Origin of the sequence: Sporomusa sphaeroides DSM 2875 (genome assembly GCF_001941975.2) — a bacterium.
Classification (GTDB): domain Bacteria; phylum Bacillota; class Negativicutes; order Sporomusales; family Sporomusaceae; genus Sporomusa; species Sporomusa sphaeroides.
This window is the reverse complement of sequence record NZ_CP146991.1, coordinates 3,900,069-4,361,441: the sequence shown is the minus strand read 5'-3', so window position 1 is coordinate 4,361,441 and position 461,373 is coordinate 3,900,069. Positions and strand designations below refer to the sequence as shown.

Below are 461,373 nucleotides of genomic sequence, written 5' to 3'. Positions count from 1 at the left end.
TGCAATGAGAGATGAACTTGATCACTTAGGCATGTACATTAAACACAATATATACTCGATTACAGCATCTAAATTCCCCGCAGAGCACATGGTAAATTGGCATGGCTATAGAGAAGATTTGGATAACTATTTCTGCAGATTATATCTGCCAGAGCTAAAGCCAACAAAGCCTAAGCAGGGCATGCCTAATGAAATAACAGAAATAATCCTGCTGTTAGAACGAGGCACAGACGAAAATAGGATTGATACGGCACATTTCCTCTTAAACTTGTCCTCAGAAGCTAAAGACGATTTTTGCAAAGCAATTCATCATGCGTTGCGAAGGCAGCCTGAAATCGGCAGAATGCTTGTAATGTCTGCCTTCGGGGAAATTAAGTATTGCCTATTCGTTGCTTCCCCTGGAATCAAAGTCATGAGTACATTAGAACGCCAGGATTATGTATTGTCTACAATTTTTAGCGATGAATCAATGACAATTATGTGGATTGACCTTGACTATGATAAGGAAGGTAAGCTGCTTGGTGCGAAGGGAAAACAATGCAGTTATAATGACATTCCGGCTGGTGATATTGACCGCTTAAAAGTACTGAGTGTCAAATATGCCAAAAGCAGGATAGAAAGCTTTCAGCGCCAATATCATAGAAAAGTTGACAGAAATGATCCTTGCCCTTGCGGGAGTGGCAAAAAATATAAGAAATGTTGTATACAATACGAATAATTGAGGAAGTGGTATGAGATGAAAAAAGAGACTGTATTAAATGAAATAATAAAGTACTATATAAAATCTCATGATTTCAATGGCTTGCCGGTTTATAATATGAAATCTTATGATTATAACATTTTGTGCGAATTGATTGATGAAGGACTTATCGAAGTACTCTCGGAAAAAGAAGTCATAAATCCGCATATAAAAGGTTTTGATTTTACTATACCGGTAGATCGACAGAAAGAAAACATATCTAAGGATACGAATTATTCGGTTCTTTACCCAACGAGAAAGGCACTTGAATCTGTCCCATTAGATTATACTAAGCCATATTCCGTATTGATGCAGAAGGGAGAAAAACAATTTAAAATCATCTATTTTAATATTGAGATATTAGAGAGATATGTTAACAACCCAAAGTTCGTGATAATGGATAATGGGTATCGTGGAAATATCTGTGTGAAGGATGAATATATAGATGACAAAACGATTGAGGATGAATATATCAAAAACTATGGGATGGCTTATATAGATGGTAAGCATTTGGAACGTGCTGTGGGTGTTTTCGTTTGTGATTTGGCAAAGCTATCTTCTCAAAAACAGATGCTATGGAAAGGGTTTGAACTTCCGAATCAGAGAAAATGCAAGATAAATGCTGGATTTGTTGATAATTTAATAAAAGGTAAATGGGTCATGGAAACATGGATTTTTCATGCCCTGCTTGAAGAAATAAAAGTTATAAATGAACAGTGTGAACACATGGGAATCCCTAAACTATTTAACAAAACTTTTGGAACTCACTATTCTGAGATGCCAGAGGGATTTCGGAATATACTTTTGCCAACTCTAAAAAATTATTATGATTTTGTTCTCGTGTTTGAAAAAATCATCGTTCATAATATTTCTTATAAAACATTTCAAAAAGATACTCTACATATACAGGGCATTGACCGCAAGGACGAATTAGGTAAAGATAAGGGGAGCCTCGTGATGCTTGAAGAATGGCTAGGTAAAAACATCCGAACCCAAGAAAATATCACAGATTTAATCATTAAGCCATTAAAAACCATAAGAAATATTCGTCAAAAGCCAGCGCATGAATTAACTTCCAATCAATATGATGTCACACTATATCAGAAGCAGTTTGATTTAATGAATGATACATACACAGCAATCAGAGCTATAAGGTTGTTTTTTGCCAATCACCCTTTAACGAAAGATGTAAAAGTTCCAGAACACTTGGTTTCTGGAAAGGGCATTGTGAATTATTAGAAATTTATAACTGGTCGATTTTGTATTCGTATGTATTCCGGGGCGGTTATTGTAAAAGTTCCTTTCATGGCTTTCTCCTGTGTCAATTTTTTGTCATGATTGTTCTTTGGAGCAACTAATAATTTTTGCATAGGGAAATAGCGGATAGATGAATTGATTATCTGCAGAATGGTTGTACGACATATACCCTTGTGAGGGAGAGATTATACAAAACACATTTGCTGGTTGTTTATGCGCATATCTAGTTCGTGTTTTTAGAGGGCAATGAGGGCAGAGCGCATTGTTCTTTCCAGCACCGTTTGACCCGATACGGAGAACCGTACCACTGGTAACGGTGCTGGATAGGGACTCCTGTCAGATTTGTGATAATTTGGCAGGAGTTCTTGTAGTTTTAAGGAATAAAAAAATATATTGGGGATTACGGAGTGTAAACGGTATCAAAGTACTTGGGAGGTATTAATTTGCAAGCGATATGTTATAGAAATACAAAAACTACAATACCTGGCTGGGTAGATAATATTCATAAAGAACAGCCCAGAGGCTATGCGTATGAAACAGATACACATTTTGTGCATTTTTATGGTCGAGATAATGGATTTTATGTTATCTCCCCTGGACTTACTGTTTTAGAAAAGAAGCATGGGTCTTTAGAAGATTGGGTAAAACGAGTATTTGGGGCGAATCATATTACACCTATGATAATGGACGTTGGACATACAAAAGATGGGGTATGGCGGCCAGGCTTATACTTTCAGGAAGAGCTAATTCAAGGACTAGATATTACACGAATTCAGCAACGTTCAGCCGAACAAGCTCTAAGGGTTCTGGTGGAAAAACTTGATGAGATTTTATTGTATATTGAGCCTGATAAGACTGGTCTTGATTCATATAGTCACAAAACACGTGAACTATTAATTCTTTCTTGTACTGAATTAGAAAACCAATGGAAGTCTTTTATAAGTAAGGCAGGTGTAGGGCCAATTAATGGGAGAATGTTTACTACACAAGATTACGTTAAATTACTAAAGCCTTTATGTCTAAAAGAATTTCAGGTTAAGCTTAGAATTTATGATAGTGTACCAATTCTTCAACCATTTAATGATTGGGATATCGCTTCACCTACTCAGTCATTATCTTGGTATGATGCTTACAATAAAACAAAACATGATAGAGATAAGCATTTTAATTCATCAAAATTAATTAATGTAATGCTATCCGTTGCGGCAAACTTGGTTCTCTTTTGCGTACGATTTGGACCATTTCACCTTTTAAATGAAACAAAAACCCTATCAACAATAGTGAATCAAACGTTTGAAATAGAAATGGTAAACTGCGATGTGAATACATTTTATATACCTTTGGTTTCATTGCCTAATAACACAAGAGAGACTAACTATTAAAAGTCAAGCCCGAAATTGAGGATGGTGGACAAAAAACAGATGGTTCCAAAAAGGGTATAGCAAAGCAGACGTCCACAGGACGCCATGCGGGCTATCGAGAGAGAATCAGGCTGCCAGACGATAAGGCTCGCCGGATTTCACCAGAGCATAAATGAGCCGCACCAGCTTCTTGGCAGCATGAGAGATGGCCACATTGTAATGCTTTCCCTCGGCGCGTTTCCTGGCGAGGTAAGCGGCAAAGACAGGGTCCCAAAGGCAAACAAATTTTGTGGCATTGAAGATGGCATAGCGTAGGTATCTGGAGCCGCGCTTCTCCATATGGGCATAGCAATTTTTAAGCTGCCCGGATTGGTAGGTAGAGGGCGACAGGCCGGCATAGGCCAAAATCTTGTCAGGGGAATCAAAGCGTGAAAAGTCACCCACCTCAGACAGAATCATAGCCCCCATCCTGTAGCCAATGCCGGGAATCGTGGTAATAGGCGAAAGCATCTTGTCCATGATGCGTTGGATGACCTGTTCAATTTCCGCAATCTCGGCATCGAGTTCACGGATGAGCCGGATGGTATGCCGCAGTTCCAGTGATTTCGCGGTCGTCACAGAGCCAATCGATTGCCTGGCGGCTTCACGTATCTCTATGGCTTTGTCCCGTCCGTAACGGCCTTTGGAGGATTCGGCAAGCAAATGGGTGAGCCGCGTCAGATGTGCCGCTGCAATCTGCTTAGCCCCCGGGAACTCATCGAGCAAGGCGTAAACAGAGGCCATATGGAGTGACGATACCAGCTTTTCCAGCTCCGGGAACAGGATGCATACCAGCCTGGCAATTGAGGACTTCAGCTTAGCGCGTACCTTCACCTTGTCGAACCGGTATCTGGTGAGTGACTTTAGCTCCTCATTGTGGTAAGCTGTGTCTGTGTAGGGCTTGAGGCCCACATCAGACATGAGCATAGCCGCAATTGTTCGCGCATCGACACGGTCAGTCTTCGTCTTTCGCAGGGTGAGGCTTTTCCGGTAAAGATTGGTGTGCAAGGGGTTAATGACATAGGTGTCCAGACCATTGTCAAGGAGAAACCCGAGAATGTTGTAGCTGTAGTGTCCGGTAGCCTCAAGCCCTACCTTTATTTTGTCCAGGGGCAAAGAACAGGCACGGATTTTTTCCAACAGGTAGCCAAATCCTTCCATGCTGTTTTGGATGGTGAACACATTTGCAAGGACTTTACCCTCCGAACTGATGATGAAGCAGTCGTGTTTATCCTTAGCGACATCAATCCCGACACAAATCATAGCAAGACCTCCAACGGTATTATTTGATGCTGTACCCACAGAACACTTTGCTCTTGTAACCTTGTTCTACATCAACCGTCTGGCGGTATCTAACTGATTAACAAACCTGCAAAGGGCTGCGGTTGGAGCCTCTCTTGAACCATCTGGTGGTAGGAGATAAAACCAATCCACAGCATCCCTTACAGTGTAGCATATAGCCCTTGGAGAGGGGCTCTAATAACTACTACTCTATAATACAAGGATTTATTATGTTATGATTCCTTTAGAGAAGGGCATATTCAAAGATGGGAAGTTGATCCATTAGTCATATAAGCCAAAAGGTTTCGGACCGTCCTTTTTTGTCATAGTGTTATGACAAAGGAAACTGGAAGGTCTTTATTTTGACGAAAGGATTAGCAATAAAGTTGTCGAAATAGATTTTTTGGAAGGGGGGGTGTGATGGAACAGGCTCTTACTAAAGATATAAAAGATTATGCTGTACAATTAGGTGCAGATCTAGTTGGAATTGCCGACTTAGAGCGAGTAAAGGGAATAGACACTATCCCAGGAAATTTGCTTAACTTTTTTACAAGGGCTGTCGTTATAGCAATTCAAATGTCGCCAGAAATTTTTGAGCAGATTGAAGATGAGCCAACGCTTCATTACGCGCATCAATATGTTGCTGTTAACCAGTTACTCGATCAAATAAACTTACGTATACAGAATAAGATTCTAAAAATGGGTTATAAAGCACTTGCGATTCCTGCCTCACAGACGGTGGATAGGGAAAAGTGGATGGGACATATATCTACAAAGGCCGTCGCAAAAACCGCAGGACTGGGATGGCTAGGAAAGAGTCTACTTTTGGTCACTCCTCAATTTGGACCTCGTATTCGCATCGCTTGCTTGTTGATTAATGCACCGCTTATTTCAGACCAGCCTCTTTCTAATCGCTGCGGCAATTGCACGAAATGTAAGGACGCTTGTCCAGCAAAAGCTATACACGGGATATCGTGGGAGGACCGTCCGAATTCCCGAGAAGAAGCCATTGACTTAGGGAAATGTATTAGTCGCTTAGAAGCTATTGCTCAAAAACAGGGGCGACAAGATCGTATATGCGGAGTTTGCATAAAAGTTTGCCCATGGGGAAGGCAATAGTAGTAAAATCGTTGATGGGTGAAAGTAGATGAAAACACATATTAGGCAGGAAAATGAAGCTGACTTTGATAGGGTGTATGAAGTTGTGCAACTGGCATTCCACAATGCAGAGCATACCGACCATGATGAACACAATTTGATCAATAGGCTAAGAAAAAGTTCAGCATTTATTCCAAAACTATCACTTGTAGCCGTGGTTGATGATGAAGTTGTTGGGCATATCCTATTTACGCGTGTAGAAATTATCAATGCTAACGAAAGCCATACTGCACTTGCTCTGGCCCCTGTATCCGTTATACCTGCCAGGCAAGGCAACGGTATCGGGGGAACGCTGATTTTAGAAGGTCATAAAATTGCAAAAGAATTAGGATTTACGTTAGTGATTGTGCTTGGACACCCTGGATACTACCCTCAGTTCGGGTATATGCCTGCTAGTAAATTTGGCATAACTGCACCCTTTGAAGTACCAGATGAAGCCTTCATGGCATGTGAACTTACGTTGAATGGGTTGTTTAATGTGTCAGGTACGGTTCAGTACGCAAAGGAGTTTTTTTCAAAAGCTAAATAAACGGAAGCACGGGGACGCGTACGAAACCACTGAAAAAGTCAATAAATAGAGCAACATCCCTCTATTATGGTAAAATATAACTGTAGATATTTGCCGGAAAGGAGGGATTTGCTTTGCTTAGACATGTGCCTCACCAATTAAGTATATATAGCGTGTTATATGACAGAATTCCCAATGACCATATTCTGAAGACAATTGGAGCCCATGTTGATTTTAGTTTCATTAACGATTTACTGAAAGATTCATACTGTAAGCACCTGGGGCGGCCTGCTAAAGAGCCGGAAATGCTAGCAAAGTTACTTATTTTGCAATATCTATATAACTTATCCGATGTTAGAGTCATTGAAGAAGCTAAACTAAACTTAGCCTATATGTGGTTTTTGGGACTAAATCCCGAAGATGATTTGCCAGAAGCCAGTCTACTTACCAAGTTTAGGAGACAACGATTAAAAGAAACAAGTGTGGATGATATTATTCAGGAAGTAGTCCGCCAGTGTATAGAAAAAGGCATTATAAAAGGGACCGGACTGAGCATGGACGCTACTCACACCCATGCCAATACAATAAAAAAAGTACCAGAAAGAATCATGAAGCATCTAGCCAGAAAAATCATAAAGGCTATTGAGGAAGAAAACGGAGAAATCCCATCTGAGCTAATTGGCGAAGTTCCTAACTACAAGCTCATAGAGGACCACAACGAAGCGAAGCAGATTATGAAGACATATTTAGAAACCATAATCAGTAAAGCGGAAAACCATGTAGATCTCTCCATTCTGCCCAGCAGCCAAAAAGCTGTTAACGAAGCAAAGGAAGTATTACAAGATCCTAAATTTATCGCGCAAAAAGGAATCCGGTCACTTGTAGATAAAGATGCTCGTGTGGGGTACAAATCGCAAACAGACAGTTTTTACGGATATAAAGTAGAATTTGCAATGATTCCAGAAGCGAGGATTATTACCGCAGTAACAGTTGATAACGGTGCCTATGTAGATGGTAGCAAATTTGATGAACTCTATCAGCGAAGTAAAGCATGTGGATTGACCATACAAGAGGTGTATGGAGATAAAGCTTATTTTCGAAAAACAATTTTAGATACCCTACAAATCGATTCAGTTAAAGCTATCATTCCAGTAAATCCTTGCGTCTACAAAATAGACGAGGGCAGATTTACTTACAATAAAGACAGTGATCAATGGTTTTGTGAGATGGGTAATAACACCTATAAAAAGGTGTATCAAAAATATAAAAATAGAAGTAACATTTATAAATATCATTTTGATAAATCACAGTGTATTCAATGCCCCAAACTACTCGAATGTGCAGGCAAAAACGTTAAGAAAAAAGTACTAGGCGTCGGTGAACATAATGCTCAATATTATGAACATAGTCAAATGACTAAGACTACTCAGTTCAAGCTTAAGTACAAAAAACGAGCCAGTCATGAGTGGAAAAATGGGGAAATGAAGCGTTTCCACGGATTAGATCGTGCCCGAGGGTACGGTCTAAAAAGCATGTCAATGCAAGCCAAATTAACGGCCTTAGCCGTGAATCTTAAAAGGATAGCAGCACTACTATCCTTTTGTGACCATGTATTTTGGAAGCAAATAGCCAATTTTATAGCATATCACAGATTAACTCCGCTATTTATGCAGATAAGCTAAAAAACATGGATATATCAGTGGTTTCGGACGCGTACATTTTGACTTTAGTGTATAAGAAACCATAAGAGTAAGCATTGTTGCGAAGCAAATTTTACGTCCCCCTTGCTTTCCGTCCGTCCCCTTGCTTCCTCCACTTGTTTCCTCCGTCCCCAACGTTCAGAAAAGTGCTCTACTAGCAAAACCGGTAAATGCGGTTTTGCTAGTAGAGCACTTTCGTGTTTAATGTTTACTCTTTTGTTGAGAGAATGTTCATGCGAGTAACAGTTGATAGATACTTAACATAAGATATACAAGAAAATGGTGGGAGGAGGAGCGAATGAAATATCAGGGCTTAACCGGCAAGGTAATACTCCCTGGAGATCCTGAATATGATCGGGCCAGGAAAGAGTACAACCTTGCAGTCAATAAATATCCGATTGCCATAGTGTACTGCTTTAACCAACATGACGTAGCTAACGCCGTTGTTTGGTCAAGAATGAATAAAGTACCGTTGCGCATCCGTTCTGGCGGCCATAACTACGAAGGATATTCAACCGGTAATGGCTACCTGGTGATTGATACCAGTTGTATGAATGATATAATCGTGAATACTGCCGATAATACAACAGAGGTTCAGGCAGGCACAAGGCTGTTACCCCTATACAAACGTCTATCTGAATATGGTTATACCTTCCCGGGGGGGACCTGCCCGACGGTTGCTATTTCCGGTTTAGTGCTGGGAGGTGGCATAGGACTGTCCACCCGGTTGTTTGGCCTGACCGCAGACAGTCTTTTGGAGGCTGAGATGATTAATGCTGATGGGGACTTGCTAACAGCGAACAGCAACTGCAACCCGGATCTCTTTTGGGCGCTGCGAGGAGCTGGGGGCGGTAATTTTGGCGTTGTGACCAACTATAAGTTCGGCTTACAGAAAGCTGATAAAATAACTTTGATACAATTACGATGGGACCATAATGTGCTGGCAAGAAACAAATTTATAGGAATCTGGCAAGATTGGTTGCCAAATTTAGACCGGCGTATGAGTTCATTCAGTGGCATATATAAACGCGGAGCCTGGATGAACGCATTCTTTTACGGATTGCCGGAAGAAGCGCGAGAAATTCTTGGGCCGATATTGGATATACAGGGAATCAGCCAAGAGGTTATTGAGTATGTCCCGTTCATTAATGCAGTAGAAAGAATTGGGGCGATTTATGCAAAACGCGATGCCTTCCAGGCACCGGGGAGATTCGTGTTTTGCCATTTCACAAAAAGGCAGTTAGATAACCTGGGAACTATTATGGATAGGGCGCCCTCTGAGACGGAGTCGTCCATTCGGGTATATTCGCTGGGGGGAGCGGTCCGGGATACCGGATCGGAAGCAACTGCCTTCCCTGCTAGAAATGCCGATTATATTATGGTGATTACGTCTTCCTGGGAAAAAAAAGATGAGGAGCTGTTGCACCGAGTATGGATAAAAGAGGGTTATGACTATATTTATCAAATAACCGAAGGTTCTTATGTGAATTTCCCTTATGACCGAACACCATGTTGTGAGGAAGCATATTTCCTGGAGAATTTGCCGAGATTGCAATGTATCAAGCAAAGATATGATCCCCATAACGTTTTCCATTTTCCCCAGGGTATCAGGTTGCCGTAACAAGTGGAACAGTTCCAGGCAGACGAGGGGATGGTGGATATTTGACTTTTTGGCAAACAGAAAAATTAAGTTATCCAATGCTTAAGGGCATCATATAGTTTATAAAATGCTTCAGGTGGGTGCCATGGAAGAATCAATTCTCTTTTCTCTTGACTCTGAGCAGCAGGTACTACTCGCAGCTTTACTGGCGATAATAGTAGCTGATAAGCTTAACGAAGACCAACAAAATATTTTCGGGAACTTTCTAGAAGCATTGGGGCAAAATATCTTGCTAATACAGGCGATAGTATCATCTAATCCTCCATCAACAAAATCGTACAGTTTCTCAGATACACAAGTTCAAAACCTGCAAAAAAGCATTAATATGTTACAGCAGGATTTAAAAACAATCAAGGCAAAGATTGCCGCTTTAGAAGAAAAACAGCAATAGGTATTATAACAATAATTAGTTAAACTGGCCGCGAATGCCAAAGTTGAGCTGCCAACACTGGGTAAAGTTACCACCGGTGGCCCGTGTGATATCCAGATAGAGATTATTGTCATTGTCAAGTTGGGTTGCGATACCAGCACCATAGGACCACCAGGTGCTACCCAGTTTTTCTTTCGCCGGGCTGCCGTTTAGGGAAAATCCAATATCGCCGCTAAATTCTTTGACATAAGAAAGCTTAGCATAGGTATTCACCGGTCGGCTGGCTTGCAGGGTTTCTCGGCCAATGACCATACCCAGGCGGCCAAGCACCGAACTATAATCGTTTACGTTTACAGAAAGGCCGTTAGAAGCGGTAAAACGCCCACCACTCTGGCGTCCGAAACTGAGTTGAGCCTGGGGTTCCATATACCATCCTTGCTTATTGACTTTGTCGGCATACAGCCGTTGTCCTGCTTCCAACGAGAGCGAGGGGCCCTGGGTGCTCAGACTGCCCTCCACCCAGGTTGACGCGGTATCAAGCACTTTGTAGTCGTTGTTCATCCAGCCATATTTAGCCACCACGCTGGCATAACGTCCTTGCGGATCAACATGAGTTTGATATAGTCCCAGCGTCGTAGAACTGGCTGATCCGTCGCCGCTCTGATAGCTCTGACCAGATGTAGTATAACCAAGCATACCGCCGGTATAGATTGTTCCCCGGTCATTTGACAGCTCTTTTTTACAGTCTCCGCCAATTTGGATTCCGCGATAAGACATTCCATACCCGCTCACCATCTGACCAGGATCGACGGAATAACGCCCGCCATAAACCCGGATCCAGGGTGAGGCTGAGACTTCGCCCCGGCGCAGATCACCCAGCCGCTGGTACAGAGTCGTGGTTTCGGCGTAATTCAAAAGATAGGAGGCGCTAAATGTACTGTAGGAGGCCGAGCTGCTTGAAGAAGCCCGGCCTGTTCCGATTAAATCCCAGTGACCAAGCAGATTCTGCTCCAGTTCATATACATAGCCGCCATATTCAACTTCACCGCTGAACACTCCTGTTCCACCGCCGGGTTGAATGACACCCAGGACGCTTTCCTTGCCGTTGGCAGCGGCGGTGGCGTCATTGGTAAAACCGACCTGGTAGCTGCCGGTAACAGCGCCATTTACGATTAGACGGTCACCGGAGCCGTTGGTAACGTTGGTACTCATAGCCAGTTGTCCGCCACCGCTCAAATCACCCTCAATAGTGAGCGTTTTATAGCTGTTGCCGGCGTCAACAGTCATTCCTGAGGCGTGGCTGTAGCTGGCTCCCTGGCGTAGGAAGGCGATGGCGCCGTCCTGCATAGCGACATTGCCAGCAACGGCTGCGCCGTCTTCCACGACAGCCAGCGTACCGCCGCTGTTAATTTTTATCGCATCAGTAGCAGTGGAATTGGTAAGCACAGCATCTTTGTAAAGATAGACCATACCACTATTCACGGTGGTGTCATAGGCGGCAGCGCCGCCAGTCACTACCATCGCAGCCTGATTATTGACCTGGCTCCGGTAGGAACTGCCGCCTGCTTCGACAAACTGCCATGCATGGTCATGAAGCGTAGTGTCATTGGCTGTGCCTGTAACTACCTGCGAGGAAAGATCCCACAACGTAGTCCTGTTCGCAGTGCCATATTCAATACTCTGAGAGGAGTTATGGTTGAGCGTGGTGTCATTGGCAACACCACCAAAGAAGATACCCTGCCAGGAATCATTGTTGAGCACAGAGCCGTTGGCGACACCACTAGCTTTAACTACCTGCCAGGCATAGTCATGGAGCGTAGTGTCATTGGCTGTGCCTATAACTGTCTGCGAGGAAAGATCCCACAATGTAGTTCTGTTCGCGGTGCCATATTCAATATTCTGAGAGGATTTATGGTTGAGTGTAGTGTCATTGGCTGTGCCAGTAACTACCTGAGAGGAGTTATGGTTGAGCGTAGTGTCGTTGGCTGTGCCAATAACTGCCTGAGAAGAGTTATGATTGAGCGTAGTGTCGTTGGTTGTGCCGTCTTCTCGAATATGCTGCAGAGAAAAGTCATTGAGCACAGTGTTATTGGCGACACCTTCGACTCCCTGGGAGGACCGATCATTCAACCTGGTTCCGGACGCGAAGCCGGTATAGGTAATACTCTGGCAGGAACTATTGTTGAACGTGAAGTTTTCGGAGATGCCTTGCAGGATTATTACATCGCTATTATTAATAGTTCCACCCTGCGTATGCCAATCTTCAGGAATAACAACTATCTCAGCGTAAGCCGGACTGTAAATCCAGCCGCTACAAAGACTCAGGACAATTGCCCCGGCAAGCAGGCGGGCTTTATGGGTTAATCTGCTACGCTGCACTGTTTTCATTGTAAACCACCTTTTTCAGTTTTCTTTCAAATTATCCTGCTTGCATTTTCTGAACTTTTGGTCTTTGACTGCTGCAAAAAATGCCTCTAATAAAACTTGACTTGTCAGGTATGCGTTATTGGATTAATTTTGGCGTATACTGTTTTAAATGACAGTTTATTATGAATTATTTAATTATTTCACTGATCCGTTTACTTTTTAGTGCTGCAATCATCTCATTCTGAACCGACTCATAGATTGCGTGGACCGGGCATACCTGACTATTTCCAGCACCTCTGCTACAAAACCCATCCGCTTCTAAACAACGGTTGATATGTATTTTACCTTCCATCGTCTCGATAATATCATACAATGTAATATCGGCGGTTCTTTTTACCAGGCGGTAACCACCAGCAGACCCCTGTATAGAATCTATGTAACCTGCCTGCTTGAGCTTTGCTGTAACTTTTAAAATATATCCAGGAGTAATACCTAGTTGCTCGGCCATCATCTTTGCAGTCAGCACTTGTTCGTGTTGTTGAGCCAGATAGATGATAATCCGAATTGCATAATCGGTTGTGATTTGAATTTGCATTGCGTTTACCCCCAGCAAATCAGCTTTAGCTATACTACCGGCAATGTAAAATTTTTGGTTGCGCCTTTCCCAAAAAAACTTTACCTGTGCAGTATAGTATCTCTAGGATACTCATGCATAGTGCATATACCATAACCGAATTTTAATGTCTGGAGCAGGATTGTTGCAATTAGACGGTTGATATAAATCGGATTATACCAGTTATTGTCTTAGCTTTATCCTGCTATGAATAAAGCCCGAAGGCAGCGGAGATATTGTCCACTGCCTTCGGGCTTTATTTTATCTAATACCTGTGTTAGGCTTTTTCACTGTATACCTGACGAAATTTAAGCGCCATCCCTAATGCCAGCCTGGTTTCAAAGTTGTCCAGTGAAACGCCCAGTACCGTCTCAATCCGTTGCTTACGGAATAGAACTGTCTGGCGGTGAACATAAAGCCGTTTAGCCACTGTAGTTAAATTGTCAGTATGTAATATCACTTCCAGCGTATTCATTAGCTCCGTGCCTTGAATCCTGTCATACTCCACTAACCGGCCCAACGTCCGCTGCATGAAATCTTTTGCATAGCGACTGTGGACGACAGCCGGAAAAAATTGAAAAACGCCGATGTCCAGATAGTGTTGAATCATCAGCTCTGTTGCCCGCTTTCGCCCTAACTCCACGGCCAGCTGTGCCTGCTCATAAACCTTGGCAAACTGCCAGAATGTTCCAGCATGAAACTCGGCAATGCCTATGCGGCAGCGGCTTCCCGGCACGTGCCGATGTACCAATTCCCTCCAGCGGACGGCTTGCGCTATTTCATAATCCTTATCTATCCGCTTCTCTGATCCAACAGGTACCAGGAGTGCAATTCCATCCCTGCTTTCCCAGGCGATTACATCCTGTTCTTCGTACAGCCGCAACAAAAGTAAATCCACCGCAGGTTGCTGTTCTGCGCGCTGTTCCTGCTCCTGGTCATCTTTTTTGCCTGGGCACGACTCCAGTGCTAACAGATAACAGGAAAAATCCTGTGTCAAATTAAGATTTACTTGCCATGCCTGATCCAGAACTTCTTGCGTAGGCAACAGTTTTCCCTCGGCAAGATCATTTAACAATTCGCGCTGTCGGCGTTTTTCATAAGTCGATTCCAACAACGCTTTCGTACGCCGCTGCTCAGTCGTATCTGTCAAATAGCAGGCTGCCATTGGATGCTCCTCCTTCAGGCAGCTGAGTGGAGCAATTCTAACGTCGAAGGTTCTCCGTCCATGGCTGAGCTCCAGCGTATATTCACCGAATTGCAATCTGCCCTGATTGATTGAATAGCAAATTGCTTTGAGCAGGTTTTCCGCCGATTCCGCCGGCAACAGGCTATTAAGCTTTCGTCCTGGCCAGCTTGTCTTCGCATCTGCTGCCAGCAATCCGTTATCATCAAAAACTTCGGCCACAATACCCTCAATGTCAATAATCATCCCGGCTCCGGGCATTGTCCGCGAAAACTCCCGCAGCCGCAGCAGTGCTTTCTTCCTAGCCTCCTCAAGTGCCCGCCGTTCTGTAACATCTGTAACAGTTCCATAAATTTCAGCCGGCTGACCAGCAGCATCGGTTCGTACATTTCCCTTCACCCAAACCAGGCGGGTGTTGCCGTCAGGTAGCGCCAGCCATACTTCAATACTCAAGCTTTCCTGTACAGCCAGCCATTCCAAATCCTCCCACTGACGAATCCGTTCCTGATCCTCAGGTTGCAGCCGAGACCAGAAAATCTGCCGCCCTTGGATGGCAAACTCGTCCCGGTTGGACGCGTACAAGGCCAACAGGCCGTCCGAGCACGAAAAACGGCCTGTTGGCAAATGCAAATACCAACTGCCTGTCTTGCCAATTTTTTCGGCTTCAGTTAGTTGCCGTTTCATCTCCTGCTGTTCTGTTACATCCATGATGGCGGCAATTACTTTTTTTACCAGTCCGTCTGCCGACATAACCGGCTTATATTTACCGTAGACCCAGTAATCACTGTTTTCTCCGTTCGGTCGGTATTGGTTCAAAAATTCCACCGTTTGTCCTGTCAGGCACTTGGCAAAAATCTGCTCATGCTGCTCACGTATTTTTGGATCGTCTGGCAGCATCTCCAAAAAGTGGCGCCCCGGCGCACTTCCCCGGTCTATGCGGCAATTGTCGGCAAAGCGCTGATTAACCAGAAGAAACAGGCCGTTAGAATCCATACAAGTGAGCATACACGGTGCGGCATCCCAAATCACCTGCAAAAACCGTTCATTGTCTGCCAATTGCCGGCACACATCCGCCAATCCCTTTTGCTGGCCAAGGCTGCGGCTGATGCCTACTAACTCCGCCCCGCCATCGGTGCGGCGAAAAAGAGAACAGGCCACCTCAACCCACACCGTCGAACCATCCCGACAAGGCTGTTCAACCACCTCAAAGATTTTAATCCCATCGCTGCCAGCATCAGCAATTTGCGTTCGCCATTCATGGATTCTTTCAAGAATTCGGCGATAAGAAGATGGGGTCAGCATATCCTTTAACGTATGTCCCATAATTTCGTCTTTTTCATAACCCCGCAACTGTTTTATTGACGGACTCGTATCAAGCAATGACAGTGTTTCCAGATCAATTCGCCACACTACCTGATCTAAGAATTCTGTTATGATTTGAAGATACATTTCCTGCCGGCGTAGTTCGTCTTTCTGCTCCATTTTCCTGCTACCTTCATTCTCCGGCAAGCCTGCATTTTTCTCACTATTCGTCACACACCACACCGCCTTTACAATATTATCTTATCCTTGAATCAAATATCGAACACCATTACCTGTAAACGAGGTTTTTTCATCTTATAGTACAACTTGAGCAGCTCCGTATTATACTAACAGTAAAATTGACGCCATACTCTTTTTAGATTTAACATAGTATTGAAATCATATTCTTGTATTAGCATTATATACTGAACGTATCAAAAGACAATAGCAAATAATAGGGGGTGTTAAATAAGAAATTATTTCTTATTCTAACGATTATCGCTGTCAAAGACCCGTGAACGTGATAACTGACAGCTAGTTTCCCCATCAAGCCCGAGAGATCCCTTTCCGGAAAGAGTCTCCGGGCTTGAAACATATTGGCAATATAACTGGCGAAGCAAAGGGACGTTCATTTTGCTTCCTTTTGCTTATGTCTTAAAAATAATATTTAACCCGATACAGAGAACCATACCACCGGTAAAGGTGAAGCATGGCCTCAATCCTTGCATTTTTCAAGGGTTGAGGTCTTGCTTTTTCCTCACTTAAAACATGGGAAAAAGTAATTGTCAGGTTGTCAACTGAGAATTACTTGACTAAGTCAACTAATTGCTGCTAGACTAATTATTGGTACTATTTATTTGCAGGGGGGAATGAAAATGAATGAGTTTATTGATCACCGTGTTTTAAAGATTAGGAAGTTTAATCGATTCTATACCAATATTATTGGCCTTGTAAATAAGACCATCTTGGAAAGCCCCTACTCATTGGCAGAGGCACGGGTGCTGCTGGAAATTGACAATGCTGTAACTTGTCTTGCCAGTGACCTAACAGAAATACTCCAGATTGACCCTGGGTATTTGAGTCGAATTTTAAGAAGACTGAAGAAAGAAGGCCTGATCGAAACAAAAAAATCTGCAACTGATGGCCGTTCACAGATTTTATCTTTAACAGACAGAGGCAAGGACACCTTTACCCAATTGTCAGATACTTCTTCCGCTCAGATCGTTAAGTTATTAGAGTGCTTGCCACTTGGAGCGCAGCAACATCTCGTTGAGCATATGGCTACAATAGAGAGAATGTTATCAGGACGTATAGATGCCTCGGTTAGTATACGTGATTTCCAACCCGGGGATATCGGTTATATTGTCTACCGGCATGGAGTTTTATATGCTCAGGAATATCAGTTAGACTCGGTTTTTGAAAAATATGTCTTAGAGAGTTTATTCAAATTTTTGGACAAACCTTCAGCAGGTAAAATTTTAATTGCTGAATGCTGCGGCACAATAGTAGGTTTTATTGGCATTGTTGAAATTAGCCCAACAACAGCTCAATTACGATGGTTCCTGATAGAACCCGAATTTAGAGGCGCTGGCCTGGGGCGGATCTTAGTAACAAAGGCCATGGAGTACTGTAATAGTAAAAACTATAATCACGTATTTCTTTGGACTTTCAAAGGGTTGGAGGCGGCACGACATCTGTATGAAGATTTTGGGTTTACGCTGACAGAGGAAAAAGAAAATAACACCTGGAAAAATCGGTTGATCGAGCAGCGGTTTGATGCCAGGCTATGCTAAAGCAGGAATGGGATACAACAAGAAAAAGGCGATGGTGTTGATGCTCATGCTGAGTTATGGCGATGAGTAACAGCAGAAGATAATTAGATAATATAAATTACATCTTTACGGGGAGCCGCAGGTTTAAGTTCGCCTGCTGCATAACCCATAACAACTGAGCCATAGGCAATATGATTTTGGGGGATGCCCAATTCATCCAAAAGCTCCCGGATCTGTGGCATATGCGTAAGCCCTGGCAGTTGATTTAACCAGCAAGAACCGATACCGAGAGAATGAGCTGTTAGCATCATATTGCCAATTGCCAAAGCAGAATCCGGCATAGAGTTGCCGTTGTCTTTTAAATTCGAGACAAGGATGAAGGTCGGAGCATGATATAAAAAATCTGCATTCATATCTTTGGCTTTTTCAACTAGACTCACGATATAGGGATGGGTTTCCGCCACTACAGGAATGGACAAAAGTGTTTGACGAATTGCTTCATTAACTTTTGTTAAAATAGCCTGATTTTGGATAGCGGTAAATCTCCAGTTCTGCAATCCCATCCCGTTGGGAGCATAGCTTCCTGCCATGAGAATTGTTTGTAAGTCTTCTTTGGAGATTTGCTTTTTTTGATAAGCACGGACACTTCTTCTGGTCAGTATATTCTCTAATACGGCATTCATAGTTTCCTCCGTTATTGGTTCAGAATTTTTTCTATATAGGACAGCTTTGGCTTAGTATTTCCCCAAACCTTTTACCATATAAAAACGGCTGCTTTAAAAAGCAACCGTTTTTTTTGAGTTTTACGGGCCGCCATCGTGCCGCTATCCATAAATCCGGATAAAGTCAGAAATCCTATTGGACAATAATAAAGGCCAGGCTTCTTTGATTTTTTCAAAAGGCCATTCCCACCAGGCAATTCTTAATAAATCACGTATCACCTGCTCATCAAACCGTAATCTGTACAGCTTGGCGGGATTGCCCGCCACAATTGAGTAGGGAGCGACATCTTTGGTTATAACACTATGGGCCCCAATAACCGCTCCATCGCCAATTTTAACACCCGAGAGAATGAGTGCTTTGCTTCCTAGCCAAACATCATTCCCGATAATGACATCACCTTTTGACTTTGGATGGCCTGTAAAAGAATGTGCCTGCTCGCAAAGAACGTTAAAAGGATATGTGGTAATCCAATCTGAGCGATGTTCTCCGCCCAACATAATCTCTACGCCATTTGCGATAGAACAGAAACGACCGATTTTCAAGGTTGTTCCTTCACCCCAAGATAAAACTGCAGGGGTGCCATAGGTCCAATCGCCGATATCATATTGCCGGTAGTGTTCATTTTGATTTAAAAAAAAGGACATAGTATCATTTCTCCTCTATACTGGATGTGTCGATAAAATATTATATAGAGAAATATGATGCTGTCAGGATGTCCTATTACGATATTTTCTGGCGATATATTTGGATTAGTAAAGGGTAATGAAGGCGTTGCTTCATTACCCTTTACTCCTTGGTTCCAGCTAAACTTTCAACCTTTTGAACTCCCCATTTGGTAACTAATCCAATGGCTATGTAAATGGGAAATCCGTAAGTCGGGTTCCATTTTAAGGGGATGTAAAGGTTCAGCCAAATCAATATTGGTTCGCAAATCCAAGTAAATATACCTGCAGCAATTGCGATTGCCAGTGTGTATCTCTTCCAATCCTTATAATTTTGATAGATAAGCATATATGTAACCGGCAAAGCAGAAAAGTTTACTTCTTCAAATCGAGGGAAAAGTGGAAAAATCTCAACTAAGTATGTCCACATGCCGAGTTCGTAGCCGATATGGTCAAATGATTCGGAAATAATCAGCACCCACGAGCCTAATAGCAGCGTTGCGGGTAATTGTTTCTTATCGACCATTTTTATAAAGATAATCCAGGGGATAATGAATACTGTTACCAGAAGCCACCACTGCCAGGTAAAAAGGTCAAGGTATCTCCATTCATATATACTAAGGCGAGTGATTTCCAAGGTCAAATCAAGGATTCGATTTGCGATTTCTTGATCATTCAAGCCATGCTCCACTCCCTAAGCTAAATATTAATGCAATTTCAGTGATTTTTTTATCTTCTCCAAAATCTCAATATATATAGTTATATTTCTAAAAATAATAAACAGGCCGCCCCAAAAGGCGGCCTGGCAGCTTGACGTTTACGGGAATATACTATTCCTTTTGATGAATAAACTCAACCATTTCCATAACTTCGCTCAGCTCCGGTGAGCGCACCAGATAGCCGTAATTGCCCAGTGCCGCGCTGAATACGCCGCTGACCGCTTCGTGCTGTACAATATACTGGCCGTATTTCCCGATGATCTCTTCATGGGAATGAACATAATTCTTGTTGAATTTACGTCCGATGTAAGCGCAGTGATATTTTCGCTGGTAATCGAGCGCGGTAGTGCCGTTCATAACGATATTTGCCCACTCGTAATAAAGGTTAATATCATTGGCAAAGTTGAACATATCCATGGTAAAACCGCCTGGCGGCCGCATGTTGACCTCCAGTCCCACTACTTTCTTCCTGGCAGTCAGGAAGAACTCAAAATGGAAGAAACGTTCACGTATGCCGAAAGCCTTCAGCGTCGCCAGCCCCGCTTTTTCCAGGTTCGGGGGAAGCTTCCGCAGTGAGTAGTAGTAGATGTCCTGGTCGTCATTGACTGTCTCCATTATGCCGGCAGAATATGTATGGGAGGTATAAAACACCGGCTTGCCATTGCTGTCAACAAGCCCATCAAAGGTGTACAGCTTGCCTTGGACAAACCCTTCCAGAAAATACTCCCCAGAATTGCCGTCGCCGAATAAATCGGTCAGTTCCGCCGGAGTAGTAATTTTGTGAGTGCCGGCGGCGCCAACCCCGCTGTCAGGCTTTGCCACAACCGAGTAGCCCACTTCGCGAATAAATGCCTCAGCCTCTGCCAGCGAACGAACCACTCGGCCTGGCGCTACCTCCACACCTGCTTCGATAAACTTTTGCTTCATCAACGATTTGTGCTTGATTTCATCGATTGTGTCATTTTTTATGCCAGGGATGTTAAAATCCGTACGGATTCTGGCATCTGTCGCCAGCCAATATTCCGTATGCGACTCAAACCGGTCAATTTTACCATATTTGTGGGTGAAATAACCCATCGCCCGCACAAGCTGGTCGTAGTCATGCAGGTCGCTGACCCGATAATACTCTGTTAACGCCTCACGCAGCGGCTGGCTTAAATTTTCGTATTTCTCGTCAGCGATTCCGAGCACATTGGCACCTAATTTGCGTAAGTTAACACAAAAATGAAAATAGTTACTGGGGAAATGTGGTGATAAAAAAACAACATTCATAGGAAGTCCTCCTGTTCCTTTTAGTGTTCAGCCTGCTTATCATAGGACAGCACAGCTATTCCGCTGACTCAGTGATGTATTCATGCATGATACATAAATATTATAATATTAATATATATTTGTTGCTTTTTGACGAAATCCTGCCTTTGTCTTGCATTTTATGTTATAATCAGTACTAAAAGAAATGGATGATTGGAATGCACATTGAATATCATAAACATTGGAGCCCAAGTCTTTGGAAGGACATGGAGATGAAGGTTTATGGACATGCAGGCAAACCTATTCTTGTTTTCCCGTCTTCCGGAGGATCATTTTATGAATATGAAGATTTTAAAATGGTGGAAGCCTGCCAATCATTTATTAATGCAGGCTCCGTTCAGTTCTTTACCGTAGAAAGCGTGGATGAGCAAACCTGGCTGCATACGAACAAGAACGCGGAGCAGCGCGCCCACCGGCACAGGGAATATGAAAATTATATCCTGGCGGAACTGGTGCCATATATCCGCAGCCGCAGTCCGTTTCATCAGCTAATGACCACAGGCTGCAGCCTCGGCGCCTTCCATGCCCTGAATTTTCTCTGCAAAATCCCGGCATTTTTGATGCAACCATCGCTCTGAGCGGCGTCTATGATTTGCGCTTCAGTATGGGCAATTTTATGGACGATAACATTTATTATAATAGTCCGGTTCACTATCTTGCCAATCTGACAGACCCCTGGTTTCTCGATCAGCTCCGCAGCAGCACGATGATTATCTGTTCCGGGCAAGGGGCCTGGGAGGAAGAAACGCTGCAAGACACATATAACCTGATGAAAATCTTCAAAGCCAAAAACATTCCTGCCTGGTTTGACATCTGGGGGCATGACGTGGCGCATGACTGGCCTTGGTGGCGGATACAAATGCCGTATTTCCTTGATAAACTGGGATATCATCATTCTTGATGCAGAAAAAACGCAAAAACGGTCCGTATCACAGTGACGTGATACGGACCGTTTTTTGCGTTTAACCAAAGAGCCACAAAAAAGCTTCAGGAAACCGTCTGGCCCAGTCGGCCTCGTTATGTTCAGCATCCTTTTCGATAATCAGCTTTACTTCCTCTTGACTAAAACCGGCGCAAATAAGCCGGTAATAGCTGTCCCAGACAAAATCCGCGTATTCGCGGGCGCTATTATACGAAAGCAGTTCCTTGGTTCCCACGTCAAGATAGATTCTCATGTCATCTTCCTTACACCAGCCGTTGAGACAATCCCCGGCAAAATGCATAGCCGGGGAAAAGGCGCCGATGCGGGAGAATACATCCGGTCGCGTAAAGCCCATATACAAAGAAATGAGCCCACCCAGTGAACTGCCTGCCGTACCCGTATTGTACCGGTCCGGCAGAGTGCGAAATTTGCTGTCGATAAAAGGTTTAAGAGTATCCACAATAAAAGCCGCATATTTATCCCCGCTGTAGCCCGGGATATACTCATCAAAACGGGCGGTGGCTCCGTTGTCAATGCCAACAACAATCGCACCGTTCGTTCTGTTTTCTGTACAAAGCCGGTTGAGGCTTTCGTCAACCCGCCATTCTCCCGAATAGGAGGTTGCCATATCAAACAAATTCTGCCCGTCATGCATATATAAGACGGGGTAACGCTGCTCCGGCTGCTCATAACCGGGCGGCAGATAAATCCATATTCTGCGGTAACGGTTGAGCTGAGGCAGCGGGAATCTTTCGATAATCTTTATGTTGCCGGTCACTGTATGTCCGTGAGGATTGGGTACATAATCCTCCCAATCGATTATTTTCATGTAAACCTCCATTGTGCTGCTGCGTCATTACATTATGCCATAATTCCCCCTGGGAAAACAACGCTGATCTTTTGCCTGAAAGCAAGAAGAAGGCCGGAGTTTAATAAGGAGATAATCGTGCCAATGTACTGCGGGATGAAATACAGACCCTTCAATCAGGGAAGGATTTTGATTTTGCGGATGAAAAATATTCAATGACCGATTTGCTGAAATTACGCATGGCTTCAGGCAGATAACGCTCCTTCCTCCAGGCTAACCAAAAGGTTCGCCGGCAGGAGGGTGCTTCAATATGCAGGCTCACCGGCGAGCTCTGCCGCCTTTCTTCCTGATACCAGCAGGCAGGCAGAAAGGCTACACCCAGTCCGGCATTGACCAGGCTTGCTATTACATCAATGCTTTCAATCTCAAATGCAACCGTGGGAGTAAAACCGGCCTGCAGGCAAAAATTATTTGTAATGGTCCGGAAGCCGAAATCGGTGGTAACACTGATAAAGGATTCGTTGGCCGCCTCCTTCAGGTGTATGCTGGTCCGTTCAGCCAGGCGATGATTAGGTGGAACGGCCAGGAAAATCTCCTCAACCAGCAGCGGTTCGCAATGAATTTCCGGATGTACAATCGGCGAGAAAAATATACTAAGGTCTATTTTCCCGGTTATAAGCTGCGTTTGCAATTCCTGTTGATTGGTGATATGACGAAGCCGGAACTTAATGCCCGGATGAGCTGTCAAATATTCTTTCAGAAAATTTTGCAGCAGACGGGAGGAGGAGACGCCGACAGTAACGCTTCTGTCTGTTAGACCGGCCAGGTCTGCCAAATCACGCTGCCCGTTTTCCAGTTCGTTAAAGATCCGGTCCACCCTTTTCAGAAAAGTTTCGCCAAACAGGTTGAGGCGGATTCGTTTTCCTGTACGCTCAAACAAGGGAACACCCAGGCTTTCCTCCAGACGGGCAATGGTTTTGCTGAGAGAAGGCTGGGCAATATGGAGTTCTTCGGCGGAACGCGTTATATTTTCCAGCCGGGCAACAACCTGAAAGTATCTTAATTGAAGCAAATCCATAGGCATCACCTTTTCATAGCTTTTGAGGAATGAATATATAGTTAATTATATCTTTTTAATTATAAATCCTCAATGCTATAATTACTCACATCGGAAAGAACTGCTATACATTAACAGAGGAGATAAACATGACAAAGGCACAAATATGGACAAAGGATTTTTTGCTTAATGCGCTGGTGAACTTCCTCGTATATCTGGTGTATTTTCTGCTGATGATTATAATCGCGGGTTACGCAGTGGATAATCTGCAGGCCTCTTTGAGTGAAGCCGGTCTTGCGGTAGGCCTTTTCATTGTGGGGGCGCTTTTTGCCCGTTTCTTCGGCGGAAAATCAGTCGAGCTGGTCGGACGGCAAAAGATGCTTTATATAGGCTTGACCGTGTATCTGATTGCCACCTTGTTATATTTTAAATCAACCAATCTGCACTTTCTCTTTTTTGTCCGGTTTTTGCACGGAGTAGGCTTTGGGCTGGCTACAGTCGCCACCGGGACCATTGTCGCCAACATTATTCCGGGGGCAAGGCGCGGCGAAGGTATCAGCTATTACGCAATGAGCAGTACGCTGGCGTCGGCTTTTGGCCCGTTTTTAGGAATATATCTGAACCAGCAGGTAAGCTTTAACGCAATTTTAGGTATCTGTATTTTGCTGGTGGTCACTTGTTATATTGCGGCGTTTTTGCTAAAGGTGCCGGAAGCGGCGTTAACGGCGGCGCAGCTGGAGGATATGAAGCGCTTTACATTGAGCAATTTCGTTGAATTTAAAGCACTGCCGATTTCGGCGATTGGGGCAATTCTCGGCTTATGCTATTCCGGAATTGTCGGTTTTATCGCCTCCTACACAAGAGAAATTAATTTAATAGAGGCAGGCAGTTTCTTCTTTATCGTTTATTCGGCAGCCATCCTGATTTCCAGGCCGCTAACCGGTCGCTGGTTTGATTTAAAGGGAGAGGGGTTTGTGCTGTATCCGTCTTTTGTTCTTTTTGCGATTGGCCTGGCTATACTAAGCCTGGCGCGGCAGGATTTCATCCTTCTGCTGGCCGGAATGTTCATCGGGCTTGGTTTTGGCACCTTTTTGTCCAGCGGGCAGGCGGTCGCCATTAAGTCGTCGCCAGACCATCGCATGGGGCTGGCAACATCGACTTTTTTTGCCATTACAGATATCGGGGTGGGATTAGGGCCGTTCTTTTTGGGTCTGTTGGTTCCTTTCTTCGGTTTTCGCGGTCTATATATGAGTATGGCCGGAGTCGCTCTTTTGGCAATGGGCTTATACTATCTTTGGTGCGGGAAAAAAGCGCAGCCTGAAAAGCGGTTTATTTCCTGTTCTCATTGACATTCCCGGTGACCTTGTTGAAAACTGCGGCATAACCCAGTATAATTTAAATATTATAGTTTGATTGTATTCACACTTGGCGAAGCGTGTGAAGTATTAAATTAGATAGGCGGATACATGATGAGAATTTCCAAGAAAGATGCGTTGATATGGTTTGATTTTTTTTCACAATTGTCTGAGGAAGAAGAAATTAGCATCAAGCATGAAGAAATCATTTACGCTACCTTTGCGCAAATTGAGGCAGCAATTGATCATCGAAATGAGATGCTGATGTCGGAAATCAGAGGCTTGCAAACCTTAGAAAATAGAACTCTTTTTGTGGGAAATGAAAGCAAATTCCCCCAAGGCTGCCGTTCTTGTCTGTTGGGTACCGGGCTGAGCGCAATTAGGAAAACGAACACATGTAATTTAGAATGTAAGTTCTGTTACAATTATGGCGAACTGGACGACATTCATCCGGTTGGCGAAGGCCTGTGGGAAATTGGCGGCACAAAATTTTACGAGAAGGATATTGATTTGCTGCTTTCCATTTACCAAAAACCCACTGGCATTTCCTACGTTTATTTAGAGCCTTTTATGGAAATAGAAAAATACTATCCGATTATAAAGAAATTCAGTGCTGCTCAAATTTATCAGCATTTATACACAAATGGCACGTTAGCTACAGAAGAAACACTGAAAGCATTAGGTGAAGCCGGGCTTAATGAGATACGTTTCAACTTAGGTGCTTCTAATTGTTCGGACAAAGTAATTAAAAATATTGGCCTGGCGAAAAAATATATTAAACATGTAGGTATTGAAACTCCAATGACTCCCGAGTTTTTCGAAGTGTTTTTCAAGAAAAAGCAAGCAATTTTTGAAACGAAACTGGATTTTATCAATTGTGCGGAATTACATTTGAATGAGAATAACATAGGTAATTATTATGGGGAAAATATGTATATCTCCCGGCATGGCTATATATCTCCCGTTTGGAGCAGGGAATTAACTTTGAAATTTATGAAAATAGCTGCTGAAGAAAACTGGGATGCAGCTGTGCATGATTGCTCCAACTACACAAAGTTTGCAAGAGGGTTAAATTTGAGCAGCAAAGCGGGTATGTTATTCGGAGCAAGCAATTATGCCTGTGAGTTTTCTATGATTCCGTACGAAATATTTATGCCAATACTGAATGACGATAGTTTCACATTTTTACATGAAGAAGAATTGCCTGACGGCTATAAACCGGAAATTATGGATTTTTTAGAGTAGTGGAGCCTATTCGGCTATATCCAATACTTTTTCATAGCAGTAGAAAGGCTTTTTCTTATCGAGAAAGCTCATCTCACCAACCCATTTATAGCCGCACTTTGCAAACAGGGCATTCATCTTCGTATTGATAGAGTAAGTATCGGTTTTTAAATACCGTACCTCATTTTTTAATGCGTATTCATCGGCAAATTTCATCAACTCTGTACCAATTCCACTTTTACGATATGCTGTAGCTACCGCCATACGGTGGACAACCATAGCCGTTTCCTTCATGGACCAGGGTAAGCCACTGTATTCGGCAGGCTCAATTTTGTTAATGCAGGCAAAACCTACTAGATTTCCGTCTCGTTCGCTTACATAAAGATCACCTTTTTGAATGTCCTTCCCAAAGTCCTTTTCCTGAGGATAGTTTTCATCCCATTGAGTATTGTCGTAAGACTGCATTTCAATAATGGTTTCCCTGATAATTTTCATGATTTCCTGTATATCTGCGGAATTGGCTTTTCTAATCATATGAGCACACTCCTATACATTTTTTAATATTTTCCAATCGTTCTCGATGTTTTCACGCATTTTTTTTACTAACCGTTGCACGGCTTCTTTTTCTTCTTCAGTGAAATTAGTGAAGCAGACGGCAATATTGCGATTTTCTTCTTCAATAACCAGTGTGTATATTTCTACCCCTTTTTTCTCTGCATACAATCGCCACATTCTTTTATCAAGAGCATCTCTCGTTTTGTAGATATAGCCTGTATCAATCAATTTTTGGATAGCTTTGGTGGTTGTAGTTTTATCTACTTTTAACAGATTGGATAAATCGATTTGATTAATGCCAGGATTTTCGCATACCCTTGTCAGAAAAATGAATTGGCCTTTCTGCAAATTAAATTCTTTAAATTTAGTGTCGCTGATGGCATGAATACAACGGGAGAGCATTCCGATTTCCCGCAAGATGTGGTTATTCAGTTTCATTATAGGGAGTCACCTCCAGTACATATATAGTTGAACATTCACCTATATGTATTATATTAAAACATAGTTGAAAGTTCAACTATGTTTTAAATGAGTTTTATATTTTATTAAAAATACCGGGAAACAGTTAGATGTAAGCCGGCAAAAAACAACTGCCAGTTGAACCTTTTTTGATATTTGCAACTATAGTTCGCTAGACTAAGAAAGCTGGTTAACTTACAATAAGATTGTCAGTACTGAACAACTCAAAAAGGGAAGATACTATGATTCATAATGATAGTAAACTAGGGCGGCGAATTGCCTTGCTGAGAAAAGAAAAAGGCTATACCCAAGAAAAGGTTGGCGACTTACTAAAGGTAACGCCGCAAGCTATTTCCAAGTGGGAGCAGGGCAACGCCTTGCCGGATACCCTGCTGCTCCCGCCTTTGGCAAGATTGTTCGGCGTGTCCATTGACTACCTGCTGACAGGAGAAAGTCTTGCAGGCAAGGCAGGGCCGTATGACGGAGAGTATCGGAAAGAGAACTTCTATTGGGGAATACAGCCTTCAGAGCTTGCCGGGCAAATTATCGACATTTTGCAGGGCGACACAGCGAATAAACGGTTGCTGGATATTGGCAGCGGTGAAGGCCGGGATGCCATCTACTTTGCCAAATGCGGTTTGCAAGTAGATGCCTTGGAGCTTTCCGCGCCCGGTGTGGAAAAGATTAAACGCTATAGCCGGTTGTCAGGTTATGCGGTGAATGTTATTCATGCTGATATGATTGGCTATGACCTGGCGGAAGAGTATGATGTGATTTACTCTCACGGCTCACTCCAATTCTTGCCGCCGGCAGAGCGGCGAAAGCATTTTGATAAGTATAAACAATATACAAAGACCGGTGGCTTAAACGCTCATCTTATTTTTGTTGAAAAGCCATTCATTAAGTTAGCACCTGATTGGGAAAGGAATGAATTTTTCTTTTCGTCGGGAGATTTGGCCGGGTATTATCATGACTGGGAGATTTTGCGCTGTGGGGAAGAAATCATTGACTGCGATTCGGCAGGAATTCCGCATCGCCATGCGGTGAATTGTATTCTTGCCAGGAAGATATAGTTCCGTGTTAAAGAATCTGGCAGGTTCAGGCGGCTGGTGCCTTGCCAGACAATAAAACGGCTGAGAGATGTACTCTCAGCCGTTTTATTAGTCACAGGTGATTGGTTACCAATTTCAAGTAGAGGTAGGGGTTTACCGTGGAAGATACGTTTATGCTGTCCGTACCGCCCGGGTTTTCTTGGTAGTAAGATATACCCCGAAGATTATCCAGATGCCGCCGGCAATTTCATGCCAGCCTACATGTTCGTGAAGCAATACTACCGACAGCGCCATTGCGGCTAGCGGGATTATATTTGTGAAGATGGCGGCGCGGTTAGCGCCTACCACTCTGACCCCGGTGTTCCACCAGTTCATTGCTAAAATACCGCTGCCGATTATCATATAGCTTAATGAGAGCAGGGTGTCATAAGACAGTCTGGACGGTGCTGCCACTCCTTCATAGAGTGCGGCTATCCCCATAAAAATTGCTCCGCTGAACCCGGCCCACGCCGTTACCCCCATTGGCGACACATCTTCCATTACCCTCCGGCCAAGCAGGGTATATACTGCCCAGGAGGCCTGACTGACCAGGAACAATAGGTCGCCTTTATTAAACGACAGGTTTTTAATAATTTCCATTGAGCCGTGGGCTACCAAGTAAACAACTCCCAACAGTGATATAAAAATTCCCAGCCATTGTTTTTTGTTCATAGTTTCTTTTAAAAATAGTACTGCCAGGATGGCGGTTATTGCCGGGGTTGTTGCCGCTACCAGTGAGCAGTTGACAACCGTTGAGTATTGCAAGCCGATAAACTGAAGGCCATTGTTTAGCACAATGCCGGTAATCCCCATCAGGATGAGGGGCAGTATTTGATGTTTGGGCGGCAGGGCATGCCGCCCTTCTTTTATGAACATGATGCTTAAGAGAATGGCACTGATGCCAATATAACGGAAGAGAACTGTCATAATGGGGGTTATTTCGCCAAGCACGCTTTTAACGGCAACCGGATTGCCGCCCCATAAAACAGCCGTCAGCACCAGGAAAAAATACATTTTATCGTTTTTTGAATGCATGATTCATTTTCTCCAGTTAAACACTACTTTTTCAATAAGAATATTCTAGCACAAATTTGTAATTTTTGGGCGCAGTAAATTTATTTATAAAGTAAAAAAGCCTTTCATTTTGCGTAACTCTTTTTTATTCTGCCAGATTGGCTGAGTTTACTCTTTTTTCTTATAATATGATGAAAAATGTTAAAGGTATCTATTAAAAATTAACCCGATTGAAATATCTGAAAAGTCGCTATTTACTTTAAAAGAGAAATATGAGATAATGTGAACAGTTAAATGTAGGATGTAGTATGTATTACATACTATAAAAGGGAGGAATCATAATGAAGGTTGCTTTGGTGTATACGAGTACTACCCCGGAATTGATTGAATTGGTGGAGAAGGAGGTTCGTCAGTTACTGCCGCAGGGTACGGAGATTATTAGTAATCAGGACCCGTCAATTCTGGCAGAGGTCCGGGAGGCCGGATATGTTACGGCACCTCCGGCGGCCAGACTTGTCGGCATGTATATGAAGGCAGTAAGCGATGGGGCTGACGCTATTCTCAACATCTGTTCCTCAGTAGGGGAGGTGGCGGATGCTGCCCAGGATATTGCCAAATATACAGGTATTCCTATTGTGCGTATCGATGAAGACATGTGCAGGGAAGCTGTCCGGCAAGGTGTCCGTATCGGTGTGATGGCTACCTTGCCGACAACGCTGACGCCCACTAAAAATACCATCTTACGGGTGGCGCGGGAAATGAATAAGCATGTGGAATTGGTTGATGTTTTAGTTGACGGTGCTTTCGGGCTTGATCAGAAACAGTTCAAAGAACTGATGACAAACTATGCGGGGGAAATCAGCGATAGGGTTGACGTGATTTTATTTGCCCAAGGTTCAATGGCCTATTGTGAAGAATATATCCATGAAAAATGCGGGAAACCGGTGCTATCCAGTCCGCGATTCGGGGCTGCTGCACTCAAGGAAGCATTGGCAAAAAAAGGCTTATTATAACGCGAACTGGCAATGGAACTTGTATTAATAGGTACAAAGCAATATAAATTCAGTCTTAACCAAAAAGCAACTCAGTTTGATTAAGGTGTAAAGGAGCGTAAATAATGCTGGAAAAATTGGGGAGTATGGTAAAGTTTATTACAAGGTATTTTTCCGTGTGGATTATTTTAGGTGTTATTGCTGCCTATTACAATCCTGAACCGTTTAAGCCGTTATCCCAATATGTACCCTACTGCATTATGGCCGTAATGTTGAGCATGGGACTAACCGTATCAATAAATGACTTTAAGCTGGTTTTTTCACGCCCTAAGGATGTTTTTTGGGGTATCGTTTTGCGGTATATCATCATGCCGTTTATTGCGTTATTTTTGACCAAGGTTCTTAGTTTACCGCCGGTTTTGGCAGCCGGGTTGATTCTGGTAGGTTGTTGTCCCAGCGGCGTGGCCAGCAATGTTATGACATTTTTGGCTAAAGGGGATACAGCGCTGTCGATCACAGTATCTACCATTAATACCATCATTGCTCCGTTAATTACTCCCTTTATGTTCGCTTTTCTGGTCGGCTCGTTTGTTCCGGTTGATGCAGAAAAGATTTTGCTGGATATCTTGAAGATCGTCCTGGTACCCGTATTTTTAGGCGCTGTTATTCGCGGCGTTGCTTCGGATTTTGTTGACAGGATTATGCCGGTCATTCCGATTGTCTCGGTTATCGCTATCTTCATTACGACAAGCTCAGGCTTTGCGCTCAGCGCCGGATCGCTGGCCCAGGTTGCGGTGATTTCCATAATTGCCGTATTTCTGCATAATATACTTGGTCTTACAACCGGCTATTGGGCAGCACGTGCTGTGGGAATGCCTCATTTCAAAGCTAAGGCTATTTGTTTTGAAATCGGCATGGAAAATGGAGGACTGGCGATGGCATTGGCCTTAGCCCATCTTGCCCCGTTAGCCTTCATACCTGCCGCGATATTTAACCTGGCTCACAATCTTACCGGTCCGCTGTTGGCCAGCTACTGGCGTGAGCAGGAAGAGAAAAAGGAATTGGCTATGGCTCAAGCCGGCAGCACCCGGCAATAACAACGCTGGCGAAGTTAAAGAAGGGGTTGAAGATATTGGATAATATCACCTTGACAACGGCAAAAAAAGTGGCAGACTACGCCGAAGAGCTTGTTGCCCAAGAATATGGCAGGAAGCCTTTCAGTGTGGCGGTTTGTGATAAGGATGGCTTCCTGGTTCTGTTTCACAAGCTGGACGGAGCCAAATTGTTAACCATCAACCTTACTCCCAATAAAGCGTATACCGCTGCCAGGATGGGAGTAAGCACGGCCGATTTTTTACAGCGTCTACAGCGGGAAAATCTTAATATTTCCTACTTTTCCGACGAAAAGTTTGTGGGATTGCCGGGCGGAGTGCCTATTGTTAATGACAGGCAGCAAGTTATTGGCGCCGTAGGTATTGGCGGTATGAAAGAGGACGGAGAAATTGCCGCTAAGGTTGCTGCCGCTGCGCCAACTTTATAAATGGAGACTTGATTCAGGTGGGGGTTTAACCCCATCTGAATCCGCTTGCCTGTGAAAGAGTATTGTGCCGCAAGATGCCTTATATTGTTTTGGGCCAATGTATGATGTTATACTTAGAGAATAAATATCATCAGGGGGTCCAACATGCCGGTGCAAACTTTTTTAAAAGAAATAGGCGGAAAATCTGTTGTTGATCAGATTGTTGACAATATTACCAATGCGATTATTAATGAACAGTTGAAACCCGGAGACAAGATTCCAACAGAAAATGAGCTTTGCGCATCCATGGGCGTTGCGCGAAATTCTGTGCGTGAGGCAATAAAGATATTGGTTGCCTACGGTGTCCTTACCATCAAGCGGGCGGAAGGAACTTTTGTAAACCAAGGCTTTGACAGCAAAATGCTCTACCCTGTTTTGTACGGAATTATTTTACAAAAGGATTCGGCCAAACAAATTGTGGAATTGCGTAAAGTAATTGATGCAGGCATTTTTCAATTGGCTATGGAAAAGCTGGACTTGGATTCCGTGCATAAAGTCGAACAGGCGATGGAGGCACTGGAACAGAAAATTGCTGAGGAAAACATGGATGCCAATGCTATATTTGAAGCCGATACGGCCTTTCACATGGTGCTTGTCGCGATTACGCAAAATGCGTTATTAGAAGGAATCTGCTCCTATATTGATCAAATAACCAAAAAATCCAGGCTGAAAGCCACCGAAAAATTTATTAATGAAAATGCAACACAGCAGTTTCTGCTTATGCATAGAGAAATGGTCCGTGTACTCAAAGAAAAGGACCGGACTAAAATCAATGAAGTAGTGGAAACTCATTATCAATATTGGGAAAAGGTAACCGGTTAAAGCTGAGACTGAGCGCAAAACCGTGCCGATAACCCACTAAGGGGCATTTACCATGCTGGTGAATTTGCAAGACATACTTAAAGACGCTTATCGCAATCATTATGCGGTTGGTTCTTTCAATGGCTATAACTATGAAACCTTCAAAGGCATCATTGATGCTGGAGCGGAAACGCAGAAACCGGTTATTTTGGCCTTTGGCGCCAAGTATCTGCAGAATATGTCCCTGGAAACGGCCTATGCCCTTGCTAAAAGCCTAGGCGAGGGGAGTGCCGCCCCTGTTTGCCTGCATCTTGATCATTGCAGTGACTTAGCTACTGTTTTTCGCGCTATTCGTGCAGGGTTTGGCTCGGTAATGTATGATGGCTCGGAATTGCCCTTTGCGGAAAATGTAAAGAATACGGCGGCAGTTTGCCGGGTAGCTCATGCCTGCGGTGTAACGGTCGAAGCCGAACTGGGGTGTCTGGCGGCCGGTGAACATTCCCACGAAGGGTCTGCAACCAGTGTACAGGTATATACCGAGCCTGCACTGGCAAAACAGTTTGTGGAAATGACACAGGTGGATGCTTTGGCTGTTTCTATTGGGACGGTACATGGGTTATATCAGGCAGCACCGTTGCTGCGGCTTGATATATTGGAACAAATTAACAGGCTGATTGCCGTGCCGCTGGTTTTACACGGCGGCTCGGGGCTGCCGGAGCAGGATATCTTAGCCTGTATCGCCCGGGGCATTGCCAAAATCAATGTCAATACCGAAATCTCGGTATATGCTGTCCAACAGACAACCGGACTGTTAGCAGCTCAACAGCCTCATTTTTCCGAAGTTTCCTTAAACCAGATTGGCTATGTAAAAGATATTGTAAAAAAGTATATAGCGTTTTCCTACAAGGAGGGCAATAATGGATAAAGTGATGATTTCCGTTGCTCCGGTAGCGAGTACGGATAAACATATTGTTCCCGCTAACATTGCGGCAGAAGTTTTACAATGCTGGCAAGCCGGCGCTGCGATGGTACATTTGCATGTCCGTGATGCTGCCGGCAACCTGACTACCGATATGAGTCTCCTGGAGGAAACACTCCGGTTGATCCGCAAAGACTCGGATATCATCATTGAAGTATCGACAGGCGGTGTTTCCCGGCTTTCCATACAGGAACGCTGTGTTCCCCTGTATTCGGAGCTTGTCGAGGCCTGCTCTCTGAATGTCGGCTCCACCAATCTGGGGAAGGCTGTATATTGCAATCCGCTTGATGATGTGGAATACTGCATTGGTGAATTATTAAGGATGAACAAGACACCGGAAGTGGAAGTTTTTGAAATTGGCCACATCTTTGCCATGAAGGAATTTATGGAGCAGTACGATTTTCGTGCCCCGGTGCTGTTTAGCATCGTTCTGGGGCATAAGGGCGAAGCGCCTGCTACCCCGCAGGCACTGGCTGCCATGATTCAAATGATACCGCCGGAGGCGCTGTGGGGGATTACCCATGCCAACAGACGGGATTTTTCCATTATTGCCGCCGCGTTAGGCATGGGGGCCAGCACGGTTAGAATTGGTTTTGAAGATAGCAACTATTTGGATGCTCATACCACTGTTGACAGCAATGTACCGCTGGTGGAGAAAACCGCCCGGTTGCTCAAAGCCATGGATAAAGAGCCGATGACTCCTGCTGAGGCCAGAAAATACTTCAATATACTCAGCAGATGAATAGGATGTTGAAATGATGAAATCACTACCACACCTGAGTGCTGACCGGCTGAAGTCCTATCCTAAGGTCGATGAAAATCATGTGGCGTTGCTGTTACAACAAGCTGTTGCCGGTGACCCCCGCAAAATTATTGTACTGGATGATGATCCGACAGGTACGCAAACTGTTCACGACATTTCGGTATATACCGATTGGACTTATGAAAGTGTTAGTCAGGGCTTTCAGGAAAAGAACAAAGTATTTTACATTTTGACAAACTCGCGCGGGTTTACCCAAGAGCAGACAAGCAAAGCCCACCGGGATATCGGGGCGATGATTGCCAGGGTTGCCGGTGAACAGGGGCGGGATTATCTGATTGTCAGCCGCAGCGACTCGACCCTCAGGGGGCATTATCCTCTGGAAACCATGATGCTGCAGGAGCAATGGGAGCATCATACAGGCAAAAAGGTTGACGGGGAAATCATCTGCCCTTATTTTAAAGAAGGCGGCCGGTTTACCATTGATAATATTCACTATGTTCAGTATGGTGATGCCCTGGTTCCGGCAGGGGAAACTGAATTTGCCAAGGATAAGACCTTTGGCTATACATCATCGGACTTATCCGCCTATATTGAAGAAAAATCCCGGGGACTTTACAAAAAAGAAAATGTGGTTGCCATTTCCCTGCAAGAGCTGCGGGCACTAAATATTCAGGGGATTGCCGACAAACTCATGGCTATGACCAATTTCGGCAAAGTAGTTGTCAATGCCATTGATGCCTGTGATATAAAAGTGTTCTGTATCGCGCTTTACCGCGCAATGGCTCAGGGCAAACAGTTTCTGTTCCGCACAGCGGCCGGCTTTGTCAAAGAGCTGGGTGCAATCACCGATAAGCCGCTGCTGACCAGGCGGGATATGATAACCGGCGATATCGCCGCCGGCGGTATCGTTGTGGTTGGCTCTCATACGCAAAAGACGACAAGCCAACTGGAAGAGTTAAAAACCTTGCCGGGAATACAGGTTATCGAGTTCAATTCCGACTTAGTGCTGGATGAAGAGCGTTTTCAGGCGGAAATTGCGTCGGTCGTAAAGCAGGAAGAAGAACTGTTACGCCAAGGCACTACCGTAGTTGTCCACACCAAACGGCGGCTGTTGTCATTAGAAGATGATTCTCCCCAGGACGCATTGGCCCGTTCTGTCAAAATATCGGAGGCCGTCCAGTCGCTGGTTGGCAGGCTGCAGGTGACTCCGGCCTTCATTGTCGCCAAGGGCGGCATTACTTCCAGTGATATTGGGACAAAAGCGCTGAAGATCAAGCAGGCAAATGTGCTGGGCCAGATCCGGCCAGGCATACCGGTATGGAAAACCGGCGCGGAAAGTAAATTTCCGCAAATACCTTTCATTATTTTTCCGGGCAATGTCGGTGAACAAAATACACTCAAAGAAGCCATAGCGGTATTATTGGCAAAATAATTGCAACCAGCAAAGCCCCGATAGTGGAAATAATAATCCATTATCGGGGCTTGCGTATCTCTTTGGGGAAACAATTATAAAATTTGTAAAATAAAAAAGAGGGGCCATTTTACGCTGCTATGCATAGAGCGTTTTGCGCCACCTCCTTTTTCCGTTATTTGGTTTCAGTTAAATTGACGGATGAAACTTACGTTATGGACCACCGGATTTACAGCGAGGGTTCAGTTGGCTTAATGTCCCGCAGTGCAACAAACTCCTATGAAACGGTGAATGAAATGACCAAGAACGGTATCGGCCAGTCTACTTGTGTAGGTGTGGGCGGTGACGTAATTCCCGGCACCTCGTTTGTCAAGCTGCTGCCGATGTTTGAAGAGGACGAACAAACGGAGGCCGTTGTTTTAATTGGCGAGATTGGCGGAACGGATGAAGAGACTGCCGCCAGTTATATAAAAAATCACATGAAAAAGCCGGTCATAGCCTACATTGCCGGCAGACACGCGCCGAAAGGCAAAGTAATGGGTCATGCAGGCGCTATCGTGGGTGCGGATGGCGCGGGCAGTGCTGAATCCAAGATAGATATTCTGACGGCCGCCGGTGTGCATATTGCCGACAGCCCGGACGAGATCGTCGAACTGTTAAAACAAGTTCTATAAGGTAGCAGATTGAGCGTAGGCCGTATAAAAGGAAAATTTATTTTATGCGGCTTATTCGCTTATTCGGTATCAATTATTACGCCTTCAAACCTGCAACTAAAAAAGGAGAACAGTATGATAAATATTTTGGTAGTGTTACTGACGTTGGTGCTCGTCGTAATTCTACTCTCGCCGGCCCACTTATGCCTCTTAGTGACCCTGGATTACTTTAAAGCCGATTTTCTTAGAACCCAGCGAAGTATTGCCATGCTGTCTTTGTTCTTGCTGTTGGTTCTGACAATTAAAACAACAATTCTTTATATACCTTGTTAGTCTATTAGTCCACCGGTTACAATAATTATTGTTATTTGGAATAAAATCCATCTAATTTATTCACTTTAACGGTAGTTTGAAGTATATTAAGATTGACCTAATGCGGAAGGCGATGTCCCGGAGACTATTGGCAAAAATCTGGTTACATGGGCAATCTTATAAATAAAAAGTATGGAGTGTATTGAGTATGCAAAAGGATTATACTTATAAGTATGGCAAAGGAAAAGTCAACTTCACTATTGACGACTCGTTAGTAACTGATGAATTATATATTAAACAATGTTCGGTTTTGCCTGCCCCTGCAGAGTCTGTCCGAGAGGCAATTCGTAACCCGATCGGGTGTAAGCCGTTACGGGATATTGTCAAGCCCGGTGAAACTGTTGTATTTATTGTCAATGATACTACCAGGGTAGCCAATAGCCATATTTTTATGCCAATACTGCTTGATGAGCTTAACAGTGCAGGGATTCCGGACAAGGATATGTGGATTGTGTTCGCACTGGGAACGCACCGGCTGATGACTGAAGAAGAGATGGTTGGTGAAGTTGGTAGCGCTGTGGCACAAAGGGTGAGGATGTATAACAGCGATTGCCGGGATGAAGGACAGTTCCGGTATTTTGGGACAACTTCCTATGGAACGCCCGTTTATTTTAATAACAAGGTTGTGGAAGCCGATCACATTATTTGTACAGGCAGTGTCGTACATCACTTTTTTGCTGGTTTCGGCGGCGGGCGCAAAGCCATGCTGCCGGGTGTCGCTTACTATGAAACTGTTCGCAAAAATCATAGTTTGATGCTGGATTCCAATGCTGTAATCGGTAAACTAGAGGGAAACCCAATATATCATGATCAGGTAGAAGGTACGGAAATGTGCCGGCCCTCCTTTTTGATTAATGTCGTGTTAAACGAAAAAAAAGAATTTTTAAGAGTATTCGCAGGCGACTATATTCAAGCCCACCGGGAGTGTTGCGAGTTTGTAAATGACGTGTACGGGGTGCCTGTGGAGAAAGAAGCTGATTTAGTCATTGCCTCTTGCGGCGGCTACCCCAAGGATATTAATGTCTATCAGTTACAGAAGACAATGGATAATGCCTGGTGCGCGGTCCGGAAGGGCGGCGTAGTGATTATTCTCGGAGAATGTGCGGACGGTTCCGGATCGGCAACCTACGAGAAAACTATGCAGCAATATACGACACCTGAGCAAGTGGAAACTGCTGTTAGGGCGGATTTTCAGATAGGTGCACATAAAGCCTTCGCGGTTACCCGGTTAATGAAAAAAGCTCACTTTATTCTAGTTTCATCCATGCCGCCGGAACTTGCCCGGCTGTTACTATTCACACCGGCCAAGGATATGGAAGAAGCAATGAAAATTGCTATGAATACATTAGGTATGTCACAGCCGCGTATTATTCTTATGCCAATGGGAAGCATAACCGTTCCTTTAATCAATAAATAGCAGGGATACAACCCCAGCGACTCATTCGTAAGTTATTGGAGCCGGCTGTAAGTTGCTTTGCCTTGTCGAAACGGTAACCGGTCAGTGTCCTTAAACATTGTAGCACATAGCCCTTGGAGAGGGGCTCTAATCACTACTACTTTATAATACGAGGGGATTACATGGACATTAGAGAAGAAGCCTTAAATGCGCATAAAGAACATCAGGGGAAATTGCAGGTTGCCAGTAAAATGCCGCTTAAGAATATGCATGACCTCAGTATTGCCTATACTCCCGGGGTTGCTGAACCCTGTAAGGAGATAGCACTAAACAAAGATCTTTCTTTTGAGTATACCTGCCGGGGCAACATGATAGCTGTTATTTCTGACGGTACCCGTGTTCTCGGTCTTGGTGATATCGGGCCTGAAGCCGCCATGCCGGTTATGGAAGGCAAAAGTGTAATTTATAAGACCTTTGCCGATGTGGATGCCGTGCCTATTTGTCTCGGTACGAAAGATCAAGCAAAAATTATTGAAACAATAAAACTGCTTGAACCTAGCTTTGCAGGCATAAATCTCGAGGACTTCTCTTCGCCTAAATGCTATGATATCGAGGATATTCTGAAAAAGGAAATGAATATCCCCGTATTTCATGACGACCAGCATGGTACGGCGATCGCCGCTCTGGCTGGCATTCTCGGTGCGTTAAGATTTGTTAAAAAAGATATAAAAAACGTGAAAATAGTTGTTAACGGCGCTGGGGCTGCCGGAACGGCTATCGGCAGGATACTGCTCAACGCCGGTGCAGAAAACGTTATTATGGTGGACATGGCCGGCGCGCTGTATGAAGGTATGCCTGGATTAAACCGGGTGCAGGCTGAATTGGCTAAAGACACCAACAAGAATAAATTGCAAGGGAACCTTGCGTAGATCGCTGCAGGGGCGGATGTCCTTGCCGGAGTTTCTGCTCCCGGTATATTTACCAAGGAGATCATCGGCAGTATGGCGAAGGATTCAACTGTTATTTCGATGGCTAACCCAGTCCCCGAAGCCTACTATGCCGACGCCAAAGCAGCCGGAGCAAGAGTAGCCGGAACCGGCCGATCGGATGCACCAAACCAAGTCAACAACTCATCGGTTTTTCCGGGACTATTCCGCGGTGCCCTGGACGTAAGAGCCCGGCAGATTAACGAAGAGATGAAACTTGCGGCAGCGTACGCTATCGCCAATATTATTCCTGAGAATGAATTGCGGGAGGACTATATTGTCCCTGACGTATTTAATCCAATGGTAGCTCCGGCAGTGGCCGCCGCGGTGGCACGGGCAGCTATGGAAACAGGTGTGGCCAGGATTAAAGTCGATCCGGAGGAAGTGCGGGCAAAAACTGCGGCGCGGGTAAAACTAGGCTGATAGAAAAAGTATAGTGTAACCCCTTAGCCGGCAGGAGTATGATTGAAGCAAAGCCCCGATAGTGGAAATAAATAATCCATTATCGGGGTTTGCGTATTTTCTTAAAGCGTTGCAGGATTTCTGCGCTTTATTGGGAATATATTTCGATAGGGAAGCAGGGGCTTGTCCAATCCCGTGTCCCTGCAAGGAAGCTTTGAACAGTTCCCCAATTCATTCCTATAACGGAGGACAGCTATATGAAAAAGTCTGTAGTATTCCTTTTGCTGGTTTGTATGGCCGTATTTTTGAGCTCAGCAGTGGCAATGGCAGGCCCGGCTCCGGCCTTAACCAAAGTTGATATTCACGCCTTTACGGCTCAGAGTTGTAACTACCAATGGCAATTTACGCCGGCTAACTATCCCAGAAGTATGCACGACTATTCATTCTCAGGTCCGGAGCTGTATATGAGTGTTATCTATACCGGCATTCCAAACTGGAACCTGACTTTTATCAAGGTAAATGGAACCCAGTATAAGCATTCGCAACTCTTTGAGAAACAATTTTTTATTACTGACAGCGGACGGATGGTTGGCGGTTACGAGATTGTTTATAAAATACCGTCAACCTATCTGGGTGTTTCGAACACCATCATTGTCACTTCCCGCGGAACAAACGGTGGCTCGGGAGACAACGTAGCAACCAATATAAAATTTGTAAAATAAAAATGTTTGCCGTTTCGCTGCGCAATCGCAGCAGGAAGGGGCGCTTAAACATTTGGTTTGCATACACGGATTTTGCAACAAAAGCTCGGCCTCCGGCTACTCCCCGGTTGCCGTTTTTTTGTTTCGATTTGCTCTCTTAATATTCTGATATTTAATATTTGAATGGATTTCCATTTTTTATCTGAATTATGCATCCTTACAAAAATTAGTTATAATTATACCAGCAGCTATACTTTGCGGCATAACAGCCTATAAGGAAAGCTGATACCTTTGCTGCCTGGAATAGGTGGCAATAATGTACACCGTCGGACTCACCTTCATAATAATGTTCTGAATATTTAATAAATTAGAGGAGGGATGGAAGGGAGCGGATACAACAGTTATTGGCAATGTTTTGTATCAATTATTAAAAGGGAGTGTGCAAAGATGTTTTCAAAATCAAAGCTATTATCAGTGCTGCTCGCCATTGTGCTGGTAATCAGTTTGGCCGGCTGCAGCAAACAAGCGGCAGCGCCTGACGACAAGAAAGCCTGGACGCCGCAGAAGCAAGTAACACTGCTGGCCGTCGCAGGGGCAGGCGGTGGGCTTGATATGGTTGCGAGAACTATGGCAAAAATCTTTGATCAAAAGAAAATTGTTACCCAGCCACTACTGGTCGAGAACAAACCCGGTGGCGGACAGGTTACAGGCACGGTAGCGTTTGCTACCCAGGATGGAAAGAATGATCATAAATTAATGATCGCGTCTACTCCTTTTATCTTAAATTATATCAAGAAAGACGGAAACAGCCCGATTGGTCCTGAACAGGTATATCCTGTGGCATTATTGCAGGAAGACTACGGAGTTATTGCCGTCAGAGCGGATTCCAAGTATAAAACTTTAAAAGAACTGTATGATGCCGCTAAAGCTGATCCCGCGAGTGTACAATTCTGCGGCGGCGGTGCTCCCGGGACCTGGGATCATCTTAACTCAGTCCTGATTGCACGCAAAGCCGGTGTTGATATTAAAGGCATGAAATACAATACCTATGATGGCGGCGGCGAAGCCTTGACAGCTCTGCTTGGCGGCAATGCCGACGCGCTGACCTCCGACGTATCTTCCATTAAACAGTATGTTCAAGCCGGCAGGGTAAGAGTATTGGGTGTTTCATCGGCAGTAAGAATTGCCGAAGATGAAGTTATGAAAGATATTCCCACCTATAAAGAACAGGGTTTTGATGTTGTTACCACTAACTGGCGCGGAGTTTTCGCCGGGAAAGATATACCTGAGCCTGCCAAGAAATACTGGGCAGAAAAGGTAGCAGAACTGTGCAATACGCAAGAATGGAAAGACGAACTGAAAAAGCAAGGGGTTATTTACACTTTTAAAGATGCAAAAGGCTTCTACGACCATATTAAAGCCGAACAGATTATGTATACCGAAATCTATAAAGAGATGGGCATGGCGAAATAAATTTTCGGTCATGTAAAAAAACAGGGAGAAGAGCACCGTCTTCTCCCTGTTTTTAGAAAGGAAGGTGAAGTGCGTTGTGAATAAAGCGTTTGACCGCTATGTAAGTATCCTTTTCATAGTTTTAGGTGTCGCACTGTATCTGTATGCAGAAACATTAACAGTATCCAATGTGGGGATTGCTATCGGACCGAAGGCCCTCCCCAGCTTTTTGGCGGTAATTCTCGTTATTCTTAGTACGGTGAATCTTATTGCGGCACTCCGGTCAAAAACCCCTGATAAACAAGAGCAGCTTGAGTATAAGAAGTTTTTTATCATTCTTATTTCACTGCTGCTGTACGCACTGTTGATTGAGCCGCTTGGCTATGTTATTTCTACTTTTTTGTTCCTGTTCGCTGGTTTTCAAACTATGGAAAAAGGGAAATACCTGCATTCAGCAATTATTGCAGCCCTATTTTCCGGCGGCATTTACTATTTTTATGTGGAAATATTCCTGGGCGTATTACCGCCGCTGCCTTTTTAAGGAGGGATGGAAGTGGAAGCGTTACAATTTCTTTTTCAAGGTCTCGCAATAGCCTTAGAACCCACTAATATATTTTTCGCATTTTTCGGCTGTCTGATTGGGACGCTGGTGGGCGTGCTGCCGGGAATCGGCCCGATTAGCGGTGTTGCTCTCCTTATCCCGGTTACCGCAACGCTGACAAGCGGGCTGCCGCCGGAACAAGCTGCCACCAGCTCTATAATCTTACTGGCAGGCGTATATTATGGGGCAATGTACGGCGGGTCGACGACCGCCATTTTGATCAATACGCCGGGTGAGAACTCCTCGGTCTGCACGACTTTGGACGGCTATCAGATGGCGAAACAGGGCCGGGCCGGCCCGGCCCTGGCGATTTGCGCCATTGCTTCGTTTGTGGCCGGGGTGATTGCCTGCATCGGGCTTGTCTTTATGGCTGTTCCGCTCGCGGAACTTGCCCTTAAGTTTAGTCCTGCCGGTCAATTTTCCCTGATGATTCTGGGGCTTTGCGCCTTGAGCAGCCTGGCCGGCAAGTCGCAGATCAAAGCCTTTATGATGACCGTCTTTGGTTTAATCTTGGCTACAGTGGGGGTTGATCCCATATCCGGCGTTGCCCGGCTTACTTTTGGTTTTTCGGAACTTTATTCCGGTATCGAATTTCTGACACTGGCAGTAGGCATGTTTGCGCTGGGCGAGGTATTTAAAACCATCTTAACCAATGACTATGCAAAAGGTGAGGCGATTAAAGTCGGCAGGGTAATGCCGACCAAGCAGGACTTGAAAGACAGTACTGTCCCCATCCTCCGCGGTTCGCTGTTAGGATTTTTTCAGGGGTTGGTGCCTGGCTGCGGGGCTACGTTGTCTTCCTTTATGGTATATACGGTAGAGAAGAAACTGAGCAAAAATAGAGCGAACTTCGGTAAAGGGGCGATTGAAGGAGTGGCTGCGCCGGAAGCTGCCAATAACGGAGCTGCCGGGGGAGCCATGATTCCGCTCTTAACGCTGGGAATACCCGGCACAGGGACCACCGCCGTCCTAATGGGGGCGCTCATTATGTTTAATATTACCCCCGGGCCGCTGTTGTTTCAGGATCATCCGCAAGTTGCCTGGGGTTTGATTGCCAGTATGATTGTCGGCAATGTTATGCTGCTGATTTTAAATCTGCCGTTGGTTAAAGTTTTTGCCAAGGTAATTGAGACACCGCCCAAATATCTGATTCCCGGGATTGTTGCTATTTCGGTATTTGGTGTTTACGCCGTACAGGTCAGTGTATTCAACCTGCTGCTGATGATTGGCAGTGGTCTGGCGGCTTATTATCTGGCTAAAAATGATTATCCTATCGCGCCGATTGTCCTGTCCCTGATTCTGGGGCCAATGATTGAGAATAATCTGCGTCGGGCCATGAACCTGTATAACGGTGATTATTCCATGTTTGTCAAAGATCCGGTTTCACTAGCTTTTCTGGTTATTGCCGCCCTGTGGGTCATGGTGCCTGCCGTTATGAAGCTCAGGGGCAAAAAGGTAGTTGTAGAAGAAGCCTAAATAATTTTCAACCAAGCAGTTGGTCATACATGTTGAGAACCTGCGGCCAATTTGCCAATACCGCATTTGTGTTAAAAGACAGAGGCTATGGGAGGGGTAACGGTGGGGCTGACGCTTACGGAAAAGTTAATTGGTCAATCGCTGGCGGACGGGCAAATGATCAGGGGGCAGCGTATCGGCATACGTGCTCATCAGACACTGTCCCATGATGTAAACGGAGTTATGTCCTACCTGGTACTTGAGGCTATGGGGCTGACGAGGGTTAAGGTTGAACTGGCTGTCCATTATATTGACCACAATATGATTCAGGCCGATTACAAAAACTCGGATGATCATCGCTTTTTGCAAGACATAACCGCCAAGCTGGGAGTTATTTGCTCCCGCCCAGGCAGCGGCATTTGCCACCAATTGCACCTGGAACACTGGGGAGTGCCTGGCAAAACCCTGATTGGAGCCGATTCGCATACCGTTGCCGCCGGTGGCATTGGCATGTTTTCTGTTGGCGTAGGCGGGTTTGACGGAGCCATGACCATGGCAGGCGAACCGCTGTATCTGACAATGCCTAAGATTGTCAATGTGCGTCTTACCGGCAAGCTGCCGCCCTTTGTATCGGCAAAAAATATTATTCTTGAATTGCTGCGCCGTGTTTCCATACAGGGCGGTGTTGGCAAGGTTTTTGAGTATACCGGGCCTGGAATCGCCACCCTCAATGTTGCGGAAAGATCCACGATTACCAATATGGGTCAGGAAACCGGCGCAACCACATCAGTATTTCCCAGTGATGAAAATACCCGCCGGTGGCTGCGGGCCTATCACCGGGAGGAGCAGTGGGTGCCGCTGCAGGCGGATAGTGACGCTGTTTATGATGAAGTCATCGAGATTGACTTATCACAGCTTGAACCGCTGATTGCCCTGCCGCATCAGCCGGACAAGGTTGTGCCGGTACGGGAAGCGGCCGGGGTCAAGGTTGACCAGGTAATGCTGGGCAGCTGCACCAATACATCACTGCAGGATGTGCTGTCTATTGCTCATATGTTAGGCGGCAAGCCCATTCACCGAGATGTAGATGCCGGCTTGTACCCTGCAACCCGCACTGTGGTGCGGGAAAGTATTGCCAGGGGCGCACATGATAAAATCCTGTCTGCCGGTGTGCGTATTTTTGAACCTGTTTGCGGGGGCTGTAATGGCTGCGGCTTTGCCCCCCAGAGCAACGGCGTTTCTCTGCGGACAACTCCCCGTAATTTTGTCGGACGCAGTGGTACGGCCTCTGACAAGGTATATTTGGTCGCACCCGAGACAGCGGCCGCATCGGCGTTAACCGGTGTCATCACCGATCCCCGCGATTTGAAGCCGACGCCGTTTACGTATGAAATGCCGGCAGTATTTGTCGATGACCGCGATATGTTCCAGCCGCCGGCGGCTGAACCGGAAAACATCGTTATCCGGCGCGGGCCTAATCTCAGGCCGATTCCGCCAATGCCGGCTCTGCCGGATGTTACCGGCGGTGAAGTGCTGGTGAAAGTCGGGGACGATATCACCACCGACCACATCTGTCCGGCCGGGGCTCTCTATTTGCCGATTCGTTCCAATATCCCGGAGCTTGCCAAGCATGCTTTCAAAGTGGTGGATGATACCTTTGCCGAGCGTGCCGCCAAAGCGGGCGGCGGACTGATTGTCGGCGGCTTCAACTATGGTCAGGGTTCAAGCCGGGAGCAGGCGGTAATGGTGCCAAGGTATCTCGGGGTTAAAGCGGTGATTGCCAGGAGTTTTGCCCGGCTGCATTTGGCGAATCTGGTAAACTGGGGGCTCTTGCCGCTGACTTTTGTAAATGGCGATGACTTTGACAACATCAGCCAGGGGGATTGGCTGACGCTTGATACCGCGGTTTTAACCGAAGGACAGCAGATCATTGTCAGAAACGAGACCAAGGCTGTGGCTATTGCTGTTTCTTCCCCGCTTTGCCAGGCCGATCTGGACTCGATAAAAGCAGGCGGCCGCCTAAATCAGGTAAAGGCCAAAAATCAAAACAGCCAAACACACACTGCCGCAGACACGGCAAGCGGCTGAAAAAGGCGGGATAGGATGAATGCTCTGGAGAAAAAGCTGGTGGAATTGCTCAAAATCTTACGGCAGCAATATGGCGCTGTAGCTGTTAAGTGCAGCCTGGAAGCCGAAGGAATCCGGCTTGAGGAAATCGCCCGCACCAAGGAGCTTACACTCCGCGCCGGTGTTGGCCTTACCATCAAGCTTGGCGGCTGCGAGGCGCTGACAGATTTGCGTCTGGCTAAAATGTTCGGGGTGGACACGGTCATGGCGCCCATGATCGAATCCAAATTTGCGCTGGAGAAGTATCTTGCTATGGTTAGCACTGAATATGCCGCTGAAGAACTGGCGGCTATGAACGTATTTATCAATATCGAGACAACCGATGGCTATGAAAAAATTGACCAGATACTGAGGGCTGAAAATATTTGCCGGTTGAACGGTATTGTACTGGGGCGTTCCGATTTGGTGAAGGCACTGGGTGTTGCTGATGTTAATGCCCCGCAAGTGCTCGACATTGCGAAAAATTTATTTGCCACAGCCAAGCGTCATTCGCTCTTTTGCCTGGTGGGCGGAGGGGTTACCGCCGCATCGGTTCCTTTTTTGCAACAGTTGAACGGAGTGCTGGACGGCTTTGAAACCAGAAAAGTGGTGTTTGCCGGCACTGGTGAAGCCGGGGGACTGACGGAGGCGGGGATTTTGCGGGCACTCCAATTCGAATACCACTGGTATGAACTGAAGCAGCACTATTATGGCCGGCTCTGCAACGAAGACACGGGTAAAATGAAGACACTGGCTGCTGTTCTGAAGCTCTAGCCCGGGCGGCAGACAGCTTAGGAGGCGAACATGCGGCAAGTCATTGAGGAATTCGGGAGGTTACCGACTACCTGCATATCTGATGCTATGCAAGGACTGCATAATTTCGACCCTGTGGTCAAACCCCTGAAAGAGGAGTACAAAATCTGCGGCAGGGCGATTACCGTCAAAATGCCGGCCGGTGATAATATGATGGTGCTGGCGGCGATGAAGGAAGCCCGGCCAGGCGATATTCTGGTGATTGATTCGGGGAATTATGCTTATCGGGCGGTTGCCGGCGATTTTGTTATCGGTTTGGTGCAGGCGCTTGGGTTGGGCGGCGTAGTGGCCTATGGCACGATTCGTGATGTGCAAAGCATCAAAGCGCTGAATTTTCCCGTTTTCTGCACCGGAACAACTGTTGCCTGCAGCCAGAAAATCGGAGCCGGTGCAATTAATGTCCCCATAGCCTGTGGCCATGCTATAGTGCATCCCGGCGACATAATCAGCGGGGATGCAGATGGTGTTGTTGCTGTGCCGCAGGGGGAGGCGGCGGCTGTCCTGGCGGCAGCCCGGAAAAAACTGGCGAGCGACGAAGAACGTGCCAGGCGTGTTTTAGTGGATGCCCGGTCGGCAATGGAGTATATCAATCACCTTGTTGCCGCAGGCAGGGGTAAATAAGCGTAACACCCCTTGCATGGAACCATGCAAGGGGTGCTGCTAGAGCTCTAAATAATCAATGGTATCGGAAAAATCGACAAATGCCCTGACGGCATTGATGGATAACGATTCTTTTTGATAAATCATCCAGGTTCTGCGCATAACGGGCTGATTATTCTTATCCCTGATGACAATTTTATATACGTCGTCTGTCTTATGCAATATCATGCTCCCCATTATGGCATAGCCATGGCCATTTTCCACCATATCCTTGCAGGTATCCAGACGGTCTACTTCCATGCTGATAGAAGGAGGAACGGTAAAGTTTTCCCGCCACCAGCTATCAATTAATAGTTGTACCGATTCATCAGTACGATAGCTTATTCTGGGGAGCTTCGGCAGGGACTGGATTACAACCGGTTCTTTGGAGGCAATGCACATAGTCTCTTCAAACAATAGTTTTCTTTCGTCCGGCCAGGAATATTCTCCCCGCATAAAGCCGATATGGGCTTCCTGGGTGTTGACCAGATTCAGCACTTCTTTGCTCCAGACGGTATTTACCTTAAATTCCATTTGCGGATAGTTTGTCTTAAACAGTTTCAAAAGACGCGGCAGTTTATACTTTGTCATATAGTGGGTTGCCGCAATGCGCAAGGTTCCTCTGACGCCTTCATGCATATTGGTAATTCGGTCTTTAATTTCCTGTATCCGGGTCAGCATTTCTTTGGAACTCTTGGCAAGATACTCACCCTGGGGCGTGAAATGGATACCCTTGCCTGAACGATAGATTAGCTTTGCTCCTACTTCGTCCTCGATCTGGCGCAGGCGGGTGGTAAGCGCCGGCTGGGAAATGAAAAGCGTCTGTCCTGTTTTCGTAATATTTCTCTTTTCATACAGGATATGCAGGATAAGCCAGTCGCGTTCATCCATAGCGTTTCTCCTTGGGTGTTATTATGAATCCTGAATTGTAATTGTTATTCGAGTCGGCAACAATTATTTCCTCTATGAGAACAAAGTATACAAGATACCGATTATCTTTTATTATATTTGAATTTTTCATACCTGTTGTCTTCCGGCCTGGTTTTTATAGGAAATTATGGTGCGGATATAGATGACAGTGATGGCTTTACCTTAGGAAGGGGGATTGTTTATGGTCAGGCTGTTAAAACCGGCGCAGGCAGGTACGGTTGAATCGTCGGATATTCTTATCATACTGGCTCCAGCGGCAGCAGGCACCGGTATACAAGTAGAGTTAACTACGCCAACTATGCAGCAATATGGGGAACACATCAGGAATCTGATCATAAAAATACTAGAGGCGCAGGGGATACAGGACGCGGTTATCCATGCCAATGAAAAAGGCGCTTTAGACTATACGATCGAAGCAAGGGTTAAAACGGCTGTTAAGAGATCGCTGGGACAGGGGGGATTCTGACATGGTGAAGGAAAGACTTCGGCGGACCGTTATGTATGCAGCCGGAAATAATCCGGGACTGCTGCAGAATGCGGCAATATACGGAGCCGATAGCGTAATCTTCGATGTTGAGGACTCTGTGGCTGTTGCGGAAAAGGACAGTGCCCGGGAGCTTGTCTATCATGCGTTAACAAGACTGAAGTTTTCCTGTGAAATCGGGGTACGCATTAATCACATCAGCACTCCCTGGGGATATGATGATCTCGAATACCTGTTGCCGGCCAAGCCGGATTATATTCGCTTGCCTAAAGGGGAAAGCGGGGATGAGATTAAGAATATTGATGCCATTATTACCAAGGCAGAGGCCGAGCATGGCTTTGAAGCCGGAAGCATTAAGCTTATGGTTTCGATTGAAAGTCCCAAGGGGCTGCGCAATGCTTATGAAATCGCCTCCGCCAGCCCGCGAATGATCGCAATTGCCATTGGCGGCGAAGATTTTGCGGCTGCGATTAAGACAGAAAAAACCCGGGGAAACAGCTTTACCGGCGGCAGGGAACTCTTTGTCGCCAGAAGCATGATTGTCTTTGCCGCAAGGGAAGCCGGGATTCAGGCAATTGATTCGGTATTTTCCGATTTGCGGGATGAAGAAACCTTGATTAATGAAGTAATGCTGGTCAAAGAATTGGGCTTTGACGGTAAATCCTGCATCAACCCCCGCCAAATCGATATTATCCACAAGGTATTCACCCCTTCGCTGAAAGAAGTGGAGTATGCCCAGAGAGTGCTGACGGTTTTTGAGGACGCCTTAGCCAGGAATTCCGGTGTTATCACTTTAGATGGAAAAATGATTGATATGCCTATGGTGATAAGAGCAGAAAGAGTATTGGCAAATGCCTGTGCTGCCGGCATTTACCGTAAGGAGGGCACCTGATGATTAATGCAGCAGGCAGGGAAATTCCGGCTGACATTCAAGGCTACAAGCAAGTAAAAGGCTATGCGGGAGCTTTTGCAACCCGGCCGCCGGCAGGCGCGCGCAAGGCAGGAGCAAAGCTTAAGGCAGTATATCCGGGTGAAAATAAACTGCTGAACTCTATTGAGGAAGCCATTGAGGCCGCCGGCTTAAAAGATGGTATGACCATTTCGTTTCATCATCATTTCCGCAACGGCGACTATGTGATGAATGCGGTTATTGCCGCGATTGCCCGCAAGGGGATTAAGGGGCTGACCCTGGCGCCAAGCTCTTTTTTAGATACCAATGACGAATTGATCCCGTTTTTTCAGCAAGGAGTCCTTATTGCTACTGAAACCAGCGGACTGCGAAATAAGCTGGGACACTTTCTGACAACAAATCACATGGCAAGGCCGACCATCCTGCGTTCGCATGGCGGTCGGGTACGGGCGATGGAGAGCGGGGAACTGAAGATTGACGTTGCCTTTATTGGCGCGCCTGTCTGTGACACCTATGGCAACATCAACGGCGTTCACGGTTCTGCGGCCTGTGGCTCGATGGGGTATGCCATGGTGGACAGCCGTATGGCCGATACGGTGGTGGCCATAACCGATAATCTGGTAGAGCATCCGCTTTGTCCGGTAAGTATTCCGCAATATCAGGTTGATTATATTGTAAAAGTGGATTGCATCGGTGACCCGAAAGGAATTTCAACAGGCGCATTGCGGGTTACCTCCAATCCCCGCGACCTGCATCTTGCCAAACTGGCCGCGAAAGTAATCGAGCATGCAGGCTATTTCAAAGAAGGCTTTGGTATGCAGCTGGGGGCAGGCGCGGCCACGGTGGCTGCCGGCAAATACCTAAGAGAGGTTATGCTGAGAGAGCAAGTGGCGGCAAACTTTGCTATTGGCGGTATAGTTGGCTCGTTTTGCGATTTGCTGGACGAAGGCCTGATTAAAACTTTGTTTGATGTGCAGAGTTTTGATGCCCGCACCATCCAATCACTGCGTGACAACCCTAGGCATCAGGAATATGACTGCACCTTCTATGCCAATCCCTGGAATAAGGGACCGATGGTAAACAAGCTGGACTATGTAGTGCTTGGCGCCACCGAAGTGGACATTCATTTTAACGTCAATGTAATGACCGACTCCAACGGTATTATGATGGGGGCTCTCGGCGGCCATCTGGATGCCTCTGCCGGTGCAAAGTGCACCATTATCTGTGCACCGCTTTTAAGAGGACGCCTGCCGATGGTCACCGACGCTGTCCAAACTGTTTCCACACCCGGTGAGACTGTAGACATAATTGTCACCGACCGCGGTGTGGCAGTGAATCCCAAGCGTCAGGACCTGCAGGAAAATCTGAAGCATTCGGGGTTGCCGCTGATGGCAATTGAAGAGCTTCGCGATATGGCCTATGAGCTTGGCGGCAAACCGGCGCCGCTGAAAATGAGTGATGAAATTGTCGCCATAGTGGAATACCGTGACGGCACCGTATTGGACGTAATCAGGCGCCCGATTGTGTAGAAGGGACGCGGGGACAGGTCCCTTGTCCCGGTGTCCGAAGGAAAGTTTATTTTCCGGTAGAATAAAAAAACGACTTTTGCGGTTGATACCGCAAAAGTCGTCTTTATTTTGCCTAAATACGGAAGTGATTGACAGTTTCCTGCAGCTGTTGCGCCAGGGTGGCAAGATTCTGGCTGGCGGAAGCAATTTCCTCTATCGAGGCCGATTGTTCTTCGGTGGCCGCCGATACTGTCTCAGCTTCAACTGAGGCCTTGTTGCTCAGCTCATCTATGGTTTTTACCGATGATACAATCTGCTGATTACCGTTAGCCACAACCTGCATGGCAGAAGAGATTTGCGTCACTTGCCCGGATACCTGCAGCACTAATTCTGCGATTTCCCGGAAGGCCTGGCCAGCCTCATTGACTACTTTGGCTCCCAATCCCACTTCGCGCGTCCCATCGTCCATCGAGGCAACAGCCATAGCCGTATCTTGCTGAATTTCCCCGATAAGGTTGGCGATCTTTTTGGCCGCATCCTGCGATTGTTCAGCCAGTTTGCGGACTTCTTCGGCCACCACCGCAAAGCCGCGGCCTTGTTCACCGGCACGCGCCGCTTCGATGGCGGCATTCAGCGCCAGCAGATTGGTCTGCCCGGCTATTCCCGATATGGTATCTACAATTTGACCGATTTCTTTTGACCGCTCGCCTAAGTTAGTGACTACCTTGGCCGAATTATTTACGGTCTGCTCAATAAGTGCCATCTGCTCAACAGCCTTGCTGATGGAAATGCCACTAATCTGGGCTTTATCCGCAGCCTGCGATGACTTAGTCACAGTTTGCGCAGCATCGCTGATTGCCGTTTGGATGCTAACTGACATTTTTTCCACCGCAGCAGCCGTTTCTGTTACGGCATTTCGCTGTAGATGAGCCCCTTGGGCAATATCTGCAACCGAGCCGGCCACTTGGTTGGAGGCCTGAGCCGATTCCAGTGAGCTGGCAGTCAATTCTTCCGAAGAAGCTGCCACCTGTTCGGCACTGGTATGTACTTGCAAAATCAATTTATGAAGGTTGGCAAGCATCGTATTGAAGCTTGCCGCCAGGTCGGCAATTTCGTCCCGGCCTTCAACAACGGCCGGTTTCGTAAGATCACCTGCGGCAACCAGGTTGACTTGAGCGGCCAGATTTTCAATGGGTTTGGTTATGCGTTTAGCCACAATAAAGGTAATAATAGTTACAATGATTACACAAACCAGGGCAATTACCGCAAATATCATGGATAACTTAGCCAATGGCTTGAAAACCAGTTCCTGCGGCACACTGATTGCTAAAATCCAGCCTGTTGCCGGTATCCTCTCATGAACCAGGAAAAAGTCTTTCCCTTGATCACGGTAGGTGGTCAAGCCCTGCTCGCGTCCCAGAACTTCTTTGAATACAGCTGTCATATTCTTCAGCTTATCTGTCTCAAGAACGTTTTTTGACATTAGCTCCGGGTCAGGATGAGCCAGCAATACGCCTTTGGCGTCAAGTAAAAACGCAAAGCCTTCCCCGTATAATTTAATATCTTTTACATTATCAACCAGTGTATTCAACAATATATCTTCCGCAATAATACCGCGAACTTGTCCGGCAGAGTTTTTGATCGGCATAGCCACCGATACTGCCATTTGCTTAGTTACCGCATCCAGATACGGTTCGGAGAAAACAAGTTTCCCTTGTGCGGCAGCTGCTTTATACCAGGTACGGGTGCGCGGATCGTAATCAGCCGGAGGAATCCAGCCGCTGCCATCCACCATCTTGCCGTCAGTTGTGCCAAAATACATATCGGACAATTCTTTATCCACTGTTTTATACCCGGCTAACATGGGTGCTGTTATCTCGCCGTCACCAATTGCGCTGTGAATGGTACCGGCCGTAATTTCCAGCATTTTAGCTTTGCTTAGCAGCCAACCGTCAAAGCTGTTTACGTGTGAGTGGACGTTGGCTTTCAGTTCTTCCTGAATGCCTGCCGTGAGCTGTTCTTTTGTGAATTGATATCCGGAAAAGGTTGATACTGCTAAAATGCCTATGGTTAGTAACGAAAATAGCAGTGTTAGTTTAGTTTTTAATTTCATTATTTTCCCTCCCCATTTGTCCATAAGCAATTTGTAAAAAAATCAATTACCTATCACCCTCTTCCCCTGATAAACAAAGGCCTTCGCACAATAATTGTCGAAGGCCTCTTTGCCATAGAATGCTGCATAAATTATTCCTCTATGACAATATTCTACATTATTTTGGCATTTTTGTAAAGATAAAGACTCTTGAGTTATAGGACCTTAGTACTATAAAAACAGGACATTGCTACTAGGAATTTCTTGACAAGCTAATTTTGGCATGAGACAATAATACAATCTTATAAGCAAAATTTAGAGTATAGGAGTATAGAGTGACAATGAAGGAACAACCAGATATAGACCTGACGCCGGAAGAGTTAGAAGAACTGATACGTGATTTGCCGCGTATCCTGCGCGAACTGAATATAGAAGTTGCCGGGGAAGGGCTGGCGTGATGTCAGACCTCAATATAGTCAATCAGACGTTGAAATAGTTCATAGTCATAATTAAAGCTGTAGCGGGCTGAGAGCTTTCCCACCACTTCTCTGGCAGCAAATAACAATTCTTTATAAGCCGAACGCAAATTATTCTCGTTAAGGTCACTTGTGCATTTTTGATAACGCTGATAATTTGCTGCCGATATTTCAGCTTCCAGGCATTTGGTTGGATTTACCCAGTGGTCTGTTGTATTTTCTTCCAGACGAATTAATTGTAAATAATACTTCTGCACATACCAAAGGCATTCAAGGGAACGAGCGGTCTCTCCCCTTTTTAAAACATTGATTCCAAATAGGATTGCATTGAAATAGTTATTGATGACAGATTCTATACTTTCTGCAGAATTTCTCTCAATCATACTGTTTTTTAACACACTAAGATGTTGTTTTAATGTATTGTTTTTGTCATACAGACACATCGCGTTTACATCCGGAAAAAAGCCTACAGCAGCAAAGGTTTCGATAATAGGCATGTCTGTTACCGGCAGAAAGTGAAATTCACCTCTGACTAAGTTTTCGAAAATAAATACTTCTGTGCCGAATTCATTAACCAGATGGATATAGAAGGGACATATACCGGCAACCCATGCTTTTGAACTGAAGCTTTTATAACTTTCATCCTCGATAAAAATATAAAATTCAATATCGGAAAAGGCGTCGCCAGAGCCTTGCGTAAAGGAACCATACATCATAATGGCATTCACGCCAGGTGTTTGGCCGCCTAGTTCTTTTACTTTCATAATCAGTTGTTCTTGTAATAGCATATTTTTTTCTCTCCTTGTCATTAAGTCACTTATCAAAGAGATAATCTATCTACCACAGCTACACCGCAACACATGACCCTTCATCCTTTCCATTTGTTAGGTTACATTCTCTTTAATAAAATTACTATACCATAAAGCACAATAATAATGTAGGACTTTGCAGCAAAGGCCCAAGATGATGGCAGGCCAAATGAGAACATCTTGACAATTCCGGCCAACTGTGCATAATATATATTCAATATAATAACTTGTTTTCTAGGGTTCCGCAGTTCGCTGGTCTGGTCCGAGAGAAAACGCAGTCTAGAGACTGTACCACGGAGGGATAAAAGCCCGGGAGAATAGCCGCATTGGCAGCTATTTCCCGGGCTTTGCTTTTCCTGTTTGTTATTTGGTAATACTAAAGCTGGAGGTAAGGATATGAACAGAACCTGGATATCGGTTTTTATTGCTGCTTTTTTTGAAGTGGGCTGGGTAATCGGACTGAAGCATGCGGAGGGTACATTGGAATGGGGCGGAACGTTAATTGCCATAATCGTTAGCTTTTATCTGATGATTATGGCTGGCCGCGATATTGCCGTGGGAACGGTATATGCTGTTTTTGTCGGACTTGGCACAGCCGGAACCGTATTGGCAGAGATTCTATTATTTGATGCACCTGTCGTCCCTGCTAAGCTTGCCTTGATTATACTCCTGTTGGGCGGTGTTGTTAGTCTTAAAATGCTGAGCAATCAGCAAGAGCAGGAGGTGATATAATATGGATTGGCTGTTCTTAATACTGGCAGGCATCTTTGAGATGATGGGTGTTGCTATGATTAACAAACTGCACAAAGACCGCAACTGGCAGGCTGTTGCCCTGCTGTTCGCCGGCTTTGGCTTAAGCTTTTTCTTTCTGGCACTTGCGATGAAATCCCTGCCGATGGGAACAGCCTATGCGGTGTGGACAGGTATTGGCGCTTCAGGAGGAGCAATATTGGGAATGCTGGTATATGGTGAACCCAGAAATGTATCGAGGATTATTGCTATTGCCGTTGTGCTTGGCTCTGCTGTCGGCTTGAAGTTGATTGGTTAAAGAGTGCGGGGCGAAAAGCACCCGGTGTGTCATCAATGCCAGTCACAGGATATTGCTTTTGTGAAGGATTGGGAAAGTGAAGCATTCTTGCTTTTTCGCAGGAAGTAAAGTACAATAAGTTTAAATTTGTTTGGAGGTGTGTAAAGATGTGGAGCTTTGCCGGAATGCAAATGGCAACAGTCAATATGGCTTTCGTTACAGCGTCTGTCTATAGGGATAGGTTTGCCCATGTTAACCAACAGAATTATATAAATCCGGGGACGGCACATCTTTATTACTAACCTTTTTGATATTATAACAGGATTAGTATTGGTAAAAGGCGGTAGTGTCATCTAGCGTCTTTTTTGTGTCCTTTTCCCGATATATGCGGAAGGACGATTTTATGAATACGAAACAATTGCCTGACGGGAATTCTTCCTGGAAGAAGATAGCTTTATTTTTAATCAGCCAGAATATATCCCTTTTTGGCTCTTCTGTAGTTAGTTTCTCAATTATCTGGTATATCACTCTGCAAACCTCATCCGGTAAATGGGTCATGCTTTTTACCCTCTGCGCATTATTGCCGCAGGTTCTGATTTCGCTGTGGGCCGGCGTGTGGGCCGACCGTTATAATCGCAAATATCTCATTATGCTGGCAGACGGTTTCATTGCCCTGGCTACGCTGGGGATGGCAATCGCCTTTTTTTCCGGGTATCAAAGTATGGAATTGCTGCTGGCAGTTTCTCTTATCCGCTCAATCGGCGCCGGGATTCAAATGCCTGCCGCCAGTGCCCTGTATCCGCAGATTGTACCCAGGGATAAACTGACTAAAGTGCAGGGCATCAATCAGACCCTCAATTCTGTGTTGCTGCTGCTTTCGCCTGCGGTGGGCGGAATCGTGCTCGGGTCTGTAGGGATTTTCTGGGCTTTCCTGATAGATGTGATCACCGCCTCCTTAGCCATTGCGGTGCTTAGCTTTATTCGTATCGAAAAGGTTGCTGCAATTGCGGAACCTGCGACTGTTTTCGCTGAATTGCGCCAAGGGATAGATTATGTTATGAGTCACAGGCTATTGCGGCGGGTAATCATCTGTTTTGGTGTCTCCTTTTTTCTCTTCACACCGGCGGCAGTGTTGACGCCTTTATTGGTGGAGCGCAGTTTTGGCGGTGATGTTTGGCGATTGACCGCCAATGAAATGGTTTGGACGATTGGCTCTTTGCTTGGCGGGGTTTTTGTCTCCCTGCGAGGTGAATTTAAGGATAAAATCCGGACTGTTGCCATTTGTCTGGCAGGCTTCGGTGTTACGTTTGCGTTAGTGGGGATTACCAGTAACTTTACTGTATATCTGCTCATTATGGGGATAGCAGGTTTCTTTTTGCCGATAATGTCGACCGCGCAAACGGTGTTAATTCAGGAGAATGTGGAAGCTGCCATGATGGGGCGGGTATTTTCTCTGATCCAAATCGTCACAGGCAGTGCCATGCCTATGGCCATACTGTTTTTCGGACCACTTGCAGATATTGTGTCCATTGGTTCGATTCTGTGGGTAACAGGTGTGCTGCTGATCGCAGTAGGGGTGTTGTATCAGGTTACCAGTAAGCGTGCCGGTCTGAATTAGTGCCCGAATGACCTTAACCTTGCCATGGGCTTGGTTGGGGTCATTTCTTTGTATGTTTGAATACCGGAGACTTTTATAGAAAAATTTTTGCAGTAAGTAGCAATTTACTTCTCTTACATATTATGGTACGATATTCTACGGATTATATATATGGAAATTCTTCATTTTATTAATTCAAGACATGTCACCTTTTTTTCAACGTCTACCAAGAGCGAAGTAAAACTTCGATATAAAGTATTTTCAAAAGCAAATGATAAGGTAACTACGTTCCAAGTATTAGGCAAAGGCAACAACAAAGTGACGTCCATTGGTGTGCCAGGGATTGGTACGGCGATGAAGCGCGGCATTGATGAAGCAATGGATGAGGCCTTTGTTAAAATTGAAAAATTGTAAAAAATACCCTCAACCCCCCTATATTGAGGGCTGAGGTGAGATCGCGCTAAGCGGGGGAACTATGATGAATAATATACTTGCACAAATCCTTCAGGCCAATAAAAATTTTGTTGCTGCAAATCAAGCGGAAAAGTATGTAGACTTGCCTCCTGCCCCCGATAAATTGCCTTCACGCCAACTGGCGATTTTCACCTGTATGGATACCAGGCTGGTAGAGTTTTTGGAGCCGGCAATGGGGATATCGCGCGGCCAGGCAAAAGTCATAAAAAATGCGGGGAATTCTATAACCGGTCCCTTTGAAGCCACTATCAGAAGTTTAGTAATAAGCATCTTTGAACTCGGGGTAAAAGAGATTGTCGTGATTGGTCACTTGGATTGTGGCCTGGCAGCTACTGATTCGCAGAAACTTATTAAGAAGATGTTAGACAGAGGCATATCGGCAGATGCCATCAAGATGATTCAAAAGGAAATGGAGAACTGGGTGGATCATTTTCATCATCCTCTGGAAAACGTCGAAGAAGCAGTATTTAAGATTCGCAGCAATCCTCTTATTCCGCAAGACGTACCTGTCCACGGACTGATGTTCAACCCCACTACGGGAGAGCTTAGTGTTGTGGTAGACGGTTACTGCCAGACAAAGCCTGAGTGATAGCAGCATCTTTGGCAGGTTTTGATTATTGAACTTTGTCAGGCAGAATGATATTATAGGTATAACTAAAATGATTGGAGTTGAAGAGATGTAATCTTTCTTGCTGTTACATTGCATAATAAAATTACGGGAGCGGAAAATGCTGCCTGTTTTGTTATGCTTATGCAAGAAAGTTACTTATTCTTTTCACTCAGACAATATCCTCGTCATGCCCGTGACCGGGCTTGGCTTTGCTGTATGTGTGAGCTGCAAGAATTGACTTTCTTGCAGCTCTATTATTTTATGCGGGAGGATAATTATGTCTTTAATAAACGTTACCAATCTGACCTTTGGCTATGATGGCAGTTATGATAACATCTTTGAAAATGTCAGTTTTCAACTTGATACAGACTGGAAACTGGGTTTCACCGGGAGAAATGGCAGAGGAAAAACTACTTTTCTAAACTTGCTTACCGGCAAATATGAATACCGTGGCACTATTTCAGCCCAAGTCAATTTTGAGTATTTTCCTTTTGCTGTAACTAACCCGGAAGAGTACACCATTGATGTAATTGAGACCGTTTATCCGGACTATCTTCAGTGGCAGGTTATGCGTGAACTGTCTTTGCTGCAAGTTGCAGAGGAGGTTTTATACCGTCCGTTTGCCACACTTTCCCATGGGGAGCAAACCAAGGTATTGCTTGCCACCTTGTTCCTTAAGGAAAATAGCTTCCTGCTGATTGATGAACCGACAAACCACCTGGATATGCAGGCCAGAAAACTTGTCAGTGATTATCTTAGAACTAAGCATGGTTTCATTTTAGTGTCTCATGACCGGGCCTTTCTTGATAATTGTATTGATCATATCCTTTCGATTAACAAAACCAATATTGAAATCCAAAAAGGGAATTTTTCGTCTTGGTGGGAGAATAAAAGGCTGCAGGACAATTTTGAGCTTGCGGAAAACGAAAAACTGCGAAAAGATATTACCCGCCTGTCAGCTGCCGCAAAACGCACCGCCGGCTGGTCGGATAATGTGGAGACAACAAAGTTCGGTACCAGAAATTCGGGGATAAAACCCGATAAAGGTTATATTGGACACAAGTCTGCCAAAATGATGAAACGCTCTAAAGCCATCGAAGCCAGACAACAAGCCGCTATTGAGGACAAGTCCAGGCTGCTCAAAAATATAGAAAGCTCTGAGAGACTTAAAATTTCCCAACTGAACTTTCATGCAGACCGTTTTGTAGAATTTAGCAATGTAGCCATCTTCTATGGCGAAAAAACAGCGTGTGAAAATGTAAGTTTTACCATTGAGCGGGGTGACCGTTTAGCGCTTTGTGGTAAAAACGGTTCAGGCAAATCAAGTCTTATCAAGCTGATTTGCGGAGCTGACCTCACTTATACAGGCACTTTCAGCAAAGCAAGCCAGCTTAAAATATCCTATGTTTCGCAGGATACCGCTCACCTTAGCGGCAGCTTAAGCGATTATGCCGCAGCTAACAATATTGATGAAAGCCTGTTTAAGGCTATTTTGAGAAAACTTGATTTTTCCAGAGTTCAATTTGAAAAAGATATGTCAGATTTTAGTGGCGGGCAAAAGAAAAAGGTGCTGATTGCCAGGAGCCTGTGTGAGCAAGCTCATTTGCACATCTGGGATGAACCCCTTAATTTTATCGATGTCATTTCGCGCATGCAGATAGAAGCATTGCTGTTTGAATATGCACCAACAATTCTGTTTGTGGAGCATGACACTGCATTTTGCAACAACATTGCAACAAAGACGGTTGAACTGTAAGCTGCCGCGTTATATATACCAAAGATTAAGAACTCGAGTCCGCCCTAAAAGCTGCATGCTTTCAGGGCGGACTCTTAATATGTTTGTGGCGGTTGGCCCGGTTAGGGCTGAATTTTCATGTTTACGGCAATGGCTCCCGGGTTGCCGCTGATTACCTGGCAGACTGCCAGCTTTTCTTTAATGGAAACAACTCGAATGCGGGCTACTTCATTTACCATTTCCTCGAGAACTTCGCCGGTGTCAGGATCCCGAATGATATCAGCATGGCCGACCGCGAAGGTCTGACCGACCACCACGCCTTCACGGCTGCCGCGATTGATATAAATATTGTCGCCATTCACTCTGAAAACCGTGCCTGTCCAGGGGACATTGGGCAATTGTGCAATCATCCATTGGGAGCCCTGGGCTACCGCGTCTTGAATGGCTTTGCCGACATTGCTCTTTTGGAAGTTGGCATAGGTGCCGGACCAGCCTGGACCATGATAGCCGACCCCGAGGCCGCTGCTGGAGGATTTCCCGATAACATTGGTGGAAGCCAGCACCTGGCCGGTGGTGGAGTCAACCATATACATCGTGATATTTACCTCCGCCTTGCCGCCGCTGCCTCCCAGCGATATACCGCGAACCGAAATACCGCCGCCGGATTTACCGGTGTCCTGTATATGCGTGATAGCACCCTTGATCAGTATCTGGGCAGGCGTCATCTGGCCGGTTACGGGAGTTTTGCCGCCTTGCGCAGTCCGTCCGGAACTGGCGAAATCCTGTTCGATCAGCGCTTCCTGGCGCATATCTTTCTCGCCAAGGACAATAAACCGACCGCTTTGATTGAGAACGTCGGTAAGCACCAGGCCCCAGGCATCGCCGACATCCCATTGACCAGACCAGCCGGCCCGGTTTTCAAACTGGGAAACCGTGACTGTGTAGCGCAGACCGCCGGCTGCCGCCGCCGCTGCCGTTTGCGGTACTGTGCTGAAAATAAACGCGATTAAAACAGATACCGTGAGCGTTAATGCTCTGAATATATTGTTTTGCACGATAGAATGACCTCCTTTCATTTAGTATACCAGCGGCACTCTTACCAAAAAATTAACAAAACCGGAATTTATAGATGAGTAAAGCGCTATTATAACGAATTTTTTTAAGGAAAATAAAGGAATTACAGCCTGTGCTGAAAAATTAAAATATACAATAAATACGCAACAGCGGGGGGAGAGAGCCATGGACGAATTGCTGCTTGCCAAAATCATGCCGCCGCAGCGCGGCGGCATGCTGGACAGACCGAGAATCGCCGATAGAATTGCCGGAACAGACGGGTGCCAGGTTGCGTTTTTAACAGCGCCTGCCGGTTACGGCAAGACGGTGGCCATGCTGCAGGCAGCGAAAGCAATGGACCGGAAGCTGGCCTGGTGTCAATTGGACGTATATGACAATGATCCGGTGGTATTTCTGCGTTATCTGGCAGCAAGCCTGGAGCAGGCGCTGGCCGGTTTCGGCGCCCAGGTGCTGCCCTTGCTTGGCGGCGGAGCAGCGGGCCGGCAGCGGCTGTTTGTTACCGCCTTTGTCCGGGAACTGTCACGGTATGAAATGGTTCCGCTCCTGGTGGCTTTGGATGATTACCATGTGATTACCAACTCTTTTGTACATCAGTTTGTAGAAGATTTGCTGCTGCATCTGCCGGAGCATATCCAGGTTATGATTGCCGGCCGCACCCTGCCGCCGTTTAATGCCTACCGCTTGCGGGACACAGCCGGACTGCTCACCGTAGGGGCTGAACAGCTGCGATTCACAGACGAAGAAGTACAGGCGTTTTTGCCGGTCAGGGGTCCCGGCTGCCTGTCGCCGGAGCGGGAAGCTCTGGTTCGCAGGCTCAACGGCTGGCCGGTGGCTGTAACGTTTGCGGCCAATATGTATAAAGAAGGCTCCGAACTCAGCCTGCTGGCAGGAGAAGAGGCCGATTTGCACGGTTACCTGGCAGAGGAAGTGTTGGCCCGGCAGCCGGCAGAACTGGTCGATTTTATGCAAACCATTTCGGTATTGGATGTCATCACCGCCGAAGCCTGTGACCGGCTGCTGGAGCGGGACGATTCGCACCGGCTGCTAAAGGTGTTGCATAAAAGGGAACTGCTGCTCAGCCGGCTGGAATGCCCGGAGGAAGCATACCGTTACCATCAGCTTTTGCGGGAATTTTTGCTGGAGCGGTTAGGGGAGGAGCGTCCGCTCTGGCAGTGTAAGGCCGGTAAGCTTGCCCTGCAAAGCGGGGAGCTAAACGCTGCAGTGGAATATTTCCGGGCTGCCGGGGATATGGAAATATTATGTGATACGGTTAGGGAGGCCGGCCTCCGGGCGCTTGGTCAGGGGCTTTGGCATACAGTGTCCCGGTGGCTTGACAGCCTGGACAGGCAAAGGCTGAAGCGCGATCCCTGGCTGCGTTATCTCCGGGCGACAGTTGAAGTGTACAAAGGGTGTCTGGAGGAAGCGGAAGAGTGGCTGGATGGCCTGGAGACAAGTTTTGCTGCGCAGGGGAATCAGGGCGGTTTGACTGAGAGCCGTTTGCTGCAGGCCCGGATATGGCGCTGCCGCGGACTTTTCAGCCAAAGCCTGGAACTGCTCGAACAGGTCGTTGACCAGATACCGCCTGAACAAAGAGCGCAGCGGTTTGATTTGCCGATGGAAAAATCACTGATTCTGCTGGTGCTTGGCCGGCTGCAGGAGGCGGAAGCTGTTCTGCTGGAAGCGTTCGCCTCTGCCCGGAGCAGCGGCAACAATTATTTAATGGCCCATCTGCTGGAGGGGCTGGGCAATATCTACTATATGCAGGGCGAATATCCGAAAGCACTGCACCAGTATCAGCAAGGAGCCAGCCTGCTGCCGGAGCGGGTTTTGCCCGGTTATTACGCACAGGACAGCATTGCGAGCATCTACCAGGACTGGGGAGAACTGGAGAAGGCACTGGAGTATGCCAGGCGTAATATTGCCATTAAGGAAAATCTCGGGCTTGCCGAAGCTTTGCCCTCGGCATACCTGCAACTGGCCGGTTTGCATACCGACCGGCAGGAATGGCAATTGGCTGAACAATGTCATGAAAAAGCAAACCGGCTTTTGCAGGAGCATAACGGCGAGCATTTTTTCCGGGCCTTGAATTTGGTTTTTTGGGGGCTGTCCCTGGATTTGCAGGGGCGATTGTCAGAGGCGCGTCTCAAAACGGAAGCGGCGTTAGCCATCGCGGAGCCGCAGGCAGGGCTTGCCCTGGCAGTGTGCCGTGCGGTCGGCGCGACGGTCTTTGTGCAGACCGGGAGTATGGCGAAAGGCAAGGAGATGCTCGCCGCCGCAATTGAGGCTTTAACAGAGATAGGTTTTAACAAAGGGCTTGCTCATGCCTGCGCTTTTCAGTCCTGGCTGTGCGCAGTCGAGGGAGAAGCCGCGGGAGCTGAGGCTTATGCTCAAAGAGCGCTGGCACTGGCTGCGCGGATTCAATGCCAGCAGCTTTTCCTGACCCATTATGAGATGTTGCAGCCGGTATTGGAAATCGGATTGACCAGCGGAACGGAAGTCACGTTTGTTCAGCGCATTCTGGTGCGCAAGGGGGAACAGGCTTTGTCGCTGCTTACACGCCTGGCCGGGCACAACGATCCGGAAGTCCGTTTGCGGGTCATCGCGCCGCTGGCCGAAATCCGCGGTGATCAGGCCATTGCTCTCATCACAGGCTTAACCGGTGACGCCGCTGCGGCGGTTTCACAGCCGGCGCGTTTGGCGGCCCGGCGCCTGGGTATTCCGGCGGTGCCGGGGGCAAGTTATGCGGAACTGCCTGCCGTTTTGCTGCAGGTCAACATGCTGGGTGGTTTTAAGGTTCTGCTGCAGGGCGTGGAACTGGGCAAAACCGGCTGGCGCACCGCCAAAACGCAGGACCTTTTGGCTTATCTGATTCACAAGGGGGAACCGGTCGACCGGGAGCGGATACAGGAGGACTTATGGCCGGATATGGATGCGGAAAACGCTGCCAATATTTTTCATGTTACGCTGCATCGTCTGCGGAAGCTGCTAAGCAAGGCAGGTTGTCCGGATATTCTTTGTTATAGCGGCAAGCGCTACAGCCTGCGACCGGACAGTGTGTGCCGTGATACGCAGCGGTTTGAGGAACTTGCAGCCACCGGGCTGCGCAAGGAGACTTCCCCGAAAGAACGCGAGGCCTGTCTGGAACAGGCGGTGGCGCTTTACCGGGGGGATTATCTGACAGCCCTGGATTATTGCTGGCTGCTCCACAGCCGGGAGAAGCTAAAGCGGCTATATGCCGAAATCCGGATGAGCCTGGCGCGTCACTACCTGGAGCTGAGCTCGTATGGGCAAGCAATAACCCATTTGCAGATTGTGGCGGAAGAAGATCCTTTTGCGGAAGAAACGCATGCCTTGCTGATGAAGGCGTATGCCGGTCAGGGCAGCCGTACGGCGGCAATCAGGCAATATCAGAAGGCGGAGGCTATTTTGCAGAAAGAGCTCGGTCTCAGGCCATCGACGCAGCTTCATGATTTGTACCGGAATCTGATGCAGTAGCGAACCTTTGATTAGAAGGTGGTTAAGGAGTATCGCAGATGAAAGTATTGGCGCTAAAGCTGGATCTGAAGGCAGATGACTATCGTCCCTTTCTGCCTTTACTATGCCGGGAAAGGGCAAACAGGATTGGAGATTTGCGTCAGCCGGCAGATAGGCTGCGAAGTGTGTGCGGCGAACTGCTGGTTAGAAAAACAATCGCCGATTTGCTTCATATTGAAAACCAAGAGATTCATTTTTCAACCAATCAGTACGGTAAACCCTATTTGTCTTTTGCACCGGATTTTCATTTTAATATCTCGCATTCCGGTTGCTGGGTAGTCGGCGCCTTTGCTAACGTTCCGGTAGGGATAGATGTGGAGCAGGTGCAAAGGACGCTGGACCTTGCTGTGGCGGCGATGGTGCTTTCGCCGGAAGAGTTTGTTTATTATCAGCAGTTGGAGCACGAGGCTGCGGTTGACTATTTTTTTCGTATCTGGACATTAAAAGAGAGTTTTGTTAAGGCAGTGGGCAAAGGTCTGAGCATCGAGCCATCTTCCCTTACGCTAAGAACAACAGGTGATGGTCTGCTTGAATGTCTGACAGACGGCCGCCGGAGCGGCGGCAGGTTTCGGGAATATAAACCGGAACCAAATTACCGGATAGCCGTATGCGCGCTGGGGGAAACTGTTTTACCCCCGGCGCCGGAATATGTTACGATAACTTATTTTGAACAGCTGCTGGTATAGGCTAAAAGTTACATGAACTGATCCTAGTATATAGAAAGTTAGTGAGGTGATAAGTTGTATGCCAGGATAACGGCATTTTTTATGTCTGGAACAGGAAACTCCTATAAGGTTGCCAAATGGTTTTCCGAATCAATGGAGGGGATACACACCGGGCTTCATCAGATAAGAGAACAACAGGCAACGGTTACTGTCGGAGATAATGATTTATTGGTATTCAGCTATCCTACACATGGTTTTACCGCTCCCTGGTTAATGATAAAATATATATTCCGGCTGCCAGCGGGTAATGGTGTCCATGCTGTACTGCTGCCAACGCGGGCGGGTACAAGGATACTAGGATTGTCATTACCTGGAATGGAGGGAACGGCAGGATATCTTATCGCTGTGCTATTGTGGCTTCGGGGATACAAAGTAAGAGGAGTTGCCGCTATCGACATGCCCTCTAACTGGACAGCCCTGCATTGGGGATTAAGTGATAAAAATGTTAAGGTTATCGTCGATAGAGGAGAGCAAAAAGTAAAAAGGCTTGCTCAGACAATTGCATTAGGGCGCTCTTTTTATAATGGCTTTATTCCTTTGGTACTCGGCGTTTTACTGGCCGGTGTTTCTTTCGGCTATTTAATAATTGGTCAGATGCTGTTAGCTAAATTGTTCTTTGCCTCTGACAAGTGCAATGGCTGCAGTTTGTGTAAACAGATTTGTCCCAAGCAATCGATACAGATGCTTGGGAATAAGCCCTATTGGACTTACTCCTGTGACAGCTGCATGGCCTGTATGAATTTCTGCCCCCAACAGGCGATTCAGGTTAGTCCTTTTACCTTGTTTCTCTATAATTATATTGGAACAATTCCTGTTTATTTCTGGATTTCCGGTAACCTTGGCTGGAGTTTCATCGGCCAGCTGCCAGGGAGCATTTGGTTCTTGATACAATATGTATATATCCTGAGCAGTGTGGCACTGATGTACCGGCTATTGCATCATGTTTTACGGATAAAACCACTGGCGGCGTTATTGTCGGCACTGTCTCATACCAAATATTTTAGGCGCTATAAGTCGCCCGGAGTCTCTCTCGGCAATATTCATAGAACAGATTAATCTCTGATAATAGCCGGCAGCTGTCGTTCCGATACAGCAACAGCAGGGCTGGGCCTGAGCGATAGAGACAGTCTGGAGGGGTTGCCTGCTGGGTGAGCAAGTGGGACAGGCTAAAAAGACAGGAGACAGATTTGCGGGCACAAATGGCATAGCAAGTCTGTCTCCTTTAATTTTTACACACTTAATTTTACACACTTAAATCAATTGATAAAACAGCCCATGATTTGAACAATGAAAGTAGAGCTTGCCATGTCCTGACTTATGGAACCGGAATTGCATATTCCACTCAGGGTACTGTTTTACAATAACAGCTCTATCGCCTGTGACATAAGCGACAAAAGATATATAATGCTCTTTTTTCATTTCGTGGGCAGCCGAAACATACAGTTCATCTTCCACCGGTTCTATTGTTAATACATGACTCTCATTTGCCTTTGCTGCAGACAAGGCTTCTAATTTCTTGCCACAGCAGGAGATATTGGCATCCCCTGTTGCTGTCAGGAGATTATTGCATTGCGGGCAGACAAAAAATTTGAGGTTTTTCATATTTCCTCCCATAGCTTCATTTAAATCAAGCTTGCCTGCCAGAATATCCTCAATATTGACTCCCAGTATTTGCGACAGCTCCGGGAGCAGCGAAACGTCCGGACAGCCAAGACCACGCTCCCATTTGCTGATTGTTTTATCACTGATGTTCATTAAGTCAGCCAATTGTTTTTGGGTCATATTTTTTTCTTTTCGCAGGTCATAGAGTAACTTGCCGATTTTATCGCAATCCATTAGCAGCACCTCCGAATTTAAGTTTAGAGGATATCGCGGATACTATCAATAAACGAACCGTAGAGTACAGGGCCGGAGCAAAAAAAAATCCGGCATATGCCAGATAGTATAAGCAGATTTCGTTATTATAGACGATACGGAGTTTGCAATGCCCTATTGCCTAGCGGCGTGGGGAATAAATATGCCTTCTGGCAGATGGCGAAAATAAGGTTAGCAGCAGCAGGGTAATAGCATCCTGGAAATACTGGGGCCGGAGCAGGAGTGAGAGACAGGAAAATATCTTGCTCTTTGGCAGCTGGACGAACAGCCGGAAACAGCTGGTTGCCAGTGTAAGCGATTTATTGGGGCCAAGTGCTGTGAGTATATAGGCAAGAGTATGCAGTTGCTTATTGGACAGCAAAGTTAACAGTAATTTCAACATGACAGCAGGTATTCCTTTCAACTTGTGATAGTATGAAACACTGTTAAAGTACATTCGCTGTTTTGATAATAATATCCTACTGATTGGCCGTTAGCAGGTTCTGGAAGCTTCCTGGTTAAAACAGTGAAAAGGAGTAGAGCGAAGCGCTTGCTCCTTTTTACTTAATTTCCCGTATATAATGTAAAAACTTGTATTCTTTTTAAGGAATTAATGGCCGGAATTTACTGCTGTAGGTCAAATAAAATTTCAAAGAAGTAAGTTGAATGTCCCCTTGCTTTTTCAAAGGCAAATTTGGCGAAGGCAAACGTAAGTTGGCAGGTTTTTTGTCTTCTTACGGGAATATAAAATGATAAACAATACAACTATTTTGTAGCTTCTTTAATTATGTTCATTGCGGTGTGAGACCTTTTGCTTAAAGTCTCTTTTAAAACTTGACTTTTGTAGGAATCCTGGAGGTTTTTTGCTATGACTATGCCAACCTATAAAGACATTATGCTGCCTTTTTTGCAGCGGTTAGCTGATGGTAACGTGCATTCGCTAAAAGAGCTTCATCAGGTATTAGCAGACCAAATGCAACTGGATGAAGAGGAACGTACCCGCCAATTGCCGTCTGGTTTACAGTCTATCTTTTATAATCGCCTTGGTTGGGCCCGAACATATTTAAAAAAAGCACTGCTTATTGAAGCGATAGCATCCGGACAATTCCGTATTACCGAACGGGGGCGGACCCTGCTACTACAAAAACCTCCCCGCATTGATATGTGCATATTGAGCCAATTTCCTGAGTTTAGGGAATTTAAACAGCAAGTCCGGCCCAAGGATGACCAGTCTATACCGGATGATAATAATGACAAAACGCCACGGGAAATGCTTCATAACTATTATCAGGAATTGAGAAATGCGTTAGCTGATGAACTATTACAGCAAATCGCCGACCAGTCACCAAAATTCTTTGAACACTTAGTCCTGGATTTGCTACTGAAGATGGGGTACGGCGGTTCACGGGAAGATGCCGCGCAGGTAGTTGGCAAGTCCGGTGATGAAGGGATCGATGGGATAATAAAAGAAGACCGCTTAGGCCTGGATGTCATTTATGTGCAGGCTAAACGGTGGAAGAATTCTGTTAGGAGTCCTGATATTCAAGGATTTATTGGGGCCTTGCAACTGAAGGGTGCTCATAAAGGAATCTTTATTACTACTTCCGCTTTTACCGCAACAGCCCGCGATGTAGCCACCAGAATAGGTAACCGGATCGTATTAATTGACGGAACTCAATTAGCACAGTTGATGATTGATTATGGTGTTGGCGTGACTACCGAGACTATATATGAGATTAAACGGATTGATTCTGATTATTTTGTAGAAGGGTAGAGGGTATGGGTCACATAAGACCTGCAAGTGATTAAAGGTTAGCGGTATTTATCAAGGCACAGGAGGTCGACTTTTTGAAATCTAATTTTTCATTTCTAGAAGAGCGATGGTCCTTACTAGCTTCTATTGGCTTGATGGCGGAAAAGTATATCTACACAGACTCCAGTTCTTGCCTGATCAAATTAGGCTTATTTGCCGAGACCATAGTCCGGCTAATTTTCACCCTGGATAACTTAGCTGAACCCCAGATGGATAATACCCATGCCAATCGAATTAAGATACTCAAAAATGAAGGTCTCTTGCCCAAAGATATTGACAATATTCTCTATGCTCTTAGAGTGGCTCGTAATAAAGCCGCCCATGATGGCTATGAGTCAATAGAACAAGCCTCCATATTAACCGGGTTTGCCTATAAACTTGGTGTCTGGTTTATGCAGACCTATGGGGATTGGAATTATGAGCCTGCTGGTTTTGCTATGCCTGAAGATACAAGTAAAAATATTGATTTTAACACAGTAATAAAACAGCAAGAAGAAAAAATTCAAAAACTTACTGAAACTATCAGCAAGACTACTGCTAATGAACTGGCAGTTTCTCTTGCCGATCGGAGAAAAAGAAGCCATTCGACAGCCGAGAAGATCAATCTGTCGGAAAAAGAAACCCGCTATCTCATTGATGAGCAGCTAAGAAAAGTCGGCTGGGAGGCTGACACCCTCACTATCCGGTATTCGCAAGGAACAAGGCCGCAGAAGGGGAGAAATTTAGCCATCGCAGAATGGCCGACTGACTCAACTGTTGGCGGCAACGGCTATGTGGATTATGCCTTATTTGTTGGCACACAACTAGTAGGGGTCGTAGAGGCCAAGCGGCATTTTGCCGACATTCCTGCCGTCATTGATTATCAATGCAAAGATTATGCGAAAAACATTAAAGCCGAACACGCAGACTATCTGCTTGGCCGGTGGGGAGAATATAAAGCTCCCTTCCTTTTTGCCACCAATGGCCGAAAATATTTAAAACAACTGGAAACCAAGTCTGGCATTTGGTTTTTAGATGCCCGGAAATCGACCAATATAGCCAAAGCATTGCAAGGCTGGGTCAGTCCCCAAGGCGTAATGGAGTTATTTGCCCAGGATATTGATAAAGCCAATCAGGATTTGCAACACACGAGTTATGACCTATTAACCGATAAAGACGGTCTTAATTTGAGGGACTATCAGATTAGGGCCATTAAAGCCGCTGAGCAGGCCGTGCTGGATGGCAAGCAGACGGTGCTGCTGTCCATGGCTACAGGTACAGGCAAGACACGAACTATTTTAGGGATGATTTACCGGCTTATTAAAGCCGACCGCTTTAAACGAGTATTGTTTTTGGTCGACCGGTCGGCCTTGGGAGAACAGGCCCAGGACGTATTTAAAGAAGTAAAGCTCGAAGATTTAATGACCCTTGATGAAATCTATAACATTAAAGGACTTGACGATAAAGAGATTGACAGAGAAACCAAGATTCATGTTGCCACCGTTCAAAGCCTTGTAAAGCGGATTCTCTATAATGATGGTGAAACAATGCCGGCCGTTTCGGATTATGACCTTATTATTGTTGATGAGGCGCATCGGGGCTATATTCTGGATAAAGAAATGGGTGAAGATGAGCTTCTCTACAGAAATCAAGAGGACTATATCAGCAAATACAGAACAGTGATCGACTACTTTGATGCCGTTAAAATTGCGCTTACGGCAACGCCTGCGCTGCATACCACCGAAATCTTCGGCAAGCCGGTATTCAACTACTCCTATCGGGAAGCCGTCATTGAGGGCTACTTGGTTGACCATGATGCCCCGCATAACCTGAAAACCAAGCTGTCTATTGATGGCATCTGCTATAAAAAAGGGGACATTGTTGCCATCTATGACCCCGTTACCGGCGAGATTACCAATAACGACGAACTGGAAGACGAACTCAAGTTTGACATTGAGAGTTTTAATAGAAAAGTCATAACCGAGCCGTTTAACCGGACTGTACTGCAAGAAATCGCAAAATATATCAATCCGGACGGCCAGGGCAAAACACTTATCTATGCTGTCGATGATGCGCATGCCGACCTTGTTGTCAAGCTGCTGAAAGAGATCTATGAGGATTATGGCGTAGATAATGACGCTATAATGAAAATCACCGGTTCAGTCGGCGGCGGCAACAAAAAGAAAGTGTTAGAAGCCATCAAAAAATACAAAAATGAAAAATATCCCAACCTGGTGGTTACGGTTGACCTCTTAACAACCGGTATAGACATTCCCGAAATTGCCACCCTTGTCTTTATGCGCCGGGTGAAATCGCGGATTCTGTTTGAGCAAATGCTGGGACGGGCAACCCGCCTTTGCCCGGATATCGGCAAAACCCATTTTGAGATATTTGACCCTGTGGGTGTTTATGAGTCTTTAGAACCAGTGAACACAATGAAACCGGTCGTAGCCAATGCAGCAGCCTCTTTTGAAGATCTGATCAATGGGTTGGCAACACTACCGGCAGAAGCACAAAAGAAAAACCAGATTGATCTTATTATTGCCAAGCTGCAACGGGCTAAAAGAAAAGTAAGCGGCAATATACTGGAACACTTTATTGATCTGGCTGACGGTAAAAATCCGGACCAGTTTATTGCCACATTGCAGTCGCTGCCGGTAAATAAAGCCGCAGCGTATATCGAAAACAATAAACGACTGTTTGAATTACTCAATGAAGGCAGCTATAATCCGGCAAGACCGGTCGTCGTTTCTTTCAAGGAAGACGAACTGGTCTATCATACCCGCGGCTACGGCAATGCCCAAAAGCCGGAAGACTATTTGGAGGAATTCAAACGCTTCATTGTCGATAATAAGGACAAGATTGCCGCCCTTACCATTGTCTGCACAAGACCCAAGGAGCTTACCCGTGATACGTTAAAAAGCTTACGACTTGAGCTTGACCGCAACCAGTTTACTGAGGTACAGTTAAACTCGGCCTGGCGAGAGGTCAGCAATGAGGATATAGCCGCAGACATTATTACCTTTATCCGTCAGCAGGCTCTTGGCTCGCCGCTTATCAGCCATGAACAACGGATAAAGAACGCCGTTACTAAGCTCAAGAAAAACCACAACTTTAGTAAAATGGAGTTAGACTGGCTGGGCAGAATTGAAAACCACCTTTTGCACGAAAGCATTTTGGAGCCGGAAACCTTTGAAACCGGCGCTTTCAAATCTAAGGGGGGCTATAAGGTTATTAATAAAATATTTGGCAACAAGCTAGAGCAAATCATCGCAGAACTCAATGACTATCTATATGAAGATTGGAGCGCCTAACAAGTGACAAATCAAGAAATCGTAGCAAAGCTGTGGAATCTCTGTAATGTACTTAGAGATGACGGGATTACCTATCATCAGTATGTTACCGAGCTTACTTATATTTTATTTCTCAAAATGGCCAAAGAAACCGGAACCGATGACCCAATTCCCGAGGAGTATCGGTGGAATATCCTGGCGAAAAAACAAGGTACGGAGTTATTGAAATATTATAATGCTCTGTTAAGCCACCTAGGTAATGAAAGTACCGGCAGAATCAGAGAAATCTATTCTGGTGCCAGATCCAATATTGATGAACCAAAGAACCTGGAAAAGATCATAAAATCCATTGATGAACTTGACTGGTATTCGGCTAAGGAAGAAGGCCTGGGAAACCTGTATGAAGGCCTTTTAAAGAAGAACGCCAACGAGAAAAAATCAGGGGCGGGGCAGTATTTCACGCCGCGCGTCTTAATTGACATCATGGTAAAACTCATCGACCCCAAAGCCGGCGAGCTCTGCAACGACCCGGCCTGCGGTACTTTCGGCTTTATGATTGCTGCAGACAAGCATATCAAAGAACAAACTGACAACCTATTTGGCTTGGGTTCAGTGGAGAAGATTGAGTTTCAGCAGAAGAAAGCCTTCACAGGCTGCGAGCTGGTGCATGATACACACCGACTAGCGCTTATGAACGCTATGCTGCACGATATCGAAGGGGAGATTGTCTTAGGTGATACCTTGTCCAATGCAGGTAAGAGCATGAAAGGCTTTGATGTGGTACTGACCAATCCGCCGTTCGGAACGAAAAAAGGCGGTGAGCGTGCCACCCGTGATGACTTGACCTATCCCAGTTCCAACAAGCAATTGAACTTTTTACAGCATATCTACCGGTCGCTGAAAGCCAACAATCAGGCCAGAGCAGCGGTGGTATTGCCAGACAACGTGCTGTTTACCGATGGTGATGGGGCCAAAATCCGCGCTGACCTCATGGACAAATGTAACCTGCATACCGTTTTACGGCTGCCTACCGGTATTTTCTATGCGCAGGGTGTTAAAACCAATGTGCTGTTTTTTACCCGTGGTACAACTGACAAAGGCAATACCAAAGAGGTATGGATTTATGATATGCGCACCAATATGCAGAGCTTCGGCAAGACGACACCTTTAAAAGAGGAGCATTTTGAGGATTTCATCAAAGCCTATACTGCCCCAGATAGAAAGGCCATCCAGGATGTGCGCTGGAGTGTGTTCACAAGGGAGCAAATAGCCGAAAAGGGCGACAGCCTGGACCTGGGTTTAATCCGCGATGACAGCGTTCTTGATTACGAGGATCTACAAGACCCGGTAGAAAGTGGCGAAGAAGTGGTTGCCCAACTGGAAGAGGCAGTGGATTTGATTTTGAGTGTGGTAAAAGAGTTGAAAAGCCTGGGCGGTGACAAGTAATGGCGAAAAAGAAAAAGCTATCGCTTGAGGAACTGCTGAAACAGGCACTGGTTAAGGATGAGGATAAGCCATATGACGTGCCGGGAAATTGGGTGTGGACGAGGCTCGGAGCAGTTATGTCTCTTCAAGGAGGGGGAACGCCTAGTAAAGCCGTAAGGGAATTTTGGAATGGTTCGATATTGTGGGCCTCAGTCAAAGATATAAAGGATAGATATCTTATGCAAACTGAAGATAGCATTACCGAATTAGGATTTCAAAATAGCTCTACCTTTTTAGCTGTACCAGGTGATGTTATACTTGTAACTCGTATTTCACCAGGAAAAAGCTCAATTGCTTCAGTAGATGTTGCCATAAATCAAGATCTAAAAGTTATTAAAAAGAAACTACCAATAAATTCTTTGTTTTTATGGGGCTATTTCACACTAATGATTTCTGAGATTGAAAACATGGCATCGGGAACGACTGTAAAAGGCATTACGGCAGAGAAGGTGCATTCTCTGCCATTTGCCCTCCCCCCACTCGCCGAGCAGCAAAGAATCGTTGATATAATCGAATCGCTTTTCGAAAAGTTAGACCGTGCCAAGGAGCTTGCACAACATGCCCTTGACTCTTTTGAAAACAGAAAATCGGCAATACTGCATAAAGCGTTTACGGGGGAATTGACGAGGAAATGGCGTGAAGAAAACAAAATAGATACATTAGATAAAATATATGAAACAATAAAAGAACAGCGTCTTATTATTACTAAGAACGGTAAGGATAAAAAAGACATAAGTGAGTTATTCGATAAATGGAGCCTTGAAGATAATTTATCTGATAATGGATGGATCAAACTAAAAGCAAAAATGATTTGCGATACGATTACTTGTGGTAATACACCAACAGAAAATATATCGGCAGAAGGTGAAATACCGTTTTTAAAAGTTTATAACATTGTTAATAATAAAATAGACTTCGATTATAAGTCTCAGTTTATTAATGAAAGTACACATACGACTAAACTAAAATCTTCAATACTTCAGCCTAATGATATCGTAATGAATATTGTTGGTCCGCCTTTAAGAAAGATTGCAATAATACCAAATAATTATCCATTTTGGAATATGAATCAAGCAATTGTGCGTTTTAGGCCGATAGATTACGTTGATGCTAAATATTTATTTTATTGTTTAATCAATGGTGAAACACTTGATGAAGTAATTAATGAAACTAAAGGGGTGGTAGGTCAAGCGAACATTTCTATAACCCAATCGAGAAATTTAGAGATTCCAATACCGCCAATTCAAGAACAACAAGAAATCGTCCGCATCCTCGACAACCTCTTGGCAAACGAGCAGAAGGCCAAAGAACTCTGTAATGTCATTGATAAGATCGACTATATGAAAAAAGCAATTCTGGCCCGCGCTTTCCGGGGCGAACTTGGCACTAACAATCCTGACGAGGAGAGTGCGTTGGAATTGTTGAAGGAAGTACTGAAAGAAAAGATATAATGTCAGGGGCATCAAGCGTCAGTGGTAAGCAACTCGCTGCAATCACATTATTTTTAATTAACCATATTATATATTGGCAAAGGCATTATAGGCGTCAGATTATTCTTGACTTGTAACAGTGATTTTTGTATGCTGAAAGTAAATATTTTACATTATCAAGCTATGATGTGGAAGGAGGGGCCAAAATGGTGGTCAGAGTGGCAATTAAACCTGTTTTGTTGGAATGGGCTATTAAAAGATCGGGTCGTTCTATGTCGGAAATTGAGCATAAATTTCCTAAAGTGCAGCAATGGCTAGCAGAAAGCTATCAACCATCCTTTAAACAACTTGAAGATTTTGCTGCTTTTACCTATACGCCATTTGGCTATTTCTTTCTGCAGGCGCCGCCGAAAGAAATGCTGCCTATACCACTTTATCGCACTTTGGATTCTCAGCAGGAACCCAATGAAGCTAGCGTAAATTTGATAGATACAATTCAGACAATGCAATCCAGGCAAAACTGGTTGAGAGATTATTTAATCGAACGGGGAGCAGACCCTCTAAGTTTCGTTCAATCGGCAAATATTCATGATAATGTTGCTGAAGTTGCCCGGCATATCAGGAAAACATTAAAACTTACTACAGACTGGGCTGCCGAACATACCACATGGACAGATGCCTTGAACTTCTTGCGTGAAACAATCGAGGATATTGGTATCCTTGTCGTGGTTAACGGTATTGTCGGTAATAATACGCACCGCAAACTTGATCCACAGGAGTTTAGGGGCTTTGTGCTAGTTGATGAATACAGCCCGTTACTCTTCATTAACGGCGCCGATGGTAAAGCTGCGCAAATGTTTACCCTTGCCCATGAACTAGCCCATGTATTCTTTGGTTACAGTGCAGCATTTGACCTCCGTGGCTCTTTGCCGTCTGCTGACCTCATTGAAGTCAAATGCGATCAGGTAGCAGCCGAGTTTTTAGTACCGGCATACGAGTTCAAAGTTGCCTGGGATCAGGCTGAAAAAACGGATAACATTTTTCAGCATATGGCCCGTAAATTTAAGGTTAGCGAAATCGTTATTGCTCGCAGATCTTTAGATCTTGCCTTTATTGATAAACCTGCTTTTTTTAGCTTCTATGAGCGTTACCAGGCTGAGGAGCGAAAAACTAAAGCCGCTCAAAGCGGTGGCGGGAACTTTTTTGCTAATCAAAAATTCCGTATCGGCAAGCGATTTGCCGAAAGTGTTATATTAGCAACCAAGGAAGGTTCTCTTCTTTATTCTGAAGCTTATCAGTTAACCGGTCTCCGCGGGAAAACCTTCGATGAGTTTGCAAATTCTATCGGTTACGAGGTATGAACTGATGAGATTTGTTATCGATACCAATGTTCTTATTGAGGCCTATCGCAGGTATTACGCTTTTGATTTAGCACCTAAGTTTTGGGGCGAGATTGTTAACCACGTAGGTGCTGATAATATTGTATGCGTTGATCGTGTACAAGCTGAGCTAATTAAGGGAAATGACGAGCTTGCAAAATGGATAAAAGCCTGTGGTTGTTCGTTTATCCCTACTACCGACGCTACAACAATAGAGGCATATAGAAAACTTATGCAGTGGGCTGCGGACGAAGAAAGATTTACGCCACAGGCAAGAGCAGAGTTTGCCACTGTTGCTGACGCCTGGATTGTAGCCTTTGCGGCAGCCCACGGTGATATAGTTACAACACTTGAAATGCCGGCTATAAACAGCAAGAAAAGGATAAAAATACCTGATGCTTGTAATGCTCTCTCTGTTTCTTTTGTTGATACCTTTACCATGCTAAAGAAACTTGGTGTCAAGTTTGTGTAATATCCTGAGCTTTGCAGCAAAAGCTAATAAAAAAGACCGTTTTGTTTTACAAATGAGTAGCCTGATTTTTAAAGCCAGGGTACTTTTTTTTGTTTCTTGGCTATTTACAGCGCCGCTTTCGCACAGTCTGACGGGATTGCCGACAACAATCAAAAGCATGTTGTGTCACAAACCCCGTCCCCCTAACACCAGACACCAGACGAAGAAAGCAGGGAGTAGAGGATTTTAACGTGAACCGAAGAAAATTTAAAGCGAGAAAGCTATAATAAAACACTGTTTCTGGTTTTACAAATGAATAATAAAGCCAGGGTACTTTTTTGTTTCTTGGCCATTTATAGCGCCGCTTTCGCACAGTCTGATGAGGGTTGCTGACAACAATCAAAAAGCATGTTGTGTCCTAACCCCGTCCTCCTGACACCTTGTGGCTATTATAAAGAATTAACTTGACGTTACTTTGGATATAATGATAATGTGTAGATAAGACTCAGGGATAAGGAGGGGCAGGCTGTGGCTGTTGCTAAAGATAAAAGAGAATATGTAAATGCTATTATGAATGAAATAGTATATAGTATGAAGGATATTTTTGGCAGCAAGCTTCGTCAGGTAATCCTTTTTGGTTCCTATGCTCGTGGAGAGCAAGAAGAAGATTCAGATATGGACATAATGGTCTTGGTTGACCTAAATGATTCCGAGTTAAATCAATATAATAACGTGATTGCCGAAGTTATTACAGACATTTCGATCAAATATGGAGTGCTTCCGTCAATTATTGATAAAAATTATGAGCACTTCCATCATTGGGTGCCTTTTCTGCCGTTCTATCGGAATGTAAAAACCGAAGGTGTTGAATTCTATGCAAGCTGAGATGTTAGAGTTAGCTAAATATCGTATATCCTGAAAGTTTTGACTCAAAGAAGCATTCGAGCATACTTGGCTATTTTAATCAGCATTATATAGCCAGCAAAAAAATTGATGCGTGCTATTATCAAATGATAGCGAATGCTTTTCGAGTAAGAAACAAAACAGACTATGACGATTTTTACATCGTTAGCAAAGCCGAAGCGCAGCAACAGTTAGACAATGCGCAAGCGTTTGTTGGGTTTATAGATGACTTTATTGCTGATATGCGGTATTATAAATAAAAAGCGAGTCGAGCAGAAAACATTGTGATTTTGCTGCTCGTTTCTGTTTTTTTAATATCTTTTCTATCGATAGTACCATTGTTGATATTGCTATTTGACTCTTTGTGAAGAAGTTGATTCAAAACCCTTGCATGCAGATTTTAATGGGTTTCGTTCAATCGGCAAATATTCATGATAATGTTGCTGAAGTTGCCCGGCATATCAGGAAAACATTAAAACTTACTACAGACTGGGCTGCCAACATACCACAAATCCCCGTTGCGGGTTATACCTGTGGCAACTGGATATTCCCGGGATTGACACTAAGTTTATTGAACGGCGGAAAGAAATTTATTATTGGGGCGATCTCGATACCCATGGGTTTGCCATACTGGATCAAGTCCGAAGCTTCCTGCCGCAAACACGTTCGCTGCTCATGGAGGAAAGCATCCTGCTTCAGCACCGTGCTCTCTGGAGCGTGGAAGATAAACCTTTTCTGGGACAACTAACCAGGTTAAGTCCGGAAGAACAGCGGCTGCTCTGCTCACTGCAAAACAATACGTGGGGCAAGGGTGTCCGGTATAGTATCTCCGGAACGCGGGATACTACTTCCATAAGTAATGCGTCGCCTGGTGGTCAGGCCCCCGTTTCACGGGGGTTCAGAGAATCAGCGGCCGGGAAGGAGTGTCTGCTGCTGGAAACAGTCTATGACCTACTTAGCATCACCGGACGGATTTTTACGATTTTCCCACTGTTACTGTTTGTGGCCCTGTTTATGGGACGGCGCCTGGTCGGCGAGCTGCCGGTTTTTGATTTTTTGATTATTCTTGCCTTAGGCTCTTTGGTAGGCGCAGACATTGCCGAGCCTGACATCAACCATTGGTATGTGGCGTTCGCCATTGTGGTTGTCGGTATTCTGCAAAGAATTGTCGCCGGGCTTACACTGCAAAGCCAGAGATTCAAAAAGCTCATCACCTTTGCGCCGGTTATTGTAATTAAGGACGGCGTCTTTCTGGAAAAGAACCTCCGGAAAATCAACGATTCCCTGGAAAATATTCTGGAGTTTTTAAGGGGCGAAGGAATCTTTAATATTTCTGATGTGGATATTGCAATCATTGAAGCCAACGGCCGCCTTTCCGTCTACAAAAAACCGCAAAAAAATCCTGCGACCCTGCAGGAACTGGGAGTCGCGCCACTTAGCGCCGGAATTGCCCACCCGGTAATTATTGAGGGAAAGATTATCCGCCAGACCCTAAACGATCTCCAGCTGACAGAAGAATGGCTTGCTGCTCAGCTCAACGCCCGGGGCATCCCCACTGCCCAAGCAATCTTCTTTAGTTCCGTAGACGGCAATAATCAAATTCACATATCGCCTTACAATCGCAGCTAAACAGCTCCGGCAGGCCTAGGCTGTCAAAGGGACGGGGTTCTCGACATAAACAGATATCAGCAAGCCCGTTCCCCTTCTGTCGGTTCATCGAAAGTTGCCAAGAATTAAATGCCCGTCAGCGAAATGAAACATTTAAGAGCATATTGAAGACAAGAACAATAAATCGATGAAAGCGAAAGGAGCGGTGACTTATAACCAAAGGTAAACTGACCTCGGCACTGTGCGGCGCAAGGACTATCGCATAAATTCCCAGTAAAGATAGTCCTTGCACCATCCTATTTTTTTACTATAATAGGAGGCGCACAATGGGCTATAAAAATGCAATTTGTGTATTGCCTGACAAATTGATTGCGGCAATACAAGAATATATTGACGGAGAATATCTTTATATCCCCCGGAAGGTAGAAAACAAAAAAAGCTGGGGTGAGTTGAAAAACACCAGAAATTTTTTGAGTACGCGCAATAAGGCTATTTTCGATGAATACAAAAACGGTATATCTGTTGAGCAGTTGGCAGCAGATTATTATTTATCACCAAAGACGGTGTATAAGATTATTCAAAATGAGAAATAATGGCTGAACCCTAAAAGCGACATGGCACACCTAATGTACCATGTCGCTTTTTTGTTACTGTATTGTTTAGTAGGAAGCGTTTATATAAAAAACAGGATATACTTGAATTATGATTATGAGCTATAAGGAGCAAGAATAATGGAAGATATAACAATCGGCGAATTTGAATTTGCACTCATCAATGAATTTTTCACAGAACTTGAACGACAGGGACCCGGCAGCCCTGAAGAAACTATCAGGGCATTAAGTTTTATCAGCAATCTATCAAGCAAAGCAAAAATTGCCGATTTAGGCTGCGGCACAGGAGCGCAAACAATGGTGCTGGCACAAAATACAGAAGCAACCATCACTGCTCTCGATCTTTACGCCGGTTCGATTGACAGGCTCAACATAACAGCCGAAAAACTTGGTTTACAGAACAGAATAAAAGGTATAGTCGGTTCCATGGATAATTTGCCGTTTCAAAATGATGAATTCGACCTTATATGGTCTGAGGGGGCTATTGCCAATATAGGGTTTGAAAAAGGCTTGAATCATTGGAAGAAATTCCTTAAAAAAGATGGTTATGTTGTCATAACCTATGAGTCGTGGTTTACCGATGAACGTCCTGCTGAAATTGAGAAGTGGTGGGTGGCTGCAGTTCCTGAAATTGGCACAATAGCGCATAACATTTCCATCATGCAAAAAACGGGTTATATTCCTGTTTCCACATTTACGTTGCCGGAATGCTGTTGGATAGACAATTATTTTATTCCTCAAAAAGCCCGGCAAGAGGAATTTTTGAAAAAACATGCGGGAGATAAAACTGTCGAGGATATGATCGTATTTATGAGGCGTGAAGCAGCCTTATATTCAAAATACAAACAGTATTATGGATATGTATTTTATATTGGGAAAAAGCTGTAAGTCAATTAACACCATCGTCCAAGTTATCGTGGATGCCGAATAAATATTAGGGAAGCAAAATGAATGTCCGAAACCACTGAAAAAGTCAATAAATAGAGCAACATCCCTCTATTATGGTAAAATATAACTGTAGATATTTGCCGGAAAGGAGAGGGATTTGCTTTGCTTAGACATGTGCCTCACCAATTAAGTATATATAGCGTGTTATATGACAGAATTCCCAATGACCATATTCTGAAGACAATTGGAGCCCATGTTGATTTTAGTTTCATTAACGATTTACTGAAAGATTCATACTGTAAGCACCTGGGGCGGCCTGCTAAAGAGCCGGAAATGCTAGCAAAGTTACTTATTTTGCAATATCTATATAACTTATCCGATGTTAGAGTCATTGAAGAAGCTAAACTAAACTTAGCCTATATGTGGTTTTTGGGACTAAATCCCGAAGATGATTTGCCAGAAGCCAGTCTACTTACCAAGTTTAGGAGACAACGATTAAAAGAAACAAGTGTGGATGATATTATTCAGGAAGTAGTCCGCCAGTGTATAGAAAAAGGCATTATAAAAGGGACCGGACTGAGCATGGACGCTACTCACACCCATGCCAATACAATAAAAAAAGTACCAGAAAGAATCATGAAGCATCTAGCCAGAAAAATCATAAAGGCTATTGAGGAAGAAAACGGAGAAATCCCATCTGAGCTAATTGGCGAAGTTCCTAACTACAAGCTCATAGAGGACCACAACGAAGCGAAGCAGATTATGAAGACATATTTAGAAACCATAATCAGTAAAGCGGAAAACCATGTAGATCTCTCCATTCTGCCCAGCAGCCAAAAAGCTGTTAACGAAGCAAAGGAAGTATTACAAGATCCTAAATTTATCGCGCAAAAAGGAATCCGGTCACTTGTAGATAAAGATGCTCGTGTGGGGTACAAATCGCAAACAGACAGTTTTTACGGATATAAAGTAGAATTTGCAATGATTCCAGAAGCGAGGATTATTACCGCAGTAACAGTTGATAACGGTGCCTATGTAGATGGTAGCAAATTTGATGAACTCTATCAGCGAAGTAAAGCATGTGGATTGACCATACAAGAGGTGTATGGAGATAAAGCTTATTTTCGAAAAACAATTTTAGATACCCTACAAATCGATTCAGTTAAAGCTATCATTCCAGTAAATCCTTGCGTCTACAAAATAGACGAGGGCAGATTTACTTACAATAAAGACAGTGATCAATGGTTTTGTGAGATGGGTAATAACACCTATAAAAAGGTGTATCAAAAATATAAAAATAGAAGTAACATTTATAAATATCATTTTGATAAATCACAGTGTATTCAATGCCCCAAACTACTCGAATGTGCAGGCAAAAACGTTAAGAAAAAAGTACTAGGCGTCGGTGAACATAATGCTCAATATTATGAACATAGTCAAATGACTAAGACTACTCAGTTCAAGCTTAAGTACAAAAAACGAGCCAGTCATGAGTGGAAAAATGGGGAAATGAAGCGTTTCCACGGATTAGATCGTGCCCGAGGGTACGGTCTAAAAAGCATGTCAATGCAAGCCAAATTAACGGCCTTAGCCGTGAATCTTAAAAGGATAGCAGCACTACTATCCTTTTGTGACCATGTATTTTGGAAGCAAATAGCCAATTTTATAGCATATCACAGATTAACTCCGCTATTTATGCAGATAAGCTAAAAAACATGGATATATCAGTGGTTTCTGAATGTCCCGTTGCTTCTGCTGATTGACCGTTAGCAGGTTCTGGAAGCTTCCTGGTTAAAACAGTAAAAAGGAGTAGAGCGAAGCGCTCTGCTCCTTTTTACTTAATTCATTCAAAAAAAGAGGGGCTGTTTTGCGTTTTTTATCCCTTTGCGGCGGAAGAATCAGAACCCTTGCTGCCGCATTTTTGAGAGAGCGTTTCGACCACAACAAACAGAACCGGGATTAAGAATATGCCCAGTACGGTCGCGGTAAACATTCCGCCTACGACGGCTGTACCCATAGAATTCCTGGCGCCGGCGCCAGCCCCTGTCGCCACCGCTAATGGGATGCAGCCGATAATAAAGGCCAGTGAAGTCATTAAAATTGGCCGCAGGCGAGTTTGGGCCGCCTCAATAGCCGCCTTAACCGGGTTCATGCCCTTGTCGACCCGGACTTTGGCAAACTCAACAATCAGGATCGCATTTTTTGCCGCCAACCCGATCAGCATTATCAAGCCAATCTGCATGTATACACTGTTTTCCAAATTGCCCACATACTGAAACAGGAAGGCGCCAAAGACCCCGGTTGGCACAGAAAGCAGCACGGCAAAGGGCACGCTCCAGCTCTCATATAGAGCAGCCAGGCATAAAAAGACAAAAACGATAGCCATCCCAAACACAACCAGGGCGCGGGAACCGGAGAGTTTTTCCTCCCGGCTTTGCCCGGACCATTCATAGGTATAGCCATTGGTTAAGGTTTGCTCCGCCACCGTTTCCAGGGCCGTCATGGCCTGGCCGGAGCTGTACCCTGCCGCCTGGGTGCCGCTGATTTGAACCGCCTTTACCCCATTAAACCGGGTGATGACTGTTGGCGCATTCAGTTTTTTCGGCTTGAGGAGAGTATTGAGCGGCACCATTGTATTGTTGGAGCTTTTTACATAAAGATAGCGTGTTGCCTCCACATCACTGCGGAATGACGGCTCGGCCTGGACGGTAACCTTGTAGGCCCGGCCAAATTTATTAAAATCATTGACCTGGGCGCCGCCCAGAAATACCTGCAAGGCAGTAAACACATCATCAACTGCCACCCCCAGCTGTTCCGCTTTTTCCCGGTCGACCTCAAATTCATAGCTGGGCGTATTGGCTTTAAAAGTAGAGGTAATCGAGCCGATCTCCGGCCGTTCTTGGGCCGCCGCCACGAATGCCTGAGCCATGCTGTCAAGCTCGGCTAAAGAACCGCCGCTCCGGTCCTCCAGCATCAAAGTAAAGCCGCCGACCATTCCCAGCCCCGGCAAACCGGAGGGAGCAAAGGCAACGACCGAGCCTTCCGGAAACTGGGCTCCGCTCAGCAGGGTCCGGCTTATTTCGGCTTTTACCTGTAATTCAGGTGTTTGCCGCTCGTCCCAGGGAGCCAGGGAAATAAACATCGCTCCGGCATTGGTCTTGGTGCCGCCCCCCAATATATCCATGCCTGATAACGACATGATGTTAAGAACCCCCGGCTGGCTACTTACCTGCCCGGTAAATTGCCGCATCACCTCAATCGTCCGGTTCAGGCTGGACGCTTCCGGCAATGTGACGGACGTTATATAGAAGCCCTGATCCTCATCAGGCACAAAGGAAGACGGCACCACCTTATACAACCCGCCGGTCAGGATGAGTAAGACGGCCAGCAGCACCAGGCACAGGCGGGCTTTAGGAATAAGCCGGTCAAGCCCATGCCCATACCGGGCAATGCCGCGTTCAAACCAATGATTGAAAGCCCGGAAAAATCCGGCCAATGTTCCACTGTGGGCCTGGGGCGCATGGGGCTTGAGCAGCAGCACGCACAGGGCCGGTGTCAATGACAAGGCAACAACGGCCGACAAGGCCATCGACACCACAATGGTTAACGCAAATTGCTTGTATAAAATCCCTGTGGTGCCGCCGAAAAAAGCCACCGGAATAAAGACTGACGCCAATACGAACGCAATCGCGACCACCGGACCCGATACCTCGCTCATGGCCCGTCTGGTGGCGTCCAGCGGGGACAGCCCGGAATAGCGCATATGATATTCGACAGCCTCAATGACAACAATCGCATCATCCACAACCAGCCCGATAGCCAGCACCATCGCAAACAACGTCAGCGTATTAATGGTAAAGCCCAGTACGCTAAAGGCGGCAAAGGTACCCAGCAGGGATACCGGAATGGCCAGCAGGGGAATCAGCGTGGCCCGCCAGCTCTGCAGGAAAATAAACACCACAATCAAAACCAGCAGCAGAGCCTCGGCAAAGGTCTTAACCACCTCCTGCATGGATTCGCGCACAAACTCGGTATTGTCAACAACAATTTTGTATTCCATATCGCCGGGAAAATTCTTTGCGGCCTGAGCCAGCACCGTTTTTACCTTGCCGATGGTCTCCAGGGCATTGGCGTCACTGGTCAGCTTAACAGCAAACCCGGCCGCCACCTTACCGTTCATTAAACTGTTAAAATCATATTCTTTGCTGCCCAGCTCCACCCGGGCAATATCCTTAAGACGGACGAAGGAAGCGTCTGACTGGGAACGAACAATAATATTTTCAAACTCTTTCTCGTTCGTGAGGCGGCCTTTGACCTTGGCCGTATACTGGAACTGCTGCGCGGACGGCGTCGGCATTTTACCAAAAGCGCCGGCTGCGGCCTGCACATTTTGCGCTTCAATCGCGGTCGTCACTTCACCGGCTGAGATCCCCAACTGCGCCATTTTTTCCGGCTGCAGCCATATCCGCATGCTGTAGTCCGAGCCAAAGGCCGATACTTCACCGACACCCTTGACCCGTTTGATATCATCAATCAGATAAATACTGCCATAGTTTTTTAAGAAATTGGCATCATAACTGTCTGTCGGCGACCAGAGCGTAAAAATCAGTGACATATCCTGCGAGGCTTTACGGGTCGTAACCCCGGCGGTCTGCACCGCACCGGGCAAAGAGGCGGTGGCTTGCGCTACACGGTTCTGGGCTTGTACCGCCGCCGTATCCGAGTCTTTTTCGGTCTCAAATTGAATGCTCAGCGAATAGGAGCCGGAGTCGGTACTGGTGGAAGACATATATACCATGTCCTCAACACCGTTGATTTGCTCTTCAATGACCTGGGCCACGGTTTGATCGACAACATCGGCATTTGCCCCCTGGTAGGAGGTACTGACTGAGATTGTCGGCGGAGAAATCTGCGGGTATTGCGCTACCGGCAGGGTAAAGGCGGCAGTTGTGCCCAATAAGGTAATAATGATCGACAACACGATGGCGAAGATCGGGCGCTTGATAAAAAAGTCAGCCATATACCAACGCCCCCTATTGCCGGGCCGGAGTTTGTGCATCCGGCTCTATCATTGTGACCTGCATTGCATTGCCCTGCCTTACCTTGTCGATCCCCTCCACAACAATCCGGTCTGTGCCGCTAAGGCCTTCTTCCACCAGCCACATATCGCCGATCCTGTCGCCCAGCTTCACTTGCCGGCTTTCGGCTTTGTTATCGTCGGTTACGACAATGACAAAGGCATTATCCAGCACTTCCTTGACCGCTTTCTGCGGGATCAGCAACGCCCCCTGCCGCACAGCTTCCTGCGCGACCACCCGGGCGAACATACCTGGCAGCAAGTAGTTTTGTGGGTTGTCAAAGCTGGCTTTGATGGTAATCGTGCCTGTCGTACTGTCAATCCCCCGGTCGATTTGCTCCATCCGGCCAATGAGTGGATACTCCGTTCCATCGCTTAATACCAACTGCAGATGCTCCTTAAAGCTGGCCGGCAGGGAACCATTGCCGTTGCGGAGATAGCTCAGGTATTCGGTTTCGCTCATGCTGAACTGCACCCAAACCGGGTTGATGGAAGAAACAGTAGCCATTATTGTTGAACCGGCAGCTACATAATATCCGAGGCTTACGTCATTTACATCAATGCGGCCGTCAACCGGTGAAACAATCAAGGTATCCTGCTCATCCTGGATGGCCTGCTGCAAGGCGGCCCGGCTGACCTCCACCGTGGCCGCTTCTTCTTCAGCCTGAGCCACATAGGCATCAACCGTTTGCTGGGCAACCCCGTTTAACGCGGCCAGCTTCTGATAGCGCACTACGTCTTTTTGCGTATTATTAAGGGTTGCCTGCGATTTTAGCAACGCGGCCCGGGCCGAATGAATGGTTGAGAGGTATTGCTTATTATCGATCCGGAACAAAGGCTGCCCCTTATAGACCGTATCGCCGCCGTTCACCATTTTTTCCACAACATTCCCGGCTACCTTTGACATAATTTTTACTTCACTCTTGGCTTTAACCTGGCCCACAAACTCCCGGCTGACAGGGGTATCCCGCGTTACCACCTGCATCGCCTTTACCACGACCGCCGGCGAGACTGTGCTCACCTGCGGTCCGGACAATATGCCGCTGCGCGCCACGGCTAGGCTAAGCAGCACAGCGGCTGCCAGCAAGCCAAAGTATAATTTCTTTGAATTCCTGATACGCAATAGTCTTCCTCCCATCTCCCTGTTATTGCACCGGCAAGCCCATGGCCTGTTCCAGCTTAACTTTGTTCAGATTATAATCATACAAGGCCTGGATGTAATCCTTTTGCGCCGAGTCCAGTGACAACACGGCATCGCGCAGATCCAGGTTGGTGCCAACCCCGGCCTCATAGCGGGCTTTCTGGATCATTAGACTTTCGGCGGCATAATTGACAGATACCTTATTAGAATCAATCCGCTTTTCGGCTTCCTGCATGCTCAGATAATACTCGCGTACATTCAGCAGGATCGTATCCCGCTGCTGCTCGGCCTTATCCAGCACCATAGCCGCATTATGCCGGGCTTGATTGATGTTAGCACTGGTTAAACCGGTATCAAACAGATTGAGCGATGTGGTTAACTTCACTAACCAGTTGCTGTTTTTCGCGCCGATAAAATGGCTGTCATACCAGCCTTGTTCGGCCGTCAGATTAACTGTCGGGCGCCGGTCGCTTTTGGCAATATCCACAGCATAATTGGCACTGGCGATTTGGGCCTCATATTGCTCCAATTCGGGCCGGTGCTCGATAGCATACTGCAGGCATTCCGCCAGCGTCCGGGGATATTTTTCGTATGCAAACTCATCTTTTAGCGTAACCTCGGCCGCATGGGGCAACCCGATCGCATTGTTCAGGGCGGCTGCAGCATTGGTATAATTATTTTGGGCTTTTACCAGATTATCCTGAGCACCGGCCAGATCCACCTGGCTTGACAACACATCGGTCTTCGCTACCAGGCCCAGGTCGTATTTATTTTTAACCAGCTGCAGGTGTTCTTCATAATTCCTGACTGTCTCCTGATTCACCCGCACTTCATTGCGGTATTCCAGCACGGCAAGGTAATTCGACACCACAGTCAGCTTCAGCTGTTGCTTGGCTGCTTCCACCTCCAGGTCCGCCACCGTATGTTCAAGCGCCGCCTGTTTTATTTGCTTCTCCAGCTTCCCGCCCGAATACAGCGGCAAGGTGAGAACAAGCTGGTTTGTAAAATCTGACGTATATTCATATGTAGAGGTTCCGGTCGCCGCCGGCGGCGTGTTGTAGCGCTGGTCGGTGTGGGTAAAATCGAGGGAAAGTCCCTTGCTGCTCCGTGCCGCTTGCATGGCCCAATACGCTTTTTCCCTGGCCGATTGTGCATATTTGAGTTCATGGTTATTCTGTAAGGCCAGGGCGATACTGTCTGCTACCGATAACTCCACCGCCGCAGCTAATACCGGCTGAGCTAAGGTCATAAGCATGGTGACAGGGATAATGGCCAGAAAATAGCGCAGGCATTTCTTCATACAAAAACCTCCTGAAAAATTTATTCTGCTTGTGAATACCAGGGATTGCCGGCAGCGCCAGCGAAGTGTGGCCTGCGAGCTTGGCTTGCAACAGTACTCATGATATAGTATAAATATTAATATACTATTAACAGTTAATTATATTTAACATATATGTATAGTAAATAAAAATTTACTATACATATATGTTAAGGTATTTACGATAGACTGTCAATAACAACTAAGGAGTGCTTGCTTTGGATCGCGTAAAAACCGCTGAAATGCTATTTCATTTAATTCCGCTCCTTGATAAGGAGTTTGTGCGGCCGGTTGAACAACAATTTAAAACAATTCTTAGTTCGACCCAGGTTCATGTCCTGGCAATTCTGAGAGAGAAAAAAGCCACAATGACAGAACTCTCCCAGGCAATGCTTATGTCCAAGCAGCAGATGACACCGATTATTGATAAACTGGTTGCAGAAGGCTTTGTCCAGCGAGAATATGATAACATCGACAGGAGAATTATCCGCATAAGCATGACCCCATCCGGCTTGAGCATGTGCGAGAACGTCAAAGAAAAAACACTACTGCTGTTAGCGAAGAAAATTGAGTGTTTAGAGGACCAGGATGTGCTGCGGCTCAATCAGGCGATCCGTGAATTGCAGCAAATCATAACTAAAATGACTTACTGATACGCCGCTGGTAATAAAGACAAGGCAAGAGGCCAGTGGTTGCATACCACTGGCCTCTTGCCTTGTCCCTTACCGTTGCCTCCGTAAAGCCAGCGGTCTAGCCGGACTCACTACACTGATTTTCTAATATCCTCTATGATTTCCAGTATTTCCTGTTCATTGTCCTTAGGGGCAAATAGCGCTCCCCAACCATAATTTTTTTGAAAGAGACCGTCATAGGCACTGTCATGAAAAGATTTGAGATAATGTTTAATCTGACGCTCCGCTAAAATTGACGTCAGAATTTGGGCTTCAAATTCGTCCTCTATTGTTGCTATCCTGATATATTCCATCAAGGCACCTCGCAATCTGCTTTTTCTGCTCTTAGATGCATTATATTATATTTTGGCTAATTTTATTAGGCCTGACGCGTAAATGCTGTATTTTCGGGACAGGGGACAGGTTCCTTGTCCCAGTGTATCCAGAAATTTATCCTTCGCACAGCCTATTATCCTGTCCTGGTGCATCAAGGGGACTGTGTTGTCTTTACATTACTGTTCCCTTGATCTCAATCTTTACAGAGACTTTTAAAGTTACGCCGACACAGACAGCCTGGACTAGTAGCTCATTTTCTTTTTGATTTGCGATTGGCTGCCTCTTTTACGGACCAATATCGGACCGTTTTGGTCGCAAGACAGTAATCCTTTCAGGATTATCTATCTTGGCATAAGGAGGAACAGAAAATTGGATTTTAAAAAGGCTATTGCCTATATCGAAAGTTTATATAAAAAAAGACAATTAATACAAAAATAGTATAGTTTTACAAATGAGTAGCCTGAGTTTTAAAGCCAGGGTACTTTTTTGTTTCTTGCTATTTATAGCGCCGCTTTCGCACAGTCTGACGGGATGCCGACGAAAATCAAAAAGCATGTTGTGTTACTAACCCCTGACACCCGATTTAAAGGCAAAAATTTGCCTAATTTGTATAATTTGGCAGGCTTTTTGTCTTTTTACGGGAATATAAAATGATAAACAACACAGCTGTTTTGTAGCTTCTTTAATTATTTCATGACACACACAGGAGGGAGCAATGAATAATTTTTTTAAATTTGAAGATTGGCAACTTGAGTTACTTGAAAAACAAAAAGAAATGCGAAATATGAATTTATCGAGGTTTGCAACGAAAGATTCGGATTTTGTAATAAAGTATCCACGAAAGAACTCTGAGGATTTTTGCAGATCAAATTTTACTATTGATGTTGATAGAATATTACACAATATTTTTTATAATCGGTATACAGATAAAACGCAAGTCTTTTCTTTTTATAAAAATGATGATATTACTCGGAGAAGTTTGCATGTTCAACTGGTTTCACGAATTGCTAGGACAATAGGGCAATCGTTAAACCTAAATTTGGACTTAATTGAGGCAATTGCTATCGGACATGATATGGGGCATACTCCTTTTGGGCATGTAGGGGAAAAATATCTAAGCGAAAAATATAATGAGAAAACAGGCCGATTTTTTAACCATAATGTACATAGTGTGCGGGTCCTCCAAATTATTACCAATAGTAATTTAACATTACAAACTTTGGATGGAATACTTTGCCATAATGGTGAAAAAGCTTTTTCACATTACCAACCAATACCTATTTATGATTTTAATGAATTTGGTAAAAAGATGGAAGCATGTTATACGAATAAAGAAGAAATCGCTCACTTAAAACCATGTACACTTGAAGGATGTGTAGTCAGAATTAGTGATATGATTGCCTATGTTGGAAAAGATAGGCAAGATGCAGCTCGCACCAGAAAATATCCAAAAGAAAAATTTAAGCATAGTGCAGCATTGGGAACGAGTAATAGTGAGATTATAAGAAACATGATTACAAATGTTGTGAAAAATAGTTTAGGGCAAAAGTTTCTCAAAATCGATGATGAAGTTTATGAGGATTTTTGCAAGCTAAAGGAAGAGAACGATAAACTAATATATCGTGATCCAGATATTGATTATGAGTATGATAATAAGATTAAACCAATGATGTTTAATTTATATGAAAAACTATTAAATGACGTAATCGAAAAAAACTATGATTCACCAATATTTAAGCATCATATAAATTATTCGATATTGTATAGCTATTATAGAAATAGGGAACGTGGATATTTACAAATTGAGTCTAATGATGTTGTTGTAGATTATATCGCAAGTATGACGGATGATTATTTTATTGATCTGTATTCATTTCTATTTCCTGATAGTCAGCTAAGCATCAAATATAAAACGTATTTTGAAGATTACGCGAATTAAGAAATCTTATAGGTTAGTGTATAAAAGGGATTTCATGGGGCGGGTTATCAACATAAAAGTATTTTAGTATGGTTGACCGAAGATATGCAAAAAATACGAGAATGTCAGTAACCCCGCCCTCTGGCATCTTGTAAAAAAGTTAGATGTTGCCGCCTGTTATTGTGGAAAAGCTAATTATTTAGGAGTGGGGTTATGCCAGAAATAAAGCTTACAAATATAGATACGAAAACTGCATTTAAGATTGCTGATATATTGGCAAATAGTGAAAAAGAAAATATCACTCTAGATATATCGAAGCTTAGTTTTTCATTTCCCTTTGGATCTTTGGTTTTAGCTAATGAAATAGCATATCATGTTGAAAATTTTAATACAGATGTATGGATAAGTGGTTATTCCAAGCTTAAGGAATCTCATTCCTATTTAGGTCATATAGGTTTTTATAAAACTGCTTTATTTGATTTAGGTAAGGAGCTTGGTGAAGCAAAAGGGAGTAGGACATATATTCCTTTTAATAAGATTAGTAAACATTGTCTACTTAAAAAGCAATCTGAATACGAAGATGAATACGGAATAACCCATCCATTACAGTATTTTATTCAATTAGAGGCTGTGAAGATTGCTAGAATTATTACGACGGTGCCTGAGGAAGTAGACGCTTTAGCATACTGCTTTAGAGAAATTATTCGTAATGTTTTTGAACACGGGGAAATCGATGAATGTATGTTATGCGGCCAAAAATATAGTGGCCAAAATGCTCGTGTAGAAATAGGAATTATTGACAATGGATGTGGAATAGCAAACTCGTTAAAGGATAATTTCGGAGTAACAACTGACAGGCAGGCCCTTAACTTGTGCTTGCAACCCGGAATTTCCGGCAAGGATGTTAAGAAAGATGGTATTTGGTCTAACTCTGGTTTTGGATTATACATCCTCTCTGAGTTGGGTAAGAGATTTGGGAAATTTATGCTTTGTAGTGGAGAACATGGAATTGAATGTTCTCGTGGAAAAGCAAAGCTAAATGACTATAGGTTTCATGGAACCGCTATACAACTATGCATAGACCTAAATCACTTTAAAGAAGTTATGTCTACAATCGACCAGATCGCAAGTGAAGGCGAAAAGATTGCACAATCAGAAGGCAGAACGGCTAAAGCTTCGAAACATTCGCGAATGCTTTGGTAATTATCTATCCTGCACCGTTTAGGGTGCCAGGGGAACGGGGTTATCGACATAAAAGTGTTTTAGTATGTTTATCGAAGGAGGTATGCAAGAAATACAAAAATGTCAGTAACCCCGTCTCTTGACACTTTGGATATCCACCAGATAAACAAGAGCGGCTCGTTAAGACTATTATGGAGCAGGCTGAGCTTATGTACCGCAATGAAATGGTATACGAATATCCAACTGCTCAAGGTTACTTAAAAGCCGCGGAAGATAAAGCAGAGTTTAAATAAGGTGAGATAACCGTATCTAGAGTCAAGGGGCGGGTTCCTTGGCTTATGCAGGCAAGAGCAGAGTTTGCTACTTCCTGGTTTATCAGGATGAGAAATAGGTAGGTACCAATGGGGTGTTAAAATGTAGTAGTGAAGTGAAGTTGATGGGAATATATGATAAATTTAAGAATAAATACTGGTAGTGCGGGGGCAATATTATGGATACTGAATTCGAATTAATGAAAGCGTTACGCACAGGTCATACTGCAGAGTTTTTCAAAAAAAGTAAATGGGATGAATATATCAAAGAACAGCCTTTGGGTGAAATCTATCTTCCTACAGGTAAGATTGTGGCAAATGACCCGCTCGTTCTTTTTGAAACTCAGCCTTTTGCCAGAGCAGTAGCGGCAGGCCGCTATCCGGTGATATTGTACATTCACCACATTGATACCGACAAAAGAGTGGCTTTTGCAGAACTCCGTTTCACCAAGGAACTGCCAGCACATTTTGAGCTTGCGCTTATTGCAGGGCAAGCGGCAGGAGCGTTGGGTGATGATGAATTTTTTGGCTATGGTGTTGACAGTGGGATAGGCGGCTTTATGGACGAGTGTGCTTGTAAGGCTCTTCAAAAGCTAGCGGAAGGTTTTGAGGATGGAATGTGGCCTGATTTGGAAAAGGCTTTGGATGACAGTTATGTAGATACCTATTCTACTGCGAATGTAGGGCTTCCTGATTCTGATTGCAATATAGCGGTCTTTTCCAGCGGTTTCGGCGATGGGGTTTATCCAACCTTTTGGGGAATGGATGCTAAGGGGGATGTGTGCTGTCTGATTACTGATTTTTTGACTGTTGATACTGGTGGGGAGGATGACGAAGGGGAAGATACACGTGAATAATCGGAACCTTTCCCTGTAGTAAAAAAGATAACAACTGCATGTGAAAAAAGTAACCAGGATCTGCTTCGCAGCAACACTTGATTTTATGCATTCTGGTGGGGGAACTCGGGAACTCAGATTTTGCATGGTAGAAGCAAAATGTACGTCCCTTGTGCTTCTTAAATTAACACCGAAACAGTATAGTTTTACAAATGAGTAGCCTGAGTTTTAAAGCCAGGGTACTTTTTTGGTTTCTTGCTATTTATAGCGCCGCTTTCGCACAGTCTGACGGGGTTGCCGACAACAATCAAAAAGCATGTTGTGTCACTAACCCCGTCCCCCTGACACCGTCCCAGACACCCGGTAAAAAAAGAGTAAATTTCGCCTTAATTCTTTTTCTAATTTTCCTGCCTCGCAAGATACGCTGCGGACACTAAAAAATGACAGATACTAGTCGAAAATCCTGCAATATGTCAAAACATTGCAGGATTTTTGACCTTTCTCTGGGAATATATTGAGGTATAAGCACAGCAGGGAGGCTTGGCCGGCAAGCTTCGTTTACATGCTTCCCTGAACACTATGAGATTGCATGACCAATTATAGGAGGTTTCTGCTATGATTATCCAACATATAAAGATATTATGTTGCTGTTTTTACAGCGTTGGCCGATGGGGAGGTAATTCGTTTAAAGAACTTCATCAGGTGTTGGCAGATGATATGCAACTGGATGAAGAAGAGCGAACCCGACAGTTACTGTCAGGTCCGCAGTCCATCTTTTATAACCGTGTTGGCTGGGTGCGGACATATCTCAAAAAAGCATTGCTCATTGAAGCGATAGCCGCCGGAAAGTTTCGGATTACCGAGCGGGGACGGGCGCTGCTTCTGCAAAAGCCATCACGGATTGATAAATGTGTGTTGAGCTAGTATCCTAAGTACCGGGAATTCAGACAACTTTCCCGAACCAAGGATGATGTTGTCGTACCAGTGGACGAAAACAATGACAATGACAAGACACCGCTGGAGATGCTGCACAACTACCATCAGGAGCTAAGGAACGCTCTGGCGGATGAACTGCTGCAGCAGATTGACGATCAGTCGCCAAAATTCTTCGAGCGTTTGGTCATGGACCTATTGCTCAAAATGGGCTACGGCGGTTCACGGGAAGACGCCCAGGTCGTCGGTAAGTCCGGGGATGAGGGCAGCGATGGGATTATCAAAGAAGACCGCTTAGGCCTGGACGTTATCCATGTACAAGTTAAACGATGGAAGAATTCTGTGGGCAATCCCGAACTTCAAGGTTTTATCGGTGCGTCTGCAACTGAAGGGTGCGCATAAGGCCTCTTTATAACCACTTCCATTTTTACGGCTGCGGTCTGGGAGGTAGCCAACTGAATCGGTAACCAGATTGTATTAATGGACGGGCTTCAGTTGGCGCAATTGAGATAGACTATGGGGTGGGTGTTGCCGCCGAGACCATTTATGAGATTGAGAGGATTGACTCAGATTATTTTGTTGAAGGGTAGAAGATGGTTACTTGTTAAGGCTAAGCTTATAGCCACATGACTCGGTAGAACAGCCATGACAGTGATTTTTCACAGTAGAACACATGAAAGTTTTACTTCACGATAACCGTCCCCGCGAGCCTTAAGTTTACGTCGTAGAATTGTGGCATTGAAAATATTATGGAGATTTTGCCAGAGGAGAAAAGTGAATGAGTACAAATATTTCAAAAGAAAAACGTGATGATTTGATTACAAAAATCAAAGCCATCCGTACATATATCGCTTCTGCTCAGCAAGATGAGAATACGGGAGCTTTGCTTACGTATATCAGTGAATTGGAAAAGGAAGTTAAGTCAAAGAAGTATGGTTTAGTATTTGAGGAACATCGCGAGAGCATTGATGAAACTCTCGATATACATACGCCTGTGCTGATTGAAGAACAAGATTTATTTATTAATCATGGAGGGCAACTGCATTTTTTAATTGAGGGTGATAATCTTGCGGCATTACAATTATTGTTGAAAACACATAAAGGCAAGATTAAGATGATCTATATTGATCCACCATATAACACTGGGAACAAGGATTTTGCCTACGATGACGAACGGATTGATAAAACCGATACATTTATCCATAGTAAATGGCTGTCGTTCATGCGCGAACGCCTAAAGTTAGCGCGAAAATTGCTTGCCGATGACGGTATTATTTTCATTTCCATTGATGACAATGAACAATCACACTTGCGATTGCTTTGTGATGAAGTTTTTGGCTCAGACAATTTCTTCTCTCAGGTGATTGTTCAGTCTAATAAGAGGGGGCAGACGTATAAACAGATAGCAAAAACTCATGAATATATTATAATCTATACAAAATCCCCGGATGCTGAATTTAATGAGATCGAGAAAACTGAAGATGATAACGATCTGAATCTCACTGATGATATTGGTAATTATAATGTCCGTGAGTTGCGTAATCGTAATCCCAAGTTTGGCAGATTTAATCGACCGAACCTATTTTATCATTTCTATGTAAATCCGGCTTGTATAGATAAAGACGGATTTTGCCCTGTCTCTCTCGTGCAAGCAGAAGGGTATAGTGTAGATGTGTTACCGTATAATTCAACTGGCGGTGAAAGTTGTTGGCGCTGGGGAACAAAACTTTCATCGGAAAATATTCAACCCAACACTCAACAGTCTAATCTTGTTGCTCGAGCAAAGCGTGATGGTGGATACAATATTTATGAAAAATATCGCAAGTCTACCTATAAAGCAAAATCTATATGGTTTGATACAGACGTTATTTCCGAGCGCGGTACAGTCGAATTGGGTGAGCTTGGCTTATCTCAATTATTTCAGTTTCCCAAACCGTTGGGTTTACTTAGTAAATGTATTCAAATTGGTTCAAATGAAGGAGATATAATACTCGATTTTTTTGCAGGATCTGGTACAACTGGTCATGCAGTAATGACAGCAAATGCCAAATCTAAGGGATATCGCCGCTTTATCTTATGCACAAACAACGAAAATAACATTTGTAGAGATGTGACTTATGAACGTATCAAACGAGTAATAGAACGGGAAGGATATTCGGCCTCTCTCAAATACTACAAAATTGACTTCATCCCAATTAGTAAGAAAATGTACTATGAATATGCCGATGACCTTTTACGCCATGTGAGGGAACTGGTAGAATTGGAAAACGGTGTAAGTTTTACAGGAAATGCTGAGATTGCCATTGTGTTATCAGATGAAGAAATTGATGCATGCTTTGAAAATATCGCAACATTTGATAAGTGCAAACGACTTTATAAAGGGCACGATGTCCTGCTGACAGGTGAGCAGGAAGATATACTCAAGTCTCGTAATATTGAAGTGATTACAATTCCTGATTACTACTACAAAGAGCTGGAGGGTTAAGCGATGGGCATTCAATTAGCAGAATTTCAACTGAGGGCAATCGCTGACCTTTTTGATGCGATGGGCAGCGACAAGAAAGAAATTATCTTGAAAAGTTGTACCGGTAGTGGCAAAACGATTATTCTCACGCATTTTATGGATGAATATCTTAAATCGTTTTCAAACACTGTTTTCATTTGGCTTACTCCAGGTAAGGGCGACCTTGAGGAACAGAGCAAAAAAAAGATGGACAAGTACATCTATGGTTCGCATACAAAAACACTTGCCGACGTCATGATAGCGGGTTTTGAGTCTGGTGATGTCTGCTTCATTAATTGGGAAATACTCAACAAAAAAAGTAATAATGCCTTGAAAGAAGGGGAACGCACCAATTTTCTTGAACACATTGAGCGGGCATTTGACAGCGACCTATGCTTCAAGATTATTGTCGATGAAAGCCACGAAGGTGACACTATCAAAGGCAAGGAAATCATCGACTATTTCAAAACAGATAAGATTATTCGCGCTTCTGCGACACCGAAAACCTACACAGATGCTGTTTGGGTTACTGTTCCTGAAGCAGAAGTAATTGCTGCTGGTTTAATAAAAAAGGTTTTAGTCATCAATGAGGGAATTAAGCAGGGCGATGAGGTGGAAGACCAAATTGATTACCTACTCACAAAAGCTCTTGAAAAGCAACGTAAGCTGTATGCTGCTTTTGCACAGAAAGGAGCAAGCATAAATCCGCTTATAGTCGTGCAGTTGCCAAATAAGAATGATGTTTTGCTGGACAACGTTGAGAGATGGTTTGCCGAAAGGCATATCACCTATGAAAACGGTTTGCTTGCAGTTCGTCTTTCTGGAAAATATGAAAACCTAGATGATATTGATGCACCTTACGCCGCACCTATTACCATTATCATAAAACAAGCAATCGCTACAGGTTGGGACTGCCCTCGCGCACATATCCTTGTGAAGTTGCGTGATCATATGAGTGAAACATTTGAAATTCAGACTATTGGACGCATTCGACGCATGCCTGAGCAAAAACATTACGATACTCCGCTTCTTGATAGTTGTTATTTGTTTACTTTAGATGAAAAATTTACAGAGAGCGTAAGACAAAGCCTTGGAAAAGGTGCGCTTGAGGCAGCAGCGCTGTATTTGCGTGAGGAGTTAAAATCAATTAAATTAGTTAGCGAGCAAGTGTCTTCTATTTTCTCCGGACGTGATCAAAGAGAAGCACTCAAGGCGATTTATACATATTTCATGCGCCACTACAATATTGATACCAGAACTATAGAGAACAAAAAACGACTTGAGGCAAGTGGCTTTTTGTTCTCCGATTTTATCCGTCAATATGTGGCAGAGGAAAGTTCTATTATAACTGCTGGTGAAAGCAGTAGTTTTAAAGACATCAACACTACCTACATCCAGGAATCGATAAATACGCACAAACACGGACAAGAATATCACCATATCGTTTTTGAAATTGCCGCAAAAGTGGGTTTGAAATATGAAACGCTTAATGCCATTTTCCGTCGTTTATTTGTGAGAGGCGTGAGTCGTAACGGCGGCCAAATTCTATTACTTGAGAATCGTCAACTATACGCATTTGTTCTCAACAATCGCGAACGCTTAAAGAATATTGTTCGAGAAGCATCCGCTGAACTAATAACTCAATTGATGCTAGATTTAAAAACGATTTCTGACACAATTTCAAAGAAAGACTTTTGGATACCACGTGAGTGCTATTTTACATACGATGCTACTGAAAAAGCACAGAGGGTATATGCTAAGAATGTTTATAAAGGTTATTTGTCATCTGCAGCACCACGTTCTGATCCAGAGAAAATGTTTGAAAAATTCTGCGAATCGACTGAAAGTGTTGACTGGATTTATAAAAACGGTGATAAAGGTTCGGAGTTTTTCTCCATTGTTTATGCGGATGCTTTTGGTAAACCACGAGTCTTCTTTCCTGATTATGTTGTTAGTGTAAATGGTGAGATTTGGATTATAGAAACAAAAGGTGGCTTTGACAAATACGGAAACAGCCAAGATATTGACAAATTCTCGCCTCTTAAATTTATCGCGCTACGAAATTATCTCGAACGTTACTCGTTAAAAGGCGGATTCGTCAGAGCAGACAAGAAAAGCGGTGAACTCTGTATCTGTTCTGAAGAATACAGCGATGACATCTCAAGCACAGCATGGTTGCTGTTAAGCGACATTTTTAAGTAAAGGGGGGGTATTGAGCAATGAAGGTTATAGAAATGAGGGCTGTTCCGCACACGGATAACAGTCATATAACTTTTATTCGCATCGACCCCGAGAACCTGCAAAATACGCTTGCTAACATCTTGAAAACTCTTATGGATTTATCTTGGCTTAGTCGCTTCGATGCGGATTATATGAAAAACAGCTTTAAAACCCGCGCTGAAAAAACAATTGCTGACATACAGAAAAAATTCGATGATTGTTCTGATGATACAGTTACCAAGGAGGCGGGCGAATATGTAGTGTCTGAATTAGCAAGGGAATCATTACTTAACCAACTCAGTTACTTACATATCCCCTTATCTGAATTACTTGGTATGAAAATATCCGGCAATCCCGGTTTTGATTTTCACAGTCAAAATAATGGCACAGATACAATTATTTTCGGAGAGGCGAAGTATAATTCTCGACAAAGCGCATATTCGACTGCTATTGCTCAGGTATCTCAATTTATCGATGAGAAAAAAGACATTATGCAAATTGCCGAACTTCAACATTTTTGTTCACCAGCGGCGTTGACTAGAGCTAATGATGGATTCAGAGGATTTGCTATTGCTTTCTCTGCTAAATCAACATCCAGTGATGATATGATTGCAAGTATCATCGCTCATGGGGACTTTTCGAAGTTGTTGCCGTTTGAGGAAATAGTTATGGTAGCGGTGAATCTATGACAGTTACGAAGAAAAACGTAATAGCTGAAATTCGTAACGGAACAAACCTTGATGAGCATCTTTCCGTTGCAAAGGAAAGTTTATTTAAAGAGGGTTCTGTTGATACTACTGTGCTTGAGATTCTTTCATATTTAAAGATTTTCCAGCCTACATACTTTGCTACTCATGAAAACGATGTTATTGAAATGATGGGACTATATTTTAAACATCCCACACCGAGCTCCTTTGTCAGTTTAATTTTTGCCAACTACGGCGAATATATCAAGGAAACCTATGGCACGAACTTTACACCAGTTCAAGCTGATATTTTGAAGAAAATTCGAACTATGCATACATTTAGTTTTTCTGCACCTACAAGCACAGGTAAGTCATTTGTGTTTAGGGAGTTAATTAAAAATGCTGATTATGATGTCGTTGTGGTTGTGCCATCCCGTGCTTTAATAAATGAGTATTACGATAGGGTTCATGAGATAATCGATAGCAAGAATGTTAATATTTTAACTTTCGTGGAGATTATTAACACGAAACACGCAAAACGTAACATTTTTATATTGACACCCGAACGAGCAAGGGAATTGTTCAAACAAAAAGACAGGCTCAATATTGGATTTGTTTTGTTCGATGAAGCACAACTGAGCGATGAGGATTCTGTCCGAGGATTATACTTCGACAGTATTGTACGCCGTGTTCAAAGATCATTTCCTAGCGCTAAGTGCGTCTTCGCTCATCCTTTTATTGCAAATCCCGAGGCTCAACTAAAGAAAAATCACGTTGATATTGATGAGAACGCAGATGCACTGTATTACGAGCAAAAAAATGTAGGTCAGATATTTTACACACATGATAAATCTAGGGGTGAATTTTACCACTTTGGTATTGATAAAGCCCTCATAGGAGAACAAAAGATTAAAGCTAACTTTGATCCGGTAGCAAAAGCAATTAAAGAAGGCGGTAGCGTTCTCATTTTTGTTTCAAAAGCACATATTTATAACGATCAAATATTTGAAGACTTCAAAAACTACATTGATCTATGCAGTGAAATTACTAATCCAGCGGCACTTGAATTTATTGCTCAATTACAAGACTATGTTGGAGCAACCAACGGAAAAAATACTAACTATGTCTCAAAGATTCTTGAACGTTTAAAGCGTGGAATTGTTATTCATCACGGTTCAATACCGCTCCGAGCAAGGCTCATTTTGGAGCATTTTACCCAACAAGGTTTTTGCCGAATTTGCTTTGCAACTTCTACCTTGGAGCAAGGCATAAATATGCCCTTTGATGTAGTTTATCTTGATAGGTTTTTAGCAAGTTCTCCACTTTCAATAAAAAATCTGATTGGTCGAGCTGGGCGCTCAACCTCTCATAGTATTTTTGATGTCGGTGCAGTTGTTATAAAGCAGCCTAACATGAGTAAATTTCGCATACTCATCAAAACGCCAGAGAAAATTGATGAACAATCTCATCTCGACAAAGAAGACGAAAAACTGGATGAGAAATACGAGGAATATAAAGAAGCAATAAAAACAGATCAGTTTAATGACGAGTATAACTTGACAAATGCTGATGTGCAAAAGTTGGCGAGTGACGAAATATCCTATACAGTGGCAACTTTGCTTGACTTAATGTTCGATAATAATGGGTTTCCTATCTATCCTAAATGGGAGCAAGAAGAAAACAACGCCAGAAAAGCTATATATGGTGATTTTCATAGTTTATATCGTCAGTATCTCGGTGGGCGCGAATTAACAATTGCTGAAAAAAACATCCTTAACCAAGCTATAAAAATAATGATGTGGCGTGTTTTCAAGAAAACATTTAAGTTGATCTGCCAATATCGCTACGATTACGCATCACGAAAAAAAGAGCGCACTTCATCAGAAAATGCAGAGGAGATTTCAAAGCTTAAGGCAAACTTTCTTCGAGGCTATGCCGATATTCCAGATAAGAGTCTGCAAAATTTTTCTCTGCTCGGGAATACTCCAGCCGAATTGGTGGATTACGACCTGATTATTTATGATACCTATGATTATCTCGATAAACTCATAGGATTTAAACTTAGCGACATATACTATGCAATTTTCCATCAATATTATCAATCATCTCAAGATGAACGCGCTTTGCGGTTGGCAAAATATATTCGTTTCGGTACTGATACAGAAAGTGAAATTTGGATGCTAAAATATGGATTGACATTCGAGGACATAGAATGGGCATCATCGTGTATCGATTCGATTGATGAAAAAGAAATAGTTTTTAATGATAAATATTATGAACTGACTGAGGAACAAAGGGCACTTCTTGAACGATTCCATCATCAGAATAATTCGGTTTAGACATCGGGTGTATCCCTGATTGTGTCTAAACTCCCAATAGTATAAAAGAGCAAATATTTTTAAGGGGCAAAACAGTCTAATAGGCTGATCGCCCCTTTGTTTGAATAGGACGGTGGGACAAGGAACCTGTCAGGCTGTGTGAAAAGTCGTCATCTTTATCCAAAACAGTCTGAACGTGGAGGGAAACTTCGGATTTCTACTTGTTTTTCAAGTGAATTTGTCCTAAATTAGGCACTGTTGAACAGAAAAGTGGGGACTGCAAATTCGGGAAATACTTTTCACACAGCCTGCTGTCCCCGTGCCCCTCCTATTGTACGCCACTTAAAATAAATGAGAAAGGAATTTCCTCTACTCTGAGTGACTTGAAGTGTCAGCAAATAATAATTGAGCATACTTAATGAAGTGGTTAGCATTGCACAAGTAATGAATTTGAGGAGTTAAAACTTATATATTTTAAATGGATGAAATGGTACTGTCAATTAATTTAAGGGAGGAAAATAATGTATAGGCATCAAGCGGAACGGTCAGTAGAGGGCGTCTGTTATGAACATAAACATATAGAAAAAGTGCTTGAGGTTATTAAGGCCAAATTTCCGGAATACTTTAATGACTTTATAATGATCGAAGCTGGCCACGGTGTATCAAAGCAAGAGATACAAAAAATTGCTGAAAAGTTAGGGGTGCAAAGGGTTAAAATAAAAAAGAATGTTGATATTGCGAAAAAGTTTAAAAACATCGTAGTAGAAGCCTCAGAGGACTTTGAAAAAGACAGAAAAAAATATATTGCAATCTTTGACCAGGAATCTCTTAAAGAATATGAGGATGATCCTCAATATTTCAAGTCTACAGTACTGAAAAAGGAATGTCCAATAATACATCATACCCTCTTTAGCTCTGCTAAAGAGTTAGAAAAATATAAGCGGGATTTTAATATTTCCGATTCAAATGAGTTGCTTACAGTTGTAGGCAACCTATACTATTTTGCTGAGGATTATTACAATAACTTTTATGAAGAAAATACCTATGACCAAATTAACTGCTATGAAGATTTAAAGGTCAGTGATTTGGATACGGATGACTATACAGTTTACGGAGTTATTGGTGGGGGTATAAAAAGTCATATGCTTTATAAGGCTTATCCTGCTTTATTTCCTAACAGGAGCAGAGATGCTATATGGGCACTTTGGTACTTATCTGATAAGAAGACTTTTGACTGTAAGCAGGACTCGGAATTTTTAATGATTGATGTGGATAAAACTATTACGCAACAGAATTATTTTTATCCATATGAATTATTTATATTTTATGCACATCAAATTTACCAAATGTTAAAGCAAAAGGCATATGAAAATAGTGTTTATTTTGATCCGGAAAATCGCTATATAATAGTAGATGCTTTTTTGACTTTTGTAGCAGAGCAGCATGAAGATGAGATATCCTTCTTGAAACAGCAGATAAGAGATGGAGGACTTGGATATGCTTAATATTGATGAAGCTTTTAGCAGTAATTTCCCTAATTTGACAAGCAAATTCTCTTTGAAAGAGTTTCAAAAAAGCGTTATATCTAACGTTGTTGAGCAAAATAATACACTTTGCATCATGCCAACAGGCGGAGGAAAGTCCTTGATATATTGGATGTCAGGTATACTTTCCTGTGGTATAACAATTGTAATTTCTCCATTAATTGCGCTAATTGATGAGCAATCCGAAAAGATTGCGGAGCAAGGCTTTAAAGTATTTACAATTCATGGCGGCATGGATTCAGCAAAGCAAGCAAAAGCTTTAAAGGATTTTGCAAATAAAGTTATTAACCCTAAATTCATCTTCGTAAGTCCAGAAAAAATTGCAACAGATGGACTGTTTGAATATTGCATTAGAGAGCGTAAAAAGGAAATAACTATGCTTGCAATTGATGAGGTGCACTGTGTTAGCCAATGGGGAACCAGTTTCAGGCCTTTCTATAAGCGTATACCGGATTTCTTGAACTGTATATACAATGAGGCTGGAGATAAAAAACCTAGAATCCTTGCATTAACTGCAACCTTAAATCCTAAGGAAGTTGTAGATATATGTAGGGAGTTTAAAATTGATAAATCCAATATTATAAGAGACAATCTTCTCATGAGATCGGAAATATCATTAAAGGTTCTTCAATTTAACAACGAGAATGAAAAGGAAGATAAACTCTGGGACATTATCAAAATTCACAAGAATGAGAAGATACTAATCTATGTTTATAGAATTGGTAGTGAACGTGGTGTAGAAAAGCTTGCAAATAAATCTAATGAAAAAGGTTATAAGTCTGTTTGCTTCCATGGTGAGATGACAGCCAAGGAAAGAAAGGAGATTATAGACAGGTATAAAAGCAATGAAATCAATGTAATATTTGCTACCAATGCATTTGGCATGGGAATAGATATCCCAGATATTAGGGTTGTTATTCATTTTATGATACCGGAATCTGTGGAGCAATATTATCAGGAAGTCGGAAGAGCCGCACGAGATGGAAATGTTGCTAACGCTTATTTACTATATACCAATAAAAACATAGATGTAAAACGAAAGTATTTTATTGATGGTTCATTCCCATCAATTGAGAAACTCATAAAAACATACAAGAAAATTGCCGAACAGGGTGAGGGGCTGCATACATTGCCTTACTTTGAGGATGAAGAGGTGCAGCAATGCTTATCATATTACTTAAATAGCGGAGTATTGAAAATAGAATGTAAGGGGTTTTCTGACTTAAAGAGTATTACAAATGTAAAAGATAAAACTCTTACAGATATTATAAATAGCACAAAAACCAAAAATTTGATTACTACTGTTAAAAAATCTAAGTTCGATGTTAAGACGATTATTAATAAGGTTTATAAAGGTATTGTAAATGGTCTGGCTACTACAACTAAGCCATTGGATAGACGGTTGATTGTAGAAGTTATAGAACAAGAAATTTCTAATGTAAAAATGCAAGATATACAAAATGCCATAGATGAAAAGCGTGAATATAAACATGCGTTACTTGATTATCTTATATTTCTAATAGCTGACAACACATCTTCAAACGAGCTTCATCAAGAAATAGGCAGATATCTTGGCGTTGAAAAGCATATGCTTAACAAGATATACTCTACTGTGAAAGGTGATCGTGTGAGGAGCAAATCGGAGGTTATTATTGCTAACCTTCTTGCCAAGAATAGCATTGCTTATGAGTATGAAAAGAAGCTTGAATACGAGAAAGGTAAATGGATTGAACCTGATTTTACAATTACACTACCCGATGGAAGAGACTTGTATTGGGAGCACTTAGGAATGCTGGGGGTAGAAAGCTATGACAAACGATGGCTTGAAAAGCAGGATATATATGATAAATTTTACAAGGGAAAACTCATTGTGACATATGAGGGAGCAACTATTACAAATAGCACACTTGATATTATTGATAAGATATCTTCCGATTATTATTGATCTATGACCTGGTAACATAGAACCTGAATTAAACAAAAAGACTATTTTGGTTCCGGCTGTGTATAAAAAGAGGACGCTAGTGAAGACAGGTTGTTTAAATTCAATTTTTCAGTGTACAGAAAGTTGAAGGGGGTACAGGTGAAATATGAAAAATAATATGGAAAAGGAAAACTTAGTGTTGATGCCTGTAAGCACAAAATTTATAGATGTTTTCGAAATATTTATGAATGATGAGCAGAAAGCAAAAGTTCGTGCAAATAATGTACGGCAGTATGTTGAAGGTATTATTGATTTGTTGTTAAAGGACAAAATTCTACCATTTTTAAAACCTACTGAAGATTATTCATGTATCAATTGGGGTAGAAAGATAAAAATTATTGAAGAGCATTATGATAAAAGTATAGCCGGAAAAATTCAACAGATTTTCAAAATTGGCGGTGAAGGTTCGCATTTTAACGGTCAGGTTAGAGATGAGGAGTTGCAAGAGATAATAAAGCAGGCCACTCATATTGTGGAAGATATGTTCGTAAAATACTTTCTTGTTCCAGAGCATAAATTCGGTTGTGAGAATATATTTACGATTTTCAGTATGTTGCCGCCGCATAATAGGATATATATTTTGGAAAACGTGTATATTCATTATAAAAATCAATATATTGTAGACCGCCTTTCACTTGCCTACTTAAAACATGGTGAGAAAGATAAAGCAATTGCATTTCTTAACACAGCATTGCAAGAAGTAATAATTGATGATGATTTCCACTCCTTTCAGTTAAATAAAATAAATGTTTTAGGAAATAGTCTTTCGGATTTGTATGAGACAAATGCAAAATACGAGCATAACTCAGAATGTTCAAAGGCACTTTTGGTAAATGGGCAAATAGTGATAGGTCTGCCTACTTCAAACGACGTATTTGATACGGCAAGAGCCGTAAAAATATTTAGGCAATGGTTTGAAGAGGATAAAGATAGATATCCCGAATTTATAAATCTTTTTTTGTGCTTGATGACGAGAGACGAACGTCAATACATATAACACTCAATTTTCAGGAGTCTCGCTGGTGGGGCAGGCTTGCGTTATTGTATTACTTTCGCTCACATAACGAGTGTGTTACGATGATAGAGTCTAAAGACTAATGATAATTGATAAAAGGACCATGTAGTCAATGTTTTAACACGTTATGTCAATGCAATAAGTCTATGGGAACATATATTATGTGGCATTCTGCTTGCGTAAAAAAACCGTCTAAAGCATCCAATGGCTTTAGACGGTTTTTAAAAATTACAGTACCTTGCTTCAGTATTTATCTATTCAAGCCTTCACGGATTATTGGACCGTCCAACTAAGTAATTGAGAGATACATTGAATTTGAATAATAATCCCGTCTCTGACATTTCCGTCAGTTATCCTCTGCTTTATCTAATCTACCGACCAGATAATCTAGAGACACATCGAAATAGTCTGCGAGTAAAATAAGTCTGGCCATATTGGGTTCCCTTTCGCCTGATTCGTAAAATCTCCAGGCGCGAGTGGACACTCCTAGTAAATCGGCTAATTCTTGTTGAGATACGTTATGTTTTTGTCTTAATTCTTTTATTCGATGCGAAAAACTCATAAAAACGCTCCTGAAAATATTGACAGGAACTAAATGTTCCTATATAATAGGAACAAATTGTTCCTGTTTGATTTTTATATACTGAAAGGAGGTAGGTAAAAGAGCGACTCGAAACAGCAAGCTTACAGCTGTAAGATGCTAAACAAGGGCAAAGCATGCCCGAGAATGTGTCTGAAGGACACTAGTTGCTCGATACCACGACAAAACAACTGCTGCTGATGGAGACAATCGAACGGAAAACAGGGGTGTGTTCCACATACGATTGTCTCCATTATAGCGCAGTTGGTGGCTGGCTTCAATGTTAAAGGCAGTGGATTAAATTCCTCGTGAACGTTCCGTTAAAAATAAGCCGATAATACCTTTAAAAGGAAAAAGCCGCAGGAATTTATTTTGTGTTTAAATCAACCTTAATCGCCCCATTTTTGGTCTCATAGGCGGCTATATGAGCTTTTATAATCATTTCTAGTTCCTTATTAACTGTTCTGAAATTATTGTCAGCAATATAGCGAAACTTTTCAAGTATATGTTGATCGATACGAAGTGTAAACTTAGATGTATTTGATGACACGGTAATTCCCTCCATAGAAATGTAATTACAATAAATGTATATTAAAAGAAATAGAAAAGGCATATTGACGGCAAAATGACGGCATGATATGATTTAAATGGAAAATGGGGGTGCCTATATTTGGGAGTAAAGTGTTTTGTCAACAATTTTCCTACTTGAGGTCTGTTCTACAGAAAGGGGGCATATAAAAGAGAAGTTTAGATAACGGACTTAACCTTATTAAGCCGCTAACCAAGGGTAAAGTATGCCTAAATTCGTGTCTCAAAGACACGAATTTGGTGTCGCCCTGCATTGCTCACAGTTGGCAGCTGGCTTCAATGCAGGGGTTGAGAAAATGTGACAAATCATTGCAGCGGTGAAGTTATGCAGAGTTTGTAGGAAAACTTTTGCCGTTGCCGAGGGGAAGGAGGGAATAGGAAAAAGTAATAATCCTGAGCTATGCTTCATAGATTAAACCACAGAACAACAGAATATCTTGGGACAGGTGCCCGCAAGGGCTTAATAGGGAAGTCCGGTGAAATACCGGCACGGTCCCGCCACTGTAACGGGGAGTAGTCTTGCATATTGGCCACTGGAGCGTCAAGCTCTGGGAAGGCGCGGGACAGCGATGAACCGGAGTCAGGAGAACTGCCTGTTCGGCAATCACCGTTGTACCTGCGCGTGACAGGGAGGCGATTATGCAGTATTTTCGGAAAATAACGTCAATTTGGCATAAGCACTTCCCAAAGGGGAGTGTTTTTTTTTTTAGTGTCTACTATGCAGAGAGGAAAGAACGGGATAAAGGAATGATCGCTTTTGAACCACATCTACAAAATCATTTGGAACCGGGCACGCGCCTGCTGGCAGGTGGTGTCCGAACTGGCGAAAAACACCGGCCGGATGAAATCGGTCCGCTACAGCAGCGGCGTGCGCGGCGCCAAATGCGTGGTACTCAGCCTGGGATGGCTGCTGGCGCTGAATCTGGCTGCGTCATTTATCCATACGGCGGCTGCGTTTACAACGCCGGCAGACGGCACGTGGACGGCAACAGGAGAGGTCGACGGCTATAATACCTACGAATCGACAGCCACCATGGGTGGCGCCGGGACTCTTCCGACTAACCCTAAAAGGTACAATGCGACGATTGTGCTGCTGGCAGGCGAAAGATGGCGGCCGATGGATGTGCCGGCCAGGGCCTCGTATATAACTGCCGCCGAGCTTACGCTGGCGGGCGGCAGTATGCTTGACCTGGCCTGGAAGGGCAACAGCCAGGGATATCAGGAACCCACGCCTGCTAAGGAGGCCAGTATAAAGCCCATAGCCCTGACTGTGGAAAAACTGAATCTGTCCGGTGACGTTGTTTTGCGCATTAATACCCATGTCAAAAGCACGGGCGGAACCATCCAGATAGGCGGTGTTACCGTTAAACAGCTGACCGGCAGCGGCACCATCTATGTTCAGTCTGCCTATGATCCCAATTATAAGACCATAGTACGCGGCGCGGGCGGGGTTTTCATGCGGCCAATAGAAATGACCACGCCTGCTTATAAGTACAACTATATGGTTGTTGACCTCAGCGCGGCCGGCAGCACTGCTTACAATCAGGTTAATGTGCTGGGGCAGGCATCACTTATCGACGGCCCGCTGCGGATTTACGAACTGGTGCCGGTTATTGACTGGAACAACCTGCAGCCCGGCAAAGCGATCCTGCTGGGGGTAAAGTCCTACAATACCGGTGTCATCTCCGAATCCGGCAAGATGGCCAGTGACGCCCAACTGGCTTTTCGCAATATCTGGCGCATCGAAGAGGGCAATCTCTTCACCCGTATGGATGAACTGCATGCCCGTCATCTCGGCAATACAGGCGCGCCGTCCCTTGCCGGTGCGGCGGACAGGCCGGTAAGCGAAGGCGTCTGGGCCCATAGCTTCCGGGGAAAACTGAACAGCCGCGGCGCGTACGGGCGCGGCTTCAGCCAAAGCTATGACGGGCTGCAGGCCGGGCTTGACAAGGAGCGGGAGGGCGACTTCTATAACGGGACCCTGTACTACGGCGTAATGTTTGGCCGGACAAGTGCCGATGCCGGTTATGCTACCGGCCGGGGAGACCTGACCGGCACGAGCATGGGCGCCTATGCCTCCTGGACCGGTCACAGCGGCCGCTATCTGGATCTCGCTGCCCGGATGACGAAGATCGAAAACGACTACCGGTTTCATGACAGCGACAGCGCCAACTCGGCCAAGTATGGCAGCTGGGCCAGCGGTATCAGCGCCCGGTACGGCTATCGCCGGAACTTGCCCGGCGGCTGGTATTATGAACCTCAGGCCGGTTTAGCAGTCGGCATTATTGACCGGGTAAGCTACGAACTGCCTAACCAGCTAGCGGTCAGGCAGACCTCAGACAGGCCGGTGGTCGGCCGGCTGGGCGTGACCGTGGGCAAGGCGTTCGGCGATGAACAGCACCGCGGCCACGCTTACGCCGCTGTCACCGCCCTGCATGATTTCGGCAGCAGCAAGCTGGAAGCCCGTTTCTCCGGCGACCGTGAGACCCTGCGGGCCGCCGCCAGCCGGGACTCCTGGCTGGAATTTAACCTTGGCGCCAGGCTGCAAACCGCCCGCGACAGTACGGCGTTTTTGGAAGTGAGCAAGTCCACCGGCGGTGATGTCCGCAAAGACTGGCAGATCAATGGCGGCCTGTCCTGGAAGTGGGGACTGCCGGCTAAGGCCGGCAAAGCCGCCGACGATTTTCAGCCGGTCGCGGCGGCAACCGTTACGGCACTTGCAGCCGGGGACGGCAGCAGCCGGCCGGCCGGCAGTCTCCAGGCGTCCGGAGCTATTGAGTACCAGCCCCCGGCTCCCGGGGGCGAGGCTGGAGTAAATAATAATCAGCTGCCTGGTACTCCGGCGGTTGCACCGGCAGACAAGGTTTCCCCGAACACCGGCTGGCCACCTGCCAGACCGGATAGTATAGAACCTGTGGCTGAGCCTGCCGAACCGGGAGCCTATACCTTCGCGGCGGTGACGGTCGAGGCGCCGCGCCCTGCCTGGGAACAGGACCTCTCGCCCGGCACCGTGTCGGTCATCCGGCCGGACGATTTCCAGGGAGAGCAGAAGACGCTGCCTGATTACCTCGAAACCGTGCCCGGCGTCCACATCCAGAAGGTCCGGGGCACCAGCAATTACAGCATTGCCCGGGTCCGGGGCAGTACGGCCGCCCAGGTCGGCATCTATCTGGACGGCGTGGAACTGAACCTGACCTCGGAAACCGGTGTTGACCTGTCGGCCATCCCGATGGACAATGTTGCCCGCATCGAAGTCTACCGCGGCTACGTCCCGGCCCGTTTCGCCGGTGCGCCGATGGGCGGCGTCATCAACATTGTCACCAAAAAGCCCGGCAAGAGCGGCGGCTCGCTAGCGGCCGGCCTGCGTTCCTTCGGCGGCTATAAGGGCAGCCTGGAGATGTCGGCCCCGCTCGGTGAGGGCAGCCTGCTTCTGGCTGTCAACCGCGACCAGAGCGACGGCGATTTCAGCTATACCAACCGCTATCATCCTAATACCATGTACGGCTCAGGGCCGCTGACAGCCGACCGGCGGACCCGGCGCAACAATGATTATCACCTGACCGACGGGCTGCTCAAATGGCAGGACGACCACTGGCAGGTCAAGCTGGCTGTTAAAGACCAGTTCCGGCATTTTGCCGGGTATGCCGGCAGCGAAGACAGTGATCTTGACAATGAATACCGGCTGAATCGTGCGCACCCTCCCTACCAGGAGATACGGCAGACCGACCTGTCGGTGGGCCGGCGGCAGCAGGCCGGCAATCTGGAGTGGGGCTGGCAGGTCGACTGGCGGGATTCTGATAAAGAGTGGCGCAGCGGCTTGCAGGAGATTATCGGCCGGGCCTATTATCCCGGCCAGGCCTGGAGCAGCCTCCGGAGCAAACGGCTCGGCGGGTCCCTGGACGCCGCCTGGAAGCTGGGCGACAGCCATCTCTTAGAACTGTATGCCGGCTATTCCCGTGAGCGGATGGATACCGAGCTGTCCGGGCTGGCCAAGTATAAGGAAGACCCGGGCAACAGCACCGGCAGTGGCCGGGATACTTCCATCGGCGCTTATAAATGGCTGGAATATTATCAGATTGACCGCTGGCGCCTGCAACTGCAGGATACCATGCAGCTCAACCGCTCCGGCACCTTCCAGCTGACGCCGGTCTTTAAAATGGATAAGCTGGACATGACGGCTTATAAGGAAGACGGCAAGGATGCCTGGAAATACTCTTTCGGTATCGGTGCAAAGAAGAAATTTGACGACCACTGGACAGTGCGCGGCAGCTGGGGCACCTTCCACCGTTTCCCTAACTTCTATGAAATCTTCGGCGACGGCGGTTCGCTCCGGCCGACGCCGGACCAGTTCCCGCCGCCGGACTTTGAGCACGGCCTGAACTGGGACGCCGGCGTTACCTGGCAGGGGCGGGCGCTGGGGTCACAGGCCGATGTCACGCTGACCTATTTTTCCAACCGTACCAATGACCTGATGCTGCTCAATGTCACACCCACCGGCATTTCCTATTACAACAACGGCGGCGACGGCAAGGCCAGCGGCGTGGAGCTGGAGAGCCGTTTCAAGTGGGCTCGCTGGGATCTTACTTTGGCTGCAACCTGGACCCGGACCGAAATTCTGGGATATCGCGACTCGCTGGCGCTGATTGGCGCTCCCAATCCTGCGCCGTACAGGATAGGCTCGCCCTATTCCTATATCCCGGAATGGGAGGGCAATGCCCGCCTGACCTACCGCTTCCCCGGCGACCGTCTGTCGGTGTTCACCGAACATCACTACTCCGGCAAAACGCCGATCGGGGTGGACCGCAGAGGGTATGGTGAATGGCAGGAGCCGTACGGGCTGACTAATCTGGGGGCCAGGTATGCGGTCAACAGCCGGGTCAAACTGAATGCCGGCATAAATGATCTTTTTAATCAGGGACCGGAAATCGTGCGCGATTATATTCAAACAGCCAGTGATTCCACCAGTCTTGGCAAGGGTGAGAGTATCTATTATCCCTTGCAGGGCAGGACCTATTATCTGACGATGCAATATCTCTTTTAACAAATGACTGCGCAATTCTTCTACGGTCGGCTTTCTTAACGGCCGGGCGGTATTGATCGCAATCTGGTTAGCGAAAGGAGGCGAGTGCCTATGCCGGTAGGCAGGATATTACCGGTGCAGACAAGTGGTTTACTTCTGAGTTAAAACAGGTAAAGGAGGTTTATTACATGGCAGGAACAAGGCTTGCGGTGACTACGGTGGATCAAACCTATGGCTGGGGGACTAAAACGAACAATTTTAAAGAGGGGTTCGGCAGAGCCGGTATCCTCAGGGACGAAACCACCGCCATCGGTGTGGAAGGCAACAAAGCCACAGGTATGAGCGGTGATACCAGGAGCTACTGGTTTAAGGACGGCAGCGCCGATAACAAGATACTGCTGTTTCAGTCACGATATGAACGCGTAGTAGGTGGAAAGATCAATGTATTACCCCCTGTTATTGAAATCCGCGACGCCAAAACCTGGGCGGTCAGTCATACCGTCAATCAGCCGGCAGACTGGCCGAGCATTCTGAATGTCTACGGTGCCGTCGTGGGCGGGGGATTCCTGTACGCTATTGATTTTGACAATGCCAAAATCGCGAAAATCTCGATGACCGGCAGTTCGCCCTATGTGGAGACTGCGGCCTATACCTTTGCCAATCCGTCCTATCCCGCCGACAAAAGCTACGGGGTGGCGCTGAACGCCGATATTGCCGTCAACAAGCTTTACGGACTGTTTATTACCGTCGATGATTTATGGGCTGTCAACCCGAACTACAAGGAAAGCACGGTAGTGGAGATCGACCTGGTAACCTTTAGCGAGACCAGAAGAACCCAACAGGTGTCGACGGTGGATTACAACCTCAATCTGGGGCGCAATGCCTTTACGCTGGAGCGGTATGGCAATAAGCTGTATGTCTGCAGTATCGGCGGCAAGCAGGGTGGCGGCGTGCCCAACCCGGGCTCCAAGCTGGATGTTATTGATCTTGCCGATACCGGTGATCCCACCGGGCTAACATTTGCGACGGCGTTTATGGCCACTGATCTGACACCGGTTTTGGGCGAAGGGCCGGAATTGCGGGATATCACCTTTACGAATGACGGCAACGCCTATGTATTGGCCGGGTACTTCGACCCGAATTATAACGAGCTTAACGGTCAGGTACTCCAGTTTCCCGCCGGTAATGTTGAGCCTGATTATTTGACAGGGGTCTGGTTCTTTCCGACGTATTTCCCCAATCAGGGGGCGGTCTTTGCCGTACTGGCCAATGACAACAACCGCATCTGGCTGGCCAGGGGCCTGTATGTCGACCTGTGTGCCCAGGAGGTGAACAACGGTGAGGCGCTTACCCTCCTTCAGACCAAAGCCGCCTATGAAATCAACGGTCCGGGCAATACCTACTATCTCAATTCAGTCACGCTGTACGGGGAAGACCCGACTGCTACAACCGACATGCCGCTGACCAAGCGCGGTTATCAGGCCCCGGCCTTTGCCTCCGCTTCAGTACGGGCCCTGTTCGAACGGCAGAGACTCATCCGCGAAGACGAGGAAAGGCGCCAGGCAATACGGGCGAAGATCGTTGCCGGCAGAAAGAAATAATTACAGTACGGGACAACCAATTATAATCGCATATAGTGATTGCTTTGCGGACGCAGTTAAAACAGTAAAAGACTCATTGACTACTGTCAATGAGTCTTTGTGCTTGTCAGTCAATGTTATTTACATACTTGTCAATCAGATAAGGGAAGCCGTGAGTATAATAATCCTCCCAGAACTGGCTGCGGTTTTCGGGGAATTTGACAGGCTCGCGGAGACGCTGCTGTTCGGCTAAGCATTCTGCTGCCGGCCGCTCTGCATAATCAAGATCCTGTTTAACCTGTTCGAACAGCATTTTTCCTTTGGCGGAATTTATTAAAATCAGGGATACGCCCTTGCTGTCCATAAATTCCGGCATATATTTTTCAATGCCCCAATAATCGGCGATGGTGATATCGGAGGCCCGTCTGCTGTCGGTAAATCTGCATTGGGAACAGGATGGCCGCATGATGGTGCGGGCGGAAAAGTACAGGGTATAGTAATCATCCTCCACATGCGGCTGAGGACAGTTTTTCGTAGTACACATAAAATTCCTGTTGCTATTGGGGCGGTTCCAGGCAAACACCTTGCTGCGGAAATGCACGCTCTCAATTTTATTACCGTATTTAACCTCTAAATGCCGGAGATATTCCTGCCATATCAGCGGACTGGGAATACCATAACAAATGATATCACAGACATACAGGTTTTTCGCCGCCGGGTGGTCGCCGATAAAGCTGCGCAACCCTGCTGTCTGACAGGGTGTTCCTGTAAATAATACCGGTGTTCCGTGGCTAAGATCGGTTTCAATGTCGGCAAAGGTATCTTTCAAATCGCTTTGCGCATATTTGGAAATTTTGAAGCGGTCGCGCTCTTGGGCATTGCGGGCCTTTTTATGGCATATTTTGAAGTTTTCCTCAAAATCAACGCCGTAGACCACGCCATTTTGTTTGAGAATATAATCCGACAGAGCGGTAAATGCCCCGCCGGAGGTAGAGGTCATTTTTACGTCGTCGGCTTTATGTTTGGCGGCATATACGTTCGAGAAGACCGGTTCCTTGGCATTCCCTTCTTTTATCAGTGGACAAACCTGAACACATTGCTCACAATCAATACATGCAGCCTGATTGATGACAGGATATAAAAAGCCTTCCTTATCCGGCTCCATGGCAATGGCGCTGCCGGGACAGATTTGCTGACAGGCACTGCAGCCGCAGCAGTTTTCTTTGCCGGTAAATACAGAGTTCATGAAATACCTCCTCAATTTTGCTGGCAGCCGGGAGAGCGGTCAGCCTTTTTTTGATTGGTAATATAGACACCGGCAATGGCTAATAAGCCGCCTAACCCGGTGTAGATGGTCAACAGGTCGCCATACACAGCTACGCCTGCCAGTGTAGCCATCAGCGGATTAAAATAACTGTAGGTTGCCGTTTTTACCGCACCGATTTTGGCGATCCCCACATACCAGACAAAGTAGGAATAGACTGAACAAAACACAGCCAGATAGACGGCAGCCAGCAGGGTAGTGGCGCTGATTGCCGGCAGCTGCTGCCATAAGGTTTTTTCGGCAAATACACTTGGCACAAAGGCAAACGGCAGTAAGAATATGGCGCCGAATATGTGGACATAGGCCATGGCGACAAAGGGATTGTATTTTTCTAACACGGTTTTGCTCTTGAGTGTAAACCAGGCCCACATGAGCGCATTTAAGAGAATCAGGCTATCGCCTAAAAATGTCCGCTGCTGGAACAGGCCGCTGATTTGCCCCTGGGTTATTACTAATAACACGCCCAAAAAGGCAATACTGATTCCTAAGAGGCTGCACTTCGTTATGGTTTCTTTTTTGGTAAACAGGCAGAATAAAGCGGCAAAGGCGGGGGCGGTTGCCATGATAAGACCGGCATTGGTACTGGTTGTATACAACAGTCCCGTATATTGAATGTGGAAATAGAGCGTAATGGCGAAAAAACCAAGAAAGCAAAACTGGGGCAGGTCTTTGGTATCCAGCCGGGAACTGCCCTTCTTTACCAGCAGAATAAGACCGAACAATACCGCCGCGATCACAAAGCGGACGATCGCCAGGTTTAAAGGCAGCAGCTCGTGCATGCCGATTTTGGCAGCCACATAGGAGGTTCCCCAGAATATAGTCACCGTTAGTAACAGCAGGTGGATGTTGCCAAGCTTTTTCCAAAGAGAAGGCTTGGCCGCCGGTATATCGTGGTTATTTACTTGTTTTGAAACAGCAGTTGAGCTACTCATTACAAAGTCCCCAATCGTTAACCGTGTTCCGGAGAGTAGAATACGGTATTGCGCTAAAATATTTATTCGTCCGATTAATTATTGCAATTATAGCATACTAAAAGGTATGATAAAACTATTAAAAATATATGTATTATATACCAAAAAAATATAGTAAGGGGTGTGTAAATGGATATTCGGGACATGAGGAACTTTTATGCCATTGTGGAGGCAGGCAATATCAGTAATGCCGCTAAACGGCTTAATATCGCCCAACCGCCCCTGAGCAAGCAAATGAAACAATTGGAAGAACAGCTCGGGGTGCAATTGTTTGAGCGCGGCAGCCGCAGGATACGGCTTACAGAGGCAGGGCAGCTGTTGCGGGAGCGGGCAGAACAAATACTCGGGCTTGTTGATGGTACGGTTAAAGAAATTACGGAATTGAATTCAAACCTGGCCGGGACCCTGTCGATCGGGACGGTGACTACGTCAGGGGCCACCTTGCTGCCTAATTTGCTTTCCCGGTTCCATGATTTATACCCTGATGTTACCTTCCAATTATGGGAGGGTGATGGCTATCGAATTTTAGAACTATTGGACAATCGGGTTATTGAGATCGGTATTATCCGGGCTCCGTTTGATTCGGAGATTTATGAATCCATTACCCTGCCTGACGAGCCGTTAATGATTGCCATGAAACGGGATGGCTGCCAATGCGGCGAAGATCCTGAAGTTATCCGGCTGGCTGAGCTTGCCGGTCAGCCCTTGATTATTCCGCGAAGATGGCAGGCCATGGTTGAAGAATGGTGCGAAAAAGCCGGGTTTGCACCGAATATCGTATGTCTCTGTGACGGAATTTTACTCAACATACTTTGGGTTAAACTGGGGATTGGCATGGCGTTGGTTCCTAAATCGACCGAGGTGTTAAGTTCCGATGCGGAGCTGATTTATAAAACCATTGTCGAACCCAGTGTATCAACGCAAACGGTAATTGTCTGGGTCCGGAATCGCAATTTATCTGCCAGCAGCAGGCATTTCCTGGCTTTGTTGCAAGACCTCCAGCCTGAGTAAAAAAGGTATAGGGTTTGTCAATATGTGAAAACTGTGGTAGTATATGAAATTAATAATAATGATGGGAGAAAATGAAAATATGAATGATTTGCCTAATTGCCCAAAATGCAATTCAGAATACACCTATGAAGACGGAAGTCTGCTGGTTTGCCCGGAATGCGCCCATGAGTGGGCAGCAGGGGCGGAAAGTGAAAATAATGAAGGCAAAAAGGTTGTCAGAGATGCCAATGGGAATGTTTTGCAGGATGGCGATTCTGTAACGGTAATCAAAGACCTCAAGGTAAAAGGCAGTTCATCGGCCGTAAAAATAGGAACAAAAGTAAAAAATATCCGTTTAGTCGAAGGCGACCATGATATTGATTGTCACATTGACGGTTTTGGGGCGATGAAGTTAAAATCCGAATTTGTTAAAAAGGCATAATATCCGGGGATTCCTGCGTAGTGGTTGCTGCTGGCTGCAAGGGTAGCAAACGGCTGTCTTTGCTTGCTTTGCAGTGGACAATATGGTATACTGGAAGAAAATGAAAGAAGCACAAAATGGGGGACACCACCAAAAGGGTGTCAGTCTCATTTTGTGCTTTTTTTGTTTCACAGAATAGATGTTTTGCGCGCCTCAGTGCTGGTGAAAGTTGTGGGGAGTGCGCTCGAAGGGAGAGAAAGCAATGAAATTAAATGGCAGGACAGTTCTGCTAAAACAAGATCAGACCTTAGCCGAGTTTTTACTGGCAGAGAGATTTGATGGCAAAACGATTGCGGTGGAGCTTAACGGGGTGATTGTCGCCAGAGCAGAGTATGAGACTACCCGGCTTACGGATGAAGATAGCTTGGAAGTCGTCAGCTTTGTAGGCGGTGGTTAAATTTTAAAGTTGTTAACAGAAAAGAAAAAAGAGGAGGAAGGTGTTTTCCATGAACGATCGGTTGGTGCTTGGGGGACATGAATTTCAGTCCCGGTTGATTTTAGGCTCAGGTAAGTTTTCGCTGGCAATGACCCAGGCGGTGATAAAACACGGTGAAGTGGAAATGGTGACCCTGGCTTTGCGGCGCGCCAATGTTGGCGGTGAGGAGAATATTCTGGAGTATATCCCGGAAGGAATCACGATTTTACCCAATACATCGGGTGCCAGAAATGCAGAGGAAGCTGTCCGGATTGCCAGACTGGCACGTGAAATAGGCTGTGGCAGCTTTATCAAACTGGAGGTCATCCATGATTCGAAATACCTGCTGCCAGATAACTACGAAACCGTGAAGGCTACGGAGATTCTGGCCAAAGAGGGCTTCCTGGTTATGCCCTATATGTATCCGGATCTGAATGCGGCCCGGGATTTAGTTAATGCAGGGGCGGTATCGGTTATGCCGCTGGGGGCGCCGATCGGCAGCAACAAGGGGTTGTGCACCAAAGAGTTTATCCGGATTCTGGTGGAGGAGATCGATCTGCCCATCATTGTTGATGCCGGAATCGGCCGGCCGTCCCAGGCGTGCGAGGCCATGGAAATGGGCGTGGCTGCCGTGATGTGCAATACGGCTATCGCAACTGCCGGCGATGTGGCCCAAATGGCCAGAGCTTTCAAACAGGCTGTTGAGGCCGGCAGGGCGGCTTATCTGGCCGGTTTGGGACGTGTTTTGGATGGCCGGGCAGAGGCATCCAGTCCGTTAACCGGGTTTTTGGAGGAGTGCTGATGATGGCCGGTTATGGAAATCATATGGAGTATATGGCAGGGATGGAGGTCATTGACTCCGGTTTAATGGAAAAAGTCATGTCGTTGGTAGAAAAGTATGAGTACCGGCAGTATACGGGTAACGATGTGGAACGGGCGCTGCGGCAGGAACGGCTTTCCCTTGAGGACTACGGAGTTCTCCTGTCTCCCGCGGCCGCAGCTTATTTGGAAGCTATGGCGGTGAAGGCCAAGGCAGAGACCAGGCGGCATTTTGGCAACTCGATTCAAATGTTTACACCGCTGTATATTGCCAACTATTGTGAGAATCATTGCACCTACTGTGGTTTCAACTGCCGGAACCGCATTAAACGGGGCAAGCTGAACCTGGAAGAAATGGAAGCAGAGCTAAGCGCAATAGCGGCAACAGGACTGAAGGAAATTTTGCTGCTCACCGGCGAATCCCGTCATTGGTCCGGGGTTGAGTATATTGGTGAGGCCGTTACTTTGGCGGCCCGGTATTTTTCGACAGTCGGGATCGAGATTTATCCCTTGAACACTGATGAATACGCGTATTTGCATGCGTGTGGCACCGACTTTGTCTGTGTGTATCAGGAGACCTACAATCCCGGTAAGTATGAACAGGTTCATTTGCGCGGGCCGAAACGCAGTTACCCTTATCGCTTTTATGCCCAGGAGCGAGCCTTACGGGGAGGAATGCGCGGTGTAGCCTTTGGCGCTTTACTGGGGCTGGATGATTTTCGCAAAGATGCTTTTGCTGTTGGTTTGCACGCCTATTATCTTCAGCAAAAATACCCGCAGGCCGAGATTTCCTTCTCGCTTCCCCGCTTGCGGCCCTATATTAACAACGCGGAGAACCATGCCAATGACGTTCACGAAAGGCAATTGCTGCAGGTTATGCTGGCATACCGCCTGTTCATGCCCTTTGCGGGTATTACGATTTCTACCCGGGAGCGGGCCTGGTTCCGCGACCATGTCATCGGCATGGCTGCGACAAAGATCTCTGCCGGGGTCAGTGTTGGTGTCGGGGGGCACACCGCTGAGGAAAAAGGTGATGAGCAATTTGAGATTGCCGATCCGCGCAGTGTGCAGCAGGTCCACCAAATGATTCTCGGCAGAGGCCTTCAACCGGTCTATACCGACTATGTGCGAGTGTAGCGCGCCGATGCTGATTTGTGTAACCCGGCGCCAGCTTTGCCAGGAGGATTTTTTGCACCGTATTCAGCAATTGGCTCAGGCCGGGCCCTATGCGGTGATGCTCCGGGAAAAGGATTTGGATTTGCCGTCCTATGAGCGATTGGCCGGGGAGGTAAAGGAAATCTGTGACCGTTACGGGGTGCTGCTGATTCTTCATCAACACGGTATAGTCGCGGAAAAACTGAAGCTGAGCCATTTGCATTTGTCGCTGCCGGCTTTACGGACTTATAAAGCCGGCGAGCGCCCCCTGCTTGTCGGTGCATCTGTCCATTCGGTTGCCGAAGCTGAAGAGGCCCAGGCTCTGGGGGCTGCCTATGTTGTTGCCGGACATATTTATGCCACCGACTGCAAGCCGGGAATTCCCCCCAGAGGACTGTCGCTATTGCGGCAAGTCTGCCAGGCGGTTGCGCTGCCGGTGTTTGCCATTGGCGGCATCACCAGAGAGAATGCGCGGGAGGTGTTGGCCAGTGGCGCCAGGGGCTTCTGTGTTATGTCGGAAGCCATGACTTGTGAGGAACCGGCGGCGCTGGTGGAGGCTTTTGCCAAAGCCGCGTTGCCGTAGCAGCATATATACCGCCCGGATGTTTCTTTTTTTACTGCATAGTTTGTCGGCAGTTTGCCGGTTTGAACCCCAAAAAATGGTTCAGGCCGGCAAACTTTTTTTTTGCAGGGTTACTGTGTTTTTCTCCGAAGTAATATCATATTGAAGGTAGAGGTGCATTCTATGGAAGAAACTTTGCTGATGCAAATGATCGAACGCATGAGTATTGCGGCCACATTGGCGTTTGTTTTATCGCAGACTACCATTTTTCGCCGTATTACTTACAGTTATGTAAGCGTAATGGATAAAGTAAAACTTTCGCTTATTTTTGGCTGTATTGGTATTGTTGGTACCTATGCCGGCATCCCGGTGGATGACGCACTGGCCAACTCCCGGGTGGTAGGAGTGATGGCTGCCGGACTGCTTGGCGGTCCGGCCATAGGGGCTGCGGCCGGTTTAATAGCCGGGGGACACCGCTATTTGATGTTTGGCGGATTTTCGGCTTTTTCCTGTGCGCTGGCCAATGTCCTGGAGGGCTTGTTAGCCGGCTGGATAAAACAGCGATACCCGCACAGTCCGATGTCCTGGTGGATGGTTCTGCTCAGTGGTATTGTCGGAGAAATTATGCAGATGGTGATTATACTGCTTACCGCCCGGCCCTTCGAAATGGCGGTAACCCTGGTAAAGCATATAGCCTTGCCGATGATTGTCGCCAATTCCATCGGGCTTATGATTTTTATGTTAATCATTAAGATGACAATGGAGGTACAACAGCAAGTCGGCGCGGCACAGTCGCAAAAAGTATTGGCTATTGCCGCTCAAACCTTGTCGTATTTTAGAAAAGGGCTTGATACGGCGTCCGCCAAGGCGGCGGCAGACATTATTTATGCCAATGGAAGTTACCCTGCTGTGGCCGTAACCGATACCGAACGGGTTTTGGCTTTTGTTGGCACCGACGCCGAACATCATTTGTCGAGGCACCACCAGCTTACGCTTGCTACCAATAAGACTTTGCAGACAGGCAATATTTATATTGCCAAAAGTCCGGAGGAAATCGGCTGCCAATGTCCCGGTTGTCTGCTGACCAGTGCCATTGTCGTACCGCTGAAACGAGGGGAACAGATTATTGGAACCTTTAAGCTGTACTACGTCGACAATAAGCCGGTTAATCAATCAGATGTCGTATTTGCCGAGGGACTTGCCCATTTATTTTCCATTCAACTTGAACTGGCGGAAATCGACCGTCAGGCAAAATTAGCCGCGAATGCGGAATTAAAGGCTTTGCAGGCCCAGATCAATCCGCATTTTTTATTCAATACGCTGAATACGATAACCTCGTTGATTCGCACCAAACCGGATTTGGCGCGCAGCTTGCTGATAAAGCTCAGTGCCATTTTCCGTTTTACCTTGCAAAAAGCCGGTCGCAATATTACTATTGCGGACGAACTGACACAAGTCAGCGCCTATTTGGCGATTGAAAAAGCCCGCTATGGGGACAAACTGCATATTGAAGAAAATATTGATCCGTCAACCGGGGAGTATTTAATCCCCTCACTTACCATTCAGCCGGTTATTGAAAATGCTGTTATCCATGGCTTGAAGCCAAAGAACGATGGCGGAACGATTACCATTAGTATTCAGAAAACCGTGCATGATATTATGATTATGGTTGCCGATGATGGGGTGGGAATGGATTTGGCGGCAGCCAATCCCCTCAAACACCCTTTTAACGATCATATCGGACTGATGAATGTTCATGAACGCCTGCGCGGACAATATGGCGGCTTCTATGGTCTAACTATTGACAGCACTATCGGCGCAGGTACTGTTGTTACTATTACCATTCCCCAAATAACTGCAAATGAAGGTGAAGCATGTGCTCAAAGTCCTGATTGTTGATGACGAATTACCAGCCAGAGAAGAATTGCGCTATCTCCTGTCGTTGAAACCGGAGATTGAAATTGCCGGTGAAGCGGACAATGGCGCAGAGGCCATTAAACTTGCTACCCTGTTACAACCGGATGTTATCTTTTTAGATATCAGCATGCGGGACATCAATGGGCTGGAAGCTGCGGTAATCTTAAGAAAAATTGCAGCCCATACCATGATTGTTTTTGCTACCGCCTATGACGAATATGCGATAAAAGCCTTTGAAATTGGCGCGGTAGACTATATCTTAAAACCCTTTGAACAGGAGCGGATTGACAAAACCATTGTACGTCTGAAAAATTATCAGCCGGAAGAATGGAAAGCCGCTGCTGACCGTATTGATGCTGTACTTGATGTTACCAAAGTTCATATTCACAAACTGCCGGTAGAAAAGGCAGGGAGAATTATTTTCATCAACTACAGTGATATTATTTACGCTTATGCCAGTGCCGGCAATGCCGTTATCGTAACCGCCGGTGAAGAATTAAACTATAGCGGTACACTCGCAGAACTTGCAGACCGGGTTGGCGATACCAATATACTGCGCGTACACAAAAGCTATCTTGCAAACATGGATAAAGTACAAGGAGTTGTGCCGTGGTTCAAGGGTACTTATTGGCTGAAAATGGAGCAATGCCCGCAGGTGGAAATACCTGTTAGTAAAAGTAAAATTAAAGAGATAAAAGCCATTTTGGGATTGAAATAATACTATTTCTGTTCATTGTCAATAATTTCTGTTTAAGCCTTACTTTGTTCCATTCATAAAGATTGCATTTATTTAATGAATTCTTTGTTTTATAGTTAATTCGAAGAATTCAATAAATACAAGGAGGCAAGTCTTATGAATGGTTTTTATCTGGTACTCATCGCTGCTTTGGTGCTGACGATTTGTTATCGTTACTACGGCGCCTTCATGGCTGCAAAAGTATTAGCTCTTGATCCTAACCGACCGACTCCGGCTGTTGTCCACGAAGATGGCCATGATTATGTGCCCACGAATAAATGGGTTACTTTCGGTCATCATTTCGCCGCTATTGCCGGCGCCGGCCCGCTTGTCGGCCCGGTACTGGCAGCCCAGTTCGGTTATTTGCCGGGAACTATCTGGCTGCTTATCGGTGCCTGTATCGGCGGGGCAGTCCATGATATGATTATCCTGTTTGCCTCAATCCGCCATGATGGTAAATCTATTGCGGAAATTGCCAAGGCGGAAATTGGTAAATCGGCCGGTTTGGCTGCTGCCCTTGCCGTTATCTTTATTTTGGTTATCACCATGGCAGGTATGGGGATTGCGGTTGCCAACGCCCTGTTTAACAGTCCCTGGGGAGCGTTTACCGTTGGGGCCACCATCCCAATTGCCCTGTTCATTGGCATTTATATGCGCTATCTTCGTCCTGGCTGTGTGGGCGAAGCATCCTTTATCGGCGTTGCTTTGGTTATTGCCGCTGTATTTGGCGGAGCCTGGATACAACATTCTGCCTGGGCACCTTTTTTCACGCTTACCCGTTCCCAATTAGATATTTTACTTCCTTTATATGGTTTTGTTGCAGCCGCGCTGCCGGTATGGCTCCTGCTGGCTCCGCGTGATTATTTAAGCACCTACATGAAGATCGGTACGATTGCTGCCTTGGCTTTAGGAATTATCATTGTTCAACCCCAGATCCAGATGCCGGCGATTACGCCCTTTATTAGTGGCGGCGGTCCTGTTGTTCCCGGTCCGGTATGGCCTTTTGTCTGTATTACTGTTGCCTGCGGGGCAATCTCCGGCTTCCATTCAGTCATTGCCACCGGTACAACGCCTAAAATGATTACCAACGAAAGCGAAATACTGCCAATTGGTTTTGGTGCCATGCTGGCGGAATCCTTTATTGGCCTCATGGCTTTGATTGCGGCAACCAGTCTGGTTCCTGCCGATTACTTTGCTATCAACAGTACGCCGGCAGCCTTTGCCAAGCTGGGAATGGTTGTCGAGGAGCTTCCCTGGTTATCACAAATGGTTGGTGAAGATGTTGCCGGCCGGCCTGGCGGTGCGGTATCACTTGCCGTAGGTATGGCGCACATTTTTGCTAAAATCCCCGGACTGGAAAACTTTATGTCCTTCCTCTATCACTTTGCCATCATGTTTGAAGCCCTGTTCATTTTAACCATTATTGATGCCGGTACCCGGGTTGGCCGTTATTTATTGCAGGAAGTTGGCGGCATGATCTACAAACCGCTTGGTGATGTACATTGGACTCCCGGCATCGTGTTTACCAGTGCATTAATCTCCTTTGCCTGGGGCTATCTGATCTTTGGCGGTTCGATTTCATCCATTTGGCCCCTGTTTGGTCTGTCTAACCAATTGCTGGCCAGCATGACGCTAACCATTGGTACTACCGTATTGCTGCGTATGGGCAAGGCAAAATACCTGTGGGTTACCTTGGTGCCACTTTCCTTTATGCTGGTTACGGCCCTGACTGCCGGTTTTTACAATATCTTTGAATTCTATTTGCCCAAAGGACAAATGTTACTGGCCGGTTCCAGTGCAGTCATGATGATTCTCATTGTCTTTGTCATTATTGATGCTGTAAAAGTATGGTTTAACATGAAACCTGGCAAAGCTGCGGAAGAAACGCTGTAGTCAATAACCCCTCTTGAAAGAGCCTTGGGCACTTGCCGGAGTTCCGGTAAAGTATCCGGGGCTCTTTCATCTGGGAGGGGATTTTTTACCTGACGTCGAATCCCTGGATATTCGCCAAAGTAAGAAGCGGGGGTTAAGTAGTTGGGCAAACAAGCAGAACTTTTGCAGGAATTTAACCGGGGACGGCTGAATGAGGAAGCGGTGAATGTGGAAAGAGTGCATTTCTACAAAACCGACAGAAGCGTTAATCCCAAGCAGGAGGACCCTTTTTATGTTTCTTTAGGGAAGCTGCCTGTTTTGGTGTCGGCGCCGCATGCCGTCAGGTACTTCCGGCAAAGAAAGATCAAGATGTCAGATCAATTTACCGGTTCCATCGCGTTTCTCTTGCAGCAACTGACAGATTGTCATGCCATTGCGGCGACTAAGCTTTATGGCGGTGACCCTAACACCGACAACCCTTGTATCTATAAAGAAAGAATTGCCGGGATTTGTGCCAGGCACAAGATAAAGCTGGTACTGGACCTGCACGGTGCGGCGCGCGAGCAGGATTTTGATGCCGACTTTGGCACCAATGGGGGCAAGACGCTGCTCAATCAGACCGGGATGCTGGCAGCACTGGAGCGTAACTTTCAAGAGCTGGGGTTAAGCAAAATCTCCCGGGACCACGCTGGCGCCATCGGCCCTGATGCCGTTACCGCTTATGTGGCCCGCGAACTGGGCATACCTGCTGTGCAGATAGAAATTAACAAACAATACCGGGTGCCCGGACAAAATCCCCAGGGTTTCCACCGTCTGCTGGGGGCTTTGGTCCAAAGTATCCGGGAACTGACACGGTAGACCGACGGCCGCCTCCCCGGAGTTGCGATAAAGGCGGCAGGACGCTATAATTAATGTCATAATCAAGGGAAATCCCCGGGATTGGTGTAAGGTGGTGAAATCCATGCTGGTGGTTGAGGGTTTGGCAAATAAGTCCCTTGTGGAAACTACTTCAGATGCCATAGTCAAGCTGATTGTTGATAATGAGTATCCTGTCGGACAGAAGCTGCCGAATGAGTATGAGCTTTCGCAGCTTTTGGGCGTAAGCCGCAACACCGTGCGTGAGGCCATTCGGGCGTTGGTGTCCAGAAATGTTGTGGAAATCCGGCGGGGTGCAGGCACCTTTGTTTCGCAAAAAATGGGTATCGCAGATGACCCGCTGGGGCTTACCTTCATCAAAGACAAGGAAAAAGTATTTTTAGACCTGATCCAGGTGCGGTTTCTTCTGGAACCGGCCATTGCCTCCTGGGCGGCACAAAATGCAACAGTCGGAGAGATTGAAACCTTAGGGCAGTTGTGTGATGAAGTGGAGCAGCAGCTGTTGGCCGGTGAAAATCCGGTAAAAAAGGATATTGAATTTCATACCCAAATTGCCAAATGCAGTAAAAATACGGTGGTGCCTAATTTAATTCCCATTATCAATGCGGCTATCACTGTGTTTACCAATATTGAGGAAAATAAAGTGGTAAGCAAAACCATTGAACATCACCGGGAAATTTTTGAAGCCATTAAGGCCCGGCGGCCCCATGACGCGCAAGACGCTATGCTGCTGCATCTGTCTTATAACCGAAATAAGTTAAGGAAAAGTATGCACCTTAAAGAAACCTCATTTCTCAAATAAAACGGAGAAGTGAGGTTTTTATTTTTTTATAAATACATCCTACGTATTTGAGGCCATATATATGGGTAAAACGAAATAATAAAGTCCCAATAGGAGGAATAATTGTAATTTTATTCGAAATAAGCGAAATCAATTGACAAAACCCTCTGAAAACGATAATCTAAAATCATAAATACATCCAATGTATTTGGATTGGTAATAGGAATATGGGGGTGCTTGCCAAATGAAGCAGGTGTATGATGCAGTAATTATTGGCGCAGGCGTGGTCGGTAGTGCGGTGGCGAGAGAGTTGGCCCGGTTTCGCCTGAAGATCGGGGTTCTGGAAAAGGAACTGGATGTAGGCTGTGAAACCAGCAGCAGGAATACCGGTGTGCTGCATGCCGGCTTTACTTATAAAACCGGCTCCCTTAAAGCGCAGTGCAGTGTGGAAGGGAATGCCGAATTTGATAAAGTGGCCGAAGAATTGGATATTCCTTTTAAACGAACAGGCAAGGTGGTTGTCGGCTTTGATGAAAAGGACCGCCAAAGCCTGATAAAATATAAGGCCATTGGCGATGCCAACGGTGTGCCTGGCTTAACCATGATTGATAAGCAAAGACTGGCAGAACTGGATTCAAGTGCCGGGGGAGAGTTTGCCATGTATGCCCCTTCGTCCGGCATTTTAAATCCTTTTATTTATACTATTGCCCTTGCGGAAAATGCCAGGCAAAATGGCGTGGATTTTTATTTTGACCAGGAAGTCATCGGTATTCAAAGGATAAATGACCTTTATGAAATAACCACCAGGCATGGGGTATACCAAACGCGATGGGTGGTTAACTGTGCCGGGCTGAACGCAGCCAGGATTTCAACCCTGCTGGGGATTGACGGCTATACCATTGCCGGCTTCAAGGGCGAATATTTTGTGTTAGATAAAAGGGTTGGCAAATACCTCAATATGCCGGTATATCCGGCACCGGGGCCGACAGGCGGCTTTGCCACCCATGCAACGCCGACGGTGGATGGCAATGTGCTGGTTGGTCCAAGCTCGGAGCTTGTTGAGGATTTTGCCGACTATGGCGCAACACCGGCGGTGATGGAGAATTTGATTGCCGATGGCGCCAAAATGTTCAAACATATGAAACGGGAGCACTTTATCCGGAATTTCTCCGGAATTCGCCCCAAGCTGATCAATAAGGAGACGCGGCAAGTACTTGATTTTGTAGTAGAAGCAAGGGCAGAAGCCCCCAATACCATTAACCTGGTAGGCATTGAATCACCCGGGTTAACCTGTGCCCTGCCCTTGGCCAGAAGGGCGGTTGCCCTCATGCGGGAACAAGAAGCCCTGACACCTAATGAAAGCTTTAACCCGAGGAGAAAAGGCATCCTTTGCTTTGCTGAGCAAAGTCGTGAGGTACAAAAAGAATTAATTGCCCAAGACCCCAATTATGGCGAGATAATTTGCCGCTGTGAAACGGTGACTAAGGCCGAGATACTGGCGGCCGTCCATAATTGCCTCGGCGTGGAAACCGTACTGGGGATTAAAAACAGAACCCGCGCCACCATGGGGCGCTGCCAGGGCGGCTACTGTGAGACCAGAATTGCCGAGATTATTCAGGAGGAATTGCAGAAAAAAGCAACCGGGGTCATCTATGGAAGACCTGGTTCTACCATGTTTACCGGGAGGGTGAGGGTGTAATGGCTGTAATAAATAAAGAGGTTGTAATTGTCGGTGGCGGGCCGGCGGGGCTTGCGGCTGCGGTACAGCTTAGAAATAAAGGCATTAACGATATTGTCATACTGGAAAGAGAAAAGCAGTTAGGCGGAATCTTGCGGCAATGCATCCATGACGGCTTTGGCCTTACCCGGTTTAAGCAGACTCTGAGCGGCCCGGAGTACTCGGCACGCTTTATCGACCAGGTAGCAGCAATGAATATCGAATATATTACCGACACCACCGTCATTGACATTACCCCGGGAAAAAAGGTCATTGCCGTGTCAAAAGCAGGTTTGCTGGAGTATCAGGCCAAAGCCGTTGTGCTGGCAATGGGTTGCAGGGAAAGAACCAGAGGCGCCATTGGCATTCCCGGTACAAGGCCTGCCGGTATCTATAATGCCGGCGTCGCTCAGGCATATATTAACCTGCATAATACCATGGTGGGCAAAGAGGCGGTTATTCTTGGGTCCGGTGATATCGGGATGATTATGGCCAGAAGAATGACACTTGAGGGCGCCAGGGTAAAGGCAGTGTTTGAGCTGCAGCCATATCCCAGCGGCCTGCCGCGAAATATCGAACAATGCCTGAATGATTATGGTATTCCGCTGCATGTAAGCCACACCATTACCAACATCAAAGGCCATTCGCGCCTGGAAGGCGTTACCGTATCGCAGGTTGATGAAAACCTGAAACCCATTCCCGGAACAGAAAAGGATTATGCCTGTGATACCCTGATTCTGTCTGTGGGCTTAATTCCCGAGAACGAACTGTCCTTAGCCTGTGGCGTAGAGTTGGACGAAAGAACCAAAGGTGCTGTTGTGGATGAAAACTATCAGACTACTGTACCCGGTGTGTTTGCCGCCGGTAATGTACTGCAAGTACATGATTTAGTCGACTTTGTCTCCCTGGAAGCAGAAGCGCTTGCCGACAGTGTGGTCGAATATATTACCGCAGGCAGGCTGCCCGGCTGCGGGATTAGGATAACAACAGATGCTGCCGTAAGCCATACCATTCCCCAGCAGATCAGTGGCGGCAAGGATGTGAAAATCTCCCTGCGGGTAAGAAAACCCTTGAAGAATTGTGTAATAGATGTCCTGCAAGGGGAAACGGTAATTAAGACAATCAAGCTGAAAAAAGCAATTCCGGCAGAGATGATCCAGTTTAAGCTGGAGCAGGCAGCGCTGAAATCGACCGATACAATCAAGGTGGTGGTAAAATGAAAAAAGAGTATACCTGCATCATCTGCCCTAACGGCTGTGAGCTGGAGGCCGAAATCGAGGGAACAGAAATAATTGCCATAGAAGGGGCAGCCTGCAGCAAGGGTACAGACTATGTCCGGCAGGAGTTGGTCGATCCGCAAAGAAATATTGCTACCTCGGTATTGGTTGCCAACGGGGACATACCGCTTGTAAGTGTAAGACTGAGCAATCCCATTCCCAAAGCGGAAATTTTTGCTGTAGTAAATGAAATTAAGAAAGTAAAATTAACGGCACCGGTAATGCTGGGCCAGGTTATCATCAAAAATGTGCTGGGGCTTAATGCCGATGTTATTGCCACCAAACAGGTCGGGGTAAAACGGGTATCATAATGAAAGTCAATAAAAAAAAGCCCTTAACGGGGCTTTTTTTATTGATAAAGTATTGTGGTGGATTTGGCTGGCAGCAACCTGGCGGCACGGTTTATTAATCATTCTGATATGCCAACGTATTTCCAATTTCAATAACATGTGATAAAATATGATAAAAAATCATTATATTAAGAAAATTTTGTATTTTCCTTTGGGATGAAGTAGGAGGAGCGTTATGACAAAATTAAAGTATCGGTTAATAGCTGCTTTATTTGCCACTAGCTTTGTGTGTGTTTTGATTCTCTCATGCTACAGTGTTTGGAGTACAATCCAGCGTAATGAAGCCGACATCCAGGAATACCGGGCCATGTTATACGAACAATTTGACAGAAGCATCAAGCTGGAGGTGGAAACTGCCCACAGTCTGGTGCAAAAGCTGTATGCTGAGCAACAGCAAGGAGTTTTGTCTGAAGCGGAAGCCAAAAAACAAGCGGCTGCGCTGATACGGGATTTGCGGTTTGATAACGGCAATTATTTTTGGATTGACACCACCGAGGGGATTAACGTGGTGCTGCTGGGGCGGGATATTGAGGGTAAAAGCCGCCTGGAGCTTGTCGATGCTAAGGGTAATAAGTTTATCCGGGATATAATCAACAGCGGCATGCAGCCGGCCGGCGGTTATACCGATTACTGGTTTCCTAAGCCAAATGAAACAGAAGATTTGCCTAAACGAGGCTATTCCTTGCTGTTTAAACCATATAACTGGATTATCGGCACCGGGAATTGGGTAGATGACATCGAAGCAAATGTTGCCGCAAAAGCAGCAGCAAATAAACGCCAGTTGATAAATGATATTGGGATTGCCGTGCTTATCGCCATAATCGGGCTTAGTATTTCTGTCTGTATGGCGTTATACATCAGCCGGAAGATATCTGACCCTATTGTGGCGGCGGCAGAAGGTGTACGCCAGATTGCCACAGGCAATCTGGGAGTAGCTGATTTGCCGGTCAATGCCAGGGATGAGACGGGAATGCTGTCCCTGTCTGTAAATGAGATGAAGGCCAGTTTGCGGGAGCTTATCCGCGAAGTAGCCGATTCCTCAAATCAGGTGGCCGCCGCCAGTCAGGAGCTTACCGCCACGTCGGAACAAACGGCGCTTGCTTCCTCGCAAGTGGCGGCATCTACCACCGAGATGGCTCGCGGCAGTGAGAATCAGGTGCAGGTGATAAGCCATGCTTCCGGCGCAATTGAACATATGTCGGTCAATATTGAGCAAATAACAGACAAGGTGAAAGCTGTGGCTGAAGTATCCGGTAAAACAGCCACGGCAGCAAGGGATGGAGAACAGGCTGTCTATTCTGCCATTAAACAGATGACCAATATTGAAAAAACCGTTACCGATTCTGCGGCAGTTGTCAGCAAGCTGGGGGAGCGTTCCCAGGAAATTGGGCAAATTATCGATACCATTGCCGGTATAGCCGGGCAGACCAATCTGCTGGCGCTTAACGCAGCCATAGAAGCCGCCAGAGCCGGTGAGCAAGGACGCGGCTTTGCCGTTGTAGCCGAAGAAGTCCGGAAACTGGCCGAACAGTCTCATGGAGCGACCCAGCAAATTGCCGGCTTGATTCAGGAAATACAAGCCGATACCGAACGTGCGGTAAAAGCTATGGGAACAGGTACCGGTGAAGTTAAACTGGGTACCAGCCTGGTTTCTTCGGCAGAAACAGCATTCCATGAAATCTCGGCAATGGTAAATCAGGTTTCGCTGCAAGTGAATGAGGTAACGGTTGCTGTTCAGCAGGTGGCGCAAGGCAGCCAGGCAGTGGTTTCCTCTATTCGGCAAGTCGAAACCATTGCCAGGGATGCAGCTGCGGAAACCGGGACTATCTCAGCTGCAACCGAGGAACAGACTGCATCGATGGAGGAAATTGCTTCTGCCAGTCAATCGCTCGCGCAGCTTGCGGAAAAAATTCAAGCTGCAGTTGCCAAGTTTCGGGTATAATTAACTTATAGATAACTGATGTCCCGGACCGCGCCCGCAGTAGTAGAGAAAAACGGCTTCACCCATGCGCGCAATGCGGGGGTGAGGCCGTTTGCTTCTCGGGGTATTAAAAAAGAAGAGTAAGGGGGCAGCCGGATGAGCGGTGAAGTATTAACAGAACGAATCTTTGCGGAAACCATTCTGGCAAATGGCGGGCGTTTGTATCGGGTAGGGGGCTGTGTCCGTGATATGGTGATGGGAATTGCGCCGAAAGATATAGATTTTTGCGTAGTCGGCATGGTTAAGAAAAACTTCAAGCAGCTCTTTCCGGAAGCTTCCGAATGCGGCAAGTATTTTCCGGTGTTTTGGCTGAATGTTGATGGCCGGCGGTGTGAAGTTGCCTTTGCCAGAACTGAGCGAAAAGACGGCAGCGGCTACAAAGGGTTTAAAATCGCGTCAAACCCGAAAATCACCATTGAAGCAGACCTATTCCGCCGTGATACAACGGTGAACTCCATTGCCATTGACTGTTTGACAGGAGAAGTCGTTGACCCGTTTGGAGGCGTTCAGGATATTAAGAACAAACTGCTTCGCGCTACCGGCCCGCAGTTTGCCGACGACCCGATACGCGCCTTGCGGCTGGCGAGCCAGGCGGCGCGATTGGGTTTTGCGATAGACGCTGATACCCTGACGCTTGCAAGTGCCGCGGCGGCTGAGCTTAGTGACGAACCGGCCGAACGGATACTGGCCGAAATGGTGAAGGTTATGCAGGCGGCTCAGGCGCCGGCGCGATTTTTTGAAGTTTTGGCTCAGAGCCGTTTACTGGATATTGCTTTTACAGAAATGGCGCAGTTATCCCGGGAAGAATTTGCACTTGCCATGACGCGGCTGGATGCTGTGGCAAACGTTACCGCCAGTCCCAAGGTAAGGTTTGCTGCACTGGGCTTAACATTAGGACCGGAAGGCTTAGCCTGCTGGAACAAGCGCATGACTTTACCGGGAGACTGGCTCCAGGCCGCCGCAGCAGCAGGTAAAGTGGCAGCTTTACTGGAGCATCCTGACCCGGAAAAAATTGCAGTTGCCATCGACAGTTTGCGGCGTGGGTCACTGACTGTAGCGGAATTTGATATTGTTTCGCAGGCTGCTCAGGCAGGTATTCCGGCACTGGAACCGTTTAAAACAGCACTGGCTTTATTGCCGGGCGCTATCCCGGCGGAGTTACAAGGCAGGGATAGAGGTGAGTGGCTGAGACGGAAACAGAGTACCATTATTGCGGAGATTTGGCTAGACAAAATAGATAAAGAAGCAACACATCTCTTGACTCAACGGGATAGTGTGTGATAAAGTATTGCCAATTGCGACAAAAAATGGTATTTTTCTACTTGTTATCCACAGGAAGACCGTGATAACGTAGGGAATGAAAGGAGTCTGCGATGAGAATTAAAACGGTTCAGGCGCGTTTGCTAATATGGCTGCTGCCACTTATTCTCGTGGTGTTGAGTGTGTTGTCGGGGGTTAGTTACTATATTGCCAACCAATCTTTGCAAGAAAGCGTTGATAAAACGGCTGAGGCAATCGGCACCGATTATGGCAACCGTTTACAAAGCAATATCAGGGAACTCATGGTTCAGTTGGAGGATATGGCCCAAACTCCGACTTTCCGCACCGGGACTGACAAGGCACAGATTATTGCAGCCATGGCAGAGATACAAAAAGAGGTTGGGTTTGAGACTGTTTTATTCATTTCGCCGGATGGCTCGGCGATTCGCGGCGACGGTACTGCCGGCCAATATCAGGACCGCGAATATTTCAAAAAAGTGCTTGATATCAAGAAACCTTATGTCTCCGAACCGCTTGTTTCGCGGGCAACAGGTAAGATATCCGTTTTTCTGGCCGTACCGGTTATGAACAACGGACAACTGGTAGGGATAACAGGCGGGACGTATTCTCTGGAAGCGGTGACTGAACTGATTAAGGACCTGAAGTTCCTTGATACCGGCTATGGGTTAATCGCTGATAATTCAGGGGTCGTCATCTCTCATCCGAGAATGCCTGAGGCTGCCGGGAAACTCAATATTGCCGAAAAGAAGATCAATGAGGAACTCAAGCTGCAGGAGAAAGAGCTTGACGACCGTCTGCTTTCGCTGTTTGCCACCGCCGCTCAGTCCGGGAAGCAAACACACGGCTTATACCAATTCGCTGGCGGTGTGACCAGGGATGGGGTATTTACACCAGTCGACCTTGCCGGTGGTCAGCGCTGGGTTATGGTGGTATCGGCGCCGGAGGCGGAAGCCACTAAGGCCACAGATGCCCTGGCGCGGATTATGCTGATCATTTCGCTGGTTTCTTTATTCATTGCGGCGGCAGCCATCGTATTCATTGCCAGGCAGTTCACCAAGCCTATTGCATTGATACGGGATCAATGTATGCTGTTGGCCGGGGGTGACTTGCGGGAACGTGAGGCTACGGTTATCAGCGAGGATGAAATCGGCCAACTGGCACAGGGCTTCAGACAGATGCGGACAAATTTACGTGAACTTGTTGCGAAAGTGCATTCTCAATCCGAGCAATTGGCTGCTTCCAGTGAACAGTTGACAGCCAGTGCCGATCAATCGGCTGAGGCTGCCAATCAGGTAGCCGCATCGATTACCGAGGTGGCGGCAGGTACGGCAGAACAGTTAAGCGCCGCTAACGAAAGCGCCGCCGTAGCTGAACAAATATCGGCCAGCATCCAGCATGCTGCATCCACCACCCAGGAAGTCGCCCTGCAATCGGCGCAGGCTGCGGTTAAAGCAACCGATGGCAGTCAGTCTGTCAATAAAGCCATCAGCCAAATGGCGCAGATTGAACAAACGGTCAACAGTTCCGCTGAAGTAGTAGCTGAATTGGGCGAACGGTCAAAGGAAATCGGACAGATTGTCGATACCATTGCCGGTATAGCCGGGCAGACCAACCTACTGGCCCTTAATGCGGCTATTGAGGCGGCGCGGGCCGGGGAGCAGGGGCGCGGGTTTGCCGTTGTTGCCGATGAAGTGCGCAAGCTTGCCGAGCAGTCCCAGGAAGCGGCTAAACAGATCGCCGACTTGATTGGCAGCATTCAGGGTGATACCGATAAAGCGGTAACAGCCATGAATGACGGCACCCGGGAAGTAAAGGTGGGCGCAGAAGTCGTTAATGCTGCCGGACAAGCTTTTGCGGAAATTGTGATCCTGGTAACCCAGGTATCTGACCAGATAAAGGAAACTTCCGCCGCAATGGAACAGATAGCCAGTGGCAGCCGGCATATTGTCACATCGGTAAACCGGATTGAAACCTTGGGTAAGACGGCAGCCGGTGAAGCCCAGCTGGTATCGGCGGCTACCGAGGAACAATCCGCGTCCATGGAGGAAATTGCCTCCTCCAGCCAGAGCCTTGCTCATTTAGCGATGGAACTTAGGGAAGCTGTCGGCAAGTTTCAGGTTTAAGCCGGAAAATAATAATTGAACAGGTAAAAGCAGCATTCGCAGCTGGTAGTGTCTGCGAATGTTGCTTTTACTGTATGGACAGGATTGCCGCCCAGTGATTATAATACAAGTAACAAACCGGTGCAGACCGGGCGTTGGTTAGCATGAGAATTCAAAAGGCGGGTAACAGATAATGCCAGTAAACAATAAAAGGCGATTAGTAGTAGGGATGAGTGGAGCCAGTGGTGCCATATTAGGTATAGAATTATTGCAACTGCTTAAGGGCAAGCCGGACTATGAGACCCATCTTGTCATCTCCAAGGGTGCTGAGGCAACAATACTGCAAGAGACGGATTATAAAATAGCTGATGTAATGCAACTGGCTGACAAGGTTTATGATATCAATAATATTGGTGCCGGCATAGCCAGCGGTACATATCGAACCGAAGGCATGATTATTGTTCCCTGCAGTATGAAGACTGTTGCCGGCATTGCCTGCGGCTATGCGGACAATCTGCTGCTTAGGGCCGCCGATGTTACCATTAAGGAACAAAGAAGGTTGATATTAGCCACCCGTGAGTGTCCGCTCAGTGCAATTCATCTAAGAAATATGCTGACCCTGGCCGAAATGGGGGCATTGATTATGCCGCCAATGCTCACCTATTATAATAATCCTGTGGAGCTAAAAGATATGAACAGGCATATTATCGGTAAAATTCTGGAGAAATTCGATATTGAGGTCAATGGTTTCCAGCGGTGGTGTGAGTGATCAATCGATTTTTATACAGCATAAACTTATTCTTATGCATCGAATTTTAGCGAGAAATCAGTGAAAATGCGATATTACTATATAGAAATTGGTTGTTTTATAAGATATAATTATTAATAGTTATACTTTGACGTACCAATTTAAATAAAAGGTGGTCATGTTTATGAAGAACCCATTGTTTATCGGTTCTGCAGTAGCTGTTGTTACTCCGTTTACAGACAGCGGTGTCAATTATCCCGTATTAGAAAAACTGGTTGAGTTTCAAATCCAGGGTGGCACAGATGCCATTGTGGTCTGTGGCACTACCGGTGAAGCCTCCACTATGCCGGATGATGAGCATATTGCCGTTATTAAGTTTGTGGTGGAAGCCACCAAAAAGCGCGTGCCGGTTATTGCCGGCGCAGGCAGCAACGATACCCGCCATGCCATAGAGCTGTCGAAAGCCGCCGAAGCGGTTGGTGCCGACGGACTGCTGTCGGTAACTCCGTACTATAACAAAGCCACACAAAAAGGCTTATACGGGCATTTTAAAGTCATTGCCGATAGTGTTAAGATACCGGTCATTCTGTATAATGTGCCTGGCAGAACCAATTTGAACATCAACCCTGAGACAATACAAGCCTTAGCGGAAATTGATAATATTATTGCTGTTAAGGAATGCAATCTGGGGCAGGTTGGCGATGTGGTCAATTTATGCGGAGAAGGCTTTTCTGTATATTCCGGTGATGATAATGTGGTCTTGCCTGTGCTGTCAATGGGCGGCAAGGGTGTTATATCGGTTATGGCCAATATCATTCCTAAGGATACTCACGACATGGTTGCGAAATTTTTTGCCGGCGATATTAAGGGTGCTATCCGGCAGCAGCTTCAGACACTCAATCTCATAAAAGCGTTATTTAGTGAAGTAAACCCTATTCCGGTTAAAGCCGCTGTAAACCTGCTGGGCTTTGAGGCCGGTCTTTGCCGTATGCCGCTGACAGAACTCAGTGACGGTAATCTTGCGTTGCTGCGCAGTGAAATGAAAGCTTACGGGCTGCTGTAATTTTGGTGCTGTTGCCATTGGCAAAGCTGTATACATACAAAGAAGAGTTATAAATTGCTTTGGCAATTATAACTCTTTTTTGCTTATAGTCTGGTTTTTACCGCATCGAATTTTAGCTGGAGTTCATCAATCCGGTCCTGGAAGCTCCTGACAAGCGTATCTTCCTTGATTAACGGCAAATTTATTTTTGCCGCGGCAAGAGAGCCTTCAATGGCTGTTTTAGTTACCAGTAAGCCTATCATTAAATCCCCTAACACACCGGGCTTAACTTTTGGCAAAAGCATTATACCCGGTTCTAATGCAGCAAGGCAGGCTGCGCTTATTTTTAAAGGTATTTGGATGGCTGACACAGCGGCTGCCTGAATTTCAGCCCTGCGGTGTTCGGCTTCCCGGGGGGTGGATTTCTGCAGTTTGCAGGCGGCAAGCACTCCGTTATAAGCAACAGCATCTTTTTCGATATAAGTTAATAACTCATTATGTAATTCAGTCAACTGTGTTTTAGCATCCCGGAAAAGCTCTTCATATTTTTCCCCTTCCGGACGTCCGTAAGCCGAGTTTACTGACATCTCCAATAAGCAAACACCCATTAAGCCGGATAGTGCTGTAACACAGCCACCTGCCGGCATTACCGGATCATAGGCAGCCACTGCCCTGGCAAAATCTTTAATACTTAAATCTGCTAACATCTTTCTCCACCTTTCGCAAATATATTGACATATAAGATGTTCAACATTCTTTTCTTTATTTTACCTGGAACAGCCTGTATATTCTGTGATTATTATCATGCATAAGAACAAAAATTTTCGGCGCTGCACTTCATAGCATCACCGGCTGCAGCAGTAAAGGGAAAATCAGATTTTCAACGAAGAGATACTATAACAGAAAGAGGTGACTGCCTATGACTGATAGTAATCTGTATGACAGATATGTGCCGGCTAATCTTCCTGATGGTGATGAGGGTGAAGTGGCACAGCTGTTTATTTTTAACGATGCGCAAATGCTGGTTAAACTCAATTCGGAACACCCGGGCATCCCTGCCGCTGAAGATTTTAACGCAGTGGAAATGGAATTTTTGAGCAAGCAATATCTCGGTAAGCTGGATGGATATCCGTGTTATTGTATGGAAGTGGCTGGAGCGGCGGCTGCTCCGCCGGGTATGGCTTTCCAGGACTTACGCTCATTGCTGGGGCTGTTGGAGGAAGAAGTTTTTCTGCTGGCAGGCAGAGCCTTCCAAATCGTTAACTGGAACCGGATGAGTAAGTTTTGCGGCCGATGTGCAGCCATGACAGAATGGAAACAAACCGAGCTGGCCAAACTGTGTCCTGGTTGTGGTGCCGTATATTATCCCCGGATTTCGCCTGCCGTAATTGTGGCAGTTGTGCGCGGTGATCAGATTTTGCTGGCCCATAATAAGAATTTCAGACCCAAATGGTACAGTGTGCTTGCAGGCTTTGTGGAACCGGGAGAGACCTTCGAAGCTTGTGTAATGAGAGAGATAATGGAAGAGGTTGGTATCAAAGTTAAGAATGTAAGGTATTTTGGCAGTCAGCCTTGGCCCTTTCCCGACTCATTAATGGTGGGTTTTACTGCCGAATATGATAGCGGAGAAATTATTGTCGACGGAGAAGAGATTGACGCCGCCGGTTGGTACGGCCGTGACAATCTGCCGCCGCGGCCTAAAAATAATACGATTGCCGGACGGCTGATTGAGTCGGTTTTTTCAGATATTGACAAAGGTTAATGCTTAACGATATGGCTAAAAACGCAGCTATTCTATTAAAAACAGATATAAATGGACAAAATCTTGCCCAAAAGCTTATTTCAGTTTCAATAAGATTTGACTAATCAGTCAATGGCTGTGTATAATTAGCTAAAGTAGAAATACTAATTTAACATGGAGGAAATTTACATGAAGAAACAAGTTATTATCGGTCTGTTGCTTGTTTGCCTGCTATCTGTTACCGCTATACCCGCATCGCAAGCTTTTAGTTTGGGAGATGTTTTAAAAGTCGGCGGCATAGGTATTCTTATAGATAAATTCTCGTCGCCACTTAACGATTTCATCAACAAATTAACCTTTAAACATAATGCAGGCACAGAATTTGCCACTAAGGTAGTTCCCATTATATCTGTTGGCAACCATGGTTACATAGGAGCCGCCCAGATTACCGGTTCTCAGGAGTTGGTTGATAGAACCAAAGCCGTAATGCAGGTAGAAGGCAACTTTAACGGCAACCAGTTCAGGGTTAAAGCCTTGATCCCCGGCGACAGCACCAATCCCACCAAGTTTAGCCGGGTACAGGGAGTCGGAGTATCGGCCATTATTGATATCAAAATATAAGTACACCGCGAAAAACCTCTTGCTATCGCAGGAGGTTTTTTCTATTTGACAATTATTTGCTGGCTTGATAGTTTGGTAGTTTTTTGCTGAAATATATAAATAATTTAGAAAATTTAATCAGGAGCAACAAAAAAGGAAGGAAATTACAGAATGAAGCTAGAAACTACTTAAGGATAATCTTTACAATAGTAAGAAGAAACATTAGAATGGTATATGTAGTATGAAATACGTCTTATCTTAAAAGAGGAGGAATTTACGTATGGCAAAAAATTTAGGTGTTTACAGATGCTCTGATTGTGGCTACATGCTGGAAGTGGTTGAAATGGGCAAAGCGCAGCTCAAATGCAGCGGCAGCTCCTATGCGCTGACTTGCTCCAAAGCCGATGCTCAGGTAGTTTGCTGTGGCAAGGCCATGGAGCTTTTGGAGCCTAATACGGTGGAGGCGTCCACGGAAAAACATCTGCCGGTGGCTGAATTTGCTGAAACCGGAGAAGTTGTTGTTAAGGTTGGCAGTGCAGCGCATCCGATGACCCCGGAGCATTATATTCAATGGGTGGCCGTTGTTGCCGGCAACCGGGTGCAGCGCGTGCATTTTGAAGCCGGGCAAGCGGCAGAAGCTGCTTTTTGTGCCTGTAAAGAGACGGAAGTCGATGTATATGCCTACTGTAATCTGCACGGGTTGTGGAAGGCTACTGTGAAGAAATAATAGTTTGGCGGAAAAAAGGATAGCAAATTCCGGACCTGCAACCAGACCCTGGTTGCAGGTTTTTTTTTAGCAGGAAACTTGCCGTCAACAAAAGAAATAGTCATAATAACCATAAAGGTAATATTACGGATGTTGAAGGGAGCGGATTTGCATGCCAATATACGAATATTCATGTAAAACCTGTGGCAGGACAGTTGAATTATTACAAAAAATGGGTACAGATAAACCCGGTGTCCTCTGTCCTGACTGCGGTGAAGATGCTTTAACCAAGATGCTGTCGGTAACGGCTCCGGCACAAATGTCCAAAACAGCAACAGGCGGCTGCGATGCGGCTATTAGCCGGGGGCAATGCGGCGGCTGCTGTTCCGGTTGTCACTGAGAACCGGAACCTGACAGCTTGTGAGCCGGTACCTGTGCAAAAGAGGTAGGATTTATGAAGATTACTATTATTGCTCCGATGGATAACATTATGGATGCCGCCCGGGAAGTGCTGGCCCAAAACGACTTGCATTGGCCGGGCGAGATAGAAGTACTGCCAGGTCTGTTGGAAGCCGGTTTGGAGCAAGCCTGCCAGGCGGTAAAAAGGGGTACAGCTGTTATCATCAGCCGTGGAGGCACGGCGACTTTGATTGCCAAGCATGTGGATGTGCCGGTAGTCGAGATTCAGGTTACCGCTTTTGATATTCTCAGGGCTTTAAAAAGTATGGGTCATGTTTCCGGTACGGTGGGCGTAATATTTATGCGGCGTTTTTTGTTTGAGTGTGAAAAGCTGGGCGATTTGCTGGGTATACCCATTCAGGAGATTTTTATAGACAACGAGCTGCGGATTGAGGAAGAAGTGCTGGAGAAGGCTGGCCGCCAGGGTATCGGCACACTTCTGGGAGATGCTTCCGCGGTTAAGCTGCTTACGCCACGCGGACTAAAGGTTGGGCTTATCGAATCTTCGGTAGAATCTGTGCGCAAAGCCATCATTGAGGCAGGCAATCTCGCCGATGTGCGTCGGCGCGAACGGGAAAAGGCAGAACTATTCCGGACTATTATTGATACGTCGGCTGACGGAATCATCGCCATTGACAAAAATGAACAGATTACTATTTTTAACCCGGCCATAGAACGGATATACCAGCTGTCAGGCTCTGAGGTTATTGGCAGGAAAATCGGGGACATGATTCCGGACGATGGCTTGCGGGGGTGCCTGACAGGCGATACCGGCGAACGGGAAAGTGTACGGCGGGTAAATAACCGGGTATTTGCGATCAGGCGAATTCCGATTAAACTGGGTGAAGATATTGTCGGTGCAATCGCTAATGTGCAGGATGTTACACAATTGCAGAATTTTGAACAGCTTGTACGGCAAAAGCTGAATAAAAAAGGTCTTGTAGCCAAAGTTCACCTGGAACAATTAAGCGCTGCTTCCGGGCAAATGAAAGTGATTAAGGAGCGGGTGCGGCAATATGCCGCCAATGACGCTACTGTGCTGATAACCGGTGAATCGGGAACCGGTAAAGAGTGGGTTGCCCAGAGTATTCATAACCTGAGTCTGCGGCAAAAGGGACCCTTTGTGGCAATTAACTGTGCGGCGCTGCCGGAGTCTTTACTGGAAAGTGAACTCTTCGGCTATGAGGAAGGCGCTTTTACCGGTGCGAAGAAAGGTGGAAAATCCGGATTATTCGAGCTTGCGCACAATGGAACTATTTTTTTGGACGAGATTGGCGATATGCCGCTATCGGTCCAGGCAAGACTGCTGCGTGTTTTACAGGAAAAAGAAGTGATGCGGCTGGGAGCCGATAGTGTCATTCCGGTAAATGTACGCATTTTGGCGGCGACTAATCAGGATATGATGCACTTAGTTGATGGAAGGAAATTCCGGGCTGATTTGTATTACCGTCTGGATGTTCTTCGCTTGCATATTCCGCCGCTTAGAGAACGGGTTGAGGATATTCCGGAACTGGTAAACCGCTTTTTAGAGAAATCCCCGCACAGTCATATTGTGGGGATTACCGCAGAGGCAGTGAAATTTTTGCAAAAGCAATTTTGGCGGGGAAATATCCGCGAATTGGAAAACGTGATTGAAAGGATAAAACTGCTTGCTCCGGGCCCGTTTATTGAGGAACGGATGGTACGGGAAGAACTGTCTGCCTCCGGGCACATACTCCATGACGACATTGCTGGCCATACGGGACCGGATATGACAGAACGGCATAAACTGGAGCAAATCTTGTTTGAGGAAAAATATAATTATACGCAAGCCGCTAAAAGGCTGGGAATTAGCCGCACTACACTGTGGCGAAAGCTGCGGCAACGGCAAAAACCGTAATGAAACAAATTCGGGAAACATAATGTTGCGACTGAAACGTTGTGTTTCCCGAAAGTAAAGCTTTATAGGTTTTGCAGTACCCTGTTTCGGCAGGGACAGGCCGGTAAAAGCCAGGTATGTTACCACACACAACTCCAGGACTTAGCTTGGCATGAAAATTGCTAATATTAATAATTCAGAGCTGGCTTCCGGACAAGCTGCCCATTTACAGGCAAGCCGCCGACATTCCCGCTCATCAGGCCGGGAGCTGTGGCGGACGTAGTTGTCCGGCAGTAAGTGAGTAAATGAGGCTTGGAGGAAAACGTGTGAATAAATTCAAAGCCATTGTGATGAAAGCCAAAGACAATGTTGCAACCGTGACCGAGGATATTGAAGCCGGTTCGGATATTGCGATCCAGGCTAATGGTGAAACAGTACGCCTGCAGGTAACCAATCGCATTCCTTTTGGGCATAAAGTTGCCATCCGGGATATTTCCAAGGACGAAAGAATTATTAAATATGGTGAAGTTATTGGGATAGCAACTACCGATATTATGGCCGGACAGCATACCCATGTTCATAATTTAGTCGGCTGCCGCGGGCGCGGCGACCTGGCGGGTAAATAAAAATGCAGCATAGGAGTGGTAAATGATGAACTTTATGGGCTATCGTCGTCCGGACGGAACGGTGGGAATCCGCAATCATGTATTTGTTTTACCGACAGTAAATTGCGCCAACCAGGTAGCGCGGGGAATTGCCGCCAATGTCCGCGGCACCGTCTGGGTGGAACATCAACATGGCTGTTCACAGCTGGGGGCCGATGCCGAGCAGACGGCGCGCGCTTTTATCGGGCATGGCATTCATCCTAATGTTTACGGGGTGGTAGTCGTCGGTTTGGGCTGCGAAGTAATACGGGCCCAGGATATTGCGGCTGAAATCAAAAAACAATGTCCGTACAAACCGGTGCATACCATCATTATTCAAGATGAGGGCGGCTCCAATAAATCCATACAAGCCGGTGCCGTTGCCGCTCAGAATATGATGATTGAGGCGTCAATGCTGAAACGCGAGCCTATTGCTGCAGCGGAACTCATCCTCGGCACCGAATGCGGCGGTTCTGATGCCTGTTCGGGCCTGTCAGGCAACCCGGCCCTGGGAGCGGTCAGTGATATGCTGATCGACGCCGGTGGTACGGCGATACTTGCCGAGACGGCGGAGTTGATCGGTGCCGAGCATATTATTGCTGAACGGGCAGTCAATGAGGCGGTAAAACAGAAGTGCTACGCAACCATAGCGGCTTTCGAAGAGTCTGCCAAGCAGATGGGTGTAGATATGCGGGGCAGCAATCCGACTCCGGGCAATATTGAGGGCGGGCTGTCCTCAATCGAAGAAAAATCGCTGGGCTGTGTATATAAGGGTGGAACGCGCCCGTTGCAGGACGTCATCGGCTGGGCGGAAAAGGTGACAACCAAAGGGCTGGTCTTTATGGATACTCCCGGCAATGATATTGAACAATTGACCGGCATGGTGGCAGGCGGCTGTCATATCTGTGTTTTCACCACCGGGCGCGGTACTCCCACCGGCTCGCCGATTGCCCCTACCATCAAGGTAGCTACCAATACGGCCTTGTTTCAAAAAATGAACGACAATATGGATATCAATGCCGGCACCGTAATAACCGGTGATGAAACAGTCCAGCAGGTCGGAGAACGGATATTTACCGAAATGCTGGCGGTGGCATCCGGAAAAATAACTAAGGCCGAGGTCTTGGGACATAATGATTTCTCGATTATGCGAATAGGTCCAAGCATGTAGTGCTATAGAAGAAGGAGGAATTGCAAATGGGGATCATACAGGAATTGCTCAAAGGAACACCACTGCCGCGGGTAGTCAAAGTCCGGCAAAAGTTCAAAGTAACGGAGATCAGCGACATCCCGGCAGCCATGCGCCAGGAATTTGCCAAACCGGATATCGCTGACAGGATAAAGCCAGGTATGAGCATTGCTGTCGCGGTTGGCAGCCGGGGACTTGACAGACTTCCTGAACTGGTACGGCTGACAGTGCAGGAAATTAAACAGCGGGGCGGAGAACCCTTCATCGTCCCGGCCATGGGCAGCCATGGCGGTGCTACCGCTGCCGGGCAAGCCAAAGTGCTGGCCAATCTTGGCGTTACCGAGGAGAGTGCCGGCTGTCCCATTGTTTCCTCCATGGAAGTGGTGGAAGTCGGCAAGATCAAAAACGGGCTTGCTGTGCATATGGATAAAGCGGCTTATGAAGCAGACGGGATTGTAATTATCAACAGGGTAAAGCCGCATACGGCTTACCGGGGACCTTGCGAAAGCGGGTTGGCGAAAATGCTCAGCATTGGCCTTGGTAAACAAAAAGGGGCGGAAACCTGTCACCACTTTAGTTTCAAACATATGGCTGAACATGTTTTTGAAATGGCTCAGGTGAAACTGGCGTGCTGCAAGATTTTGTTCGGCATCGCCACCGTTGAGAACGCTTATGACCGGATATCCACCCTGGTGGCTGTTCCGGCAGAGAAAATCATGGAAGTCGACCAGCAATTGCTGCCTGAGGCCAAAGCCAAGATGCCGCGGATACTGTTTGATGCTGTTGATGTGCTGATTGTAGACCGAATAGGCAAGGAAATATCCGGTGATGGTATGGACCCCAATATCACCGGGCGTTTTCCCACGCCTTATGCCAGCGGCGGTCTGGATGCCAACAAAGTGATAGTGCTTGATTTGAGCAAAGAGACTAATGGCAATGCCTGCGGCATTGGCGTTGCCGATTATACTACCCGCAAATTGTTTAATAAAGTGGATTTTGATTACACCTATGCCAATTTGATTACCAATACAACTCCGGGGCCTGCCCGCATGCCGATGATGCTGGCCGATGACCGGGAAGCCATAATGGCTGCCATTAAAACCTGCAATATCGCCGATCTGTCCCAGGTCAAGCTGGTTAGAATTCAAGATACACTCCACATAGGAGAGATAGTTATCTCTGAAGCACTGCTAGCTGAAGCGCAGGCCAATCCCGATATGGAAATTTGCGGTGAACTGATGGAAATGGAGTTTGATGAGGCCGGGAATTTGGTTGGCTGATACTGACAACGAACTGCTTGCAGCGGCAGGCAGCAACTAACATATGCCTGAAATGTAAAACAGACTGATTGCTAAAACCATGGCATCAGTCTGTTTTGCATTTGTTCGGCAAAAACAATTCCTGTGATTTTAATCACTGACGACGGCTTGCCGTTTATTGTATTCTATAGCCAGGAAGATAACCTGCCGAAACGCGCTTGTCCGGCCGGGGAAATGCGGCGGCGCCGGGGCGGGGTATATAATAAATAATAAGGGAGGAATACCTGTGATACGGAAAATTGTTAAAATAGATGAAGAAAAATGTGATGGCTGCGGACTTTGTATCGGAGCATGTCATGAGGCAGCTCTCCAATTGGTTAATGGCAAGGCTAAGCTGCTGTCAGATAATTTGTGCGATGGCCTGGGGGCGTGTTTGCCGGACTGCCCCAGAGATGCTATTGCCATAATCGAACGGGAGGCCGAGGCCTTTGACGAAGCTGCTGTTCAAGCGCATATTGAAAGTGGCAAGCCACCGGTAAGTGCTCCGCCGCTGGCGTGCGGCTGTCCTGGGAACACAGTCAAGGAAATCAAAAAAGATACTGCTGTTAGCCCTAAGGAAGCGGTTGTTGCCGGTTCCGAATTGCGGCAATGGCCCTGTCAATTGCAGCTGGTACCGGTCAACGCTCCCTTCTTTGATCAGGCGCATGTACTGGTGGCAGCCGATTGCGCGGCCTATGCCCATGCCAACCTGCATGCCGGGTTCATGCGCAACAAGATCACGCTTATCGGCTGTCCTAAGCTGGATAAGGCCGATTATGCCGCCAAACTGACGGAAATTCTCAAGTTGCATGAAATCAAGAGTCTTACCGTAATCCGGATGGAGGTGCCTTGCTGTAGCGGTTTGGCCAATGCCGTCAAAGAGGCCCTGGTAGCCAGCGGCAAGATGATTCCTTGGCGTGTAGTGATTATTGGCACAGATGGAACTATCCGGGAAGATTAATTGTTCTGCCAACATAGCTTCCGGGGCTTTGGCAGTGGTTTGCTTTTAAAAAGCCGCGATTTCGCGGCTTTTTTTATTCCCTGGAATATATTGCGCGCCAACGCAAGGCCCGGCGCAGACAATCATCCTATAACGCTGCGCCGCTGGCGCTTAACCTCCGCTTCTCCGAAGCCAAAGGCTCGATATAAACCATGTTTTTTTTATCGCTTGAGACTTATGAAAAAAGAATAAGCCAACAGGACTGCAGAGAAAGGGATTTTGACGCGGCATATTTAAATACTATACTTATCAAAATACTGTCAACAAGCCTGAACCTGTATTGGGTACTATAGATCCAAGGACAATTGGCAGCAGCGAGTGGGACAAGGTACCTGTCCCCTTGTCCCGAAACAAGGAGTAATGAGCATGCACAGAATTGGTGTTGTCGGTCCTGAACGCTCGGTAGAGCGGATACTCAGGGTGGCCGAAGAATTTGAGCGTGAAATTGAATGTATTCCCTTTGCCTATGATGATGAAGCTGAGATCCAATCTATTTTAGAGAACAATCGCGCCAAGGTAAAAGGCTGGCTTTTTTCCGGTCCGGTTCCGTATATTATTGCCGGGGACTATCTGGAGGCAGCCGATACTGTGGCCTATTGTCAGACCATGGGCGGCGGGTTTTACCAGTGTTGTCTGCAGATGGCCTTTGACCACAAGGTGGTTTTGCAGCGCATCTCTGTTGATATCATTGAAGAGGAAGTGGATATAGAGAAACTATTGCAGGCGACAGGGATACCGTGGAGCGACTTTTACATTAAGTATTATACCCGCCGGTATAATCCGGAAGAGATCATCCGGTTTCATCTTGAACTATGGCGGGCAGGAAAAATTGATGGCGTGATAACTGCTTTGCGCAGTGTTATGAATGCGCTGCAAAAAGAAGGAATTCCTGTTTACCATTTTACGTTGACTGAACGGGAAATTTATCAATCCTTAAAAATTATCATCGAGAAGGTAAAGTCGTCCTATTTCAAAAATACCCAGGTCGGTCTGGTCATTATTGAAGTTGGCAGCTATGGCGAGATTATTGAGAAGGCCAGGACGCCCTATGATTTGCAGCTGCTGGAGTTGAGACTTAAAGAGATTTTACTGCCGCTTTGCAAGAGTTTGGACGGCTATCTCCTGGATAAAGGCAGAGGGGTGTATGAGATCTTTAGTTCCCGCGGGGCTGTGGAACGGGAAATAACCATGCTGCAAGCTACAATTGAGCGATTAATACTGGCAGTAAATATTGACGTTCCCGTCACCGCCGGCATTGGTTTCGGCCAAACGGTTTTTGCTGCTGAAATCAATGCCCACCGGGCTCTGCGCAATACCAGAGAACAAAAGGAAAACCGGATCATTATTGTGCAGGATGATGGCAAAATAGTCGAAGTTGTTGGGCGCGGCAAGGGATTGAGTTATGACTTTTATTCTAACGATACAGCTTTATTGAAGAAGTTGAATCAGGCCGGTGTGGGAATCAAGACCTACCGCAAAATCGAGAACATCATACACCGGATGGGCTGGGGGGCTTTTTCGGCTGCCCAGCTGGCTGCCCAGCTGTCGGTTACCGAAAGGAATGTGCGGCGGATTATAACCAGTCTGTGTGAGGCTGGCCTGGCCGAGCAGGCCGGCGAAGAGTCTGCGGCAAGCAGGGGGCGGCCCAGCAAGTTGTATCAACTGGCTGCGTCCAAGCATTAAAAGGCTTGATGGGCATGCAAGCCGCTGCTAGCTAGTCTGCTCGCAAAAAAGTCATATTGTCTGTCAGGGTAACAGCCTGCTTAACCATAGTGTGTTAAGCAGGCTGTTTGCTTGTTGGATAAGTTTCTTTATATACATAATCTGGTTCCAACAAAATTACTTGATAGTTCTAAGCAGATTGTTATATAATTATTTTAGGAAATATTCCGTATATATTCCTAAAATGAGGGGGAGTTTGCAACAAGCATGGAAAATTTGGTTATGGAAACTGGTTTTACAGTAATAATTGGGGAGTGATGTAATGGACATTTTGCGCAATTGGAAAATTCACCTGTTAGTGCTCATCATTGTTGTTATATCAGAGCAGATTGGGATGATAAAGTATGGTCTCATTATTTTATTGCCTTTGTTGCATGCGATGGTATTAGGCGGCGTGGTCAGCTTTCCCCGGTTTAATATTCTGTCCACCAAGCAAATGGAAACAGCTGCCGGAATATTGCCGGTTGCCATGATGCTGTTAATTGTCAAAATCGGGCTGGATATAGGACCTAATCTTTCCCTCTTATTTCATTCAAAAGGGGCGCTATTGTTTCAGGAAATAGGGCATTTTTTCGGGACAGTGCTTTTAGGCCTGCCGATTGCCGTATTGCTGAATATGGGCAGAGAAGCCGTTGGCGCTACCTATTCGGTTGCCAGGGAACCGAATATTGCCATCGTTGCGGAGAAATATGGCCTTGATTCACCGGAAGGCCGCGGCGTAATGGCGATGTATATCTGCGGTACGCTGTTTGGTGCCGTGTGGCTGGCGATTTTGACCGGTATTGTGGCTAAATTGGGTGTGTTCCATCCGTATGCGTTAGCCATGGGGTCGGGTGTAGGCAGCGGCAGTATGATGGCCGCCTCTGTCGGTTCCATTATTGCAGCCTATCCCGACATGGAACAACAAATCCGGGCCTATGCGGGAGCTGCCAACCTGATGTCTACGATTTTGGGCATTTATGTAAGTCTCTTTTTCTCTTTGCCGCTGGCGAACAAGCTGTACAATTTCTTAAGCAAGTTTCAGCGCAATAAAAAAATTGCAGAGGAGCGGATATAATGGGCAAGCTGCTGAATATGACCATTGTCCTGATAATCACAGGCTTGTTTGTGGCGGTTGCCAATCTGATCGGTTATAAAGTCGATTGGTATAGTTCGCTGCTGGGCATTGCTGTTATTGTCGCGATTGGCCTTGTTGGCATGATTCTTAGTCAAATACCTGTGCTTAATAAATTGCCTATGGTTTTTTGGATATCCTTTGTTGCCGTTATTCTCTCTCTCCCGGCTTTTCCCGGCAGTGCCTGGATTATTGAGACCACCAAAAAGGTACAGTTTTTAGCCATTACCACGCCGGTTTTGGCCTATGCCGGTTTGTCGGTGGGGAAAGATATTGAGATGTTTAAAAAGCTGTCATGGCGTATCGTACCAGTAGCGCTGGCAGTAATTACCGGGACGTTTATTTTCGCCGCCATTATTGCCCAGTTTGTCCTGAAATGGGAAGGCGCGATTTAGTCATAAGAAACTCAAGAGGGGTACTGGAGGTAGACAATGACGAAAGAGGAATTAAAACAGAAGGTTTGTCAGGCAATTGAAGTCAGACAGGAGCAGATTATTGAACTGGGAGAGTCCATCTATCGTGAGCCGGAGTTAGGTTTTAAAGAGACTAAGACTGCCGCCAAGGTGGAAAACATATTTCGTAACCTGGGCGTAGCTTATGAAAAAGAGTTGGCTCTTACCGGCGTGAAAGGACGGCTGAAAGGCAAAAGGTCTAACCGCACGGTTGCCGTCTTAGGTGAACTTGACGCTGTAACTTGTGCCGGGCATCCGGGGGCAGACCCTTTAACCGGTGCTGCCCATTGCTGTGGCCATAACATTCAGATTGCAGTGCTGATGGCTGTAGGTATGGCACTGCTTGATACCGGCGCGATGGATTTTCTGGCCGGTGATGTCGTACTGTTCGCTGTTCCGGCAGAGGAATATGTTGAAATTACGTACAGAAACAAGCTGCGGGAAGAAGGAAAAATTGCCTACCTTGGCGGCAAGCAGGAATTGATTTACCGGGGAGCCTTTGATGATATTGATATGGCGATGCAAATTCATTTGCTTACCAATACGGAAGCCGACAGCTTTGTCCGGCTTGGCAGTACCAGTAACGGCTTTATTGGCAAATTGGTTCAGTATCAGGGCAAAGCCGCCCATGCCGCCATGGCCCCGGCGGAAGGAATTAACGCCCTGAATGCAGCTATGCTGGGTATCATGGGGGTTCATGCACAGCGGGAAACCTTCCGTGAGCAGGATTATGTGCGGTTTCATCCGATTATTACCCAGGGTGGCGATTTGGTAAATGTTATCCCTGAAGATGTGCGTATGGAGAGTTATGTTCGTGCCGCCAGCATCGAGGCGCTGCGCGACAGCAACATAAAAATTGACCGGGCGCTGCGTGCCGGCGCCGATGCGGTAGGCGCTGCAGTGTCTATTCAAAGTTTGCCCGGTTACTTGCCGATGAATAATAACCAGGAGCTTAATCAAGTGTTTAGAGCCAATGCGGAAGCTGTATACGGCCAGACACAGGTGGGTGCCGGAACCCATGAGGCAGGCAGTACCGATACAGGCGATCTTTCACACATCATGCCGACGATTCACCCTTGGCTTGGTTGTGTTTCCGGTGCGCTGCACAGTAAAGATTATTCTGTGGCTGATTCTCACGCGGCTTATATCAAGTCTGCACAGGCACTGGCGATGACGGTTATTGACCTATTGTACGGTGACGGCGAAGCGGCGGAGCAGATATTGCAGGAGTACAAGCCGCTGTTAACAAAAGAGCAGTATGTAACCTTTCTCAATTCATTTAACCAGGCTAATTAACCTCCCAATACCGGACAGGTATTGGGAATGACAGAGGGTCGTTTTATTGACCCTCTGTCATTTTTTTTAAAAAGCGAGACTACACTTGTGGTGGGTGATAAACCCCGGTCAGGTGTAGTCTCGCTTTTGTGATGCTGTTCTGCCGCTAATCGGAGAATCGCAACATAACGAGAATGGTTTCCCAATATTAGGAAAAGCGAGGAATATATATGACAAGTAGTCATATATATGGAGTAAGACGGTAGTGGTGCCAGTACCAATGTCCTTACCCCAGGAGAAAAAGTGAATAAAAGGTGGGATGGCTAAGGCCACATGTATGAAGAACTATGAGCTTAAGGTCAGGAACATGTTGGCACAAATTGCTTTCGTGGGAACCATAGGCTGCCTGCTTGCCTATAGGTATTTTTCCGTGCAGGTAACCACCGGATTGCTTATTGGCTTAGTGACAGGTTCAATTTATTTTTTGTATCTTTATCGCCAGGTTGAGAATGTCCAGGTGTTTTCCAAGCAGCAAGCCATTGAACATATCCGGGGGGGATGGATTATCCGGCTGGGAGCCGTTTTGCTGGTGCTTATTGTTATTACCCATTTCTTCAAAGTCAATGCTTTGGCATTTACTGCAGGATTCTTTACTATGCCGGCACTCCTGTTCATCAGTGGGCTGCAGCTGGTTATCAGGCAGATTAGGGATACCAAAAAATGTAGGTAAGGAGGTGAGGGGACATGGGGCACGGCGGAGGTGAGATAGGTGGGCACCATGTGGTAGTTTTGGCCGGTCTGGGGTTCAATCTTGATACCTTGTACATGACCTGGCTGACTATGGCGATTCTGGTTGTTGGTTCGCTGCTGGTTCGCAGGAACTGGGCGCTGGTGCCGGGAGGCTGGCAAAACTTTGTGGAGCTGCTGCTGGAAGGGCTCTTAACACAGATTGAGTCGACCATCGGCCATAATGGACGCAAGGTCGCACCGCTGATTATTACCTTATTCCTGTTCTTGCTGATTTCCAATTGGCTGGGTCTGGTGCCGGGCTTTACTTCGCCAACCAATGACATTAATACCACACTGGGTCTGGCGCTGATGATTGTTGCCATTGTTCATGGCTATGGCATCAAGACCAAAGGAGCGCTGGCGCATTTTAAGCATTTTATTGAGCCTAATATTCTGTTTTTGCCTATCAATATTATTGAAGAACTGGCCAAACCGGTAACGCTTTCATTCCGTCTCTTTGGCAACATTCTGGCAGGAGAAATCCTGATTATCATTCTGGGTATTCTGGTACCTTACTTTGTACCGACAGTATGGCTGGCTTTCAGTGTCTTTGTCGGTATCATTCAAGCACTGATATTTACTATGCTGTCGATGTCATATCTGAGTAATTCCCTGGAAGTACATCATATCGAAGAAAAGGAGGGGTGAAAGTGGAACAGGCAATTATCATTGCGGCTTCGGTTATTGCCGCAGCTTTGGTTGTGGGTTTGGCGGCCTTTGGAGCGGCAATGGGGGATGGCCATGTGACGGCTAAAGCCGTTGAAAGTATTGCCCGTCAACCGGAGGCCAAAAACTCCATTATGGTAACTATGCTCATTTCCGTTGGTTTGATTGAATCTATTCCGATTATTGCAGCCGTTATCGCCATTGTACTGGTATTCAGCAATCCTTTTGTCCAGTAACCAGCCTGCTCTTAGCTGCTGCAAGCAGCATTAATTCCAAGAGATAGGAGCGCGGCTACAGTTCAATCTCAGGTTAAGATAAGGCGACTAATCTTCAGGTGGGGTTATACCCCATCTGAAGCCAAGTCTGCTTTAAAAAGTGAACAGCAAGAGGTGTCTGACAGGTAAGCCAGATGCCGGCTCCCATGGTGGAGGGGGGATATAAATTGATTGAAATGAATGCTACTTTGGCGGCTCAGATTATCAACTTTCTGATACTTGTGGCTATTTTAACCAAACTTGCCTACAAGCCGATCCTGACAGCTTTGGAAGAACGAAAAAGCCGCATTGCCAGAAGCCTGGATGAGGCCGAACAGGAGCGAACCCTGGCAAATACCATGAAAAAAGAGAGCCAGGAGCAGATTGCCGCAGCTCGCGTTCAGGCCAGAGCCATCATTGATGAGGCTATTGCCCTGGGGGAAAGGTCTAAAGAAGCCATGCTCCAGCAAGCCAGGGAAGAACACGCGCGTCTCTTAAAAGAAACGCAGGAGGAGATTGAGCGCGATTATCAGCAGGCGATGAACCGGCTGCGGGTTGAAGTCGCCAGCCTGGCAGTGGCCGCTGCGGAGAGAATTATCGAGAAAAACCTGGATGCCGAAACCAATACCCGCCTGGTGCAAAGCTTTATCAAGGACTTTACTAAAGAAAAGTATGGTGAACTGGCATGAAGCTGCGGTTAGCAAGGCGGTATGCTCAGGCGATATTCCGGCTGGCCCGGGAGTGGCAGAATCTTCATGAGGTTGAGGCAGAGCTCACCATAGTGGAAGGGGTCTTTGCCGAGGCGGAGGTTCGCAGCTTCTTTAGCAATCCCGGTGTGCCGGCGGCTGACAAAAAGGAGACTGTTGCGCGCCTTTTTGGTGACACGGTATCCGGCTTTGTCCAAAACTTCTTATGCCATATAATCGATAAGCGGCGCACCGCGGTGCTGCCGGAGATCATTAAGTCTTACCGGCTGCTGGTGAAGCAGGCCAGCAATATCCTGGAAGTGCAAATCATAACGGCAATGCCGCTGGCCGAGCAGGATAAGGAGCAGCTGGCAACACAGCTGGCCCATGTCACAGGAAAAAACATTGAAGTCTATCTGCAAGTGGATCAACGGATTTTAGGCGGACTAATCATTCAAATTGGTGATAGACGTATTGATAACAGTGTGGCAGCCAAACTGGCGAATTTAAAAAGGCATATGTTAAACAAATAGTTTGAGGAAGTGAGGTGACTAACTCACTGTGAAAATACGGCCTGAGGAAATATCGGCAATCATTCAGGAGCAAATCAAGCAATACCAGATTGAAAGCAATGTGGATGAAATTGGGATGGTAATTGAGGTTGGTGACGGTATTGCCCGGTTGCATGGCTTGGACAAGGTTATGGCCGGAGAACTCCTGGAATTTGGTGACGGCGTTTACGGTATGGCGTTAAACCTGGAAGAGGACAATGTCGGCGCAGTGCTGTTAGGCGATGAGGTTAGTGTACAGGAAGGCTGCAGAGTGCGGCGCACCGACAGGATTATGGAAGTGCCGGTGGGAGAAGCCCTTATCGGCAGGGTTGTCGATGCACTGGGACGCCCCATTGACGGGCGGGGAGTGATCGATACTGACTCGACCAGGCCGATTGAGTGGCGGGCTCCCGGTATTGCCGACAGGCAGCCGGTCAAAGAGCCGTTGCAGACAGGAATTAAAGCCATTGATTGTATGGTGCCCATTGGGCGGGGGCAAAGGGAGCTGATCATTGGTGACCGGGGTACCGGGAAAACGGCTATCGCTGTTGATACCATCCTGAACCAAAAGGGTGAGGATGTCATTTGTATCTATGTCGCCATTGGGCAAAAAGCTTCTACCGTAGCCCGGGTGGTAAAGACGCTGGAAGAGCATGGGGCGATGGAGCATACCATCGTAGTGGTGGCGACGGCTTCTGACAGTGCGCCGCTGCAATATCTGGCACCCTATACCGGTGTAGCTATGGGCGAGCACTTTATGCACCAGGGGCGGCACGTACTCTGTGTTTATGATGATTTATCCAAACATGCGGCAGCCTACCGGGCCATGTCTTTGCTGCTCAGGCGTCCGCCAGGGCGGGAAGCCTATCCGGGCGATGTTTTTTATCTGCATTCCCGGCTGCTGGAGCGGGCGGCCAAATTATCATCAGAACTGGGCGGGGGCTCGCTTACCGCGCTGCCTGTCATTGAAACCCTGGCCGGCGACGTGGCGGCTTATATCCCGACAAATGTAATATCCATTACCGATGGGCAGATTATTCTGGAAAGCGAGCTGTTTTACGCCGGTACGCGGCCGGCCATCAATGTGGGGCTGTCGGTGTCGCGGGTAGGCGGCTCGGCCCAGGTAAAGGCCACCAAGCAAGTGGCCGGGCGCTTGCGTCTGGATTTGGCGCAGTACCGTGAATTGGCGGCGTTTGCCCAGTTTGGTTCTGATTTGGATAAAGGCACGAAAGATTTGCTGGAACGGGGTAAACGCATGACCGAACTGCTCAAGCAGCCGCAATATAAGCCTATGCCCATTGAGGAACAGGTCATCGCCGTCTATCTTGGTGTCAATGGGCACTTAGATGATGTACCTGTTTCCCGGGTGAGTAAGTTTGAGCAGGAATTTCTGCAGTATATCCGTGCCTATCCGGAGATTAGCGGCGGAATTAAAGAAAAGAAATGCCTGGAGCCGGCCATTGAGGAGCGCCTGAAAACCACCATCAAGCAGTTTAAAGACTCCTTTATGGCGAGGTGAGCTTATGCCTAATGCATTAGATTTGCGCCGCCGCATCAAAGGAGTTAAGAATATCCAGAAAATAACCCAGGCCATGAAAATGGTTGCCGCAGTGCGCCTGCGCAAGGCGCAGGAGCGGGTAAGGGACAGCCTGCCCTATTGCCAGGAGCTGGAGACAGCTATCGCCGCGCTGGTAACCAGCGGCGAAGAGTTGCCGGGCGGCTTGTTTGCCGAACGGGAAGTACTGCGTACCGGGTATCTGGTAATTGGCGCCGATAAAGGTCTGGCAGGCTCCTATGGCAGCAACCTGGTTAAAGCGCTAGTGCGCCAAATTGGCGGCGAAAGCCGTGTGGGCCTGGTGGTTGTGGGACGGAAAGTAAAGGATTATTTCGGACGCCGCCAGGTGGCGATTGACAAGTCCTATATCGGTATTTCAGAAAAGCCCCGGTATCAGCACGCCGTAGATATTGGTGCAGTTATTACAGAGTTGTTTGGCAGCGGAACCTATGACAAGGTGTACCTGGTGTATACAAAGTTTTGCTCGTCAGGCAACCAGCAGGTGGTGGTGGAACACCTCCTGCCTATCCGCATAGCGGAAACTTTACCGTGCCGGAAACAATCACAAATCTATGAGCCGTCATTTGACAGTGTGCTGGCAGAGGTTGCCGTCAAATGGCTGGAGGCTGCCATCTTCCGGGGGCTTATCCATGCGGCGGCCAGCGAAGTGGCGTCACGGTTAAATGCTATGAGCCTGGCTACCGACAATGCCCAGGAACTCATAGGTCAACTGGTGCTTGAGTACAACAAAGTCCGTCAGGCCAACATCACCAGGGAGATATCGGAGATTGTAGGTGGTTCGGAGGCGCTGCGGTAAGAGGAGGGAGTACATGGCTAGCGGGCAGGTAAAACAGGTAATTGGGCCTGTAGTCGATATTGAATTTCCGCAGGAGCAGTTGCCGGCTGTCAATAATGCAGTAACAGTCACCGGGAAAGCCGCCGGGTATGATATTCATCTGACGGTAGAGGTCATGCAGCATTTGGGTGATAATATGGTTCGCTGTGTGGCCATGTCGTCAACCGACGGGCTGGTACGCGGCATGACGGCCGTTGATACCGGTTCACCCATTACTATACCTGTGGGAGAAGGGACGCTTGGCAGAATATTTAACGTGCTGGGCGAGACGGTGGACAACAATCCCGCACCGGTAACGGCCAGTGAATATTGGCCCATTCACCGTCCGGCACCGGCGTTTGTCGAACAGGAGACAGCTACCGAGATACTGGAAACCGGCATCAAAGTGGTTGACTTGATTGCACCCTATGCGCGCGGGGGCAAGATTGGCCTGTTTGGCGGGGCCGGGGTCGGCAAGACGGTTTTGATTATGGAACTTATCCGCAATATTGCCACCGAGCATGGGGGCTTCTCGGTTTTTGCCGGTGTGGGAGAGCGGACCCGCGAAGGCAATGAACTTTGGCGGGAGATGATGGAGTCAGGCGTTATCAGCAAGACGGCCCTGGTGTACGGGCAGATGAATGAACCGCCGGGAGCCAGGATGCGGGTAGGTCTGACCGGCCTGACTATGGCGGAGTATTTTCGCGATGTAGCCGGGCAGGATGTGCTCTTATTCATTGATAATATATTCCGCTTCATTCAGGCCGGCTCTGAGGTCTCGGCACTTTTGGGGCGGATGCCTTCGGCAGTAGGCTACCAGCCTACCCTTGGCACTGATGTCGGCACCCTGCAGGAGCGGATAACCTCGACAAAGCAGGGTTCGGTAACCTCGGTGCAGGCCGTCTATGTGCCGGCCGATGACCTGACAGACCCGGCGCCGGCGGCTACCTTTGCCCATCTTGACGCCACCACCGTATTGTCAAGGCAAATTGCCGAACTGGGCATCTATCCGGCAGTGGATCCACTGGATTCCACCTCCCGCATACTTGACCCGTTTATTATCGGGGATGAACATTATCAGACCGCTCGTGCCGTTCAGGAAATTCTGCAAAGATATAAAGAACTGCAAGACATTATCGCCATCCTGGGGATGGAGGAATTATCGGAAGAAGATAAGGTGGTTGTCGGCAGGGCCAGAAAAATTCAGCGTTTTCTCAGCCAGCCGTTTTTCGTGGCCGAAGCCTTTACCGGTACTGCCGGCAAATACGTGCCGCTGAAAGAAACGGTGCGGGGCTTCAGGGAAATATTAAGCGGCAACTATGACGAGCTGCCGGAGAATGCCTTTTATATGGTCGGAACCATTGACGAAGTGGCGGAAAAAGCAGCAGCCATGAGGGGGAAAGGGCAGTGAACAAGACACTGCGCGTAGAAATTATCACACCTGAAGGCAAATTATTCGCAGGTCAGGTTCGCATGGTCATTGCCAGGGCCACTACCGGTGAAATGGGCGTCCTCCCCGGACACGCTCCCCTCATTACCCTGCTTGAGTCCAGACCGGTCAGGCTGCTTACCGGGGAGGGAGAGCAGCAGCTTATGGTGCAGGGGGGCGTCATGAAAGTCAACCCCGAACTGGTCACAATCATAACCGGCAGTTAAAAAAAGGCAAGCCCTGTTTTCGGGCTTGCCTTTTTGGGATTATTCCAGAATATTAACCTGTTCAAAATTATGCAGCGGTGCGTCGATAATGCGTTCTGCCAGGCGTTTGGCTCTTGCCGGATCGGCTGAGAAGCAGAAGCGGCGTACTGCCTGCTGGCTGGGATCTGCCAATAAATCCAGGTTTTTCAGAACCTGTTGAGCATCAAGGGCTGTTTGTTTAGCCGGGTCAATGACGGTAACCTCAGGTCCCAGGATGTGTCTGATGGGCGCTAAGAGGAAGGGATAGTGTGTGCAGGCCAGGACTACTGTATCCACACCTGCCTCTTTCATTGGCAGTAAGTATTCGCGGCAGGCTGCTTCGGCTTCCGCACCCTCCAATACCTCGCTTTCTACCATGGGACAAAGCGGCGGGCAGGCCTGGGGAAATACCTTGGCGCTGGCATCTGCTGCTGTAATCCGCTGGGCATGCTTGCCGCTGTTAATGGTAGCTTGTGTGGCGGCAATACCGATATGCTTGCTTTTGGTAGCCGCCAGTGCCAATTGTTCGCCGGTATTCATGCCAACGATGGGAAAAGCGTAGCGGCTGAGGGCTTGTTCCAGGGTCCACATGGTTATCGTATTACATGCCATAATTGCCATTTTAACGCCCTGGCCATTAAGAAAATCCAGAATTTGATTGGTAAATTCGATGATTTGTTCCACCGGCCGGGGACCGTAGGGAGTACGGCCGGTATCACCGAAATAAACAATGTTTTCGTTAGGCATTAAGTTAATAACTTCTTTTACTACCGTAAGTCCGCCAATGCCGGAGTCAAAAACTCCAATGGGTGCATTATTTGCCACAATTGACACCTCCGAATAATATAAATGTAAAATCCTATAATTATACCATTATTATTATAATACTATTTGCACTACTAAAAACGACAAAAAAAGAAATAAAATTGTTTTATAATAATTTGAAAAATCAAAAAAGATTAGCTTCTATTCTGGATAACTGTTGGAAAAACCAGTAAATACTGACATTCCATCTTTATGGGAATTTTCTTCTATAAAACCAGCTTTGACACTACATAAATCAATAGTGGAGGTGTGGTATGAAAATTCTTAGGGAAACCTATCAGGAGTTACGGGCAGTGCTGCCTGTAGCCGGAATTATTGTGCTTATTTTGTTAGCCGGTGCCGGGCAAACAACTACAGCAAGCTACTTACAGTCACAACTCAGCCATAAAACTATGCTGGAGTCTAAGCAGCATCTGGCCGTCAGTCAAGCACTCAGGGAGCGGGTAGAGGAGTATCGCCGGGCTTTTGTGGAGCGGGATTACGATACCATGTACCGATTATCGTATTTTAGAGATGTGCCCAAGCCCAGTTTGCCCGAGTACCGGCAGCTGCGTGATGCCGGTTATGTTTATCAGATCAACATATCGGTGCACGAAGTTGAGCTATATGGCGACAAAGCCCGGGCCGCGCTCGAACTGGTAGTAACCCATCCCGTACTGGGCACCAACAAAACCAGCCACAAGCAAGAATGGCAGCTGGTGGATAACCTTTGGTATAAAGTGGACTATGGCAGCATGCAGGGTAAATAAAAAGGACAGAGTCTAATGACTCTGCCCTTTGGGGTTTCATTCCTTTTTTATTCCTTATCGGAACATTCCGGCCATGCCGGTGATAATCAGCGCATTGGCAAAGTCGATCAAGAAGGCTCCTACCAAGGATACGATCATAAGCGCCCGGGGCGAAGGACCGTATTTTTCAGTTAATGCAGCCATGTTTACCAACGCATTGGGAGTAGCGCCCATGCCGAAACCAACCATGCCGACAGACAGGTGAACGGCACTGTAAGTGCGACCCATGACATAGTAAACTACCAGCCAGCAGAAGATAGCCATCAGGATAATCTGACCAAACAAAATGGTCAACAGCGGAAGTGCCAGGTTAACGAGTTCCCACAATTTAAGACCATTGATTGCCATTGTCAGATAGACGGCCAGTGAAATGTCGGAAATAACTTCAAGCGCACGGCCGTTGATTTTGTAAGATTTGGAAAAATCACCAATATTACGGACGAATGCAGCCGCAATCATGGCACCGATATAGGCAGGCAGCGTAATGCCGGCTTTTGTCAGATAGAAGCTGATAATGGAGCCAATACCCATGGCAAAGACTATCCAGCCGAGAGTTTGCATTAAGGTTTCGCCGCTGAAGGTTTCTTCTTCTTCCACAAGCAGGCTGTCGTCTCCGTCTGTAGCAGCACCATGCAGCTTAGGTGTAGGGATGTTGTTCTTTTTAATCAGCCATTCACCGAACGGTCCGCCCATCAAGCTGCCGGCAACCATACCGAAGGTTGCGCAGGCGATAGCAGCAGTGGTAGCACCTTGTACACCCCACTCTTCAAAGAGCGGTCCAAAGGCGCCGCCGGTTCCCAATCCGCCCATCAGGGTTACTGCACCACTGATAATGCCTAAGAGAGGATCAATACCGGTAAGCTTGGCCAGCGCAATGCCGAGAACGTTTTGCGCTACTGCCAGTACAACCGCTAACAGGAAAAAGATAATTAAAGGCATGCCGCCTTTTTTAAGCAGTGTTAAACTGGCACCCATACCAATTGTACAAAAGAACATAATCATAAGGGCTGTTTGCATTGTGCCATCCAGTTCAAACCCGAGGATCCCCTGGGTACGCAGGAAGGTGGACAGTGCAGCGAAAATCAAACCGCCGATAACAGGTCCTGGTATGCTAAGACGCATAAACAGAGGCACGCGATGTCTGATGAAATTACCGATAAAGTACATTACGAGGGCTAAAGCAACTGTTTGAATCATGTTGAGTTTGTAGACTAAAAGGCCTGCTACAATTTTAGATTCCATTAAGTAACCTCCACTCTTTGAATTTTTGAATCATAAGCCGGCATTAAGGCTTCATAATTCAATTCTCATTATAGACAAGCATTCCGTAAAAACTACAAGAACTGACAGAAAATTATATTAGAAAATATTGATTTGTTTACAATATTCAGAGAGAAAGCAAATGTATGCAGTACGCGCATTTCCTGATTCTGTTGCGGCGGTTTTGGGCCGAAAAGCAGTGAGTATGTAAATGCCAGCTATGATGATTGGCAGGAGGTTAGTCAAACCTGCAGGATGACTTGCTATTGCGAGATTAATATAAGCATTCGCGAAAAAAAATATGCAGAAAAATTGTTCCATGGACTTTGCAAATGCCATTTCCCGGCGTATTATACTATACATAGGCACTACTATTATTTTTAGGGACTGGGGGTATTTATGGTAATTTCGTGGAAAAGCTTTGTGGCTGGCGCCCTGACTATGCTGGTGGCCGGCATGATTGGTTATCTGGTTTTTACAGGGATGGAAAAGGGTACTCCTCCTGAGCAGAAATCAGCGGACACCACTGTTCCTGCTGATATAATTAACATTACACCTTTGCCGCCCTTATTAATTCTTAGCGGAACCGAGGTGCCTTTTGAAGGTAAGGTGGAGCTGCGTCAAGCCATTGCCGGAAAAGCTGCCCAAAATATATCGATTGTCAATTTTCAGGCCACAGGGGAGCAGGCCCAAAAATCAAGTATCAGGATTGTCTGGGAAAATGGTGAGGTTGAAACCATTTACCCTGGTACCAAGGATAAACAGTTTTCACCTGAGCGGCGGGCTGTGGAAATTTCCGTAACCGGCTACAGTATGCGTGAACGGCGTATTTTTCAGGATTCGCGCCGTAAGGGAACATTAACCTGGGAAATTCGTTATGAGCCGTTTCAATAGTAATTAGCCACCGCCTGCAGCGGCAGGCGGTGGCTTCACGTACTAAGGATAAATAATGGGGTGACAGAATGAATGTACGGGCCGGAGGGCTGGTTAAAAAAATAGTGTTTTTGCTTTTGCTTGCTTATTTTTCCACCACAGCTTCAGCCGGGTATGCGATAACCCCGCTCAAGGTAGCGGTTATGCCGCCCATGAATACGGCTGATTATCGCCCGCAACAGGATATTCAAATCCTGCAGGACACCATAAAAAAGCCTTTTAAATATCCTTATTATACCTTGCTGCCTGCCGACATGACGGCCGAGGCCGCGCAAAGCCTGCTGGCGGAGAATAAGCAGGCAAGATTATCTGACGAAATAATCCTGTCAGCTGTTGCCGACGCGCTGTCGGCCGATATTGTCGTGGTTGTTGAGCTGGACCGCGCCAGGCAGCAGCGGTTTTATTCCCATAGGCTTGACGATACCTATGTTCAATCAGATATAACAGTAAAATGCTACGCGTACTCGGCGGCAACAAAACAATATGATATAATGAAGGCAAATAAAAATTCCGTGGAAGGGGAGAGTATTCAAACAAGCCCGGAGGTAATCTTTAAGGACCTTGCTGAAGAAATACTGATTAAATTACCCTACAAACGGATTCCGCCGGCTCAGGGTTCCCATTCGGATACAGTGAAGAAGAGAGAGGAGTGATGGCTTGTTAGCCTGGCGACAGTGGATTTGTTTATTGGCGGTACTGGTCATCTCTATGGCTGCAAATACTGCGGCGGCACAGTATCAAAATGGTATACCGGTGCTGCTGTATCATCATGTAAGTGAGGACAAACGCGACCTGCCCCGTCTGACAGTGACACCGGCGGAATTTGAACGCCAGCTGGCATTGTTGAAACATGCCGGCTTTCAGACCATTTCACCTGGGCAGCTATTAGCCTATATGAAGCAAGAGCCGGTGGTGCTGCCGGAGAAGCCGGTGCTTATTACCCTTGACGACGGTTATGAAGATAATTATACCAACGCATTTCCGATATTAAAGCAATTTGATTTTAGTGCGGTAATTTTTATGGTCGGGGTCAATATTGACAGGGAAGAGCGGCTCTCAAGCCGGCAGATTGGGGAAATGTCGGCTGCCGGTATCAGTTTTGGCGGTCATTCGGTGACCCATCGTGATATGACGGTTTTAACAGGACCAGAGCTGGTGCGGGAGACCAAAGACATCAGGAAGCTGCTGAAAAAAGCCGCCGCCAAGGATGTGGACGTATTCTCCTATCCTTATGGCTCCTATGATCTTGCTGCCTGGGAAGCGGTGGCTGCAGCCGGGTATCAGGCGGCTTTTACCGTACTGCCCGGCCTGAACAAACCCGGCAGGGACAATGTGTATTTGCTCAGACGTATACCGATATATGACAATACCGATTTTAATGCGTTATTTAGGCTGCTGGATGCCAATCAACCCAAGACCAAGCTGCTGGCCTACTCGCCGGAATACAGCGAGTAGGCATAGCGAAAATAGGCGGCACGCCAAACCGGAGTAAATTGCAATAATAAAGGGGCGCTGAACTATCAGCGCCCTTTCCTTATGCTAAAATATCTCCAGTCCGACAGGGCAATGGTCGCTGCCCATGATGTCGGGATAAATGACAGCCTCTTTTACCGACTCCTTTAACCGGCTGGAGACGACAAAATAGTCAATACGCCAGCCGACATTGCGTGCTCTCGCATTCATCATATAAGACCACCAGGTATAGGCATTTTCTTTGTCAGGATATAAAAAGCGGAAGGTATCGGTGAAGCCGGCCTGTAACAGACAGGTCATTTTTTCTCTTTCTTCGTCGGTAAAACCGGCGTTTTTGCGGTTGGACTTGGGATTTTTAATGTCGATTTCCTGGTGGGCGACATTGAGATCGCCACACATAATGACAGGCTTCAGTTGATCAAGGCGCAGGAGGTAGGCCCTGAAATCATCTTCCCACTGTGTCCGGTAACTGAGGCGCATAAGCTCGCGCTGGGAATTGGGAGTATAGACATTGACCAGATAGAACTCTTCAAATTCCAGGGTAATAATCCGGCCTTCCTGATCATGCTCCTCCATATTCATGCCATAGGCAACCGACAACGGTTTTAACCGGGTAAAAATGGCGGTGCCGGAGTAGCCTTTTTTTATCGCGCTGTTCCAGTATTCCTCATAGCCGGGCAGCACCAGCTCAGACTGGCTTTGCTGCATCTTGGTTTCCTGAACACAGAAAATATCGGCCTGAATGGTATGAAAAAAATCTTCAAACCCTTTACCGAGACAGGCCCTAAGGCCATTTACATTCCATGATATTAGTTTCATAACAACCTCTTTCTTCAGATTCCGGATTTGACAGGGTGCTAATAACGCGCACAATGTCGACTGCTGCAAATCCTATGATGATAATTCTCCATGGCACGTGGCTTCTCCTTTGTGGCCGGAGGTTAACATTTGTACAAAAAAGAAGGTATTGGCCGTTTGGTGTCGAAATATACTAATTCTTAACAGCGGCAGCTATGTACTGCAAACTTTTGCTCTTTATCCTGAGACTAAACTGCTCAAAGACTCTTGGTTGCTGTAAGGGAAGTTATGCCCCTGCAGGCAAGGGTGAGCGGTTAAGTACCTGGAAGCTGGGCAGCTAACCTTCGGCTGGGGTTACAACCCTGCCTGAAGCTAAGTCTACTTTATAAGCAGACATAATTATAGCCATATCAGGAGGTAACGATGAGTCAGAAGATACGTATTGGAATTGTCGGCTATGGCAATCTGGGAAAAGGTGCAGAACTGGCACTTCGGCAAAATACCGACATGGAACTGGTGGCCGTGTTTTCCCGGCGCCGTCTGGAGAAAACCTTGAGCGGTGTACCGGCGCTGCTGGTGGACGAAGCCGAAGCATACCGGGACAAAATTGATGTTATGCTGCTTTGCGGTGGTTCGGCCACCGACCTTATTGAACAAGGTCCCCGGTTCTCGTCCTTGTTCAATACTGTTGACAGTTTTGATACCCATGCCAAAATTCCCGCCTATTATGCGGCCATGGAGCAAAGTGCCAAAGCTTCGGGTAAAGCTGCCGCCATCTCGGTTGGCTGGGATCCGGGCCTTTTCTCGCTTAACCGTTTGCTGGCAGGGGCGGTTTTGCCGCAGGGAACTGATTATACGTTCTGGGGCAAAGGCGTTAGCCAGGGACACTCGGATGCAGTTCGCCGCATTCCGGGAGTTAAAACTGCAAAACAGTATACGGTTCCCAAACAGGAAGCTATTTCCGGCGTACGTTCCGGCACCTTGCCGCCGGTAAATGCACATGAGGTGCATGTCCGCGATTGCTATGTCGTTGCCGAACCCGGGGCCGATCTCGCGGCTATTGAAACGGCAATCAAAACCATGCCGCATTATTTTTCCGACTATGAAACCCATGTTTCTTTTGTATCAGAGCAGGAGTTTGAGGCCAGTCATGCCGGCACTCCCCATGGGGGCTTTGTCTTTCGTACCGGCCAAACCAGCCCTGATGTCAACCATGTGATGGAATTTGCCCTGAAGCTTGACAGCAATCCCGAGTTTACCGCCAGTGTCCTGGTGGCTTATGCCCGGGCCGTATTCCGGCTGGCCCAGCACGGTGGCCGGGGAGCTTACACGGTATTTGACATTCCTTTTGGCTGGCTCTCACCCAAGTCAGCCGCTGAACTGCGGCAGGAACTGTTATAGTCCGCCAGGCAGGTGCCCCAGTAAAAAATGCCGATAAAATAAAAGACGGCAGCCGGTCTATCCATTTGATAGCCGGCTGCCGTTTTTTGTTATGCAATACCGATAATTTTAAACCAGGTAAATATCGCCAAACTAATAATAACAGCGCCCACAAAACAAGTGACAACCGCGTATTTCACCTGATCCAGCACGGAAAAATAACCGGTTCCGAAATATAAGGTGTTTACCTTGGAATGGGGTGGCAGCGTAATCGTATAAGTCATAGTCATGGCCGAAGCCAGAGCAAGCGCTACCGGGTTCATGCCCAGCGTTTTGGCCAGGGTGATGAATGCCGGTATCAGAATAGTCACCCTTACCGTCTTGCTGGTAAAGATAAGATGGCTGTACATGCTGATGAATACCACAATGACATAGACCCAGAAATGGCTCATATTTTGTAGTCCGAGCCCGTTAACCAGTTGCGTTATCAACCATTCCGCACCCTTGGATTTGTCCAGAGCGCCGCCAACCGCGTAGGCACCGGCAGCAAAAATCATCAAATCCCACTTGATGTTGGCTTCTTTCCAGGTAAGCAGTCCCAGCTTGGGCAGGAGACAGAGCAGTGCGGCCAGAACAGCAGTCTGCTCGGTACTGATTTCATAGCCGACCCAGTGTTTATGATAATCTCCTGTTGCCCATAGCACCACTGTCAACAAGAAGATAACCATGGCTTTTTTCTCTGCAAGGGAGAAGGAGCCGAGCTTTCTTAGTTCTTCCTCCAGTGTGCCGATAGCTTTTTCAAAATTAAATTCATCCTTAATTGAGAAAATTTTGAGTCCGAGGAAAAAGACAATGATCATGGTGATAATTGCTGTTGGCATAGAGGCTAGCAGCCACTGCATATAGCCGATGTTTCCCCCGGCCTGCGAGTTAATGAATCCGACGGCAATAATGTTGCCAGCCGTAGCCGTCATAACTCCCGAAGTGGCCAAAGCATCTGCCTGTAAACCCTGAAGCATCATAACCCGGCCCAGATTGCTCTCACCGGGAATGGCCTTGTAAACCTCCAGTAAAATAAGGCAAATAGGAACCATCAGTGTGGCCCGGGCCGTTGTGGACGGAACAAAGAAGGCGAGTACAAAGTTGATGACGATCAGCGTAAATAATGTCATCTTGGGTGTTTTTCCGAACTTGGTTATCATCCATAATGCAAACCTTCTTCCCAACTGGGACTTAACAATGGCAGAGGTGAGAACAAATGCCGACACCATAAGCCAGATAACGTCATTGCCCAGCATGCCGAAGGCATCCTTCTGGTCCTTGACGGCTCCTATCAATGGCAGCAGTAAAATCGCTAACATCGAGGTAAGGTAAATCGGAATAGGTGTTGTTACCCAAAGGATCAGAGCAGCTGTAAAAACAGCTAATGAACGCTGTGCCGCCAGCTCCAGACCTTCCGGTGTGGGCATGAGCAGCAAGAAGAGAAACACCGCAATGGCGAGGGGAATTCCCCACTTTTTCATTAATCGCTCAACCTGTCCCGGCTTTTTTTCGGGCGAATCGCCGGAAACTTTTCCTGTTTTTTCTTGAGACATTATACAATCTCCTTTCTGTTTTGCTGCGTCGCTATTTTGCTGCCTCCTTTCTGGCATTCAGCTTGCGTGACGCAATCAAGCACCAAACTTTTGTGAGAATCCCATGAGATCAATTAATATGTGAAAATAATTGTTGCCGGTAATTCTGCCTAATCCACCGTGAGAACAGGACGTTTCACCATAGGTTACTTGTTTATCCGCCCTGACCCCTTTGCCCCAAATTACTGCCGGCACCGGGTCGCCGCTATGCTCCTTTACTGTGCAGGGAGTGGAATGATCGGCGGTTATGGCAATAAGGGTATCTGGCGGGATATTTGCCTTGATCTGTCCGACCATTGTATCGATTTGTTCAATGATGTTTTTTTTCTGGTCCCACCGGCCATCGTGTCCGGCTAAATCCGTAGCTTTTATATGTACCAGTACCAGATCGTTATCCGCCAGCAGCTCAAGTACCGCAGCCGCTTTGAGTTTGCCGTTAAAATCATACGAGCCGGTAATGCCCGGATGGGTATAGTTTTGCATGCCTGCCATTTTGGCTATTGCCTGCACGGTTGCTTCGCCTGATACGGCTGCGCACCGGAGTCCTTTAAAGCGTTCCCTCAGCGGGGTACAGTAAGTGACAATACCCGCACCACGGGTTAGGATGGCGTTTGCCGGAAGCTGTCCTGACATAATCCGTTGCCGGTTAAGCGGATGTTTACCAAGCACTTCCCTGGCAATGGCAAGATATTGCTCCACGGCCTGTGCCGTCCTTATCGCCGCATCGGTTTTATCAAGCGGTTGTACCTTTTGCATCGCCATGCCTTCGTTATTTCCGCCCGGATCGGAATCCGACACCTGGGGCGACAGGCCCTTTCCCCTTAATACCAGTACTGCTCTGTGATCGGTAGCTGGCGCAAAATTAGCAATGATATCTTCGTTCAGGGAAATGTTATCCAAAAGACGCGCTAATTCAGCTACTCCGTCCCTGATTCTGCCTGCACGTCTGTCGCTTACTTTACCTTCCTGGTCTACTGTCGCAAAATTGCAGCGAAAGGCGACATCCCCGGGGAATATTTCGAGTCCGGCACCTAATGCCTCAATGGGTCCCCGGCCGGAGTACACTTCGTTGGGGTCATACCCCAGCATGCATAAATGTCCCACATCAGTCCCGCACGGTATGCCTGGAGCGTACGGGTCAACCAAACCGGTCAAGCCTTTACTGGCGATTCTGTCCAATGTAGGGGTTGCAGCAGCTTCGAGTGGCGTGAGTTCCCCTAGTTCGTGTATCGGTCTGTCACCTAATCCATCTATGCTGATAAGTATGGCCTTACGTTTCAAGTTATCTTCCTCCTGTCCAAGCTTTCTGGCGTGCTCTGCGTTTATTCAAGGGTGGGACAAAACGCAGGAGCAGCCTTTTTTCTGATTAATTTAATTCTAACTGAAGGATTATAGCTAAACCATGCATAATAATTAACCAAAATGATAAGGTAAATATTATCAAGGAGGCACTATGACGATTCAGCAGCTCCGAACTTTTTGTGCAGTAGTGGAAGATAAGTCGTTTCACCGGGCGGCTGACCGCCTGTATATGGCCCAGGCCTCGGTGAGCCAGCAAATAGCTGCTTTAGAAAAGTACTATGCTGTTTTGCTTTTCATCCGGAGCGGGAGGTCTTTTTCCATTACGGCAGAAGGGCTTTCCCTTTATAAATGGGCGAAAGAAATACTTGCGCTGATTGATGCCATTCCCGATAAGTTTAAGGAATTGCACAGGCAGTCAGAAGGTAAGCTGGTTCTTGGAGCCTCCACCCTTGCCGGCAACTTTATTCTCCCTCCTATCCTGAAGCAGTTTAAAGAAACCTACCCCAAAGTTGAATTATCGGTTCATATCGGGTATGGTAACGAAATGGTGGAGCGGGTACGAAACGGGACTTTAGATTTGGCCATTGTCGGCAAAAACTTAAACTGGGTCAATGAAGCTGAGGTAAAATTTCTCCCGGTAGCAATCGACCATCTCTCTTTAATTGCCGCCCAGGGACATCCCTTAACGAAAAGAAAAATAGTGTATCCCCAGGAACTTGTCGGTCCATATACCTTTATCCACTCCCGCCCCGGTTCTGCCATGAGGTCAATGGTTGAGGATTATTTAAAACAGGAGAATGTCACACCTAATTCGATACTTGAAATGGGGAACCACGAAACAATCAAAAGAGCGGTGGAACAAGGACTGGGCATTGCCCTTATCAGTACGGTTTGTATTTCACGGGAAATTGCGAGCAGGCAATTGGTGAATATCCCCTTACTTAACCTTAGCAAGGTTTCCCGGCAATTTATCCTAGTATCGAAGCAACGGCAGGAATATAACAATGTAGAAAGATCGTTTATTGACATCTTAGCCGGACTGATACCCCCTGACATAAAAGCCTAAGCTCCGGGCAGAAGGGGGGCTGTCACAGTAAGATCGGCAATAAATAAAAGACGGCAGCCGGCTATAATCGCCGGCTGCCGTCTGTATGCCAAAAGGACGTGCTGCTTTATGTTTGCGGCACGTCCTTTTATTGATTGTTTGCTTGTTACGCTGCTGTGGATCAGGTTACCGGGGCGGGGTTAAACAGACACAGGTCATTATGAATACCCCAATGGTCGGCCCAGGTTTGTTTGCGGCCGCTGGCAACCTCCAGCAGCAGGCGGAAAATTTCCCAGCCCACCTCTTCAATCGTGGCTTCGCCGGTAGCAATACGTCCGGCGTTTACATCCATAATGTCAGGCCATTGCTCGGCCAGGGCATTGCGGGTGGCTACCTTGATTACCGGTGCCATTGCCAGGCCATACGGTGTGCCGCGGCCGGTGGTAAAGACCTGCAGATGGATGCCTGATGCCAGCTGTAAGGTACCGCAGACAAAATCGCTGGCCGGTGTGGCCGCATAAATCAGACCTTTTTGGCTGGCTTTTTCACCAGGCGACAAAACACCGTCGATGGCGCTGGAACCTGATTTGGCAATAGAGCCCAACGCTTTTTCAACAACATTGGCTAATCCGCCTTTTTTGTTGCCTGGAGCCGGATTGGCGCTGCGGTCGGCTTGGCCGAGGGCTAAATAGTTGTCATAATACTTCATTTCGCGCAGCAGGGCGCGCCCTACTTCCTCATTTACCGCCCGGGGGGTCAGCAAATGAATGGCATCCCGCACCTCGGTGACTTCCGAGAACATGACGGTTGCACCGGCACGTACCAGCAAGTCTGCGGCATAACCTACCGCCGGATTGGCGGTCACGCCGGAAAAGGCGTCACTGCCGCCGCATTGCAGGCCAATGACCAGATCGGACACAGGACAGGTAACCCGCCGGCGCTGGTTTAATTGCAGTAAGCGTGCTTCAGCCATCGCGAGAATGGCGTCCACCATTTTGCTGAAGCCCTGCTGCTCCTGCAGCACCAGGATACTGGACTTGTCATGGCCGGGAATCACCTGTTCGGGCAGCAGTTTTTCGCAGCCCAGGCCAACCACCATTACCTGGCCGCCAAAGTTGGGATGCAGGGCCAGATTGCGGATTGTGCGGATGGGGACAACGGCTTCCGGGGCATTAATGGCCACCCCGCAGCCGTAATTATGATTTACCGCCACAACATCATCAACATTAGGGTATTTTGGCAAAAGCTCTGTTTTGATTTTTTTAACCGCATAATTGACAACTCCGGTGACACATTGAACACTTGTGATTATGCCCAGCAGGTTTTTGGTGCCGGCACTGCCGTCGGCGTTGCGGAAGCCTTCGAAGGTACAGCCTGCTAATGGCGGCAGCGGCGCAGGCACTTTGGTGGCCAGCGGCAATTCCTCCAATTCAGGCGGAGTGGGTAAGGTCACTAACGACTCTTCAATCCAACTGCCCTGGGCAATCGGGCGAACGGCATAGCCGATAATTTCGCCATAACGGATAATGGCTTCACCCTGAGGCAGGTCGGTTAAAGCCACTTTATGGCCCTGGGGTACATGTTCTGTTAGCGCAAGCCCGCAGGGAAATACCGTGCCTTCAGGCAAACCGCCGGTATTGACAATAATGGCGACATTGTCTGCTGTGTGCACCTTGATGTAGAGCGGCGCTTCTGGGGCAATCGATGACATAGCAATTCTCCTTTTAGCAAGTTAATCAAGCTATTCTATTACAGGTTTACGGGGAACGGTTTGCATTGTTGTTTGTTGTACCTACTTCTCTTGCAATAACTGTGCCAAGCCGGAAATTGCTGCATCTCCGGCAGGGCAAGCTGACTAAAAGCAACAAATGTTGTTGTTTTGTTGCAAAAGTTGCGTTAGAATGAGCATAGTACTTATACTGGCAAGGAGTTGCTGTATGGCTAAAATTGCGTTTATTGCTCCGGATAAACAATTGTTTTTACAGGGCAGGAAAATCATCCATGAACTGGGGATAGCAGACCGTGTGGTCATCTATCTGGCAAGGCTTAAACGGGCGATCCGTCTGGCCAAAGCCTTGGAACAGCAGGATGTTTCTGTTATTATCAGCCGGGGCGGTACCGCCAGGGTTATTATTAAAGCCCGGATTCAGATTCCTGTTGTCGAGATACCCATCAGCGGCCAGGATTTGGCGCAGGTTTTTTATGAAGCCAAGAAGATTACCGCCTTGGACCGTCCACAAGTGGCCATGGTGGCTTTTGACAATATGGTTTATGATATTGAAAGCCTTTCGGCGATACTGGGCATCAACCTGACCATCTATCGCCTGGAAACAAGTGAGGACATTCCTGCCCGGATCGCGGAAGTGGCCCAATCGGACGCCGATATTGTGGTAGGCGGCATCAAGACAGTGCTGCTTGCCGCCAAACAGGGGCTGACCCATCATCTTATCCGGTCAGGGGAATTTTCCATCAGGACGGCTTTTGCTGAAGCCGAGAAGATCATTCAGGCCAGAAAGATAGAAAAAGAACAGGCGCAAAAATTCAAAGCTTTAGCCGATTATTCCCTGGAAGGCATTATTAGTATTAATCCGCAAAAGACGGTGGAGGTTTTTAATCCGGCTGCCGAAACTTTGCTGAAAATTTCTGCACCGGAGATTGTCGGCAAGCAAATTGATCAGGTGCTGAGCGGCATCGAGGTAGACCTCTGTCTGGCCAAACGGAAGCGCATTACCGGCCAAACCGTGCAGCAAGGCAGCATTTGGCTTACGTATAATATTGCGCCTGTTATTGTTGACAGCCAGCTAACAGGCGCTATCATTACTTTTCAGGATATTACGCATATTCAGGAGCTTGAGGCCAAAATCCGCAACCAGGTGCTTGCCAGGCGGTTTGTCGCCAGCTATCGTTTTACCGATATTATCGGCAGCTCCCCGCAGCTAAAGGAAAGCAAGCGCATTGCCCGGGAGATGGCGCTGGTGGATAATGCCACGGTTTTGATTTTTGGCGAATCGGGAACAGGCAAGGAATTGTTTGCGCAAAGTATTCATAATGAAAGCTGTCGCAAACACGGACCGTTTGTTGCCGTCAATTGTGCCGCCTTGCCTGCCAATCTGTTGGAAAGCGAGCTGTTTGGCTATGTCGAGGGAGCGTTTACCGGCGCCGCGAAAAAAGGCAAACCAGGGTTATTTGAAATGGCGCACCGTGGCACGATTTTTCTTGATGAAATATCGGAAATGGATAAATACGGACAAAGCCGCCTGCTGAGAGTATTGCAGGAACGGCAGGTTATGCGGCTGGGTGACGACAAATATATTCCGATAGATGTCAGGATTATTGCTGCCACAAATAAGAAGCTGGGCGATTTGGTCAAAGAAGGGCAGTTTCGCCAGGATTTGTTTTACCGGTTTAAAGTGCTGACCTTGAACCTGGCGCCGCTGCGCAAAAGGAGTGCCGATATTGCCTGCCTGGCACAGTATTTCGTCCGTCAGTTTACGGCAAAGTACAATAAACAAGTGGAAATAGTACCGGCAGTATACCGGTATTTACAGGAATATGACTGGCCCGGCAATGTCCGGGAATTAATGTATTTCCTTGAGCGGCTGATTATTATTTGCAACGAACAGGTCATCACCGTTGATGTGGTGAAGCAATACTGGGATGACCGGGAGGACATCGGCCCCGATGCGGCTGTGACGGTCAGAAGGCCGGAGGTGGCGGAAATTGTAGCGGCTTTGGAAAAGTGCAATTCCAATATCTCGCGCACGGCAGAACTGCTGGGGATGGACCGGAGTACCTTGTATCGTAAACTCAAAAGCTACAATATTGAAACAAAAAAAACATATTAGTCCTATGGAGCTGCCGCGATGGCCGGGCTGCCCCACAGGGCTTGCAAACGGAGTAGGAGAGGAGTCCTGTAGTTGAAGTGGCGCAAGAATCTTTGGACCCTGGCTTTGGCGGTTATGCTGTCAGGGGCCAGCTATACCATGCTGGTACCCTTCCTGCCTTTATATCTTTTGGATATTGGCGCAAGTCCGGAGAATGTAAATATGTGGTCAGGTCTGGTGCTTTCCAGTTCCTTTTTGGTGTCGGCTTTTCTGGCTCCCTACTGGGGACGGTGTGCCGACAAGAGCGGGCGGCGGCGGATGCTGCTGCGGGCAGGGTTTAGCCTGGCCTTTGTCTACTTTTTAGGGTATTTGGTTAGAAATCCTGTTGAATTATTGATTGTCAGACTGCTGCAGGGGGTTGCCAGCGGCTTTGTTCCGGCAGCTATGGCCATCGTGGCGGCGTCAACGCCCAAAGAGCATATGGGCTTCAGTCTGGGAATTATGCAGACAACCCTGCTGATTGGCGGTATTGTCGGCCCCTTGCTGGGAGGGAGTCTGTCACATATTTTTGGTATGCGATTTTCTTTTGTTATTGCTGCGGCGATTATCTTCGGGGGAACCGTTATTGCCGGGATGCTGGTGAAAGAGCCGGAAAATAACGCAACTGCCGTACAGGAAGGCGGTATGCTGGATGATTTGAAAACAGCGTTTGCCAATCGCCAGCTGGTGCAAATGCTGTGTTTGCTGTTTGCGGTGCAAACCGTCGCCATGCTGTTGCAGCCACTGATTGCCCTGTATATATCCGAATTGCAGGGGACAATGGAAGGGGCTGCGCTGACAGCCGGCATCGTGTATAGTTTGGCCGGTATTGCCGGGGCGATTGCAGCGCCGCTGTGGGGACGGATCGGCCAGCGGCGGGGGTTTGCCCAAGTACTGACCATCGCCTTTCTGGGGGCCGGTATGTTTAGCTTTTCCCAGTATTTTTCCGCCGATATTTATCAGTTTAGCGTACTGCAATTCCTGTATGGATTATTTGTTGTCGGTGTTTTTCCCGCTATTAATACCATCGCCGTTTCCTGCACCGATCCGAATTCGCGGGGGCGGGTATTTGGCCTGACGACAACAGCCAACCACCTGGGCTCGATGACCGGGCCGCTGATTGGCGGTATGGTCAGCTTCTGGATTGGCATCAGGCCGGTGTTTCTCATTACCGGGGGCGTACTGCTGGCGCTGGGGGGGCTGGTCTTTTTAAACTGGCACAAAAGGGATGACGCCGGCGAGTGTCCTGTGGCCGCTGAAAGAGAAAAATAATATTTGGTGCTTTTTTCTAATGAAATTATAAAATCGGCGGTTCATAATACAATCATACCCGAAAAAAAGTGATGAGAGGATGGTTGATTGTATATGAACAAGAATAAAAAATGGTATGTGGCCCTTGGTATTGCCGCCATGATTACGGTAAATGGTATCGCAATGGCGGCGGTAACTGCAGACCAGCAAGATATAGCAAATGGCAAAAGAAGCGGTATTGCCCACAAAGCCGACAGACCTGACCGGCATGGCATGAAAGGTTTTAAAGAAAGCCAGACTAAATTATTGGCTTTTCTGAAAATGGATGAAGCAGCGTTTCGTGCTGCCATGAAAGAGGGCAAAACCCTGGCGGCTATTGCGAAAGAGCAGGGGGTGTCGGAACAGTCACTCCAAAATTTCCTGATAGAACAAATGACCCAGCGGCTTGACGAAGGCGTAAAAACAGGTAAGCTGACAGCGGAAAAAGCTGAGAAAATCAAGGCCGATATGCCTGCCCGGGTTGCCGATATGATTAATGGCAAAGGGCCTATGCATATGGGACCGGGACATATGCGGGGGCATGCGTTTGACAACAGCAAACTCTTAGCACTGCTTAAAATGGATGCCGCAACCTTCAAAACTGAGCGGCAGGCCGGGAAAACCTTAGCAGCTATTGCGAAAGAGCAGGGGGTGTCGGAACAGTCACTCCAAAATTTCCTGACAGAACAGATGACTCAGCGGCTTGACGAAGGCGTAAAAACCGGTAAGCTGACAGCGGAAAAAGCTGAAAAAATCAAGGCCGATATGCCTGCCCGGGTTGCAGCTATGATTAATGGCCAAGGGCCTATGCATATGGGACCGGGACATATGCGGGGGCATGCGTTTGACAACAGCGAACTCTTAGCACTGCTCAAAATGGATGCCGCAACCTTCAAAACCGAGCGGCAGGCCGGAAAAACCTTAGTGGCTATTGCCAATGAACAGGGCGTTTCTGAACAGGAGCTTAAAGACTTCCTGGTTGCCCAGATGACCCAGCGGCTTGACGAAGGCGTAAAGGCCGGTAAACTGACGGTGGAGAAAGCCGACAAAATGAAGGAAAAGATGGAGCAACGGGTGGATAACATGATTAACAGCAAAGGCCATATGCATAAAGGCCATGGCCCCAAACCCGGACCTGAGGGACAGCCTGAATAACAGTGAAAAGAGCACCTGCAGAAACTGCAAGTGCTCTTTTACATGTACGCCTTTAATCCTCAATATTCTCGTTGATCCACAGATTCGCCAGCTGTACAGCGCCGCGAAAACCCATCAAGGGCGGTTCATACGGGTGCAGCCGCCATTTTATGTCCGGGTTGGAAATTTGCAGCTCCGTATTGCGGTCCGCCCAGGCCAGCGCTTCGCCGCTGGCCATAAGTATACCCTGCTTGTGTTCCCGGACGGCCCGCGTCCACTCAGCCTCCGCAAAATAGGGGATATCCCCGCTGGCCATCTCGGGACAATCGCACCAGCAGGTTCCTTTGGCAAAGGCAAGTTCGCCGCAGCCAAAAGCAAGAATGCCTTTGACCACATCTGCGTGCCCGCCTAAAGACAAGGCGGTTTCAGCCGGATGCGCTCTAACCATGTGCGCGAAGGCCGGCATAACGGCTGTAAGCTGCTGCCGGCAGAGCTTCTGCTGGGCCCTGAGGAAAGCGGAATCGGCCGTCAGGCCGGCCAGTTGCGCGATTTCCTCCAGCCACCGCCTGGTTCCGTCAAGGCCGTAGGGCCGCCCTAAAAGATAGGGGGTCCCGAAGCGCTGCTGCAAATGCCTGGCTGCAGGTTCGCCCTCGCGCCGGATGACAAGGTTAATATGGGCGCCGCCCATCTGCTCAATGTCGGCAACAGACGCAGCCGAGGTCAGCACGCACAGCGGTTTGATGCCGAATGTGCCCTCCAGTATCCGGACCAGCTCGAGCGCGTCGGCCTGAAAGCGGAACAGATCAGCACAGGAGCCAATAATATTAAACGTCGGCTGTGGTGTCGGCCGTACTTCCACCGGCAGCGTTTGGGCCAGCAGCAGCAGCGCTTCCTGTACGCCGCGGTGCTGGGTGATATTAAATCCGCCGTAGCCGAAGGGCAGCAAGCGGACGTCAGGATATTCGGGCTGCAATTCCTCACAGAGAGCAGGAAGATCTGTTCCGATCACCTCGGGAATCGACGAGGGCAAAAGGAAAATTACCCGCGGCTGATCGCGTTTTATCACATTGTCGAGGGTATGGTTAAGCCGCTCGGTACTGCCAAGGGCGATATCTGTTTCGTCGATATGTGTGGAGTAAAGCCGGCAGGCATCATGTACGCCGGCGCGCTTGAGCGTTACACCGCTGTAAAGCATATGTCCCATACAGCCAAATTCCACCAGGGCGGCGTCACGAATGGTGGCAAGTGTCCACAGAATACCCATGCGGCCCGAAGGCAGCGGCTTAAAACGATGCAGACCCATAGGCGGTCCCTCCTTTTCCGGCGGCGTCCATTCCATTCATTACGCCTAAGATTCTTTTTAACAGATGGCTGGTCCGGGCATAGCCCACTTGTCCGTAAAAATCAAGCAGCTCCGGTACGCAGGGAATGGGTTGGTGGGCAGCAGGCAGGTAACCAAAGCATAAATCCGGCGCCAGCTTTTTCAAAACCGGCAAATCGGCTTGGGCATTTACCATCCGGCAGACCCAGGGATTATGGCCCAGGGTGTTAAGCTCCCGGGCATAGTCCCTGTCCTCCGGATAATATTCCTCCAAATGTAAAAGCAGCGGTTCCATGCCAAGCCCGGTAAGATAGACGGCCAGCGGCAGGGGAATGTCAATGCGGGGACAAAATACATACCGGAGGCCTTTAAGCCTCGCAACTGCCTGGTTTTGCCAGGCTAGGGCTTCCTGCCGTTCCTGGGCAAAGGCATCGCCCCAGGCAAGGCCAAAATGTTCTGCCAGGGCGGCATAAGCCTTGTCGATGCTTTCCACAGCATATAGTGTATGCAGGGCAATATAGGGTATGCCAAATTCCCGTTCCATTCTGGCGGCCAGCGGCTGCATGAAGGGAGAAACCACCAAATTCAGGACGGCGTCCGGCGCGCTTTGGAAATCCTCCAGGGAAGCGCCCGGTGCCAGATAGCGCAGCTTCAGGCCTTGTCCGGCAAGCGCCGGCAGTAGGGACGGCAGGGGGATATGTTCTTCCCCCGGGGCGCGGCCCAGCACGTTAATACGGCTGGAGTCCGGTGTTTTTGCCGCCATCAGCGTGCCCATCGCTTCCATCGTTTTCCACGAACCAGGCGGATAGCTGATGTTTTTGAACTGGCCCAGCAGCACGAAGGTGACGCGGGCAGACAATTCCGGCTGCACTTCCCTGACAATTGCCTGGATGTCCTCCCCAATCAGCTCCGGCACGCAGGTGACAATCAGCAGAATGGCCTTGGCCCCGGCTTTGTCCATTGTCCGGAGGGCAGCGATCAGCCCGTTCCGGCAGCCGAACACCACCTCCTGCGCATCCAGCACATACAGCCAGTGCAGCTCGCCCTGCGGGCCCTCCGGACGGGGGTTGAACAGCCGCGAGTGGGTGGTGCATTCCGGCATTCCCACCAGTAAAGAAGACAAGCCCCTGATATTTTTCACATTTACCGACGCGATGCGCATCGGGCAGTGGTTGCCGGGGGAAACAGCGGGCGTCAGGAATTTTATGCCTGTATTGGACTTCACTGCCGACAGGCGTTTCAAGTGTTTTAGTCCGTTTATCGCGTTTCGCCTCCTTCCAGCAGCAGTTTGGCAAGCGACTGGTAATGGGCCGCCATCGGGCAAGCCGGAAAAGCCTCTACCACCGTTTTGCCCTGCGCTTCGGCCTGCTGCACAAACGGATCGCGGGGCAGCCGGTAAATGACCGGCGTTTGGATCTCCGCCGCCGCCTTGTCCACCAGCTCCTGTTCGTCCGCAATGTTCTTGGCGTTAAGGATCAGCCCCCGCAGCGAGGCGTAGCCGCGCTTGCCAAAGCTCTTGACGGCGTGGGCGATATTGGCTGCGGCGTAAAGGGCCATCATCTCGCCGGAGGTGACAATGCACACCTCGTCGGCATAGCCGCCCCGGATGGGCATGGCAAAGCCGCCGCAGACCACGTCGCCCAGCACGTCGTACAGCACCACGTCCGGTTTGTAAACTTCGTAGGCATCCAGTTCCTCCAGTTTTTCAAAAGCTGTGATGATGCCGCGTCCGGCACAGCCCACGCCGGGAACCGGTCCGCCCGACTCTACACACAGCACGCCGGTGCTGCTTTTGACCACAAGGTCGTCCAGCGCTGCGTCGCCGTTCTGCCGCAGGGTATCGAGCACGGTGGGAATGTTTTCCCCGCCGGTCAGGGTGCGGGTGGAATCGGCCTTAGGGTCGCAGCCGACTTGCAGCACGGTCAGTCCCAGCGCCGCCATGGCTGCCGCCACATTGGATACGGTGGTTGATTTGCCGATACCGCCTTTGCCGTAAATTGCAATCTTTTTCATCTGGCACCTTCTTTCATATAGGGATGTTATCTTTAATCAGGTCGTAGGAAATGCAGGTGGGCCGACCGGTGCGGGGTTCTGTAATGATCCGGGCGTCGATGCGGAACGTATCCCGCAATACCTCTGCGGTCATTACTTCCTCAGGTGAACCGTGGCGGACAATGCTCCCGCAGCGGATGGCCACCATGTAGTCGGCAAAGCGGGCGGCAAGGTTGAGGTCATGGAGCACCATTACAATGGTGCAGCCCTGTTCCCGGTTCAGGCGGTAGAGCAGCTCCAGCACTTCTAGCTGGTAGGACAAATCGAGATAGGTAGTCGGCTCATCCAGCAGAATCAAATCGGTCTGCTGCGCAAGGGCCATGGCGATCCAGACCCGCTGGCGCTGCCCGCCGGAAAGGGTGTCCACCGCCGTGGTTTCCAGCTCTGTAAGCCTTGTGGCCGCCAGCGCCCAGGCAATGATTTTTTGGTCCTCTAGGGTTAGTTTGCCTAAGCCCCGCTGGTAAGGAAAGCGGCCGTAGGCCACCAGTTCGCCCACCGTCAAACCGGCCGGGGCCTGAGGCGACTGCGGCAGAATGGCCATTTTTTTGGCTACTTCCCTGGTTGTTAAGTGCCGGATATCCTTCCCATTCAGATATACCACGCCGTTTTTCGGTTTCAGGATGCGCCCCACGGCTTTTAATACCGTGGACTTGCCGCAGCCGTTTGGACCGATGATGGTTGTAATTTTTCCCTGCGGGACCTGCATATTCAAACCATCCACTATCAGGTTATCCTCGTAGGCAACGGACAAATTCTCTGTTGCGATGCTGTTCAGCTTGGATCATCCTTTCGTTAGCGGCTTTTCATCAAAAGATAGAGGAAGTACGGTGCGCCGATAATGGCCACCATGATGCCGGTGGGAATTTCCGCAGGCTGCAGGATCATCCGGGCTGCGGTATCTGCCGCCGAGACCAGCACCGCTCCTGTCAGCGCACAGGTGGGCAGCAAAATCCCATGCTTCGGGCCTACCAGCCGGCGCGCCAGATGGGGTGCGATCAGCCCCACAAAGCTGATGCTGCCGCTGACCGCCACGCAGGCCGCAGCCAGCGCGACCGCAGCGGCAAGCAGCCTGCGCCGTTCCCGCTCCACTGCCGCGCCCAGGCTGTGGGCCACATCGTCCCCCAAATTCAGCACATCCAGCACGCGGGATTTGAACAATACATAGGGAATTAGGAGTAGCAGCCAAGGCAGCAAGGCCAGCACGAATTTCCAGTTGCTGGCCCAGATACTGCCTGCCTGCCAGGTTGCTACAAAGTCAAACTGAGTGTCAGCCAGCTTGACTACCAGCACGGTGGTCAGGGACGAAATGCCGGCCTGTACTGCCACCCCGGTTAAAATCAGGCGCAGGGGCGCTACACCTTCTGCTTTCTTGAAGGCCAGCGCATAGATGATCACCGCCGTTATGCCGGCGCCAAACAGTGCCAGAAACGGCAGCGTGAATACCGACAGCAAGGATTGGGTCCCGAAGAACAGCACATACAGGATGACCATCAGGCCCGCGCCGGCGTTAATGCCGAGCAGGCCCGGGTCGGCCAGCGCGTTTTTGGCGACGCCCTGGATGATGCAGCCGGACAGCGCCAGCCCTGCCCCCACCAGGATGGAAATCACAATCCGGGGCAGCCGGAAATCGAATAGAATCAGGTTTTCCCTGGCCGTGCCGCCGCCGAACAGCGTGCGCAGCGTATCCAGCGGCGCCAGTTTTGTGTAGCCGGTGTTCATGCTGATGATGAAAGAAAGTATGAGCAGCACCGAGCAGCCGGCAATCACGGCCGTGTGGCGCACAGCAATTTTTCTTTTATAGGTTTGGTTTGCCTGCAGCTGGTTTGTCATCATAGTCCCATCCTTTGCTTGCGGGCAAGATATAAAAAGAAAGGGACGCCGATTAGCCCGATCAGTGCGCCGATAGGGGTTTCAAAAGGCGGGTTGAGCGTCCTGGCGCCCAAATCGGCCAGTACCAGGAGCAGTGCGCCCAACACCGCCGAGGCCGGGATAACCCGGCAGTAATCGACGCCTACAAAATACCGCGCCAGATGAGGGATGATCAGGCCCACAAAGCCAACGGCACCCACGACGGCAACGGAGGCGCCCGCCAGTATCAGTACGGCCAGCAAGCACAGCACCTGATTCACCATCGTATTCAGCCCCAGGCCCTTGGCTACATCCTGGCCAAGGCTCAGCAGGGAGACGGAGCGGGCAAGGGTGAGGGCTCCCAACAGCGCGCCGAGTATCCAGGGTGCCATAATTTTGATTTGCTCCCAGTTGGAACCGGCCACGCCGCCGGCCGTCCAGAACATCATATTTTGAGCGACATTGAAATACAGGGCAATGCCCTGGCTGAGCGCCGCCAGCAGCGCGCTGACCGCTGCCCCCGCCAATACCAGCCGCATTGGCGTAGCGCCGCCGCGGCGCAGGGCAGCGATGCCGCCCACCAGCGCCGCACCCAGAGCCGCGCCCAAAAAGGAAAACAGGATAATTTGCAGATAGCCCAGGTGCGGAAAGAAGGCAAAGCAAATGGCCAGGGCAAAACCTGCGCCGGCGTTCAGGCCCATTAGTCCTGAATCGGCGAGGGGATTGCGGGTTGTGCCCTGCATGATGGCGCCTGCTACGGCCAGAGCAGCGCCAGCCAGGGCGCTGGCAATAACGCGGGGCAGGCGGAGATCAACAATAATCAAATGCCGGGTATTTTTTGCGTCAAAATGAAACAGGGCCTCCCATACCGCAGACAGCGGAATTTCCGCCGCCCCTTCAGTGATGGAGAACGCCATGAGCAGGGCCAGCAGCCCCGGTCCTGTTACGATGATGAGCCACGCTGTCCACGGGCGGCCTTTTTTACTTATTTGAGCCGTCCGGGCCGGTTTGGATGTCAGTTTCATAGCCGGATTTTGCCTCTTTTCGTAAATGATAAAGCGTTTTTAACGAGCAAAAACAGGCACAGGCTATATAAACAGTCTGTGTCCGTTTTTCATTATTTCTCTGAAAATATCTGTACCAGCTTGTCAGCCGCAGCCCGCATGGCAAGAGGTCCAAAGGTATTGAGGGAATCGTCAAAATAGATGACCTGTCCGTTTTTTACCGCCGTCAGGGACAGCCAGACGGCGGAGGCTGCCTGCGCTTGCACAAATGTCTGCGCAGCTTGAGTGGAATCCTGAAAAACAATATAATCGGGATTCATCTCAGCGACAGCCTCCAGGGATAAGGTTTGATAATCATCCGGATAGCCCCGGGGCCTGGCAATTCCGAAAGTTTCGTAATACTCCTTGTTGCCGCGGGAGATAAATGATTTTCCATCTGTGCGGAACAGGGCAATTGTTTTGTTGTGGTGGCTGCTCAGCTTATCTTTGGCGGTGGCAATGCTTGTCTCAGTTTCGGCAATGAACCCCCGGGCAAAGGCTTCTCTCCCGACAATTTCAGCGCAGGCCAGGGTCTGGTCCTGCCAGGAAGCGTTAAAATCAATTTGAATGACAGGCGCAATCTGTGCTAATTGGTCATAAATTTCAGCTAAATGCCCCTGACCTTTAAAAGTAACAATGACATCCGGATTTGCTGCTAAAATTGCCTCCAGGTTCAACTCGCGGGCACTGCCTAAGTCCATAATGGCGGCTGTGCCTGCATAGGGTTTAAGCGTCTCCCATTCCGCCAACGCCTTCATTGCGTTTCCCTTCGAAGCACCCATGGACGCAATTGGCGGTGTTCCCAGGGCAAAAAAGTATTCCAGATACAGGGAATGAAGAATCGCTATTCTTTGCGGCGGCTCTTTTAAAATAACTTTATTTCCGGCTGCGTCTGTAATCGTCCGCGGCCATGCGGCATGCATCGCCGGCTCAGTGCGTTGTGCCGCCGGCTTGTCTGGCGCAGTTGCCGCAGGAGTGCCGGCGCAGCCGGTTAGCAAGCCTGTCAGCAGCGCGAGTGAGACGATGAGTCCGATTAATCTTTTCATGCCGTTCCTCCGATATGAGTATGGTTGGAATGAACCCGCCCTGAAGCAACGCCGGCTTATTCCTCAAAATTTCTGCACCTATTTGGAACTACCCTGGATCGATTCCCGCAGCAGCAGCCTTGCTCATTTAGAACTGCATGGTTGCCGACAGCTTAACGGTGCGGGGGCCGCCTAATGTGGCAAAACCCTCCATGCTGAAAGCGCCTGCCCAGTATTGTTTGTCAAACAGGTTTTCCACACTGAGCCGGTAGGTGACCGGGAGGTTATTGATCTCGGTTTTATAGCGCGCACCGATGTCATAACGTACCCAGCTCGGCAGTTTGATGGTATTGGCATTGTTAATATACTGGGAGTCGGTGTACACGGCCCGCAGCGACAGCGTCAGATCCTTATTCCAGGGCGTGTCCCACTCGACACCGGCGTTCATCGTCCATTTGGGTATGCCGAAGGGGATGTTGCCTTTTGTTGCGGCATCAGCGGCGTTAGTTATTTCACCCTGCAGATAGCTGATGCCTCCCAACAGGCGTACATTTTCAGCGATTTCGCCAAAGGTGTTCCATTCCACACCCCGGCTTTCCTGTTCGCCGTCATAGGTCTGGGTTTTTTGATTGAGGCTGTTGGTAACAATCATTGTGTTGGGTCTGTTGATTTGAAACACAGACAGCGTATTGGCGAATTTACCTTTGTCCCATTTGACGCCAAGTTCTTTTTGTTTGCTGGTATACGGTGCCATTAGCTGGCCGGAGTTCGTATAGCCTAAGGTGGCGCCGACCTCCGCACCGGGGGAAAGGGCTTCCATGTAGTTGCCATAGAGTGCAACCGAGTTACCCCAGGGTTTGATGACAAAGCCGACCAGCGGCAGCGTTTTATCGGCGTCATGCTCGGCGGTCCGGGCGCCGGTGACTGCATTGAAATTCTTTGTTTTGACACTTTGCCGGCGCACGCCCAAGGTGAGCTGGACCTTGTCCTCCTGGAAGGAAAGGGTATCGGCCAGCAGATAACTGGCCAGGTCCGAGGTAGCCGTCTTGCCGCCTTTGCCTGCCCAGGCCACCTTGTCAAATAAATCAGCGAAGGAGAAGGAGTCATCATAGATACTGATAGGGTAACCACTCATGTAAGGGGTAGTAACATAACGGTTGAATGTGCTCGAATACTCATTATTAAGAAAGCTGGAGCTTAGAACCAACTGATGCCTGACCGAGCCGGTCTGGTAATTGCCGCGCAATCCTAGTTCGGAAGAAGTGGCGTCGTTCCAAAAGTTCTGTTTGAAGAGATTGCGGGGATAGGCGGTTCCATCGGCTTGGACAAGCAAAATATGATTGCCGTTGACGAAGCCGGTGGCTCTGGAGGCGGCCTTGCCAAAGCCGAAGTAGGAGGTTAGGTTTTCCCGCAGGTCGTATTCGCCTTTAAACAAAATCCCGTTATTCCGGATAGCGCCGGTAGTGCCTTTAAGCAGATTGGTCGAACCGTGAGGTGCTTTAATATTATTGCTCTGCAACTGATACATGGAGATGAGGCCGTTTTCATAATAATCCTGGGAGCCGTAAGCATCCAGGGACAGGCGCCAGCGGTCATGGCGGTAATCCAAACCCAGAGAGCCCAGCAGCCGTTCTCTCGACTGCCCATCCGTTTCGGTGTCACCATCAACGTACAGGCCGTTGATGCGGATGCCCCATTCCTTGTTTTGGCCAAAACGCCGGCCAAGGTCGAGATGTCCGCCCCAGTGGGACGAAGAGGTATAATTTGTCGTAAAACTGGTGACATCCTCAGCGCCGGCGCGTTTGGGAACAAGGTTGATTGCACCGCCCACCGAGGCATTCACGCCGCCGTAAAGCAGGGAACCGGGTCCTTTGAGCACTTCAACCCGTTCAAGGAATTCAACGGGAACACGATAGTAGGGGGCCAATCCTGGCATGCCGTTAAAATAAAGGTGTTCCATAGCTACGTCCAGGCCGCGGATTTTATAATATTCAGCAGCCTGGCCGGTGGGGGTGGTAAAGCGTACGGACGGATCGTTGATCAGCACGTCGTACAGCGTATTGGCCTGCTGGTCTTCGATGATCCGGGCGGTGTAGCTGGTGACGCTAAAGGGCGTGTCCATAAAGTCCCTGTTGCCCAGTACGCCGAGATTGGCGCCGCGGGCTACCTGTCCGCCGGCGTAGGCCGGTGAAAGTGTTTGGCGGCTGGCGGTTACTTCAATCCCCTCCAGCGTAAATTCATGCTGTTTGGCAGTTGGTTTAGCTGCCGTTTGGGTATCGGTCCGGCCGGCTGTGGGGACGATTTCCGGCGTATCTTCGGCATAGATAAATGCCGGCGTGTGCCAGAACAGGCTGCTGCCGACCAGGGCGTACAACAAGCGTTTTCTGGCTGGGGACAATTTTTTTTTCATACTGTCAGCTCCTTTGCGGGTGGAAAAGAGAATCAGGCGTTAGTTTTCTATTAATGCCTGTGCAAAAAAAAAATGAGAGTGAGTATCAATATCAAATGCTTAGTACATATAGAATAACAAATTAAAAAGGTGGCGTAAATGGAGAGATTCCAAGTAAAAGGCTAAAATAAACGGCGAAATTTCAGGTAAAAAGCTGAGTAAATGGAGATATTGCCAAAACAGCCGCATTCCAGTTGCCAAAAGGTTTGACATCCACTGCTAAAATTACTATAGTTATAATAGATGATATTGATTATCATTTACTATCTGGCCATTATATTTATAATAAACGCTGCAGGTGTTACTGCCTGCCAATAAATATGGATAGCAAAGAGGACCACAGGTGAGCAGGGAGGGAAAAAAATGCATGTGGATATTAATCAGTTAGCGGGAAACTTTACCCGCAATAGATTCCAAATTGTTGATGTGGTCAGAGCGATTGTGCCGCCGGGGGGGAGATGTTTTGGCATGTTTACGCCGCCGGTCTCGGGTTTGATTTTCCCCCTAAGGGGGCGGGCGAGAATGTTTTTTGACGGTGTGCCCTATACGATGGAACCGGGGAAAATTTTTCACGGCGGTCCGAATATATCAATGGACAAAGAAGTTGTGGGGAGTGCTGAATGGAATTATATGGTCATCCATTATCAGGTGGACAACAGTGCCAAAAACGAGTTTCCCCAGGCATTTTCCCATTATCAGATTGATACAGGCTACAGTCCGCGTATTCATGATTTGCTGCAGCGCTTGTATGATGTCTGCACAACGCCCGGCAATTTGTCGGCGTTGCAGGCCCACTCGCTGTTTCTGAGCATTCTGGATGAAAGCCTGACCTGCGCCGGCAGCCGCCACAGCGAACCGGGCCGGGAACTGGTGGAGCAGGCTGTAGAATATATTAAGCAGCATTACATGGAACCGCTCACTGTGGCTAAATTGGCCAGAAAGTATGGTTTAAACAGCAAACAGTTTGCCTATTTGTTTCAAAAGCATATCGGTATGGCGCCGCTTGAATATCTGATTGAACACCGGGTGCGGCGTGCCCGCGAGATGTTGTATACCACAGCCTGCTCTGTCACGGATATTTCCGCTTGCGTAGGTTACTCCGACCCTTATTATTTCAGTAAGCTATTCAAAAAACGTACAGGCTTTTCTCCCAGTACACTGCGCCCGGCCAGCTGCCGCTCCTGAGCTTCCGGCACACCGGGTCTGCTTGACTTGTCCGGCAGGCTTCTACCACCCCAGGGTAGTGGTCTGGCAAGTAGCATCAAAGGGGATTGATGCACAAAAAAATAAGCCCGGCGCAATGGCCGGGAAAATTACTTAATTGTTTTAAGTTTATCCACTTCAACTTCAAAAATGCCTAATGCTGGAGAAACAAGAGGGAAGCAAGGGGACAAGCAGGGGGGACAGTCATTTTGCTTCTTAAATCAAATTGTGAGAAGATAAGTCTAAAAACGTAAGGAATAATATGTAAATATGTGCGAGGAAGCAAACTGGCAGCATTAATTCTACTATTTATCCACATATGAATTGAGCAGCGTATATATTGCGGCTGTTCCGAAAAAGAATTAGCCCCAGAAACTGCCGGCGCTTGCCATGTCTGGTCACGGTATCCGTGAACCGGTAAACCGGTCGGGATAATCACTAAACAGGCCGTCGATATTCTGCGCACAGCTAAAATCAAATTCTTCCTGTGTATTTATCGTATAACTGTTAACGCCGATGCCTGCTTCATGGGCTGCCTCAATCCAGTTCCGGTTGAGGTAATGCCAGTGTGGATGGAGGTAGTCGGCGTTTGTTTGTTTAATCAGGCTGAGGACATTCACAGGATGGTCGGCAAATAAGACCCCAGTTTTAACCCGGTTGTCGATTTGTTTAATTTTAACTAATGACGGATGATAGAAAGAGGAGATTATAACGCGGTTATACAAATCAAAATCTTTAGGGCAAATACGCTTCAGCAGGTAGATCATTTGCTCTTCGATTCCTTTATAAACAACAGGGCCATTTTTGATTTCAATATTTAACAGCAGCGGTGTAGTTACATACCACCGGCAAAATTCCTCCAAAGTGGGAATGGGCTCACCGGCAAAGGCCGGAGCAAACCAGGACCCGAAGTCCAGTGCTTTGAGTTCGGCTAACGTGAAATTTTTGATCCAGCCGGAGCCATTACTGGTACGGTCAATAGAGTGGTCATGACAAATTACAAGCTGACGGTCTTTGGTTAACTGAACGTCAAGCTCAATCCCATCAGCCTTACAGGCAAGCGCCTGACGAAAAGCCGCCATGGTGTTTTCCGGGGCATAACCCCGGGCACCACGGTGCGCATAAATGAGCATGGTAACACTCCTCGTTTCGCGACTTACGGGTATAAGCGGAGGCTTATATTATAGACCATATCTCCGTTGCCGCTCATTACCCTATCAGCGGTTATAACTAATTTTACCATAATATTGCTATGCGGGAATAAGTTAATTTTGCGCGCGCATGGGTATTTGCTGTTGGTGTCAAATCTAATAGAAAATCTGAATTGGATTTCATATAGCACCGGCTGCCGACATATGGTGTTAAGGGCAACTGTATGTTGGAGGGTAAAATATGAGCCATGTCTTACTGGGAATCGGTATGCTGCTGGGCGGTATTTTCGTCATGCGCTATGGTTTGAAGAAAGCCTTGTGGCATCAATTACAGGCGGCATTAGCCAGGCTGACAAACACTCCCTGGCGCGGTCTGGTGCTGGGAGCCGTTGCTGCCGCCCTGCTGCAAAGCAGCACCACCGTCTGTCTGATCACCATCGGACTTGTCGGTGCCGATTATATGACTTTCCGGCAGGCGCTGGGGATTGTGCTTGGAGCCAATATCGGCACCTGCTCTACCGTACAACTGGTGAATATGGCTGTACCGCTGGAGTATCTGCTGCCGCTGCTGCTGCTTTCCGTTCTGCTGTGTGTGTTCCGCAAGCTAAGATATGTGAGCTTGGCGTGTGCCGGACTGTTTGGCATGCTGGCCGGGGTCGATTTGCTGGTTACCGGCATTTCTGCCATGACACAGCTTCAGGCCATGAGCCAGTATCTGGTCCTGGCCCGGGAACAGCCGTTGTACGGCATCTGGGGCGGGGTGCTTGCGACGACGGTATTCCAATCCAGCAGTGCCGCTACGGCTCTCCTGATGCTGATGACCGACAGGGGGCTTGTTGATATCACGACCGCCGCCTATGTGGTATATGGCAATAATATCGGTTCCTGTATATCTTCCATTGTTTTCAGCGCTGCCGCGCCTACTGCGGCCAGGCAGGTTGCCTTGTCGCATATTCTGCTCAATGTGGCGGGAGCCGCGGTTTTCTTTCCGGCGACAGGGCTGCTGATTGCCGTTGCCGGCTGGTGGGCCACAGATTTCAGCAGCCAGGTTGCGGCCATTCATACGATATTTAACGTGTTGTCTTCGCTGCTGGTGCTGCCCTTTTTCAACCGGTTTGCCGGCCTGATTCTACTGTTGATTCCGGAACCCAAGGCCAGAATCAAATAAAAGAGCCCTGTTTGCCATGTGTGGATGGCAAACAGGGCATTTTTCTGTTACCCGGTGTTTTCTTTGGCCGTAAGCTTGGCCAGCAGGAAGAAATGGACGTTTTCGAAGCCTTTTTCCTGGCGCAGGGACTGAAAAATACCGCATTGTTCGGCCAGCAGGCTGCCGATAATAATCACCCCCGGTTTTTCCGCCATGGCTTTGAGGATGGATTCGTGGCTGTCAGCTGTGCTGCAGACAGCAAAGCCGTTGGCGGTGAAGGCGGCAGTCAGGTGTTTGAGGGTGGCTTGATCGTCATTAACCACCACAATGTTTTTGTATGAATTGCCGAGGGCAATCAGGGCCGTGATTTCCTGTAAGAGCAGATCCATATTTACCGGTTTGGTGAGATAACGGTCAACGCCGATCAGCGAACTGCGCCGCTGGTTTTCCATGGCTGAGAGAATCACAATGGGGATATGCATGGTATCGGGATTGGTTTTGAAGGCGGCGGCCACGTCGAAACCACTCATCTTGGGCATCATTACATCGAGGACAATCAGATCCGGGATCAGGCCTTGATACTTAATGGCGTTGTAGACGATATCCAGTGCATGGAGGCCGTCGGCGGCTTCGATTACCTGATAGCCGGCTCCTTCCAGCTCCTGGGCCAGCAGGGCCCGTATGCTGGAATCGTCGTCGACAATAAGAATGGTTTTGGTTTTCCCCGGAGTAGGTTTCACGGCCGGTGCAGAGCCGTTCGCCTGCTCGGACGGGGCTTCCTCGCCGGGGCTGGCAATTGCCGGTACTGCCTGGGCAGAGGCTGGCAGGGTAAAGAAAAAGCTGCTGCCGACTCCGGGCTTGCTTTTGAGCCAGATTTTTCCGCCATGGTGTTCGATAATCTGTTTGCAAATAGGCAGTCCCAAGCCTGTCCCCTTGGGTTTTTCAGTAAGGGTATCACCGATTTGCTTAAATTTTTCAAAGATAATTGCCTGGGCTTCAGGGGCTATGCCGCTGCCGGTATCGGTAACACTGACAATGATCTGGTTTTCCGTATGTTTGGCACGGCAGACAATGGAGCCGGCTTCGGTAAATTTAACGGCATTGGAAATGAGGTTAAGCATTACCTGGAGCAATCTGTCGTGGTCACCCATAACCGGCGGCAATTTGCCGGAGATATCAACGGTGACGGTGAGGTTCGGCTTTGACGACCATAGGGATTCGGAGTTCTTAATCGCCCGCTCTATGAGGTCCGGCAGTGACAGGGCTTCGGTTTTCCATTCCACTTTGCCGGATTCCATTTTTGCCAGATCGAGTACATCGTTGATCAGGTTGGTTAACCGCTCGCCTTCGGTCACGATAATATCGATATTGCTTGTTATTTGCTGCATGGTTTTGACTGTGCGGCGGTCATCGGCCGGTACCTGGGGAAATATCACCTCATTCAGCTTTTTCTGAATGATTTTTGCAAAACCGAGTACCGAGGTCAGCGGGGTTCTAAGCTCATGGGAAACGGTGGAAAGAAAGCTGGATTTTAACTCGTCCAGCTGTTTCAGTTCGGCATAAGCCTGCTGCAGCTCAAGGGTGCGTTCGTTGACCAGGGATTCCAGGTTGTGATTATTGATGCGGAGTTTTTTCCGCATCTGATCAAATGCCTGGGCGAGAAAGGCAATCTCGTCTTTGGTGTGGATAACAATTTCTGTATCCAGGTCGCCGGCAGCCAGGCGATTGGCGGCTTTGCCCAGTGAAGCCAGTGGTTGGGTCAGGGAAGTGGTAAGAAACCAGACAACAGACACGATAACCAGCCAGCCCATGAAAAAGGCCAGGCCGACATGCCGCAGGGTATCTTGCATAATGGTATCCACAAAGCCTTTATTAGCGCCGACATACCATATGCCGATAATTTGACCGGAGTCATTTTTCAGCGGCCGGTAGACTGTCTGGTATTTAATGCCGACGACATTGGCTTCACCGACAAACTCCCGGCCATCTCCCAGGACCACCTGGGCCACTTCGGGTGAAACTTTGGTGCCGACAGCCCGTTTACCGTCGCGGGCGATAGTGGTGGCAACCCGGGTATCGCCGAGAAAAATCGAACAAGTATCCCCGGTTTGCTGCTCTACTTCATCGACAAAGAAAAAATTTTCATTAATCAAGGTGTCGCCTTTGTAGAGTTTTCCGTTCCGCACCTGCCAGGAACCGGGAAAGCGGCTGTCCAGCAGTGTGGCAGCCAAAGTGGAATCGGTTTTGACTTTTTCGACGGCTACCAGTTCGGTTTCCTGGCGGATTTGATATGTCGTCCATAATGCCGTGATTAAGCAGCCTAAAATGACTGCCAGGCTGATGAAGGTAATGAACCGCCACCTGATAGAATGTGGCATAGCGTATTCCTCCCCTGCAAAAAATCACCTGTTAAGCAGTTTTATGGCTTTGAGCAAGACCGCATCAGGATCAAAGGGTTTGAAAATGTACTCATCGGCTCCGGCCTCCAAGCCTTTTTGCCTGTCGGTTTCCTGCCCTTTGGCGGTTAGCAGCACGACATAACTGGAGGTTTGCTGCTTGATTTGCCGGCAGGCGTCGTAACCGTTCATTTTTGGCATCATAATGTCAAGGAAAATAATTTCCGGCAGATGGTGTAAGGCCATGGCAAGCCCCTCTTCGCCATCTTTGGCAAAAAGCAGTTCTGTGCCATTGTCTTCCAGTGATTCCAGCGTTTGTTCCAATAAGGCCCTGATATGGGGTTCGTCATCGACAATCAGTATTTTCTTGTTGTTCACACTTGCTCCTCCTCAAATGGCAGCTTGGCGCCGGTTTTAGGTTTGGTGCCCGGTAAGGGGGCGATAAGGGTGTTCCACCATTGCGGGTTGCCTGTTACGAGAGTTGCCAGTGTGTCAACAACCAGCCTGTCCAAATGGCCGGCCTGGGCTTCGGCAAACAAGATTTCCAACGCTTTTTCCGTACCTACAGGAGTACGGTACGGGCGGTCTGACGCCGTGAGCGCTTCAAAGACATCGGCTACGCTGATTATCTTGGCTTCGAGCAGTATTTCTTCTGTCAGTAAGCCGTTAGGATAACCGCTGCCGTTCAAACGTTCATGGTGTTGATAGGCGATATAGGGAATGCGGTGTAAATGAGCCGGAAAGGGTATTTGTTTCAGAATTTTGTAGCTCTTTTCGGCATGGCTTTGGATTTGCCGAAATTCTTGTTCAATTAAGTTGCCGCGAGGCACACACAGGGCCTCTGCTTCCTCAGGCAGCAAAAAGGGCTGAAGGTCTCCCGACAGATCGGTATATTTTCTGCAGGCAAGGTTCCTGACAGATTGGGAATCAGCAGGCGACAGACTGTGGAGTTCATTTAGTGCGGCGAGTAGTGAGAACTCTTCGTCCAGACTTTGACCAGTAGTTGCCGTAATAAAATCGAACCGGGTTCTGATTGTCAGCATTCTATCCTGGGAAAGCCGCGTTCGCTTGGTCAGTACGGCTTCCGGTACACCGATTTTGCCGATATCGTGCAGCAAGGCGGCATATTTAATCTCCTGGAGCTTGATAAATGGCAGTTCTTTTTTGATGGCTGGCGAGGCTTCGCGCATTTGGTTCAATTTGGTGGCAATGGCCAGGGAAATGGCGGCCACTCTGGTTGAGTGACCGGCGGTACAGGCATCGCGCTCGTCAATGGTAGCGCCTGCCGCCAGGATGATGGCATAGGCCATGTTTTCCATTTCCTTAAACAACCGGGCTGTTTCAAAGGCTTTGGCTGCCTGGGCGGCGATGACTTCTGTCAGTTTCATATCGGCCGCGGAAAAACAGAATTCTCCGGCTTTGTAGCCCAAATTAAGTACCCCCAGAATACGGTTGTCAATCTTGAGGGGGACACACAACAGCGGTTCCCAGCCGCGGGAAGCGGCTGCCAGGCGGGGGTCCAGCCGGGCATCATCAATCACTTCCGGTTTGCCGGTAGCAAAGACCAGATGGGCCAGCCGGCTGGCAGCCGGGGTAAGCTGGCCGCCGGTTTCACCAGAGTCATAGCTTGCCACGACTGACAGCTTCTCGGTGTAAGGGCAGACCAGCAGCAGCGAACCGGCCTGGGCTCTGATGAAGCGGTGAACTTCCGACAGGACGATTTCTGCCAGCTCAGCAGGATCAAGGCAGGAATCCAGTTTGTCGCCTAACTGGTAAAGCAGTGCCAGCTCCCGGTAACGGGTCAGACTGTCCTGGGTAATACAGCGGCGCTCCCATTGCGCCTGCGCCAGGCTGGAAAGCAACAGCCCCCAGAACTTGGCGGGGCTGTCTGACGGCTGCATACTTTGGATACGGATGATACCGATGGTTTGATTATCGATAACAATCGGACTTTGGCAGACAGGGCCGCAAGCGGTTGCTTCACCGTATGTAAAAAACAGAGTATCGTTGCTATCATAAATTTCAATACTGACAGGTGATGGAATCCAGTGAGTATGATCCAGCAGCTGCCGGAGGAAATGCTTGTCCAACAGCCGGTTGAGTTTAGTGGTCGAAAGAGGATTCATCCACGGACAGCCCCTTTATCCAGAATATTTTGTTATCCTATGCCGTAGTTAAATATTTCTACTTGATGAAGATTTTACCTCTAAGGATTCATTGTTTTTTATAATAAAGCAAAAAAGATTTGCAGGAATAAAGAAAAAGCATCCATTCTCAAGCAGCTTCTAACTGTAAAAATCTATTTTGCGGGAGAAAGGAAAATCGGCAATTTTCGCGAATAAGTAGTTGGATAATTTAATATCTTCTATATAGAAGGGGCTTGATAAAAGCCCATATGGAGACAAGAGTATGTTTGCCGAAAATACCATATATATCGTTGGCAATTCCAAGTCGCCGCAAAATAACCCAATTACGCAACAATATGGACAATTCTTTATCGGTTTTGTTGTTGACCGGGAAACCGGTGAGATTATTACCTGCGGCAGTTCGGCGACAATTGCTGTCACCGCCGAGTTTATTTGCAGTTTGTTTACCGGTAAGAGCTTGTCTGATGATTTTCAGGCCATTAAACAACATGTCGAAAATAGGTATTTCGGGTCATCGCAAAAAGCTATTCTGGTAGCTTACAAGGATGCGCAAAAGAAATTTTTCCGGATAATGAATGGTCTTATGATTGATCTCAACGAATAGGCTGCCTCAAATGCCTGACAGTAGTAAATAAGGCTGCTTTGTTTATTTGCGCATGCCAGCAGAAAGTCACGCTGGGCGCAATCGTAAACAAGATCCAGCAAGATAATCCTTCAAATAGGAAGGTTTTGTTTTGCTGGATTTTTGTCGTTTTTACCTGATAATCAGTATTCTGGAGGAATGTAAACAGTGAAAATTGCAGATATCAAAATTGGCAAGGTATGTATTCCACTTAAAAAGACTTTTAAAACGGCTCTCCGCCAAGTGGATTTTGCCGAAGACATTATTATTAAGGTAATAGCTGACAATGGGGAAATTGGGTTTGGGAATGCACCGCCGACAGCAGTCATTACCGGCGACAGTCAGGACTCCATTATTGCTGCCATTCGTGACACCATTGGGCCAAGAGTAATAGGTATGGAGGTTGACAATCTGGAACAGATTATGACAGCTATTGATACATCGATGCTGCATAATAGTTCTGCCAAGGCGGCAATGGATATTGCTGTTTACGATTTATTCGGCAAACTGCATGATATGCCACTGTATAAGTTATTTGGCGGCTACCGGAATGTTATTACCACCGATTTGACCATTAGTGTTAATGCTCCGGAAGAAATGGTGCGTGATGCCCTGGAGGCGGTGGCGGCAGGTTACACTGAACTGAAGCTAAAGGTTGGCACTGACGCTGCGCTGGATATTAAACGGGTGCAAGCCATTCGCGAAGCTGTCGGCAGTGACATTAAGCTGCGTCTTGATGCCAACCAGGGCTGGGCGCCCAAAGAAGCCGTGAGAGCCATTCGCAAATTCGAGGCTTTGGGTCTGGATATTGAACTTATTGAGCAACCGGTAAAAGCCCATGATTTTAACGGACTTAAATATGTAACAGACCGGGTAGCAACAGATATCATGGCCGATGAATCGGCCTTCGGGCCCTACGAAGTCTTTCAACTGCTGGCCATGGGAGCCTGTGATTTGCTTAATATTAAATTAATGAAAGCAGGTGGTTTGCACCAGGCTGTTAAGATTGCCGGCATGGCTGAGACGCTTAATGTTCCGTGCATGATGGGCTGTATGCTGGAGAGCAAGGTGGGAATTAGCGCTGCTGCCAGTCTGGCAGCCGGGAAAAAAATTATCAGCAGGGCCGATTTGGATGCTGCCGTGCTGCTGGCTGAGGATCCGGTTGTCGGTGGTGTAAGCTTTGCGAAAAATCAGCTTATCCTTCCCGAGGCGCCGGGATTGGGGATTACCGATGTGCTTGGCTGGCAGGAAATCAGGAGTTGATGCGGCTTAGCCGCTCGCAGCGCGGTGGAATTTGGCTGACGAAAGGAGGAGAGGCTTTTTCGTGGCATGGTTGATCTGAGTACTTTGAAAATGTATAAGGAGGCAATTTTATGGGTATTGTGATTTCTTTACTCGTCACTTTTTGGGTTGGTTTTCTGATCGTCAAAAAATATAAGCCACAGCCTGTGCTGTTTATGGCTGGGCTAATTCTCATGTTTACAGCCGTTATGCTGGGGCTTGGCGAAATTTTGCCGGCAAAGAGCAGCACCGGCTCTGTTCTGTTTGATGCTTTCGAATTTATTAAGCAGACAATGAGTTCCCGGGCGGCCGGCCTTGGTCTCAATATTATGGCGGTTGGCGGTTTTGCCCGCTATATGGACCATATTGGCGCCAGTAAGGCGCTTGTTAAGTTGACAATCAGACCATTGCTGGCACTTCGCTCTCCCTATCTGGTTATGGCCGGTGCGTGGGTAGTTGGAATGTTTTTAGGCTTATGTATCAACAGTGCCTCAGGCTTGGCTATGTTGCTGATGGTTACCGTTTTTCCCGTACTTATCAGCCTTGGTGTCAGCCGCTTGTCGGCTACTGCTGTTATTGCGACCACACTTTGTCTGGACTGGAGCCCCAGTGATACCGGTACCATTCTGTCAGCCACCACGGCAGGACTTGATCCTGTCCTATACTGGACTAATTATCAGATTCCGATTGCCATCGCCGTAATACCGGTTGTGGCAGTACTTCACTATTTTGTACAAAAATGGCTTGATAAGCGTGACGGACATGTTGTACAGGCAACAGAATTAGCGGCAACCGAGACAGAGGAAGATACCCCGCCGATGATTTACGCCATACTGCCTGCCTTGCCGCTGGCACTTATTCTGGTGTTTAGCAGTTTGTGGATCAGCTGGATTAAGATGGATATTATCAAAGCCATGTTTATTGGCGTAGCTATCGGCATGATTTTTGAATATATTCGCCACCGGGACGGCAAAAAAGTTTTTGCCGATGTACAATCTTTTTTTGACGGTCTTGGTATGCAAATGGCCAATGTTATTACCCTGATTGTAGCCGGTGAAACTTTTGCCAAAGGACTTATGACAATTGGAACCATTGACGCGATTATCGCTTCGGCTCAATCTTCCGGTTTTGGTGCAGCCGGTATGATTCTTGTTATGGTAGGCATTATTGCCGTTGCCTCCGTTGTTATGGGCTCCGGTAATGCACCTTTCTTTGCCTTTGCGGCCTTGACGCCGACCGTTGCCGCAAAAATGTCGGTGGCACCGGTTGTAATGCTGCTGCCGATGCATTTTGCCGCAAGTGCCGCCCGCGCAATCTCGCCGATTACTGCTGTTATCGTAGTTTCCTCAAGCATGGGCGGGGTATCACCCTTCGATTTGGTGAAACGCACGGCTATTCCTATGCTGGGAGCTTTGCTGGTTATTATCGTTGCTAACTTTTGGCTTTTCTATTAGAGGGTTTGAAGAGCAACCGGCAAAAGCGGTTGAGAAATCGAAAAATTCCGGCTTTAATTATTGAGAAAAAAACCTATGCAAATTTATTTCAGTTGTGGTAACATGTAAGCGGAGCAAAACAGTTCCGTCATGATAGCCGGTATTCCTGGAAACCGGACTGGCGGGCAAGTGAGCACAAACAAAAAACGACTTATATCCCGGAGCGGAATAAGAACGGAGGTAATGAAAATGGAAAAGACGCAATCCCTGCGTTCGGCAGGCAAATTTGGTGTACGTCAGATTGCTATTATCGGCATGCTGGCGGCTATCTCGATCATGCTGGGGTTATCCGGTTTTGGCTTCATCCCGCTGCCTACGGCCAAGGCTACCATTATGCAAATCCCGGTCATTATCGGCGCTATTTTAGAAGGACCGCTGGTCGGTGCTATGATTGGCTTACTGTTTGGCCTGTTCAGCATTATTCAGAGTATAACCACACCGAATATTCTTTCCTTTGCCTTTATCAATCCTTTGGTGTCGGTGCTGCCCCGTGTACTTATCGGTGTTACCGCGTATTATGCCTATAAGTGGACGCGGAGTGAGCGCGAGGGTGTGCGCATTGGTGTAGGGGCCGTGGTAGGCTCGCTCACTAACACCTTTGGTGTGCTGACCATGATATATGTGTTATATGCCGCTCAATTTGCTACCGCACGAGGCATTAGCCTGGAAGCGGCAGCCCAGGTGATTTACGGTATTGCCCTGGTTAATGGTGTCCCGGAGGCAATCATTGCCACGGCTATAACGGTACCCATTGTCCTGGCGATTAAAAAACGGCAGAAAAATTAATACCCGTTGCAGCAAAGGGGCTGTCGCAAAACGTTTTTTCAAAAAAACGCAAAGCGACGCCCTTTTTTTGAGTAAACAGGCAAGAAACAGGCAGACAAACGCAGAAAAATAAACCCACTGGCGGGCTTATGGGCATGACAAAACAGAGGAAAGCTTTCCCCCTAAGAAAAAATATGTATATGCTTGTCAGGCTGTTTTAGGAATATGTAAATAGGTTCCACACCGGTCCTTTTGGATCTTGTTGTGGAGTTTGTTTAGGTTGTACCCCATACACAGTAAGAGAAATTCCGTCTGCACTTTGATGCTGCTCCTCAGCAGAAATCGCCGGAAGCCCATGTCCTGTTTGAGTACCCCAAAGGCTCCCTCTACCTGAATGGAACGGTTTAGGCGCAGCAGGATGCCTGCTTTGCTTTGGATACGCTCCTGCATTTGCCGCCTTTGTCGGAGAAAGGTTTTGGATACATACAGGTTCTTGCTCCTCTCTTCAAGCGGTGTCTTGCTTTTCCCTTTGATGCATTGGGCCTTATGCTCACAGCCGGCACACTCGGTGCAGGTGTAGACTGTTGTCACAATGGCATAGCCCGCCTTAGACCGGGTCTTTTTCTCATATGCCGCCCGGATTGGGTGGCCCTTGTGGCAGCGATAGCTGTCACTGCTCTCAGCGTAGGGCATATTTTCCCGCCTGCCGATATCGCTCTTGTACTTGCGGGTTTTGGCCTTTTCATAATTGGCCGGTTTAATGAACGCGGTTAGTTTGTTTTCTTCGCACCAGGTGTAGTTTTCCTCGCTCTCAAAGCCTGCGTCTGCTACCGGCTTGGTATAGCCCAATCCCTGAAGCTTCTTGAGCATTGGAATTAAGGTCTGGCTGTCGCTTCGCTCCTGAGTGATAGTGGCACCTACGATATATTCGGCATCCACTGCCAAGGTGGCATTGTAGCCGGGCTTTAACTGCCCGTTTTTCATGTGGTCTTCTTTCATCCGCAGGAACGTGGCGTCGCGGTCGGTTTTGGAAAAGCTGTTGCGTTCCCCGAAGCTGTGGTTGTAGTCGTCATATTTTTTCTGTCGGAGAAGGTATTGTTCCACCGTTTCCACCGCCCGCTGCAGCACACTTTTACGCTGCCCCTTACCGTTAACAAAGACGATGCCTTGTCGCGCCTGCAGCACTTTGAGCTGTTTGCGCAGCTTTTTCAGGTCTTTGGCTTTGATCTTCTGGCCGACGTGAAAGCGCAGTCCCAGCTTTGCTGCAAGGACCGGCAATTGTACTTTCATTTTGGCCTGCATCTTTTGTTCATTGCTTTGTGTTGATTTCTTCCAGACAAAGCTGTAGCGGTTGGCATTGGCCTCCAGCTTGGTGCCGTCGATAAATACGCTCGACAGTGACAATTCACCTGCATCGGCCAACTGTCCGACAAGCTGGGCGAACAGGTCGTCTATCACCTCAGTCAGTCGTTCACTGCGAAACCGGGCAATAGTCGCGTGATCGGGGGCTTTTTCCCGTCCCAACAAATAGATGAAGTTCACATCCCGCCGACAGGCCTGTTCGAGCTTACGGCTGGAATAGATGCCGTTCATGTAGCCATAGACCAGGATTTTGAATAGACGTTTCGGTGATCTCTCGATTCTGCCCAGACGGGAGTACGCGGCCTCTAATTTGCTGTAATCCATCCTTTCCAATACCGCGCTGAGTAGTCGCACCGAATCATCTGCCGGGATTATATCTCCGATGTCCATGGGTAAGACTAGTTGATATATGTTTCCATCTGTTGTATAATTTGCTTGTAATTTTTCAGTTAGCACAAACTGATTTTACAACAAAAAAATGGCTCCCGACTACTGTCGGTTGCCATTTTTTTGTTGTGAGGCTTTCCTAATGCGACAGCCCCGTTTTAGCATGTACTCATGCTGCGAAAACTATAATGCCGGTTTACATACGGGAAAATGGGCAGACTATCTGAGAGAAAACGGAGGTGATCCTATGCTGTTAAGCTGGATGATGATGAAACTGATGGACCCCATGGCTGACGAGGCTATGGCGAAAATGTTTACCGAGGACTATCCGGATAATCCGTTTCTGATGGTGACTGTGGCTGAAAAATTATCACCGCGCGCTATGATGGAGGCTGCTATGCGTGCCGAACTGGGTACGGAACTGACCCGTCCGTTAGGCAGTCCGCTGGTGCTGTCGCCATGGGACAAAGTACTGCTTAATCCCAAACAGCTGTTTCAATTACCCTATCCTGACTATAAGCAGGTTGCAACCAAGACCGTAATTGGTCCTGCTGCCAAGCGGCCGTTAGAACTGGATATTCCCATTATGATTACCGGCATGTCTTATGGCGGCTCTTTGAGTCTGCCGATGAAACGGGCCTTAGCCCAAGGGGCGGCCCTGGCGGGAACGTCAACAAATACCGGAGAATCGGCAGTCACTGACGAAGAGCGGGAGGCCGCCAGATATCTGATCGGCCAGTATCACCGGGGAGGTCAGTTAAGTGGCCGGGAACAACTAAGTCGGCTGGATGCTATTGAGATTCAATTAGGCCAGGGGGCCTGGGGCGGAGCTGTGGATGAGTCTATGGCTGCTGACAAAATTGGGAGGCATTTGCGGCAAGCCTGGCATTTGGAAGAAGGCCAGGGAAACACCGTCTATGCCCGTATGCCGGGTAAACAAACGCCACAAGACTATATTGCCATGGTAAATGAAATGAAAGCGCAATATGATGTACCGGTAGGAATAAAGATTGCAGGAACCGATTACATCGAATACGAATTGGCGGTTATTGCCCAAACACAGGCTGACTATATTGTTGTTGATGGTTCGGAAGGCGGTACGTCTGCCTCTAACCCCACCCTGCAAGACAATGTGGGCCTGCCGACCTTCCATACACTTGTGCGGACTGTGGATTGGCTGGAAGAGAATAACCTAAGGTCCCGGTTTAGTCTGATTGTTGCAGGCGGACTGACAACGCCGGGACATTTTCTCAAAGCACTGGCGCTGGGAGCTGATGCCGTATATATCGGCACAATTGCCCTGATGGCAGCCATGCAGGCTCAGGCGGCAAAAGCCCTGCCGCAGGCTCCGCCTACCCAATTGGCCATGTATACCGGACAATTGGCTGATAAACTGAATGTTGAGATGGCTGCTAACCATCTGGCGAATTTTCTCAGATCCTGCACTGCGGAAATGCAGCTTGCCGCCCAGGCTGTCGGCAAACAGGCATTAGCAGCCCTGGATCGCAGTGACTTAGTATCAGTAGAAAGGGACTTGGCAGAGTTTGCCGGTATTCGCTATGCCGCCAGCCGCAGGCAGTATCGGCAGCCGGCTGCGGTTGAAGGCATACAGTATCAACCGCAAGAACTACAATTGCAGTAAACAATGGAACTGTTTTCACAGGCCACTGCCCGAATATTTTGCATTTTACAGAAAAATCATAAAAAATTGAATAATCATGCAAGTTTAAGACGCTATTATGCAAATAAAGCGTCTTTTTTAATTTCCTTTTAAAAAATCCACTTTTGGAAAAGTATACAAAAAACATTCGTTTGTTTACTGGACGAAGAAGTAAAGTACGTGTATATTATACAATAGTTACATTTTTATAGATAAATGCAAAAAGTTAAAGGGGGATGGTAAGACGATGGTAATAACCAGGGGAAGTCCTGTATAAAAGAATTTGTCTGTTTTATGCAAGCAGGCTTGCTGTGAACAGTTAAAACCTAATACGCTTACAGATAATACATAGCGGGGGAAAAGAGGAGGATGCTACATGGCAATAAGTGCAAAACAGTACTGTGAAGAACTATATGAGCGGGTTGTAAAGAGAAACGCCTGTGAACCGGAGTTTCATCAGGCAGTGAAAGAGGTTCTGGAATCTTTGGAGCCGGTGCTGGAAAAACATCCGGAGTACATTGCGATGGGAATTGTTGAAAGTATTATTGAACCTGAACGGCAAATTGTATTTAGAGTTCCCTGGGTGGACGATTCCGGTCAGGTACAGGTTAACAGAGGCTTTAGAGTGCAGTATAACAGTGCGATAGGTCCGTATAAAGGCGGCTTGCGCTTTCACCCTTCCGTATATCAGGGAATTATTAAGTTTTTGGGTTTTGAGCAAACCTTTAAAAACTCATTGACAGGCTTACCCATTGGCGGTGGCAAAGGCGGTTCCGACTTTGACCCCAAAGGGAAAAGCGATATGGAAATTATGCATTTCTGTCAAAGCTTTATGACCGAGCTTTACCGGCATATTGGTCAGGATGTCGATGTGCCTGCAGGCGATATCGGTGTTGGCGCGCGGGAGATCGGTTATATGTTTGGCCAGTACAAACGCATTGCCAACGCCTACGAAGCCGGCGTTTTAACCGGCAAAGGCCTGACATACGGGGGCAGCCTGGGAAGAAAACAAGCCACAGGCTACGGGCTTGTGTACTTTGTAAATGAAATGATGAAAGCAAAGGGCATGTCCATTGAGGGGAAAACCGTGCTTGTTTCCGGTTCAGGCAATGTGGCCATCTATGCTGTGGAAAAAATCGGCGAATATGGCGGTAAGGTTGTGGCGGTAAGTGATTCCAACGGCTATGTTTACGATGCCAACGGCATTAATGTGGAAACCCTGAAACAAATTAAAGAAGTGGAACGCAAGCGGATTTATGAATATATAAAATACCATCCGTCGGCTAAATACTATGAAGGCTGCTGTTCAGGTATCTGGACAATTCCGTGCGATATTGCGCTGCCCTGTGCAACTCAAAACGAAATTAATGAAGAGGATGCCAGGATACTTGTTAAAAACGGCTGCAAGGTCGTCGCTGAAGGGGCCAATATGCCGACTAATCTTGAGGGAACCAAAGTATTTCTGGACAGTGGCGTTCTGTTTGGGCCGGCCAAGGCGGCCAACGCCGGCGGGGTTGCGACTTCGGCGCTGGAAATGTCACAAAACAGCATGAGACTCTCCTGGACCTTTGAGGAAGTTGATGCCAAGCTTAAAGATATTATGATTAATATTTATAAAAATACCAGCAAAGCCGCAGCCGAGTATGGCTTAAAGGATAATTTGGTTGCCGGTGCCAATATTGCCGGATTTGTTAGAGTGGCGGAAGCCATGAAAGCCCATGGAGTAGTATAAAAGAGCAGTATTTTGCTACAATAAATAAAGGAAAATTGCTGCTGCATAACGAATCAGAGCCATAATTCCTCCTGTTAAGGGAGAGATTATGGCTCTTTATTTGTGGAGGTAATAGTATGAGAAATGTTAAGATAGTGGATTTGACAGCAACAAAATATGAGGAAGCGCTGGCGGTTTTTCGTCGCAGTGACTGGGATGAAACTAGCCTGATGTATGTCAAGGCCGAGATGAAGGCCTTCCTGAAAGGCGATATTGCAGGCTATGTACGGGCCCATTTTGTTGCCGCAACAGTGGATGGCAGTATTATCGGCGTGGCTGCCTGGGCGCCGTCGATGTGCGCTTTTTCCGTGTATGAGTTATCCTGGGCGACCGTCCTGCCGGAATGGCGGCATCGGGGCGTTAATACCCTGATGCTGCAGGAACGTATCGAGAAAATCAAAGCCCATCATGGTGAGGGCCGGTTTACCGTGCTTGTATATACCTGGGTCAATCCGATGTATGCCCGTGCCGGCTTTGTACCGGTTACGGCCAATGGTGAGCGTTTTGTCGATAATAAAGGCAAATGCATGATGCTGGCCCAGTTTGCAGGGTGATTACAGAAAGTCGGCCTGGCCGTTGGTAAACGACTTTATCCGGGCCAGTGACTCAACGCGGTAGCCGGCGTCGGTTAATTTCTGAGCGCCGGGCTGAAATGATTTTTCAATAACAATACCGATGCCTACTACGTTAGCCCCGGCTTGTCTGACAATATTGGCCAGGCCGGCAGCGGCTTCGCCATTGGCTAAGAAGTCGTCAATGATCAGGACGTTATCATCTTTTTGCAAAAACTGTTTTGACACCATGATGGTGTTGCTTTCCTGCTTGGTATAGGAATAGACTTTGGCGGTGTACACATCATCGCTTGCTACCTTGGGTTTTTTCTTGCGGGCAAAAATGACCGGCACCTTCAGCAGCAGACCGGTCATTACCGAAATGGCGATGCCGGAGGATTCGATGGTTAGTATCTTGTTAATGGCTTCGCCCTCAAACCGCCGGACAAATTCTTCGCCAATTTTCATCATGAGTTCCGGGTCGATTTGCTGGTTCAAAAAAGAATCAACTTTTAGTAACGAATTATCTAAAATCAGACCGTCGGTCTGAATTCTTCGTTTCAATAAATCCATAATAGCCTCCTATGTGTATGTGAACATTGTCAGTATTGTAGCAATCTGCTGCCAGGTTGTCAACAAATATGGAACAAAATTCGACATCTTTATCTGAGGCCTATTCAATCGCACGAATTCGAAAAACCAATTAGAGACTGGGAGTCGTTAGCTTATGAATTATCAAGTAATTTTATTTGATTTGGACGGAACCCTTACCGATCCGAAAGTAGGTATTACCAAATCGGTGCAGTATGCACTGGCGAAATACGATATTCATGAACCTGAACTGGATAAGCTGATTCCGTTTATTGGCCCGCCGCTGGTAGAATCCTTCCAGGAGTTTTATTCACTAACTAACGAACAAGCCCATGCGGCAGTGGGGTATTATCGTGAATACTTTACCAAGGCAGGCATGTATGAAAATGCCGTTTATCCGGGAATTAAAGAACTGCTTGCCCGGCTGGCGGCTGTGGACAGGCAGCTTATTGTTGCCACCTCAAAACCGACGGTTTTCTCGGAACAGATTATGGCGCATTTTGGCCTGGACCGATTCTTTAGCTCCATTGTCGGCAGCAATCTTGATGGTTCCCGCATTCATAAGGCCGAGATTATTGACTATATATTAGCTTCTCTGCCGTGCTTTGACAGGCGGAATATCGTCATGGTGGGCGATAGAAAACATGATATTCTTGGTGCTAAGCATAACCGGATTGATTCTGTTGCCGTTAGTTATGGCTATGGCGGACTTGCCGAACTGGAAGCGGCACAGCCTACTTATATTGTTTCCACAGTGTATGAATTGGAAAAATGTTTGTTAAAAACTGTTTAGCATGGAACCTGTCATTTGGCAAAAACTATAGGTAATCATTTGGACAAGGAGGCCAATCTGCATGAAACACAAACCGCATGGCAAATCGACAAAATCTTTGCGGCGCAGGTTCAAACGCATGGCCGCCGCTGCCGCAGTAGCCGGTGCCGCGTTTGTGACATCGGCATTCTTGCCAGGCATGCCCGCTACAGCTCACGCCTCAGCGGCTCCCGATGCAGCTGTACGGCCTGATGCTGCTGTGCAGCAAACGGTGAAAACGCCTAAAGGACAGTTCAAAGTGCAAACAGATAGTAAAACCCCGTTGAAGAAAGCTGCCAGAATGCAGGCCAAAGCGGCAGCGGCAGAGCGCGCCCAACAAGCCCGGCAACAGGCTGTGGCGGAACCCGCGGCAGTGCCAAAGCAGGCTGTCAAGCAGGTTCAGGCTACGCCGGCGGCTGCGAAACCGGCAGCCAATGCTCCTGATAATTTTCAGGATGTTTTGCAGGTCAGAGCCACTGCCTATGCACCCGGTCCCCATGATAACGGACAGTGGGGCGATAAAACGTATATAGGCACAACTGTCCGCCCGGGCATTATTGCCGTAGACCCTAATGTTATCCCGCTGGGCTCACAAGTATATCTGGAATATCCTGACGGCACCGGCCATTATGCGGTGGCGGAAGATACCGGCGGGGCCATCAAAGGCAACCGGATTGATATTGCCATGAGTTCGGTAGCAAAGGCCTATGATTTTGGCATTAAGAATGTGAAGGTGTATGTTGTCGGACAAAAGGCATAAAACCTGGCAGATTACCGGAGAAAAAACTGCAACCGGACAATTGACAACAATTATCCGGTTGCAGCTTTTTCCCCTCACTTAATGGATGGATTTCTTTTTTAAGTTACCACCCATCACATCATGCACTTCGCTGATTGTTACAAACGCGCTTTCGTCTTTTTCTTCTACGATTGTTTTGAGTTTGGCGATTTCCAGCCTGGTTATAACCGAATAAAGCACTTTTTTGGGGGAGCCTGTATAGGCCCCTTCGCCTTGGAGAATGGTCACTCCCCGGCCCAGCCGGGCCATGAGTGCGGCGGCGATTTCGGTATGGTTGTCTGAGATGATGAACACGCCTTTAGACTCATCCAGGCCCTGAATGGTCAGGTCAATTACCTTAAAGATGACAAAGTAGGTGACCAGCGAGTACATGGCTTTATCCCAGGTAAAGACAAGACCGGCACTGCCCAGGATAAACAGGTTGATAAACATGACCACTTCGCCTACGGAGAAGGCGGTTTTTTTGTCTAAAATAATGGCGACAATCTCAGTGCCGTCTAATGAGCCGCCGTTTCTAATGATGATTCCCACACCTAAGCCCACAATGATGCCGCCAAAGATGGCGGCTAAGAATAAGTCGTCGGTTAACTCCGGAATGGGGTGGAAGACGGAAACCCAGTAAGATAAAGAACAAATCGAGAAAATCGTGGAAAAGGCAAAAGTTTTTCCTATCTGGACATACCCTAAGTACAGGAAGGGCAGGTTGAACAAAACCAGATATGCGCTTAGTGACAGGGAGGTGAGATGGCTGGCCATTATCGACAGCCCGACAACCCCGCCATCAATGATTTGATTTGGCACTAAGAATATTTCCAATCCTATTGCCGTTAAAATAGAGCCAAAAAATAATGACAGGTATTTTTTCGCAGCTAGTATTTTGGGATTCCTGCCTGGCAAACTAAAACCTCCTCGAATAATAGGAATAGTGCCATGATAACAGATACTGACAACTTGTCCATGTGCAATTTTACCAAGTACAATATTTTCCAGAAATATAATAAATTAGTAAAAAATGTATACTGGGCTAAAAATATTGTAACAATGTTTTTGCAGAAGTGTCAACATATTAGAATAAAATTCGTTGTTTTTTTACAAAAAAATTGCGCCATAAGGCTGAAAGCACACAAAAAAGCTGTAACCGGCAAAGGATGAATATACACCGGTTACAGCTTTGGCGTTGTAGTTGAAAATGGCTAGTTAGGAGTAGGGGCGTTTCTCTGGGGAAGTCCGGCAACTCCATTGACGGGAAGGGAAAAGGTTATGGTTTTCGCCTCGGTTTGCAGACCTGCATTTTGTGTAATTGCGGTCATAATGTCCTGGCGCTTCTGCGTTTCTGTCAGAATGAACAGCATATCTTTTTCGTGCTGGATGGATATGCCGAAGAATTTCTCAGCCTTTTGCAGCCCAACACCTCTTGTGTGTAAAATAGTACCACCGGTTGCTCCTGCGGCTTTCGCAGCATCCATGACCTCATGAGCGTAACCCTGGTTGGTGACAGCAATAATTAAATCATAATTATGTGGAATCTCCATAGCTATCCCTCCTTGATTTTGGGGAGCATCCTGTGTTTGTATCTTCGATGCGGCGTCTACAATACTGTTTATCGTGATGCAGAATGCAATGCCTTTGCCAGGCTTGCCAAGTTGTGTTTCCTCATTAAGCTTTTTCAAGATAGTGCGTGATAGTTCGAATGGCATTGGGCAAAACAAAACATCTTTTTCTGTTTCACCGAGGCCCAAATAGGAGAGAAACTTTTTATCTGCGGTTCCTTTTCCCAGAGCCAGCAAGTCAAATTTTATGCCAGCATCAGCAAAAAGCTCTGACATTTTTTGGCCTTTGCCTCTGTTTACAATCGCCACTACAAACACCAGTGATAGAGTTTGCGGCATGTTTTTATTTCTCCTTTCGAGCCGTCAGGTTATTTTCTTGCTCGCATTCCTTGAGGTTTGCATCTTTTTGGTCCTCTGTCAACTCTATTATATTATCATGTGTTGTATGCAAATCCAAGTCATTCTTATTATTTAGATTATAGGAATTTTCATCGCCTTCGGCATAGGGCAATGGAGCGGTGGCACTATCGCTGCCGGCAGGTTCATCAAATTCATCAAACGAAGTTGCGAATAGCAAATCGGTATGCAGATTTTCCTCCAGGTTTTTGTTGTGCATAAGCTTCATGTTGTAAATAACCCCAACGACCTGTATGGTTATCAATGGCATCATTGCCACCATGGCAATAATGCCAAAGGCATCTGTCATGACATTGCCGCCGACAGCTTCGCAGATACCCACGGCAAAGGGAAGCAAAAACGCCGCAGTCATGGTGCCGGCCGCAACCCCGCCGGAGTCAAAAGCAATGGCTGTAAATATTTTTGGTGTAAAAAAGGTTAATCCCAAAGCCAGCAAATATCCCGGAAGCAAAAAGTACCAAATGCTGATTTCGGTTAAAATTCGTACCACCGATAATATCAAAGCAGCACTTGTGCCTAAAGACAAGCCTGTCATCATCATCTTTTTGGAGATGGAGCCGCTGGTTATATCCTCAACCTGCTTGTTGAGTACATGAACGGCAGGTTCGGCGTAAACGACAAAGAAGCCGATGATTGCGCTCAGAGGAATCAGAATCCAATTATAAGGAAGGGTGGCAAGTTCTTTGCCAATATAAGTGCCTGCAGGCATAAAACCGATATTGACGCCAGTCAGGAAGATGGAGAGCCCGATCAAGGTGTAGACAATACCGATCAATATTCGTATTAATTTTGTTTTTGACAATTTCAAGCGAATGAACTGGAAAAGTATAAAAATAACCACAATTGGCAGGAGGATGGTTAAGACTTCCTCAAATAACAGGACAAAGCCCAGATAATAGGAATCTAATAATTCGCCAAGATTATTTACGCTGGCGTTTGGTTCAAAGGCGAACCCGGAACCTGAGGCATCAAAAAACATACCCATAACTAAAACCGCTAAAACAGGACCGATGGAACATAACGAGCAAAGGCCGAAACTATCTTCTTCCGAACTTTTACCGCCTCTTACTGCAGAAATACCGGCGCCCAGGGCAAGAATAAACGGTACTGTGATCGGCCCGGTGGTTACGCCGCCGGAATCAAAGCCGACAGCCAGAAAATCGGGTGCCGTCAGTGCGGCGACAATGAACAATATCACATACGATACAATAAACATATAGGACAGTGAAAACTGGAATAGAATGCGCAGTAGTGCTAACACGAGAAACACACCTACGCCAAAAGCCACCGAACTTACCAGAACCATATCAGGCACCGCCGGTACCTGTTTGGTTAGTACCTGCAAATCCGGCTCGGCTATGGTGACAACCACACCCAGAATAAACGCGGAGCCGACGATCAGCCAGATGTTTTTTGATTTGGTTAATTCTGCGCCGATGGCTTCCCCGATAGGCATCATGGCAATGTCGGCGCCCATGGTAAAAATGCTCATGCCGATAATGAGCAGGAGGGTGCCTGTAAGAAACAGCATCAAAGACCAAAACGGCAGAGGAGATATCGTAAAATGCAAAGCAAGTACAATGGCACTGACTGGCAAGACCGATTGCGCAGCCTCTTTCAATTTTTCTAATAAGTCTGTCGTCATTAACAACTTCCTTTCCTGTTTCAACCATTTATGTGCATATCGTGATTGTGTGTTGTAAAACCCAGCCTTTAGGTAATTTACTCAATAAAATATGCATAAATTCATACAAAATATAATCCGCTCCCTTGATTAGGTAAAATCTTCGCCAACTAAAGCTACTATCCCACTAGGGCACTGACCGCATGTTTTTCCTATAGCTTCCGGCAATAGCAATGGATAAATTTCTGCCCGGCAAACTAACAACCTCCTTCAACTATAAAGTGGTATGTTTATAATAACACGGATTGGTAAAATGAGTAAAGAAGTCTCTTGGCCAAATTTACTACGTACTAGGTGGGTTATTTCACGAAAAAGATAAGCGAATTTTCGGTAAAGGGTAATGAGGAAGGACGAATAAGGGGCGTGTATTTGTGGAGAGTACAAATGGTGAAAAAAATAAAGATAATTAGTGATTGTGATGGTTCGTTATCTTGAAAAAGCCTGGGTGATGTAATATAATGTAGAACTAGAAGAAACAGGATTAAAAAAATACTATAAAAGTATATAGACAGTATACTTTTTGCCTGATTTTTCAAAAAAACAGGCAGTCTAATTTTTTCTGGTTAAGGGAGACTTAGCTTCGGATGGGCTGAAAACCCCCATCTGAAGCTAAGTTTACTTTATCCGATGACTAACTCGCTCTAAGACTCCCACCTTTCCAGGTGGGAGTAAGAGCGACTAAGTCTCTGGATAAGGGCGAACTAACCTTCAGATGGGGTTAAAACCCCACCTGAAGCTAAGTCTGCTTTATAAAAAATCGTTGCTTTTATTAGCCGGCCAAGTGCGAGCCTGGCAAAAAGCAAGCGGTTTATGGGTCAAAAAAAGGGAGGAGAAATTGGGTAATGCGTAAAACAAGTGTAAAATTAGTAGCCGTACTAACCGTTGTGCTGTTAATGGCAGGAGTTATGGCAGGCTGCGGCGGGACCGCTTCCAATGACATCAAAATTGGTGTTCTAAATGAAATGACTGGCGGTAACGCAACCATGGGTACTTCTTCTGCTAATGGTGCCAGAATGGCTATTAAAGAAGCCAATGCCAAAGGCGGAGTGCTTGGCAAACAAATAACCGCCGTTGTTGCCGATAATAAGAGTGAACCTTCTGAAGCCGCCAACGCTATGACCAAACTGGCAACTCAGGACAAGGTAGTCGCCATCACAGGTATGTTTGCCAGTTCGAACGCCATTGCTGCCTCCAGTGTAGCTGAAGCAACCAAAGTTCCGCTTTTAGCAGTAGGGGCAACCAATCCGAAAGTAACGGTGGATGAAAAAACCAATAAGGTAAAAGACTATACTTTCCGCGTCTGCTTTATTGATCCGTTCCAGGGGACGGTAGGAGCTAATTTTGTCCTCAATAGCTTAAACCTTAAAAAGGCCGCTATCTTAGTGGATAATAGCAGTGATTACAGCAAAGGACTGTCCACCTTCTTTGAAGAGGCCTTTACTAAAGGCGGCGGCGTGGTTTTGTCCAAAGAAGCCTATTTGCAAAAGGACCAGGATTTCAAGACTATTTTAACCAAAATAAAAGCCCTTAATCCTGAAGTGCTGTATGTGCCCGGATATTATGAGGAAGTAGGCAAAATTGTAAAACAAGCGCGCGAATTGGGCATTACTGTTCCCATTATCGGCGGTGATGGCTGGGATTCGCCTAAACTAATAGAAATTGGCACAGCCGCCGCGTTAAATAACACCTACTTTACCAACCACTACTCGGTGGATAACACCAGTCCCACCTCACAAGCTTTTGTTGAAGCTTACAAAAAAGAGTATGGATTAGTGCCGGATGCATTGGCTGTTTTGGGTTATGATGCCGCCAATCTGCTGATTGACGCCATCAAACGCGCTAACAGTGTGGAGCCGGCTAAGATCCGTGAGGCGCTTGCCGCCACCAAAGATTTTGCTGCTATCACTGGTGCGACGACCTTAAATGCCACCCATGATGCAGAGAAAAATGCCGTTATTATTGAAATGAAAGATGGCAAGCAAGTCTTTAAAGACACCATTAAGCCGTAGCCAGGTTCTGCGGATAATCATGCTTTCAGAAAACAGGCCGGGAATATTCCCGGCCTGTTCATATTGACGGTATTTACAGGACTCTGTTATAATTAAGGAAATTTTGCATAATACGGTTAAGGTGCCGCCGGCTAGTATCTTGTGTCACTTAAAATTTGAGATTAGATGGTGACACAAGGTACTACTACCGGGGGAGAATAGGGAAGTCTGAGTATGGCCACACCATACATAAGCGCGGGCCCGCCACTGTACCGGAGGAGAGCTTACACAGGCCACTCGTCAAGGGGAAGGCGTAAGTATTGATGAACCGGGAGCCAGGAGACCTGCCTTACACCGTTTTACATCCTTCATGGAAAAGAAGGCTTTTTTGGGATTGCCCAAAAGAGCCTTTTATTTTTGCCCCCTGTTTTTTGCCTAAGGTTTGGCGCAAGCCGTGTTTTCTTTACTTAACATAATGGGAGGTTGCTATGAGTTTACTGCAAGATACCTTAGTGAAAATTACTGCCCCGGATACTGTGATTATTCAGCAGGTACAGGATAAGCTGGATAGTCTGATCAAGCCGGCAGGCAGCCTTGGCCGGTTGGGAGACATGGTCAGACAGTATGCAGGCATCACCGGTGAGACCGAGCCGCGCCTGCCCCGCAGCTGCATGGTGGTAACATCTGCAGATCATGGAGTTGCCCGGCAGGGTATCAGTGCCTATCCGGTGGAAACTACTATGCATATGACGGCCAATTATCTTATCGCCAAAGGGGGCAGTGCCAACGCTTTTGCCAATTTCAGCGGTTCTGACCTGGTGGTGGTGGATGTTGGGGTGGCAGGTGACTTATCCTATGTTCCCGGACTGTGGCACCGGAAGATTGCTTATGGGACTCAGGATTTTACCCAAGGGCCGGCCATGAGCCGGGAGCAGGCTGTACAGGCAATCGAAACCGGGATTGAGATTGTCAACAGTAAGGTGAGTGAAGGCTACAATTGTTTTAGCCTGGGGGAAATGGGCATTGGCAATACGACGGCCAGTGCTGCCATTGTCGGTGCGTTTACCGGCCTGGAGCCGGACAAGATTACCGGGCGGGGGACCGGCATATCGGACAGCCGCATGCAGGTAAAACTTGCCATTGTCCGCCAGGCGTTGGCGGTTAATAAACCGGATGCCAAAGACGGGCTTGATGTATTGGCCAAGGTTGGCGGGTTTGAGATCGGAGCCCTTGCCGGGGTTGTTCTTGGTGCTGCCGCTAATCGCTGTGCTGTCATAATTGACGGCCTTAATACCACGGCGGCGGCTTTGATTGCCCATGCCATCCAGCCTGTAAGCAAAGAATACCTGTTTGCGTCCCATTTATCCGGTGAACCGGCCCATATCATTGCCTTGCGCTGTCTGGGGCGGGAAGCGTTTGTCGACATGGGGGTCCGGCTGGGAGAAGGCATCGGCGCTTCAGTCGCCATTGACATGTTGAAGGCAGCCGTTACCTTGCTTGATAACAGTAACCGGGGAGGGCAGGCTCATGTTTAACGATATTCTGGCAACCATCAAACCCTTGGATGAGCAGGCGATGGAGCGCTGTCAACTGCGATTGGATAACCTCACCAAGCCGCTTAACAGTTTACATTCTTTTGAACATATTGCCCGGCAGCTGGCTGGGGTTACAGGCCATCCCCGTCCCCGCAATCTGGAAAAAAGCATTATCATTATGGCTGCCGACAGCGAAGCCGCCCTGGCAGCCAGAGGCAGATATGAGCAAACACCAACCGTCCAAAAGATTAATAATTTTTGCCAGGGCCGGTCTGTGATTAACAGCTTTGCCGAACATGCGCAGGCCAAGCTGGTCCTGGTGGATATCGGCGTTGCCGCCGGGCTGCCGCCATACGCGCAAGTCCGGCATGAAAAAATTGCTTATGGTACGGCAAATATGCTGCAAGGTCCGGCATTAACCAGAACGCAAACAATACAGGCCGTCAAGGTGGGAATCCAAACGGCTTCAGAGGCCATCGCCAGCGGTGTGCAGGTAATCGGACTGGGTGAAATGGGCATAGCCGGCACAATTTCCGGTTTGGCGGTTGCCTCCTGCTATAGTGAACAGCCGCTGGAAAACCTCACCGGCCGTGAGCGGGTGATTATCCGGCGGTCCTGGGTGGTAAATGAGCCTGATAAACAGGATCCTCTGGATGTATTGACAAAAGTAGGCAGTTTGTCAATGGCAGGCCTGGTGGGAGTAATTATTGGGGCGGCTGCCGGGCGGGCCGCCGTAGTGCTGGATGGCCTTGTCACCAGTGCAGCCGCCCTGCTTGCCGTACAAATGGCGCCGGCGGTGAAAGCCTATCTGATTGGTTCGCATTTTGCCGCCGAGCCGGGACATAGGGAAGTTCTCGGTTTGCTGGGACTTCCGGCCTATCTGAAGCTGGACATGAACCTAGGTGAAGGGACAGGCGCCGCATTAGGAATGTCGCTTATTACCGCTTCGCTCCATGTAATCAATGATATGAAAACCTTCGGTGAAGCCGAAGTCGCCGTAGCGCAGGACGGACCGGGCGCTTTGAAACAAACCAAGGCAGTCAGAGATTAAGTATAATTTTCAGAGGACAACAGACAAGAGCTGTTGTTCTTTTTTATGCATTTTGTCCGATGACTAACCTTCAGATGGGGTTAAAACCCCACTTGAAGCTAAGTCTACTTTATCAGTAACCGGTGCAGATGTATGTAAATCAAAATGGTTTGTAATTTTTCGTATTATCTCAAAATTAAGTGAATGGGAAATATAAAATTTTCTTATTTATAAAAAAAATAACGACATATCTCAACATGAATCTCATTATTTTTCGCTGAAATAAGAACATGATATGACAAAATATCCAACCATGTGATAGAGTTCTCTAAAATTCTATGCAGAGCAAACTTTATGTCGAAAGAACTAGGACTAAAGTCCTGAAGGAATTTTTACATAAAAGGTAAATTATGGTGGGTATGTCTTTAGCAATACAAGCTTACGGCAGAAAGTGCCGGCGGCCAATTCAACGTTCGAAAATAGGAAGATAATGATTATTTTAGTAAAAGTATGAGGTATTTTATGAAGCTACAAAAAATAAGCAAAGCAATCATTTTTTGCACTATCTTAGGGATAAGCGGCAATGTGTCGGCCACACCGGACACGAATGAGATATTGCAGCAGCAAGAAAGCATCATTCAGCAAAAAGAACAGGAGCTTGGCGCAAAACGCGCGGAAGCGGAAATGGCAAGGCAAAGCAGACAGCAGATGACAACTTTGCATAAGCAAACAAACAATCTTGCTGTCTTTACTTTGCCGGAAGAGCAAAACAGTTTTAAAATAGAGCACTTTTATTTAAAAGCAGACCGGTTTGCCCATAAATTTGGCTGGATCGACGAGTACCTTCAGCAATTCGCCGGTCAGAAAATTGGTGTACAAGGCATTAATATGCTGATGAACAAAATCAATACCGAGATCGTTGACCGCGGGTATGTAACAACCAGAGTGTATGTGGAAGAACAGGACCTGTCACAGGGCAGGCTGTTTTTTACGCTGGCACCAGGAACAATCGCCGACATCCGCTTTGCCGAGCCCGGCACCTGGGGAACCTACGGCAACGCTTTACCCATGGGCAAAGGCAGCCTGCTCAATATCAGGGATATTGAGCAGGGAGTGGATCAAATGAAGTACATTCCTTCCCAGGATGTGGATATCAAAATCGAACCGGCACAGGAAATGGGACAAAGCAACCTGGTCATTCATGTCCAAAGGAGTAAACCATGGTCGCTGGTTTTGACGCTGGATGATTCCGGCACCAGAGAAACCGGCAAAATGCAAATGTCGGCGGCGTTGGAGCTGGATCAGCTGCTTTCCGCCAATGATCTATTCTATATTTCCTGGAATAGTGATGCCGAGCAAGCCGGAGAACGAAAAGGCACACGGGCAAACAGCCTCTTTTACTCCATCCCTTTCGGCAATGACCGTGTTTCCTACAGCCACTCCCATAACGAATACCGTCAAACAGTTACCAATGCTGTACTTCCCTTTGTCTCTTCCGGGGAATTTACCAGTGACCAGCTGAGTATCAGCCATTTATTACAGCGAAACCAAACCAGCAAAACCGATCTGGAGTTGGCTATCCTTCATAAAAAGCGCCGCAGCTATATTAACGGTACGGAAATAGAAGTGCAGCGGCAGGATACTACCGCCATACAAACAGGGGTGTCCCACCGGCAATATATCGGCAAAAGCGTTTTAGACACATCCGTGAAATGGCAAAAGGGCGTACCCTGGTTTAAGGCGGTGCCGGGACCGACTGATAGTCTGGCAGGCGAGGCTACAACGCAGTACAACATGTTTCTGTGGGGTCTTAGCATTACCGCGCCTGTTGATTATGGCAAATTTACCGGGCAGTACAATTTGAGCATTCGCGGCCAGGCGACCGGTGACCGTATTTACGGTTCCGAATTTCTCAGTATTGGCGGACGCTACAGTGTCAGAGGCTTTGACGGGGAACAAACCTTATCTGCCGAAAACGGTATCGTCATCAGAAATGAACTTCGTTTTCCGCTTGCGCCCAGTCATCAATTGTATACAGCTGTTGACTATGGCAAAGTGAGCGGTCCGGCAACCGAATACCTGTCAGGCACCGAACTGGTAGGCGGCGCCATCGGCTTCCGGGGCAAAGTCAGTGCCCTTCAATATGACGTATCGGTAGGCCGGCCGCTTAAAAAACCAAAAGGTTTTACCACTGCGAAGCAGGTTTATGGCTTCCAGTTAGTAACACAGCTTTAAAATACAAATAAGGACGGAATCAGGACATGAATTTTTTAAGTAAAGGCAAACAAAAAATTATTGCCTATCTAATCATTGGGGCCTTGCAATGCCCAAACCTTGCCGGGTATGCGGCGGCAGTTGAGCCGGATGCGTCGGCTGGTGCTAATGCGCCCGCAGTAACCGGGCAAAACGGCGTTCCTGTCGTTACTATCGTTAAGCCCAATGAAACCGGCCTTTCTCATAATAAATTTACCGATTTTAACGTAGGCATTCCCGGACTGATCTTCAACAATAATGCCGGCAATACCGCTGTGGCCTCAAAACTGGCCGGACCGGTGGGTCCCAATACCGGCCTGGGCGGTCAGGCAGCCGCCATCATCCTCAATGAAGTAACAGGCGGCAATATTTCCAACCTAAACGGGATGATGGAAGTGGCCGGGACCAAGGCCGCCATTATCATTGCCAATCCCAACGGCATTACCGGCAACGGCTTTGGTTTTATCAACACCAGCCGGGCTTCTCTGGTTACCGGCACCCCCAATATTGTCGGCGGGCATATCGACAGCTTTACGATAACCGGCGGCAGGGTCACGGTGGAAGGCAGCGGCAATGCCCCGGAATTGGATGATGCAACAGGCAAGTATGTATATGAGCCGGTATCAAAGCTGGACATTATGACAAGAGCCGCTGCCATTAATGCCGATTTGTGGGCGCAAGATGAAATCAACATAATCACCGGCGCCAGTACGGTAAACTACCAGACACTGGCGGCAGCACCAATCGAGAATCCGCTTGCGGACAAGCCGGACATAGCCTTGGATATTGCCGCCTTAGGCGGTATGTATGCAGGGAAAATACAGCTTGTCGGTACGGAAAAAGGGCTGGGCTATAACATCCAGGGCGATATCTATGCCAATAACAGCCTGGCAATTACCAATGACGGCAAAATTACGTTTATTCAAAATGATAAGCAGTATATTGAAGACGGCGAGCTGTATACTGACGAAACCGGCATTGTTTCTGACGGCGGCATCCGGATTGCCGCTGCCGGTGACATTGAAAATAAAGGACAGCTTGTAGCCAGAAAAGACATAACCATCAGTGCCGCAGGCGCTGTAACCAATGAGGGAATCATTCAGGCCGGAGTGCCTTATGAAGAAAATGAGGATAATCCCGACTCTGTTGAAATTACTGAGCCAGCCGACCTGATAATGACCGGCGGCGGTAAAATCGTCAATACCGGCGTGCTGGAGGCCAGCAGCAAGGTTATGGTTGCCGGCGAGGATACGTTTTCTAATTCCGGTCAGGTTACGGCAGGAACCGACCTCAATATTACCGCTGCCGGCGCGGTTACCAGCACCGGCGTGTTAGCCGCCGACGGCGCCGTTATTCTAACCGGTGACAAGGTAAAATACACTCCGTTGGGCGTTACCGGCGCCAGCGTTCAGGTCATACAAACCAATCCTGACCCTGAGCCGGAAGAACCCCCCGACCCGGAAGAGCAAGGCCCGGTGACAACCGCCCCGGATACGCCCGCCATCCCTGACTTACCGGACATCGCAGAGAATTCTGCGCCTGCTGCCACCGTCCATGTTGCCAAAGACGATAACCTGCGCCTTACAGCCGACGCCAATGCCGCCGGCCAGTACCGTCCAATCATTGACAAAGCGGCCAATGGCGTGGATTTGGTGCAAATCTCCGAAGCCAATGCAAACGGGGTCTCCCGCAATTTATATACCGATTTTAACATCAAGTCGACCGGCCTGATCTTGAATAACTCCGAAAAGTACGTAAAGACCGAACTCGGTGGTTATATCGACCGTAATATGAATATTGCCGGTAATGGGGCCAGTGTAATCTTAAACGAAGTCACCAGTGCCAATAACAGTATTTTAAACGGTTATCTGGAAGTCGCCGGCAATAAAGCCAGTGTGGTTATTGCCAATGCCAACGGCATCAGTGTGAATGGCTTGGGGTTCATCAATACGTCCAATGCCGTTCTGGCTACCGCCAAAGTCAGCCAATGGGAAAATGGCAACATTACCTTTGGCGTCCCCACAAGTGATTTATTCCTGCAGGGCGACGGCCTAAATGCCAGGACCACCACCGCCCTGAGTCTCATCACCCGGCAGTTTACCGCAGAACAATCGGAAATCTGGGCGAATAACCTGGACATTACCGCCGACGGTACGCTGAAAAATACCGGTAAAATTTCGGCAGACCAAAATATAACCGTCCGGGCCGACCGTTTTACTAATACGGAAAACGGCTATATAGAAGCCGCCGGCGATATCGCGGTTGCCGTAAACCAGGACGTAACCCAGGATGCCGCAACCCTGCTGGCCGGCGGCGATATTACCATTAGCGGGCAGCAACTGCAAAATAAAAACAACTCGATGATAAGCGGTAAAGGCAATATCGCCATTGCGGTTGCCGGCAGGGTTGACAATACAAAATCCATTATGCGTGCAGAACACAATCTTGCGCTGCAGGCCGCCGATTTCGCCAATACCGGTACGGCCCTGGTTTCCTATGGCCAAAACGGACAATTCGACTTGCAAAATCAAATGGTCAATGACAATGCGACCATTATCGGCAATGGCTCAACCTTTATCCGGGCAGGCGCTGTGGAAAATACCAATCATGCAATTATAAACACCGGCAAGGATGTAAACGTACAGGCCACCCGGGACATCGTGCAGGACCACGCTGTCTGGACTGCCGGCGGGGATGTCGATATGGAGGCGGCTTCCTTTAGCAATACCAACAATTCCTTCCTGGCGGCCGATGGTAATGTAACAGTAAAAACCAGCGGCGATATCCTGAACGATGCTGCCACCATCAGGGCCGGTCAGACAGGCAGCTTTGCCGGTGATAATATTACCAATCAGAATCAGGGCGCCTTCCTTATTGACGGTGCTCTGGCTGGCAACGCCAAAAAATCTTTTGCCAACACAACAGGCCTGATTGCTGCCGGCAGCACCGCGTCGGTCACTGCCCAAACCATTAACAACACCAAAAATTCCGTTTTCTATGCCGGCGACGACCTTACGCTTACCGCAGTCGGCACGGTATTAAACCAGTCGTCCGACATCGAAAGCCGGGGCAATATCAATATTAAAGCCAAGGAGCTAATCAACGAAAAAGAAATTTTTGAAACCGCATGGATCGTAACCAATCAGCGGATTTCCTACAAAATTCCCTATTCGCATATGGGCGGCGACTACTACAACGGCATGAGAACCTTTAACCGCATTATCCATACCGGCAACATTACCGAGGAAACCGCCGGTTCCCATATCCTGGCCAATGGAAATATTGATATTGAAGGCAATGTTGCCAACCGCTACAGCACTATTTCCGCCGGTAAAGACCTGACCATTACCGGGGATAAACTGGAAAACCTGGGTTATCAGGGCACCATCCACCATGACGATTACGGCAACAATACGTACTACTGGAAATACAAAAAACACCGGAGAGCCCACATACGCTGCCGCATGAAATATGGCACAACCATACTGCCCTACGAAGACCACAACGTCTATGAACAGGAAGTTGAACGCTTAAGCGTTCTCAGTGCCAACGGCAAAGTAACCCTGAATGCCACCACCATCGACAACAAAACCGTTGAAGCCGGCGGTGAAGTCATAACCTTCAAAACCAAAGACAACAAAGCCGACCTTACCGATAAACTGAGCGGGGCCGGTAACACAGAACTGGATATCAGCAACCTGAAAATCAATACCCTGATTTTTACGCTCAATCAGGACCCCAGTGCCAAATATCTGGTTGAAACCAACAAACAATTCGCAGATTATCATAACTTCCTGTCCAGCGACTACCTGCTCGACCGTGTAAAAGCCGACCCGGCTAAAGTAGCTAAACGCCTGGGCGACGGGTACTATGAACAAAAACTGGTGACCGAGCAACTGACCGGACTCACCGGCAAACGCTTCCTCGACGGCTACAGCTCCGACCTGGAACAATATAAAGCCTTAATGGAAAATGGGGCGGTTGCCGCTGAGGAAATGGGCCTTACCATCGGTGTTGGCTTAACCGCCGAACAAGTGGCTTCCCTGACCAGCGACATCGTCTGGCTGGTGGAAGAAACCATTAACGGTCAAAAAGTATTGGTGCCGGAAGTGTATTTGTCATCCCTAAGAGCAGAAGATCTGAGCGAAAGCGGCGCTCTCATCATTGGCGGTGATATCGAGCTTTACGCCAAACAGGACATCACCAACCTCGGTACTATCAAAGCTGATAAAACCGTAGTGGCCGACGCAGAAAACATCACAAACCTGTACGGGAAAATAAAAGGCAATGATATCAACCTTACTGCCCAGGAAACCATTCAAAATATCAGTGGTGAAATCCGCGGTCAAAACGATGTTTCCTTAACCGCCAACGATATCGTCAATCAGACTGAAACCAAAACAACAACCTACCGGGAACTGGAGCAGACCGTAATCGGTGATACTGCTCTCATCACAGCCGGCTCAGGCTCTTTGAGCCTGGAAGCGAAAAATGATATTGTTAACCACGGGGCTGCGTTAAGCGCAGGCCAGGACGTTACGCTGAAAGCCGGCAACAATATTGACATTGCCAGTGTTGCCGCCGAAAAGCACGTGGCGGTTACCTATCCCAAGTCAAGCGTAAGCCTGGACACTGTAACCCATCAGCAAAGCGTCATCGGTGGCAGCAACATAACCATAGATGCCGGGCAGGACATCAACATGAGCGGTGCGCTGACTGCCGCCGAAGATAAGACCACCCTTACTGCCGGCCGGGATATTACCATCAGTGCCGTAAAAGATCTGGACAGCCTGGACAGCAGTGTTGGCAGACGCGGCGGCAGCTACTTTACCCGTGACAAAACCGTGGACGAAACCGTAGTCGGTACTCAGCTTGGTGCAGGTCAGGACATTACCGTCCAGGCCGACCGTGATCTCAACGTCAAAGGCAGCGGCATTGCCAGTGAACAAGGCAAAGTGGAACTTACAGGTGAAAACGTCAGCATTAGCGGCGAAACCGAATACCACGAACGGCTGCACGAAGAACACCGGGAAAAAGTAGGCTTCCTTTCCTCCACAAAGACCGACATCTATGACCGTCAAACCCTGGAAGCAGTAGCTGGCAGCAGCATTTCCGGCGACAGTGTGGATATCACCGCCACCGGTAAAGACATAACCATCAGCGGTTCCAGTGTTGTGGCCGATAACGACGTCACCCTCAAAGCCAAAGAGAACATCACCATCACCTCCCAGGAGGAAACCAGCAGCAGCGACTATCAAAAGCAAGTCAAAAAATCCGGACTGTTATCCGGCGGCGGTCTCAGCTTTAGCATTGGCAAAGAAAAACAAAAAGACACCTACGCCAACCAAAATATCGAACAAGCCGGCAGCATCGTCGGCAGCATAGACGGCAATGTGACCATAGAAGCCGGTAAAGACGTAACCGCTCAAGCCAGTGATGTCATCGCCGGCCAGGACATCAGCCTGACAGGTGAAACCGTAACCATAGAAAGCAAAGACAACACCTACAACGCCCAGGAAAAACACGAATACAAAAAGAGCGGCTTGACTGTGGCCATCGGCGGTAAAACCGTGGAGGCCGTCAATAAAGTAGTCGCACCGCTTGAGCGCGCCACCCAGGTAAAAGATGAACGCCTGGCCGCCCTGTACGGCTACAAAGTCTATGACGAACTGACAGATAAAAACACACAAAAAGACTTGGCAGGCGTAAAAGATCCCCAAAAGAACTTTACCGTCGAAGTCAGCCTTGGCAGCCAAAAATCCGAAAGCAAATCCCAAAGCAGCACCACGCTGGCCCAGGGCAGTAATGTAACAGCCGGGGGAGACGTTACCATCCAGGCCACCCAAGATGACATCAACATCCACGGTTCCAACGTCAGCGGTGAAAATGTCACTCTGAAAGCCCAGGAAAACATCAACATCACCGCCAGCGACAATACCAACACCACAGACCAGACTTCAAAGAGCAGCAGTGGCAGCATTGGGGTCAGCATTTCCGCAGGGGGAATCAGTGGCATCAATGCAGGGTATAACAAAGCCAAAGGAGAAGTTAAAGAAAACAGTACCGCCTATAATCCCAGCAGCGTAACCGCCACCGATACCCTGACCCTGGAATCCGGCAAGGACACCAACATCATCGGCTCCAAAGTAAGCGGTGACACCGTAAAAGCCGATGTGGGAGAAAACCTCAATATCGAAAGCCTGCAGGAAAAAGAGAGCTATGATGAAAAGAACAGCTCCAGCGGCCTGAGCATCAGTGTTGATCTGACAAAAGGCGGAAAAACCGGCATTCAAGGTTCTACCAACAAAGGCAAAATCCAGTCCGACTATGAAAGCGTTACCGAGCAGGCCGGTATCTATGCCGGTGAGGGCGGGTTTGACATTGAAGTCGGAGGCAATACCGACCTGAAGGGTGCGGTCATTAGCAGTGAGGCGGATGCGGATAAGAACAGGCTCAGTACGGATACGCTGACTTGGTCGGACATTGAGAATAAGGCCGAGTACAGCGCCAGCAGTTCGGGGTATGGTTTACAAAATGGTAGCATTACACCTACTCCTGGAATACCTGTAAAAGGTGATGCGGATAGTACTACGAATTCAGCTATATCTCCGGGGACAATTATTGTTGGTGGAAAAGAAATTAATCCTGAGAATCTAAACCGTGATACCAGCGAAGCACTGAATGCTTTAGGTAAGATATTCGATAAGAAGACGGTTCAAGAGAAGCAGGAACTAGCTGCTTTATTTGGTGAAATGGCATATCAATATGTCGGTGAATTAGCGGCCAAAAAACAGGTCGAGGGAGAAGCTGCAAGGAGTTTAGCTGAATCATACGAGAAAAAGGCACAGGAAGCACGAGATGCGAATGATTTAGAAAAGGCAGATTTGTTTACGAAGTTGGGAGAACAATATAGGTCTATTGAAAAAGAAAATGCGCCATGGAAGGAAGGTGGTGCATATAAGGTAGGCCTCCATGCTATAGTCGGTGGCTTTATGGCACAACTTGGAGGCGGAAGCTTTGCAGCAGGTGCAACAGGTGCTGCTGTAAATGAAGCCTTTGCAGGAGAACTATCAAAAATAAAAGATTCGGCGACTCGTCAATGGGCTAGTGCTGTTATAGGTGCTGCCGCCTCTAAAGCAATTGGTGGTGACGCTCAAACAGGGGCTTCTACTGCAGTGTCTGGAACGGTCAACAATAGTTTTTGGGATATGACTGGAGGATTTGCTAAGGGGGCAGCGGAAGGTTTTATTGGTGATGTTGAGGATACTTGGAATTTAATTACGAGTCCAAGAGAACAATTAAAACAATTAGGTGAAGTAGCTCAGGCTATATGGGAAATTGGTAAGACTCCTGGTGGATTCAGTGATCTTTTCAGTGCATTAGGAGATGAATTCAAAGCTCAATACCAAACAATACTAGCAATACCAGATAAAGATGAAAGAGATTATCAGTTAGGGCAACTTGTAGGGAGTGGGGTATATTTTGCAGCGACTTCGGTTGGAGTTCCAGAAAAACTCGCTGTAAAATTCCCCGGACTTGTATCCAAAGTTGAAAAAATTAAAGTTCTTGCTGGAGTAAGTAACTATACAGGCAAAATAGTCTGGCCTAATGTTCCACACGCGAACAAAACTCCTGGACACTGGGAGACTATTGTCCAAAAAGCTGAAATGGTAGCCCAAAGAGATGATGTTACTCAGGTATATGTTAATAAGGGGCTTAGCAATGTAACAGAATTGAACAATATTGAGCCTAATAGGAGACCTGATATAATGGTAGTTAGGACAGATGGTAAAATTGATCAGTATGAGGTTCTCAGCAAGACGGATGATCGTAATGCCATATATGACAGATTGCGGGATAATCAACGAATTCTAGGTGATAAGGCTGGAGAAATTCACATGTTGGATCCTGAATAAGAAAGGGTGAGGATATGCCGAGGGATATGACAACAACAATTTTACTTTATGGGCATATTATTACTGAAACTTCAGAATGGCTTAAGTGGTATGATTATGCTATTCAGCAAATTAAGTCGATCGGTTTTGTGCCAAACTATATTGGTGTAAAAGGGGAAAGTTTTAATTCAACAAAGCTCACAACAATAAAACGTACAGAGGCAAAACTCAAAGAGTCATTTCAACGAAATGAGGTCATTAATAGAATTTCTCTGTATTCACTACCAGATAACTTTAAAACAGCTGCTTTCGACTATGATGTTTACTTGTCAAGGGATACTGACACAGGAGGAAACGCTAACGTTATGATAACTGTGAGCAGTAGCACATTTTCACAACTCAATCATCAAACTTTAGTAGATAATTTAAAATCACATATTCAGTTTTCGTCAGGGCAGATTTTTGAGATGATAGGAGAAGATCCGCTAATTTATGCATTGAAAGCTAATCCGCCTACAAGCTTTAAAACTTTACGTGTAATTGCTGAACTAAAAAAATAAGCTCACTAACAATGTTAAGGTCAGTGGACGAAAAATCCACTGATCTCTTTTCCTTTCAGATGTTGTCTGTGATAAACAGGGACATCAGAGGAACGGTTCTTGTGTGCGTGGACAGAGTGGACAGAGGGGACGTTCCTTTTTTGGCACCTACTGTTGAAAATACAAAGCCTTAACGGAAAGACAAAGGGGGACGCTCTTTTTGTCACGCATATGATATTATATATGTGTGACAAATGATGGTAAGATTCTTTTAGAGGAAACCGGCAGGACAAATCTAAGCGAAGAAGAAATACGATGAAGAATAATGTAGTATACAGGCGGGCGAGAAATTCACGAAATAGTAAGCTGGCCTAAAATAGAAAGAGATTACGTAATTCGTAAGTTAAAAAGAAAAAGAAAGTTTACCTATTCGTCAAATTGAGCGGGCAACAGGAATATCACGCGGCGTAATAATAATGGTTGTCAAATAAGGAACGTCCCCTTGTAAGACGAAGAACTAAGAGAAAGAGGATTGTCAATACGTAATTAGGATAAGCAAAGGAATAATTGAAAGAGTATAATCTAGTTTCTAGTTAGGGAGCAAGACGAAACCACCGTCCCTTTGTCTGACCTGTAAAATGTAGGAGATAAATCAACTGATACGCCGTAGGTTGAGGATGTATTAACAGACAAATACCTCGAATCCCTAGGCTATATGAACATAGCGAAGAAATACGGACGGGACAGAGGGGACGTTCCTTTTTTGACACCTACTGTTGAAAACAGGGCGTCAAAGGAAAGACAAAGGGGGACGCTCTTTTTGTCACGCATATGATATTATATATGTGTAAGAAATATAGTAAGATTCTTTTAGAGGAAACCGGCAGGACAAATATAAGCGAAGAAGAAATACGATGAAGAATAATGTAGTATATAGGTGGGCGAGAAATTCGCGAAATAGTAAGCTGGCCTAAAATAGAACGAGAGTACGTAATTCGTAAGTTAAAAGAAAAGAAAGTTTACCTATTCGTCAAATTGAGCGGGCAACAGGAATATCACGCGGCGTAATAACAAAGGTTGTCAAATAAGGAACGTCCCTTGTGTCCACTTGTGTCCACTTCAGCTTGGCGGAGGCAGCTTTACTTCCGGTGCGATGGGAGCAGCAGTAAATGAAGCAGTACAAAAAGCATTGGCAGAGAAATTTAAAGACAATCCTGCCATGCACCAATGGGCAAGTGCAGTTCTCGGAGCGGCTGCAGCGAAAGTAGTCGGAGGTAATGCACAGACCGGTGCTAGTGCAGCGGCAAGTGGTACGAAGAATAATGCATTGGATCCAGCACATATCCTCCAAACAATAAAGGAAAATCCTGTTCTCTCAGCTGCACTACTTTTTGCGGGTTATGTAGTCGATCAACAAAATCGTATTGTGAACAATTCTGGTGAAGTTATAGCCAGTTGGTCTGAGTCAGCAGGTGGCTGGGTAGATAGTGCTGGAGACTTTGTAGGAAGTACAGTTGATTCTATAGTTTTATGGGCTAAAGGCGATTCATCTAGGAGTAAACCTAAAGAGTATGGAACACCTAATTCCACTGAAGTTGTAAGAGGTGCAGATGGTAAAGTGGAAAAATATACTGTGTATGGACCTAATGGAAAAATAGAAAAAGAAGTTAGGGTAACTGGGAAAGACCATGGTAATATTCCACGACCAAACGTGAAGGAACCTAATTACAATGTAAACCCTGAAACTGGGGAAGTATATCAGAATGGATATAGAGTAAGACCTGCAAGGGCAGACGAGATTCCCGCAGAATAAAAAGGAGAGGAGTATGTAAATTAAAATGTTTAAGGATGACTTAATTTTTGAATTTATTAAATGGCGAAATGCTAATCCACAGAATTTTAATTGGTGGAATTATGTAAATTTAAAATCGGATTTGCAAACTGCACTAGGGTTTGCCAAATTCTATTATCCTGAAATTGTGGAATTAGATGGTTGTATTTTATTAAAAGATAAGTTTTCAAAAGAACTATATGAACTTTGGAGAGATGAATGCAAGGGAGAAAAAACATGCATAGAAAAAATGATGAATTTATATCAATTGAGAGATTTTTTTCATCGTAATACTCAGGATGATGGAAACCTAGAATCTCAAATTAAAGTTCTTGGAGATGTTTTAACACTGTTTTGGAGCATGAGCTTTAGGAATAGATTTCCTGGTAGGTCGATTAAAGTAAAAGTATTTGAGGAAACCGATGGAGAGAGTTTTATCACTGTATATGAAGAAATATAAATTGTAGATGTCATAACGGATGGGCTTTTGACAAATTTTTAGGTTAAGTTATGAAGATGTCAGTGGACGTAAAAATCCGCTGACATCTCTTTTTTTCTCAGGTGTCGTCTGGTGAACAAACAACAACTGGATAATATTACCTATTGAAAATCAAATCTGATGAATCAGAAGGACTTAGACTCATTACTACCACAAAACGGACAACTACCCCCATAGCCATTACCGGAACAATTACCACAATAAGTACTGCCACAATCCTTACATTTCATCAAAGATCCCATACATGGTGCATCAGCATGACAATTAGGACATTTCCTCACGTTATCGTACATATCAATAAAACCTCCTCAATAATAATAATTTTAATATATCACCTGTCGGTGATGACGAAAACGGAGTTTTCGTCGCAGAGGTTCTTTTCATGTAAAATATCGTAAATCCAGTAAAATCAACATTTAAATCAATCTGATGCCTTAAATAATAATCAAATATGCATCAGTCTATCATCAATTCGGACAAAAGGGGACGCTCCTTTTTTGTCACGCATATGATATTATATATGTGTGACAAATATAGTAAGATTCTTTTAGAGGAAACCGGCAGGACAAATATAAGCGAAGAAGAAATACGATGAAGAGTAATGTAGTATACAGGCGGGCGAGAAATTCACGAAATAGTAAGCTGGCCTAAAATAGAACGAGATTACGTAATTCGTAAGCTAAAAAGAAAAAGAAAGTTTACCTATTCGTCAAATTGAGCGGGCAACAGGAATATCACGCGGCGTAATAACAATGGTTGTCAAATAAGGAACGTCCCCTGTGTCCTGCGTCCCCTGTGTCCCCCTGTGTCCCGTCCCCATGAAAGGCTACTCCGTTGGCTTTAGTTTCCAAGGAGGGACTCAAGGTGGTTTGGCAGTATCTCCTACTGGTACATGGTATGGAGAAGCAGGTGCTGTAACAGACGCTGGAATCAGTGGAATGGTAATAAAAACAAATTATTTATTTAATATTTATGATCAATAGTCAAGGAGTTTGAATGTGAGAAAATGGATAATTATAATAATGGGCTTTTTCGTAGTATTTGTTGTGGGCGGATACTTGCTTTTAAATAACGAGGAAGGAAAACGGCGAGAAATCGAAATTGTTCAAGAGTATCAGGATATCAAGCACCCAGAAGGCGCCAGAATGCTTCACTATGAGCTAAATAGAAAGATTCTAATACGTTGGATTCATAGCAGGTACAGTTATTCTATTAATGATAGTGAAGTGGCAAAGTATTATGAGAATCAGCTTTTAAGTAAGGGATGGCACCAGATTTCTTATAGTTTGCCTCCAGGGAAAGTTGGATACTTATATGCAAAAGACAACTTAGAGTTGGCGTTAACTTTAAATAAAAATGGTTATTGGATAATATCTATGCATTATTCGGATGTCGATTACTAAAACGTGCTATGGAGGTGAAAACACATCAAGAGGTCATGTGTGAAGTGAAAGTAGACAGTCGAAAAAATAAAATTTTGAAATGCCCCTCATTTAGTAGACACGGGAGGACAAAGAGGGACGTTCCGAAACCACTGAAAAACCCTAGTTTTTAAATTGTCAGGCTAGCAATCCGCCTTGATTATGGCCCCCCTCGTGCCTTTTAAGGAAAAAGCAAGTAAAGGATAGCAATATTGGAGTTGCCAATGCTGCTATCCTTTTTAAATTAACCGCCAAAGCCGTCAACTTAGCTTGCAGGTTCACACTTTTTAGACCATACCCACGGGCACGGTCTAGCGTAAGCGATCAAGGACAGAGGGGACGCTCCTTTTTTGTCACGCATATGATATTATATATGTGTAAGAAATATAGTAAGATTCTTTTAGAGGAAACCGGCAGGACAAATATAAGCGAAGAAGAAATACGATGAAGAATAATGTAGTATACAGGTGGGCGAGAAATTCGCGAAATAGTAAGCTGGCCTAAAATAGAACGAGAGTACGTAATTCGTAAGTTAAAAGAAAAGAAAGTTTACCTATTCGTCAAATTGAGCGGGCAACAGGAATATCACGCGGCGTAATAACAAAGGTTGTCAAATAAGGAACGTCCCTTGTGTCCCTTGTGTCCGCTCTCTAAATGATTTAAAAGATGCATTGAAGGGAGCTACGCCGTGACGTATGATTCTTTAGTTAGAGAGTTAATTGTCGAGTTACCTGAATTTCAAGAAGCCTATGAAAAAGAAGTTGAGTGGTGGGATGGCCAGGAACCAAGTCCGCACAACTTTTTTGGAGATGTAGTTACACCATATCTTCTGAACCTGTTGAATAAAGAAAAAAACGAAGAAATTACTACCCGTATTTTCAGATTTTTTACAGATATGGCTTCTTCCGAAGATGTGAAAATACAAGAGGTATTGGCTCAAAGTGTTTTGGAAAGATTAGGTGATGAGAAAGTACTTCTAGCAAAAGCGTATCCTTTTATGAGCGACAATGTTCGGAAACTCAGCAGAGAAGCGGAAAAGTTCTGGGGAAGGTAATTGGTAATATAAAATAGGCCAGCGGACGTATGATATGCTCCCCTTATGGTCAATGTCATTAAGTTAATGCCTGAAAAACACAACCATCCAGATTAAGATGGTTGTGTTTTTCTCAAGGGGGGACAAAAGGGGACGCTCCTTTTTTGTCACGCTATGATATTATATATGTGTAAGAAATATAGTAAGATTCTTTTAGAGGAAACCGGCAGGACAAATATAAGCGAAGAAGAAATACGATGAAGAATAATGTAGTATACAGGTGGGTGGGAATTTCACAAAAGAGTAAGCTGGCCTAAAATAGAACGAGATTATGTAATTCGTAAGTTAAAAAGAAAAAGAAAGTTTACCTATTTGTCAAATTGAGCGGGCAACAGGAATATCACGCGGCGTAATAACAATGGTTGTCAATTAAGGAACAACCCCTGTGTCCCTACTATCCTTTGTGGTCATAAATCCGGGAGACAAATTGTCGATTTTCTAGTCTATCACAGAATGACTATGCTATTTATGCAGATAAGCTAAAAAACATGGATATATCAGTGGTTTCGAACCGTCCCCTTGTGTCAGACGTTAAATTATTGAACCGCAGTATACCGAACGATACGTACGGTGGTAGGAGAGGTCGGTCATTCAATTAATGGATGACCGACCTCTCGATCATTATTAAAACTCCCTTTTACCCAAAGGATCATAGGTTATAAAGACACTATCAGAGCCGCCGTTCATTACGCTGCCTTTCGTTAATTGTCCCGAGTGTTTTTTTAGCTGCTCAAGATAATTGATTTTAGCAGTTGTGGTGGGCGTGAATTTTGGGGTGATTTTGATGATTTTTTCCGAGCCGTCTTGTAGGCGGAAGGTAAATTCGACAGGCGCACTGGAATATTTCGCTTCGATAATTGAGTTGGGGTAGTAGAGCATAGCTGTTGATTTGCCGTTTATGGCAATAATTTTATCGCCAGGGTTTATGTCTTTAAGCTCTTGATACTGCTCTTTATTGATACGGGTAACATCATAAGGCCCCATCGACCACTCTTTGCGCATGCGTTTCCAAGTATTTTTTTCGGTAATGGCATCGGTTATGCCCCACTCAAGTCCATAATCATAGGTACCATGTAAATCTCGAAACAAAGACATCAGGCGGGTTGCCCACATATCTAGTTCCCATAACTGAAAATCCGACAATTTATCTTTGGGATTAATTGGAGCATATTCTATGTAAGGGTAAGATTTATAATAGGTTTTACTTAATACATCCAGTTTTATTACAGTTCCATTATTCTCTTCTCTCATTTCTGCTAGTAGGAACGGATAAGAAGCGCTTCTAGTACTAAAGCTTTTGATATATTCAAAAGAAAACTTTGTCCAATCTTCTCTAAAGCTTGCCTGATAATAATCACGGTAGTAATTAAACTTTCCATTTCTGTGATTGGCGTTATATAAAAGCCCTGTGCCGATTTCTTCCGGTTTTATACCGGGAAAGAACATGCGAAAGCTCTCCTGATGCCCATACGGGCGGACATGTTCTGGTGCTATATTGGCATCATTGACTGAAGCGATGAATTTAATTTTTTGAAGCTCACTTCCGCCAATGGTTTTTTCCTCCTTTTTGCCATTAGTAAAATTGACGCACACAACCATCTTTTTGGCATTACGCAGTTTATCGGCAAGTTCAGGAGAGAACTGATACCAAATCTGCTTAATATTTTCTGGCAGATCATCTTTTCTTGCGCCGCTTAATGGTGTTAACTCGTAAACGCTACCGTCAATAAGCCAATTTGCCGATACAATATCATGTGTAGCAGCAAGCTGACCATCAGCCATAATTCGGATAGCATCATAGTTTTTCCCATCAGGCTTGAAAACTTTGTGTATTTCAATACTCAGGTCTGTATCACGTAATATGCCGCTTCTGGCTTGGCGTACATCCTGGAAAAAGATAATGTTCGTACCATCTGCCTTAATATGTTGATAAATGGTAGCGGCGTTGGCAAAGCTAAAGCTAGAGAACCAAAAAACCAACAGACTTAGCAGTGAAAGTAGAATTTTGATTGACATTGTAGTACCCCCTTTGTGTGGATTACCATAATTTTTAAATTTTTAAGTGTGAGTTTTTTATATTTTATCAAATTGTCGTTGGTTTGAACAGTGGTTTGCTATTGCTGATAAAATGCCAAGGGGATGGGGTTGCCGTATACTGTCCCTTAAAAGGTGTCGACCTCTAAGAACACAAGGGGACGGTTTGTTAAGGGTTCAATCGAAAGTTTTGCGCGCAAAAAAGCGCAGTAAATAGCCGCTAAGATATTTACGCGCAAAATTTTTGATTGCCCAGGAAGAGGAATCGCCGGGGAGAGCTATGGGGTTTCAATAGCTGCCCTCCCGTTTTTTTTAGCTTTTTCCTCGACTATGAACTAGTTTAGTAGTGGGACAAAGACCAGCTAACTGAAGTCAATCCCTAAATAAAAAAATCTTGTCTTGAAAAAGGGTATAGCAAACAACCCTCCAAAAGATACGAACATTATTTAATAAGGGCCTGTTAATATTCAATTTCCAACTGAAATTAAGCTGCCTTTTTTCTGAGAGATTGATACAAGGCAACTTGCTGCTCTGAAGTAATTAAACAAAAAGGCTGTTTGTTTTTTAGGACAGAAAAAATAATTCGTAGTAGCTTATTCATAACCGCACCTAATGCTTGCTTTTTAGGTTTGGACTCAATTTTCTTTTTGTAATATTCGTGGATGACTGAATTTACGAGCGATCCATTAGGATTTTTGCGAATGGCTGTTATTGCGGCAACGTATAATGCTTTTCGTAAGAAAGGCGAGCCTCTTTTTGTCACTTTGTTTCTGGTGCCAACAAAATTCCCGGACTGGCGTACAGTTGGATCAATTCCACAATAAGCTACAAGCTGTTTGGCATTGGTAAATCGCATGATATCGCCTATTTCTCCCACAATAAGGGGTGCCAATGTTCCACCTATACCTGGTATGCTTTTAAGCAAGGCAATTTCAGGGAGTTGTTCTGTCCATTGATTAATTTCATCATCAATGGCTTTAATTTGGGTATCCATGAACCGTAGGTTGTCAGCGTAAATTTGTATAACCCTAAAATTGGCTGACAGCTCAATACCCGTGAATGTAGCATCTTTAGCACAATCCAATAAAGCGTTAAACTTTTTTTGAGCATAGTCTTTGCCGCGTCGCGGCAGGGATTCCAACATTTGCAGGATCGCCTTATGGTTAGAAGTCTTTACCCATTGCGCAGGAGCTGGAAACTGAGTGAGCAGAGTGAGCGCTGTCAAGGAGGAAGGCTCGAAGACTTTGGGGAACAACGGGGCAACTTGCTCAATGGCAGCAATAAGTTGATTCAAAATACCAGCACGTTGTTCTACTAATTGAAACCTAGTCCTCGATAATATTTTCAAATTTGCTAATGCCTCGCTGGGTATATAGGTGTTGCGCAACCCTTGGGTAAAGAACAATTTAGCTAAATCAACTGCGTCAACTTGGTCAGTCTTTACTTTTCTTACCGATGAATTTTTGATAGAATGGGAAATAAGGGGATTGATGAGGAAGACATCAAGCTCCTGTTTCAAAAAAAAGTGGACAATGCGTTGAGAGAAGTGACCTGTCGATTCTAGGACAATTGCCGGTTTACTACCAAACGCGTCTTCCACTTTTTTTATTTCCCTTAAAGCGAAAAAAAGCCCCTGTTTTGTATTTAAGGCTTTAAATGGATTCAATAAGATCGTACCGTTGGGCGAAACCGCAGCATAAACACAAAAGTCTTTAGCAACATCAATACCAATAGCAGGCCGGTTAATCACCATAAAGCCCCTCCTAAGAATAGTGTCGAAGGATTATCCATTCCATTGTCAAAGATCACAGCCTTGCACGTGAAGCGGGAATAGACTCCCAACCAGCTAAAACGTAAATGCTTTGGAAATGGATGAATTGTCAACGTTATGGGTATAGAAAAAATCTTCCCTGGGACAGGTACATTCATATCCTTCCATCCCATTATACACAAAACTGATTGTTCGGAGTTTTTTCCTCCTAAATGGATAATCCTTCTGTACTATATCTTACAGGGGACAGGTACCTTGTCCCAAGTAGAAAAACGAAGACGATTTTAATTTAACCAGTTGTGCCCTCAACCTAAGTGGTGTGATGAAGTCAGTTTTGGCAGCCAAAAATCCGAAAGTAGAGCATAAAGCAGCAATACCCTGCCCTAGGGCAGTAATGTAACAACCGGGGAAGAAATTAATATTTAGGACACAAAAGACGACATCAACATCCACGGCTTTAACGCCAGTGGTGAAATGTTAGCCTAAAAGCCAGGGGCCAGGTACCCTGAAATGGGACAAAGGGGGACGCTCCTTTTTTGTCACGCATATGATATTATATATGTGTGACAAATATAGTAAGATTCTTTTAGAGGAAACCGGCAGGACAAATATAAGCGAAGAAGAAATACGATGAAGAGTAATGTAGTATACAGGCGGGCGAGAAATTCACGAAATAGTAAGCTGCCCTAAAATAGAACGAGATTACGTAATTCGTAAGTTAAAAAGAAAAAGAAAGTTTACCTATTCGTCAAATTGAGCGGGCAACAGGAATATCACGCGGCGTAATAACAATGGTTGAAAGGCAAAAGAAAGGCAAAAGGGGACGCTCCTTTTTTGTCACGCATATGATATTATATATGTGTAAGAAATATAGTAAGATTCTTTTAGAGGAAACCGGCAGGACAAATATAAGCGAAGAAGAAATACGATGAAGAATGATGTAGTATACAGGTGGGCGAGAAATTCACGAAATAGTAAGCTGGCCTAAAATAGAACTAGATTACGTAATTCGTAAGTTAAAAAGAAAAAGAAAGTTTACCTATTCGTCAAATTGAGCGGGCAACAGGAATATCACGCGGCGTAATAACAATGGTTGTCAAATAAGGAACGTCCCCTGTGTCCCTTATAGGATGATGAAAGATTATCATCCTATAGCAAAACAGTATTTCAGCTAAAGGAGGGCGTTTAGTGCCGATATTTGGTGATATAGATAAGTTCGCAATAGAATATCAGTTTATACCTAGCCCATTTGAGGAGGATAAAGTATTAAAACAATCATGGGGTGTTTTTAGATTATGGGTAATGGGACAAGATCTTTGTGAATATACGGCTAATGGCGTTATAAGTAAATATGAATGGAATTTGATATATATTATAGAATGGTTGTGTAATAATCTAGAATATGTTTTGGGGTACGATCCCTTCCCATTACCCGTAAACGGGAAAAATTCACTAGAGCTAATTCGCGAAAGTGATAAGTTTGAGTCTGAAGAAGATGATGAATTTTATTTATGGTATCAAGCAAAAAGTTCATGGATATTCAGGCATTCATGGTTTTCCAATAGAGCTGGTTCAATACTTGCTAGTGTCTATTTTAGACGAATTGGAGAGAATATTGAATTAGCTTGGGATAATGGTTTTTGGGAAGAGAGCCAAGTATATTTTTCAAAGTCAAAAGGTGTTTGTAGTGTTTCAAAAGGAGATTTTAAAGAGGCTATATTTAGTTTTTTAACATATACGCTGAATCAGTTAGAATCTACTTTAGGTGAAAATGCCCAAATAGATGGTCAATCAATAGCTGATTTACGAAGAAAGTTGGATTTTCTAAAATAGTGTACTAATTGTGAACTTACCGAAAAACACAAAGGGACGGTTCTTGTGTGTTAATAGAATACTCTCAATCATAGGGCTAGAGGGACGGTGAAAGCACGAGAGAACCGTCCCTTTGTGCATGTTTGATGCTGGCGGAACTATAGTAGCTGCTGGGGTTGGCACCATTGCAGTTGGCTTGGGAGCACCAGTCCATGCTGTAGTCCTTGAGGGAGTAGTTGTTGGTTATTTGATAAACCAGGCAGGGAGTTATGTGAAACGACAATATCTAGATGAACAAAATTTTTTGGAAAGAGAGTATAAATGATGGTTACTTTAATTAATTTTCTGCCATGGTATTTTTGGCTTTTGTTTGGAATTATTGGTAGTACATATCTAATTAAGTGGGTAATCAAATCAAAAGATGATCCTATGCTTCTCAGGATGTCTTGGTTACTTATGTCATTGCTTGCGATTTGTATATCAATTGAAAACCTTTCCAAAGGAATGGGGTGGTATTTAGAACATTTGGGGATATTATACAAAATAGAAATTATTATTTCCGTATTAATGGCGCCTTTAATGTTTGTTGGCGGCTATAGAAAGGTCATGCGCCCGGGTTACAATTTGCAAAAAAGAAGAATATTTATTTTTGGTATGTACCTTATGGGTGGCGCTTGTATATTAATGGGAATGGTCGTTCTCACTATTTTCTATAAGTAAGAAAACATAATGAACACGCAGAGGGGAGGGCGTTGTTGATACACTTCCTATCCTAAGGCAAGTAGAGGTCAGTGGACGTAAAAATCCGCTGACCTCTCTTGTTTTCTACGATGTCGTCTGATGAACAAACAACAACTGAGACAGAGGGGACGTTCTTTTTTTGACACCTACCGTTGAAAATACAAAGCCTTAATGGAAAATGGGGCGGTTGCCGCCGAGACCATGGGCCTTACCATCGGTGTCGGCTTAACCGCAAACAAGGGACGTCAGGCTGTGCGAAAACGATAGAAAGACTCCATGAATATTAGTGTTTTAATTGGTATAATAGAAGTGTAAAGAAAGTATGCTTTTGAGGTGAATTATGTCCCGATATATTTCTAATAACACTGACAGAAATCAAGTAAATCTTATCCCAATGTCGCTTGACGAGATGATAAGTGAGGACAATCCAGTACGTATATTAGACGCCTTTGTTGACAGTATAAACTTAAACGAGCTGGGTTTTAAATATGCAACACCAAAAATGACAGGACGTAAACCATATAATCCTGCTGCTATGCTTAAATTGTATCTTTATGGGTATTTCAATGGTATAAGGAGTTCACGTAAACTTGAAACTGAGTGCAACAGAAATATAGAACTGATGTGGCTGATTCAGGAGTTAAGGCCTGATTATCGTACTATAGCTGACTTTAGGAAGGATAATATATCTCTACTCAAAAATATCTTTAAACACTTTTCCCTCTTATGCAATGATCTGGGTCTATTGGGTAAGGAGATTGTAGCTATAGATGGCAGCAAGTTCCGGGCTAATAATGCTCGTAAGAAAAATCTGACCAAAGGCAAGATTGAAAAAATGCTGGTATACTTTGAACAAGCTGCCAAACGTTATTTGGAGCTGTTAGAAAACACTGATGATAAAGATGCCAAAAATTCCGTTATATATAGCAAGGAAGAAATACAACAAAAATTAGCCAATGCAACACAGCGAATTCATGAATTGACCGAAATCAAGCAACAAGTTGAGGAAAATGGTGAAATTTCTTTGACTGATAAAGACGCACGGCTTATGAGTGCTAGCAAGGACAGAGGGGACGCTCCTTTTTTGTCACGCATATGATATTATATATGTGTAAGAAATATAGTAAGATTCTTTTAGAGGAAACCGGCAGGACAAATATAAGCGAAGAAGAAATACGATGAAGAATAATGTAGTATACAGGTGGGCGAGAAATTCACGAAATAGTAAGCTGGCCTAAAATAGAACTAGATTACGTAATTCGTAAGTTAAAAAGAAAAAGAAAGTTTACCTATTCGTCAAATTGAGCGGGCAACAGGAATATCACGCGGCGTAATAACAATGGTTGTCAAATAAGGAACGTCCCCTGTGTCCAAATCATAACAATGGTTGTCAAATAAGGAACGTCCCCTGTGTCCAAATCATCACCGATATTGCTGCCAGGGCGACAGCGCAAGTGCAGGCAGTTAACGTGGCAAAAAATATAGTAGAAAGCATCGTGGCCGATATTCAGCAGATAGCTATGAATGCAGAGGGAACCAATACCCTGGTAGATCAGACTTCTCACGCCGCAGCAGAAGGAGGCAAAGCCATCGAAACGGCAATCAGCCAAATGATGAGTGTGGAAACGGTAGTCGGCGACTCGGCGCAGGTAGTTGCTCAGTTGGGCGAGCGATCAAAAGAAATTGGCCAGATTGTGGATACTATTTCGGGAATTGCCGGTCAGACCAACCTGTTGGCACTCAACGCCGCTATTGAAGCCGCCCGCGCCGGTGAACAAGGACGTGGCTTTGCCGTTGTGGCCGAAGAAGTACGCAAACTTGCTGAGCAGTCTCAGCAGGCGGCTAAACAGATAGCCGTGCTGATTACGCAAATTCAGAGTGAGACAGATAGAGCTGTTGCGGCGATGGTAATAGGCAACCGCGAGGTTAAAGTGGGAGCTGAAGTCGTAAACACCGCAGGGCAGGCATTTGATGACATTCAACTCCTGATCCATAAGGTATCTGAACAAGGCCAGGGGGTTTTTGTTGCCAGTCAGCAATTAGCCGTTAGCAGCAAGGAAATTGTTTCAGGCATGGAAGCCAATAAGCAGCGCGGTGAGAATATAGCAGAACAAGCCGAGACGGTATCTGCCGCCACCGAGCAGCAGTCGGCCTCAATGGAGGAGATTGCCTCTTCGAGCCAGGCATTAGTAAAATTGGCAGAAGACTTACAAAAGACGATTCAAAAATTCACCGTTTAAACTGATGCAAGCTCACCAGTGCTCACCAGTGCTCACCGCTTTAAGCTGACCGATAGCGCTCATGCCGCTGGGCAGTTATCCGCGCTCTTTGCAGTTGAAATGGTTAGTGATGATAATTCCCTGTGCTTCTGACCGGGTCATCGCGGAAGCCTATGGTTGTGAGGATTCCCAAGAAAAATTCCTGTATGATTTTATAGCGGCGTGGGACAAGCTTATGAACCTTGACCGCTTTGATCTTGGAAAAACCGTTTTAAGGGGTATTCTGTAAATGGATAATTAGAAAGCGATACCCAGCCACAAATATCGGATGCTCTAAACGCTCGCAGAAGCTACGCGTAATAATAAACAGCCGGACGAGATATTGATATATCCGGCTGTTTATTTATTCAAATTGCAATGAATATGGGGAAATATAGGTAAATTTCTTTGAGCAATATGCACAGTTTTGTCCAGATACGATTTCAGCGTTCAAAGGCGATTCCCGCCGCAGAGAAGGGTTAATGAAACCTGATTTTTATTCCTTGATGACAGTAATGCTGGGCTTTGTACCAATACTTTTTGGTGCTACCAGAGAGAGTGCAGGATCAGTGTCGGTAAATATGCGTAGGATCTGAGGCGTGGCTATAACTATCGGGGTGTTTCCGTCGGTATCAGACAGTACCAAAACACCGTATTCATTGCGATAGATATCGCCGGAAGCAGATACAGAGGGACCCAGGCGGATGTTGACACTAGTACCCAAGGGCAAATAGGATTGGATCGCTGTTATTTGATTGGTATCGCAGCCAGGTGGCAGCGGAACAGGCGGAGGAAGAAAGGTAAACGCTGGATCGTACACTGTTCCGGCGCCTGGATAAATGGCGGTTATATGGGCAATGGAAAGCGCCTCATAGTTGCCATTTGCGTCCACCAACCGTAAAAGCCCTGGGCCTGTGGCCTGGGGAGACGTATACAGGTCTAGCGGCGTTCCGGAATAAGAAGCCAGGGAGGTGGAGAAAACCGACCATGTAGTGGTAGAATATGCGGTTATCATCTGGGATAGGATATGAGTTAATTGGGCTACTGCGAAGCAACCCATGGTATCCACCGTCCCGCCGTTGCGAACGGCTATTAGTGTTGCCTTCAACGGAACCTGGGCAGAATAATAGAAGGTGGTCAGGCTGCTGTTAATCAGGGAAAGGGTAAATGGAGGTACGGCTACGTCTATGATACCTGTTCCGGAGACCGTTCCTGTTTTTAGCGGCGAGTTTCCCACAAGAGTATTTCCCAGAGAAGGGGACAGGGCGAAAACCGTTTCCGGAGAAGTGGACGACTGGGTGGCAACCCACCAAGTGATTACATAACTTCCCGTTTGATTAAAGGTTATGACGCCTGTCGAACTGTCATAACCAATATCCGCATCGGAATGCACAATGGTATCAAAAAGCACATTGCTGCCAGCCGTGACCGTGCCGGTCGACTGCAGCTCAATTTGCAGCGCTATTTTGCTCATCTCCTTTCTCCTGTTTAGGGAAACGTGCACATAAATAATTATGTCTGTTTTATTTTATGGTATCTATCACCAAGATGTGAATTCCGCGGTATGGTTTACTGTTAGTTTCAGTGACATACAACAATTGTGGAGCATATTGACAATGATAGCAAATCATATGATAATAGGTATAAATGATATCAATTCTCAATTGAATGGATGGAAGGACAATGGCAGATACGATATATAATGTTACGAATCGGCAGGAAGAAGAGTGTCGTGTATGCACAGGTCTTGCTGATTTTTACCGGCGTGCAGGTTTTGAGTCGGAGTTTTATATTCCCCCAGAGCTTGGTGACGGCTATTACCGGCGGATTAGTCCCGGCGGCTTGCTGGAGATATTTATCTGCAATAATATGTTTTACAGTCCGTTTCATGTGGAAGCCAAAGCCGGACAAGCCAGTTACGGCCTTGGATTTTGCCTGGGCGAAGGAATGCAGTGGGATCTGCAGGGGGTTAGGCAAAGCTTACGCTTTGATACTGATGAATGCTTTGTGGCCGGCAGCGAAGAAGGTAAAAAATATTTTACTTATGCCGCCGGGAAAAAGTATTATACTCTGTGCATAAAGACAAAACCCGGCAGACTACATGCGTTTTGGGATAGCCTGCCGCCGGAAGCCGTCCGGTTATGCCTGGCCTACAAACAGGATTTTAAACATTGGCAGATATCACCGTCACTGAAAATTACTCTGCAGCAAATCCTGAACTGCCCCTATCAGGGCGCGTTGAAAGCTTTGTATCTGGAAGGCAAAGTTTTGGAATTGACTACCCTTTATTTTACCGAAACACTATTACAGAAAGACAGCAATTCCCGGACGGAAAACCTGTCGGCCTCTGACATAAGCAGTCTTTATAAGGCCAAGGAAATTCTGGATCATAGTATCGCTGCTCCCCCTTCGCTGGCGAAGCTGGCTCAAATGGTCTGCCTCAACCAGTTTAAGTTGAAAACAGGTTTCAAGAGCATTTTTGACAGGCCTGTATATGCCTATGTGCTGGACAAACGGATGGAGGCAGCCCGGTTATTTCTGGAGGAAAAGAAAATGCAGGTAAGCGAAGTGGCAGACATGATGGGATATTCCAATGTCAGCCATTTTGGCAGGGCATTCCGGAAAAAGTATGGCATAAACCCGGGACAATATAAAAGGAAAGATACATAATGAGCTTGTTTCAGCAAGGCCTGTTTCACCGGCTTCAATCCGGTGGAGCAGGCTTTTTTGCCAAGAGAGATAAGTTAAAAATACTTTTCGGGTGCTTACTGCTACCTTTATGAGTAGAAAAGGCAGCAGTAAAACTCTATAATTCTAAGAAGAAAAAGGGATGGATTCATGTCGACAGACAAATTGAACAGCCAAATACTTAACGCGGCAGGCCAACGTGGTGAGAGGGGGTATGCAGTGGAAAAAATAAGCACAGTGCTGCTGGTAATGATAATCTGCGCAGGCTTGCTGGCCGGTTGCAAACCAGCAGACAACAAGGCGGCAACAGACCGTCAGGTCCGCCAGGCTGCGACTGTTGCTGGGGAGCAAAAAGGGCAATTTCCTGTCACCTTTTCGAATTTTGACGAAAAGGGGGCAAGGGTTGATATTACTTTTACCAAAGCGCCGGACAGGGTAATCTCCTTAACGCAAATTACCACCGAGCTGATGTTGGACCTGGAATTGGAAGACAAGCTGATCGGCGTAGCGAATTTTGACAGTCCGGTTTTGCCGAGGCATGCTGCCAAACTGGCAAAAATACCGGTTCTTGCCGCCCAATATCCCTCTAAGGAACAACTTATCGCCCAAAATCCGGAATTAGTTGTGAGCTGGCGCATGCCCTTTTTAACCGAGGATGCCTTGGGTTCGGCTAAAGACTGGCGCGACAGGGGGATACAGGTCTATTTGCTGCGGCTGGCGCAAAATCTGGAAGGGGTCAATACACTGGAAACCTATTACAAGGAAATTGAGGATTTCGGAAAAATGTTTGATATCCGGGACCGGGCCGGCGCTTATATCGCCAAACAGCAGAACCGGATTGCTGCCATCCAGAGCCGGCTCGGCGGCGTAGACCGGAAAGTCAGAGTGATGATGCTGATTGTGCTTGACGGTGAGAAATTCGGGGTGTGGGGGCAAGACCATTTTGTGGCTGACATGATAAGTAAAGCAGGCGGCGAAACCCTGGTAGCAAAAAGCTCGCCTATTAATCAGGAAATCATTGTGGAGCAGAACCCGGATATTTTAATTTGCGCTGCCTATGCGATAAAAGGGATGAACCATGAAACAGTGCTGACCCGGCTACAGGAGAACAAGGCTTTGCAAAATGTTGCGGCAGTGAAAAACAATAGAATTTTGGTTGTGGACTTTGCCGATATCAATACCGGGGGAGTCCGGGTCGTCGATACGATTGAAACCTTTGCCAAGGCCTTTTATCCTGAATTGCTGCAATAGACAATAGGTCTATATAGGCCGGGCCAACCGGCGCAACGTGATCTGGCCGGAAAATGCGGGGATTTTCAAAAGGAGGCAGTGCATGACGAAAAAAGCAAAAACCGGCTTGGCCAGGCTTTGGGAAATAAGCGGGGCGACGCCTTGGCCGCTGGCGGCGGCCGGCATGGTCTCCGCCTGTGCCACGTTACTATTGTTTGTACCCTATTATTGTGTATATAGCATTCTTGTGGAGATTGTCAGCAAGGCCGGTGATCTCTCCCGGGCCGATTTCGGTTACATATTCAAGTATGCCTGGCTGGCTCTAGGGGCGGCAGGTGCGGGACTGGCGGCTATGTATGCCGGTTCTGTGCTGTGCCACCGGGCGGCATTTAAGGTTTTATATGATCTGAAAATAAAATTGGCCGGACATCTGGCCCGGCTGCCCCTGGGGTTTTTTGCCGATCATCCCAGCGGAGCCATAAAGAAAACCATTGAGTACAATGTCGAACAGCTTGAAGGGTTTATTGCCCATCAGCTGCCCGACTTAATCGGTACCCTGGTCAGCCTGGCGATTATTTTTGCCTACATGCTCGTATTGGACTGGCGCCTGGGGCTTGTCAGCCTGGTGCCCATCCTGGTGGCGTTTGTTCTTCAGTGGCGCGTCTTTACCAATCCGGACACCGGGAAGCTGATGCAGCAGAAACAGGCCGGTCTGGCGGCGATGAATGCCGCCGCAGTCGAATATGTCCGGGGCATGCCGGTAATAAAAGCCTTTGGGCAGACAGTCAAATCCTTCGGCATCTTGCATGCGCGGATTACCGGCTATAGAAATCTGGCGCTGGCTATTACGCAAACCTATAAAACCCACAATATCCTTTATCATACTTTGCTTTCCGGCATTCTGGTATTCCTTGCTCCGGCAGGAATATTCCTGCTGAAAGGTACTGCCGATCATACGGCCTTTGCTTTTACGCTCCTGTTTTTTCTGATTCTGGCGCCCGGCGTCAGCGCCCCGGTTACAAAACTGGCTTTTTTAGGCGCCGGGGTGAAAATGATTGCCGTCGGGGTAAAAAATATCGATGAGCTGCTACAGGCGGAGCCCATATCCCAGCCGGCCGTTTCGCAATCATGCCGGGGCTGCGATGTTGCCTTCCGCAATGTCAGCTTTTCCTATAATCAAGGTGCGGCTGCCGCGACAATGGCCCTGAAGCATATTGATTTTACCGCCAGGCAGGGGACGGTGACTGCGTTGGTGGGGCCTTCGGGATCGGGAAAAAGCACAGTTGCCCATTTGCTGCCCCGCTTCTGGGATGTGACGGCCGGCGCTGTTGAAATAGGCGGTGTCAACATTAAGGATATGTTGACCGAGGATTTGATGAATACCGTTTCCTTTGTTTTTCAGGATGTGTTTTTATTTGACGATACAGTTTTTGAAAATATCAGGATCGGCAAGCCCGGGGCAGGAGCGGCGCAGGTCAGGGCGGCGGCGCAGGCGGCCCAGTGTCATGAATTCATTGCCAGGCTGCCGCAAGGGTATGACACTAAAATCGGTGGCGGCGGGCTGGCTTTGTCCGGCGGTGAAATGCAAAGAATCGCCATTGCCCGGGCCATTTTGCGCGATGCCCCGGTTATTGTGCTGGACGAAGCCACCTCATTTGCCGATCCGGAAAATGAGGTGAAGATTCAAAAGGCGCTGACCGAGCTTTTACAGGGAAAAACCGTCATTATCATTGCTCACCGGCTTCATACCGTCCAGCATGCCGACCAGATCTGCGTGTTGGACCAAGGCCGGATTGTTGAGCAGGGGAAGCATGGAGAACTGCTGGCCAGGCAAGGAGTATACAGCCGCCTGTGGCGGGCATACCTTGATGCCGACCAATGGGTACTGGCCTAACAGAAAGGTGGTCCTGTCTTGCGTAATTTGCTTTATGATCTTTCCGGGGGAAAGCCAAGCGCCCTCATAAAGCCGGTGCTTTATACGACGCTGGATACTTTTATTAAAGGCTGGTTTTCTTTTTTCGCCCTCCTGATTATTCTGGAGCTGATAAAACCGCTGCAAGCCCCGGGTGAAATCATTAATTTTACTAATTTAACTATGTACTGCCTGGGCATCCTGGCCTCGGCGGCACTGGCCACACTATTCGCGGTTCTGAGTTTCCGCCACACCTACACCAGTGCTTACAGCCTGGCCGCTCAGGGCAGGATTGAGCTGGCGGAGCATTTGCGCAAGCTGCCGTTAGGCTTTTTTCATGCCAGGGAGCCTGGGGAGCTGGCCGCCACCATGCTCAATGACTATACCCTGCTGGAACATACTCTGTCTCATGTGTTCTCGCGGTTTATGGCCGGTTTGCTGCTACCGGTGCTTACACCGCTTTTGCTGGCGTTTGTCGATGTCAGGATGGCTATTGCCATGTTTGTTACCTTGCCGGCGGCGCTGCTGCTTATGTACCTGAGCCTGAAGCTGCAGCAGGTATGGGGCGGCGAACTTAACGCGGCGAAAATTGATTGTGCCGGCAGGCTGCAGGAATATCTTGCAGGCATGAAGGTAATCAAGGCCTGCAATAGCGGCGGGGCCAGCTTTGGGCGGCTGAAAAACGCCTGGGAAAACCTGATGCACAAAAGCATAAAAATCGAGGCAGGCCTTGCTCCTTTTATGCTGTTGGCGACAGGCGTTTTACGCAGCGGACTTACTGTCATGATTCTGGCAGGGGTGTATCTGCTGCAGGGCGGCAGCCTTGATGTAACGGTTCTGGTCGCATTTCTGGTTATTGGCGCACAGATTTTCGAACCGCTTACTGCCACACTGGTTAGCTTTAACGAGCTTACTTTTGCGGCGATGGCGGCGCGCAGAATTTCGGCTATCCGCACCGCGCCAGTATTGTCCGGAGCCGGCGCGGCCGGTCAAGGCGGCTATGCTATTGAGTTTGAGCGTGTCGGATTTGGCTACGGGCCGGAGGCTGTGTTTAGCAATCTTACCTTTTCCCTACCGGCTAAAGCCGTTACCGCGATTGTAGGCCCGTCCGGCTCCGGCAAAAGCACAATCCTGCGCCTGATTGCGAGATTTTGGGAGGTGCAGAACGGCCAGATCAGGCTTGGCGGTACCAATATCAGAGAGATTGAGCCGGAGCAGTTATTAAAGAATATTTCCATCGTGTTTCAGGACGTGTATTTGTTTCATGATACCATTTACAACAATATTAAAATCGGCAAAGAGGACGCTGCCAGGGAAGAAATTGAACAAGCGGCGCGACTGGCTCAATGTCATGACTTCATAACCGCATTGCCGCAGGGCTATGACACTTTGGTGGGAGAAGGGGGCAGCACGTTATCAGGCGGAGAAAAACAGAGAATTTCGCTGGCCCGCGCTTTTTTAAAAAATGCGCCCATTATATTGCTGGATGAAGCGACAGCGGCTTTGGATGCCGAAAATGAGCGGCAGCTGCAACAGGCGATTAATGCTCTGGTCAGCAGCAAGACGGTGGTGGTCATTGCCCATCGGCTGAAAACCATTAAAAATGCCGCCAATATTATTGTGTTGGCTAACGGCCAGGTAGTGGAACAGGGTTCTCATGAGCAGCTTATGAATAATCAGGCTTTGTACCGTCGTTTGTGGGACTTGCAGGAACAGTCCGGCAGGTGGCAGATTAGCAATGGATAAGCAGGCTTTTTTATTTTCCATCAACAATGATAATGACATTCATTATCGGATTGCCGCTGAACTTAGTTGCAAACAGGAGGGGAAGGGATCATGTTACAAGGAAAAAAATTAGCAAAGAACAAAAAAGCCATGCTCTATGCCCTGGTGAGCAGTACGTTGCTGTTTCCCATGCCGGGCAGCTCGTATGCGGCAGAGGAAAACCCGCAGTTTTCTCTGGATACGGTAGTGGTTACGGCTGCCAGGGCAAAAGCGAAGCATGATTATGTGGCCGCCGCCGGTACAAGTAGAACCGGCAGCAAGACCGGCGCGCCGCTGACCGAGACGCCGCAAATTGTCAATGTGGTAACCCGCCAGGAGATGGATGACCAGGGGGTGTACGATCTGCAGCAGGCATTGCGTTATACCGGCGGTGTGGCCAGTGAAGTCTATGGCACCGACACGCGCGTACAAGCGATGTACGTCCGAGGCTTTCGTGCGCCAAACTATCTTGACGGTCTGAATTTATATAATGGTTTTGCCCAGGGGTATACAACCCCGCTTATTGAAGCTTACGGCATAGAGCGCGCCGAAGTCCTTAAGGGGCCTGCCTCCGTATTGTACGGGCAAAATGTTCCCGGCGGTCTGTTCAATATGATCAGCAAGAAGCCGACCACGGAATCTATCCGGGAAATTCAGCTGCAGACAGGCAGTTTTGACCGCCTGCAAGGAGCCTTTGACTTCAGCGGACCGGTCGACGCAGACAAGACCCGGCTTTTCCGGCTGACCGGCCTGGTGAGGGACAGCAGCACCCAGACCGATTTTACGGATAATAAGCGCACTTTTCTTGCTCCGGGTTTTACCTGGCGGTTTGACGACGACACGAGTTTGACCGTACTCGCACAATACCTGAAAGATAGTGCCGGGGCAACCTATCAGGCGATGCCGATGTATGGTACATTAATGCCCAATCCGCATGGCAGCATTCCGCGCAACAGACTGCTGGGGGAATCCGGCTATGACAGCATTGAGCGGGAGCAGTTCTCGCTCGGTTACGAGCTTGAGCATAAGCTGGACGATACTTGGACGCTGCGCCAAAATCTTCGCTATAATAAAGTTGACTTCGATGGGCGTATGGTCTATGCAACCGGTTTTGTTCCCGGTTCAGACCGTCTGCTAAACCGCGCCACCTGGCAAATGCGGGAGCAGGGTGATATTTTTGCTATCGATAACCAAGCGCAGGCAATTTTTAATACCGGGCGCGTCCGCCATACCCTGTTGCTGGGAGCCGACTACCGCCGTGCCTGGTATGATGCCAAATTTGGCTACGCTGCCGGTACTGCTTCTGCTTTAGATGTCTATGCTCCGGTTTACGGGCAGGGGGCTGCTGATCCGCCGACAGTGATCAGCACCACCCAAATCCGGGAGCAGTTCGGCCTCTATCTTCAGGATCAGCTTAAAGCGGGACGCTGGGTGCTGACACTGGGCGGCCGCCAGGACTGGGTTGATACTGATGCCGTTACCAATACCAGCCCCGCCAGACGAAAAGATGATGCCTTTTCCAAGCGGATCGGGCTTACCTATCTTAATGACAATGGCCTGGCTCCCTATGTCAGCTACTCGACCTCCTTTGAGCCGACCAGCGGCGCGGACCGCCTGGGCAATGCCTTTGTGCCGACAACCGGCCAGCAATACGAGGTGGGAGTAAAGTATCAGCCGCAAGGCTCTAAGAGTATGGTAACGTTGTCCGGTTTCAATCTGAAGCAACAGAACGTGCTCACCCCAGATACCGTTCAGACCAGCTTTAGTGTGCAGGAAGGGGAAGCCCGGGTACGGGGTGTAGAACTCGAAGTCAAGACCAGCCTTTCGAACAATCTCAGCCTGACTGCATCGTACGCCTATATGGAATCAGAAGTAACAAAGGCTAATCCCAATGCTGCCGGCACCAGTAATATCGGGAAAAGGCTGCCCTTTGTACCGCAGAATCAGGCCTCACTATGGGCCAACTATACGCTGCCCGCCGGCCGGCTGGACGGACTGAGTGTTGGTGCCGGTATCCGGTACATTGGTCCAAGCTATGGTACGGCGAGCAATACCACTGCATATCAGGGGCAGACGGTATCATCCCGGGTTCCCGGTTATACGTTGGTTGACGCCGGTGTTCAATATGATTTTGGTAAGAAGAATCCCAGGCTGGCCGGCGTCAGCATGGCCATAAACGTAAGCAATCTTTTCGATAAACAATATGTGGCCAGCTGCCTTGGCGAGTATAATACTTTTTACGGCAATGGCCGTACAGTGCTGGCAACTTTGAAATATCAATGGTAAAAGACAGAGAATCATCCTCTTGACCGGCGGTAGGGACCGTTCTATAATATTAATGATAATGATTTTTATTATCATTAAATGATTTATTCATATGCACCAGCGGCGGTAATGGAGGGAAGAATTAGTTTCTGCCTTTACCGCTTGTTATTTTTCAGAATATACCTATGTGAAAAAAGGAATGGGAGACTGTACAGCAGTGATACGCTTAAAACCTCGGCAGACTTTTCAAATGGATGTCCTCATTCAAAAAAAACGGACTTTTTTCCTCTGGACGGCAGGCCTGAGTGCGGCAGTTCTCGTATCCATAGTGCTGGCGGTTTGTTATGGTACGGTGAGGATTCCCCCCGCGGAAGCTTTGCAGATCCTCTTATATAAAATGTTGCAGGCAGACAGTGGCGAATTGTCCCGGGCCCATATGGATATCATCTGGGAGATCCGTTTTCCCCGCGTGCTTATGGCTGTTATTACCGGCGCCGGGCTGGCCATGTGCGGCACCATTATGCAGGCTGCCGTGCAAAATCCGTTGGCTGATCCATATATTCTGGGCATTTCTGCCGGCGCCTCCCTGGGCGCTACTTTTGCGGTCCTGATTGGCGCCGGTGGCATATTCGCCGGCCTGGGAACAGCCTTCTGGGCTTTTTGCGGAGCTTTGGGAGCTTGCCTGCTGGTGATGGCTCTGTCCGGCATTGGCGGGCAGATGTCTACGGTCAAAATGATCCTGGCCGGCACGATTGCCAATGCTTTGTTCAGCGCCTTTACCAATTTTATTATCTATACGGCTGGCAATGCCGAAGGCATCCGTACGGTTGCTTTTTGGACCATGGGTTCTTTGGCTGCGGCCAAATGGAGCAATTTGCTTTTGCCTGCCCTTGGGGTCATACTTTGCGGCGGCTTGTTTCTGTGCCAGTCACGCATTTTGAATACCCTGCTGTTAGGCGAGGAAGCCGCAATCACTTTAGGCGTCAATTTGCCCCGCGTCCACCGGAATTATATGCTGGCCACCGCCCTGATTACAGGCCTGATTGTTTCAGCCTGCGGTGTGATTGGTTTTGTCGGGCTGATTATTCCCCACATTGTACGGGGCCTGGTAGGGACCGACCACCGGCGTCTGCTGCCCTTTACCATTCTGGCGGGGGCGCTGTTTGTAACCTGGGCGGACGTGCTGACCCGGATCAGCCTGGAATCCGGTGAACTGCCCATCGGCATCATTACCGCACTTCTTGGCGCGCCTGTTTTCATGTACATCTTGTTTAAAAACACCTTGGGCTTTAGCAGCAAATAGGAGGACAAAATGGAGCTGGCACTGAAAAATATCAATGTAGAACTCGGTAAACAGCATATTATCCGGGATATCTCCCTGGATGTCCAAACAGGTGACTTCGTCGGCATTATCGGGCCGAACGGCAGTGGCAAGTCCACCCTGCTTCGTACCGTCTACCGTGTCCTTACGCCTGCCAGCGGCACTATTCTTCTGGATGGGCAGGATTTAAGAAATATCAAGTTTGCCGATTCGGCCAAAAAAGTGGGCGTGGTCGGACAGTTCAATCATCTCGAATTTGATTTTACTGTTATGGACATGGTGATGATGGGACGCACCCCGCATAAAAAGATGCTGGCAGCAGATACGTTTACTGACTACGAAATCGCTCTGGCAGCAGTCCGGAAGGTCGGGATGGAACCGTATGCTGACCGGAGTTTTGCTTCGCTGTCCGGCGGTGAAAAGCAGCGGATCATTCTGGCCCGGGCGCTGGCCCAGCAGCCGCAGATATTAGTGCTGGATGAGCCCACCAATCATTTGGATATTAAGTACCAACTGCAGCTGCTCGCCACGGTCAAATCTCTGGGAATTGGTGTATTGGCTGCGTTGCATGACCTTAGCCTGGCAGCCATGTATTGTACCAAGCTCTATGTTTTAAAAGACGGAGAAATTGTGGTAAGTGGCCCGCCTAACAAAATCCTTACCCCGGAATTAGTGCGCACAGTGTACGAAATAGGCTGCGACATTCGGGAAAATCCCGACAACGGCTACCTAACGATTACCTATTATCCGGAACCCGGTCAGCATATTTAGTCATAACACATAAACCCAAAGACAAAGACAGGTTAACACAGAAGAAGATTATCAAGGGAGCAGTTATGCTGCACATACTACAGGAGGACTGTTACTTTGTCCTACGCATTAAACCAGCCCGGAGAATTCTCCGGGCTGGTTTTGTTTAGTTTGCCTCGAATGGGTGATAACTTGGTGGTGAAAGTCCACTACAGGCTTGGCAGTAGGAACTGTTAGCAGAGGGCAAGGGTGTCCGCCGTGAGGCGGAATCTGAAGTAAGCCTAATGCAAACCCTTGGTCTGACGAATAGAAACTACATATAAGGCATATGCAGGGAGGACGAGTTTGCTAACTAAAACAAAGTCCAATACTGCCCGAACCCTGTGGTGTAAATGTAGCAGATATATGAGGGGAAGGTTATCGCTCTTAACGGGGGAGGTCTCGCAAGGCTCCGAAAGACATAGGCAACCCCATGACACCCGGAGAACCCATGCAGTGATGTATGGCTAAATTGCAAGAAGTCAGCAGAGGTCATAGTACCGGATTTTTTTTCCGGGAAGGACCGAACAATAGTAGTCTTTGAACGAGAGGACGGTGAAGCAATGCAAAGAGAGCAGAAAACGACGAAAGTCGGCTACCGGTGTGAGGGTATGTTGGAAACAGAGAGTAATAGCGGAGCGCGGAGCATTGTTACGCCTGAAACCGCAGAGAAAGACGGTGCAAGTCGTTTGCTCGAAGCCATATTACACAGGGACAACCTCAATGCAGCCTACCTACGAGTAAAGCGAAACGGCGGCGCTCCGGGAGTTGACGGAATGGCAGTAGAAGAAATGCTGCCCTATCTAAAGGACCATAAAGAGGAACTGTTGGCAAGTATTCGTGCCGGATGGTACAACCCCAAACCGGTCAGACGAGTAGAAATACCAAAGCCAGACGGGGGAAAGAGAAACCTTGGAGTACCAACGGTCATAGACCGTATGGTACAACAAGCCGTAGTACAGGTAATGCAACCCATGTTTGAGCCCCATTTCTCCGAAAACAGCTACGGTTTCCGACCGGGGCGCAGCGCCCATCAAGCCATGAAGAAGGCCGAAGAATATTATAAGCAGGGTTATATCAGAGTCGTAGACATAGACCTCGCTAAATATTTTGATACAGTCAATCATGACATTCTCATAGATAGGATAAGAGAAGTAATTAAGGATGAGCACGTCATCAAGCTGATACGTAAGTTCTTAAAGAGCGGCGTTATGGCAAACGGCTTAGTCAGTCCGACAACGGAGGGAACGCCACAAGGAGGCAACCTTTCACCACTTCTCAGCAACATATACCTTACGGCTTTCGACCGAATGCTGGAAAGCAGAGGTCATAAGTTTGTAAGGTATGCGGACGACTGCAATATTTACGTCAAAAGTCAAAGAGCGGCCGAGCGGGTAATGACCAGCAGCACGAAATATCTTGAGAACAAATTAAAACTTAAGGTAAACCAGGAAAAGAGCAAGGCGGGGAGCCCATTAAAACTTAAATTCCTAGGTTTTTCCCTATTTAAGACAGGGAAAAGAATGGGTATACGGCCACATGCCAAGTCGATGGAGAAATTCAAGAACAAAATCAGGCAATTAACAAGCAGAAAGCAAGCCAAGCCTATCCCGGCAATTCTAAACAATATCAGGAAATATACAACCGGATGGTTAGGCTATTATGCAATAGCTGAAATGAGTTCCAAGATAAAATCTCTTAACGAATGGATACGCCGAAGAATAAGGCAAATCTTTTGGAAACAGTGGAAGAAACCCTCCGCAAAATTTAAGAACCTCATGCTCCACGGTATACCAAAGCAGAAGGCTAGAGAATGGTCTTATTCCCGACTAGGATATTGGCGTATTGCAGGTAGCTGGATTTTATGCAGGTCATTAACGAACGAATACCTCGCATCCATCGGCTATGATGATATAGCCAAAAGATACGAGGTATTGCACTTAAGCTATTGAACCGCCGTATACGGATCCGTACGTACGGTGGTGTGAGAAGTCGGCTACTCAACTAATGCGTAGCCTCTTACTCGATTGAGTTTCGAACGGTTCCGCGATCCGTTCACATTTTGTATTTTAGGGGCATCAATAATTTTAAAATAATGCTTGCAATATGTACTTATTGGTATTATACTGCTAAGTATAAAAGCACTTAGTAGTATAATACTAATAAGTAAGGTGAGTCTAATGAGAATAGGAATTTATGGTTCTTCATTCAATCCTCCAACGAATGGGCATCTTTGGTCAGCAAACACGATCGCCCAAAGAGAAGAATTAGATAAGGTTATTTTGCTTCCTTCCTCATCCAAACGATCAGATAAGAATATCGAGGTAGCAGATCGCCATCGGATGGAAATGCTCAGATTAGCTGCGGCTGACAGCAACATATTCGAGATTGATGCTTACGAAATGAAGGCTGTTGCCGGCAAACAATATAGCTATTTCACTATGGAACATTTTCGCGAAAAGTATCCGGGCGATGAACTGTTTTTTCTAATGGGCGCCGATCTTTTAGCAGAGTTACCTAATTGGACTTATGGAGAAAAATTTATTCAGTCTACTAAGTTTATCGTGATTGAACGTCAAAACATTCCTATGGGTGAGATAATCGCCAAATCCCCCATGCTCCGCAAGTATCATAGGAACTTTAGCCTAATTTATAAAGGAATAGTAAACGAAATTAGTTCCAGTTACATAAGAGCAGAATTTAAAAGCGGTGCAGACCCCCGGTATTTGCTTCCCGAAGCTGTGTACTGGTATATCAGAAACAATAATGTTTACTAAAAAGCGGAAAGGAAAGATTATAATGGGTTACAACAAAGACATTCAACAAAAAATCATTGAGGAAACAAAATCTCTCCCGGAGATTAACCCAGGCCGGGAAATTGGTGAGCGAGTCAAGTTTTTACGGTCTTTTTTGCAGAAAACCGGGCTTAAAGGATTTGTTCTCGGGTTATCTGGCGGGCAAGACTCGACGCTGGCCGGCAAACTGGCTCAAACAGCTGTAAGCGTGGAGGGAAAAAAATTTATCGCTATGAAGCTTCCTTATGGAGAGCAAAAAGATGCAGAAGACGTTGAACTCGCTATTGATTTTATTAAACCGGACAATGTGTTCAACTTTGATATCAAGCCTGTTGTCGATGCTTTTTGCCACGAATATGAACGAGCTACAGGTGAAATCCTTACAGATTATCATAAAGGTAATGTAAAAGCCCGGATTCGCATGGTAGCTCAATATGCGGTAGCTGGAATGAAGAGTCTTGCGGTACTGGGAACTGATCACGCATCTGAAAACTGTACCCGTTTTTTCACTAAATTCGGAGATGGAGCCGCTGACATCCTGCCGCTATTCGGATTAACTAAATTCCAAGGTGCAGAATTGCTTAAAAATCTGGATTCTCCTGACAGGTTTTATAAAAAAACTCCTTCCCCGGACCTTTTGGACAATACCCCTTGTAGACCTGACGAGGATGAGCTTGGGTTTACTTACCAGGAAATCGAGGACTTTCTAACCGGAAAAGAAGTTTGCGATGAAGTATTTGATAAGATTTATGCCTTTTATTTGAAGGGCGACCACAAGGCAAAACCACCGATAACAATCTACGATAACTATACTTTATCCGATGACTAACTCGCTCTAAGACTCCCGCCTCTCCAGGTGGGAGTAAGAGCGACTAAGTCCCTGGATAAGGGCGACTAACCTTCAGATGGGGTTAAAACCCCACCTGAAGCTAAGTCTACTTTTTAGAAATACAGGAGGTTAATAATGAACGAATCAAAAGAATTTCTTAAAGAGTATGATGACAGCAAATATAAAAAACCGTCTGCGACCGTAGATATGATAATCTTGACAGCTGTAGATGTTGAAACTAAAGCCCGGTCTGTTCCGGATAAAGTTTTACGGGTTCTGCTTATTAAACGTAAGGGCGACCCTCTTGTTGTTGATATAACCGATCCTTATAAAGGGAAATGGGCCTTGCCGGGTGGCTTTGTTAATTATTATGAAGACCTTGATGCAGCGGCAATCCGGGAGTTGCGGGAAGAAACTAATATTTCTGATGTTTATATGGAACAGCTGTACACTTGGGGCAAGGTTTACCGCGACCTTCGCCGCAGAGTTATCAGCACTTCCTATATGGCACTTGTAGATAGTTCTAAACTAAACATAAAAGCCGGAGACGATGCTGAAGATGCCTGTTGGTTTGATGTAAAAATCACACTTCTTGAAGAAGTAAAAACTCAAATAAACGCAGGTTATATCCGCAAAACAACATATGAACTTTCCCTGGTAAATGGCGAGAACGAAATAAAAGATACTGTAATTGTTACTAAGAAGCTGGAAGGAAGAACTTCTAAAATTGACCTTGAATATGTGGATAATCCTTCAGGGCTTGCCTTCGACCACGCCACAATTATCTTTTATGCTCTTGAGCGGCTAAAGAACAAAGTAGAATATACTGACATTGCTTTTTCTTTAATGCCGGAAATGTTCACCTTAACTGAGCTAAAGAAGTTGTATGAAGTAATCACCGGGAAAGTTATCTACAGCAGAAATTTCCGGGATAAAATGGAGAAACAGAAAAAGATGGTAATCGAGACAGATGAATGGGAATCCGGTAAGCCTTATAAGCCAGCCAGATTATTTCGGTTCAATCCTGATTGGGTAGAAGACCAGTAAATCGCAATTTGTTCAAAAGAAGGCGAGGTGTATTTTATTGAAGGTCGGCATTGTGCTCAATAGCTCTAAAGGACTCAAAACCTCTGCTATTGAGACTATCATAAGACATATCGAGAACCAGGGAAGCAGCGCTGAACTACTGAATTTCAATAATCCCCTTCCCGAATTAGATATAGTCCTTTCTTTAGGGGGAGATGGCACAGTATTAGGTTCAGCCAGATATGTAGGGGAAATTCCTATATTCGGGATTAATATCGGACACTTAGGTTTCTTAACCGGAATGGAATATAACCTTCCCAAGGTAATTGAGGCGATTACTTTGATTCTAAATAATCAATTTACCATCGATAAACGTAAACGCTTAGAGGCACAGGTATATCGACGCAAGAGAAATGTTGCGTACTGTACTGCTCTTAACGATATAGTTGTCAAAGGAGCTATAGCTAAACTGGTAAGACTCAGAACCCATATCGGCGGGGATTATGTAGGGACCTTTCCGGCAGACGGAATCATCATAAGCACAGCTACCGGCAGCACCGGCTACTCCATATCAGCCGGAGGTGCAATTATTCCGCCTGATCTTGGAATCAACGTAATTACTCCTATCTGTTCTCACTTACTTAACGTAAGATCGATGATAGCTTGTGACAGCAAAGAAATTAAAATCGCAGTCAAATCATATCATAAGGGACTTCTTCTTTCGGCAGATGGGCAAGTGGATATTGAACTGGAAAATGATGATTGTATTATCATTAATAAAGCGTCTACTGTGACTAATTTGATTCGGCTCAGCAATGAAACCTTCTATCAACTTCTTTCGCGAAAAATGAAATGGGAATAAGGATAAAGAATTGGAGGGCGTTATTATGAGCATATTCAATAACAAACGACTACCTGAAGAATTATTTCTGATTGATGCGGAACGTATCCGCCAGGGTTGGTATTCTGATAAATATTTTTGTAACAACGTAGAACTACTCGAGAAACTGGCTGCTGAAAAATATCATTTCCAGGGAGAAAGTGACCTCAAAGACATAGATTGTTCGGTAATTTGTACTGGAAACATTGAGGTTGAAATGCAATTTTTTACTCGCCGCCGCCCATTTAGTGTTGTTGCCGGGGTTGATGAAGCACTGGCAATCCTGAAACAATGTGCCGGATATTATGCCGAAAATGGCCAATTTGTAAATACATATAATGAACTTGAGGTTGAAGCAGTACAAGATGGTACATTTGTGACCTATGACGGAGATCCAAAGCAGGTAGTTCCTGTGATTAAAGTGCGGGGAAACCATCGCTACTTCGCAAAATTAGAAACCGTTATGCTGGGAGCTATAGCTGAACCTACAAGAATTGCCACCAATGTATTTAATACTTTAGTAGCCGCGCGTAACAAAGAAGTCTTGTTTTTCCCGGCCCGGTTCACTCCATATAAAATCCAGGCGCTGCATGGTTATGCTTATTCGCTGGGGATTGATGCTTATAATAAAAAATACGGCAAGAAAAATGGTGCTTTTGTATCTACTGATAGTGGTGCAGCTTATTGGTCGGGTAGTGGCGTCGGAACTATTTCACACTCTACTATTGCATGCTTTTGCGGAGATACCGTAGAGGCGATGTATCAATTTTCCAGGCTCTTAAATCCTGCGATAAACCGCATTGCGTTAATAGACTTTCATAATGACTGTGTTGGTGAAGCTAAAAAAGTAATGAAAAGGTTGTGGGATAAATACCTGGAACTATACCAAAAGGGGAACCTGGAAGAAGCCCGGCAATATAAATTATTCGGAGTGCGTCCAGATACCTCCGCAAACATGAGAGACAAGTCGATTGTTCCGACAGGAAATAAATTGCTTGATATGGGGGTATCTCCTAAATTGGTCTGGAACATCAGAGAAGGACTCGATAACGCTTATCTGGAATGGAATGTTCCGGCAGGGTATCTTGAGCTTGCTAAAGAATACTGTAAAGATGTTAAAATTTTCGTTACCGGGGGTTTCAACGTAAAGAAAATCAGAGAGTTTGAGGAGCAAGATGTACCTGTAGACTTCTATGGTGTAGGGTCCAGTTTAATTGAAAATTCGCCTGAAACTAACAATGATTTTACGGCCGACATCGTAAGAATTAAGGTTGGTAACGATTGGCACAATCTAGCTAAAATTGGCCGTTGTGCGTGCACTAACCCGGAATTGGAACTTATCCGATAATATAATTAAAAAAGGGGTTGATTATAATGAAAAGGCCAAGCTTTTATTCGCCTGATCGTGCCGGAAATTTATACTTGCCCAGATATAATCTCATCCAAACAGAGGCACAGGAACTTCATAAGGAATTCAAACCAGTCGAAGATAGTGAAATGATAGCTCTCTTTTTGATTGACCCGCAGGTGGGATTTTGCATCCCTGGTGCAAGTCTATACGTTGACGGGGCTGAAAAAGATATAGAACGAATTTGTGATTTTATCTACCATAATCTTGAACGGATTGACGAAATTCTGGTATCTCTTGATACTCACACAGTATTTCAAATACATACACCGGGATTTTGGGTTAACGATCAAAATGAAAGCCCTGATCCGTTTACGATTATTACATTAGAAGATGTTAAAGAGAAAAAGTGGAGACCATATGCGGAGTGGATTCCGATTGAGCTCATTGAAAGCTATCTTGAACAGCTGGAGAAAAGTAAAAAATACATTCTAATTACCTGGGAGTATCACACTCAGAAAGGTTCTGTTGATAATGCGGTAGTCCCAATGCTGTATGAAATGCTATTTTTCTACTCTTTAATGAGAGGTAAGGAAATAAAATGGGTCATCAAAGGGGAAAGCCCCTGGACGGAAAATTACAGTGTATTATCACCCGAAATCCCAAATCTTTACTTTAAAGATGGTTCACTGAAGGTTGTGGGAAACTTTGATGAGAATCTGATGACAGATCTGATGGGTTTTGACCGTATATACGTTGCGGGAGAAGCATCAAGCCATTGTGTAAAAGCGACACTTGAAGATATGCTTAAATCCATTCAACATGCGCAAAAGCGTGTTCCTGATACTTTCTATGGGTATAAAGAAAATAAAATCTATATCCTTGAAGATTGTATGTCTCCTGTCAAGCCAACGCCCGGCAGTCCTGATTTTCCCGCCATTGCTGAGGAAGCCTTGGCTAATTTCAAATTAGCAGGTATGAAGGTTGTAAAATCAACTGATGATTTTGAACGACAAAGATAACATAAAGAAGCGAAGGGACGCTCATTTTGCTTCTTTAATCAAATTGTAATACAAAATCCTGTTCTCTGTTTTGCCTATGGTATTGATACATAAGTCCTGTAATAATAGAAAAAATGTAAAGTGCGGTGCCGTTTTTCAGATATAATATGGAGAAAATGTTAAATAACATCAATAAAACTGATTAAATTTATCACTGCACAAACTTAATCAGGTGTGATATTATTCAATTAGTAATCAAGTATGATAACAAGTACATAAACCCTTTTGAAAAGCTATGAAAAGGAACAGTAGTCGCAACGTGATTTCAGAAAGCTGTTGGTTGATGCGAAACAGTATGAGCAATGCGGTGAACTCGCCTGGGAGCTTCCGGCTGAAAATTGAGTAGGCTGTGACGGTATCCACCGTTACCGGGATAGGCATGAAATGTGCCGATAAGAGTGTGTTACGCATGAAGTAGAGTGGTACCGCGGAAGCTGTGAGCTTTCGTCTCTATAATCGTTATGATTATGAGACGAAAGCTCTTTTTGCGTATGCCGCATCAGAATGGAGGATATATAATGAAAAATTTTCAAAAGTATGAGCGGGCTTATTTTATGCCGCCAGTAGTATCCTATGACTGGGTAAAAAAAGATCATATCGATAAACCGCCAAGCTGGTGCAGTGTTGATTTGCGGGACGGGAACCAGGCGCTGATTGAACCGATGAGCCTGGAAGAGAAATTAGAGTTTTTTGCCATGCTGGTTAAGATTGGCTTTAAGGAAATAGAGGTGGGCTTCCCGGCAGCATCGGAGACCGAATACAACTTTATCAGGACATTAATTGAGAAAAATATGATTCCCGCTGATGTCACCATCCAGGTGCTGACCCAGGCGCGGGAGCATATTATCAGAAAAACCTTTGAAGCGGTTAAGGGTGCGCCGCATGCGGTAATTCATCTGTATAACTCCACTTCTGTCGCCCAGCGGGAGCAGGTATTCGGCAAAAGCAAGGAAGAGATCAAACAGATTGCGGTTGACGGCGCAGCATTATTGAAGCAGTTGGCTAATGAAACAACCGGCAACTTTTCTTTTCAGTACAGTCCGGAGAGCTTTCCCGGGACAGAAGTGGACTACGCCCTCGAAATATGCAATGCCGTATTGGATGTGTGGCAGCCGACACCTGCCAGGAAGGCTATCATCAATCTGCCCACAACGGTGGAGAATGCCATGCCGCACGTATTTGCCGGACAGGTGGAATTCATGAACAAGCACCTTAAATACCGGGATGCCGTTATTTTGTGTCTGCATCCTCACAATGACAGGGGCTGCGGCGTATGCGACGCTGAATTCGGCCTGCTTGCGGGCGCTGAAAGAATTGAGGGAACCCTGTTTGGCAACGGCGAGAGAACAGGCAATGTGGATATTATCACCCTGGCGATGAATCTCTTCTCCCATGGTGTTGACCCCGGGCTGGACTTCAGCAATATGCCGGAAATATGCCAGAAGTATGAGCTGTTGACCAGAATGCAGGTACCTGCCCGCCAGCCGTATGCCGGCGAACTGGTATTCACTGCTTTTTCCGGTTCACACCAGGATGCTATTGCCAAGGGTATGCAGCATCGCGAGGAAAAAAGCAGTGCTGCCTGGTCGGTTCCTTATCTCCCCATCGACCCGAAGGATGTGGGACGGCAGTATGATTCGGATGTCATCCGGATTAACAGTCAGTCAGGCAAAGGCGGCGTCGGCTATATACTCAAACAGCATTACGGCATGAGCATTCCCGCGCAGATGAAGGAAGAAGTCGGCTATGCCGTCAAGGATGTTTCCGACCGTGAGCATAAGGAGTTATCACCGCAGTGGGTATATCAGATATTTGAGGATAAATATATAAATAATACACCCTGGTTTTCTGTTGACGAATGCTACTTCAAACAACTTGACGGTATTGTGGCCCAGATCAGCATCCGGCATAACGGCCAGGTCAGAACCATTGCCGGCCATGGCAACGGGCGTTTGGATGCCGTCAGTAATGCACTTAAACAACACTTTGACATTCACTATGAATTGACGGTTTACGAAGAGCATGCCCTTTCCCGCGGTTCCTCCTCGAAAGCAGTGTCCTATGTTGGCGTTAGCTATCGCAACAAACTATATTGGGGTGTCGGCATTGACGATGACATAATCAAATCCTCGATTAACGCCCTGGTGGTGGCCGTCAATCGCCTGGAGGAAATACAGGACGAAGGCAAGTCCCGGGATGAGAGAATTGATGAAATCATGAATTATGTCCAGACCAATTACTTAACAGTCACTTTGGAGGAGCTTTCCCGCCATATGCACCTGACTCCTCCCTATTTGTCTAAATATATCAAAGAGAAATCAGGGGACACTTTTGGTGGAATTGTAAGAAATGTCCGTATGAAAAAGGCCTGTACCCTGCTCAAAAACGGCAACATGACGGTTGAGACCATTGCCGACAGCGTGGGTTATCCCAATGTGGAGCATTTCAACAGACTTTTCAAGGAAAAATTCGGTATGACGCCCGTTCAGTTCCGCAATAAAAAGCAGGCATAGTGATGAATGGTTCAAAAAACGGCAAGAGCTCCGGGTTATCCGGAGCTCTTGCCGTTTTTTAATATTCCCGGAACATTCTTTGAATGTCTTGCGGGTTATTGGTCTTGGTTAGTGCCAGCATTAAAAGGATGCGGGCTTTCTGCGGGTTCAGGTTGTCGCCGGCGACAAAATTGTATTTGTCATCATTGGCTTCACCGTTACGGGCAACAATACCGTTGCCGACACGGGCGCTTCTAACGATGACTACGCCTTTTTTCTGGGCGGCTTCAATGGCCGGATACTCGGCTTTGCCAATGCTGCCGTTACCGGTACCGGCATGGACAATGCCCTTTACGCCTGCCTGGGTGAGAGCTTCTATCACAACGCCGGTATTGTTGGCATAGTGGTAAACAATATCAACCCGTGGCAGAGCATTTAGTCTGCTGATATCAAATTCGGTATCAGTAGTGTGCTTGCGTAACGGAGCCCGGTAAAATTCCGGCTTATCCCCGGTGAAGAAGCCAAGGGGGCCGATTTCCGGAGCTCTAAAGGTATCGACGCGGTCAGTAATTGTTTTGGTTACATCCCGACTGGCATGAATGGTATCGTTCAGCATAACCAGAACACCTTTGCCAACCGCTTCTTTGCTGCCTGCAAGAATGGTAGCACGGTAGAGGTTGAGCATGCCGTCGGCGCTCATAGCTGTGGGCGGACGCATGGAACCCACAACAACCACCGGTTTATTGCTTTTTACGACTAAGTTAAGGAAATAGGCCGTTTCTTCTAATGTATCGGTACCGTGAGTAATGACAATGCCGTCTACATCATCTTGAGCAAGTAACTGATTAACACGTTTAGCAAGAGTAAGCCAAACTTCATTGGTCATGTTTTCGCTGGCAATTTGGGCTACCTGTTCGCCGCTGACATTCGCAATCTTTTTTAACTCAGGTACATTGTTGATCAAAGCATCAACAGGTGCTACCGCAGCAGTGTAACCTACCGTCGTAGTGCTGGTTGCGCCAGAGCCGGCAATGGTGCCGCCGGTGGCAAGAATCTTAACGTTCGGGAGCCTGGCAGGTGCTTCTGCGAAACATACGGCTTGCAGACTAAATACCAGCAAGCAGATGATCGCGAGCAAACAATAAGTTTTCCGGTTCAATTAGGACCCCTCCTTAGTATAATGGATTCCAAATCAATTATAATTAATCTGGAAAAAAATTCAAAGAGGCATATAAGGTAATATTTGTAAATTATGTTTCGTTCTCGAAGCTTGTCCTCTGATGACGCGATATTTTGAAATATTATGGATTTAAGCAAGATAAAACCCACCCGGACTTCGATCTTACGGAGTCCTGGTGGGTTTTATCTTGTTTATGTATTTATAGGTGTGTAGCCAAGCATAGTGGACAAGCGGTGCACACGTTGCAGCAAGGCCTCACTGTAGCGAAGCTGTTCCTCTTTCGTCATGGAATTTGCAGACAGGCTTACAGCGCCAATAGGCTTGCGATTGTAATTTAAAAGTACTGTTCCAACGCAGAACAACCCATGTTCATTTTCTTCCAGGTCTAATGCATAATTGCGCTGGCGTATCAGGGCAATATCCTTCAGCAGGGTTTCTATGTCTGTGATGGTATTAGAGGTCAATGGTTTAACGTCCATTTTTTCCCACTTATCAATGATTTCCTCATTAGAATAGGTGCTTAAAATTGCCTTGCCGGCGCTTGTGGAATACAGCGGCGAACGCTGCCCAACCCGTGTATAAATTGAAAAGCCGGTATTTTGTTGGTCAAAGCTTTCCAGGCAAAGAAGTTCATTATGATCTTCTATAGAAAATTGAGCGATAATCTTTAAACTCGAAGATAGTTCAGCTAACCCACTTTTAATTAAATTGATATAGTCCAGATTGCGTACTGCTTGCACTCCAACCTCAAAGGCCCGTAAGGATAAAGAGAAGTCTCCCGTTTTAGTATCTCTGTTCAGATATCCATTGCTGTATAGTGTGGAGGCAATACGTGAAAGTGAGGCTTTATTTAAGCCAAGTTTGTTGTGTAAATCATTTATACTGAGGGTTCCATTTTGGGCAATGGTTTCTAGCACTAGCAACGCACGGTCAATGGCCTGTACTGACCCCATTTTAGTATCATTCAGTGGCATTTGCATTTTACTATCTCCTCACCATGTCACATGAATTTATATGACTTTTTAAACATTATACAATTTATGTATTTTCATTGTCAAATGAGCCATGTATTCCATGAATAATAACATGTACATTGTATCATGTATTATTTTCAAAAAGAAAGTACAATTATATGAATTTTAAAATAACCATATTTACTTTTAATTAAAATCAGTGTATTATTAAATTGCGTTTCAAAATAACTATATAACGTTTCAAAATATGTAAAAATCATTTCGAAATAATGAAATTGGAAGGAGTGCAGTGATGGCTAAAGCAAGATTAACTATCGAACTATGTAAAGGTTGCAGATTATGCGTGGGCAACTGTCCTAAGCAAGCAATTATTCCCTTAGAGCAAGTCAATAAAAAGGGATATGAGATTATAACTGTGGACGAAGAGCTATGTATCGGCTGCGGTATGTGCTACAAGGTCTGTCCGGACTATGTCTTTACTATTGAATAATTTATTTGGAGAGGAGAATTCAATTGCATTCAGATTATATGTTGATGAAAGGCAATGAGGCTATAGCCGAAGCTGCGCTTAGAGCAGGCTGTCGTTTCTATGCAGGTTATCCCATTACGCCGCAAAACGAGATTTTGGAATATATGGCAAGCAACATGGAAAAGTGGGGAGGCACCTTCATTCAGGGCGAAAATGAAATTGCCAGTATGAGCATGCTCTGGGGTGCGGCAGCAGCCGGTGCGCGCTGTATGTCCAGCTCTTCCGGCCCTGGCTATGATCTGAAACAGGAGGGCATTTCCTATCTCTCTTCCTATAATCTGCCTGCCGTTATCGTAGACGTCATGCGTTATGGCCTGGGTGACGGCGAAATTACCGAAGGACAGGACTCCTACTGGCAAGCGGTGCGTGGCGGCGGCCATGGCGACAGCCGGCAAATTGTACTGGCTCCGGCCTCTGTGAGTGAATGTGCAGCGCTTACTTATGAAGCATTTCACCTGGCGGAAAAGTACCGCAATGTTGTTATCATCTTAAGCGATGGTGCTATCAGTCAGATGATTGAAAAATGTACACTGCCGCCAACCTATGAGCATGATAAGGACAAATTTGACTGGACGCTGACCGGCAAACCGCGGGGCGTAAAGAAAAATAAGGTCACCAACCTTGACCGCACTATTGGGCGCGAAGCTGCTGACACCATAATGAAAGAGAAGTTTGTTGCCATGTTTGAAAACGAACAACGCTGGGAAGAAGTCATGACCGATGACGCTGAGCTGGTGCTTGTCGCCTATGGCATTTCCTCCCGTGTTTGCAAATCCGCTGTGCGGCAGGCGCGCAAGGAAGGCTTGAAGCTGGGGCTGCTTCGTCCCATTTCCGTATGGCCGTATCCGCGCAAGGCGTTTGAGAAAATGCCGGATTGTGTGAAAGGGTATGTGACAGTGGAGATGAGCCTTTCTACCCAGATGGGTGAGGACATACTGCTTGCCTGTAAGCACAGCAAACCTCTGTATGGTCATTTAACAGGTGTTCGTGTTCCTACCGCTGAGGGCCTTATTGAAGACTGCAAACAGATCCTGGCTGGAAAAGTTAAGCCCGTGGAGGTGCTGTAAGATGGCAAAACTTGAAAAACCTGTATCCATTATCAAACCTGTCGGCTATTGCGGCGGCTGCGGCCATGGCGTTATCCAGCGGCTGATTGCCGAATGCCTGGAAGAACTCGGCATGGCAGATGACACAATCAGTGTAGTGGATATAGCCTGTTCCTACTGGTCGCTGGAAGCATTAGACTTTGACGCTATTGCCGGCCCGCACGGACGTTGTGCAGCGGTGGCTACCGGCGTAAAAAAGGTTCGTCCTGATAAAACCGTATATGTTCATGCCGGGGACGGCTCCTCCTATGTTATCGGTCTGGCTGAGACCTGCTATACTGCCATCCGCGATATTCCGATAACCATGATTGTTGTCAATAACGGTATCTTTGGTATGACCGGCGGCCAGCTGTGTCTTGCTACCACCCTCATAGGCGATAAGACGCTTAGCTCCAAAAAAGGGCGAACCAAAGAACAAGCCGGACAGCCTGTCGACATGCTCAATGTATTCAAGAATTTTGATGTTGAATATGTTGCCAGGGGAGCTTTGTATGATGCCAAGCATGTTGACCAAACCAAGCGTATGATTAAGCGCGGGCTGGAGAATCAACGTGACAAGAAGGGCTTTTCGCTCATCGAGATACTTTCCAACTGTCCCACCAACTGGAAGATGACACCGGTTGAGGCTGCTGAGAAAGTTAAAAACGAAACAGAGAAGGTATTCCCCCTGGGAACCTATGTTGACAGAGGAGGTGCCAAGTAATGGCAGACATCATTCTTGCCGGATTCGGCGGACAGGGCATTTTGACCGCCGGAAAGATTTTAATCGATATTGCCGCTCGTGACGGTAAAAATGTAAGCTGGACGTCATCCTATGGCGCTGAAATGCGCGGCGGCACCGCCAGCTGCAGTGTGGTAGTTTCGGACGAGGAGATAGGCAGCCCCTATCCCACCAAGCTGGATATTTTGGTGGTTATGAACGAACCATCTTATGAAAAGTTCATCGGCGATGTGCGTGACGGCGGCTATGTCATTGTCAACAGCTCACTTGTGGAAGAACGGGAATATCCCAAAAATGTCAAGGTATTCACCATTGATGCCACCAGTCAGGCAAGCAGCCTGGAGAACAGCCGCGCCGCTAACTTGGTCATGTTAGGTGCCATGATGAAGGCCACCGGCTTGATTGACCCGGAAAAGTTTGGCAAGGGACTTAATGAGTATTTTGAAAAAAAGGGCTTCAATAGCCCGAAAAACCTGGAATGCTATAATATTGGCTATACTCAGGCAACGGCAAGGTAGTCAGTAATAGGAGGAGGGATGACGTATGAAGGCTCTGGAAGGACTTAAGGTATTGGATTTGACCCATGCCTATAATGGTCCGTTTTGTACTGCCTTATTGGCGGATAACGGCGCCGAGGTAATTAAAATTGAACCTCTCTGCGGCGATCAGGTGAGAAATTGGGGGCCAATTGATAAAAACAGCGGAGAAAGCGGTTATTTTGCTTTTTTAAATCGGAATAAAAAGGGAGTTACGCTGAATTTAAAGGCTGAGGAAGGAAAAGAGCTCTTCTTCAAAATGGTAAAAGCTGCGGATGTTGTTGTTGAGAACTATCGTGTGGGTGTAACCAAAAAATTGGGTATTGATTATGAAAGCTTACGGGCAATGAACCCCCGTATTGTTTATGCTTCCGGCTCCGGCTTTGGTCAATATGGACCGTTATCGCACCGGGCGGCCTATGATGTTGTTGCCCAGTCTATGGGCGGCATGGTGAATATTACCGGATTCCCCGATTCCCCGCCGACAAAGGTAGGGCCGTCTATCGCCGACAGTGCAACAGGTGTACATCTGTGCCTGGGTATCATGATGGCGCTTTATAACAGAGAACGTACCGGCGAAGGGCAGTATGTTGATGTTGCGATGCTTGATACCGTCTTCAGCCTGCTGGAAAACGCTGTTGTAAGAACGACGATGGCCGGGGAAATACCTGAGCGGCAAGGAAATAGTGCCAATGACATCGCTCCTTTTGACATTTATCAGGCAACAGACGGTTATATCGCCATAGGCGTTGGCAGCGACAAGCTGTTTGAGCAGTTTTGTAAGGCTATTGGTATGCCGGAGTTGGCACACAATCCATTGTACCTGACTAATATTTTGCGGATCAAAAATTATAAGAGCAGCTTGCAGGGGATTATTCAAGCATGGGTTGGCAGTAGAAGTAAGGATGCTGTTGAAAAGATTTTGGAAGAGGCAGGGGTTCCCTGTGGCCCAGTGCTGAATATGCAGGAGTCAATTGATCATCCTCAGATTATCGCAAGAGAAATGATTGTCGATATAAAGCATCCAATTATAGGCGATATGCGTATCCCGGGGTGTCCGATAAAATTCTCCCGAACCCCTGGCAAGGTAGAAATGCCGGCTCCATTGCTTGGTCAGCACAACAAGGAAATATTTGGGCTCACAGATGAACAATCGGATATGTATAAGAAAAAAGGGATTATATAAGAAGTTGAATCCGGTGAGTGTCACCGCTGAAGGGGTAGCTATTGCTGATGACCTGATTATTGAGTACCAGTAAGATAACAGAGGAGGATGCGTGTCATTTCCAATGTAAAGCAATATGGCAGGGAACTGCTGTACATCGTGATTGGTAGTATTATTTATGCCTTGTCCGTCGTCTTATTTATTGATCCTGCCAAAATTATTCCAGGAAGCGTAACCGGCATTGCGGTGATTGCAAAAGCGCTGTTCGGCATTCCCATCGGTCTTCTAAGCGTTATCATAAATGTGCCGCTTATTCTAATTGCTGTATTCTACCTGGGGAGAAAGATGCTGGTCTATACAATACTGACCGTTCTTCTCACTTCGGCGCTGATCGACTGGTGGGCCTTCTTGCCGCCATTTACCGATAATATGCTGCTGGCTGCTATCTTTGGCGGCATCATGATGGGTGTGGGCATGGGGATGATGCTGCCGACAGGGGCGACCACTGGCGGAACAACGGTAGTAGGACGACTGGTTCTCCTTAAATATCCCAATATCCCCATCGGCTATATCCTGTTGATTGTGGATTTTATCATTATTGTTGTCGGTTCGATGCTGCTCAAAGACTGGGATTTGATGTTGTATTCCATTCTTAATCTGTATGTCTGCGTTGTAGTAATCAATAAGGTCATGTATGGCATGAAAATTGATGCAATGTCTGTGGTATTTACTGAACACAGTAAAGAAATTCTGCAAAAAATCCAAGCGACTTTTCCTTGTAAAGTTTCTGCCCTTTCAGATATTCCTGGCCTGCTCTGTATCTGCCGCAAATCGGATGTAAACAAGCTTCAGCGTATAGTTGAGCGCACAGATCCGTCTGCTTTTTGCGCTTCGCTGGACTTGGATTATTCCTTTGGAAAAAATAGTGCAAAGCAACTGCCAAACCAATGCAAAGTAAGCGAGTAGAACCTATGTTGCTAGTAGTACTAGAAGTGAGCAAAACGCAAAGCATACCGGTGAAATAGTTTTGTTCACTTTTATGAAAATATATTAAGGAAAGGAGGTCAAATTCATGTCTCTGGATATTCTTAAAAGCGCAAGTGCGCCCAAAGCAATCGGTCCCTATTCCCATGGCACGAAATGCGGTAATGTTATCATCACTTCCGGTCAGATTCCGCTAGACTCGAAAACCAACCAAATGGTTACAGACATCAGAGAAGCCACTCAGCTTGTTCTAAGCAATCTGCTCTCCGTCGTAGAAGCCGGTGGCGGCAGGCTGGATACAGTGGCTAAAGTGGATGTGTTTGTGAAAAGTCTTGATGATTTCGCTGCCATCAATGAGGTCTATTCTGCCTTCTTCAAAGACCACAAACCTGCGCGCGTATTGATCGAGGCTGGCAATCTTCCAGCTAATGCTCCACTGGAAGCTGCGATGATAGCTTTTGTGGCGGAATAGTAATTTAAATGCTCCTCTACGGAGGGGTGTCTGAAGGACGGGGTGGTTTCACCATGACAACAATACACGCCGCTGCTTTGAGGCACTCCTCTGAGAGAATAAAAGGAGAAGATTATGAAGAATTTCGGTTTTAAGAAACTAATGATTTTCATTATTCTTAGTGGTACCGCTGCTCTTCTTTATCAGCTTCCATACTTGCGCTACACCTTCTATGACCAAATGGCAGCTGCGCTTAATCTCAATGATACCCAAATGGGCGTGTTAGCCTCGTCTGTCAGTTTTGCCAGTACACTGTGTTACCCCATCGGCGGTTACTTTGCTGCCCGTTTCTCTATGCGATCCCTTATATGCGTTACTCTTGCAGGTTGTGTTGCAGTAACAGTTTTATTCGCTTTTACTACCAACTACCTCTTACTTATCATCATCCATATTCTCTACGGTTTTTTCGGTATTGCCACTTTATGGTCTGCATATCTCAGCGGCATTCGTTCTCTTGGTGACGAAAGCAACCAAAGCACTCTTTTTGGCAGCAGTGAAGCAACCCGCGGGATTACTCAAACCATCACTGGTTTCTGCTTTCTCGGTATCATGAATGTTGCTGCCGCCCCGATTCTTGGCTTTCGTTATGTCTTGCTCTTTGGCGCTGCGATTACCGTTGTTTTCCTGATACTGGCTTTCATTTTCCTTCCCCAAGAAGAAAAGAAAGAAACTGTTATCGGTAGTAACGAAGAAGAAGAAAAATACACCACCATGGACGTTCTCAAAAACAAAGGGATTTGGCTTACTACCTGGATTATTATGTGCGCTTATATTTCCTGGAGTCTCGGTAACGGGTATCTTACTACTTATACCGTCCGTGTGCTGGATGTTTCCGAATCGGTTGCTTCGACTCTCGGGATTATTCGCAGTTACGTTATTGTCTTTCTCGCCGGCTTCCTTGGTGGTTGGCTTCTTGACCGCTTTACCTACAAGGGCAAAGGGTTCATACTCCTTTTTGGTATTATTGCTGTGCTCATTGCTGCTATCATGTTTACCAGCAAAGTCATTCCTGTATGCATTGGTTTGACTCTTGTTATTGCTTTCATTGCCAACATAATGAAAGCAACCTACTGGTCGGTTATGGGGCAGGCCGGAATTCCTGTGAAAATGACACCGCTTGGCACCGGGATTATTTCCTTCATTGCATTTCTGCCTGACATGATTGTTCCTGCTATCTGCGGGGTTTGGCTGGATGCTGCTACCGCTGCAGGCAATGTCGAAGCCGGCTTTAACAAGATTTTCATTCTCCTCATTGCATTTTCTGTAGCAGGTATCATCGGTGCTTTCCTGCTTATGAAACAGACTCAATCTATGGACAAAAAGAGGGTTTCTGAAGCAAGCATGACCCCCCAAATTTAAGTGAGTTTGTGCAGAGAATCAATATTAATTATTAATATATAAAAATGAGGTGTAAGTATGGCAGTTGAAAGAATGTTTCAAGCGGTGGAGACTCATTGCGGAAAGCCCATGAGAGTTGTTAGGCGGTGTACCGAGCATACCAGGCAAGAAAGCTATTATACCTACTGTCAGGGGAGAAGCCTGGATTTACGGATACAGCAATTATGTGCTTGATCCGACAGATCCTTTCCCAGAAGGATTTACTGTTGGCGACATATGGTAGTTTTTTGTTACAATGCTAATTGTGCCACATTAACATAAAAAATTTTAGGAGGTATGTATTGTATGAGTAATTTTGAAGAGTTGGCAGAAGCGGTATACCAGGGTGATGATGAAGCAGTAATCATGCTCACCAAGAGTCTGGTAGAATCTGGCGCGAAGCCAATGGAGATTGTCAGCAATGGCTTGCTGGTCGGCATGGACATAGTTGCTCCCAAGTTTAAGTCAGGCGAAATGTTTATTCCGGAAGTTATGATGTGTGCCAGAGCTTTGGGCGAAGGTCTAAAGATTGTTAAGCCGTTGTTATCCACAGAGGATTCGGCCAGTGTATCCACCTTTGTCATGGGAACGGTAAAGGGCGATTTGCATGATATCGGCAAAAATCTGGTAGTCATGCTGCTGGAAAGCGGTGGCTTTAATGTGATTGATATAGGTATAGACGTTGCCCCTGAAACTTTTGTTGAGGCAATTAAAGAACATAAACCCCAGATTGTTGGCATGTGTGCGCTGCTCACCACTACTATGATGGCGATGCAGGATACTATTGATGCCATCACCGAAGCCGGCCTGAGAGACAAGGTTAAAATTTTGGTTGGCGGTGCTCCCTTATATCCGGAGTTTGCGGAAAAAATCGGAGCCGACGGCTATTGTGTCGATGCCGTGGCTTGTAAGGAAATGGCGGCTCAGATGGTGGTTAATAAGTAATAGGAGGATTGCATTGTGCTAATTGTAGGAGAACTGATTAATACAAGCCGGAAGGCCATCAGTGAAGCCGTTGAGGGGAAAGATGCCCAATATATTCAGCAAGTGGCCCGGGAACAGTTAGAGGCAGGCGCCAGCTATATTGACGTCAACTGCGGCAATAAGGTGTTTAATGAAGTGGAGTATATGCAGTGGCTGGTAACTACCATTCAGGAAGCCGTGCAGGCGCCGCTCTGTATCGACAGCCCCAACCCGCAGGCGCTGGAAGCCGGCTTGGCCTTGGCTAAATACGGTACGCCAATGATTAATTCCATCACCGACGAGGGGCCAAGATTTGAAGCAATCCTGCCTTTGGTACTGAAGTATAAAGCCAAGGTAGTTGCCCTGTGCATGGACGATCATGGAATGCCGGAGACGGCGGCAGACCGGATGCGGGTGGTGGACAGCCTGTATCGCAAATTGACTGCGGCAGGGGTTAAGGATGACGATATCTATTTTGACCCGTTGGTAAAACCCGTAAGCAGTGTGCAGACAGCAGGGGTCGAAGTGCTGGAGACCATCAAGCTGATAAAACAAAACTATCCTGACGTTCACTTTATGTGCGGCCTGAGCAATGTGTCCTACGGGCTGCCTAACAGGAAGGTGCTGAACCGGTTGTTTGTGGCTCAGACCATGACCCTGGGGATGGACGGGTATATTTTGAATCCGACCGATAAGAGCATGATGGGAGTCATTTATGCCGGCGCGACGCTGTTAGGCAAAGATGATTACTGCATGGGCTATTTAAAAGCGCATCGCAAAGGGATTTATGAAGAATAAAAGCAGATGAATTAAAGTAGCAGGATGTGAACGTGTTTAAGGTGTTATCCGCTGTTAGCGATTGCAGCGGTAACACCCTAAGACTGCAGCAGACTCGCGGTAGAAATATTAGTTGCAACAGGCAGTAGGCAATCCTAACAATAAAATAAAGATAAGAGGGAGCGAGGATATGGACAGCAAAAAAATGAGAAAAGTAGTCTTATCAATGTTTGAAGACAATGATTTACAGCGGGTACACGATTTTTCCATGAAACTGCTCTGGGAAAATGGAATTACCTTTCCCGGTAAACGTGCGCTGGATATTTTCAAAAAACATGGCTTCCGTGTAGAAGGGGAGCAGGTATATATTACCGAGAGCCAAGTGCGTAAGGCTCTTGAGACTGCTCCGTCTCATTTTGTTATACGCGGGCGAAACAGCGAGCGGAATCTGGATTTGGGAGCCGGTGATTACGGTGTGCCTGGCCCTATCGGCCCGGTTAATGTATTGGACTTGGATCAGGGACGCAGGCTGGGAACCTTAAAAGACATGGAAAATCTGGTGAAAATATATCAGGCCAGTAATGTCATGACCATGAACTCAAATAATGGTGTGGAAGCGAATGATATTGATATTAGTGTGCGTCATCTGATGATAATGCGTGCCTTGCTACGCCATACGGATAAGCCTTTTTATACCAAGCTGTTCACCTATGAGCAGATGCATGAAGCTATGGATATGATCGAAATTGTTATGGGTGAAAAGCTGGTGCCGGGCGGGAATATTTACCTGTCCTCAGGCTCTACTCCTTCCCTTAGCCCGATGGCATGGAGCAGTGAGGTAACGGATTGTATTATTGCGCTGTCTGAGCGCGGGCAGGTGGTTACCACCGGAACAGCTACCAGCACAGGTGTAACCGGACCAGTCAGAATATTTGGAACTCTGGTTATGCAGAATGCAGAACTGCTATCCGGTATTGTCTTATCACAGCTTGTAAACCCAGGCAATCCAGTAGGCTATGGTACAGGGGCAACACCAGGAAATATGCGGGGAGCCAAGTACTGCTGCGGTTCACCGGACCGGGTGGCGCTGCAGGTTGGCTCGATTGAACTGGGAAAACGCTTTTATAAATTGCCTTCCCGTACCATTACCTACGGCTCAGACTCTGTGAATATGGATGTGCAGGGCGGTATCGAATCCTATGAAAATGTAATGGGCAACACATTATCCGGGGCTGACTATATGCTCTCGGAAATCGGTACCCTGGAAGGCTTGATGACAACTTCATACGAAAAGACTATTATTGACGAGGAAATCACCAGCCGGTTATTGCACATGAGAAACGGCATTGACATCTCAGACGAGGCGGCATCCCTAGATGTGATAATGAAAGTAGGCAGCCGCGGCGAATTTATCACCAGTAAAGACACAATGGCGCATTTCCGCGAAGGCTGGTATCCCAAATATACGGACTGGAACAGTACTCCGGCTTCCAGAAGTATTGAGGATTATGAATACGTGCTGCGCCGGGCTAATGCAGAATGGAAACGGCGGCTGGCAGAAGCACCGGATACCATGCTGGATAAGGCGGTAGAGCAGGAACTGGAAGCGTATATTAAAAATCATTCTAAATAATTTCTCCGTACTACATGTTTCAGGAAGGGAATGATGATTTATGTCAACCGGTCAAGACTCGCAAAGTCGTATTGTTTTGTATGTTTCGGCTACTATTGCCTTATTGTTTGTAGCAGTTAGTATAATTATGCCTGTTCAAACAGATAAAGCGGCTAATACCATGTTAGCTTTTTTAACAGTTAATTTTGGATGGCTATACTTGCTGTCAGTGTTTATCTTTACAGTGACTGTCATTGGTGCTGCTCTGAGCCGCTATGGCGGCATCAAGCTTGGTAAAGATGACGATAAGCCGGAGTTTACTAATTTCCAATGGTTTACCATGCTATTTGGCAGTGGTATGGGGGTAGGCTTGCTTTACTGGGCAGTTGCTGAACCCATGATTCATTATATGAAGCCTCCTATTGGGGAGGCGCAAACGGCAGAAGCCATGTTTTTGGCTATGCGGTATATATTTAATGATTTTGGCATCCATGTCTGGATTATCTATGGGGTCTGCGGTTTAGCCTTGGCATACTTCCAGTTTCGGAAAGGTCTGCCCTGTTTGATTAGTTCGGCGTTTTATCCGATACTTGGTGAACGCATTCATGGGCCTATCGGCAAAACTATTGATATTCTAACGGTTGTTACTACCATATTTGGCGTGGCCACCAGCTTGGGGCTGGGGGCCAACCAGATTGCCGGGGGGCTACAGTATATTTGGGGAATCAAATCATCACCACAGATAGCTGCCATGGCTATCGGGGTAATAACAACGGTTGTTACACTGGCCACGATTTCCGGGCTGCACAAAGCCATGCAGGTTGTTGCCGATACCAAGGTTTGGCTGATGAGCGCGTTTATGTTATTTACTTTCTTGTTAGGTGGAGCGGTTTTCCAATTAAATATTTTTACCCATACGCTTGGTGATTACTTGCAGAACTTTATCGGCCAAAGCCTATGGATGGGCAATCTTGAATGGACACAAGCATGGCCGGTGTTTTACAGGGCTTGGTATATTGCCTGGGCTGGGTTTGTCGGTCAATTTGTAGCCCGAGTTTCCAAGGGACGTACTATTCGCGAATTTGTTCTTGCAATAACCCTATTACCATCAGGTTTCTGCTTCATTTGGCTGGCAATATACGGCGGAGCTGCTTTCCACCTAGATTCTTTGTCCAATGGTGCTATTCAGGCAGCTGTGCAAGCAGATACAGCAACAGCTTTGTTTGCTCTTCTTAAACACTTGCCATTGTATGCAATTACCGCCCCACTGGCGATTGTCGCAATTGTGACTTCTCTTACAGCCGCCGTTAACTCTGCTACCTATACGTTAGGTATGCTGACTTCAGGCGGAGACATGGAACCTAGTAAAAAATTGCGCGCTTTCTGGGGTATTGCACAAGGTGCTGTAACCATTATGTTGATTCTGGTTGGTGGTACCTCTATTTTGAAGAGTATGCAAACGGCTTCCATCGCGGGTGCTTTTCCGTTCATGCTGATTATGCTGGTCATGTGTTACTGTGTAGTTAAAGCCTTTTCTGAGGAAGAAGTGTAGTTTTAGATAATTAAAATTCAAAATTATGTGAATACAAGCATAATTAAAAATTAAGGGAGGTAAAAAGTATGGCTTTTAAAAGAATGTTTGATGCAATTGAAGTTCATGAAGGCGAACCATTGCGGGTAGTTACAACTGGTGTTCCTACTATTCCCGGAGATTCTGTTTATGAGATGTGCCGTTGGTTAGAAAAAAATGACGATCAGCTCAGGCTGTTGATGCTAAGAGAGCCTCGCGGTACCCCGGCAACCTGCTGCAACCTGATTGTCCCGGCAAAAGATCCCCGTGCCGCAGCAGGCTTTATTATCATGGAACAGGTAGAATACCCAATGATGAGCGGCGGCAATGTTATGGCTGTAGCAACCGCACTTCTTGAAACCGGCCTTCTTCCCATGCAAGAACCGGTTACTGAGTTTAATCTCGAAGCCCCGGCAGGGCTTATTCCCATCAAGGCAGAGTGCAGTCATGGAAAAGTTACGCAGGTAACTTTCAAAAATGTTCCGGCATTTGCAGTCCATCTGGATAAAGAGATAGAGGTTCCTCATCTGGGAAAAGTAAAAGTAGATATTGCCTGGGGCGGGATGTTTTATGTAGTAATTGATGCGACGCAGTTTGAAGGTTTAACATTGGTTCCTGAAAAAGGAAAAGACATTGTTAGAATCTCTGCGTTAGTTACAAAAGCGGCTCAAGAGCAGATCCAGGTTGAACATCCTGATTATCCGGGAGTCGGAATTACCTTATCTATCATGCATCAGCCGCCGCTCACTCCGGGAAAAACCATGCGTTCTTCCAATGTGGTGATGTCAGGGGAGATTGATTTTAATAATCCGGCCACCTGGACAGGTGCCTTGGATCGTGGCTGCTGCGGAACCGGTACCTGCGCGTTGATGGCCGTTGCTTATGCAAAAGGGAAGCTGAAGCTGAACGAACCATTCTATAACGAAGGGCTTATGGGAATTACATTTACAGGACATGCTGTCGAAGAAACTGAAATTCATGGATATAAGGCAATTGTCCCTACAGTTGGAGGACAATGCTGGATTTACGGATTTAGTAAATGGGTTCTGCATGAAACCGATCCATTTCCGAACGGATTTACAATCGGAGATGTTTGGTAAGTTGATGTAAAACAGGGACAGGTATGTTGCTTTAATTTTAAAGTAACATACCTGTCCCTTATATATAATTGACAATCCAACTTGTTAAGGGGGCATCCAGATGGGACAAAAATTATTTCAGGGAATTCGTCTAAAGCTAATTGCCAACTCAATTCTGCTAATCCTTATAGCGGTATTGCCGCTAGGAATAATTCTGAATGCAATAACTCAAGCAGCTCTTCTCAAAAGTTATTTCAGGACCTCAGAACAACAGATACAAACAATCAATGAAGCAATCAATTTGTTTCAGGGAGCGGTTGACAAAGATATAACAATGTTTGCGGCTAATCCCCTCATTCTTAAAGCCGATAATACCATAACAAAATACATGGATATAGATATGAAAAAAGTCATGACACCTTCAAAAAATGGCGGTATAGAGCAGGAAATCTTTCAAGCCTTCGAACATTATGGGAAAACTCACCCAGGCACTCTCTATGTATATATGGGCACTGAATCAGGCGGCTATGTTCTATGGCCGGAAGACAGCATTTGGGCTCATTATGACCCTCGTGAAAGGCCATGGTACAAAGCCGCCCTCAATGGCAATGATACGATTTCCCGGACAGCTCCCTATGTTGATGCGTCAGCCGGCGGTTTAGGCGGTTTAATTGTCAGCAATGCGACACCGATAAAAAACTCCGAGGGACAAGTAATCGGCGTTATGGGAATTGACGCTTCCACAGCCAGAATTACAGAAATCTTAAACGGCATAAAAATCGGCGAAACTGGTTATTGCATGATGATACATAAATCTGGCATGATTTTGGCAGACCCCAGTAATCCACAGAATAATAACAAGTATGTAAAAGATATTGGCATCGAGGGGCTTGAAAACATACTGGAGGCACCTCAGGTTCAGACTGAACTGACAATTAACGGCATTCATTTCGCTGTTGTTTCAGCGCAAGCGTCAAATTCGGACTGGGTTATAGCTACTTTCCTGCCAACACAAGAGCTGTATAAAACGTCCACGGAAATCCGAAACAACATTATTTTAATTAGTATTGCCACACTGATTATCGGCCTGATCATAACCCTGATAACTTCAAATAAGATTGCCCGGCCAATAACAATGCTTTCCGATGTGGCGCGAAGCATTGCCGGAGGCGACCTGGGCATAACTGTTCGATGTAGCGGGGTAAAAAATGAAATAGGCGTTCTTGAAAACAGCATTGGACAAATGGTAGCGAATTTGCGGAGCATGATTGCCGAAGCAACGCAGGCATCTGAACAGTTGGCGGCAGCATCAGAGGAACTAACCGCAATTTCAGCAAACTCTGTCAAGGCCTCCGAACAGGTAGCAGCATCGGTTAATGATATGGCTAAAAATACATCAGGACAATTGGCTGAAACTAACGATACCCTGCTGGTAGTAGAAAAGATGTCAACAAGCATTAAACAAGTAGATGATAACATTACGGTTGTTGCCAGCCAGTCAAATCAAGTTGTTGAGAAAGCGAACGACAGCAGAATCCTTGTTAGTAAGGCTGCCAATCAGATGGAACAAATTGAGAATACTGTAAATAACTCTGCCAAAGTGGTGTCTAAGCTTGGGGAGCGCTCCAGGGAGATAGGCCAAATCGTGGATACGATAACAGGTATCGCCGGACAGACCAACCTCCTTGCCCTGAATGCCGCCATTGAAGCAGCACGGGCCGGAGAACGTGGCCGGGGCTTTACCGTTGTGGCGGAAGAAGTACGCAAGCTGGCCGAGCAATCACAGGCAGCCACCAAGCAAATTGCCACGCTGATTAATGAAATCCAGGCCGATACCAATGAAGCAGTAGCGGCTATGGATAATGGCACCCAGGAAGTCAAACTGGGTGTTGAGCTATTAAACGCCTCCGGTAAATCATTTCAGGAAATTGCCGAAATGATCAACGAAGTGTCCAACAAGGTCATGGAAATATCGTTACTCAGTAATCAAATGCAGGGAGGCAGCCGGCAAATTGTCGAGTCGGTAAAACGGATTAACGAGTCCAACAAGAATTCGTTCAAGGAAGCCGAAACCATAGCGTCAGCTGCCACAGAGCAGTCGGTTGCGATGGATGAAATTGCATCCGCAAGTCAATCACTGGCTACGCTAGCCCAGTCGCTGCAGGATTCTATTAGAAACTTTGGTATATAAATTACAGGTACAAGCCCAAGAGAATTTTTATGATTTATAACGCTAAAAGGCGAAACAAAAGACTTGATTTATTTACATATAAATAATAAAATGAAACATATATATTAAAAATGAAACGATAATACGCAAAATGAAACGATAATAAAAAGCAAATATAACAGACAAATGAAAAGTAGCTTTATCAATGTTTGAAGACGATGATGTAAGAGAGTCTATACTCGGACTCTCTTAACTTTTACCTTATACTTTTGTAGGGGGCGCATGTTTATGAATGATATATCAGTTAAAAACATTGATTTTAATTCGGAAAATGTGCTAGGTAAGACCATAGACGAACCGGCAAAACTACAAACCGTTCAGAATAGCGGAGAAAACCTTTATGAACATAAAATTGCAGAAGAAGACAGAGCTAAGACTATTAATAAAATTGTCGACATTGCAAAAGAAATTTTATTGATTACTGGACGTGAATTGCCCATAGACCGCAAATAAACGAATAGCAAATTTTTATCTCTGAATCTTAGGACATATGAAAAGGAAGATGCATAATGAGCAGCATAGACGAGGTATACTGTAGTCTCCAAGAGATATTTGGGAGAACCTTAGGGCGCCAGGTAAAATTTTTTGATAACTTACATGCGCGTGATGATACAAGAGTATTAGGACAATTTAAAGTTGAAAAAAATGATGATAAAAGATCTTTACATATAGAACTTCGATTTAATGATTACTCTAGTCAAATATTTAATACCGTAGTTGCACTTACAATAGACTGGGGTTATAAGAAAAAGCGAAGGATGCCGTTGATTTGGTTATATGAAGACCAAAGTAATTCCATTTATAAAATATTATTGGATGTAAATCCGGCCAACCCAGTGAAAGAAAAGCAGTCTCCAAATTTTGCAAAGAAAACTTGGAGACTGACAATAAGGCAATAGCTGCCGAACCGTACAAAACAGAACGGTTTTGTGACTCTTGACTAAGGATTAAGCCCAAATATCGCCAACCGTATAGCCATTAACAAAGGGGTCCGCAGGGTCTAGAACATATGTACTATAACCGTAAATCCAAGACTGTCCGCCAATGGTGGGAATAACTCCCTTATATTTTCCAATCTGAACTTCTTCGACCAAATGACCTGTATATACAGTTCCTAAGAGGCCTTCGTGACGGAACGGCTGGTTCAGCTTCAACTTGCCTTTGGCATACAGGGTGGCCATTTTCGCACAAGTACCGGTTCCGCACGGGCAACGATCGAGTGCACCGGTCCAAGTGGCAGGATTGTTGAAGTCCACTGCTCCGCTGGCAACAGTGACGGCATTTTTCCAATCTGCTTCCGGATTATCAGTAGGGCCGGAAAGCTGAGAAATTGTAATGCCAACGCCGGGATAATCCGGATGCTCTACCGGCAACTGGTCCTGAGCGGCTTTCAGAATCAGAGAAGAAACACGAGTAATTTCCCGACCCTGTTCTGGCACCAGCTTCAGCCAGTTAAATTGCCGTATATCGGCAATAACATAGAACATACCGCCCCAGGCGACATCCACAGTGACTTTGCCGAGTTCAGGCACATCGATCACAGTATCGGTATAAGCTGCGAAAGCAGGAACATTTTTAAATGTTACTTTCGTAACCTTTCCATTATGGCATTCTGCTTTAATCCCAATCAATCCGGCCGGGGCTTCAAGCTGAAATTCTGTAACCGGTTCCTGCATCGGAATCATGCCGGTCTCCAGCAGGACTGTTGCTACCGAAATCGTATTTCCTCCGCTCATCACTGGATATTCCACTTGTTCCATGATAATGTAACCTGCGGCAGCATCCGGATGTTTAGGCGGCACAATCAGGTTGCAGCACAGCGGCGGATATCCTCTTGGCTCGCGCAGCATCAGCAAACGCACCTGGTCATCATTTTTTTCAAGCCACTTCATTTGCTCGTAAACCGTGTTGCCCGGAATATTGGGTACACCGCCGGTGACCACTCGCATGGGTTCGCCTGAATGTGTTTCTACCGCCTGAAAGATTCTTTTGAAGCTCATAAGTATCCTCCTAAAGATTTGATATTAATCATTGTGTTAAGATTCCCATCTCCTTCGGCTTCCGCCAGGCAAGGTGAAGGAGATTATCCACTTTGCCTGACGATGTTTCAGCCTTAGCCGAAATGAGTTGACTATTTTGCATGGTTATCTGCTTTGGTTTTATCTTGATATATATGTTAACTCCATATATCACCAACAGTGAAGCCTTCTGTAAATGGATCAGTAGAGTCCAGTACATAATTACTGTACCCGTAAATCCATGCCTGGCCGGTAATTGTGGGTACAACAGCAGTGTATTCTCCAACTTTAACTTCTTTTAAGAGATTCCCCTTAAACTTAAGTCCAAGAATACCTTCATTGACAAACTCCTCGTTTAAGCCGAGTTTTCCTCTGGCATAAAGAGTTGCCATTTTTGCGCATGTACCTGTCCCGCACGGAGATCTGTCCAGTGCGCCTGTCCAGGTCTCAGGCCTGTCAAAATCCACTTCTCCGGACAGTACAGTAACCGCATTTCTATAATCTGCGCCGGGAGAATCGGAGGGCTCTGAAAATTGTGCCAGAGTAATCGGAATATCAGGATAATCAGGATGTCTTACCGGACATTGTTCTTGAGCCGCTTTTACCAGCAGGGCTGAAATCCTTGCAATATTGCCACCATGAGATGGCTCCAGCTTCAGTCCTTCAAATTGATTCGGATCTGCAATGACAAACCAGGCGCCGCCCCAGGCAATATCAACCGTTACTTTGCCGATGGAGGGGACGTCGATTTCCTTATCAAGATAGGCAGGAAATGCAGGAACGTTGGTAAATGTAATTCCAGTCACTTTGCCGTTTTTACATTCTGCTTTAATGGGAATTAACCCCGCCGGCGCTTCCAGCAAAAATTCAGTTATCGGTTCTTCCAGCGGAATCATACCTGTTTCGAGCAGAACGGTTGCAACAGATATGGTATTCCCTCCGGACATAAGAGGATACTCTGTTTGCTCCATAATAATATATCCTGCAGCGGCTTTCTCATTTTTTGCCGGCACAATTAAATTGCAGCATAGAGGAGGATAGCCTCGTGGTTCCCGGAGCATAAGGTTTTTTACCTGATTATCGTGCTCTCTTAGATACAGCATTTGCTCATACACAGTATTGCCAGGAATATTGGGGACTCCGCCAGTAATAACACGCATAGGTTCTCCGGCATGGGCTTCAACCACATTGAAAAATCTTTTTGTTCCCATTCTTTGATACTCCTTTCTTTGTACAAAAATACTATGCCTGTATTAATCGCAAGTTGTGTGCCAATGTTAGAAATATGCATAATTATGCATCGCACTAATGTTGCGTGATTAAATTAATCAGAGGTGTTTTAAAAATGTCTAAGATTAAACAACTGCTAGCGGAATATCCTTTTTTAGTAAAGCTTTTTAATAATATTCCTACAGGAATTTATATTTGTGATACAGAAGAAACCATTATTTTTGTGAATGACGCGACAGAAACCATAGATGAAGTAGAAGCTAAAAAGGTTGTTGGTAGAAAGATAGATGATGTTTATGACTCTCATGAGTCTGCAATGCGCAAGGTATTGGAAACCAACCGGGACGTAGACCATTTTCTGTGCCGGTATTCTCGCAACGAAAGACAAATCAACCAGATTTGTAACGGATTTCCTATTATAATTGATGGCATTACAGAAGGCGCGTGTTCTATAGAGTACAATACTGATTTTTTCAGAGAGATTATAAAAAATCAACGGACTTTGCAGCAGCGGTTTGTAAATACAAAGAATTCCACCGACAGTGCATTCGGTCATATAATCGGCAAATCCCCCAGTTTTTTGAATTGCCTTTCCATTGCAACATTGGCAGCGCAAAGCGATTCGGCGGTTTTTCTAACAGGGCCAACAGGGTCGGGAAAAGAAGTCTTTGCAAAAGCTATTCACTCTGCTTCCGCGAGAAAAGAAAAGTCCTTTATCGCTGTAAACTGTGCGGCAATCCCCGAGACGTTAATTGAAAGTATTTTATTTGGTACGACAAAAGGGATTTATACCGGAGCTGTTGATAGGAAAGGAATTTTTGAACAGGCACAGGGCGGGACATTGTTTCTTGATGAACTGAACTCCATGCCATTGACCTCACAGGCAAAACTCTTGAGAGTGCTGGAAGAAAAAAAGGTCACCAGATTAGGCAGTAAAGATTCCATCGATTTTGATATTCATCTAATAAGCAGCAGCAATATGATCCCGCAGAAGGCTATAGAAAACAAAAGTATTAGAGAGGACTTGTTTTACAGGCTTGCGGTAGTCAATATTTTAATACCTTCCCTTGCTGAACGGCAAAGTGATATCTTGCCGTTATGTCAGCATTTTATTGAACATTATAATGAAAAATTCAATAAAAACATTATCTCAGTGAATGATGCTGTTAAGGATATTCTGGTATCATACAATTGGCCGGGGAATATAAGGCAGCTAAAGCACTGTATTGAGTCTGCGATGAATTTTGTTTCTGCGGAAGACACCCAAATAACTGAAAAACATATGATGCAGTTTTTGGCTAAAATAGAAATTGGTAATTGTGCTTCCGATATTGCTGTTTCAGTAACTTCGGATACTGACAAAACCAAAGAAAATGAGAATGTATTCAAAAAAATTGAATCAAATGAGAAACAAGCGATCATAGACGCCTTACTGAAAAATAAAGGAAATGTTACTTATACGGCAGAGCAGCTTAATATGAGCAGGCAGTCGTTAAATTATAGAATGCAGAAATACGGAATTAAGCGGAGAAATGAATAATTATAATAATTTTTGAGTATTTATTAATAATTAAAAAAAGAAAAGAACTGACAAAATTTTTCGATATTTGTCAGTTCTTTTCTTTTTTGAGCTTTTATGAGCGTTCTGGCCAGATGAGTTTATTTCTGTAAGAGTTTGGTAAGAGCGGCTCTATATAATGAGAATAATAAAGATAATTTGAGAGGGTGAGGTAGTATGCTTAAATTGTCAGAACACGCAATCGGTATGTTGGTTTCCAAATACCGGGCGGTTTTAAAACGCATGCTCATCAGGAATACAGCCGCGTTTGCGGCCTGTTGTGTGATTTTGGGTGCACCGGCGGCTGGCGGTGCTGCTGGTATCACGTACACCGGCGACGGGGCTGATTTACAGACTGCGCCCATCGGCGGCGCGAGTTCGCCCAGTCTGATCCCAACCGGTGTGTCCGGCAATACTGTCACCGTAGACTATACGACCGGCACAGATCCGTGGCGGGTTTTCGGCGGCCTTTCGGACAGCGCGGCAGTAACCGGCAATACGGTATATCTTCTCCACGGTACTGTGAATAACAATTTTTATGGCGGCTATGACGCTGCTGGCACCGGCGGCTTTGGAGCCGGCAATAACACTGTGACTATTTCCGGCGGCACGGTGATAAGTAACGCGGTTGCCGGCCTAAGCCTGCAGGGGAATGTTTCCGGCAATAAAATGACAATGTCCGGCGGCACCGTTGGCCGGAATTTGTACGGTGGCTCCGCTAACGGCTCTGGCTCTGCCGTCGGCAACAGCGTGCTCGTCACCGGCGGGCAGGTTGGCGATGGCTTGGGTGATGTCGGTAATGGCTGGGTTATAGGCGGCTTCAGTCAGGACGGGCTGGCTGAAAATAACCGTGTGACATTAACCGCAGGCACGGTGAATTCTATTGAAGGCGGCGAAAGCGGCACAGGCGTTGCCGCTAACAATCAGGTCATCATCACCGGCGGTACGGTGGCAGGGGTTACAGTTAGAGGTGGCTTTAGCAGCAGCGGTTTAGTAACAGGCAACAGCGTTGCCATTTCCGCCGGTTCAATAGCGATGGACGTAATGGGCGGACAAAGCAACAGCGGCAATGTTGTCAACAATCAGGTGACTTTCACCGGCGGTACGATAGGGCAGTTTATTACGGGCGGGTTTACCGATGACGGCGATGCAGCCGGCAATAGAGTCATAGTGAGCGGCGGCGAAGTGACTGGGTTGATCCGGGGCGGCTTTAGCGTGACAGGCAAGGTTGAAGACAACCAAGTGATGTTTAGCGGCGGCAAGGCAAGCTCAATCGAGGGTGGCGTAGCTATGGCCAGTGGTGGGAATGTTGCTGCCAATACGGTCCATATGAGCGGCGGTGAAATTGCCTACAATGTTTACGGCGGTATTACTTTTGGTACGGGTTCTGCCGCCGATAACAGCGTACTGCTGACCGGCGGCCAGGTTAATGGCGACATATACGGCGGCTTCAGCAACAGCAGCGGCTCCGCTTCAGGCAACAACGTACTGCTGACTGGCGGCCAGGTTAACGGTAACGTATACGGCGGCTTCAGCGGCAGTGGCTCCGCCAGCAATAACAGCATAACTCTGGGCCGTGATGTGCAGATAGCGGGTATGTCCTCCATCTTTGGCGGACTGGGTTCCGTCAGCTCCGGCGGCAATACCCTGAATCTCGACGCGTTCAAGGGCAGCGTTAGGGAAGTGAACAGCTTCCAAAACTATAACTTCTTCCTTCCTGCCTCTCTCCAGAATGGCGGCACCGTTCTCACCGTTACCAGCCAAACAGACTTGTCAGGCACTCATGTCGCCATTACCGGCATGGAAAGCGGCACTCTCCTGGCTCCCGGCAATACCATTACGTTGATCAGCTCGACGCAAAATGCTCCTGACAGCTACACTGCGACCAATGTCCGGTCAGGTATTTCGATACTCTATGACTTCAGCCTTGAGGCTGCGGGTGCAGCTCTGACCGCAACCGTAAAATCCGCCGGCGTGAACCCCCAGACTAAGGCGCTAGTCGAAGGATATGCCGCCAATATGGCGTTTGTGAACCAGGGCGCTGACCTTGCCGGCGGAACGGGAATGGCTGATGCTATGGTAAAAGCCAAAGCGGCCAATGGAGATATTGCTTCTTTCGGCGCGGTCTCCAGCGGTTCATCCCGCTATAAAACAGGTTCGCATGCTGATGTGGACGGCACCTCCCTCATGACTGGCTTTGTCACCAAACGTGATATAGAGAACGGTTCGTTGGTCAAAGGACTTTTTCTGGAGGCAGGCTGGGGCAATTATGATACCTACAACAGCTTTGCCAATATGCCCAGCGTCCGTGGCGACGGCGACACCAGCTACTATGGCTTAGGGGCACTCCTCCGGCATGACGCACCGGACGGACGCTACCTGGAAGGCTCGGTGCGGGGCGGAAAAAGCCGGACGACTTTTGGCAGCGGCGACTTAAATAACGCTTCCTACACCACTAACTCCGGCTATTATGGCGCACACATCGGCATTGGGAAGCTTAAAACCGAGGGCGGTAAGACGGTGGATTACTACGCCAAATATTTCTGGACACACCAAAACGGCAGTGATGTAAGAGTGGCAGGCGAACCGTTCAGCTTCGCCGGTGTTGACTCAAGTCGTCTGCGGGGTGGGGTGCGGCTGAGCCAGGAAAAGCCTGACGGCAAAAGAGCCAGCTATGTGGGACTGGCGTATGAATACGAATTTGACGGCAAGGCTAAAGGCAGCGTCTATGGTTTAGACCTGGAAGCGCCGAGCTTGAAGGGCGGCACAGGTATTGTTGAGCTTGGCATGAGCTTCAAAAGCCGCCCGGCGAGCAGCAAAACCCTTGAACTCGGTCTTCAGGGATATGCGGGGAAACGGAAAGGTGTAACCGGGACGGTGCAGTTCAAAAGGGTGTTCTAACCAGCTTCTTAAAGTAACAAGAAACGGCGGCCGGCACTGCAAGTAGCTGGCTGCCGTTTTTTGTTGGAGTTCCAAGGGGACAAGATGGGTTGAAGCCTGCCGTCGATGTGTCTTGCAATTGCAGGATATTACATGTATCATATTTTTTAAAGGGAATACCTGGATAATTAGGGAAATGTAAATATGAAGATTAATATATTCTTTAAGTGGACTAATAAATTTGTAAGGTATACGCTACAAAAGTATAAGGGAGATGCAAAATGATAAGAAAAGTTTTATTGTTACTAACTATTAGCCTATGCCTGTTTGTATCTAGCGGCAATGCCCAAGTATTCGAAGATAAAGGATACGGTTTCTTTGTTAATGTTCCTGAAAACTGGCAAACAGAAAGCCAAGCAACACAGTTTGTGTTTTTTAACAACGAGAAGAAAGATCAGGTAGTCGGCATTATTTTCTTTCCCCAATATCCAGGTGCCCGGACATTGGTGGAAGACTATTTGCTTTTAATGCAGTTTTGTGATAGATTTGCAAAAGGTACACATGCTACTGTTGTAGAGCCCTCAAAACTAGACAAAGTGGCAGGGCAGCCTGCGTTAATAAATACCCTGTCCATTACCCGGATGGATGGAATTAAAACTAAGGTATTGACAGCTACGTTCTGGTATAATAATAAACTTTGCCACATCATTAGCTCGGCAAAGCAGGATGAATATGATAATGCATTACCAATTTTCAAGGAAATGCTAAACTCTCTGAAATTTAATCCGCTGACGGCACATGACTGGTATGTAATAGGAACGTCTAACCAGAAAAATAAAGAATACGATACAGCGATTGAAGCCTTTACTAGTGCCAATAAGCTGGATCCCAAACACGCCGAATATATCTATCAGCTTGCCTATACATATTCGGAGATGGGTAAATATGATCAAGCGATAGTAGAGATTACGAAAGCTATAGAGTTAAAGCCTAAGGAGGCTTTCTACTATCATGAACGAGCGTATGCGTATGTGCAGAAGAAAGATGGACAAGCAGCTTTAAATGACGGTAACAAGGCGATCCAACTTGATCCTAAGAATGCACTTTACCATGCCGGACGTGGAAATGCATATGCCCTTCTTGGCCAATATACCGAAGCTATCAAAGACTTTCAAAAACAAGCAAAATTAAAGGGCGAATCATCAGAAACCTGCTTTAATCTTGGGCAATGTTACGAGCTTTTGGGGAATAAGGAAAAAGCGCTGACATATTATAAAAAGACAAAGGCATATTCTGATATTCCTGCTAATATAACGGCAAAGGTAAGTGCAAGGATAAATAATGATTGGGAAAGTTTCAAGGAATGGATATAACGGTGAGACATTGAGAGTAACCAAAGCTACTTCTAAATAAACTTTACACAAAAAAATAAGAAGATTGCCTTTTTAATAGATATAATAAGGCAATCTTCTTTAGCTTTGTATGTGAGGTTTCTCAAAATTAACTGACAGGATATCTAGTCCCAAGTCACTGCCCATTGAAGTCTGTGAGGAGGAAGGTGCATATATCTTTAGTAACCGACCGCCGTTCCGTCGCTGCGCGGGTCGGCGCCGCCGTATTTGATGTTGGTACTGGAGTTGATGAGGATAGCGCCGGCATGCCCCATTATGTCACTATAACTGTCTACTACTTTGACAGGATGGCCGCGGTTTGAAAGTTCATCTATCACATTTTGCGGGACTCTGCTTTCGATTTTCAGATCATTGGAAACAGCGCCCCAGGTACGTCCATGCAGCCAGCGAGGTGCTTCAATAGCCGCCTGGACGCTAAAATTGAAATCAACAATCCGGGTTACAAGGGCAGCCTGAGTCTGGGGTTGGCCTTCGCCGCCCATGGTGCCGTAAATGAGGTAAGGCTGGTTGTTTTTGAACAGCATGGCCGGGTTTAAAGTATGGAAGGTGCGTTTTCGGGGTTCAAGACGGTTAATATGGTTCGGGTCCAGCGAGAAGAAACTGCCTCTGTTTTGCAGCAATACACCGGTATCTTTTGCAACAATCCCGGAACCGTAGTCATGGTAGATACTTTGAATTAGCGAGATGGCGTTGCCGGCTTTATCGACAACTCCGATCCAGATGGTATCACCTTTCGGATCAAGTGGATTTTTCTCTATGACAGCTTTTTGCAGATCGATTCTGGCGGCCAGTTCGGTCCCGCGTTCTTTGGCAAGCAGAGACGCAACCGGTATGCTGACAAAGTCCGGATCAGTTACCCATTTATCGCGGTCGGTAAAAGCTTGTTTCGTGGCTTCGATTATTAAATGATAATAATCGGCGCTGCCTTCCGTCATTGAGGCCAGATCAAAGTTGTTCAGGATGTTCAGAATGGATAAAGAAGCTATGCCCTGAGTGTTAGGCGGCAGGTTGTAGGCTGTATAGCCGCGGTAATCTGTCGAAATGGCTTCCACCCAGTCGGCCCTGTGACAGGCAAAATCCTCTAACGTCAAAATTCCCCCGTTTGCTGTAAGATCGGCAACGATTTTTGCGGCGATTTCACCTTTATAAAAGCCGTCCGCTCCGTTGCGGGCAATGATCCTTAAGGTGTTGGCCAGATCTTTTTGTTTAAAAAGCTCACCTGCATAATAAATGTTGCCATCAGGTTTCAGGAAGGTTTTCCTAAAGCCGTCAAAACGTCCAAGATCGCGAATTTCATTGTTTGTTTTATCAATATTAACTTTTGTATAATACTCTTGGTTTGGCGTAACCGAGAAACCATTCTCGGCATAACTGATAGATTTCTCTAAAAGATTTGCCCAGGACATCGAGGCGTTCATATTCTTTTGTGAATAGTTATAAACCTCCCACCAGCCGGAAACTACGCCAGGAACCGTATTCGCTGCCAGATACCCTCTGGTGGGGATTTTACCCAGGCCCAGGGCTTTATACAGCTCGATAGTCGCCTTTTCGCCGGACCGGCCACTGGCGTTTAAAGCTTTTAGCCGCTGGTTTTTGGCATCATAAAGAAGCCAGAAATTGTCTCCGCCGATTGTATTCATGTGAGGATAGACGACATTCACTACCGCAGCGGCGGCAATGGCTGCTTCTGCAGCATTTCCGCCATTTTCGAGAATTTGAAGGGCTGCTTGTGACGCAAGATAGTGCGGCGTCACCACCATGGCGTTAGGCGCCATGGTGGTTGGCCGGCCGGCTGCATGTAAAGGCAAGGTGGATAAAGAAACCATAGTAACCATTCCTTTCGCATTTTATCAAGCGCAAAATGGAATCAATCCGTTGCCTGTGGGCAGTTTATAATTATGAGTCCATTATAAATTGGATGAAATTGGAATGAAATTTAAAGTAAATAAAGTAAATATTCTAAATAATTATTAGGGACAAGGGGACGGGTTCCTTGTCCCTGAAATGGAAGAATGGTATACTAGGTCTATAAAAAGCAGTATAATGAAGTAATGTGGCAGAGGAAAGTAAAAGAAAGCATATGATAGGGAATTAAGCTGGCATAACGGGGATATAGAAAAGCGTAATAGCTGGAGAAAAAGTGGGACAAGGGACCTGTCCCCTTGTCCCAAGGTGGTAAGAGATGAAATATACATGGACGATTGGTGAAATGGCAAAACTGTTCGATGTGTCAACCGATACGCTGCGCTATTATGAGAAGGCGGGGTTATTTTCGTCGGTAAGGCATGGTGACAATGGTTACCGGTATTATTCCTATGATGATCTTGTGCGTCTTATGGATATTTTGCTTTTCCGCAGCATGGAGGTAGCTGTTAAGGATATCCGGCCGATGGTAACAACGATGGACCTCGGTGATATCAAACAACTGCTGCTGCAAAATGACAGGCTTGTTGCGGAGAGAATCGAAGCGTTGGTCAGGCAGCGGGCACTGCTTGCACAAATGATTGCTCAGTATGAACTCTGTGAGCAGCAGTTTGGCAAATTTTCGCTTGTGCCGGCACCTGCTTTTAAATGCAAATTCTGGGGCGGGCAAGAGGAAGATCTGCTTCAGATTATTCGTCAGTACAAAAAGCCGGACCGGAGTTGGCTGCATCATGTTCGCTACACCCTACTGCTGCCACAGGACCAACTGCTAAGTAGGCAGAGTTTTGATTCGGCGCAGATTGGAATCAGCTTTGAGGAGGAGATTCTCAGCAAGCTGGAGATTGCTGAGCAGCAGCAATTTGCTGCTTTGCCGGCAAGGGAATGTTTGTATACGGTGCTGGGGACAGATTATTCCGGGCGGGAAACTGCGATACTGGTTAAAGCACTGGCTTGGCTGCAAGAGCAGGGCAGGCAAGTGGAGGGCCCCTTGCTTGGACGGTATCTGGCAAGTGTTCATAAAGACAGTCTGGATTACTACGAAATTTGGATATTTTTACACTCTACTTGACCTTGGAGTTACTCCAAGGTTTATTATTTTGGGTGGGGTGAGATATATGAAAGAAAATATTTTGGGGACAGAAAGTGTTAGCAAGTTGTTTTTGCAATATAGTATTCCGACGATTGCGGCCATGTTGTTTTTGGGCCTGAATACGATTGTGGACGGATTATTTGTAGGACACTATATAGGGGCTGACGCTTTGGCTGCCGTTAATATAGCGATGCCTTTCAGCAGTTTTTTGTTTGCTCTTAGTGTGGTTATTGGCATTGGTGCTCAAAGTATGATTGGCAGAAAATTGGGGGCAGGCCATGCCGGTGAAGCCAATACCGCTTTTACGACGGCGGTGGTGCTTGCCGGCAGTATTTCACTGCTGTTCGCGGCGGTTGCTGTGGCTTTTCCTCAACCGATTGCGTATGCCTTAGGTGCGAATGAGCATTTAATGCCGCAGGTAGCCGCCTATATTCGCTGTTTAGGGTTATTTCTGCCCTTTCTGGCGATGATGATGGTGTTCGATTATGTCCTGAAAACCATGGCTATGCCGGTGTATGCCATGCTGGCTCTGGTCGTTGCCATCAGCAGCCACATGTTGCTGAACTGGCTGTTTCTGGCTAAATTGTCATTAGGCATTACCGGAGCCGCGCTGGCTGCCGGTATTAGTTATTGTATTGCCTGTTGTATGGCAGCTTTGCCTTTTTTCTACAAAAAAGCCGGGCTAAGACCGTTTGCCGGTAGTTTTGATAAACAGGCTGCCGGACATATTCTTTATAGTGGTTCATCAGAAGGGCTGAGTGAACTGGGTACAGGGATTACCACTTTTTTATTTAATATTACGCTGATGCGTTATGTGGGTGAAATGGGGGTAGCGGCCTTTACGGTTATTAGCTACCTGGCGTTTATTGGCAATAATGTACTGATCGGCCTATCTGACGGTGTGGGAGCGATTATCAGCTATAATTATGGCAGCCGCCAGATGGAACGGGTGAAAAAGGCATTACAGCTTGTTGCCGCTGCGGCTATTGTGATTGGCATAGGATTTTTTATTGCGATTTTTGTTTTTAGCAAAGAAGTCATTGCGTTATTCTTTAATGACGGTAATGAAGAATTGCTTGCTTTTGCCGTGTATGGCGCAAAACTGTATGCGTTTGCCTTCCTGGTTAATGGTTTAAATATCGTTACAGCCGGTTATTTTACCGCCATTGGCAGTCCGAAAAAGGCGGTGCTCATTGCTTTGAACAAAGGGATTATCTGGATCGCGATCGGCATTGTTGTTTTGCCGCTGCTGTTTGGGATTCACGGCATCTGGCTGACGGTGCCTATTGCCGAGATTGTTACGGTTGTATTATCCGGATTTTTACTGCATAGCCAATTTAAACATAAATTTGTTTAAGTAAAAGCATACAAGGGAACGCAAAGGGACGGTTATTGTGAAAATAACCGTCCCTTTTTTCCCGTTTCCTGTAAATTTTCGTTGAATTAAAAAAGCATTATCTTTAGAGGATAATATTTGGTGATTTATCGGGGAAATGTTTTCCTATGCAATATATTGTAATATTTTTCAGACAAAACTATAATTAACTTGACAAGATCGAAAATAACTTATGTAAGAATAATTCTCACAAAAACATGATTGTTAAATTCGACAGTATGATAAAGTGAGGTATTTGTAATGGGGCAGGAAACGGTATATGTAGCGCGTCAGCCAATCTTTAACAGAACCCAAAAGGTTTTTGCTTACGAGTTATTATTCCGTAATGATTTCAGCAATGTTTACGCGGCTTTAGACGGCGACCAGGCGACAACTAAAGTAATAAACAACAGTTTTTTAATTTTTGGTATTGAGACTTTAACTGCCGGCAAAAGGGCGTTTATAAATTTTACAGCAAATTCACTGATAAATGATATACCCTCACTCTTGCCACAGGAATTGGTTGCTGTGGAGATACTGGAAGATGTTTTTCCTGACGAGAATATTGTGAGTGCATGCAAAAAGCTTAAAAGCAAAGGGTATTTAATAGTTTTGGATGATTTTATCTTTAAACCGGTCTACGAGCCATTCGTTAAATTGGCAGACATTATTAAAGTGGATTTTTTGAGCACCTCGCACCAGGAACGCATAGATTTAATTGAGCGGTGTAAGGAGTATCCAATTAAGTTTTTAGCTGAAAAAGTGGAAACACATGAGGAGTTCCAACAGGCATTAAAAGAGGGATTTTCTTATTTCCAGGGATATTTCTTTTGCAAACCGTTAATGATGTCTTCGAAAACTCTGCCTGAGTATAAAATGAATCATTTGCAAATTTTACAGGAAATCCATAAACCTGAATTAGAATTTAATACGATTGAGAGCATTATAAAACGGGATGTTTCCTTATCTTATAAATTATTAAAGTTTATTAATTCTCCCCTGTTTGGTTTTAGAAACAGGATTAGTTCTTTGCGGCAGGCTTTGACACTGTTAGGGCAAAAAGAAGTGGCAAAATGGATATCCATAATTGCACTAAAGAATGTTGCTGATGATAAACCCGGAGAATTAATATTGAGTTCACTTATCAGGGCACGGTTTGCAGAAAGCCTGGCATCTGGTAAAGTTCTGCAACAAAAGATTAACAATGCCTTTCTCATGGGGATGTTTTCGCATATTGACGCTTTGCTTGACCGGCCCTTGCAAGAAATACTTGAGGAAATATCTCTTGATGAAGAGATTAAGCACGCACTTCTTGAAACGAGAAATAATCGCTTGCTCCTTTTATACAAATTAATTAAAAGCTATGAAGAGGCTGATTGGGAAGCACATTCCCTGTATGTAAGGGAAATAGGAATTAAGGAGAAGGATGTTTTGCAGGCATATCGGGAATCCCTGAGCTGGGCTCACGATTTGCTGCTGATTAGTTAAGCGGAATGTTTGCCTGCCGGATTGCAGGGTATATAACAGGTGCAATTGGTTTAAGGTATTACTTTGTTCTGGTCTACCAGCAGCAGCAAAAGGCGGCAGATTATCATATCATCCACAGAACGGCAGGGAGCAAGTCCGGTTTCAGCTTCAAGCCGGTTTAGTCTGTACAGCAAGGTGTTCCTATGGATGTGAAGCATGCTGGCGGCAGCATTAATATTCAGGTTACATGCAAAAAGTGCGGACAGTGTACTGCAAATTTCTTTGTTGCCGGTAATCATGTGATGGAATTTCTCCTGCAATGTGCTTATTGCCGACAGTGTGGAGCCGCTAAGCGCTTCGCAAAGGACGTGGTGTACCAGGATATCTTTTTCTGATATTTGTATGATTGCTTGATCTTTGCTGCAACGACGCAGGCAAAAATGGGCTTGCTTATAGGATACGTGATATTGTGTAACAGAATGGGCGACAGCTCCCACTCCACAAGTCAGTGGTCCACCAATTGCGTCTGCCAAAAAGGTTACCAATTGTTCAGCCGCAGAATTGTTTTGGCATAACCAGTCTGTGGTTACCGCGGTCTTAAGAATTATGAGCTGATCGCCAATTAAGCAAGCGATATCCTGCTCAGACAATAATTTGCCGGTTTCAATGCAGGAAAAGAGGATATCTTCCACGCGTTCCACTACCAGTTCAGATGAACCATATTCTAGCGTTAATTTCTGTAATACGACGGAAACATCAATGATCATGACTGTTCGCGGTTGTAGAAGGTCGATTTCCAGGTTTTTTGCAAGCCGCTTTAGTTTGGGCAACAGTTCGGTAACAGGCTTGAGCACCGAGGCTTCAATGAATTGTTCCCGTAACCGGGTTTTTGTGCGCATTTCCCTTTGTACAAGGTCCCTTTCCAGAATCAACTCTGTAATCATTTTAACCAGAAAACCGATGTTCCGAACTTCATCAGGATGACCGAACACCCCAACAACCCCTACGACCTGGTCATCGAATACAATAGGCAGGTTAACTCCCTGTAAGGCACCGGGGTAAAGCGCCAATTCGTGCGGGTATATTTCGATAATAGTGCCGGTTTCTATAACATCTTTTGCCCCTTTATGCAGTGTCCGATAGCGGTGTGGATGGCCGGTCGCAATGATAGTGCCGTCCCTGTCCATAATGTTGACATTCCGGTGAACCAAACGCATGGTTGTGTCGACAATTCTTTGTCCCAGACTTTCCGGTATAATCATGACATTACCTCTCTTTGTACTGTTTGCACAAAAAAACTATAATTTTTACATGAAAGTTCTCTTTTTCAGATAATTGAAATAAAAGCTATAAAGGCCTACTATTATTATAAAGGATGCGGTAAGATTGGGAAAGAATTTCACGGCTGAATAAAAGCGGCTTTGTGCTCTTTTACAGTCAATACCGCAAAATTATAATAATAAGGAGGTAACTATGGGTACAACAGGTTTAATGATGGTTGTTCTCTTGCTAGCGATTGCATTAATTATTTTTCTTACGATTCGACTCAAAGTTCATGCTTTTGTTGCACTGCTGACCGCTTGTCTGTTTATTGGATTTGCAACAGGAATGCCTCTGGATAAGATGCTCAAATCTATTGAACTGGGAATGGGCGGTTTCCTGGGGATGCTGGCACCTATTCTGGCTCTCGGGGCCATCGTTGGCAAAATGATGGAAATATCAGGTGGCGCCGAAAGACTGGCTCGCACCATGATACAGGCTTTGGGTAAAAAGAATTCTCACTGGGCAATGATGCTTGTTGGCTATATCTGCGGGATTCCGGTTTTCTTTCAGGTAGGAATTGTATTATTAATGCCGTTACTGTTTTGCGTTGCTATTGAAGCCGGCATGTCGCTGGTAATGGTCGGCATTCCCATGATAATCGGCCTGCTGACTGTTCACTGCATCGTTCCTCCCCATCCGGCAGCCATGGCGGTAGCTGTAGGGTTAAAAGCAGATGTTGGTAAAGTCATTCTTTACGGCCTGATTGTCGGCTTACCGGCAGCAGCTCTGGCAGGTCCCGTTTTTGGGAAACTGGTAGGCAACAAATTTAAGTTGAATCCGCCGGAACATCTCTGCCAGGCGGAGCCTACTCCTGACGAAAAACTGCCCCCGTTCGGCATTACGCTGTTTACCATCTTATTTCCCTTATTGCTGATGATTTCAAAAACCGTTCTGGAATTTGTCCTCGGAAAAACACATCCAGGTATGGTGTATGTAAACTTTATTGGTGATCCTGTCACCGCACTATTCCTGGCTGTGATCTTATCCTATTGGACCCTGGGCCTTAACCGGGGCATGAATATGGAAAAAATCCAGAAGCTGAGTGAAACGGCTATTGGTCCGATGGCAGCTATTTTGCTCATCATCGGTGCCAGCGGCGCGTTTAATAAAATCCTTATGGATAGCGGTATCGGGGATGCCATTAAATCGCTGCTCATGTCCTGGAAGATTAACCCGCTGATCCTTGCGTGGAGTGTAGCAGCCATCATGCGTTTCGCCGTAGGCGGGGCAACGATTGCCATGATTACGGCAGTGGGGCTGGTTGTGCCGTTATTGCCGCTGTATCCCGGAATTGATACAGCCCTTGTCGCAGTTGCCATCGGTACGGGAGCCATCGGCTTTTCCCATGTCAATGACCCAGGGTTCTGGTTTGTAAAAGAATACTTCGGCATGCCTATGAGCGACTTATTCAAAACCTATACTCTGTCCACTACCATTGCGTCGGTTGTCGGACTTGTTACGCTGCTAATCTTCAGTCAGCTTGTCGGTTAACTATTTAATTAGTAGGAGGTGTCTATGATAAAAGTTACTGTTGTTGTTGATAATTCAGTCCCCATTAATGCCAAAAAGCCCTTTCTCGGTGAGCATGGCCTGTCGCTTTTATTAGAAATGAATTCCCGCAAACTGCTGCTTGATGCAGGTCAATCAGCTATTGTTGTCCATAATTTAAGCCTGCTTGGTATTCACCCGCTGCAGCTGGATGCTATCGCGATTAGCCATGGACACTACGACCATACCGGCGGGCTGCCACACATTCTCAGACACCGGCGTAAACCCATTCCTATCTATGCCCATACCCGGATATTTGGTGAACGTTATTCGGTTTCCGGTGAGGGACGGGAACACATTGGCATTCCCTTTACAAAAGAGGAAAGTATTAGCCTGGGAGCCGAGTGGCAATTCAAGAATGAGCCGGTTGAGATAGCACCCAATTTATGGTTTAGCGGCAGTATGCCGCGAACAACTGCTTTTGAAAAAGGGGATACCAAGCTGGTTGTTTGTGATAAAACAGGTTGTGACTGCCAGGACGAGATTCCTGATGACACCGCCCTTTACTATGCGAGTGACAGAGGGTTAGTGGTTATCGGCGGCTGCAGCCATTCCGGACTGGTTAATACATTGAACAGAGGCTTTCAAATAACCGGACAAACCCGCCTGGCAGGTTGGATCGGTGGAACTCACCTGGGTCCGGTTTTGCCCACCCAGCAAGAAATCAGCTTAGCAACTTTGGCACAATATTCTCCTGATTTTGTCGCCGCCAATCACTGTACCGGTTTTGAGATGATGGCCGAATTAAGAGCCTGCTTCGGCAAAAAATTCATCCCCGCCTTTGTTGGCACTGTAATTGAATTCTAAGAAAAACGCAGCAAAAATATGATAGTAGCGGCATTGCAGCAGCAAAAGAAAAACAGTTGACAAAATATTTCATATAATCTACAATATAGTTGCAGTTGCGAAAATTAAATCAATAATAGATAAATGCCTACAGCTATTAGATATTAGGGGGCAAAACTCTTTTTGAGTTTTGCCTCTTTTTATTTTGTTCAGACAGGTTCAATAGGGCTTCTGAAACATCATGGACCACTGGCAAACGATAATAAAAAGAGGGGGAAACAAAGTGTCCGAACATGCTAAGGATGGAAGCTCCTGTTTGGCTTGTTATTCTGTGGCTTGGGTACCAGCAATGCGGGTAGATTGTACACCTGACTTTTTGCTTGACTTTTGCCATAATCCAGCTTATCATGCAAATAGAATGCTGCCGCAGATATGAGACATGAGAGCGCGGTGGTAAGGACTGCAAATCTGAAGAAAGTTGTAGGCAATCCGATGATGAGTTTAGGTAAAGCGGCGGTTTTGCTGGTTCTGCATTCGGGTGCCGAAGAAGCGGAATTTTTGCAGCAGGGTATACAGGGCAGATATCGTACCTTCAAAGGTAAAGTTGGCTCTATGGATTCGTCTAAAATTTTTGCGTCCGTAGAAACGGCCGCCAAAAGAGAGGGACTTATAGGCGATAATTACCGGGAGGAACATGCCTTATACCATAGTATTCTGGAGGCCTACCACGGTATTTGCCGGGGACATGTGGGGTTAGGCAATGTATTGCGCAGCGCCGGTCTGTTGTTTAGCGTAATCCGGGGGCCTAAGGCGCCGGGCAGCGACGATGACGGAGACTGGATTGCTGTTGCCTTGTATGGGTATATGGGGGCTCCGATGAAAGGCTTTGAGCATGAGGTGCTCGGGCTGGGGATGAACCCTATCTAAAAGCATAAAACTAAAAACCAGTAACAGTTAAATAAAACGGTTGCCCAAAGTTATGAGATATAAGGGGGTAAACTCAAAAATGAGTTTACTCCTTTTTGTATTATTTTAACAGTATGTGCAAAGCAGCCAAACTCCGCCGGCCGGTTTGTTGCCGGCCGCAGTAATACCAAGTAACAGAAATAAATATAATAAAGCTGAATAAGCAGTAGGAGGATAAAATAGTGGTATTATTAGATGGATATTCATTGACACTGGATGAAGTGGTAAAGGTAGCACGGGGATATGAGCAAGTAGATTTGCATGATGAAGGGCGCGAACAGATCGTAGCCAGCCGCAAAATTGTTGATAAAATTTTGGAAGAGGAAAGTCCGGTATACGGTATTTCCACAGGGTTTGGTGATTTTAGCCGCATCTTTATTTCCAAAGAAAAAAGGGAAAAACTACAGAAGAATCTGATTGTAAGTCATGCTACCGGTGTGGGGGAATACCTGCCGGAGGATGTTGTGCGGTCAGCCATGCTGCTTAGGGCCAATTCGCTGGCAAAGGGCTATTCGGGGATTAAGCTTTCCACTGTGGAGATGCTTATTGCGATGTTAAACCGGCGGGTCTATCCGGCTATCCCGGCCAAAGGCTCGGTAGGCGCCAGCGGCGATTTGGCACCCTTGTCCCACATGGTGCTGGTAATGCTGGGTGAGGGGCAGGCATTTGTGGCAGGAAAACTGGTCAGCGGTGCGGAAGCTTTGGCACAAAGTGGTCTTCAGCCGGTAACGCTGGGCGGGAAAGAAGGCTTAGCCCTCATTAACGGTACTCAAATTATGACTGCGGTGGGTTGTATGGTTTGGCAGGACGCCGTTACTCTGATGAAAGCCGCAGATATTGTTGCCGCTTTGTGTGTAGAAGCGCTGCGGGGAACCCGGACGGCCTTTGATCCCCGGATCAGCCAGGTCAGGCCGCATGCCGGCCAGGTGGCGACAACCAACAATATGCTGCGCCTGACGGCCAATAGTCCGATTATCCAATCACATGCCGACTGCGATAAAGTTCAGGATGCTTATTCCTTGCGGTGCGTGCCCCAGGTTCATGGAGCGTCAAAAGATGCGCTAAGACGGGTGGAAGAAACTTTGCTGGTGGAAATCAACGCGGCAACCGACAATCCACTGATTATGCCGGATACCGGCGAAGCTATTTCCGGCGGTAATTTTCATGGCCAGCCTATTGCCTTGGTGATGGATTACCTGAAGCTGGCCCTGGCGGAGCTTGGCAATATTTCTGAGCGGCGCACCAACCGTTTGCTGGATGCGCATTTAAGTGAGCTGCCGCCCTTCCTGACAGCATACCCCGGCGAGGATTCCGGGCTTATGATTACCCAATATACGGCAGCTTCTCTGGTATCGGAAAACAAGGTTCTGGTGCATCCGGCCAGCGCTGATTCCATTCCGACCTCTGCTAACCAGGAAGATCATGTAAGCATGGGGACAATTGCCGCCCGGCAGGCGCGGGAAATTCTTGAGAATGTGCGGTATATCCTGGCAATTGAATGTCTGGCAGCCGCTCAGGGGATTGACTTTTTGGCTCCTTTGGTTCCCGGGACCGGAACCGGTGCCGCCCATCGGGTTGTGCGCCAGGCTGTCTCCCATTTGGACGAGGACAGGATACCGGCCCCCGATATCCAAAGCATTTATCGCTTGATTGCCGACGGAGAACTGGTAGCTGCCGCCGAAGGCGCTGTGGGCCTGCTAAGGATATATTAATATCTGCCGGTATTGCTTACCGCAAGGATGGTTGAGGATTGCTACTTATATAGGAGAGGAACGAACATATTATGATAAATTTAGACCGAAATATCAGTATCGGAAAAATGGCAGTTTTACTTGTAATGTATCCCGGTGGGGCGGAAGACAGCTTATGCAAGCAGGGGCAGGAGTGCGGCTACCGGCTGTTAAGAGGTAAAGTGGGGTCTATGGATTCAGCCAAAATTTTTGCGGCAGTGGAAACCGCCGCAAAAAAAGAGGGGCTGATTGATCAGCGTTACCGTGAGGAACATGCGCTCTATCACTCGGTGCTGGAAGCTTACAGCGGTATGTGCCGGGGGCAGGACGGGCTTGGCGCTATTTTGCGCAGTGCCGGTTTGCTATTCAGCATTGTACGGGGAAAACGCCTGTCAGACAAGGGCGATGACGGGGAATGGATTTCCGTAGCTTTGTACGGCAATATGGGAGCTCCCATCAAAGGCTATGAACACGAAGTTCTGGGTCTGGGAATGAATCCGATATAGTTTGCCGGAAGGATCGGGATTATTGCCGCAAGTGGACTACTCCCGGATAAAACGTGTTTTGATCAGGGCTGGGTCAGCAGGCAAAATAATGGAGTAAGGAATTTCGCGGGGGAGCATATCAATAATCTGATATGCTCCCCCCCTTTTTAGTTTCGCCGGTGCGCAGAACGGCTCCTGCCGGCACTGACTGCTGCTATTCACCCTCCCCCGTATCTCGCAGGATTATTTGACAATAATAGATATTATTGTATAAAATGGTAAGAGTGTATGATATAGTATGACTGATTATGACTGATTATGACTGAACAACCTCTGTGCGAGGATTCGGTCTTATATTTTAGTTATAGATTTTTTTTAGGGGGGGAGAAGTATGTCGATTAGAACTAAAACCATTACATTGCTTATAGTTTCCCTATTGGTTGTAGGTATGATTATTGCCGGTTCAGGCATGTACGTTTTATACCAGCAGACGCTGAACAGTACGGAAGTTACTATGGGTAACCAGGCAACACAGCTCGCGGGACAGGTTACAGATCTATTTAATTCTTTTGAAAAAAGCGGCAAGGTATATCAGCAGGACAGTGACTTGCAGTCCGGCGATCAAATTCGTATCCAGACCAAGATCAACACCTATTTCGGTGCCGCCTGGGGAATTGACAGGCTGAATTTTTTGGATACTGCCGGTAAAAGGATAGCCATTGCTCCTTATGATGCCAAAGTCATCGGGGATAATCTCTCAGACCGGAAGTTTTACAAAGATACTATGGCGGATAAAAAATCGCATATTAGCGATATCATTATCAACAGGGTTACCGGTGTCCCTTCGGTAATTGTCACCCAGCCGGTAATCGGTGACAACGGTCAATTGACGGGGATGGTACTGCAGGCGGTCAATCTGGAAACCCTGCAGAACTATCTGGCTCAGGTCAAGGTTGGCTCAACCGGGGTATCGGTCATTGTTGCCCATGACGGCACCATGATTGCGCATTCTGATCGGGAAATCATCAAAGAGCAGAAAAAAATTCCGGAGGAACTGGCAGCCCAGTTAAGCAGCAGTTCCGGACGGCTGCTTAACTATACCGACTTGCGCGGACATGAAGCGGTAGCTCTCGCTGTCCCTGTCCAGGGGACAGACTGGTTTGCCATCGTATCTCTGCCGACAAGTGAGTTTGAGGCCGGGTTTTTCAGCAGTTTGCTGTGGATGCTCACTGCATTGGGAATTGGGCTTATTTTCGTAGGTGTCATTGGCTGGCGGTATTTGCTTAAAACCTTGCGCCCGATCGAAAGCCTGGTGCAGGAAGCCACCCGGATTGCCGCCGGTGATCTTACACTTACGAAAATGAACCTGGATTCTAATGATGAAATCGGGCGGCTGGCCCGCAGTTTTGAGGAGATGACCAAAAATCTGCGAACCTTGATGCTCCAGGTTGCGGAGGCGACTGAACAGGTAAGCGCCTCTTCCGAGCAATTGAATGCCAGCGCCGAACAGTCCGCGCAGGCCGCAAACCAGGTTGCTGCCGCCAGTGCCAGCACCGGTGCCGGTGTCGAACAGCAAACCGCAGGCGTGGCCAATGTACTTTCCTTAATTGAGGACATTGCCAGTGGCTCCCAGGAAGGGGCCAAGGCTACTAAACTTGCCTCAGATATAACCAGCCAGGCGGTACTTGCCACTAATGACGGCAGTAAGGCTGTGGAAAATGCTATCCTCCAGATGAACCGAATTCAAAATACCGTCAATGATTCGGCAGCTGTTGTGGCCGAATTGGGTACCAGATCCCAGGAGATTGGCGTAATTGTCGAAACAATTGCCGCTATTGCGGGACAAACCAATCTGCTGGCTTTAAATGCCGCGATTGAAGCGGCGCGTGCCGGGGAACAAGGCCGGGGATTTGCTGTGGTTGCGGAAGAGGTGCGCAAGCTTGCTGAACAATCACAGGAGGCGGCCAAGCAGATTTCGGAGCTGATTGCTGAGATTCAGGGTAAAACCGGGCAGGCTGTTGCGGCTATGTCTGCCGGTACGGAAGAGGTGCAAAAAGGAACGACGGTTGTTGATAAAGCTGGCTTAGCCTTTACCGAAATTGAACGCCATGTTAAAGAGGTGGCTCAGATCAGCAGCGCTATAGCCGCCGGGCTGAATCAGTCGGTTGCTGCCAGCAGTCAGGTGCTTGCAGACATTAAAGCAGTTGCTGCCGTAAGTAAGGAGATTGCGGGTCAGTCGCAGAATATATCGGCCGCGACAGAGGAACAGTCGGCATCCATGCAGGAAATTGCATCTTCAAGCCAATCTTTATCCCGGTTGGCGGAAGAGCTCCAGCAGGCTGTCCGGCAGTTTAGAATCTAACGCAGAATGGTGGAAGCCTGAAACATCACCTTAGGTGCTGTTTCAGGCTTCTTTTGGTTTGCTGCCCCGGTGCATAGACTGGAGCAGCAAATGTAAATTGTTGTTTGCCATGACAAGCGGTATTCCCGCCTTATTGGGCTGCTATAACAGGAAATCGGTTGATAAAAATTTGGACTTATCTCCTCTGACAATCTCGGTAATTAACTGCTTATTGGCCGGTGTGGTTTTTGCGGCTACCAGGGTCCGGATGGAGAATACCCGCAAAGCGTCTGTTACCGACAAGGTGCCTTCTGCCGAATCTTTTCTGCCGGTAAACGGGAAGCTGTCCGGTCCCCGCTGGCACTGGCTGTTGATATTCACCCGGCAGACCTGGTTGACCAGCGGATCAATCAGACTGGCCATCAAATCCGGGGCTGTTCCGAAAATGCTGACCTGTTGTCCGTAATTGGACTCAATAACATACCGGATGGGCTCGTGAATATCGTCATAGCCGGCAATGGGTACCACCGGCCCGAATTGCTCTTCCGCGTAGACCCGCATGGTGTCCTTGACCGGATACAAGATGGCAGGCCTGACAATGGAACCGGCATTTTCTCCGCCGCCCGGGTTTACAACCGAGGCTCCGTGGGCGACTGCGTCCTGGATGAGCTCCTGCAAATATCCGATTTTGTTTGCTTCCGGCAGTGGCGTGATTTTGACTCCGGGTTCCCAGGGCATGCCCAGTTTGAGGCTGTTTACTTTAGCGGCAAACTGTTTCATAAAGGTATCGATAATCCGGTTATGCACAAACAACATTTTCAGTGCGGTACAACGCTGCCCGTTATATGACAATGACCCGGCCAGGATTTCCTCGACCGTATGCTCAATATCTGCGTCTGGCAGTACAATCGCGGCATTTTTGGCCTCCAGCCCCAGTACGCTGCGCAGCCGGTGCGGTTTGGGATGCTGCTGTTTTAGGGTGTCGGCCACCGTGCTGGAACCGATAAAAGCCAGCACATTGATTTTGCCGGAACGCATAATCGGGCCCACCACTTTCTGGCCGGAACCGTATACGGTGTTGACTACGCCTGGCGGAAAAGCCTCGCGGAAGGCTTCCAGCAGCGGATAATGCAGCAATACCCCCAGCTTGGGCGGTTTGAAGACTACCGTATTCCCCATAATGAGAGCAGGAATCAGGGTAGTAAAGGTCTCGTTAAGCGGATAATTGTAGGGGCCCATGCATAGTACCACCCCTAGCGGGGCGCGGCGGATCTGGGCCAGGATTCCCTGTTCAATGGTAAAGCGGGAGGAGGTTCTGTCCAGCTCCTTGAGTGCTTCGATGGTATCACGGATATATTCCACCGTGCGGTCAAATTCTTTTTCCGAATCGGGCAATGTTTTCCCAATCTCCCACATGAGCAGTCTGACAACTTCTTCCCGCTTTTCAAGCATTTTGCGGACAAACAGCTCCATATGGCGGATTCGGCCTTCCACCGGCATGGTAGGCCACAGCCCGCAGCCATTGTCATAGGCCCTGACGGCAGCCTCCAGGGCTTCCAGGGCTTCTTTCTCATTCAGGACAGGATAACAGCCAAGAATCACCGGCTGAAGGGTGCCGCCTTTTTGCACCTGCACCAGCGAAATGACCTCCTGGCATGGACCTTCCCACCGTTTGAGCTCACCGTCAGCCAGATACTGCCTTTGCTGTACCGGTTGTGTCAGCCGAAATGGCTCCGGAATATCTGCCTCACTGGGAAAAACAGCTTTTAGTTGCTCATTCTGTCCCAAATGCTTCACACTCCTTCAACAACATATTGCCTATATGAATACCACAATTCGCCAAAAACTATCCGTTCCCCTTCCTGGTATTTGCAACCGGCCGTTGCAGTACAATACTATATCTATCCCCGGCTTCCTTTCATTATGTATGCAATTATTGGCACCATGCTCCTGCCAGCATGGGAAAGGGGCGTCCTGTCTCCTAGTAGAAGATATTTAGTAAATTTATTTGCAACAAGTTATGTTGGATCACGCGCAGATATGGTATTATGGGAAGTAGAGTGCGCGATGTGCTTGCTGTGAGGAGGGGTATGTTATGCGTCTATGTATGCCTTGTACGGACAGAGTGGGACTCTTGCTGGATGTTTCCCGGGTGTTGGCCGAATCGGGGATAAATATTGCTTCGGTTGAGATGGAGCGGGGGGCTGTGTACCTGAAATGCCAGACCGTATATGATGAGCAAAAACAAGAACTGATGCATGCCTTGCAACAGGTGGACGGAATATACAAAGTTATCGAGGTTTCGTACATGCCGTCGAAGGAACGGGCCGAGCAGCTGGATGCTATCCTGGCTTCTGTACAGGACGGAGTTTTGGCGGTAAATGAGCTTGGCATCCTTAAACAATGCAATACTGCGGCAGCCAGTATTCTTGGGCTGGACGACAATGGGCTGGAGCAGCCTCTGCCAAGTGAGCTGGCAGATAGCCTGCTTATTACCCGCACGCTGCAGGAGGGCCGCTCTTTCCGCAACCGGGAAGTATTCCTTGACAGTATTGGCGGCTATTGTGTTGTCAGCACCCGCCCGCTGCGCAATGATACCGGCGGGGTGGTTGGGGTGGTCGTCATGCTGCGCGATAGCCGGGATGTCCGGGAAATGATCCAGAAGCTTACCGCTTCCCTGCCTGTCACCTTCCGGGATATTTCCTGTGTCAGTCCGGCGATGGAAAAAGTACTGGAGCAGGCGCGGCGTTATGCGGGCAGTTCTTCCACTGTGCTTATCCGCGGTGAAACCGGTACCGGCAAGGAGCTGTTTGCCAGGGCGCTTCACAGTGATTCGCCACGGGCCAAACAAACTTTTATCCCTGTTAACTGTGCCGCCATTCCTGAAGCTTTGCTGGAAAGTGAATTATTCGGTTATGAAGAAGGTGCTTTTACCGGGGCGGCCAAAGGCGGCAAACCCGGTTTATTTGAACTGGCTAACGGCGGCACGCTGTTTCTTGACGAAATCGGGGAAATATCGGTGCATCTCCAGGCAAAATTGCTGCGTGCGCTCCAGGAAAAACGTGTTCGCCGGTTGGGCGGTTCGCGTGAGCTGCCGGTGGATGTGCGGATTATCACCGCCACCAACCGTGATTTGGAAGATATGGTGGCGCGGCAATTATTCCGGGAAGATCTGTATTACCGTTTGAATGTTATCCCGCTGTTTCTGCCGCCGTTAAGAGAACGTGCCGAGGATATTCCCTTGCTGGCCGAACAGTTTCTTAAGCGGTTTGCCGCCAAGCTGCAGTCGCCGGTATATCGCTTTTCGGCCGAAGCCCGGGAGAAGCTGCAGGCCTATTCCTGGCCGGGCAATGTGCGGGAACTGGAAAATATTATTGAACGGGCGGTTAATCTGGTGGATGGCCCGGAAATTAAGACGGAGCACCTGCATATCGGGAAAAAGTCTGCAGATAACAAGCCGGTAAAAGTACAATTTGAAACCTATCAGACGCTGGAGGAGCGTGTGGCTGAAGTAGAGCGTGAGATTTTACGGGAAACCATGAAGCGGTTCCGCTCTTCGCGGCGGGCCGGAGCGGCACTGGGGCTGTCCCATACCGCTGTTATCAAAAAGATGAAAAAGCATGGGTTATGGCCGGATAGTCCCGGTAAGGGCAGTGAATTCCCTGGCGAAAAACTGTAAACCAAGAGCAACAGTGTAAACCATCTTGTAAACAAAAGATTACGAAATGCTTGATTTTTCTTATAAATCCTTCTTTTTTGGGTTGGCATGCATCTTGCAATATAATAGGGCGAAGGCAAGATCTGCTTCCAACCAACGTTTTATATTCAGAAGGAGGATTTATTCATGGAAAAGAGAACTATCGCCGAACCGTTTAAGATTAAGGTGGTTGAACCCATCAAAATGACAAGCCGGGCACAGCGGGAAGAAGCCATTAAAAAAGCCGGCTACAATACTTTTTTACTTAATTCCAAAGATGTGTATATTGACCTGCTCACCGACAGTGGCACCACCGCCATGAGTGATAACCAATGGGCCGGCATGATGCTTGGCGACGAAGCCTATGCAGGCAGCGTTAATTTTTATAATCTCGAAGCCGCCGTACGCGAGCTTTATGGCTTTAAATATGTAGTGCCGACCCACCAGGGGCGCGGTGCGGAAAATATTTTGTCCAAGATTACCATTAAGCCTGGCGATTGGGTTCCCGGCAACATGTACTTCACTACAACCCGGGCGCATCAGGAAATGAACGGAGCCAGCTTTGCCGATGTGATCATTGATGAGGCGCATGACTCCCAAGCCGACCATCCCTTCAAAGGCAATATTGATTTAAATAAATTCCAGAGTCTGATTGACCGTGTCGGCGCCGAAAACATCCCGTATATCTGCGTAGCCGTTACCGTTAACCTGGCAGGCGGCCAGCCTGTCAGCATGCAGAACCTGCGCGAAGTCTCTGCCTTGGCTCACAAGCATAATATCAAGGTGATGTTTGATGCCACCCGTTGTGTGGAAAATGCCTATTTCATCCGGGAACGCGAAGAAGGCTATCAGGAAAAGTCAATAGCCGCTATCGTGAAAGAAATGTTCAGCTATGGCGACGGTGCTACCATGAGCGGGAAGAAAGACTGCCTTGTCAATATCGGCGGTTTCCTGGCTCTTAATGACGAGAAACTGTATCAAAAAGCCACCGAGCTGGTTGTTGTTTTTGAAGGTATGCCCAGCTACGGCGGTCTTGCCGGGCGCGACATGGAAGCCATGGCTCGCGGTATGTACGAATCTGTTGATTTCCATTATATCCAGCACCGTATCGGCCAAGTCCGTTATTTGGGAGAAAAGCTGGAAAAAGCCGGTGTGCCGATTGTAAAACCCATTGGCGGTCATGCCGTATTCTTAGACGCCCGTCAGTTCCTGCCGCATATTCCCCAGGATCAGTTCCCGGCGCAAATGCTGGCAGCCCAGCTCTATCTGGAATCCGGCGTGCGCAGCATGGAGCGCGGTATCATTTCGGCAGGCCGTGCCAAAGATGGCAATCACCATTATCCTAAACTGGAGCTTGTCCGCTTAACCATTCCGCGCCGTGTTTACACCTATGCCCATATGGATGTTGTTGCCGAATCGGTTATTGAACTGTATCAAAAACGCGACTCCATCAAAGGCTTGGAAATGGTTTACGAACCGCCTGTTTTACGTTTCTTCACCGCTCGCTTCGAACCACTTGCCTAGTGCTTTCGAGCCTGAAGGGTTACGTACACTAGCAAATAGGCCGAATAAGCTGTCGTTACTTATTCGGCCTATTTTTCTGATGCGAATTAACACACAATATTTAATTTTCAATAAAATGGAGGAATGTCTATGCACAAAAAAGTGATTCATACCCATGACGCACCTGCCGCTATCGGTCCTTATTCTCAGGCCATTGCCGCTCACAACCTGCTGTTTATCTCAGGCCAGCTGCCGGTAGATCCCGGTACCGGGGAAGTAGTTGCCGGAGGCGCTAAAGAGCAAGCACTGCAGTCGTTAGCCAATCTGCAGGCCATTCTCAAAGCCAGCGGCACAGATGTACATGCTGTTGTCAAAACCACGGTGTTTTTGAAGGATTTAGCGGATTTTCAAATTGTCAACGAAGTGTACGCCGGTGTTTTTACCAAAGACTATCCGGCGCGTGCCTGCGTGCAGGTAGCAAAATTGCCGAAAGACGTTCTGGTTGAAGTCGAGGCTATCGCCATCCTGGAAAATTGAACTTCTTATACCCGGTAAGAAAAACAAGGGGGAGATAATTGATGAGCATCTTTCGTACTAAGAGTATTGAATTGTTAAAACAGGAGGCAAGCAAGCACTCGCTTCGTAAATCATTAACTGCCATCGATATTATTATGCTTGGCATTGGGGTTATTATTGGCACAGGCATCTTTGTGCTTACAGGGGTGGCAGCAGCCAAATACGCAGGTCCCGGTCTTATGCTTTCGTTTGTATTGGCAGGTATTACCTGCGCCTTTGTTTGTCTCGCGTATTCGGAACTGGCCTCGATGGTGCCGATTGCCGGCAGTGCCTATACGTATACCTATACGTCGCTGGGCGAGTTTATCGCCTGGCTGGTTGGCTGGAATCTCATTCTGGAATACTCTGTCGGCGCCAGTGCCGTAGCCGGCGGCTGGTCGGCCTATACTGTCGGCATCCTAAAGACCGCAGGCATTGAAGTACCCAAGGCCCTGACAGCAGTACCTGCCGACGGCGGTATCGTCAACCTTCCTGCTGTCCTCATTACTTTATTCCTGACGTTTCTCTTGGTAAAGGGTGTCCGGGAAAGTGCCAATGCCAACCGTATTTTGGTTGCTATTAAGCTTGCCGCCATCTTCCTGTTCATCTTCCTGGCCGGGCCAAAAGTCAATGCCGCCAATTGGGAACCGTTTTTGCCGTATGGCTGGGCCGGTGTATCTGCCGGAGCAGCATTCATCTTTTTTGCCTATCTTGGTGTGGACTCTATTGCCACGGCAGCTGAAGAAACTCATAACCCCAGCCGCGATATGCCAATAGGCATCATCGGTTCGTTAGCTGTTTGCACCGTCTTATATATCACGGTTACAGCCATCATGACAGGTGTTGTCCCCTATAGCCAGCTGAATACGGCCGAACCTGTTTCTTATGTATTAAGAAGCATTGGTTATAATTTTGGCTCGGCGCTTGTGGGAACCGGTGCCATTGCCGGGCTGTCCACCGTGCTGCTGGTTATGATCTATGCTCAGACCCGTGCCTTTTTTGCCATGTCCCGGGATGGTCTGATTCCGTCCAAAGTTTGCAAAGTCCATCCTAAGTACGGTACGCCTCATATTATCACCATCATTGTCGGCGTAGCTGTTGCTCTTATCTCCGGCTTTACCCCCATTCATGTTGTGGCTGAAATGTGCAGCATTGGCACCCTGTTTGCGTTCATAATTGCGATGATTGGTGTTATGGTGCTGCGTAAAACCAAGCCTGACGCCGAACGTCCTTTCCGCTGCCCTTCACTTACCTTTGTTGCTGTTTGCGCCATCCTCTTTTGCCTCTATATCATGATTAACCTGGCGACAGGCACCTGGATCCGGTTTGTAGTCTGGAGTCTCATTGGTATAGCCATCTACTTCCTGTACGGACGTTCGCACAGCGCATTAAATAAGGATAGTGAACAATCCGATACCAAGGATAAGTAGACTGAGGCTGTTTAGAATCCTGGGAGGTTCCTCTCGATGAAGATAAGGGAAAAACTAATCATACTATTTTCAGTAATAACGGCAATGGTGGTACTGACAGTCTCGCTGCCGGCTTACTACTATACCCGGCACACGGTTGTTAACAGTATCGAATCAGAGATGAGCGCCATTGTAAGTAATGAAGTACAGGCAATTGACAGCTGGCTGAGTAAAAAAACCAAGGTCTTGGAAAACACAGCCAATCTGATTGGCAGGACAGTTGCCGTCGGCGAGATTCCGGTTAGTTACCTTCAGGCGGCTGAGGCTGATAAGGATATAAGGATTTCCTATATAGGCCTCAGCGACGGCCGGTTTATCAATAGTAAAGGGGAAACCCCGTCGGCCGGTTATGATCCGCGAACCCGCGGCTGGTATAAGCAAGCCCTGGAGACAAAAGCGCCAATCTATAGTGAACCTTATATTGATGATTATTTAAAAGACTATGTCGTCTCGGCCGCAATACAGTTAAGGGATGAAAACGGGAACATTCGCGGTGTATTAGGACAGGACATTCACTTGGTTACCTTGTCCAACATTGCTAAAAACGTTAACCTGCATGGCAAGGGCTACGGTTTTATTGTCGATAGCAACGGTGTCCTGCTGGCTCATCCTGATAAGGAATTGCTGTCCGGAAAGCTGTCAGAGTTACCCGCATTTTCTAAACTGGCAGCCAACATGCTGGTGCAGGATTATGGTATCGAAACCTACAGGGAGAATGATGTTTCCAGAATCATGCTCTACAAAAAGATGCCCTCTACCGGCTGGGTGATGGGTATTACCGTGTCAGAGGCGGAAGCGTACGCCGAGTTATCCCAGCTCCGGACAAAAATTATCATGGTAAATATTGCAGCAGTCTTTTTAGTTGCAGTGGTGGCGTTTTTCATTGCCGGCAAGTTTACCAGGGCGCTGAATGGGCTTGCTGAAAATGCCAGGAAATTCGCCACCGGCAATCTTACTGTCACCATGGAAGTTGCCGGCAAAGATGAAATAGCTGTAGTGGCTGCGGCCTTTAACCAGATGGGCATGAGTTTGCGGACACTAATCAGGGAGATCAATTCATTAGCCCATACAGTGGATACGACAGCTAGCGATATGCAGGTATCGGCCCGGAAAGCCACCGATATTGCCGAGCAAATCGCAATTACTGTTGATGACCTGGCTGCCGGCGCAGGTACCCACTCCGAGTCGGTACAGCAAGGTGCGCTGCTAGTTGAAAAAGTGAACAAGGCCATAACCCTGGTGACGGAAGCTGCTGCCGAATCAGCCAGTATGGCAGCAAAAGTGGAGGATTTTGTCGGGAAAGGCTACCAGGATGTTGCCAACCAGATGGAATTAATGCACAGGAGTAAGGCGGCGACTACCGGCGTAGGACAAGCTATCGCCGAACTCGCAGATAATTCCCAGAAGATAGGGCAAATCGTGGAAGTAATAACAAGTATTGCCGGACAGACAAATCTATTAGCCTTGAACGCGGCCATTGAGGCTGCCAGAGCTGGTGAGCAAGGGCGCGGTTTTGCCGTGGTAGCTGAAGAAGTGCGCAAGCTGGCCGAGCAATCGGCTGCTTCCAGCCGGCAAATTGCCGATTTAATCCGGGAAATCCAGCTTGGGACCGACCGGGCGGTAAAGGAGATCGGCATGACGGAAACTACTGTTACTGAGCAGGAACAGGCTGTGGCGCACCTGACAGAACAATTTAATGATATTAAACATGCCATAGCGAATATGGCAACAAGAATTCAGCAAGTAGCGTCAGGCACCCAGGCGATAAACGCCGAAGCTTTGCAGGTGGGGAATCTAATTACCGATATTGCGGCTGTCTCTGAGGAAAGTGCTGCCTCGACAGAAGAGGTGGCGGCAGCGACTAATGAACAGCAAAGCAGACTGGCAGAGATAGCCACCCAGGCAGATGCATTGCTGGCAAAAGCAAACATGCTGAAAACTGAGGCTGAACGGTTTATTATTTAAAGCAACTAAAGCATTATTCGAGTTGAACGGTATATAATCCCCTAAAGCTCTCTGCCAGGAGTAGCGCTGTTTTTAACGCAATCTTGCTGAAAGCCGGCAGGGGATTATATATTTCGAGAGGCACAAATACAAGACAACTTTTAGGATTTATTGAAGGAGGAGTACTTTAATGAAAAAAACTGTTGTCACATCCCTCGCTGCCGTGATGCTGTTAAGCGCCGGCACGGCCACGGCTGCCTCGTTTCCCGAGTTCAAATTCAATGGTGATGTGAAGCTTCATTACCGCTGGCAAACTGCCGATGGTGAACCCGATACCAAAGGCGGCAAATTCTGGTTCCGCTTGAATGCTGCTTCAGAAGTGGCTAAAAATCTCACTTTCTACACTCGTTTGACCACCCAGCATCTTAGTGGCGATAACATCGGCGCCGACTTTGATCAGGACCATTATCATGCCGATCATGCCACAACCCTGGATCGCATCGGTTTCATTCTCAAAGGTAAAAACTTTGACTATACCCTTGGCCGTCAGGATGTATTCTTAGGCCAGGGCCTGCTGATGGACTCCACCGGTTATTTGGGTACTAACAGGGGGGCTATTGACGGCCTTACTGCCACCGGTAAAGCCGGTGTCACCAACCTTACCTTCGTAGCCGGCCAGGCTTGGATGGATGGCGACGAGGCGAAGGTTTATGCTGTTGATGCTTCCTACAGCCCGGCAAAAGACTGGAAACTGGGCGCCACTGTGGCAGGGGTTACAGACCGTGACGCGGGTGAAGATTCCACACACTACGGCATAAATGCCGCCTACACGGCAGGCAAGGCAACCTATTTCGGTGAATACGGCAAATCAGATGCCGACTCTCAGGATAAAGGCTATGCGCTTGGCATAAGCTACGGTTTTGACAAGAAAAATTCTGTATTTGCCATCTACAACCGGGTGGAAGGCAATGCTGATCTTATTCCCAATACAACAACCTATGACAACAACGGCAAAGGCATGTACTACGGCTTCTCCCACAAACTTAAAGCCGACACAACCTTAGACCTGTTCTACAAAGATATGAAATATATCAGCGGTGACGACGCCGGCAATGCGTACACCTCCCTCCGTACCACCGTTACTTACAAATTCTAAGCTCCACAAGAAAACGCTGACTCCGGTCAGCGTTTTCTCGTGGGACAAGGGGACAGGTTCCTTGTCCCACATGGAAAAAAATGCTATACTAGCTTTGAGGTGATTGTATGCCAAGACAAGCTAGAGTGAAAAGTGAAAGTGGAATATATCATCTAGTGCTCAGGGGAATTAATAAACAAAATATCTTTGAGGACGAAGAAGATCGAAAAAGATTTTTAGAAACACTTGATTTTTATAAAAATAAGAGCGGCTATTTGTTATATGGGTTTTGTTTGCTGGATAATCACATACATTTGCTACTGAAGGAGCAGGCGGAATCAGTATCGCAGGCAATAAAGCGGATAAGCAGCAGTTATGTGTATTGGTACAATCAGAAATATGAGCGATGTGGACATTTATTTCAAGAACGCTTCAAGAGTGAAGCGGTGGAAACGGAAGAGTATTTTCTGGTAGTTTTGCGATATATTCACCAAAACCCGTTAAAAGCGGGGATTACCAAGCATATAAGAAAGTATTTATGGAGCAGTTATCAAGATTATGTCAAAGGTTCGGGTATTACGGATATAGACTTTGCTTTAGATGTTTTTTCAACAGAGAGAACAAAGGCGGTAGCGCTATTTAAGGATTATACCAGTGAAAATAACACAGATGCGTGCTTGGATTATGCAGAAAAAGTAGTTGCATCAGATAAAGCCGTAATGCAATGTTTACAAGCCATGGGACTTGCAAGTATTAGTCAGTTACAGCAACTGCCGAAAGAACAGCGCGATGAAACACTACGGCAGATGAAAACAATAGCAGGGACTACGATAAGGCAATTAGCAAGAATGACCGGAATCTCTAAGAGCGTGATTGATAGAGTCTAGATAGGGACAAGGGACCTGTCCCCTTGTCCCTAAGGAGTGAGGTTGCATAGTAACCATATTAGTATTACTGTACAGATGGGACTAATAAGCAAGGAACCTATGCCGAGAACACAATCTGTGAGCATATAAATCCCCCGGTACATCATATGCAGAGCGGCGGAAAAAAGAATTGCAGTATTTTCCAGAATAATAACTCTAAGAGAGTATTGACAGTGTTACAGCATTCGATTACTATATGTAAGTAATAAAGCGTAGACAATGGACAACTGGCTGGGTTAAAAGGACAAAGTAAAAACCAGCTGCCGATGGAACCCGGAATTTTTTTGCAGCATGTTGGGACAAGCTTTTGTATTGGTAACGAAACGTTGTCTGAGATTCAAGGGAATTATCTTAATTATTGAAGGAGGAGTACCCCAATGAAAAAAACTGTTGCCACATCCCTTGCTGCCGTGATGCTGTTAAGTGCCGGCACGGCCGCTGCTGCCTCGTTTCCCGAGTTCCAATTTAATGGTGATGTGAAGCTTCACTACCGCTGGAACACTGAAGATGGTAAAGATGACACCGATGGCGGCAAATTCTGGTTCCGCCTGAACGCCGCTTCGGAAGTTGCCAAAAACCTCACGTTCTACACCCGTTTAACCACCCAGTATCTTTCCGGCGATAACGTCGGTGCCGACTTTGATCAAGGCCATTATCATGATGACCATGCCACAACTTTGGATCGCATCGGCTTCACGCTCAAAGGCAAAAACTTTGATTATACTCTTGGCCGTCAGGATTTATTCTTAGGTCAGGGCCTGTTGATGGATTCCACCGGTTATATGGGTAAAAACCGGGGAGCTATTGACGGTCTTACTGCAACCGGTAAAACCGGTGTCACCAACCTCACTTTCGTAGCCGGCCAGGCTTGGATGGATGGCGACGAGGCGAAGGTTTATGCTGTTGACGCTTCCTACAGCCCGGCCAAAGACTGGAAACTGGGCGCCACCGTGGCTGGGGTGACAGACCGTGTTTCGGGTGACGATTCCACTCACTATGGCATAAATGCCGCTTATACGGCAGGCAAGGCAACCTACTTCGGTGAATACGGCAAATCGGATGCCGACTCTAATAACAAAGGCTATGCGCTTGGTGCAAGCTATGATCTGGATAAGAAAAACTCCTTACTTGCCGCCTACAGCCGTGTAGAAAGCAATACAGATATCATTCCCGAGATGACAACCTATGACAATGGCGGCAAAGGTATGTACTATGGTTTCGCCCATAAGATTGATGCAGACACAACCCTGAACTTGTTCTATAAAGATATGAAAGCCATCAGCACTAACGCCGATTACACCTCTTTCCGCACTACAGTCACTTATAAGTTCTAAGTGCAACAACCCGCTGACTAAAATCAGCGGGTTGTTTGTTTACACGGCATGGACTTTTCTGAAAAATACTTCTTTTATATTCTTAGCGAATTTTTAATCGGCATATGGTAGAATTAGTTAGGTTGGGTAGCAAGCGATTATTTGTAAAAGACTGAGGAAGAGGCTGAACAAATGGCGTGGACGATATTTGAGATTACGGGAATCATAGCATTTGCTGTCTCCGGCGCGTTGACCGGGATTCATAAACGTCTGGATGTCTTCGGCGTATTGGTATTGGCCATCACGACAGCGATTGGCGGCGGGATCATGCGGGATGTTATTATTGGTAATACACCGCCGTTAACCTTCCGGGACCCTACTTTTTTCATGATTAGTACTTTGGCCACCATTGGCGTTTTTTTTACTTATCGCTGGCTGGAGCGATTTAAACATACCATCAAGGTATTTGACGCTATCGGACTGGGTGCCTTTACGGCCACCAGCGCTAATCTTGCCGTTCAGCATAACCTGGATTCACTGTGGATTGTCACAACCGTTGCCGTAATCACCGGCATTGGCGGTGGTGTGCTGCGGGACGTATTTGTCCAGGAAATTCCGCATGTATTTCGCCAGGAGGTTTACGCAATAACTACCATTGTGGGAGCTGTTGCTTTTTATTATTCCCAGCAGTATTATACCGGCAATATTCCTATGTATCTCAGTTTTTGTATTACTACAGGCTTGCGGCTTTGCTGTATTAAATATGGCTGGAACTTTCCGGTGCTTGGCATGGATTCGAAGAAGGCAGTGTCCGGCAACCGCAATCCGGGAAACTAAAGCGCGATTTGGCAGCAAAATACAGAGGCTGTTCATCCTGGGGATGGGCAACCTCTGTATTTTTACTCCATATTCAAAGCCGGCTTGAGATGTTCCTGTGAGGAGGCTCACCGGCACTTTGTTATTTTAAGGTAAAGCGATTATCTCTGGGATGCCAGCCTTTTTTGCCAATAAGGATTTGCTGGTTCGGCATGTCACGGCCGTCTCGCTTGAGATCAAACTTGAGGGTATCTCCTTTGCGTACTTTGAAGCTAAACTCGTCAAAGCCGCGGCCGGTTAAGCGAAAACGGATGGATTTACGGTTACGATCCAGTTTGATGAAATCGCCATTTCCCATGCTTTTTTCATTAATATCGTAAAAACGCCCATCTGTTCGAATTTCACCGGAAAATACATGCTGGCCGCGTAAGTTTGCTGATTTTACATGGAATTCGTCATTTCGCTCATGCCAGATGGCCAGGCTGGGGGGAGCGAGAAAACTTTGATAGGGGCGGCCCGCGGAACGGTCGCTCCAGGCAAACGCTGTTCCGGACAAAGTGACCAGAAAGCAGGTAAGTACAACTAAACAGGCAATTTTTCTCATGAAACTCATCTCCTTAATATGGTTTTACTAGTACTATATAACAATAATTTGACAAAAGTATGACAATGAAAAAAATAGCAAGACTGGCGGCATATTCCTGTGCGCGTCCCGGTTTCGCGTTGTGGTATATGGTGCTGACAGTGCAGATGACAACTCTGGTTAACGGTGAACCGGAGTGAATAACAATAAACAGCGAGAAAAATGGCTAAATTATGACAACTTATGTCAAATATGGTTCCGTATAGGGTGGGGATGTGTTAAAATGGTGCTAAGATTTTAACGTAGTCGCTGCTGAAAGGAGAGGTATCATGCCTGAGTCAAGATTTCGTACCCAGATGCATATGTTTCTTGATATCGTTTTGGATATCATACCATATTTTATTTTTGGCGTTGGCACGCTTGGAATTACAGTGCTGATTTTATATCTAATTGGGCCTAAATAATTATGTTTGCATTTGGTACAGGCAGGGCAAATTTACCTCTTTTATCCCGTAGGGTGTAAGGCCTGGCAGGGACTGTTCGCTCGTCTTGCGTGTAAAGATAGAAATAATCCGGCAGTGAAAAAGATCGCTTTTCCTTGAGCACAAGGTTAGCGATCTTTTCTTTACCCAATGCACCACAAGCTCCGGCACGGGTCGTCCTATAATGCTGCGCCGCTGGCGCTTTAATGCCGTATCTTTCTAAACAAAAAAAGGTTTTTACCATAAATTGGAGAAGACAAAGAGGGGGGAAAGTTCGGCATTTAGGGGGAGATAGCTTTGCGGAAGCCATCTATTAAAGGTCTGTTCATGTTTGGGGTCTTTTTAGCTTGCACCATCCCTTTTATTTTAGGCTGTTTGTATGTTCAGATGATGGTTGCCGATGAAACCAGACAGGATTTTGAAAAAACTGCATTTGATGCGATGGAGCGGGTAGCTGCGAGTGTTAATAATCAGCTTCAACCTGCCAATCATCTGATAAGCTCATTTGCTAAAGACGAACGGACAGTACAGCTTTTTGGTGCTATTGGCAGGCGTATCATAGCAGATTCTTCACAACTGGCACCGGAGGAGTACCAGCATATAATGGTAGCCGATCAGGTTTATCGTGAAAGTTTACATATCGCATTGGTGACAAATACCGACGGTTATATCAGATATCCGGATTTTTTGGCAAAACCGGAGTTTGACCCTCGCAAGCAGGACTGGTATCGGCAGGCAGTCATGAACCGGGGGCGGCCTTATATAACCGAGCCTCATTTGCAGCCTGACGGGGAATATGCTGTTTCGGTTGTTCACACCGTCGAGCAGGATAATGAGATAGCCGGGGTAGTGGAATTTAGCTGGGGTTTGCGGACTTTACAGCAGGAAATAGAAAAAATAGACATAGGGGAAAATGGTTATATAGTAGTTCTTTCTCAGCAGGGTAAAATAATTGCCTGTCCCAAACACCCGGAATGGCTGCTGCAGACTTCGTACGAACTGAATGTTCCGGAATTGATGTATCTGGACAGGCAGGGGAATTTTGCGGGCCGGGAAGCCGAAACCGGTAATGGAGAACTTCTCTATGTTGATGTACTTCCCAATACCGGCTGGAAGGTGGTAGCCGTTTTTGACAAATTTGCCTTAAGCAAACGTGTCGGCGACAGGCTATATCCGATACTATACATCTATTGTGCCGTTATGCTGTGCGTGCTGCTGTTTATTTATTTACTGGCGCAAAAAAAGGTAATCGAGCCGATTCGTTATTTAATCAATGGGGCGCAGGCTATCACCGACGGCTCCAGCTATGTGCCGATTTCCATCCGGGCCAATGATGAATTCAGTGTGCTGGCTAATACGTTTAATAAAATGATACATGTGTTAAAAAAAAATACAGATAAAGTCGTAGAGCAAAACCTGGAAATTAAAAAGCGTGAGCGGGAATTTAAGACCCTGGTGGAAAATGCGCAAGATATTATATTCAGGCTGTCGAAGAATAGTAATGTTGTGTATGCCAATCCGGTGTTGGGAAATTATACAGGTATGCCGTCACGCTGGCTTATCGGCAGGCATATCCAGGATTGTGGATTTTCCAGTCTGTTTGCCAGTACGGTAAGAAATATTGTTGATGGAAAAGCAAAGGATGGATCTTTGGAAATCGAGCTGCTTAACAAAAGTGGTGAAACTGAGTATTTTTATGCACATATTATACCGGAATACAATGACAGCCAAACCGTTGAGACTGTGCTGTGCGTATTGCGCAATGTTACGCATAAAAGGCTTATGGAAAAGGAAATGCTTCGTCTGGACCGCTTAAATATCATAGGGGAAATTGCTGCTGCAATTGCGCATGAAGTGCGCAATCCGATGACAACCGTACGTGGATTTTTACAATTGCTGAGAAAAAAAGAGCGCGACGGTGAGCGCCAGTCTTTCTATGATTTGATGATTGAGGAATTGGACCGCGCTAATGAAATTATTACTGAGTTTTTATCTTTGGCCAGAAATAAAACTATTAAATTAAACACAATGAATTTAAACGGTATAATTGATGCTATCACACCGCTGATTAGGGCAGATGCGCTAATGACAAATAGACGTTTGCGGCTGGAGCTTGGCGAGATTCCCGATTTGGAACTTGACGCCAAAGAAATACGGCAGCTGATTTTAAACCTTGCCCGTAACGGCTTAGAGGCGATGACAAGCGGCGGCACGCTGACAATAAGTACCTGTGAGGAACAGGGAAGTGTTATTTTAAAGGTCAGCGACCAGGGCTCAGGCATTGATCCTAAAGTGCTGAAAAATTTGGGCATGCCGTTTATAACGACCAAGGAGAATGGCACCGGTCTGGGGTTGGCTGTCTGCTACAGTATTGTGGAACGGCATCAAGCGCGAATACAGGTTGAATCAGGCAGCGGGGGAACGACTTTTTGTATCCGGTTCAGCCAGGTTTTGGCCTAAGCTGCAATTCGCGGGAAGGATGAGGATGAAAATATATAATAGCAATTTAGCAATAAAATGCTGACAAGTGTAAAACTTGATGATACTTATAAAGAATAATGTTGACACGGAATGGATCTTTTTGTATCATGTATGTATAATACTATAAACCAATGACGATGAACGGAAGAGTAGTTATATCCCGGTACTTACAGCGAGCTGGAAATGGTGTGAGCCAGCAGTAGCGAATATAATGAAAATCATCCGCGAGTTGCGGGCTGAAGGTTTAGTAGGCTGCGCCGGGTTCTCTTCGGGAGAAATTGCCGCCCGTTACTGCGGCGAGGTATCGAGTTTATACTCCGTACCTATGAGCGGCTATGGGTAATACCATAGTAAATTGGGTGGTATCGCGGATTAATCTCCGTCCCTTGTGAAAGGGACGGAGATTTTTGTGTTTTCAATTAGTAATTTTAATTAGGGTAAAGTGACAGAAGGAGGTAATTGAATTGAAAATGTTAGGGGCGGAAGCTGTTATTGAATGTTTGAAGGCCGAAGGCGTGGAGATGGTATTCGGCTATCCGGGAGGCTGTGTGCTGACACTGTATGATGCATTGTTCAAAGCCAACTTTCCCCATGTTTTAACCCGTCATGAACAAGGGGCGGCTCATGCTGCCGACGGGTATGCACGCGCAACAGGAAAAACCGGAGTTTGTATTGCAACATCAGGCCCGGGGGCAACCAATCTGATAACCGGAATTGCCACCGCGTATATGGATTCTGTCCCGTTGGTGGCGATTACCGGCCAGGTCGGAGTACCGGTAATCGGCAAAGATGCTTTTCAGGAAGCCGATGTCTGTGGTATTACGACACCGGTGACTAAACATAATTATTTAGTTAAAAAAGTGCAGGATTTGCCAAGGGTCATGAAAGAAGCTTTTTACATTGCCCGCACCGGACGGCCGGGACCGGTTGTTGTCGATATTTCCCGGGATGTATTTAACGCTACCCTGGATTTCGTGTACCCGGAGACGGTGAACCTCAGGGGTTACCGTCCGTTGTTTGACGGTGACGCGGCAGATGTTGAACTGGTTGTGGAAGCATTGGCAGCAGCCCGGAAACCGGTAATTTTTGTCGGCGGTGGTGTCACTCTTTCTGATACGGCGCAGCAGCTGCGCAAGTTTGCCGGGTTAACAGGCTTCCCGGTGATTTCCAGCCTGATGGGACTTGGCTGTATTCCGGCCGATTCGCCGCAGCATTTGGGCATGGTGGGGATGCATGGTACTTATGCCGCCAACATGGCTACGATGGAGTGCGATCTCCTGCTGGGAATCGGCGTTAGATTTGATGACCGGGTAACCAGTCTGGTTAAAGACTTTGCGCCGCAGGCCAGGATTGTGCATCTTGATATTGATCCGGCTGAAGTAAATAAAAATGTACGCGCCGAGCTGCGTGTAGTCGGAGATCTCCGCTGGTCGCTGCCGCTGCTCTGCGACAAGGCGGCAAGGCGCAGTCCGCAGGAATGGCAAAGCGACATTGCCGAATGGACTCAGCTTGTACAGGAGTGGAAACATACTAAGCCGTTAACGTATACTCAGGCTAGTAAAAATATCATGCCGCAGGCCGTTATTGAACAGGTAAGTCGGCTGACCCAGGAGAATACTATTGTAGTGACCGATGTCGGGCAGCATCAGATGTGGACGGCGCAATTTTACAATTTCCCGCGGGAGCGTTCGCTGCTGACTTCAGGTGGTTTAGGTACGATGGGCTATGGTTTGCCGGCAGCCGTCGGTGCTCAGTTGAGCATGCCTGATAAGCAGGTGGTGCTCTTTACCGGTGATGGCAGTATCATGATGAATTGCCAGGAGCTGGCCACTGTCGCAGACCATGGACTGCCAATCAAGATTGTTGTACTGAACAATCAGGTATTAGGCATGATCAGTCAATGGCAGCGGATGTTCTATGGACAGCGTTACTCTCACTCCAGCTTCAAGGGACGCACCGACCTGGTGAAGCTGGCTGACGCCATGGGGATTAGGGGCTTAAGGGTTAGTGAACCGGAAGAATTAGCTTTCGCCCTGGAAGAAATGCTGCGGATGCCAGGGCCTGTATTGCTCGAAGTGCTGGTACCGCCTGTGGAAGATGTACTGCCGATGGTTCCTCCGGGTGGGCGCCTGGATCAAATGCTGTTGGGAGGATAAAAAGATGAAATATACTTTGGCTGTATTAGTTGAAAATAGGCCGGGTGTTCTGACCCATATAGCCGGCCTGATTAGCCGGCGGGCATTTAATATTGAAAGTATTGCCGCCGGTTACACCGAGGAGCCGGATACAACCCGGATTACGATTAGTGTGGAAGCGGAAAATGAGGTCGAGCTGGAGCAGGTAGTCAATCAACTGTCAAAACTGGTGGATGTTATCAAAATTGTCAACCTTACCTATGTTGAGTCCATTGAGCGGGAATTGGCGCTTATTAAGGTAAAAGCCAGCAAAACCAACCGTTCTGATTTAGTCAATGTCGTAGAAATCTTCCGGGCCAAGATTATTGATATCAACCGGGAAACAATGGCGATCGAGCTTACCGGTGAAGAAAGCAAAATCGACGCTTTTTGCGAGGTGCTGCTGGACTTCGGTATCATTGAGATTGTCAGAACCGGTAAAATCGCACTTTCACGGGGACCGGTTCCGGCAAAAGAAATGTAGGGCTGGGCAGCGGGTGGGACAAGGAACCTGTCCCCTCGTCCCAAAAGAGGCAGGCGCGTTTTCGCGGCCTGCCTCTTTTGGTATTTTCGTTGAAAGTATGGCTTCCTGGTGTTTCAGTTCTGTTGAAATGATTTTGCCGGCGATACTAATTGAAAGTCGAATAAGGAAGCGGCTTCTTTTGACAACAGGAATTCAGCGATTTCTTCTTTAAGGATGGAAAGTCTTACTGCATCGGCAGGGGTTAAGGTGCCGTCATGGGTTTTATAGGCCAGGGTAATGAATTCTGGCGGTAACAGACCATGCTTTAAGCTCAGGACCAGTTTTTTTCCGCCATAATCGATTTCAAAGTAATATTTGCCGCCCAGGCCGTCGGCGGCATCGGGAGCATCCTTGGCAAACGCGGCAGGAGGATCAACAAGCAGGGTTCCCCGGGATTTCGCCCGGGTAACCAGTTCCAGGCCGTCGATAATGCCAGGCCCGTGAACTCCCAGCAGGATAACGAATTTTTCCCGGGATGGCGTTTCATCAGGTGAGAGCAGGCAGCAGGCCAGTTCCATCAGCTTAAAAGCCATGGCTACTCCGCCGATAAATTCCCGGCCATGATAGTTAACCATGTCTTGAAAAGAAATTGTGAGCACATCATTACGGTCTTTAATCATTAACCTATGCGGCATCTTATCACTCCTTCTATGCTTGCAGGTTATTATTTTTTTGCTATAGTTTCCAGATAAAATCAGACAAATGCAGGCTTCTGTCAAAATACTGAAAGGTCGCTTCCACATTACGGGCCTGCTCTGGTGCAATGTGATGGCAGGCTTCGGTAACCAGGTTATCGGGATAAACACCTACCCCGGTACCGTTGTCACAGCCGGCAGCGCAGTTATAAACCTCCAGCAGTGTGGGCAGGCGATCGCCGGCCGCCAAGGCCGACTGGTAATCATCCAGGAAACTATATACTGATCCGGTACCGCTGAGCTTACGGTAATGCCCCTGGGGGAACTGTGCGGACAAGCATTCGGAAATTCCTCCATAGGCATTGAGGGTCTGGCCGCCGCCTTCCCGGGAATCGCTGAAATCCACCGGTTCATAGTTGCTTACATCAATACCCGCATGCAATAAGTATTGCTTTAAGCGGCCAATGGTTATGTTATAATCCACGCCGGTATGGTTTGGACGATTTTGCCGCAGTTCTGAACGCTTAGCAATACAGGGTGATAAAAACGCCAGCTTTTCCGGCACATTGCGGTATTTTTTCAGATAGATTCCCGAACAGATAAGGGGGCTATATACAGGCATCAGGTGTTTTTTTAGCGCCGGTGCGTGTTTCATAATATAACTGGTAACAGCAGCGCAGGGGGATGAGATAAACGGCGTGTTCTCCTTGCGGCGCAATACTTTCAGATAGGCCCAGAGAGTAATATCTGCCCGCAGCAATACATTGTAAAAGGACACAACCCCTAATGTTTTGAGAAAGCCGAAAACCTGGCGGTAATCAGGAAAATGCCGTTGCACTGCAGGGGCGACTAATAAGGAAATCGGGGTTCCTGCAATTAAGTCCTGGAGAAAACGCTGGATATCATCCTGATATTCGACAACCTTGCCGGGACAGCTTTGCAAGCAGGCGCCGCAGGTGATGCAAGCCTGAGCGGCAATGGATTGTATTGAGCAATCGCCGGCAGCAGAGCAGCGGCCGTAGAGTGGGCAAGCAGTCAGGCAGGTCTGGCAGCTATGGCAATGCTCCTGTGACACGACGATTTCGGTGCCGGTTATTGTGCGGTTTGCCGCTTGATATTGTGCCGCCTTGCCAGTAACACAAAACATAAAATACCTCCTGTGACACCGGTTATCAACTGAGGCCAGCTCAGCATCATGGTTATAATTGCTGCCAGGTTCTCAGGTATGTTGACTGCCAGCATGAGCCAGGATACCGAAAAATAAAGGCCGGTCATCTTTGCTATTGCGGCTGCTGCAACCGCAAACCAGCGATTGGTTGTAAAAAACAAGGTGTAAGCGGCTATATAGACAATATTGGCGGCAGCTACCGGCAGGATTAACACCGGGAGCGGCAATGCCTGCTGGAAATAAGCGATAACAGGCGCGATAACTGCGAGCAGTATGGCCGCCCGCCAGCCGGCTGTTTCGACGGCAGCCAGCAGGCAGGCGTTAACAGCACTGCCAATGACAAACATGGATACAAACGCAGGTATTGGCATAAGCAGTCTGAGTGACTGTAACAGAAACATCAGCGCCAGCAGTAACGATGCTCTGGTCATTTTTTGGTACATGGTTGCCTCCTCTCTGTGCTGTAGTTTCGGGGTTAACCGGAACAAAGGTTAAAACTTCATAAGAAGTTTGCTGTGGATGTACATTCCCTGTAAAGAGAGATCATCATCCTTTTTATTGAGCAGGTTTTCAATACCCACAGACAGAGTGTTGTTTTTATCCAGCGATTTTTCCACATTTAGATTCCAGATGGAGTAGGATTTATTTTTTTCTACATTGGAACCGGCATCATGCAAATAATCGGCATACATTTCGCACCACAGATTGGCTCTGACGGTTTTTTGATCATTGTAGGACAGGCGGGAGGCCAGTTTGTGTTTGGCGCGGTTGAGCAGCCGGGTATTGGTCACATCATTGGTTGCATCCAGGTTGGTGTAATTGACCGACCAGGAGAAGGTATCTGATAAGGGGTATTTCAGTTCGGCTTCCACCCCCTGCAGCGTTGCCTTGCTTATGTTTTCATATTGTATTCTGGTGGCGCTTACCCAAGATTCCTCAATCATGTTGTCAAGCTTATTGGAAAAATAGGTAAGTTTTCCTGTTGCCTTACCCCAATCCTTTTCCAATGACAGCTCATAAGAATCAGATTCCTCGGATTGCAAGTTGGCATTGCCGTCTAAGGTTACTACCTTGCCGTTACGGTTGACCTGAGAACTAATATACAATTGGTTGGGCGTGGGGCTGCGGAAACCCTTGGCAATATTCAGCTTAACCCTGGAATCAGAGCTGGCTTCATAGGTTAAGCCGAGTTTGGGGCTTAGATTGCTTTCAAATTTATTGCTGTCATCATAGCGCAAAGAGGTGACGGCCAGGAGCTTGGGTGAGATTTGCCATTGATCCTGTATGTATAGTGCGGAATAAGTAAGGTCGATGGAAGAACCCTCGAAGCTCTTGCCCTCATAATCAACATAAAAGATGCCTTCCCCTGTACGCACTCCTGTGCCGCGGAATTTTTCCGGACGGTATTCGCCGCCGTAGGTCAGGACATGATCTGAACCGACATTGCGTGTTAGACGGGCTTCAAAGCCAGGCAGAGTGCGGTGAGAATCCCCGTAATTCATTAGTTGTGCATTAGCCAGGTTGTGTACATCAACCTTTTTATAGTAGTCAGATAAGTAAGCGCGCAGAAACACACTGCTATCGCTCTGCTGTTTCGTATAGCTTAGTGAATAATCATACCGTTCATTATCATCATGGATATTGGCTTTGATGGCTCCTTTGGCAGTTTGTTTGTAGGCAAGCTCACGGGTATCTTCATTCATATAGGCCGCCGTGAGAGTCAGCGCTTCCTTATCTGTTAATTGATAATCTACGCGGGCGCTGATGTTTTTCCGGACGCCATAAGGGGCATAGGTTGTTCCGTCGCCTTTAAATGAAGCGTCATTTTCCAGGTGTGAGCCTGAAATAGTTACACCGGTTTTACCGTGGATGCCGGAATCATAAGTGAAATTATAGTTGTCCTTAGCGCCTTTATTGCCGGTGAAAGCTCCGTGCGCCAGGCTGAGGGTAAAGCCTGGCTCAACAGCCTGTCTGGTTATGATATTGACTACTCCGCCCATCGCGTCTGTGCCATAGAGGGAGTTGACCGGACCACGGACAATTTCAATACGTTCGACATTTTCCAGTGGTATTCGGTCAAGTTCATAATTCTGATCGATTTCTGATGAGAGGCGTCTGCCGTCAATGAGGATCATGGAAAATCGCGATTCAAAGCCGCGAATGGAAATGGCATCCCGCCCGGTTGAACGAATGATACTGATATCTGTTGCGGTGCTGATAACATCTTTCAGCGTTTGAGCACCGCGTGCCTGGATATCGGCTTTGCTGATTACCTCCACCGATGCCGGTACCAGCTTTTTGTCCATACCGGTTTTAGTGGCGGTAACGACGATTTCCGGTAGTGTAAATTCTTCGGGTGGCATTTCTTCCGCGTAAGTGTGAGTGGTGGAAAGGGTCAGCGCGATCAAGGCCAGCAGCGTTTTTTTCTTCACATTATCTCCCCCTGGTATATAATTTTTAATATATGATAATGAAAACCTTTATCAATTACCGATATGTGTATTATAATTGTATTAAGAGCTAATAGGTGTATCCCAGGTTACATATTTTGAAAATGGTGATTGAAATGGAATGTTTTATCCCTGTGGTAGCAAGCTGTCCGCTATTTAAAGATATTGACACAGCGAATATCCAAAACATTTTGCAGGGCACAGCCTACAAAATCGGTAATTATAAAAAAAATCAATACATATTTAGAATGGATCAACCGATAGCCTATATCGGGATTATTTTGCGGGGAAGTGTTGAAGTTCAAAAGAATTTTCAGTCCGGCAAGGTCGTAAGTTTAATTTGTAAAGAAAAAGGCGATTTGTTTGCCGAAGGCGCCATTTTTTCCAAAATGCCGGCATATCCCTGTCAGGTGATAGCACGTGCTAACACGGATGTTATGTTATTGCCTAAACAAGATGTTATAACTGCTTTATCAAAGCACAAAGCCTTATTGGCAAACTTTTTGACACTTATGTCGGAAAAACTGGTTATGCTGAACCAGAAGATTGAACTGTTGTCTTATTGCTCTATTCAAAGCAAAATTGCGTATTCCTTATTGCATTGTATTTCAACAGACTGGGCCAGTAATGTTATTGAGCTGCCTTACACGCAAAAGGCATGGGCCGAGCATCTGAACGTATCCCGTCCGTCCCTTTGCCGGGAACTAAGGAATTTGTCACGTGAGAAAATACTTCATATAGATAAGCGGGTAATCACCATTTTGCAGCGTGATGCATTTGAGCTGTTGCTCAGCGAATAAGAACAATCGGCTTCTCGTTCAGCTAGAACTGCTAATAGTACATGAAAACAATAGTTGAAACTATTCCTTGACGGTTTGATTGTTTTACTCTATAATAACTTCTGCACCCCAAAACGGGTTGTACAACTGAACTTGCCGGAGTGACGTAATTGGCAGACGTAGCAGACTCAAAATCTGCCGGGGGCAACCCCGTGTCGGTTCGAGTCCGACCTCCGGCACCATCTAAGCAGAGAGCCCAAGAAGGCGAACTGAGAAGTGAAGACTGATTGGTGCGAATCGCTTAGTTCTGAGCGGTAGCGAAGAACATCCTTAATATAATTTACATTTCGGGGCGTGGCTCAGTTTGGTAGAGTACCTGGCTTGGGACCAGGGGGTCGCAGGTTCGAATCCTGCCGCTCCGACCAATTTGCAATTTTACTATTGACAAATTGATTATAGGCTGTTAATATTATAATTCCTTGCTGGGGCTATAGCTCAGTTGGTTAGAGCGCTACGTTGACATCGTAGAGGTCTCGTGTTCGAGTCACGATAGCCCCACCAAATCCAATAAAATACAGTTGACATAGTATGATGACTGTGGTAACCTATAAAAGTCGCCTTGAGCGGCGCTAAGGATTGCGGTTCCCTGAAAACTGAACAATGTAAGTAATGCATCATAAAATGCCAGATGTGCAAGTGGTTAAAAACCACGTCAATTAATAACGGTGCGGAAGTAGCTCAGCGGTAGAGCATCGCCTTGCCAAGGCGAGGGTCGCGAGTTCGAATCTCGTTTTCCGCTCCAAAAAGTAAATGAGCCATTAAACGGCTTCATAATAAATTTTATGGAGAGTTTGATCCTGGCTCAGGACGAACGCTGGCGGCGTGCCTAACACATGCAAGTCGAACGGAGTATTTAGCAATAGATACTTAGTGGCGAACGGGTGAGTAACGCGTAGACAACCTGCCTCTAAACTGGGGACAACACCGCGAAAGTGGTGCTAATACCGAATGTGGTAACTTGGCTGCATGGCTAAGTTAAGAAAGATGGCCTCTACATGTAAGCTATCGTTTAGAGATGGGTCTGCGTCTGATTAGCTAGTTGGTGAGGTAAAGGCTCACCAAGGCGACGATCAGTAGCCGGTCTGAGAGGATGAACGGCCACACTGGGACTGAGACACGGCCCAGACTCCTACGGGAGGCAGCAGTGGGGAATCTTCCGCAATGGACGAAAGTCTGACGGAGCAACGCCGCGTGAGTGAAGAAGGTCTTCGGATTGTAAAGCTCTGTCGTTTGGGACGAACGTGGATTGTGTGAATAATGCAATCTAATGACGGTACCAAAGGAGGAAGCCACGGCTAACTACGTGCCAGCAGCCGCGGTAATACGTAGGTGGCAAGCGTTGTCCGGAATTATTGGGCGTAAAGGGCGTGTAGGTGGATTCTTAAGTCGTGTGTCTAAGTGCGGTGCTCAACACCGTATGGGCGCAGGAAACTGGGAATCTTGAGTGCAGGAGAGGAAAGTGGAATTCCCAGTGTAGCGGTGAAATGCGTAGATATTGGGAGGAACACCAGTGGCGAAGGCGACTTTCTGGACTGTGTCTGACACTGAGGCGCGAAAGCCAGGGGAGCGAACGGGATTAGATACCCCGGTAGTCCTGGCCGTAAACGATGGGTACTAGGTGTAGAGGGTATCGACCCCTTCTGTGCCGGAGTTAACGCAATAAGTACCCCGCCTGGGGAGTACGGCCGCAAGGTTGAAACTCAAAGGAATTGACGGGGGCCCGCACAAGCGGTGGAGTATGTGGTTTAATTCGACGCAACGCGAAGAACCTTACCAGGGCTTGACATTGAGTGAAAGATCTAGAGATAGATCCCTCCCTTCGGGGACACAAAAACAGGTGGTGCATGGCTGTCGTCAGCTCGTGTCGTGAGATGTTGGGTTAAGTCCCGCAACGAGCGCAACCCTTATCCTTTGTTGCCAGCACGTAAAGGTGGGAACTCAAGGGAGACTGCCGCAGACAATGCGGAGGAAGGCGGGGATGACGTCAAGTCATCATGCCCCTTATGTCCTGGGCTACACACGTACTACAATGGGCTTAAACAAAGTGAAGCAAGACCGCGAGGTTGAGCCAAACACACAAACAAGCTCTCAGTTCGGATCGGAGGCTGCAACTCGCCTCCGTGAAGTCGGAATCGCTAGTAATCGCAGGTCAGCATACTGCGGTGAATACGTTCCCGGGCCTTGTACACACCGCCCGTCACACCACGAAAGTTGGCAACACCCGAAGCCGGTGGGGTAACCAGAAATGGAACTAGCCGTCTAAGGTGGGGTCGATGATTGGGGTGAAGTCGTAACAAGGTAGCCGTATCGGAAGGTGCGGCTGGATCACCTCCTTTCTAGGGAGAACTCGGGTATGAAACAAGACCCGGTATTCCAGGTCGGTACATTTGGCAAAGCATTACGATACTAGACGGAGCTTATGTGCTCGCTGTAGTATCACTTACATTGTTTAGTTTTGAGGGAATGCTAATTAGTAAAAGTTACTTGTTGAAATATACGAGTGACCATGCTAACATAGATATTCCTGAAAACACCATATCCAGTGACGATAGCTGTGGGGCTCCACCTGTTCCCATCCCGAACACAGTAGTTAAGCCCATAAACGCCGAAGGTACTTGGCTGGAAACGGCCTGGGAGATTAGGAAGTTGCTGGTTCAGGAACTAAAGTTACCATAACTTGCTTGTTGAAACAAACAAGTAATTATGATAACATAGATGTTCCGTTGTTCCTTGAAAACTGCACAGAAGAAAGCAAAGTTTAACCAACCTCTTATATGCAAATATGAGAAGTTCTTAAACGCGCAATTAGGATTTAACTGAAGGCAAAACGTAAGCAATTAACGGCTTAAACCAATTAAGTCAAGTTAGTAAGGGCATACGGTGGATGCCTAGGCGCCAAGAGCCGAAGAAGGACGCGGTAAGCTGCGAAAAGCTAGGATGAGCTGCAAGCAAGCTTTGACTCCTAGATTTCCGAATGGGGGAACCCGGCGGTGGTAATGCACCGTCACACTACTAAGGTAGTGAGGGCACCCGGGGAACTGAAACATCTAAGTACCCGGAGGAAAAGTAATCAAACGAGATTCCCTAAGTAGCGGCGAGCGAACGGGGAAGAGCCCAAACCAGAGAGCTTAGCTCTCTGGGGTTGAGGACTGACATAAATCAGAAAATATCTAGTCGAACTACCTGGAAAGGTAGGCCGCAGCAGGTAATAGCCCTGTAGGCGAAAGATTGCATCTGAGGGTCAGAATCCAGAGTACCACGGGACACGAGGAACCCTGTGGGAAGCAGGGGGGACCACCCTCCAAGGCAAAATACTCCTTGGCGACCGATAGCGCATAGTACCGTGAGGGAAAGGTGAAAAGCACCCCGGGAGGGGAGTGAAACAGAACCTGAAACCGTATGCCTACAAGCAGTCGAAGGCCCATATGAGGCTGACGGCGTGCCTATTGAAGAATGAACCGGCGAGTTACAGTAACTAGCGAGGTTAAGTGGAACACACGGAGCCGAAGCGAAAGCGAGTCTAAACAGGGCGACAGTTAGTTATTGTAGACCCGAAACCGCAGTGATCTATCCATGTCCAGGTTGAAGCGCAGGTAAAAATGCGTGGAGGACCGAACCCGTGAGCGTTGAAAAGCTTTGGGATGAGATGTGGATAGGGGTGAAATGCCAATCGAACGCGGAGATAGCTGGTTCTCCCCGAAATAGCTTTAGGGCTAGCCTCAGGTAATGAGTATAGACGGTAGAGCTCTGATAGGGCTAGGGGCCTTTTAGGTTACTGAACCTTGTCAAACTGCGAATGAATATACTTTAACCTGGGAGTCAGACTGCGAATGATAAGATCCGTAGTCAAGAGGGAAACAGCCCAGACCATCAGCTAAGGTCCCCAATGCCGTGCTAAGTGGCAAAGGATGTGGAATTTCCGAAACAACCAGGATGTTGGCTTAGAAGCAGCCACCATTTAAAGAGTGCGTAATAGCTCACTGGTCGAGAGATTGTGCGCCGAAGATGTCCGGGGCTAAAGCACGGAACCGAAGCTATGGCATGTCTAATGACATGGGTAGGGGAGCGTTCTTATCGGGTCGAAGCATGACCGTAAGGACATGTGGACTGATAAGAAGTGAGAATGCCGGTATGAGTAGCGAAAAGACAAGTGAGAATCTTGTCCACCGAAAGCCTAAGGATTTCTGAGGAAGGATCGTCCGCTCAGAGTAAGTCGGGACCTAAGCCGAGGCATAAAAGCGTAGGCGATGGACAACTGGTTAAAAATCCAGTACCACCTAGAGTCGTTTGAGTGATGGAGTGACACAGCAGGGTAGATGAGCGCGAGGATGGAAAGTCGCGTCTAAACTTGTAGGGTGCAGAGTAGGCAAATCCGCTCTGCGAAAAGCCTGAGGAGTGACGGAAAGCTGTTAGAAATAACGGTGAATTCATTGATCCCACACTGTCAAGAAAAGCTTCTAGCGAGATAATAGGTGCCCGTACCGTAAACCGACACAGGTAGGCGGGGAGAGAATCCTAAGGTGCGCGGGAGAACCCTCGTTAAGGAACTCGGCAAAATGTCCCCGTAACTTCGGGAAAAGGGGAGCTTGTAAACCGTGTAGATTCGAAACGATCGAAGCGGGAATGAGTTGCAAAAAAGAGGCCCAAGCGACTGTTTACCACAAACACAGGTGCCTGCTAAAGCGAAAGCTGACGTATAGGTGCTGACACCTGCCCGGTGCCGGAAGGTTAAGAGGAGAGGTCAGGTTGAGTCCGAAGCTTTGAATTGAAGCCCCGGTAAACGGCGGCCGTAACTATAACGGTCCTAAGGTAGCGAAATTCCTTGTCGGGTAAGTTCCGACCCGCACGAAAGGTGTAACGACTTGGGCACTGTCTCAACGAGGGACCCGGTGAAATTGAAATACCTGTGAAGATGCAGGTTACCCGCGACTGGACAGAAAGACCCCATGGAGCTTTACTGCAACCTGACATTGAGTTTTGGTAAATGATGTACAGGATAGGTGGGAGACAGGGAAGTTGGAACGCAAGTTTCAATGGAGTCGATGTTGGGATACCACCCTTTATTTACTGGAGTTCTAACCGTAATCGTAACGAGATTCGGGACAGTATCAGGCGGGCAGTTTGACTGGGGCGGTCGCCTCCGAAAGAGTAACGGAGGCGCCCAAAGGTTCCCTCAGCGCGGATGGAAATCGCGCGAAGAGTGTAAAGGCAGAAGGGAGCTTGACTGCAAGACCAACAAGTCGAGCAGGGACGAAAGTCGGGCTTAGTGATCCGGTGGTACCGAGTGGAAGGGCCATCGCTCAACGGATAAAAGCTACCCTGGGGATAACAGGCTAATCTCTCCCAAGAGTCCATATCGACGGGGAGGTTTGGCACCTCGATGTCGGCTCATCACATCCTGGGGCTGAAGTAGGTCCCAAGGGTTGGGCTGTTCGCCCATTAAAGTGGTACGTGAGCTGGGTTCAGAACGTCGTGAGACAGTTCGGTCCCTATCCATCGCGGGCGTAAGAGACTTGAAGGGAACTGCTCCTAGTACGAGAGGACCGGAGTGGACGAACCAATGGTGTACCAGTTATTCCGCCAGGAGTACAGCTGGGTAGCTACGTTCGGAAAGGATAAACGCTGAAAGCATCTAAGCGTGAAACCAGCCTTAAGATGAGGTCTGTCATTCGAAAGAAGTAAGGCCCCTTGTAGACGACAAGGTAGATAGGCCAGATGTGGAAGTGGAGCAATCCATGCAGCTGACTGGTACTAATAGGCCGAGGACTTGACTTAAACACCTCGTTTGCATGAAGTGCAAACATTAGATAGAACCTAATGCGCAGTCTTTCTTCTGTGAAGTTTTCAGGGAATGTGAAAAAGCCTGTACCTGTATAAGGTATGGGCTTTTTTTTGTTGTATAAGGAAGTTCCGCGCTCCGCTTGGAACTAAGCGATTCACACAAGTTCTAGCGTCGCGTTGCTCCTAATAACTTGGTTCTCTGCTTATGTGAAGTTTTCAGGGAATGTGAAATATGCCCGTACCTGTATAAGGTACGGGCATATTTTTGTTGTATAAGGAAGTTCCGCGCTCTGCTTGGAACTAAGCGATTTACACAAGTTCTAGCGTCGCTCTGCTCCTAATAACTTGGTTCACTGCTTATGTAACACAACACTGGTTAACAGAATAGAATAAAGCAGGAGGTGGGCAGGTGGACGAAAAAGTGTTAGACGAATTAAAGGAGAGCATCAAGAAGGAAATTAAGGAAGAGCTTAAAGCAGAGCTCAAAGAAGAGGTTTCCAGGATAAAAAAAGAACTCAAGGATGAAATCACAAATGTCGGATCAAAAATTGATGATAAAGTTGAGGAGGCGGCTGCTAAATATCAGGTGCCCAAATGGGTGGTCTGGCTATCAGGGGCTGTGGCCATAGGATTGGTGATCAAGCTCATAGTATAGGCGACTTTTTGTCGCCTACATAATAACGCTTGTTATATGGCGTACTATTAGACTATGGCAAGGAGTGATGGGATTGAATATGGAATTGAACGAGGGTAAAACAGCAGCGGCAAGGCTTACCGATACTTGGAAGCAAAAGTATTTACCGTTACTAATTATTTTCTTGCTAGGTGCCGGCCTTGGTGCCTGGGCTATGCACTCCTGGTATGTCTCCGGGCTGCGGGAGGCTCTGGCCAGCACCAAAGAACGCCTGAATTATACCGAACAACTTCTATATACCGAACAGCAAAAACCACCGGTAGTAAAAACCGAGACCAAAACAGTAACTGAATTGGCTTATGTACCAAAAGAAACTATTATATATAAGGACGCCGGAACAGGTCAGGAAATTGCCTCACTGGAAAAGACTGATATTGATATGCAGGTACAAGCACCCATCGTTTATCTGAAATACAATGGACAAAACGTTGAACTACAGGGAATTTCCGGTGAAACGAGCAAGTTTGAAAAGGGCAAGCTAATTGGTGAAATCAGTACGGCGGCTACCGTTGATGTAACAGACCTGGTTAATAAAGAGGTTGCGCTGCAGCGGGAAAGTGATAAACAAATTGTAGCAGCCAAGTTAAACGAAATTGCCGCAAGAAAATACCGTCCGCAGGTTGATTTGATTGGCGGTGCAGGTACGTTTGGGGCTGGGGTGCGTGTTAACCGGGTTGGTGCTGATTATTTAAAAATGTCTGACGACGAAAAGATTTTGTTGCGATATACAATCTGGAAATAGTTTTTAGCCACTGTCACCTGTTAAGGACCTAAGCAGGAAAATGTTTTTGTCAAGAGAATAAAGATATAGATTTTGAAGAAACAGGGGGGACAGTGATGGCATTGGACATTGGTAAAGAGTTTATGGAGAAAACTAAATACAAACATTTATCACCATCCGACCAGGAGCAAGGGCTGCCGCATCCGCCGGTAGAACTGGAGTTGGAGACTGCTGTTAGTATTATTGATTTGCCTGATCCCGGAAAGTATAAGGCCGATATAGCGCTTACTCAGGCCATTGTTCAGCGCGTTAGTGTGCGCAGATATGCTGCTACACCTGTCTCCTTATCCGAGCTTTCGTATTTGCTTTGGTGCACTCAGGGGGTAAAGTCGGTTGAACCGCATTTAGTCACCCTGCGGACAGTGCCGTCTGCAGGTGCCAGGCATGCCTTTGAAACCTATCTATTGGTAAATAACGTGGCAGGACTGGCACCTGGCTTGTACAAGTTTTTGGCAGTCGATCATCAGTTGGCCAAGCTTGCGTTTCCGGAGAATATTAGTACTGTCATTACCGATGCCTGCCTCAGGCAGCGGTTTGTTAAGACTAGCGCAGTCACTTTTATTTGGACGGCGGCTGCCTACCGGATGACTTACCGCTATGGGCAACGGGGATATCGCTATTTGCATCTTGATGCCGGACATGTCTGTCAAAACCTGTATTTGGCGGCAGAAACAACCGACTGCGGCGTGTGCGCGATTGCCGCTTTTGATGATGATCAGTTAAATCAGGCCCTCGGTCTTGACGGTGAAGCACAATTTGCCGTGTATGTGGCTGCTCTTGGCAAAAAGCCGTAATCATGCCGCTTAATGTCCCAAGAACTGCCGATAAGTATGTGGCAAAGCAAGCGGGAAAGAGGGGGACAGTGTGAAAGCATATCAAAATAAAGACACTAATCATTGTCAACTGGGCAAAGAAACTTTGTTAAAGATTTTAGATCATTCGCATGATGCGATTTTTGCTACAGACGGTAACGGGGTAACCATTTATGCCAATAGAGCCTGTGAGAAATATTACGGAATCAAACCAAGTGATGTAATTGGCAAAGATTCATGGCAATTTATGGAGAATGTTGGCTGCTATCCGCCTACTGCCCCGATTACCCTGCGTAGTACCAGGCAGAATACTTTGGAACAAACAACCCGGACCGGAGCAAAAATGCTGGTAACCAATACTCCTATCTATGATGCAGGCGGGAACATTGAGTTATTGGTGCAAAATTGCCGGGATGTGCGGGAGTTGGAAGATACTAAGCGGGATTTAGAGCAAACCAAGGAATTACTGGCGCGCATGCAAGATGAGGTTGTAGTATTAAGAAAGAAAGAACTGCAAAATGTTAAGCTTGTGGCTAACAGCAGCCAGATGAAAGATTTGATGCAATTGGTGGAAAGAGTGGCACCTGTGGATATTAATATCTTAATTCTGGGAGAGACAGGGACAGGCAAGAGTGCGCTGGCCAAGAATATCCACAGAATTAGTTCGCGTAAAGACGGGCCGTTTATTAGTATTAATTGTGCCGCCATTCCCGAAGAACTGATTGAGTCAGAACTGTTTGGCTATATGGGAGGGGCTTTTACCGGTGCTTTGCAAAAAGGCAAGAAGGGGCTCCTGGAACTGGCCGACGGGGGGACCTTGTTTTTAGATGAAATAGCGGAATTGCCGCTGCGCCTGCAGGGAAAGATTTTAGAGTTTATTCAGGAACGGCGCTTTATCCCTGTCGGCGGCCATCAGGTGAGAACGGCCGATTGCCGGATTATTTCAGCCACCAACAGAAACATCACAGAGATGATAGAAAACGGCACTTTTCGTGAAGATTTATATTATCGCCTTAATGTTATTGAAATGGAATTAAGACCGCTGCGAGAGCGTCGTGAGGATACTTTGGCGCTGATTTATTATTTTTTAAATCAGTTTAATAAAAAGTACAAAAAGGAACACCGTATATCGCCTGAGTGCCGGGATATATTGCTGGATTATGTGTGGCCGGGCAATATCCGGGAGCTGGAGAACATGATGGAACGCCTGGTCGTGGTTGTGGAGGATTCGGTCATTCATGTTGGACATTTGCCCAAGGTTTTCTCGGAGGCGTTTTCCAAAAAGATAAAGCTTATTGAAGAAAATGAGGTGCGGCTAAGCCAGTTGGATAGGGCGGTGGCCCAACTGGAACGTAATATGGTTGTGGAGGCATTTCGAAAATACGGCAGCTCCCGTAAGGTTGCGCACGCATTGAAGATAAGTCAGAGCAGGGCCCACCGGCTGATTGAAAAATATTGCAATAATGGTGATGCGATTGCGGATAGCCAGGAGCGCAGCGACTAAAAGTGAAGCGCAATTGAATCAGCCTTGTTTCGAATATGAATCACAATAACCGCTCAAAACCTTAATATGGAAATAATTTACTGGGGACTTATCTAAAATTTCCAAAAAGTAAAACAAATAAAATGCCAGAGAGGCTCTGCCTTTCTGGCATTTTATTTGTTTTATGAAAGCAATATTTCAAACATGCATTAAATGTGGCATGAGAAATGCATTATCTTGTTGGCAGGGAGAAGTTTTTAAATATTATCTAATAGGATGGAGGCAAGTACAATGAGTGATTTCAAAAAAGTAGCAGCAGCAGTATTTGAGGGTGATCCTGAAAGTGTGCAAAGTCTTACCCAGCAATTAATTGACAGTGGTGCAGCTCCTCTGGATATTGTCAATAACGGCCTGTTGGCAGGCATGGATATTGTGGCGCCCAAGTTTAAAGCCGGTGAAATGTTTATTCCTGAGGTTATGATGTCAGCTAAAGCGTTGGCAGAGGGCATGAAATTAGTAAAACCCCTGCTTTCGACAGATGATTCAGCAGGGGTGGCTACTTTTTTGATGGGTACGGTAAAAGGCGATTTACATGATATTGGCAAGAACCTGGTTGTCATGATTTTGGAAAGTGGCGGCTTTAATGTCGTCGACCTGGGGATTGATGTGTCGCCGGAGAAGTTCGTGGATGCCATCAAAGAGCATAGGCCTAAGATTGTGGGGATGTGCGCCTTGTTAACCACAACTATGATGGCGATGAAAGAAACCATTGAGCTAATTACAGAAGCCGGATTGCGTGATAATGTCAAGATTCTGGTTGGCGGTGCTCCTCTATATCCTGAGTTCGCTGAAAAGATCGGAGCTGACGGTTATTGCGTGGATGCCGTGGCTTGTAAGGAAATGGCGGCTGCCATGGTGGCAAATTAGCAGACTGGAGGAATGGCGTTGGTAATTGTAGGCGAATTAATTAATACCAGCCGCAAGGCTATTAGTGAAGCGGTAGATAACAAAAATGCTCAGGTTATCCAGCAGGTAGCGCTGGAACAGGTCGAAGCCGGCGCAACTTATATTGATGTTAACTGCGGCAACAAGGTTTTCGATGAGGTTGAGAATATGCGGTGGCTGGTAAATACCGTTCAGGAAGCCGTCAAAGTTCCTTTATGCATTGACAGCCCCAATCCGCTGGCGTTAGCAGCCGGTCTGGAGCTGGTAAAGTACGGAACACCGATGATCAACTCAATAACCGATGAAAGCTCCCGGTTTGAAGCCATAATACCGCTGGTACAAAAATACAAGGCAAAAATTGTGGCATTATGCATGGATGACACAGGCATGCCTGATACAGCAGCCGACCGTATACGGGTAGTAAAAAGCCTGCATGCAAAACTGACCGCCGCCGGGGTCAAGGATGATGACATCTACTTTGACCCCTTGGTTAAGCCGGTTAGCAGTGTGGGGACCGCCGGCGTGGAAGTGCTGGAAACCATAAAGCTGATCAAGGAGCAATATCCGCAAGTTCATTTTATGTGTGGCTTAAGCAATGTATCCTATGGGCTGCCAAACCGGAAATATTTAAACAGCTTGTTTGTAGCGCTAACCATGGCTGTGGGTATGGACGGCTATATTTTGAATCCGACAGATAAAAGCATGATGGGACTCATTTATGCCGCCAAAACCCTGTTAGGGCAGGATGAATACTGCATGGGCTACATTAAAGCCCATCGCAAGGGATTTTATTAAAGGCTGAGCTATTAAAGACTGAGGAGGAAATAACAATGCAAACCATGGAGTATTTAAAAACTAAACCGATTGCGGTACTTGGTGCCGGGGCGGTAGGCAAGGCGATTGCCGGTGATTGTGCTTTGGGGGGAGCTAAGGTCCGGCTATGTGATCTGCCGCCATTTGCCGAAAAAACATTATTCGGCGTCGAAAAAACTGGAATTAAATTTTTTGGTGATCAGCTGAATCTGTATGGGTTTGAACGGCACGGCCAGGCCAGGATGGACAAGGTTACCACCGATGTGGCCGAAGCGGTAAAAGGGGCAGGCTTAGTGGTTGTGGCAACACCTTGCGCCGGTCATAAGCCGTTTTTTGAGAAACTGATTCCGGCGTTGGAAGACGGCATGGTCATTCATATCTTTCCCGATAACTATGGCTCCCTGATTTTAAGAAAGATGATGCGGGAAGCCGGCTGCACGAAACAAGTGATAATCGGCGGCTGGTCCAGTTCAACCTATGGCAGTCGGGTGGAAATAAAGGGCGGCGTAATTTTACCGCAGATTCGTGTATATTACCGGGCTATTACCTTGCGCGGGGCTGCCATGCCGGCTTGTGACACCGACGCTTTCCTCGAAAGCGCAAAATATCTGCCGTCAATGGATGCGGTGACCCATGGACAAGGCGCTGTTGCCGGCGATACGGTTATGGATACCGGCTTTAGCAATGTTAATCCGGTGCTGCATTGTCCTGGCGCTATTTTAGGTGTGGGCGTTATGGAAAACTTCGGCGTAATTTTCGGTGAAGATAAATACAAATTCAGCATTTACTCCCATGCCTACTGCCCGTCCATTTCCGAAGTACAATATGCCTTCTACAAAGAAGAATGCGACTTGGCCGAAGCTATGGGGGTCGGTATTCAACCCTACCGCAAAGAACAGTTCTTCTCCCGGGAAAATGTGCTGGGAGCCGAATATATGGGAGAAGATTATGTGATTCCGTTTGACCAGCAAGACCCGATTCAATTTGGCACCGGCCCGTTCACTATGGAAAATAGATATATTACCGAAGATATTCCGGTAGGCTGCCATGTGTATCATGAGCTGGGCAAGAAATTCGGCGTCAAGACACCGGTTATTGATTCCATGATTAATCTGGCTTCGGCAATTCTGCAAAGGGATTTCTATCAAATGGGTTATACCCTGGATTATCTGGGTATCGGCCATATGAGCAAAGAAGAAATGAACGCTTACCTGCGTGAGGGCGTGTACCAGGCAAAATAGCAGGCCAGGTGTTACCAGTATGAAGAGGGAGTGAGGAACCAGATGGCTGTGCCAATTAGACGGAATATCGAATTTGCGGTGCTGAATCAGGAAAAGATTGATAAGCTTCATGAAAAAAGCATCTACTTAATGGAAAAAGTGGGGATGAAAATAACCGGGGAACGCGTTACAACCTTGCTGCTGGCTAATGGCGCGCAGTTGGGCGAGGACGGCCGTATCCGCATTCCGCGGGCTATGGTTGATCAGGCAATTCAGAGCGCGCCCAAGGAAATAACCCTCTACACACGTGACGGAGAACCGGCAATGGTAATCAATAGCGAGCACCAGGTATATTTCGGCACCCATTCAGACCAGTTGGAGCTTGTCGACCCTGTTACCAATACTGTACGCCAGTTTCTCAAAAAAGACATTAAAACCATGTGTAAGGTGGCCGACTATCTGCCCAATATCTTCTTTGTCCTGTCGGTGGGCATGACGGCAGATGTTGACCCGAAGGTGCAAAGCCAAAGCACCTTTATTGAAACCGTGAAAAACTTCAGTAAAACCATTAATTTTTCCACAAACGATATTCAAGCATTGCAGGAGATCATTGATATTGCTGCCGATGTCGCCGGTGGTCTGGACAAATTGCAGGCAAAACCGTTTATCTTCAATTACTGCGAACCCATACCGCCCTTGACCCATCCGCTGGAAAGCACTGAAAAAATATACATCAGTGCAAAAAACCGTATCCCCTTTGTGTATATGCCTTATTGCATGATGGGGGGGACATCGCCGATGAGCAAGGTGGCGACCTTGGCACAGTGCAATGCCGAGGCTCTGACCGGGTTAGTTATCACGCAATTGGTTAGTGAAGGCGCTCCCTTTATCTATGGTGCCATGCCGTCTGTTTTTGATATGAGAACAAGTATCGGCAGTTATGCGGCGCCGGAGTTCCATCTGAATATTGCCGCCATGGCCGATTTGGTAGCCTATTACGGCTTGCCTTTCTACGGCACGGCAGGCTGCTCTGACGCTAAAGTCATTGATGAGCAGGCGGTCGCGGAAGCCACCTTTGAAATTTTCTCCACCATGTTAAGCAAGGCCAATCTCATTCATGATGTGGGGGTAATGGATCATTGCAAGAGTGTTTCCCCGGAACTGGTGGTTTTGGCCAATGAAATCATCGAAGGCTTAAAGCATTATACCGCCGGTATCGATGTGGCGGAGGATGAGTTCGCCCTTGACGTCATTGAAAAGGTAGGCCCGGGCGGGCATTATCTGACAGAAGTGCATACCAATAAAAATTTCCGCAAAATATGGTATCCCAGCCTGTTCAGCCGGAAGATGAATAATGAAGACTTCTCGGAAGTAAGCCGCAAGATTAAGGATAAAATTGCAGACATTCTGGAAAATCACGAAGTTCCTAAGCTTGATGCCGCTGTATTGGCAAAACTGGAAAAGTGGGAACAAAAGCTCGGTTTGTAAGTTTTATCCCATGATTGTTCTGTGCTAAAACTCCCATCTTTTACAGGTGGGAGTTACAACGGCACAGGCCAGCTCCTAAGTCCCCGGGTTAGGGCGGCTAACCTGCGGCAGGGGGAAAAACACCTGCCGCCAGGGTGGCTTTACCTTTGCAGGATAATGGACAATTGTTAAGAAGTTAAGTAAAGGAGGTAGTCGGTAATGATCTTCTGGCAAAATCGTGATAGTAGGATTAATTATATTAAAGTCCGCAAAAACCATGTTTGCTATGGCATGGGTTTAGGGATTATCGTGCTCAATGACGCATATCCCGGTTTTCCCGGCGATGTGCGCAATGCCAGCGCTTTTCCGTATCCGATACAGTATGAGATTGCCGAAGGGGTAACCAATAAGACCCTAGTGTATGATAAGAATCCGAATCAATGCCGGGATGCGGTAATTGCTGCCGCCAGAAAACTGGAACAGATGGGCTGCAGGGCCATCGCAGCAGAGTGTGGTTATTTTGCCTTTTTCCAAAAAGCTGTGGCTGCCGTTGTGGATGTACCGGTATTTATGTCAAGTTTATTACAAGTGCCTTTTATTCAGCAGGTTATTGGCCCCCAGAAATTTGTCGGCATAATCTGCGCCCAAAAACAGTTTTTAAGTGAAGAGCATCTGAAAAATGTCGGCATTACGCCGGGAAGCAACTATATAATAGCCGGAGCTCAGGATGAATATGGCTGCACAGAATTTGATAACCTGTGGAATCCGCTCAAACGGCCTGAATATCCGGAAGCCTATTATGATAAAACCGAACAGCAGATGGTTAATGCAGCCAGAGCCTTTGTTGCGGCAAATCCCCGGATTGGCGCAATTATGCTGGAATGCACAGGTATGCAGCCTTTTGCCCGGGCGATTCAAGGTGCAGTCGATTTGCCGGTATTTAGCTGGGGAACACTTTTGGATTATGCGTTTTCGGTAGTGGCCCACCGCGATTATTATGGGCATGTCTGATATGTTCGTCTGAATTGTTGAAACATGTGGGCCGAAACAGTCAGAGGCAGTGGCCCTAAATAGAAAAATAGTCAGAATATAACAACAATAACTCATGGTCGCTGCTATTGGCCTTCAAGAAAAGTAAGTGTAATATGCGAGGAGGTTATGTAATGGATACAAGTAAGGTAATAAAGTTTGATGATGTTCCCTTAAGTAAATTCCATGTAAAAATGACAGGCATTACCTTTGCAGCCCATTTTACCGATGGTTTCTCTCTCGGGGTTATTGGTATCGCGCTTACGGTTATTACGCCTCAAATGGGACTGTCCCCGTTTTGGCAGGGACTTATTGGCAGTTCGGCTTTGCTTGGCTTGTTTTTAGGAAGCCTGATTCTGGGATGGGTTTCGGATTATTACGGACGCAAGAAAATCTTTATGTTCAATTTTGTGCTGATTGCTATTGCCACTGCGCTGCAGTTTTTTGTGCAAACCCCGGAGCAGTTGTTTATTTTGAGAATTATCATTGGCATTGGGCTTGGCGGAGACTATAGTGTCGGTCATACGATGTTAGCCGAATTTTTACCGCGTAAGCATCGCGGCGCGATATTGGGTTCGTTCAGTGTTATTTGGACCTTTGGCTATGTGCTGGCAAGCTTTGTCGGGATGTTCCTGCATAGTACGCTGGGAGACTCGTGGCGCTGGCTGCTGGTATCGGCATTTCCGCTGGCGCTGTTTGTCCTCATTTACCGGATGGGAAGCCCTGAATCACCCAGGTGGCTATTACGGCAGGGACGTACAGAAGAAGCCATGGCAGTTGTTAAGAAGTATCTGGGAGATAATGTTGTCCTTGATGACGAAAAGACAGAACAACAAATGGGTACATTCAGTGACTTGTTCAGCAAAAAACTAATTACCCGCACACTGTTTAATTGTATCTTTTTCATGTGCCTGGTTATTCCTTACTTCGCTATTTACACCTTCCTGCCTGATATTCTAAAAATAATGGGCTTAGCTGAAAATTTCACCACCAACATGCTGCTAAACGCTTTGCTGATCCTTGGTGCGCTGTTGGGGATCTGGTGGACAATAAAATTCACACGCCGTGGCTTTCTCATCAATTCCTTCATCTTTTTATCCATTGCCCTGTTTACGTTAGGCATGCTGCCAGATAGTTCCAAAATGCTGATGGTCATTACCTTTGCCGCCTTTACGCTGGTTATGTCGGCGGTATCCAATTTAGTCGGGGTTTTCCCGGCAGAGAGCTTTCCCACAGATGTCCGTTCTTCCGGCGTGGGGTTGGCTACTGCCGCCAGCCGGCTGGGAGCAGCGGTGGGAACCTTTTTACTGCCGATGAGTATTGCGAATCTGGGAATGACCTATACCCTCCTCTGGCTTACCGGTACGCTGGTGGTTGGCACACTTGTCTCGATTGCCTGGGCACCGGAAACCAAATCCCTGACACTGAGTGAGGCCAGCAGCATAAATAAAGCAGGCTAATCACGGTAGCTATATCCGAATAACAGCAGGAAAAGACCGGCGGGGGATGTTTATCCCCCGAGGGTCTTGGCCTAAAAATATGCAAAAAATTAAAACTGGAGGAAGACAAATGTCTAGAACAAAAGTAACCATTCCCTACCTTATGGAGAAAAAGGCCAAAAAAGAACAAATAACTATGATTACCGGTTATGATTATCCGATGGCTTTACTGGAGGAAAAGGCAGGTATTGATATTATTTTGTGCGGGGATTCCCTGGGCATGACGGTATATGGTTTTGACGGAACCCTGCCTGTTACTATGGATATGATGATTGTTCATTCCGCCGCTGTCAAACGGGGAGCCCCCAATGCCTTTGTTATCGGCGACATGCCGTTTTTATCCTACCAGGTATCCCCGCAGGAAGCTGTTCGCAATGCCGGCCGCTTCATGAAGGAAGCAAATGTGGATTGTATAAAACTTGAAGGCGGCGCCGCTATGGCGGAAACCGTAAAAGCCATTGTCAATGCCGGGATTCCGGTCATGGGCCATTTGGGGCTGACGCCGCAGTCCACCTCCGCTCTGGGCGGGTTTAAAGCACAGGGGCGCTCGGCTGAAGCCGCCTGCCGTATTATTGAAGATGCAGCGGCTTTGGAAGCTGCCGGCGTGTGTTCCATTCTGCTGGAGGCTATTCCGCCTGAAGTTGCCAGGATTATCACCGAAAGCAGCAAGGTGCCGATCATTAGCATCGGTGCCGGCATTCACTGCGACGGGCAGCTGTTGATTGTACATGATATGCTGGGCTTCTTTGACCGGTTTGTGCCTAAGTTTGTCAAGAAATATGCTAATATGAATGGCGTTATCTTAGAAGCGCTGCTGCAGTATAAAGCAGAAGTAGAACAAGGTGTGTTTCCCGGGAAAGAACAGTGTTATGGTATGCCGGCAGAAGAGCTTGGCAAGCTGAACGATATGCTGAAAAGGTAATTTTTATCCAGCCGGGTAGGGAGAGAATAGGAACCTTGAACAATTTTGCCTGAATGGCCGCCATATGCGGCAGCCATTCAGGCTGCAGTCAATCTTCCGGTGTTCGATTTTATTACACTCATTAATTTTGTCCACCAGGCCGTAGCCCAAAAGCCGTATTATGGGTTTATGTAAATAGTTTATTGCAGTGAGGTGTGCATGAAAAAGGGGAGTATTAATTTCGCAAGTATGCAAAGCAAACTGATAGCAGTTTTTTTGGTGTTATTCATTACACCTGTCATCATCATCAGTATTATTTTCCTGAATTTCGAAAAAACAAAAACAAAACAAGATTTTGTTACATCGACAACAAAAGAAATGATCCAGGTTAATAATACGATTAATACATTTTTTGAGGCGGTAAATGAGAATTGCGATTATTTGGCCACCCATTCTGCCGTAACCAAGGCGGATACCTCTATCCGCTCTTATTTGCACACAGAGAAGCCTATTGTGAATACGCCCTTGCAAACCCCGGGCATTGAATCAGACATTTATAACCTTTACGAACATTTTGCCAAGACTCACCCCAAATTTGCCTATGTCTACATGGCAACCGCCGTTAAGGGCTATATTCAATGGCCTGTGGCCGAGATTCCCGCTGCTTATGATCCGGCAAGCCGGCCTTATTATACAAGTGCCATGGAGCATGCCGGCAGAGTAGGCAGAAGTAATCCCTACAGCTTTAACCAAACATATTACATAAGCACAACCAAAACCATTGTCAATGCCGCAGGCGAGGTGATTGGTGTCCAGGGGCTTGATGTAAGCCTGGATGGTCTGACAAAAGAAATAGAAAATATCAGAATTGGCGAGCAGGGTTATGTAATATTAGCAGATAATGCAGGAACGGTTATCGCCGATCCGAAAAAGCCGGAAAACAACTCAAAAAAGCTGGCAGATATTACGGCGTTTCAGCAAGTCGCGGGAATGAATTCCGGTACTTTGGATATTAGCATTGACGGCACAGAGTACTTTGCCAATATCTTTACCTCACCGGAGACAAACTGGCGATTAATTTCTGTTATACCTGCCACGGAAATCGCGGCCAGTTCCAAGGCTATTAGCAATACTCTGATAGTCGTAGGCATAATCTGTCTTATTGTGGGGCTTATGGCAGCCCTGGTCATGGGCCGTTCCATTGCCCGCCCGCTGGCAGCACTGGCAGAGGTGGCGCAACGGGTGGCAGGCGGGGATTTGTGTGCCGAGGTTCCACGGCGGGGGACAAAAGACGAAGTTGGCATTCTGGCGGACAGCATTGCCCGGATGGTGCAAAATCTGCGAGCGATGATTGGCAAAACAGCAAGTACGGCAGAACAACTGGCAGCCTCTTCCCAGCAGCTTACAGCAAGCGCCGACCAGTCGGCTCAGTCTGTGAACCAGGTTGCAATCTCGGTTAACGATGTGGCCAGGGGAATGGAGGCACAACTGACAGCCATTGATGACACTTTTAAAATAGTGGAGCAGATATCAGGCAATATCCGGCAAGTGGCCGGCAATGCCAGCGAAGTGGCCGGCAGCTCCGTCCATGCTGTTGACAAAGCGGCTGACGGCGGCAGAACGGTGGAAACGGCAATTAATCAGATGACTATTATCGCCCAATCCACTCAGGCAGCTGCGGCAGCGGTCACTAAACTTAGCAACCAGTCAGGAGAGATTGGACAAATTATTGATGCTATTTCCGGCATTGCGGGACAGACTAACTTGCTTGCCCTGAATGCGGCCATTGAAGCCGCCCGTGCCGGCGAGCAGGGGCGGGGCTTTGCCGTTGTTGCCGAAGAAGTCCGCAAGCTGGCAGAACAGTCGCAGGAGGCTGCCCGGAAAATTGGCGCAATGATTGGCCAGGTTCAAGGGGATACTGTGCAGGTTGTGGAAGTAATGGATGATAATGCCCGGGAGGTTCAGCGGGGAATTGAGGTCATTAATACCGCCGGTCAGGCTTTTAAAGAAATTACGGCATTAGTTGGTCAGGTATCTGACGAAGTCAATCATATATCGGCAGCTATCAAGGAAATAACCCAGGGCAGCCAGCAAATGGCCGGAGCGGTAAAACAAATTGAAGCTTTCAGCAAGCAAGCGACAGGCCAGGCCCAGACGGTATCGGTGTCAACAGAAGAACAGTCGGCGTCAGTCCAGGAAATTGCCTCCTCCAGTCAGGCGCTTTCCCGGCTGGCGCAAGAACTGCAGGAAAATGTCGCTAAGTTTCAAATATAGTAAGTGAACTGGTTTCAGCTTTGCTGAAACATTGGAGTTCAGGTGGCGCGTTCTGCTCCACCTGAACGGACACCAATGTTACCAGTGGCGGAAATCTTGCTTTGCCGAATAAAAATAGGGGGAGAAAAAATGCAATTTGACAATATGGAAGAGGATCTAAGACAAATCCATGAAGCCTCCATGCAAATTCTGGAGAAAACCGGCATGAAGTTCCATCACCCGGAGGTTACTCTGCTCTTAGAGCAGAAGGGAATAACGGTGTCCGGGCAAACGGCATTTTTCAAAAGGGAGCAAATAGCTGAATGGGTGGGCAAAGCGCCGTCCTGCTTTACGCTGTATGCCCGCAATCCCCGCTATGATATGGTTGTCGGCGGCGAGCATGTGGAATGTTGTCCGGGCAGCGGGTCGCCTGCCATTTCCGGCAGTGACGGTTCCAAACGTCCGGCAACAATGAACGATTACATTAATTTTCTTAAGTTGTATCATCAAAGCGACCTCTATAAATGCAACGGCGGCTTTGTAGTTCAGCCTGCAGAACTAAGCGGCAAATATTCTATTGCTATGATGCTGTATGCCACCTTTTGCTTTTCCGATAAGGGAATTGTAACAGGCACCGGTTCCGGCGAGGAAGTGCAGGCCTTGATGGATATGCTGGCGACGGTTTTCGGCAAAGAAGACTTAAGCAGGCATGCCAGAGCCATTACCATTGTTAACACCAATACGCCGCTGCAATTTGACAAAAATATGCTGGAAACCATGCTAGTATTTGTTAAGCACTCGCAGCCGGTCATTATTGCGGCCGCCTCCATGGCCGGGACTACGGCACCGGTTACACTGGCAGGTACGATTGCGCTGACCAATGCGGAAGTGTTGGCAGGGATTGCGGTGGCCCAGATGCTGAGAGCGGGAACACCGGTTGTTTATGGCTCGCAGTCTACTACCGCCGATATGAGAACAGGCAGTATCGCCATCGGCTCGCCGGAAGGGGCATTATGCTACGAGTATGCGGCCCGCCTGGCAAAAGCCTATGGACTGCCCTGCCGCGGCGGCGGCTCGCTGACAGATGCCAAGTCGTTGTCGGTCCAGGCCGGTTATGAAACCATGCTAACCCAGTTGACTACCCAGCGGGCGGGAATGAATCTAATGTTTCAGAGTTCCGGCATTATGGACGGTTATGCGTCTATGTCGTATGAGAAGTTTATTGTGGACTTGGAAATAATCAAAATGGCCAGGCGTTATCTTGCCGGTGTTGCGGTTAATCGCGATACACTGGCGGTGGATGTTATCAATGAGGCTGGTATTGCCGGACAATTCCTTACAGCCGAGCATACGATGAAGCATTGCCGGAAGGAACCGTTTATACCTGAAATCAGTCTCAGAGGAACGGTGACAGGTGATCCGACAGCTAAGCTTCTTGAAACAATACACAGTAAAAAGGATAAAATGCTGAACACTTATCAACAGCCGGAGCTTCCCCTGGAAATACAGCAGCAGCTGGTCCAATATCTGGCAGGCAAAGGTTTTGATAAAACATATATTGAATCTTTACAACACATGTAAGCCAAAGCCTTGTTCGATATACGCGCTTCCTCTGCTTTGCCGGATGAAATCAGTTGCACGGGAAAGGAGCAAATTTATGCGGATGGTGCTGGGCATTGATACCGGAGGAACCTATACAGATGGCGTTATAATTGAATCAGGTTCTGAAAAAATTTTTCGTAAAGCCAAAGCGCGTACAACCCGGGACGATTTAACTATTGGGATTAAAGAATGCATCGATAACCTACAGTTCGAACAGTTTGACCAGATCAGTCTGGTGGCACTGTCGACGACCTTAGCCACCAACGCCATTGTCGAAGGCCAAGGCTGTGAAGTAGGGGTAATCATGATCGGGGGAGAGCCGTTGGATAAACTGCCGGTTGCGCATTATGCCGTTATCGGCGGGGGGCACGATCCCGGCGGCTTGCCATATAAGCCGCTTGATGAAGAACGGTTGCTGCAAGCGTTGGCCGGGTTTGCAGGCAAAGTCGCGGCCATCGCCATTTCCGGCTTTTGCAGCGTAAGGAATCCCGAGCATGAGCTGAGAGCCAAAGAGATTGTAAAAATGCAGCTGAAGGTGCCGGTAATCTGTGCTCATGAACTGACAACCACACTCGGGTTTTATCAGCGAACAGTGACTGCCGCATTAAATGCCAGGTTATTGCCGGTTATTACCGAATGGCTTGATGTAATTGAGCAGGCTCTGACCAGCCGGGGCATTAAGGCGCCGCTGATGATTGTCAGAAGTGACGGCAGCCTTATGACAGCAGCCGCCGCCCGGGAAAAACCGGTTGAAACAATATTGACCGGCCCGGCGGCCAGTACTGTCGGGGCCTGCACCTTATCAGGCCAAAGTGATGCCGTCATTTTGGACATGGGCGGCACGACGACCGATATTGCGCTGATTACAAACGGCAGTCCCAAACTTAACCCGGAAGGTGCAGTTGTCGGTGGCTGGCACACCCGGGTCAAGGCTGCGGAAATATATACGTACGGGTTAGGCGGCGACAGTTATATTCAGGTAAAGTCGAAAAAACTGGTCATCGGCCCGGAACGAGTGTTGCCTCTGTGTTATGCCGCCTGCCGGTATCCTCATCTGATAGAGGAATTAAGTTCGGCTAAGCTGACAGCCGAAATGTTTGCCCCTTATCAAAAAACCGACTGTCTTATGCTGGTCAAAAACAGTAATGATCAGGCGGGCTGGCCGCTGTCGCCTGAGGAGCAGGAGTTAATAAGCGTCATCCAGGACCAGCCGCACAGTATCTATTATATAGCCCGAAGGCTGGAGAGTGCTCCTTCTTATGTGAATCGCACGGCAACCAGCCTGATCAAACGCAGTTTGGTCACACGCATTGCACTTACCCCGACTGACATTCTGCATGTGCTGCAAGCATATACCTTGTGGTCGTGCACAGCGGCTGAGCTGGGAGTCTCCCTGCTGGCCGACCAACTGTCGGTACACCCGGAAGAATTCGTTGCCAGGGCAGTAGACCAGATCACCGATGACCTGGCTGTCGCTATTTTGCAATCATTAATTAAGATGCAGGGACATTCATTTAATATCAAAGAAAACAGGCATAATATTTTTGTCCAAAGAGCCCTTGACACCCGGGCTAATGACTACTTTACCTGCAATATCCGGATTTCAGCGCCGGTGGTGGCCATCGGCGCTCCGGTGCAGGCGTGGCTGCCCCAGGTAGGAGCACGGCTGAATATGGAGCTTCATATACCGGAGCATGCCGAGGTAGCCAATGCTTTTGGCGCCGCTGCAGCAAAGCTTCTTGAACGCGTTGAAGTGGTCATCAAACCCGTTCCGTACGGAAACGGGTTTAGCGTTCATTTACCCTGGGAATATAAAACGTTTGCCACATTAGAAACTGCTGTGGCTTATGCCACCCATTCGGCCCGGGAGAGGGTATGCAGTCATTTACTCGCAGCCGGGTCAGACAATCCAGAAATCAGAATTGAGCGCAAGGATATCGTTGCCGCCTGCAACCAGGGGGATGAATTTTTTGTGGAAACAATCCTGAGAGTTATTGGTGCCGGTGAGCCTAAATTAGCCTAAACGGCAGCTTTTCTTTGTCAGAGCAATTGTGTGGGCATGAGGAGGCGAGAATATGGATACTGTGTTAATCAGCTGCGGCACCCTGGAAGACGAAGTGCGCAAAGTGCTGGCAGCAACACCAAAGCCGCCCCGGCTTATTTTTACCGCCGCTGCCTTGCATGATAAACCAACAAACCAGATGCGGGAGGTGCTGCAGCAAGAACTTAATGCTCTCGGCCCGGAGGTCTGCCGGGTACTCTTTGGCTATGGTTTGTGTGGTACCGCGGTGCAAGGTCTGGTCACCGGCAATTTTACGCTCATTATTCCCCGGGTGGACGACTGTATCCCGCTCTTGCTGGGTTCGCGGGAAAAGGTGGCTGAAGTCTCGCAAGTTCCTTCTTTTTTTCTGACAGCCGGGTGGCTTAAGTTTTCCAATACCTGCTACTACAATACGCTGGCCCGTATGGGGGAGCGTAAGACGGCGATGGTCTACGAAATGATGCTGGCCAATTATAAGCGGTTTCTGTTTATTGATACCGGGGCGTATGATTTAGCTCAGGCCCGGGCTGATATGGAAGACCGTTTGCAGCGCCATGGTCTTCCGGCAGACAGTGTGGCTGGCGATCTTACCTGGCTTGAACGGCTTGTGGCCGGGCCGTGGCCGGCCGAAGATTTTTTGACAGTTTTACCCCACAGCCAGGTGCAATGGGGCGTAATGTAGCTGCAATCAGCGAAAATGAAATTGACTTATAAGCCTCCTGTGGTATAATTTACCTATTAAATACAATGATGCCGCATGGTGCGGACATGGGAGATGAGAAGATGACAACACGCAGTATAAGGCTAGCAATTTTGACCTTCATTGTAAGCATATTTATGAGTATGAGCGTTCTGGCAAACGTGAGCTATCTGGGGCCGGCCGGAACTTATACCGAGGAAGCGTCAATAAAGTATTTTGGTGAGGAAGAGACGCTGATTGCCGTACCAACCGTGCCAGGAGCTTTGGCTAAGCTGAAATCCGGTGAGTGCCAGTATTCGGTTGTGCCTGTAGAAAACACGATAGGCGGTATGGTTTATAATTACCTGGATGCAGTAATTGCCGATGACGATTTTGTCATTGTGGGGGAAGTGCAGCTGCCGATCAGGCAAACGCTGCTGGCGGTGCATGGTGCCGGACTGCAGGATATAACAACCGTATTATCTCATCCGCAGGGCATTGCGCAGAGCAAAGCCTGGTTGCAGGCTAATTTGCCTAAGGCAAACATTATGGAAGTGTCAAGTACAGCGGAAGCCGCCAAAAAAGTAGCTGAAGGTCAGGATAAGTCGGTGGCGGCCATTGCTGCTTCCAGAACATCTGTGGTTTATGATCTGAACATTTTGGCGAATGATCTTCAATATACAGACACCAACGTAACCCGGTTCTGGGTTGTGACCCGCAAACAAAACGCCGCAGTCACCGGTGAAAAAGCAGTAGTGGCTGTTCGCGGCCCGATGAATGATGTCAGCAAACTGCTGGCAGAGCTTGATAAACAGAAGTATCAGTTATTGTCTATCCATGACCGCCCGGCTAAGACCAAAATCGGTGAATATCTGTTCCTGATTGAACTGAGCGGACCGGGAAAGACAACGCTTGCTAAGGTGTGCGCGAAATATGAGGGTAAACTGGCTGCAAGAGTGCTGGGCAGCTTCAACGTTAAGTAAAACGATAAAGAAAGTTATACTTTCTGTCAGGAGAACAAATACAAAGGCTTTCTGCTGTTTGACGCAGAAAGCCTTTGTATTTGGATAATCAATGCACCGCGGATTTTCATTAAAGGCGTGTCACTTTGCGTTTTATAAAAAAACGTTTTGCAATACGCTTTTTTTATATATAAGGTAAGAATGATAATCAGACGCAAATAGCTGGGAGAAAATGCTTGACACATTCGCAATTGTTTGCAATAATATAATCACAATATGATAATGATTATCATTACAATACTACGTTAATTTCTACACAGAATTTGGCTTTGAATGATGAAGGTGGGCACAAGCGTGACAATTAAAACGAGACTGCTTGCCATTTCGCTATTTTTCGGCATCTTACCTATTGTGGCTATGTTTGTGGCCGCCAATCAAGCAGGTTTGGGGATGAATCGCGAATTTCACAATACCATGGCGGTGGCGCTAATGGTGACAGTCCTGGCAGGACTGTTAAGTCCCGGAATTATTCGCTACTGGCTGTTTGCCAGCCAGGTGAAGCAAATAAAGGAATTTTGCCAGCATGTAAAAGCCGGGCGCTATGATGTGTATCTGAATGTCCCTAACGAGCGAAACGACGATGGCAACGAAAACGAGCTAGTTGATTTGATGCGTGATATGAACTGGATGGTTCATAGAATTAAGGTCAATGAATCTGAGCTGAAAGAAGCCGTGTGCAGCCTGGAACAGTCGAAAGCCAAGGTACAGTCACAGAAACAGGCGTTGGAGGAAGTGAATGCCGCACAACTGGTTGTGCAGCAGCAACTGCAGGGACGGACGCGGGAACTGACTGAAGCGGTAGACAAAGTACGCAATTTGCTTGACAATGCCGGACAGGGTTTCCTGTCGTTTGGTGAAGACTTGCAGGTGGCTGGGGAATACAGTGCCGAATGTGTGATGATTTTTAATCAGGAGATTTCAGGGAAAATGGTGCCGGAGCTCCTTTATCCGGCGGATAAAAGGCAGCAAGCCTTTCTGGCAGCATTGTTTGACCAGATATTTGCCGCAGAAGATACTTTTTTGCGCGACAGTTATCTATCGCTCCTGCCCGAGGAATTGGTGCTTGAAGATAGTTATATCCAGGTGGCGTATAAATTAATCAACCATCCGCTGGACCCGCAGCGCCGGGAAATATTGCTGATATTGACAGATATAACCGAACAGCGGGAAATGGAAAGAAAGATTCAGGAAGAAAAACAGGTATTGTCAATGGTCGTAAAGGCTGTGACTCACTACCAGGAGTTTAATGCAGCTATCGCCGAATATCAGCTGTTTTGCCAGGAAGAACTGCCGGCACTTATTGCAGCAAACGAACCGGCAGGGCAAAAGCTCAACACCCTATTCCGGATAATTCACACCTGGAAGGGAACTTTTAGTCAGCTGGGCATATGCCGTTTGGCGGCAGAATTGCATGAACTGGAGTCGGCTCTGGCCGCCTTGCGTGAGGAAACGGCGGACGATATCGGACAGTCCGGTTTGGATGCTTTGTTTAGCAGCTATTCGCCGGAAGTTTTGGCCGGCTGGCTGAAAACAGAGTTAGAACAACTGAAAGAAATATTAGGAGAAGGCTTTTTCCTGGCAGATGAAAGCATTGTGATAGAAAATCACAAACTGCAGCAATTGGAAGAGAAAATCCAGCGTTTGCTGGAACCATGCCAAGCCCGGATTCTGATTGCGGAACTTCACCGGCTGCGTTACAAGCCTTTTGGTGATTTACTGAATATATATCCTGACTATATAGCCAATGTAGCCCTAAACCAGGGGAAAGAAATCCAGCCCTTGCTGATAACCGGTTCGAAACCCCTGGTAGACCCGGAAATCTATCATGAATTTGCCAAATCTCTGGTTCATGTTTTCCGCAATGCTGTGGCTCATGGCCTGGAGAGCCCGGATGAACGCCTGGAGGCGGGTAAAGCTGCCCAGGGCCGGATTAGCTGCGTTATAGCAGACCAGGGAGATAATCTGACAGTTGCCATTGGTGATGATGGCCGGGGCATTGCGGCCGAACGTATGCGGCAGCTGGCTGTCGCCAAGGGAATGTACAGTGAAAGTGAAGCGGCGGCGTTAACGGATGTGGAAGCAATACGGCTGATTTTTGCCGATGGTTTTTCCAGCACCTGTGCAGCGAATGAATTGTCCGGCCGGGGTGTCGGTTTGAGTGCCGTGAGACAAGAAGCGGAAAAACTCGGCGGCCGGGTTGACATTATCACAGAACCAGGCAAGGGAACGCAATTTATTTTTGTATTACCGCTGGCACATTTGCGAAAGGACGGGGAAGAGAATGGCACGTGTATTGGTTGTCGATGACGCCTTGATGATGCGCAAAACCATTGCGAATTTTTTAAGCAAGGCCGGTCATGTGGTGGTAGAGGAAGCGGCAAATGGAGAGCAAGCCGTCATGGCGTATAAAAAGCACCGGCCGGATTTGGTCACCATGGATATAACTATGCCGGACGTCGACGGAATTGATGCTTTGGTACGGATTATGGCGTTTGATGCCAATGCCAAGGTTGTTATGGTGAGTGCGCTTGGGCAGAAACATAAAGTTTTTGATGCTTTGCAAAACGGTGCCAAAGGCTATATCCTGAAACCTTTTACTGAAGATAAACTCCTGAGCATTCTCAACGAATTATTGGGAGCAACAACCGGCACTACCGGCGGTTTCCGGCCAGAACTTGTACCCCCTGTGGCCTGGGATAACAAACAGATTACTCCCCAATTGCCGTTTACGGTGGAAACCGGGGAAAGCGGTCCGGTAATCACTATGACAGAAGAATTTAAACCCTTGGATTTTGGTGAATTGACCAAAGTGACGGAAACCTTACTGGCAAACCATTTAGCTGAGATTACGTTTGATTTTACGTACAGTAATGCGCTGCATAGCAAAACCGCAGCCAGCTTCCGGCAAATTATGGAGCGGGTGGCTGCCGCCGGCAGTTTGCTGCGAACCGTGTGTTATACGCAGGACTACGCCCTGTATTTCCGAAACGCTGAGGGTTTGAAAAACACAGGCTTTGAACTGATTAAAAAGCGTGGCGCTTTATAATAAAAGTTCTAATGTTAACTGCCTTTTTATATAGAGAATGATTATTGTTATTATTAACTTTTTGAGGAGGAAACAGTTATGGTTAAATTATTAAGTGAATTATTGCCAGGTGAGACTGGGACGGTTGCCAAAATTCACGGAAATGGTCCCATTCAGCGCCGCATCATTGATATGGGGGTTGTGATTGGAACCAAGGTAGAGGTGCAGAAATATGCGCCGCTCGGTGACCCGATGGAAGTCAAGGTGAAGGGCTTTAACCTTTCTTTACGGAAAGGCGAAGCCAAGAATATCGAAATAAACGTAAACTGATTGAGAGGAGGGAGTGCCATGCAAAGTGCCAATCAAGGGCAATTGATGATAGTGACCGCCTTGGGGGGGCCTAAAGATATCAGGGCACGTCTCACTGATCTGGGATTCACACCAGGCACGCCGGTCTGCGTTATCAGCCGCAGTCAAGAATCGGTTATTGTAAAAGTCCGCGGCAGTCGCATCATGTTAAATAATCTATTGGCCGCTAATATTAAAGTTCAGCAGGGGCGGGAAGAAGGAGGATTTTTCAGTGGGAAATACCCAAGTAAGTATTGCTTTGGCCGGTAACCCCAATTCAGGAAAAACAACTATTTTTAATAGTGTTACCGGTGCCAGACAGCATGTCGGCAACTATCCGGGGGTTACGGTGGAAAAACGGGAAGGTATCCGGCGTTTCAAAGATAAGGAATTGCTGGTGGTTGACCTGCCGGGTACCTACAGCCTGACGGCTCATGCACTGGATGAGTTGGTTGCGCGTAATTTTATTATTCAGGATAAGCCGGATGTTATTGTCGATATTTTAGATGCCGGAAATCTGGAACGTAATCTGTATTTGGCTGTGCAGCTCTTAGAACTGGAGCGGCCGATGGTTGTTGCCCTCAATATGGCTGATGTGGCTGAAGATATGGGCATTAAAATCAATGACTCATTGCTGTCGCAAAAACTGGGCGCTCCAGTTATCCGGACTGTTGGCAACCGTCATACCGGTTTAGACGACCTGTTGGACGCTGCCGTGCAGGCTGCAGCGGAAAAGTCGCAAAAACCTTTTTTTGTTAACTATGGCCCTGAAGTGGAAGGGAAAATTTCCGAACTGAGCGCATTGCTGGAACAGGAACGCCATAACTTGCGTTACCCGCAGCGCTGGCTGGCGCTAAAACTGCTGGAAAATGATTCGGATATTTGTAAGTCTGTGCAAGAACTGCCAGGCGGTGCTCAGATTATCAAGGCAGCTTCCGCTGCCAGGGAAAGTCTGCAGGAGGTTTTTGGCACCGACCCGGAAATAGCTATTGCCAATCTCAGATACCAGGCTGTCGGGGAATTGTGTGAGGAAGTTATCCTTGCCGGCCGGAGCGGGCTCTTAACCACTTCGGACAAGATTGACCGTGTTCTTACCAACCGTTTGTTTGGTCTGCCTGTGTTTTTAGGACTTATGTGGCTATTATTTAATATGGTATTTACGTTAGGCGAGTATCCCATGGGGTGGATTGAAACCGGCATGGGGAAATTAGGCGAATATGCCGCGCTTTATATGCCGGATGGCGATTTGAAGTCCTTGGTTATTGATGGAATTATCGGTGGTGTCGGCGGAGTTATTGTCTTTTTGCCGAATATCATCTTGTTGTTTTTGGGGATCGCAATTCTGGAAGACAGTGGTTATATGGCGAGAGCGGCGTTCATTATGGACAGGATTATGCGAGCCGTGGGACTGCATGGCAAGTCGTTTATTCCGATGCTCCTGGGGTTTGGCTGCAGTGTGCCGGCTGTTATGGGTACACGTACGCTGGAGAACCCGCGTGACCGTCTTGTGACAATTCTGGTTACGCCGCTGATGAGCTGTGGCGCCAGGCTGCCGGTATATACCCTGCTCATTGCTGCCTTCTTTAATGAAGCGGTGGCAGGTACGGTGCTGTTTTCCATTTATCTCATCGGCATTGTGTTAGCCATTGTTATGGCGCGTATTTTCCGTACCGTGTTATTCAAAGGTGATCCTGAGCCTTTTGTTATGGAATTGCCTCCTTACCGGGTTCCTACCATACAGTCTATCTTGATGCATATGTGGGAACGCAGTATGCTGTACCTGAAAAAGGCCGGTACGATTATTCTCGCGGTTTCCATTTTAATCTGGTTTATGGTCAGCTATCCGAGTGATGTTGAGTACAGCAAGGATTACCAGGGCATGATTGCCCAGGCTGAAGCCGGTTTTAGCCAACAGGTGGAAGAACAAGTAGCTAAGCCTTTGCAAATTGGCGCAGTGGAAGACAATGAAGAGTTGCAGACATTAATTGCCAGCATGACGGCTATTAATGAAGAATTTGATGCAGCGGCTGAGGAACTGGAAGAAGGCAGTGAGGAATTAGCCGCACTGACGGCCACTAAAGAAACTGATCTGAAGCAGTTGGAAGAGGCGAATCCTGAACTCTATCCGATGGGAGAACTTTATCTTGAACTTAGAGGCGCTGCGGACGAAGAAATCACAGCTCTGGAACAAGCAGAAGCCGGTGAGAAATTAGCGCAGAGCTATGCCGGTCGCATGGGGCATGCTATTGAACCGCTGATTAAACCGCTGGGACTTGACTGGCGCGCAGGGATTGGTTTGATTGCCGCCTTTACCGCCAAGGAAGTTCTGGTTAGTACTATGGGTACGATTTATAGTCTCGGCGCGGTTGATGAAGGGTCGGTCGAGTTGCAGAAGGCGCTGGTGGAAGACAGTAACTTCACGCCCCTGTCCGCCTACACGCTGATGGTGTTTGTCCTTATCTATGCTCCGTGCCTGGCCGTGCAGGCTGTTATTAAAAGAGAGACTAACTCCTGGAAATGGCCGCTCTTTAGTCTGGTATATTCTACGATATTGGCATGGATTGTTGCCTTTGCGGTTTATCAGATTGGAACTTTCCTGGGGTACTAAATTAAAGTACTAAGAAAGGAGTGGGCCAAATGGATAACCTGGTTTTAATTCTGATTGGTTTGGCGGCTGTCGGCTATGTTGGCAGAATGGTCTGGAAGAACTTACACGGCGAACCTCAGTGCCATTGCGATGGCGGCTGCGGTTCAGGATGCCATAAAGAAAATAAGTAACTAAAACAACACAGAACACAGGTGAGGAATTTCTTCACCTGTGTTCTGCAGCACCTTAATAGGTGAGACGATTGTGCCGGTACGAGGGTAAAGGAGTGAAAAGCATGACGCTGCTGTTTGGACGGGTGAATCTGGGATTGGTGTTATCGCTATTAAGCAGCCTTTTATCATTGCCGCTGAGCAGGCGCTATCATGTGGGGCTGGGAATCTGCTTTACGCTGCTGGCGGCTGTTCATACCTGGCAGCATAGAAAGCAGTTTTCGCATCAATTGCGTAAGGAGAGACAAAATATGGGCTTATCCTCCCTCTATGACAATTTTTTAAATCCATCGCTCAAAGTAAAGCTGTTGCTAAAACAGATCCAGGTGCTTCATTACATACCCGGCCGCGTCAGACTTTACTCACAGCATATTGTCAATAATCCGGAAGTTGTCCGCCAGGTGACTGAGTATTTGCGTACCATTCCGGAAATCAGGCAGTTTAGTGTCAACATGGCTACCGGTTCTTTACTTATCGAGTATTCTCCCCAGGATGTAGCCTGTAACCCTTTTCTCCACAAGGTGGAACAACTGGTGGTTAAACAGTATGGAAGGTGATTGAAATGAATTATCTTACAGGATTGGCTTTGGGGGTTTCCGCCGGACATAAGCTTCACCAGCTGCTGCAAGGCGGCGGCTTTACCCTGGTGCATGCAATGCCTGCCAGAAGGCGTTACCGGCATGACGATTTGCTGGATAACAGAGAACTGGCTTTGCAATGGGAACAGCATTTGCGGCAGATACAAGGGATTACCCAGGTTAAGATAACTCCGGAAACCGGCAGTATTCTTTTGCTATACACCTGCCGGGATGAATACCTTGATTTGGTCATGGATGACTTGAGCCGCCGCCATAAAATGCCGGATCCGCGTGCCGGTTACGGCAGACTGGGCATGAATATCCGTGGTCTTGGCAGGCAGGTCAACCGTAATATAGTTAAAAATACCGATCAACTGCTGGATTTGCGGACCATATTGGCCGGGCTGATGTTTGTTTCCGGCGCTGCTAAGATGTGGACTTTAGGCCAGCGGCCTTCGGGGCCGCAAATGGTGTGGTGGGCGTATTCCTTGCTGAAAGGACGATATTAATGGGCTATCCGTATATGACTTTTCCCCTACCCGCACTGTCCACCAGACAAAGGACTCTGCTTGAAGTTAGTATCAGACAGATTGCAACCGTTATCAGTGCTTATGCCGGCAATCAGCTGACAGTATATTACCAGGGGCGGCTGCCGCTGGCTGCGGTAAATGAAAGGATACTTCAGGCGGTTTCCGCTTGCCGGACGCTGCCTGCAGCTGTTCCTTCCCCTGGCGGCGAAGAGGCCTCGCCTTTTGCGGCATACCGGCGGGATGCCATCTTAGCCGGAGCCGGCTTAGTTGGGCTGCAACTGCTGCGTATGGCTATGCCTGGTACGTTTACGGCGCTATATATGGCTCGCAGTGCTTTTGTCCTTTTTGTGGCCCGTAAGTTTATTACCAGTGGTGTACGCAGTCTGCTGGTTGAACGCCAGCCAAATGCCGATACGCTGACAACAACGGCGGTTATGGCTTCGGTGCTGGGAGGAAAACCGGAATCCAGCCTGACTCTGCTGGCTTTGTCTAATTTTGCCGAAATGCTTACCACCTATACGGCTGAGCGGGCCCGGAAACATATTTCCAACCTGCTGCGCCTGGATCAGCAGTATGTCTGGAAGATTGAGGAAGATGGGCACGAGATACGGGTAGCTGTCAATAGTTTAAAAATTGGTGACAGGATCGGCGTTCATTTTGGCGAAAAAATCTGTGTGGACGGCAGGGTACTGACCGGGGCTGCGGCTGTGGACCAATCGTCCATTACCGGCGAATATATTCCAGCTGAAAAGAGCACAGGTGATTATGTATATGCAGGCACGGTACTGCAGAACGGCTTTTTGGAAATTGCCGTTGAGAAACTGGGGGATGATACGGCCTTGGCCCGTATTGTCCATATGGTGGAAGAAGCGCAGGCCCGCCGTGCGCCTGTACAAAATTTTGCCGACCGTATGGCCAATATGCTTGTCCCCATTTCCTTCATTGCCGCAGGCTTAGTATATGGGGCTACCAAAGACTGGCAGCGGGTGCTCAATATGTTATTCATTGATTTTTCCTGCGGTTTGAAGCTGTCTACTGCCACTGCCATTTCGGCAGCCATTGGACGAGCTGCCAGCGGGGGGGCTTTGATCAAAGGCGGCAACTATGTGGAAGCCCTGGCAGGCGTTGACACCATTGTGCTGGACAAGACCGGTACCATTACGGTTGGCAAGCCGCAGGTGATAACTGTCAAAACTTCTCCGGGAATTACCGAGCGCGAATTGCTGCTGCTGGCAGCTTCTGCCGAATATCATTCGGCTCACCCGCTGGCCAGTGCTATCTTAGAGCATGTGGAAAATCAGGGGTGGGAGATTCCGCCGCACAGCAACACAGAAACCATTGTTGCCCGGGGAATTCTGGCAGAAGTGCCGGATTTTGAGGAGATTCGCGGCGGCCGCATTTTGGTGGGCAGTCTGCGCTTTATGGAAGAATATCAAATTCCTTGTCAGGGATTTGACGACCCTTCGGCTGAAACCTGCGGCTACAACCTGGTTTATGTGGCACGGGACCAACAGCTTCTGGGTTCGCTGGTGGTCAGTGATCCCATTCGCCCTAACCTGAAAAAGACAATTAATCAATTGCGGCGCCAGGGTGTTGACGAAGTGGTTATGATTACCGGGGATGCCGAACCGGTTGCCAAACATGTGGCCACCGCCATGGACCTTGATGCCTACCATGCGGAGGTATTGCCTGAAGATAAAGCGAACCTGGTAAACCGGCTGAAACGGCGTTCCCAGGTGCTCATGGTTGGCGACGGCATTAATGATGCCCCGGCGCTGGCTTTTGCCGATGTTGGCGTGGCGATGGGCGGCCGGCGTACCGACATTGCCGTAGAGTCGGCAGCCATTACCATTAATTCGGAAGATCCGCTGGTGTTGTCAGAAGTAGTCTCGTTAGGCAAGAAGACGATGAAGATTGTGCAGCAGAATTTTACGGCTACTATTGCCGTCAATACCGCAGCCATGCTGCTAGGCGCTATTGGGCGAACCAACCCCATGATTTCGGCCCTTATCCACAATGCGGCCACCGTTGGGGTAGTGCTGAACAGTGCCAGGATTCTTATGGCGAATAAAAAACAGGGTATAACCTTTGTCGAATAGGGAAGGGAGGTGAAGACATGTTTGCAAGAAGTGATTTTTGGATAGGTTTGGTTGTTGGAACGATTGCCGGAGCGTTTGGCTACAAATTGATGTCAGAACAACAGTCTATGCGTAGTATGGCACCGGCGATGCAAATGCCTGCCGCCCAGGGGGTGAGTGAAATCCCGGTGGACGAGCTTATGCGTCAAAAAGAGCGTTTGGAAGATTTAATTGCAGAACATCAGGCAAATGCAGCCAAAGGCTAATATCACCAATAAAGTCCAACCATTTTATGAGGGGTTGGACTTTATTTCATTTTCGACAGTATTTTCAGCGGCGGAAACTTTTGTTATAATAGGAGCCTGGTGTAGCAACAGCAGGTTCAACCTTCAGTGCAGCACCGAATAAGGAGGAGTTGCGGTTGAATCGTGGTGATTTTATTTGGATTATGTTTCTGTGCGGCTTTTCATCGCTGCTGCTTATGCCGGCCACCCATCAGATTTTTGTAAGTCTGACCCAAAACCATCCGTATGGTATGGGTTTTATAAAATTTGCCGTTTTGGCGACAATGGGTGAGCTGCTGGCGGTCCGGATTGTAGCCGGGAACTGGCAGCGGACCATCGGCATGACTTATAAAGCTGTCATCTGGGGTCTGCTGGGGATGGGTATTGTCCTGATGTTTGAAATCTACTTAAGCGGAGTTATGGGAGCCATTAAGAAAGAGCTGCTATTTACCGGTACAGGGTTATGGCAGGCAGTTTTACCCGCCTTTTATATCAGTGCACTCATGAATCTGACTTTTGCGCCCGCTTTTATGGCTGTTCACAGGCTGACCGACCTCTATATTGACACCAAATGCCAGGGGCAGCCGCCGCCTGGTTTGTCCGCCCTAATCGCCCAGATAGACTGGACAGGCTTTATCCGGTTTGTGGTATTGAAAACCATACCTTGCTTTTGGATACCGGCCCACACGGTTACTTTCCTGCTGCCGCCCGAGTACCGGGTAATGGCGGCGGCCTATTTGTCTGTTGCCCTGGGAGCCATTCTGGCCTATGCGCGGCGAACGCCATCATAAATAGAAAATCCACAAATATCCGCAGGGGCTTGACAAGTGGTGATTTTTTGAATACAATATATTACAATAATGAAAGAAAAACGATGAACAGAAGAGTAGGCATAGCAAAGATGTTTCAGCGAGCCGGGGCTGGTGTGAGCCGGTAATATCTGATATGACCGAAAATCATCTGTGAGTTGCAGGCTGAACAATAGTAAGCCACGCCGGGCCTCCGGAAGGAGGGAACAGTGCCCGTTATCGCGCTGGGGTATCGAGCTGTCGCTCCGTACTTTAATGAGAGATTGCAGTCGCCTATGGCTGATTGCAATAATTAGGGTGGTATCGCGGATTAACCTCCGTCCCTTAGCCAAGGGACGGAGGTTTTTAAATTTATTAGGAGGTAATTTATGAATAGGGATAACCTTGATTTACAAGCAATAAAAGAGGCGAGGCAGCGAATTACCCCCTTTGTCCACCAAACGCCGCTGCAGCCTTTCCGGACATTAAGTGAGATAGCCAACTGCCAGGTATATTTAAAACTGGAGAATATGCAAAAAACCGGTTCTTTCAAAATCAGGGGAGCCGTTAATAAGATATTCAGCTTAACTCAGCAAGAGAGGATGTGTGGCGTAATAACGGCATCGGCAGGCAATCATGCTCAGGGCGTGGCCTGGGCTGCCAGTGCCTCAGGGGTGCCGGCGACAGTGGTTATGCCAGAGAAAGCTCCGGTAGCCAAGGTACGGGCTACAGAGTCTTATGGTGCCAAGGTGGTGTTATATGGCAAGAATTATGATGAAGCATACCAGCATGCCCGCAAGCTTCAGGCTGAGAAAAACCTGACCTTTATCCACGCCTTTGATGACCAGGCTATAATTGCCGGTCAGGGCACCCTGGCGCTGGAAATCCTGTCACAGATGTATGATGTGGAGGCCGTTATTGCACCGGTTGGCGGGGGTGGCTTGCTTTCAGGACTGGCGGTTGCTATCAAAGAACATAACCCTAAAATCAAGGTTATCGGTGTTCAGGCCGCCGGAGCACCGTCTATGGATAAATCGCTGGCTTGTGGCAGCGTACATTGTCTGCCGGAAGTTAAAACAATAGCTGACGGCATTGCCGTAAAACAGCCGGGAGAGCTTACCTTCCGGTATACGCAAAAGTATGCGGATGAGCTTGTTTTGGTTGAGGAGGAAGAGCTTACCGCCGGGATCTTGTTTATGCTGGAACGCGGCAAAATCATTACAGAAGGGGCAGGCGTAGCCGGAGTGGCGGCGCTGCTGGCCGGCAAAATCAAGCTGCCGGGACAAAAGGTGGCAGTGGTGGTAAGCGGCGGCAATATTGATCCCTTGCTTTTGTCAGGGCTGATTGAAGGTAAATATCAGCAGGTGGTTAGTTTGTAAAAGGGCGGCCTCATAATGATTTTGCAAAAACAATGAATTTCAGTCAAAATTTTATAGGAATATAGCCTGCCTGGCGAGAAATAGATAGTAACTACTAAAGGGAGAGGATGCCATGCGGGAGTGTTTTACTGCGTTTGATTTTGAGACAGCCAATTCCCAGAGCCACAGTGCCTGTCAGTTGGGGGTGGCTGTAGTGGAGAACGGGCGGCTGGTACGGGAGAAGTCCTGGCTGATTAAACCACCCGAAAAATTTTTTACCTTTACTTATTTGCATGGCATTAACTATGCCATGGTGAAAGAGCAGCCGTCTTTTGGCGAACTTTGGCCGGAGATCAGAGAGTATTTTACCGGCCAGATTATTGCCGCCCATAATGCCGATTTTGATATTGGCGTGCTGTCGGCAACACTGGCTCACTATGGTTTGTTTATGCCGGCTTTTTATGTGATTGATTCCCTGGCGGTGGCGCGAAGAGCCTGGCCTAAGCTTACCAATCACAAGCTGTCAACAGTTGCTGCTCACCTCCAGGTAGCGCTTACCCATCATGACGCCGCCAGTGACGCGAAAGCCTGTGCGGAAATTGTCCTCCGGGCAGGACAGCAGCATGTGGAAATTAAGCGGGTTGTTAGCAGGCTGGTACCGGAGAGTATGGATTTGTTTGGTGGCAGCTATTAATGGAAAGAATGGATGTTGACTATGTGAGATTAGGTTGGTAATGTTTTGGAGGAACGTGTAATGCGAGAACTCGATTTAATTAATCAGAAAGTCCGCAGATTGCTGAAGTAACCTGCTGTGTTCTCTAAGCAGTTTTCATAAAACTATCGGAACTTTATAAGATTGCTCGAATGCTTTTGCCGCTTGTTATAAAAGATTTCAATATATTTGCAGCTACTTCTAAAGGAATAGCGAAGTGGCGTGCTTCTTACCGACAAGCGACGCTGGCGGCTGCAAAATGGAAGGAACCATTTTTTTTCGTTTTCATGCCGGATGGTTCGTGGGCGGTGCCAATTATTATGCCAGGGGCACACCCCTTACGAAGTATTATCTGTGTCAAGTGCTGATGTGGAAACCTGGTAGGTTTTTATTTAAAGCAAATTGATACCAAGAAGAAAATGTAGCAGCAAATCAGGAAGGATTGCAGGATCGGAAAAAGCTCAAAGTATCGGCCTTAAATGACTATGGTGCCTACTTAAAAAAAGAACGGAGCTTTCTCAGGGATATTCGCCTGGGGGACAAAACACGAGCCGAAACAAATTTGAATAGTTTGCTAACCTATCTATTCACTAAAACAGTCGGCGATAAAACAGAGATAAGAGTCCGGGTCATTGAGTTGGCAACATTAGTTTCACGTGCCGCTGTTGAGGGCGGAGCTGACGCGGAACATGTAATGGCCATGTTAAAGGAGTTTAATAAAGAAGTCGAAAAATTTGAACAGGTAGAACAATTTTTTTGCAGAATTCAAACATTAGTTGTTGAATTCTTAGGTGACAGCCTGTCCATGGCTGACAAAAAGCATCTCAGTCTGGTCAACGATGCCAAGCGGTTTATTGTGGAAAACCACCCCAAGCCAATCAAGATTGAAGATGTGGCTGCACATTTGTTTATCAGTGCTTCGCACTTATCGCGCCTCTTTCAGCGGGAACTGAATTGTACGGTTAACGATTATATCACCCGCGTCCGGGTTGAGCGGGCCGTTGAATTAATGAAACAGCCTGAACTTAATGTTGAGCAGGTTTCCAAAGCTATAGGGTTTCAAAACCAAAGTTACTTTGCCAAATTCTTTCGAAGATATATTGGCGTGACTCCGTTGGCTTACCGCAATAGTTTATTTTAACTGGGGTGAGTAATAGTGATTTACGAGGAAATCATCAAGAGCATTGACGAGGGTGAAGCAGACAGGGTTGTGGAGCCTAGCAAACATGCGCTAATGCAAGGCTATCCGCCTATACAGGTTTTGCAAAAAGGGCTCATGGCCGGCATGGATAAAGTGGCCGACAAATTTCGCGAACAGCGTGTTATGGTTCCTGAAGTCTTAATGTCCACCAGGGCAATACATGCAGGCTTATTGGTATTGGCGCCTTATCTAAAATCAAAGAGAATCAATAATAGAAAAGGTGTAATTGTAATTGGCACGGTAGCAGGCGATTTACATGATATAGGAAAAAACTTAGTTAAGATGATGGTAATGAGCACAGGTGTGAAAATTATTGATTTAGGAATAAATGTTTCAACAAGAAAGTTTATCAACGCTGTTCAAAAAGAAAAGCCGGATATTTTGATGATGGCGTCGTTATTAACAACTACCATGCCGGCGATGAAAGTAGTTATTGAGGAACTGAGTGAAGGGGATTAAGGCAAGGCGTCAAAATTGCAGTAGGCGGGGCACCGGTGGACGAACCTTTTGCTAAAGAAATTGGAGCAGATTACTACTTTGAAAGCGCCAAAGATGTAACCGATTTTCTGGAAAAAAACCTGGAAAAGATTATTAATCGCAAGGGCAGGGGTGGGGGGTGATTTTGCTGCGTTTGATTTTGAGACAGCCAATTCCGAGAGACACAGTGGCTGCTGACCTCTGGGTAGCACTTACTCATCATGACGTTGCCTGTGACGTGAAAGTTTGCTAGGATTTAGTGATGTTTTAGGTTAGGAACAGTTAAAAGGGTCTTAACTCCAGGTAGGAGTTGAGACCCTTTTTTGACAAATCCAGATGATGTACAGTGGGCAGTAGCAATTGCTATGTTTCAAAAAGTGATTATACAATACATCCAATGTATAGGTTGTGCATTTTGCTCAAATCAACGGCAAATTAATAATTTCAATACTTCAAAAGTATTTGGTTTTTTTTTAGTATATCATATTAATGTATTGAATGAAATGAATTACTTGTAAAGTTAAAAATAGCTGTAACTTATAAAAGAAACGGAGCCGGTTCCTAGGTAGGATAATTTTAAAAAACAGAGGAAAATACTTATTGACAAATTTTGTAAGATGAATTATTCTTAAACCAAGAGTAAACTTTACTTGAATTAATAACGCCTACAGAGGCGGGAGTTTGAGTCAATGATTAAATGAAATCTCATAATATTTTGCTTTTGATTTAACATTGAGGGTGATTTAATGACGAATTTTGAAATTTTGTATTTATTGATTGCTCTGGCGACGTTGGGTGTCTTAATAGTTAAAAAATAATTAGTGTAGATTTGAGGGAGAATAATTACGTTGTGCCTGCTTGATTACGCCGGGGTAGAATTCTGACCGGGGACAGCGAGTAGCAGATTATGTGCCGGGAGGTACTAGGAAGGTGAGACCTGATTTGGTTACTAAAATGAAAACTGTGTAAGGGTTATCGGCAATTTGTGAGTTAAGCCCTTTTTTTGTGCAGGTGGGGTTCTGTTGTTTGATATCTAATCTAAAAAAGTGAAAAGTTCTTTGGAACCGATCAATAGAGCAAATCTTAGAGCAGGACGGCAACGAACACATTAGATCCGTTTGTTCCAACGATGATTTTGCCCAATACACTTGAAGTACCATAAGTTGCATGGTATCTTTATAGGAAAGATATACTATTTATTTTTGGAGGGATTCTAATGACCAAGAAGATAGCTGTGGCTGGCAAAGGCGGTGTTGGTAAAACGACCTTTACCGCTTTGTTAATTAGAGAATTGATGAAGCAGGAAAAAGGTATTGTCTTAGCCGTAGATGCTGATCCAAACTCTAATTTAAATGAGGCTTTGGGAATTGATATAGATGATTCTATATCCAATATTCTGGAAGAAGTAAGACTGGGAGATGATATTCCGACTGGGATGGGCAAGGATTCATTTACCGAATATCGGTTAAGTCAAGTTATCAAAGAAGGGAAAGGCGTGGATCTTATTCAAATGGGTCTGCCCCAACAAAACGGTTGTTATTGTTATCCCAATAATTTGATGCGGATGTACCTGGAACAGTTACAAAAAAATTATGAATACGTTATTATTGATAATGAAGCCGGTATGGAGCATTTAAGCCGGCGGATTGTGGCAGATATTGATATGCTTTTTATCATCAGTGATACTTCGGTTCGCAGTATTCGTTCGGCGGCAAAAGTATTTGAGCTGATCAAGGTGTTAAAGATTTCAATACCCGAAGTTTACTTAATTATTACCAAGACAAATGAAGTAGGAATTGACGGACTGAAAGAGGAAATTGCGAAAACTGGTTTAGATTTAATCGGTACTATTCCTTATGATGTACAAGCTGTTACTTTTGATTTTGAAGGGAAGCCGTTGATTGATTTACCGGACGACTCACTTTCTGTAATGGCAGTTAAAGCCATTGTGGAAAAAGCAGGTGTTTAATACAGAATGTAAGTTACTACTGACCGTAATAGTGAATGCGTAATGGTTTGCGGCCATTTATAAGGTAGGAACAGGCAAAAGGGGCTTAACTCTGTTGGGAGTTGAGCCCCCTTTTGCGTGCGCAGGTGCGGTTTTGTTTACTAATATCGAACCTAAAGAGTGAGCTTATCAGAGTATTAATAGAAATGAGGCTGAAGAGTAAAGCCGGTTTCGGTAAAAAGATCCCTTGGAATTGAGTAGCAGAAAATGAAATCACTTATAATTTGATTTTTCCAGGCAGGGCTTTATCGATAAGGTAGCGAAACCCTTATAAACAGTGGTTTGGCGGGGTTTTTACAATTAAGACAGAATTTAGCTTGGTTAGCTTGGAAAAATACTGGGATAAACCTTGTAGATGCTAGGTTTCTGAGGAATTGCTGTTTTGAAAAACGCAGTGTTTATCTTGGGGCAACGAACACATTAGATGTATTGAAATCCTGTCCACTGCCGCCTGATGTTGAAACCGATGCACGGGCAACGAACACATTAGATGTATTGAAATCTGTCCGAAAATGCTTCCATACTCATGGACGAGGTGGGCAACGAACACATTAGATGTATTGAAATTGACCATATCCTTCGATAATGTCATTAAGTTCAAGGGCAACGAACACATTAGATGTATTGAAATTTAAAGACCTATCCGGCAGAACTACCTTTTACGATGGGCAACGAACACATTAGATGTATTGAAATTTTAATACTGGTACAACAAACTATATTGGACCAGTGGGCAACGAACACATTAGATGTATTGAAATTTATTATATCAGGTTATCAAAGAACAATCTATATAAGGGCAACGAACACATTAGATGTATTGAAATACCTTTAGATATACTTATACAAGGTTACTATGTAGGGCAACGAACACATTAGATGTATTGAAATTTATAAGTCAAGCAGTACCAGCAGCAATCCGCGAGGGGCAACGAACACATTAGATGTATTGAAATTAATTCAACCAGGAGAAACTTGTGCCGTAGGCACTGGGGGCAACGAACACATTAGATGTATTGAAATAGTTTGATTTTACCTTTGCTTTCGTAGATTCCATATGGGCAACGAACACATTAGATGTATTGAAATATTCTCCAGTCTCCAGAGAATTCGCTGAATTCTACGGGCAACGAACACATTAGATGTATTGAAATGCTGGTTTCAAGAGTGACACCATATTCCCTTGCTGGGCAACGAACACATTAGATGTATTGAAATTCTTTCTCCGGCAATCTCTCCGACACCGGCACCCACGGGCAACGAACACATTAGATGTATTGAAATTAGACCTTTATAAACCGCGCCATATCTTGCCCCGGGGGGGCAACGAACACATTAGATGTATTGAAATAACTAAGAATGGCATCGGTTATCGTACAGTAACAGGGGCAACGAACACATTAGATGTATTGAAATACATTATATAAATAATGCTGTGCATTCGTTATCTCGGGCAACGAACACATTAGATGTATTGAAATACAGAGTAGCCAGAATAGTCTCTTTGGTGGTCAAGGGGCAACGAACACATTAGATGTATTGAAATTGAAGAAGTCGAAAGTTACCTCCAACAGTATTCCGGGCAACGAACACATTAGATGTATTGAAATGAGCTTACCATGCATGGACTTAAGAAGCAGTCCAAGGGCAACGAACACATTAGATGTATTGAAATAAGAGCTTATCTAAGTTTAGCCCATAGAGTTCTCCGGGCAACGAACACATTAGATGTATTGAAATTGGGTGCCTCCAAAGCATCCCACAGCCAATACACCGGGGCAACGAACACATTAGATGTATTGAAATACTGGATTTCATCTGGGTTATCTGTAGTCAAAGCTTCGGGCAACGAACACATTAGATGTATTGAAATCCGGTTCCGGTGAGGCAAGCAATGCCCTAATGTCGCGGGCAACGAACACATTAGATGTATTGAAATTGGCATAGGTCTGGTATGTTCCACGAATTATAGTTGGGCAACGAACACATTAGATGTATTGAAATATTTACCGGATTGGTTGTTAAGGTAAAAGGCGACTTGGGCAACGAACACATTAGATGTATGAAACCGCCATGTAACATGATATATCATATTCTGTTATATTTCCGGGTTCAGCCGAAAAATAGTCAGGAGTTCGTTAACGGCATGTTTGGGATAATTGCCGTAATTGTACAACCTTATTTGAATAGTAAAGAGGGTAGAACCGGAATGGAAAAACAGGGCTTAACTCTAGGGAGTTAAGCCTCTTTTATTTGCTAAAAGTTCCTAACAAACTCGATAAATTTGCAGGATTTTCCTAATTATCCTGGAATATATTGTATATATTGTTAAAATGTAATGCTTTTACCGAGTTTTCGACAAAAAGAAGAGGTGATACATTGCTTTACCATGAGCTGATCGTCACAATACACTTGCAAACGGACTTGCCTGCGACCAAAGGTTACGAATACTTATCAAGAGTAATATCTAGTGCCATGCTGAATGATACCGAACTTAAGGAATTGCACGGTAAGCGGGCTCTAAAAGGGTATTCGTTCTGCAACTTATATCCCCGGGAGGCCGATAAGGTGTATAAGCAGGGGCGGGTCTATCTTTTTCACATTCGTGCTTTTGAGTTGGACTTGCTATTAAAATTGAAATATCTTTTGCCGCAGCTTAGAGCAGGCATTATTGCCACAGAAATCAGGAACTTTGCCTATCGCCCGATTGTCCGGCTGAAAAGTCTCACGCCGGTAGTTGCAACCGTTGATAACCGGTCGTGGACCCAGAATAACGGGTTGAAGCTGTTAATGGAGCGAATCCAGGTGAATGCCCTCAAAAAATACCGGGCGTTTATTGGGGAAATGGACGAGCCGCCGGAGAACTTCATTGAGAGTATCCAGCTTATTAATGACAAACCGATTAAGATACCCTATAAGGCCAATTCATTCCTGGGGCATAAGCTCATTATCGGGGTGAAAAGTGACCTGGTATCGCAGCAACTGGCCTTTGCAGCCATTGGGGCCGGACTGTTGGAGAAGAATGCTATTGGTTTGGGATATTGTGTCTATGAATAAAAGGCGGTGAAGGTATGATTCTTGATTTGCTGGCGGTTTATCGCAACAATGCCGATGGTGACAGGCTGGTTATTGATAATTATCAGCTTAAAGAGGGGTTGTACTTTAAGCTGTATGGCAGCCAGCAGGAGCCTGAGGTATTGAGGATTGAGAAAAAAATGGCTTACAGTGATGAACGGTGGGAGTTTCTTAGGACAGCCGACTTTTACAGCCAATTGGTGGATATGAATAAGCCGGTTGATCCGAAAAAGCAGATTCACAGCAACAATATGTATGCCGTAGCGTTCAAAGCGGCGGGCTTGACGGGAGGCGCGAAAGCCGTCGCAACCTTCCGCGACAGCGTTGTCCGGTATTATCAGACCTTGCGTTCGCCGAAAAAGGAAGATGCCGCGATGCTGGCTGATTACCTATTGCCGCCGCCGGATGTACAGGTGATTGAAAGCAATCAGGACTATGTGCTCAGTCTGATTGACTACCTGCAGCAACAGATTGCTGAACATAACCTCAAGGACACGACATATGTTAAATTGTATTTTGCCGTCCCTTTGCCGGACTATATCAGAGAAAGCAAACGGTATCTGATTCCGAAGATTTTTAATAAAAATGATTATAATGTGACGGTGGAAGGAACCACTTACGGTTTGTCCAACAGCAACATGGGCATGAATGCCAAAAAGCCGTTCCTGGAGCATAAAACAACAGCCTTCAGGGCACCTTTCCGGGTCGGTGTGGATGATGCGCTGGCAACCAGGAATATGTTTATTTGGCTGGACGGGCAGCAGGATGAGGCAGGCAAACCAATAACGGACGGCTATCTGCCTATTGGCTCGTCCAGGGTGTTTGCGCTGGTTAAGACCGGTGAAAAACGTCAGGATGCCCATTACCTGCATTTAGCAAAGGGTATGCAGCCAGTGATTGATGAGTACGACTTTTTGCCAGGCTTGACTCAGGAGATAATGCCGGTATTAAAATTGGAAAATTTTTTACGGCTGGAGAATTTTGAGCCGGCCAATATTCATAACCGGGCGCAGTTGGAACTTTTGGTGGATGACTTGCTTTTCAACAAAAATTTGATCAGGAATTATTTCAATCCAGCCCCTAAGCCCAGCGACTGGCTGTCGGCTTTTCAGGTAAACTTGCTGCTGCGCTACCGGGAAGCGCTGCGCAACTATTTTCGCAAGGGTGAGCAAAAGGATTTTGCCGCTTGCGTTGACGGGTTATCGCAAAGCATGCTGAAAGAAATGCTGCACCGGGAGTCCTATTCCCGGCTGGAGGATACCAAGGTTGCCAAAGCGCTGAACTTGCGGTTGTCGCTATTAAAATATTTTAACATAAAGGAGAAGGCAGATATGGGTGACCGGTTGAAAAGTCTAGCAGAGGGTCTTAAAGAAAAGTTAATTACCGATAAGACCGATTCGCTTGTGACTTGTGAAAGTGATCAGGAATTTTATTATTATGCCGGACAATTGGTCCGTTATCTGGTAGCGCAAAGTCAGGCGCAGAATCCGACCTATGCCATGATTGATCATATCACAGATGCCCGGGATGTTAACAAATTCAAACAGGAGATACTGCGGCTGGAGAAAAAATATACACATGCCTTACACTTAAAAAATACTCGTTACAACAAGCTGCTGGCGGCGGTTATGGGATATGGCTGCGTAACCGACAAGGTAACAGGCTTTGATCTCTTCCTGGCCGGTGTTGCTTCGCCCAATATAATTTACTTTATGGAAAAAGAGGAGGGTAAGTAATGAACATGACTAACCGCGTCTATGGTGTTGTCGCCATCCGCAGCATTATGGCCAACTGGAATGCCGACTTCAGCGCCAGGCCGAAAACTATTTCTAATGGCACTATTTTTGGCAGTGACAAAGCCTTTAAGTACCCGATTAAAAGAATGTGGCAGGCCGCCGGGGAAAAGGTGCTGGCCATCAAGTCATACAAAATTGAGGCAAAAAATAATGGAGAAGAAGCAGGCAAACTGCAGCCGCGGGATTTGCAGGAGCGTTATGAGCAAATCTTCAATACGGTTATTAATGAGAAGACCCCTTCCCGCGAGGTGTTGAAAAATCTGTTTTCCGCCATTGATGTTATGAATTTCGGTGTTACTTTTGCCGAGAAAAAACAGAATATCAGCATTACCGGGGCAGTACAAATCGGTCAGGGTTTTAACAAATATGAGGACACGCAGATCGAAAGCCAGGACATCCTCTCGCCGTATCGCAATTCCAGTGACAAGAAAGAGTCGGCTACGGCTTCAACCTTAGGCAGCAAAATTGTAACCGATGAGGCTCATTATTTTTATGCCTTTGCCATCAATCCGGGCAACTATCTGGAATATCTGGATTTAGGCATTGATGGGTTTACTGGTTATACCCGGGAGGCTTTTGACAAATTCAAAAAAGGCTGCCTGATGGCAGCGACAGCCTTTCATACCAATAGTAAGAGCGGCAGCGAAAATGAGTTTGCCCTGTTTGTACATTGTGCAGAAAGCAGCGAATTGTATTTGCCTAATTTGGACAGGTATGTTGATTTCAGCAAGCAAAATGGTCGCAATACCATTACGCTGACAAAGCTGGCAGAGCTGCTTAAGGGGCATGAGCAAGCCATTGACAGGGTGGAAGTATATTATAATCCTCTGGACACCGATGTGGAATTAGGCGGCCTGGCTTGTACAACCTACGATTTATGTGGCCGGGTTATCGCCGGTAATCGCTGAATGGCTGCGAGGCGCATATGATGAACATCCAAGCTGCCAAATTTCGTTTGTCGGGCGAGGCCGCCTGTTTTCGCAAACCGGATGTTAATGAGCAGGTATACTTTACCTATAATAATATTCACAGGGTTGCTCTGCTAGGCTTGCTGGGAGCCATCCTGGGTTTACGGGGGTATCGTAATAACCGCTTGTTTGATGAGGAGCAGCCAGGCTTTCCGGAATTTTATGAAAAGCTGGCAGGCATCAGGCTGGCATTGATACCTGAAGCTGAACGGGGTTATTTTACCAAAAAGGTGCAGTATTTCAATAATAGTGTCGGTTATGCTTCCAAAGAGCTTGGCGGCAATTTGCAAGTCTTTGAGCAATGGCTGGAAAAACCGGCCTGGACGGTATATCTTACCAGGGGAACGGTGGCGCCGGTTCTGTGGGACAAGCTGATTGCCTATTTAACCGGGCAAAAGTGTGTCTATATCCCTTATCTGGGAAAAAATGATTTTCCGGCTGTTATTGAGCAGGCGACGGTTTGTGAACTGGCTGCACCGGTCCCGCGCGGACCATTATTCATTAACTCCCTGTTTCCCGGTGCGTTGGAGGACATTGACGATACGGAAACCCAGGAAGACCAGCAGGCATACATATTTTCTGAGCGGGCTCCGGTAGCGCTGCAGCCAAAGCATAATTTTTATATATTTCAGCAGATACTCTTCACCAATTACCTGGTAGAGAGAGCAAACGGTGAGTTATGGCAGGACGGTACCAGAGTACTATGCTTTTTTTAGCAGAGGGCGGATTGATTCCGCCCTGTTTGTTTACGCGGGGTAATTCATGTAAGCCTGAGTCTGTAACCGGGGGAGGACGTTTATATGAGCATTATCGAAACATTTCTGCAGGATCCCCGCTACTGGGCCCATACAGACAAGGACAAAGCGCCGGAATCCCTGGCCGCCCATAGCCAGTTATGCCTGCACTATTATGAGCTGTATTGCCGGAAAAAAGGTCTGGACAGTATTGTCAAACGCGTTATTGCTCATTGCGGCTGTGATGAACGGGAAACATCGGCCATCTATCAATTTTTTGTTGATGCCGTTTATCAGCACGATATTGGCAAAATCAATCCGTCTTATCAGCGCAACGTCTTAAAAAACCCTGCCTTTCCCGGCACATACGACAGCCGCAACCATGCCGCCTTATCTGCTTATATTTATCTGTGTGAGCACCTGGATGCAATTGATAAACCTGACAGGAAAAAGTTTTCCTACTTTTTGTTTGCTTTTAGCTATTGTATCGCCCGTCATCATGGCGGTCTCAAAGATATTGGGGATTTTAAGGATAAACTGCAGGATTGTCTGGAGAAAGGCAGCTGGTATGAGCGGGAGCTTAACCTGGAGAAGAACAGCATTTTTACGGCTGACCGGGGCTATGACCAGCTAAAGAAGGTGGTTGCCGGCGAAACGGCTTTTTATATCTTGAATAAGCTGTTGTTCAGTGTGATTACCGCCTGTGATTACTGTGCCACGGCGGAGTATATGCAGGGGGCGGCCGTGGATATTTGCACTATTGATAATTTGGAGGAGCTTAAGCAGAAATATTACGGTGGCAAGCTTTATGCCGGTATCCGGCAGTATCAGCAGGACCCTGGTGTTTTTGCCGGGTCAATCAACGAGCAGCGCTGCCGGATTTTTTTAGAAGCTGAGGAGAACCTGCGCCGGCAGCCGGAAGCTTGCCTGTATTATCTGGAAGCTCCCACCGGGTCGGGAAAAACCAATATGTCGGTTAATTTGTTTTTAACCCTGCTTGACCAGCAGCGGCAGTTATCCAATGTATTTTATATTTTTCCGTTTAACACCCTGGTTGAGCAGACGGCTGATGTGCTGGAAGAGTATTTTGCCTACGGCAAAGAAATCGCTGTTGTTAATTCGCTTACACCCATTTATGTGGAACAGCCTGCCGGTGGCCGGGGGCGGTCTGGTACCGGGGAAGCGGATGAGGACTGTGATTATGAGCGAGCGGCGCTCAACAAGATTTTTAATAATTACCCGATTGTTGTCACTTCGCATGTCAACTTCTTCAACGCGTTGTTTAGCACAGGGAAGGAACCGTGTTTTCCCCTGCTTAAATTATGTAACAGTGTGGTGATTATTGATGAGATTCAGAGCTATCGCAACGCTATCTGGCGGCAGATTATTCTGTTTTTGCTGCAATATGCCAGTTTGCTCAACATCAAAATCATCATAATGTCGGCTACGTTGCCGAAGCTGGACTTATTGCTGGATGAACATCCGTATGCGATTGCCGACCTGATTACGGACCCGCAGCTATACTATCAAAACCGGTTTTTCCGGGACAGGGTGGAATTAGACTTTTCCTTGCTGGCCCATAAGAAGATTGAGTTGGCTGTGCTGAAGGCTAAGGTGTTGGAACATAAGGGACAGAAGGTATTGGTGGAGTTTATTAATAAAAACACGGCCCGGGAATTTTTCAATATGTTGTATCAGGAACCGGATGTGTATTGTGTGGAGCTGACAGGTGACGATAATTCCTGCAACCGCAAAAAGGTAATTAAGGAGATAAAAAGCAAAACAAGCATTATTGTGGTAGCCACTCAGGTGATTGAGGCCGGTGTGGATATTGATATGGATGTTGGCTTCAAGGATATCTCACTGCCTGACGCTGAAGAGCAGTTTCTGGGGCGGATTAACCGTTCCTGCCTGCGGCGGGGTAAAGCCTATTTCTTTAATTATGATGATGCGAAGAAAATCTATGGCGATGATGAACGGCTCAATTATCCGGTAAGCAATCCGCAAATAGCGGAATTGTTGCAGCAGAAAGATTTTAAGGCTATTTATGAGCGGATTTTACAGGATGTAAAGAGAGTAAGTGATGCCAGAACTGCCCGGAATATCCATTATACCTACGCCAAGTGTCTGGAACTAAAGTATCGGCAAATCGAGCAGGATATGCGTCTGATTTCCCCGACCTATCAGATTTTCCTGGCCTATGACCTGATAGAAGGGGATTTGGTTATTTCCGGGCGGGCTGTCTGGCAGCGCTACAAAGAGCTTTGCCAGTCTAAGACAATGGGCTATGGGCGCCGGAAGGTGGAATTGTCCCAACTGGCTGAACAGATGTCGTATTTTACCTACAGTGTATATAGTGATAAGCAGCAGGCCCTGGGGTGTGACGAAGAGTTCGGCGGCTATTATTACATAGAAAATGGTGAACAGTTTATTGAGGACGGTAAGTTTAACCGCAAAGCCTTTATGAAGCAGGGGAAAGGATTGTTTTTATGATGCTAACCGGTACGCTTGTTAATTATTATATCCACTGTCCCCGCCAGTGCTGGCTGTTTTATCATAAGCTGAATATGGAAGATAACTCGGAGGATGTGCGGATTGGCCGGGTGCTGCATGCGCTTACTGCGGCGAAAGACGGGGAATTGGCGATTGACAATATCAAACTGGACAAAATTACTGATGAGTATGTGGTGGAGCTAAAAAAATCGGATGCCGATCTGCCGGCAGCTATGGCCCAAATCCAGTTCTATCTGATGCGGTTGGCTGAAAAGGGCATTAGTCGTAAAGGGCGGCTGGAGGTATGGGAAAAGAACAAGCAAGACAGGAAGGTACATTATACTGAACTTAATGAGGCGTTGATTGAACAGCTTACCAGACAATATGCCGAAATCGAGGAATTTTTGCAGACACCGGTTCCACCTGCACCCAAGTCAATGGCCAGGTGTAAGCGGTGTGCGTACTATGAATACTGCTATATCTGACCTATAGGGAGAGTGTGGGATGATAGAAGAGACACGCTATATTTTTTCCAAGGGAGATTTAAGCCGCAAAGATTTTTCTATCTGTTTTCGCGGTGAACGCGGTAATGTGTATCTGCCGATTAAAGACACCAAAGAGTTATATTGTTTTAATGACATAACATTAAGTACGAAGTTGCTGGAGATATTGTCAAAGGCAGGCATTGTGGTGCATTTTTTCGGCTACTATGAAAACTATATCGGCACTTTTTACCCGAAAGACTATTTGCTTAGTGGCAGACTGACTGTTTCTCAGGCGTTAGCTTATGACAACCAGGAAAAACGGATGACAATTGCCAAAGCTGTTGTAACAGGGATTGCTGCCAATATTCACTTTGTCCTTTACCACTACTACCGGCATGGGAAGGATGAGTTGAAGCCATTCCTGGACTGGTTGAAAAAAGATGTGCCTGAGTTGCTGATACGTATCTGCGCCATCAAGCAACTGCTGAGTCTGGAAGGCGAGATTTGGGCCCGGTTCTACGAGACCTTCAAGCTGATTTTGCCAGAGGAATTTCACATGAATAAAAGGGTTAAACGGCCGCCTGATAATCCCATTAATGCCCTGGTGTCTTTCGGTAATACGCTGCTATATACTAAAACGCTGACGCAGCTGTACCATACCCATCTTAATCAAACGATCTCCTATTTGCATGAACCCATGGAAAGACGTTATTCTTTGAGTCTGGATATATCCGAGACCTTCAAGCCGGTATTGGTATATAAGACGATTTTTGATTGCATAAATAACAGAAAAATAACAGTAGCGAAGCATTTTGATAAAAAGTTGAATTATGCGCTGCTTAATGAAGCTGGGAGAAAGACGTTTATTACTGAGTTTGAGGAACGGATTAACGGCGTGTTTGACCATAGCAAGCTAAAAAGGAAGGTTTCCTATAAACAGGCTATCAGGCTGGATGGGTACAAATTGATAAAGTATATTGTGGAAGAAAAACCGGTAGCTTTTTTCAATATGGAGGCCAAACAATGAGCAACGTTAACTATAATTATGCGTTTATCTTTTACGACATCGGCGAAAAACGGGTTCAGAAAGTCTTCAAGGCTTGCAAGAAATATTTCAAGCATCATCAAAAATCAGTATTTCGCGGGCACATAACCCCGGCTAATTTACTTGAATTAAAGGGTGAGCTTGCCAGAATTATTAACAAAGATGAAGATTTTATCACAATTATCAAGATGAAGAGTAAAGCCGATTTCGGCGAAGAAGTCCTTGGAACCGATCACCAGAAAACGGAATCACTAATAATTTGACTTTTTCCAAGCAGGTCTTTATGGACAAGGCAGAGAAACCCTTATAAACAGTGGCTTGGTGAGGATTTTATAATAAGATTGAAATTTAGCCTGGTTAGCTTGGAAAAATATCGGGATGATCCGTAATAATGCTGGGTTTTTAGGGGATTGATCTTTGGTGAGAGGCTGATTTTCTCTTGGGGCAACGAACACATTAGATGTATTGAAATGCAGCCTTAAAAGTTACCATATCAGACCTTATCGGGGGCAACGAACACATTAGATGTATTGAAATCTTAGGCGGGCGGTTTTGCGAGAGTTGAGGGAGTTTGGGCAACGAACACATTAGATGTATTGAAATTTGGCATGGCAGGTTTTGCGGGTGAATTACGCTGATGGGCAACGAACACATTAGATGTATTGAAATGAAGGCATCCAAAGCGGGTTAAATTCAACTTTCCATGGGCAACGAACACATTAGATGTATTGAAATTCTTTCTCCGGCAATCTCTCCGTCACCGGCACCCACGGGCAACGAACACATTAGATGTATTGAAATCTTGTTTCGGTGTCGTGGTACTTCATAAGGAGTTCGGGCAACGAACACATTAGATGTATTGAAATTGGTGCCGATAAGCCGGAGAAAATAAAGTCAATTAAGGGCAACGAACACATTAGATGTATTGAAATCCGCTACTTGACGGCGTAAAAGCTGTACCAGACTTTGGGCAACGAACACATTAGATGTATTGAAATATGGTCTTTGGTGTGGTGCAATTATAACCGCGTCTACGGGCAACGAACACATTAGATGTATTGAAATACCAACCGCCGCGAAACTGCGGCAACTGCAATAACGGGCAACGAACACATTAGATGTATTGAAATACTGTCCACCGATCGCTGTTTGCAGATTCTGCCCACCGGGCAACGAACACATTAGATGTATTGAAATGCATTGTGCAAGATGTTATGCGGAAAATCATGAAGGGCAACGAACACATTAGATGTATTGAAATTATTTATTGGCTACACACCATATTAAGAGTCGGGGTGGGCAACGAACACATTAGATGTATTGAAATCTGTTACGGTTTCTCTCTTGACTTCTATATAGTTACGGGCAACGAACACATTAGATGTATTGAAATAGGTAGACCGCTTTAATGATTCTAAACAGGCAGAGGGGCAACGAACACATTAGATGTATTGAAATTATATAGCGCAGGAGGTGGTAAAAATGTCCCCATAGGGCAACGAACACATTAGATGTATTGAAATTTATCATTGTCGGTCAGAAACTGCTTGAGGGGACCGGGCAACGAACACATTAGATGTATTGAAATACCAAGCGGCTGATTTCACTCTGCATAAATGCGGCCGGGCAACGAACACATTAGATGTATTGAAATATTGGCACTAGATTTAAAAGTACCAGTCCCAACCATGGGCAACGAACACATTAGATGTATTGAAATAGTACACATCCCTGTAACCATCTGTATGCCTTGTGGGGCAACGAACACATTAGATGTATTGAAATAAGCGTTCGGCAGTCTTTAGTTTTGAGCGAATGATTGGGCAACGAACACATTAGATGTATTGAAATCTTGTCGGATGGAAATTCCGATGCGGAACGGTTTAAGGGCAACGAACACATTAGATGTATTGAAATACTGATATATGTCGTATTTGTGGCGCTCCATATACGGGCAACGAACACATTAGATGTATTGAAATTTCTTTTTCAAGCAATGGGGCGAGTTTTGCGCTATGGGCAACGAACACATTAGATGTATTGAAATCTGCATAAGGCTGAATCATGGCAATGCCTTTAACCGGGCAACGAACACATTAGATGTATTGAAATCGAGCAAAGAAGCCCTGGTCTGCCGCGACTCCGCTATGGGCAACGAACACATTAGATGTATTGAAATTTTCCTTCCTATTATATCCAAAATTGAGAATTAATTGGGCAACGAACACATTAGATGTATTGAAATATATCAAGCCGTGAAAAAGCTTATCGACTTGAAGGTGGGCAACGAACACATTAGATGTATTGAAATTTGCGTTCTTGGTCCTGTAGTAGATTCTAAGATTTTGGGCAACGAACACATTAGATGTATTGAAATAGCTGACCGAATATTATGCTTTGGTTAACTCCGACGGGCAACGAACACATTAGATGTATTGAAATATTGTGCCGGCCAGCGCAGTACCGATAACTAGCAACGGGCAACGAACACATTAGATGTATTGAAATGTCTTATAGGCAATTGCCGCCATTATGAAAGCACGGGGGCAACGAACACATTAGATGTATTGAAATTTTTATCTGTAAAATCATCTTCCTCTAGGAGTTTGGGGCAACGAACACATTAGATGTATTGAAATAAAGGCCAGGCAATGAGCAAGCCGCCAGTTTCCAGGGGGGCAACGAACACATTAGATGTATTGAAATCTGCATCCATATCGACGCTGAACAGTGTGAGCGAACGGGCAACGAACACATTAGATGTATTGAAATTTGGCATGAGCCGGAATATCCGCCTGGAGGTTGATAGGGCAACGAACACATTAGATGTATTGAAATCAATGTTTTCTTTGTCGGTTCGCTCACACTGTTCAGGGCAACGAACACATTAGATGTATTGAAATGGTAGTTGTAAGTTTTCTTATCAATTTCCTGCTCTTGGGCAACGAACACATTAGATGTATTGAAATCTATCCTCTGTTAGCCGGCCGTTTTTAATTAAAATGGGCAACGAACACATTAGATGTATTGAAATCTATGATCATGACGAAGGGTGTTGGGTTGATGGCGTGGGCAACGAACACATTAGATGTATTGAAATCTGAGACGGGCGGTAATAACTGAGTTGAGGGAGTTGGGCAACGAACACATTAGATGTATTGAAATAGCCGCTGAGAGCATTCAATTGCATATAAATCTCGGGCAACGAACACATTAGATGTATTGAAATGCTAAAATCAGGTTGTTAATCAGGAATGACAGTGCTGGGCAACGAACACATTAGATGTATTGAAATAGGATTGCATTGAGCTCCGAAAATTTAGGTGCAACGGGGCAACGAACACATTAGATGTATTGAAATTCGTGCTCACTAAGCAGGTCTTTGACAATAGCAGCGGGCAACGAACACATTAGATGTATTGAAATAGTACCCACTCTTAAGCGCCGCCTGAGTAGCATTGCGGGGCAACGAACACATTAGATGTATTGAAATTTGGCTTGGTGATGGAATTTATTTTTTTGAAAACCGGGCAACGAACACATTAGATGTATTGAAATAAAGGTTGGCCTTGAGTGCAAGACTACTAGTGCTTGGGCAACGAACACATTAGATGTATTGAAATTCCGGCTCCTGCACCTCTAATTTAGGGGTGCACCCGGGCAACGAACACATTAGATGTATTGAAATGATTATGGCGATGACGAGTGCAGACATTTTATGAAAGGGCAACGAACACATTAGATGTATTGAAATTCGGTTTGCGTGGCGCGGAATAGGTTAGCTGCTAAGGGCAACGAACACATTAGATGTATTGAAATGAAGGCCAGGCAATGAGCAAGCCGCCAGTTTCCAGGGGCAACGAACACATTAGATGTATTGAAATATTATGAAAGCGAGGTAAAAAGCACAATGGCAAAAATGGGCAACGAACACATTAGATGTATTGAAATACATGACCGGGGAAGTGGTAGACGATGGCCAAGCCCAGGGCAACGAACACATTAGATGTATTGAAATAACAATACGAAAAGGCTCACGGCGAGATTAAGATAGGGGCAACGAACACATTAGATGTATTGAAATTGGTTTTGCGTTCTTCCAGTGTCAAACTGGGCGGCGGGCAACGAACACATTAGATGTATTGAAATGTATCTGAGGCAGGCGCAATTTCTGCCGCTTCTACCAGGGCAACGAACACATTAGATGTATTGAAATATCCAGGATATCCGGGCAGCACAGAAGGCGGGGAGGGCAACGAACACATTAGATGTATTGAAATCTGAAAGAAGGAGCTAAACAATCTCTTTCCGGGTGGGGGCAACGAACACATTAGATGTATTGAAATTGGAAACAGGGGTGATAGACATGGCTATAACATATGGGCAACGAACACATTAGATGTATTGAAATATCCATGAGGATAACGGTCTTTAAAAACGGTATCCCAGGGCAACGAACACATTAGATGTATTGAAATTCTGCCTTGTAGTTGGCGCATATCAGGCGAAATAGGGGCAACGAACACATTAGATGTATTGAAATTCCTATTTATTTACTTTATCTGTTTTTATCTATTTGGGCAACGAACACATTAGATGTATTGAAATAGAATCTGAAGAAAACTGATGAGGAGTCATACCGCAGGGCAACGAACACATTAGATGTATTGAAATTCACGAAGTATTAATTTCCGGTTTAAACTTAACTGGGCAACGAACACATTAGATGTATTGAAATACAGGTTAGCGCCGTATGCTCCGAGATAGGAGCCATGGGCAACGAACACATTAGATGTATTGAAATTCTTTACCCGAATTACTGTCCCAGTCATCCTCGATGGGCAACGAACACATTAGATGTATTGAAATAGATGCTGCAGTAGTACCTTGAGCGATAACAATTGGGGCAACGAACACATTAGATGTATTGAAATTTGTAGATACTGCCATTGTACTGCTCTGCCTTTATAGGGCAACGAACACATTAGATGTATTGAAATTATTCAGGCTGGCAATCGGCCCTGCAGTCACCGTCGCGGGCAACGAACACATTAGATGTATTGAAATAGGTTGTAAAGCCTTATCATAACCGAGTGACCTAGGGGCAACGAACACATTAGATGTATTGAAATACGAACGATCATCAGGGAATCTTAAGTATATAATCGGGCAACGAACACATTAGATGTATTGAAATGTATGAACAAAGCTCTATTAACAGCAATGACCCATCGGGCAACGAACACATTAGATGTATTGAAATAGCTAACCCACGACCAGGAAGCCGGGTGATGACCGGGCAACGAACACATTAGATGTATTGAAATCGTAAAGACTCCGCAGCGACTACCGGAACTTTTCGCGGGCAACGAACACATTAGATGTATTGAAATGTAAAACTGATAGATGGTAGATTTGCCAGCACTCGGGCAACGAACACATTAGATGTATTGAAATCTAATATGAGATATTCTACAGTAAAAAAAAATATATGGGCAACGAACACATTAGATGTATTGAAATCGGCATAACGGGGCCCCAACCCCATTATTCCACGGGGGCAACGAACACATTAGATGTATTGAATTGATGGTCATACCTATTGTTTTATCTGTGAGACTTAGGGCAACGACTACATCAGATATACTGAGTTTCATCGACCTCCGCGCAACCCTGGTAGAATACCAGGCACAACTTTGTGACTAATATTCCAACCTAAATAAAATTCTTTTTACCCAGCAGAAGGAATTCAGGGAAAAAAGTAGAAATAGTAAAATATTACCATTGATTAGTTATAGCTAGGGGTGCCCGACGGCTGAGAGGATTCAAATCCAACCCTTGAACCTGATGTGGTTAGTACCACCGTAGGAAAGCTTTCTGTTGATAAATCAAGCTTACCCACGTTCCTCGCCTCTGCTATAGCTAAAATTTACTTATGGAGGATGAGGAAATATGTACACTACTCAAATGGATGCTGCCAAAAAAGGCATCATTACCGAACAAATGCGTATTGTTGCGCAGGAGGAACAGATCGATATTCAGGTGCTGCGCCAGTTGGTGGCCAGCGGCAGGGTAGCCATTCCCGCCAACAAGCACCATACCAGCCTTAGCCCTAAAGGGGTCGGGGAAAAACTTCGTACAAAAATTAATGTCAACCTCGGAGTATCCAAAGACTGTTGTGATATCGAACTGGAATTAGAAAAAGTCAAAAAGGCCATCGACCTAAAAGCCGAGGCCATCATGGACTTGAGCTGCTACGGCAAAACCCAGGAATTCCGGCGTAAACTTATTGAGCTGTCTCCTATTATGATTGGTACTGTCCCCATGTATGATGCTGTGGGGATGCTGGATAAGGATTTGAAGGATATCACGGTTGACGAGTTCTTCTCGGTTGTGGAACGTCATGCCGAGGATGGCGTAGATTTTATGACCATTCATTGTGGTATGAACCGCCAGACCGCCGAACGGGTAAAAAGAAACAAGCGTCTTACCAACATTGTTTCCCGGGGTGGTTCGCTCTTATTTGCCTGGATGGAGCTAAATAATCAGGAGAATCCCTTCTATGAGTATTATGACCGCCTCCTGGATATTTGCGAAAAATATGATGTAACCATCAGCTTAGGCGACGCCTGCCGGCCCGGTTCGATTAACGACGCTACCGATGCCGCCCAAATAGAGGAACTGATTACCCTTGGCGAATTAACGAAACGCGCCTGGGACAGAAATGTGCAAATTATGATCGAAGGTCCCGGCCATATGGCCATTAATGAAATTGCCGCCAACATGCAGCTGGAGAAGCGGTTGTGCCACGGTGCTCCCTTTTATGTGCTGGGCCCGCTGGTTACCGATATCGCTCCCGGCTATGACCATATTACCAGTGCGATTGGCGGGGCCATTGCCGCCGCCAACGGTGCAGACTTCCTCTGTTATGTGACTCCGGCCGAACACCTTCGTTTACCCAATTTGGATGATATGAAGGAAGGCATTATCGCCGCCCGCATTGCCGCCCATGCCGCTGATATTGCCAAAGGCATTCCCGGCGCGCGCGACTGGGATAATCAAATGAGTGCCGCCCGGGCTGAAGTAGATTTTCCGCGGATGATCGAGTTGGCCATTGATCCGGAAAAGGCCAGAAGATACCGGGAGGAATCCATGCCTGAGTGTGAGGATACTTGTACGATGTGCGGTAAAATGTGTCCTATGAAAAATATGAAAAAGGTTCTTAACGGCGAAGATTTGAGTATTTTATAAGTGAAATAGACTAAGACAAAGAGGGTACAGCAAGTTGCCAGGGAAACAATCCTTAGCGCTGCGGTACCCTCTTTTTATGCTTTCGTTTTCACTTTTGCTTTCGCACCTTGCCAACAAAGTATCGGTGAAATTCTAAATTACTGGTCAGTTCCGGGTGAAACGCGGTGGCCAGCATATTCGCCTGTTCTACAGCGACAATTTTGTCAGCCGCTATTGCCAGTATTTCAACGCCTGGCCCGGCTTTTACCACATAAGGCGCACGGATAAAAACCAATGGTATGGGCATGTCAGATACTTTCGGGATCAGAACGGTGGTGGTGAAGCTGTCCAACTGGCTGCCGTAAGCATTGCGCTGTACGGTAATATCCATGAGGCCCAGATGGCAGACGGGTTCGCCGGCAATAGCCTTGGCTAAGAGAATCATACCGGCACAGGTTCCCCACACCGGTATGCCGGCCTGGATGCTATCAGCCAGAACCTGGGTTAGTCTGAATTCCTCCAGCAGTTTGCCCATGGTAGTGGATTCGCCGCCGGGAAGTATCAGCCCATCCACAGCGCTGATATCGGCAGCTTTTTTTACGGCGATACCTGTTATAGCAGGCAGCGCATTAAGGCAGTCAAGATGTTCCCGGACAGCGCCCTGAAGTCCTAAAACGCCGATTGTCAGCAAGTCTACCACCCTCTGGCGGCCAGACGTTCGGCCGGGTCAAGTTTATCAATTTCTATCCCCACCATCGGTTCGCCTAAGTCTTCGGAGATGTTAGCCAGCAGCTCCGGATCATCATAATGAGCCGTGGCCTGAACAATGGCTTTGGCGCGCTTGGCAGGATCACCTGACTTGAAAATGCCTGAGCCCACAAACACGCCGTCGCAGCCAAGCTGCATCATGAGGGCGGCGTCGGCCGGTGTGGCAATGCCGCCGGCGGCAAAATTAACAACCGGCAGTTTTCCCTGTTCCCATATGTATTGTATCCAATCAAAGGGGGCCCCCATTTCCTTGGCAAGACTCATTAACTCTTCTGCCGGAGCCCCTTTGACCCGCCGCATGTCGGCCAGCATTGTCCGCATATGCCGGACGGCCTCAACAACATTGCCTGTACCGGCTTCACCCTTTGTGCGAATCATAGCAGCGCCTTCACCAATCCGGCGTAAGGCTTCCCCCAGGTTTCTGGCACCGCAGACAAAGGGAATTTTGAAGTCATGTTTATTAATGTGGTATACATCATCAGCCGGGGTTAGGACTTCACTCTCATCCACATAGTCGATGCCGATTGCTTCAAGGATTTGTGCCTCCACAAAATGTCCAATCCGCGCCTTAGCCATAACCGGGATAGAAACGGCAGCTTTGATTTCGCGAATCATTTTAGGATCAGACATCCGGGCTACCCCTCCGTCCCTGCGAATGTCGGCAGGCACCCGCTCCAGCGCCATGACAGCGACGGCACCGGCGGCTTCCGCGATTTTAGCCTGTTCGGCATTGGTGACATCCATAATGACACCGCCTTTTAGCATCTGGGCCAGATTTTTGTTGAGTTCATACCGTTTTTGCATAATTGAGTATCCTCCCTTGGTATAAAAGATAGAGTGTGCTAAAATAATTGTACCGACACAGTTTTGGCGTGTTGGCAACAAATTTTTGTAATTATAGCAAGGCAGAGAGGAAAACTCAATATGAATCAGGATTTTTTCGATTTTGTATCGATACAATTACAAAGAGATGCTAAAGATGCATTATATGTTCAACTATATTCCGCGCTGCAGGAACTGATTGTCAGCGGTCAGCTGACTTGCGGCTATCTTTTGCCGCCGGTGCGCAAATTAGCCGCCTTTCTTCAAGTCAACCCCGGGACAGTAGCCGGTGCCTACAAACTGTTGGAGCAAAACGGTTATATTTTTTCCCGGGCCGGCAGCGGCAGTTACGTCGCCGAGATTACCGGCAGTACCGGGGAGGAGTGCATAGCTGCCGTTCCTGAGCCTGAAATAGAAACGTTTACCAGGCTGGAGAGGGTTTTGCCGGATAATTGTATCGACTTTTCTACCGTAATGCCTCCGCCGGATTTGCTGCCTATTGATGATTTCAAAAATATCATAATTGAGGTATTGGACAGAGATAAGGGCAATGCGTTCAGTTACCAGGACAGCCAGGGGTTTAAACCTTTGCGGGAAGCCATTTCTTCCTACCTGAAGGAACAGGGGATAAAGGCGCAGGCCGACAATGTCCAGATTATTTCCGGTGCCCAGCAGGGGATTGATATTATTGCCAAAGCCTTATTAAATTTCGGTGATTATGTATTTACCGAAAACCCTACTTATCCTGGTGCCATTGCGGCCTTTCGTTCACGGGGTGCCAAGATTGTGGAAATAAATATGGAAAGCGACGGTATGGATATTCAGGAGTTGGAGTCGAAAATCAGGTCTTTCCGGCCCAAACTGATTTATGTAATGGCTAACATCCAGAATCCAACCGGATATTCCTATTCGCTGGCTAAAAGAAACCGGTTGATTGGACTGGCCCGGCGTTATCATGCTATGATTTTGGAAGACGATTATATTAGCGAACTGGATGTCTCTGATATGCCATTGGTGCCGTTAAAGGCATTGGACCGTGATCAACGGGTGATTTACCTGAAAAGCTTTTCCAAGATTTTTATGCCAGGTCTCCGGCTGGCATTTCTGCTTATGCCGCCGCAACTGGTGTCCAAGGTGTTAACCGTCAAGCACCATTCAGATATCTCCACTTCCGGCCTGACCCAGCGGGCATTTGATTTATACCTGCGTAAAGGCATCTGGCAAAAACATATTGCCGCCGTGCGGCGCATTTATTTGGAACGGTATCAGATTATCCTGGCAGCTATCGGGCAGTTTTTACCACCTGCTGTAATTTGCCACCGCCCTATGGGGGGATTAACCTGCTGGCTTATGCTGCCTGCAGGTGTATCGGCGGCAAAGGTTGTGCAAGAAGCTGAAAAAGCGGGAGTTTTATTAACACCCGGCACAGCCTTTTTTCCGCGTCAGGCACCGGATAAGTATCTTCGCCTGAGTTTTGCGGTGACTTGCTCGGAGGAAATATTACAGGGGGTTAAGGTGCTGGGAAGGGTTATTGAGGCTGAACTGGGTGAGATTTAAAAATCAGGAGGATGAATATGCGTAAGCCAACAAGACTGTTGCCTGTTTTACTTTTAATTGTCATGCTGCTGCTGGGGACCTCCTCAGCGCTGCTGGCCGCCGCCGCTTCCGGTGCTGCGGCTGTACCGGAACATATTACTCTGACCTGGGAGGGTGATCCTGCAACAACCCAGACCATTACCTGGCGCACCGGCGCTGCTGTTATCGGCGGGCAGGTGCAGTATGCCGAAGCCGCTCACAGCCGGCTATTTCCTCAGCGGGCCATCAACGTGGCCGCCGGGATAACAGGACTGCATACCAACACCGGTGAGCTGGGGATTCACTCAGTTATGCTGACAGGCCTCAAACCGGGTACGCGTTATATTTACCGGGTTGGCGGACCGGACGGGTGGAGTCAGAACTCTTATTTTACTACCGCCCCGGCAACGTCCCGGCCGTTTAAATTCCTGGTTTTTGGTGATTCGCAAAGCATTAACTACAATGTCTGGGGCACTACCGCCCGCAATGCTTATCAGGCCAATCCGGATGCCGTTTTTTTTACCAATGCCGGTGACCTTGTTGATGTCGGGCAGGATTACGCTCAATGGGACAAGTGGTTTGCCGCCGCCAAAGGGCTTGCCGCTGCCATTCCGGCCATGCCGATAGCCGGCAATCATGAATCCTATACGCCGGAGCGCGTGTTTTCCATGCCGGTATTATTTACTGCCCAATTCAAGCTGCCGCCGAACGGGCCTGCGGGCCTGAAAGGGCAGGTGTATTCTTTTGATTACGGTGATGTGCATTTTGTTATGCTGGACAGTCAGGAGGGTGAGCAGCGGCAATATGTACCCGATATGCTGGCACGCCAGAAAGAATGGCTGGAGCGCGACCTGCAAGCCACCAGGAAAAAATGGAAGATCGCCTTTATCCATCGCCCGTTATACAATAATAAGCCAGGTGAGGGCGACCCTGCTATCCGCAAGGTATTTGGCCCGGTTTTTGACAATTACCAGGTTGATGTTGTTTTTACCGCCCACGACCATGCCTATGCCCGTACCTATCCGCTCTATAACGGCGTAAAGGCCGACGGGCCGGTTCATGGCACGGTATATGTGGCTACCGGTAGGAGCGGTACCAAAACCTACAAGAACCTCCTGGCCAAGGAATGGCATGAATTTTTTCATGATCCGGCCGCAGAACCTAATTATATTACGGTAGAGGTTAGCGAAAGCCTGCTCAGGCTCAAAGCTTTTACGCAAAGCGGCGCCCTGATTGATGTCTGGGAGTTAAAAAAGACATTGACAAATCCTGTATAATATATAGAATTAATATATATATTATATGATCCAAGGAGGAAACCATGAAGAGACTGTTAACCTATGTTCTATTACTGGCTTTTGTCGTTGCTGTGGCAGGTTGTGGCAGCTCGGCTCCCACTGCGAATCAGCCGCAACCGGCGAAGGACTTTTCTATTAAAATTGGTGGTTCCAGCACGCTGGCACCGGTAGTTGCCAAAGCTGCCGACGATTTTACGGAAAAATATAAAACCTGGAAAAAGGTAAAGGATGCGTTTGCCGATGATCCTATCGCGATTTTTGTGGCAACCGGCGGTTCGGGCTTTGGGGTAAAAGCCGCGACCAATGGAACGGTGGATATCGGTTTGGTATCGCGGGTAGTAAAAGAGGAAGAGAAGCAAAAGCTGCCCAACCATAAGCTGCACACGGTGGGTTATGATGCTTTGACCATCGCTGTACATCCGCAAAACCCGGTAGTCAAAGTCAAGCCCAATCTGACAAAAGACGAAGTCAAACGGATTTTTGCCGGCGAGATAAAAACCTGGAAGCAGCTTGATGCCAGCTTGCCTGACCGTACCATTGTTGTGGCCATCCGTGACCTGGGCGGCGGCGCCAGCCAGGCGTTTGACGAAGCCGTCATGAAAGGCACGCCGATTGCCAAAGAAGCCATCCAGATGCCTTCAATGGGTGCCCTGGCCGGCAAGGTTCAGGATAATATCGATGCGGTAGGCTATGTTTCCACAGGGCTTGTTGACCAGAATAAAGGAAAAATTGCCGTATTGTCGGTCGATGGCTTTGAACCTACCAATGAAAATATCGTGAGTGGCAAATACAGCATCTCGCGCCCGTTGATTCTTATTACCAAGGCGCAGGCTGATGAGCGCGAACAGCAATTCATTAACTATCTTCTGTCCGACACTGGCCTGAAGCTCCTGGAAGAAATGGGCTTTGTACCTGTCAAAGCCAAGTAAATACATACGATAATAAGAGTCCACTGCTAAACAGATAGTTAGCGGGGGGAGATTGCCACACTGTGCAGGTGAGCCATCTTCCCCCGTTTTCCGTAGCTGTCAGGTGCGCCTGACGGCGCATGCGGCAGTGCAAGGCTTATTGCCAAACCGCGTAGGTACAATGTCCGGGCCTGTGAAGCCGGTACGCGGGGTGAACCCGGAAGAGAGTTTGTTTACGGAGAGAGTTATGCTAAGTGATAGAAAAGATATAATGCTAAAATGGTGCGGCCTGCTATGTGCCGCAGGTTCGGTGCTGGTTTTGCTGTCGGTCTATATGTTCATTGCCGGTGAAAGTCTGCCCCTGTGGCGGGAACTGGGCATGTCCCTGCTGTTTGGCGGCGAGTGGCAGCCGCTGGATAATCCGCCCCGGTTCGGCCTGCTTATTATGCTTGTCAGTACGCTGTGGTCGGCGTTGGGAGCCATGGTTATCGCTGCGCCGCTGGGTATTTGCTGCGGCATATTTCTTGCCGAATATGCCCCGGGCTGGCTGTCGGCCGTTATTCGTACCGTGCTGTATATTCTTACCGGCATCCCTTCGGTGGTCTATGGGTTTCTGGGAGCCAGCGTAATTGTGCCCTGGTATGAGCGGGTCTTTGGCGTGCCGAGTGGGGAGTCGTTATTTTGTGCTTCACTGGTACTGGCGGTTATGGTGGTTCCCTACATTGTGTCAGGTACCTATGCCGCCTTCCGGTCCATTCCGGCCGCCTACCGGGAGGCCGGGTATGTGCTGGGTGTCTCGCAGCTGTATATAACGGCGAAGGTCCTGGCGCCGCTGGCCGGACGCAATATGGTCAGTGCCGTTACGCTGGCGTTTGGCCGGGCGGCAGGGGAAACGATGGCCGTGCTGATGCTTGCAGGCAATACGCTTATTTTGCCGCTTTCCTGGTTTAGCAAAGGGGAACCGCTCTCGGCCCTCATTGCGCTGGAAATTGGGACTGCCACCGTTGGCAGTCCGCAATACCAGGCTTTATTTGCCGCCGGGGTTGTCTTGCTGTTCTTTGTTTCCTCCATCAATTTCAGTATGTATTATTTCAACAGCAGGGGGCGGAACTGATGGGACGAATTTGTTTATGGGGCTCCGGACTGGCCGTTATTGCCGTGTTGCTGGCCATCATGGGCCTCTTGCTGGCACGCGGCGGTGAGGCCTTGTCCTGGGAGTTCCTGACTGCCGCTCCCAAGGGACTGATTTTGGGAACCGAAGGCGGCATCTACCCGGCGATCCTCGGGACAGTCAGCCTTGTCGCTGTTGCCAGCCTGGCGGCCGCCATACCGGCGCTGTTAACCGCCATTTATCTGGTTGAGTATGGCAAGGCCTCGGTGGTGGCTCATGGCATTAATTTTATTATCCAGGCCATGATCGGCATTCCGTCAATTTTAACAGGCTTATTTGGTTATGCCTTTTTCGTCGTTACGCTGGGTTTCGGGATTTCCCTGCTGTCAGGCGGACTTACGCTGGCTATTATGATTCTGCCGACATTGGTTGTGCTGATGCGGGATGCCTTGCAGGCGGTAAATGATGAGTACCGCCTGGTGGGAGCTTCACTGGGAGTCTCGCGCCGGTACTTATTGCAGCGGGTCATCCTGCCTATCGCCAGTCCGCATTTGCTGAGTGCGGTTTTACTGGCCATGGGCTATGCTGCCGGGGCTACCGCCCCCATCATGGTTACTGCCGCGGTGGTGATGTCCCGGGGCTCTATTGACCTGTTCAGTCCGGTGATGGCGCTGCCTTTTCATCTATACATCTTATTCAGTCAGCATATTTCGCTGGAACGGGCTTATGGAACCGCCCTGGTTCTGGTATTGCTTTTACTGGCATTAAACCTGCTGAGCTTCTATTTGCGCAGCCGGTACGGAAAGCGAGTGACCTCACATGATTAACATCCGGGAATTTAGCGCCTTTTATGCCGATAAACAAGTCCTGCATACCGTCACGGCTGCTTTTAGCCGCACAGCTATTACCGCTATTATCGGACCGTCAGGCTGCGGCAAGACCACGCTGTTAAAGTCCATCAACAGGACGGCTGAACTGGTGCCGGGGTTCCGGGCCAGCGGCAGCATCGTGCTGGACAACCAGGATGTATACAGTGTCGGCGAGCCGGCAGCCGTCCGGCGGCAGGCCGGTATGGTCCTGCAAAAGCCGGTGGCACTGCCGCTGAGCATCAGGGAAAATATCCTGTTTGGTCCGAAATATTATGGCGTAAGCAATAAGGCCGAGCTGGAGCAGGTGGTTACCGCCACACTTACCCAGGTAGGCTTATGGAATGAGGTCAAGGATAAACTTAATTCGCCTGCCAGGGAATTGTCAGGCGGGCAATTGCAGCGCTTATCCATCGGCCGGAGTTTGGCGGTACATCCCAAAGTCCTTCTGCTTGATGAACCCTGTTCCAGCCTGGATATTAAATCCACCCGGCTGATTGAGGAATTGCTGCTGGCACTGAGTGCCCGGTTAACCATTGTCATTGTTACGCATAATCTGGCCCAGGCCAGGCGGGTGGCAGGGCAGACAGTTTTTATGTCAGAGGGGCGAATCATTGAAGCCGGTGCCACCGCGCAGCTGCTAGAGCAGCCGCAGGACCCGCTGACCCAGGAGTTTTTGGCATTTTAAGAAACGAGGAGTGAAGGTTGATGATCCATGTTAACCTGCCGGATGGTCGGGAGTATAGATTCACCCATGCCGTTTTTGACTATAATGGCACCTTGGCGGAAGATGGTGTTGTTGCAGCGGAAATAAAAGAATTGCTTAAACAGGTTGGGGCAATAGTCCAGGTAACAGTACTGACGGCAGATACCTTTGGCCTGGTGCGGGCGCAGTTAGGCGATGTGGAGGGGATACACCTTCACATTATTGACAAAGGCCGGGAGGCTGAGCAAAAACGCGATTTTATCAGAAGGTGCGGTCCGGACAATACCGTTTGTTTCGGCAATGGCGCCAACGATCTGGCGATGTTTGCCGAAGCCGCCCTGGCTGTTGGGGTTATCGGGCCTGAAGGGATTTACCGGCCAACCCTGGAGCAAGCTGATGTTGTGGTAACCCAGCCTAAGGCTGCCCTGCAGCTGCTGCTAAAAACCGGGAGACTTGTGGCTACTTTGCGCACATAAAACAGAAAGACCTAAAACTGCAGCAGCGCGTTTTAGGTCTTTCTGTTTATTTACTTAGTCGCCGTCAAACATTTTGTCTAACATATGAGTGGCTTGCTCGAGGGGAATGTCTTTTACCAGCACGACCTCGCTAATAAGAATCTGCCGGGCGTTGTCAAGCATGTTCTTGTCAGCCATTCCCAGTTTGCGCTTGTTTCTGATGCGCAGGAGATCCCGTATTACCTCAATTTCCTCGTAGATGTCGCCGGTTTTGATTTTGGACATATTCAGCCGTTGTCTTTGCGTATCATTCATTGGCGGAGCAGTCTCGCAGTCGTCATGGATTGTGCTCAGCACAGCATCCAATTGGGCTGAATCTACGATTGGCCGCATCCCCAGTTTCTCTGTCTTATCCAAGGGGAGCATTACCTGCATGTTTCTATGAGGTATATTCACAACATAATAAAGTTGTGTTTGCCCGAAAATCTCTTTCTCTTCAATTTTCTCAATGATACCTCCGCCATGCATCGGATAAAAAATCTTATCACCAATCTGAAACATGAAGTCACCCCCTAGTAACTGTACGATTAAGTATAACACAACTACGGGAAAATATCAAATAAATCAATTATTATATCACCGGGTTCTAAACCAGTCAATAGATTGTTGCAGAAATGACGGTTATACGCAAGATTGTTAATACCTGCTGCAACTGGTCATAATATTAGTATTGTAATATTGTAACCAAAGTAATAGTATAAAAGTTGAAAGGAAGTGAATTTATTCCAGTACGATCAAGCCATGGAGGCGGGCAGCCGGCCTTAACCGGATTACGCCGTCTGTGGCAACGGGAACTTTGAGCGGATAATTAGAAAAAATTGGAGGGAAATGGTATGCAAAAACCCGGGATATCACGTACGGTAATTAAGCCTGAGCATGGCCGAAGCTCCCAGCGGCCAAACCAGGGCGGCATTCTGGCTAATAAGCATCTGGCGGCAATGGCGAGAGCGGAAGACCTGTTACATACTTCCGAGGCCCCTGACCGTACTGTCGCCGATGACTGGAACTGCGGCAAGCTGACACGTTTCATCAGGTATATAAGAAACGGAATCATTGGCCGGTAAAAATTTTTTGATAAGCCTGAACCATGGTGAAAGTGCACCGGTTCAGGCTTTGTTCGTGTTTTTTTGCTGTAATGCAGTAAGCAGGTGGGCTTGCTCTTTATGGAGAAACTATTCATATTGAGCAATTTGTGCCGGACGCTGGCAGTTTCGCGTTTGTGGCACAATGAGTGGGGGAGGTATTATGGAGCATCGGACGAGGGTTGCAGCAGCAATCAAGGGATTACCGGTTGACCGGACGCCGTGCGCCGAGCTGGTTATTGGCGATGAGCTGGTACAGGCTATGCACGGTCAGGAGGTGGTGACATTTGACCATCGCCTGGATTTTGTGCAGACAATGGGTTTGGATGCCATATGCCTGCACCCTTGCTTTGCTTTACCGGCGAAACAAGTTCCCGGTGCCCGGGCCGCGGTTTTTAACGACTTGGGAAAATGGGTGGATTCCGGTCTGTTTACCTTTGCGGTACTGGACGGGCCGGTGGGTTGGGGCTGCAGGCTGCTGGGGTTTGAGGAGCTCATCGTCAAGCTGTTTAAGGGTCATGGTGATTTTCAGGATATCATGGCCGCTGTCGAACACCTGAACCTGGCCACAATTGAGCGGCTGGCCGGTAACGGGATAAACGGCATCCTGCTTGCCGATGACATTGCTTATACCCGGGGGCCTATTGTCCGGCCGGATGTTTTGCGCAAAACGGTATTTCCTTCGCTGATTCGTCAGCTCGAATATGCCAAGCAGCTGGGATTGCCGGTGTTCTTTCATTCTGACGGCAACCTGATGGCCCTGCTTGACGACATTGCGGCTGCCGGCTTTGATGGCCTGCAATGCATAGAAGCCCTGGCAGGAATGGATATCGGGGCGGTAAAAGCGCAGTATGGGAATACCTTATGTCTGTGGGGCAACCTGGACCCGGCACAGTTGCTGGAAGACTGTGACCCGGCTGAGCTGGCGCGCAGTGTACAGCAAATTATTCAGGCTGCCGGCCGCGGGTTGATTTTTGGCACCAGCAGCGGTTTATTTGCAGGAATGCGCTTAGATACAATCAGGACGGTATATAAAACAGCCCAAAATATTGTGGTATAACCTTCCAAGGAACATAATGAAACGGTCTGAACCCTTAAACTGGAAAGGGGTTCAGACCGCTTTTTTTGGTGTTTATTTCACCGCCGCTGCTTTGGCTTTAATCAGCTCGCGGCCGGCAATATGCCTGTTTATTCCCAGCTCTGCCGGCGACAGGCCAAGGGCCAGCCCTACCAGCTGGGCCAGGTGGAGTACCGGAATTTGCTGGTGGCACTGTACGGCTGCCTGGCCTTCCGGCTGGTTCATGTCCAGGGACATCTGACAGAGAGGGCAAGGGGTTACCAGGCAGTCGGCACCGGCTGTTATCGCCGCTTGGTTGGTTTGGCCGGTGATGCGAATCAGATCGGCCTCAGCAGTATAGGTGGCATGGAAACCGCAGCAGCTGAGCCTTGCCGGAAAATCAACAGGTTCAGCGCCCAGCGCCAAAATCAGCTTTTCCAGCGACTGCGGCCGGGCATGGTCCTCAAAATCCATCAACGCCGGCGGGCGCAGGATATGACAACCGTAGTAAGCCGCTGCCTTCAAGCCGCGCAAGGGCTTTTTGACCAATGACTGCAGCCTGTCAAGACCAAAGTCGCTTACCAGCACCCACAGCAGATGGGTGATCTGGCTGGTTCCCCGGTACTGCAGGCCGGTGGGGGCAAGCAGCGGGTTGACTTGCTCTTTGAGGCCGGTATCCAGAGCGGCTTTGGCGTCGCGCAGCATTAACGTACAGGTATTGCACACCGTAAGCAATGGCAGGTCCAGTTGTTCGGCCAGCGCAATGTTGCGGGCATTGATGGCTGTGGCCGCCAACCCGTCGACATCCTGGACATGGGAAGCGCCGCAGCAGGTCCAGCCGGGAATTTCCACAAGCTCAAGGCCAATCGCTTTAGCAACAGCCATTGTGGCGGTGTAGTTTTCCTTCGCCGCTCCTTCCAGCACACAGCCGGGGAAAAATGCGTATTTCATTAGCGTTCACTCTCCCTTACTGCTTTAAGGATGGCGGCAATTTGCTCATGGCCTTTGACTTTGCCGGAGCAGTGCAGGGGATTAAGCTTGCCGCGGCGGACAAGGCGAAGCGCAAAGGGAAATTTGGTCATAGCGCCCAGGAGTCCCATACTTCTTACCGATAGCTTGGTTTCATTCAGACGGCCTGTGGCTTCCACATCCTGAAGGAAGGCCAGGGCATGACGGGCGCCGGGATTATCGGTATAGCCCATTTTTATCGACAACTGACGCAGACGGGAAATATCCATGTTAGGCATCAGGCCCTTGGGGCACTTGGTGGCACATTCCACACAGTGCATGCATTTCCATAAGCCTTTATCCACAATGGCTTTGATGCGCTCTTTGGCCGACTTGTCACGGGTGTCGGCAATAAACTTCCAGACCTTGGAGTAGGTAAAGGGATCAAGAAAATCGTCGGCATTGGCGCTGAGCTTAGAACATTCCGAGGCGCAGGCGCCGCACAGGATACAGTTAATCTGGCCGGTAATCTTTTTGAAGTCGGCGGCAGCCTGACGGCAGCCCTCTCTGGCGGTAAATTCGTCTTTGGGAGCCAGCCAGGTCTTAGCTTCTGCCAAACGTCGGGCTTTAGGCTCCCAGTCCACAACCAGGTCACGGATGACCTTGAAGTTTTGGATAGGCTCGATGGTAAGCACATCGCCAAAACGGTCTAAGATGCCGTCAAGCGGTGTTTCGCAGGCCAGAAACGCTTGACCGTTAATGCGCACGGCACAGGCGCCGCAGACAGCCGAGCGGCAGGCGGCGGTAAAGGCCAGTGTGGGGTCAAGGGTTTCTTTGATGGCAATCAGGCCCCAGAGAATGGTCTTGCCTGCCTGATGCGGGAAACTGTATTCCTGCTCGAAGCTTTTGACGCCGTCAAAGCGCTGAATTCTATAGGTTATCTGGCGCATCAGTATTTCCTTTCTGCCGGCGGATAGTTGGTGATGACAACCGGCCGATAAGCTATATTGTAGGCTTGCCCTTCCTTGGACACCAGGGTGTGTTTGAGGAAATTGGCATCATCTCGGTTGGGGAAATCGGCCCGGCAATGGCTGCCGCGGCTTTCTTTGCGGTTTAGGGCGCCGAGCACAACGGTTTTAGCCACTGTCAGCATGCTGCCCAGTTCGATGTAGTTGACAAAGGCGGTGTTATAGAGCTTATTTTTATCAGGCACCATGACGGTTTGATATTCCTGCAGCAGACTGTCAACCACCGTCAGGGCGGCTTCCATTTCGGCAGCCGTGCGGAATACGCCGACATTGTTCCACATGATTTCGGCCAGGCGGTCACGGACGCTGTTCACCGTGACGCCTGTGCTTCTGTTGGTAACGGTTTCGAACCTGGCTTCCCAGGCTGTGGCCGCCTGGAGGGCCGCTTCGGTGTTTACCGCCTGACGCCGGGCAGCGCAATTGGCGGCCCCTTGTCCGGCAAATTTGCCGAAGGCTACAATGTCGGCCAGTGAATTACCGCCAAGACGGTTGGCGCCATGGATGGAGATGCAGGCCGCTTCGCCGGCGGCGAACACACCCTCCACGGCGGTAGCGCAGGTACGGTAGTCAATGACATCAATGCCGCCCATGGAATAGTGGCAGCTGGGCCGGATGGGGATTGGCTGATGAATGGGGTCAACCTGCTCAAAGGTGATGGCCAGCTCCCGGATTTGTGGCAGGCGTTCCATAATTTTTTCCTGGCCCAGATGCCGGAGATCTAACTCTACATAGGCTTGTAAGCCTTCACCAAAGCCGCGGCCTTCTTTAATCTCGGTCTCAATTGCCTGGGAAACAAGGTCACGGGTGGCCAGCTCCATTTTTTCCGGCGCATAGCGGGACATGAAACGCTCGTCTTGGTTATTGAGGAGATAACCGCCCTCGCCCCGGGAGGCTTCGGACATCAGAATGCCGGTTCCTGCCAGGCCGGTAGGGTGGAATTGGACAAATTCGGGGTCTTTTACCGGAATCCCGGCTTCCAAACAGGCGGCAATCCCGTCGCCTGTCGAGGTAAAGGGGTTGGTGGTCCTGAGCCAGTACATGCGTCCGGCCCCGCCTGTGGCCACAACAATGGCTTTAGCGGCAACCGGGACGATGCGGCCGCCTTTCATATCATAGGCGACAACGCCGCACAGCTTGCCCTTGTCGGTAACAATTTGGAGGAGGTACCATTCGGCCAGAACGGTTACCCCATGCTTCAGGCATTGCTCATAGAGCGCGTGCAAAATAACATGGCCGGTTACGTCGGCGGAAAAACAGGTGCGGGGGGATGAGGCGCCGCCGAAGTTGCGCTGGGCAATCCGTCCCTCGCTGTCACGGGAAAACGGTACACCCAGGTAGTCCAGTTCCCGGATGGCGTCAGGCAGGCTGGCAATAAAGTATTCGATGGCATCCTGATCGCCTAAATAGTCGCTGCCTTTCACGGTATCAAAAATGTGTTTTTCTATGGAATCATTGGGGTCGGCATTTTTGAGCGAGCCGTTGATGCCGCCCTGGGCACAGCCGGTGGCTGAACGGGTGGGAAACATCTTGGTCATCAGGCCGACGGAGAGGCCCTGCTGACGCACGGCTTCCAGGGCGGCGCGCATCCCGGCGCCGCCGCTGCCGATGACGAGTACGTCAAAAGTAAGCATGGTTCACCTCAGTAATTTATATTAAATTTAGACAGCACCTGGCTGACAGTTTTTTTGTTTTGACCAGATTGGATATTTTTCAACACAGAACTTCTCCACTCCTGCAATATTACCGGTAAGACGCAATATTTTAAGAGCTGGAAAACAATTTATTTTTGCCTAGTTTACCCTGATTGCCGCGCAAACTTTCCGGCTTTGGGGTATGGCAGCCGGGAAAGAGTATACCTTTGGTTAGTGTCTTATTCTGCCCGTTTGCATATATATGTTATAAGGACGCGAAAGGAGGGTAACAATGACACATATAGAACCATGGGATCGCCCCAACTACTGCACTGCAGGGTATGGCCCGAAATCTATTGTGGTTCAGCAGGTATTGGGAGAAAGAGATGTCCAAAAATCAATTGATGTTCATGTGGTGGTGCCCCGCCACAAACCTGCCATTGAACAGATTGTTGATGTTTTTGTAAAAAAATTGTGTATTACCAGCGTTGATATTATACCTAACAAAGTGGTTGTCAGAGGCCAGTTTGAGGTCAAGGCTCTGTATGTCGCCTGCAAGCCGCGCCAGCCGGTGCATGCGGTAGAAGTCTGGCCTGTTCGTTTTACCGCTCATGCCGATATCAGAGGGGCCAGGCGGGGGATGGATGCAGAGGCCAATGTTATGGTGGAGTTTGTCGATTATGCCTGCGAGGAGCATACCCGGGCCCAGTGGTATAAGAAAAAAGGGCACAAGTATGACGACTGCGATGACGACTATGACGATGATTGCGATCATCACCATCACCACCATCATCACGACTGTGACGACTACGATGATTGTGACTACGACTGTGATTGCGACGATAACTACCATCATAAGCCCAAAAAGAAGACACTGAAGAAGCATAAGTTTCCTCACAAATGCAAACCAGACTGCCACTGCGACCATGATCATCATCACCATTGCAAGCCGCATAAACCAATGCACTGCTGCACCCGCCACTTTGACGTGTCGGTGGTACTGAGAATTACCGTCAAGGTTATGGCCGACCGGGAAGTTATGCTGCAACTGCCGGGATATCCTCCGGGAGTACTGCCCCCCAAACCCAAAGGATAATAGGCAGCCTTTACGGGCCAAAAAACTCCAGCCTGCCGGTGGCAAGGCTGGAGTTTTTTTCTGCCACATAATTGGCGAAAGGTGCCTGGCAAGCAATGATTACCGTATCAGGATATCGATTTCGGCAATAATATCTTTGAACTTGCTGCCTGCAAGCTCAAAAGTGGCGGCAAACTCCTCCGGTGATGCAAATGACTGCAGGTTATCCGGAGCGGAACTTTCTGCGATAGAGAGCTTGTTATCATAATATGTGACAATATATTTTTGTTCACCATACGCAAAGACAATTTCTCCGTAATCATACATATCGGCAAAAAATTCATCAATTGTTTTGTATTTGTCAGGCGGGGTTGGCTGAACGGTATTTCTTAACTTGATAACGACCACGGCGATAAACCTCCTAAGTATGTACTGCTCTTATTATACCACAGTAAACCTGTTCCCAAAGACAAACGGATTTTTGCTGGAACTTTTCGCCATAAATGCTATACTATAAGCAACATACTGACAGAGGGAGCGTGAGCTTATGCTATTTAAACAGTTAAATCCACACGCCTGTCGTACTTATCTTCTGGTTAACGAGCAGTCTCGGCAGGCAATTCTCGTTGATCCGGTAATTGATCATTTTACCGAGTATCTTGCTTTGTTAAAGGAGGAAAACTTTACCTTAACCCATGTTATTGACACCCATATTCATGCCGACCATATTTCAGCAGGGTCAGCCCTGCGGGATGCAACCGACTGTGAGTATGTGATGCATGAGAATGCCCCGCCCCGGTGTGTCAGTATGCGGGTCAAAGACGGCGACATTCTGCGGTTTAACGGGCTGGAGATTAAGGTCATCCATACTCCAGGACACACGCAGGATTCCATTAGCCTGATGGTGGAAGACAAACTGCTGACAGGTGATTTCCTGTTCCTGGACGATGCCGGTGCAGGGCGGGACGACCTGCCGGGCGGTAATCCGGCCGACCATTGGGAGAGCCTAAACAAGCTGGACAACCTGCCTGACAGTCTTGTCGTATATCCGGCACATGAATACCGGGACCGCCAGCCGTCGACCCTGGGCAAACAGAGGGTCAGCAATCCGCATCTGCAAAAGCGGAGCAAAGAGGAGTTTATTCAGTACCTTGAAGACCTGCGCCTTGGCCCGGCAGACTGGATGAAGGATGTGCTGCAGGCCAATTACGCCTGTGCCAAGGACCCGAATGCCGCTTGGATTCCGGTCGACACTCCTGCCTGTGAAATCAAGGGAACTATGGAAAAAGGCGTAAACGAGCTGGTGGTCGACTATATCGATGTACCGGAATTAAAGCACCGGCTGCAGACAAATAAGACGGACATACTGCTGCTGGATGTGCGGGAAAAAGAGGAGCTTACCGGCCCGCTGGGGTCTATTGAAGGGATTGTCCATCTGCCGATAGGGCAGTTAACCGGAAGGCTTGGTGAACTTGAGGAGTATAAGCACAAAGATATTGCAGTGGTTTGCCGTTCGGGAGCCAGAGCTGTTACCGGTGCACAGATATTAAAAAAGGCAGGCTTTGAAAAAGCCTATGTGCTTACCGGCGGTATGCTTGCCTGGCAAAAGCATAACTCTGTATAGAAAAACGCGAGAAAAGCTCCTGTTACGGCTTTGGTTTATCCGGCTGTAACAGGGGCTTTTGTTGTATTTGAAAATATTGTAACTTTTAGCATCATAACTTGTACGGATAAAGAATAGAGGGTGAAAAAATGTATTTAGCTAAACCATATTTAGAGGACTTTGTAATAAAAAAATAATCTGGAAGGATTTGGAGATATGAGCGATGAATTTAATACAAGCAACAGCATAATGCTCAATTATTTAGCGTGACGGTTGTGGAGAGTGGGATTACTATTTAGGAGAACAAATCTACTGAAGAAGGGTGAATGCGATGTATATTGGTTTAGATTGCTTGCTGAATAGGACTAACTTCATTAGATGTATTGCTCTTATACTATTTCTTTTTTTTACGGCAATGCTTCCGGCTAACGCAGAAATTCAGACCATCACCGCTTCTGGTGAATATACTATGGCTGAGGGCGAAACCATGCCGGTCGCCAAAGAGCGGGCCTTAGCGGAGGCTATAAAGTCTGCTGCCGAACAGGCCGGCATATATATTGAAAGTTATGGAAGGACAAGCAACGTGGTTTTATCAGAAGATGAAGTCAATATTTTGTCTCGTGGTATAGTTGAAGTTTTAAACAAACAGTACGACGAACCAAGATATTTTGGTAATACCTGTTACCTGCGCGTTACCATCACTGCCATGGTAAATACTGACAATATTGAGGCGTTGCGCCAGAGATTTCAAAGCGGAGCATTGGCTATTGACTTGAAGCGGATGCAAGCTGTGTATGAAGATTGCCAGCAGGACATTAAAAAGCTTAAAGCGCAGCTTGCCCAAGCCTCAGGCAATAAAAAGAAAGATATTGTCCAAAGAATTGCCGAAAACGAAAGACGCTACAGAATTGCCGGGCTGATTGAACAGGGTTACAATTCGGCAGTACAGGAAAACTATGAGGCATCAGTACAAGCGTTTACACAGGCTATTGACCTGGACCAGAATTATGCGTTTGCTTATTTTAGCAGGGGAAATGCCTATTATGAATTGCAACAACTAGATGCAGCCCTGGCTGATCACAATAAGGCCATTGCCCTTGATCCGGCATATGACTATGCATATTATAGCCGCGGTGTTGTTTATGACAATTTAAATCGCTGCGATCTGGCGCTGGCTGATTATGATCAAGCCATCGCAATAAACCCCAATAATGTTTACGCGCGTAATAACCGCGGTATTATCTACGCCAGGGATGGACGGTACGATATGGCCCTGGCTGATTACAATAAAGCCATCGCCCTTGATCCTACTATTACAAATGTATACGATAATCGTGGCAATGCCTATTTCGCGTTGGGACAATATCAGCAGGCTCTCGCTGACTATGAGCAATCTATCAGGCTTAATCCGAGCTGTCAGGAAGCCTACCAAAGCCGTGGACAGGCTAAAAGCATTTTAGAACAATATGAGCCGGCAATAGCCGATTTTAACCAAGCTATCCTGCTTGGACTGAATACCACGCACGTATATAGAAACCGCGGTATGGCGCACCACCAATTGGCGCGATACCAGGAGGCGATCACTGATTATGACAAAGCCATTCAGCTTGACCCAAGCGATGCGATTAACTATTTCTATCGGGGGGTTAGCAAATACGGTTTGAAACAGTTTGAAGCGGCCATTGCCGATTGTGACAAAGCCATAGAACTTAACCCCGGAAAGCTAAGCGATACATACTTTTACAAAGGGTTGTCGCTGGTATATCTACAGCGGGCTCAGGAGGCTATTGACGCTCTGCGGCTTTATATTCGTTATGGTAATGAGGCTGACCGGATTGAATTTGCCAAGAGTATCATTATCCAGCTTGAGGGTATGCTGCAAGCCGGATACAAGTAAATTTGCTATATGAGGATGAGGGGCTATGAAGAGGCATAGGCAGTATTGGCGAAATCTTGCATCCGGGATAGTTGCGGCATTTTTTCTGTTTTTGTTAATGGCTGCACCATTGACGGCAGGTGCCGCAGGGCAGCGTTTCACCGCCACCGGTGAATATACTATGAGTGACGGTGAAACACCTTTAGTTGCTAAAGAGCGCGCATTGATGAAGGCCATGCATGCTGTGGCCGAACAAGCTGCCAGCTATGTTGCAGACTATTGCAAGACTAACAATCTTGTAGTAACGAAGGATGAGGTCAATATTTTATCCCGCGGCGTTATGAAAATTATAACCAAACAATATGATAAGCCGAAGGTTATCAAAGGGACCCTGTGCTTCCGAGTCACAATCACCGCTGAATATGATTCGGACGAGATACATTCTCTGCTCAATAGTATGAAGGATAAAGAAACTGCCCTGCTTATGAAAAGTTTGCAGGCAAATTACGATGAAAGCCAGCGGGAACTGGATGCCTTGAAAGAACAACTGGCGAAAGCCCAAGGTGCCGAAGTTCAAACGATCAAATTGCGTATCGCTCAGAACGAGCGGAATTTTACCGCTAACCAGTGGTTTGCGCAGGGCTGCGATTTAGTAAAACAAAAGGCTTATCCTGAGGCCAGCAGGGCATTTACCGAAGCGATTGCCTTAAACATGCTTAATCCAAACTTTTACTACTACCGTTCTTTGAGTTATTTTCTTTCACATCAGTATAAACAGTCCATTGCTGATTCAGACAAGATAATTTCCCTTTGTCCTGAGCATGCGTTAGCCTATCAGCAACGTGGCGTTACCTACCTGATTTTAGGTAAATACACTTTGGCATTAGCCGATTTCGACAAAGTCATTGAACTTGATCCCCGGAACATTTCCGCGTACTCATCCCGCGGAGACTTGTATGATGCGTTTTTAAACCAAAGGGAGAAGGCTAAGGCTGATTACGAGAAAGTAATTGCAGTTACTCCGCAAAGCGAAAAAGAATATATTCTGCATGGTAATGCCTATCAAGCACTGCAGCAATATGAAAATGCCATTCGCGACTACGATCAAGCCCTTGAAATTAATCCGCGGAATGTGAGGGCATACTGCATCCGCGGTAATGCATACATCGCGTTAAAGCAATACAACAATGCTTTTTCTGACTATGACAAAGCTCTTGCTATTGATCCTAGATGTATAAGTGCTTATAATGCGCGCGGCCACGCTTATATCGAATTAGAACAATATGAACAGGCTATTGCTGAATTTGATCATGTAATTGATATTGATCCGCAAAATGCAGCGGCATATTTTTGTAAAGGCTTTGCTTTCTACTACCTTAAGCGCAATCAGGATGCCATTGACGCGTTCCACAGGTGTATTGACTACAGTCATGACCAGTACTGGATTGACAAATGCAAGGGCTATATCCGACATCTTGGTGGTACTCCATAACTGTCTTAGCGTGACAGTTTTTCATATGTGGCAATTTATTTTAGAAAAAATACGGTGAATTATACTAATGGAAAAAATTACAAAAACCCCGGTTTGTGCCGGGGCTTTCATTTACAACTTAATCCAACGGGAAATGAATCAGCAATTGGGATTCAATTTGTTTATTTAATTCTCTATAAGTACCCTTCCAAGATGCCGCTGATGATTTATAAAATAGTTTTCCGTTATAGAGATACTTATTATTGCTTACGTCAATAATTTTTAATTGCAAGGATGCTGTTGTCTCAGAATAAAGAAGGAATGAATAGGACTGATGTGGCAATATGTCGATAATCACGATAAAATCAGGCGGATTATCATTGAAAGATGCAATAATATCTCCGCGTTCAGCAGTGGATAAGTCCTGTATACCGTTGGCATTCATTGTTTCAATATGTTCGTCATTTAGAAATATATTATAATGGGAAGAAAACCTTTCAATAGTTGAACCCATTATAAATTTTTTTGCTTTGGCTTTCCCAGGTGCTTTTGAATTAGCTGTGTTATCAGCATACAAAACAGCAATAGTAGGTTTTAAGAGGGAGTTATTTTCCTGGTCGATAGTATCACTTTTTGCTTCGGTATTGGCAAAAGCTACTGAGGTAAACACAAAAATAGTCAAAAAACACATGAAAATTAATTTGAGGTACTTTGGCATGTTACACACTCCTTTGACTTTTTACTATAATTATAACATACAATATATTCCATGAAAGTAAATTATATGCTGAAAAATAATTTAAAATCCTGTCGGCGCAAGGAGATAAACCAAACATGGGAACGATGGTTTTCCATATATAAATATAACAATTTGTTAAAATAATAGAGCAACAATGGCAAATTTTTACATATTGTGATAAAATATAATAAACTTCATATATACTGCTGCAGGTGCCCTACGGGGCTTAATAGGGAAGACCGGTGTAAAACCGGCGCGGTCCCGCCACTGTAACGGGGAGCAAACCCAAGATTATACCACTGGAATATATATTCTGGGAAGGTTTGGGTGAGTAAGGATCCGGAGCCAGGAGAACTGCCTGTTTGACAATCACCGCTTTAACCTACGAGCGATAGGGAGGGGATTATTAAGTGTTTATATTTCTTTCCCGGCTATTATAATAGCCGGGATTTTTTATTCCATAGATCATGTTATTTTTAATGGTGCTCCATTAGCGGAAGGCATAGCATTATGAGGATGGCCTGGCAAGTAGTATGAGAGCAGGGCAGGGGCCGGTGGCCTACTCCCTGCTTTTTTTCATGTATATAGTCGGTTGGGCCAAATTAGCCCGGCATTATCCGGGATATTGATTTTTTAAAAAATATTAACTTTTTTTGAAAATATTGTAGCTTTTAGTATCCCAACTTGTACGGATAAAGAATAGGGGGGATAGTATGAATCAGTATTGTGATGATAGACAAGCAGAAACAAATGAATACACTGTTGAGCAAATCACGAGCATCATCAAGCATTATGATGAGCTATACAGCATTGTGCAAGTGACTGCTGTCAATTTTGATAAAATTCGCTCGGCTTCTGCTATCAATACCAAAGAAGACATATTATGCACATTAGTTGATGTAGATCGGAGTATCGCAATATTATCACCGCTGCAACAAAAAATTCTCAATAGGCTAAAGTCAGGTCATAATTCCTCAGAAATTTGCCTTGATCTTCAATTGAATACAGCCAGACTAAAATACAACATGAAGCGGGCATTGGTGTTCATAACAGATTACTTAAATGCCAATAAGACAGCAAAGGGAAGAAATACCGGGAGGTAGTACAATGAGATATTACACACTGTCTGTAATTGAAGAAGCCTACCGCCGCCAAAATCCGGAATTAACAGAAGCAGAGATCAAAGAAAAAGCCAAAAAGATTCATTCTCAGCTAAACACCCTTGATATTAGCTGGCGACGGAGCAATAAGAAATTTTATCGAATGAACGAATTCGGGCATATGACTTTTTGAATATGCCATAGCATGATGCCGGGTGACAGTTAAGTTATGCTCAATGAGTGCAGTGTTAAGCGGAACTGGTTGTCAAAGCAGAATGAGTATGTGAGGTTTGAAAAATTCAGTATTAAAGATAAAAAAATATGTGCAATGGAGGAATAGTTTATCCTAAAAGCTCCTGTTTTGTACGGATAAAGAGTAGGAGGAGATGTTAGTCGCAAAAATGAAGAATAAATTTTAAAAAGAGCCTGCAGGGCTCTTTTTTCATGGAGGTGGGTTTATGTGTTGGGAGATATAGCAGAAGGCGTGTGCAAAGCAGTAAAAGGAGCCGCCCATTCATTACTGGATGTAGCACCGGTCAAGATTTCTTTGGCCGGTACCCTGTCTTTTTTCTTTAGCAGCCATGGGACGGCCCTGGTGGCCTTTATCGTGCTGATCCTGCTTGATTTGATGACAAAATGGTTGTCTTTATCCCACAAATACTTGCTTGATCAGGGAATATGCCGGACGCAGGCTGGCCTTTGGCAATGCATTCAGAGTATGAAAAAGGCTTTTGCCAACAGATATATTACATCGGAAATGATGAAAACCAAGTTTGCCGGTAAAATCATTCTGTATATGGTCTTAGTGGCAGCTGTTGTGCAAGTCGACAGTATGACCGGGGGAGACGGCGTGTTTTTAAGAACAGCATGGTTTTATTTAGCAGCGACCGAAGCGGTCAGTATTGTGGAAAACCTTCGGGATGCCGGGGTACAGAGACTTACCCCGCTGCTGACCTTTATCCGTTCAAAACTGGGAGGGTTAAAGTAATGACACCTGATGAATTTATTAACTGGCTTGCCCCTGCTGCCCGGCGCATTTGTAGAAGCTACCGTCTCTATGCCAGTGTGTGTATTGCCCAGGCGGCTATTGAAAGCGGCTGGGGCCGGTATACTATCGGCGACTACAATATATTTGGCAGAAAAGCTGCAGCCGGTGATTTATTTACTGAAGTGAGGACCCGGGAGTATTATAACGGTGAATTGGTCAGCATTGTGGATAAATTCAAGTTGTATAGCTCCTTAGAGGACGCAATTGAAGACTGGTGCCAGTTGTTGACCCAGGAGCCGGTGTATGTCAAGCATATTGACAATACTTCCCTGGAAACTTTCGTGCAAACCCTGGCTCCGATCTATGCAACCAATCCGAATTATGCCCGTGATATTTTATTGACAATTGCCGCCAATCAACTGACCCAATATGATGATTAACTGGCGGTATATCACCGGCTTTATTCTGGGCTGCCTAGTGGGAGGCAGTGTCATCTATTATTTTTTTCCCCGAACAGAGATACCGGTGAGTTACCAGGAGCTGCCGCCTGTCAGCGTCAAGAGTGAAACCCAGAAGCAAACAGAATATGTGCTTGTTAAACCAGACCAGCCAGGCGAAGTCACTCGGCTGATTAATCGGGATAACAAGGTCTATGTCATTGTAAACGGTCAGGAGTATGAACTCAAAAATGCTAAGGAAGCTGAGACCGTCACCCTGGGAGAGAACGGTACGGTACAGATAACGCAGCAGCTACAGGCCCAGGTTGATCTTACCGAGCTTTTCAATCAGCGGCTAAAAGCGGAGCTGGACAAAGAGCGACTCGCCTGGATGGCGGAAAAGGCAAAACTTAATCAGCCGAACGAACTGGAACTTGGCTGGTCTAATCATGGGAGCGAATGGCGATTGAAACGGAATATTACCGGTAAAATGACCGGCTATATTGGCGGGACGACCAATGGTAAGCACTATGGAGCCGGTTTAGGGATACGGTTTTGAGGCCAGGAAAAAAGTCACCGGTTGTTGCCATTTATGTACGGATAAAGAATAGGAGGTGAGAAACATGTATTGCCCTTTACTTTGTGTTAAACCCGAAAATAGTTCGGCCTTCTTTTGTCAATGTATGAAGGAGGCATGCGCCTGGTGGATTGCCACCGGCACCACCGGCAAATGCGCCATTTGCCAAATGGGAGTATATGCAGCCAATCAGGATAAGACACCTTAAGTGCTAGTAAAGAAAGACTAACTATTAAAAGTCAAGCCCGAATTTGAGGATGGAGGACAAAAAACAGATGGTTCAAAAAAGGGTATAGCAAAACAGACGTCCACAGGACGCCATGCGGGCTATCGAGAGAGAATCAGGCTGCCAGACGATAAGGCTCGCCGGATTTCTCCAGAGCATAAATGAGCCGGACCAGCTTCTTGGCAGCATGAGAGATGGCCACATTGTAATGCTTTCCCTCGGCGCGTTTCCTGGCGAGGTAAGCGGCAAAGACAGGGTCCCAAAGGCAAACAAATTTTGTGGCATTGAAGATGGCATAGCGTAGGTATCTGGAGCCGCGCTTCTCCATATGGGCATAGCAATTTTTAAGCTGCCCGGATTGGTAGGTAGAGGGCGACAGGCCGGCATAGGCCAAAATCTTGTCAGGGGAATCAAAGCGTGAAAAGTCACCCACCTCAGACAGAATCATAGCCCCCATCCTGTAGCCAATGCCGGGAATCGTGGTAATAGGCGAAAGCATCTTGTCCATGATGCGTTGGATGACCTGTTCAATTTCCGCAATCTCGGCATCGAGTTCACGGATGAGCCGGATGGTATGCCGCAGTTCCAGTGATTTCGCGGTCGTCACAGAGCCAATCGATTGCCTGGCGGCTTCACGTATCTCTATGGCTTTGTCCCGTCCGTAACGGCCTTTGGAGGATTCGGCAAGCAAATGGGTGAGCCGCGTCAGATGTGCCGCTGCAATCTGCTTAGCCCCCGGGAACTCATCGAGCAAGGCGTAAACAGAGGCCATATGGAGTGACGATACCAGCTTTTCCAGCTCCGGGAACAGGATGCATACCAGCCTGGCAATTGAGGACTTCAGCTTAGCGCGTACCTTCACCTTGTCGAACCGGTATCTGGTGAGTGACTTTAGCTCCTCATTGTGGTAAGCTGTGTCTGTGTAGGGCTTGAGGCCCACATCAGACATGAGCATAGCCGCAATTGTTCGCGCATCGACACGGTCAGTCTTCGTCTTTCGCAGGGTGAGGCTTTTCCGGTAAAGATTGGTGTGCAAGGGGTTAATGACATAGGTGTCCAGACCATTGTCAAGGAGAAACCCGAGAATGTTGTAGCTGTAGTGTCCGGTAGCCTCAAGCCCTACCTTTATTTTGTCCAGGGGCAAAGAACAGGCACGGATTTTTTCCAACAGGTAGCCAAATCCTTCCATGCTGTTTTGGATGGTGAACACATTTGCAAGGACTTTACCCTCCGAACTGATGATGAAGCAGTCGTGTTTATCCTTAGCGACATCAATCCCGACACAAATCATAGCAAGACCTCCAACGGTATTATTTGATGCTGTACCCACAGAACACTTTGCTCTTGTAACCTTGTTCTACATCAACCGTCTGGCGGTATCTAACTGATTAACAAACCTGCAAAGGGCTGCGGTTGGAGCCTCTCTTGAACCATCTGGTGGTAGGAGATAAAACCAATCCACAGCATCCTTTACAGTGTAGCATATAGCCCTTGGAGAGGGGCTCTAATAACTACTACTCTATAATACAAGGAGACAATCTCATGATTCCAACATTGAAATTAAGCGACATCATTACTGTCTGGCGGGACGCCCTGCAGGCCAGCCAGCCGATACGGGATTTTTGCACAGCCCATTATAACAAACCACCCAACATCTTCGTCGGTATCAATGGCAAAACACCGCCGGCAGCAACTGATGGCCCGGTGATTATTCTTTATCCGGGAACTAAAGCGGAAGGACTGGAATTGCAGGAGTACACGTATAAACTCACAATTAGCTGGATGATATCACAACCCGCGGTGGTGGTGACCGGTAATCTGACAGAATATAGTGGCATAGCGGAATGTGACAGCCTTGGACAATTGATCTATTTCGAACTTGCGCAGCTAAGGCCTGACAACCCGATTAGTGTGTTACATTACAACATTGAGCCTGTTGCCTATTTCCCGCAATTTTGCGGACGAATGGATATTACCGTAACAATTACACCTGTGAATGGTTATAGCATCAATTTCTAAGGAGGGTTTTATTATGCCAAGAGCAAAAGGGGTTAATTCTCAATTGGCACTGAGTTATGAGTCTGCCTATGGACTCACACCGGCCTCTCCCCTAGGCTATAACATGCCTTTTAACCAATCAAGACTGGCAATTAATCAAAACCTGATACATTCTGCTACCATCTGCAGCCGGCGTGACCAGCTCCGGCCGGCAATCGGCAATACCGATATATTCGGCAGTATTGTTGTACCTATTGATCAAGTCGGTATCGGCTTTTGGCTGCAGGCCATGTTTGGCACCCCGACGACTACCGGCTCCGGTGGTCTTTACACCCATATATTCAAAGGGACTAAGCGTCAGCCCTCACTGGTGCTGGAACAGCAGTATCCGGATATTCCAGCCTATGAAATGTTTAACGGCTGCAAAGTAAGCAATTTTGCTTTTGCCTACGGCGGTGAGGATGAATTAACGGCTAATATTTATCTTATCGGTGCGAAACGTACCGTTAGTGCTGCGCCCTTTGCATCCTCACTAACTACACTTGAACTTCTAAAATTCAGCAACTTTCAAGGGTCGATTGAAGAAAGCGGAACACAACTGGCCATTGTAACCGAAGCCAGCCTGATCGCAGACTTTGGCCTGAATGGCAATAACTACACCATTGGCGGCAACGGCTGCCGCACCGACCTGCCTGAAGGTATTCTCCAGGTGTCCGGCAGTATCACGGCGTTTTTTGCTGATACGGTGCTGCTCTATAAGGCGGTTAATAATACAAAATCCTCGCTAACCTTCAAGTTCACCAGCGGCGCTCACAGCCTGCAATTTTTCCTGGAAGAAGTCATTTTTCAGCAAACATCACCCGGCATTGAAAGCGACAAAGGTATCTATATTCATTTGCCGTTTAAGGCATTTTATGGAACCGGCAGCGGCGGCAGTACCATAGTAACCACTTTGGTCAATGGTTATGCTTCCTATGCTGTAGTATAGGAAGTCTCCCATTAGGTTTTATAAATATCAATCCCCTTAAAAAGTCCTGTAAATTGGTTTTAGCTAAACCATATTTACAGGACTTTGGTGTAATAAAGGGCTTGTGCTGGAAGGAGTTGGATATATGAGTGATGAATTTAATACAAATCAGCAGTTTAACGATCAAACAGTACCCGAGTTTACTTTGCCTGAGGTGATAGTCACTGCGCCCAGAGCAACATCGTATGATTGGTATAGTATATGGAACAACATATTTGCTAGAATAGCTCCGCAGAATCCGGTGTTTATTAACCCAATAATGACTCAGCAAAACCGTATAGATGGTTATATGTTAAGAAGAAATCGACTTGGAACTGGATTCTGGAGGGTAACCGCCTCCGGAAGGGTGCATCCTGATGACATAAAGCAATGTGATCGACAGGAAGAAATCTTTCAGGATTCTTTTATTGAATATGCCAAACTTGTTACGATTCCGGGCAGTTCTGAAAAGGAACTTTGGTTCAATGAAGTCGTAGTGGAAGCAGATAGAGATGACAATACCGTATATTTCAAAAAAGTCCCGGATTATACAACTGTCAATTATAAAGGAAAAACGTATAATATATATGTGCCATGGAGTGGAACTGATATGAATTCAGGCGGATGGCGGAATGTTGACACATACAACACCACTTTTGGAGATTTTAGTTTTTCAAAGTTTGTTTCCGGCTTTGCTGTGGAAGATTCTGAAGTTAAGCCAATTATAGAGGCAGGAGATAAAATTGTTTACAGGCACAGACCTAATTCAGAAGGTGTGGGGATGGTGAGTAAGTGGGCACTGGGACTAGCTACGGGTGAATCACTTGCAAAAGCATTGCAGATTATTCCTATTCAAGTAATTAAGCAGGAAAAAGACAATGAAAGCAGGATTATTATACAGGTTGGTCTAAATAGTAATTATTTCCAGAAAAATGCCGGTAAAACAGTGATGCCGTCAGCGACTGGTTATGAGGGAGCATTGAATGTACTGACAGGTAATCGGACGTTTCGTTTAACTCTCGACTCTCCCCATGCAAATGATCCCTTCACGGCGTTTATATCCATAAATAAATATGGAGAGTTTGTCGTACATCCCAAAGTATATAGTGGCGACAGATTGGAAGTAGGACATTCTGGATTTTGGGGTGCATCAGATTTTCAAGAAATACCGATGTCGCCCACTATAATAAGCAAAGATGGTTCATACAAGTCTCTGGCCGAAAAATTAGAAGAGATTTTTTCCCGGTAGAACTCAGAAGTGATTACTAAAATTCTGTCGGACTGGAGGGAGAAAGTTGGGTAAAAAACATAAAAAGTATAAAGAGCACGAAGATCCAATTGAGAAACTGAAAGAATGGCAGGATAATCAATATAACCCTGGGTATTATACCGGCGGAAAAATTCCGCCATATGTTGATATCCCGCCCAAAACAAGTTTGTTTGGAAGAGTATATCAAATAGGGGCAAGAATAGTTGGACCGCTTGAAATACTAGCCGGAGCAGCTCTAATTTTTATTGCGGTAAAAGTAAGTTGGATAATTGGGGAAGAACACCATTGGAGAGGAAATTTTTTTGAAGCATTGGCTGCTGGTATTATTGTGAGCGGTTTGGGGATTTTATTTATATTATCGGGCCTGAAGTATATAAAAACCGTAAAGTCAAAAGCAAAATGCAAAAGTTGAGATGTTGAAATATGATTTCAGTTAATTTGCTGCAGAACTTCGCCTAAAATTCTGCCAGATTGGAGGGGGAAAGTTGGGTGAAAAACATAAAAAGTATAAAGAGCACGAAAATCCAATTGATAAACTGAAAGAATGGCAGGATAACCAATATAACCCTGGGTATTATACCGGCGGAAAAATTCCGCCGTATGTTGAGATTCCATCGAAAACAGGTTTGTTTGGAAAGCTATATGCAGTAGGGGCGAAAATAGTTGGCATAATCTATATTCTCGCAGGAGTGGGATTGATTTTTATTGGTATAACGATCTTTATAGGGCAGGAATACCGCAGCATAGCAGGTTTGATGGGCAACTTACTTGGTGTGATCGCTATTTTTGGCAGTTTGGGAGTTTTATTTATACTATACGGTCTAAAGTATAATAGCAAAACGAAGTCCAGAGAAAAATCGAAAAGTTGAAATTTTGTAGCATATGCTTTTATGTAACTCCCCAAACTAACAGTAAAATAGCTAAAAACGTGGGAGGTTGGTGCTGTGATCTTGAATTGAAAAGACACTTCTACCATCCTCTGTTTTTATTCCACAATACAGCAGGCCAACAGCAGTGGCAGCATCTTTCGCAGATGCTGCCACTGCTGTTCAATAGCCTTATTTTTGGGCAAATTCCAATAAAATAATTAGAGGAGGTAAAAAGTAATGGCACAGTTTCCTACTATTCAACAACCGGTATACCCCTTTACAACCAAAATCAAAGACCCTTCCTTACAGTCCGAAATGGAAAATGGACTGGTGGTTTCCCGGGTCAAATTTACCCGCATGCCGCTGAAATTCATCCTGAAATGGACGGCGCTGCCTGCCGCCGATTATGCGGCTTTGCGCGATTTTTACCGCGAGACAGTTTATGGCGGCAGTTTGATCTTTGACTGGTATTATCCAACCGTCCCCGATGACCCCTATTCCGGACAGCGGTTTTCCGTCCGGTTCACCGGCGGGGACATTAGTTTCGACTTATCGGCGCCGGGATATTATTCCGGCACCTTGACAATCCAGGAGGTGTAACATGCTTAACCTTTCAGTTGCCGGTATGCTGGAAAAAAGCCTGCTTGCCAGTGACGGCGTTTGGCTGTTGCTGGCGGAAGTCGCTATTCCCAATTCCGGGGAACCTTTGCGGCTGGTACGCAATAATGAAGACATCGTATGGAATGGCTATAACTGGACCGCCTTTAACTTTCAACTTGGCGAAATCATTGAAGATATTGAAGGCAAACCGGAGGCTGTACCGCTGCAGGTTTCCAACATTACGCAAATTGTGCAGGCCTATGTGGAAAAACATGACGGTCTGACGGGTACTACCGTAACGCTCAGAGTGGTGCATTCCCAGCATCTTGACAATACGTTGCCTGAGGTGGAAGAAATCTTTACCGTGGAGTCAACCACCTGTGACAGCAAATGGGTAAATTTTTACCTTGGTTCCGACATATCCACCCAGCTCCGGTTCCCTTTTCGGCGGGTGCTGAAAAACTTCTGCGCCTGGCGCGATCAATATAAGGGTCTGGAGTGCGGGTATGCCGGGGCATTGCCCGCGTGTGACGGTACCTTGCAGTCCTGCCGCGCCCGGGGCAATGCGGTGCGATACGGCGGTGAGCCAAGCATCCCGGAAGGCGGACTGTATGCGTAACTGCCGAACGATATGGACAATAGAAAATGAAAGTCTCATAAGCGAAATCGCCGTTGGGCGATTTTTTATTTGGGGGTAGTATGAGTAAACACGTTGAGGACCTAATTGGCCTGCCTTTTATCGACGGTGGACGCAACCCGACAGTAGGACTTGATTGTTGGGGGTTGTCCACGGAAGTATTCAGGCGATATGGGATTATCTTGCCTGATTACAAAATATCTTGTGAAGACGCCAGCCGCATTCACAGTGAAGTGAATGAGCAGCGCCCCTGCTGGCGCAGGTGTGAAGGAGACATCCCCATTCCGGCGCTTGTTGTTATCCGGTTCACCGTTTACTGTGACCATACGGGGGTATACATCGGTCAGGGCCGGTTTATACATACCCGCAAGCGAATCGGTGTCAACATCGACCGCATCGACAATCCCGCCTGGGCAAATCGTATCGAAGGATTTTATGTACCGGAGGTGAAAAAATGATTACATTAACTGTACTGAAAAACCCGTTTAATCATACTGACAAGGAAATTCATACCTGCCGGCATATTCCCGGCAAAACGGCCTATGAATATATTCAGCCCTACATTATGGGCTTGGATGAATTTGTTGTCAGTATTGGCGGGAATGTTGTCGAGAATGTAAAAGCACAGCTGGTCAATCAGGATGACTGGATCGCCGTCTGTCCGGTTGTCGGCAAAAGCGGCAAAGATTGGTTCCGGGCGATTGGTATGATTGCATTGGCAGTCTATGCGAATAAGTGGTCAAAAGGCTGGTTTCCGAAAAATAGTGGGAATAATTTTTGGGCTCACATGGCTGCCGGAGCTGTTACCGCAATCGGTGGCACCCTTATCAATCACTGGTTTCCGCCGGCTAAGGCCGACCAGAAGACCTATGAAACCAATCCAACCTACAACTGGAGCAATGCACAACCGCTGACCGATCAGGGTAACGCCCTGGCGGTAACGTATGGCACCATGCGGACGGCCGGACAGGTACTTGCCCAGCATGTATCAAGCGATGGCGACAAACAGTATCTGAATATCTTGCTGTGCGGCGGTGAAGGGCCGATTGACAGTATTAGCGACATACGGATAAATGACAATCCGATAGCCTATTACAAAGGTGTTGGTGTTGAAACCCGGTTAGGAGCGAATGATCAACCGGTAATTTTCAATTTTAACGACAGCTATGTCGATCAGGCGTTAGCTTATGAATTAAATGTGGACAATACCTGGGCTACGCAGCAAACCGAAGGGAGTGCAGTGGCAGGCCTGGAAATAACCCTGGAGCTTCCCTACGGGTTATATTATGCCCAGGATAACGGCGGTCTGGGCAGTGCTTCGGTCACGCTGCAAGCCCAGTTCCGTAAGGTCGGGGACTCCGCCTGGAGTAACTTTATCTACGGAACAAATAGCAATGTGGTTATTTCGGCAGCCCAAAATACTACCTTTTTTCGTACCTACCGCGTAGACCACCTTCCTGCCGCAAAATATGAGGTACGCGTTCAATGTGTGGCCAAAAGCGGTACGAGCAACCGCTATGCCACCCGTGTGTTTTGGACGCAATTGTCAAGCATTATGTATGACGATTTTGCCCGTCCCGGCAAAGTGCTTGTCGGCATCAAGGCGCTGGCGACAAATCAGTTGAGCGGGGGGATGCCAAGCATAACCTGGCTGCAAACCAAAAATAAGGTTTGGGTCTGGAATCCCGATAGTGGTAACTATGAACAAAAACCGGCTACCAATCCGGCTTGGGCGGCCTATGATATGATTCATCGCTGCCGGCAGATTAAAAACGTCAATACCGGTGAGTTGGAGTTTGTTATTCAGGGTACTCCGGCAGCGCGGGCAGTGTACCAGGATTTTGCCGGTTGGGCGGAATTTTGTGATAGTCGCAACCTGACCTTCAACTATATCTTCAACACGGCGACCGATCTTTGGACTGCGCTGGAAAAACCGGAAGGTGTCGGCCGCGGCAAGGTCATTATGCGGGGCACCCGGTACGGGTGTGTTTGTGATGCTCCCGGAGAGCCGGTACAGCTATTTACGGTCGGCAATATTCTTACCGACAAATTTAAAGAAACCTTTGCCGGCCTGAAGGACCGGGCCAATGCAATAGAAATCACCTTTGCTAATAAGGAAAAAGCCTATCAGAAGGAAATTATTACGGTCTATGCTGATAACTATGACCGGACGACCGAGCCCAACATCACTCAAATTATGCTGGATGGCGTTACCACTGTAGACCAGGCTTACCGGGAAGGCAAATACCGGTTGCGGCTCAATCAATATTTGCAGCGGACAGTAGAGCACAGCGCAGACATTGATGCCATTGCCTGTCAAATTAATGATGTGGTTTTGCTGGCGCATGATGTGCCGCAGTGGGGATATTCCGGCCGGATGCTGGCCGCAACGGCTACCACGCTGCAGCTTGATCGTGAGGTAACCTTAGAACCAGGCAAATCCTATGCGGTCGCCGTGCAGATTACCAACCCGGCAGCCACAGCTGCCCAGGATGTCCAAAGTATTGTTACCGTCGGCGTGCAGGGCGTATCAGAGGAAATACGCACTGATACAGTGACGCTTACTAGTGCACTTTCCCCTGTACCACAGCAATGGGACCTATACAGCTTTGGTGAAACCAACAAAGTGGTCAAGCCTTTCAGAGTGCTCAGCATCAGCCGGGATCAGGATTTGCGGCGCAAAATCTCCTGCATTGAATATATTGAAGAAGTCTATATGGAAGCGACGAATATACCGAAAATCAACTACAGCGAACTGGAGCCAACAACCGAAGTCAACAAGGTGAGCGTGGCCGAAGAAACCTACCGGCAAAAAGACGGTACGATGGTTTCTAATTTGAATGTATCCTGGAGTATTGCGCGTGACAAGCTGGTTAGCGGCTATAAAGTTTTGTACAGCAGCGACAATGGGCAGACCTGGATTGAATGGGAGACTGGCATAACCGCGCTTAGTACTACCATTATCGGCGTCAAAACCCAGACCACCTACTTAGTAAAGGTTTGCACCATTAATTATGCCGGTGTGACCTCAACCGGGGTTGTATCTTTGGCGGTAGAAGTTACCGGCAAAGACGTTGCGCCCTCAGATGTTGCCAGTCTGGCAGCCACACTTGATGGCACAGATTTAACAAAAGTCAAACTTTCGTGGCCGCCGGTAAGCGATATTGATTTGGCCGGGTATCGAATCCGGGAAGGATCGACGGTCATTGAAAATCTGGCTCAGATTACCAGCTATACTTATACTGCAACCGCAAGCCGGAGCCACTCCTTCCGGGTTACAGCTGTCGATAATTCCGGCAACGAATCAATAAACCCGGCAACGGTGAATATCACTCCCAACGTGTATCCGGCTGCTCCAACAGGATTTGCAGCGGTACAAAACGGTGATTATGCTTATCTTTACTGGAACAAGAACAACGCGACAGATGTAACGGGCTATGAAATCCGTCAGGGCACAAATTTCAATAATGGTGTGCTTATCCAAACAGGCATAACCGGCACCGAGCTGTCTGTCCCGGTCAGTACGGAAATGACGTACCGCTACCATATTAAAGCAATCAACAACGCCGGCAATTACAGTGAGGATGCGGCAACCGCCGAGGTAGCTATTTACGGCTTAACACCGAAAAACGTGATTTTGCGTTTTGATGAATTGACACTGAAAAGCGGGACCCACACCAATACAGAGTTTGGATCATCGCATTATACCTGCCTTACGTTTCCGGGACGGTGCAGCGATTATCCGTCGACACAATGCAATCAGGTTGGTGGTTCTACGGTTTTAAAACTACAGGACGGTAAAACTTCAGGCGAATATTTGGCGGCAAGAAAGGATCTTGGAGGCTTAAGCAAGATTAATCTGGCTGCCGATTTTATTTCAACAGCTTTACTCAGTGCCGGAAATTCGGCGGCGCTGTGGTTCCGCCACAGCCGGGATGGAATCAGCTTTGATGAGTGGAAGATTTTTGCGCCGGTTACGTTAACGACACAATATATTGATTTTAAGGCGGTTCTGACTTCGGCTGACCAGATGAATTATCCCATAGAGGTCGGCACATTTACTGTAGCTGCCGATGTGGATGATGTGGAAAAGACCGGGAGCGCAGCCATTGCAGCCGGGGGGACAACGGTAAACTACGGCTGCACCTTCTTAGGTGGATCGGGTCCGGGTAACACGCCGGTATTTACGCCGACCGTAATTGGCGCAGGCTTACGGGCCGAGGTACTATCTGTCGGCTTGGCGAGTGCTGTTGTTAAAGTGGTCAACGCGGTCACCGGCACGGATGTAGGCGGGACAATAACTTATCGAGTAAAAGGATATGGAGGTTGATAAATCATGGCATATACAACGACACCGGCGGACAATGAGGTAATTGCAAATCTACCAGGCGATATTCGGGCGGTAACTGCAACTATAACATCCCATACGGATGCAACGAGTGGAGCCCATATAGCCAGTGCGGTTAGTTATGGCACCGGAACTGTAAAGACAGCCCTGGATACCGCGGCAGGGCATCAGGCAAACTCAAGTAATCCCCATGGCGTAACGGCGGCACAGACCGGCGCGGTAGAGCTTGCCGATGCGGTGACGACAGTAACGGCTAATAAAATTGTCAAGCGCGATGCTAACGGAAAAGTCGTTGGCGATATAACTGGCAATGCAGCTACTGCAACGTATGCAACTACTGCCGGCTCTGCAAGTTCAGCAAATACGGCTACTCTGGCTACTACAGCCACAACCGCTAATAACATCCCAATAGGTGATGTTGGCGGGAATATTTGGATAGCGTAAGAATGTAAAAAAACTTTGCAAGACAGGTATTGTGTCAGACAAGAAGCCGCAGTACCTGTCTTTTGCTTTATCGTTTACAATAAAACACATGGAGTGATGGAAAAATGGCTCTATATAGTAAGAAGTTACACGTACGGAAAGCGGGAGTGGTATCGGACATTGAATTGTATACCACTGTCGGAGAAGTTACTTCTGGTGGTAGTCAAGGGTACATTGCATTGAAAGATAGTGCTGTTCCTCTATACGCAAAACTAGGGTTAATTTCAGACCAAAACGCTTCGCCGCTCAGAATTAAGAAGAGCGGCAATACTTTTGCTGTTTTGACAAAAGCCAGTATGTCTGGACAGGTAATTGACCAATACAATTATATAAATGGAAATCAAGCTGCTTTAACAAATTTAGGATGGGCCGTATCAGGGGGCCTAAGTTTTAGTTCTGGCGGAGGGCAATTAAACGGGTATATAGAAAGAGTAGTACCAGTAACAGGAAACCTAGTATCTCTTCAAATATCTGCTGAACTTTCATTTGAAGCTTACGGTTATGACGCGTATGAATCAGCAGCACTAGAGGTTTTATCGTATAACTCATCTGGAATAGTAACTAGTGTTTATAGTACTGTTCCTTTAGAAACTTTGACTTCAGTAGACGAAGTAATAAATATGCCAGTAGGATGTGTTAAGGTGAGGATACGTGGATGGCATTATTATTACGGCGGTACTAACTATAATTTCTACCCGATACTTCGTTATCACAAGTTCTACTATACATAAGAAGTAAACAAAATATGTCTATTTATTTTTATCAGGGGACAATTGTGACATGGGGACGGTCCTATTAATTGTGACATGGGGACGGTCCTATTTGTCAACTTGCCCGAGATCCAGTCTATGTGAATCCCTATGAAAGGACAGGACACAACAGGATGGTTCTTTTGTGTTCGGACAAAGAAGCGCAGGATATCTTGACGGAAGTATGCGAGGTTCAAAAGCGCGGGAGAACCGTCCCGTTGTGCTGCTATAACAGCTATACTTCTGTTTACCATACGGCTATTGACAGTATTATTTAGCCTGCTTTGTGGTCAAAGGTATTTGAGACTATTGTAAACGTAGAGGCTGCTAGGTTCTGGGGAATTTATAACGATTCAGGTAAGCTATATGTTGTAGGAAGTAATAGAATACACATATTTGACTCTTTGCCAATAGGGTTTGTAAGTCCGGTTAAAACTTTGAGTACTGGAATTATTGATACCTTTACTCAAATCGTCTAAACCTTGGAGTATAGGAGGTAATACTACGACAAATCACGGAAAAACATAAACAGCAACAACCGCCAATGACATCCCAATAGGGTGATGTTGGCGGGAATATTTGGATAGCATAAGAATGTAAAAAAGTTTGCAGGACAGGTATTGTGCCAGACAAGCGGCCACAGTACCTGTCCTTTGCTTTGGCGTTTACAATAACACACATGAAGTGGGGGAAGAAATGGCTCTATATAGCAAGAAGTTACATGTGCAAAAAGCGGGAGTGGTAACCGATATTAATCTATATACTACTCTGAGCGAAACAGGCAATTCGGCATTGGCAATTAAAGATGGGGAGGCAGCCGTATATGCAAAGTTAGGGGCAGCTACCGATGCGCTGGCCTCACCGCTTAGAGTGCGTAAAAACGGAGAGACATACGCGGTGCTGAAAAGTGCTGTTAAACCGGGAATTGCACCATTGTTTGCCTTTAAATTATCATACAGCAATTATATGAGCGGCTATGCTGGCGTTATCTATGGTGATAGAACCGAATCGCCAACTACCTTTACGTCCAGCGTCAAGGTTACGGGCTTAAATGGCGATGGTGCTGTTTTTAGTTTTTTACAGGGTGATAAGAGCCGTTTGGTGCTGCGCCAATACAATTATACGCCTTATCCACCGCCGAATAAGATCATAGATCCGGTTGTATCTTCTTGGATACCGTCACTAATCGATGCGAATTGGAATAGCGTGAGCAATCTGCACACGGTCACCACCAAGGGTAATCTCCTCTACGCTACCGGCTATGATTTGGGAAAGATTGCTGTTGTAAATATGAATAGTGGTTATGCTCAAATGACACATAATTACCGATTTCCGACAGCCTGGCCGGAAATTTTTTTGCCTACTGGGGCTGAGTGCCATGGTGAAGGTTTAACGGTCATCGGCGATTATCTGTATGCGCTTTTTTCCGTCAATCCAAATGGTGGTTATTCAGTGTATTCCGACAGTATCGTTACGAAATTCTATATTAACAGAATTACCGGTTCTTTGACTTATAGCAGTCATTTAGAAGTCGGCAAAAATGCGTTTACCTTGGAACCTCATAATGGAAAACTTTACGTCTGCGCCCTGGGCGGTATGCAAAATGCCGGCAGTTCCAATCCGGAAACTTGCTTAGATATTATTGATTTGGCAACCTTCACTAGAACAACGGTTTCTAAAGCGTACGGGATGCTCGGTGATATTCGCAGTATTACGATTGCCGACGATAATCATGCCTATATTTTTATGGGAAATTATGATAATTATTATGGCAAGATGATAGGAAGTGTTTATTACACTTCTATTGCTAATATTACTGCACCTACTTCTTGGTCAAAGGTAACAGACATTAATAATTATGGATATCTTTGGGGGGTTTATAATGACTCCAGTCACCTCTGGCTTGCAAGAGGGAATTTTATTGATATTTTTGAATCCTTGCCTGTTGTGGCTGCCAGTCCTATTAAAACTTTTAGTTTTAATTTTAATTTAAATCTTAATTCTGTTACCCCAGTTTTATAGTATAAATCGAAAGACAAGAATACTGGTGGGCATTGATGGTTTACTAAGAGTCATGTCCGCACGAAATGCCTCTGTTAAAGCCTTGGTTTATAACCGACTTCATGGTTTGGACATGGGGACGGTCCTGTTTTATCAACTTGCCCGAGAGTCAGTCTATATGAATCCTATGAAAGGACATAAAGCGTGGTATTCTAACGATTTCGTAAATTGAACTTAGCCTAATCTTAACACCTCTAGTGTCAGCATAATTTTACTGTACTGTACTATATTAGTGGAGTGATAAGATCCAGTATTGCAGGATACAGTAGAAATACAGTTGTAAGGTATTGGGGAAAGGTCATATGATTGTCGGTAAGTTAAGCTTGTGGTACTCGAAAAAAAACGTAAAAAATAATGCTCACAGAACAATGCGTAACAGGATAACAGGAAAAACGGTTTTAAAGTGGAAGTAGAAATATATAATAAGTACTACGTTAGGGTGCAGCTTAAGTGGGTGATAAAGTGTTGCATGACAGCCAGCAATATATTCGTAGCGTTCAATTGCTGCGGGATAAGGTCAGGCGGTTTGATGCCTATCCGTTTTGTTTGCCTGCGATTTCCGGCCTGCATGAGTTGTTGTTTCATCCCCGGGTCACGTTTATTGTGGGGGAGAACGGTACAGGCAAGTCGACTCTGCTGGAGGCGGTGGCAATTGCCTGGGGTTTCAATGCGGAAGGGGGAACAGCCAACTTTACTTTCACCACGCAGGCATCTCATTCTGACCTCAATGAATACATCCGGCTGGTCAAAGGGATAAAACGTCCGCGCGATGGCTTTTTTCTGCGGGCGGAGAGTTTCTATAATCTGGCGACAACCATTGAGCAACTGGATGCGGCAGGCGGTTTGGGCAGGCGGATTGTTGAATCCTATGGCGGGAAATCTTTGCATCAACTGTCCCATGGTGAATCTTTTTTCGCTGTGTTCCAAAACAGATTTGGCGGTAATGGACTGTATATCCTTGATGAGCCGGAAGCGGCTTTATCGCCTGTCAGGCAGATGGCTTTGCTGACGCGCTTGCATGAACTGGTTAAGCAAGACTCACAATTTATTATCGCGACACATTCACCCATTGTTATGGCCTATCCGGACAGTATGATTATTCAGCTGACGCCGCAGGGCCTGTGTCAGATTGATTACCGGCAAACAGAGCATTATCTGGTCATGAAAGAATTTGCCAATAATCCTGAAAAGATGTTAAAAATCCTAATGGAAGAATAAATAGAGTTGAAGAACTGGAAATGCAAAAAGGTGGTGCCTTGGGGACGTGTCATGGGAGGAATTGGCATTCTCAGCCCGAAAGTTGTATGGGCTAGGATGGAATAAATGGCAAGGCGGTTACTCCATCCCCTAGACATCAAAAGGTTTTGAGCATATACTAAGAGTAATATAGGGTTTTGAAAGAAGGGAGCGATTAAAATGAATGACTTTATGGATTTGTGTCTTAAGAGACAAAGCTGCAGGAATTTTGCGGATCAACCGGTAGAACGCGAAAAGTTGGTCAAATGTGTTGAGGCGGCTCGCCTGGCCCCCTCTGGCTGTAATGGACAACCCTGGAGTTTTGTTATTGTGGAAACCCCGGAAATTGTGGGTAAGATCGCAGAATGCACTCAGCAGCTTGGAGTAAATTCCTATATTTCCCAAGCAAAGGCTTTTTTTGTTGTGGTTGAAGAACACGCAAATTTAATGCCCCAGCTAAAGAACCTTGTGGACAGCCAATATTTCGCTCCCGGCGATATTGGATCGGCGGTTGCCTATCTTTGTCTGGCAGCCGAATCACAAGGAATCGGTACTTGCATCTTAGGCGTTTATAACAGAGAGATAATCAAATCATTGCTGAACATTCCGCAGGAAAAACATATAGGCGGGTTAATTGCAGTTGGATATCCGGCAGATCCTACGGTACGAAAAAAATCCCGCAAACCATTGGAAGAAATCCTCCGGTTCGTTTAAACACCCGGTCACCTCACTTCTCCACAAGAAAAGCCCCTGTTAAGGCCTTGGTTTATAACCGGCTTTAACAGGGGTTTTTTATTTATATACTGTCAGGCAGCTCTTACACTCTTACGTCAGTGCCACCACAACATAAGCGGCGGCAACCAGAATAACTTCCAGGAAGGCAATGGGCCGTAAGGTTTTGAGGAAGTCGGCCTTGAAGTAATCCAGGGTCACCAATAAACACAGGTGGGCCGGGGAGAGCATTTGCCCGGCGGAGCCGGCGACAAAGCAAAACATAACCAGGTTGATATCACCGGGGGCCAGCGCCAGCAGGAAGGGGAAGGTAATTACGACAAAGCCCTGGGCGGTGCCTGTCAGGATACCGCCGGCAAAGGCAATGGCGCCAATAATGACGGCATTGGAGACGGCTAAGCTGTTAAGTAATGTGGCGATCTCCTGAACGGCGCCGCTTTGCTGTAAAATGTGCTGGAAAAACAGAATGCCGGCAATACCCCACAACAGCTTGCGGTCAAGGGCGTGGCGCAGCATTGCGCTGACTTCCTGCAACGGCTGGCGCAGAATCAGTGCCATGGCGGCAACCACCAGCCCCATGGATAGGGCTGCCGATAATTTTAGGAATACAATCAGCACAAAGTTAACCAGAATAGGACCTGTCGCCAGCGCGATATAACGGTAGCCGGTATCGTCGATGCCGCCGGAATCAGTGGCAGCCGCCGTCTGGGGTGTGATCTGCCGGCTTTTGAGCGGCGTAATAAAAAAAAGCCAGCCAATGACTAAGGAGAGGGCGGTGACCCATACCATATTGGCGATCAGTGCGCTGAGCGGTATGCCGGAAAGCTGGCTGGCCAGGAGCATACTGGTGAAAATAGGATTGCTAAACTCCCAGACATGGCGGAACCAGTAGTTAATGGCTGTCTTGGTTTCGGCTTTCAGATTAAAAGGCTTACTCGCGCTTTCTACCAGCGGCGCGGAAAAAATGGCGCCGCCCAAGGAGGGTAAAAATCCGAGAAAAGCAGGCATCAAGGGCAGCAAAATCCGGTCACTGCGCAGCAGCCGGCGGGAGGTTACCATCAGGCCGTCGATAATGCCGCTGGTTCGCAGCTGGTGTTCAAGACACATGACAAAATACAGGGCAAAGAGTATTTCCCAGGTGCTATAATTGCTGACCAGATTCTTTAGGGCGGCGCCTAAATGCTGTAAGGTAAGACCGGATAAAACGAACAGCAGGCCGGAACCGGCCAGCATAGCATTGCCCATTTTTACTTTACGGTTAAGCAGAAAAACGATAAGTCCCAGGGTGAGGAAAATTTTTAGTACGGCAAACATGATAAAACAACAACTCCTACATCTCAATAAGTGTGAACACTGCATTGTTCACCGGCCCTGCCGGAGGGAAGTATTGCGGTTTATGTACTTATATTAGTCCTAATCTGCTGGCATTTCAAGGATTAATTACTATTTGTTCGGTTACGTCAGGCCTGATTGATGCGGGGCACAGGAAGCTGCGCGCAAAGGAAAAAGGGATATTCGCGCCCAGGCGGGGCAGCGAGTATCCCTTTGGTATTACCAGGCACTATTTCACTTTGTTGATTTGCAAAGAAGCGGCTATTTTGGCGTTTAACCTAAGCAGTTGTTGAACCGAGTCGGGGTCAAAACCGTAGGCCTGGGCGGTTGCGATTACTTCGTGCCAGGCTTTGTCCACCGCCGGAGCATGGTAGTCGCCGGTGGTCTCATAAAACCTGCCGTCTGCAGCCGTCTCCTGTTCCGGGGTACGCCCGACAAGCCAGTCGATGCTTACCCGGAAATAATCGGCGATGCGGCATAGTGTGGCAATATCCGGTTCCCGGCGGTTAACTTCCCAGGAAGCCAAAGTGGAACGTTCGACCTTAAGAATGGCTGCCAATTCTTCTTGGGTTAATTTGCTTCTTAATTGTTTGATTTTTTCTCCGAGAGTTCTCATAAGCCACGCTCCTTACTTACTGCTTACAATAACGCGCTTACGCCCCGGATTCAATTATTGTGTCCATAAGACAATAATTGGAAGGGATTTTGGGAACGATTGGCGAAAATTAGTGTCGTAAAGACACTAATAAGGCTTGGATACAAGGGGGCGTTTGTGGTGGAGGTAATTTGGCCAAAGGCGAGCGAGGATGAGTCAGCTAAAAGTTCCCGCCGGGAGCTGATTGGTCGCATGGCTATCGGAGTAGCGCATGAAATTAGAAATCCACTGACTGTGATTAAAGGTTATTTACAGCTGCAAGAGAAAAAATCAACATATTGCAACGGTGACTCATTACGTATTATATATCAGGAAATACACCAGATAGAAACAGTAATAACCAGTATGCTGTCCTTGGCTCAGAATAAGGCGATTAACAGGATACCGGAAAATCTCAACCACATACTTGCGCACCTGTATCCAGCTGTTCAGCAGGCTGCCGCCAGGAACGGCATTATCACCGAATTGCTGCTGCCCGAACATTTGCCGAGGCTGGCCTTGGATGCCGCCGAGATAGGCGAGTTGGTGCTGCATCTGGCTTATAACGGTATCGAAGCCATGCAGCCTGAGGGCAGATTAACCATCGGTGCAGAGCAAACAGCCGGCACAGTTACTTTATATGTGCAGGATGAAGGCAGCGGCATTCCGCCGGAGCAAAGGGAACGGATTTTTGAGCCGTTTTATACCACAAAATCAGGCAATACCGGTCTGGGACTTGCCATTAGCCTCAGTATTGTCGAAAGGCATCAGGGGAAAATTGAAATAGTCTCCGGCGCGGGAGCAGGCAGCGTCTTCAAAGTCATGTTCCCGGTCCTGGAGCAGTAAGCGGGAGCTGCGGTACAGGATATCCCGTTGCTCCTTTGTGGATAACATGGTAATATATAACACAACTAATGCAGGGACGGTGAGTAATATGGAGTATGTAATGTCCCGGCTAACCGCCGGTGCCTATGTAATTGCTGTTGAGGATACCACTACCTGGGATAGTATGACCTATAGCAACCTGTATGTATTGCAGCAGGACAGCCAGGTTATCCTGGTGGATGCCGGGCTGAAGGCTTATCAGCCGCTTGTGGTTGCGGCGCTGGCCGAAATCGGGATACAGCCGGCGCAGGTTACCCATGTGCTCTTGACCCATGGACACCGTGATCATGTCGAGGGGGCCGCTTTGTTTACCAATGCCCGGAAATTTATCCACAGCGCTGACTGGCCCATGCTGGCATCACCGCTGGCCGCGCAGGTCGCCCAATTTACTCCGCAGGCTGAGGCCGGCACATTTGCCGTCCCAGGCCTTAAGGGGCTGGAAGTGGTGCTGGTCAATACCCATTCGCCGGGTTCGGTGGCTATCTACGATCACCGCTCGCAGGCGCTGTTTGTGGGCGACTTTTTCTGTTACTTTGGCGAAGCTTTGCCTGAGGGCCGGCTGGTTACGAATAGTGAGGCTATTAAGCGGGGATCTTGTCAGTATGTGGCCGGACAGGCGGCTGCCGGCGGGCAGGAATTTGCTGCTTTTATGCAGGGACTTAGCCGGCTGCTTGCTTACCGGCCTGAATTTTTCTGCACCGGGCATGGTGTCGTTCTGTGCGAGGATATTCACAGCTTCTTACACAACATGTGGCAGAGTGGCACCCAACCCGTAAAGTCGAATAAAGGATAAAGGAGAGATATTTCATGGATTTTACTTTTGCTCACAATAACATCAATGTACTTAATCTGGAGAAAAGTATGGCTTTTTACCAGGAGGCGCTGCAGCTTACCGAAAGCCGGCGTATTGAGAAACCGGGCTTTACCATCGTGTATCTTGGCGACGGCCAAACACCGCATAAGCTGGAGCTTACCTGGATTAAAGACCGAAAAGAGCCGTATAAGCTGGGCGAAAACGAGTTTCATCTGGCCTTTACCACCAATGACTTTGACAAAGCCTACGCGCACCACAAGGCTATGGGCTGCATTTGTTACGAGAACAAGGAGATGGGCATTTATTTTATCTCCGATCCTGACGGATATTGGCTGGAAGTCCTGCCTGCCGGGTTTTAGCATAGCGCAGGCTGACAGACCGGTTTATTTGAAAAGAAAATTTGAGCTTATCCATAAAGGCTGGGACAGTGATTGTTCCAGCCTTTATGTTTTTTTTATATGAATTTCTAATTGACTTTTTGTGAAACCTATCATAGAATAACATATGAACATATAATCACATGATGTGAGGTGGAACTGCCATGAAGGCAATAGAGAAAGACAATAGAGATATTTGCGAAGACCGTTGTGTTCATCCTCAGACTGTGTGTCTGGCCAAAGCCGCCATGCTGAAGGACGACAAGGTGCAGGATTTGGCCGAGATGTTTAAAATACTGGGCGATCCGACGAGGATTAAAATCCTGCACATATTATCCAGAGGCGAGATGTGTGTATGTGATATTGCTGAAACGCTGGGGATGAACCAGTCGGCGGTATCCCATCAACTGCGCACACTGCGCGGTGCCAGACTGGTGAAGTTCCGTAAAGCAGGCAAAGAAGCCCTGTATTCCCTGGATGATGATCATGTAATCTCCCTAATGTGTCAGGGATTAGAGCATATTTCTCATGAAGATAGGAGGTAGGAAAATGGAAAAACAAGATGACATTCATTGCGGCTGCGGCTGTTGTGGGGGAGAGGCAGCCGCGGCCGTCAGTGAAGGCGGTGTTGCCGCTCTTGGTAGTGATAAGTTGATTCAGGCCACTTTTTTGGTTGACGGGTTAGATTGCGCCGATTGCGCGGCAAAGGTGGAAAAAGCCGTTCGCCGCCTTACCGGGGTGGTGGATGCGCAGATGAATTTTGCCGCCGCGAAACTGAAGGTGAATTATGATGCTGCCAGGCTGGCAGATGTTGATATTGAAAACGTGATTACCGGCTTTGGTTATCGCGTGGGCGTGAGTCCGGCGGCGCAGGCTGCGCCGGGGTATCAAAAAACGGTCTTCCGTATCTCCGGCTTAGACTGTGCCGATTGTGCGGCTAAACTGGAGAAACGCGTTGCTGCCGTGTCCGGAGTGCGTGCGGTGCAGTTGAATTTTGGCACCGGCAACATGGCGGTAGAGCATAGCTGCCAGATCAGGGAGATTATCCAGGCCGTGGAGCAGGCCGGTTATGAAGCGGTTGAGGGCAGTGAACCGGCAGCGGCGGCTGTTGATAAACAGGCATGGTGGCTAAAGCCGCGGATGCTGGCCACCCTGGTGTCAGGTGTTCTGGTGGCTGGTGGTATGGTCATGGATTGGATGGCAGTAAATGAACAGGCGACAATCACCACCTATGTCCTGGCCATGCTGATCGGCGGTTATCATGTGGCCAAAAGCGGTTTGTACGGACTGAAAAGCATGACCATGGACACTAACTTTCTCATGGTAATTGCCGTTACCGGCGCGGCAGCCATTGGTGAATGGAGCGAGGGGGCGACCGTAGTCTTTCTCTTTTCCCTGGGAAATGCCCTGCAAGCCTATACCCTGGATAAGACCCGGGATTCCATCAGGGCGCTCATGGAGCTTGCGCCGCGCGAGGCTCTGGTAAAACGCGATGGCGAAGAGCTGCGGCTGCCGGTAGAAGCGATTGTTGTTGGTGATATTATTATTGTTAAGCCGGGTGAACGGATTGCGATGGATGGCACGGTGGTGAGCGGGATGTCTGCGGTCAATCAGGCCGCGATAACCGGCGAATCCATGCCTGTGGAAAAACAGGCCGGCAGCAATGTATATGCCGGTACGGTCAATGAGCAAGGGGCTCTGGAAATTGTAGTAGACAAATTGGCGGAAGACTCCACGCTGGCCAAAATTATGCATATGGTGGAGGAAGCCCAGGCCAAGAAAGCTCCTTTGCAGCAAATGGTGGATGTTTTTGCGAAATACTATACCCCGGCAGTCATCCTTGCCGCCGTAGCCCTAACCCTGGTGCCGACGTTTGTATTTCATGAACCTTTTGATGTATGGTTTTACCGGGCGCTGGTCCTTCTGGTTATTTCCTGCCCATGCGCGCTGGTTATTTCCACACCGGTGTCCATCGTATCAGCCATTGGCAACGCTTCGCGCAATGGGGTGCTGATCAAAGGCGGCGCCTATCTGGAACAAATGGGGAAAATCCGGGCGGTAGCCTTTGATAAGACCGGTACGTTAACGGTTGGCAAGCCCAAGGTGACTGATGTGCTGCCGGTGATAGGCCTGGCGGCGGAGGAGCTGCTGCGTACGGCGGCAGCGGTGGAAAAGTGGTCGGAGCATCCGCTGGCTGAGGCCATTGTTGCTCACGCAGGCAATCATAACCTGCCGCAGGTCACTAATTTCCAGGCGCTTGTCGGCCGGGGCGCCCAGGCTGAATTTGACGGGCAAACCGTATATGTGGGAAATGCGCGGCTCTTTGAGGAATTAGGCCATGAGCTTACTGCGCTTGAAAATGATTGGTCGCTGCTGGAGGCTCAGGGCAAAACCGTGATGCTGGTGGGAACTGACAAGGACGTTTACGGCATGCTTGCGGTAGCCGACGTCTTGCGGGATAACAGCACTGAGGCCGTGGCTGCCATCAAGGCTACCGGGGTGGAGCAGGTGGTTATGCTGACAGGCGACAATAACCGGGTGGCGGGCGCCATCGCCGGGAAACTGGGTCTGGACGCTTTCTATGGCGAACTGCTGCCTGCCGATAAAGCGACAACCTTAACAAACATGGCCAGCCAATATGGCAGTGTGGCCATGGTGGGTGACGGGGTAAATGACGCTCCGGCCCTGGCTACAGCTGATGTGGGTATCGCCATGGGGGTTGCCGGTTCGGATACGGCGCTGGAAACCGCAGATATTGCGCTGTTATCGGACGATTTGAGCAAGCTTTCCTATGTCATGAGACTCAGCCGCAAAACCGTGTCCATTATCAAACAGAACATTAGCTTTTCCCTGGGGGTTAAGCTGCTGTTCGTTGTGGCTACCTTCTTCGGCTTTGTCAATCTCTGGCTGGCGGTGCTGGCCGATACCGGAGCGGCTTTGCTGGTAACGCTGAACGGCATGCGTCTGGTACGTGAGATCAAGTAATTTAGAGCAAATAAGACAACCGGCACCCTGATCAGGGTGCCGGTTGTTATTTGGCTGGCTAAGCCGATTAGTAGGTTTCCACAAACACTTCGAAGTGTGCTTGCGGATGGGCGCAGGCCGGGCACAGCTCGGGAGCCTGTTCGCCTGTGTGGATATGACCACAGTTGTTGCATTTCCATTGAACGGCAGCAGGTTTTTTGAAGACAGTGCCTTCCACGATATTGTTATACAGTTTTTTGAAGCGGTTTTCATGGTGTTTTTCCACTTCGGCGATGTTGCGGAAAATCGTGGCAATAGCCGGGAAGCCTTCCTGGTCGGCAACATCGGCAAAGGCGGGATACAGGTCGGTCCATTCTTCATTTTCGCCTTCGGCGGCAGCCTTAAGATTGGCTTTGGTGTCGCCCCAGGCTACCGGATAGTCGGCCTGGATGTTAACCATTTCGCCGTCTAAGCATTCCACCAGAAACTTAAAGAAACGCTTGGCATGTTCTTTTTCGTTATCGGCAGTCTCGGTGAAGATGTTGGAGATTTGTACATAACCTTCTTTTTTGGCAGTGGAAGCATAATAGGTGTAACGGGTTCTGGCCTGTGATTCACCCGCGAATGCTTTCATCAGATTTTCTGCAGTTTTAGTTCCTTTTAATGATTTCATACGGATCCTCCTCATGTTTTACGCTTAAGATGGTAGAAAACCGCCGGAATTCTTATTGACAGCATGGTTTTCTAGTATAATAGTTACTACAAAGTAACCGAAAATCCTGCCGGCAGCCTGAAAATAATCTGGCGGCAAAGCGGGAGGAGAACCAGGGATGGGCAGCGAATCTTTCAGGAATTCGCTGAAAATAGGTTTGCCGGATAGTTTAGCCGGAGTATCTTGCTGTGATCCTGCAGTTGGCATATAAGGAGTGATTATCAATGCAGGCGATCGTTATTGGGATTGCAGCCTCGCTGTTTTTTGCGTCCACTTTTGTGCTGAACCGGTCAATGGACCTGGCCGGTGGCAGCTGGATATGGAGCGCTGCCTTGCGCTATTTGTTTACAGTGCCGTTTTTGCTGCTGCTGGTTTTGTCCAGGAACAATCTGCAGGCATTGATTGCCGAGATGAGAGCCCGGCCTGACGCGTGGCTGCTATGGAGCACCGTCGGGTTTGGGCTGTTTTATGCGCCTTTATGTTTTGCCGCCGCCTACGGTCCGGCCTGGCTGGTGGCGGGAACCTGGCAAATCACCATTGTTGCGGGGTGTTTGCTTGTACCGGTTTTCTTTCATAAAGCAGTACCGCAAGGCGCCGGATTCCTGGGGATTCCGCTAAGGGAACTGGCGACATCCCTGTTTATTTTACTGGGGGTTGTGCTTATTCAAATGCAGGCAGCCCGCCACACTGCCCCGGGTGATTTGGCGGCAGGCTTTTTTCCTGTCCTTATTGCCGCTTTTGCCTATCCACTGGGTAACCGGAAAATGATGGCGGTGTGCCAGGGAAAACTGGATGTGTATCAGCGGGTATTAGGTATGACCCTTGCCAGTATGCCCTTTTGGCTGCTGTTGTCTGCTTACGGTACTGTAACCGTCGGTTTGCCGGACTGGAATCAGATAGTACAATCGCTGCTTGTTGCCGTGTGCTCGGGGATTATTGCGACAGTACTGTTTTTTTACGCCACCGACCTGACTAACGGGGACGCTAAAAAGCTGGCTGCTGTTGAAGCCACCCAGGCAGGTGAAGTGGTGTTCACTATTTTGGGTGAGGTAGTGTTTTTGGCGGCGCCAATACCTTCAGGCTTCTCTTTGGCAGGTATTGCCGTGATCATTGCCGGCATGGTGGCACATAGCATCAACTCTCATAAACAGTAAAAACGGCAATGCTGTGTCAATTTAGAATTTTTTCATAATGGGCTATTGCGCTGCCGGCCGGAATACGTTATACTTTTAACAAATGCCGATCCGAAGATTGGCTCTGTCAGTTGTATTAATATTAGCGAGAACTGAATAGGTAAGACATATCCACGAAGGGTAACCGGACTACATTGTCCTGCCCTTCGTGGTTTTTTATTTTGGGAGGTGTAGCGGATACTGTATTTTAGCTTTGAGAAATAACGGGAAAAAGGAGAGAAACACTATGTTGGAACAACGTATTGAAAATTATTGGGATGGACGTGCTGACAGCTACAACGAAGTGGTACAACGGGAAATGGCCTGCCGGAAAAAACAGGCCTGGGAGTCACTTTTGCGCAAGTATGCCGGGGAGCAGGATAATCTCAGGGTATTGGATGTGGGAACCGGCCCGGGATTTTTCGCTATCTTACTGTCCGGACTTAACTATTCGGTTACTGCTGTTGATAAATGTGAGGAAATGTTGCGACAAGCCCGGAAAAATGCAGCCTTGGCAGGAAAGACCATAAAATTCCTGAAAGCCGACGCGCATGCCGTTGATTTGCCTGACAGGAGTCTGGATTTGATTGTATCCCGAAATGTAACCTGGCTGCTGCCTAACCCGCTGGAGGTGTATCAGGAATGGCACCGGCTGTTAAAACCAACAGGCAAAGTACTGGTTTTCGATGCTAACTGGCATTTGCATCTAAGTGATCCGGAGCTTCAGGCTGAGCATGACAGGTATGTAGCGTTAGCCATGGCAAAAGGCTACAGGCACAATACTTCGCCTGCGCAGCAGCAAGAGAATGAAGCCATTGCCCGCAAGTTACCGCTGACCTATGAAAAGCGTCCGTTATGGGATGAGCAGGCTTTCCGCCGATGCGGTTTTCAGCAGGTAGTAATTGAAGAAAATATCAGTCCCCTGGTTCATGATGAAATGGAACAACTGCTGTATGCGCCCACCCCGATGTTTGCCATTTGCGCTTCTAAGTAATTTAGTTTTGGACTCAGGGACAAGGTGTGAGCCCTTTGGTGGAAGGGGAAACGGCTGTCAAGGGAGGGGGAAGCAAGGGTTGTGCCGATAAATTTTTTTATCCATCGGGGTATTTCCTTTATTATTTTATTGTTTGGCATTTCCCTGGTGGCTTTTGGCCTCATGGCGCTGGTGCCGGGGGATACACCGGAAATGATACTGACCTCTATCGGAGTGGAGGCGCCGCCGGAGACTGTAGAAGCCCTGCGGCAACAACTGCAGCTTGAAGATCCGGTATATGTCCGGTATGGGCGCTGGTTAGCCCGCGCGCTTCATTTGGATTTGGGCATATCCTACCGGACAGGCTTACCGGTTGCGGAAGAACTGGGCAATAGACTGGCGGCTACGGTTCAGCTGACCATGACTTCACTGGCGTTTGCGTTGCTATTTTCTGTGCCGCTGGGTGTGCTTACGGCACTGTATCCAAAAACCTGGCTTGATCTAATCGGGAGAATTACGGTACTGACCGGTTCGTCTATTCCGAACTTTTGGCTGGGGCTGCTCCTGGCCTATGTGTTTGGTGTGCAATTGCAATGGCTGTCCATCGCCGGTGCCGGTGGCTGGGAAGGGTTGATTCTGCCGGCAGCCACGTTGGGTTTCGGTATGCTGGCGGCATATACCCGGCTATTGCGCGGCAGTATGCTGGACGCCCTGTCCCAAGGCTTTATCCGGGTGGGCAGAGCCAAGGGGCTAAAGGAAAAGTGGCTTATCGGCCGTCATGCGCTCCGGTATGCCTTGCTGCCGGTTTTGACCTGGTTTGGTATCAGTATCGGGCAGTTATTGGGCGGGAGTGTTGTGGTGGAGACCTTATTTTCCTGGCCGGGGTTGGGGCGGTTTGCGGTGGAGAGTATCCAGGGACGTGATTACCCGGTGATTCAGGGGTATGTTCTCTTTTCGGCCCTGGCGGTTGTCACCGTCAATGTAGTGGTCGATTGCCTCTATTCCTGCCTTGACCCGAGGATTCGCTTAGGAGGTGGGCGGGAGCAATGAAACAAAACCTTTGGTCCGGGTATTGGCAGCGTTTAAAGCATGATAAAGCAGGTATCTGCGGCTTGCTGATACTGCTGGCTTTTGCCGGTATGGCGTTAACGGCTCCATATTTGTCCCTGCATGATCCGCTGGCAGTGCAGCTTGGCGCCCGGTTGCAAAATCCCAGTGCCCAATATCCTTTCGGCACCGATCATCTTGGCCGCTGTATTTTCAGCCGGGTGGTCTATGGTGCGCAGGTTTCTCTTGCGGCGGCAGGTATTGTGCTTGTCAGTGTACTTGTCATCAGTCTGCCGGTGGGGATGTTTTCCGGTTATACCGGGGGTATAGCTGATCAAATCTTTATGCGCATTGTCGACACTATCCTGGCTTTTCCGCTGCTGATATTAGCTCTGGCCATTGCCGGTTTTCTCGGAGCCGGCCTGGTTAACGTCATGCTGGCACTGGCGGCTGTATGGTGGGTCAGTTATGCTCGCATTGTGCGCGGTTTGACGCTGGCAGCCAAAGAAAAAGATTTTGTTATGGCGGCCAGGGCAGCGGGGACCAAAACAATACCCATCTTATATCAGCATATTTTACCGCATGTTCTGGGGACGGTGATTGTGCTGGCAACTCTTGATATGGGAAAACTGATTATGGCGGTAGCCGGCCTTTCTTTTTTGGGACTGGGAGCCCAGCCGCCAACACCGGAATGGGGCAGCATGCTTAATGACGGCAGACCTTATTTTCAGGCGGCGCCGCATGTCATGCTGTTTCCGGGGCTGGCCATTGCTATGGTGGTATTATCCTGTAATCTTTTTGGCGACGCGCTCCGGGATGCGCTCAATCCCCAGGGCATGACAGAATAGGCCGGGAAAGGAATGGGTTATGGCACTGATTGTTGAGGATTTACGAACCTATTATTTTCAGACAGATAAGGTGATTCCGGCCGTTGACGGGGTAAGCTTTGCCGTGTCGCCGGAAAAAACGGTATGTTTGGTAGGGGAAAGCGGCTGCGGCAAATCGGCGGTGGCGTTGTCCCTGCTGGGACTTATTGAACCGCCGGGAAAAATTGTGGCAGGCCGGGTCAGCCTGGACGGTCGCAATCTTTTAACCCTGCCGCCTGAAGAACTGCGGTTGTTGCGGGGGCAGGATGTTGCTATTATTTTTCAAAATTCGTGTTACTCGTTAAACCCCTCGCTGACCATCGGTATTCAGCTGGCAGAGACGGTACTGTCACATCGGGAGGTTAGCCAGTCTGCCGCTAAGGAAATGGCTGTTGATGTGCTGCGGCGTGTCCGGCTGCCCGAACCGGCTAAACTATATGACCGTTATCCCTTTGAGCTAAGCGGTGGTATGCAGCAGCGGGTAATGATCGCTATGGCGCTGTTGCTGAAGCCCCGGTATCTGATTGCCGATGAGCCGACCTCTGCCCTGGATATCACTACCCAGACCCATATTCTTGACGAATTAATGGAACTCAAAGAGCAGTACGGCGCAGGCATGCTGTTCATTACCCATGATTTGGCGGTAGTTGCCGAGATTGCCGATGAAGTGGCAGTCATGAATCAGGGAAAGATTGTCGAATACGGATCAGTCTTTGAGGTGTTTCAAAATCCTGCGCACCCCTATACCAGGCAGTTATTGCAAGCCGTTTAACTGCAGGGAGGATTGCTTGGAGGTGAGAAAATGTGAGTCAGCCTTTATTGAAAGTGTCTAACTTAAAAAAGCATTATATCATTCGGGATCGTCTTTTTGCCAAAAGGAGAGTACTGGCGGCGGTAGACAATGTTTCCTTTGCGGTTGGCCGCCGGGAGACGCTGGGGATTGTGGGCGAAAGCGGCTGTGGCAAAAGCACTTTGGCACGCTGTCTTGTGAGTCTGGAGAAAACGACAAGCGGTCAAATTCAGTTTGACGGCGTAGAGCTAACTGCCGCCAGCCAGGAAGAACTGCGGCAGCTGCGCCGCAATTTGCAAATTGTCTTTCAGGACCCTTATGCGGCGCTCAATCCACTCCGGACGGTGGGCGAGAGTATTATCGAGCCGCTGCTCAATTACAATCCTGGGGACAGCCGGGAACTGGAGGAAAAGGTAGAACAGCTGCTGACTGTGGTAGGACTTAACCCGGAATATAAAACCCGCTATCCCTATCAATTCAGCGGTGGACAACTGCAGCGCGTGAATATTGCCCGCGCCCTGGCGCTCAATCCGGCCTTGGTGGTATGCGACGAAGCGGTATCCAACTTAGACAGCATTGTGAAAACACAAATTGTGGATTTACTCCTGAGGCTTCAGGACGAATTTAGCATGTCGTATATTTTTATTACCCATGACCTGCATGTGGTCAGGCGGATAGCCGACCGTGTGGCCGTTATGCTGGGAGGGAAAATTGTTGAAGTATTACCTGCCGGCGAATTAGCTGCGGCCATTCATCCGTATACCCGCTATCTACTGTCATCCACTCTTTCCGGCGACCCTCGCAGACGGCGGCAGCGCAAGCCGGGGACTCAGCTTACCGGGCCGGCAGGCAATGGCAGTGCTGCCGTGTCCGGCTGCGCGCTGCAACACCGGTGTCCGGAGTTTTGTGAGCAATGTCATGTCGAGGAACCGATCTTAAAAACCATTGGTTCCATCCATCAGGTGGCCTGTCATTTAATTGGATAAAGGAGGAGATAGCTTGTCAACAACAGCGATGCAAAAGAAAATGTGTTTATTCGTGCTGCTGGTATTTGCGTTAACCGCACTGGCCGGCTGCGGCGGTAAGCCGGCCAGTGCCCCGGCCAATACCACCTTAAAGGTGGGGTGGGATTTTGAGATGCCAATTGCCGATCCGGTTAAATCAGGGTATTTTCTGGTTCGGAGCGGCATTATGGAAACTTTGGTTGCGGTGGATTTTGACGGCAGGCTGGTGCCGGGGCTGGCACTGGAATGGCAGGCCATTGACGCCACCGCCTGGAAGTTTACGCTTCGGCCAAATGTAAAATTTCATGACGGTTCTCTTATGACTGCCAAAAGTGTCAAGCTGGCGGTGGAACGGTTTGCCGAAACCGCTAAAACCATTCCGCTTGACAGTATTGAGATTGTTTCCGACCACGAAATTCTTATAAAAACCCGGAAGCCTGTGGTGGCACTACCTGCTTACCTGGCTACGCCGGAGTCGTCAATCTATGGCGAGAAAGCCATGGTGGACGGAAAATTTACCAGCCTGATCGGCACCGGCCCCTATAAATTTGTGCAGGTAGCGCAGGATAAAAGCATTGTCACCGAGGGGTTTGCTGAATATTGGAAGGGTGCACCGCACATAAAACAGGTCATTAACCGTCATTATCCTGACGCGCAAACCCGGTTCATGGCGCTGCAGTCCGGTGAAGTGGATTTTATCCGCAATGTCCTTCCGGCCAATGCCAAGCTGCTCCAGGGCAATGCCGGCTATCAGGTGGCGGTTAGCCCTGTGGGGCGGGTGCGGGTTATCTATTTTAATACTGAGCAAGCCGGGCTGGCCGATCACGAGGTGCGTCTGGCAATCAGCCATGCTCTTGACCGGGAGGCTATTGTTAAAGACGTTTTGGGGGGATATAGCAAAGCAGCCGCCGGGATGTTCCCGGAAAACCTGCCATGGGGCAATCCTGCCATCAAAGCCGGTGAACATTCTGTCGCCACAGCCAGGGCCTTACTGGACAAGGCAGGCTGGGTGGACAATGGCAGCGGTATCCGGGAGAAACAGGGCAAAAAGCTGGAATTCAATCTGATTACCTATAGCAGCCGCCCGGAGCTTCCTGATATAGCCCTGGTTGTCCAGGCACAGCTTGCCGCTGTGGGCATCAAGCTCAACATTCAGGTGGCTGATATCGGCGTTGCGGAAAAAGCCATGGTATCAAAGAATTTTGATATGGTACTGGTGGCACGCGGACTGGCCTTTACCCCGGACCCGTCCATTGCTTTTGAGGATTTCCGCTCAACCAGCATGTCAAAATACCGGCCCAACTACGTGAATAAGGAACTGGACAGCTTGCTGGAAGGTGCTTTAAGGGAAACCGACCCGGCTAAACGTCAGGCTGATTATTATCAGGCGCAGGAGATTATTGACAAGGAGATTCCGGCCATCTTCTTGAATTATTATGTACATGTGGATGCGTATAAGAAAACATTGCGGAATTTCCGTATCCATCCCACGGAAGCTCATGTATTGACAAGTGATTTGCAATTTCAATAATATAAATGGGAGGCGACATTCCATGCTACAAGAGGACAAGCTTTATAATGTATGGTGGCAGAATCGCACCGAGGGCGAGCAGCAAATGGAAGACCGGCATCTGCGTGGCTGGCGGGAAGTGATTCACCTGATCCAGGAACAGGATCTGTCCGGAATGACGGTACTTGATTTTGGCTGCAATCAGGGCGGCTTTTTACGGCACCTTTACCAGGTCAAACCGTTTAAGGAGGGCATGGGCATTGATTTGGCGCAGGAATCGATTGCTGTTGCCAACGCGCGCAAAGGGGATTTGCCGTTAACCTATGTTGCGACAACTACGCCGGAACAGTTTGTCAACCGGTTTGACCTGGCTGTCAGCCAGGCTGTTATCTACCTGATTAAAGACCTGAAAACCCATGCCTGGAAAATCAAGCAGCTGTTAAAGCCGGGCGGGGTCTATTATGCCACCTACACGGATTTGAACGATAATCCCAGTTTGCAGCGTTTTACTGAATGGATTAACCGGAACAGTCTGGTAGAATCCAATGCCCATACCCTGGATTTTATTGCCCAGACTTTTGCTGCCGAGGGGTTCCGGGTGGAGCTTCAGCGCCGCAGAACACAGGGATTTATTGACATTTCCCGTGAAGAAGACGGCTTTTTATGTATTGCCGACAAAATGAAGGCATCTTATGAGCAGTCTTATATCTTCCGGTTTGTATTGACGGAAAAGTAGGCAATCCACCCCTGGCAGGTGGCCGATGATTGGAGGATATGATATAAACTATCATGCTCACTATGGATATAATGTTAGCATTAACCGATGTTCTTTCTATGTGGAAAATAGCTCTGCCGGCCATGTTCCTGGGGTGTTATTGCGGTGTTGTGCTTAGAACCGGCAAGTTTTTCCGCTTTTTCAGCAAACTCACGCGGCCGATGACCGCCCTGGGGAAATTGCCGGAAGCACTTGGACCGTTTTTTATGTTATGCTTGTTAAACCGTTTTGCCGCCAATGCCATGCTGGCCGATTTTGGCAAAAGCGGCGCGATAACGAACAATACCCTGATGGCTGTGTATGTAATGGGGTCACTGCCGACAAGCATCTATTTTTCCGTTTTTTATTTTAGTCCTGTTCTGGTTACCTCACTGGGGTGGGAGCTGGGGCTGTCGTTTTTTTTCATCAATATTGGGATAAGCTCCCTTGCTACCGTAAGCGGCTTTGTCTGGAACAGGCTGCTGGCCAAGAAAAATGGGGCAGGGCAGTGGCAGGAGCAGCAGGAAAACTGCGCTGCAGCGGCAGATAAGACTGACCTGATTGCCGCAGGCCGGAAAGCCTTCCAGCAGTTTTGGGATATTGCCGTGGTGTTTATGCCCATTACGCTGGCCTTCGGCTTCCTCATGCATACGGACTTTATTAAAGACCTGATCAACGGGCTTGACCCTTTCCTGCGCTGGTTTAAGCTTACGGCTGCCGGGGTGCTGGTCATTATCGCCGGGATACCTACCATGATTGCCGCCATTGGTGTGGCCGGAACCTTGCTGCACAGCGGGGCGCTGGCTCCCCAGGATGTTATCTTTGTCCTGCTGGTTGCCTCGTTTTTTCATAATGTTTATTATGGTTTATCTCAGGTATTGCCTGCTAATCTTTCTATTTTTGGCGCTAAAAACGGGACCACGGTTACCCTTGTGGGGACAGGCATTCATCTGGCCATGGTGGTTGCGGGGGCCGGGGTCGCGCTGTATCTGAAAAGCAGCTGACAGGGTAGTGCCTATTTCAGCTGCTTTGTATTCAAACCAATAAGGATTATGTTGTTATTGTAGTAAATGCAGCTAAGAAAGCTGTGGGGTAACTGTTTTAAATAAGTGGAATAATGTAATAATGTGAACCAATAACCATGAAGGTATTGCGGTTAAGGACCGTAGTTCTTTGTGGTTTTTATTTTTTTGGGGGTGGTGCTTAAGTTATTAGCAATAAGTTTGCGTATAAGATAATCTGTGGAGGTATTATGGAACTTATTACTAGCAGCATTGAGTTATTCAAAAAAGGCGGTCTGGTAATGTATCCGCTGCTTGTATGTTCACTCATGGTCGTAACCATTGCTGTTGAACGCTACCAGTATTACCGTAAGGCGGCTACAGACATTAACAAACTGTTGACTGAAGTGACGCCCAAACTTGACAAATGTGATTGGGCTGGAGCGCAGCGCGTGTGTGAGACTGGCGGCGGTGTAACAGCTGCCATGCTGGCGCGGGGTTTAGGCAATATTCACTTTGATGCCTGTGATTTAGAAAGCACCATGACCGGTTTTGCGGCTCAGACTGCTGCGAAACTAAGAGAAAAGCTTGGTTATCTTGATACCATTGTTACCTTGGCGCCGCTTTTGGGTTTATTAGGTACAGTTGTCGGGATGATTTCATCCTTTAACATCATGACAATTCAGTCAGGCCAGCCGCATGCCATTACCGGCGGGGTGGGTGAAGCGCTGGTGGCTACCGCAGCCGGGCTTTGTGTAGCCGTTATGGCCCTTACTGTACATACTTACTATACTCACCGGCTTGATAGGATTATTACCGGCATGGAACAGGGCGGTGCCGTATTAATTGAGGCCAAGAGACGGAGTGACCGACGTGAAATTGCGTAGTCTGAGAGTAGAACGCCAGCCCAAGCTGATGATTATTCCGATGATTGATATTATTTTCTTTTTGCTGGTGTTTTTCATGATGAGCACTTTGTATATGGTAGAGCAGCGGACCTTGCCTGTTAGTTTGCCCCAGGCTTCGGCAGCACAGGCAGATGTGGCGAAAAATGTCGCTATTACCATTGCGCGGGACGGTGCGGTTTATGTTGAACAGGAACAGATTCCGCCTGAGCTATTTAAAGCCCGTATCCAAGCCCAGTTAGCCCGCCAGGCAGATTCCGCGTTTGTTTTGCGGGCAGATAAACAGGCTGAATATGGCAGGGTTGTCCAGGTTCTCGACGAGCTTAAGGCGCTGGGTGTGAAAAAGGTAGCCGTAGCTACCGAACAGGCACAGAGGTGAAGGTTATGCCAGAACAGTTATATTGGCGGCGTGCCCTGGTTGTTTCCTGTTTTATTCATTGTTTGATCTTTGTCGGGGCCGGCTGGCTGGGAGGCAGTGTATTCAGCAAGGTGGCAGAACCTGAGTATATTGAGATGGAGCTTATCAGCAGTGTGACTGCCCCGGAGCAGGCTGCCGCCGTGCCGGTGGCTATGCCGCGGGAGCCCAATGCTGCAGTGCAACCAACTGCGCCGGTTGACGTTCGTCCGGTGGCCGCCGCTCAAAAGCCGGTAGCAAATGTGGCTGCCAGCGAGGTTGTAACCGAGAGCTTTAGTCCGGCAGCCGAAGCGGCTGCGCCGGCAGGCAGTGGTTCAGGCGAGGCGGCGCCAGCGTTGGCAGGGGCAGGGGCAGGGACCGGCGTAGCGGCTCCGGCACCCGGAAGGATATCAGCGCCACAGATCTTAAGCAAGGTTGAGCCTGCCTATCCGGATGATGCCAGACAAGACGGATTTACCGGCACGGTGGGCGTAAAAATTGAGGTGCTGGCAAATGGCCGGACCGGAGAGGTTCGTCTGGCGCGCTCCTCCGGCCGGGGCTCTATGGATGAAGCAGCCCTGCAGGCTGTCCGCAAATGGCGGTTTGTACCTGCCAAGGACGAAGGCAGCGGACAGGCTATTCGGTGTTTTACCACCTTGACGGTTGTGTTTAAGCTGAGATAATTGTGCAAATTTAGGATTTTTATTTGGGAAAAAAGCTGTTAAGGGAGAGGGTTATATGAGATTTAGCAAGAAGGTACTTGCGGCTGCAGCGGTAGCCGGCATGATGTTTGCAGGGACACCGGCAATCGCTCAGGAGATACCGACATTTAGTCTTGAAGAGATTATTATTCAGGCTGACGGTGCGCAAACGGATAATGCTGATACGACAGTCAGTGTTAAAACGGTAAGTCCGGGGAAAGCCTCCAGTATTCCTGAACTGTTAAGAGGTTCGGCCGGTATTGATATTCAACAGCGGGCAGGGGTCGGCGACAATCAGGACGGAACGGTTAAGCTCAGGGGATTTGATGCCAGGCGTTATACTGTATTGCTGAATGGAAGGCAGATTAATGTTGCCGGAGTTATGGGCGGCCAATATGTTGACTGGACGACAATTCCACTCAATACTGTTGAGAAGATCCAAATTATAAAAGGCGGCAAGTCGGCGGCGCATGGTAACACTTTAGGCGGGGTAATTAATATTATTACCCGCGATAAGGGGATAAACGGCGGCGAAATTAATATTTTGTCAGGCAGTAATGGGCGATATGACTACTTATTTAATTATACCGGATCGGCCGGACCGTTAAATTTTAATATCATTGCCAATAAAACCGGTTCAGATGGTTTTCTTCGCAATAATGACTATGATGCCAAACAATATGGTTTAAGGCTGAATTACGATATTACGCCAAGTGACAATATTGCAGTCGGACTGAATAGAACTGAGACTAAACGCGGGTTTATCGTGGCAAACCGGCCAGGTGCAGGAGCAGGCTATGATCCCGGGTTTCCCATCAGCGACGGCGAAAGTATGTCACCGCCACAGCCGATAACGGCGACCACTCCCAATCCAGGCTCCTTCTGGGAAAAGGATAATACCTATTATGATCTTGCTTATAAGCATTCTACCGAAACCGGATTCTGGCGGATAGATTACTGGAAGAATGATGAAAAACGCCGGGAGGTTAACTATAATACCGCCGGACAGATAATACTCGATCGCAGCCTTGTCAGTGATGAATCAGACAGCTTTGGTTTCTCAGGACAGGAAACCAATAACGGTCACACGATCGGCTATGGCGGCGAGTATAAGCGTTTGCGTTATGGATACGGAGCTTTTGCTGTGCGGCCGCCGGGTGCAGGTGATATATATCCCTCGCAGAAAATAGATTTATGGGGGGCGTATATTGACGATACTTTCAAGCTGAATGATCGCTGGTCAGCGTATCTGGGGCTTAGATATGACCATTTATCAGCGAAAAAAGATGATGCAGGGGCAACAGCTATGCGCGACTATGATACCGATGCCTTATCGCCAAAGCTGAGCCTGTCGTTTAAGAATAATGAACACACAACCACCTTCTTGTCGGTTAACCGTCTGTGGCGTGCACCATCAATGGCTGAATATTATTGGTGGAGCAATCAGTATAATTCTGCTGTCGCCAGCCCCGGGTACCGGAAACAGCTCAAACCGGAGCAAGGTTACAGCTATGAGATTGGCGCTGAACAAAAAGTCAGTGAAAAATACAATACCAAACTAACGCTATATCATCAGGATATTAATGATTATATCAATTTCCAGCATGTTAACCCATTCTGGTGTTACAACATTGATAAGGTTAAAGTGTGGGGTGCTGAATGGGAGAATAGTTATAAATTTGATGACAGCAACAGAATTGTGCTTAACTATACCAATCAACACACTAAAAAAGTCGGCACAAACAATACCAACGCCGGCTTGGCCGAAGAATTTGATTTCCGGCCGCGGCATAAGGTTTCACTTGGCTATCAGTATGATGCCAAGCCCTGGCAGCTAAGGTATAATATCAATTTTGTCAGCTCACAACAAGGCTTATACAACAACAATAACAGCAGGGGAGAAATTGGCGGCTATACCACTCATAATCTGGCCGTGGTCCGCGAACTTGATAAGAGCAGAACGATAAGCCTCTATGTCGATAATATCTTTGATAAACAATATGTAGAGCAAATTGGTTATCCTATGCCCGGACGTTCTTACTATGTCAGTCTTACGCAAAAGATATAGCCGGTGAGAAGCTGTGGACGCTAATGCGGCAATCATTCTTATGGAGAAAGTTATTATTGAGAAGGTGAAGATATGAGTTATACGCGAAAACTGATTAATGTCGCCATGTTTATCGCCCTGGGTGTGACCTTGCCGGTAGCCTTTCACTTAGCAGGCGGTACCGGCTCAGTGTTTCTTCCCATGCATATTCCGGTGCTGATGGCCGGGCTGTTGCTTGGACTAAAAGGCGGTTTGGCAGTAGGTATGCTGACACCGTTTATCAGCAGTTTGACTACCGGTATGCCGCCGCTGATGCCGATGCTGCCAATCATGGTAGTGGAACTGGGCGTATATGGAACTGCGGGCGGCTATTTGTACCGGCAGTGCAAACTGCCCTTGGTGTGGTCGCTGGTTGGCGCCATGCTGGCAGGCCGCCTGGCAGCCGCGGCAGTTGTGGCAGGCCTGGCAGCAGTGCTGGCCGTCACGCTGGAGCCGCTGCCGTTTATTATCGGGGCCGTTTCTACCGGCTTGCCTGGCATTGTTATACAATTACTATTTGTCCCGTTGCTTGTCAGGAAGCTGGAAGCAGTCCCGGGGGCGTTTAGGAGAGTGAAGGTACATGAGTAGCGAATGCGAATTCTTCAATAAGATTGCAGATAATTGGGATAGTACACGGGCAGTGGATGTTGGCAAGATTGCCCGGCTGGTAGCAATGATTGGCTTAGAGCCGGGGTTTACGGTGCTGGATGCCGGCAGCGGCACCGGTGTGCTGCTGCCTTTCCTCAAAGAAGCAGTTGGCCCTGCCGGAAAAATTACGGCAGTAGATTTTTCCGCGAATATGCTGGCTAAGGCTGAAGAAAAATATGGCCACCTTGGCGATATTACTTTTGCTGTTGCCGATATTATGGAGTTTGTACCTGAGGACGGTTTATTTGACGCTGTACTTTGTTTTAACTTTTTCCCGCACATTAAGGATAAACAAAGGTTCATGATTCATATGCAAAGTCATCTGCGGCAAGGCGGAGCTTTGGTCATTATGCATGATATCTCCAGGCAGCAAGTCAACGCTATCCACAAGGACAGTGAGGCTGTCAAGAATGACCGCCTGGCACCGGGAGAAACGGTAGGTGCCTGGCTGACAGCTGCCGGATATCAAGTGACACAAATAGTTGATACCGGGGATCGCTATTTTATTAGAGCGGTGAAGCGCTAGTACTGCAGTATCTTTTTAAAAAAATTATAGATATATAAACGTGGGTATGAAGCCAACGGTAATTTGCCGCAGCTTCATACCCTTTTCTTGTAGTCAATCAAAAAGTTAAGGAGATGATTGGGTGATTAGAGCACGGGAAGATGTATCAAAAAACACAATTGCAAGAATGGTAATATATTATAATACTTTAGAAAAAATGAAGGAAGAGGGAGAACGGATTTGTGCTTCTACCCGGCTTGGTCAGCGTACCGGTATTGCTTCCCCCCTTATTCGCCGCGATTTGGCCTGCTTTGGTGGTTTTGGCAGAAAAGGAGTGGGTTATGAGGTGGACTTTCTCTTATCCTGGATTAAAGAAATTCTTGGCTACAATACGGAATGGAAGGTGTTGTTTGTCGGGACAGGTATCCCTTTAAAGGGAATAGTAAACTCTTATGGCTTTTTGCCGCCTGGCTTTAAAATCGTTGCTGTTGCTGATTGGGATAAAAACAATCATGGTTACAAAATTCCTGAACTTAATGTAAGAATACAGCCGCTGGAAAGTTTGACAACCCTAATAAAAGAGCAGGATATATCAATTGGGCTTGTTAATGTGCACCCGAAGCAAGCGCAAAAAGTGGTTAATATATTAGTTAAAGCAGGGATAAAAGGGATTGCCAATTTCTCACCTATATCGGTATTTGTGCCGAAACATATTCTGCTAAGCCAGATGAATGTGAGCTCTTGTCTCAGCCAGTTATCATATAATCTAAGCGGCGGAAATATCCCCGGCAGGCAGAATCTCGTCAATTACCTGCCGCACGGCCAGGGGAAAAACCAGATCCAGGGCTGATATAAGAACCGCATAGAAAAAGTCCATTTCTCCTTCCTTCGCAAAAGGTCAGGAACGCCATACCGGTGCACGGCGTTCCTGACCTTTTGCTGTTTAACCGAATTTAGAACCCGATTTGATAAGACAGGCTGTAATTTCTGCCCGGCATAGGGAAGCCGTCTGTTTGCTCATAATCGGTGTCAAACAGGTTATTGACGGCCAGGGCAACGGTCTGGTCTTTTTTCATAGTATATGACATGCCCAGGTTGAATACCGTATAACTGTCTGTCTTTGTATTTTTGGCCGGCTTAATTCTTTGTCCGTCCAGGGCGGCCCGGAACCCCTGATGGTCATTGTAGCGCAGCCCCAGGTTCACGGTTCCTTTCGGGATGCTGTCAAGCTTTGTACCGGTTGGGTCAAAGCGGTCGCCGCTCTTGGTGCCATTTTGGGTGGTATAGCTGAAGATCAATCCTAGGTTTTTTGAAAACTGATAATCATTTGTCCATTCCAGTCCGTGAATTTTTGCGTTGCCCAGGTTGTAGGGAGGCGGAGCCGAATTTATGCTGCCGCCCATATAAGACGTTACATAATTGTCAATATCATAATAGAAGCCTGTGACCTTGGCGCCGAATCTGTCGTCAAACTGCTTTTGCCAGCCCAATTCATAGGCCATGCCGCTTTCCGTATCCAAAACCCCCATCTTTTTTTGCCAGTCGTTCAGGGTAAACCTGTTTGTATCTCCTCCATAATTATCGTTTACGTATTTATTGTAATTGCTATTCTTCTTCGTCAGGCTGTCCTGGGTCGGGGAATAATTACTCGCCCATTTTGAAAACTCAGATAAGGGAGGGGCCTTGAATACCCGGCTGGCGCTGGCATACACCGATTCATTGGATGCCAGCTTATAGGTCACATTCAGCTTGGGGCTTACCTTCGATTTGTCCGCATAGTTAGTTGATGTGAGCGTATTGTCGGCTTCAAAGTGGTCATAGCGCAGACCTAAACCCAGCAGCACTTTTTCGTTCATTTGCCAGTTGTCCTGAAGGTAGTACCCGTTAAGTTCTGTTTCAAACCGGCTGGTGGTGGTTTTATACTTGAGCTCTCTGGAATCCAGCCCGAAAGTAAGCTTATGATTTCCCAACAGGCGGCTTTGCTGCCAGTTATACCCGGTATTTTCCGTCGTCATAGTCGAGACGCTGGTCGAATTCAGATACCGGAGATGATCGGTCCGGTCCTGGACATTTTTATACAAGCCCAGCTTCCAGTTGCCCTCATAATAATTTAGAGAATAGTTCCTGGTATCAAACTCCCGGAAGCTGCCGTCCAAATATTGTTTAGCGGGGGCCATATTGTTGGAGGGAGCTATCGGCACTGTCGGATAATGAGGATTCCAGCCATTAATGTTATTGGGGTTTTCATTGTTGCCAACCAGGGTTCCTTCTTCCCGGTGGCTGTCGGTTATCGCTACCGACAGCCGTTGGTTGTCCGTAAAATGGTATGTCAGATTCAGATTTGTATCATGACTGTCTTTGAAATTGTTGCGGTAAAAACCGTCGCTTTTCTTTTTGTCGGCGCTGACAGACCAGGAAATTTTCCCATTATCGGTGGTCCCCTGATTGCTTATGCCGGTTTTCCTGTCGCCATAACTGCCGAAGCTGGATTTGAGATAGGTTTTATTTTCACCCGGCGTATCGGTTGTCACAATATTGATAACCCCGCCCAGGGTTCCACCATATTGAGCCGAGCTGGCGCCCCGGATAATCTCGATCTTTTTGACATTGCTTACCGGCAGCGAGTCCCACTCCAGCGCCCGTCCCCGCATTATCGGGCCCTGGCTGTCTATTACATTGCCGTTGATGGCCACCAGCACCCGGTCGCCGCTTACGCCGCGCAGGGTCACCGTTGTTCCGCCCTGCGGGCTGGTAGTTACTGTTATACCCGGTACATCCTGCAGCAAATCGGTTATACTGTTGATTTGCCCGGCATCAATTTTGTCTTTTATATTCAAAGAGGTGACCTTGGTTGCTTCGCCTTCTCCTACAAGCTTACTATCGGTAATTACAATTGTTTCCAACGCGAAATCGGGGACGGTTTCTTCCGCATAAGCCCAGGGAGAGACTTGTAACGAGAGCGCCAGGGCCACCAGCAAGGCTCTTTTTCTCTTTATTTTTTTAAACATTTGTTCATCTCCATATTGCTTGATAAGGCATGCCTCCTTCTTCCACCAGCTTCCGGGTATACTGCTGCACCGGCCTGGTAAAGATATCCGCTGCATTGCCCTTTTCGATGATCGTACCCTGATACATAACGCAGACTCTGTCGGCGATTTTTTGTGCGACTGCCAGGTCATGGGTGATATACAGCATGGCAAACCCTTTTCGATTTTGCAGTCCTTTTAGCAGCCGTAAAAGATTTGCCTGAGTAGAAGGATCCAGCATGGAGCTGATTTCATCGGCAATTAACAGCTTCGGCTCCATGACAAGTGCCCTGGCCACCGCCACGCGCTGCCGCTGCCCCCCGCTCAGCGTATGGCATCTGCGGGTTAAAAAGCTCTCATCATTCCCAGGGAGCTGGACATTGAGCAAGGCAGTGCTGACAATTTCCCGAAGTTTTGCAACAGAGCCTTCTTGCCGCAAAATATCCAGGGGTTCCCTGACAGCCTGTTCCACTGTAAACTGTTCGTTAATGGATGAATAGGGATCCTGAAAAACCATCTGGATACCCTGTTTTTTACGGGTAACGCTGTTAAGTGTTACTTTTTCTCCCTGAAATATGACTTCACCGCTGTCAGGCAGCAATACTCCGGCAAGAATACTGGACAATGTCGTTTTACCGGAACCGGATTGACCGATTAACGCAACAATCTCTCCTGACCGGATTTCCAGGGTGCAATTATTACAGACTTTTAGAGAATTTCCTTTACAGGTATAGGTTTTATTTAGCTCTATGCCTTGCAGCAGGGTTACAATCCCGCTGCGGTTACAGGCAACCCTGCGCTCAAGTGCGACATATTTCAGGTCAGGCTTGTTAGATATGCAGCAGTCAATATGCTGATTGCACCGCGCATAAAAAGGACAGCCGCGGTTGGGATTGTTTTCTGTTTCTCCGGGGATGCCCCACATATCCCGGTAAGGATTCATTTCCGGCGAAGAATGCAACAAGCCCCGGGTATAATTATGCATGGGATGATTCAGAATGTCTTTGGTCAACCCCTCCTCGACAACCCGTCCTTGGTAGAGGACAAGCAGACGGGAGGTAAGCCGGGCCACAGTATGGATTTCATGAGAAATAACAATCAGGCCAAAGCCATGCTTCTGCTGCAGTTTTGCCAGGAGGTCGATAATTTCTGTTTTTGTCACTGCGTCAAGGGCATTGGTGGGCTCGTCCACAATCAGCACATCCGGATTGCAGGAGAGGGCCATGGCCAGCAGCACACGCTGCCGCATCCCGCCGGATAACTGATGCGGATAACAAGTTTGACAGGAGGGTGCCAGTCCGACCTGGTGCAAAAGCTGGTCAATTTTTTCCCTGGCGGCAGCCGGCGGCAGGGAAGTATGCCGCCGGAGACATTCGTGAATCTGTTCAAATACAGTCAGCACCGGATTAAGGACATCCAGGCTGTTTTGGAAAACAATGGCCAGCTTCCGCCAGCGGTATTGGTTCCAACCCTGTTCAGACAGTTGCCGTAAATCGACATCTTCGTAACATATTTGTCCGCCGGTTATGGCAGCTTTGTCCTGTAAACCCATAAGCGCCATGGCAATGGTAGTCTTGCCGCTGCCTGATTCGCCCATAATTCCCAGACTTCCTCCTTTCTCCAGGGAAAAGGAAACCTCGTCCAGGGCCATTACCGTCGTTTCTCCGATGTTATATTGTACAGAAAGCTTGTCAACTGTTAGCAATATCGGTCCCATGGTACACGCTTCTCTCTTAAAGTTTTGAATTAGCCAGCGTTTCACTGGCTCTTGCCAGCATCGCAATGGCAACCACCAATAGGGTAATGGCTGTCAACGGGGCTGCCACCCACCACTTCCAAAATTCGGTAAAATATATTCCTTTAAATTGCACCGCGTGATTTAAGATCAAGCCCCAGCTTTTGGAAGTCGGGTCGCCCAACCCCAGAAAAGACAGGCCGGCCTCGGCTACGATGGCGCGTCCGGTCAGGCGAATAATGCTGACAGCGGCCAGAGGCAATATTCCCGGCAGAAAATGGCGGGTTGTCAGATGGACAAAACCGGCACCGTAGCTGGCGGCTACCGTAATATACTTTTCCTGTTTCATGGATAAAATCTTAGAGCGTACAATCCGCGCCGGTCCTGTCCAGGAAAAAATGGCCAAAACCAGAATGATGTTATACAGGCTGGGACCAAGAAACACTCCCAGCACAATCATCAGGGGTAAATCAGGTAATACGATCATCAAGTCGGTGAGCCGCATAATCAACCGGTCAGTCATGCCGCCAAAATAACCGGACAATATGCCGATGAGACAGCCGCCTAATCCGGCCAAAAGCGCTGTTCCCAGTCCGACAAAAATACTCAGGCGGGCTCCGTGGCAGATCTGAGCCCACAGATCAATTCCCAGTTCATCGGTTCCCAGCCAGTGCCTGCTGTCAGGCGGCTGCAGGGCATTTCCGGACGGCAGGACATGCGAGTGAGGGGACAACCAGTCGGCAAACAGCCCGGTTAGCAGCACCAGCGATATAAGGATAACCGCAATCTGGCCTGACGGCGGCAGCCTTCTAACGATTCTGTATGTATTGTGCAAGAATTGAGAACCCCGTTTTTTCAGCTCAGTCATGTAACCCTCGGATCAAGCTTTTTATACAATATATCTGCGATTAGATTCATGGTAAGCACACTGACGGCAAAAAACAAAAATATGCCTTGAATCAAAATATAGTCCCGCATCATTACCGACTCCCGCATAAGCTGGCCCACACCGGGATAATTGAATACATTTTCCACCAGCACGGCGCCGCTGAAAACTGTCCCCAGGCTTAGAAATACCCGGGTAATAACAGGGATTGCCGCATTACGCAGGGCATGTACGAACAATATCCGGCTATGAGACAATCCCTTGCCTCTGGCAGTGCGCATATAATCCTTGGCCAGTACGGTAAGCATGCTGCTCCGGGAGATCATATAAAAGCCGGACAGGCGTGCCAGAACCAGGGTAATAACCGGCAGCATGGCATGATGCACCAGGTCAAGGGCTTTGTGGACAGGTGTGGCAAATGACACAAAAATACTCATTCCTCCGGATAATGGGAACCAGCAAAGCCAGGCGGCACCGGCAAATAACAGCACCAGGCCGATAAGGAAGGCAGGAATTTCTGAAAAGCAGATCATGGAAAAATACAAAAACCGGTCAATACTGTTATCGCGGTTCCAGGCCGAGATACTGCCAAGGATAATCCCCACCATACAGCTTATCAGCAGTGAGACGACAACAAGCGAGATGGTCCATACCGACCGTTTCCCCAATAGCACAAGCACATCTTCGTTATAATACAGGCTGTAGCCGATATCACCGTGCAGCAAGTTAAGCAAATAGTCGGTATATTGAACTGACAGCGGTTTGTCCAGTCCGAAATAGGCTTTGTATCTGCTCAACTGCTCCTCGGTATAAGTTACGGTTACTTCATCCGCCGCGCCTGTCAGAAAGGTAAAAGGATCGCCGGGGAGCAGGCGGGGCAGGAAAAAATTCAAGGTAATGATACAAAAAAAAGTAATCAAATACTCGCACAATTTCTTCAGCGGTTTATTGTCGAACAGCTTACTGGACGGCAAGGTACGAAAGCTTGTTATGAGAGACTTCATGATGGTCAAACATATACCTCCAGTTGCTATACTTTGCAGGCCGGTACACAATATAGCCGGTCGTATTCATGAGCGGTATTTGCGGTATTTCCTCCGCGATTACCTCCTGCAGCCTGAAAATCAGCATTTTGCGTTTTACCGGATCTAGTTCCACCAGCTGCTGTTTGCATAAGGTACTAATGGTTTCATTGCTGTAGCCGCGTATCCCGCGGGACGACGGACTTTGGTCCGGGGATTGTGCAACATAGGCTGTTCTCAGTAAATCGGCATCGCCGCCCCAGCCGCCATGGCCGTTGATAATCAGTTCATAATCACCGCTTATAACCGCCGCATCGCGTGTTTTGCCGTCCACGCTCCTGATGACAAGCTCAATTCCTGCCTGGGCAAGGCTGATCTTCAGCAGTTCGGCAATTCTTGCTTCCTCGCTTGAGATGAGCAGAGTGAAGGTTAGTTTTTTCCCCTGCAGCAGTTCTTTAGCTTTTTCGATATTGAAATCATATTGTTTGACATTCGGGTTATACCAGATATGGCTTACCGGCAGATAGCCGGCACTTGCCGGGATCGCCGCTCCCCGCGCAACTTTATCGACCAGCTCCTGGCGGTTAATCGCATAGGCAAAGGCTTGCCGCACCTGCTTATCTTTCAGCTCCGGGCGCTTTTCCATATTAAAGAGCAGCCGGTACCCCCAAAACGCCGGGTTTTGCTTAATGACATATTCTTTATTATTTTCATACCTTGCCAGCAAGTCCGCAGTCACGGCAGTCAGATCGATTTCGCCTTTATTAAAGGCCAGCATACTGTCGCTGACAGGAATAAACTGCAGTACCTGCACTTGCGGTTTGGGGCCCCAATACCCGGCAAACGCCTCAAATTTGTAGGCTCCCTGCTCTTTATGGTACTCTTTCAGGACATACGGTCCACAGCCAATGGTTGCTGCCGGAGCGGTAAACTTTTTCGGATCATCGACTTTTTCCCAGACATGCCTGGGGATAATTCTGACAGTTCCCAGCCGGCCCAGGATCGTGGCATTGGGCTTGGTCACGGCAATTTTTATTGTATGATCATTTATCACTTCCGCCGATTCTACAATTGTTTTGCCGTCAATCTCCAAGTCATTGCTGACCGGAATATGTTTTGCAAAATATTCTAAGGTAAATTTGACATCCTGTGCGGTCAGGGGTCTGCCGTCATGCCATTTGACCCCTTGACGCAGCGTGAAAGTATATACCTTGCCATCCGGCGATAACTCCCATTTTTCCGCCAGCCAGGGAATATACCCTTGTTCCCCCCGCTCCAGCAGACTGTCAAAAATCAGGCTCATTTTAAATGTACCCGGTCCCCGGGGGTAGTGGCTATAAGGCGAGGGGAGGCCGGAGTCGCCGCCGCTCAGATTAATGACCAGCGGTTTATTGGTATCTGCTGCGGCGCTGTTATTTTCACCGGCGCCGCAGCCGCCTGCCAGCATCATCCCGAAAAGGGCTATTGCCAGTACAACTGCTTTATGCAACCAGCTTTTCAAGATACGTTACATCTCCTTTTGCACTTAGCTTCACTAAATGCGGGATTGTTATCCTTTACCATCCCCGGTTGTACTCGGCAAAACAATCCTGGCAAACCTTTTTTCCTGCCTGCAGCCTGATTTTGTGTTCCGGTGAGCCTTCGTTGCATTCTTCACAAAATATAGTACTAAACAACCGGGCTTTTTCCGGCACTGCATATTTTGGGGTTTTGAATTCAAAAATTTCGCCGGCCGGTGCCGCCAGCAAATAGGCCTGGCGTTTCTCCCGGTCCATATCACCCCCAAACGGTTTTAATACCAGCCGGACACTTTCGCCGGTAGAACGGTTGTAAAAGCTGTACGCCTGTTTGCCGGTGCTGCGGTATAAAAGATTCCCCTTGCCCATGGTGCAGCCTGTGATTACCTGAATGGCATCAACACCACAAGCATCATTTTCGGTAACGCACACCACTTCTTCATCCTCTGAAAACACAATGCCTAATTTTTCCCTGGCGGCTTCGCAGGCTTTGAAGCCTATCGCCAGCCCCGGACACTCATGCCCGTGAAATTTCACGCATTTTTCCCATTCCTGTCTGTTCACAAAATCCTCTCCCTTATGGTAATTTTTATAATCTCCAGTATAACCAGGCAGTCTTGGACCGTACTTTTTCCGTGACAATGCCATCAACCGCCAGGCTGTCCAAGTATTCGGTAATTTTCTCATCGATCCCCTCGACTGTCTGGGTTGCCTTGTGCATGTGTTTTAACTGGTGGCTGTAGAGCTCGACAGCTTTAGTCAGCGGCCAGGCATGTTCAAACTCGTTGTCATGATAGGTTACTTCCGGATAATAGCCTGACAGCCATAGCAGATTAAAGGCATAGTATATCGTCTTACCCCAGCGGTTAGCCGGCTCTTGGCCATACACCGCCTGGTACAGCCTGTCTCTTAATTCATCCTCCCGTTCGACAAAACTGCTTAAAAAGCAGGCTCCCTTACTGGCCCGGCACATTTTCAGCAGGCTGTCGCTGCTGCTGATTCCAGGACACATGGAGGCAAATACCAAATCATATTTGGTCTCCCAGCCGTGCTCCTTCAGGGTGAGCGTTTCCCAGGGAGACAGTTCGAAGCGCACATTAGCCACCGCTTGCTGCCGGGCGTTCTCAGTGGCATGTTTCAGCATATTCGGGGAAATGTCCAGCCCGGTTACCTGTTTGGCCCTTTTGGCAAACTCCAGGGTATACCTGCCAGGGCCACAACCGATGTCCAGAATTTCCGCATTTGCAGTCAAGACGTTTCGGTCTGCCAAAAATTCAATAACCTGTTGGCTCCGGTTTCCGTCCTCAGACCTGCCATGCTGATTAAACTCGTCGGCCCGCATATTCCAGAACTCTTGAGTCGCGGCCAATTCGGACAGATCCTTTTTCCAGGCTTCAGCAAAATAATCAATATTCATCGTTCACCTTCCTCTGATACACATGTTCGTGAAATAACAAACGTGTGTTCCTTAACTATTTCTCCATAATTTTTCTCCGATACTAAACAAGGTTTTCCGTCAGGGCAAAAAAATGGTATGAAACCCGGGACATACTTATCCCGCATGGTTTCATACCACATTCTTCTGCTATGTTGTTAGGTATTGCTCTGCTCTACGTAATTACCGGGAAGATATGACATCTGTCATTATTTGCGGATTTTCACAATCCATCTTCACTTTTAAATCTTAGCATTTTCAAGGAGTTCTGTAAAGATATATTTTCATTTTTTGTTATTTTGTGACAAATTAACGGCTGCTCTCATTATGTAACTCGTCATGAGTTACATAATGTACATTTTGCTTACTCAACAATTGCAGACAGGGCAGCCTTGCATACGGAAGGGTTTTTCTAAATGTGCCTGGTCAAGGAGTTCCTGGTTGTGGAAGATGTCCAGCGTAGCACCGTCAGCGAGCACTGTACCGGCACTTATGACTATGGTACGGACGCACAGATCCAGCACCAGGTCAAGGTCGTGGGTGGCAATTATTTTTGTATGTTCGAAGGTTTTGAGCAGGTTAATTAATTGGCGGCGGGCCAGCGGGTCAAGGCCGGCGGTAGGTTCGTCCATGACTAGGATGGAGGGGTGCATCGCCAGGACGGCAGCAATGGCGACAGACCTTTTTTGTCCGCCAGACAGCCGGTAAGGGGTACGATCTTTCAAATGCAGTGCTCCTACGGTATTCAAGGCCGTTGTTACCCGGGAATCCACCTCGTCTGGCGGCAGTTTCAGGTTTAGCGGGCCAAAAGCAACATCGTCATAGACAGTGGGCATGAACAATTGGTCATCGGAATTTTGAAAGACCATACCGACTGAACGGCGGATATGGGGTAAGGTTTGTTTAGTCACAGGGTAACCGCCAATATTAATTGAGCCTGAGGTAGGAAAGAGTACACCAATTAAATGTGACAGCAGGGTGGTTTTCCCTGAACCGTTTGCACCGACAATGGCAACAGATTCACCATGGGTGATGCGGACAGACAGGCCGCGAAGCGCCTGGGTCTGGTCAGGATAGGTATAGGTTACATCTTTTAGTTCGACGATATGATGGCTCAATGTCAGACCCCCATAAGTAGTTTGCCCAAAAGCTGTGGTATGTTGAAACTGCGGGCGCTGAGGCAGAAGACTATCCAAAAGGCAAGATAGAGAATATCGGCTGCATGTAAAGCGGCACTGTGCATAAGGCGCACTTCGCCGTCGAAGCCCCGGCACAGCATGGACTGATAAATACGGTTGGCCCGGTCAATAGAGCGAAGCAGAAGCTGACCCAGGAGCGACCCCCAAGCCTGGAACCGGATTCCGTCTCCGTGCAAGGAACGCAAGCTGTAAGCCTGAATACTGCGGACAAATTCTTCAAGCAAAACATGCAGATAACGGTACATGAATAGGATTTGAACAACTATAATTCTGGGAATGCCAATTCTGGCAAGTGCCAATCCCAAGGCATTCATGCCGGTGGTTGCCACCAGAATAAGGGCGGCAGTTACGGTTAAGTACAGACGGATGGTGATAGAGGCAAACGACAGCCAGCCGCCTGTTAGTACGAAAGAGCCGAGCTTGCTGACCGGTGTATGGTCAAGCAGTGGGTTGAAAATACCTATGAATATGATAAAGGGAGCCACTAACAGCAAACGTTTACATAGCGGCAAGAGCGGCAGGCCGCCAAGCGAAACAAGAACTGCCGGAAACAGGAAAAAGGGCAGAAGGCCGCTGATTTCGTATTTAGGAAAGGAAGTAACCGTAATAATAAAAACAAGTGTGGCAATTAGTTTAACAATGGGATTGAGGCGATGAACAGGCGTACTTTTCATGGCAAGTGTGTCAAGATACCGTAAATCTATCCAGTTGGCTTCGATTTTAATCATAAAACATCCTTCATGGGTTAGGGTTGTTTGGCAAAACGCTGCAGGCCTTTGCCAATGGCGAAAGCAAAAATCAAAGTAAGGAGAGAACCGGCAATTCCGGCTACTGAAGTGCCGGTGTCTACAGAAGGCCAGGCAGGAGTCTCGTGTGCGTTGGCTTCAGTGGCGACAGGCTGTTCTTCTTGTTTGAAGTTGTAGTCAGGGAGGAAGGCGATTTTTTCCTGTAGCCCGGCAAGGATGCCGTGAATTCCGTCAGGTGCTTCTAATTCATCCGTACCTGTGACACTGGCAATTGACCACTCCAATCCGTCAGGGGAGTTGGAGGCAAACCAGGATAAAGCCCCGCCGGTAATCATGGCAGCAATCAGCAATGTGACGAGAACCGGTTTGACGGCAATATTGCCCAGGCGTTGGCCTTGGGCCGTTTTTGTGAGAATTTCCGGAGCTTCTTTGGCGACAAAGAGGATTACTGCTGCGGTAACCAGACCTTCCACAAGGCCGATGGCCAGGTGAATAGGCTGCATAAGGATGACAAAAGCGCTGAAGGGTAAATTGGAAATGCCGGAAAATACGGTATCCAGAACCACGCTGAAAGCGCCC

Annotated in this window: 382 protein-coding genes, 4 tRNA genes, 3 rRNA genes, 4 pseudogenes, 2 CRISPR repeat arrays, 5 riboswitches and 3 other annotated features (2 of these 403 running past the window's edge); of the genes and pseudogenes, 306 read left to right on the top strand and 87 right to left on the bottom strand. The window is 47.1% G+C overall.

The window, feature by feature from the left end; genetic code table 11:
* The 3 genes from SPSPH_RS20045 to SPSPH_RS20035 form a co-directional block, all read left to right on the top strand.
* Positions 1-718: the 3' end of a YecA family protein gene (locus SPSPH_RS20045; protein ID WP_075758099.1), read on the top strand. The gene continues 1,679 nt to the left of window position 1, outside the view; 718 of the gene's 2,397 nt are visible here — the last part of the coding sequence; its start codon lies off the left edge, out of view; it ends in the stop codon at positions 716-718.
* An 18-nt stretch (positions 719-736) separates the two neighbouring features.
* Entirely contained in the window at positions 737-1,978 is a 1,242-nt protein-coding gene (locus SPSPH_RS20040) for an AAA family ATPase (protein WP_075758100.1), read from the top strand.
* A gap of 461 nt (positions 1,979-2,439) precedes the next feature.
* Positions 2,440-3,378 carry a hypothetical protein gene (locus SPSPH_RS20035; protein ID WP_075758101.1) on the top strand — a complete coding sequence of 313 codons (939 nt, stop codon included), beginning with the start codon at positions 2,440-2,442 and terminating at the stop codon, positions 3,376-3,378.
* A 105-nt stretch (positions 3,379-3,483) separates the two neighbouring features.
* Here SPSPH_RS20035 and SPSPH_RS20030 read toward each other — a convergent pair whose 3' ends face one another.
* A complete protein-coding gene (locus tag SPSPH_RS20030) occupies positions 3,484-4,659 on the bottom strand; it encodes an IS110 family transposase (protein ID WP_288183632.1) in 1,176 nt (391 codons plus the stop codon).
* Between the two features lie 438 nt (positions 4,660-5,097).
* Here SPSPH_RS20030 and SPSPH_RS20025 point away from each other — a divergent pair, with 438 nt between their 5' ends.
* The 5 genes from SPSPH_RS20025 to SPSPH_RS20005 all read left to right on the top strand — a co-directional run bounded on the left by SPSPH_RS20025 (position 5,098) and on the right by SPSPH_RS20005 (position 10,094).
* On the top strand, positions 5,098-5,796 hold the full coding sequence (locus SPSPH_RS20025) for a 4Fe-4S double cluster binding domain-containing protein (RefSeq protein WP_109298278.1): 699 nt from the start codon (positions 5,098-5,100) through the stop codon (positions 5,794-5,796).
* 28 nt (positions 5,797-5,824) lie between these two features.
* Complete coding sequence (locus SPSPH_RS20020) at positions 5,825-6,364, top strand: GNAT family N-acetyltransferase (RefSeq protein WP_109298277.1); 540 nt, start codon at positions 5,825-5,827, stop codon at positions 6,362-6,364.
* Between the two features lie 113 nt (positions 6,365-6,477).
* Positions 6,478-8,025 (top strand): IS1182 family transposase, encoded by a 1,548-nt coding sequence (locus tag SPSPH_RS20015; protein WP_075756744.1) that lies wholly within the window; start codon positions 6,478-6,480, stop codon positions 8,023-8,025.
* Between the two features lie 316 nt (positions 8,026-8,341).
* Positions 8,342-9,664: an FAD-binding oxidoreductase gene (locus SPSPH_RS20010; protein WP_075757598.1), complete on the top strand. Its 1,323-nt coding sequence runs from the start codon at positions 8,342-8,344 to the stop codon at positions 9,662-9,664.
* A 124-nt stretch (positions 9,665-9,788) separates the two neighbouring features.
* Entirely contained in the window at positions 9,789-10,094 is a 306-nt protein-coding gene (locus SPSPH_RS20005) for a hypothetical protein (RefSeq protein WP_075757599.1), read from the top strand.
* Positions 10,095-10,109: 15 nt separating this feature from the next.
* Here the strand turns inward: SPSPH_RS20005 and SPSPH_RS20000 are convergent, their stop codons facing one another.
* The 3 genes from SPSPH_RS20000 to SPSPH_RS19990 all read right to left on the bottom strand — a co-directional run bounded on the left by SPSPH_RS20000 (position 10,110) and on the right by SPSPH_RS19990 (position 15,772).
* Positions 10,110-12,461, bottom strand: a complete 2,352-nt coding sequence (locus tag SPSPH_RS20000) for an autotransporter outer membrane beta-barrel domain-containing protein (protein WP_075757600.1) — start codon at positions 12,459-12,461, stop codon at positions 10,110-10,112.
* A 166-nt stretch (positions 12,462-12,627) separates the two neighbouring features.
* A complete protein-coding gene (locus SPSPH_RS19995; RefSeq protein WP_075757601.1) occupies positions 12,628-13,035 on the bottom strand; it encodes an RrF2 family transcriptional regulator in 408 nt (135 codons plus the stop codon).
* A 295-nt stretch (positions 13,036-13,330) separates the two neighbouring features.
* A complete protein-coding gene (locus SPSPH_RS19990) occupies positions 13,331-15,772 on the bottom strand; it encodes a PAS domain-containing protein (protein ID WP_075757602.1) in 2,442 nt (813 codons plus the stop codon).
* Between the two features lie 641 nt (positions 15,773-16,413).
* On the opposite strand from SPSPH_RS19990, the gene SPSPH_RS19985 reads away from it, so the two are divergent.
* On the top strand, positions 16,414-17,331 hold the full coding sequence (locus SPSPH_RS19985) for a bifunctional helix-turn-helix transcriptional regulator/GNAT family N-acetyltransferase (protein WP_075757603.1): 918 nt from the start codon (positions 16,414-16,416) through the stop codon (positions 17,329-17,331).
* An 83-nt stretch (positions 17,332-17,414) separates the two neighbouring features.
* On the opposite strand, the gene SPSPH_RS19980 is transcribed toward SPSPH_RS19985, so the two are convergent.
* The 4 genes from SPSPH_RS19980 to SPSPH_RS19965 form a co-directional block, all read right to left on the bottom strand.
* A complete protein-coding gene (locus SPSPH_RS19980) occupies positions 17,415-17,993 on the bottom strand; it encodes a nitroreductase family protein (RefSeq protein WP_075757604.1) in 579 nt (192 codons plus the stop codon).
* A 141-nt stretch (positions 17,994-18,134) separates the two neighbouring features.
* The gene (locus SPSPH_RS19975; protein ID WP_075757605.1) at positions 18,135-18,677 is read right to left on the bottom strand and encodes a CatB-related O-acetyltransferase; all 543 of its coding nucleotides are present in this window, start codon (positions 18,675-18,677) and stop codon (positions 18,135-18,137) included.
* A 142-nt stretch (positions 18,678-18,819) separates the two neighbouring features.
* On the bottom strand, positions 18,820-19,374 hold the full coding sequence (locus SPSPH_RS19970; protein WP_075757606.1) for a CBO0543 family protein: 555 nt from the start codon (positions 19,372-19,374) through the stop codon (positions 18,820-18,822).
* Positions 19,375-19,525: 151 nt separating this feature from the next.
* Complete coding sequence (locus SPSPH_RS19965; RefSeq protein WP_075757607.1) at positions 19,526-20,686, bottom strand: ATP-grasp domain-containing protein; 1,161 nt, start codon at positions 20,684-20,686, stop codon at positions 19,526-19,528.
* A 197-nt stretch (positions 20,687-20,883) separates the two neighbouring features.
* On the opposite strand from SPSPH_RS19965, the gene SPSPH_RS19960 reads away from it, so the two are divergent.
* Positions 20,884-21,303, top strand: a complete 420-nt coding sequence (locus tag SPSPH_RS19960; protein WP_198931012.1) for an alpha/beta hydrolase-fold protein — start codon at positions 20,884-20,886, stop codon at positions 21,301-21,303.
* A 38-nt stretch (positions 21,304-21,341) separates the two neighbouring features.
* On the top strand, positions 21,342-21,626 hold the full coding sequence (locus SPSPH_RS19955) for a hypothetical protein (RefSeq protein WP_198931013.1): 285 nt from the start codon (positions 21,342-21,344) through the stop codon (positions 21,624-21,626).
* Positions 21,627-21,687: 61 nt separating this feature from the next.
* Here SPSPH_RS19955 and SPSPH_RS19950 read toward each other — a convergent pair whose 3' ends face one another.
* Both SPSPH_RS19950 and SPSPH_RS19945 read right to left on the bottom strand, forming a co-directional pair.
* Entirely contained in the window at positions 21,688-22,476 is a 789-nt protein-coding gene (locus tag SPSPH_RS19950; protein ID WP_158027110.1) for an alpha/beta hydrolase, read from the bottom strand.
* 151 nt (positions 22,477-22,627) lie between these two features.
* Positions 22,628-23,533 (bottom strand): LysR family transcriptional regulator, encoded by a 906-nt coding sequence (locus SPSPH_RS19945; protein WP_075757609.1) that lies wholly within the window; start codon positions 23,531-23,533, stop codon positions 22,628-22,630.
* Between the two features lie 128 nt (positions 23,534-23,661).
* Here SPSPH_RS19945 and SPSPH_RS19940 point away from each other — a divergent pair, with 128 nt between their 5' ends.
* Together SPSPH_RS19940 and SPSPH_RS19935 are read left to right on the top strand one after the other, a co-directional pair.
* Positions 23,662-24,861 carry an MFS transporter gene (locus tag SPSPH_RS19940; RefSeq protein ID WP_075757610.1) on the top strand — a complete coding sequence of 400 codons (1,200 nt, stop codon included), beginning with the start codon at positions 23,662-23,664 and terminating at the stop codon, positions 24,859-24,861.
* Between the two features lie 120 nt (positions 24,862-24,981).
* Complete coding sequence (locus tag SPSPH_RS19935; RefSeq protein ID WP_075757611.1) at positions 24,982-26,112, top strand: radical SAM protein; 1,131 nt, start codon at positions 24,982-24,984, stop codon at positions 26,110-26,112.
* 6 nt (positions 26,113-26,118) lie between these two features.
* Here SPSPH_RS19935 and SPSPH_RS19930 read toward each other — a convergent pair whose 3' ends face one another.
* Together SPSPH_RS19930 and SPSPH_RS19925 are read right to left on the bottom strand one after the other, a co-directional pair.
* The gene (locus tag SPSPH_RS19930; protein WP_075757612.1) at positions 26,119-26,625 is read right to left on the bottom strand and encodes a GNAT family N-acetyltransferase; all 507 of its coding nucleotides are present in this window, start codon (positions 26,623-26,625) and stop codon (positions 26,119-26,121) included.
* Between the two features lie 12 nt (positions 26,626-26,637).
* Complete coding sequence (locus tag SPSPH_RS19925; RefSeq protein ID WP_233139186.1) at positions 26,638-27,084, bottom strand: MarR family winged helix-turn-helix transcriptional regulator; 447 nt, start codon at positions 27,082-27,084, stop codon at positions 26,638-26,640.
* Between the two features lie 263 nt (positions 27,085-27,347).
* Between SPSPH_RS19925 and SPSPH_RS19920 the strand changes: the two genes are divergently transcribed.
* Positions 27,348-28,178 carry a helix-turn-helix domain-containing protein gene (locus tag SPSPH_RS19920; RefSeq protein WP_075757613.1) on the top strand — a complete coding sequence of 277 codons (831 nt, stop codon included), beginning with the start codon at positions 27,348-27,350 and terminating at the stop codon, positions 28,176-28,178.
* 150 nt (positions 28,179-28,328) lie between these two features.
* Here SPSPH_RS19920 and SPSPH_RS19915 read toward each other — a convergent pair whose 3' ends face one another.
* Positions 28,329-29,231, bottom strand: a complete 903-nt coding sequence (locus SPSPH_RS19915; protein WP_075757614.1) for a DMT family transporter — start codon at positions 29,229-29,231, stop codon at positions 28,329-28,331.
* 320 nt (positions 29,232-29,551) lie between these two features.
* Between SPSPH_RS19915 and SPSPH_RS19910 the strand changes: the two genes are divergently transcribed.
* The 18 genes and pseudogenes from SPSPH_RS19910 to SPSPH_RS19825 all read left to right on the top strand — a co-directional run bounded on the left by SPSPH_RS19910 (position 29,552) and on the right by SPSPH_RS19825 (position 47,293).
* Positions 29,552-30,223 (top strand): aspartate/glutamate racemase family protein, encoded by a 672-nt coding sequence (locus tag SPSPH_RS19910; protein WP_075757615.1) that lies wholly within the window; start codon positions 29,552-29,554, stop codon positions 30,221-30,223.
* A 104-nt stretch (positions 30,224-30,327) separates the two neighbouring features.
* Positions 30,328-31,299 carry a bile acid:sodium symporter family protein gene (locus SPSPH_RS19905; protein ID WP_075757616.1) on the top strand — a complete coding sequence of 324 codons (972 nt, stop codon included), beginning with the start codon at positions 30,328-30,330 and terminating at the stop codon, positions 31,297-31,299.
* Between the two features lie 35 nt (positions 31,300-31,334).
* Positions 31,335-31,742, top strand: coding sequence for a GlcG/HbpS family heme-binding protein (locus SPSPH_RS19900; RefSeq protein ID WP_075757617.1), 408 nt, complete (start codon positions 31,335-31,337; stop codon positions 31,740-31,742).
* Between the two features lie 144 nt (positions 31,743-31,886).
* Positions 31,887-32,603: a FadR/GntR family transcriptional regulator gene (locus SPSPH_RS19895; protein ID WP_075757618.1), complete on the top strand. Its 717-nt coding sequence runs from the start codon at positions 31,887-31,889 to the stop codon at positions 32,601-32,603.
* Between the two features lie 52 nt (positions 32,604-32,655).
* Positions 32,656-33,507 (top strand): class II fructose-bisphosphate aldolase, encoded by an 852-nt coding sequence (locus SPSPH_RS19890; RefSeq protein ID WP_075757619.1) that lies wholly within the window; start codon positions 32,656-32,658, stop codon positions 33,505-33,507.
* Positions 33,500-34,303 (top strand): 3-keto-5-aminohexanoate cleavage protein, encoded by an 804-nt coding sequence (locus SPSPH_RS19885; protein ID WP_075757620.1) that lies wholly within the window; start codon positions 33,500-33,502, stop codon positions 34,301-34,303. The genes SPSPH_RS19890 and SPSPH_RS19885 overlap by 8 nt, the downstream gene beginning before the upstream one ends.
* Before the next feature lie 13 nt (positions 34,304-34,316).
* A complete protein-coding gene (locus SPSPH_RS19880) occupies positions 34,317-35,756 on the top strand; it encodes a four-carbon acid sugar kinase family protein (RefSeq protein ID WP_198931015.1) in 1,440 nt (479 codons plus the stop codon).
* A gap of 194 nt (positions 35,757-35,950) precedes the next feature.
* Positions 35,951-36,409 carry a succinate--CoA ligase subunit alpha gene (locus SPSPH_RS19875; protein ID WP_181382947.1) on the top strand — a complete coding sequence of 153 codons (459 nt, stop codon included), beginning with the start codon at positions 35,951-35,953 and terminating at the stop codon, positions 36,407-36,409.
* Between the two features lie 114 nt (positions 36,410-36,523).
* The gene (locus tag SPSPH_RS19870) at positions 36,524-36,721 is read left to right on the top strand and encodes a hypothetical protein (protein WP_075757623.1); all 198 of its coding nucleotides are present in this window, start codon (positions 36,524-36,526) and stop codon (positions 36,719-36,721) included.
* Positions 36,722-36,908: 187 nt separating this feature from the next.
* Entirely contained in the window at positions 36,909-38,177 is a 1,269-nt protein-coding gene (larA, locus tag SPSPH_RS19865) for a nickel-dependent lactate racemase (protein ID WP_075757624.1), read from the top strand.
* Positions 38,178-38,338: 161 nt separating this feature from the next.
* Positions 38,339-39,565: pseudogene (locus SPSPH_RS19860) on the top strand (NAD(P)-dependent malic enzyme).
* Positions 39,566-39,801: 236 nt separating this feature from the next.
* Positions 39,802-40,266 (top strand): hypothetical protein, encoded by a 465-nt coding sequence (locus SPSPH_RS19855; protein ID WP_075757625.1) that lies wholly within the window; start codon positions 39,802-39,804, stop codon positions 40,264-40,266.
* Positions 40,267-40,692: 426 nt separating this feature from the next.
* Entirely contained in the window at positions 40,693-41,718 is a 1,026-nt protein-coding gene (locus SPSPH_RS19850) for a Bug family tripartite tricarboxylate transporter substrate binding protein (RefSeq protein WP_075757626.1), read from the top strand.
* A 76-nt stretch (positions 41,719-41,794) separates the two neighbouring features.
* Positions 41,795-42,238 (top strand): tripartite tricarboxylate transporter TctB family protein, encoded by a 444-nt coding sequence (locus SPSPH_RS19845; protein WP_075757627.1) that lies wholly within the window; start codon positions 41,795-41,797, stop codon positions 42,236-42,238.
* Positions 42,239-42,250: 12 nt separating this feature from the next.
* The gene (locus SPSPH_RS19840; RefSeq protein WP_109298231.1) at positions 42,251-43,774 is read left to right on the top strand and encodes a tripartite tricarboxylate transporter permease; all 1,524 of its coding nucleotides are present in this window, start codon (positions 42,251-42,253) and stop codon (positions 43,772-43,774) included.
* A 102-nt stretch (positions 43,775-43,876) separates the two neighbouring features.
* The gene (locus tag SPSPH_RS19835; RefSeq protein ID WP_075757629.1) at positions 43,877-45,841 is read left to right on the top strand and encodes an aconitate hydratase; all 1,965 of its coding nucleotides are present in this window, start codon (positions 43,877-43,879) and stop codon (positions 45,839-45,841) included.
* Positions 45,842-45,856: 15 nt separating this feature from the next.
* Complete coding sequence (locus tag SPSPH_RS19830) at positions 45,857-46,633, top strand: aldolase/citrate lyase family protein (RefSeq protein WP_075757630.1); 777 nt, start codon at positions 45,857-45,859, stop codon at positions 46,631-46,633.
* 30 nt (positions 46,634-46,663) lie between these two features.
* Positions 46,664-47,293 carry an RraA family protein gene (locus tag SPSPH_RS19825; protein ID WP_075757631.1) on the top strand — a complete coding sequence of 210 codons (630 nt, stop codon included), beginning with the start codon at positions 46,664-46,666 and terminating at the stop codon, positions 47,291-47,293.
* Between the two features lie 39 nt (positions 47,294-47,332).
* On the opposite strand, the gene SPSPH_RS19820 is transcribed toward SPSPH_RS19825, so the two are convergent.
* A complete protein-coding gene (locus SPSPH_RS19820; RefSeq protein WP_075757632.1) occupies positions 47,333-48,202 on the bottom strand; it encodes a LysR family transcriptional regulator in 870 nt (289 codons plus the stop codon).
* Positions 48,203-48,422: 220 nt separating this feature from the next.
* Between SPSPH_RS19820 and citD the strand changes: the two genes are divergently transcribed.
* From citD to citF, 3 genes are read left to right on the top strand one after another with little or no spacing between them, the layout of a single operon-like run.
* Positions 48,423-48,707, top strand: a complete 285-nt coding sequence (citD, locus tag SPSPH_RS19815; protein WP_075757633.1) for a citrate lyase acyl carrier protein — start codon at positions 48,423-48,425, stop codon at positions 48,705-48,707.
* A 1-nt stretch (position 48,708) separates the two neighbouring features.
* Complete coding sequence (locus SPSPH_RS19810) at positions 48,709-49,617, top strand: HpcH/HpaI aldolase/citrate lyase family protein (RefSeq protein ID WP_075757634.1); 909 nt, start codon at positions 48,709-48,711, stop codon at positions 49,615-49,617.
* Entirely contained in the window at positions 49,617-51,164 is a 1,548-nt protein-coding gene (gene citF, locus SPSPH_RS19805) for a citrate lyase subunit alpha (RefSeq protein WP_075757635.1), read from the top strand. The genes SPSPH_RS19810 and citF overlap by 1 nt, the downstream gene beginning before the upstream one ends.
* A gap of 112 nt (positions 51,165-51,276) precedes the next feature.
* On the opposite strand, the gene SPSPH_RS19800 is transcribed toward citF, so the two are convergent.
* Together SPSPH_RS19800 and SPSPH_RS19795 are read right to left on the bottom strand one after the other, a co-directional pair.
* Complete coding sequence (locus SPSPH_RS19800; RefSeq protein ID WP_075757636.1) at positions 51,277-53,256, bottom strand: methyl-accepting chemotaxis protein; 1,980 nt, start codon at positions 53,254-53,256, stop codon at positions 51,277-51,279.
* A gap of 439 nt (positions 53,257-53,695) precedes the next feature.
* A complete protein-coding gene (locus SPSPH_RS19795) occupies positions 53,696-54,475 on the bottom strand; it encodes a nucleotidyltransferase (RefSeq protein ID WP_143559031.1) in 780 nt (259 codons plus the stop codon).
* 268 nt (positions 54,476-54,743) lie between these two features.
* A riboswitch (guanidine-I (ykkC/yxkD leader) is annotated at positions 54,744-54,838 on the top strand.
* Positions 54,839-54,916: 78 nt separating this feature from the next.
* Between SPSPH_RS19795 and SPSPH_RS19790 the strand changes: the two genes are divergently transcribed.
* From SPSPH_RS19790 to SPSPH_RS19765, 6 genes are all read left to right on the top strand, one after another.
* Positions 54,917-55,252: a DMT family transporter gene (locus SPSPH_RS19790; RefSeq protein ID WP_075757638.1), complete on the top strand. Its 336-nt coding sequence runs from the start codon at positions 54,917-54,919 to the stop codon at positions 55,250-55,252.
* Between the two features lies 1 nt (position 55,253).
* Complete coding sequence (locus SPSPH_RS19785; protein ID WP_075757639.1) at positions 55,254-55,568, top strand: DMT family transporter; 315 nt, start codon at positions 55,254-55,256, stop codon at positions 55,566-55,568.
* Positions 55,569-55,950: 382 nt separating this feature from the next.
* Positions 55,951-57,165, top strand: a complete 1,215-nt coding sequence (locus SPSPH_RS19780; protein WP_075757640.1) for an MFS transporter — start codon at positions 55,951-55,953, stop codon at positions 57,163-57,165.
* Between the two features lie 150 nt (positions 57,166-57,315).
* Positions 57,316-57,558 (top strand): hypothetical protein, encoded by a 243-nt coding sequence (locus SPSPH_RS19775; RefSeq protein WP_075757641.1) that lies wholly within the window; start codon positions 57,316-57,318, stop codon positions 57,556-57,558.
* Between the two features lie 64 nt (positions 57,559-57,622).
* On the top strand, positions 57,623-58,207 hold the full coding sequence (locus tag SPSPH_RS19770) for a beta-class carbonic anhydrase (protein WP_075757642.1): 585 nt from the start codon (positions 57,623-57,625) through the stop codon (positions 58,205-58,207).
* 298 nt (positions 58,208-58,505) lie between these two features.
* On the top strand, positions 58,506-59,984 hold the full coding sequence (locus SPSPH_RS19765) for an Lsa family ABC-F type ribosomal protection protein (RefSeq protein ID WP_075757643.1): 1,479 nt from the start codon (positions 58,506-58,508) through the stop codon (positions 59,982-59,984).
* Between the two features lie 101 nt (positions 59,985-60,085).
* On the opposite strand, the gene SPSPH_RS19760 is transcribed toward SPSPH_RS19765, so the two are convergent.
* The gene (locus tag SPSPH_RS19760) at positions 60,086-61,018 is read right to left on the bottom strand and encodes a CsgG/HfaB family protein (RefSeq protein ID WP_075757644.1); all 933 of its coding nucleotides are present in this window, start codon (positions 61,016-61,018) and stop codon (positions 60,086-60,088) included.
* A gap of 184 nt (positions 61,019-61,202) precedes the next feature.
* On the opposite strand from SPSPH_RS19760, the gene SPSPH_RS19755 reads away from it, so the two are divergent.
* The 3 genes from SPSPH_RS19755 to SPSPH_RS19745 all read left to right on the top strand — a co-directional run bounded on the left by SPSPH_RS19755 (position 61,203) and on the right by SPSPH_RS19745 (position 66,352).
* The gene (locus SPSPH_RS19755; protein WP_075757645.1) at positions 61,203-64,532 is read left to right on the top strand and encodes a BTAD domain-containing putative transcriptional regulator; all 3,330 of its coding nucleotides are present in this window, start codon (positions 61,203-61,205) and stop codon (positions 64,530-64,532) included.
* 38 nt (positions 64,533-64,570) lie between these two features.
* On the top strand, positions 64,571-65,257 hold the full coding sequence (locus tag SPSPH_RS19750; RefSeq protein ID WP_075757646.1) for a 4'-phosphopantetheinyl transferase family protein: 687 nt from the start codon (positions 64,571-64,573) through the stop codon (positions 65,255-65,257).
* Positions 65,258-65,338: 81 nt separating this feature from the next.
* Entirely contained in the window at positions 65,339-66,352 is a 1,014-nt protein-coding gene (locus SPSPH_RS19745) for an EFR1 family ferrodoxin (RefSeq protein WP_233139187.1), read from the top strand.
* 195 nt (positions 66,353-66,547) lie between these two features.
* Here the strand turns inward: SPSPH_RS19745 and SPSPH_RS19740 are convergent, their stop codons facing one another.
* Entirely contained in the window at positions 66,548-67,132 is a 585-nt protein-coding gene (locus SPSPH_RS19740) for a helix-turn-helix domain-containing protein (protein WP_075757648.1), read from the bottom strand.
* Positions 67,133-68,018: 886 nt separating this feature from the next.
* On the opposite strand from SPSPH_RS19740, the gene SPSPH_RS19735 reads away from it, so the two are divergent.
* From SPSPH_RS19735 to SPSPH_RS19685, 11 genes are all read left to right on the top strand, one after another.
* Complete coding sequence (locus SPSPH_RS19735) at positions 68,019-68,924, top strand: restriction endonuclease (protein WP_075757650.1); 906 nt, start codon at positions 68,019-68,021, stop codon at positions 68,922-68,924.
* A gap of 74 nt (positions 68,925-68,998) precedes the next feature.
* Entirely contained in the window at positions 68,999-72,256 is a 3,258-nt protein-coding gene (gene hsdR, locus SPSPH_RS19730) for a type I restriction-modification system endonuclease (RefSeq protein WP_075757651.1), read from the top strand.
* Between the two features lie 3 nt (positions 72,257-72,259).
* Positions 72,260-73,681, top strand: coding sequence for an N-6 DNA methylase (locus tag SPSPH_RS19725; RefSeq protein ID WP_075757652.1), 1,422 nt, complete (start codon positions 72,260-72,262; stop codon positions 73,679-73,681).
* Entirely contained in the window at positions 73,681-75,171 is a 1,491-nt protein-coding gene (locus SPSPH_RS19720; RefSeq protein ID WP_075757653.1) for a restriction endonuclease subunit S, read from the top strand. The genes SPSPH_RS19725 and SPSPH_RS19720 overlap by 1 nt, the downstream gene beginning before the upstream one ends.
* A gap of 185 nt (positions 75,172-75,356) precedes the next feature.
* A complete protein-coding gene (locus tag SPSPH_RS19715; RefSeq protein ID WP_181382946.1) occupies positions 75,357-76,511 on the top strand; it encodes an ImmA/IrrE family metallo-endopeptidase in 1,155 nt (384 codons plus the stop codon).
* A gap of 4 nt (positions 76,512-76,515) precedes the next feature.
* Positions 76,516-77,001 (top strand): DUF4411 family protein, encoded by a 486-nt coding sequence (locus SPSPH_RS19710; RefSeq protein ID WP_075757654.1) that lies wholly within the window; start codon positions 76,516-76,518, stop codon positions 76,999-77,001.
* A gap of 507 nt (positions 77,002-77,508) precedes the next feature.
* Positions 77,509-77,865, top strand: coding sequence for a nucleotidyltransferase domain-containing protein (locus SPSPH_RS19705; protein ID WP_083945707.1), 357 nt, complete (start codon positions 77,509-77,511; stop codon positions 77,863-77,865).
* 489 nt (positions 77,866-78,354) lie between these two features.
* Positions 78,355-79,512: a YetF domain-containing protein gene (locus tag SPSPH_RS19700; RefSeq protein ID WP_338738136.1), complete on the top strand. Its 1,158-nt coding sequence runs from the start codon at positions 78,355-78,357 to the stop codon at positions 79,510-79,512.
* A 305-nt stretch (positions 79,513-79,817) separates the two neighbouring features.
* A complete protein-coding gene (locus SPSPH_RS19695; RefSeq protein ID WP_075757656.1) occupies positions 79,818-80,084 on the top strand; it encodes a CD3324 family protein in 267 nt (88 codons plus the stop codon).
* A gap of 138 nt (positions 80,085-80,222) precedes the next feature.
* Positions 80,223-80,990 (top strand): class I SAM-dependent methyltransferase, encoded by a 768-nt coding sequence (locus tag SPSPH_RS19690; protein WP_075757657.1) that lies wholly within the window; start codon positions 80,223-80,225, stop codon positions 80,988-80,990.
* A gap of 162 nt (positions 80,991-81,152) precedes the next feature.
* Positions 81,153-82,700, top strand: a complete 1,548-nt coding sequence (locus SPSPH_RS19685; protein WP_075756744.1) for an IS1182 family transposase — start codon at positions 81,153-81,155, stop codon at positions 82,698-82,700.
* A 166-nt stretch (positions 82,701-82,866) separates the two neighbouring features.
* Here the strand turns inward: SPSPH_RS19685 and SPSPH_RS19680 are convergent, their stop codons facing one another.
* The 3 genes from SPSPH_RS19680 to SPSPH_RS19670 are packed head-to-tail and all read right to left on the bottom strand — an operon-like array spanning position 82,867 to position 88,508.
* Complete coding sequence (locus SPSPH_RS19680) at positions 82,867-86,010, bottom strand: efflux RND transporter permease subunit (RefSeq protein ID WP_075757658.1); 3,144 nt, start codon at positions 86,008-86,010, stop codon at positions 82,867-82,869.
* Between the two features lie 13 nt (positions 86,011-86,023).
* A complete protein-coding gene (locus SPSPH_RS19675; protein WP_075757659.1) occupies positions 86,024-87,190 on the bottom strand; it encodes an efflux RND transporter periplasmic adaptor subunit in 1,167 nt (388 codons plus the stop codon).
* A gap of 22 nt (positions 87,191-87,212) precedes the next feature.
* Positions 87,213-88,508, bottom strand: coding sequence for a TolC family protein (locus tag SPSPH_RS19670; RefSeq protein WP_075757660.1), 1,296 nt, complete (start codon positions 88,506-88,508; stop codon positions 87,213-87,215).
* A 236-nt stretch (positions 88,509-88,744) separates the two neighbouring features.
* Between SPSPH_RS19670 and SPSPH_RS19665 the strand changes: the two genes are divergently transcribed.
* Entirely contained in the window at positions 88,745-89,179 is a 435-nt protein-coding gene (locus tag SPSPH_RS19665) for a MarR family winged helix-turn-helix transcriptional regulator (protein ID WP_233139189.1), read from the top strand.
* A gap of 110 nt (positions 89,180-89,289) precedes the next feature.
* On the opposite strand, the gene SPSPH_RS19660 is transcribed toward SPSPH_RS19665, so the two are convergent.
* A complete protein-coding gene (locus SPSPH_RS19660) occupies positions 89,290-89,511 on the bottom strand; it encodes a hypothetical protein (protein WP_075757661.1) in 222 nt (73 codons plus the stop codon).
* 737 nt (positions 89,512-90,248) lie between these two features.
* Here SPSPH_RS19660 and SPSPH_RS19655 point away from each other — a divergent pair.
* From SPSPH_RS19655 to SPSPH_RS19600, 12 genes are all read left to right on the top strand, one after another.
* Positions 90,249-91,472, top strand: coding sequence for a deoxyguanosinetriphosphate triphosphohydrolase family protein (locus SPSPH_RS19655; protein ID WP_075757662.1), 1,224 nt, complete (start codon positions 90,249-90,251; stop codon positions 91,470-91,472).
* Positions 91,473-91,664: 192 nt separating this feature from the next.
* Entirely contained in the window at positions 91,665-92,654 is a 990-nt protein-coding gene (locus tag SPSPH_RS19650; protein WP_075757663.1) for an ATP-binding protein, read from the top strand.
* Positions 92,655-93,123: 469 nt separating this feature from the next.
* Positions 93,124-93,801 carry a DUF4241 domain-containing protein gene (locus tag SPSPH_RS19645; protein ID WP_075757664.1) on the top strand — a complete coding sequence of 226 codons (678 nt, stop codon included), beginning with the start codon at positions 93,124-93,126 and terminating at the stop codon, positions 93,799-93,801.
* Between the two features lie 594 nt (positions 93,802-94,395).
* Positions 94,396-94,704, top strand: coding sequence for a winged helix-turn-helix domain-containing protein (locus SPSPH_RS19640; protein ID WP_198931025.1), 309 nt, complete (start codon positions 94,396-94,398; stop codon positions 94,702-94,704).
* A 60-nt stretch (positions 94,705-94,764) separates the two neighbouring features.
* Complete coding sequence (locus SPSPH_RS19635) at positions 94,765-95,115, top strand: restriction endonuclease (RefSeq protein WP_198931027.1); 351 nt, start codon at positions 94,765-94,767, stop codon at positions 95,113-95,115.
* Positions 95,116-95,491: 376 nt separating this feature from the next.
* Positions 95,492-97,198, top strand: coding sequence for a site-specific DNA-methyltransferase (locus SPSPH_RS19630; RefSeq protein ID WP_075757665.1), 1,707 nt, complete (start codon positions 95,492-95,494; stop codon positions 97,196-97,198).
* 3 nt (positions 97,199-97,201) lie between these two features.
* On the top strand, positions 97,202-99,418 hold the full coding sequence (locus SPSPH_RS19625) for a DEAD/DEAH box helicase (RefSeq protein WP_075757666.1): 2,217 nt from the start codon (positions 97,202-97,204) through the stop codon (positions 99,416-99,418).
* Positions 99,419-99,435: 17 nt separating this feature from the next.
* Positions 99,436-100,125, top strand: coding sequence for a hypothetical protein (locus tag SPSPH_RS19620; protein WP_075757667.1), 690 nt, complete (start codon positions 99,436-99,438; stop codon positions 100,123-100,125).
* On the top strand, positions 100,122-102,461 hold the full coding sequence (locus SPSPH_RS19615; RefSeq protein ID WP_075757668.1) for a DEAD/DEAH box helicase: 2,340 nt from the start codon (positions 100,122-100,124) through the stop codon (positions 102,459-102,461). The genes SPSPH_RS19620 and SPSPH_RS19615 overlap by 4 nt, the downstream gene beginning before the upstream one ends.
* Before the next feature lie 500 nt (positions 102,462-102,961).
* Positions 102,962-103,945 carry a hypothetical protein gene (locus tag SPSPH_RS19610; protein ID WP_075757669.1) on the top strand — a complete coding sequence of 328 codons (984 nt, stop codon included), beginning with the start codon at positions 102,962-102,964 and terminating at the stop codon, positions 103,943-103,945.
* Entirely contained in the window at positions 103,938-105,929 is a 1,992-nt protein-coding gene (locus SPSPH_RS19605) for a RecQ family ATP-dependent DNA helicase (RefSeq protein WP_198931029.1), read from the top strand. Before SPSPH_RS19610 ends, SPSPH_RS19605 begins: the two co-directional genes overlap by 8 nt.
* Before the next feature lie 145 nt (positions 105,930-106,074).
* Complete coding sequence (locus SPSPH_RS19600) at positions 106,075-106,965, top strand: hypothetical protein (RefSeq protein ID WP_075757670.1); 891 nt, start codon at positions 106,075-106,077, stop codon at positions 106,963-106,965.
* A 364-nt stretch (positions 106,966-107,329) separates the two neighbouring features.
* Here SPSPH_RS19600 and SPSPH_RS19595 read toward each other — a convergent pair whose 3' ends face one another.
* Both SPSPH_RS19595 and SPSPH_RS19590 read right to left on the bottom strand, forming a co-directional pair.
* Positions 107,330-107,545, bottom strand: a complete 216-nt coding sequence (locus SPSPH_RS19595) for a helix-turn-helix domain-containing protein (protein ID WP_075757671.1) — start codon at positions 107,543-107,545, stop codon at positions 107,330-107,332.
* 385 nt (positions 107,546-107,930) lie between these two features.
* Positions 107,931-108,113 carry an Arc family DNA-binding protein gene (locus SPSPH_RS19590; protein WP_233139190.1) on the bottom strand — a complete coding sequence of 61 codons (183 nt, stop codon included), beginning with the start codon at positions 108,111-108,113 and terminating at the stop codon, positions 107,931-107,933.
* Positions 108,114-108,578: 465 nt separating this feature from the next.
* A riboswitch (cobalamin riboswitch) is annotated at positions 108,579-108,762 on the top strand.
* A 146-nt stretch (positions 108,763-108,908) separates the two neighbouring features.
* On the opposite strand from SPSPH_RS19590, the gene SPSPH_RS19585 reads away from it, so the two are divergent.
* On the top strand, positions 108,909-113,192 hold the full coding sequence (locus tag SPSPH_RS19585; protein ID WP_075757673.1) for a TonB-dependent receptor domain-containing protein: 4,284 nt from the start codon (positions 108,909-108,911) through the stop codon (positions 113,190-113,192).
* A 167-nt stretch (positions 113,193-113,359) separates the two neighbouring features.
* Positions 113,360-114,772 carry a hypothetical protein gene (locus tag SPSPH_RS19580; protein WP_075757674.1) on the top strand — a complete coding sequence of 471 codons (1,413 nt, stop codon included), beginning with the start codon at positions 113,360-113,362 and terminating at the stop codon, positions 114,770-114,772.
* Positions 114,773-114,878: 106 nt separating this feature from the next.
* Here the strand turns inward: SPSPH_RS19580 and SPSPH_RS19575 are convergent, their stop codons facing one another.
* Together SPSPH_RS19575 and SPSPH_RS19570 are read right to left on the bottom strand one after the other, a co-directional pair.
* Complete coding sequence (locus tag SPSPH_RS19575; protein WP_075757675.1) at positions 114,879-115,997, bottom strand: Coenzyme F420 hydrogenase/dehydrogenase, beta subunit C-terminal domain; 1,119 nt, start codon at positions 115,995-115,997, stop codon at positions 114,879-114,881.
* Positions 115,998-116,008: 11 nt separating this feature from the next.
* Positions 116,009-117,007: a DMT family transporter gene (locus tag SPSPH_RS19570; protein ID WP_075757676.1), complete on the bottom strand. Its 999-nt coding sequence runs from the start codon at positions 117,005-117,007 to the stop codon at positions 116,009-116,011.
* A gap of 168 nt (positions 117,008-117,175) precedes the next feature.
* On the opposite strand from SPSPH_RS19570, the gene SPSPH_RS19565 reads away from it, so the two are divergent.
* The 19 genes from SPSPH_RS19565 to dapA all read left to right on the top strand — a co-directional run bounded on the left by SPSPH_RS19565 (position 117,176) and on the right by dapA (position 138,169).
* Positions 117,176-118,057 (top strand): LysR family transcriptional regulator, encoded by an 882-nt coding sequence (locus tag SPSPH_RS19565; protein ID WP_075757677.1) that lies wholly within the window; start codon positions 117,176-117,178, stop codon positions 118,055-118,057.
* A gap of 79 nt (positions 118,058-118,136) precedes the next feature.
* Positions 118,137-118,478, top strand: a complete 342-nt coding sequence (locus tag SPSPH_RS19560) for a zinc ribbon domain-containing protein YjdM (RefSeq protein WP_075757678.1) — start codon at positions 118,137-118,139, stop codon at positions 118,476-118,478.
* A gap of 241 nt (positions 118,479-118,719) precedes the next feature.
* Positions 118,720-118,914: a sulfur carrier protein ThiS gene (thiS, locus tag SPSPH_RS19555; protein ID WP_075757679.1), complete on the top strand. Its 195-nt coding sequence runs from the start codon at positions 118,720-118,722 to the stop codon at positions 118,912-118,914.
* Positions 118,915-118,963: 49 nt separating this feature from the next.
* A complete protein-coding gene (locus SPSPH_RS19550; protein WP_075757680.1) occupies positions 118,964-119,734 on the top strand; it encodes a thiazole synthase in 771 nt (256 codons plus the stop codon).
* On the top strand, positions 119,734-120,888 hold the full coding sequence (gene thiH / locus SPSPH_RS19545) for a 2-iminoacetate synthase ThiH (RefSeq protein ID WP_075757681.1): 1,155 nt from the start codon (positions 119,734-119,736) through the stop codon (positions 120,886-120,888). Before SPSPH_RS19550 ends, thiH begins: the two co-directional genes overlap by 1 nt.
* Positions 120,875-121,489: a thiamine phosphate synthase gene (locus tag SPSPH_RS19540; protein ID WP_338736249.1), complete on the top strand. Its 615-nt coding sequence runs from the start codon at positions 120,875-120,877 to the stop codon at positions 121,487-121,489. Before thiH ends, SPSPH_RS19540 begins: the two co-directional genes overlap by 14 nt.
* A gap of 162 nt (positions 121,490-121,651) precedes the next feature.
* Complete coding sequence (locus tag SPSPH_RS19535) at positions 121,652-123,367, top strand: LytS/YhcK type 5TM receptor domain-containing protein (RefSeq protein WP_075757683.1); 1,716 nt, start codon at positions 121,652-121,654, stop codon at positions 123,365-123,367.
* Entirely contained in the window at positions 123,345-124,103 is a 759-nt protein-coding gene (locus SPSPH_RS19530; protein WP_083945708.1) for a LytR/AlgR family response regulator transcription factor, read from the top strand. Before SPSPH_RS19535 ends, SPSPH_RS19530 begins: the two co-directional genes overlap by 23 nt.
* Before the next feature lie 135 nt (positions 124,104-124,238).
* Positions 124,239-126,014, top strand: a complete 1,776-nt coding sequence (locus tag SPSPH_RS19525) for a carbon starvation CstA family protein (RefSeq protein WP_075757685.1) — start codon at positions 124,239-124,241, stop codon at positions 126,012-126,014.
* A gap of 141 nt (positions 126,015-126,155) precedes the next feature.
* Complete coding sequence (locus tag SPSPH_RS19520; RefSeq protein ID WP_075757686.1) at positions 126,156-126,851, top strand: hypothetical protein; 696 nt, start codon at positions 126,156-126,158, stop codon at positions 126,849-126,851.
* Between the two features lie 103 nt (positions 126,852-126,954).
* Positions 126,955-127,671, top strand: a complete 717-nt coding sequence (locus SPSPH_RS19515) for a FadR/GntR family transcriptional regulator (protein ID WP_075757687.1) — start codon at positions 126,955-126,957, stop codon at positions 127,669-127,671.
* A gap of 223 nt (positions 127,672-127,894) precedes the next feature.
* Positions 127,895-129,349, top strand: coding sequence for an NAD(P)/FAD-dependent oxidoreductase (locus SPSPH_RS19510; RefSeq protein WP_075757688.1), 1,455 nt, complete (start codon positions 127,895-127,897; stop codon positions 129,347-129,349).
* The gene (locus SPSPH_RS19505) at positions 129,349-130,587 is read left to right on the top strand and encodes an NAD(P)/FAD-dependent oxidoreductase (protein ID WP_075757689.1); all 1,239 of its coding nucleotides are present in this window, start codon (positions 129,349-129,351) and stop codon (positions 130,585-130,587) included. The genes SPSPH_RS19510 and SPSPH_RS19505 overlap by 1 nt, the downstream gene beginning before the upstream one ends.
* Entirely contained in the window at positions 130,584-130,955 is a 372-nt protein-coding gene (locus tag SPSPH_RS19500) for a DUF1667 domain-containing protein (RefSeq protein ID WP_075757690.1), read from the top strand. Before SPSPH_RS19505 ends, SPSPH_RS19500 begins: the two co-directional genes overlap by 4 nt.
* Before the next feature lie 214 nt (positions 130,956-131,169).
* Positions 131,170-132,936, top strand: a complete 1,767-nt coding sequence (locus tag SPSPH_RS19495; RefSeq protein WP_075757691.1) for a methyl-accepting chemotaxis protein — start codon at positions 131,170-131,172, stop codon at positions 132,934-132,936.
* A 135-nt stretch (positions 132,937-133,071) separates the two neighbouring features.
* Positions 133,072-134,256 (top strand): CCA tRNA nucleotidyltransferase, encoded by a 1,185-nt coding sequence (locus SPSPH_RS19490; RefSeq protein WP_075757692.1) that lies wholly within the window; start codon positions 133,072-133,074, stop codon positions 134,254-134,256.
* A gap of 92 nt (positions 134,257-134,348) precedes the next feature.
* Positions 134,349-136,379 carry a methyl-accepting chemotaxis protein gene (locus SPSPH_RS19485; protein ID WP_075757693.1) on the top strand — a complete coding sequence of 677 codons (2,031 nt, stop codon included), beginning with the start codon at positions 134,349-134,351 and terminating at the stop codon, positions 136,377-136,379.
* A 172-nt stretch (positions 136,380-136,551) separates the two neighbouring features.
* A complete protein-coding gene (locus tag SPSPH_RS19480; protein WP_075757694.1) occupies positions 136,552-137,127 on the top strand; it encodes a UbiX family flavin prenyltransferase in 576 nt (191 codons plus the stop codon).
* 163 nt (positions 137,128-137,290) lie between these two features.
* Positions 137,291-138,169, top strand: coding sequence for a 4-hydroxy-tetrahydrodipicolinate synthase (gene dapA, locus SPSPH_RS19475; protein WP_075757695.1), 879 nt, complete (start codon positions 137,291-137,293; stop codon positions 138,167-138,169).
* 83 nt (positions 138,170-138,252) lie between these two features.
* Here the strand turns inward: dapA and SPSPH_RS19470 are convergent, their stop codons facing one another.
* Positions 138,253-138,855, bottom strand: a complete 603-nt coding sequence (locus SPSPH_RS19470) for a cyclodeaminase/cyclohydrolase family protein (protein WP_075757696.1) — start codon at positions 138,853-138,855, stop codon at positions 138,253-138,255.
* A 212-nt stretch (positions 138,856-139,067) separates the two neighbouring features.
* Here SPSPH_RS19470 and nudC point away from each other — a divergent pair, with 212 nt between their 5' ends.
* The 22 genes from nudC to atpC all read left to right on the top strand — a co-directional run bounded on the left by nudC (position 139,068) and on the right by atpC (position 159,198).
* A complete protein-coding gene (gene nudC / locus SPSPH_RS19465) occupies positions 139,068-139,910 on the top strand; it encodes an NAD(+) diphosphatase (protein WP_075757697.1) in 843 nt (280 codons plus the stop codon).
* A gap of 168 nt (positions 139,911-140,078) precedes the next feature.
* Positions 140,079-140,510, top strand: coding sequence for a hypothetical protein (locus SPSPH_RS19460; protein WP_075757698.1), 432 nt, complete (start codon positions 140,079-140,081; stop codon positions 140,508-140,510).
* Positions 140,511-140,769: 259 nt separating this feature from the next.
* Positions 140,770-141,216, top strand: a complete 447-nt coding sequence (locus SPSPH_RS19455; protein ID WP_075757699.1) for a desulfoferrodoxin family protein — start codon at positions 140,770-140,772, stop codon at positions 141,214-141,216.
* A gap of 151 nt (positions 141,217-141,367) precedes the next feature.
* Complete coding sequence (locus tag SPSPH_RS19450) at positions 141,368-141,595, top strand: FmdB family zinc ribbon protein (protein ID WP_075757700.1); 228 nt, start codon at positions 141,368-141,370, stop codon at positions 141,593-141,595.
* A 54-nt stretch (positions 141,596-141,649) separates the two neighbouring features.
* Positions 141,650-143,533, top strand: a complete 1,884-nt coding sequence (locus SPSPH_RS19445; RefSeq protein WP_075757701.1) for a sigma 54-interacting transcriptional regulator — start codon at positions 141,650-141,652, stop codon at positions 143,531-143,533.
* 305 nt (positions 143,534-143,838) lie between these two features.
* Entirely contained in the window at positions 143,839-144,138 is a 300-nt protein-coding gene (locus tag SPSPH_RS19440) for a UxaA family hydrolase (protein ID WP_083945709.1), read from the top strand.
* A 22-nt stretch (positions 144,139-144,160) separates the two neighbouring features.
* Positions 144,161-145,327: a UxaA family hydrolase gene (locus SPSPH_RS19435; protein WP_075757703.1), complete on the top strand. Its 1,167-nt coding sequence runs from the start codon at positions 144,161-144,163 to the stop codon at positions 145,325-145,327.
* 26 nt (positions 145,328-145,353) lie between these two features.
* Positions 145,354-146,625 carry a lactate racemase domain-containing protein gene (locus SPSPH_RS19430; RefSeq protein WP_075757704.1) on the top strand — a complete coding sequence of 424 codons (1,272 nt, stop codon included), beginning with the start codon at positions 145,354-145,356 and terminating at the stop codon, positions 146,623-146,625.
* A 265-nt stretch (positions 146,626-146,890) separates the two neighbouring features.
* Positions 146,891-147,604, top strand: coding sequence for an ATP-binding protein (locus SPSPH_RS19425; RefSeq protein WP_075757705.1), 714 nt, complete (start codon positions 146,891-146,893; stop codon positions 147,602-147,604).
* Positions 147,605-148,009: 405 nt separating this feature from the next.
* Positions 148,010-149,326, top strand: coding sequence for a hypothetical protein (locus SPSPH_RS19420; protein ID WP_075757706.1), 1,317 nt, complete (start codon positions 148,010-148,012; stop codon positions 149,324-149,326).
* 301 nt (positions 149,327-149,627) lie between these two features.
* The gene (locus SPSPH_RS19415; protein ID WP_075757707.1) at positions 149,628-150,422 is read left to right on the top strand and encodes a DUF3100 domain-containing protein; all 795 of its coding nucleotides are present in this window, start codon (positions 149,628-149,630) and stop codon (positions 150,420-150,422) included.
* Entirely contained in the window at positions 150,422-150,874 is a 453-nt protein-coding gene (locus tag SPSPH_RS19410) for a hypothetical protein (protein WP_075757708.1), read from the top strand. The genes SPSPH_RS19415 and SPSPH_RS19410 overlap by 1 nt, the downstream gene beginning before the upstream one ends.
* Before the next feature lie 36 nt (positions 150,875-150,910).
* Entirely contained in the window at positions 150,911-152,227 is a 1,317-nt protein-coding gene (locus SPSPH_RS19405; protein WP_075757709.1) for an amidohydrolase, read from the top strand.
* Positions 152,228-152,525: 298 nt separating this feature from the next.
* Positions 152,526-152,936 (top strand): ATP synthase subunit I, encoded by a 411-nt coding sequence (locus tag SPSPH_RS19400; protein WP_075757710.1) that lies wholly within the window; start codon positions 152,526-152,528, stop codon positions 152,934-152,936.
* 14 nt (positions 152,937-152,950) lie between these two features.
* The gene (gene atpB / locus SPSPH_RS19395) at positions 152,951-153,643 is read left to right on the top strand and encodes a F0F1 ATP synthase subunit A (protein WP_075757711.1); all 693 of its coding nucleotides are present in this window, start codon (positions 152,951-152,953) and stop codon (positions 153,641-153,643) included.
* Between the two features lie 2 nt (positions 153,644-153,645).
* On the top strand, positions 153,646-153,897 hold the full coding sequence (atpE, locus tag SPSPH_RS19390) for a F0F1 ATP synthase subunit C (RefSeq protein ID WP_075757712.1): 252 nt from the start codon (positions 153,646-153,648) through the stop codon (positions 153,895-153,897).
* Between the two features lie 215 nt (positions 153,898-154,112).
* A complete protein-coding gene (atpF, locus tag SPSPH_RS19385; RefSeq protein WP_223226185.1) occupies positions 154,113-154,604 on the top strand; it encodes a F0F1 ATP synthase subunit B in 492 nt (163 codons plus the stop codon).
* Entirely contained in the window at positions 154,601-155,134 is a 534-nt protein-coding gene (atpH, locus tag SPSPH_RS19380) for an ATP synthase F1 subunit delta (RefSeq protein WP_075757714.1), read from the top strand. Before atpF ends, atpH begins: the two co-directional genes overlap by 4 nt.
* Before the next feature lie 28 nt (positions 155,135-155,162).
* Positions 155,163-156,671: a F0F1 ATP synthase subunit alpha gene (gene atpA / locus SPSPH_RS19375; RefSeq protein WP_075757715.1), complete on the top strand. Its 1,509-nt coding sequence runs from the start codon at positions 155,163-155,165 to the stop codon at positions 156,669-156,671.
* 4 nt (positions 156,672-156,675) lie between these two features.
* The gene (atpG, locus tag SPSPH_RS19370) at positions 156,676-157,524 is read left to right on the top strand and encodes an ATP synthase F1 subunit gamma (protein ID WP_075757716.1); all 849 of its coding nucleotides are present in this window, start codon (positions 156,676-156,678) and stop codon (positions 157,522-157,524) included.
* Between the two features lie 13 nt (positions 157,525-157,537).
* Positions 157,538-158,953 (top strand): F0F1 ATP synthase subunit beta, encoded by a 1,416-nt coding sequence (gene atpD, locus SPSPH_RS19365; RefSeq protein ID WP_075757717.1) that lies wholly within the window; start codon positions 157,538-157,540, stop codon positions 158,951-158,953.
* Positions 158,950-159,198, top strand: coding sequence for an ATP synthase F1 subunit epsilon (gene atpC / locus SPSPH_RS19360; RefSeq protein ID WP_075757718.1), 249 nt, complete (start codon positions 158,950-158,952; stop codon positions 159,196-159,198). The genes atpD and atpC overlap by 4 nt, the downstream gene beginning before the upstream one ends.
* 39 nt (positions 159,199-159,237) lie before the next feature.
* Here the strand turns inward: atpC and murI are convergent, their stop codons facing one another.
* Positions 159,238-160,041: a glutamate racemase gene (gene murI, locus SPSPH_RS19355; protein ID WP_075757719.1), complete on the bottom strand. Its 804-nt coding sequence runs from the start codon at positions 160,039-160,041 to the stop codon at positions 159,238-159,240.
* 254 nt (positions 160,042-160,295) lie between these two features.
* Between murI and SPSPH_RS19350 the strand changes: the two genes are divergently transcribed.
* The gene (locus SPSPH_RS19350) at positions 160,296-160,790 is read left to right on the top strand and encodes a hypothetical protein (protein WP_075757720.1); all 495 of its coding nucleotides are present in this window, start codon (positions 160,296-160,298) and stop codon (positions 160,788-160,790) included.
* Positions 160,791-160,844: 54 nt separating this feature from the next.
* On the opposite strand, the gene gltS is transcribed toward SPSPH_RS19350, so the two are convergent.
* On the bottom strand, positions 160,845-162,071 hold the full coding sequence (gene gltS, locus SPSPH_RS19345; protein WP_075757721.1) for a sodium/glutamate symporter: 1,227 nt from the start codon (positions 162,069-162,071) through the stop codon (positions 160,845-160,847).
* Positions 162,072-162,488: 417 nt separating this feature from the next.
* Here gltS and SPSPH_RS19340 point away from each other — a divergent pair, with 417 nt between their 5' ends.
* The 3 genes from SPSPH_RS19340 (at position 162,489) to SPSPH_RS19330 (ending at position 164,477) form a co-directional block, all read left to right on the top strand.
* Positions 162,489-162,983: a hypothetical protein gene (locus tag SPSPH_RS19340; RefSeq protein ID WP_233139193.1), complete on the top strand. Its 495-nt coding sequence runs from the start codon at positions 162,489-162,491 to the stop codon at positions 162,981-162,983.
* 68 nt (positions 162,984-163,051) lie between these two features.
* Complete coding sequence (locus tag SPSPH_RS19335) at positions 163,052-163,675, top strand: hypothetical protein (protein ID WP_075757722.1); 624 nt, start codon at positions 163,052-163,054, stop codon at positions 163,673-163,675.
* 4 nt (positions 163,676-163,679) lie between these two features.
* Positions 163,680-164,477, top strand: coding sequence for a polysaccharide deacetylase family protein (locus SPSPH_RS19330; protein ID WP_075757723.1), 798 nt, complete (start codon positions 163,680-163,682; stop codon positions 164,475-164,477).
* Between the two features lie 84 nt (positions 164,478-164,561).
* Here SPSPH_RS19330 and SPSPH_RS19325 read toward each other — a convergent pair whose 3' ends face one another.
* Complete coding sequence (locus SPSPH_RS19325; protein ID WP_075757724.1) at positions 164,562-165,314, bottom strand: exodeoxyribonuclease III; 753 nt, start codon at positions 165,312-165,314, stop codon at positions 164,562-164,564.
* 402 nt (positions 165,315-165,716) lie between these two features.
* Here SPSPH_RS19325 and SPSPH_RS19320 point away from each other — a divergent pair, with 402 nt between their 5' ends.
* A complete protein-coding gene (locus tag SPSPH_RS19320; protein ID WP_075757725.1) occupies positions 165,717-166,694 on the top strand; it encodes a diaminopimelate dehydrogenase in 978 nt (325 codons plus the stop codon).
* Positions 166,695-166,783: 89 nt separating this feature from the next.
* Here SPSPH_RS19320 and SPSPH_RS19315 read toward each other — a convergent pair whose 3' ends face one another.
* Together SPSPH_RS19315 and SPSPH_RS19310 are read right to left on the bottom strand one after the other, a co-directional pair.
* A complete protein-coding gene (locus SPSPH_RS19315; RefSeq protein ID WP_075757726.1) occupies positions 166,784-168,268 on the bottom strand; it encodes an SLC13 family permease in 1,485 nt (494 codons plus the stop codon).
* A gap of 75 nt (positions 168,269-168,343) precedes the next feature.
* The gene (locus SPSPH_RS19310; protein ID WP_075757727.1) at positions 168,344-169,588 is read right to left on the bottom strand and encodes a 2,3-bisphosphoglycerate-independent phosphoglycerate mutase; all 1,245 of its coding nucleotides are present in this window, start codon (positions 169,586-169,588) and stop codon (positions 168,344-168,346) included.
* A 172-nt stretch (positions 169,589-169,760) separates the two neighbouring features.
* On the opposite strand from SPSPH_RS19310, the gene SPSPH_RS19305 reads away from it, so the two are divergent.
* On the top strand, positions 169,761-170,675 hold the full coding sequence (locus SPSPH_RS19305) for a LysR family transcriptional regulator (RefSeq protein ID WP_075757728.1): 915 nt from the start codon (positions 169,761-169,763) through the stop codon (positions 170,673-170,675).
* Positions 170,676-170,835: 160 nt separating this feature from the next.
* On the opposite strand, the gene garD is transcribed toward SPSPH_RS19305, so the two are convergent.
* Positions 170,836-172,365: a galactarate dehydratase gene (garD, locus tag SPSPH_RS19300; protein ID WP_233139194.1), complete on the bottom strand. Its 1,530-nt coding sequence runs from the start codon at positions 172,363-172,365 to the stop codon at positions 170,836-170,838.
* 226 nt (positions 172,366-172,591) lie between these two features.
* Here garD and SPSPH_RS19295 point away from each other — a divergent pair, with 226 nt between their 5' ends.
* The 3 genes from SPSPH_RS19295 to SPSPH_RS19285 all read left to right on the top strand — a co-directional run bounded on the left by SPSPH_RS19295 (position 172,592) and on the right by SPSPH_RS19285 (position 176,962).
* The gene (locus SPSPH_RS19295; RefSeq protein ID WP_075757730.1) at positions 172,592-174,499 is read left to right on the top strand and encodes a sigma 54-interacting transcriptional regulator; all 1,908 of its coding nucleotides are present in this window, start codon (positions 172,592-172,594) and stop codon (positions 174,497-174,499) included.
* A 72-nt stretch (positions 174,500-174,571) separates the two neighbouring features.
* Positions 174,572-175,789: an MFS transporter gene (locus SPSPH_RS19290; protein ID WP_075757731.1), complete on the top strand. Its 1,218-nt coding sequence runs from the start codon at positions 174,572-174,574 to the stop codon at positions 175,787-175,789.
* A 93-nt stretch (positions 175,790-175,882) separates the two neighbouring features.
* Complete coding sequence (locus SPSPH_RS19285; RefSeq protein WP_075757732.1) at positions 175,883-176,962, top strand: LysM peptidoglycan-binding domain-containing protein; 1,080 nt, start codon at positions 175,883-175,885, stop codon at positions 176,960-176,962.
* Positions 176,963-177,014: 52 nt separating this feature from the next.
* On the opposite strand, the gene SPSPH_RS19280 is transcribed toward SPSPH_RS19285, so the two are convergent.
* The 8 genes from SPSPH_RS19280 to SPSPH_RS19245 form a co-directional block, all read right to left on the bottom strand.
* Positions 177,015-178,244 carry a nitrogenase component 1 gene (locus tag SPSPH_RS19280; RefSeq protein ID WP_075757733.1) on the bottom strand — a complete coding sequence of 410 codons (1,230 nt, stop codon included), beginning with the start codon at positions 178,242-178,244 and terminating at the stop codon, positions 177,015-177,017.
* Positions 178,225-179,505 carry a nitrogenase component 1 gene (locus SPSPH_RS19275; RefSeq protein WP_233139196.1) on the bottom strand — a complete coding sequence of 427 codons (1,281 nt, stop codon included), beginning with the start codon at positions 179,503-179,505 and terminating at the stop codon, positions 178,225-178,227. The genes SPSPH_RS19280 and SPSPH_RS19275 overlap by 20 nt, the downstream gene beginning before the upstream one ends.
* Positions 179,506-179,519: 14 nt before the next feature.
* Positions 179,520-180,275, bottom strand: a complete 756-nt coding sequence (locus SPSPH_RS19270) for an AAA family ATPase (protein WP_075757734.1) — start codon at positions 180,273-180,275, stop codon at positions 179,520-179,522.
* A gap of 13 nt (positions 180,276-180,288) precedes the next feature.
* The gene (locus SPSPH_RS19265) at positions 180,289-181,089 is read right to left on the bottom strand and encodes an ABC transporter ATP-binding protein (protein ID WP_075757735.1); all 801 of its coding nucleotides are present in this window, start codon (positions 181,087-181,089) and stop codon (positions 180,289-180,291) included.
* Positions 181,090-181,106: 17 nt separating this feature from the next.
* Complete coding sequence (locus SPSPH_RS19260; protein WP_233139198.1) at positions 181,107-182,147, bottom strand: FecCD family ABC transporter permease; 1,041 nt, start codon at positions 182,145-182,147, stop codon at positions 181,107-181,109.
* Positions 182,144-183,187 carry a FecCD family ABC transporter permease gene (locus tag SPSPH_RS19255; protein WP_075757737.1) on the bottom strand — a complete coding sequence of 348 codons (1,044 nt, stop codon included), beginning with the start codon at positions 183,185-183,187 and terminating at the stop codon, positions 182,144-182,146. The genes SPSPH_RS19260 and SPSPH_RS19255 overlap by 4 nt, the downstream gene beginning before the upstream one ends.
* A gap of 92 nt (positions 183,188-183,279) precedes the next feature.
* The gene (locus SPSPH_RS19250) at positions 183,280-184,251 is read right to left on the bottom strand and encodes an ABC transporter substrate-binding protein (RefSeq protein WP_075757738.1); all 972 of its coding nucleotides are present in this window, start codon (positions 184,249-184,251) and stop codon (positions 183,280-183,282) included.
* A gap of 127 nt (positions 184,252-184,378) precedes the next feature.
* Entirely contained in the window at positions 184,379-186,640 is a 2,262-nt protein-coding gene (locus SPSPH_RS19245) for a TonB-dependent receptor (RefSeq protein WP_075757739.1), read from the bottom strand.
* A 402-nt stretch (positions 186,641-187,042) separates the two neighbouring features.
* On the opposite strand from SPSPH_RS19245, the gene SPSPH_RS19240 reads away from it, so the two are divergent.
* Positions 187,043-187,864: an AraC family transcriptional regulator gene (locus SPSPH_RS19240; protein ID WP_075757740.1), complete on the top strand. Its 822-nt coding sequence runs from the start codon at positions 187,043-187,045 to the stop codon at positions 187,862-187,864.
* A gap of 416 nt (positions 187,865-188,280) precedes the next feature.
* On the opposite strand, the gene SPSPH_RS19235 is transcribed toward SPSPH_RS19240, so the two are convergent.
* Entirely contained in the window at positions 188,281-189,015 is a 735-nt protein-coding gene (locus SPSPH_RS19235) for a glycerophosphodiester phosphodiesterase (RefSeq protein WP_075757741.1), read from the bottom strand.
* A 259-nt stretch (positions 189,016-189,274) separates the two neighbouring features.
* On the opposite strand from SPSPH_RS19235, the gene SPSPH_RS19230 reads away from it, so the two are divergent.
* On the top strand, positions 189,275-190,201 hold the full coding sequence (locus SPSPH_RS19230) for a Na/Pi cotransporter family protein (protein WP_075757742.1): 927 nt from the start codon (positions 189,275-189,277) through the stop codon (positions 190,199-190,201).
* Between the two features lie 47 nt (positions 190,202-190,248).
* Here the strand turns inward: SPSPH_RS19230 and SPSPH_RS19225 are convergent, their stop codons facing one another.
* From SPSPH_RS19225 to SPSPH_RS19215, 3 genes are read right to left on the bottom strand one after another with little or no spacing between them, the layout of a single operon-like run.
* The gene (locus tag SPSPH_RS19225) at positions 190,249-192,558 is read right to left on the bottom strand and encodes a cache domain-containing protein (protein WP_075757743.1); all 2,310 of its coding nucleotides are present in this window, start codon (positions 192,556-192,558) and stop codon (positions 190,249-190,251) included.
* A gap of 24 nt (positions 192,559-192,582) precedes the next feature.
* Complete coding sequence (locus SPSPH_RS19220; protein WP_075757744.1) at positions 192,583-192,954, bottom strand: response regulator transcription factor; 372 nt, start codon at positions 192,952-192,954, stop codon at positions 192,583-192,585.
* A complete protein-coding gene (locus SPSPH_RS19215) occupies positions 192,951-194,702 on the bottom strand; it encodes an HD domain-containing phosphohydrolase (protein WP_075757745.1) in 1,752 nt (583 codons plus the stop codon). Before SPSPH_RS19215 ends, SPSPH_RS19220 begins: the two co-directional genes overlap by 4 nt.
* A gap of 283 nt (positions 194,703-194,985) precedes the next feature.
* Between SPSPH_RS19215 and SPSPH_RS19210 the strand changes: the two genes are divergently transcribed.
* The 4 genes from SPSPH_RS19210 to SPSPH_RS19195 all read left to right on the top strand — a co-directional run bounded on the left by SPSPH_RS19210 (position 194,986) and on the right by SPSPH_RS19195 (position 198,905).
* Positions 194,986-195,327 carry a DUF3870 domain-containing protein gene (locus SPSPH_RS19210; protein ID WP_075757746.1) on the top strand — a complete coding sequence of 114 codons (342 nt, stop codon included), beginning with the start codon at positions 194,986-194,988 and terminating at the stop codon, positions 195,325-195,327.
* A 186-nt stretch (positions 195,328-195,513) separates the two neighbouring features.
* Entirely contained in the window at positions 195,514-196,608 is a 1,095-nt protein-coding gene (locus SPSPH_RS19205) for a mandelate racemase/muconate lactonizing enzyme family protein (RefSeq protein ID WP_075757747.1), read from the top strand.
* A 110-nt stretch (positions 196,609-196,718) separates the two neighbouring features.
* Positions 196,719-198,080 carry a C4-dicarboxylate transporter DcuC gene (gene dcuC / locus SPSPH_RS19200; protein ID WP_075757748.1) on the top strand — a complete coding sequence of 454 codons (1,362 nt, stop codon included), beginning with the start codon at positions 196,719-196,721 and terminating at the stop codon, positions 198,078-198,080.
* A gap of 228 nt (positions 198,081-198,308) precedes the next feature.
* Positions 198,309-198,905, top strand: coding sequence for an ECF transporter S component (locus SPSPH_RS19195; RefSeq protein ID WP_075757749.1), 597 nt, complete (start codon positions 198,309-198,311; stop codon positions 198,903-198,905).
* A 186-nt stretch (positions 198,906-199,091) separates the two neighbouring features.
* Here the strand turns inward: SPSPH_RS19195 and SPSPH_RS19190 are convergent, their stop codons facing one another.
* The gene (locus SPSPH_RS19190; RefSeq protein ID WP_269147940.1) at positions 199,092-200,702 is read right to left on the bottom strand and encodes an IS1182 family transposase; all 1,611 of its coding nucleotides are present in this window, start codon (positions 200,700-200,702) and stop codon (positions 199,092-199,094) included.
* Positions 200,703-200,880: 178 nt separating this feature from the next.
* Between SPSPH_RS19190 and SPSPH_RS19185 the strand changes: the two genes are divergently transcribed.
* The 3 genes from SPSPH_RS19185 (at position 200,881) to SPSPH_RS19175 (ending at position 204,618) form a co-directional block, all read left to right on the top strand.
* The gene (locus tag SPSPH_RS19185) at positions 200,881-202,275 is read left to right on the top strand and encodes an FMN-binding glutamate synthase family protein (RefSeq protein ID WP_075757750.1); all 1,395 of its coding nucleotides are present in this window, start codon (positions 200,881-200,883) and stop codon (positions 202,273-202,275) included.
* Between the two features lie 394 nt (positions 202,276-202,669).
* Positions 202,670-204,025, top strand: a complete 1,356-nt coding sequence (gene gdhA / locus SPSPH_RS19180; RefSeq protein ID WP_075757751.1) for an NADP-specific glutamate dehydrogenase — start codon at positions 202,670-202,672, stop codon at positions 204,023-204,025.
* 116 nt (positions 204,026-204,141) lie between these two features.
* The gene (locus SPSPH_RS19175; protein WP_075757752.1) at positions 204,142-204,618 is read left to right on the top strand and encodes a GNAT family N-acetyltransferase; all 477 of its coding nucleotides are present in this window, start codon (positions 204,142-204,144) and stop codon (positions 204,616-204,618) included.
* On the opposite strand, the gene SPSPH_RS19170 is transcribed toward SPSPH_RS19175, so the two are convergent.
* Entirely contained in the window at positions 204,619-205,188 is a 570-nt protein-coding gene (locus SPSPH_RS19170) for a xanthine phosphoribosyltransferase (RefSeq protein WP_075757753.1), read from the bottom strand. It lies immediately after the preceding gene.
* 154 nt (positions 205,189-205,342) lie between these two features.
* Here SPSPH_RS19170 and SPSPH_RS19165 point away from each other — a divergent pair, with 154 nt between their 5' ends.
* Both SPSPH_RS19165 and SPSPH_RS19160 read left to right on the top strand, forming a co-directional pair.
* The gene (locus SPSPH_RS19165; protein ID WP_075757754.1) at positions 205,343-205,999 is read left to right on the top strand and encodes an HAD family hydrolase; all 657 of its coding nucleotides are present in this window, start codon (positions 205,343-205,345) and stop codon (positions 205,997-205,999) included.
* A 61-nt stretch (positions 206,000-206,060) separates the two neighbouring features.
* Positions 206,061-206,777 (top strand): 3D domain-containing protein, encoded by a 717-nt coding sequence (locus SPSPH_RS19160; protein ID WP_075757755.1) that lies wholly within the window; start codon positions 206,061-206,063, stop codon positions 206,775-206,777.
* A gap of 78 nt (positions 206,778-206,855) precedes the next feature.
* Here SPSPH_RS19160 and SPSPH_RS19155 read toward each other — a convergent pair whose 3' ends face one another.
* The 3 genes from SPSPH_RS19155 to SPSPH_RS19145 form a co-directional block, all read right to left on the bottom strand.
* A complete protein-coding gene (locus tag SPSPH_RS19155; RefSeq protein ID WP_075757756.1) occupies positions 206,856-207,713 on the bottom strand; it encodes a YitT family protein in 858 nt (285 codons plus the stop codon).
* Between the two features lie 296 nt (positions 207,714-208,009).
* Complete coding sequence (locus tag SPSPH_RS19150) at positions 208,010-208,642, bottom strand: P-II family nitrogen regulator (RefSeq protein ID WP_143559032.1); 633 nt, start codon at positions 208,640-208,642, stop codon at positions 208,010-208,012.
* Between the two features lie 67 nt (positions 208,643-208,709).
* On the bottom strand, positions 208,710-210,428 hold the full coding sequence (locus tag SPSPH_RS19145; protein WP_198931031.1) for a DUF1538 domain-containing protein: 1,719 nt from the start codon (positions 210,426-210,428) through the stop codon (positions 208,710-208,712).
* An 881-nt stretch (positions 210,429-211,309) separates the two neighbouring features.
* On the opposite strand from SPSPH_RS19145, the gene SPSPH_RS19140 reads away from it, so the two are divergent.
* From SPSPH_RS19140 to SPSPH_RS19095, 10 genes are all read left to right on the top strand, one after another.
* Positions 211,310-212,476, top strand: coding sequence for an ABC transporter substrate-binding protein (locus SPSPH_RS19140; protein WP_075757759.1), 1,167 nt, complete (start codon positions 211,310-211,312; stop codon positions 212,474-212,476).
* Between the two features lie 159 nt (positions 212,477-212,635).
* Positions 212,636-212,821, top strand: a riboswitch (cobalamin riboswitch).
* Positions 212,822-212,943: 122 nt separating this feature from the next.
* Positions 212,944-213,990 (top strand): nicotinate-nucleotide--dimethylbenzimidazole phosphoribosyltransferase, encoded by a 1,047-nt coding sequence (cobT, locus tag SPSPH_RS19135; RefSeq protein ID WP_075757760.1) that lies wholly within the window; start codon positions 212,944-212,946, stop codon positions 213,988-213,990.
* A complete protein-coding gene (locus SPSPH_RS19130) occupies positions 213,983-215,041 on the top strand; it encodes a nicotinate-nucleotide--dimethylbenzimidazole phosphoribosyltransferase (RefSeq protein WP_075757761.1) in 1,059 nt (352 codons plus the stop codon). Before cobT ends, SPSPH_RS19130 begins: the two co-directional genes overlap by 8 nt.
* 501 nt (positions 215,042-215,542) lie before the next feature.
* Positions 215,543-217,255, top strand: coding sequence for a ShlB/FhaC/HecB family hemolysin secretion/activation protein (locus tag SPSPH_RS19125; RefSeq protein ID WP_158027111.1), 1,713 nt, complete (start codon positions 215,543-215,545; stop codon positions 217,253-217,255).
* Positions 217,256-217,281: 26 nt separating this feature from the next.
* The gene (locus SPSPH_RS19120) at positions 217,282-225,189 is read left to right on the top strand and encodes a hemagglutinin repeat-containing protein (protein WP_075757762.1); all 7,908 of its coding nucleotides are present in this window, start codon (positions 217,282-217,284) and stop codon (positions 225,187-225,189) included.
* Positions 225,190-225,215: 26 nt separating this feature from the next.
* A complete protein-coding gene (locus tag SPSPH_RS19115; protein ID WP_143559033.1) occupies positions 225,216-225,728 on the top strand; it encodes a hypothetical protein in 513 nt (170 codons plus the stop codon).
* 1,132 nt (positions 225,729-226,860) lie between these two features.
* Entirely contained in the window at positions 226,861-227,520 is a 660-nt protein-coding gene (locus SPSPH_RS19110; RefSeq protein ID WP_075757764.1) for a polymorphic toxin type 24 domain-containing protein, read from the top strand.
* Between the two features lie 25 nt (positions 227,521-227,545).
* Positions 227,546-227,998, top strand: coding sequence for a hypothetical protein (locus tag SPSPH_RS19105; protein WP_075757765.1), 453 nt, complete (start codon positions 227,546-227,548; stop codon positions 227,996-227,998).
* A 1,037-nt stretch (positions 227,999-229,035) separates the two neighbouring features.
* Positions 229,036-229,440, top strand: coding sequence for a hypothetical protein (locus tag SPSPH_RS19100; RefSeq protein WP_075757766.1), 405 nt, complete (start codon positions 229,036-229,038; stop codon positions 229,438-229,440).
* Between the two features lie 706 nt (positions 229,441-230,146).
* The gene (locus SPSPH_RS19095) at positions 230,147-230,512 is read left to right on the top strand and encodes a DUF7674 family protein (RefSeq protein WP_083945711.1); all 366 of its coding nucleotides are present in this window, start codon (positions 230,147-230,149) and stop codon (positions 230,510-230,512) included.
* Between the two features lie 663 nt (positions 230,513-231,175).
* On the opposite strand, the gene SPSPH_RS19090 is transcribed toward SPSPH_RS19095, so the two are convergent.
* Both SPSPH_RS19090 and SPSPH_RS19085 read right to left on the bottom strand, forming a co-directional pair.
* Positions 231,176-232,567, bottom strand: coding sequence for a hypothetical protein (locus SPSPH_RS19090; protein WP_075757767.1), 1,392 nt, complete (start codon positions 232,565-232,567; stop codon positions 231,176-231,178).
* A gap of 502 nt (positions 232,568-233,069) precedes the next feature.
* On the bottom strand, positions 233,070-234,338 hold the full coding sequence (locus tag SPSPH_RS19085; RefSeq protein ID WP_075757768.1) for an IS110 family transposase: 1,269 nt from the start codon (positions 234,336-234,338) through the stop codon (positions 233,070-233,072).
* 1,206 nt (positions 234,339-235,544) lie between these two features.
* Here SPSPH_RS19085 and SPSPH_RS19080 point away from each other — a divergent pair.
* The 4 genes from SPSPH_RS19080 to SPSPH_RS19065 all read left to right on the top strand — a co-directional run bounded on the left by SPSPH_RS19080 (position 235,545) and on the right by SPSPH_RS19065 (position 239,149).
* Positions 235,545-236,189, top strand: a complete 645-nt coding sequence (locus SPSPH_RS19080) for a hypothetical protein (RefSeq protein WP_075758256.1) — start codon at positions 235,545-235,547, stop codon at positions 236,187-236,189.
* 300 nt (positions 236,190-236,489) lie between these two features.
* Complete coding sequence (locus tag SPSPH_RS19075; RefSeq protein ID WP_075758254.1) at positions 236,490-236,888, top strand: hypothetical protein; 399 nt, start codon at positions 236,490-236,492, stop codon at positions 236,886-236,888.
* Positions 236,889-237,249: 361 nt separating this feature from the next.
* Positions 237,250-238,008 (top strand): transposase, encoded by a 759-nt coding sequence (locus tag SPSPH_RS19070; protein WP_075758253.1) that lies wholly within the window; start codon positions 237,250-237,252, stop codon positions 238,006-238,008.
* Positions 238,009-238,378: 370 nt separating this feature from the next.
* Entirely contained in the window at positions 238,379-239,149 is a 771-nt protein-coding gene (locus SPSPH_RS19065; protein ID WP_075758013.1) for a methyl-accepting chemotaxis protein, read from the top strand.
* A gap of 514 nt (positions 239,150-239,663) precedes the next feature.
* Here SPSPH_RS19065 and SPSPH_RS19060 read toward each other — a convergent pair.
* Positions 239,664-240,641, bottom strand: coding sequence for a hypothetical protein (locus tag SPSPH_RS19060; protein ID WP_075758011.1), 978 nt, complete (start codon positions 240,639-240,641; stop codon positions 239,664-239,666).
* Between the two features lie 209 nt (positions 240,642-240,850).
* Here SPSPH_RS19060 and SPSPH_RS19055 point away from each other — a divergent pair, with 209 nt between their 5' ends.
* From SPSPH_RS19055 to SPSPH_RS18980, 16 genes and pseudogenes are all read left to right on the top strand, one after another.
* Positions 240,851-241,837, top strand: a complete 987-nt coding sequence (locus SPSPH_RS19055; protein WP_075758010.1) for a helix-turn-helix domain-containing protein — start codon at positions 240,851-240,853, stop codon at positions 241,835-241,837.
* A 237-nt stretch (positions 241,838-242,074) separates the two neighbouring features.
* A complete protein-coding gene (locus SPSPH_RS19050) occupies positions 242,075-243,106 on the top strand; it encodes an ABC transporter substrate-binding protein (protein WP_075758009.1) in 1,032 nt (343 codons plus the stop codon).
* 82 nt (positions 243,107-243,188) lie between these two features.
* Positions 243,189-244,979 carry an ABC transporter ATP-binding protein gene (locus SPSPH_RS19045; protein ID WP_075758008.1) on the top strand — a complete coding sequence of 597 codons (1,791 nt, stop codon included), beginning with the start codon at positions 243,189-243,191 and terminating at the stop codon, positions 244,977-244,979.
* Positions 244,980-244,997: 18 nt separating this feature from the next.
* Positions 244,998-246,743 (top strand): ABC transporter ATP-binding protein, encoded by a 1,746-nt coding sequence (locus SPSPH_RS19040; RefSeq protein ID WP_075758007.1) that lies wholly within the window; start codon positions 244,998-245,000, stop codon positions 246,741-246,743.
* Positions 246,744-246,833: 90 nt separating this feature from the next.
* Positions 246,834-249,047, top strand: a complete 2,214-nt coding sequence (locus tag SPSPH_RS19035) for a TonB-dependent siderophore receptor (RefSeq protein ID WP_075758006.1) — start codon at positions 246,834-246,836, stop codon at positions 249,045-249,047.
* Positions 249,048-249,243: 196 nt separating this feature from the next.
* The gene (locus tag SPSPH_RS19030; RefSeq protein ID WP_075758005.1) at positions 249,244-250,329 is read left to right on the top strand and encodes a FecCD family ABC transporter permease; all 1,086 of its coding nucleotides are present in this window, start codon (positions 249,244-249,246) and stop codon (positions 250,327-250,329) included.
* Between the two features lie 9 nt (positions 250,330-250,338).
* Positions 250,339-251,118 carry an ABC transporter ATP-binding protein gene (locus SPSPH_RS19025; RefSeq protein ID WP_075758004.1) on the top strand — a complete coding sequence of 260 codons (780 nt, stop codon included), beginning with the start codon at positions 250,339-250,341 and terminating at the stop codon, positions 251,116-251,118.
* Positions 251,119-251,699: 581 nt separating this feature from the next.
* Positions 251,700-253,088: a group II intron reverse transcriptase/maturase gene (gene ltrA / locus SPSPH_RS19020; protein WP_075752891.1), complete on the top strand. Its 1,389-nt coding sequence runs from the start codon at positions 251,700-251,702 to the stop codon at positions 253,086-253,088.
* Between the two features lie 228 nt (positions 253,089-253,316).
* On the top strand, positions 253,317-253,913 hold the full coding sequence (gene nadD, locus SPSPH_RS19015) for a nicotinate (nicotinamide) nucleotide adenylyltransferase (protein WP_075758003.1): 597 nt from the start codon (positions 253,317-253,319) through the stop codon (positions 253,911-253,913).
* A 22-nt stretch (positions 253,914-253,935) separates the two neighbouring features.
* The gene (nadE, locus tag SPSPH_RS19010; protein ID WP_075758002.1) at positions 253,936-254,760 is read left to right on the top strand and encodes an ammonia-dependent NAD(+) synthetase; all 825 of its coding nucleotides are present in this window, start codon (positions 253,936-253,938) and stop codon (positions 254,758-254,760) included.
* 135 nt (positions 254,761-254,895) lie between these two features.
* Positions 254,896-255,807, top strand: coding sequence for an NUDIX hydrolase (locus SPSPH_RS19005; protein ID WP_075758001.1), 912 nt, complete (start codon positions 254,896-254,898; stop codon positions 255,805-255,807).
* 37 nt (positions 255,808-255,844) lie between these two features.
* The gene (locus SPSPH_RS19000) at positions 255,845-256,648 is read left to right on the top strand and encodes an NAD(+)/NADH kinase (RefSeq protein WP_181382944.1); all 804 of its coding nucleotides are present in this window, start codon (positions 255,845-255,847) and stop codon (positions 256,646-256,648) included.
* Between the two features lie 25 nt (positions 256,649-256,673).
* Complete coding sequence (locus SPSPH_RS18995; protein WP_075757999.1) at positions 256,674-258,014, top strand: nicotinate phosphoribosyltransferase; 1,341 nt, start codon at positions 256,674-256,676, stop codon at positions 258,012-258,014.
* 26 nt (positions 258,015-258,040) lie between these two features.
* Positions 258,041-259,036: a hypothetical protein gene (locus tag SPSPH_RS18990; RefSeq protein ID WP_075757998.1), complete on the top strand. Its 996-nt coding sequence runs from the start codon at positions 258,041-258,043 to the stop codon at positions 259,034-259,036.
* A gap of 265 nt (positions 259,037-259,301) precedes the next feature.
* Positions 259,302-259,530 (top strand) — a binding site (T-box leader).
* Between the two features lie 63 nt (positions 259,531-259,593).
* Positions 259,594-261,243 (top strand): annotated as a pseudogene (locus tag SPSPH_RS18985) (2-isopropylmalate synthase); the annotation flags it as partial.
* Positions 261,244-261,291: 48 nt separating this feature from the next.
* Entirely contained in the window at positions 261,292-261,588 is a 297-nt protein-coding gene (locus tag SPSPH_RS18980) for an AraC family transcriptional regulator (RefSeq protein ID WP_331250344.1), read from the top strand.
* Between the two features lie 58 nt (positions 261,589-261,646).
* Here the strand turns inward: SPSPH_RS18980 and SPSPH_RS18975 are convergent, their stop codons facing one another.
* Positions 261,647-262,726 (bottom strand): type II asparaginase, encoded by a 1,080-nt coding sequence (locus SPSPH_RS18975; protein ID WP_075757996.1) that lies wholly within the window; start codon positions 262,724-262,726, stop codon positions 261,647-261,649.
* Positions 262,727-262,938: 212 nt separating this feature from the next.
* A complete protein-coding gene (locus SPSPH_RS18970) occupies positions 262,939-263,727 on the bottom strand; it encodes an IclR family transcriptional regulator (protein WP_083945732.1) in 789 nt (262 codons plus the stop codon).
* Positions 263,728-264,013: 286 nt separating this feature from the next.
* Between SPSPH_RS18970 and SPSPH_RS18965 the strand changes: the two genes are divergently transcribed.
* The 17 genes from SPSPH_RS18965 to SPSPH_RS18885 all read left to right on the top strand — a co-directional run bounded on the left by SPSPH_RS18965 (position 264,014) and on the right by SPSPH_RS18885 (position 279,780).
* The gene (locus SPSPH_RS18965; protein WP_075757995.1) at positions 264,014-264,211 is read left to right on the top strand and encodes a 4Fe-4S binding protein; all 198 of its coding nucleotides are present in this window, start codon (positions 264,014-264,016) and stop codon (positions 264,209-264,211) included.
* Between the two features lie 23 nt (positions 264,212-264,234).
* Entirely contained in the window at positions 264,235-265,317 is a 1,083-nt protein-coding gene (vorB, locus tag SPSPH_RS18960; RefSeq protein WP_233139208.1) for a 3-methyl-2-oxobutanoate dehydrogenase subunit VorB, read from the top strand.
* Position 265,318: 1 nt separating this feature from the next.
* Positions 265,319-266,059 carry a thiamine pyrophosphate-dependent enzyme gene (locus tag SPSPH_RS18955; RefSeq protein ID WP_075757994.1) on the top strand — a complete coding sequence of 247 codons (741 nt, stop codon included), beginning with the start codon at positions 265,319-265,321 and terminating at the stop codon, positions 266,057-266,059.
* The gene (locus SPSPH_RS18950) at positions 266,059-266,595 is read left to right on the top strand and encodes a 2-oxoacid:acceptor oxidoreductase family protein (RefSeq protein ID WP_075757993.1); all 537 of its coding nucleotides are present in this window, start codon (positions 266,059-266,061) and stop codon (positions 266,593-266,595) included. Before SPSPH_RS18955 ends, SPSPH_RS18950 begins: the two co-directional genes overlap by 1 nt.
* Positions 266,596-266,620: 25 nt before the next feature.
* Complete coding sequence (locus SPSPH_RS18945; protein WP_075757992.1) at positions 266,621-267,799, top strand: CaiB/BaiF CoA transferase family protein; 1,179 nt, start codon at positions 266,621-266,623, stop codon at positions 267,797-267,799.
* A gap of 87 nt (positions 267,800-267,886) precedes the next feature.
* Positions 267,887-268,744: a YitT family protein gene (locus SPSPH_RS18940; protein WP_075757991.1), complete on the top strand. Its 858-nt coding sequence runs from the start codon at positions 267,887-267,889 to the stop codon at positions 268,742-268,744.
* Positions 268,745-268,850: 106 nt separating this feature from the next.
* Positions 268,851-269,234, top strand: coding sequence for a Rid family detoxifying hydrolase (locus SPSPH_RS18935; protein ID WP_075757990.1), 384 nt, complete (start codon positions 268,851-268,853; stop codon positions 269,232-269,234).
* Between the two features lie 141 nt (positions 269,235-269,375).
* Complete coding sequence (locus tag SPSPH_RS18930; protein ID WP_181382945.1) at positions 269,376-270,632, top strand: MFS transporter; 1,257 nt, start codon at positions 269,376-269,378, stop codon at positions 270,630-270,632.
* Positions 270,633-270,747: 115 nt separating this feature from the next.
* The gene (locus SPSPH_RS18925) at positions 270,748-270,894 is read left to right on the top strand and encodes a proline racemase family protein (protein WP_083945731.1); all 147 of its coding nucleotides are present in this window, start codon (positions 270,748-270,750) and stop codon (positions 270,892-270,894) included.
* A gap of 62 nt (positions 270,895-270,956) precedes the next feature.
* The gene (locus SPSPH_RS18920) at positions 270,957-271,595 is read left to right on the top strand and encodes a corrinoid protein (protein ID WP_075757988.1); all 639 of its coding nucleotides are present in this window, start codon (positions 270,957-270,959) and stop codon (positions 271,593-271,595) included.
* Between the two features lie 15 nt (positions 271,596-271,610).
* The gene (locus SPSPH_RS18915) at positions 271,611-272,411 is read left to right on the top strand and encodes a methyltetrahydrofolate cobalamin methyltransferase (protein WP_075757987.1); all 801 of its coding nucleotides are present in this window, start codon (positions 271,611-271,613) and stop codon (positions 272,409-272,411) included.
* Positions 272,412-272,580: 169 nt separating this feature from the next.
* Positions 272,581-274,023 (top strand): trimethylamine methyltransferase family protein, encoded by a 1,443-nt coding sequence (locus SPSPH_RS18910; RefSeq protein WP_075757986.1) that lies wholly within the window; start codon positions 272,581-272,583, stop codon positions 274,021-274,023.
* A gap of 40 nt (positions 274,024-274,063) precedes the next feature.
* Positions 274,064-275,554, top strand: coding sequence for a BCCT family transporter (locus SPSPH_RS18905; protein ID WP_075757985.1), 1,491 nt, complete (start codon positions 274,064-274,066; stop codon positions 275,552-275,554).
* 68 nt (positions 275,555-275,622) lie between these two features.
* Complete coding sequence (locus SPSPH_RS18900; RefSeq protein WP_075757984.1) at positions 275,623-276,672, top strand: proline racemase family protein; 1,050 nt, start codon at positions 275,623-275,625, stop codon at positions 276,670-276,672.
* 100 nt (positions 276,673-276,772) lie between these two features.
* Positions 276,773-278,842, top strand: coding sequence for a methyl-accepting chemotaxis protein (locus SPSPH_RS18895; protein WP_075757983.1), 2,070 nt, complete (start codon positions 276,773-276,775; stop codon positions 278,840-278,842).
* A gap of 267 nt (positions 278,843-279,109) precedes the next feature.
* Positions 279,110-279,334: a hypothetical protein gene (locus tag SPSPH_RS18890; RefSeq protein ID WP_075757982.1), complete on the top strand. Its 225-nt coding sequence runs from the start codon at positions 279,110-279,112 to the stop codon at positions 279,332-279,334.
* A gap of 56 nt (positions 279,335-279,390) precedes the next feature.
* Entirely contained in the window at positions 279,391-279,780 is a 390-nt protein-coding gene (locus SPSPH_RS18885) for a hypothetical protein (RefSeq protein ID WP_075757981.1), read from the top strand.
* A gap of 48 nt (positions 279,781-279,828) precedes the next feature.
* On the opposite strand, the gene SPSPH_RS18880 is transcribed toward SPSPH_RS18885, so the two are convergent.
* Both SPSPH_RS18880 and SPSPH_RS18875 read right to left on the bottom strand, forming a co-directional pair.
* Positions 279,829-280,881 carry a proline racemase family protein gene (locus tag SPSPH_RS18880; RefSeq protein WP_075757980.1) on the bottom strand — a complete coding sequence of 351 codons (1,053 nt, stop codon included), beginning with the start codon at positions 280,879-280,881 and terminating at the stop codon, positions 279,829-279,831.
* Between the two features lie 176 nt (positions 280,882-281,057).
* Positions 281,058-282,110 carry a proline racemase family protein gene (locus SPSPH_RS18875; protein WP_075757979.1) on the bottom strand — a complete coding sequence of 351 codons (1,053 nt, stop codon included), beginning with the start codon at positions 282,108-282,110 and terminating at the stop codon, positions 281,058-281,060.
* Positions 282,111-282,244: 134 nt separating this feature from the next.
* On the opposite strand from SPSPH_RS18875, the gene SPSPH_RS18870 reads away from it, so the two are divergent.
* The 3 genes from SPSPH_RS18870 to SPSPH_RS18860 all read left to right on the top strand — a co-directional run bounded on the left by SPSPH_RS18870 (position 282,245) and on the right by SPSPH_RS18860 (position 287,940).
* Positions 282,245-283,669 (top strand): sigma-54 interaction domain-containing protein, encoded by a 1,425-nt coding sequence (locus SPSPH_RS18870; protein ID WP_075757978.1) that lies wholly within the window; start codon positions 282,245-282,247, stop codon positions 283,667-283,669.
* Between the two features lie 195 nt (positions 283,670-283,864).
* Positions 283,865-286,588, top strand: a complete 2,724-nt coding sequence (locus SPSPH_RS18865; protein ID WP_075757977.1) for an autotransporter outer membrane beta-barrel domain-containing protein — start codon at positions 283,865-283,867, stop codon at positions 286,586-286,588.
* 260 nt (positions 286,589-286,848) lie between these two features.
* Positions 286,849-287,940 carry a tetratricopeptide repeat protein gene (locus tag SPSPH_RS18860; RefSeq protein WP_075757976.1) on the top strand — a complete coding sequence of 364 codons (1,092 nt, stop codon included), beginning with the start codon at positions 286,849-286,851 and terminating at the stop codon, positions 287,938-287,940.
* A 197-nt stretch (positions 287,941-288,137) separates the two neighbouring features.
* Here SPSPH_RS18860 and ggt read toward each other — a convergent pair whose 3' ends face one another.
* The gene (gene ggt, locus SPSPH_RS18855; protein WP_198931051.1) at positions 288,138-289,805 is read right to left on the bottom strand and encodes a gamma-glutamyltransferase; all 1,668 of its coding nucleotides are present in this window, start codon (positions 289,803-289,805) and stop codon (positions 288,138-288,140) included.
* Between the two features lie 356 nt (positions 289,806-290,161).
* Between ggt and SPSPH_RS18850 the strand changes: the two genes are divergently transcribed.
* The 3 genes from SPSPH_RS18850 (at position 290,162) to SPSPH_RS18840 (ending at position 293,855) form a co-directional block, all read left to right on the top strand.
* Positions 290,162-290,971, top strand: coding sequence for a MerR family transcriptional regulator (locus SPSPH_RS18850; RefSeq protein WP_075757974.1), 810 nt, complete (start codon positions 290,162-290,164; stop codon positions 290,969-290,971).
* Positions 290,972-291,017: 46 nt separating this feature from the next.
* The gene (locus SPSPH_RS18845) at positions 291,018-292,349 is read left to right on the top strand and encodes an MATE family efflux transporter (protein ID WP_075757973.1); all 1,332 of its coding nucleotides are present in this window, start codon (positions 291,018-291,020) and stop codon (positions 292,347-292,349) included.
* Between the two features lie 279 nt (positions 292,350-292,628).
* The gene (locus SPSPH_RS18840) at positions 292,629-293,855 is read left to right on the top strand and encodes an EAL and HDOD domain-containing protein (RefSeq protein ID WP_075757972.1); all 1,227 of its coding nucleotides are present in this window, start codon (positions 292,629-292,631) and stop codon (positions 293,853-293,855) included.
* A gap of 50 nt (positions 293,856-293,905) precedes the next feature.
* Here the strand turns inward: SPSPH_RS18840 and SPSPH_RS18835 are convergent, their stop codons facing one another.
* Positions 293,906-295,096 (bottom strand): CdaR family transcriptional regulator, encoded by a 1,191-nt coding sequence (locus tag SPSPH_RS18835; protein ID WP_075757971.1) that lies wholly within the window; start codon positions 295,094-295,096, stop codon positions 293,906-293,908.
* Between the two features lie 211 nt (positions 295,097-295,307).
* On the opposite strand from SPSPH_RS18835, the gene SPSPH_RS18830 reads away from it, so the two are divergent.
* From SPSPH_RS18830 to SPSPH_RS18805, 6 genes are all read left to right on the top strand, one after another.
* Complete coding sequence (locus SPSPH_RS18830; protein WP_075757970.1) at positions 295,308-296,648, top strand: gluconate:H+ symporter; 1,341 nt, start codon at positions 295,308-295,310, stop codon at positions 296,646-296,648.
* Positions 296,649-296,672: 24 nt separating this feature from the next.
* The gene (locus tag SPSPH_RS18825; RefSeq protein WP_233139206.1) at positions 296,673-297,512 is read left to right on the top strand and encodes an MBL fold metallo-hydrolase; all 840 of its coding nucleotides are present in this window, start codon (positions 296,673-296,675) and stop codon (positions 297,510-297,512) included.
* A gap of 471 nt (positions 297,513-297,983) precedes the next feature.
* Positions 297,984-298,418, top strand: coding sequence for a HutP family protein (locus SPSPH_RS18820; protein WP_075758027.1), 435 nt, complete (start codon positions 297,984-297,986; stop codon positions 298,416-298,418).
* A gap of 221 nt (positions 298,419-298,639) precedes the next feature.
* Entirely contained in the window at positions 298,640-300,169 is a 1,530-nt protein-coding gene (hutH, locus tag SPSPH_RS18815; RefSeq protein ID WP_075757969.1) for a histidine ammonia-lyase, read from the top strand.
* A 71-nt stretch (positions 300,170-300,240) separates the two neighbouring features.
* Positions 300,241-300,693, top strand: coding sequence for a HutP family protein (locus tag SPSPH_RS18810; protein ID WP_075757968.1), 453 nt, complete (start codon positions 300,241-300,243; stop codon positions 300,691-300,693).
* Positions 300,694-301,063: 370 nt separating this feature from the next.
* Positions 301,064-303,034, top strand: a complete 1,971-nt coding sequence (locus tag SPSPH_RS18805; protein ID WP_075757967.1) for a methyl-accepting chemotaxis protein — start codon at positions 301,064-301,066, stop codon at positions 303,032-303,034.
* Positions 303,035-303,175: 141 nt separating this feature from the next.
* Here SPSPH_RS18805 and SPSPH_RS18800 read toward each other — a convergent pair whose 3' ends face one another.
* Positions 303,176-304,801: an NADP-dependent glyceraldehyde-3-phosphate dehydrogenase gene (locus SPSPH_RS18800; protein WP_075757966.1), complete on the bottom strand. Its 1,626-nt coding sequence runs from the start codon at positions 304,799-304,801 to the stop codon at positions 303,176-303,178.
* Between the two features lie 307 nt (positions 304,802-305,108).
* Here SPSPH_RS18800 and SPSPH_RS18795 point away from each other — a divergent pair, with 307 nt between their 5' ends.
* The 9 genes from SPSPH_RS18795 (at position 305,109) to SPSPH_RS18755 (ending at position 316,392) form a co-directional block, all read left to right on the top strand.
* Positions 305,109-306,692, top strand: coding sequence for a sigma 54-interacting transcriptional regulator (locus SPSPH_RS18795; protein ID WP_075757965.1), 1,584 nt, complete (start codon positions 305,109-305,111; stop codon positions 306,690-306,692).
* A gap of 165 nt (positions 306,693-306,857) precedes the next feature.
* A complete protein-coding gene (locus SPSPH_RS18790) occupies positions 306,858-308,234 on the top strand; it encodes a tyrosine phenol-lyase (RefSeq protein ID WP_075757964.1) in 1,377 nt (458 codons plus the stop codon).
* Positions 308,235-308,363: 129 nt separating this feature from the next.
* Positions 308,364-308,750: a RidA family protein gene (locus SPSPH_RS18785; protein WP_075757963.1), complete on the top strand. Its 387-nt coding sequence runs from the start codon at positions 308,364-308,366 to the stop codon at positions 308,748-308,750.
* 41 nt (positions 308,751-308,791) lie between these two features.
* Entirely contained in the window at positions 308,792-310,198 is a 1,407-nt protein-coding gene (locus tag SPSPH_RS18780) for an amino acid permease (protein ID WP_075757962.1), read from the top strand.
* Positions 310,199-310,234: 36 nt separating this feature from the next.
* Positions 310,235-312,202, top strand: coding sequence for a methyl-accepting chemotaxis protein (locus SPSPH_RS18775; RefSeq protein ID WP_075757961.1), 1,968 nt, complete (start codon positions 310,235-310,237; stop codon positions 312,200-312,202).
* Positions 312,203-312,371: 169 nt separating this feature from the next.
* Entirely contained in the window at positions 312,372-313,337 is a 966-nt protein-coding gene (locus tag SPSPH_RS18770; RefSeq protein ID WP_075757960.1) for a hypothetical protein, read from the top strand.
* A 107-nt stretch (positions 313,338-313,444) separates the two neighbouring features.
* Positions 313,445-314,203 (top strand): transposase, encoded by a 759-nt coding sequence (locus SPSPH_RS18765; RefSeq protein ID WP_075757959.1) that lies wholly within the window; start codon positions 313,445-313,447, stop codon positions 314,201-314,203.
* 416 nt (positions 314,204-314,619) lie between these two features.
* On the top strand, positions 314,620-315,576 hold the full coding sequence (locus SPSPH_RS18760; protein WP_075757958.1) for a porin: 957 nt from the start codon (positions 314,620-314,622) through the stop codon (positions 315,574-315,576).
* Positions 315,577-315,747: 171 nt separating this feature from the next.
* Positions 315,748-316,392 (top strand): trimeric intracellular cation channel family protein, encoded by a 645-nt coding sequence (locus tag SPSPH_RS18755; RefSeq protein ID WP_075757957.1) that lies wholly within the window; start codon positions 315,748-315,750, stop codon positions 316,390-316,392.
* Between the two features lie 121 nt (positions 316,393-316,513).
* Here the strand turns inward: SPSPH_RS18755 and SPSPH_RS18750 are convergent, their stop codons facing one another.
* The gene (locus tag SPSPH_RS18750) at positions 316,514-316,975 is read right to left on the bottom strand and encodes a hypothetical protein (RefSeq protein WP_075757956.1); all 462 of its coding nucleotides are present in this window, start codon (positions 316,973-316,975) and stop codon (positions 316,514-316,516) included.
* Between the two features lie 758 nt (positions 316,976-317,733).
* Between SPSPH_RS18750 and SPSPH_RS18745 the strand changes: the two genes are divergently transcribed.
* From SPSPH_RS18745 to ilvN, 3 genes are all read left to right on the top strand, one after another.
* Positions 317,734-319,896 carry a HAMP domain-containing histidine kinase gene (locus SPSPH_RS18745; protein ID WP_075757954.1) on the top strand — a complete coding sequence of 721 codons (2,163 nt, stop codon included), beginning with the start codon at positions 317,734-317,736 and terminating at the stop codon, positions 319,894-319,896.
* A 149-nt stretch (positions 319,897-320,045) separates the two neighbouring features.
* Positions 320,046-320,307 (top strand) — a binding site (T-box leader).
* A gap of 74 nt (positions 320,308-320,381) precedes the next feature.
* Positions 320,382-322,073 (top strand): biosynthetic-type acetolactate synthase large subunit, encoded by a 1,692-nt coding sequence (gene ilvB, locus SPSPH_RS18740; RefSeq protein ID WP_075757953.1) that lies wholly within the window; start codon positions 320,382-320,384, stop codon positions 322,071-322,073.
* Positions 322,074-322,077: 4 nt separating this feature from the next.
* Complete coding sequence (ilvN, locus tag SPSPH_RS18735) at positions 322,078-322,575, top strand: acetolactate synthase small subunit (protein WP_075757952.1); 498 nt, start codon at positions 322,078-322,080, stop codon at positions 322,573-322,575.
* A 113-nt stretch (positions 322,576-322,688) separates the two neighbouring features.
* On the opposite strand, the gene SPSPH_RS18730 is transcribed toward ilvN, so the two are convergent.
* From SPSPH_RS18730 to SPSPH_RS18715, 4 genes are read right to left on the bottom strand one after another with little or no spacing between them, the layout of a single operon-like run.
* Positions 322,689-323,249 carry a hypothetical protein gene (locus tag SPSPH_RS18730; RefSeq protein ID WP_075757951.1) on the bottom strand — a complete coding sequence of 187 codons (561 nt, stop codon included), beginning with the start codon at positions 323,247-323,249 and terminating at the stop codon, positions 322,689-322,691.
* A 40-nt stretch (positions 323,250-323,289) separates the two neighbouring features.
* Positions 323,290-324,396 (bottom strand): [Fe-Fe] hydrogenase large subunit C-terminal domain-containing protein, encoded by a 1,107-nt coding sequence (locus SPSPH_RS18725; RefSeq protein ID WP_083945729.1) that lies wholly within the window; start codon positions 324,394-324,396, stop codon positions 323,290-323,292.
* Positions 324,342-324,860, bottom strand: a complete 519-nt coding sequence (locus SPSPH_RS18720; protein ID WP_075757950.1) for a hypothetical protein — start codon at positions 324,858-324,860, stop codon at positions 324,342-324,344. The genes SPSPH_RS18725 and SPSPH_RS18720 overlap by 55 nt, the downstream gene beginning before the upstream one ends.
* Before the next feature lie 48 nt (positions 324,861-324,908).
* Complete coding sequence (locus SPSPH_RS18715; protein ID WP_075757949.1) at positions 324,909-326,849, bottom strand: TonB-dependent receptor plug domain-containing protein; 1,941 nt, start codon at positions 326,847-326,849, stop codon at positions 324,909-324,911.
* A gap of 134 nt (positions 326,850-326,983) precedes the next feature.
* Here SPSPH_RS18715 and SPSPH_RS18710 point away from each other — a divergent pair, with 134 nt between their 5' ends.
* From SPSPH_RS18710 to thiC, 50 genes and pseudogenes are all read left to right on the top strand, one after another.
* Complete coding sequence (locus tag SPSPH_RS18710; protein WP_083945740.1) at positions 326,984-327,667, top strand: Crp/Fnr family transcriptional regulator; 684 nt, start codon at positions 326,984-326,986, stop codon at positions 327,665-327,667.
* Between the two features lie 134 nt (positions 327,668-327,801).
* Positions 327,802-327,888 (top strand) — tRNA-Leu (locus SPSPH_RS18705).
* Between the two features lie 106 nt (positions 327,889-327,994).
* Positions 327,995-328,071: transfer RNA gene (locus SPSPH_RS18700), tRNA-Pro, on the top strand.
* 59 nt (positions 328,072-328,130) lie between these two features.
* Positions 328,131-328,207 (top strand) — tRNA-Val (locus SPSPH_RS18695).
* A gap of 166 nt (positions 328,208-328,373) precedes the next feature.
* Positions 328,374-328,448 (top strand) — tRNA-Gly (locus tag SPSPH_RS18690).
* A gap of 37 nt (positions 328,449-328,485) precedes the next feature.
* A 16S ribosomal RNA gene (locus tag SPSPH_RS18685) occupies positions 328,486-330,042 on the top strand.
* Between the two features lie 202 nt (positions 330,043-330,244).
* A 5S ribosomal RNA gene (gene rrf / locus SPSPH_RS18680) occupies positions 330,245-330,361 on the top strand.
* A 202-nt stretch (positions 330,362-330,563) separates the two neighbouring features.
* Positions 330,564-333,481: ribosomal RNA gene (locus SPSPH_RS18675) — 23S ribosomal RNA — on the top strand.
* Together the 16S, 23S and 5S rRNA genes with 4 tRNA genes alongside form the textbook arrangement of a ribosomal RNA operon.
* Positions 333,482-333,896: 415 nt before the next feature.
* Entirely contained in the window at positions 333,897-334,142 is a 246-nt protein-coding gene (locus tag SPSPH_RS18670; protein ID WP_075757948.1) for a hypothetical protein, read from the top strand.
* 73 nt (positions 334,143-334,215) lie between these two features.
* A complete protein-coding gene (locus tag SPSPH_RS18665) occupies positions 334,216-334,923 on the top strand; it encodes a hypothetical protein (protein WP_075757947.1) in 708 nt (235 codons plus the stop codon).
* 95 nt (positions 334,924-335,018) lie between these two features.
* Positions 335,019-335,756, top strand: a complete 738-nt coding sequence (locus tag SPSPH_RS18660) for a SagB/ThcOx family dehydrogenase (protein WP_075757946.1) — start codon at positions 335,019-335,021, stop codon at positions 335,754-335,756.
* Positions 335,757-335,826: 70 nt separating this feature from the next.
* Complete coding sequence (locus SPSPH_RS18655) at positions 335,827-337,278, top strand: sigma-54 interaction domain-containing protein (RefSeq protein ID WP_075757945.1); 1,452 nt, start codon at positions 335,827-335,829, stop codon at positions 337,276-337,278.
* A gap of 270 nt (positions 337,279-337,548) precedes the next feature.
* Complete coding sequence (locus SPSPH_RS18650; protein WP_075757944.1) at positions 337,549-338,184, top strand: corrinoid protein; 636 nt, start codon at positions 337,549-337,551, stop codon at positions 338,182-338,184.
* A gap of 12 nt (positions 338,185-338,196) precedes the next feature.
* Complete coding sequence (locus SPSPH_RS18645) at positions 338,197-338,997, top strand: methyltetrahydrofolate cobalamin methyltransferase (RefSeq protein WP_223226034.1); 801 nt, start codon at positions 338,197-338,199, stop codon at positions 338,995-338,997.
* A 35-nt stretch (positions 338,998-339,032) separates the two neighbouring features.
* Positions 339,033-340,256: an NAD/NADP octopine/nopaline dehydrogenase family protein gene (locus tag SPSPH_RS18640; protein WP_075757942.1), complete on the top strand. Its 1,224-nt coding sequence runs from the start codon at positions 339,033-339,035 to the stop codon at positions 340,254-340,256.
* 42 nt (positions 340,257-340,298) lie between these two features.
* The gene (locus SPSPH_RS18635) at positions 340,299-341,723 is read left to right on the top strand and encodes a trimethylamine methyltransferase family protein (RefSeq protein ID WP_075757941.1); all 1,425 of its coding nucleotides are present in this window, start codon (positions 340,299-340,301) and stop codon (positions 341,721-341,723) included.
* Positions 341,724-341,921: 198 nt separating this feature from the next.
* Complete coding sequence (locus SPSPH_RS18630) at positions 341,922-342,713, top strand: aspartate/glutamate racemase family protein (protein WP_075757940.1); 792 nt, start codon at positions 341,922-341,924, stop codon at positions 342,711-342,713.
* Positions 342,714-342,865: 152 nt separating this feature from the next.
* Complete coding sequence (locus SPSPH_RS18625; protein WP_075757939.1) at positions 342,866-344,191, top strand: MFS transporter; 1,326 nt, start codon at positions 342,866-342,868, stop codon at positions 344,189-344,191.
* A gap of 109 nt (positions 344,192-344,300) precedes the next feature.
* Positions 344,301-345,152, top strand: coding sequence for a 3-methyl-2-oxobutanoate hydroxymethyltransferase (gene panB / locus SPSPH_RS18620; RefSeq protein ID WP_075757938.1), 852 nt, complete (start codon positions 344,301-344,303; stop codon positions 345,150-345,152).
* A 198-nt stretch (positions 345,153-345,350) separates the two neighbouring features.
* Complete coding sequence (locus SPSPH_RS18615) at positions 345,351-347,405, top strand: methyl-accepting chemotaxis protein (protein WP_075757937.1); 2,055 nt, start codon at positions 345,351-345,353, stop codon at positions 347,403-347,405.
* A gap of 129 nt (positions 347,406-347,534) precedes the next feature.
* Positions 347,535-348,965 (top strand): trimethylamine methyltransferase family protein, encoded by a 1,431-nt coding sequence (locus tag SPSPH_RS18610; protein ID WP_075757936.1) that lies wholly within the window; start codon positions 347,535-347,537, stop codon positions 348,963-348,965.
* A gap of 76 nt (positions 348,966-349,041) precedes the next feature.
* The gene (locus SPSPH_RS18605; RefSeq protein ID WP_075757935.1) at positions 349,042-351,009 is read left to right on the top strand and encodes a hydantoinase/oxoprolinase family protein; all 1,968 of its coding nucleotides are present in this window, start codon (positions 349,042-349,044) and stop codon (positions 351,007-351,009) included.
* 52 nt (positions 351,010-351,061) lie between these two features.
* Complete coding sequence (locus SPSPH_RS18600; protein WP_075757934.1) at positions 351,062-351,709, top strand: DUF1638 domain-containing protein; 648 nt, start codon at positions 351,062-351,064, stop codon at positions 351,707-351,709.
* A 101-nt stretch (positions 351,710-351,810) separates the two neighbouring features.
* Positions 351,811-352,689 (top strand): prephenate dehydratase, encoded by an 879-nt coding sequence (gene pheA, locus SPSPH_RS18595; RefSeq protein ID WP_075757933.1) that lies wholly within the window; start codon positions 351,811-351,813, stop codon positions 352,687-352,689.
* 333 nt (positions 352,690-353,022) lie between these two features.
* A complete protein-coding gene (locus SPSPH_RS18590) occupies positions 353,023-355,035 on the top strand; it encodes an ATP-binding protein (protein ID WP_075757932.1) in 2,013 nt (670 codons plus the stop codon).
* Positions 355,010-355,366, top strand: a pseudogene (locus tag SPSPH_RS18585) (response regulator); the annotation flags it as partial. The gene SPSPH_RS18590 and the pseudogene SPSPH_RS18585, both read left to right, overlap by 26 nt.
* 486 nt (positions 355,367-355,852) lie before the next feature.
* Positions 355,853-356,083, top strand: a complete 231-nt coding sequence (locus tag SPSPH_RS18580; RefSeq protein ID WP_075757930.1) for a FeoA family protein — start codon at positions 355,853-355,855, stop codon at positions 356,081-356,083.
* A gap of 18 nt (positions 356,084-356,101) precedes the next feature.
* Positions 356,102-356,371, top strand: coding sequence for a FeoA family protein (locus SPSPH_RS18575; RefSeq protein ID WP_075757929.1), 270 nt, complete (start codon positions 356,102-356,104; stop codon positions 356,369-356,371).
* Positions 356,334-358,709: a ferrous iron transport protein B gene (feoB, locus tag SPSPH_RS18570; RefSeq protein ID WP_075757928.1), complete on the top strand. Its 2,376-nt coding sequence runs from the start codon at positions 356,334-356,336 to the stop codon at positions 358,707-358,709. Before SPSPH_RS18575 ends, feoB begins: the two co-directional genes overlap by 38 nt.
* 29 nt (positions 358,710-358,738) lie before the next feature.
* Entirely contained in the window at positions 358,739-358,879 is a 141-nt protein-coding gene (locus tag SPSPH_RS18565; RefSeq protein WP_083945725.1) for a FeoB-associated Cys-rich membrane protein, read from the top strand.
* 104 nt (positions 358,880-358,983) lie between these two features.
* Complete coding sequence (locus tag SPSPH_RS18560; RefSeq protein ID WP_083945724.1) at positions 358,984-359,475, top strand: HMA2 domain-containing protein; 492 nt, start codon at positions 358,984-358,986, stop codon at positions 359,473-359,475.
* A 5-nt stretch (positions 359,476-359,480) separates the two neighbouring features.
* Positions 359,481-360,005: an HMA2 domain-containing protein gene (locus SPSPH_RS18555; RefSeq protein WP_075758023.1), complete on the top strand. Its 525-nt coding sequence runs from the start codon at positions 359,481-359,483 to the stop codon at positions 360,003-360,005.
* A complete protein-coding gene (locus SPSPH_RS18550) occupies positions 360,005-362,125 on the top strand; it encodes a heavy metal translocating P-type ATPase (protein WP_075757927.1) in 2,121 nt (706 codons plus the stop codon). The genes SPSPH_RS18555 and SPSPH_RS18550 overlap by 1 nt, the downstream gene beginning before the upstream one ends.
* Positions 362,126-362,142: 17 nt before the next feature.
* Entirely contained in the window at positions 362,143-362,370 is a 228-nt protein-coding gene (locus SPSPH_RS18545; RefSeq protein WP_075757926.1) for a 50S ribosomal protein L9, read from the top strand.
* A gap of 155 nt (positions 362,371-362,525) precedes the next feature.
* On the top strand, positions 362,526-363,179 hold the full coding sequence (locus tag SPSPH_RS18540; protein ID WP_075757925.1) for a hypothetical protein: 654 nt from the start codon (positions 362,526-362,528) through the stop codon (positions 363,177-363,179).
* A 74-nt stretch (positions 363,180-363,253) separates the two neighbouring features.
* Positions 363,254-363,525, top strand: a binding site (T-box leader).
* A gap of 40 nt (positions 363,526-363,565) precedes the next feature.
* Entirely contained in the window at positions 363,566-364,555 is a 990-nt protein-coding gene (ilvA, locus tag SPSPH_RS18535) for a threonine ammonia-lyase (protein WP_075757924.1), read from the top strand.
* Positions 364,556-364,667: 112 nt separating this feature from the next.
* A complete protein-coding gene (locus SPSPH_RS18530; RefSeq protein WP_075757923.1) occupies positions 364,668-365,228 on the top strand; it encodes a 3'-5' exonuclease in 561 nt (186 codons plus the stop codon).
* Positions 365,229-365,688: 460 nt separating this feature from the next.
* Positions 365,689-366,387, top strand: coding sequence for a helix-turn-helix transcriptional regulator (locus SPSPH_RS18525; RefSeq protein WP_075757922.1), 699 nt, complete (start codon positions 365,689-365,691; stop codon positions 366,385-366,387).
* 15 nt (positions 366,388-366,402) lie between these two features.
* Positions 366,403-366,906, top strand: a complete 504-nt coding sequence (locus tag SPSPH_RS18520) for a cobalamin-dependent protein (protein WP_198931050.1) — start codon at positions 366,403-366,405, stop codon at positions 366,904-366,906.
* A 35-nt stretch (positions 366,907-366,941) separates the two neighbouring features.
* Positions 366,942-367,067 (top strand): hypothetical protein, encoded by a 126-nt coding sequence (locus SPSPH_RS18515; protein WP_269147960.1) that lies wholly within the window; start codon positions 366,942-366,944, stop codon positions 367,065-367,067.
* A 1,073-nt stretch (positions 367,068-368,140) separates the two neighbouring features.
* Positions 368,141-368,893, top strand: a complete 753-nt coding sequence (locus tag SPSPH_RS18510; protein WP_075757920.1) for an AAA family ATPase — start codon at positions 368,141-368,143, stop codon at positions 368,891-368,893.
* Between the two features lie 445 nt (positions 368,894-369,338).
* Positions 369,339-371,002: a CRISPR direct-repeat array (repeat unit 30 nt; unit sequence GGGCAACGAACACATTAGATGTATTGAAAT).
* Between the two features lie 309 nt (positions 371,003-371,311).
* Positions 371,312-371,989 (top strand): CRISPR-associated protein Cas6, encoded by a 678-nt coding sequence (locus tag SPSPH_RS18505; RefSeq protein WP_143559038.1) that lies wholly within the window; start codon positions 371,312-371,314, stop codon positions 371,987-371,989.
* A 14-nt stretch (positions 371,990-372,003) separates the two neighbouring features.
* Positions 372,004-373,743, top strand: a complete 1,740-nt coding sequence (locus tag SPSPH_RS18500; protein WP_075757919.1) for a hypothetical protein — start codon at positions 372,004-372,006, stop codon at positions 373,741-373,743.
* On the top strand, positions 373,743-374,711 hold the full coding sequence (locus SPSPH_RS18495; protein WP_075757918.1) for a type I CRISPR-associated protein Cas7: 969 nt from the start codon (positions 373,743-373,745) through the stop codon (positions 374,709-374,711). Before SPSPH_RS18500 ends, SPSPH_RS18495 begins: the two co-directional genes overlap by 1 nt.
* A gap of 17 nt (positions 374,712-374,728) precedes the next feature.
* Positions 374,729-375,487, top strand: coding sequence for a type I-B CRISPR-associated protein Cas5b (gene cas5b / locus SPSPH_RS18490; RefSeq protein ID WP_109298227.1), 759 nt, complete (start codon positions 374,729-374,731; stop codon positions 375,485-375,487).
* A gap of 84 nt (positions 375,488-375,571) precedes the next feature.
* On the top strand, positions 375,572-377,998 hold the full coding sequence (locus tag SPSPH_RS18485; protein WP_075757917.1) for a CRISPR-associated helicase/endonuclease Cas3: 2,427 nt from the start codon (positions 375,572-375,574) through the stop codon (positions 377,996-377,998).
* Positions 377,995-378,483 carry a CRISPR-associated protein Cas4 gene (locus tag SPSPH_RS18480; RefSeq protein ID WP_075757916.1) on the top strand — a complete coding sequence of 163 codons (489 nt, stop codon included), beginning with the start codon at positions 377,995-377,997 and terminating at the stop codon, positions 378,481-378,483. Before SPSPH_RS18485 ends, SPSPH_RS18480 begins: the two co-directional genes overlap by 4 nt.
* Positions 378,484-378,502: 19 nt before the next feature.
* Positions 378,503-379,510, top strand: a complete 1,008-nt coding sequence (gene cas1b / locus SPSPH_RS18475) for a type I-B CRISPR-associated endonuclease Cas1b (protein ID WP_075757915.1) — start codon at positions 378,503-378,505, stop codon at positions 379,508-379,510.
* On the top strand, positions 379,507-379,791 hold the full coding sequence (cas2, locus tag SPSPH_RS18470; RefSeq protein WP_075757914.1) for a CRISPR-associated endonuclease Cas2: 285 nt from the start codon (positions 379,507-379,509) through the stop codon (positions 379,789-379,791). The genes cas1b and cas2 overlap by 4 nt, the downstream gene beginning before the upstream one ends.
* Before the next feature lie 179 nt (positions 379,792-379,970).
* Positions 379,971-385,116: direct repeats of the CRISPR family, unit length 30 nt; unit sequence GGGCAACGAACACATTAGATGTATTGAAAT.
* A 202-nt stretch (positions 385,117-385,318) separates the two neighbouring features.
* A riboswitch (TPP riboswitch) is annotated at positions 385,319-385,416 on the top strand.
* Between the two features lie 64 nt (positions 385,417-385,480).
* On the top strand, positions 385,481-386,779 hold the full coding sequence (gene thiC / locus SPSPH_RS18465; RefSeq protein ID WP_075757913.1) for a phosphomethylpyrimidine synthase ThiC: 1,299 nt from the start codon (positions 385,481-385,483) through the stop codon (positions 386,777-386,779).
* Positions 386,780-386,867: 88 nt separating this feature from the next.
* On the opposite strand, the gene pdxT is transcribed toward thiC, so the two are convergent.
* Complete coding sequence (pdxT, locus tag SPSPH_RS18460) at positions 386,868-387,449, bottom strand: pyridoxal 5'-phosphate synthase glutaminase subunit PdxT (protein ID WP_075757912.1); 582 nt, start codon at positions 387,447-387,449, stop codon at positions 386,868-386,870.
* A gap of 2 nt (positions 387,450-387,451) precedes the next feature.
* Positions 387,452-388,333 (bottom strand): pyridoxal 5'-phosphate synthase lyase subunit PdxS, encoded by an 882-nt coding sequence (pdxS, locus tag SPSPH_RS18455; protein WP_280523096.1) that lies wholly within the window; start codon positions 388,331-388,333, stop codon positions 387,452-387,454.
* A gap of 117 nt (positions 388,334-388,450) precedes the next feature.
* Here pdxS and SPSPH_RS18450 point away from each other — a divergent pair, with 117 nt between their 5' ends.
* From SPSPH_RS18450 to SPSPH_RS18420, 7 genes are all read left to right on the top strand, one after another.
* The gene (locus SPSPH_RS18450; RefSeq protein WP_075757910.1) at positions 388,451-389,905 is read left to right on the top strand and encodes a PLP-dependent aminotransferase family protein; all 1,455 of its coding nucleotides are present in this window, start codon (positions 388,451-388,453) and stop codon (positions 389,903-389,905) included.
* A gap of 17 nt (positions 389,906-389,922) precedes the next feature.
* Entirely contained in the window at positions 389,923-391,200 is a 1,278-nt protein-coding gene (locus tag SPSPH_RS18445) for a purple acid phosphatase family protein (RefSeq protein ID WP_158027117.1), read from the top strand.
* 44 nt (positions 391,201-391,244) lie between these two features.
* Positions 391,245-392,150 (top strand): phosphate ABC transporter substrate-binding protein, encoded by a 906-nt coding sequence (locus tag SPSPH_RS18440; RefSeq protein ID WP_075757908.1) that lies wholly within the window; start codon positions 391,245-391,247, stop codon positions 392,148-392,150.
* A 226-nt stretch (positions 392,151-392,376) separates the two neighbouring features.
* Complete coding sequence (pstC, locus tag SPSPH_RS18435) at positions 392,377-393,243, top strand: phosphate ABC transporter permease subunit PstC (protein ID WP_075758020.1); 867 nt, start codon at positions 392,377-392,379, stop codon at positions 393,241-393,243.
* On the top strand, positions 393,243-394,067 hold the full coding sequence (gene pstA / locus SPSPH_RS18430) for a phosphate ABC transporter permease PstA (protein ID WP_075757907.1): 825 nt from the start codon (positions 393,243-393,245) through the stop codon (positions 394,065-394,067). Before pstC ends, pstA begins: the two co-directional genes overlap by 1 nt.
* The gene (locus tag SPSPH_RS18425; RefSeq protein WP_075757906.1) at positions 394,060-394,794 is read left to right on the top strand and encodes a phosphate ABC transporter ATP-binding protein; all 735 of its coding nucleotides are present in this window, start codon (positions 394,060-394,062) and stop codon (positions 394,792-394,794) included. The genes pstA and SPSPH_RS18425 overlap by 8 nt, the downstream gene beginning before the upstream one ends.
* Positions 394,795-394,814: 20 nt before the next feature.
* Positions 394,815-395,288 carry an HAD family hydrolase gene (locus SPSPH_RS18420; protein WP_075757905.1) on the top strand — a complete coding sequence of 158 codons (474 nt, stop codon included), beginning with the start codon at positions 394,815-394,817 and terminating at the stop codon, positions 395,286-395,288.
* 54 nt (positions 395,289-395,342) lie between these two features.
* On the opposite strand, the gene SPSPH_RS18415 is transcribed toward SPSPH_RS18420, so the two are convergent.
* Complete coding sequence (locus SPSPH_RS18415) at positions 395,343-395,828, bottom strand: CarD family transcriptional regulator (protein WP_075757904.1); 486 nt, start codon at positions 395,826-395,828, stop codon at positions 395,343-395,345.
* A gap of 332 nt (positions 395,829-396,160) precedes the next feature.
* Here SPSPH_RS18415 and SPSPH_RS18410 point away from each other — a divergent pair, with 332 nt between their 5' ends.
* Entirely contained in the window at positions 396,161-396,391 is a 231-nt protein-coding gene (locus SPSPH_RS18410) for a hypothetical protein (RefSeq protein WP_075757903.1), read from the top strand.
* A 181-nt stretch (positions 396,392-396,572) separates the two neighbouring features.
* Positions 396,573-397,469 (top strand): uroporphyrinogen decarboxylase family protein, encoded by an 897-nt coding sequence (locus SPSPH_RS18405; protein ID WP_075757902.1) that lies wholly within the window; start codon positions 396,573-396,575, stop codon positions 397,467-397,469.
* A gap of 72 nt (positions 397,470-397,541) precedes the next feature.
* Here the strand turns inward: SPSPH_RS18405 and SPSPH_RS18400 are convergent, their stop codons facing one another.
* From SPSPH_RS18400 to SPSPH_RS18390, 3 genes are read right to left on the bottom strand one after another with little or no spacing between them, the layout of a single operon-like run.
* On the bottom strand, positions 397,542-398,417 hold the full coding sequence (locus SPSPH_RS18400) for a CoB--CoM heterodisulfide reductase iron-sulfur subunit B family protein (RefSeq protein ID WP_075757901.1): 876 nt from the start codon (positions 398,415-398,417) through the stop codon (positions 397,542-397,544).
* Positions 398,417-399,364 (bottom strand): succinate dehydrogenase/fumarate reductase iron-sulfur subunit, encoded by a 948-nt coding sequence (locus SPSPH_RS18395; RefSeq protein WP_075757900.1) that lies wholly within the window; start codon positions 399,362-399,364, stop codon positions 398,417-398,419. The genes SPSPH_RS18400 and SPSPH_RS18395 overlap by 1 nt, the downstream gene beginning before the upstream one ends.
* The gene (locus SPSPH_RS18390; RefSeq protein WP_075757899.1) at positions 399,364-401,073 is read right to left on the bottom strand and encodes an FAD-binding protein; all 1,710 of its coding nucleotides are present in this window, start codon (positions 401,071-401,073) and stop codon (positions 399,364-399,366) included. Before SPSPH_RS18390 ends, SPSPH_RS18395 begins: the two co-directional genes overlap by 1 nt.
* Before the next feature lie 292 nt (positions 401,074-401,365).
* On the opposite strand from SPSPH_RS18390, the gene SPSPH_RS18385 reads away from it, so the two are divergent.
* Positions 401,366-402,169, top strand: coding sequence for a DUF3794 domain-containing protein (locus tag SPSPH_RS18385; protein ID WP_075757898.1), 804 nt, complete (start codon positions 401,366-401,368; stop codon positions 402,167-402,169).
* A gap of 99 nt (positions 402,170-402,268) precedes the next feature.
* Here SPSPH_RS18385 and SPSPH_RS18380 read toward each other — a convergent pair whose 3' ends face one another.
* Positions 402,269-402,556: a hypothetical protein gene (locus tag SPSPH_RS18380; RefSeq protein ID WP_075757897.1), complete on the bottom strand. Its 288-nt coding sequence runs from the start codon at positions 402,554-402,556 to the stop codon at positions 402,269-402,271.
* Positions 402,557-402,695: 139 nt separating this feature from the next.
* Here SPSPH_RS18380 and SPSPH_RS18375 point away from each other — a divergent pair, with 139 nt between their 5' ends.
* From SPSPH_RS18375 to SPSPH_RS18365, 3 genes are all read left to right on the top strand, one after another.
* Positions 402,696-403,772: an MBL fold metallo-hydrolase gene (locus SPSPH_RS18375; protein WP_075757896.1), complete on the top strand. Its 1,077-nt coding sequence runs from the start codon at positions 402,696-402,698 to the stop codon at positions 403,770-403,772.
* A gap of 448 nt (positions 403,773-404,220) precedes the next feature.
* A complete protein-coding gene (locus tag SPSPH_RS18370) occupies positions 404,221-405,648 on the top strand; it encodes a tetratricopeptide repeat protein (protein ID WP_158027116.1) in 1,428 nt (475 codons plus the stop codon).
* A gap of 25 nt (positions 405,649-405,673) precedes the next feature.
* On the top strand, positions 405,674-407,119 hold the full coding sequence (locus SPSPH_RS18365) for a tetratricopeptide repeat protein (RefSeq protein ID WP_075757894.1): 1,446 nt from the start codon (positions 405,674-405,676) through the stop codon (positions 407,117-407,119).
* A 118-nt stretch (positions 407,120-407,237) separates the two neighbouring features.
* Here the strand turns inward: SPSPH_RS18365 and SPSPH_RS18360 are convergent, their stop codons facing one another.
* Complete coding sequence (locus tag SPSPH_RS18360) at positions 407,238-407,816, bottom strand: hypothetical protein (RefSeq protein ID WP_075757893.1); 579 nt, start codon at positions 407,814-407,816, stop codon at positions 407,238-407,240.
* A gap of 214 nt (positions 407,817-408,030) precedes the next feature.
* A riboswitch (cobalamin riboswitch) is annotated at positions 408,031-408,213 on the top strand.
* 337 nt (positions 408,214-408,550) lie between these two features.
* Between SPSPH_RS18360 and SPSPH_RS18355 the strand changes: the two genes are divergently transcribed.
* The 6 genes from SPSPH_RS18355 (at position 408,551) to SPSPH_RS18330 (ending at position 411,147) form a co-directional block, all read left to right on the top strand.
* On the top strand, positions 408,551-408,940 hold the full coding sequence (locus SPSPH_RS18355; protein ID WP_075757892.1) for a hypothetical protein: 390 nt from the start codon (positions 408,551-408,553) through the stop codon (positions 408,938-408,940).
* 4 nt (positions 408,941-408,944) lie between these two features.
* A complete protein-coding gene (locus tag SPSPH_RS18350) occupies positions 408,945-409,130 on the top strand; it encodes a hypothetical protein (RefSeq protein WP_075757891.1) in 186 nt (61 codons plus the stop codon).
* 267 nt (positions 409,131-409,397) lie between these two features.
* A complete protein-coding gene (locus SPSPH_RS18345) occupies positions 409,398-409,925 on the top strand; it encodes a phage holin family protein (RefSeq protein ID WP_158027115.1) in 528 nt (175 codons plus the stop codon).
* A complete protein-coding gene (locus SPSPH_RS18340) occupies positions 409,925-410,365 on the top strand; it encodes a glycoside hydrolase family 73 protein (RefSeq protein ID WP_075757890.1) in 441 nt (146 codons plus the stop codon). The genes SPSPH_RS18345 and SPSPH_RS18340 overlap by 1 nt, the downstream gene beginning before the upstream one ends.
* Positions 410,355-410,921: a hypothetical protein gene (locus SPSPH_RS18335; protein WP_143559037.1), complete on the top strand. Its 567-nt coding sequence runs from the start codon at positions 410,355-410,357 to the stop codon at positions 410,919-410,921. Before SPSPH_RS18340 ends, SPSPH_RS18335 begins: the two co-directional genes overlap by 11 nt.
* Positions 410,922-410,985: 64 nt before the next feature.
* Entirely contained in the window at positions 410,986-411,147 is a 162-nt protein-coding gene (locus SPSPH_RS18330) for a hypothetical protein (protein WP_158027114.1), read from the top strand.
* A 133-nt stretch (positions 411,148-411,280) separates the two neighbouring features.
* Here SPSPH_RS18330 and SPSPH_RS18325 read toward each other — a convergent pair whose 3' ends face one another.
* Positions 411,281-412,456, bottom strand: a complete 1,176-nt coding sequence (locus SPSPH_RS18325) for an IS110 family transposase (protein WP_075754228.1) — start codon at positions 412,454-412,456, stop codon at positions 411,281-411,283.
* 251 nt (positions 412,457-412,707) lie between these two features.
* Between SPSPH_RS18325 and SPSPH_RS18320 the strand changes: the two genes are divergently transcribed.
* From SPSPH_RS18320 to SPSPH_RS18255, 14 genes are all read left to right on the top strand, one after another.
* Positions 412,708-413,184 (top strand): hypothetical protein, encoded by a 477-nt coding sequence (locus SPSPH_RS18320; protein WP_075757888.1) that lies wholly within the window; start codon positions 412,708-412,710, stop codon positions 413,182-413,184.
* Between the two features lie 13 nt (positions 413,185-413,197).
* Positions 413,198-414,151, top strand: coding sequence for a phage tail tube protein (locus tag SPSPH_RS18315; protein WP_075757887.1), 954 nt, complete (start codon positions 413,198-413,200; stop codon positions 414,149-414,151).
* A gap of 124 nt (positions 414,152-414,275) precedes the next feature.
* The gene (locus tag SPSPH_RS18310) at positions 414,276-415,418 is read left to right on the top strand and encodes a hypothetical protein (RefSeq protein ID WP_075757886.1); all 1,143 of its coding nucleotides are present in this window, start codon (positions 414,276-414,278) and stop codon (positions 415,416-415,418) included.
* A gap of 46 nt (positions 415,419-415,464) precedes the next feature.
* Positions 415,465-415,851 (top strand): hypothetical protein, encoded by a 387-nt coding sequence (locus SPSPH_RS18305; protein ID WP_075757885.1) that lies wholly within the window; start codon positions 415,465-415,467, stop codon positions 415,849-415,851.
* Positions 415,852-415,924: 73 nt separating this feature from the next.
* Entirely contained in the window at positions 415,925-416,308 is a 384-nt protein-coding gene (locus tag SPSPH_RS18300) for a hypothetical protein (RefSeq protein WP_075757884.1), read from the top strand.
* 237 nt (positions 416,309-416,545) lie between these two features.
* Positions 416,546-416,908 (top strand): hypothetical protein, encoded by a 363-nt coding sequence (locus SPSPH_RS18295; protein ID WP_075757883.1) that lies wholly within the window; start codon positions 416,546-416,548, stop codon positions 416,906-416,908.
* A gap of 1 nt (position 416,909) precedes the next feature.
* Positions 416,910-417,527: a hypothetical protein gene (locus SPSPH_RS18290; protein WP_075757882.1), complete on the top strand. Its 618-nt coding sequence runs from the start codon at positions 416,910-416,912 to the stop codon at positions 417,525-417,527.
* Positions 417,528-417,607: 80 nt separating this feature from the next.
* Positions 417,608-418,003: a C40 family peptidase gene (locus SPSPH_RS18285; RefSeq protein WP_075757881.1), complete on the top strand. Its 396-nt coding sequence runs from the start codon at positions 417,608-417,610 to the stop codon at positions 418,001-418,003.
* A complete protein-coding gene (locus tag SPSPH_RS18280; protein ID WP_075757880.1) occupies positions 418,000-421,875 on the top strand; it encodes a host specificity factor TipJ family phage tail protein in 3,876 nt (1,291 codons plus the stop codon). Before SPSPH_RS18285 ends, SPSPH_RS18280 begins: the two co-directional genes overlap by 4 nt.
* A gap of 6 nt (positions 421,876-421,881) precedes the next feature.
* Positions 421,882-422,337, top strand: a complete 456-nt coding sequence (locus SPSPH_RS18275; protein WP_075757879.1) for a hypothetical protein — start codon at positions 421,882-421,884, stop codon at positions 422,335-422,337.
* A 104-nt stretch (positions 422,338-422,441) separates the two neighbouring features.
* The gene (locus tag SPSPH_RS18270; protein ID WP_075757878.1) at positions 422,442-423,107 is read left to right on the top strand and encodes a hypothetical protein; all 666 of its coding nucleotides are present in this window, start codon (positions 422,442-422,444) and stop codon (positions 423,105-423,107) included.
* Positions 423,108-423,821: 714 nt separating this feature from the next.
* Positions 423,822-425,147, top strand: a complete 1,326-nt coding sequence (locus SPSPH_RS18265) for a hypothetical protein (RefSeq protein ID WP_075757877.1) — start codon at positions 423,822-423,824, stop codon at positions 425,145-425,147.
* Positions 425,148-425,636: 489 nt separating this feature from the next.
* A complete protein-coding gene (locus SPSPH_RS18260; protein ID WP_233139205.1) occupies positions 425,637-426,404 on the top strand; it encodes an AAA family ATPase in 768 nt (255 codons plus the stop codon).
* A gap of 198 nt (positions 426,405-426,602) precedes the next feature.
* Entirely contained in the window at positions 426,603-427,136 is a 534-nt protein-coding gene (locus SPSPH_RS18255) for a nitroreductase family protein (RefSeq protein WP_075757876.1), read from the top strand.
* Between the two features lie 111 nt (positions 427,137-427,247).
* On the opposite strand, the gene SPSPH_RS18250 is transcribed toward SPSPH_RS18255, so the two are convergent.
* Together SPSPH_RS18250 and SPSPH_RS18245 are read right to left on the bottom strand one after the other, a co-directional pair.
* Complete coding sequence (locus SPSPH_RS18250; protein ID WP_075757875.1) at positions 427,248-428,468, bottom strand: DUF401 family protein; 1,221 nt, start codon at positions 428,466-428,468, stop codon at positions 427,248-427,250.
* A 247-nt stretch (positions 428,469-428,715) separates the two neighbouring features.
* A complete protein-coding gene (locus SPSPH_RS18245; RefSeq protein ID WP_075757874.1) occupies positions 428,716-429,102 on the bottom strand; it encodes a helix-turn-helix domain-containing protein in 387 nt (128 codons plus the stop codon).
* Positions 429,103-429,261: 159 nt separating this feature from the next.
* Here SPSPH_RS18245 and SPSPH_RS18240 point away from each other — a divergent pair, with 159 nt between their 5' ends.
* The 5 genes and pseudogenes from SPSPH_RS18240 to SPSPH_RS18220 all read left to right on the top strand — a co-directional run.
* Positions 429,262-429,966, top strand: a complete 705-nt coding sequence (locus tag SPSPH_RS18240; protein WP_075757873.1) for a two-component system sensor histidine kinase NtrB — start codon at positions 429,262-429,264, stop codon at positions 429,964-429,966.
* 88 nt (positions 429,967-430,054) lie between these two features.
* Complete coding sequence (locus SPSPH_RS18235; RefSeq protein ID WP_158027113.1) at positions 430,055-430,798, top strand: MBL fold metallo-hydrolase; 744 nt, start codon at positions 430,055-430,057, stop codon at positions 430,796-430,798.
* Between the two features lie 14 nt (positions 430,799-430,812).
* On the top strand, positions 430,813-431,178 hold the full coding sequence (locus SPSPH_RS18230) for a VOC family protein (protein ID WP_075757871.1): 366 nt from the start codon (positions 430,813-430,815) through the stop codon (positions 431,176-431,178).
* A 266-nt stretch (positions 431,179-431,444) separates the two neighbouring features.
* Positions 431,445-431,741 carry an ArsR/SmtB family transcription factor gene (locus tag SPSPH_RS18225; protein WP_233139209.1) on the top strand — a complete coding sequence of 99 codons (297 nt, stop codon included), beginning with the start codon at positions 431,445-431,447 and terminating at the stop codon, positions 431,739-431,741.
* Between the two features lie 124 nt (positions 431,742-431,865).
* Positions 431,866-434,181: pseudogene (locus SPSPH_RS18220) on the top strand (heavy metal translocating P-type ATPase); the annotation flags it as partial.
* A 67-nt stretch (positions 434,182-434,248) separates the two neighbouring features.
* On the opposite strand, the gene rbr reads toward SPSPH_RS18220, so the two are convergent.
* The gene (gene rbr, locus SPSPH_RS18215; RefSeq protein WP_075757869.1) at positions 434,249-434,833 is read right to left on the bottom strand and encodes a rubrerythrin; all 585 of its coding nucleotides are present in this window, start codon (positions 434,831-434,833) and stop codon (positions 434,249-434,251) included.
* A gap of 263 nt (positions 434,834-435,096) precedes the next feature.
* Here rbr and SPSPH_RS18210 point away from each other — a divergent pair, with 263 nt between their 5' ends.
* The 16 genes from SPSPH_RS18210 (at position 435,097) to SPSPH_RS18135 (ending at position 450,078) form a co-directional block, all read left to right on the top strand.
* The gene (locus SPSPH_RS18210; RefSeq protein WP_075757868.1) at positions 435,097-436,026 is read left to right on the top strand and encodes a multidrug resistance efflux transporter family protein; all 930 of its coding nucleotides are present in this window, start codon (positions 435,097-435,099) and stop codon (positions 436,024-436,026) included.
* Positions 436,027-436,291: 265 nt separating this feature from the next.
* The gene (locus SPSPH_RS18205) at positions 436,292-437,038 is read left to right on the top strand and encodes a class I SAM-dependent methyltransferase (protein WP_075757867.1); all 747 of its coding nucleotides are present in this window, start codon (positions 436,292-436,294) and stop codon (positions 437,036-437,038) included.
* Between the two features lie 81 nt (positions 437,039-437,119).
* Positions 437,120-438,067, top strand: coding sequence for a nickel ABC transporter permease (gene nikB / locus SPSPH_RS18200; protein ID WP_198931048.1), 948 nt, complete (start codon positions 437,120-437,122; stop codon positions 438,065-438,067).
* Positions 438,064-438,912 carry a nickel transporter permease gene (gene nikC / locus SPSPH_RS18195; RefSeq protein ID WP_075757866.1) on the top strand — a complete coding sequence of 283 codons (849 nt, stop codon included), beginning with the start codon at positions 438,064-438,066 and terminating at the stop codon, positions 438,910-438,912. Before nikB ends, nikC begins: the two co-directional genes overlap by 4 nt.
* A 19-nt stretch (positions 438,913-438,931) precedes the next feature.
* Positions 438,932-439,702 carry an ABC transporter ATP-binding protein gene (locus tag SPSPH_RS18190; protein WP_075757865.1) on the top strand — a complete coding sequence of 257 codons (771 nt, stop codon included), beginning with the start codon at positions 438,932-438,934 and terminating at the stop codon, positions 439,700-439,702.
* Positions 439,703-439,734: 32 nt separating this feature from the next.
* A complete protein-coding gene (locus SPSPH_RS18185) occupies positions 439,735-440,706 on the top strand; it encodes an ABC transporter ATP-binding protein (RefSeq protein ID WP_075757864.1) in 972 nt (323 codons plus the stop codon).
* Positions 440,707-440,719: 13 nt separating this feature from the next.
* A complete protein-coding gene (locus SPSPH_RS18180; RefSeq protein ID WP_075757863.1) occupies positions 440,720-442,255 on the top strand; it encodes an ABC transporter substrate-binding protein in 1,536 nt (511 codons plus the stop codon).
* Between the two features lie 22 nt (positions 442,256-442,277).
* Positions 442,278-442,970: a class I SAM-dependent methyltransferase gene (locus SPSPH_RS18175; RefSeq protein WP_075757862.1), complete on the top strand. Its 693-nt coding sequence runs from the start codon at positions 442,278-442,280 to the stop codon at positions 442,968-442,970.
* 98 nt (positions 442,971-443,068) lie between these two features.
* Positions 443,069-443,992 carry a hypothetical protein gene (locus SPSPH_RS18170; protein ID WP_158027112.1) on the top strand — a complete coding sequence of 308 codons (924 nt, stop codon included), beginning with the start codon at positions 443,069-443,071 and terminating at the stop codon, positions 443,990-443,992.
* Between the two features lie 248 nt (positions 443,993-444,240).
* Positions 444,241-444,876 carry a MotA/TolQ/ExbB proton channel family protein gene (locus SPSPH_RS18165; RefSeq protein ID WP_075757860.1) on the top strand — a complete coding sequence of 212 codons (636 nt, stop codon included), beginning with the start codon at positions 444,241-444,243 and terminating at the stop codon, positions 444,874-444,876.
* On the top strand, positions 444,863-445,273 hold the full coding sequence (locus tag SPSPH_RS18160) for an ExbD/TolR family protein (protein ID WP_075757859.1): 411 nt from the start codon (positions 444,863-444,865) through the stop codon (positions 445,271-445,273). The genes SPSPH_RS18165 and SPSPH_RS18160 overlap by 14 nt, the downstream gene beginning before the upstream one ends.
* A 5-nt stretch (positions 445,274-445,278) precedes the next feature.
* Positions 445,279-445,971, top strand: coding sequence for an energy transducer TonB (locus SPSPH_RS18155; protein ID WP_075757858.1), 693 nt, complete (start codon positions 445,279-445,281; stop codon positions 445,969-445,971).
* A gap of 55 nt (positions 445,972-446,026) precedes the next feature.
* The gene (locus SPSPH_RS18150; protein WP_075757857.1) at positions 446,027-448,057 is read left to right on the top strand and encodes a TonB-dependent receptor plug domain-containing protein; all 2,031 of its coding nucleotides are present in this window, start codon (positions 446,027-446,029) and stop codon (positions 448,055-448,057) included.
* Between the two features lie 72 nt (positions 448,058-448,129).
* Positions 448,130-448,663 (top strand): ECF transporter S component, encoded by a 534-nt coding sequence (locus SPSPH_RS18145; protein WP_075757856.1) that lies wholly within the window; start codon positions 448,130-448,132, stop codon positions 448,661-448,663.
* The gene (locus SPSPH_RS18140; protein ID WP_075757855.1) at positions 448,656-449,249 is read left to right on the top strand and encodes a class I SAM-dependent methyltransferase; all 594 of its coding nucleotides are present in this window, start codon (positions 448,656-448,658) and stop codon (positions 449,247-449,249) included. The genes SPSPH_RS18145 and SPSPH_RS18140 overlap by 8 nt, the downstream gene beginning before the upstream one ends.
* Before the next feature lie 121 nt (positions 449,250-449,370).
* Positions 449,371-450,078, top strand: coding sequence for a redox-sensing transcriptional repressor Rex (locus SPSPH_RS18135; RefSeq protein WP_075757854.1), 708 nt, complete (start codon positions 449,371-449,373; stop codon positions 450,076-450,078).
* A 103-nt stretch (positions 450,079-450,181) separates the two neighbouring features.
* Here SPSPH_RS18135 and SPSPH_RS18130 read toward each other — a convergent pair whose 3' ends face one another.
* The 10 genes from SPSPH_RS18130 to SPSPH_RS18085 all read right to left on the bottom strand — a co-directional run.
* Entirely contained in the window at positions 450,182-452,236 is a 2,055-nt protein-coding gene (locus tag SPSPH_RS18130) for a TonB-dependent receptor (RefSeq protein ID WP_075757853.1), read from the bottom strand.
* Between the two features lie 4 nt (positions 452,237-452,240).
* Positions 452,241-453,971: an ABC transporter ATP-binding protein gene (locus SPSPH_RS18125; protein ID WP_075757852.1), complete on the bottom strand. Its 1,731-nt coding sequence runs from the start codon at positions 453,969-453,971 to the stop codon at positions 452,241-452,243.
* Positions 453,972-453,987: 16 nt separating this feature from the next.
* Positions 453,988-454,857, bottom strand: coding sequence for an ABC transporter permease (locus SPSPH_RS18120; protein ID WP_075757851.1), 870 nt, complete (start codon positions 454,855-454,857; stop codon positions 453,988-453,990).
* Positions 454,854-455,879: an ABC transporter permease gene (locus SPSPH_RS18115; protein WP_083945736.1), complete on the bottom strand. Its 1,026-nt coding sequence runs from the start codon at positions 455,877-455,879 to the stop codon at positions 454,854-454,856. Before SPSPH_RS18115 ends, SPSPH_RS18120 begins: the two co-directional genes overlap by 4 nt.
* A complete protein-coding gene (locus tag SPSPH_RS18110; protein ID WP_075757850.1) occupies positions 455,836-457,398 on the bottom strand; it encodes an ABC transporter substrate-binding protein in 1,563 nt (520 codons plus the stop codon). Before SPSPH_RS18110 ends, SPSPH_RS18115 begins: the two co-directional genes overlap by 44 nt.
* A gap of 55 nt (positions 457,399-457,453) precedes the next feature.
* Entirely contained in the window at positions 457,454-457,978 is a 525-nt protein-coding gene (locus SPSPH_RS18105; protein WP_075757849.1) for an FmdE family protein, read from the bottom strand.
* 25 nt (positions 457,979-458,003) lie between these two features.
* The gene (locus tag SPSPH_RS18100; protein ID WP_075757848.1) at positions 458,004-458,831 is read right to left on the bottom strand and encodes a class I SAM-dependent methyltransferase; all 828 of its coding nucleotides are present in this window, start codon (positions 458,829-458,831) and stop codon (positions 458,004-458,006) included.
* A gap of 386 nt (positions 458,832-459,217) precedes the next feature.
* Complete coding sequence (locus SPSPH_RS18095; protein WP_075757847.1) at positions 459,218-459,967, bottom strand: energy-coupling factor ABC transporter ATP-binding protein; 750 nt, start codon at positions 459,965-459,967, stop codon at positions 459,218-459,220.
* 2 nt (positions 459,968-459,969) lie between these two features.
* Positions 459,970-460,776, bottom strand: coding sequence for a cobalt ECF transporter T component CbiQ (gene cbiQ / locus SPSPH_RS18090; RefSeq protein WP_075757846.1), 807 nt, complete (start codon positions 460,774-460,776; stop codon positions 459,970-459,972).
* A 17-nt stretch (positions 460,777-460,793) separates the two neighbouring features.
* Positions 460,794-461,373: the 3' portion of an energy-coupling factor ABC transporter permease gene (locus SPSPH_RS18085; RefSeq protein ID WP_075757845.1), read on the bottom strand. 461 nt of this gene lie beyond the right edge of the window; the window shows 580 of its 1,041 coding nt (coding positions 462-1,041); the start codon falls outside the window, past its right edge; it ends in the stop codon at positions 460,794-460,796.

Coding starts and splice junctions, on each gene's coding strand:
- SPSPH_RS20040 (WP_075758100.1), top strand. CDS start 737: ATGAAAAAAGAGACTGTATTAAATGAAATAATAAAGTACTATATAAAA.
- SPSPH_RS20030 (WP_288183632.1), bottom strand. CDS start 4,659: ATGATTTGTGTCGGGATTGATGTCGCTAAGGATAAACACGACTGCTTC.
- SPSPH_RS20025 (WP_109298278.1), top strand. CDS start 5,098: ATGGAACAGGCTCTTACTAAAGATATAAAAGATTATGCTGTACAATTA.
- SPSPH_RS20020 (WP_109298277.1), top strand. CDS start 5,825: ATGAAAACACATATTAGGCAGGAAAATGAAGCTGACTTTGATAGGGTG.
- SPSPH_RS20010 (WP_075757598.1), top strand. CDS start 8,342: ATGAAATATCAGGGCTTAACCGGCAAGGTAATACTCCCTGGAGATCCT.
- SPSPH_RS20005 (WP_075757599.1), top strand. CDS start 9,789: ATGGAAGAATCAATTCTCTTTTCTCTTGACTCTGAGCAGCAGGTACTA.
- SPSPH_RS20000 (WP_075757600.1), bottom strand. CDS start 12,461: ATGAAAACAGTGCAGCGTAGCAGATTAACCCATAAAGCCCGCCTGCTT.
- SPSPH_RS19995 (WP_075757601.1), bottom strand. CDS start 13,035: ATGCAAATTCAAATCACAACCGATTATGCAATTCGGATTATCATCTAT.
- SPSPH_RS19985 (WP_075757603.1), top strand. CDS start 16,414: ATGAATGAGTTTATTGATCACCGTGTTTTAAAGATTAGGAAGTTTAAT.
- SPSPH_RS19980 (WP_075757604.1), bottom strand. CDS start 17,993: ATGAATGCCGTATTAGAGAATATACTGACCAGAAGAAGTGTCCGTGCT.
- SPSPH_RS19975 (WP_075757605.1), bottom strand. CDS start 18,677: ATGTCCTTTTTTTTAAATCAAAATGAACACTACCGGCAATATGATATC.
- SPSPH_RS19965 (WP_075757607.1), bottom strand. CDS start 20,686: ATGAATGTTGTTTTTTTATCACCACATTTCCCCAGTAACTATTTTCAT.
- SPSPH_RS19960 (WP_198931012.1), top strand. CDS start 20,884: ATGCACATTGAATATCATAAACATTGGAGCCCAAGTCTTTGGAAGGAC.
- SPSPH_RS19955 (WP_198931013.1), top strand. CDS start 21,342: ATGGACGATAACATTTATTATAATAGTCCGGTTCACTATCTTGCCAAT.
- SPSPH_RS19950 (WP_158027110.1), bottom strand. CDS start 22,476: ATGAAAATAATCGATTGGGAGGATTATGTACCCAATCCTCACGGACAT.
- SPSPH_RS19945 (WP_075757609.1), bottom strand. CDS start 23,533: ATGGATTTGCTTCAATTAAGATACTTTCAGGTTGTTGCCCGGCTGGAA.
- SPSPH_RS19940 (WP_075757610.1), top strand. CDS start 23,662: ATGACAAAGGCACAAATATGGACAAAGGATTTTTTGCTTAATGCGCTG.
- SPSPH_RS19935 (WP_075757611.1), top strand. CDS start 24,982: ATGAGAATTTCCAAGAAAGATGCGTTGATATGGTTTGATTTTTTTTCA.
- SPSPH_RS19930 (WP_075757612.1), bottom strand. CDS start 26,625: ATGATTAGAAAAGCCAATTCCGCAGATATACAGGAAATCATGAAAATT.
- SPSPH_RS19925 (WP_233139186.1), bottom strand. CDS start 27,084: ATGAAACTGAATAACCACATCTTGCGGGAAATCGGAATGCTCTCCCGT.
- SPSPH_RS19920 (WP_075757613.1), top strand. CDS start 27,348: ATGATTCATAATGATAGTAAACTAGGGCGGCGAATTGCCTTGCTGAGA.
- SPSPH_RS19915 (WP_075757614.1), bottom strand. CDS start 29,231: ATGCATTCAAAAAACGATAAAATGTATTTTTTCCTGGTGCTGACGGCT.
- SPSPH_RS19910 (WP_075757615.1), top strand. CDS start 29,552: ATGAAGGTTGCTTTGGTGTATACGAGTACTACCCCGGAATTGATTGAA.
- SPSPH_RS19905 (WP_075757616.1), top strand. CDS start 30,328: ATGCTGGAAAAATTGGGGAGTATGGTAAAGTTTATTACAAGGTATTTT.
- SPSPH_RS19895 (WP_075757618.1), top strand. CDS start 31,887: ATGCCGGTGCAAACTTTTTTAAAAGAAATAGGCGGAAAATCTGTTGTT.
- SPSPH_RS19890 (WP_075757619.1), top strand. CDS start 32,656: ATGCTGGTGAATTTGCAAGACATACTTAAAGACGCTTATCGCAATCAT.
- SPSPH_RS19885 (WP_075757620.1), top strand. CDS start 33,500: ATGGATAAAGTGATGATTTCCGTTGCTCCGGTAGCGAGTACGGATAAA.
- SPSPH_RS19880 (WP_198931015.1), top strand. CDS start 34,317: ATGATGAAATCACTACCACACCTGAGTGCTGACCGGCTGAAGTCCTAT.
- SPSPH_RS19875 (WP_181382947.1), top strand. CDS start 35,951: ATGGACCACCGGATTTACAGCGAGGGTTCAGTTGGCTTAATGTCCCGC.
- SPSPH_RS19870 (WP_075757623.1), top strand. CDS start 36,524: ATGATAAATATTTTGGTAGTGTTACTGACGTTGGTGCTCGTCGTAATT.
- larA (WP_075757624.1), top strand. CDS start 36,909: ATGCAAAAGGATTATACTTATAAGTATGGCAAAGGAAAAGTCAACTTC.
- SPSPH_RS19855 (WP_075757625.1), top strand. CDS start 39,802: ATGAAAAAGTCTGTAGTATTCCTTTTGCTGGTTTGTATGGCCGTATTT.
- SPSPH_RS19850 (WP_075757626.1), top strand. CDS start 40,693: ATGTTTTCAAAATCAAAGCTATTATCAGTGCTGCTCGCCATTGTGCTG.
- SPSPH_RS19830 (WP_075757630.1), top strand. CDS start 45,857: ATGAATGCTCTGGAGAAAAAGCTGGTGGAATTGCTCAAAATCTTACGG.
- SPSPH_RS19825 (WP_075757631.1), top strand. CDS start 46,664: ATGCGGCAAGTCATTGAGGAATTCGGGAGGTTACCGACTACCTGCATA.
- SPSPH_RS19820 (WP_075757632.1), bottom strand. CDS start 48,202: ATGGATGAACGCGACTGGCTTATCCTGCATATCCTGTATGAAAAGAGA.
- citD (WP_075757633.1), top strand. CDS start 48,423: ATGGTCAGGCTGTTAAAACCGGCGCAGGCAGGTACGGTTGAATCGTCG.
- SPSPH_RS19810 (WP_075757634.1), top strand. CDS start 48,709: ATGGTGAAGGAAAGACTTCGGCGGACCGTTATGTATGCAGCCGGAAAT.
- citF (WP_075757635.1), top strand. CDS start 49,617: ATGATTAATGCAGCAGGCAGGGAAATTCCGGCTGACATTCAAGGCTAC.
- SPSPH_RS19800 (WP_075757636.1), bottom strand. CDS start 53,256: ATGAAATTAAAAACTAAACTAACACTGCTATTTTCGTTACTAACCATA.
- SPSPH_RS19795 (WP_143559031.1), bottom strand. CDS start 54,475: ATGAAAGTAAAAGAACTAGGCGGCCAAACACCTGGCGTGAATGCCATT.
- SPSPH_RS19790 (WP_075757638.1), top strand. CDS start 54,917: ATGAACAGAACCTGGATATCGGTTTTTATTGCTGCTTTTTTTGAAGTG.
- SPSPH_RS19785 (WP_075757639.1), top strand. CDS start 55,254: ATGGATTGGCTGTTCTTAATACTGGCAGGCATCTTTGAGATGATGGGT.
- SPSPH_RS19780 (WP_075757640.1), top strand. CDS start 55,951: ATGAATACGAAACAATTGCCTGACGGGAATTCTTCCTGGAAGAAGATA.
- SPSPH_RS19775 (WP_075757641.1), top strand. CDS start 57,316: ATGGAAATTCTTCATTTTATTAATTCAAGACATGTCACCTTTTTTTCA.
- SPSPH_RS19770 (WP_075757642.1), top strand. CDS start 57,623: ATGAATAATATACTTGCACAAATCCTTCAGGCCAATAAAAATTTTGTT.
- SPSPH_RS19765 (WP_075757643.1), top strand. CDS start 58,506: ATGTCTTTAATAAACGTTACCAATCTGACCTTTGGCTATGATGGCAGT.
- SPSPH_RS19755 (WP_075757645.1), top strand. CDS start 61,203: ATGGACGAATTGCTGCTTGCCAAAATCATGCCGCCGCAGCGCGGCGGC.
- SPSPH_RS19750 (WP_075757646.1), top strand. CDS start 64,571: ATGAAAGTATTGGCGCTAAAGCTGGATCTGAAGGCAGATGACTATCGT.
- SPSPH_RS19745 (WP_233139187.1), top strand. CDS start 65,339: ATGTCTGGAACAGGAAACTCCTATAAGGTTGCCAAATGGTTTTCCGAA.
- SPSPH_RS19740 (WP_075757648.1), bottom strand. CDS start 67,132: ATGGATTGCGATAAAATCGGCAAGTTACTCTATGACCTGCGAAAAGAA.
- SPSPH_RS19735 (WP_075757650.1), top strand. CDS start 68,019: ATGACTATGCCAACCTATAAAGACATTATGCTGCCTTTTTTGCAGCGG.
- SPSPH_RS19720 (WP_075757653.1), top strand. CDS start 73,681: ATGGCGAAAAAGAAAAAGCTATCGCTTGAGGAACTGCTGAAACAGGCA.
- SPSPH_RS19715 (WP_181382946.1), top strand. CDS start 75,357: ATGGTGGTCAGAGTGGCAATTAAACCTGTTTTGTTGGAATGGGCTATT.
- SPSPH_RS19710 (WP_075757654.1), top strand. CDS start 76,516: ATGAGATTTGTTATCGATACCAATGTTCTTATTGAGGCCTATCGCAGG.
- SPSPH_RS19695 (WP_075757656.1), top strand. CDS start 79,818: ATGGGCTATAAAAATGCAATTTGTGTATTGCCTGACAAATTGATTGCG.
- SPSPH_RS19690 (WP_075757657.1), top strand. CDS start 80,223: ATGGAAGATATAACAATCGGCGAATTTGAATTTGCACTCATCAATGAA.
- SPSPH_RS19680 (WP_075757658.1), bottom strand. CDS start 86,010: ATGGCTGACTTTTTTATCAAGCGCCCGATCTTCGCCATCGTGTTGTCG.
- SPSPH_RS19670 (WP_075757660.1), bottom strand. CDS start 88,508: ATGAAGAAATGCCTGCGCTATTTTCTGGCCATTATCCCTGTCACCATG.
- SPSPH_RS19660 (WP_075757661.1), bottom strand. CDS start 89,511: ATGGAATATATCAGGATAGCAACAATAGAGGACGAATTTGAAGCCCAA.
- SPSPH_RS19655 (WP_075757662.1), top strand. CDS start 90,249: ATGAATAATTTTTTTAAATTTGAAGATTGGCAACTTGAGTTACTTGAA.
- SPSPH_RS19650 (WP_075757663.1), top strand. CDS start 91,665: ATGCCAGAAATAAAGCTTACAAATATAGATACGAAAACTGCATTTAAG.
- SPSPH_RS19645 (WP_075757664.1), top strand. CDS start 93,124: ATGGATACTGAATTCGAATTAATGAAAGCGTTACGCACAGGTCATACT.
- SPSPH_RS19640 (WP_198931025.1), top strand. CDS start 94,396: ATGATTATCCAACATATAAAGATATTATGTTGCTGTTTTTACAGCGTT.
- SPSPH_RS19630 (WP_075757665.1), top strand. CDS start 95,492: ATGAGTACAAATATTTCAAAAGAAAAACGTGATGATTTGATTACAAAA.
- SPSPH_RS19625 (WP_075757666.1), top strand. CDS start 97,202: ATGGGCATTCAATTAGCAGAATTTCAACTGAGGGCAATCGCTGACCTT.
- SPSPH_RS19620 (WP_075757667.1), top strand. CDS start 99,436: ATGAAGGTTATAGAAATGAGGGCTGTTCCGCACACGGATAACAGTCAT.
- SPSPH_RS19615 (WP_075757668.1), top strand. CDS start 100,122: ATGACAGTTACGAAGAAAAACGTAATAGCTGAAATTCGTAACGGAACA.
- SPSPH_RS19610 (WP_075757669.1), top strand. CDS start 102,962: ATGTATAGGCATCAAGCGGAACGGTCAGTAGAGGGCGTCTGTTATGAA.
- SPSPH_RS19605 (WP_198931029.1), top strand. CDS start 103,938: ATGCTTAATATTGATGAAGCTTTTAGCAGTAATTTCCCTAATTTGACA.
- SPSPH_RS19600 (WP_075757670.1), top strand. CDS start 106,075: ATGAAAAATAATATGGAAAAGGAAAACTTAGTGTTGATGCCTGTAAGC.
- SPSPH_RS19595 (WP_075757671.1), bottom strand. CDS start 107,545: ATGAGTTTTTCGCATCGAATAAAAGAATTAAGACAAAAACATAACGTA.
- SPSPH_RS19580 (WP_075757674.1), top strand. CDS start 113,360: ATGGCAGGAACAAGGCTTGCGGTGACTACGGTGGATCAAACCTATGGC.
- SPSPH_RS19575 (WP_075757675.1), bottom strand. CDS start 115,997: ATGAACTCTGTATTTACCGGCAAAGAAAACTGCTGCGGCTGCAGTGCC.
- SPSPH_RS19570 (WP_075757676.1), bottom strand. CDS start 117,007: ATGAGTAGCTCAACTGCTGTTTCAAAACAAGTAAATAACCACGATATA.
- SPSPH_RS19565 (WP_075757677.1), top strand. CDS start 117,176: ATGGATATTCGGGACATGAGGAACTTTTATGCCATTGTGGAGGCAGGC.
- SPSPH_RS19560 (WP_075757678.1), top strand. CDS start 118,137: ATGAATGATTTGCCTAATTGCCCAAAATGCAATTCAGAATACACCTAT.
- thiS (WP_075757679.1), top strand. CDS start 118,720: ATGAAATTAAATGGCAGGACAGTTCTGCTAAAACAAGATCAGACCTTA.
- SPSPH_RS19550 (WP_075757680.1), top strand. CDS start 118,964: ATGAACGATCGGTTGGTGCTTGGGGGACATGAATTTCAGTCCCGGTTG.
- thiH (WP_075757681.1), top strand. CDS start 119,734: ATGATGGCCGGTTATGGAAATCATATGGAGTATATGGCAGGGATGGAG.
- SPSPH_RS19540 (WP_338736249.1), top strand. CDS start 120,875: ATGTGCGAGTGTAGCGCGCCGATGCTGATTTGTGTAACCCGGCGCCAG.
- SPSPH_RS19535 (WP_075757683.1), top strand. CDS start 121,652: ATGGAAGAAACTTTGCTGATGCAAATGATCGAACGCATGAGTATTGCG.
- SPSPH_RS19525 (WP_075757685.1), top strand. CDS start 124,239: ATGAATGGTTTTTATCTGGTACTCATCGCTGCTTTGGTGCTGACGATT.
- SPSPH_RS19515 (WP_075757687.1), top strand. CDS start 126,955: ATGCTGGTGGTTGAGGGTTTGGCAAATAAGTCCCTTGTGGAAACTACT.
- SPSPH_RS19510 (WP_075757688.1), top strand. CDS start 127,895: ATGAAGCAGGTGTATGATGCAGTAATTATTGGCGCAGGCGTGGTCGGT.
- SPSPH_RS19505 (WP_075757689.1), top strand. CDS start 129,349: ATGGCTGTAATAAATAAAGAGGTTGTAATTGTCGGTGGCGGGCCGGCG.
- SPSPH_RS19500 (WP_075757690.1), top strand. CDS start 130,584: ATGAAAAAAGAGTATACCTGCATCATCTGCCCTAACGGCTGTGAGCTG.
- SPSPH_RS19495 (WP_075757691.1), top strand. CDS start 131,170: ATGACAAAATTAAAGTATCGGTTAATAGCTGCTTTATTTGCCACTAGC.
- SPSPH_RS19490 (WP_075757692.1), top strand. CDS start 133,072: ATGAGCGGTGAAGTATTAACAGAACGAATCTTTGCGGAAACCATTCTG.
- SPSPH_RS19485 (WP_075757693.1), top strand. CDS start 134,349: ATGAGAATTAAAACGGTTCAGGCGCGTTTGCTAATATGGCTGCTGCCA.
- SPSPH_RS19480 (WP_075757694.1), top strand. CDS start 136,552: ATGCCAGTAAACAATAAAAGGCGATTAGTAGTAGGGATGAGTGGAGCC.
- dapA (WP_075757695.1), top strand. CDS start 137,291: ATGAAGAACCCATTGTTTATCGGTTCTGCAGTAGCTGTTGTTACTCCG.
- SPSPH_RS19470 (WP_075757696.1), bottom strand. CDS start 138,855: ATGTTAGCAGATTTAAGTATTAAAGATTTTGCCAGGGCAGTGGCTGCC.
- nudC (WP_075757697.1), top strand. CDS start 139,068: ATGACTGATAGTAATCTGTATGACAGATATGTGCCGGCTAATCTTCCT.
- SPSPH_RS19460 (WP_075757698.1), top strand. CDS start 140,079: ATGAAGAAACAAGTTATTATCGGTCTGTTGCTTGTTTGCCTGCTATCT.
- SPSPH_RS19455 (WP_075757699.1), top strand. CDS start 140,770: ATGGCAAAAAATTTAGGTGTTTACAGATGCTCTGATTGTGGCTACATG.
- SPSPH_RS19450 (WP_075757700.1), top strand. CDS start 141,368: ATGCCAATATACGAATATTCATGTAAAACCTGTGGCAGGACAGTTGAA.
- SPSPH_RS19445 (WP_075757701.1), top strand. CDS start 141,650: ATGAAGATTACTATTATTGCTCCGATGGATAACATTATGGATGCCGCC.
- SPSPH_RS19435 (WP_075757703.1), top strand. CDS start 144,161: ATGATGAACTTTATGGGCTATCGTCGTCCGGACGGAACGGTGGGAATC.
- SPSPH_RS19430 (WP_075757704.1), top strand. CDS start 145,354: ATGGGGATCATACAGGAATTGCTCAAAGGAACACCACTGCCGCGGGTA.
- SPSPH_RS19420 (WP_075757706.1), top strand. CDS start 148,010: ATGCACAGAATTGGTGTTGTCGGTCCTGAACGCTCGGTAGAGCGGATA.
- SPSPH_RS19415 (WP_075757707.1), top strand. CDS start 149,628: ATGGACATTTTGCGCAATTGGAAAATTCACCTGTTAGTGCTCATCATT.
- SPSPH_RS19410 (WP_075757708.1), top strand. CDS start 150,422: ATGGGCAAGCTGCTGAATATGACCATTGTCCTGATAATCACAGGCTTG.
- SPSPH_RS19405 (WP_075757709.1), top strand. CDS start 150,911: ATGACGAAAGAGGAATTAAAACAGAAGGTTTGTCAGGCAATTGAAGTC.
- SPSPH_RS19400 (WP_075757710.1), top strand. CDS start 152,526: ATGGCTAAGGCCACATGTATGAAGAACTATGAGCTTAAGGTCAGGAAC.
- atpB (WP_075757711.1), top strand. CDS start 152,951: ATGGGGCACGGCGGAGGTGAGATAGGTGGGCACCATGTGGTAGTTTTG.
- atpF (WP_223226185.1), top strand. CDS start 154,113: ATGAATGCTACTTTGGCGGCTCAGATTATCAACTTTCTGATACTTGTG.
- atpH (WP_075757714.1), top strand. CDS start 154,601: ATGAAGCTGCGGTTAGCAAGGCGGTATGCTCAGGCGATATTCCGGCTG.
- atpG (WP_075757716.1), top strand. CDS start 156,676: ATGCCTAATGCATTAGATTTGCGCCGCCGCATCAAAGGAGTTAAGAAT.
- atpD (WP_075757717.1), top strand. CDS start 157,538: ATGGCTAGCGGGCAGGTAAAACAGGTAATTGGGCCTGTAGTCGATATT.
- SPSPH_RS19350 (WP_075757720.1), top strand. CDS start 160,296: ATGAAAATTCTTAGGGAAACCTATCAGGAGTTACGGGCAGTGCTGCCT.
- gltS (WP_075757721.1), bottom strand. CDS start 162,071: ATGGAATCTAAAATTGTAGCAGGCCTTTTAGTCTACAAACTCAACATG.
- SPSPH_RS19340 (WP_233139193.1), top strand. CDS start 162,489: ATGGTAATTTCGTGGAAAAGCTTTGTGGCTGGCGCCCTGACTATGCTG.
- SPSPH_RS19335 (WP_075757722.1), top strand. CDS start 163,052: ATGAATGTACGGGCCGGAGGGCTGGTTAAAAAAATAGTGTTTTTGCTT.
- SPSPH_RS19325 (WP_075757724.1), bottom strand. CDS start 165,314: ATGAAACTAATATCATGGAATGTAAATGGCCTTAGGGCCTGTCTCGGT.
- SPSPH_RS19320 (WP_075757725.1), top strand. CDS start 165,717: ATGAGTCAGAAGATACGTATTGGAATTGTCGGCTATGGCAATCTGGGA.
- SPSPH_RS19315 (WP_075757726.1), bottom strand. CDS start 168,268: ATGTCTCAAGAAAAAACAGGAAAAGTTTCCGGCGATTCGCCCGAAAAA.
- SPSPH_RS19305 (WP_075757728.1), top strand. CDS start 169,761: ATGACGATTCAGCAGCTCCGAACTTTTTGTGCAGTAGTGGAAGATAAG.
- garD (WP_233139194.1), bottom strand. CDS start 172,365: ATGTCATCGATTGCCCCAGAAGCGCCGCTCTACATCAAGGTGCACACA.
- SPSPH_RS19295 (WP_075757730.1), top strand. CDS start 172,592: ATGGCTAAAATTGCGTTTATTGCTCCGGATAAACAATTGTTTTTACAG.
- SPSPH_RS19285 (WP_075757732.1), top strand. CDS start 175,883: ATGAACAAGAATAAAAAATGGTATGTGGCCCTTGGTATTGCCGCCATG.
- SPSPH_RS19280 (WP_075757733.1), bottom strand. CDS start 178,244: ATGGGTCTGCATCGTTTTAAGCCGCTGCCTTCGGGCCGCATGGGTATT.
- SPSPH_RS19270 (WP_075757734.1), bottom strand. CDS start 180,275: ATGAAAAAGATTGCAATTTACGGCAAAGGCGGTATCGGCAAATCAACC.
- SPSPH_RS19260 (WP_233139198.1), bottom strand. CDS start 182,147: ATGATGACAAACCAGCTGCAGGCAAACCAAACCTATAAAAGAAAAATT.
- SPSPH_RS19255 (WP_075757737.1), bottom strand. CDS start 183,187: ATGAAACTGACATCCAAACCGGCCCGGACGGCTCAAATAAGTAAAAAA.
- SPSPH_RS19250 (WP_075757738.1), bottom strand. CDS start 184,251: ATGAAAAGATTAATCGGACTCATCGTCTCACTCGCGCTGCTGACAGGC.
- SPSPH_RS19245 (WP_075757739.1), bottom strand. CDS start 186,640: ATGAAAAAAAAATTGTCCCCAGCCAGAAAACGCTTGTTGTACGCCCTG.
- SPSPH_RS19240 (WP_075757740.1), top strand. CDS start 187,043: ATGCATGTGGATATTAATCAGTTAGCGGGAAACTTTACCCGCAATAGA.
- SPSPH_RS19235 (WP_075757741.1), bottom strand. CDS start 189,015: ATGCTCATTTATGCGCACCGTGGTGCCCGGGGTTATGCCCCGGAAAAC.
- SPSPH_RS19230 (WP_075757742.1), top strand. CDS start 189,275: ATGAGCCATGTCTTACTGGGAATCGGTATGCTGCTGGGCGGTATTTTC.
- SPSPH_RS19225 (WP_075757743.1), bottom strand. CDS start 192,558: ATGCCACATTCTATCAGGTGGCGGTTCATTACCTTCATCAGCCTGGCA.
- SPSPH_RS19215 (WP_075757745.1), bottom strand. CDS start 194,702: ATGAATCCTCTTTCGACCACTAAACTCAACCGGCTGTTGGACAAGCAT.
- SPSPH_RS19210 (WP_075757746.1), top strand. CDS start 194,986: ATGTTTGCCGAAAATACCATATATATCGTTGGCAATTCCAAGTCGCCG.
- dcuC (WP_075757748.1), top strand. CDS start 196,719: ATGGGTATTGTGATTTCTTTACTCGTCACTTTTTGGGTTGGTTTTCTG.
- SPSPH_RS19195 (WP_075757749.1), top strand. CDS start 198,309: ATGGAAAAGACGCAATCCCTGCGTTCGGCAGGCAAATTTGGTGTACGT.
- SPSPH_RS19185 (WP_075757750.1), top strand. CDS start 200,881: ATGCTGTTAAGCTGGATGATGATGAAACTGATGGACCCCATGGCTGAC.
- gdhA (WP_075757751.1), top strand. CDS start 202,670: ATGGCAATAAGTGCAAAACAGTACTGTGAAGAACTATATGAGCGGGTT.
- SPSPH_RS19175 (WP_075757752.1), top strand. CDS start 204,142: ATGAGAAATGTTAAGATAGTGGATTTGACAGCAACAAAATATGAGGAA.
- SPSPH_RS19170 (WP_075757753.1), bottom strand. CDS start 205,188: ATGGATTTATTGAAACGAAGAATTCAGACCGACGGTCTGATTTTAGAT.
- SPSPH_RS19165 (WP_075757754.1), top strand. CDS start 205,343: ATGAATTATCAAGTAATTTTATTTGATTTGGACGGAACCCTTACCGAT.
- SPSPH_RS19160 (WP_075757755.1), top strand. CDS start 206,061: ATGAAACACAAACCGCATGGCAAATCGACAAAATCTTTGCGGCGCAGG.
- SPSPH_RS19150 (WP_143559032.1), bottom strand. CDS start 208,642: ATGTCAGAGCTTTTTGCTGATGCTGGCATAAAATTTGACTTGCTGGCT.
- SPSPH_RS19145 (WP_198931031.1), bottom strand. CDS start 210,428: ATGACGACAGACTTATTAGAAAAATTGAAAGAGGCTGCGCAATCGGTC.
- SPSPH_RS19140 (WP_075757759.1), top strand. CDS start 211,310: ATGCGTAAAACAAGTGTAAAATTAGTAGCCGTACTAACCGTTGTGCTG.
- cobT (WP_075757760.1), top strand. CDS start 212,944: ATGAGTTTACTGCAAGATACCTTAGTGAAAATTACTGCCCCGGATACT.
- SPSPH_RS19130 (WP_075757761.1), top strand. CDS start 213,983: ATGTTTAACGATATTCTGGCAACCATCAAACCCTTGGATGAGCAGGCG.
- SPSPH_RS19125 (WP_158027111.1), top strand. CDS start 215,543: ATGAAGCTACAAAAAATAAGCAAAGCAATCATTTTTTGCACTATCTTA.
- SPSPH_RS19120 (WP_075757762.1), top strand. CDS start 217,282: ATGAATTTTTTAAGTAAAGGCAAACAAAAAATTATTGCCTATCTAATC.
- SPSPH_RS19115 (WP_143559033.1), top strand. CDS start 225,216: ATGACAACAACAATTTTACTTTATGGGCATATTATTACTGAAACTTCA.
- SPSPH_RS19110 (WP_075757764.1), top strand. CDS start 226,861: ATGGGAGCAGCAGTAAATGAAGCAGTACAAAAAGCATTGGCAGAGAAA.
- SPSPH_RS19105 (WP_075757765.1), top strand. CDS start 227,546: ATGTTTAAGGATGACTTAATTTTTGAATTTATTAAATGGCGAAATGCT.
- SPSPH_RS19090 (WP_075757767.1), bottom strand. CDS start 232,567: ATGTCAATCAAAATTCTACTTTCACTGCTAAGTCTGTTGGTTTTTTGG.
- SPSPH_RS19085 (WP_075757768.1), bottom strand. CDS start 234,338: ATGGTGATTAACCGGCCTGCTATTGGTATTGATGTTGCTAAAGACTTT.
- SPSPH_RS19075 (WP_075758254.1), top strand. CDS start 236,490: ATGATGGTTACTTTAATTAATTTTCTGCCATGGTATTTTTGGCTTTTG.
- SPSPH_RS19070 (WP_075758253.1), top strand. CDS start 237,250: ATGTCCCGATATATTTCTAATAACACTGACAGAAATCAAGTAAATCTT.
- SPSPH_RS19060 (WP_075758011.1), bottom strand. CDS start 240,641: ATGAGCAAAATAGCGCTGCAAATTGAGCTGCAGTCGACCGGCACGGTC.
- SPSPH_RS19055 (WP_075758010.1), top strand. CDS start 240,851: ATGGCAGATACGATATATAATGTTACGAATCGGCAGGAAGAAGAGTGT.
- SPSPH_RS19045 (WP_075758008.1), top strand. CDS start 243,189: ATGACGAAAAAAGCAAAAACCGGCTTGGCCAGGCTTTGGGAAATAAGC.
- SPSPH_RS19035 (WP_075758006.1), top strand. CDS start 246,834: ATGTTACAAGGAAAAAAATTAGCAAAGAACAAAAAAGCCATGCTCTAT.
- SPSPH_RS19025 (WP_075758004.1), top strand. CDS start 250,339: ATGGAGCTGGCACTGAAAAATATCAATGTAGAACTCGGTAAACAGCAT.
- ltrA (WP_075752891.1), top strand. CDS start 251,700: ATGCAAAGAGAGCAGAAAACGACGAAAGTCGGCTACCGGTGTGAGGGT.
- nadD (WP_075758003.1), top strand. CDS start 253,317: ATGAGAATAGGAATTTATGGTTCTTCATTCAATCCTCCAACGAATGGG.
- nadE (WP_075758002.1), top strand. CDS start 253,936: ATGGGTTACAACAAAGACATTCAACAAAAAATCATTGAGGAAACAAAA.
- SPSPH_RS19005 (WP_075758001.1), top strand. CDS start 254,896: ATGAACGAATCAAAAGAATTTCTTAAAGAGTATGATGACAGCAAATAT.
- SPSPH_RS18995 (WP_075757999.1), top strand. CDS start 256,674: ATGAGCATATTCAATAACAAACGACTACCTGAAGAATTATTTCTGATT.
- SPSPH_RS18990 (WP_075757998.1), top strand. CDS start 258,041: ATGAAAAGGCCAAGCTTTTATTCGCCTGATCGTGCCGGAAATTTATAC.
- SPSPH_RS18980 (WP_331250344.1), top strand. CDS start 261,292: ATGAATTATGTCCAGACCAATTACTTAACAGTCACTTTGGAGGAGCTT.
- SPSPH_RS18970 (WP_083945732.1), bottom strand. CDS start 263,727: ATGCAAATGCCACTGAATGATACTAAAATGGGGTCAGTACAGGCCATT.
- SPSPH_RS18965 (WP_075757995.1), top strand. CDS start 264,014: ATGGCTAAAGCAAGATTAACTATCGAACTATGTAAAGGTTGCAGATTA.
- SPSPH_RS18955 (WP_075757994.1), top strand. CDS start 265,319: ATGGCAAAACTTGAAAAACCTGTATCCATTATCAAACCTGTCGGCTAT.
- SPSPH_RS18950 (WP_075757993.1), top strand. CDS start 266,059: ATGGCAGACATCATTCTTGCCGGATTCGGCGGACAGGGCATTTTGACC.
- SPSPH_RS18945 (WP_075757992.1), top strand. CDS start 266,621: ATGAAGGCTCTGGAAGGACTTAAGGTATTGGATTTGACCCATGCCTAT.
- SPSPH_RS18940 (WP_075757991.1), top strand. CDS start 267,887: ATGCGTGTCATTTCCAATGTAAAGCAATATGGCAGGGAACTGCTGTAC.
- SPSPH_RS18935 (WP_075757990.1), top strand. CDS start 268,851: ATGTCTCTGGATATTCTTAAAAGCGCAAGTGCGCCCAAAGCAATCGGT.
- SPSPH_RS18930 (WP_181382945.1), top strand. CDS start 269,376: ATGATTTTCATTATTCTTAGTGGTACCGCTGCTCTTCTTTATCAGCTT.
- SPSPH_RS18920 (WP_075757988.1), top strand. CDS start 270,957: ATGAGTAATTTTGAAGAGTTGGCAGAAGCGGTATACCAGGGTGATGAT.
- SPSPH_RS18910 (WP_075757986.1), top strand. CDS start 272,581: ATGGACAGCAAAAAAATGAGAAAAGTAGTCTTATCAATGTTTGAAGAC.
- SPSPH_RS18905 (WP_075757985.1), top strand. CDS start 274,064: ATGTCAACCGGTCAAGACTCGCAAAGTCGTATTGTTTTGTATGTTTCG.
- SPSPH_RS18900 (WP_075757984.1), top strand. CDS start 275,623: ATGGCTTTTAAAAGAATGTTTGATGCAATTGAAGTTCATGAAGGCGAA.
- SPSPH_RS18895 (WP_075757983.1), top strand. CDS start 276,773: ATGGGACAAAAATTATTTCAGGGAATTCGTCTAAAGCTAATTGCCAAC.
- SPSPH_RS18890 (WP_075757982.1), top strand. CDS start 279,110: ATGAATGATATATCAGTTAAAAACATTGATTTTAATTCGGAAAATGTG.
- SPSPH_RS18885 (WP_075757981.1), top strand. CDS start 279,391: ATGAGCAGCATAGACGAGGTATACTGTAGTCTCCAAGAGATATTTGGG.
- SPSPH_RS18880 (WP_075757980.1), bottom strand. CDS start 280,881: ATGAGCTTCAAAAGAATCTTTCAGGCGGTAGAAACACATTCAGGCGAA.
- SPSPH_RS18875 (WP_075757979.1), bottom strand. CDS start 282,110: ATGGGAACAAAAAGATTTTTCAATGTGGTTGAAGCCCATGCCGGAGAA.
- SPSPH_RS18870 (WP_075757978.1), top strand. CDS start 282,245: ATGTCTAAGATTAAACAACTGCTAGCGGAATATCCTTTTTTAGTAAAG.
- SPSPH_RS18865 (WP_075757977.1), top strand. CDS start 283,865: ATGCTTAAATTGTCAGAACACGCAATCGGTATGTTGGTTTCCAAATAC.
- SPSPH_RS18860 (WP_075757976.1), top strand. CDS start 286,849: ATGATAAGAAAAGTTTTATTGTTACTAACTATTAGCCTATGCCTGTTT.
- ggt (WP_198931051.1), bottom strand. CDS start 289,805: ATGGTTTCTTTATCCACCTTGCCTTTACATGCAGCCGGCCGGCCAACC.
- SPSPH_RS18850 (WP_075757974.1), top strand. CDS start 290,162: ATGAAATATACATGGACGATTGGTGAAATGGCAAAACTGTTCGATGTG.
- SPSPH_RS18845 (WP_075757973.1), top strand. CDS start 291,018: ATGAAAGAAAATATTTTGGGGACAGAAAGTGTTAGCAAGTTGTTTTTG.
- SPSPH_RS18840 (WP_075757972.1), top strand. CDS start 292,629: ATGGGGCAGGAAACGGTATATGTAGCGCGTCAGCCAATCTTTAACAGA.
- SPSPH_RS18835 (WP_075757971.1), bottom strand. CDS start 295,096: ATGATTATACCGGAAAGTCTGGGACAAAGAATTGTCGACACAACCATG.
- SPSPH_RS18830 (WP_075757970.1), top strand. CDS start 295,308: ATGGGTACAACAGGTTTAATGATGGTTGTTCTCTTGCTAGCGATTGCA.
- SPSPH_RS18825 (WP_233139206.1), top strand. CDS start 296,673: ATGATAAAAGTTACTGTTGTTGTTGATAATTCAGTCCCCATTAATGCC.
- SPSPH_RS18820 (WP_075758027.1), top strand. CDS start 297,984: ATGATGAGTTTAGGTAAAGCGGCGGTTTTGCTGGTTCTGCATTCGGGT.
- SPSPH_RS18810 (WP_075757968.1), top strand. CDS start 300,241: ATGATAAATTTAGACCGAAATATCAGTATCGGAAAAATGGCAGTTTTA.
- SPSPH_RS18805 (WP_075757967.1), top strand. CDS start 301,064: ATGTCGATTAGAACTAAAACCATTACATTGCTTATAGTTTCCCTATTG.
- SPSPH_RS18795 (WP_075757965.1), top strand. CDS start 305,109: ATGCGTCTATGTATGCCTTGTACGGACAGAGTGGGACTCTTGCTGGAT.
- SPSPH_RS18790 (WP_075757964.1), top strand. CDS start 306,858: ATGGAAAAGAGAACTATCGCCGAACCGTTTAAGATTAAGGTGGTTGAA.
- SPSPH_RS18785 (WP_075757963.1), top strand. CDS start 308,364: ATGCACAAAAAAGTGATTCATACCCATGACGCACCTGCCGCTATCGGT.
- SPSPH_RS18780 (WP_075757962.1), top strand. CDS start 308,792: ATGAGCATCTTTCGTACTAAGAGTATTGAATTGTTAAAACAGGAGGCA.
- SPSPH_RS18775 (WP_075757961.1), top strand. CDS start 310,235: ATGAAGATAAGGGAAAAACTAATCATACTATTTTCAGTAATAACGGCA.
- SPSPH_RS18770 (WP_075757960.1), top strand. CDS start 312,372: ATGAAAAAAACTGTTGTCACATCCCTCGCTGCCGTGATGCTGTTAAGC.
- SPSPH_RS18765 (WP_075757959.1), top strand. CDS start 313,445: ATGCCAAGACAAGCTAGAGTGAAAAGTGAAAGTGGAATATATCATCTA.
- SPSPH_RS18760 (WP_075757958.1), top strand. CDS start 314,620: ATGAAAAAAACTGTTGCCACATCCCTTGCTGCCGTGATGCTGTTAAGT.
- SPSPH_RS18755 (WP_075757957.1), top strand. CDS start 315,748: ATGGCGTGGACGATATTTGAGATTACGGGAATCATAGCATTTGCTGTC.
- SPSPH_RS18750 (WP_075757956.1), bottom strand. CDS start 316,975: ATGAGAAAAATTGCCTGTTTAGTTGTACTTACCTGCTTTCTGGTCACT.
- ilvN (WP_075757952.1), top strand. CDS start 322,078: ATGAAATATACTTTGGCTGTATTAGTTGAAAATAGGCCGGGTGTTCTG.
- SPSPH_RS18730 (WP_075757951.1), bottom strand. CDS start 323,249: ATGCCGCATAGGTTAATGATTAAAGACCGTAATGATGTGCTCACAATT.
- SPSPH_RS18725 (WP_083945729.1), bottom strand. CDS start 324,396: ATGTTTTGTGTTACTGGCAAGGCGGCACAATATCAAGCGGCAAACCGC.
- SPSPH_RS18720 (WP_075757950.1), bottom strand. CDS start 324,860: ATGTACCAAAAAATGACCAGAGCATCGTTACTGCTGGCGCTGATGTTT.
- SPSPH_RS18710 (WP_083945740.1), top strand. CDS start 326,984: ATGGAATGTTTTATCCCTGTGGTAGCAAGCTGTCCGCTATTTAAAGAT.
- SPSPH_RS18660 (WP_075757946.1), top strand. CDS start 335,019: ATGGCATTGGACATTGGTAAAGAGTTTATGGAGAAAACTAAATACAAA.
- SPSPH_RS18650 (WP_075757944.1), top strand. CDS start 337,549: ATGAGTGATTTCAAAAAAGTAGCAGCAGCAGTATTTGAGGGTGATCCT.
- SPSPH_RS18645 (WP_223226034.1), top strand. CDS start 338,197: ATGGCGTTGGTAATTGTAGGCGAATTAATTAATACCAGCCGCAAGGCT.
- SPSPH_RS18640 (WP_075757942.1), top strand. CDS start 339,033: ATGCAAACCATGGAGTATTTAAAAACTAAACCGATTGCGGTACTTGGT.
- SPSPH_RS18635 (WP_075757941.1), top strand. CDS start 340,299: ATGGCTGTGCCAATTAGACGGAATATCGAATTTGCGGTGCTGAATCAG.
- SPSPH_RS18630 (WP_075757940.1), top strand. CDS start 341,922: ATGATCTTCTGGCAAAATCGTGATAGTAGGATTAATTATATTAAAGTC.
- SPSPH_RS18625 (WP_075757939.1), top strand. CDS start 342,866: ATGGATACAAGTAAGGTAATAAAGTTTGATGATGTTCCCTTAAGTAAA.
- panB (WP_075757938.1), top strand. CDS start 344,301: ATGTCTAGAACAAAAGTAACCATTCCCTACCTTATGGAGAAAAAGGCC.
- SPSPH_RS18615 (WP_075757937.1), top strand. CDS start 345,351: ATGAAAAAGGGGAGTATTAATTTCGCAAGTATGCAAAGCAAACTGATA.
- SPSPH_RS18610 (WP_075757936.1), top strand. CDS start 347,535: ATGCAATTTGACAATATGGAAGAGGATCTAAGACAAATCCATGAAGCC.
- SPSPH_RS18605 (WP_075757935.1), top strand. CDS start 349,042: ATGCGGATGGTGCTGGGCATTGATACCGGAGGAACCTATACAGATGGC.
- SPSPH_RS18600 (WP_075757934.1), top strand. CDS start 351,062: ATGGATACTGTGTTAATCAGCTGCGGCACCCTGGAAGACGAAGTGCGC.
- pheA (WP_075757933.1), top strand. CDS start 351,811: ATGACAACACGCAGTATAAGGCTAGCAATTTTGACCTTCATTGTAAGC.
- SPSPH_RS18580 (WP_075757930.1), top strand. CDS start 355,853: ATGGTTAAATTATTAAGTGAATTATTGCCAGGTGAGACTGGGACGGTT.
- SPSPH_RS18575 (WP_075757929.1), top strand. CDS start 356,102: ATGCAAAGTGCCAATCAAGGGCAATTGATGATAGTGACCGCCTTGGGG.
- SPSPH_RS18565 (WP_083945725.1), top strand. CDS start 358,739: ATGGATAACCTGGTTTTAATTCTGATTGGTTTGGCGGCTGTCGGCTAT.
- SPSPH_RS18560 (WP_083945724.1), top strand. CDS start 358,984: ATGACGCTGCTGTTTGGACGGGTGAATCTGGGATTGGTGTTATCGCTA.
- SPSPH_RS18555 (WP_075758023.1), top strand. CDS start 359,481: ATGAATTATCTTACAGGATTGGCTTTGGGGGTTTCCGCCGGACATAAG.
- SPSPH_RS18550 (WP_075757927.1), top strand. CDS start 360,005: ATGGGCTATCCGTATATGACTTTTCCCCTACCCGCACTGTCCACCAGA.
- SPSPH_RS18545 (WP_075757926.1), top strand. CDS start 362,143: ATGTTTGCAAGAAGTGATTTTTGGATAGGTTTGGTTGTTGGAACGATT.
- ilvA (WP_075757924.1), top strand. CDS start 363,566: ATGAATAGGGATAACCTTGATTTACAAGCAATAAAAGAGGCGAGGCAG.
- SPSPH_RS18530 (WP_075757923.1), top strand. CDS start 364,668: ATGCGGGAGTGTTTTACTGCGTTTGATTTTGAGACAGCCAATTCCCAG.
- SPSPH_RS18510 (WP_075757920.1), top strand. CDS start 368,141: ATGACCAAGAAGATAGCTGTGGCTGGCAAAGGCGGTGTTGGTAAAACG.
- SPSPH_RS18500 (WP_075757919.1), top strand. CDS start 372,004: ATGATTCTTGATTTGCTGGCGGTTTATCGCAACAATGCCGATGGTGAC.
- SPSPH_RS18495 (WP_075757918.1), top strand. CDS start 373,743: ATGAACATGACTAACCGCGTCTATGGTGTTGTCGCCATCCGCAGCATT.
- cas5b (WP_109298227.1), top strand. CDS start 374,729: ATGATGAACATCCAAGCTGCCAAATTTCGTTTGTCGGGCGAGGCCGCC.
- SPSPH_RS18485 (WP_075757917.1), top strand. CDS start 375,572: ATGAGCATTATCGAAACATTTCTGCAGGATCCCCGCTACTGGGCCCAT.
- SPSPH_RS18480 (WP_075757916.1), top strand. CDS start 377,995: ATGATGCTAACCGGTACGCTTGTTAATTATTATATCCACTGTCCCCGC.
- cas1b (WP_075757915.1), top strand. CDS start 378,503: ATGATAGAAGAGACACGCTATATTTTTTCCAAGGGAGATTTAAGCCGC.
- cas2 (WP_075757914.1), top strand. CDS start 379,507: ATGAGCAACGTTAACTATAATTATGCGTTTATCTTTTACGACATCGGC.
- thiC (WP_075757913.1), top strand. CDS start 385,481: ATGTACACTACTCAAATGGATGCTGCCAAAAAAGGCATCATTACCGAA.
- SPSPH_RS18450 (WP_075757910.1), top strand. CDS start 388,451: ATGAATCAGGATTTTTTCGATTTTGTATCGATACAATTACAAAGAGAT.
- SPSPH_RS18445 (WP_158027117.1), top strand. CDS start 389,923: ATGCGTAAGCCAACAAGACTGTTGCCTGTTTTACTTTTAATTGTCATG.
- SPSPH_RS18440 (WP_075757908.1), top strand. CDS start 391,245: ATGAAGAGACTGTTAACCTATGTTCTATTACTGGCTTTTGTCGTTGCT.
- pstC (WP_075758020.1), top strand. CDS start 392,377: ATGCTAAGTGATAGAAAAGATATAATGCTAAAATGGTGCGGCCTGCTA.
- pstA (WP_075757907.1), top strand. CDS start 393,243: ATGGGACGAATTTGTTTATGGGGCTCCGGACTGGCCGTTATTGCCGTG.
- SPSPH_RS18425 (WP_075757906.1), top strand. CDS start 394,060: ATGATTAACATCCGGGAATTTAGCGCCTTTTATGCCGATAAACAAGTC.
- SPSPH_RS18420 (WP_075757905.1), top strand. CDS start 394,815: ATGATCCATGTTAACCTGCCGGATGGTCGGGAGTATAGATTCACCCAT.
- SPSPH_RS18415 (WP_075757904.1), bottom strand. CDS start 395,828: ATGTTTCAGATTGGTGATAAGATTTTTTATCCGATGCATGGCGGAGGT.
- SPSPH_RS18410 (WP_075757903.1), top strand. CDS start 396,161: ATGCAAAAACCCGGGATATCACGTACGGTAATTAAGCCTGAGCATGGC.
- SPSPH_RS18405 (WP_075757902.1), top strand. CDS start 396,573: ATGGAGCATCGGACGAGGGTTGCAGCAGCAATCAAGGGATTACCGGTT.
- SPSPH_RS18400 (WP_075757901.1), bottom strand. CDS start 398,417: ATGAAATACGCATTTTTCCCCGGCTGTGTGCTGGAAGGAGCGGCGAAG.
- SPSPH_RS18395 (WP_075757900.1), bottom strand. CDS start 399,364: ATGCGCCAGATAACCTATAGAATTCAGCGCTTTGACGGCGTCAAAAGC.
- SPSPH_RS18390 (WP_075757899.1), bottom strand. CDS start 401,073: ATGCTTACTTTTGACGTACTCGTCATCGGCAGCGGCGGCGCCGGGATG.
- SPSPH_RS18385 (WP_075757898.1), top strand. CDS start 401,366: ATGACACATATAGAACCATGGGATCGCCCCAACTACTGCACTGCAGGG.
- SPSPH_RS18375 (WP_075757896.1), top strand. CDS start 402,696: ATGCTATTTAAACAGTTAAATCCACACGCCTGTCGTACTTATCTTCTG.
- SPSPH_RS18370 (WP_158027116.1), top strand. CDS start 404,221: ATGGCTGAGGGCGAAACCATGCCGGTCGCCAAAGAGCGGGCCTTAGCG.
- SPSPH_RS18365 (WP_075757894.1), top strand. CDS start 405,674: ATGAAGAGGCATAGGCAGTATTGGCGAAATCTTGCATCCGGGATAGTT.
- SPSPH_RS18360 (WP_075757893.1), bottom strand. CDS start 407,816: ATGCCAAAGTACCTCAAATTAATTTTCATGTGTTTTTTGACTATTTTT.
- SPSPH_RS18355 (WP_075757892.1), top strand. CDS start 408,551: ATGAATCAGTATTGTGATGATAGACAAGCAGAAACAAATGAATACACT.
- SPSPH_RS18350 (WP_075757891.1), top strand. CDS start 408,945: ATGAGATATTACACACTGTCTGTAATTGAAGAAGCCTACCGCCGCCAA.
- SPSPH_RS18340 (WP_075757890.1), top strand. CDS start 409,925: ATGACACCTGATGAATTTATTAACTGGCTTGCCCCTGCTGCCCGGCGC.
- SPSPH_RS18335 (WP_143559037.1), top strand. CDS start 410,355: ATGATGATTAACTGGCGGTATATCACCGGCTTTATTCTGGGCTGCCTA.
- SPSPH_RS18330 (WP_158027114.1), top strand. CDS start 410,986: ATGTATTGCCCTTTACTTTGTGTTAAACCCGAAAATAGTTCGGCCTTC.
- SPSPH_RS18325 (WP_075754228.1), bottom strand. CDS start 412,456: ATGATTTGTGTCGGGATTGATGTCGCTAAGGATAAACACGACTGCTTC.
- SPSPH_RS18320 (WP_075757888.1), top strand. CDS start 412,708: ATGATTCCAACATTGAAATTAAGCGACATCATTACTGTCTGGCGGGAC.
- SPSPH_RS18315 (WP_075757887.1), top strand. CDS start 413,198: ATGCCAAGAGCAAAAGGGGTTAATTCTCAATTGGCACTGAGTTATGAG.
- SPSPH_RS18310 (WP_075757886.1), top strand. CDS start 414,276: ATGAGTGATGAATTTAATACAAATCAGCAGTTTAACGATCAAACAGTA.
- SPSPH_RS18295 (WP_075757883.1), top strand. CDS start 416,546: ATGGCACAGTTTCCTACTATTCAACAACCGGTATACCCCTTTACAACC.
- SPSPH_RS18290 (WP_075757882.1), top strand. CDS start 416,910: ATGCTTAACCTTTCAGTTGCCGGTATGCTGGAAAAAAGCCTGCTTGCC.
- SPSPH_RS18285 (WP_075757881.1), top strand. CDS start 417,608: ATGAGTAAACACGTTGAGGACCTAATTGGCCTGCCTTTTATCGACGGT.
- SPSPH_RS18280 (WP_075757880.1), top strand. CDS start 418,000: ATGATTACATTAACTGTACTGAAAAACCCGTTTAATCATACTGACAAG.
- SPSPH_RS18275 (WP_075757879.1), top strand. CDS start 421,882: ATGGCATATACAACGACACCGGCGGACAATGAGGTAATTGCAAATCTA.
- SPSPH_RS18270 (WP_075757878.1), top strand. CDS start 422,442: ATGGCTCTATATAGTAAGAAGTTACACGTACGGAAAGCGGGAGTGGTA.
- SPSPH_RS18265 (WP_075757877.1), top strand. CDS start 423,822: ATGGCTCTATATAGCAAGAAGTTACATGTGCAAAAAGCGGGAGTGGTA.
- SPSPH_RS18255 (WP_075757876.1), top strand. CDS start 426,603: ATGAATGACTTTATGGATTTGTGTCTTAAGAGACAAAGCTGCAGGAAT.
- SPSPH_RS18250 (WP_075757875.1), bottom strand. CDS start 428,468: ATGTTTGCCGTACTAAAAATTTTCCTCACCCTGGGACTTATCGTTTTT.
- SPSPH_RS18245 (WP_075757874.1), bottom strand. CDS start 429,102: ATGAGAACTCTCGGAGAAAAAATCAAACAATTAAGAAGCAAATTAACC.
- SPSPH_RS18235 (WP_158027113.1), top strand. CDS start 430,055: ATGGAGTATGTAATGTCCCGGCTAACCGCCGGTGCCTATGTAATTGCT.
- SPSPH_RS18230 (WP_075757871.1), top strand. CDS start 430,813: ATGGATTTTACTTTTGCTCACAATAACATCAATGTACTTAATCTGGAG.
- SPSPH_RS18225 (WP_233139209.1), top strand. CDS start 431,445: ATGCTGAAGGACGACAAGGTGCAGGATTTGGCCGAGATGTTTAAAATA.
- rbr (WP_075757869.1), bottom strand. CDS start 434,833: ATGAAATCATTAAAAGGAACTAAAACTGCAGAAAATCTGATGAAAGCA.
- SPSPH_RS18210 (WP_075757868.1), top strand. CDS start 435,097: ATGCAGGCGATCGTTATTGGGATTGCAGCCTCGCTGTTTTTTGCGTCC.
- SPSPH_RS18205 (WP_075757867.1), top strand. CDS start 436,292: ATGTTGGAACAACGTATTGAAAATTATTGGGATGGACGTGCTGACAGC.
- nikC (WP_075757866.1), top strand. CDS start 438,064: ATGAAACAAAACCTTTGGTCCGGGTATTGGCAGCGTTTAAAGCATGAT.
- SPSPH_RS18190 (WP_075757865.1), top strand. CDS start 438,932: ATGGCACTGATTGTTGAGGATTTACGAACCTATTATTTTCAGACAGAT.
- SPSPH_RS18175 (WP_075757862.1), top strand. CDS start 442,278: ATGCTACAAGAGGACAAGCTTTATAATGTATGGTGGCAGAATCGCACC.
- SPSPH_RS18170 (WP_158027112.1), top strand. CDS start 443,069: ATGTGGAAAATAGCTCTGCCGGCCATGTTCCTGGGGTGTTATTGCGGT.
- SPSPH_RS18165 (WP_075757860.1), top strand. CDS start 444,241: ATGGAACTTATTACTAGCAGCATTGAGTTATTCAAAAAAGGCGGTCTG.
- SPSPH_RS18155 (WP_075757858.1), top strand. CDS start 445,279: ATGCCAGAACAGTTATATTGGCGGCGTGCCCTGGTTGTTTCCTGTTTT.
- SPSPH_RS18150 (WP_075757857.1), top strand. CDS start 446,027: ATGAGATTTAGCAAGAAGGTACTTGCGGCTGCAGCGGTAGCCGGCATG.
- SPSPH_RS18145 (WP_075757856.1), top strand. CDS start 448,130: ATGAGTTATACGCGAAAACTGATTAATGTCGCCATGTTTATCGCCCTG.
- SPSPH_RS18140 (WP_075757855.1), top strand. CDS start 448,656: ATGAGTAGCGAATGCGAATTCTTCAATAAGATTGCAGATAATTGGGAT.
- SPSPH_RS18130 (WP_075757853.1), bottom strand. CDS start 452,236: ATGTTTAAAAAAATAAAGAGAAAAAGAGCCTTGCTGGTGGCCCTGGCG.
- SPSPH_RS18125 (WP_075757852.1), bottom strand. CDS start 453,971: ATGGGACCGATATTGCTAACAGTTGACAAGCTTTCTGTACAATATAAC.
- SPSPH_RS18120 (WP_075757851.1), bottom strand. CDS start 454,857: ATGACTGAGCTGAAAAAACGGGGTTCTCAATTCTTGCACAATACATAC.
- SPSPH_RS18115 (WP_083945736.1), bottom strand. CDS start 455,879: ATGAAGTCTCTCATAACAAGCTTTCGTACCTTGCCGTCCAGTAAGCTG.
- SPSPH_RS18100 (WP_075757848.1), bottom strand. CDS start 458,831: ATGAATATTGATTATTTTGCTGAAGCCTGGAAAAAGGATCTGTCCGAA.
- cbiQ (WP_075757846.1), bottom strand. CDS start 460,776: ATGATTAAAATCGAAGCCAACTGGATAGATTTACGGTATCTTGACACA.